Annotated in this window: 409 protein-coding genes, 7 tRNA genes, 1 other RNA gene and 1 riboswitch (2 of these 418 running past the window's edge); of the genes, 134 read left to right on the forward strand and 283 right to left on the reverse strand. The window is 66.3% G+C overall.

The genetic code is table 11. From position 1 onward, the window contains the following. From AC1M2K_RS02185 to AC1M2K_RS02205, 5 genes are all read right to left on the reverse strand, one after another. Positions 1–300, reverse strand: the 5' portion of a protein-coding gene (locus AC1M2K_RS02185) for a cytidine deaminase (protein ID WP_480237779.1). 126 nt of this gene lie to the left of the window's left edge; the window shows 300 of its 426 coding nt (coding positions 1–300); its start codon is at positions 298–300; its stop codon lies off the left edge, out of view. A 12-nt stretch (positions 301–312) separates the two neighbouring features. After that, positions 313–1596, reverse strand: a complete 1284-nt coding sequence (locus tag AC1M2K_RS02190; protein WP_480237780.1) for an ABC transporter permease — start codon at positions 1594–1596, stop codon at positions 313–315. Next, positions 1593–2867 carry an ABC transporter permease gene (locus AC1M2K_RS02195; protein WP_480237781.1) on the reverse strand — a complete coding sequence of 425 codons (1275 nt, stop codon included), beginning with the start codon at positions 2865–2867 and terminating at the stop codon, positions 1593–1595. The genes AC1M2K_RS02190 and AC1M2K_RS02195 overlap by 4 nt, the downstream gene beginning before the upstream one ends. Further along, positions 2864–4378, reverse strand: a complete 1515-nt coding sequence (locus AC1M2K_RS02200) for an ABC transporter ATP-binding protein (RefSeq protein ID WP_480239658.1) — start codon at positions 4376–4378, stop codon at positions 2864–2866. The genes AC1M2K_RS02195 and AC1M2K_RS02200 overlap by 4 nt, the downstream gene beginning before the upstream one ends. An 85-nt stretch (positions 4379–4463) precedes the next feature. Then, the gene (locus tag AC1M2K_RS02205) at positions 4464–5549 is read right to left on the reverse strand and encodes a BMP family lipoprotein (RefSeq protein WP_480237783.1); all 1086 of its coding nucleotides are present in this window, start codon (positions 5547–5549) and stop codon (positions 4464–4466) included. 264 nt (positions 5550–5813) lie between these two features. On the opposite strand from AC1M2K_RS02205, the gene AC1M2K_RS02210 reads away from it, so the two are divergent. Next, complete coding sequence (locus tag AC1M2K_RS02210) at positions 5814–6743, forward strand: 5'-3' exonuclease (protein ID WP_480239659.1); 930 nt, start codon at positions 5814–5816, stop codon at positions 6741–6743. Positions 6744–6758: 15 nt separating this feature from the next. Here AC1M2K_RS02210 and AC1M2K_RS02215 read toward each other — a convergent pair whose 3' ends face one another. Beyond that, positions 6759–7874 (reverse strand): mannose-1-phosphate guanylyltransferase, encoded by a 1116-nt coding sequence (locus AC1M2K_RS02215; protein WP_480237785.1) that lies wholly within the window; start codon positions 7872–7874, stop codon positions 6759–6761. Positions 7875–8063: 189 nt separating this feature from the next. Here AC1M2K_RS02215 and sdhC point away from each other — a divergent pair, with 189 nt between their 5' ends. From sdhC to AC1M2K_RS02235, 4 genes are read left to right on the forward strand one after another with little or no spacing between them, the layout of a single operon-like run. Beyond that, positions 8064–8483 (forward strand): succinate dehydrogenase, cytochrome b556 subunit, encoded by a 420-nt coding sequence (gene sdhC / locus AC1M2K_RS02220; protein WP_480239660.1) that lies wholly within the window; start codon positions 8064–8066, stop codon positions 8481–8483. Positions 8484–8496: 13 nt separating this feature from the next. Further along, positions 8497–8943, forward strand: coding sequence for a succinate dehydrogenase hydrophobic membrane anchor subunit (locus tag AC1M2K_RS02225; RefSeq protein ID WP_480239661.1), 447 nt, complete (start codon positions 8497–8499; stop codon positions 8941–8943). Between the two features lie 28 nt (positions 8944–8971). Beyond that, entirely contained in the window at positions 8972–10771 is a 1800-nt protein-coding gene (gene sdhA, locus AC1M2K_RS02230) for a succinate dehydrogenase flavoprotein subunit (protein WP_480237788.1), read from the forward strand. Position 10772: 1 nt separating this feature from the next. Continuing rightward, entirely contained in the window at positions 10773–11540 is a 768-nt protein-coding gene (locus tag AC1M2K_RS02235) for a succinate dehydrogenase iron-sulfur subunit (RefSeq protein WP_480237789.1), read from the forward strand. Positions 11541–11717: 177 nt separating this feature from the next. Here the strand turns inward: AC1M2K_RS02235 and ptsP are convergent, their stop codons facing one another. The 7 genes from ptsP to AC1M2K_RS02270 all read right to left on the reverse strand — a co-directional run bounded on the left by ptsP (position 11718) and on the right by AC1M2K_RS02270 (position 26603). Continuing rightward, positions 11718–13352, reverse strand: coding sequence for a phosphoenolpyruvate--protein phosphotransferase (ptsP, locus tag AC1M2K_RS02240; RefSeq protein ID WP_480239662.1), 1635 nt, complete (start codon positions 13350–13352; stop codon positions 11718–11720). Positions 13353–13410: 58 nt separating this feature from the next. Continuing rightward, a complete protein-coding gene (locus tag AC1M2K_RS02245; RefSeq protein ID WP_480239663.1) occupies positions 13411–15690 on the reverse strand; it encodes a transglutaminase TgpA family protein in 2280 nt (759 codons plus the stop codon). Then, positions 15687–17090, reverse strand: coding sequence for a DUF58 domain-containing protein (locus AC1M2K_RS02250; RefSeq protein ID WP_480239664.1), 1404 nt, complete (start codon positions 17088–17090; stop codon positions 15687–15689). The genes AC1M2K_RS02245 and AC1M2K_RS02250 overlap by 4 nt, the downstream gene beginning before the upstream one ends. Positions 17091–17097: 7 nt before the next feature. Next, positions 17098–18066, reverse strand: a complete 969-nt coding sequence (locus AC1M2K_RS02255; protein WP_480237793.1) for an AAA family ATPase — start codon at positions 18064–18066, stop codon at positions 17098–17100. 50 nt (positions 18067–18116) lie between these two features. Further along, positions 18117–23936, reverse strand: a complete 5820-nt coding sequence (locus AC1M2K_RS02260; RefSeq protein WP_480239665.1) for an Ig-like domain-containing protein — start codon at positions 23934–23936, stop codon at positions 18117–18119. Continuing rightward, complete coding sequence (locus AC1M2K_RS02265) at positions 23936–25363, reverse strand: serine/threonine-protein kinase (protein WP_480237795.1); 1428 nt, start codon at positions 25361–25363, stop codon at positions 23936–23938. The genes AC1M2K_RS02260 and AC1M2K_RS02265 overlap by 1 nt, the downstream gene beginning before the upstream one ends. 100 nt (positions 25364–25463) lie before the next feature. After that, positions 25464–26603, reverse strand: a complete 1140-nt coding sequence (locus AC1M2K_RS02270) for an FHA domain-containing protein (RefSeq protein WP_480239666.1) — start codon at positions 26601–26603, stop codon at positions 25464–25466. A gap of 153 nt (positions 26604–26756) precedes the next feature. Here AC1M2K_RS02270 and AC1M2K_RS02275 point away from each other — a divergent pair, with 153 nt between their 5' ends. The 4 genes from AC1M2K_RS02275 (at position 26757) to AC1M2K_RS02290 (ending at position 30050) form a co-directional block, all read left to right on the forward strand. Next, entirely contained in the window at positions 26757–27608 is an 852-nt protein-coding gene (locus AC1M2K_RS02275; RefSeq protein ID WP_480239667.1) for an exodeoxyribonuclease III, read from the forward strand. Positions 27609–27698: 90 nt separating this feature from the next. Continuing rightward, on the forward strand, positions 27699–28700 hold the full coding sequence (gene trpS / locus AC1M2K_RS02280) for a tryptophan--tRNA ligase (RefSeq protein ID WP_480239668.1): 1002 nt from the start codon (positions 27699–27701) through the stop codon (positions 28698–28700). 25 nt (positions 28701–28725) lie between these two features. After that, positions 28726–29322 carry a GNAT family N-acetyltransferase gene (locus tag AC1M2K_RS02285; protein WP_480237799.1) on the forward strand — a complete coding sequence of 199 codons (597 nt, stop codon included), beginning with the start codon at positions 28726–28728 and terminating at the stop codon, positions 29320–29322. Then, complete coding sequence (locus AC1M2K_RS02290) at positions 29319–30050, forward strand: HAD family hydrolase (RefSeq protein ID WP_480239669.1); 732 nt, start codon at positions 29319–29321, stop codon at positions 30048–30050. The genes AC1M2K_RS02285 and AC1M2K_RS02290 overlap by 4 nt, the downstream gene beginning before the upstream one ends. 162 nt (positions 30051–30212) lie before the next feature. Here AC1M2K_RS02290 and glpK read toward each other — a convergent pair whose 3' ends face one another. From glpK to AC1M2K_RS02305, 3 genes are all read right to left on the reverse strand, one after another. Then, positions 30213–31727: a glycerol kinase GlpK gene (gene glpK, locus AC1M2K_RS02295; RefSeq protein ID WP_480237801.1), complete on the reverse strand. Its 1515-nt coding sequence runs from the start codon at positions 31725–31727 to the stop codon at positions 30213–30215. A gap of 77 nt (positions 31728–31804) precedes the next feature. After that, positions 31805–32566, reverse strand: coding sequence for an MIP/aquaporin family protein (locus tag AC1M2K_RS02300; protein ID WP_480237802.1), 762 nt, complete (start codon positions 32564–32566; stop codon positions 31805–31807). Between the two features lie 138 nt (positions 32567–32704). Beyond that, positions 32705–34444, reverse strand: a complete 1740-nt coding sequence (locus AC1M2K_RS02305) for a glycerol-3-phosphate dehydrogenase/oxidase (protein WP_480239670.1) — start codon at positions 34442–34444, stop codon at positions 32705–32707. A gap of 138 nt (positions 34445–34582) precedes the next feature. Between AC1M2K_RS02305 and AC1M2K_RS02310 the strand changes: the two genes are divergently transcribed. The 6 genes from AC1M2K_RS02310 to AC1M2K_RS02335 all read left to right on the forward strand — a co-directional run bounded on the left by AC1M2K_RS02310 (position 34583) and on the right by AC1M2K_RS02335 (position 40871). Continuing rightward, positions 34583–35554 (forward strand): sugar-binding transcriptional regulator, encoded by a 972-nt coding sequence (locus AC1M2K_RS02310; protein WP_480239671.1) that lies wholly within the window; start codon positions 34583–34585, stop codon positions 35552–35554. 70 nt (positions 35555–35624) lie between these two features. Then, positions 35625–35783, forward strand: a riboswitch (FMN riboswitch). Positions 35784–35879: 96 nt separating this feature from the next. Continuing rightward, the gene (gene ribD / locus AC1M2K_RS02315; RefSeq protein ID WP_480239672.1) at positions 35880–36941 is read left to right on the forward strand and encodes a bifunctional diaminohydroxyphosphoribosylaminopyrimidine deaminase/5-amino-6-(5-phosphoribosylamino)uracil reductase RibD; all 1062 of its coding nucleotides are present in this window, start codon (positions 35880–35882) and stop codon (positions 36939–36941) included. Positions 36942–36943: 2 nt separating this feature from the next. Next, positions 36944–37603 carry a riboflavin synthase gene (locus AC1M2K_RS02320; RefSeq protein ID WP_480237806.1) on the forward strand — a complete coding sequence of 220 codons (660 nt, stop codon included), beginning with the start codon at positions 36944–36946 and terminating at the stop codon, positions 37601–37603. Continuing rightward, positions 37600–38895, forward strand: a complete 1296-nt coding sequence (gene ribA / locus AC1M2K_RS02325; protein WP_480239673.1) for a GTP cyclohydrolase II — start codon at positions 37600–37602, stop codon at positions 38893–38895. Before AC1M2K_RS02320 ends, ribA begins: the two co-directional genes overlap by 4 nt. Further along, the gene (gene ribH / locus AC1M2K_RS02330) at positions 38892–39362 is read left to right on the forward strand and encodes a 6,7-dimethyl-8-ribityllumazine synthase (protein WP_480237808.1); all 471 of its coding nucleotides are present in this window, start codon (positions 38892–38894) and stop codon (positions 39360–39362) included. Before ribA ends, ribH begins: the two co-directional genes overlap by 4 nt. A 153-nt stretch (positions 39363–39515) precedes the next feature. Further along, positions 39516–40871 (forward strand): MFS transporter, encoded by a 1356-nt coding sequence (locus tag AC1M2K_RS02335; protein ID WP_480239674.1) that lies wholly within the window; start codon positions 39516–39518, stop codon positions 40869–40871. 153 nt (positions 40872–41024) lie between these two features. Here AC1M2K_RS02335 and AC1M2K_RS02340 read toward each other — a convergent pair whose 3' ends face one another. From AC1M2K_RS02340 to AC1M2K_RS02370, 7 genes are all read right to left on the reverse strand, one after another. Then, on the reverse strand, positions 41025–44072 hold the full coding sequence (locus AC1M2K_RS02340) for an alpha-mannosidase (RefSeq protein WP_480239675.1): 3048 nt from the start codon (positions 44070–44072) through the stop codon (positions 41025–41027). A 27-nt stretch (positions 44073–44099) separates the two neighbouring features. After that, the gene (locus tag AC1M2K_RS02345) at positions 44100–44936 is read right to left on the reverse strand and encodes a carbohydrate ABC transporter permease (protein WP_480237811.1); all 837 of its coding nucleotides are present in this window, start codon (positions 44934–44936) and stop codon (positions 44100–44102) included. Between the two features lies 1 nt (position 44937). Then, on the reverse strand, positions 44938–45792 hold the full coding sequence (locus tag AC1M2K_RS02350; protein WP_480237812.1) for a carbohydrate ABC transporter permease: 855 nt from the start codon (positions 45790–45792) through the stop codon (positions 44938–44940). A 97-nt stretch (positions 45793–45889) separates the two neighbouring features. After that, positions 45890–47245, reverse strand: a complete 1356-nt coding sequence (locus AC1M2K_RS02355) for an extracellular solute-binding protein (RefSeq protein ID WP_480239676.1) — start codon at positions 47243–47245, stop codon at positions 45890–45892. 102 nt (positions 47246–47347) lie between these two features. Beyond that, entirely contained in the window at positions 47348–48532 is a 1185-nt protein-coding gene (locus AC1M2K_RS02360) for a glycoside hydrolase family 76 protein (RefSeq protein WP_480239677.1), read from the reverse strand. Positions 48533–48672: 140 nt separating this feature from the next. Continuing rightward, positions 48673–49893: an ROK family protein gene (locus AC1M2K_RS02365; protein ID WP_480239678.1), complete on the reverse strand. Its 1221-nt coding sequence runs from the start codon at positions 49891–49893 to the stop codon at positions 48673–48675. Between the two features lie 198 nt (positions 49894–50091). After that, positions 50092–50763 (reverse strand): GAP family protein, encoded by a 672-nt coding sequence (locus AC1M2K_RS02370; RefSeq protein ID WP_480239679.1) that lies wholly within the window; start codon positions 50761–50763, stop codon positions 50092–50094. 123 nt (positions 50764–50886) lie between these two features. On the opposite strand from AC1M2K_RS02370, the gene AC1M2K_RS02375 reads away from it, so the two are divergent. Beyond that, positions 50887–51102 (forward strand): hypothetical protein, encoded by a 216-nt coding sequence (locus tag AC1M2K_RS02375; RefSeq protein WP_480237817.1) that lies wholly within the window; start codon positions 50887–50889, stop codon positions 51100–51102. A gap of 29 nt (positions 51103–51131) precedes the next feature. Further along, on the forward strand, positions 51132–53060 hold the full coding sequence (locus tag AC1M2K_RS02380) for an ABC transporter ATP-binding protein (protein ID WP_480239680.1): 1929 nt from the start codon (positions 51132–51134) through the stop codon (positions 53058–53060). A gap of 4 nt (positions 53061–53064) precedes the next feature. On the opposite strand, the gene AC1M2K_RS02385 is transcribed toward AC1M2K_RS02380, so the two are convergent. Then, positions 53065–53493, reverse strand: coding sequence for a GNAT family N-acetyltransferase (locus tag AC1M2K_RS02385; protein WP_480239681.1), 429 nt, complete (start codon positions 53491–53493; stop codon positions 53065–53067). Between the two features lie 127 nt (positions 53494–53620). Continuing rightward, positions 53621–55486 carry a phosphoenolpyruvate carboxykinase (GTP) gene (locus AC1M2K_RS02390; protein WP_480239682.1) on the reverse strand — a complete coding sequence of 622 codons (1866 nt, stop codon included), beginning with the start codon at positions 55484–55486 and terminating at the stop codon, positions 53621–53623. Between the two features lie 112 nt (positions 55487–55598). Between AC1M2K_RS02390 and AC1M2K_RS02395 the strand changes: the two genes are divergently transcribed. Both AC1M2K_RS02395 and AC1M2K_RS02400 read left to right on the forward strand, forming a co-directional pair. Next, on the forward strand, positions 55599–57041 hold the full coding sequence (locus AC1M2K_RS02395; RefSeq protein ID WP_480239683.1) for a helix-turn-helix domain-containing protein: 1443 nt from the start codon (positions 55599–55601) through the stop codon (positions 57039–57041). 22 nt (positions 57042–57063) lie between these two features. Then, positions 57064–57237 carry a hypothetical protein gene (locus tag AC1M2K_RS02400; RefSeq protein WP_480237822.1) on the forward strand — a complete coding sequence of 58 codons (174 nt, stop codon included), beginning with the start codon at positions 57064–57066 and terminating at the stop codon, positions 57235–57237. A 46-nt stretch (positions 57238–57283) separates the two neighbouring features. Here the strand turns inward: AC1M2K_RS02400 and AC1M2K_RS02405 are convergent, their stop codons facing one another. Together AC1M2K_RS02405 and AC1M2K_RS02410 are read right to left on the reverse strand one after the other, a co-directional pair. Next, on the reverse strand, positions 57284–58087 hold the full coding sequence (locus AC1M2K_RS02405) for a TrmH family RNA methyltransferase (RefSeq protein WP_480239684.1): 804 nt from the start codon (positions 58085–58087) through the stop codon (positions 57284–57286). A 19-nt stretch (positions 58088–58106) separates the two neighbouring features. Continuing rightward, positions 58107–58571 carry an Lrp/AsnC family transcriptional regulator gene (locus tag AC1M2K_RS02410; RefSeq protein ID WP_480237824.1) on the reverse strand — a complete coding sequence of 155 codons (465 nt, stop codon included), beginning with the start codon at positions 58569–58571 and terminating at the stop codon, positions 58107–58109. A gap of 249 nt (positions 58572–58820) precedes the next feature. Between AC1M2K_RS02410 and AC1M2K_RS02415 the strand changes: the two genes are divergently transcribed. Genes AC1M2K_RS02415 through AC1M2K_RS02430 form a run of 4 tightly spaced genes read left to right on the forward strand, consistent with a single transcriptional unit; the run spans position 58821 to position 61960 of the window. After that, positions 58821–59849: a thiamine pyrophosphate-dependent enzyme gene (locus AC1M2K_RS02415; RefSeq protein WP_480239685.1), complete on the forward strand. Its 1029-nt coding sequence runs from the start codon at positions 58821–58823 to the stop codon at positions 59847–59849. A 19-nt stretch (positions 59850–59868) separates the two neighbouring features. Further along, entirely contained in the window at positions 59869–60867 is a 999-nt protein-coding gene (locus tag AC1M2K_RS02420) for an alpha-ketoacid dehydrogenase subunit beta (protein WP_480240795.1), read from the forward strand. Further along, positions 60860–61180 carry a biotin/lipoyl-containing protein gene (locus tag AC1M2K_RS02425; RefSeq protein ID WP_480239686.1) on the forward strand — a complete coding sequence of 107 codons (321 nt, stop codon included), beginning with the start codon at positions 60860–60862 and terminating at the stop codon, positions 61178–61180. The genes AC1M2K_RS02420 and AC1M2K_RS02425 overlap by 8 nt, the downstream gene beginning before the upstream one ends. 3 nt (positions 61181–61183) lie before the next feature. Then, positions 61184–61960, forward strand: coding sequence for an alpha/beta fold hydrolase (locus tag AC1M2K_RS02430; protein ID WP_480239687.1), 777 nt, complete (start codon positions 61184–61186; stop codon positions 61958–61960). 118 nt (positions 61961–62078) lie between these two features. On the opposite strand, the gene AC1M2K_RS02435 is transcribed toward AC1M2K_RS02430, so the two are convergent. Together AC1M2K_RS02435 and AC1M2K_RS02440 are read right to left on the reverse strand one after the other, a co-directional pair. Further along, positions 62079–62681 (reverse strand): isochorismatase family protein, encoded by a 603-nt coding sequence (locus AC1M2K_RS02435; RefSeq protein WP_480237828.1) that lies wholly within the window; start codon positions 62679–62681, stop codon positions 62079–62081. Between the two features lie 88 nt (positions 62682–62769). Beyond that, a complete protein-coding gene (locus AC1M2K_RS02440) occupies positions 62770–63066 on the reverse strand; it encodes a helix-turn-helix domain-containing protein (RefSeq protein WP_480239688.1) in 297 nt (98 codons plus the stop codon). Positions 63067–63128: 62 nt separating this feature from the next. Between AC1M2K_RS02440 and map the strand changes: the two genes are divergently transcribed. Continuing rightward, complete coding sequence (gene map / locus AC1M2K_RS02445) at positions 63129–63902, forward strand: type I methionyl aminopeptidase (RefSeq protein ID WP_480239689.1); 774 nt, start codon at positions 63129–63131, stop codon at positions 63900–63902. A 19-nt stretch (positions 63903–63921) separates the two neighbouring features. Here map and dacB read toward each other — a convergent pair whose 3' ends face one another. Together dacB and AC1M2K_RS02455 are read right to left on the reverse strand one after the other, a co-directional pair. After that, positions 63922–65448 carry a D-alanyl-D-alanine carboxypeptidase/D-alanyl-D-alanine endopeptidase gene (dacB, locus tag AC1M2K_RS02450; RefSeq protein ID WP_480239690.1) on the reverse strand — a complete coding sequence of 509 codons (1527 nt, stop codon included), beginning with the start codon at positions 65446–65448 and terminating at the stop codon, positions 63922–63924. Positions 65449–65491: 43 nt separating this feature from the next. Next, positions 65492–66478, reverse strand: coding sequence for a Gfo/Idh/MocA family protein (locus tag AC1M2K_RS02455; protein ID WP_480239691.1), 987 nt, complete (start codon positions 66476–66478; stop codon positions 65492–65494). A 39-nt stretch (positions 66479–66517) separates the two neighbouring features. Here AC1M2K_RS02455 and AC1M2K_RS02460 point away from each other — a divergent pair, with 39 nt between their 5' ends. Continuing rightward, complete coding sequence (locus AC1M2K_RS02460) at positions 66518–67036, forward strand: GNAT family N-acetyltransferase (RefSeq protein WP_480239692.1); 519 nt, start codon at positions 66518–66520, stop codon at positions 67034–67036. Between the two features lie 10 nt (positions 67037–67046). Here the strand turns inward: AC1M2K_RS02460 and AC1M2K_RS02465 are convergent, their stop codons facing one another. The 4 genes from AC1M2K_RS02465 to AC1M2K_RS02480 are packed head-to-tail and all read right to left on the reverse strand — an operon-like array spanning position 67047 to position 71130. Continuing rightward, on the reverse strand, positions 67047–67493 hold the full coding sequence (locus AC1M2K_RS02465) for a hypothetical protein (protein WP_480239693.1): 447 nt from the start codon (positions 67491–67493) through the stop codon (positions 67047–67049). 42 nt (positions 67494–67535) lie between these two features. Further along, entirely contained in the window at positions 67536–68447 is a 912-nt protein-coding gene (locus tag AC1M2K_RS02470) for a beta/alpha barrel domain-containing protein (RefSeq protein ID WP_480239694.1), read from the reverse strand. Continuing rightward, complete coding sequence (locus AC1M2K_RS02475) at positions 68444–69670, reverse strand: CaiB/BaiF CoA transferase family protein (RefSeq protein WP_480239695.1); 1227 nt, start codon at positions 69668–69670, stop codon at positions 68444–68446. Before AC1M2K_RS02475 ends, AC1M2K_RS02470 begins: the two co-directional genes overlap by 4 nt. Continuing rightward, positions 69670–71130: a GntP family permease gene (locus tag AC1M2K_RS02480; RefSeq protein ID WP_480239696.1), complete on the reverse strand. Its 1461-nt coding sequence runs from the start codon at positions 71128–71130 to the stop codon at positions 69670–69672. Before AC1M2K_RS02480 ends, AC1M2K_RS02475 begins: the two co-directional genes overlap by 1 nt. Positions 71131–71232: 102 nt before the next feature. Here AC1M2K_RS02480 and AC1M2K_RS02485 point away from each other — a divergent pair, with 102 nt between their 5' ends. Further along, positions 71233–72012, forward strand: coding sequence for an IclR family transcriptional regulator (locus AC1M2K_RS02485; RefSeq protein ID WP_480239697.1), 780 nt, complete (start codon positions 71233–71235; stop codon positions 72010–72012). 53 nt (positions 72013–72065) lie between these two features. On the opposite strand, the gene AC1M2K_RS02490 is transcribed toward AC1M2K_RS02485, so the two are convergent. From AC1M2K_RS02490 to topA, 5 genes are all read right to left on the reverse strand, one after another. Next, positions 72066–72141: transfer RNA gene (locus AC1M2K_RS02490), tRNA-Thr, on the reverse strand. A gap of 69 nt (positions 72142–72210) precedes the next feature. Beyond that, entirely contained in the window at positions 72211–73773 is a 1563-nt protein-coding gene (locus tag AC1M2K_RS02495) for an alpha/beta hydrolase (RefSeq protein ID WP_480239698.1), read from the reverse strand. Positions 73774–73836: 63 nt separating this feature from the next. Next, positions 73837–74979 carry a DNA polymerase III subunit delta' gene (locus AC1M2K_RS02500; RefSeq protein ID WP_480239699.1) on the reverse strand — a complete coding sequence of 381 codons (1143 nt, stop codon included), beginning with the start codon at positions 74977–74979 and terminating at the stop codon, positions 73837–73839. 66 nt (positions 74980–75045) lie between these two features. Beyond that, positions 75046–75681, reverse strand: a complete 636-nt coding sequence (gene tmk / locus AC1M2K_RS02505; RefSeq protein ID WP_480237841.1) for a dTMP kinase — start codon at positions 75679–75681, stop codon at positions 75046–75048. After that, positions 75681–78539, reverse strand: coding sequence for a type I DNA topoisomerase (topA, locus tag AC1M2K_RS02510; RefSeq protein ID WP_480239700.1), 2859 nt, complete (start codon positions 78537–78539; stop codon positions 75681–75683). The genes tmk and topA overlap by 1 nt, the downstream gene beginning before the upstream one ends. A gap of 120 nt (positions 78540–78659) precedes the next feature. On the opposite strand from topA, the gene AC1M2K_RS02515 reads away from it, so the two are divergent. Continuing rightward, positions 78660–78902: a hypothetical protein gene (locus AC1M2K_RS02515; protein ID WP_480237843.1), complete on the forward strand. Its 243-nt coding sequence runs from the start codon at positions 78660–78662 to the stop codon at positions 78900–78902. Between the two features lie 171 nt (positions 78903–79073). On the opposite strand, the gene AC1M2K_RS02520 is transcribed toward AC1M2K_RS02515, so the two are convergent. The 5 genes from AC1M2K_RS02520 to AC1M2K_RS02540 all read right to left on the reverse strand — a co-directional run bounded on the left by AC1M2K_RS02520 (position 79074) and on the right by AC1M2K_RS02540 (position 82282). Next, on the reverse strand, positions 79074–79442 hold the full coding sequence (locus AC1M2K_RS02520; protein WP_480239701.1) for an Rv3654c family TadE-like protein: 369 nt from the start codon (positions 79440–79442) through the stop codon (positions 79074–79076). Further along, entirely contained in the window at positions 79442–79870 is a 429-nt protein-coding gene (locus AC1M2K_RS02525; protein ID WP_480239702.1) for a TadE family type IV pilus minor pilin, read from the reverse strand. The genes AC1M2K_RS02520 and AC1M2K_RS02525 overlap by 1 nt, the downstream gene beginning before the upstream one ends. 2 nt (positions 79871–79872) lie before the next feature. After that, on the reverse strand, positions 79873–80070 hold the full coding sequence (locus AC1M2K_RS02530) for a DUF4244 domain-containing protein (RefSeq protein ID WP_480237846.1): 198 nt from the start codon (positions 80068–80070) through the stop codon (positions 79873–79875). A 107-nt stretch (positions 80071–80177) separates the two neighbouring features. Further along, a complete protein-coding gene (locus AC1M2K_RS02535) occupies positions 80178–81182 on the reverse strand; it encodes a type II secretion system F family protein (protein WP_480239703.1) in 1005 nt (334 codons plus the stop codon). Next, the gene (locus AC1M2K_RS02540) at positions 81179–82282 is read right to left on the reverse strand and encodes a TadA family conjugal transfer-associated ATPase (protein ID WP_480239704.1); all 1104 of its coding nucleotides are present in this window, start codon (positions 82280–82282) and stop codon (positions 81179–81181) included. Before AC1M2K_RS02540 ends, AC1M2K_RS02535 begins: the two co-directional genes overlap by 4 nt. 413 nt (positions 82283–82695) lie before the next feature. On the opposite strand from AC1M2K_RS02540, the gene acs reads away from it, so the two are divergent. Beyond that, positions 82696–84672, forward strand: coding sequence for an acetate--CoA ligase (acs, locus tag AC1M2K_RS02545; protein ID WP_480239705.1), 1977 nt, complete (start codon positions 82696–82698; stop codon positions 84670–84672). Between the two features lie 111 nt (positions 84673–84783). Here the strand turns inward: acs and AC1M2K_RS02550 are convergent, their stop codons facing one another. The 3 genes from AC1M2K_RS02550 to sp36 all read right to left on the reverse strand — a co-directional run bounded on the left by AC1M2K_RS02550 (position 84784) and on the right by sp36 (position 86427). After that, positions 84784–85620 (reverse strand): DUF559 domain-containing protein, encoded by an 837-nt coding sequence (locus tag AC1M2K_RS02550; RefSeq protein WP_480239706.1) that lies wholly within the window; start codon positions 85618–85620, stop codon positions 84784–84786. A 187-nt stretch (positions 85621–85807) separates the two neighbouring features. After that, complete coding sequence (locus AC1M2K_RS02555) at positions 85808–86269, reverse strand: RidA family protein (RefSeq protein WP_480237851.1); 462 nt, start codon at positions 86267–86269, stop codon at positions 85808–85810. Continuing rightward, positions 86269–86427, reverse strand: coding sequence for a Sp36 family protein (sp36, locus tag AC1M2K_RS02560; protein WP_480237852.1), 159 nt, complete (start codon positions 86425–86427; stop codon positions 86269–86271). The genes AC1M2K_RS02555 and sp36 overlap by 1 nt, the downstream gene beginning before the upstream one ends. A 62-nt stretch (positions 86428–86489) precedes the next feature. Between sp36 and AC1M2K_RS02565 the strand changes: the two genes are divergently transcribed. Further along, entirely contained in the window at positions 86490–89057 is a 2568-nt protein-coding gene (locus AC1M2K_RS02565) for a transglycosylase domain-containing protein (RefSeq protein WP_480239707.1), read from the forward strand. After that, the gene (locus AC1M2K_RS02570; RefSeq protein WP_480239708.1) at positions 89054–90034 is read left to right on the forward strand and encodes a metallophosphoesterase; all 981 of its coding nucleotides are present in this window, start codon (positions 89054–89056) and stop codon (positions 90032–90034) included. Before AC1M2K_RS02565 ends, AC1M2K_RS02570 begins: the two co-directional genes overlap by 4 nt. 240 nt (positions 90035–90274) lie before the next feature. Here AC1M2K_RS02570 and AC1M2K_RS02575 read toward each other — a convergent pair. The 5 genes from AC1M2K_RS02575 to AC1M2K_RS02595 form a co-directional block, all read right to left on the reverse strand. Beyond that, a tRNA-Pro gene (locus tag AC1M2K_RS02575) sits at positions 90275–90348 on the reverse strand. Positions 90349–90408: 60 nt separating this feature from the next. Next, positions 90409–91176, reverse strand: coding sequence for an SGNH/GDSL hydrolase family protein (locus tag AC1M2K_RS02580; protein ID WP_480239709.1), 768 nt, complete (start codon positions 91174–91176; stop codon positions 90409–90411). A 48-nt stretch (positions 91177–91224) separates the two neighbouring features. Then, positions 91225–92523 (reverse strand): UDP-glucose dehydrogenase family protein, encoded by a 1299-nt coding sequence (locus AC1M2K_RS02585; protein WP_480239710.1) that lies wholly within the window; start codon positions 92521–92523, stop codon positions 91225–91227. A gap of 66 nt (positions 92524–92589) precedes the next feature. Next, a complete protein-coding gene (locus tag AC1M2K_RS02590) occupies positions 92590–94152 on the reverse strand; it encodes a hypothetical protein (RefSeq protein ID WP_480239711.1) in 1563 nt (520 codons plus the stop codon). Then, the gene (locus tag AC1M2K_RS02595) at positions 94149–94919 is read right to left on the reverse strand and encodes a glycosyltransferase family 2 protein (protein WP_480239712.1); all 771 of its coding nucleotides are present in this window, start codon (positions 94917–94919) and stop codon (positions 94149–94151) included. Before AC1M2K_RS02595 ends, AC1M2K_RS02590 begins: the two co-directional genes overlap by 4 nt. A gap of 109 nt (positions 94920–95028) precedes the next feature. On the opposite strand from AC1M2K_RS02595, the gene AC1M2K_RS02600 reads away from it, so the two are divergent. Continuing rightward, positions 95029–95493 (forward strand): GtrA family protein, encoded by a 465-nt coding sequence (locus tag AC1M2K_RS02600; RefSeq protein WP_480239713.1) that lies wholly within the window; start codon positions 95029–95031, stop codon positions 95491–95493. Between the two features lie 55 nt (positions 95494–95548). Here the strand turns inward: AC1M2K_RS02600 and AC1M2K_RS02605 are convergent, their stop codons facing one another. Further along, positions 95549–96094 (reverse strand): LPXTG cell wall anchor domain-containing protein, encoded by a 546-nt coding sequence (locus AC1M2K_RS02605; protein ID WP_480237859.1) that lies wholly within the window; start codon positions 96092–96094, stop codon positions 95549–95551. Positions 96095–96168: 74 nt separating this feature from the next. Then, positions 96169–97905 (reverse strand): DUF4012 domain-containing protein, encoded by a 1737-nt coding sequence (locus tag AC1M2K_RS02610; RefSeq protein ID WP_480239714.1) that lies wholly within the window; start codon positions 97903–97905, stop codon positions 96169–96171. A 163-nt stretch (positions 97906–98068) separates the two neighbouring features. Here AC1M2K_RS02610 and AC1M2K_RS02615 point away from each other — a divergent pair, with 163 nt between their 5' ends. After that, the gene (locus AC1M2K_RS02615; protein ID WP_480239715.1) at positions 98069–99211 is read left to right on the forward strand and encodes an epoxide hydrolase family protein; all 1143 of its coding nucleotides are present in this window, start codon (positions 98069–98071) and stop codon (positions 99209–99211) included. On the opposite strand, the gene AC1M2K_RS02620 is transcribed toward AC1M2K_RS02615, so the two are convergent. The 3 genes from AC1M2K_RS02620 to AC1M2K_RS02630 form a co-directional block, all read right to left on the reverse strand. Then, the gene (locus AC1M2K_RS02620) at positions 99205–100068 is read right to left on the reverse strand and encodes an alpha/beta hydrolase (protein ID WP_480237862.1); all 864 of its coding nucleotides are present in this window, start codon (positions 100066–100068) and stop codon (positions 99205–99207) included. The two genes, AC1M2K_RS02615 and AC1M2K_RS02620, sit on opposite strands and share 7 nt — an antisense overlap. Positions 100069–100194: 126 nt before the next feature. After that, positions 100195–101178 carry an aldo/keto reductase gene (locus AC1M2K_RS02625; RefSeq protein ID WP_480239716.1) on the reverse strand — a complete coding sequence of 328 codons (984 nt, stop codon included), beginning with the start codon at positions 101176–101178 and terminating at the stop codon, positions 100195–100197. Further along, positions 101175–101597 (reverse strand): MerR family transcriptional regulator, encoded by a 423-nt coding sequence (locus tag AC1M2K_RS02630; RefSeq protein WP_480239717.1) that lies wholly within the window; start codon positions 101595–101597, stop codon positions 101175–101177. The genes AC1M2K_RS02625 and AC1M2K_RS02630 overlap by 4 nt, the downstream gene beginning before the upstream one ends. Before the next feature lie 175 nt (positions 101598–101772). Here AC1M2K_RS02630 and AC1M2K_RS02635 point away from each other — a divergent pair, with 175 nt between their 5' ends. Continuing rightward, the gene (locus tag AC1M2K_RS02635) at positions 101773–102045 is read left to right on the forward strand and encodes a hypothetical protein (RefSeq protein ID WP_480239718.1); all 273 of its coding nucleotides are present in this window, start codon (positions 101773–101775) and stop codon (positions 102043–102045) included. Positions 102046–102074: 29 nt separating this feature from the next. Here AC1M2K_RS02635 and AC1M2K_RS02640 read toward each other — a convergent pair whose 3' ends face one another. Further along, positions 102075–102851: a putative bifunctional diguanylate cyclase/phosphodiesterase gene (locus AC1M2K_RS02640; RefSeq protein WP_480239719.1), complete on the reverse strand. Its 777-nt coding sequence runs from the start codon at positions 102849–102851 to the stop codon at positions 102075–102077. 269 nt (positions 102852–103120) lie between these two features. Between AC1M2K_RS02640 and AC1M2K_RS02645 the strand changes: the two genes are divergently transcribed. The 3 genes from AC1M2K_RS02645 to AC1M2K_RS02655 all read left to right on the forward strand — a co-directional run bounded on the left by AC1M2K_RS02645 (position 103121) and on the right by AC1M2K_RS02655 (position 105759). Continuing rightward, positions 103121–103933, forward strand: coding sequence for an alpha/beta fold hydrolase (locus tag AC1M2K_RS02645; protein ID WP_480239720.1), 813 nt, complete (start codon positions 103121–103123; stop codon positions 103931–103933). A gap of 13 nt (positions 103934–103946) precedes the next feature. After that, entirely contained in the window at positions 103947–105347 is a 1401-nt protein-coding gene (locus AC1M2K_RS02650; RefSeq protein ID WP_480239721.1) for a sensor domain-containing protein, read from the forward strand. Between the two features lie 103 nt (positions 105348–105450). Next, positions 105451–105759: a DUF7882 family protein gene (locus tag AC1M2K_RS02655; protein ID WP_480239722.1), complete on the forward strand. Its 309-nt coding sequence runs from the start codon at positions 105451–105453 to the stop codon at positions 105757–105759. Here AC1M2K_RS02655 and AC1M2K_RS02660 read toward each other — a convergent pair. Together AC1M2K_RS02660 and AC1M2K_RS02665 are read right to left on the reverse strand one after the other, a co-directional pair. Next, complete coding sequence (locus AC1M2K_RS02660) at positions 105756–106769, reverse strand: cation efflux transmembrane domain-containing protein (RefSeq protein WP_480239723.1); 1014 nt, start codon at positions 106767–106769, stop codon at positions 105756–105758. The two genes, AC1M2K_RS02655 and AC1M2K_RS02660, sit on opposite strands and share 4 nt — an antisense overlap. Next, entirely contained in the window at positions 106766–107251 is a 486-nt protein-coding gene (locus tag AC1M2K_RS02665; protein WP_480239724.1) for a transporter substrate-binding domain-containing protein, read from the reverse strand. The genes AC1M2K_RS02660 and AC1M2K_RS02665 overlap by 4 nt, the downstream gene beginning before the upstream one ends. 248 nt (positions 107252–107499) lie before the next feature. Between AC1M2K_RS02665 and AC1M2K_RS02670 the strand changes: the two genes are divergently transcribed. The 3 genes from AC1M2K_RS02670 to AC1M2K_RS02680 all read left to right on the forward strand — a co-directional run bounded on the left by AC1M2K_RS02670 (position 107500) and on the right by AC1M2K_RS02680 (position 109884). Beyond that, entirely contained in the window at positions 107500–108609 is a 1110-nt protein-coding gene (locus AC1M2K_RS02670; RefSeq protein ID WP_480239725.1) for an iron-containing redox enzyme family protein, read from the forward strand. A gap of 14 nt (positions 108610–108623) precedes the next feature. Further along, a complete protein-coding gene (locus tag AC1M2K_RS02675; protein WP_480239726.1) occupies positions 108624–108833 on the forward strand; it encodes a CDGSH iron-sulfur domain-containing protein in 210 nt (69 codons plus the stop codon). A gap of 148 nt (positions 108834–108981) precedes the next feature. Next, positions 108982–109884: an EamA family transporter gene (locus AC1M2K_RS02680; RefSeq protein ID WP_480239727.1), complete on the forward strand. Its 903-nt coding sequence runs from the start codon at positions 108982–108984 to the stop codon at positions 109882–109884. Positions 109885–110006: 122 nt separating this feature from the next. Here the strand turns inward: AC1M2K_RS02680 and AC1M2K_RS02685 are convergent, their stop codons facing one another. Then, positions 110007–112178, reverse strand: coding sequence for a heavy metal translocating P-type ATPase (locus AC1M2K_RS02685; RefSeq protein WP_480239728.1), 2172 nt, complete (start codon positions 112176–112178; stop codon positions 110007–110009). A 93-nt stretch (positions 112179–112271) separates the two neighbouring features. Here AC1M2K_RS02685 and AC1M2K_RS02690 point away from each other — a divergent pair, with 93 nt between their 5' ends. From AC1M2K_RS02690 to AC1M2K_RS02700, 3 genes are all read left to right on the forward strand, one after another. Continuing rightward, entirely contained in the window at positions 112272–112553 is a 282-nt protein-coding gene (locus AC1M2K_RS02690) for a metal-sensitive transcriptional regulator (protein WP_480238440.1), read from the forward strand. Between the two features lie 41 nt (positions 112554–112594). Continuing rightward, a complete protein-coding gene (locus tag AC1M2K_RS02695) occupies positions 112595–112978 on the forward strand; it encodes a heavy-metal-associated domain-containing protein (protein WP_480239729.1) in 384 nt (127 codons plus the stop codon). A 120-nt stretch (positions 112979–113098) separates the two neighbouring features. After that, positions 113099–113416, forward strand: coding sequence for a putative quinol monooxygenase (locus AC1M2K_RS02700; RefSeq protein WP_480239730.1), 318 nt, complete (start codon positions 113099–113101; stop codon positions 113414–113416). Between the two features lie 152 nt (positions 113417–113568). Here AC1M2K_RS02700 and AC1M2K_RS02705 read toward each other — a convergent pair whose 3' ends face one another. The 3 genes from AC1M2K_RS02705 to AC1M2K_RS02715 are packed head-to-tail and all read right to left on the reverse strand — an operon-like array spanning position 113569 to position 118364. Beyond that, complete coding sequence (locus AC1M2K_RS02705; RefSeq protein WP_480239731.1) at positions 113569–115080, reverse strand: leucyl aminopeptidase; 1512 nt, start codon at positions 115078–115080, stop codon at positions 113569–113571. A gap of 30 nt (positions 115081–115110) precedes the next feature. Beyond that, a complete protein-coding gene (locus AC1M2K_RS02710) occupies positions 115111–116667 on the reverse strand; it encodes an SLC13 family permease (RefSeq protein WP_480237880.1) in 1557 nt (518 codons plus the stop codon). Positions 116668–116702: 35 nt separating this feature from the next. Then, positions 116703–118364: an MFS transporter gene (locus tag AC1M2K_RS02715; protein ID WP_480239732.1), complete on the reverse strand. Its 1662-nt coding sequence runs from the start codon at positions 118362–118364 to the stop codon at positions 116703–116705. 254 nt (positions 118365–118618) lie between these two features. Between AC1M2K_RS02715 and AC1M2K_RS02720 the strand changes: the two genes are divergently transcribed. Next, the gene (locus AC1M2K_RS02720; protein ID WP_480237882.1) at positions 118619–119575 is read left to right on the forward strand and encodes a helix-turn-helix transcriptional regulator; all 957 of its coding nucleotides are present in this window, start codon (positions 118619–118621) and stop codon (positions 119573–119575) included. 101 nt (positions 119576–119676) lie between these two features. Here the strand turns inward: AC1M2K_RS02720 and AC1M2K_RS02725 are convergent, their stop codons facing one another. Next, a complete protein-coding gene (locus tag AC1M2K_RS02725) occupies positions 119677–120693 on the reverse strand; it encodes an NAD-dependent epimerase/dehydratase family protein (RefSeq protein ID WP_480239733.1) in 1017 nt (338 codons plus the stop codon). Positions 120694–120701: 8 nt separating this feature from the next. Beyond that, entirely contained in the window at positions 120702–121013 is a 312-nt protein-coding gene (locus AC1M2K_RS02730; protein ID WP_480239734.1) for a hypothetical protein, read from the reverse strand. A gap of 287 nt (positions 121014–121300) precedes the next feature. On the opposite strand from AC1M2K_RS02730, the gene AC1M2K_RS02735 reads away from it, so the two are divergent. The 4 genes from AC1M2K_RS02735 (at position 121301) to AC1M2K_RS02750 (ending at position 123818) form a co-directional block, all read left to right on the forward strand. After that, positions 121301–122011, forward strand: coding sequence for a GAF and ANTAR domain-containing protein (locus AC1M2K_RS02735; protein WP_480239735.1), 711 nt, complete (start codon positions 121301–121303; stop codon positions 122009–122011). After that, positions 122008–122727: a GAF domain-containing protein gene (locus tag AC1M2K_RS02740; RefSeq protein ID WP_480239736.1), complete on the forward strand. Its 720-nt coding sequence runs from the start codon at positions 122008–122010 to the stop codon at positions 122725–122727. The genes AC1M2K_RS02735 and AC1M2K_RS02740 overlap by 4 nt, the downstream gene beginning before the upstream one ends. Before the next feature lie 130 nt (positions 122728–122857). Beyond that, the gene (locus AC1M2K_RS02745) at positions 122858–123205 is read left to right on the forward strand and encodes a hypothetical protein (RefSeq protein ID WP_480239737.1); all 348 of its coding nucleotides are present in this window, start codon (positions 122858–122860) and stop codon (positions 123203–123205) included. Between the two features lie 247 nt (positions 123206–123452). After that, entirely contained in the window at positions 123453–123818 is a 366-nt protein-coding gene (locus AC1M2K_RS02750; protein WP_480239738.1) for a hypothetical protein, read from the forward strand. Between the two features lie 18 nt (positions 123819–123836). On the opposite strand, the gene AC1M2K_RS02755 is transcribed toward AC1M2K_RS02750, so the two are convergent. Continuing rightward, positions 123837–124814, reverse strand: a complete 978-nt coding sequence (locus AC1M2K_RS02755; protein ID WP_480239739.1) for a GDP-L-fucose synthase family protein — start codon at positions 124812–124814, stop codon at positions 123837–123839. Next, positions 124804–125844 (reverse strand): GDP-mannose 4,6-dehydratase, encoded by a 1041-nt coding sequence (gene gmd / locus AC1M2K_RS02760; RefSeq protein ID WP_480239740.1) that lies wholly within the window; start codon positions 125842–125844, stop codon positions 124804–124806. The genes AC1M2K_RS02755 and gmd overlap by 11 nt, the downstream gene beginning before the upstream one ends. Positions 125845–126045: 201 nt before the next feature. Between gmd and AC1M2K_RS02765 the strand changes: the two genes are divergently transcribed. Together AC1M2K_RS02765 and AC1M2K_RS02770 are read left to right on the forward strand one after the other, a co-directional pair. After that, positions 126046–126540: a VanZ family protein gene (locus tag AC1M2K_RS02765; RefSeq protein WP_480239741.1), complete on the forward strand. Its 495-nt coding sequence runs from the start codon at positions 126046–126048 to the stop codon at positions 126538–126540. 147 nt (positions 126541–126687) lie between these two features. Further along, positions 126688–127458 (forward strand): HAD-IIB family hydrolase, encoded by a 771-nt coding sequence (locus tag AC1M2K_RS02770; protein WP_480239742.1) that lies wholly within the window; start codon positions 126688–126690, stop codon positions 127456–127458. 125 nt (positions 127459–127583) lie between these two features. Here AC1M2K_RS02770 and AC1M2K_RS02775 read toward each other — a convergent pair whose 3' ends face one another. Then, a complete protein-coding gene (locus tag AC1M2K_RS02775; RefSeq protein WP_480239743.1) occupies positions 127584–127964 on the reverse strand; it encodes a cupin domain-containing protein in 381 nt (126 codons plus the stop codon). Between the two features lie 178 nt (positions 127965–128142). On the opposite strand from AC1M2K_RS02775, the gene AC1M2K_RS02780 reads away from it, so the two are divergent. Beyond that, positions 128143–128577 carry a YciI family protein gene (locus AC1M2K_RS02780; protein WP_480239744.1) on the forward strand — a complete coding sequence of 145 codons (435 nt, stop codon included), beginning with the start codon at positions 128143–128145 and terminating at the stop codon, positions 128575–128577. Positions 128578–128584: 7 nt separating this feature from the next. Continuing rightward, positions 128585–129820 (forward strand): RNA polymerase sigma factor, encoded by a 1236-nt coding sequence (locus tag AC1M2K_RS02785; RefSeq protein WP_480239745.1) that lies wholly within the window; start codon positions 128585–128587, stop codon positions 129818–129820. A 23-nt stretch (positions 129821–129843) separates the two neighbouring features. Here the strand turns inward: AC1M2K_RS02785 and AC1M2K_RS02790 are convergent, their stop codons facing one another. From AC1M2K_RS02790 to AC1M2K_RS02825, 8 genes are all read right to left on the reverse strand, one after another. Continuing rightward, positions 129844–130551, reverse strand: a complete 708-nt coding sequence (locus tag AC1M2K_RS02790) for a spermidine synthase (protein ID WP_480239746.1) — start codon at positions 130549–130551, stop codon at positions 129844–129846. 398 nt (positions 130552–130949) lie between these two features. Then, the gene (locus tag AC1M2K_RS02795) at positions 130950–131972 is read right to left on the reverse strand and encodes an LCP family protein (RefSeq protein WP_480239747.1); all 1023 of its coding nucleotides are present in this window, start codon (positions 131970–131972) and stop codon (positions 130950–130952) included. A 264-nt stretch (positions 131973–132236) separates the two neighbouring features. After that, positions 132237–133226: an LCP family protein gene (locus tag AC1M2K_RS02800; protein WP_480239748.1), complete on the reverse strand. Its 990-nt coding sequence runs from the start codon at positions 133224–133226 to the stop codon at positions 132237–132239. Positions 133227–133371: 145 nt separating this feature from the next. After that, positions 133372–135174, reverse strand: a complete 1803-nt coding sequence (locus AC1M2K_RS02805) for a DUF4012 domain-containing protein (RefSeq protein ID WP_480239749.1) — start codon at positions 135172–135174, stop codon at positions 133372–133374. A gap of 71 nt (positions 135175–135245) precedes the next feature. After that, positions 135246–136763, reverse strand: coding sequence for a right-handed parallel beta-helix repeat-containing protein (locus tag AC1M2K_RS02810; RefSeq protein WP_480239750.1), 1518 nt, complete (start codon positions 136761–136763; stop codon positions 135246–135248). A gap of 115 nt (positions 136764–136878) precedes the next feature. Further along, positions 136879–137967, reverse strand: coding sequence for an acyltransferase family protein (locus AC1M2K_RS02815; RefSeq protein ID WP_480239751.1), 1089 nt, complete (start codon positions 137965–137967; stop codon positions 136879–136881). 56 nt (positions 137968–138023) lie between these two features. Next, positions 138024–139058, reverse strand: a complete 1035-nt coding sequence (gene galE / locus AC1M2K_RS02820; RefSeq protein ID WP_480239752.1) for a UDP-glucose 4-epimerase GalE — start codon at positions 139056–139058, stop codon at positions 138024–138026. Between the two features lie 46 nt (positions 139059–139104). Further along, the gene (locus AC1M2K_RS02825) at positions 139105–140040 is read right to left on the reverse strand and encodes a nitroreductase family protein (RefSeq protein WP_480239753.1); all 936 of its coding nucleotides are present in this window, start codon (positions 140038–140040) and stop codon (positions 139105–139107) included. Positions 140041–140325: 285 nt separating this feature from the next. Between AC1M2K_RS02825 and AC1M2K_RS02830 the strand changes: the two genes are divergently transcribed. Both AC1M2K_RS02830 and AC1M2K_RS02835 read left to right on the forward strand, forming a co-directional pair. Continuing rightward, on the forward strand, positions 140326–141489 hold the full coding sequence (locus AC1M2K_RS02830) for a hypothetical protein (protein WP_480239754.1): 1164 nt from the start codon (positions 140326–140328) through the stop codon (positions 141487–141489). Between the two features lie 48 nt (positions 141490–141537). Further along, positions 141538–142755 carry a polysaccharide pyruvyl transferase family protein gene (locus AC1M2K_RS02835; RefSeq protein WP_480239755.1) on the forward strand — a complete coding sequence of 406 codons (1218 nt, stop codon included), beginning with the start codon at positions 141538–141540 and terminating at the stop codon, positions 142753–142755. A gap of 3 nt (positions 142756–142758) precedes the next feature. Here AC1M2K_RS02835 and AC1M2K_RS02840 read toward each other — a convergent pair whose 3' ends face one another. From AC1M2K_RS02840 to AC1M2K_RS02885, 10 genes are all read right to left on the reverse strand, one after another. Next, positions 142759–143601, reverse strand: coding sequence for a glycosyltransferase family 4 protein (locus tag AC1M2K_RS02840; protein ID WP_480239756.1), 843 nt, complete (start codon positions 143599–143601; stop codon positions 142759–142761). 272 nt (positions 143602–143873) lie between these two features. Next, complete coding sequence (locus tag AC1M2K_RS02845) at positions 143874–145223, reverse strand: hypothetical protein (protein ID WP_480239757.1); 1350 nt, start codon at positions 145221–145223, stop codon at positions 143874–143876. Further along, positions 145220–146377, reverse strand: a complete 1158-nt coding sequence (locus AC1M2K_RS02850) for a glycosyltransferase family 4 protein (RefSeq protein WP_480239758.1) — start codon at positions 146375–146377, stop codon at positions 145220–145222. Before AC1M2K_RS02850 ends, AC1M2K_RS02845 begins: the two co-directional genes overlap by 4 nt. Continuing rightward, positions 146374–147012 (reverse strand): NeuD/PglB/VioB family sugar acetyltransferase, encoded by a 639-nt coding sequence (locus AC1M2K_RS02855; RefSeq protein ID WP_480239759.1) that lies wholly within the window; start codon positions 147010–147012, stop codon positions 146374–146376. The genes AC1M2K_RS02850 and AC1M2K_RS02855 overlap by 4 nt, the downstream gene beginning before the upstream one ends. Beyond that, on the reverse strand, positions 147009–147650 hold the full coding sequence (locus AC1M2K_RS02860; RefSeq protein ID WP_480239760.1) for a sugar transferase: 642 nt from the start codon (positions 147648–147650) through the stop codon (positions 147009–147011). Before AC1M2K_RS02860 ends, AC1M2K_RS02855 begins: the two co-directional genes overlap by 4 nt. Continuing rightward, positions 147647–148783 (reverse strand): DegT/DnrJ/EryC1/StrS family aminotransferase, encoded by a 1137-nt coding sequence (locus AC1M2K_RS02865; protein WP_480239761.1) that lies wholly within the window; start codon positions 148781–148783, stop codon positions 147647–147649. Before AC1M2K_RS02865 ends, AC1M2K_RS02860 begins: the two co-directional genes overlap by 4 nt. After that, the gene (locus tag AC1M2K_RS02870) at positions 148780–150630 is read right to left on the reverse strand and encodes a polysaccharide biosynthesis protein (protein WP_480239762.1); all 1851 of its coding nucleotides are present in this window, start codon (positions 150628–150630) and stop codon (positions 148780–148782) included. Before AC1M2K_RS02870 ends, AC1M2K_RS02865 begins: the two co-directional genes overlap by 4 nt. Before the next feature lie 954 nt (positions 150631–151584). Further along, positions 151585–152187, reverse strand: coding sequence for an arsenate reductase/protein-tyrosine-phosphatase family protein (locus tag AC1M2K_RS02875; RefSeq protein WP_480239763.1), 603 nt, complete (start codon positions 152185–152187; stop codon positions 151585–151587). Positions 152188–152190: 3 nt separating this feature from the next. Further along, entirely contained in the window at positions 152191–153660 is a 1470-nt protein-coding gene (locus AC1M2K_RS02880) for a tyrosine-protein kinase domain-containing protein (protein ID WP_480239764.1), read from the reverse strand. A 554-nt stretch (positions 153661–154214) separates the two neighbouring features. Continuing rightward, complete coding sequence (locus AC1M2K_RS02885; RefSeq protein ID WP_480239765.1) at positions 154215–155087, reverse strand: hypothetical protein; 873 nt, start codon at positions 155085–155087, stop codon at positions 154215–154217. Positions 155088–155297: 210 nt separating this feature from the next. Between AC1M2K_RS02885 and AC1M2K_RS02890 the strand changes: the two genes are divergently transcribed. Next, on the forward strand, positions 155298–155708 hold the full coding sequence (locus AC1M2K_RS02890) for a hypothetical protein (protein ID WP_480239766.1): 411 nt from the start codon (positions 155298–155300) through the stop codon (positions 155706–155708). Positions 155709–155784: 76 nt separating this feature from the next. Here the strand turns inward: AC1M2K_RS02890 and AC1M2K_RS02895 are convergent, their stop codons facing one another. Then, positions 155785–156726 (reverse strand): prenyltransferase/squalene oxidase repeat-containing protein, encoded by a 942-nt coding sequence (locus AC1M2K_RS02895; protein WP_480239767.1) that lies wholly within the window; start codon positions 156724–156726, stop codon positions 155785–155787. A 110-nt stretch (positions 156727–156836) separates the two neighbouring features. On the opposite strand from AC1M2K_RS02895, the gene AC1M2K_RS02900 reads away from it, so the two are divergent. Continuing rightward, a complete protein-coding gene (locus AC1M2K_RS02900) occupies positions 156837–157820 on the forward strand; it encodes a diguanylate cyclase (protein WP_480239768.1) in 984 nt (327 codons plus the stop codon). A 67-nt stretch (positions 157821–157887) separates the two neighbouring features. Here the strand turns inward: AC1M2K_RS02900 and AC1M2K_RS02905 are convergent, their stop codons facing one another. From AC1M2K_RS02905 to AC1M2K_RS02930, 6 genes are all read right to left on the reverse strand, one after another. After that, positions 157888–159411 (reverse strand): DUF4832 domain-containing protein, encoded by a 1524-nt coding sequence (locus AC1M2K_RS02905; protein ID WP_480239769.1) that lies wholly within the window; start codon positions 159409–159411, stop codon positions 157888–157890. A 103-nt stretch (positions 159412–159514) separates the two neighbouring features. Then, positions 159515–160312 (reverse strand): carbohydrate ABC transporter permease, encoded by a 798-nt coding sequence (locus AC1M2K_RS02910; protein ID WP_480237918.1) that lies wholly within the window; start codon positions 160310–160312, stop codon positions 159515–159517. Positions 160313–160400: 88 nt separating this feature from the next. Further along, entirely contained in the window at positions 160401–161372 is a 972-nt protein-coding gene (locus AC1M2K_RS02915) for a carbohydrate ABC transporter permease (RefSeq protein WP_480237919.1), read from the reverse strand. 3 nt (positions 161373–161375) lie between these two features. After that, positions 161376–162677: an ABC transporter substrate-binding protein gene (locus AC1M2K_RS02920; protein ID WP_480239770.1), complete on the reverse strand. Its 1302-nt coding sequence runs from the start codon at positions 162675–162677 to the stop codon at positions 161376–161378. Positions 162678–162721: 44 nt separating this feature from the next. Beyond that, positions 162722–163927 carry a Gfo/Idh/MocA family protein gene (locus tag AC1M2K_RS02925; RefSeq protein ID WP_480239771.1) on the reverse strand — a complete coding sequence of 402 codons (1206 nt, stop codon included), beginning with the start codon at positions 163925–163927 and terminating at the stop codon, positions 162722–162724. 300 nt (positions 163928–164227) lie between these two features. Further along, on the reverse strand, positions 164228–165031 hold the full coding sequence (locus AC1M2K_RS02930; protein WP_480239772.1) for a DeoR/GlpR family DNA-binding transcription regulator: 804 nt from the start codon (positions 165029–165031) through the stop codon (positions 164228–164230). A 135-nt stretch (positions 165032–165166) separates the two neighbouring features. Between AC1M2K_RS02930 and AC1M2K_RS02935 the strand changes: the two genes are divergently transcribed. The 4 genes from AC1M2K_RS02935 (at position 165167) to AC1M2K_RS02950 (ending at position 169198) form a co-directional block, all read left to right on the forward strand. After that, the gene (locus AC1M2K_RS02935) at positions 165167–165946 is read left to right on the forward strand and encodes an acyltransferase domain-containing protein (RefSeq protein WP_480239773.1); all 780 of its coding nucleotides are present in this window, start codon (positions 165167–165169) and stop codon (positions 165944–165946) included. Positions 165947–166141: 195 nt separating this feature from the next. Further along, entirely contained in the window at positions 166142–166804 is a 663-nt protein-coding gene (locus tag AC1M2K_RS02940) for a cyclodeaminase/cyclohydrolase family protein (protein ID WP_480239774.1), read from the forward strand. Positions 166805–166969: 165 nt separating this feature from the next. Continuing rightward, positions 166970–167725, forward strand: a complete 756-nt coding sequence (locus AC1M2K_RS02945; RefSeq protein WP_480239775.1) for an SDR family NAD(P)-dependent oxidoreductase — start codon at positions 166970–166972, stop codon at positions 167723–167725. Positions 167726–167854: 129 nt separating this feature from the next. Continuing rightward, on the forward strand, positions 167855–169198 hold the full coding sequence (locus tag AC1M2K_RS02950; protein WP_480239776.1) for an MFS transporter: 1344 nt from the start codon (positions 167855–167857) through the stop codon (positions 169196–169198). A gap of 305 nt (positions 169199–169503) precedes the next feature. On the opposite strand, the gene AC1M2K_RS02955 is transcribed toward AC1M2K_RS02950, so the two are convergent. From AC1M2K_RS02955 to AC1M2K_RS02965, 3 genes are all read right to left on the reverse strand, one after another. Next, entirely contained in the window at positions 169504–169881 is a 378-nt protein-coding gene (locus AC1M2K_RS02955; RefSeq protein WP_480239777.1) for a hypothetical protein, read from the reverse strand. 170 nt (positions 169882–170051) lie between these two features. Next, on the reverse strand, positions 170052–170606 hold the full coding sequence (locus tag AC1M2K_RS02960; RefSeq protein WP_480239778.1) for a histidine phosphatase family protein: 555 nt from the start codon (positions 170604–170606) through the stop codon (positions 170052–170054). Positions 170607–170915: 309 nt separating this feature from the next. After that, on the reverse strand, positions 170916–171947 hold the full coding sequence (locus AC1M2K_RS02965) for an aldo/keto reductase (protein ID WP_480239779.1): 1032 nt from the start codon (positions 171945–171947) through the stop codon (positions 170916–170918). Positions 171948–172113: 166 nt separating this feature from the next. Here AC1M2K_RS02965 and AC1M2K_RS02970 point away from each other — a divergent pair, with 166 nt between their 5' ends. Further along, complete coding sequence (locus tag AC1M2K_RS02970) at positions 172114–172581, forward strand: VOC family protein (RefSeq protein WP_480239780.1); 468 nt, start codon at positions 172114–172116, stop codon at positions 172579–172581. A gap of 3 nt (positions 172582–172584) precedes the next feature. Here AC1M2K_RS02970 and AC1M2K_RS02975 read toward each other — a convergent pair whose 3' ends face one another. The 7 genes from AC1M2K_RS02975 to AC1M2K_RS03005 form a co-directional block, all read right to left on the reverse strand. Then, positions 172585–173511, reverse strand: a complete 927-nt coding sequence (locus tag AC1M2K_RS02975) for an alpha/beta fold hydrolase (RefSeq protein ID WP_480239781.1) — start codon at positions 173509–173511, stop codon at positions 172585–172587. A 179-nt stretch (positions 173512–173690) separates the two neighbouring features. Beyond that, positions 173691–174707, reverse strand: coding sequence for a diacylglycerol/lipid kinase family protein (locus AC1M2K_RS02980; RefSeq protein WP_480239782.1), 1017 nt, complete (start codon positions 174705–174707; stop codon positions 173691–173693). A 110-nt stretch (positions 174708–174817) separates the two neighbouring features. Beyond that, positions 174818–175372 (reverse strand): hypothetical protein, encoded by a 555-nt coding sequence (locus tag AC1M2K_RS02985; protein WP_480239783.1) that lies wholly within the window; start codon positions 175370–175372, stop codon positions 174818–174820. A gap of 109 nt (positions 175373–175481) precedes the next feature. Next, entirely contained in the window at positions 175482–176096 is a 615-nt protein-coding gene (locus AC1M2K_RS02990) for a thymidine kinase (protein WP_480237933.1), read from the reverse strand. 19 nt (positions 176097–176115) lie between these two features. Further along, positions 176116–177372 (reverse strand): glycosyltransferase family 4 protein, encoded by a 1257-nt coding sequence (locus AC1M2K_RS02995; RefSeq protein ID WP_480239784.1) that lies wholly within the window; start codon positions 177370–177372, stop codon positions 176116–176118. A gap of 221 nt (positions 177373–177593) precedes the next feature. Beyond that, the gene (locus AC1M2K_RS03000; RefSeq protein ID WP_480239785.1) at positions 177594–179072 is read right to left on the reverse strand and encodes a malate:quinone oxidoreductase; all 1479 of its coding nucleotides are present in this window, start codon (positions 179070–179072) and stop codon (positions 177594–177596) included. 170 nt (positions 179073–179242) lie between these two features. Next, positions 179243–179629 carry a hypothetical protein gene (locus AC1M2K_RS03005; RefSeq protein WP_480239786.1) on the reverse strand — a complete coding sequence of 129 codons (387 nt, stop codon included), beginning with the start codon at positions 179627–179629 and terminating at the stop codon, positions 179243–179245. Positions 179630–179700: 71 nt separating this feature from the next. On the opposite strand from AC1M2K_RS03005, the gene AC1M2K_RS03010 reads away from it, so the two are divergent. Continuing rightward, positions 179701–180306 carry a MerR family transcriptional regulator gene (locus tag AC1M2K_RS03010; RefSeq protein WP_480239787.1) on the forward strand — a complete coding sequence of 202 codons (606 nt, stop codon included), beginning with the start codon at positions 179701–179703 and terminating at the stop codon, positions 180304–180306. Here AC1M2K_RS03010 and AC1M2K_RS03015 read toward each other — a convergent pair. From AC1M2K_RS03015 to AC1M2K_RS03040, 6 genes are all read right to left on the reverse strand, one after another. Beyond that, entirely contained in the window at positions 180295–181479 is a 1185-nt protein-coding gene (locus AC1M2K_RS03015; protein WP_480239788.1) for a diguanylate cyclase domain-containing protein, read from the reverse strand. The genes AC1M2K_RS03010 and AC1M2K_RS03015 overlap by 12 nt on opposite strands. A gap of 2 nt (positions 181480–181481) precedes the next feature. Beyond that, entirely contained in the window at positions 181482–183122 is a 1641-nt protein-coding gene (locus AC1M2K_RS03020) for a sensor histidine kinase (RefSeq protein WP_480239789.1), read from the reverse strand. Positions 183123–183177: 55 nt separating this feature from the next. Next, positions 183178–184236 (reverse strand): aspartate-semialdehyde dehydrogenase, encoded by a 1059-nt coding sequence (locus AC1M2K_RS03025; RefSeq protein WP_480237940.1) that lies wholly within the window; start codon positions 184234–184236, stop codon positions 183178–183180. 124 nt (positions 184237–184360) lie between these two features. Then, positions 184361–185629, reverse strand: coding sequence for an aspartate kinase (locus AC1M2K_RS03030; RefSeq protein WP_480237941.1), 1269 nt, complete (start codon positions 185627–185629; stop codon positions 184361–184363). Positions 185630–185788: 159 nt separating this feature from the next. After that, positions 185789–186388: a recombination mediator RecR gene (gene recR, locus AC1M2K_RS03035; RefSeq protein ID WP_480237942.1), complete on the reverse strand. Its 600-nt coding sequence runs from the start codon at positions 186386–186388 to the stop codon at positions 185789–185791. A gap of 6 nt (positions 186389–186394) precedes the next feature. Next, a complete protein-coding gene (locus AC1M2K_RS03040) occupies positions 186395–188953 on the reverse strand; it encodes a DNA polymerase III subunit gamma and tau (protein ID WP_480239790.1) in 2559 nt (852 codons plus the stop codon). Positions 188954–189495: 542 nt separating this feature from the next. On the opposite strand from AC1M2K_RS03040, the gene AC1M2K_RS03045 reads away from it, so the two are divergent. From AC1M2K_RS03045 to AC1M2K_RS03065, 5 genes are all read left to right on the forward strand, one after another. Further along, positions 189496–190059 carry an endonuclease domain-containing protein gene (locus tag AC1M2K_RS03045; RefSeq protein ID WP_480239791.1) on the forward strand — a complete coding sequence of 188 codons (564 nt, stop codon included), beginning with the start codon at positions 189496–189498 and terminating at the stop codon, positions 190057–190059. Between the two features lie 235 nt (positions 190060–190294). Further along, on the forward strand, positions 190295–191413 hold the full coding sequence (locus AC1M2K_RS03050; RefSeq protein WP_480239792.1) for an ABC transporter substrate-binding protein: 1119 nt from the start codon (positions 190295–190297) through the stop codon (positions 191411–191413). Between the two features lie 94 nt (positions 191414–191507). After that, a complete protein-coding gene (locus tag AC1M2K_RS03055) occupies positions 191508–192344 on the forward strand; it encodes an ABC transporter permease (RefSeq protein WP_480239793.1) in 837 nt (278 codons plus the stop codon). Continuing rightward, complete coding sequence (locus AC1M2K_RS03060) at positions 192341–193162, forward strand: ABC transporter permease (protein WP_480239794.1); 822 nt, start codon at positions 192341–192343, stop codon at positions 193160–193162. The genes AC1M2K_RS03055 and AC1M2K_RS03060 overlap by 4 nt, the downstream gene beginning before the upstream one ends. Continuing rightward, on the forward strand, positions 193159–194235 hold the full coding sequence (locus AC1M2K_RS03065; protein WP_480239795.1) for an ABC transporter ATP-binding protein: 1077 nt from the start codon (positions 193159–193161) through the stop codon (positions 194233–194235). The genes AC1M2K_RS03060 and AC1M2K_RS03065 overlap by 4 nt, the downstream gene beginning before the upstream one ends. A gap of 86 nt (positions 194236–194321) precedes the next feature. On the opposite strand, the gene AC1M2K_RS03070 is transcribed toward AC1M2K_RS03065, so the two are convergent. From AC1M2K_RS03070 to ffs, 8 genes are all read right to left on the reverse strand, one after another. Continuing rightward, complete coding sequence (locus tag AC1M2K_RS03070) at positions 194322–195578, reverse strand: MFS transporter (protein ID WP_480239796.1); 1257 nt, start codon at positions 195576–195578, stop codon at positions 194322–194324. Then, positions 195575–196255 carry an ArsR/SmtB family transcription factor gene (locus AC1M2K_RS03075; RefSeq protein WP_480239797.1) on the reverse strand — a complete coding sequence of 227 codons (681 nt, stop codon included), beginning with the start codon at positions 196253–196255 and terminating at the stop codon, positions 195575–195577. The genes AC1M2K_RS03070 and AC1M2K_RS03075 overlap by 4 nt, the downstream gene beginning before the upstream one ends. A 75-nt stretch (positions 196256–196330) precedes the next feature. Beyond that, positions 196331–197968, reverse strand: coding sequence for a sensor histidine kinase (locus AC1M2K_RS03080; protein ID WP_480239798.1), 1638 nt, complete (start codon positions 197966–197968; stop codon positions 196331–196333). Next, positions 197965–199185, reverse strand: a complete 1221-nt coding sequence (locus tag AC1M2K_RS03085) for an acetate/propionate family kinase (RefSeq protein WP_480239799.1) — start codon at positions 199183–199185, stop codon at positions 197965–197967. Before AC1M2K_RS03085 ends, AC1M2K_RS03080 begins: the two co-directional genes overlap by 4 nt. Further along, the gene (gene pta, locus AC1M2K_RS03090) at positions 199182–201296 is read right to left on the reverse strand and encodes a phosphate acetyltransferase (RefSeq protein ID WP_480239800.1); all 2115 of its coding nucleotides are present in this window, start codon (positions 201294–201296) and stop codon (positions 199182–199184) included. Before pta ends, AC1M2K_RS03085 begins: the two co-directional genes overlap by 4 nt. A 32-nt stretch (positions 201297–201328) precedes the next feature. Next, on the reverse strand, positions 201329–203803 hold the full coding sequence (locus AC1M2K_RS03095) for a phosphoketolase family protein (protein ID WP_480239801.1): 2475 nt from the start codon (positions 203801–203803) through the stop codon (positions 201329–201331). Between the two features lie 155 nt (positions 203804–203958). Beyond that, positions 203959–207510 (reverse strand): endo-1,4-beta-xylanase, encoded by a 3552-nt coding sequence (locus AC1M2K_RS03100; protein WP_480239802.1) that lies wholly within the window; start codon positions 207508–207510, stop codon positions 203959–203961. A gap of 413 nt (positions 207511–207923) precedes the next feature. Then, positions 207924–208020, reverse strand: an RNA gene (ffs, locus tag AC1M2K_RS03105) — signal recognition particle sRNA small type. A 119-nt stretch (positions 208021–208139) separates the two neighbouring features. Between ffs and AC1M2K_RS03110 the strand changes: the two genes are divergently transcribed. Then, positions 208140–208227: transfer RNA gene (locus AC1M2K_RS03110), tRNA-Ser, on the forward strand. A gap of 59 nt (positions 208228–208286) precedes the next feature. Here AC1M2K_RS03110 and AC1M2K_RS03115 read toward each other — a convergent pair. Together AC1M2K_RS03115 and AC1M2K_RS03120 are read right to left on the reverse strand one after the other, a co-directional pair. Then, the gene (locus tag AC1M2K_RS03115) at positions 208287–209435 is read right to left on the reverse strand and encodes an epoxide hydrolase family protein (RefSeq protein WP_480239803.1); all 1149 of its coding nucleotides are present in this window, start codon (positions 209433–209435) and stop codon (positions 208287–208289) included. Positions 209436–209466: 31 nt separating this feature from the next. Further along, the gene (locus tag AC1M2K_RS03120; protein WP_480239804.1) at positions 209467–210036 is read right to left on the reverse strand and encodes a potassium channel family protein; all 570 of its coding nucleotides are present in this window, start codon (positions 210034–210036) and stop codon (positions 209467–209469) included. Positions 210037–210299: 263 nt separating this feature from the next. Between AC1M2K_RS03120 and AC1M2K_RS03125 the strand changes: the two genes are divergently transcribed. Further along, positions 210300–210845 carry a hypothetical protein gene (locus AC1M2K_RS03125; RefSeq protein ID WP_480239805.1) on the forward strand — a complete coding sequence of 182 codons (546 nt, stop codon included), beginning with the start codon at positions 210300–210302 and terminating at the stop codon, positions 210843–210845. Here the strand turns inward: AC1M2K_RS03125 and AC1M2K_RS03130 are convergent. Next, complete coding sequence (locus AC1M2K_RS03130) at positions 210842–211429, reverse strand: N-acetyltransferase family protein (protein WP_480239806.1); 588 nt, start codon at positions 211427–211429, stop codon at positions 210842–210844. The genes AC1M2K_RS03125 and AC1M2K_RS03130 overlap by 4 nt on opposite strands. Before the next feature lie 35 nt (positions 211430–211464). After that, positions 211465–211866 carry a VOC family protein gene (locus tag AC1M2K_RS03135; protein WP_480237960.1) on the reverse strand — a complete coding sequence of 134 codons (402 nt, stop codon included), beginning with the start codon at positions 211864–211866 and terminating at the stop codon, positions 211465–211467. 77 nt (positions 211867–211943) lie between these two features. On the opposite strand from AC1M2K_RS03135, the gene AC1M2K_RS03140 reads away from it, so the two are divergent. After that, complete coding sequence (locus AC1M2K_RS03140) at positions 211944–212756, forward strand: aminoglycoside phosphotransferase family protein (protein WP_480239807.1); 813 nt, start codon at positions 211944–211946, stop codon at positions 212754–212756. Positions 212757–212812: 56 nt separating this feature from the next. On the opposite strand, the gene AC1M2K_RS03145 is transcribed toward AC1M2K_RS03140, so the two are convergent. The 24 genes from AC1M2K_RS03145 to AC1M2K_RS03260 form a co-directional block, all read right to left on the reverse strand. Further along, positions 212813–214912, reverse strand: coding sequence for a helicase HerA-like domain-containing protein (locus AC1M2K_RS03145; RefSeq protein WP_480239808.1), 2100 nt, complete (start codon positions 214910–214912; stop codon positions 212813–212815). A 180-nt stretch (positions 214913–215092) separates the two neighbouring features. Next, complete coding sequence (locus tag AC1M2K_RS03150) at positions 215093–216355, reverse strand: FAD-binding protein (RefSeq protein ID WP_480239809.1); 1263 nt, start codon at positions 216353–216355, stop codon at positions 215093–215095. 300 nt (positions 216356–216655) lie between these two features. Next, positions 216656–217765 carry an o-succinylbenzoate synthase gene (gene menC / locus AC1M2K_RS03155; RefSeq protein WP_480239810.1) on the reverse strand — a complete coding sequence of 370 codons (1110 nt, stop codon included), beginning with the start codon at positions 217763–217765 and terminating at the stop codon, positions 216656–216658. 101 nt (positions 217766–217866) lie between these two features. Beyond that, a complete protein-coding gene (locus AC1M2K_RS03160) occupies positions 217867–218640 on the reverse strand; it encodes a hypothetical protein (protein ID WP_480239811.1) in 774 nt (257 codons plus the stop codon). After that, entirely contained in the window at positions 218637–219350 is a 714-nt protein-coding gene (locus AC1M2K_RS03165; protein WP_480239812.1) for a phosphatase PAP2 family protein, read from the reverse strand. Before AC1M2K_RS03165 ends, AC1M2K_RS03160 begins: the two co-directional genes overlap by 4 nt. Positions 219351–219440: 90 nt before the next feature. Then, entirely contained in the window at positions 219441–220397 is a 957-nt protein-coding gene (locus AC1M2K_RS03170) for an arabinan endo-1,5-alpha-L-arabinosidase (RefSeq protein ID WP_480239813.1), read from the reverse strand. A gap of 68 nt (positions 220398–220465) precedes the next feature. Continuing rightward, a complete protein-coding gene (gene arfA, locus AC1M2K_RS03175) occupies positions 220466–221977 on the reverse strand; it encodes an arabinosylfuranosidase ArfA (protein WP_480239814.1) in 1512 nt (503 codons plus the stop codon). A 111-nt stretch (positions 221978–222088) separates the two neighbouring features. Continuing rightward, positions 222089–222769, reverse strand: coding sequence for a YesL family protein (locus AC1M2K_RS03180; RefSeq protein WP_480239815.1), 681 nt, complete (start codon positions 222767–222769; stop codon positions 222089–222091). Beyond that, a complete protein-coding gene (locus AC1M2K_RS03185) occupies positions 222766–224091 on the reverse strand; it encodes an arabinan endo-1,5-alpha-L-arabinosidase (protein WP_480239816.1) in 1326 nt (441 codons plus the stop codon). The genes AC1M2K_RS03180 and AC1M2K_RS03185 overlap by 4 nt, the downstream gene beginning before the upstream one ends. 3 nt (positions 224092–224094) lie before the next feature. Beyond that, positions 224095–225066 (reverse strand): carbohydrate ABC transporter permease, encoded by a 972-nt coding sequence (locus AC1M2K_RS03190; protein WP_480237971.1) that lies wholly within the window; start codon positions 225064–225066, stop codon positions 224095–224097. A gap of 11 nt (positions 225067–225077) precedes the next feature. Continuing rightward, entirely contained in the window at positions 225078–225989 is a 912-nt protein-coding gene (locus AC1M2K_RS03195; RefSeq protein WP_480239817.1) for a carbohydrate ABC transporter permease, read from the reverse strand. Positions 225990–226077: 88 nt separating this feature from the next. After that, positions 226078–227412: an ABC transporter substrate-binding protein gene (locus tag AC1M2K_RS03200; RefSeq protein ID WP_480239818.1), complete on the reverse strand. Its 1335-nt coding sequence runs from the start codon at positions 227410–227412 to the stop codon at positions 226078–226080. 243 nt (positions 227413–227655) lie between these two features. After that, positions 227656–228669, reverse strand: a complete 1014-nt coding sequence (locus tag AC1M2K_RS03205; RefSeq protein ID WP_480239819.1) for a LacI family DNA-binding transcriptional regulator — start codon at positions 228667–228669, stop codon at positions 227656–227658. Between the two features lie 142 nt (positions 228670–228811). Beyond that, a complete protein-coding gene (locus AC1M2K_RS03210; RefSeq protein ID WP_480239820.1) occupies positions 228812–229000 on the reverse strand; it encodes a YbdD/YjiX family protein in 189 nt (62 codons plus the stop codon). Next, the gene (locus AC1M2K_RS03215; protein ID WP_480239821.1) at positions 228997–231297 is read right to left on the reverse strand and encodes a carbon starvation CstA family protein; all 2301 of its coding nucleotides are present in this window, start codon (positions 231295–231297) and stop codon (positions 228997–228999) included. Before AC1M2K_RS03215 ends, AC1M2K_RS03210 begins: the two co-directional genes overlap by 4 nt. 225 nt (positions 231298–231522) lie before the next feature. Beyond that, the gene (locus AC1M2K_RS03220; protein ID WP_480237977.1) at positions 231523–232752 is read right to left on the reverse strand and encodes a multidrug effflux MFS transporter; all 1230 of its coding nucleotides are present in this window, start codon (positions 232750–232752) and stop codon (positions 231523–231525) included. Positions 232753–233038: 286 nt separating this feature from the next. Next, positions 233039–234220, reverse strand: a complete 1182-nt coding sequence (locus AC1M2K_RS03225; RefSeq protein WP_480239822.1) for an ROK family transcriptional regulator — start codon at positions 234218–234220, stop codon at positions 233039–233041. Between the two features lie 112 nt (positions 234221–234332). Further along, the gene (yicI, locus tag AC1M2K_RS03230) at positions 234333–236666 is read right to left on the reverse strand and encodes an alpha-xylosidase (RefSeq protein WP_480239823.1); all 2334 of its coding nucleotides are present in this window, start codon (positions 236664–236666) and stop codon (positions 234333–234335) included. Next, complete coding sequence (locus AC1M2K_RS03235) at positions 236663–238702, reverse strand: beta-galactosidase (protein WP_480239824.1); 2040 nt, start codon at positions 238700–238702, stop codon at positions 236663–236665. Before AC1M2K_RS03235 ends, yicI begins: the two co-directional genes overlap by 4 nt. Positions 238703–238748: 46 nt before the next feature. Beyond that, entirely contained in the window at positions 238749–239717 is a 969-nt protein-coding gene (locus AC1M2K_RS03240; RefSeq protein ID WP_480237981.1) for an aldo/keto reductase, read from the reverse strand. A 4-nt stretch (positions 239718–239721) separates the two neighbouring features. Next, a complete protein-coding gene (locus tag AC1M2K_RS03245; protein WP_480237982.1) occupies positions 239722–240618 on the reverse strand; it encodes a carbohydrate ABC transporter permease in 897 nt (298 codons plus the stop codon). Continuing rightward, positions 240615–241574 (reverse strand): carbohydrate ABC transporter permease, encoded by a 960-nt coding sequence (locus tag AC1M2K_RS03250; protein ID WP_480237983.1) that lies wholly within the window; start codon positions 241572–241574, stop codon positions 240615–240617. Before AC1M2K_RS03250 ends, AC1M2K_RS03245 begins: the two co-directional genes overlap by 4 nt. Positions 241575–241658: 84 nt before the next feature. After that, positions 241659–242957, reverse strand: a complete 1299-nt coding sequence (locus tag AC1M2K_RS03255; RefSeq protein ID WP_480237984.1) for an ABC transporter substrate-binding protein — start codon at positions 242955–242957, stop codon at positions 241659–241661. A 97-nt stretch (positions 242958–243054) separates the two neighbouring features. After that, on the reverse strand, positions 243055–244050 hold the full coding sequence (locus AC1M2K_RS03260) for a LacI family DNA-binding transcriptional regulator (protein ID WP_480239825.1): 996 nt from the start codon (positions 244048–244050) through the stop codon (positions 243055–243057). Positions 244051–244221: 171 nt separating this feature from the next. Here AC1M2K_RS03260 and AC1M2K_RS03265 point away from each other — a divergent pair, with 171 nt between their 5' ends. The 3 genes from AC1M2K_RS03265 (at position 244222) to xylB (ending at position 247966) form a co-directional block, all read left to right on the forward strand. Further along, on the forward strand, positions 244222–245193 hold the full coding sequence (locus AC1M2K_RS03265; protein WP_480239826.1) for an acetylxylan esterase: 972 nt from the start codon (positions 244222–244224) through the stop codon (positions 245191–245193). Between the two features lie 94 nt (positions 245194–245287). After that, positions 245288–246478: a xylose isomerase gene (gene xylA / locus AC1M2K_RS03270; RefSeq protein WP_480237987.1), complete on the forward strand. Its 1191-nt coding sequence runs from the start codon at positions 245288–245290 to the stop codon at positions 246476–246478. Positions 246479–246568: 90 nt separating this feature from the next. Continuing rightward, positions 246569–247966 (forward strand): xylulokinase, encoded by a 1398-nt coding sequence (gene xylB, locus AC1M2K_RS03275; RefSeq protein WP_480239827.1) that lies wholly within the window; start codon positions 246569–246571, stop codon positions 247964–247966. Between the two features lie 60 nt (positions 247967–248026). On the opposite strand, the gene AC1M2K_RS03280 is transcribed toward xylB, so the two are convergent. The 6 genes from AC1M2K_RS03280 to AC1M2K_RS03305 all read right to left on the reverse strand — a co-directional run bounded on the left by AC1M2K_RS03280 (position 248027) and on the right by AC1M2K_RS03305 (position 253551). Next, complete coding sequence (locus AC1M2K_RS03280; protein WP_480239828.1) at positions 248027–248365, reverse strand: hypothetical protein; 339 nt, start codon at positions 248363–248365, stop codon at positions 248027–248029. Positions 248366–248456: 91 nt separating this feature from the next. Continuing rightward, positions 248457–249365: a carbohydrate ABC transporter permease gene (locus AC1M2K_RS03285; protein WP_480237990.1), complete on the reverse strand. Its 909-nt coding sequence runs from the start codon at positions 249363–249365 to the stop codon at positions 248457–248459. Next, positions 249362–250351: a carbohydrate ABC transporter permease gene (locus AC1M2K_RS03290; protein WP_480238443.1), complete on the reverse strand. Its 990-nt coding sequence runs from the start codon at positions 250349–250351 to the stop codon at positions 249362–249364. Before AC1M2K_RS03290 ends, AC1M2K_RS03285 begins: the two co-directional genes overlap by 4 nt. After that, positions 250351–251757, reverse strand: coding sequence for an N-acetylglucosamine/diacetylchitobiose ABC transporter substrate-binding protein (gene ngcE / locus AC1M2K_RS03295; protein WP_480238444.1), 1407 nt, complete (start codon positions 251755–251757; stop codon positions 250351–250353). The genes AC1M2K_RS03290 and ngcE overlap by 1 nt, the downstream gene beginning before the upstream one ends. Positions 251758–251837: 80 nt before the next feature. Next, entirely contained in the window at positions 251838–252593 is a 756-nt protein-coding gene (locus AC1M2K_RS03300) for a sugar isomerase domain-containing protein (protein WP_480237991.1), read from the reverse strand. Beyond that, entirely contained in the window at positions 252586–253551 is a 966-nt protein-coding gene (locus AC1M2K_RS03305) for a MurR/RpiR family transcriptional regulator (protein WP_480239829.1), read from the reverse strand. The genes AC1M2K_RS03300 and AC1M2K_RS03305 overlap by 8 nt, the downstream gene beginning before the upstream one ends. A 126-nt stretch (positions 253552–253677) precedes the next feature. Here AC1M2K_RS03305 and AC1M2K_RS03310 point away from each other — a divergent pair, with 126 nt between their 5' ends. The 5 genes from AC1M2K_RS03310 to AC1M2K_RS03330 all read left to right on the forward strand — a co-directional run bounded on the left by AC1M2K_RS03310 (position 253678) and on the right by AC1M2K_RS03330 (position 258180). Continuing rightward, entirely contained in the window at positions 253678–254664 is a 987-nt protein-coding gene (locus AC1M2K_RS03310; protein ID WP_480239830.1) for an N-acetylglucosamine kinase, read from the forward strand. Positions 254665–254725: 61 nt separating this feature from the next. After that, positions 254726–255490, forward strand: a complete 765-nt coding sequence (locus tag AC1M2K_RS03315; RefSeq protein ID WP_480239831.1) for a sugar phosphate isomerase/epimerase family protein — start codon at positions 254726–254728, stop codon at positions 255488–255490. A 129-nt stretch (positions 255491–255619) separates the two neighbouring features. Then, positions 255620–256321, forward strand: coding sequence for a ThuA domain-containing protein (locus AC1M2K_RS03320; RefSeq protein ID WP_480239832.1), 702 nt, complete (start codon positions 255620–255622; stop codon positions 256319–256321). Beyond that, complete coding sequence (locus tag AC1M2K_RS03325) at positions 256306–257388, forward strand: Gfo/Idh/MocA family protein (RefSeq protein ID WP_480239833.1); 1083 nt, start codon at positions 256306–256308, stop codon at positions 257386–257388. Before AC1M2K_RS03320 ends, AC1M2K_RS03325 begins: the two co-directional genes overlap by 16 nt. A gap of 180 nt (positions 257389–257568) precedes the next feature. Beyond that, entirely contained in the window at positions 257569–258180 is a 612-nt protein-coding gene (locus AC1M2K_RS03330) for a hypothetical protein (protein ID WP_480239834.1), read from the forward strand. 109 nt (positions 258181–258289) lie between these two features. On the opposite strand, the gene AC1M2K_RS03335 is transcribed toward AC1M2K_RS03330, so the two are convergent. From AC1M2K_RS03335 to AC1M2K_RS03420, 18 genes are all read right to left on the reverse strand, one after another. Further along, positions 258290–259396 (reverse strand): glycerate kinase, encoded by a 1107-nt coding sequence (locus AC1M2K_RS03335; RefSeq protein WP_480239835.1) that lies wholly within the window; start codon positions 259394–259396, stop codon positions 258290–258292. A 139-nt stretch (positions 259397–259535) separates the two neighbouring features. Then, positions 259536–260558, reverse strand: coding sequence for a LacI family DNA-binding transcriptional regulator (locus tag AC1M2K_RS03340; RefSeq protein WP_480239836.1), 1023 nt, complete (start codon positions 260556–260558; stop codon positions 259536–259538). Positions 260559–260677: 119 nt separating this feature from the next. After that, positions 260678–261700 carry a galactofuranose ABC transporter, permease protein YjfF gene (yjfF, locus tag AC1M2K_RS03345; RefSeq protein WP_480238000.1) on the reverse strand — a complete coding sequence of 341 codons (1023 nt, stop codon included), beginning with the start codon at positions 261698–261700 and terminating at the stop codon, positions 260678–260680. Beyond that, entirely contained in the window at positions 261697–262728 is a 1032-nt protein-coding gene (locus AC1M2K_RS03350; RefSeq protein WP_480238001.1) for an ABC transporter permease, read from the reverse strand. Before AC1M2K_RS03350 ends, yjfF begins: the two co-directional genes overlap by 4 nt. Beyond that, positions 262725–264260 (reverse strand): sugar ABC transporter ATP-binding protein, encoded by a 1536-nt coding sequence (locus AC1M2K_RS03355; protein WP_480239837.1) that lies wholly within the window; start codon positions 264258–264260, stop codon positions 262725–262727. Before AC1M2K_RS03355 ends, AC1M2K_RS03350 begins: the two co-directional genes overlap by 4 nt. An 88-nt stretch (positions 264261–264348) precedes the next feature. Next, positions 264349–265338, reverse strand: a complete 990-nt coding sequence (locus tag AC1M2K_RS03360) for an ABC transporter substrate-binding protein (protein WP_480239838.1) — start codon at positions 265336–265338, stop codon at positions 264349–264351. A gap of 220 nt (positions 265339–265558) precedes the next feature. Then, on the reverse strand, positions 265559–267076 hold the full coding sequence (gene araA / locus AC1M2K_RS03365) for an L-arabinose isomerase (protein ID WP_480239839.1): 1518 nt from the start codon (positions 267074–267076) through the stop codon (positions 265559–265561). Then, on the reverse strand, positions 267069–267803 hold the full coding sequence (locus AC1M2K_RS03370) for an L-ribulose-5-phosphate 4-epimerase (protein ID WP_480238005.1): 735 nt from the start codon (positions 267801–267803) through the stop codon (positions 267069–267071). Before AC1M2K_RS03370 ends, araA begins: the two co-directional genes overlap by 8 nt. 26 nt (positions 267804–267829) lie before the next feature. Continuing rightward, entirely contained in the window at positions 267830–269149 is a 1320-nt protein-coding gene (locus AC1M2K_RS03375) for a hypothetical protein (protein ID WP_480239840.1), read from the reverse strand. 65 nt (positions 269150–269214) lie between these two features. Then, a complete protein-coding gene (gene mmsB / locus AC1M2K_RS03380) occupies positions 269215–270456 on the reverse strand; it encodes a multiple monosaccharide ABC transporter permease (protein ID WP_480238007.1) in 1242 nt (413 codons plus the stop codon). Positions 270457–270487: 31 nt separating this feature from the next. Then, positions 270488–272017, reverse strand: a complete 1530-nt coding sequence (gene mmsA / locus AC1M2K_RS03385; RefSeq protein ID WP_480238008.1) for a multiple monosaccharide ABC transporter ATP-binding protein — start codon at positions 272015–272017, stop codon at positions 270488–270490. Between the two features lie 98 nt (positions 272018–272115). Further along, positions 272116–273192 carry a multiple monosaccharide ABC transporter substrate-binding protein gene (chvE, locus tag AC1M2K_RS03390; protein ID WP_480238445.1) on the reverse strand — a complete coding sequence of 359 codons (1077 nt, stop codon included), beginning with the start codon at positions 273190–273192 and terminating at the stop codon, positions 272116–272118. 340 nt (positions 273193–273532) lie between these two features. Then, entirely contained in the window at positions 273533–274552 is a 1020-nt protein-coding gene (locus AC1M2K_RS03395) for a LacI family DNA-binding transcriptional regulator (protein ID WP_480239841.1), read from the reverse strand. A gap of 255 nt (positions 274553–274807) precedes the next feature. Beyond that, a complete protein-coding gene (locus AC1M2K_RS03400; protein ID WP_480239842.1) occupies positions 274808–276235 on the reverse strand; it encodes an MFS transporter in 1428 nt (475 codons plus the stop codon). A gap of 75 nt (positions 276236–276310) precedes the next feature. Further along, positions 276311–277627 (reverse strand): APC family permease, encoded by a 1317-nt coding sequence (locus tag AC1M2K_RS03405; protein ID WP_480239843.1) that lies wholly within the window; start codon positions 277625–277627, stop codon positions 276311–276313. Positions 277628–277714: 87 nt separating this feature from the next. Next, entirely contained in the window at positions 277715–278578 is an 864-nt protein-coding gene (locus tag AC1M2K_RS03410) for an SDR family oxidoreductase (RefSeq protein ID WP_480239844.1), read from the reverse strand. A gap of 111 nt (positions 278579–278689) precedes the next feature. Continuing rightward, a complete protein-coding gene (locus AC1M2K_RS03415; RefSeq protein WP_480239845.1) occupies positions 278690–279856 on the reverse strand; it encodes a cystathionine gamma-synthase in 1167 nt (388 codons plus the stop codon). Positions 279857–279885: 29 nt separating this feature from the next. Then, positions 279886–281253: a cystathionine beta-synthase gene (locus tag AC1M2K_RS03420; protein WP_480238014.1), complete on the reverse strand. Its 1368-nt coding sequence runs from the start codon at positions 281251–281253 to the stop codon at positions 279886–279888. 268 nt (positions 281254–281521) lie between these two features. On the opposite strand from AC1M2K_RS03420, the gene AC1M2K_RS03425 reads away from it, so the two are divergent. From AC1M2K_RS03425 to AC1M2K_RS03440, 4 genes are all read left to right on the forward strand, one after another. Next, positions 281522–282217 carry a DUF3105 domain-containing protein gene (locus AC1M2K_RS03425; protein ID WP_480238015.1) on the forward strand — a complete coding sequence of 232 codons (696 nt, stop codon included), beginning with the start codon at positions 281522–281524 and terminating at the stop codon, positions 282215–282217. 1 nt (position 282218) lies between these two features. Beyond that, positions 282219–282929 (forward strand): DUF305 domain-containing protein, encoded by a 711-nt coding sequence (locus tag AC1M2K_RS03430; protein WP_480239846.1) that lies wholly within the window; start codon positions 282219–282221, stop codon positions 282927–282929. A 268-nt stretch (positions 282930–283197) separates the two neighbouring features. Further along, on the forward strand, positions 283198–284163 hold the full coding sequence (locus tag AC1M2K_RS03435; protein ID WP_480239847.1) for an endonuclease domain-containing protein: 966 nt from the start codon (positions 283198–283200) through the stop codon (positions 284161–284163). 147 nt (positions 284164–284310) lie between these two features. After that, positions 284311–285054, forward strand: coding sequence for a hypothetical protein (locus AC1M2K_RS03440; protein WP_480239848.1), 744 nt, complete (start codon positions 284311–284313; stop codon positions 285052–285054). 30 nt (positions 285055–285084) lie between these two features. On the opposite strand, the gene AC1M2K_RS03445 is transcribed toward AC1M2K_RS03440, so the two are convergent. The 4 genes from AC1M2K_RS03445 to AC1M2K_RS03460 all read right to left on the reverse strand — a co-directional run bounded on the left by AC1M2K_RS03445 (position 285085) and on the right by AC1M2K_RS03460 (position 290435). Beyond that, positions 285085–286980 carry an ABC transporter ATP-binding protein gene (locus AC1M2K_RS03445; protein ID WP_480239849.1) on the reverse strand — a complete coding sequence of 632 codons (1896 nt, stop codon included), beginning with the start codon at positions 286978–286980 and terminating at the stop codon, positions 285085–285087. Positions 286981–287046: 66 nt separating this feature from the next. Next, positions 287047–288039: a carbohydrate ABC transporter permease gene (locus tag AC1M2K_RS03450; protein ID WP_480239850.1), complete on the reverse strand. Its 993-nt coding sequence runs from the start codon at positions 288037–288039 to the stop codon at positions 287047–287049. Further along, a complete protein-coding gene (locus tag AC1M2K_RS03455) occupies positions 288036–289007 on the reverse strand; it encodes a carbohydrate ABC transporter permease (protein ID WP_480239851.1) in 972 nt (323 codons plus the stop codon). Before AC1M2K_RS03455 ends, AC1M2K_RS03450 begins: the two co-directional genes overlap by 4 nt. A 78-nt stretch (positions 289008–289085) precedes the next feature. Continuing rightward, positions 289086–290435 (reverse strand): ABC transporter substrate-binding protein, encoded by a 1350-nt coding sequence (locus tag AC1M2K_RS03460; RefSeq protein ID WP_480238022.1) that lies wholly within the window; start codon positions 290433–290435, stop codon positions 289086–289088. 327 nt (positions 290436–290762) lie between these two features. Here AC1M2K_RS03460 and AC1M2K_RS03465 point away from each other — a divergent pair, with 327 nt between their 5' ends. Then, positions 290763–291788, forward strand: a complete 1026-nt coding sequence (locus tag AC1M2K_RS03465; RefSeq protein ID WP_480238023.1) for a LacI family DNA-binding transcriptional regulator — start codon at positions 290763–290765, stop codon at positions 291786–291788. A 222-nt stretch (positions 291789–292010) separates the two neighbouring features. Here the strand turns inward: AC1M2K_RS03465 and rplL are convergent, their stop codons facing one another. The 6 genes from rplL to AC1M2K_RS03495 all read right to left on the reverse strand — a co-directional run bounded on the left by rplL (position 292011) and on the right by AC1M2K_RS03495 (position 296866). Continuing rightward, a complete protein-coding gene (rplL, locus tag AC1M2K_RS03470; protein ID WP_480238024.1) occupies positions 292011–292394 on the reverse strand; it encodes a 50S ribosomal protein L7/L12 in 384 nt (127 codons plus the stop codon). Positions 292395–292447: 53 nt separating this feature from the next. After that, positions 292448–292963 carry a 50S ribosomal protein L10 gene (gene rplJ, locus AC1M2K_RS03475; protein ID WP_480239852.1) on the reverse strand — a complete coding sequence of 172 codons (516 nt, stop codon included), beginning with the start codon at positions 292961–292963 and terminating at the stop codon, positions 292448–292450. 271 nt (positions 292964–293234) lie between these two features. Further along, the gene (locus tag AC1M2K_RS03480) at positions 293235–293897 is read right to left on the reverse strand and encodes an HAD family hydrolase (RefSeq protein WP_480239853.1); all 663 of its coding nucleotides are present in this window, start codon (positions 293895–293897) and stop codon (positions 293235–293237) included. Next, positions 293894–294538 carry a GyrI-like domain-containing protein gene (locus AC1M2K_RS03485; RefSeq protein WP_480239854.1) on the reverse strand — a complete coding sequence of 215 codons (645 nt, stop codon included), beginning with the start codon at positions 294536–294538 and terminating at the stop codon, positions 293894–293896. The genes AC1M2K_RS03480 and AC1M2K_RS03485 overlap by 4 nt, the downstream gene beginning before the upstream one ends. A 91-nt stretch (positions 294539–294629) precedes the next feature. Continuing rightward, entirely contained in the window at positions 294630–296102 is a 1473-nt protein-coding gene (locus AC1M2K_RS03490; protein ID WP_480239855.1) for a sensor histidine kinase, read from the reverse strand. Then, positions 296099–296866 carry a response regulator transcription factor gene (locus AC1M2K_RS03495; RefSeq protein WP_480240796.1) on the reverse strand — a complete coding sequence of 256 codons (768 nt, stop codon included), beginning with the start codon at positions 296864–296866 and terminating at the stop codon, positions 296099–296101. Before AC1M2K_RS03495 ends, AC1M2K_RS03490 begins: the two co-directional genes overlap by 4 nt. A 187-nt stretch (positions 296867–297053) precedes the next feature. Here AC1M2K_RS03495 and AC1M2K_RS03500 point away from each other — a divergent pair, with 187 nt between their 5' ends. From AC1M2K_RS03500 to AC1M2K_RS03515, 4 genes are all read left to right on the forward strand, one after another. After that, the gene (locus AC1M2K_RS03500; RefSeq protein WP_480239856.1) at positions 297054–298514 is read left to right on the forward strand and encodes an ABC transporter permease; all 1461 of its coding nucleotides are present in this window, start codon (positions 297054–297056) and stop codon (positions 298512–298514) included. A 24-nt stretch (positions 298515–298538) separates the two neighbouring features. Next, entirely contained in the window at positions 298539–299210 is a 672-nt protein-coding gene (locus tag AC1M2K_RS03505; RefSeq protein ID WP_480238031.1) for an ABC transporter ATP-binding protein, read from the forward strand. A gap of 220 nt (positions 299211–299430) precedes the next feature. Next, positions 299431–301107: an MDR family MFS transporter gene (locus AC1M2K_RS03510; RefSeq protein ID WP_480240797.1), complete on the forward strand. Its 1677-nt coding sequence runs from the start codon at positions 299431–299433 to the stop codon at positions 301105–301107. Further along, positions 301104–301559, forward strand: a complete 456-nt coding sequence (locus AC1M2K_RS03515; protein ID WP_480239857.1) for a MarR family winged helix-turn-helix transcriptional regulator — start codon at positions 301104–301106, stop codon at positions 301557–301559. Before AC1M2K_RS03510 ends, AC1M2K_RS03515 begins: the two co-directional genes overlap by 4 nt. Before the next feature lie 3 nt (positions 301560–301562). Here AC1M2K_RS03515 and AC1M2K_RS03520 read toward each other — a convergent pair whose 3' ends face one another. Beyond that, positions 301563–302411 (reverse strand): NAD-dependent epimerase/dehydratase family protein, encoded by an 849-nt coding sequence (locus AC1M2K_RS03520; RefSeq protein WP_480239858.1) that lies wholly within the window; start codon positions 302409–302411, stop codon positions 301563–301565. Between the two features lie 66 nt (positions 302412–302477). On the opposite strand from AC1M2K_RS03520, the gene AC1M2K_RS03525 reads away from it, so the two are divergent. Next, positions 302478–302738: a thioredoxin family protein gene (locus AC1M2K_RS03525; protein WP_480238034.1), complete on the forward strand. Its 261-nt coding sequence runs from the start codon at positions 302478–302480 to the stop codon at positions 302736–302738. A 150-nt stretch (positions 302739–302888) separates the two neighbouring features. Next, positions 302889–303548 carry a YqaJ viral recombinase family protein gene (locus AC1M2K_RS03530; protein ID WP_480240798.1) on the forward strand — a complete coding sequence of 220 codons (660 nt, stop codon included), beginning with the start codon at positions 302889–302891 and terminating at the stop codon, positions 303546–303548. Between the two features lies 1 nt (position 303549). Here the strand turns inward: AC1M2K_RS03530 and AC1M2K_RS03535 are convergent, their stop codons facing one another. Beyond that, a complete protein-coding gene (locus AC1M2K_RS03535; RefSeq protein ID WP_480239859.1) occupies positions 303550–304194 on the reverse strand; it encodes a Pr6Pr family membrane protein in 645 nt (214 codons plus the stop codon). 166 nt (positions 304195–304360) lie between these two features. Here AC1M2K_RS03535 and AC1M2K_RS03540 point away from each other — a divergent pair, with 166 nt between their 5' ends. Further along, complete coding sequence (locus AC1M2K_RS03540; protein WP_480239860.1) at positions 304361–305374, forward strand: NADP-dependent oxidoreductase; 1014 nt, start codon at positions 304361–304363, stop codon at positions 305372–305374. A 21-nt stretch (positions 305375–305395) separates the two neighbouring features. On the opposite strand, the gene AC1M2K_RS03545 is transcribed toward AC1M2K_RS03540, so the two are convergent. The 6 genes from AC1M2K_RS03545 to AC1M2K_RS03570 all read right to left on the reverse strand — a co-directional run bounded on the left by AC1M2K_RS03545 (position 305396) and on the right by AC1M2K_RS03570 (position 308840). Beyond that, positions 305396–305914 (reverse strand): GNAT family N-acetyltransferase, encoded by a 519-nt coding sequence (locus AC1M2K_RS03545; RefSeq protein ID WP_480239861.1) that lies wholly within the window; start codon positions 305912–305914, stop codon positions 305396–305398. A 101-nt stretch (positions 305915–306015) separates the two neighbouring features. Then, positions 306016–306705, reverse strand: coding sequence for a 50S ribosomal protein L1 (rplA, locus tag AC1M2K_RS03550; protein ID WP_480238038.1), 690 nt, complete (start codon positions 306703–306705; stop codon positions 306016–306018). Positions 306706–306831: 126 nt separating this feature from the next. After that, entirely contained in the window at positions 306832–307263 is a 432-nt protein-coding gene (gene rplK / locus AC1M2K_RS03555; RefSeq protein ID WP_480238039.1) for a 50S ribosomal protein L11, read from the reverse strand. Between the two features lie 88 nt (positions 307264–307351). Next, positions 307352–308350: a transcription termination/antitermination protein NusG gene (gene nusG, locus AC1M2K_RS03560; protein ID WP_480238040.1), complete on the reverse strand. Its 999-nt coding sequence runs from the start codon at positions 308348–308350 to the stop codon at positions 307352–307354. A gap of 91 nt (positions 308351–308441) precedes the next feature. Continuing rightward, complete coding sequence (gene secE, locus AC1M2K_RS03565) at positions 308442–308717, reverse strand: preprotein translocase subunit SecE (RefSeq protein ID WP_480238041.1); 276 nt, start codon at positions 308715–308717, stop codon at positions 308442–308444. 50 nt (positions 308718–308767) lie between these two features. Then, positions 308768–308840 (reverse strand) — tRNA-Trp (locus AC1M2K_RS03570). A gap of 297 nt (positions 308841–309137) precedes the next feature. On the opposite strand from AC1M2K_RS03570, the gene AC1M2K_RS03575 reads away from it, so the two are divergent. The 4 genes from AC1M2K_RS03575 (at position 309138) to AC1M2K_RS03590 (ending at position 313401) form a co-directional block, all read left to right on the forward strand. Beyond that, complete coding sequence (locus AC1M2K_RS03575) at positions 309138–310076, forward strand: sugar phosphate isomerase/epimerase family protein (RefSeq protein ID WP_480238042.1); 939 nt, start codon at positions 309138–309140, stop codon at positions 310074–310076. Between the two features lie 9 nt (positions 310077–310085). Further along, on the forward strand, positions 310086–311048 hold the full coding sequence (locus AC1M2K_RS03580) for a 3-hydroxyacyl-CoA dehydrogenase family protein (RefSeq protein ID WP_480239862.1): 963 nt from the start codon (positions 310086–310088) through the stop codon (positions 311046–311048). A gap of 16 nt (positions 311049–311064) precedes the next feature. Beyond that, on the forward strand, positions 311065–311835 hold the full coding sequence (locus tag AC1M2K_RS03585) for an SDR family NAD(P)-dependent oxidoreductase (protein ID WP_480239863.1): 771 nt from the start codon (positions 311065–311067) through the stop codon (positions 311833–311835). A 195-nt stretch (positions 311836–312030) separates the two neighbouring features. Beyond that, positions 312031–313401, forward strand: a complete 1371-nt coding sequence (locus AC1M2K_RS03590) for an MFS transporter (RefSeq protein ID WP_480239864.1) — start codon at positions 312031–312033, stop codon at positions 313399–313401. A 75-nt stretch (positions 313402–313476) separates the two neighbouring features. On the opposite strand, the gene AC1M2K_RS03595 is transcribed toward AC1M2K_RS03590, so the two are convergent. The 4 genes from AC1M2K_RS03595 to AC1M2K_RS03610 are packed head-to-tail and all read right to left on the reverse strand — an operon-like array spanning position 313477 to position 317265. Then, entirely contained in the window at positions 313477–314211 is a 735-nt protein-coding gene (locus AC1M2K_RS03595; RefSeq protein ID WP_480238046.1) for a GntR family transcriptional regulator, read from the reverse strand. Between the two features lie 16 nt (positions 314212–314227). Further along, positions 314228–315037 carry a triose-phosphate isomerase family protein gene (locus AC1M2K_RS03600; protein WP_480239865.1) on the reverse strand — a complete coding sequence of 270 codons (810 nt, stop codon included), beginning with the start codon at positions 315035–315037 and terminating at the stop codon, positions 314228–314230. After that, the gene (locus AC1M2K_RS03605; protein ID WP_480239866.1) at positions 315037–315495 is read right to left on the reverse strand and encodes a ribose-5-phosphate isomerase; all 459 of its coding nucleotides are present in this window, start codon (positions 315493–315495) and stop codon (positions 315037–315039) included. Before AC1M2K_RS03605 ends, AC1M2K_RS03600 begins: the two co-directional genes overlap by 1 nt. Positions 315496–315525: 30 nt before the next feature. Next, positions 315526–317265 (reverse strand): dihydroxyacetone kinase family protein, encoded by a 1740-nt coding sequence (locus AC1M2K_RS03610; protein WP_480239867.1) that lies wholly within the window; start codon positions 317263–317265, stop codon positions 315526–315528. Positions 317266–317420: 155 nt separating this feature from the next. Between AC1M2K_RS03610 and AC1M2K_RS03615 the strand changes: the two genes are divergently transcribed. Next, positions 317421–318908 (forward strand): four-carbon acid sugar kinase family protein, encoded by a 1488-nt coding sequence (locus AC1M2K_RS03615; RefSeq protein WP_480239868.1) that lies wholly within the window; start codon positions 317421–317423, stop codon positions 318906–318908. On the opposite strand, the gene AC1M2K_RS03620 is transcribed toward AC1M2K_RS03615, so the two are convergent. Beyond that, complete coding sequence (locus tag AC1M2K_RS03620; RefSeq protein WP_480239869.1) at positions 318901–320385, reverse strand: helix-turn-helix domain-containing protein; 1485 nt, start codon at positions 320383–320385, stop codon at positions 318901–318903. The genes AC1M2K_RS03615 and AC1M2K_RS03620 overlap by 8 nt on opposite strands. A gap of 128 nt (positions 320386–320513) precedes the next feature. Here AC1M2K_RS03620 and aceA point away from each other — a divergent pair, with 128 nt between their 5' ends. Both aceA and aceB read left to right on the forward strand, forming a co-directional pair. Further along, complete coding sequence (gene aceA / locus AC1M2K_RS03625) at positions 320514–321815, forward strand: isocitrate lyase (RefSeq protein WP_480239870.1); 1302 nt, start codon at positions 320514–320516, stop codon at positions 321813–321815. Between the two features lie 25 nt (positions 321816–321840). Continuing rightward, entirely contained in the window at positions 321841–323511 is a 1671-nt protein-coding gene (gene aceB / locus AC1M2K_RS03630; protein WP_480239871.1) for a malate synthase A, read from the forward strand. A 16-nt stretch (positions 323512–323527) separates the two neighbouring features. Here the strand turns inward: aceB and AC1M2K_RS03635 are convergent, their stop codons facing one another. Both AC1M2K_RS03635 and AC1M2K_RS03640 read right to left on the reverse strand, forming a co-directional pair. Further along, a complete protein-coding gene (locus tag AC1M2K_RS03635; RefSeq protein ID WP_480239872.1) occupies positions 323528–323806 on the reverse strand; it encodes a helix-turn-helix domain-containing protein in 279 nt (92 codons plus the stop codon). Next, entirely contained in the window at positions 323806–324291 is a 486-nt protein-coding gene (locus AC1M2K_RS03640) for a DUF2975 domain-containing protein (protein WP_480239873.1), read from the reverse strand. The genes AC1M2K_RS03635 and AC1M2K_RS03640 overlap by 1 nt, the downstream gene beginning before the upstream one ends. A gap of 180 nt (positions 324292–324471) precedes the next feature. Here AC1M2K_RS03640 and AC1M2K_RS03645 point away from each other — a divergent pair, with 180 nt between their 5' ends. The 3 genes from AC1M2K_RS03645 to AC1M2K_RS03655 are packed head-to-tail and all read left to right on the forward strand — an operon-like array spanning position 324472 to position 326807. Next, positions 324472–324912, forward strand: a complete 441-nt coding sequence (locus tag AC1M2K_RS03645; protein WP_480239874.1) for a VOC family protein — start codon at positions 324472–324474, stop codon at positions 324910–324912. 10 nt (positions 324913–324922) lie between these two features. Beyond that, a complete protein-coding gene (locus AC1M2K_RS03650) occupies positions 324923–325588 on the forward strand; it encodes a winged helix-turn-helix transcriptional regulator (RefSeq protein ID WP_480239875.1) in 666 nt (221 codons plus the stop codon). A gap of 1 nt (position 325589) precedes the next feature. After that, positions 325590–326807 (forward strand): pyridoxal phosphate-dependent aminotransferase, encoded by a 1218-nt coding sequence (locus AC1M2K_RS03655; RefSeq protein WP_480239876.1) that lies wholly within the window; start codon positions 325590–325592, stop codon positions 326805–326807. Positions 326808–326889: 82 nt separating this feature from the next. Here AC1M2K_RS03655 and AC1M2K_RS03660 read toward each other — a convergent pair whose 3' ends face one another. From AC1M2K_RS03660 to AC1M2K_RS03680, 5 genes are all read right to left on the reverse strand, one after another. Then, positions 326890–328014, reverse strand: a complete 1125-nt coding sequence (locus AC1M2K_RS03660) for a UDP-N-acetylmuramate dehydrogenase (protein ID WP_480239877.1) — start codon at positions 328012–328014, stop codon at positions 326890–326892. Between the two features lie 6 nt (positions 328015–328020). Continuing rightward, positions 328021–328440 carry a MaoC family dehydratase gene (locus tag AC1M2K_RS03665; RefSeq protein WP_480239878.1) on the reverse strand — a complete coding sequence of 140 codons (420 nt, stop codon included), beginning with the start codon at positions 328438–328440 and terminating at the stop codon, positions 328021–328023. Then, positions 328437–328883: an FAS1-like dehydratase domain-containing protein gene (locus AC1M2K_RS03670; RefSeq protein ID WP_480239879.1), complete on the reverse strand. Its 447-nt coding sequence runs from the start codon at positions 328881–328883 to the stop codon at positions 328437–328439. The genes AC1M2K_RS03665 and AC1M2K_RS03670 overlap by 4 nt, the downstream gene beginning before the upstream one ends. Before the next feature lie 71 nt (positions 328884–328954). Continuing rightward, positions 328955–329605 carry a DUF937 domain-containing protein gene (locus tag AC1M2K_RS03675; protein ID WP_480238062.1) on the reverse strand — a complete coding sequence of 217 codons (651 nt, stop codon included), beginning with the start codon at positions 329603–329605 and terminating at the stop codon, positions 328955–328957. An 83-nt stretch (positions 329606–329688) separates the two neighbouring features. After that, positions 329689–330468: a sulfite exporter TauE/SafE family protein gene (locus tag AC1M2K_RS03680; protein WP_480239880.1), complete on the reverse strand. Its 780-nt coding sequence runs from the start codon at positions 330466–330468 to the stop codon at positions 329689–329691. A 75-nt stretch (positions 330469–330543) separates the two neighbouring features. Here AC1M2K_RS03680 and AC1M2K_RS03685 point away from each other — a divergent pair, with 75 nt between their 5' ends. The 3 genes from AC1M2K_RS03685 (at position 330544) to AC1M2K_RS03695 (ending at position 332561) form a co-directional block, all read left to right on the forward strand. Then, positions 330544–331047 carry an N-acetyltransferase family protein gene (locus tag AC1M2K_RS03685; RefSeq protein ID WP_480238064.1) on the forward strand — a complete coding sequence of 168 codons (504 nt, stop codon included), beginning with the start codon at positions 330544–330546 and terminating at the stop codon, positions 331045–331047. Positions 331048–331161: 114 nt separating this feature from the next. Then, positions 331162–331362: a ferredoxin gene (locus AC1M2K_RS03690; RefSeq protein WP_480239881.1), complete on the forward strand. Its 201-nt coding sequence runs from the start codon at positions 331162–331164 to the stop codon at positions 331360–331362. Beyond that, on the forward strand, positions 331359–332561 hold the full coding sequence (locus tag AC1M2K_RS03695; protein ID WP_480239882.1) for an NAD(P)/FAD-dependent oxidoreductase: 1203 nt from the start codon (positions 331359–331361) through the stop codon (positions 332559–332561). The genes AC1M2K_RS03690 and AC1M2K_RS03695 overlap by 4 nt, the downstream gene beginning before the upstream one ends. Before the next feature lie 136 nt (positions 332562–332697). Here the strand turns inward: AC1M2K_RS03695 and AC1M2K_RS03700 are convergent, their stop codons facing one another. The 6 genes from AC1M2K_RS03700 to AC1M2K_RS03725 form a co-directional block, all read right to left on the reverse strand. Then, the gene (locus tag AC1M2K_RS03700) at positions 332698–333684 is read right to left on the reverse strand and encodes an NAD-dependent epimerase/dehydratase family protein (RefSeq protein WP_480239883.1); all 987 of its coding nucleotides are present in this window, start codon (positions 333682–333684) and stop codon (positions 332698–332700) included. Continuing rightward, entirely contained in the window at positions 333681–336344 is a 2664-nt protein-coding gene (locus AC1M2K_RS03705; RefSeq protein ID WP_480239884.1) for an alpha/beta fold hydrolase, read from the reverse strand. Before AC1M2K_RS03705 ends, AC1M2K_RS03700 begins: the two co-directional genes overlap by 4 nt. Further along, positions 336341–337363, reverse strand: coding sequence for a 3-oxoacyl-ACP synthase III (locus AC1M2K_RS03710; RefSeq protein WP_480238069.1), 1023 nt, complete (start codon positions 337361–337363; stop codon positions 336341–336343). The genes AC1M2K_RS03705 and AC1M2K_RS03710 overlap by 4 nt, the downstream gene beginning before the upstream one ends. Before the next feature lie 60 nt (positions 337364–337423). Then, positions 337424–338236: a patatin-like phospholipase family protein gene (locus tag AC1M2K_RS03715; RefSeq protein ID WP_480239885.1), complete on the reverse strand. Its 813-nt coding sequence runs from the start codon at positions 338234–338236 to the stop codon at positions 337424–337426. Positions 338237–338330: 94 nt separating this feature from the next. Next, positions 338331–338404 (reverse strand) — tRNA-Met (locus AC1M2K_RS03720). 34 nt (positions 338405–338438) lie between these two features. Then, positions 338439–338510 (reverse strand) — tRNA-Thr (locus AC1M2K_RS03725). Between the two features lie 106 nt (positions 338511–338616). On the opposite strand from AC1M2K_RS03725, the gene AC1M2K_RS03730 reads away from it, so the two are divergent. The 3 genes from AC1M2K_RS03730 to AC1M2K_RS03740 are packed head-to-tail and all read left to right on the forward strand — an operon-like array spanning position 338617 to position 340890. Beyond that, positions 338617–339855 (forward strand): serine/threonine-protein kinase, encoded by a 1239-nt coding sequence (locus AC1M2K_RS03730; RefSeq protein WP_480239886.1) that lies wholly within the window; start codon positions 338617–338619, stop codon positions 339853–339855. Further along, the gene (locus AC1M2K_RS03735; RefSeq protein WP_480239887.1) at positions 339852–340415 is read left to right on the forward strand and encodes a hypothetical protein; all 564 of its coding nucleotides are present in this window, start codon (positions 339852–339854) and stop codon (positions 340413–340415) included. The genes AC1M2K_RS03730 and AC1M2K_RS03735 overlap by 4 nt, the downstream gene beginning before the upstream one ends. Continuing rightward, positions 340390–340890 carry a hypothetical protein gene (locus AC1M2K_RS03740; protein WP_480239888.1) on the forward strand — a complete coding sequence of 167 codons (501 nt, stop codon included), beginning with the start codon at positions 340390–340392 and terminating at the stop codon, positions 340888–340890. The genes AC1M2K_RS03735 and AC1M2K_RS03740 overlap by 26 nt, the downstream gene beginning before the upstream one ends. Here the strand turns inward: AC1M2K_RS03740 and AC1M2K_RS03745 are convergent. The 4 genes from AC1M2K_RS03745 to AC1M2K_RS03760 all read right to left on the reverse strand — a co-directional run bounded on the left by AC1M2K_RS03745 (position 340887) and on the right by AC1M2K_RS03760 (position 346580). Further along, the gene (locus AC1M2K_RS03745) at positions 340887–342722 is read right to left on the reverse strand and encodes a glycoside hydrolase family 13 protein (RefSeq protein ID WP_480239889.1); all 1836 of its coding nucleotides are present in this window, start codon (positions 342720–342722) and stop codon (positions 340887–340889) included. The two genes, AC1M2K_RS03740 and AC1M2K_RS03745, sit on opposite strands and share 4 nt — an antisense overlap. Position 342723: 1 nt before the next feature. Beyond that, the gene (locus AC1M2K_RS03750) at positions 342724–343647 is read right to left on the reverse strand and encodes a sugar ABC transporter permease (protein ID WP_480239890.1); all 924 of its coding nucleotides are present in this window, start codon (positions 343645–343647) and stop codon (positions 342724–342726) included. Beyond that, positions 343647–345272: an ABC transporter permease subunit gene (locus tag AC1M2K_RS03755; protein WP_480239891.1), complete on the reverse strand. Its 1626-nt coding sequence runs from the start codon at positions 345270–345272 to the stop codon at positions 343647–343649. Before AC1M2K_RS03755 ends, AC1M2K_RS03750 begins: the two co-directional genes overlap by 1 nt. 84 nt (positions 345273–345356) lie before the next feature. After that, positions 345357–346580, reverse strand: a complete 1224-nt coding sequence (locus tag AC1M2K_RS03760) for a sugar ABC transporter substrate-binding protein (protein ID WP_480239892.1) — start codon at positions 346578–346580, stop codon at positions 345357–345359. Between the two features lie 277 nt (positions 346581–346857). Here AC1M2K_RS03760 and AC1M2K_RS03765 point away from each other — a divergent pair, with 277 nt between their 5' ends. Next, positions 346858–348558, forward strand: a complete 1701-nt coding sequence (locus AC1M2K_RS03765) for a glycoside hydrolase family 13 protein (RefSeq protein ID WP_480239893.1) — start codon at positions 346858–346860, stop codon at positions 348556–348558. A gap of 95 nt (positions 348559–348653) precedes the next feature. Then, entirely contained in the window at positions 348654–349385 is a 732-nt protein-coding gene (locus AC1M2K_RS03770) for a VIT1/CCC1 transporter family protein (protein ID WP_480239894.1), read from the forward strand. A gap of 74 nt (positions 349386–349459) precedes the next feature. Here the strand turns inward: AC1M2K_RS03770 and AC1M2K_RS03775 are convergent, their stop codons facing one another. Next, a complete protein-coding gene (locus AC1M2K_RS03775) occupies positions 349460–349855 on the reverse strand; it encodes a winged helix-turn-helix transcriptional regulator (RefSeq protein WP_480238080.1) in 396 nt (131 codons plus the stop codon). Positions 349856–349963: 108 nt separating this feature from the next. Between AC1M2K_RS03775 and AC1M2K_RS03780 the strand changes: the two genes are divergently transcribed. Next, positions 349964–350818, forward strand: a complete 855-nt coding sequence (locus AC1M2K_RS03780; protein ID WP_480238081.1) for an SDR family oxidoreductase — start codon at positions 349964–349966, stop codon at positions 350816–350818. 101 nt (positions 350819–350919) lie between these two features. On the opposite strand, the gene AC1M2K_RS03785 is transcribed toward AC1M2K_RS03780, so the two are convergent. The 3 genes from AC1M2K_RS03785 to AC1M2K_RS03795 form a co-directional block, all read right to left on the reverse strand. Then, entirely contained in the window at positions 350920–352257 is a 1338-nt protein-coding gene (locus AC1M2K_RS03785) for an APC family permease (RefSeq protein ID WP_480239895.1), read from the reverse strand. Between the two features lie 96 nt (positions 352258–352353). Then, positions 352354–353169: an inositol monophosphatase family protein gene (locus AC1M2K_RS03790; protein WP_480239896.1), complete on the reverse strand. Its 816-nt coding sequence runs from the start codon at positions 353167–353169 to the stop codon at positions 352354–352356. A gap of 75 nt (positions 353170–353244) precedes the next feature. Continuing rightward, complete coding sequence (locus AC1M2K_RS03795; protein ID WP_480239897.1) at positions 353245–353766, reverse strand: MarR family winged helix-turn-helix transcriptional regulator; 522 nt, start codon at positions 353764–353766, stop codon at positions 353245–353247. A 95-nt stretch (positions 353767–353861) separates the two neighbouring features. Between AC1M2K_RS03795 and AC1M2K_RS03800 the strand changes: the two genes are divergently transcribed. After that, positions 353862–354437 (forward strand): NADPH-dependent FMN reductase, encoded by a 576-nt coding sequence (locus AC1M2K_RS03800; protein WP_480238085.1) that lies wholly within the window; start codon positions 353862–353864, stop codon positions 354435–354437. A gap of 114 nt (positions 354438–354551) precedes the next feature. On the opposite strand, the gene AC1M2K_RS03805 is transcribed toward AC1M2K_RS03800, so the two are convergent. The 3 genes from AC1M2K_RS03805 to AC1M2K_RS03815 form a co-directional block, all read right to left on the reverse strand. Next, a complete protein-coding gene (locus AC1M2K_RS03805) occupies positions 354552–354788 on the reverse strand; it encodes a hypothetical protein (RefSeq protein ID WP_480239898.1) in 237 nt (78 codons plus the stop codon). After that, a complete protein-coding gene (locus AC1M2K_RS03810; RefSeq protein WP_480239899.1) occupies positions 354785–355216 on the reverse strand; it encodes a trimeric intracellular cation channel family protein in 432 nt (143 codons plus the stop codon). The genes AC1M2K_RS03805 and AC1M2K_RS03810 overlap by 4 nt, the downstream gene beginning before the upstream one ends. Positions 355217–355288: 72 nt before the next feature. Beyond that, positions 355289–356044: an alpha/beta fold hydrolase gene (locus AC1M2K_RS03815; protein ID WP_480239900.1), complete on the reverse strand. Its 756-nt coding sequence runs from the start codon at positions 356042–356044 to the stop codon at positions 355289–355291. 151 nt (positions 356045–356195) lie between these two features. Here AC1M2K_RS03815 and AC1M2K_RS03820 point away from each other — a divergent pair, with 151 nt between their 5' ends. Then, complete coding sequence (locus AC1M2K_RS03820) at positions 356196–356849, forward strand: GntR family transcriptional regulator (protein ID WP_480239901.1); 654 nt, start codon at positions 356196–356198, stop codon at positions 356847–356849. Positions 356850–357047: 198 nt separating this feature from the next. Here the strand turns inward: AC1M2K_RS03820 and AC1M2K_RS03825 are convergent, their stop codons facing one another. Genes AC1M2K_RS03825 through AC1M2K_RS03870 form a run of 10 tightly spaced genes read right to left on the reverse strand, consistent with a single transcriptional unit; the run spans position 357048 to position 379119 of the window. Beyond that, positions 357048–368921 carry a PA14 domain-containing protein gene (locus AC1M2K_RS03825; protein ID WP_480239902.1) on the reverse strand — a complete coding sequence of 3958 codons (11874 nt, stop codon included), beginning with the start codon at positions 368919–368921 and terminating at the stop codon, positions 357048–357050. Positions 368922–368948: 27 nt separating this feature from the next. After that, positions 368949–370145, reverse strand: a complete 1197-nt coding sequence (locus AC1M2K_RS03830) for an acyltransferase family protein (RefSeq protein ID WP_480239903.1) — start codon at positions 370143–370145, stop codon at positions 368949–368951. Next, on the reverse strand, positions 370142–371110 hold the full coding sequence (locus AC1M2K_RS03835; RefSeq protein ID WP_480239904.1) for a CgeB family protein: 969 nt from the start codon (positions 371108–371110) through the stop codon (positions 370142–370144). The genes AC1M2K_RS03830 and AC1M2K_RS03835 overlap by 4 nt, the downstream gene beginning before the upstream one ends. Then, positions 371107–372468, reverse strand: coding sequence for a lipopolysaccharide biosynthesis protein (locus AC1M2K_RS03840; protein WP_480239905.1), 1362 nt, complete (start codon positions 372466–372468; stop codon positions 371107–371109). The genes AC1M2K_RS03835 and AC1M2K_RS03840 overlap by 4 nt, the downstream gene beginning before the upstream one ends. Positions 372469–372471: 3 nt before the next feature. Then, entirely contained in the window at positions 372472–373272 is an 801-nt protein-coding gene (locus AC1M2K_RS03845) for a glycosyltransferase family 2 protein (RefSeq protein ID WP_480239906.1), read from the reverse strand. Further along, positions 373269–374582, reverse strand: a complete 1314-nt coding sequence (locus AC1M2K_RS03850; protein ID WP_480239907.1) for a hypothetical protein — start codon at positions 374580–374582, stop codon at positions 373269–373271. Before AC1M2K_RS03850 ends, AC1M2K_RS03845 begins: the two co-directional genes overlap by 4 nt. Further along, on the reverse strand, positions 374579–375685 hold the full coding sequence (locus AC1M2K_RS03855) for a glycosyltransferase (RefSeq protein WP_480239908.1): 1107 nt from the start codon (positions 375683–375685) through the stop codon (positions 374579–374581). The genes AC1M2K_RS03850 and AC1M2K_RS03855 overlap by 4 nt, the downstream gene beginning before the upstream one ends. Next, a complete protein-coding gene (locus AC1M2K_RS03860) occupies positions 375682–376527 on the reverse strand; it encodes a WecB/TagA/CpsF family glycosyltransferase (protein WP_480238096.1) in 846 nt (281 codons plus the stop codon). Before AC1M2K_RS03860 ends, AC1M2K_RS03855 begins: the two co-directional genes overlap by 4 nt. After that, a complete protein-coding gene (locus tag AC1M2K_RS03865; RefSeq protein WP_480239909.1) occupies positions 376520–377722 on the reverse strand; it encodes a glycosyltransferase in 1203 nt (400 codons plus the stop codon). Before AC1M2K_RS03865 ends, AC1M2K_RS03860 begins: the two co-directional genes overlap by 8 nt. Next, positions 377719–379119, reverse strand: a complete 1401-nt coding sequence (locus tag AC1M2K_RS03870; protein WP_480238098.1) for a tyrosine-protein kinase domain-containing protein — start codon at positions 379117–379119, stop codon at positions 377719–377721. Before AC1M2K_RS03870 ends, AC1M2K_RS03865 begins: the two co-directional genes overlap by 4 nt. Before the next feature lie 175 nt (positions 379120–379294). Between AC1M2K_RS03870 and AC1M2K_RS03875 the strand changes: the two genes are divergently transcribed. Continuing rightward, positions 379295–380176, forward strand: a complete 882-nt coding sequence (locus AC1M2K_RS03875; protein ID WP_480239910.1) for an oxidoreductase — start codon at positions 379295–379297, stop codon at positions 380174–380176. 81 nt (positions 380177–380257) lie between these two features. On the opposite strand, the gene AC1M2K_RS03880 is transcribed toward AC1M2K_RS03875, so the two are convergent. The 3 genes from AC1M2K_RS03880 to AC1M2K_RS03890 all read right to left on the reverse strand — a co-directional run bounded on the left by AC1M2K_RS03880 (position 380258) and on the right by AC1M2K_RS03890 (position 381976). Further along, positions 380258–380743 (reverse strand): hypothetical protein, encoded by a 486-nt coding sequence (locus tag AC1M2K_RS03880; RefSeq protein ID WP_480239911.1) that lies wholly within the window; start codon positions 380741–380743, stop codon positions 380258–380260. Positions 380744–380906: 163 nt separating this feature from the next. Beyond that, positions 380907–380988: transfer RNA gene (locus AC1M2K_RS03885), tRNA-Tyr, on the reverse strand. A gap of 85 nt (positions 380989–381073) precedes the next feature. Further along, complete coding sequence (locus AC1M2K_RS03890) at positions 381074–381976, reverse strand: PfkB family carbohydrate kinase (RefSeq protein WP_480238101.1); 903 nt, start codon at positions 381974–381976, stop codon at positions 381074–381076. A gap of 120 nt (positions 381977–382096) precedes the next feature. Here AC1M2K_RS03890 and AC1M2K_RS03895 point away from each other — a divergent pair, with 120 nt between their 5' ends. Then, positions 382097–383113, forward strand: a complete 1017-nt coding sequence (locus AC1M2K_RS03895; protein ID WP_480238102.1) for a LacI family DNA-binding transcriptional regulator — start codon at positions 382097–382099, stop codon at positions 383111–383113. A 19-nt stretch (positions 383114–383132) separates the two neighbouring features. On the opposite strand, the gene AC1M2K_RS03900 is transcribed toward AC1M2K_RS03895, so the two are convergent. Then, entirely contained in the window at positions 383133–383519 is a 387-nt protein-coding gene (locus AC1M2K_RS03900; protein ID WP_480239912.1) for an SHOCT domain-containing protein, read from the reverse strand. A gap of 135 nt (positions 383520–383654) precedes the next feature. Then, positions 383655–385310: a SulP family inorganic anion transporter gene (locus AC1M2K_RS03905; protein ID WP_480239913.1), complete on the reverse strand. Its 1656-nt coding sequence runs from the start codon at positions 385308–385310 to the stop codon at positions 383655–383657. A 161-nt stretch (positions 385311–385471) separates the two neighbouring features. On the opposite strand from AC1M2K_RS03905, the gene AC1M2K_RS03910 reads away from it, so the two are divergent. Beyond that, positions 385472–386443 carry a formylglycine-generating enzyme family protein gene (locus AC1M2K_RS03910; protein WP_480239914.1) on the forward strand — a complete coding sequence of 324 codons (972 nt, stop codon included), beginning with the start codon at positions 385472–385474 and terminating at the stop codon, positions 386441–386443. A 40-nt stretch (positions 386444–386483) separates the two neighbouring features. Further along, positions 386484–386972, forward strand: a complete 489-nt coding sequence (locus tag AC1M2K_RS03915) for a YajQ family cyclic di-GMP-binding protein (RefSeq protein WP_480238106.1) — start codon at positions 386484–386486, stop codon at positions 386970–386972. Here AC1M2K_RS03915 and AC1M2K_RS03920 read toward each other — a convergent pair. After that, positions 386959–387672, reverse strand: coding sequence for an alpha/beta fold hydrolase (locus AC1M2K_RS03920; RefSeq protein WP_480239915.1), 714 nt, complete (start codon positions 387670–387672; stop codon positions 386959–386961). The two genes, AC1M2K_RS03915 and AC1M2K_RS03920, sit on opposite strands and share 14 nt — an antisense overlap. Positions 387673–387736: 64 nt before the next feature. Between AC1M2K_RS03920 and AC1M2K_RS03925 the strand changes: the two genes are divergently transcribed. Further along, the gene (locus tag AC1M2K_RS03925; RefSeq protein ID WP_480239916.1) at positions 387737–388663 is read left to right on the forward strand and encodes an NAD-dependent epimerase/dehydratase family protein; all 927 of its coding nucleotides are present in this window, start codon (positions 387737–387739) and stop codon (positions 388661–388663) included. On the opposite strand, the gene AC1M2K_RS03930 is transcribed toward AC1M2K_RS03925, so the two are convergent. From AC1M2K_RS03930 to gabT, 7 genes are all read right to left on the reverse strand, one after another. Further along, positions 388660–389943, reverse strand: a complete 1284-nt coding sequence (locus AC1M2K_RS03930) for an APC family permease (RefSeq protein ID WP_480239917.1) — start codon at positions 389941–389943, stop codon at positions 388660–388662. The two genes, AC1M2K_RS03925 and AC1M2K_RS03930, sit on opposite strands and share 4 nt — an antisense overlap. A 77-nt stretch (positions 389944–390020) precedes the next feature. Continuing rightward, positions 390021–391562, reverse strand: coding sequence for an APC family permease (locus AC1M2K_RS03935; protein WP_480239918.1), 1542 nt, complete (start codon positions 391560–391562; stop codon positions 390021–390023). A 4-nt stretch (positions 391563–391566) separates the two neighbouring features. After that, a complete protein-coding gene (locus tag AC1M2K_RS03940) occupies positions 391567–392445 on the reverse strand; it encodes a universal stress protein (RefSeq protein ID WP_480238110.1) in 879 nt (292 codons plus the stop codon). Positions 392446–392533: 88 nt separating this feature from the next. Continuing rightward, the gene (locus AC1M2K_RS03945) at positions 392534–393889 is read right to left on the reverse strand and encodes a flavin monoamine oxidase family protein (RefSeq protein ID WP_480240799.1); all 1356 of its coding nucleotides are present in this window, start codon (positions 393887–393889) and stop codon (positions 392534–392536) included. Between the two features lie 20 nt (positions 393890–393909). Continuing rightward, positions 393910–395346, reverse strand: coding sequence for a gamma-aminobutyraldehyde dehydrogenase (locus tag AC1M2K_RS03950; RefSeq protein WP_480239919.1), 1437 nt, complete (start codon positions 395344–395346; stop codon positions 393910–393912). 23 nt (positions 395347–395369) lie between these two features. After that, positions 395370–396824 (reverse strand): NAD-dependent succinate-semialdehyde dehydrogenase, encoded by a 1455-nt coding sequence (locus AC1M2K_RS03955; RefSeq protein ID WP_480239920.1) that lies wholly within the window; start codon positions 396822–396824, stop codon positions 395370–395372. Next, positions 396821–398167 (reverse strand): 4-aminobutyrate--2-oxoglutarate transaminase, encoded by a 1347-nt coding sequence (gene gabT, locus AC1M2K_RS03960; protein WP_480239921.1) that lies wholly within the window; start codon positions 398165–398167, stop codon positions 396821–396823. The genes AC1M2K_RS03955 and gabT overlap by 4 nt, the downstream gene beginning before the upstream one ends. Before the next feature lie 128 nt (positions 398168–398295). Here gabT and AC1M2K_RS03965 point away from each other — a divergent pair, with 128 nt between their 5' ends. Continuing rightward, positions 398296–399879, forward strand: coding sequence for a PucR family transcriptional regulator (locus AC1M2K_RS03965; RefSeq protein WP_480239922.1), 1584 nt, complete (start codon positions 398296–398298; stop codon positions 399877–399879). A 133-nt stretch (positions 399880–400012) separates the two neighbouring features. Here the strand turns inward: AC1M2K_RS03965 and AC1M2K_RS03970 are convergent, their stop codons facing one another. The 6 genes from AC1M2K_RS03970 to AC1M2K_RS03995 are packed head-to-tail and all read right to left on the reverse strand — an operon-like array spanning position 400013 to position 407074. After that, on the reverse strand, positions 400013–401026 hold the full coding sequence (locus tag AC1M2K_RS03970) for an alpha/beta hydrolase (RefSeq protein ID WP_480239923.1): 1014 nt from the start codon (positions 401024–401026) through the stop codon (positions 400013–400015). A 6-nt stretch (positions 401027–401032) separates the two neighbouring features. Continuing rightward, complete coding sequence (locus tag AC1M2K_RS03975; protein ID WP_480239924.1) at positions 401033–401746, reverse strand: hypothetical protein; 714 nt, start codon at positions 401744–401746, stop codon at positions 401033–401035. Positions 401747–401795: 49 nt separating this feature from the next. Continuing rightward, positions 401796–403166 (reverse strand): FAD-dependent oxidoreductase, encoded by a 1371-nt coding sequence (locus AC1M2K_RS03980; protein ID WP_480238117.1) that lies wholly within the window; start codon positions 403164–403166, stop codon positions 401796–401798. A 14-nt stretch (positions 403167–403180) separates the two neighbouring features. Then, positions 403181–404248, reverse strand: a complete 1068-nt coding sequence (locus AC1M2K_RS03985; RefSeq protein ID WP_480239925.1) for a polyprenyl synthetase family protein — start codon at positions 404246–404248, stop codon at positions 403181–403183. Between the two features lie 32 nt (positions 404249–404280). Then, positions 404281–405501 (reverse strand): saccharopine dehydrogenase family protein, encoded by a 1221-nt coding sequence (locus tag AC1M2K_RS03990; RefSeq protein ID WP_480239926.1) that lies wholly within the window; start codon positions 405499–405501, stop codon positions 404281–404283. Positions 405502–405514: 13 nt separating this feature from the next. After that, the gene (locus AC1M2K_RS03995) at positions 405515–407074 is read right to left on the reverse strand and encodes an APC family permease (RefSeq protein WP_480239927.1); all 1560 of its coding nucleotides are present in this window, start codon (positions 407072–407074) and stop codon (positions 405515–405517) included. Positions 407075–407225: 151 nt separating this feature from the next. Between AC1M2K_RS03995 and AC1M2K_RS04000 the strand changes: the two genes are divergently transcribed. From AC1M2K_RS04000 to AC1M2K_RS04010, 3 genes are read left to right on the forward strand one after another with little or no spacing between them, the layout of a single operon-like run. Then, positions 407226–407654: a VOC family protein gene (locus tag AC1M2K_RS04000; protein WP_480239928.1), complete on the forward strand. Its 429-nt coding sequence runs from the start codon at positions 407226–407228 to the stop codon at positions 407652–407654. Continuing rightward, positions 407654–408229, forward strand: a complete 576-nt coding sequence (locus tag AC1M2K_RS04005; protein WP_480238450.1) for a YdeI/OmpD-associated family protein — start codon at positions 407654–407656, stop codon at positions 408227–408229. The genes AC1M2K_RS04000 and AC1M2K_RS04005 overlap by 1 nt, the downstream gene beginning before the upstream one ends. After that, positions 408226–408999 carry a putative protein N(5)-glutamine methyltransferase gene (locus AC1M2K_RS04010; RefSeq protein WP_480239929.1) on the forward strand — a complete coding sequence of 258 codons (774 nt, stop codon included), beginning with the start codon at positions 408226–408228 and terminating at the stop codon, positions 408997–408999. Before AC1M2K_RS04005 ends, AC1M2K_RS04010 begins: the two co-directional genes overlap by 4 nt. A gap of 93 nt (positions 409000–409092) precedes the next feature. On the opposite strand, the gene AC1M2K_RS04015 is transcribed toward AC1M2K_RS04010, so the two are convergent. The 3 genes from AC1M2K_RS04015 to ubiE all read right to left on the reverse strand — a co-directional run bounded on the left by AC1M2K_RS04015 (position 409093) and on the right by ubiE (position 411185). Next, complete coding sequence (locus tag AC1M2K_RS04015) at positions 409093–409935, reverse strand: pentapeptide repeat-containing protein (protein WP_480239930.1); 843 nt, start codon at positions 409933–409935, stop codon at positions 409093–409095. Positions 409936–410010: 75 nt separating this feature from the next. Continuing rightward, entirely contained in the window at positions 410011–410433 is a 423-nt protein-coding gene (locus AC1M2K_RS04020; protein WP_480239931.1) for a DUF1294 domain-containing protein, read from the reverse strand. Between the two features lie 44 nt (positions 410434–410477). Further along, the gene (gene ubiE / locus AC1M2K_RS04025) at positions 410478–411185 is read right to left on the reverse strand and encodes a bifunctional demethylmenaquinone methyltransferase/2-methoxy-6-polyprenyl-1,4-benzoquinol methylase UbiE (protein WP_480239932.1); all 708 of its coding nucleotides are present in this window, start codon (positions 411183–411185) and stop codon (positions 410478–410480) included. Positions 411186–411344: 159 nt separating this feature from the next. On the opposite strand from ubiE, the gene AC1M2K_RS04030 reads away from it, so the two are divergent. Next, positions 411345–411581, forward strand: coding sequence for a DUF1272 domain-containing protein (locus AC1M2K_RS04030; RefSeq protein WP_480240800.1), 237 nt, complete (start codon positions 411345–411347; stop codon positions 411579–411581). Positions 411582–411633: 52 nt separating this feature from the next. Continuing rightward, a complete protein-coding gene (locus AC1M2K_RS04035; RefSeq protein ID WP_480239933.1) occupies positions 411634–412896 on the forward strand; it encodes an isochorismate synthase in 1263 nt (420 codons plus the stop codon). Here the strand turns inward: AC1M2K_RS04035 and AC1M2K_RS04040 are convergent. The 3 genes from AC1M2K_RS04040 to AC1M2K_RS04050 are packed head-to-tail and all read right to left on the reverse strand — an operon-like array spanning position 412893 to position 415919. Further along, positions 412893–413762 (reverse strand): PPK2 family polyphosphate kinase, encoded by an 870-nt coding sequence (locus AC1M2K_RS04040; RefSeq protein WP_480239934.1) that lies wholly within the window; start codon positions 413760–413762, stop codon positions 412893–412895. The two genes, AC1M2K_RS04035 and AC1M2K_RS04040, sit on opposite strands and share 4 nt — an antisense overlap. A 59-nt stretch (positions 413763–413821) precedes the next feature. Then, the gene (gene menD, locus AC1M2K_RS04045; protein WP_480239935.1) at positions 413822–415510 is read right to left on the reverse strand and encodes a 2-succinyl-5-enolpyruvyl-6-hydroxy-3-cyclohexene-1-carboxylic-acid synthase; all 1689 of its coding nucleotides are present in this window, start codon (positions 415508–415510) and stop codon (positions 413822–413824) included. Continuing rightward, positions 415503–415919, reverse strand: a complete 417-nt coding sequence (locus AC1M2K_RS04050) for a PLD nuclease N-terminal domain-containing protein (protein WP_480238129.1) — start codon at positions 415917–415919, stop codon at positions 415503–415505. Before AC1M2K_RS04050 ends, menD begins: the two co-directional genes overlap by 8 nt. 90 nt (positions 415920–416009) lie before the next feature. Between AC1M2K_RS04050 and AC1M2K_RS04055 the strand changes: the two genes are divergently transcribed. Then, positions 416010–416309 carry a DUF4229 domain-containing protein gene (locus tag AC1M2K_RS04055; RefSeq protein ID WP_480239936.1) on the forward strand — a complete coding sequence of 100 codons (300 nt, stop codon included), beginning with the start codon at positions 416010–416012 and terminating at the stop codon, positions 416307–416309. A gap of 2 nt (positions 416310–416311) precedes the next feature. Here the strand turns inward: AC1M2K_RS04055 and AC1M2K_RS04060 are convergent, their stop codons facing one another. Next, a complete protein-coding gene (locus AC1M2K_RS04060) occupies positions 416312–417301 on the reverse strand; it encodes a 1,4-dihydroxy-2-naphthoate polyprenyltransferase (RefSeq protein WP_480238131.1) in 990 nt (329 codons plus the stop codon). Between the two features lie 178 nt (positions 417302–417479). Here AC1M2K_RS04060 and AC1M2K_RS04065 point away from each other — a divergent pair, with 178 nt between their 5' ends. Next, positions 417480–417929, forward strand: coding sequence for an Hsp20/alpha crystallin family protein (locus tag AC1M2K_RS04065; RefSeq protein WP_480238132.1), 450 nt, complete (start codon positions 417480–417482; stop codon positions 417927–417929). Positions 417930–417984: 55 nt separating this feature from the next. Here the strand turns inward: AC1M2K_RS04065 and AC1M2K_RS04070 are convergent, their stop codons facing one another. The 3 genes from AC1M2K_RS04070 to AC1M2K_RS04080 all read right to left on the reverse strand — a co-directional run bounded on the left by AC1M2K_RS04070 (position 417985) and on the right by AC1M2K_RS04080 (position 421555). Next, on the reverse strand, positions 417985–419142 hold the full coding sequence (locus AC1M2K_RS04070) for an AMP-binding protein (protein ID WP_480239937.1): 1158 nt from the start codon (positions 419140–419142) through the stop codon (positions 417985–417987). 74 nt (positions 419143–419216) lie between these two features. Beyond that, positions 419217–420515 carry a hypothetical protein gene (locus tag AC1M2K_RS04075; protein ID WP_480239938.1) on the reverse strand — a complete coding sequence of 433 codons (1299 nt, stop codon included), beginning with the start codon at positions 420513–420515 and terminating at the stop codon, positions 419217–419219. 134 nt (positions 420516–420649) lie between these two features. After that, on the reverse strand, positions 420650–421555 hold the full coding sequence (locus AC1M2K_RS04080) for a 1,4-dihydroxy-2-naphthoyl-CoA synthase (protein ID WP_480239939.1): 906 nt from the start codon (positions 421553–421555) through the stop codon (positions 420650–420652). A gap of 153 nt (positions 421556–421708) precedes the next feature. On the opposite strand from AC1M2K_RS04080, the gene AC1M2K_RS04085 reads away from it, so the two are divergent. Beyond that, a complete protein-coding gene (locus AC1M2K_RS04085; RefSeq protein WP_480239940.1) occupies positions 421709–422710 on the forward strand; it encodes an o-succinylbenzoate synthase in 1002 nt (333 codons plus the stop codon). 73 nt (positions 422711–422783) lie between these two features. Here the strand turns inward: AC1M2K_RS04085 and ccsB are convergent, their stop codons facing one another. Genes ccsB through AC1M2K_RS04115 form a run of 6 tightly spaced genes read right to left on the reverse strand, consistent with a single transcriptional unit; the run spans position 422784 to position 427827 of the window. Further along, entirely contained in the window at positions 422784–423734 is a 951-nt protein-coding gene (gene ccsB, locus AC1M2K_RS04090) for a c-type cytochrome biogenesis protein CcsB (RefSeq protein WP_480240801.1), read from the reverse strand. 45 nt (positions 423735–423779) lie between these two features. Further along, positions 423780–424190 carry a DUF3054 domain-containing protein gene (locus AC1M2K_RS04095; protein ID WP_480239941.1) on the reverse strand — a complete coding sequence of 137 codons (411 nt, stop codon included), beginning with the start codon at positions 424188–424190 and terminating at the stop codon, positions 423780–423782. Then, positions 424187–425869: a cytochrome c biogenesis protein ResB gene (resB, locus tag AC1M2K_RS04100; RefSeq protein WP_480238138.1), complete on the reverse strand. Its 1683-nt coding sequence runs from the start codon at positions 425867–425869 to the stop codon at positions 424187–424189. The genes AC1M2K_RS04095 and resB overlap by 4 nt, the downstream gene beginning before the upstream one ends. Next, complete coding sequence (locus tag AC1M2K_RS04105) at positions 425853–426599, reverse strand: cytochrome c biogenesis CcdA family protein (protein ID WP_480238139.1); 747 nt, start codon at positions 426597–426599, stop codon at positions 425853–425855. The genes resB and AC1M2K_RS04105 overlap by 17 nt, the downstream gene beginning before the upstream one ends. Positions 426600–426607: 8 nt before the next feature. Beyond that, positions 426608–427183, reverse strand: a complete 576-nt coding sequence (locus tag AC1M2K_RS04110) for a TlpA family protein disulfide reductase (protein ID WP_480240802.1) — start codon at positions 427181–427183, stop codon at positions 426608–426610. A gap of 8 nt (positions 427184–427191) precedes the next feature. Beyond that, positions 427192–427827 (reverse strand): histidine phosphatase family protein, encoded by a 636-nt coding sequence (locus AC1M2K_RS04115; protein WP_480239942.1) that lies wholly within the window; start codon positions 427825–427827, stop codon positions 427192–427194. An 83-nt stretch (positions 427828–427910) separates the two neighbouring features. On the opposite strand from AC1M2K_RS04115, the gene aspS reads away from it, so the two are divergent. Together aspS and AC1M2K_RS04125 are read left to right on the forward strand one after the other, a co-directional pair. Further along, positions 427911–429236: an aspartate--tRNA(Asn) ligase gene (gene aspS / locus AC1M2K_RS04120; RefSeq protein ID WP_480238454.1), complete on the forward strand. Its 1326-nt coding sequence runs from the start codon at positions 427911–427913 to the stop codon at positions 429234–429236. Between the two features lie 112 nt (positions 429237–429348). Beyond that, positions 429349–429744, forward strand: coding sequence for an SHOCT domain-containing protein (locus AC1M2K_RS04125; RefSeq protein WP_480239943.1), 396 nt, complete (start codon positions 429349–429351; stop codon positions 429742–429744). A 98-nt stretch (positions 429745–429842) separates the two neighbouring features. On the opposite strand, the gene AC1M2K_RS04130 is transcribed toward AC1M2K_RS04125, so the two are convergent. From AC1M2K_RS04130 to AC1M2K_RS04140, 3 genes are read right to left on the reverse strand one after another with little or no spacing between them, the layout of a single operon-like run. Beyond that, positions 429843–430142 (reverse strand): Dabb family protein, encoded by a 300-nt coding sequence (locus AC1M2K_RS04130; protein ID WP_480238142.1) that lies wholly within the window; start codon positions 430140–430142, stop codon positions 429843–429845. Then, positions 430139–430408 (reverse strand): glutaredoxin family protein, encoded by a 270-nt coding sequence (locus tag AC1M2K_RS04135; protein WP_480239944.1) that lies wholly within the window; start codon positions 430406–430408, stop codon positions 430139–430141. The genes AC1M2K_RS04130 and AC1M2K_RS04135 overlap by 4 nt, the downstream gene beginning before the upstream one ends. Before the next feature lie 17 nt (positions 430409–430425). Further along, positions 430426–430836 carry an SRPBCC family protein gene (locus AC1M2K_RS04140; RefSeq protein ID WP_480238144.1) on the reverse strand — a complete coding sequence of 137 codons (411 nt, stop codon included), beginning with the start codon at positions 430834–430836 and terminating at the stop codon, positions 430426–430428. Positions 430837–430892: 56 nt separating this feature from the next. Here AC1M2K_RS04140 and AC1M2K_RS04145 point away from each other — a divergent pair, with 56 nt between their 5' ends. The 3 genes from AC1M2K_RS04145 to AC1M2K_RS04155 all read left to right on the forward strand — a co-directional run bounded on the left by AC1M2K_RS04145 (position 430893) and on the right by AC1M2K_RS04155 (position 432484). Continuing rightward, a complete protein-coding gene (locus AC1M2K_RS04145) occupies positions 430893–431321 on the forward strand; it encodes a RidA family protein (RefSeq protein WP_480239945.1) in 429 nt (142 codons plus the stop codon). Between the two features lie 29 nt (positions 431322–431350). Beyond that, positions 431351–431644 (forward strand): DUF6412 domain-containing protein, encoded by a 294-nt coding sequence (locus AC1M2K_RS04150; RefSeq protein WP_480238146.1) that lies wholly within the window; start codon positions 431351–431353, stop codon positions 431642–431644. A 66-nt stretch (positions 431645–431710) separates the two neighbouring features. After that, entirely contained in the window at positions 431711–432484 is a 774-nt protein-coding gene (locus tag AC1M2K_RS04155) for a YidC/Oxa1 family membrane protein insertase (protein ID WP_480239946.1), read from the forward strand. A 183-nt stretch (positions 432485–432667) separates the two neighbouring features. Here the strand turns inward: AC1M2K_RS04155 and AC1M2K_RS04160 are convergent, their stop codons facing one another. The 4 genes from AC1M2K_RS04160 to AC1M2K_RS04175 are packed head-to-tail and all read right to left on the reverse strand — an operon-like array spanning position 432668 to position 438025. Then, positions 432668–434683 (reverse strand): glycogen debranching N-terminal domain-containing protein, encoded by a 2016-nt coding sequence (locus AC1M2K_RS04160; RefSeq protein ID WP_480239947.1) that lies wholly within the window; start codon positions 434681–434683, stop codon positions 432668–432670. Positions 434684–434729: 46 nt separating this feature from the next. Then, on the reverse strand, positions 434730–435629 hold the full coding sequence (locus AC1M2K_RS04165) for a carbohydrate ABC transporter permease (RefSeq protein WP_480239948.1): 900 nt from the start codon (positions 435627–435629) through the stop codon (positions 434730–434732). Next, positions 435626–436762, reverse strand: a complete 1137-nt coding sequence (locus AC1M2K_RS04170; protein ID WP_480239949.1) for a carbohydrate ABC transporter permease — start codon at positions 436760–436762, stop codon at positions 435626–435628. The genes AC1M2K_RS04165 and AC1M2K_RS04170 overlap by 4 nt, the downstream gene beginning before the upstream one ends. Before the next feature lie 6 nt (positions 436763–436768). Then, positions 436769–438025 carry a sugar ABC transporter substrate-binding protein gene (locus AC1M2K_RS04175; protein ID WP_480238151.1) on the reverse strand — a complete coding sequence of 419 codons (1257 nt, stop codon included), beginning with the start codon at positions 438023–438025 and terminating at the stop codon, positions 436769–436771. Positions 438026–438205: 180 nt separating this feature from the next. Here AC1M2K_RS04175 and AC1M2K_RS04180 point away from each other — a divergent pair, with 180 nt between their 5' ends. Next, positions 438206–439258: a LacI family DNA-binding transcriptional regulator gene (locus tag AC1M2K_RS04180; RefSeq protein WP_480239950.1), complete on the forward strand. Its 1053-nt coding sequence runs from the start codon at positions 438206–438208 to the stop codon at positions 439256–439258. 93 nt (positions 439259–439351) lie between these two features. Here AC1M2K_RS04180 and AC1M2K_RS04185 read toward each other — a convergent pair whose 3' ends face one another. From AC1M2K_RS04185 to AC1M2K_RS04195, 3 genes are all read right to left on the reverse strand, one after another. Then, positions 439352–439450: a 30S ribosomal protein bS22 gene (locus tag AC1M2K_RS04185; protein WP_003792170.1), complete on the reverse strand. Its 99-nt coding sequence runs from the start codon at positions 439448–439450 to the stop codon at positions 439352–439354. A gap of 107 nt (positions 439451–439557) precedes the next feature. After that, positions 439558–439752 carry a helix-turn-helix domain-containing protein gene (locus AC1M2K_RS04190; RefSeq protein WP_480238153.1) on the reverse strand — a complete coding sequence of 65 codons (195 nt, stop codon included), beginning with the start codon at positions 439750–439752 and terminating at the stop codon, positions 439558–439560. An 84-nt stretch (positions 439753–439836) separates the two neighbouring features. Further along, positions 439837–440274, reverse strand: a complete 438-nt coding sequence (locus AC1M2K_RS04195) for an ArsR/SmtB family transcription factor (RefSeq protein ID WP_480238154.1) — start codon at positions 440272–440274, stop codon at positions 439837–439839. Positions 440275–440379: 105 nt separating this feature from the next. Here AC1M2K_RS04195 and AC1M2K_RS04200 point away from each other — a divergent pair, with 105 nt between their 5' ends. Both AC1M2K_RS04200 and AC1M2K_RS04205 read left to right on the forward strand, forming a co-directional pair. Further along, the gene (locus AC1M2K_RS04200) at positions 440380–441789 is read left to right on the forward strand and encodes a TrkH family potassium uptake protein (RefSeq protein ID WP_480240803.1); all 1410 of its coding nucleotides are present in this window, start codon (positions 440380–440382) and stop codon (positions 441787–441789) included. Continuing rightward, positions 441782–442453 carry a potassium channel family protein gene (locus AC1M2K_RS04205; RefSeq protein ID WP_480238155.1) on the forward strand — a complete coding sequence of 224 codons (672 nt, stop codon included), beginning with the start codon at positions 441782–441784 and terminating at the stop codon, positions 442451–442453. The genes AC1M2K_RS04200 and AC1M2K_RS04205 overlap by 8 nt, the downstream gene beginning before the upstream one ends. An 84-nt stretch (positions 442454–442537) precedes the next feature. Here AC1M2K_RS04205 and proC read toward each other — a convergent pair whose 3' ends face one another. The 10 genes from proC to AC1M2K_RS04255 all read right to left on the reverse strand — a co-directional run bounded on the left by proC (position 442538) and on the right by AC1M2K_RS04255 (position 456040). Continuing rightward, positions 442538–443383 carry a pyrroline-5-carboxylate reductase gene (gene proC, locus AC1M2K_RS04210; protein ID WP_480239951.1) on the reverse strand — a complete coding sequence of 282 codons (846 nt, stop codon included), beginning with the start codon at positions 443381–443383 and terminating at the stop codon, positions 442538–442540. A gap of 97 nt (positions 443384–443480) precedes the next feature. Continuing rightward, the gene (locus AC1M2K_RS04215) at positions 443481–444335 is read right to left on the reverse strand and encodes a LacI family DNA-binding transcriptional regulator (protein ID WP_480239952.1); all 855 of its coding nucleotides are present in this window, start codon (positions 444333–444335) and stop codon (positions 443481–443483) included. Between the two features lie 7 nt (positions 444336–444342). Continuing rightward, positions 444343–446808: a glycoside hydrolase family 2 protein gene (locus AC1M2K_RS04220; protein WP_480239953.1), complete on the reverse strand. Its 2466-nt coding sequence runs from the start codon at positions 446806–446808 to the stop codon at positions 444343–444345. Positions 446809–446905: 97 nt separating this feature from the next. After that, positions 446906–447799 carry an ABC transporter ATP-binding protein gene (locus AC1M2K_RS04225; protein WP_480239954.1) on the reverse strand — a complete coding sequence of 298 codons (894 nt, stop codon included), beginning with the start codon at positions 447797–447799 and terminating at the stop codon, positions 446906–446908. Then, positions 447796–448701, reverse strand: a complete 906-nt coding sequence (locus AC1M2K_RS04230) for an ABC transporter ATP-binding protein (protein WP_480239955.1) — start codon at positions 448699–448701, stop codon at positions 447796–447798. The genes AC1M2K_RS04225 and AC1M2K_RS04230 overlap by 4 nt, the downstream gene beginning before the upstream one ends. Continuing rightward, a complete protein-coding gene (locus tag AC1M2K_RS04235; protein ID WP_480239956.1) occupies positions 448698–449696 on the reverse strand; it encodes an ABC transporter permease in 999 nt (332 codons plus the stop codon). The genes AC1M2K_RS04230 and AC1M2K_RS04235 overlap by 4 nt, the downstream gene beginning before the upstream one ends. Before the next feature lie 5 nt (positions 449697–449701). After that, positions 449702–450691, reverse strand: coding sequence for an ABC transporter permease (locus tag AC1M2K_RS04240; RefSeq protein WP_480238162.1), 990 nt, complete (start codon positions 450689–450691; stop codon positions 449702–449704). Positions 450692–450734: 43 nt separating this feature from the next. Further along, a complete protein-coding gene (locus AC1M2K_RS04245) occupies positions 450735–452423 on the reverse strand; it encodes an ABC transporter substrate-binding protein (RefSeq protein ID WP_480238163.1) in 1689 nt (562 codons plus the stop codon). Between the two features lie 287 nt (positions 452424–452710). After that, positions 452711–453670: an endonuclease domain-containing protein gene (locus AC1M2K_RS04250; RefSeq protein WP_480239957.1), complete on the reverse strand. Its 960-nt coding sequence runs from the start codon at positions 453668–453670 to the stop codon at positions 452711–452713. Positions 453671–453907: 237 nt separating this feature from the next. Beyond that, positions 453908–456040 (reverse strand): alpha-galactosidase, encoded by a 2133-nt coding sequence (locus tag AC1M2K_RS04255; RefSeq protein WP_480239958.1) that lies wholly within the window; start codon positions 456038–456040, stop codon positions 453908–453910. A 90-nt stretch (positions 456041–456130) separates the two neighbouring features. Here AC1M2K_RS04255 and AC1M2K_RS04260 point away from each other — a divergent pair, with 90 nt between their 5' ends. Next, positions 456131–456886, forward strand: coding sequence for a sugar phosphate isomerase/epimerase family protein (locus AC1M2K_RS04260; RefSeq protein WP_480239959.1), 756 nt, complete (start codon positions 456131–456133; stop codon positions 456884–456886). Beyond that, positions 456883–457372 carry the start of a Gfo/Idh/MocA family protein gene (locus AC1M2K_RS04265; RefSeq protein WP_480239960.1) on the forward strand. 617 nt of this gene lie beyond the right edge of the window, so 490 of the gene's 1107 nt are visible here — the first part of the coding sequence; it begins with the start codon at positions 456883–456885; its stop codon lies off the right edge, out of view. Before AC1M2K_RS04260 ends, AC1M2K_RS04265 begins: the two co-directional genes overlap by 4 nt.

Genomic DNA, 457372 nt, shown 5'->3' on the forward strand with positions numbered 1-457372 from the left:
GTGCTCGAAGAGCAGCTGACGGCAGCGGCCGCACGGCATGAGCGTGTTGCCCTCGCCGTCGACACAGGTGAAAGCGACGAGCTGCCCGCCCCCTGACATGTGCAGGGCTGAGACGAGTGCGCACTCCGCGCACAGGGTCAGGCCGTAGCTGGCGTTCTCGACGTTGCACCCGGCGATGATCCGTCCGTCAGTGACGATCGCGGCCGCCCCGACGGGGAACTTCGAGTACGGCACGTATGCCTTCGCCATGGCATCCGTCGCCGCTTCTCGCAGCGCGCCCCAGTCGATTGAATCACCCATCACACTCGCCCCCTATGACTTGATGTACGGTTTGCCGGATGCCGCAGGGCCGCGGACGTATCCGACGAGCCCGGCGACCGCGAAGATGGTCACGACGTACGGCAGCATCAGCAGGAACTCGCTCGGAACACCGGAACCGATGGCACCGAGGACGTTCTGCAGGTTCGTCGCGAAGCCGAACAGAAGCGCGGCAAGGGTCGCCCGGATCGGATCCCACCGGCCGAAGATGACCGCGGCGAGGGCGATGAACCCGGCACCAGCCGTCATCTCCTTGGTGAAGCCTCCGACGGATCCCAGCGTGAAGTACGCACCGCCGAACCCGGCGATCGCGCCGGCGAGGGCGACGTTCCAGAACCGGGTGGGGTTGACCCTGATGCCGACCGTGTCAGCGGCCTGGGGGTGCTCGCCGACCGAGCGGAGCCGCAGGCCCCACTTGGTGTGGAACAGCGCCCACCAGACCACGAAGACCGCGACGTACATGAAGTAGATGATGACGGTCTGGTTGAACAGCACGGGCCCGATGATGGGGATCTCGCTGAGGATCGGGATGCTGATCCTCGGGAAACGCGGCGGCGAGTTGAACAGTGGGGTGTTGCTCGTCAGCACCGTCGAATAGAGGAAGCTCGTCAGCCCGGCGACGAGCACGTTGAGCACGACACCCACGATGACCTGGTCGACGACGTACTTGATCGAGAAGACGGCGAGCAGGAAGCTCACCAGCACACCGGCGACCATCGCGGCGACGAGGCCCACCCAGGGGTTGCCGGTCAGCGATGCGACGAACGCCGAGAGGAACGCCCCGGCGAGGAGCTGGCCCTCGATCGCGACGTTCACCACACCGACACGTTCGGAGATCACGCCGCCGAGCGATCCGAAGATCAGCGGTGCGCTGAGCGCGACTGTTCCGAGCAGCAGCCCGGTGATCGGAATGGTCTCGCCTGCTGCGGCCCAGGTGAGGAACCCCCACATGAACGCGATGGCGAAGAGAATCGTCAGCCACAGCGGGATGCGCTTCGCCTGGCTGGCCAGCCAGGTCGCGTACGCGGTGATGGCGATGAGGATGACGACCACGATGATGCAGGTGACCCGGGTCGGGTTGTCGATGGGCGGCAGCTGGATGACATCAGATTCGTTGGAGAGACGGAACCGGCTGATGCCGTCCCGTCCGTTGACGACGAAGAGGATGATCGCGATCAGGGAGAAGATCGCGTACGCGATCGGCGCCTTCCAGCTCTTGATCGTCGCCGATTCGAGGCTGGCAGAGATGGACTCGGATGCGGTCGTGGTGGTGGTCACTTCGCCTCCACCTCCTTCGAGACGCTCGGCAGCGCTCTGCGGGTTCGGCCCTGCTTCGGCAGGAAGAACACGGCACGGATGAGCGGCGGCGCTGCGATGAAGAGGACGATGAGCGACTGCACGACGGTGACGATGTCGATCGGGATGCCTTCGGCCGCCTGCATGGCGAACCCACCGGCCTTGAACGCACCGAACAGGACGCCCGCGGCGAAGATGCCCCACGGCTTGCTCCGGCCGAGCAGGGCGACGGTGATGGCGTCGAAGCCGATGCCGGCGTCGATGCCGGCGGAGAAGCCGGTGGTCACCGTTCCGAGCACCTGCATCACCCCGGCGAGGCCGACGAGGCCACCGGAGATGAGCATCGCGTAGACGTAGGTGTTCTTCACGTTGATACCGGCGACGCGGGCGGCGTTCGGGTTCTCACCGACGGCCCTGAACTGGAAGCCGAGGCTCGACCGGTTGAGCAGCCACCACGCGTAGATCGTCGCAGCGATGACGAGCAGGAAGCCGAGGTGGAGGTTGTACCGTGGTCCGAGGATGTCAGGCAGAATCGCCGTCTCCATCATCGGCGGCGACTTCGGGTTGACCGAATCCGGCGCCTGCAGGAGGCCAGGGGTCCGCAGCATCCAGGAGATGAGGTAGAACGCCACGTAGTTCAGCATGATCGTCAGGATGACCTCGTGGGCGCCTGTGCGGGCCTTGAGCAGCCCGACGATGCCACCCCACAGGGCACCGCCGATGATTCCGGCGATGAGGGCGACGACGAGGTGGACCCCCCACGGGAGTTCGAAGGAGAAACCGACCCACCCGGCGCACGCGGCGGCGATGAGCATCTGTCCTCGACCACCGATGTTGAACAGTCCGACGCGGAAGGCGATGCCGATACCGAGCGCAGCGGCGATCAGCGGCGTCGCGAAGGTGAGGGTCTCCGTCAGCGGTTTGATGGCGTCGAGGAAGTTGTCGCGACGGAAGTTGAAGATCGCGCCCTGGAACAACGCGCCGTACGCTCCGGACACCGCATTCCAGATGGCGGCGAGCGTGTCACCAGGGGCTGCGAAGAAGTATCCGGATGCCGTCTGGACGTCTTCGTTGGTGACCGCGATCAGGACAGCGCCGATCAGCAGGGCGAAGATCACCGCGAGGACCGAGATGATCAGGTTGCCGTTGAGGATGTCGGAGATGATCTGGTTGCTGCGAGGCACCTCCTCCTGGTCGGGTGCCCGCTTCGGCTCGTTGCCCGACGGAGCCGTCGTCGCCGTCGTGTCGCTCACGCGGCGGCTCCGCTCGGGTGCTCGCCGGCCATCATGAGTCCGAGGATGTCCCTGGGGGTGTCCCCCGGAACGATTCCGACGATAGATCCTCTGTACATCACTGCAATCCTGTCTGCGAGCGCGACGACTTCATCGAGCTCTGTGGAGACGACGACGACGGGGATTCCTGCATCCCGCGTCGCGACCATCCTCTTGTGAACGAATTCGATCGAGCCGACGTCGATTCCCCGTGTGGGTTGCGACGCCACGAACAGCTTGAGCTCACGGCTCAGTTCCCGCGCGAGCACGACCTTCTGCTGGTTGCCCCCGGAGAGCCGCCCGGCGCGGGTGCTGATCGATTCGGCCCGGATGTCGAACTCGTCCTTCTTCTCCTGCGCGAACTCGGCGAGGTAGCCGAGCTGCAGGTTGCCGTTTCGGACGAAGGGCGGCCGGTCCGAGCGGTCGAGCATGAGGTTCTCGGCGATGGTGAACTCGCCGACGAGGCCGTCCTCGGTGCGGTCCTCGGGAACGAAGCCGACCCCGGCGTTGAGGATCCTACGCACGCTGAGTCCGGTGAGCGGTTCGCCGTTGAGGCTGATCTCACCCGAGACGCGCGGCTGAAGGCCCATGATCGCTTCGGTGAGCTCCGTCTGGCCGTTGCCCTGGACGCCGGCGATGGCGAGGATCTCGCCTTCGCGAACTTCGAAACTGACGTTGTTGACGACCTTCAGCCCGAGCGGGTCGACGACGTCGAGGTTCTTGACGATGAGACTGGCTGCACCGGGGACCGCCACCTCTTTGTGGACGGTGAGCTCGACGGCGCGACCGACCATGAGCGCGGCCAGTTCCGAATTGGATGCCGTCGGGGATGCCTCCCCCACGACCTTGCCGAGGCGGATGACCGTGATCCGGTCGGCGACTTCCCTCACCTCCCGCAGTTTGTGGGTGATGAAGACGATGGAGGTTCCGTCTTCCTTGAGCTGGCGCATGATGGCCATGAGCTCGTCGGTCTCTTGCGGGGTGAGCACGGCGGTCGGCTCGTCGAAGACGAGGACGCGGGCGTCGCGGGAGAGCGCCTTGATGATCTCGACGCGCTGCTGCACGCCGACCGGAAGGTCGCCGACGAGGGCATCGGGGTCGACGTGGAATCCGAACCTCGCGGAAATCTCGCGCACCTTTGCGCGAGCAGCATCGAGGTCGAGCTTGCCGGCGAAGCCCGTCTGCTCGTGTCCGAGCATGACGTTCTCGGCGACCGTGAAGACGGGAATGAGCATGAAGTGCTGGTGCACCATGCCGATGCCTGCACGCATGGCGTCGCCCGGCCCCGCGAAGTGCTGGACGACGTCGTCGAGCAGGACGTCACCTTCCTCGGCCTGGTAGAGGCCGTAGAGGACGTTCATCAGGGTGGACTTGCCTGCACCGTTCTCGCCGAGCAGGCAGTGGATCTCGCCGGGCTGGATGGTCAGGTCGATGTGGTCGTTGGCAACCAGCGCACCGAATCGTTTGGTGATGCCGCGAAGTTCGAGCTTCATGGGTGAATCCTACGTTCCAACAGTTCGGGGAGACCAGCCGTAGCCGGTCTCCCCGAATCTGTTTACGGGTTGACGTCGAGAGGTGTTACTCGGCCGCAGGCGACGACGGCGAGGTGACCTCGATGGATCCGTCGATGATGCCGGCCTTGATCTCGTCGAGTTCAGCCTGCAGGGTGTCGTTGACCTTGTCCTCGAAGTCGTGGAACGGAGCGATTCCGACACCGTCGTTCTCGAGCGTGCCCACGTACGGGGTGGCGTCGAAGTCACCCTCGCCAGCAGCGATGACGACGTCGTAGACGCCGGACTTCATCTGCTTGAGGATGGAGGTCAGGAACAGCTCCTGGCCCGAATCTGCCGTCTCGTACAGGTCGGCGTCGACACCGATCATGGCGATTTCCTTGCCGGAGTCCGCGATGGCCTCGATGGCGCTGAGGAAGATCGGTCCACCGACCGGGAGGAGCACGTCTGCGTCCTGTCCGATGAGCGTCGTTGCGAGCTGCTTGGCGGTGTCGTTGGCTTCGAAGCCACCGGTGAATGAACCGGTCTGGCCTGCGACATCCCATCCGACGACCTTGACAGCGGCATCCTTCTGCTCGTTGTAGTACGCGACGCCGTCAGCGAACCCGTCCATGAAGATGGTGACGGTCGGGAACTGCATGCCACCGAAGGTTCCGACGACACCGGTCGTCGAGAAGTCAGCAGCGGCGTAGCCGGCCAGGAACGCGGCCTGGGCCGTGTCGTAGATGATCGGCTTGACGTTGTCTGCCTCGATCGAGCTGTCGTCGAGCATGATGAAGTTGACGTCGGGGTTCTCTTCAGCTGCCGCTGCTGTTGCGTCAGCAAGCGCGAAGCCGATGGTCGCGATCAGGTCGCAGCCCTGGTCGACGAGGCTGGTGATGTTCGGTGCGTAGTCGTCCTCGGTGTCTGACTCCACTTCCTTCATCTCCACGCCGAGCTCTTCAGCGGCCTGGACCATGCCCTCGTAGCTGGACTGGTTGAAGGACTTGTCATCGAACCCACCAGCGTCTGAGACGATGCATGGGAGGAAGTCGGGAGCTGCCTCTGTGGGATCTCCGTTGCTGGCTGGAGCCTGTCCACAGCCGGCAAGCAGGGCGATGACGCCTGCAGTGGCAAGGCCGGCGAAAGCGACCTTACGGGTATTGATTGTCAATGTGACCTCCAGGATGCAGCCCTGCGGGACTCGCGAGGGCGGGTATGGGCATACGTTACCGAATGTTACGAAGGCCACGACGCTGTGGATGACTCTCGAAACAGAAGCGTTACATAGCTGTTCGACGCGAGCCTAGAGGGAAGCATCGCGTTACATCAGGCGTCCGCTCTCATGAGCATCGCTCAGAAGCGCCGCTGCTCGGATGAGCACGAAGGTCCGCATGAGAGCACGCCGGGCCGTCGCCCGGCGTGCCATGATCGACTCATGAATGAGCGACTGATGCTCCTCGACACCGCTTCGCTGTACTTCCGCGCATTTCACGGCCTGCCTGACACGCTGAAGTCGCCAGACGGCACCCCGATCAACGCCGTTCGCGGACTCTGCGATTTCATCGCCAGGCTGGTCACCGACTATGAGCCGACGCACCTCATCGCCTGCTGGGACGACGACTGGCGCCCCCAGTGGCGGGTCGACCTCATCCCCAGCTACAAGCAGCACCGGGTGGAACGGGTCGTGGCGGACAGACCGGACATCGAGGAGACCCCTGACCTCCTCGTGGCGCAGATCCCCCTCATCCGCCGGATGCTCACCGCGTTCGGCGTCACCGTGGTCGGCGCCGCGCACCACGAGGCGGACGACGTGATCGGCAGTTTCGCCTCCCAATCGAGCATCCCTGTGGACGTCGTCACAGGCGACCGTGATCTCTTCCAGCTCATCGACGACGACAGCGGCGTCCGCGTCATCTATACCGCCAGGGGAATGAGCAAGCTCGAGGTCCTGACCGAGAGCGTCGTCCTCGAGAAGTACGGAGTGACGGCCGGCCAGTACGCCGATTTCGCCGCGCTTCGGGGTGACACCTCTGACGGGCTCCCCGGCGTCGCCGGCATCGGCGACAAGACGGCCGCGAGTCTGCTCGGGACGTTCGGGACCCTCGACGCCATCATCTCCGCGGCATCGGATCCGGATGCCGAGATGTCCCAGGCATTCCGTGCGAAGATCCGCGGCGCCGCCGACTACCTCGCCGTCGCCCCGACGGTGGTCGAGGTCGTCCGCACCCTCGACCTTCCGCAGACCGACACGCAGATCCGCCCGTTGTCCCCCGACGCGCTCGGCGAGGCCCGCCGGCTGTCCGCGGACCTCGGGCTCGGCGGAGCCGCCGATCGCGCCCTCCGCGCGCTCGGCAACGACGTGTGATCCCGCCGTCGAGACCTAGAGGACGTCGTCCCTGCCGGAGAGCTTGAGCGCGTCGACGACGCTCTTCACCCGCTGCGCGTTGGCGCTCGTCGTCACGAGCAGCGCATCGGGGGTGTCGACCACGACGATGTCCTTCACGCCGATCAGGCTGATCACGCGGTTGCTCTGGCTGACCACGATGCCGCTCGATGCGTCGGATAGCACGCGGGCGTTCTCGCCGAGAATGGCGAGGTCGGTTTTGCGACCACCGGAGTTCAGTTTGGCGAGGGACGCGAAGTCCCCGACGTCGTCCCAGTCGAAGTGGCCGGGAACGACGGCCAGCCTGCCAGCAGCAGCAGCGGGTTCGGCGACGGAGTAGTCGATGGCGATCTTGGTGAGAGTCGGCCAGATCCTGTCGACCGCGGGGCCGCGCTTCGCCGGGTCGTCCCACACGGATGCCAGTTCGACGAGCCCGTCGTGGAGGTCCGGCTGATTGCGCCGCAGCTCCTGGAGGAGGACGTCCGCCCTGCTGATGAACATGCCTGCGTTCCAGAGGTGCGTTCCCCCTGACACGTACTTCTTGGCGGTCACGAGGTTCGGCTTCTCGACGAACGAGTCGACGAGCAAAGCCGAGTCCGCTCCCGTCACCGCGAGCGGCGAACCGCAGTGGATGTAACCGAAGCCGATGGCCGGCTCGGTGGGCTGGATCCCGATCGCCGTGATGTACCCGGCGTCCGCCACCGCGACCGCCTGGGTCACCGCGGCCCTGAACAGCCGGTCCCCACGGATCACGTGGTCGGCAGCGAACGAGCCGATGATGACATCCGGTTCGCGATTCACGAGAATGGCGGCGGCCAGTCCGATCGCCGCCGACGAGTCACGCGGGTCGCTCTCGAGCACGACGTTGTGGTCGGCGAGGTCCGGCAACTGCGACTCGACGGCCGCCCGGTGGGCCCTGCCGGTCACGACCATGATCCGCTGTTCGCCCGAGAGAGGGGCGAGTCGGTCCCAGGTGGCCCTGAGCAGTGTGCTGCCAGACCCGGTGAGGTCGTGCAGGAATTTCGGCGCGTCCGCCCTGGACAGCGGCCAGAGGCGGGATCCGATGCCGCCGGCGGGGATCACACTGTAGAAGCGTTCGAGAGGACTGGTCATGCCCCTCAGAGTACCGGCAGGGCCGGTCGGGAACGGGAAACGGAGCAGGTCTCTCGACGTCAAGATACTTAGGCTGTCCTTACCGGCGGGCAGGCGGTTCGGGCCCGTAGACTGAACAAACGCGCCGTTTGTGACGCACGATCGCTGCGACCGGCGGTCGAGAACGCTTCAAGCAGGGAGGGCCGTTCGTTGTCAGTGAAGACTGCAAGGACACCACCGTTGGACTCCACGACCTCCCCTCGCCCAGCCGGGACGCTGTACCGGGGGCGCGAGGGAATGTGGTCCTGGGTATTGCACCGCATCACCGGTGTCGCCATTTTCTTCTTTCTCCTGGTGCACATCCTCGACACGGCCCTCGTCCGGGTCTCGCCGGAGGCGTACAACGCCGTGATCAGCACCTACCAGACGGAGATCATGGGCCTCGGCGAGGTCGCCCTCGTCGGCGCCATCGTCTTCCACGCCTTCAACGGCCTGCGGATCATCCTCATCGACTTCTGGTCGAAGGGCACCCGCTACCAGAAGGCCATGTTCTACATCGTGATCGCCCTCTGGGTCATCACGATGATCGCTTTCGTGCCACGGCACCTCATCAACGTCTTCAGCCACTAGGAGGGGAAGCACCATGTCTGCAACTCTCGACGCTCCCCGCAGCCCCGTTCGCCCCGCCCACAAGAAGGGCGTGAACTGGGAGAAGTGGGGCTGGATCTACATGCGCGTCTCCGGCGTCGTCCTCGTCGTGCTGATCTTCGGCCACCTGTTCGTGAACCTCGTCGTCGGTGAAGGAGTGAAGGCCATCGATTTCGCCTTCGTGGGCGGAAAGTGGTCTGACCCGTTCTGGAAGGTGTGGGACGTCACGATGCTGTGGCTCGCCCTCATCCACGGCGGCAACGGCATGCGCACCCTGGTCAACGACTACGCCAGGGGACCGAAGCTCAGGCTGGCGCTCAAGGCGGCGATCTTCGCGTCCGTCGCGATCCTCATCATCCTCGGCACCCTCGTCGTCTTCACCTTCGACCCGTGCCCGGCCGGACAGCCCGCCGACCTCCTCCCCTCGTTCTGCGCTGCGTAACGACCAACTGAATATTTTGGAAGCATCTGTGACTGTAGAAAACGACTCCACGATCATCGACGGAGTTCACTACCACCAGTTCGACATCGTGATCGTTGGGGCAGGAGGCGCAGGGATGCGCGCGGCCATCGAGGCCGGACCGGGGGCGAAGACCGCGGTGATCTCGAAGCTGTACCCGACCCGCTCCCACACCGGCGCGGCCCAGGGCGGCATGGCCGCAGCCCTCGCCAACGTCGAAGAGGACAGCTGGGAGTGGCACACCTTCGACACGGTCAAGGGCGGCGACTACCTCGTCGACCAGGATGCGGCCGAGATCCTCGCGAAGGAAGCCATCGACGCGGTCATCGACCTCGAGAACATGGGCCTTCCGTTCAACCGGACACCTGAGGGCAAGATCGACCAGCGACGGTTCGGCGGTCACACCTCCGACCACGGCAAGGCCCCCGTCCGCCGCGCCTGCTACGCGGCCGACCGCACCGGCCACATGATCCTCCAGACGCTGTTCCAGAACTGCGTCCGCCTCGGCATCAACTTCTTCAACGAGTTCTACGTGCTCGACGTGGTCATGAGCGTGGTCGACGGTGTCGAACAGCCGGCGGGCGTCGTCGCATACGAGCTGTCGACCGGTGAGCTCCACGTCTTCCACTCGAAGGCGATCATCTTCGCCACCGGCGGCTTCGGCAAGATCTACAAGACGACCTCGAACGCGCACACCCTCACCGGTGACGGCGTCGGCATCATCTGGCGCAAGAAGCTCCCCCTCGAGGACATGGAGTTCTTCCAGTTCCACCCGACCGGCCTGGCCGGTCTCGGCATCCTGCTCACCGAAGGCGCCCGCGGCGAGGGAGCGATCCTCCGCAACGCCAGCGGCGAGCGGTTCATGGAGCGCTACGCCCCCACGATCAAGGACCTCGCGCCTCGTGACATCGTCGCCCGCTGCATGGTCAAGGAGGTCGCCGAGGGACGCGGTGCCGGTCCGAACAAGGACTACGTCTACCTCGACTGCACCCACCTCGGCGCCGAGGTCCTCGAGACCAAGCTGCCTGACATCACCGAGTTCGCCCGAACCTACCTCGGTGTCGACCCGGTGACGGAGCCGGTCCCCGTGATGCCGACGGCACACTACGCGATGGGTGGCATCCCCACCAACGTCAACGCCGAGGTCCTCCGCGACAACACGACGGTGGTGCCTGGGCTCTACGCCGCAGGCGAGTGCGCATGCGTCTCCGTCCACGGTTCCAACCGTCTCGGCACCAACTCCCTGCTCGACATCAACGTGTTCGGCAAGCGCGCAGGCAACAACGCCGTCAAATACGTGCAGACCGCCGAGTTCCTCCCGCTGCCCGAGGACCCGGCCAGGGAGGTCCGCGAAGCGATCGAAGGCATCCGGTCGAACACCGGGACCGAGCGCATCGCCGTTCTCCGTCGTGAGCTCCAGGAACAGATGGACATGAAGGCCCAGGTCTTCCGTACGGACGAGTCCCTCGCAGAGGTCACCGAGACCATCCACCTGCTGCGGGACCGCTACCGGAACATCTCGGTGCAGGACAAGGGCCGCCGGTACAACACCGACCTGCTCGAGGCCGTCGAGCTCGGGTTCCTGCTCGACCTCGCCGAGGTCGTCGTCTACTCCGCCCGTAACCGCAAGGAAAGCCGCGGTGGTCACATGCGTGACGACTTCCCCGACCGCGACGACGAGAACTACATGAAGCACACGATGGCGTACCTGACCGGAGACGCGCAGTCCTCTGACGCCGCCGATCACATCCGCCTGGACTGGAAGCCCGTCGTGATGACCCGCTACCAGCCGATGGAGAGGAAGTACTGAGATGTCGACAGCCACACTGGACGCGGCAGCCCCCGCTCCCGCCCCCGAAGTCATCGAGTCGTTCACGGTCACCCTCATCATCCGCCGATTCAACCCGGAGGTCGACGAGCAGCCCAAGTGGGTCGACTACGACGTCGAGATGTACGCCACCGACCGCATCCTCGACGCCCTGCACAAGATCAAGTGGGAGCAGGACGGGTCGCTGACCTTCCGCCGCTCCTGTGCGCACGGCATCTGCGGTTCGGACGCGATGCGCATCAACGGCCGCAACCGCCTCGCCTGCAAGACGCTGATCAAGGACCTCGACATCTCGAAGCCGATCTACGTCGAAGCGATCAAGGGCTTGCCGCTGGAGAAGGACCTCATCGTCGACATGGACCCGTTCTTCGAGTCCTTCCGCGAGGTCCAGCCGTTCCTCATCCCGTCTTCGAAGCCCGGTGCGGGCAAGGAACGGATCCAGTCCGTCGCCGACCGCGCCCGGTTCGACGACACCACCAAGTGCATCCTCTGCGCGGCCTGCACCTCTTCGTGCCCGGTGTTCTGGACAGACGGCCAGTACTTCGGCCCTGCCGCCATCGTCAACGCTCACCGCTTCATATTCGACTCGCGTGACGACGCTGCCAAGGTGCGCCTCGACATCCTCAACGACAAGGAAGGCGTCTGGCGCTGCCGCACGACCTTCAACTGCACGGATGCCTGCCCGCGCGGCATCCAGGTCACTCAGGCGATCGCCGAGGTGAAGCAGGCGATCATGCGCGGCAAGCCGTAAGGCCCGGCCGCGTACTCCGAACCCCTCGCTCCTCCGGGAGCGAGGGGTTCGTGCGTGACGGGGCGGGTCGATCGGTCCCGAAGGGTCGTTCGCCCGATCGAGTGGTCCTGGAGGGGCGTTCGAGGTGCCTCACAACAGCCGTCCGGGACGACTCGACAGCATCCGGAGCCCGAGGCGTCAGTCGCGGGCGGCGGCCCGCGCTTCGGCCGGGCTCGAGGCGTCCAGCGCACGGACAGCGAGTGCACGCGCGTGCTCGAGCGTGTGCTGGCGCAGTTCCGTCCGCACCTCGGCGAGGGCAGAGGGGGCCATCGACAGGCTCGTCGCACCGAGGCCGACGAGCACGACGGCCAGCAGCGGATCCGCGGCCGCCTCGCCGCACACCCCGACCGGCCGTCCCGACTGGATGCCGGCGTCGCCGAGGAGCTTGACGAGCCGGAGAACGGCCGGGTGCCACGGGTCCTGGTACGACGCGACCGAACCCAGCAGGCGGTCGGCGGCGAGCGTGTACTGGGTGAGGTCGTTGGTCCCGATCGACACGAAGTCGGCGATGCCGAGCACCTGACCGGCCATGAGCGCACACGATGGGATCTCGGCCATCACGCCGGCGGTCTTCACGCCGAGCGATCTGGCGAGGGTGACGAAGTACTCGGTCTCGCCCGCGTCGGCCACCATCGGCGCCATGACGGACACCTCGGCGCCTGTCTCCGCCTCGGCAGCGACGATGGCGGTGAGCTGATCCCGGAGGATCGCCTCATTGGCGCGCGTGGCACGGAGCCCTCGCAGCCCGAGCGCTGGATTGTCCTCGTGGCCGGTGGCCAGGAACGAGAGGGGTTTGTCCGAGCCGGCGTCGAGGGTGCGGACGACCACCTTCTTGCCCGCGAACGCCGTGAACACGTTCCGGTACTGTTCCTGCTGCTCGGCGACGGTCGGCGCGGCGTCCGAACCGAGGAACATGAACTCGGTGCGGAACAGCCCGACTCCCTCAGCCCCATGGAGCAGCGCAGCGGCTGTGTCCGCCGGGCTGCCGATGTTCGCCAGCAGGGGGATCTCGGTGCCGTCAGACAGTTTCCCCGGCCCGATCGGCACCTCGACGCGCCGTGCGGCGAGGCGCTGCTGTGCTGCCGCCACCTCCTCGTCGGTCGGCTCGACGATCACGCTTCCGTCCGACGCGTCGACGAGGATGACCGTCCCCTCGGAGATCGACGCGGCATCCGTCACACCGACGACGGCGACGATGGCCTGCGAGCGGGCGAGGATCGCGGTGTGCGACGTCGGTCCTCCCCCGATGGTGACGAGGCCGAGCACCTTGCTGAGGTCGAGCGATGCGGTGTCAGCGGGGGCGAGGTCGTGGCAGACCAGGACGAACGGATGATCGACATCGGGAACGCCGGGCGCAGCGACCCCCTGCAGCCTCGCGATGGTGCGCTGCGAGACGTCGCCGAGGTCGGCGGCGCGCTCCGCCATGTAGCCGCCCATCGAGATGAGCATCTGCTGGAAACCGTGAAACGCCTCGAAGACCGACCGTTCCGCGGTGCGCCCCGTCGAGATCCGCGAGCGAACGTCGTCGAGGAGAGCGGGGTCCTGCGCCATCATCGACTGCGCGTCGAGGACACCCTTCGCTTCTCCTCCTGCGAGGTCTGCACGCTCGGCCAGGTCGGCGGCGACCTCCTGAAGCGCCCCGGCTGCGCGATCGAATTCCGCGTCTGCTTCCGCGGTCCGGTGACCCGTGCCCGGTTCGGGGATCGGATCAGGCATCCGGATCACCGGGCCGTGTGCGACGCCGCGACCGACGCCGACTCCCTGTAACCGCATGGGGTCTCCTTCCGGATTGACCTCGACCCTATCGCGACCGGTACCGGCCGCGTCCGATCTAGTGCCTGTTGATCCGGAGCGACCGGAGCGAACTCGCCGCGCGGAACCTCTGCCGCCTCGTCCGCCCGGCGCCGAGCGATCGCCTGAGGTCGTCGACGGCCGCCCAGACCCGGTCGGCGTCTTCGTGGCTCGGCCGCTCGGTCGAGAACGTCGCCCGGTCGGCGACGGATGCCAGCGCAATGGCGCGCTTGCCTCCGACGGTCGCCGCCACCTCCCTGCGCGTCGCCGACGGAGGTGGTTCGATGCCGTAGTCGACGGCCGAGTCCGCGAACTCCTGCCAGCCGCCTCGGATCCGGTCAGCCGGGTGGGGTCTCTTCCTGCGCAGCGCCCTGCGACGCAGCTTGGCCGCCATCACGGCGAGGAAAGGGGCAGCGATCACGGCCAGGACGAGGAGCGTGACACCCGCGATCTGGGCGACGAGAAGCAGGGTCGCCAGCAGCGGGTTCTCGGCCGTGTCGTCGTTCTGGTCGCTGTCTGCGGGCGGAGCCTGCTCGATCTCGTCGTCGTCTTCCTCCACGGGAGGCTGGACGATCGCGGGCGGGCGGGAGACCTTCAGCGGGTCCTCCGGCTCCTCTTCGGGGATCTCCCGCAGCGCGGGCACCGGGTCTGCCGTCAGCCACCGACCGGTCGAGTCCTGCACTTCGATCCAGGCGCTGATGTCCCCACCGGTGAATGTGACGGTCGCCGTGGGCTCAGGAGCGAGGAACCCGACGACGACGCGCGCGGGGAAGCCGAGCTGCCTGGCCATCAGGGCGGCGGTCACCGCGTACTGCTCGGCGTCGCCGATCATCGGCTTGTCCGTGAGCAGTTCCTCGATCCGGTCGATGCCGTGGCCCGAGCGGCTGGGTGGTTCGTCTACGCCGATTCCGTGGCTGATGTAGCCGTCGTTGCGAAGTCCGTCGAGCATCGCCACGAGCTGCTCCCCCGGAGCCGTGATGCCCTCGGTGTAGGTGTCGAGCTTGTCGCGGATGACGGCGGGGAGGTCGTCGATCGGAGGAAGCTCCGCTGTTCCCGGCGCGATCTCGGCGAGCTGGAACGTCGACGGCGTCGGGGTGACGACCGACGTCATCCGGTAACCGTCACCGACGACAAGGCCCTCGACGACGGCGCTGGTCCCGGTGAGGTCGTTGTAGAAGAACCTGGCGGACAGCGCGTCCCTGTTCTCACCGGTGAACTGCATCTCGGCGAGATGCCCGGCCCCGGGTACCCACACACCCGTGTAGCCGTCGATCGCAACGGAGAGCGACACGCGCTCCCCCCGCGCGGCCTGCTCGAGGCGGTACGGCACCCGGACGAACGTGCCTGAAGCGCTTGCGGTTTCCGCACTGCCGACGCTGTAGACGACGCCGTCGTACGTGTCCAGCGTGGCGATGCGGATCCGACCGTCCTGGGGCATCCCTGTGACCGTGAACTGCGGTTCGTTGACCACGTCAGGCAGCAGGTACCGCCGGAACGCGGAGAGCGGACTCGGGTAGTCACGGGGGTTGAACGGTTGTTCGATGTGGCTGCGGATCACGTTCCTGTCGTTCTCCGCCGGAAGCGCTGTGGCGAGGACGGCACCGCCGGTGGTCGCCACTGCGAGGATGAGCCCCGCGCTCACAGCACCGACCAGCGCGGCACGGCGGCGCTCCCGCCGCGACGGCGCGACGCTTGCTACGGCGCTGGCGTGCTGCCGCAAGTGTTCTCTGTGGCGCGCGCCGCGGAGCCAGATCAGCCACCCGAGCGTGATCACGAGAAGGCTCAGGCCGATCGCGAGCGGGTACCACGAGTCGTCGCGGCCGAAGGTGATTCCGACCACCAGGAGGATGATCGGCCACAGGACAGCCCATTCGGGATACCGGGCACGCAGCGCGACGGACAACGTGATCACCGTCGTGCCGAGGATGGAGATGAGGGCGGGGATCAGCAGGGTCTGGTACGACCCGACGGGGACGAGGATCGTGACGAGCTGCTTCCATGAGACAGCCGCGCCTGCCACGAGGCCCAGGAAGGCGTCAGGAGGCGGCAGGATGCCGGTCGTCATCCGGTCGGGCATTGCCAGTGGCACCCCGGCGAGCAGGTAGACCAGGACGGTGAGAGCGATGACGAAAACGCCGTGAAGCCGGAACAACCAGCCGATGAGCGCCACCGCGACGCCGAGGAGGATCGCGGAAACGGCGAGGGTGATGAAGGGTGGCGACTGGTAGACCGGCCACCACACGCTCGATGCCACGGCGACGGAGGCGATCGTGAAGATCACGGTCACGATGACGGAACCTGCCCTGGTCTTCGTCGTCATGCCGTCACCCTGGCCATCGACTGCTGAAGGTCTTCCAGGTAACCGATCGTGAGCACGGTGAGGCCGCCGGCCTGTTTGAAACTCGGAACGGCATCCGGATCGCAGAGGATCGCGACCACTTCGACGCCGGCGGGGAAGTGCTGGGCCGCGTGGCGCAGCGTCGTGACGCTCACGGTCGACCCGCAGACCAGGAAGGCGAGCGAGATGCCGGCGATTGAGTCCGCGGCCACCCTGGCCAGGTCGCCGAGTCCGAGGGCGGTGCCGGACCGGTCGACGCGGCTGAGGTCGTCGAGGAGCCGTGACCCGGACACCGACGTGAGCTCTTTCACGGCGAGGAGTCGCCTCGTGGCGAACTCGGGCGTGGATTCGCTGGCGACGACCGAGATCGTCCTGGCGTCACGGATGGCCCGCACCCCGATAGACCCGATGACGCTCACCGCCATCTCGAAGTCCTCGTCTCCGCCGTAATCCTCGTCGGCGAGGCTGAGGGCGAGCATGAGGTGGCTGCGCCTGGTCTCCTCGAACTGGCGAACCATGTACTGCCCGGTCTTCGCCGTGCTTTTCCAGTGGATGCTGCGCAGTTCGTCGCCAGGCATGTACTCGCGGAGAGCATGGAACGACACGTCGCTCGCCGTGAGGTCCCGTGTCGGGTTGCCCTCGAGGTCTCGCACGAACCCTGTGCTCATGCTCGGAACCGAGATCGTGCGCGGGTGGACGAACAGGTCGATCCGCTCGTCCCATTCACGTTCCCGGCGGACCAGGCCGATCGGGTCGGCCCGGACGGCACGAACCGGGCCGACGGGGATCACCCCGCGATGCAGCGCGGGCACGGTGAACACGTCCTCGTAGGTCTCGCCGGCGACCAGGCCGGGGATCTGGAAGTCTGCGAGGCCCTCACCGACGGGGACCTCGATCCGCGTGCCGGTGAGGAGTCTGCGGGTCGGGTTCGTCACTGTGAGCTGCCCGACGGCGCTCTCACCGGCAACGACACGGTTCACCGGGACGCTGAGCGACGCGTCGTGGGAGGTCCTGCCGATGAGGAACAAAGCGGCGGCGAGGATCACGAGCAGGCCGGCCCAGCCGACCGCGACGAGTTCGAGCCAGCCGAGACCGTAGCCGGCGGCAAAGGTGATGGCGACGGTCGCGACGATTCCCCAGCCCAGTGGCGTCACGACGGAGGTGACCGCAGCCCACCAGGCGCCAGCGCCACGGCGGACCCGCCGCCAGAATCGGACGACAGCCACGACGACGTCGGCGAGCGCCCCTTCCCGCGACCCGACAAGCCTGGTTCTCGCGTTGTTGAGCTGGGTTTCGCCGAGCACCGTCTGCGACTCGGCACGGGTCAGGCGGGAGCCGTTCCTTCGTGTCGTCGTCCCGCCAGAGATGCTCTTCTTGACCATCTCGGGCCTATGCCACCCGGCTGTCGGTGGGAGGCGGGGTGTCGATGAGGACCTGGGCGATGACGTTCGACGGGTTGACACCGTCGAACTCTGCTTCGGGGTCAAGGATGAGGCGGTGGGAGAGCACCGTGTCGGCGAGCGCCTTCACGTCGTCGGGGATCACGAAGGGGCGACCGGATGCTGCCGCGAGCGTCTTCGACGTGCGGATGAGCGCGAGCGCGCCGCGCACGCTGGCGCCGAGGCGGATCTCCGTCGCCGTCCTCGTGCCGTCGATGATGCGGGCGACGTAGTCGTTGATGGAGGCGTCGACGTGGACGGTCGTGGCCAGTCGTGTCATCTCCGTGATGGTGCTTGCGGAGGCCACAGGCGAGATCGTGCCGTCCCCGGTCGAGTCTGAACCCTCGAGGATGCGAATCGTCGACTGGTGGTCGGGGTAGCCGATGGATGTCTTCATGATGAATCGGTCGAGCTGTGCTTCGGGCAGGCGGTAGGTACCTGCCTGCTCGATCGGGTTCTGGGTGGCGATGACCATGAACGGCGAGCCAACGGGGTGCGTGATGCCGTCGACGGTGACGTGCTGCTCCTCCATCACTTCGAGCAGGGCGGACTGGGTCTTCGGGCTGGCCCGGTTGATCTCGTCGGCGAGCACGATGTTCGCGAAGATCGGCCCGCGGTGGAAGGCGAACTCTCCACTGCGCTGGTCGTAGATGCTGACGCCGGTGATGTCGCCGGGCAGCAGGTCGGGCGTGAACTGCACGCGGCTCGCGGTCCCGGCGATGCTCTCGGCCATGGCTCGGGCGAGAGAGGTCTTGCCTGTGCCAGGGACGTCCTCGAGCAACAGGTGGCCGCGGCTGAGCAGGGCGGTGAACGACAGCCTGATGACATGGTTCTTGCCGAGGAGCACCTGCTCGACGTTCTCAACGAGCTGGTCGCAGACCCCGGCGAACCAGGTTGCCTGTTCGGGCGTCATCGTCATCTATCGGGCCTTCCCCGGTCGGATCGCGGTCGTTGGAGTGTGTGAGACCATCATGGCGCGAAATACGAGTGGGACTGCCCATTGACGGCGACGGTGATGGACGCCTGCCCGTCAGCGGGAACTGCGCTGAGACTGCATGAGTTCGGCGTGGCGACGCCGACGATCGTCGGATCGTTCACGGCGGCACAACTGAAGCTCGCCGGATAGCCGGCACCGTTGGGCGGATCCGCCGTCCAGGTCCAGGTCGCCGTGGCGGCATCCCAGCTCAGACTCTGCGGCACGAGGCTGATCGAAACGCCGTCCGCTGTTTCCGGATGTGACGCGCCACAGAGCGTGAATCCTCCCCACTGGTTGCACGCACGGACGTCGAACGACACCGTCTGGCCGAACGACAGGCCGAGGATCGAGCGGGGTACCCCTGTGCCGGAGAAGGTGGTCCATGCCCCGGCGCCTGCCACGCTGATCTGGTAGAAGTCGGCGCTCCCCGAGGCGACTCCGGACACGACGTAGTCGTATTCTGTCGCTCCGTTGATCCTCTCCATCGACCCGATGACATCCGTCACCGGCGCGGGGGTCGGGCGCAGGGTCACACCGGTGATCTCTGTCGCCACGCACCCTGCGCGGTTGTAGCCCCAGACGATGAAGTAGTACGAGGTGTCCGCGGCGTCCAGGCCGGTGAAGGTCGTGCTCGTCGTTCCGCCCCCGACGAGTCGGGTCTCCAGCGCGTTGGCACCGCCAGGCGGGCTCGGCGACCCTGGCGCCGGAGACGACACCGTGCACGGCGACGGCGCAGTGTTCGAACTGAGCATCTGGACGTAGTAGCCGCCGATGGCGTCTCCGTTGGCCGTGAAGGCGCCCCAGCTGACGGCTACCGCTCCGTTGGCCGAGTCCCCGCTCACCGAGATGGAGCCAGCGCGGGGCGGGCCGTACGGCACACCCTCTCCTGACGCCGAGTTCCAGGTCGAGAGAGCAGGGTAGGCATCGTTCCTGGCCGAGATCGAGAACGGAACCGTCGTGCCGTTCGTCAGCCCGGCGACGTCGAGGGAGCAGCGGGAAGCCGAGCAGACGTTGGTGCCGACCTCGCCCCTGGACACACCGCCGACGGAGATCGCGTACCGCTTCACGGAGCTGCCCTCACCGGCTGAGACGGCGTTCCAGCTCAACCGCAGTCCGCCGTCGAGCGGTGCGGCGGACAGCCCGGTCGGTGCAGGGGGGATGACGTCGCTCCACACGGCGTCGGGGAGCCGCTGCGCGTCTGACGTACCGATCGCGTTGGATGCCGTGACCTGGAGGCGGACGGCGTTGTCGCTTCCGTTGCCCGGTGTGCGGATCTCACACGTCGTCGTCGAACACGCGGTCGAGCCGAGAGACCCGCCGCCCGCTCCGGTCATCTCGACGGTGAAGCCGGTGAGCGGCGAATTGTTCGCGGCCCCAGGCTCCCACGCGAGCGTCACCGACCGGTTGTCGAATCCGGTCACCCTCACGTTCGTGACCGGGTCCGGGCGGTCCTGGACCGAGATCTGCACGGTGCCCCACGCGTTCCTCGACGGATCCTCCGTCGCATCCGCCACCTCGTACTGGAGTGTCGTGTCTGCGGCGGCCGCATCCTGGGACACCGTGACGCTCAACCGCCTGTTGTCAGCGCTCGGCGTCACGGAGACGCCCGCAGGAAGCGCGCCGCCGAGTCCCCTGACGGAGACGACACGCAGCGGGGTCGACGGGAACGGGTTGGTGGCCTGGTCGTTGGCCAGGACGTCGATCACCGTCGTCGTACCCCGGCGAACCACCTCGCTGTCCGTCGCGGGCACGGCAAGCGGGCGGGTCGACGGCACGACGTTGAGGACGATCCGCCCGGCATCACCCTCATTGACCGCGTCGCGGACACCGATGAGGATCCCGGGCTTCGCACCGATCGGCACCGTCTCGTCCGCCGTGAGCGTCAGTTTCTGGCCCGAGATGCTGGCGCTGAATCCGGCGGGGCGCGGCTCGAGGATCGTGTAGACCAGTTCGTCGATGTCGTCGTCGTACGGATACGTCGTGAGCCTGGGCAGTTCGATGACCTTGTTCTGACCGGGTTCGAAGTCGATGACGCCTCCGGCGAAGACCGGTGGCTGGTTGTCCCGAGGGGTCACGTCGATCGGCAGGACGATCGTCGCGATCCGGCCGTTCGGGTCTGAGGCGCTCGAGCCGTCCGTCACCTCGAATGAGACGGATGCCGGCCCGAAGTAGCGTTCGGCACTCGTGTAGACGATGCTGTCGCTGTCGCTGACCAGCTCACTGCCGTTGGAGTGGGATGCACGCACCTTGGCGGCATCCGTCAGCCGGACATCCCTGTTCCCGACCGCCACCACGTAGTCGTTGATGTCGATCGTCACCGGCTCGCCACTGACGACGCTGATCGGTCGGATCCCAGCGCGCAGCTGTGGGAGCGCGTCGTCGAGCCCGGGCACCCAGATGAAGGCGATGGCGCTCACGCTGTCGTCGTCCGGTCGCGTGACCCGGAACGGGACGATCTGCGAATCGTTCGTCACGGACACCCGGACCCGTTTGTTCGAGGTGACCTCGGCGTCACCGTCGGAGATCGGCAGCGAGACGCGCAGCTTCGACACGTCGCCGTCTGCCCAGAACACCCGCGACAGCACGTTGACGTCGATGGTCGACCGCTCGAGGATGTCGTCGAGCGTGAGCACGACGTCCCCGGCGACCGGGCGGGCCAGCGGGGCATCGTCCCTGGTGATGACCGTGATGAAGTTGGTCGAGGTGTTTCCCCACTGGTTCTCGATCTCGTAGACGAACCCGAACCGGCCCTCGGCGCTCGGCACGGTGACCCGCACGAGTTCGCCGTCGATCACCGCTGTGGCGCCCTCGGTGGTCGGTTCGACGAATGTGACGGTGAGCGGGCCGCCGTCGGGGTCCGAGTCGTTGGCCAGCACCTGCACCGCGACTGTCCTGTCCGGCCTGGTGATCAGTTCGTCGGCGACGGCGATCGGGACGCGCGAGCCGTCGAGCTTGCCGCTGATGCCGATGCGGACCGTTCCGACGGCCTGGCTGCCGAGCGCGTCGATGACGGCGTACGTGAAGGTGTCCGTGCCCGTCGAGTATGCACCGGCCTCGTAGTCGAACCAGTCCTCGCCTGCGCCGACGACCGCACCCTTGTCCGGGTTGGAGGCCTGTCCGATGAGCTGGACGGAGTCGCCGTCAGGGTCGATGCCTGAGAGAGGAATGGTGACGCGGACCCGCTCCCCGCTGAGGACACGGGCGGTGACCGTCTTCGGCACGGGGGCGGCGTTCGACGCGGCATCCACCTCGCGGACGTTCAGTGTCACCTGCGCATCCGCCCACTGGCCGTCAGGGGCGACCGTCCGGTAGGTGGCCGTGAAGTTGCCCGGCATCTCCGGCGCCAGGTAGCGGAGGACGCGACCGGAGGTGAAGAGCAGCCCCGCGTCGTCAGGCAGGTTCTTGCTGAGCTTCGGGTCGAGGCTCAGGGTGTCGCCGTCCGGGTGGGTGTCGTTCGCGAGGACGGGGATGTCGATCGCGTCGCCGACCCGCACGGACACGGAGTCCGGGTAGGCGACAGGGGGCTGCCGGACGATCGGCGTCGGGATCTCGATCACCGTCACCGTTCCCTGCGATTCGGCCGTGCCGTTGGAGACGCTGTAGTTGAACGACACGGGCACGTCGAGCGGAGTGGTCAGGCTGACGCGGAGGATCCGCTGCTCGAGGATCTCGACCCGCAGGCCGGAGTCACTGGGGACGTTGGTGAAACCGGTGACGACGAGGACACCGCCTGCGGGGTCGAAGTCGCCGGCGAGCACGTCGACCCGCTCGGTGCTCTGCTCACGGATGTAGACGGTGTGCAGCACGGTGACGGGAGGTTCTCCTGCGTCAGGCGGCGCGATCACGTCGATCCGGACCGTACCGGTCTGGGTGCGGTTGCCGTCTGTGACCGAGTACTCCAGGTAGTGCGTGCGCACTTCTGTGCTGACGAACCGGAACGTGCCGCCGTCGTAGTCCGCGGTGATCGTCGCGCCTTCCTTGGCCGGGACGTTCGCGAGACGGAGCGGTCCCGATCCGCCGCGCACGTGCGGCAGCGGCGAGACGACGACCTCCTGGCCGGCATACGCGAGCACGGGGAACGGCTCGGCGATGATCGGGACTTCTCCGGTCGGGTACACCGTGACGGCGAACCCGCCTGCCCCTTCTGCGACGCCGTCCGAGACGGTCAGCCCGATCTGCTTGAGCGTGCCGCCCAGACCCGCGTCGGTGTAGATGATCGTCCCGTCCGGCGTGTACTGGACCGTGTCAGGCGCAGGCACGCCCGCCCGGGTGAGGTAGAACGGGTCTCCGTCCGGGTCGACCCAGTCCCCGAGCGTCTGCGCCGTGAGGCGGCCTCCGGCGTTCACTGAGGCCTTCGACTTGCGGATCTGCGCCGGCGGCCCGTTCTCCCCTGGTTGTCTGACGGCAAGGGTCACTGTCGCCGTCGATGTGCCGCCGCGGCCATCGGTGATCGTGTAATCGAACGTGAGCTCGCCTGCGGCATCCGGTGTCAGGGTGACCTGAAGCTGTTGGGCGTTGTTGACGAGCTCGAGCCGCCCCTCGGTCTCCTCGAGCTCGGTGAACCTGCTGATCATCAGCACGTCGCCGTTGGGATCGATGTCATTCAGGAGAACGGGCAGCGGGGAGGTCTTGCCCGGGCGCGCCCCGAAGGCATCGGGGACGGCCGTCGGCGGCAACTGCGTCTGCTCGTATTCCGGCGGCGTGTCCTCCTGATTGTCGTCGACCTCCTGCTCGTCCTCCTCGACGTCGAGGAGTTCATCCCAGTTGTCGATGAGCTGGTTGTCGGCCTGGACCGCCCAGGAGGCTCCTCCGACGGAGTCGTTGAGGAGGAGATGGGTGCCGTTCCTCCGGAACTCGAGGTCGGCGCCGCCCGCGGCGTCGACCGTCGACCGCCTGGTCTGTCCTTCGCACCGTTCGAAGACCGTGCCGTCCTCCCACGCGGCGTAGTCGCAGTCGGCGACGGTGACCGGGCGGGAAGGAAGGCCGGAGACATCGGTCACGGTCTCAGTCGGTTCGCCGCCTGAGAGCGGAACGGAGAGCAGTCCGCCGTCGATGCCGACGAGCACGGCTGAACCATCCGCGGAGGGCTGGGGCAGGACGGGATCGACGGCACCAGGGAGGTCGACGGCCTTTCCGCGGACGATCACCCGGCCAGCCGATTCGTCGAGTACCACGGGATCCGAGCCGACCGAGCTGAGCTGGAACTGCTCCGAATCCTCGCCGACATCCACCGGTGTGGTGTCGCCGACGGTGTCCTCATCCGCTCCGATGCGGTAGATCTCTGATTCGTCCGGCGAGAAGACGAAGAGGTCTCCTGACGGGTTCACCGACCCGATCGCACCTGAGCCGAGTGACAGCGTCGGGTCCGATTCCGCGTCGAAGGTCTCCAGGTCTTCGACGGGCACCAGCCAGAAATCGCCGTCCCCTGCGATCGTCACCCGGCCGTCCGCGAGGCTCACGTCGGTCGTGCCAGGGGGAAGGGGCACGCTCTCGACGATGGCTGCCGTCGCCGGGTCGATGATGTCGATCGAGCTCTGCCCCGCGTCGAAGACGAGCACTGCTTCGCCCTCCTGCAGGATGTCCAGCCGCGCGGAATCGGCTGTGATGCCCGCGTTGAGTTCGAAGACCTGGGTGTTCGCGCGCCCGACCGCCTGCCGGGATTCGTTCACCACCCACACGGCGCCGTCACCGAGGTCGAGTTGCTGGGCCCGGTACCCGGTGGAGACGACGGCGACCGTGGCGATGAGCGCACAGATCGCCGTGCCGCTCGTCAGGGTGGCGAGGAGCTGGCGCCGGGAGCGGAACCAGGACATCAGCCGGAGCCCTCGGGGATGTCGACGCATTTCTCGGCACTCGGCGGTCCGAGCTTGCCCTCACGGTTCACCAGGACGGTCAGGCAGACCTGCTCGCCCGCCTCACCGTCGACGGTGAACTCAGCGGCACGCTGGATACTCGTGGTCCCGCCCTCCGGACGGATCTCGTACGAGTCCGTCTCCTCGAGGCCGGGGTCCGCCCAGGTGAACTGCACGCTCGAGTCCTGGACCTCGGCCGCGATGTCGACGACGGTCGGGATGCTGTTCTCCGGAGCCAGCCGCAGGACGACGAAGACGGTGGTCACGGCGAGCAGCACGATGAGCGCCGAACAGGCGACGATGGCCAGTACGAACGGCCGGCCGAGCGGCTGGCCCTTTCTCACGCCGCTGCGGTCACTGAGCGGCGTGGCCTGCTCGGCCACGGCCACACGCGTGGCGCCGGGCTGCCTGGCAGCGTCGTCAGGGGTCTTCCTGCGCCTGCGCCCAGGCTCGACGGTGCGGATCGGGTTGACCCTGGTCCTGTCGCCTGCGTCGTGCACGGCCGTGAACGCCCAGTCATCGACGGCGACGTCCGGCTGTGTCGGCGGCAGTCCGAGATCAGCCTCAACCGACTGCAGCTCGCGGATGAGTTCCATCGCGGACTGCTGCCTGGCCTCCGGTCGCCTGGACATCGCCCGGGCGAGCAGGTTCTCGAGTCGTTCGGGAACGTCTTCCCTCCCGATCGGCTGTGGCTTCCCCTTGCTCGACCGCGCGATGAGGTCTGCGGACGAGTTGTTCTGCCAGGGGATCTCGAACGGTGCACGACCGGCGAGCAGAGAGTAGATCGTGGCGCCGAGCGACCAGACCTCGCTGGGCACGGTGCCGTTCGTCTGGCTGTGCAGAACCTCGGGCGCCGACCAGGGGATCGACATCCCGACCGTCTCGTCTGGCGTCGACTCTCCCACTGTCCCCGCGATGCCGAAGTCGCTGAGAACGGGATTGCCGTATGCGGTCATGAGGATGTTCGACGGCTTGATATCACGGTGCAGGACACCGGCGCGGTGCGCGGTCTCCGTGGCGCTGGCGATCTTGATCCCGATGCGGAGCGCCTCTGACACCGACAGGGGTTCTTCACGGTATCGCTGACCGATCGCCGACGAACACAACTCCATGACGAGGTACGGCCGCCCGTCTGCCGCAACACCCGATTGATAGACGGTGAGGATCGCCGGATGCGCGCTCAGCTGGGCCATCAGGTCCGCCTCGGCCTGGAACATCCGCCTGACGTCCGCGTTCACGTATTCGCTCAGCATCACCTTGACGGCCACCTGGCGACGTGGGTTGTCCTGCTCGTACAGGAACACGTCGGCGAAGCCCCCTGAGCCGAGGATGCGCACGAAGGAGAAACCGGGCAGTTGAGGCGGCTGCGATGGCAGACGTCGGGTCACTGGGCTCTCCCTTCACTGATCGACGAGAGGGAAAGGTTTCGAGTGCAGAGAATCGCCCGATCCCCCAACCTTCCCCATTGTAGACAAAAGCGCGAGGGCGCTATGCCCCCGGCCAGGGGGGCAAAATCTCGATGACGTTACCGTCTCCGATGTCGATGAATGTGCCGGGGATGACCACGACCGACTCCCCCTGACGCAGGCGGCGCCAGTGGCCCTGCGGCGGGATCACCGAGGTTCCGTTCGTGGATTTGAGGTCGGTGGCGACGATGGAATCACCGATCTGCTTGATCTCCAGGTGGGTGGCGGAGACAGACTTCGACCCGGAGACCACGGGTACGAGACGGGAGGGGTCAGGCAACGGGATGCGCGGCTGCCGCGGGTTCCTGCCGAAGTAGTGGACGGCGTCGAGCGGATAGGCCTGACCGCCGTTGATCCGGAACCCGTAGAGCAGGGTCTTCGGGTCGTTGGCGACGAGCGGGGCTTCCCTGAGGACGGTCTCGTCCTGGATCGGTGGCGCGATGTCCCTGCGGAGCACCGTCTCGCCGTCGTGACGCATGGCCGGGTCGTCTTCAGGGCGGACGCGCTGCACCGGCGGCCTGATGATCGTGTTGGTCTCGGCCGGGGACGGATGGAAATGGCTTGCAGGGGCGTGGGTCATCGCCGGCGCAGCGGCAGGTGCGGCGGCTGGAGGGGCGAACGGGGAGACGGGAGTGGCCACATCCGTAACGGGAGCTGCTGCGACCTGCTGCGCGTCCGCCACCCAGTCGATCCGGTTGGCGACGATCACCCCCGACCCGAGCGGGAACGAGACACCGGAGACCGGGGCACCGGGTTCGCCGGTGAGCCCCCCTGCTGCCACGGCTTCGACGCCGCTCAGTTCGTCTCGGCGCCACGGCTGGTCGCCACTCGTGATCCTCGTCCAGGCGCCGTCAGCGTGGGCGTCGACGACCGCGTCCCCGTGCACCAGAAGCTTCAGAGTCGCCTGGCTCTCGCCGTCGCGCTCGAGGGCGACGAAGGATGCCGGCTGGCCCCCTGACGAGTTCGGGATGGCACGCAGCGTGTCGTCGAACGTCGTCTGGGCCGACTGGACCATCGACCAGAGCCGTTCGACGATCGCCGGCTCAGACGGCGTCCGCAGTGCGATCAGGAACTTCTGGCTGACGATGTAGATCCAGGGAGTGCCTGAATTCGTCATCGCGTAGCGATAGGTGGACGGCTGGTCGCGCTCTGCAGTGTTCACGGTGCCCCTCGAAAATGCGGTGCAGGCGGGTTCCCCTGAAGAAGGGGCGTCGCGCCTGTCGTCCTATTCTGCCCTCTGCCCCCGTTTTGGGCGACCCGTTTGCGATTCCAGCTCGCCGAACGGGCGTCGGTGCCCTGATCTAAGCTTGGATTCATGTCTTCTGCCGCACCTCTCCGAATCGCCTCCGTCAACACCAACGGGGTTCGCGCGGCCTTCCGGAAGGGCATGGGCGACTGGCTCGATGCTTCGGACATCGACATCCTGGCCCTGCAGGAGGTCCGTGCAGCCACGAGCGACCTCGAGGGGCTGTTCGGTCCGGACTGGGACATCCTGCACGACCCCGCAACGGCGAAGGGCCGGGCGGGCGTCGCCATTCTCAGCCGCGCGAAGGCCTCCATCCACCGGGTCGAACTGGGCCCCGTCGACTTCGACAGCGCCGGGCGCTGGCTCGAGGCGGACTATGAGGTCAACGGTTCGATCGTCACCGTCGTCTCGACCTACGTGCACTCCGGTTCGGTCGACACCCCCAAGCAGGTCGAGAAGTACAAGTTCCTCGACGCCATGACCGAACGGCTGCCGGAGCTTGCCGCACACTCCGGGTACGCGGTCGTCCTCGGCGACCTCAACGTCGGACACCGCGAACTCGATATCAAGAACTGGAAGGGCAATGTCAAGAACGCCGGCTTCCTCCCCCGGGAACGCGCGTACTTCGACCGTTTCTTCGGAGCCGAGGGCGAGCCGGTCACGGGCGTCGACGGCTCCGTCGGCACCGGACTCGGCTGGGTCGACGTCGGCCGCAGGTGGGCCGGAGAGGTCGACGGGCCGTACACCTGGTGGTCGCAGCGTGGGCGCGCGTTCGACACGGACACGGGCTGGCGACTCGACTACCAGGTCGCCACACCAGCCCTGGCCGCCACCGTCGTCGACTACCGTGTCGACCGGGCAGCCAGCCATGACGAACGCTGGTCGGACCACGCCCCCGTCGTCGTCGACTACGCGATCTGAGACGCCACGAGGCGGTCGCCCGCACTCGCCGAAACATCCACTCGAATTCACCGCTTCGCCGCCGTCACGCTGCGAGAGAAGGATCACCCCATGACCAAGCCCGTCCTGTTCTCGGGAATGCAGCCCTCGAACGATTCGCTCCACCTCGGCAACTTCGTCGGTGCGCTCCAGCAGTGGGTCGCCCTGCAGGAGGAGTACGACGCGTACTACTGCGTCGTCGACCTGCACGCCCTGACCAGTTCACCGAACCCGGACGAGCTCCGTGCGCGGACGCGGTCAACGGCAGCACAGTACATCGCCGCAGGCATCGACCCGTCAAAGAGTGCGCTCTTCGTGCAGTCGCACGTTCCGGCTCACGCCCAGCTGTCCTGGGTGCTGAACAACATCACCGGCTTCGGCGAGGCCGGCCGGATGACCCAGTTCAAGGACAAGTCGGCGCGATTCGGGGCCGACTCCACGACCGTGGGCCTGTTCACCTACCCCGTGCTCATGGCCGCTGACATCCTGCTGTACCAGACCAACGCCGTTCCGGTCGGGGAAGACCAGCGCCAGCACCTCGAGCTGACCCGTGACCTCACCGGCCGGTTCAACAGCCGGTTCGGGGAGACCTTCACCATGCCGGAGCCGGTCATCCTCAAGGAGACGGCGAAGATCTACGACCTGCAGCACCCCACCGCGAAGATGTCGAAGTCTGCCGAGAGTGAAGCCGGCCTCATCAAGCTCCTCGACGACCCGAAGGTCAACCAGAAGAAGATCATGCGGGCGGTCACCGACGACGACGCAAGCATCCGATTCGACCGTGAGACCAAGCCGGGCGTCTCGAACCTGCTCACCGTCTTCTCGGCCATGTCGGGGTGGACCATCGACGCGATCGTGGACGAGTACGCCGGCCGTGGATACGGCGACCTGAAGAAGGGCGTCGTCGAGTCCGTCAACGCCGTCTTCGAGCCGATTCGTGCGCGCACTCTCGAGTTGCTCGACGACCCGGCAGAGCTCGACCGGATTCTCGCCGTGAACGCGGCGAAGGCGAACGAGGTCGCCGAGAAGACGCTGGCCGTCGCGTATGAGCGAATCGGCCTGCTCCGTCCGTAGGCCCGCCCGCCGGTAAGCTGAGCGCATGGATGTCGTGCGTCTCGAAACCGACCGTTTGATTCTCGACGCGCCGAACGAACGGGACATCCCGTACATCTACGCCTACTGCCAGGACCCGCTGATCCAGCAGTTCACGACCGTGCCGCAGCCGTATTCGCTCGCCGATGCCGAAGGGTTCATCTCGAAGCTGGTCAAGCCCGGCTGGGCGAGCGGCCGCGAACTCACCTGGGCGCTCCGCCGTAAGGAAGAGCCCACGATCCTCGGCGTCGTGGCCATGCGTGACTGGAACGACACCCAGGCGATGGTCGGCTACTGGCTCGGCGCTCCCTGGCGTGGCAAGGGTTACACGCCAGAGGCCGTCGGCGCGATCGCCGACTGGGTGTTCACCAACCAGTGGACCTTCCGCGATCACGCACCGAACAAGACCATCCTCTGGGAAGCCATGGTCGGCAACGTCGGGTCAGCGGTCGTCGCCCAGCGGGTCGGCTTCCGCTTCACCGGGACCGGACGCAGCGAAATCGAGCACTTCGGCCAGTTCCCGTCGAGCCACCGCGCCGAACTCCGACCGGCCGATCGCCCCGGCCCCGCACAGGGCTGGCCACCCGAGGCGCTCGCGCGGTGACGCGGCTCGCCCTCTTCGACCTCGACGACACGCTGCTCGATCATCGCGGGGCGGTCTCGCGCGGCATCGTCGAATACGTCGGCGGTCTCGACGACTTCGTCGTCGAGGATCAGGAACGCTCCGTTGCGCTGTGGCACGAGCTCGAGGACCGGCACTACCACCGCTACCTCGCCGGCGAGCTGAGTTTCGCCGGTCAGCGGCGCGCACGGGCACTCGATTTCGCGGCCGCCCACGGCGTCACCCTCGCCGACGTCGAAGCCGACCTCTGGTTCGACAGCTACTTCGAGAACTACCGGGGAGCGTGGGAGCTTTTCGACGACGCGCTCCCCTGCCTCGATCGGCTGGCGGATGCCGGATGGCGGCTCGGCGTGATCACCAACGGCGAACTGGACTACCAGCGGGTGAAGCTCGAGCGCACAGGGCTCACCGACCGTTTCGAGCACGTGGTCGCCTCAGGTTCGCTCGGCGTCGCCAAGCCGGATCCGCGGATCTTCGAACACGCCTGCGCGCTCTTCGGGGTCGGGCCCATCGACGCCGTGTACGTCGGCGACCGGCTGCTGACGGATGCCGTCGGCGCGGCATCCGCCGGACTGACCGGTGTGTGGCTCAACCGTTTCGGCGACGAGGTCGTGCCAGGTGCTGTCGGCCACGGCGCGAGCACGACGGACCCACTCGAGCTCGCCGGGGAGTCCGGCGTGCGGACCATCGCCACGCTCGCCGAACTCTAGCGATCGGTCCCGACGGGTCACCCGATGGATCGGTCGGTCCTGAAGGGTCACGGCGCACCGGTGTGGACGGCCCTTCCGGACCGATCGACGCCCGGCCGCGCCGCACACGCCGACGGGCCCGCCCTCGGAAGAGGACGGACCCGTCAGTGCACTGCCTGTGTGTTACGAAACGTCCTCGTCGACCCAGTCGAACGACTTCGACACGGCCTTCTTCCACAGCCGCATCTGGCGGTCGCGATCTTCGTCTGACATGGACGGCGTCCAGCGCTTGTCTTCCTGCCAGTTGCCGCGCAGGTCGTCGAGGTTGGCCCAGAAGCCGACCGCGAGGCCTGCCGCGTATGCCGCTCCGAGTGCCGTGGTCTCCGCGACGACCGGTCGGACGACCGGGACGTTGAGGATGTCGGCCTGGAACTGCATGAGGGCGTCGTTCGCGACCATGCCGCCGTCGACCTTGAGCTCGGTCAGGTCGACACCGGAGTCGGCGTTGACGGCGTCGAGCACCTCGCGGGTCTGGAACGCCGTGGCTTCCAGTGCGGCCCTGGCGATGTGTCCCTTGTTGACGAACCGGGTCAGACCCACGATGACGCCGCGGGCCTCGGGGCGCCAGTACGGAGCAAACAATCCGGAGAACGCCGGGACGATGTAAACCCCGCCGTTGTCGTCCACGGTCGTGGCGAGCGTCTCGACCTCTGGAGCCGAATTGATGATGCCGAGATTGTCACGCAGCCACTGGATGAGCGAACCGGTCACGGCGATCGAGCCCTCGAGGGCGTAGTGCGGCTTCGCGTCGCCCAGCTTGTAGCCCAGCGTCGTGAGCAGGCCGTTCTTCGAGTGGACGATCTCCTCCCCCGTGTTGAAGATGAGGAAGTTACCCGTGCCGTACGTGTTCTTCGACTCACCGGTGTCGAACGCGGCCTGGCCGAACGTCGCGGCCTGCTGGTCTCCGAGGATGCCGGCGATCGGCGTCTCGCGGAGCAGGCTCGAGCTGTGCGCGTGGCCGTAGACCTCACTCGAGGACTTGATCTCGGGGAGCATCGACTTCGGCACGTTGAACACCGAGAGGATCTCGTCGTCCCACTGGAGCGTTTCGAGGTCCATGAACAGCGTCCGGCTGGCGTTGGTGACGTCGGTGACGTGGACGCCGCCGTCGGTGCCGCCGGTGAGGTTCCAGAGCACCCAGCTGTCCGTCGTTCCGAACAGCAGGTCGCCGGCTTCGGCCTTCTCCCTGGCGCCGTCGACGTTCTCGAGGATCCAGACGATCTTCGTGCCGGAGAAGTAGGTCGCCAGCGGGAGCCCGACCTTGGGCTTGAACCGCTCGACACCTCCGTCTGCGGCGAGACGGTCGACGATCGACTGGGTGCGCGTGTCCTGCCAGACGATCGCGTTGTACACCGGCTTGCCGGTGGTCTTGTCCCACACCACAGCGGTCTCACGCTGGTTGGTGATGCCGATGGCAGCGATGTCGTGCCGGGTCAGGCTGGCCTTCGAGAGTGCCTGGCCGATGACCTCACGGGTGTTGTTCCAGATTTCGGCGGGGTCATGCTCGACCCAGCCGGCCTTCGGGAAGATCTGCTCGTGCTCGAGCTGCCCGGTCGAGATGATCGATCCGGCCTTGTCGAACACGATGGCCCGGGAACTGGTCGTTCCCTGGTCGATTGCGATGACGTAATCCGCCATGAGTAACTCCTTTGTTGGCAGTGCGGTGGTTCACAGAGGTGAGGTGCCGGCAGCACGAGGCCGCCGGCATCGATGGGTCAGCCGAGGACGGGAAGAAGGGCGATGGAGGCCCAGCCGGCGACGGCACCTCCGAGCAGCGGTCCGATGACCGGGACCCAGGAGTAGCTCCAGTCGCTTGTTCCCTTGCCCTTGATCGGGAGGAGGGCGTGCGCGATACGGGGGGCGAGGTCACGTGCAGGGTTGATCGCGTAACCGGTCGGCCCACCGAGTGAGATACCGATCGCGATAACGAGCAGTGCCACCGGCAGTGCGCCGAGGGCAGCGAGACCGCCTGCGTCACCCTGTCGTCCGAAGGCCAGGACGATGAAGACGAGGACGAACGTGCCCACGAACTCCGTCAGAAGGTTCCAGCCGTATGTGCGGATGGCCGGACCTGTGGAGAACACGGCGAGCTTCGCACCGGCATCCTCTGACTCGTCGAAGTGCTTCTTGTACGTCAGGAAGACGAGGACAGCACCGATGAAGGCACCCAGCATCTCACCGCCGAAGTAGGTGAACGTCGAGGCGAAGTCGACCGGGATGCCCGGCTTGAACTCCTCGGTCCCCGCTGTGACCAGCCCGAGAGTGACGGCCGGGTTCAGGTGCGCCCCCGACACGTACGCGGCGATCACACCGACGTAGACAGCAAGACCCCACCCGAAGGTGATCAGGAGCCAGCCGCCGTTGAAGCCTTTCGATTTCGCCAGCACGACGTTGGCGACGACGCCACCACCGAGCAGGATGAGGAGAGCCGTTCCGACGACCTCCGAGAGAAAGATAGAGCCTAAAGTTACGTCCACGTTGACCTTCCTTGGTGTGCAGGCCCGGGTTCTGACGCCCCGGCCGGTGATGGATTTTCAATCCCCTGTGAAACGTATCGAGCTTTCTCACAGCGAAACAAGAGGGTCAGGTGAGAATGCGTGCAGGTATTGCCCTGTTCACTGGCCGTTTTGCGCCGCGACACCCACTGAGCGCGGTTCGAGCTGCACGCCGTGCACAGTTCGGAGAATCGTCGCCGCCGCATCGACTTCTGCAAGCGTCTCCTCTTCCGCCCAGCCGAGGGCGTCGGCGAGGATCCCGGCGAGCTCCTCGAGCACCGCCGTCGATGCTCCCCCGGTGAACGCGATGCTCGTCCGGCGCTGGAGCAGGTCGAGCAGGTGCACGACGTGCTCGGTCCTGATGAGCCTGGCGATCTCCTGCCTGCTGTAGTCGGGCGCGGCGTCCAGCCGGGTGTCCCCCGCCTCGGTGAGCTCCTCGATGAGGCCGGTGGCGCGCGTGCCGTACCGCTCGAGCAGCTGCAGCGCGCGAGCGCTGCCCACCTCACGGGAGTTGTCGGCGAGCCAGACCTGGAGTGCGGCGTCAGATGACGGGTAGCCTGCTCCTCCACCGATCGGCATCCCGACGGTGGAGACCGTCCTCTTGCGGCCGAGCAGGTCGAGGGTCTCGGTGGAGAGGTGTTCGGCGAGCGCCCTGAACGTCGTCCACTTGCCGCCGACGAGGCTGAGCATCGTCCCGTCACCGAGCGGGGTGGGCACGATCCGGTAGTCACGGGAGACGAAGCCGGGTTCGAGGTCACCGTGGCCCGGCAGCGGGCGGATGCCGCTGAACCGGTAGACGATGTCGCCGCGGTCGACCGAGATCGCGGGGAAGACGTGCTTCACGAGGTCGAAGAAGTAGTCCACTTCCTCTTCGGTGCAGATGGCCGGCTCTCTCGGATCGGCGTCGATGTCCGTCGTGCCGACCATGACCTTGCCCTTGAGCGGGTAGATCAGCACGATGCGGCCGTCCTCGTGCTCGAAGAAGATCTCGCGGCCGCCGGTCGCAGCGAGCAGCTCGGCGTTGTCGAGCACGATGTGCGAGCCCTTCGTACCGCCCATGAGCGCACTCGACTGGCCCAGTGCGTCGTTCGTGAGGTCCGTCCACGGCCCTGACGCGTTGATGACGACGTCTGCGGTGAAGGAGAACTCGTCTCCGGTCACGCCATCGCGCAGCCGGACGGCACCGCCGTCGAAATCGACGGCTTCGACGTAGTTCGCCGCTCGAGCGTGCGGACCGGCGTCGAGCCCGTCTCGGAGCACGTCGAGAGCGAGGCGCTCGGGGTCGTGCACGGAGGCGTCGAAGTATGTGGCGGTGTACTTGAGGTCGCTGTTCAGCTGAGGCAGTGCCGTCAGCGCTTTCTTCTTCCCCACGAAGCGGTGACGCGGAACCGAGCCGCCGTCACGCGAGAAGGAGTCGTACAGCACGAGCCCCGCCTTGATGAGCAGGGCGCCGCGCTCCTGCGGCTTGCCCTGCTTGTGGGTGAGGAACCGGAGCGGAGCAGAGATGATGCCGGAGAACGTGGAGAAGATCGGCACCGTCGTCTGTAGCGGCTTCACGTAGTGCGGTGCGATCTTCAGCAGGCCGTTGCGTTCGGTCACCGATTCCTTGACGAGCCGGAACTCGCCGTTTTCGAGGTAACGGATGCCTCCGTGGATCATGTGGCTCGATGCGGCCGAAGCTCCTGAACAGTAGTCACCGCGCTCGACGAGGGCGACATCGACGCCCTGGAGCGCGAGGTCGCGGAAGGCGGCGAGGCCGTTGATGCCTCCGCCGATGACGAGAACGCTGGCGCCGGGGCGGCTGGTGAGGGACTCGACGGATGCGCGGCGGTTTCCCGGCTGCTGTGCTGGCTGCTTCATTGCCCTGATGCTCCTGTCTGCTGACCGGTGTCGTGGCTGGGCCACCGGCATCCGGATCGCGTACTTTCTCGTGTTCTGCGATTCTTGGGGTATATTCACCAACGTGCAAACCCACTGCACAAACGTGCAAGGAGTCACATGAATCCCACAGCCGCCGCTCACCTCAATCCCAAGACCAGGGACGCCCTCACCGCCGCCCAGTTGTACTACCTGCAGGACCTGACGATGGATGCCATCGCGCACGAGCTCCACACCTCCCGGTCGTCGGTCTCCCGCCTGCTCGGCCATGCCAGGGAGACCGGGCTCGTCGAGATCCAGGTGCGCTCACCCCTCGACATGCCCCGGCAGCTCGAGGGTGACCTGCGGACACGGTTCGGCGTCACCGCCCATGTCGTCCCGGTCCCCGACCTGACGAGCGACGTCGACCGGCTCGACCGCGTCGCGCTCTCGGCTGCACGGATTCTCGGCGGCTTCTTCGACTCGAACATGTCGATGGGCGTCGCATGGGGCTCGACGATGAGCGCCCTCTCACGCCACCTGCTGGCGAAGGCGACGCACAACTCCACGATCGTCCAGCTCAACGGGGCCGCGAACCCCCGCACGACTGGCATCCTCTACGCCAGCGAGATCCTGCAGCGATTCGGCTCGGCATACGGCGCGACCGTCCAGCAATTCCCGGTGCCCGCCGTGTTCGACGACCCCGACACGAAGGCAGCGCTCTGGCGTGAGCGCAGCATCAGCCGGGTCGTCGAGATGCAGAAGACGCTCGACGTGATCGTCTTCGGTCTCGGGTCGCCGTTCGCAGGCGTCCCCAGCCACGTCTACATCGGCGGCTACCTCGACGACGACGACTTCGCCCAACTGCGCTCGACCGGCGCCGTCGGCGACATCGCGACGGTGTTCTACCGGGAGGACGGCTCGACGGACGGCATCCCCCTGAACGAACGCTCGAGCGGGCCGAGCCTCGACGTGCTGCGCGGCATCGCCCGCCGGGTGTGCGTCGTGTCGGGCGAGAGCAAACTGCAGAGCCTCAGGGGGGCGCTGGCCGCCGGCCTGGTCACCGACCTGATCGTCGATTCCGGCACCGCGCGAAAGATCCTCGCGGCCTGATCCTGACGCCTGTCACAATACGCAGGAATACTGCGCGCCCTGACGCGTTGGCCATACGATAGAACAACGAAACGTGCTCCGGGGTCGGTGAGAGTCCGAACCGGCGGTGATAGTCCGCGAGTCGCACGCAGCAATGCACGCGATTGAACCGGTGGAATTCCGGTACCGACGGTTATGGGTTGTGTGGCGAAAGCTGTGCGGCCCGAGTCCGGATGGGAGGCAGCACGCGCGTCGCAGAATCTTCGGATGCCTGCAGCGCGATCGTCGACGGCGCTCGCGCCGATCGCGACACCCCGGAGCTCGTTCCCCGACGAGAAGAGATCCAATGGGTGTGAGCGACACGAGCGAGGCACAGACAGGCGCGCCTGACGCCGACGTGCTCAGTGACGCCATGCGTCGCGCTTTCCAGCTCGCCCACAACGGACCGGCCAGGGGCGTGAACCCGCAGGTCGGCTGTGTGATCCTCGACAGCGTCGGCACGGTGCTCGCCGAAGGCTGGCACCGCGGGGCAGGGACACCGCACGCCGAGGTCGACGCCCTGACCTCCCTCTCCCCCGGCCAGGCGGCTGGGGCGACAGCGGTCGTCACGCTCGAACCCTGCAACCACACCGGCAGGACGGGGCCATGCGCCCAGGCCCTCATCGACGCAGGTGTCGCGCGCGTCGTCTACGCGGTCGACGACCCTGGCGAGCGATCGCGGGGAGGGGCGGATCGCCTCCGTGCGGCTGGCGTCCAGGTCCTCCCCGGTGTCCTGCGCGCTGCCGGCGAAGCGTTGCTCGGCGACTGGCTCGTCACGGCCAGACTCGGGCGACCGCTCGTCACCGCCAAGTGGGCCCAGAGCCTCGACGGCCGCGCCGCCGCGGCCGACGGCAGCAGCCAGTGGGTCACCGGGCCGGACGCCCGCGCAGACGTGCACTCGCGCCGCGCCGCCGCGGACGCCATCGGAGTGGGCACAGGAACTGTCTACAGCGACGACCCCTCCCTGACGGCCAGAACCGCGACGGGCTCGCTCTACCCGGCCCAGCCCGCCCCCGTCGTGTTCGGTCACCGCGAGCTGCCCGACACCGCGACGCTGCACGGGCACCCGCGCCCGGTGCTCCGATTCACCGGTGACGACCTCGCTGCCGACCTCGCCGACCTGCACGCCCGCGGCATCCGTTCGCTGTTCCTCGAGGGTGGCCCGACGCTGATCAGCTCCTTCATCGCCGCCGGCCTCGTCGACGAATACCTCATCTACCTCGCGCCCGCCCTGCTCGGCGGCCCGCGCACCGCACTCACCGACATCGGCGTCGGCTCCATCGCCGACGCCAGGCGGCTCGCCGTCGACGGCGTGCACACTCTCGGCGACGACATGCTCATCGTCGCCAGGCCGAAAGGACACCACTGATCATGTTCACCGGAATCATCGAGGAGATCGGCGAGGTCACCCAGGTCGACCGCACCGCGGACGCCGCACGCATCACCGTTCGCGGTCCGCTGGCCGTGACGGGGGCCAGGCACGGAGACTCGATCTCCGTCTCGGGCGTCTGCCTCACCGTCGTCGACCAGACGCCGGACTCGTTCACCGTAGACGTGATGGCCCAGACCCTCGACATGTCGACACTCGACGGCGTCGCGCCAGGACGACGGGTCAACCTGGAGCGGGCCGCCGAAGTCGGTGACCGGCTCGGTGGCCATATCGTCCAGGGGCACATCGACGGAACGGCGACGATCCTCGCCATCACCGAGGGGAGCGCGTGGCGCGTCGTGCGGTTCAGCATCGCCGACGACCTTGCCAGGCTCGTCACCGACAAGGGATCGATCGCCGTCGACGGCATCTCCCTCACGGTGAGTGCCGTCTCGCCTGCGACCGCGCCCGAGCAGTGGTTCGAGGTCTCCCTCATTCCCGAGACCCTTGTCGCGACGACGCTGGGGCAGCGGAGCGTCGGCGACCGGGTCAACATCGAAACGGACATCCTGGCCAGGCACGTCGAGCGTATGCTCGCGATGCAGGCGGCGCAGAAATGGATTCCGGCGGAACAGTCCGCCGGCGGAAGGAGCGACGCATGAGCATCGCAACGATCCCCGAGGCGCTCGAGGCGCTCCGTCAGGGCAAACCGGTGCTCGTCGCCGACGATGAAGGCCGCGAGAACGAGGGTGACGTCATCCTCTCCGCCGAACTGGCCACCCGCGACTGGGTCGCCTGGACGGTGAGGAACACGAGCGGATACATCTGCGCCCCGATGACGAACGAGATCGCCGACCGGCTGGAACTGCCGATCATGGTCAGCGACAGCCAGGACCTGCGTCACACGGCGTACACGATCACCGTCGACGCCGCCGACCGGATCACGACGGGAATCAGCGCCGCCGACCGCGCGCACACCCTGCGTGCCCTCGGCAACCCGCAGGCAGTCCCCTCACAGCTCATCCGCCCTGGCCACATCGTCCCGCTCCGGGCCGTCGACGGCGGCGTCCGGCAGCGCCCAGGTCACACCGAAGCGGCCGTCGACCTGATGAAGCTCGCCGGACTGACCCCTGTCGGCGCCATCTGCGAGGTCATCGACGACAACGGCGACATGATGCGCCTGCCTGGGCTCATCGCCCTCGGCGAGCGCGACGGCCTGCCGGTGATCACCATCGCCGCGCTCATCGAGTACATCAACACCCACCCTGAAGCGTCTGACACCTGCTCGGGCAAGCGGAAGAGCATCGACGACATCGCCCAGTCCTCCCCCGTGCTGTTCGAAGTGGAGACCAAGGTTCCCACCACGCACGGTACGTTCACGGTCCGGGCCTACCGCGACAGGAACACCGGGGCGGACCACGTCGCGATCATCGCCGGGGACATCCACGGCCCGGGCGCCGTCGTCCGCGTGCACTCGGAGTGCCTGACCGGTGAGGCGTTCGGCTCACTCAAGTGCGAGTGCGGTCCGCAGCTCGACACGGCGCTCGACGCCGTGCAGCGACACGGAGGTGTGGTCATCTACCTCCGAGGGCACGAAGGGCGCGGCATCGGCCTGATCAACAAGCTCAGGGCGTACCGGCTGCAGGAGGACGGGCTCGACACCCTCGACGCCAACCTGGCTCTCGGGCTCCCCGCAGACGCCAGGAACTACCTCGCAGCGACGGCCATCCTCCAGGACCTCGGTCTCGAAGAGATCCGGCTGCTCACCAACAACCCGGAGAAGGTCCGCCAGCTCGAGGAGTACGGGGTGCGCGTCAGCGAACGTGTTCCGCTCGTCGTCGGCGTCGGCGCCTTCAACGAGTCGTACCTCGAAACAAAACGCGACCGGATGGGGCACGAATTCACCCCGACGGCGATTACGGCCGCAGGCCAGGAAAGCAGGACAACATCATGAGCGGTCAGGGATCACCCGAACTCCACGTCGACGGAACGGGTCTCGACATCGTCGTCATCGCGGGAACGTGGCACGAGGAGATCAGCAACGGCCTGATCGCCGGGGCGACCGCCGCGCTCAACGATTCAGGGGCATCCCACCGGCTGGTACGCGTGCCGGGCAGTTTCGAGCTGCCGGTCGCTGCGAAGGCCGCACTCGATGCTGGCGCGGACGCCGTCGTCGCTCTCGGCGTCATCATCCGCGGTGGCACACCGCACTTCGAGTACGTGTCGGATGCCGCGACGAGCGGCCTCACGCAGGTCACCATCCAGACCGGCAAGCCCGTCGGTTTCGGCGTACTCACCCTCGATGATGAGCAGCAGGGGCTCGACCGTGCCGGGCTCCCCGGCTCGAAAGAGGACAAGGGACGCGAAGCCGCTGAGGCCGCCGTCGCCACGGCGGTCCTCCTGCGGGAACTGCGCGTCTGACCTGATCCTTTTTTTGCCGCCGGGTGAACCCGGCGTAAGGTGTGTTGGTCTGCCACAAGCGGACACGCACGATTTTTCCTGTCTTCGGGGTGGCAGACGTGACCGGCCAGCCGGCATCCGAGGGCTTCCTGTTTGTCCGTTTCAGAAAGCGCCATGTCACTCACTGCCACAACACCCCCAACGGCCCCGGCCAACCCGAAGTCACGGGTCATCCTCGCGTCCCTCATCGGGACGACCATCGAGTTCTATGACTTCTACGTCTACGCCACTGCCGCAGTGCTCGTCTTCCCTCACCTCTTCTTCCCGCCGGGGAACGAGACGACGGCATTGCTGTCGTCGTTCGCCATCTTCGGCGCCGCGATGGTCGCACGCCCCCTCGGCGCTGTGTTCTTCGGGCACCTCGGCGACAAGGTCGGGCGCAAGACCACCCTTGTCGCCGCGTTGCTCACGATGGGGATCGCGACCTTCCTCATCGGTCTGCTCCCCACGTACCTCGTCATCGGCTGGTTCGCCCCGCTGCTGCTCGTGATCCTCCGTCTCGCCCAGGGCTTCGCGCTCGGCGGCGAGTGGAGTGGTGCGGCCCTGGTGGCCACGGAGAACGCCCCTGCCGGCAAGCGTGCCTGGTACGGCACCTTCCCCCAGCTCGGCGCCCCGATCGGTTTCATCATCGCCAACGGCCTGTTCCTGATCATCGCGTTCGCCCTGCCCTCAGACGACCCGTCGCGTCCGTCAGACGAGTTCCTCGACTGGGGCTGGCGCATCCCGTTCCTGTTCTCGGCCGTCATGGTCATCGTCGGCCTGTGGGTTCGCCTCAGGCTCGTCGAGAGCGACGCATTCACCAACACGGTGAAGGCAGGCAAGGTCGTCAAGCTTCCCCTGAAGCTCGTCTTCAAGAGCAACTGGCGCGAGCTCATCCTCGGCACCTTCTTCATGCTCGCCACGTACGTGCTTTTCTACCTGATGACCACGTTCTCGCTGAGCTACGGCCGTGCGCCCATCGAGCCGGCAGAGGGCCAGCAGCCCGGCCTCGGCTACGGCTACAACACCTTCGTGCTCATGCTGATCGCCGGTGTCGTGTTCTTCGGAATCTTCACGCTCCTGTCCGGTCCGTGGGCTGACAAGTTCGGCCGTCGCAAGACGCTCATCATCGTCACCTCCGGCATCATCGTGTTCGGTCTGCTCTGGGTGCCGCTGCTCGGTGCCGGCTTCATCGGTGTGATGGCGTGGCTCATCATCGGCTTCAGCCTGATGGGCATGACCTTCGGACCGATGGGTGCACTGCTGCCCGAACTGTTCCCGACGAACGTCCGTTACACCGGCTCGGGAATCTCGTACAACGTGTCGTCGATCCTCGGTGCCGCGGTTGCGCCGTTCATCGCCGTGTGGCTGTGGGCCGTCGCTGACGGCAGCCCCGTCCTCGTCGGCGTCTACCTCGCTGTGATGGGCCTCATCACGCTCACCGCGCTGATCATCAGCAAGGAAACGAAGGACATCGACATCAACCGCTAGGTCGTCGAACCGAAAACGGATGCTGTCCAGCGAGGTGATTGCTGGACGGCATCCGTTTTTCTGCGCCCGGCCTGAGCGATGGGCGCCTCGCGCGGGTCTTTCGGCCCCGCGCGGGTGAATAAACACCCGCGCGAAGCCGATTCACCCGCGCCACTAGTCGAGCGACACCCGGAGAGTGACGATCTGGAACGGACGCACCCGCAGGGTCGCGGTAGCGCCGTCGACCCCGGCGAGTGCTGTCGGTTCGGCGATCTCGCGCTCCAGCAGGTCCGTCTCGACGATCCTGCCGACCGACCCGTCGACGGTGATTGCTCCTGAGCCCCTCGCGCCCCTCGCCTCGTAGACCCGCACGATGAGGTCGCCTGAGCGGTCCTCGGCGAGCTTCACGGACTCGACCACGATCGCCGGGGAGCCGCTCACGACGAGGGGCGATGATGCCGACCCCTCGACGATGCGCAGCGGGAGGTTCAGCCGGTACCCTTCGTCTGCCGCGTCGAGGATGTCCTCGCCGATCTTCAGCGAGGTGCGGAGCACATGCCTGCCCTGGTCGGCGGTCGGGTCGGGGAACACCGGCGCCCGCAGCAGGGACTGCCGCACCAGGGTGAACGTGCCGCCTCCCTGGCTCGCTTTCCGGGTGATGTCGTGACCGTAGGTCGAGTCGTTGGCCACCGTCACACCGAACCCGGGCTCGCCGACGTGCACCCAGCGGTGCGCGCAGGTCTCGAACCTGGCGGCATCCCACGACGTGTTCATGTGGGTGGGGCGGTAGATGTGGCCGTACTGGATCTCGGACGCGGCCCGGTCGGCGTGCACGTCGAGCGGGAAAGCCAGCTTGAGGAGCTTCTGCCGTTCGTGCCAGTCGACCGTCGTGACGATGTCGACCGCAGAGGAGTCGCCGTCGAGCGACAGCAGCTGCTCGACCGTCGACCCCCCGAACCGGCGCACGACACGGACGACGGCGCGCGCGTCATCGATGTGGCTCAGCTCGACGGACTCGGCCGCGCGCAGGTCGGTGCCCGACCGCTGGTAGTGGTCGTCGAGGTCCCAGGCATCCCATTGGGTCGGGGTGTCCCTGAACAGCTGCAGGAGGTTTCCTGACTGCCCGTCGGGGATGGCGTTCCGGCCGGTTCCCTCGTGCAGGAGTGAGGTGAGGAGACCATCGCGGTCGATGGTGACGGTGACCACGCCGTTGGCGAGGACGAATCCGCCGTCGCGCTCCTCCGCTGTGACGGTTCCGCTGTTCACGATCGGCCCGGCAGACAGCGCTGGCACGCCTGACACGGCGAACGGGGAGGCGTTGTAGCCGACGGCATCCGCCCCGGTGGCCGGCCCGCGTCCGCCGAGTGCCGCGATGGCATCGGCGATGATCGCCTCGAGCTGTTCCGCCACTGCCGCGTAGCTGGACTCCGCCTGCTGGTGCACCCACGCGATCGAACTGCCGGGGAGGATGTCGTGGAACTGCAGGAGCAGCACGGCGTGCCACGCATCGGCGAGTTTCTCGTACGGGTACTCGGCGCCGGTGCGCACGGCGGCTGTCGCAGCCCAGAGTTCCGCTTCCCGAAGGAGGTGCTCGCTTCTCCGATTGCCCTGCTTGGTCTTCGCCTGGGAGGTGTACGTGCCGCGGTGGAACTCGAGGTAGAGCTCACCAGACCACACCGGCGGGTTCGGATAATCACGTTCGGCCTCTTCGAAGAAGGCGAGCGGTGTCGCCAGTTCGACGGTCGGCGACCCCTCGAGGGAGCCGAGCCTGCTGGCAGCGGCGAGCATCTCCCGGGTCGGGCCGCCCCCTCCGTTGCCGTACCCGAACGGGACGAGGGACACGTTCGACGCGCCCTTCTCCGAGTACTGGCGCTCGGCCTTGGCCAGTTCCTGCCCGGACAGAATGGAGTTGTAGGTGTCGACGGGCGGGAAGTGGGTGAACACCCGTGAACCGTCGATGCCCTCCCACGAGAAGGTGTGGTGCGGCATGAGGTTCGTCTCGTTCCAGCTGGTCTTCTGGGTGAGGAAGTACCTGGACCCGGCGGCCGCCACGATCTGCGGAAGCGCGCCGGTGTAGCCGAACGAGTCCGGCAGCCACACCTCGAGAGGTTCGACGCCGAACTCCCGCATGAAGAACGACTTGCCTGCGAGGAGCTGCCTGGCCAGCGCTTCACCTCCCGGCATGTTCGTGTCCGATTCGACCCACATGCCGCCGACAGGGACGAACCGGCCCTCGACCGCCCGAACCCGGATCCGTTCGAACAGGTCGGGGTAGTGCTGCTTCATCCACGAGTACTGCTGGGCGGACGAGCAGGCGAATACGAAGTCCGGGTCCTGGTCCATCAGGTCGAGCACATTCGAGAACGTGCGCGCACACTTGCGGATCGTCTCGCGCAGAGGCCACAACCAGGCGGAATCGATGTGGGCGTGGCCGACAGCGATGACCCGGTGGGCGCTCGCGTATGCGGGCTGGGAGAGGACGGGAGCGAGGATGGCCCTGCCCTCAAGCGCCGTCCCGCTGATGTCGTCCGGGTCCATCCCGTCGACGACGTTCTCCAGCGCGCGCAGGATCTCGGCGTGCCGAGGCAGATCGGCGCTGAGCTCGTCGACGAGTCCTGTCAGGGTCCAGAGATCCCTGTCCAGTTCCCAGACCGCCGTGTCCAGGAGGGCGACATCCACACGGCGGAGCCGGTAGATCGGGTCGGTCCCCGCCGTCGCCTTATCCCCGACCGCCGTGGGCCTGAAGCTCCAGTCGCTGCCGACATCCGGGTTGGATGCCGCCTCGATGTAGATGTCGATCTTCTCGCCCGGCCCGACGGTGAGCGGCACGTAGTTGTTGAACGGTTCGATCGCCTTCAGGATGTGACCGTCGGGGCTGAAGACCAGTCCCTCGGCCTGGAATCCGGCCTGGCCGGAGAGGAAGCCGAGGTCGATGACGAGTTCCACCCTGCCGTCGAAGCCGTCGGTCATGATCTCCGCCCAGCCGGCCGGGACGGTGCCGGTGACGTGGAACCACGTCGTTCCCCACGGCTTGCCCCAGGTCCGCCCTGTCTCGAACGGTTCGAAATCGTTCTCGATGGCATCCGCGAACGGAACCGGCTCGTCGGGAACCTCCCACGCCCGAAGGTCCAGCCCGACCGAGTCGCGGTAGAGGGCCGGGCGCACGCGCTCGTCGATGAACCGTTCGATGCGGGCTCGGACCAGGGTGGAATTCTTGTGCATATGGTGCTCCTTGGTTGTTCGTGACGATCAGCCCTTGACGGCGCCGGCGAGAGCCGACGAACCGCCGAGAAGGCGCGAAACGATGACGTACAGGCCGATCACCGGTACGGAGTAGAGAAGGGAAAACGCGGCGAGCTGGCCGTAGGCGACCGTGCCGTACTGCCCGAAGAACGAGAAGATGCTCACAGCCGCCGGTTGTTTGTCCGGGGAGAGCAGCAGAACGAAGGGGACGAAGAAGTTCCCCCACGCCCCGATGAACACGAAGATGAAGACCACGGCGATCCCGGGTCGCATCAGGGGGACGACGATCCTGGTGAGCGTCGACATCATCGAGGCGCCGTCCATCCAGGCCGCCTCCTCGAGGCTCACGGGGACGCCGTCCATGAAGTTCTTCGTCATGTAGATGGCCATCGGCAGGCTCGTCGCGGCCAGGAACAGGATCGTCCCCGCCGTCGAGTCGATGAGGTTGAAGGCCACGAACAGGCTGTACACCGGCACCATCATGGCCGTGATGGGCAGGCAGGTGCCGAAGAGAACCCCGTACAGGAACGGCTTGTTGATTCGCATCCGGTAGCGCGACAGCGGGTACGCGGCCAGCACGGCGACGACCACGGTGATGATCGCACATCCGGCGGACAGGACGAGGGAGTTGAGCAGCGGGATGAACGCCTTCTCCGGTGTCATCACGTCGATGAAATTCTGCAGCGAGAATCGTTCGGGGAGCGCGATCGACAGCGTCGCCGTCGTGTCGACCGATGCCAGCACCAGCCAGACGAGCGGGAGGGCGAAGGCGATCGTGATGAGGACGAGCACGCTGTTCGATACGGCGCGCAGGCTTTTCCTGCTCGGTGAAGTCAGTCCCATTTCAGTCCACCTCCGGTTTGAGGGCTCGGATGTATGCGAGCGAGAATGCGGCGCCGACGAGCAGCAGGATCGTCGCGATCGCGGTGCCGAAGCCGAGCTCGCCGAACTTGAACGCCTCCTGATAGGCGAGGATCGGGAGGGTGGAGCTGTCCGTGCCAGGCCCTCCGCCCGTCATCACGAAGATCAGCGTGAACACGGACAGTGTCTGCAGTGTCGTCAGCATGAGGTTCGTCGAGATGCTCCGACGGATCATCGGCAGGGTGATGAATGCGAGCCTCTGCCAGCCGCGCGCTCCGTCGACCTCGGCCGATTCGGTGATCTCGGTCGGCACGTCCTGCAGCGCCGCCGAGTAGACGAGCATCGAGAACGCGGTCCCGCGCCAGATGTTGGCGAGAATCACGGAGATCATCGGGAAGGTGTACAGCCAGTTCGGCCCATCGATCCCGAGCCCTGCGAGCATGCTGTTGAGCGTTCCTGTGTCGTTGAAGAACGCATACGCCGCGAAGGATGCCACGATCTCCGGCAGGACCCACGCGGTCACAACGAACGTTCCGACGAGACCGCGCACGAGGCGGTTCCCCGAGCGCATCAGGATGGCGAGCCCCAGGCCGAGAACGTTCTGCCCGATGATCGCCGATGCGACCAGGAAGACCAGGGTCAACATCACCGACTTGGGGAAGTCCGGATCGGCGAACAACTCGATGTAGTTGTCGAAGCCGACGAAGGACGAGTTCTGCGCGGCGGCCCCCGACAGTGAGGCATCCGTGAGCGATCCGTAGAAGGAACTGATCACGGGGCCGAGCAGGAAGATCGTCAGGAGGACGATCGCCGGCAGCAGCGGGATGCTGCGGATCATCGAGCGACGGGCGGTTCTCCTCGGCCGAACCGGACGGGGCTGGTCGCCCCGTCCGGGTCGTTCCGTGGGCCGCGCCGGGTTGAGCGTGGCCACCGGGTTACTTCGAACTCGTCGTGTTCTCGTCGCCCACGATGCCGACGACCGCCTTGTCGTACGCTGCGGCAGCATCCGCCGGACTCTGCTGGCCGGTCATGACCGCTTCCATCGCGATCGTGATCTCGTTGGAGATCTTGCCGTAGTCACTCGTGGCCGGTCGGAAGTGCGTCACCTCGACGATCTCCGAGAAGAAGCCGAAGGTGGGGTTCGCGCCCTGGTATTCCGGGTCCTCGGAGACATCGCTCCGCACGGCGATCTGGCTGGCGGCCACATCGTACGCCTGCGAGTTGTCCTTGTTGAGGGCCATGGCGATGAAGTCCCACGCGGCATCCTTGTTTGCCGACTTGGATCCCATGGCGAGGGTCCAGCCGCCTGACATGCTCGTCGCGCCGGGCTCCTGGCCGTCCTGGGTGGGCATCGGAGCCTGGCCGAGCACGTCGCTCCACTCGGGCCACGGTGAGGTTCCGCTTTCCAGCCAGGTGCCGCTCTGCCACGATCCGTCGAGGCTGATGGCGAGCTTGCCCTGCGGGAACCATTCGTTCGACACGACGGTGCCGACGTTCTTGTCGAGTGCCTGCTCCGGGGTCGGGCCGAGGCCGCCCTGGTAGAGGTCCCCGATGAAGGTCAGGGAGTCCTCGAAGCCCTGCGAGCCGGTGACCCACTTCTTCTCATCGGTGTCGTACAGGGTGTCGTCCGTGCCGTAGAGCAGCATCTCGAAGCCCTGCATCGCAGCGGCTTCACCCTGGGCCTTGCCCGAGTAGACATTGAGCGGGATCACGTCCGGCAGCTCGGACTTGATGGTCTTCGCCGCGTCGAGCACGTCCGCCCACGTCTTCGGCTCCCACGGCACGTCCAGCCCCGCCTGTGCGAACAGGTCCTTGTTGTACCAGAGAGCGCGTGTGTCTGTTCCCATCGGGATGCCGTACGTCTTGCCGTCGCTGCCCAGGCCGGCTGCCTTGGCGTTGTCGTAGAACATGTCCCAGTCGGACCAGTCCTCGGTGTACTTGTCGAGCGGCGCGAGGTAGCCGGCGTCCGCATCCGACTGCACCATGAACGTGTCTTCGTACATCACATCCGGTGCCGTCGCTGCCGACTGGTTCATCAGCGCAAGCTTCGTGAAGTAGTCGTTCTGCTGTGCTTCGATCGGGACGAGCTCGACCGTGAGCCCCTCGTTCTCCGCTTCGAAGGTCTTTTTGACCTCTTTCATGTGGGCATCGAGCTGGGTGAAGTTGCCGAACTTCTGGTAGGCGACCTTGACGGTCTTGCCGTCGCCTTCTGAGCCGCCTGCCGAACATCCGGTCAGGGCGAGCGCCGCGACAGCGCTGACTGCGACGATCGTGAACAGTGATTTCTTCATCGATTCTCCTGTGATCCTGGCCGCTCGGACCGGCGTCGGTGCCGGCTCGAGCGGGTGGTGCCTGAATGGAACGTGGTCGAAATGGAAAGGTCTCTGACGTGGTCAGTACAGGTTGCGCCACTGGCTGGGAGCCCAGCCGAGCACGGCGTAGATCTGCACCATGGCCGCCTGGTCGAGCAATTGGGTGGTCTCCCCGTCGAACGAGAACAGGCCTGTCGCCGCGTCGCGGTTGGTCTCCCAGACGTGGTCGGCGTAGTCCTTCATCGCGCCGCGGTAGTGGGATCCGCCTGTCACAGACTCGAGCAGCAGCAGGTTCTTGAAGTAGATCGAGTTGAAGAATGCCGGCTGGGCTTCCAGACGTCCGTCGGCGTAGAACGCTTCGGCCGCGCTGGCGATCCTCTTGGCTTCGGTCAGGTAGCCACGATCCCCCGTCGCTTCGTAGAGCAGCACGTTGACGCCGATCGGCACGCCCTGGTTGTAGGACCAGACCGTCGATTCGATGGTGCCGTCGAGGCTCATGTGATCGTTGTAGAGCCCGTCCGGCCGCTGCAGGTAGGTGTTCGTCCATTCGTACATCCGCAGCGCCCAGTCGAGGTAGTGCTTCTCGCCGGTGATCTCGTGGAGCCGCAGTCCGAGCTGGGCGGCAGGCATGGTCGAGACCGTGTTCCTGTCGGTGCTCCACGGGGCCTGCGTCCAGAAGACGCCGCCGGGGTTCGCGTGGCTGGTGTCGGTGTCCCAGCCAGAAACGGTGAGCTCGAAGATCTGCTCGGCACGCTCAAGCGCGAACTCGTCTCCGTCGGTCAGGTACCGCTGAGCGTCGAGGAGCCCGACCCAGAGATTGTCGTCGTAGAAGTAGTCGCCACCGTTGCCGTACTCGCCGACGGGGTATGACGCGTATCCGGGCAGACCGGTCGTTCCTCCGTCAGCGTCCCAGTAATGTTCCTGGGCGGCTGCGGCGACCGCGAGCGGCTTGTCGTACGCCCGGCCGCGGGCACCGGGCAGGTTGGCGAGGTCGGCGATGGCGATGTGCGCCTGGGAGAACGGCCACTCGTACGAGTACGGGTTGTCGCCCGACTCGAGCGGGTACTGCTCGTGGTACAGGCCGGAGCCGTCATCGGCTGCCAGGTAGGTCTCCATCGCGTCGAGGGATGCAGCGGCGCGTTTCACCGTGTTGTTGTCGTCGGAACCGGGGTGCCCTCCCGGCGTGGCGCCTGCTGGGGCGAGAGGACTGATGAGGACGAGGACGGCGGCAGCGACCGCGGTCGTGACGGGGCGCGAGATTTTCACGGATTCTCCTTTGATTCCGAACGCGTCCCATGCCGGCGTCGATGCCGGTGGCCGCGTGTCTCGTATAAATAAATCGTATGGATTTATTAATGTCAAGCCTTTTCCCCCGTCCCCCGGACGGGGTGGGTCGCCTCAGGAGGTCAACCGGAGATGAGAAGCGCGGAAGGCCGCGGCGAGAGGACGTTGTCGAGCACGAGACATGCGGCCCCGATCGCCGCGACGTCGTCGCCCGTCGACTCACCCACGGCGACGGGATGCGTCGTGACGAGGGCCTTCGAGGTGTTGATCAGTTCGGGAAGCCGGGGCAGCAGCACACCGGCCACCTGGGTCCAGTACGGCCCCCCGAAGACGACCCGGTCGAGGTCGAGAAGGTTGGCGATGGTCACGACGGCGACGGCCACCCGGTCGGCTACCTCGTCGAGGATGCGTGTGGCGCCCGCGTCGCCTCCTGCGGCGAGGGTCGCGAGCTGCGCGAGCCCGTCGTCAACACTGAGCGGACCGTCTGCCGCGGCGAGCACACCACGGGCCACGGCGAGGTCGACGAGCCGCCTGGGCATGATCGAGTCGCCGAGGCATCCGCGGCGCCCGCATGAGGAGCACACGGGCCCGTCGGCGTCGACGATGATGTGCCCGGCGTCTCCCGAGTTCTTCGTCGCTCCCCGAACGACCTCGTGCCCGAGGGCGAGGCCGACGCCGACCCCCGTGCCGTAGTAGAAGAACATGAAGTCGTCGCGTTCGTGCGCCTTGCTCGTCCACAATTCGGCGACCGCCGCGGCCGTCACATCCTTCTCGAGCAGGACGAGAAAACCGGTGGCCTCGGCGAGAGCGTCCCGGAGGGCCACGACGTGCCAGCCCTCGAGCAGCGGAGGGTCGAGCACCACTCCCCTGTCCAGGTCGACGGGTCCCGGCGCCGCGATCCCCACTCCGAGGATGCGGGCGCGCTCCACGCCTGAGTCCACGATGAGGGACTCGATGGATTCGCTCATCCCGTCGATCACGCGCTCGGGACTCACATCGGACGGCGTTCGAGTCGACGCGCTGGCGACGACACGGCCGTCGAGGTCGAGGATGACGTAGGTGATCACGGCGGGGTCGATGTGCACACCGATGGCGAAGCATCCGGACGGGTCCAGCCGGAGAATCGTGCGCGGCTTGCCGACGCCGTTGATCTTCTGCCCGCCCTCGACGACGATCCCGGCGTCGAGGAGACGGCGGGAGACGTTGGAGACGGTCTGTGCGCTCAACCCCGTCTGCTGTGCGATCTCGACGCGGCTGACGCCGTCGCGGGTCCGGCGAATCGTGTCAAGGATGACGGTCTGGTTGAACCCGCCGAGCGCGTGGACGTTCGTGCCCCGTCTCATCCGACCTCCTCATCGCCCACGGCCAGCGCGTGCGGCCGGTACGTGACCAGTATGCCGTCGGGAGCGGCGGCATCCGGTGTTCTGCGGAGCAACAGGGCCGTTCGCGCGGGTCTTCCGGCCTCGCGCGGGTGAAAAAACACCCGCGCGAGGCCGATTCACCCGCGCGGGGCGGTCGCGGTCGCGCGGTGCGGACACCGGTCAGTAGGCGCTGATGCCCCCACCGATCAGGCTGACACCGAGGACGAGGTACAGCACCGTCAGAATGGTCGCGCTGTTCCGCCCGAGCCAGTCTCTGAGTTCGAGGAGCGGCCGGCGCCACGGCTCGACCGCGGCCATTCCACCGACGACGACGACGAGCATGCTCGACGCGGCGATCACCACGAAGACGAGGAGCACGACGATCACCTCACGCGGCCGGAAGTCCGCGCCGCCGATGGTGAGTCCTGCTGCGACACCCAGGGTGAGGTTCTTCGGAGAGGCGGCTGCGAGGCCGAAACCCAGCGCGAGCCCCTGCGGCACGGTCATCGAGTCGAGGGCCGCAACCCACGGCGGAAGCGCCGGCGCCCGCCCCGGTAGCGGCCGGATCCGCCATTCGCCGAGCGCGAGGGAGAGCAGAAGCGCCCCGAGCAGAAGGAGGATCGTCCCTGCGACCGGCCGCGAGGCATCCGGCGAGCTCTCAGGAAGGAGACCGGCGAGGACCGAGATGACGAGCACGGGGACGATGACGCCGATCAGCCAGCCGCCGAGGAAGCCGAGGCCCGCCGCGTTGCCGCGGGGCGAGAGCACAAGGGTGATGGCCGCGAACAGCGGAATGGGGCTGAGGGCGATACCGAGCGCGCTGGTGAGGATGTCACCGATGATCGAACCCATGCTGCGCTCCTTCGAAACGGATAGGCCCCCAAGCATAATCGTGCGGGCACTGCCGGGCGTTGCCTGACCATCCCACGTCAACGCGAGTTGACATCGCGAATGCCGTCAACTACGGTTGACGCCATGAGTACAGGAACCATCGGCACCCTCGCCGCGGAGGCCGGGTCGGACGACCCGTACACGGCCCTGCGGGCGATCGCTAAACTTCATACAGAGCTCGATCGCGTCGAAGCGGTCGCCGTGCGCCGTGCGCGCAACCAGAACGCCTCCTGGCAACTGATCGCCCTCGCCCTCGGCGTCAGCCGCCAGGCCGTGCACAAGAAGTACGGCCGCAAGTGACCCCCACCCGTTCCACCGTCAGGACCCGGATGTCTGCCTCCACCTCCACCCGCCCTCCGCGTCGTTCCCCGTTCGCGAGACCACGACCGGACGACGGCCCACGGGCACGGTTCAGCCAGCTCGTCCCCTACCTGTTCGAGCACAAGCGCGTGCTCTGGTTCGTCATCCTGCTCAGCATCCTCGGCTCCGCCGCTTCGCTGGCCCAGCCGCTCCTCGTCGGCCAGGTCATCGGTGTCGTCGAGAAGGGCGAGCCCCTGGACGGACTGGTGTGGGGACTCATCGCCCTCGTCGTCATCTCAGGCGTCATCGCCGGTTACCAGCACTACCTGCTCCAGCGAACCGGCGAAGGCGTCGTCCTGTCGTCGAGGCGCCGCCTGGTCGGACGGATGCTGAATCTCCCGATCTCGGAGTTCGACACCCGCCGCACCGGCGACCTCGTCTCGCGTGTCGGCAGTGACACGACGCTCCTCCGGGCCGTCCTCACCCAGGGCCTGATCGAGGCCGTCGGCGGAACGATCACCTTCGTCGGCGCGCTCATCGCCATGCTGATCATCGACCCGGTGCTTCTCGGCCTGACCTCACTCGTCATCGCCGTGTCGATCGTCGTCGTCACCCTCCTCTCCGGCCGCATCCGTGTGGCCAGCCAGCGCGCACAGACCAAGGTCGGCGACCTCGCCGCCAGCGTCGAACGGGCCATCAGCGCCGTCAGAACGGTTCGTGCATCCAACGCGACCGAGCGTGAGGTCGCGAGCATCGACAAGGATGCCACCGGCGCGTGGGAGATGGGACTCCAGGTCGCCCGCATCTCGGCCCTCGTCGTTCCTGTCGCCGGGATCGCGCTTCAGGTGTCGTTCCTCGTCGTCCTCGGCGTCGGCGGATTCCGTGTGGCCAGCGGCGCCATCACCGTCGCGAGCCTCGTCACCTTCATCCTTTTCCTGTTCATGATGGTCATGCCCCTCGGCCAGGCCTTCGGCGCCATCTCGGCGACGAACCAGGCCCTCGGCGCCCTCGGGCGGATCCAGGAGATCATCGACCTTCCTGTCGAGGATTCAGCGGATGCGACGATCGCCGCGTCAGTGACCGCCCCGGGCATCGCGTCGGCCGATGCTGCTGCCATCGAGTTCGATGACGTCGTATTCGCCTACCCGACAGGCGCGGTGCCGCCGGAGGCACCTGCGGATGGCGCCACGCCGGCCGGGCCCCTCGACGTCCCCGGCGATGCCGATCCCGGCGAGCTCGATCAGAGCGCTCAGGTCGGGACCACCGGCGGCCAGGACGAGCCTGTGCTCCGCGGAGTCAGCTTCACGGCCGCGCGGGGCCAGCGCACTGCGCTCGTCGGGCCGTCAGGCGCAGGCAAGTCCACGATCCTCGGGCTGATCGAGCGCTTCTACGACCCTGAGGCCGGTTCGATCCGGTTCGGCGGCGTAGACATCCGCACGATGCCCCGCACGACCCTGCGATCGCAGATCGGCTACGTCGAGCAGGACGCCCCTGTGCTCGCCGGTTCGCTGCGTGACAACCTCCTGTTGTCGACGCCTGACGCCACAGACGAGGACTGCATCCGTGTCCTCCACGCCGTCAACCTCACGGAGGTCCTCGACAGGAACCCGCAGGGACTCGACGCCCCCGTCGGCGAGGACGGGATCATGCTCTCAGGCGGGGAGCGCCAGCGTCTGGCCATCGCCCGCGCGATCCTTGCGGCGCCGCCGATCCTGCTGCTCGATGAGTCGACGTCCTCGCTCGACGGCGTCAACGAACAGAAGATGCGTCTGGCCATAGACGCCGTCGCCGAGAACAGGACGCTCATCGTCATCGCACACCGGCTCTCGACCGTCGTCGACAGCGACACGATCGTCGTGCTCGACCACGGCCGGGTGATCGGGACGGGAACACACTCCGAGCTCGTGAACTCCGTGCCGCTCTACCGCGACCTCGCCAAGCATCAGCTGCTGGTCTGACGCGTCAGGCGAGCGTTCCTGGGCGCCACATCCAGCGCGCGGCATCGTCCAGAGCCCTGAAGCCCGATTTCTCATAGAGACCGTGGGCGTCAGCAGTGGCGAGGACGATGCGGCGAAGCCCGAGCGGCTCGAGGGTCGCGAGCAACCGCTCGATCAACGCGACGCCGACCCCGTCGCCGCGCGCGGAGGCATCCACGAACACGTCGCACAGCCAGGCGAACGTCGCGCCGTCTGTGATCACCCGGGCGTACGCGACCTGGCGTCCGGTCTCCGTGTCGTAGACCCCGAAGTTCCTCGACCCGTCGATCGCGGCATCCTGGACCGCGCGCGACCGCCCCTCGGCCCAGTACGACTCCTCGCTCAGCCAGCGGTGTACGCGGTCGCGATCGATGCGGGCGGGATCGTCGGAGAACAGATAGCGGCGCGTGTCCATCCCCCGATCGAATCGTGGATCGGCCACGCCTCGCGGCGAAACGCCGCGAGCGACCAGGAAGTGATCTGAAACTATCCCGCCAAGGTCGTTTCAGAACACTTTCTGGCCGCTCGCGACGGCCATCTGCTCAGTCGGCGCGGAGGCGGTACCTCAGCGACGCCAGCTCGGCGCGCAACGCCGGCGGAACCTTCGAACCGAATTGCCCGAAGAACTCCTCGGTCAGGTCGGCCTCCGCCTGCCACGAGACCGGGTCGATGGCGAATAGTTTCGCGAGCGCGTCCTCGGTCACGTCCGTTCCGTCGAGGTTGAGGTCGGACGTGACGGGGATCCGCCCGATGGCCGTCTCGGTGGCCGGGACCTCACCCTCGAGCCGACGGACGATCCACTCGAGCACGCGGGCGTTGTCGCCGAAGCCTGGCCAGAGGAAGCTGCCGTCGTCGTCCTTGCGGAACCAGTTGACCTGGTAGACCCGCGGCGCCCGGTCGAAGCGGAGCTTCTCGCCGATCCTCAGCCAGTGGGCCCAGTAGTCGGCCATGTTGTAGCCGCAGAACGGCAGCATGGCGAAGGGGTCGCGGCGGAGTTCGCCGACCGTGCCCTCAGCAGCAGCGGTCTTCTCGCTGGAGATCGTCGCACCCATGAACACGCCGTGGGTCCAGTCGGTGGCCTCGACGACGAGGGGCACGTTGGTGGCGCGACGCCCGCCGAACAGGATGGCGTCGAGCGGGACCGCGTCTTCCCAGTCCGAGGCGATCGCCGGGCACTGGGCGGCGGCGACGGTGAACCGTGAGTTCGGGTGGGCGGCAGGGCGGCCTGAATCCGGTGTCCAGTCATTGCCCTCCCAATCGATGAGGTGCTCGGGCGCCTTATCGGTGAGTCCCTCCCACCACACGTCGCCGTCGTCGCGCAACGCGACATTGGTGAAGATCGTGTTGCCCCAGAGGGTCTCCACCGCCGTGACGTTCGTCGATGCGCCGGTGCCGGGGGCGACTCCGAAGAAGCCGGCCTCAGGGTTGATGGCCCACATGCGGCCGTCATCGCCCGGGCGCAGCCAGACGATGTCATCGCCGAGGGTCTCGACTCTCCAGCCGGGGATGGTGGGGCGGAGCATCGCCAGATTGGTCTTGCCGCAGGCGGAGGGGAACGCTGCGGCCACGTGGTACTTCTTGCCCTCTGGCGAGATGATGCGCACGAGAAGCATGTGCTCGGCCAGCCAGCCCTCGTCACGACCGATCACACTCGCGATGCGAAGGGCGAAGCACTTCTTCGCCAGAATCGCGTTGCCGCCGTAGCCGGAGCCGTACGACCAGACCTCGCGGGCCTCGGGGAACTGGACGATGTACTTGGTCTCGTTGCACGGCCACGCCACGTCTTCCTCGTCCATGGCGAGCGGGGCGCCGACCGAGTGCACGGCCTTGACCCACGGAGTGCCGTCGGCGATGAGGTCGATGACGGCATCCGAGGTGCGGGTCATGACGCCCATCGAGAGCACGGCATACGCGGAGTCGGTGACCTGGACACCGAGCTGGGACAACGGACCGCCGATGGGACCCATCGAGAACGGCACGACGTACATCGTGCGGCCGCGCATGCTGCCGGCGAAGACACCCTCGAGCTCGTCGCGCATCGATTGAGGCGACTGCCAGTTGTTCGTTGGCCCGGCATCCTCCTGGCGTTCGGAGCAGATGAACGTGCGGGATTCGACGCGCGCCACGTCGCTGGGGGCGCTGCGGGCCAGGTAGCTGTTGGGGCGCCACTCCGGGTTGAGCTTGATCAACTTGCCCTCTGCCACCATCTGCTTCGTGAGCAGGTCGCTCTCGCGCTTCGAGCCGTTGCACCAGAGAACCCGGTCAGGCTGGGCGAGTACAGCGATCTGGTCGACCCAGTCCCGCAGCGCTGAGAGCGGTGCGGATGCCTCGCCGGTCGGCGCTCCGACGACGTCCGTGTCGTGGTCCGCGTCTGAGTGCGTGTGCTGGCTGATCTCGGCGATGCTCATGTCCTCTGGGCTCCTCTGCTGTGGTGGCTTGAGTCAACGATGACGCATAAATCGCCAGAGATAACACGACTGTGGGTGTTAAGAATCGCCGTTCTTACGATATTGTTCAGGAATGAATCGAACGACGTCCGATCTGTCGACGCTGGGACATCGCATCCGTCATTTCCGGTCGGAGCGGTCCCTGACCCTGGACGAGCTCGGGGAGCGGGCAGGTCTCGCCGGCAGCCAGCTCTCGCTCATCGAGAACGGGAAGCGTGAACCCAAACTGTCCGCGCTGCAGGCGATCGCGTCGGCGCTCGATGTCGACCTCACCGACCTTCTCGCCGCCGAACCGCCGAATCCGCGCGCGGCCCTGGAGATCGAACTGCGATCTGCCCAGCGGAGTTCGCTCTACACGGAACTCGGCCTGCCGGCCGTGAAACCGAGCAAGGGCATGACCGACGACGCGCTCACCGCCCTCGTCGGGCTGCACCGGGAACTCCAGCGCAAGGCGACGGAGGCCATCGCCACACCCGAAGAGGCGAGGCGTGCGAACACCGAGCTGCGGGAATGGATGCGCGAACGCGACAACTACCTGCCGGAGATCGAGGACCTCGCCGAGGAGAAGATCAAGGCGGCAGGCCACGTCCGTGGCGCTGTCACCCACCGCACCGTGAGCATCATGGCCGAGCAGCTCGGGCTCAGCCTGATCTACGTCAACGACCTCCCCCACTCCGCACGCAGCGTCACTGACCTGGCCAACGGGCGGATCTACCTTCCGCCCGCGTCGATCCCCGGTGGGCACGGCCTCCGCTCGATGGCGCTGCAGGCCATGGCGCACCGGCTGCTCGAGCACACCCGTCCGACGAGCTACGCCGCCTTCCTCCGCCAGCGGCTCGAGATCAACTACTTTGCGGCGTGCTGCCTCATGCCGCAGGAGGCGGCGGTCGCGTTCCTCAGCCAGGCCAAACGTGACAAAAACCTCGCCGTCGAGGACTTCCGCGACGCCTTCGGCGTCACCCATGAGGCAGCCGCTTTGCGGTTCACGAACCTCGCCACGCACCACCTCGACATGCCGCTGCACTTCCTCCGGGTCTCAGAGGACGGCTCGCTCGCCAAGGGCTATGAGAACGACGGGCTCCCGCTGCCGATGGACGTCACCGGTGCGATCGAAGGGCAGATCGTCTGCCGCAAGTGGAGTGCGAGGAGCGCATTCGAGCGCACCAACCGCACGACGGAGCTGTACCAGTACACCGACACGCCCTCTGGCACGTACTGGTGCGCGACACAGACCGGAGCGACGAGCGCCGGCGAGTTCTCCATCTCGGTGGGCGTCCCGTTCAACCAGGCGAAGTGGTTCCGCGGGCGGGAGACGACGGCGAGGGCTGCGTCGAGCTGCCCGGACCCGTCGTGCTGCCGCCGCCCGCCCAACGGCCTCGCCGAGCGCTGGCGCGACCAGGCCTGGCCGAGCGCCAGGCTGCACGCCCACATCCTCTCGCCGCTGCCCAGCGGAACGTTCCCCGGGGTCGACGACTCCGAAGTATACGAGTTCCTCGACAGGCACAGCGACGGCTGATCGCCGGTGCTAGTGTCGCGTCATGGCTGAACCGACACACGAAGAGAAGCGGCACGACCAGCTCACGAGCGCACCGGATGCCACTGAGGCAGACGCCGCCCCGCGGATCGAGGTCAGCGAGGGCGAGAACGGCGCGACTCGGATCGACATCGCCGACGACGCCCCCGTGCGGCCGAGCGACCCCACAGAGGACTGAAGCGACCCGGTCAGAACCTGAGACGGCCAGGCGGACGCATCCGCCCTCAGGAGGTGCCGAGCGCCCACATCGCGACGGCGCTCGCCGCTGCGACATTGAGTGAGTCGATGCCGTGCTTCATCGGAATCATCACGACGCTGTCGGATGCTGCGATCGCGGCATCCGTGAGCCCGTCGCCCTCCGCCCCGAGCACGAGTGCGAGGCGGTCGTGGTCGGCACTGTGAACGTCTCGCAGGCTGACCGCATCCGGGGACAGCGCGAGGGCGGCAACGTGGAAACCGTGGCGGGTGAGCAGCGCCCTCGTGTCGTCCCAGTCGCCGACCCGCGTCCACGGCACCTGGAGCACCGTGCCCATCGACACCCGGATGGCTCGGCGGTAGAACGGGTCGGAGCAGCGCGGGGTCACGAGGATGGCATCCGCCCCGATTGCGCCTGCCGAGCGGAAGATGGCACCGACGTTCGTGGGATCGGCGACGTTCTCGAGGATGACGATGCGCCGGGCACCCTCGAGCAGCTGGTCGGGATCGGGGAGGGCCGGCCGGTGCATCGACGCGATGAGTCCGCGGTGGAGGACGTAGCCGGTCAGTTCGGCGAGAAGCTCGCCCGGTCCGACGAAGACGGGAACGTCGCTGTCACCGAGCAGGTCGAGCGCCTCGTCGACGGTCGCGCCGAGGGCGAGGACGGAGCGCGGCTGGTGACCGGCCCTGAGCGCCCGCTCGAAGACGAGGAGGGACTCAGCCAGGTAGAGCCCGTGCTCGGTTCCCCTGGCCTTCTTCAGGGCGACATCGGTGGAGTGGGCGTAGTCGGCGAGCCGCGGGTCGGAGAGGTCGGAGATCTCGAGAACGGGCACCTGGCGAGTTTACCGAGCGCTACCCGGCGGCCTCGACGAACGCGGGGAGCGTGCGGTGATCGAGGAACGTGGTCAGGGCGATCGACGATGACGCCCTGACGACAGACTCGACGCTGAGGACGGTGTCGAGGACGCGCTGGAGGTCGTCGTTGGAACGGGCCACGACACGGAGCAGGAGGTCGGCGGCGCCTGAGACGCTGTGGATCTCGAGCACCTCGGGGATCTGCTCGAGTTCACTCGCGGCAGGAGCGCCGAGACTCTGGGTGAGTTCGAGCGAGACGAACGCCGTCACGGGGAACCCGAATCGTGCGGGGTCGAGCTGGGGCGCAAGCGACGAGATCGCGCCTGAACCGATCAGCTTGTCGAGCCGGGACTGGACGGTCGCCCTGGCAACGCCGAGTCGCCTGCTCGCCTCGAGCACGCCGACCTTCGGCTCCTCGGTCATCAACGTGACCAGCCGCACATCGAGAGAATCGGGGGTCATGGGCCATCCCTTCGGGTCCGCTGAACAGTGTAGCGCGATCGGTCGGAGCCAGCCTGTTGCCGGACTAGGCAGAATGCGTGGTCAATCCGGCATTCATACACACAAACAGTACAACCTGACTGCGATCAAGGGTCTGGATTGCTCGGTTCCGGACGCGAGGCTAGTGTCGGCTCCACGGCACCGCACCGTCGCGTGCCGTCGGCCTGCCCTCCCGGGTGGGCGCGATCCGAACACGAGCAGGGACCTGGCATGACCACAGCACCCCTCCCGGACCCCGCAGACGTCCGCGTCGACGACGACCTGCTGCGCCGCGCATACGAGCTGATGGTGCACACCCGCGCACTCGATGCGAACGCGGTCGCCTGGCAGCGACAGGGGCTCCTCCCCGCCTACCCGCCACTCAAGGGGCAGGAAGCCGCACAGGTCGGAAGCGTCCTCGGCGTCGACCTCACCGCAGACCTTCTCTTTCCGACCTACCGGGAGCTCGGCGTCGCCGTCGCTGCGGGAGTCGACCTTCCCGGCTACTTCGGCAACCACCTCGGACTGTGGAACGGCGGGCTCTACGACCCGGTCGGCTCCGGATTCGCGCCGATCCAGGCCGTCGTCGGAGGCAGCGTCCTCCACGCCGTCGGCTGGGCGCTCGGTCGCGCACTCGACGGGAAGGATGCCGTCGCGGTCGCCTACCTCGGCGACGGCGCGAGCTCGCAGGGCGACGTGCACGAGGCCATGAACTTCGCCGCGGTGCTCGACGCCCCCGTCGTCTTCTTCGTGCAGAACAACCGCTGGGCGCTCTCCGTCCCGCTGCACCGCCAGGTGGCCGGCGAATCGGTCGCCGCCCGGGCAGCCGGATACGGCATCCCTGGCCTGACCGTCGACGGCGACGACGTCGCGGCGGTCTACCAGGCCATGACCACTGCGGTCGAGCACGCTCGCTCCGCACGGCAGCCGGTCGTCCTCGAGGCGATGACCTACCGGCGCGGCCCACACGCCACGAGCGACGACCCCGGGCGCTACCGCAGCCTCGACGACGAGCGCGCCGCTGGACCGGACCCGATCGAGCGGCTCCGCGACAGGCTCACCACGACCGGCGCTGCGGATGCCGGCTGGTTCGCTGCGGTCGACACCGACGTCGCCGCGAAGGTCGAGGACCTGCACCGGGCTCTCGTCGCCGAGCCCCATCGCCCCGGCTCCGATCTGTTCGAGCACGTCTTCGTGTCATCGACCCCACAACTGGCCGCGCAGGAACGCCGCTGGCGAGAGGAGAGCGACCGTGTCTGACACCCTTCTGGAGGCTCCCATGCCGACGACACCGACGGGCATCCGTTCGCTGTCGATGCAGCAGGCACTCAATGCCGCGCTGGCCGACGAGATGGCAGCGGACCCGCGCGTCCTCGTCTTCGGTGAGGATGTCGGAACACTCGGCGGCGTGTTCCGGGTCACGGACACGCTGCAGAAGCGCTTCGGCGACACTCGCGTCTTCGACACCCCGTTGGCCGAATCGGGCATCATCGGCATGGCCGTAGGTCTCGCGATGGCGGGCTGGCGTCCGGTGCCCGAGATCCAGTTCGACGGCTTCGCCTTCCCCGCGTTCGACCAGATCGTCTGCCAGCTGGCGAGGATGAACTACCGCAGCAGAGGCACCATGCCGATGCCGGTGACCGTGCGGGTGCCGAGCTTCGGCGGGATCCGTGCGCCAGAACATCACGGCGAAAGCCTCGAGGCGTACTTCGCGCACGTGCCGGGACTCAAGGTCGTCTCTCCGTCGAACCCGCACCAGGCGTACCACCTGCTCAGGCACTCGATCGCGGAACAGGACCCGGTGATCTTCATGGAGCCGAAGGCGCGCTACTGGAACCCGGGAGAGCTCGACGCAGAGCCCGGGAAGCTCGACGGCGCCCGGATCGTGCGGACCGGCCGCCACGCCACCCTCGTCGCATGGGGCGCCATGGTCGCGCGGTGCCTGCAGGTCGCCGAGCTCGCCGCCGAGGACGGTGTCGACCTCGAGGTCCTCGACCTGCGCTGGCTGAAGCCCATCGACGAAGCCGCACTCGCGGAGAGCGTCGGACGCACCGGACGCGCCGTGATCGTGCACGAAGCACCGCTCTCCGGCGGGCTCGGCGGGGAACTCGCCGCGCTCATCTCCCAGCACTGCTTCGGAAAGCTGAAGGCCCCTGTGGAACGCGTCACCGGCTTCGACGTCCCATACCCGTCCGGCGACCTCGAGGACGAACACATCCCCGACATCGACCGCATCCTGTTCGGTGTGCAGCGGGTTCTGGAGTACGGCCGTGGCTGAGCGCTCCTTCCCGCTGCCCGACCTCGGTGAGGGCCTGATCGACGCCACCGTGCTGGAGTGGCTCGTCGCCGAAGGCGACTTCGTCGAGCGGAACGCTCCTCTCATCGAAGTCGAGACGACGAAGTCGGCCGTCGAGCTGCCGTCACCGCTGAGCGGCACGGTGCTGCGGTTGCACGCCACGGACGGCGACACGGTGAAAGTCGGCGAACCGCTGATCACCTTCGCCGTTCCTGACGCGGAGGCCGGGATCATCGGCACGGTGCCCGCAGAGAAGCCCGCCACCCGCCGCGTGCGGCTGGCTCCCCCGGAGTGACCAGTGACAGACGCGGCTGAACCGTTCGAAGCAGGCAGGGTCGAGCGGCCGGACGGGGTCGGCGTCGCGTATCGGCGGTTCGGCGCGCCTGGTGACCCGCTCGTCCTCGCCGTGCACGGATTCGCGTCGACATCGACGCTGACCTGGGAGACCTCCGGCTGGATCAGGGGGCTGACCGCAGACGGACGGCAGGTTCTCACTGTCGACCTCCGCGGCCACGGCGAGAGCGACAAGCCGACGGATGCCTCCGCGTACGGGATCGGGATCCTGGTCGACGACCTCGTGGCCGTTCTCGACGGCGTTGCCGTCGACCCGGTGGACTACCTCGGCTACTCCCTCGGCTCGCGATTGGGCTGGGAACTCGCCGTTCGGCATCCGGAGCTGGTCCGGTCGCTCAGCCTCGGCGGCCTCCCCGCGACCGAGCCGCTGCTCGCGTTCGACGTGGCTGCGGCATCCGCCGACCTGGCCGGCGGGGAATCGGTCGCCGATGACGCCACCAGGTCTTTCCTGGCGATGATTGCCGCGCCGGGGAACGACGCGCCCGCACTGGTCGCCCTCGCCGCTGGGGTGCGCGTCAGCCCCCGATCGGATGAGGCTCCGGCCGTGCCGACCCTGCTCGTCACCGGCGACGACGACGACGTCGCCAGGGACGGGATCGGCCTCGTGGATCGCGTGGCGGACGGGCGGTTCGTCGCCATCCCGGGGCGCACCCACGTCAACACGGTGTCGGCGCGGGCGTTCAAGACGGCGACGCTCGAGTTCCTCGGCTCGCTCGACTGACGTCCTGCGCGCCGTCGGGTTCCGGCGGCACGGTGTCGAACTGCGGAGATTTCCGGGTCGACGATCGGGAATGGCCGTCAGACGGCCGTGTCAGCGAGTTTCTCCGCAGTTGGGGACGTCAGTCGGCGTCGCTCGCGACGAGGACCGCGCCCGCGTGACCCATCTCGGCGATGGCGGTGTCGCTCGTCTCCCTGGCGACACCGGCGATGAGATCGGTGAAGACCCGAACGTGCCTGCCGTGTTCGACGGCGTCCAGGACGGATGCCCGCACGCAGTAGTCGGTGGCGATCCCGGCAACGTCCACCTCTGTGACGCCGTGCTCGTCGAGCACCTCGGTGATCGTGGCGCCGTCAGACGCGCCGCCGTCGACGTGCCCGTCGAAGATCGAGTAGGCCGGCTCACCCTGCCCCTTCTTCACGTGCAGGGTGATTCTGGAGGTGTCGAGGGCCGGGTGATATTCCGCTCCGGCGGTGCCTGCGACGCAGTGCACCGGCCAGGTGTCGAGGAAGTCCGGTTCCTCACCGGTCGGGGCGAAGTGCCCGCCGTTGTCGCCCTCCGCGTTGTGCCAGTCGCGCGACGCGATGACCACGGCGTAGTCGCCGGCTGACCGCTCGAGGTAGCCGGTCAGGTGTGCAGCGACCGCCGCTCCCCCGTCGACTCCCAGCGCACCGCCCTCGGTGAAGTCGTTCTGGACGTCGATGATGAACAGTGCCCTGGTCATGAGTGGCCTCCCCGTTTCCGCAGTCGTTTCAGGGTACCGCCGCGCTCCGTGCGTCGTCTGCCCCGCTGAAGCGACGCAGCCGCAGGACCTAAGAGACCAGCCGTTCGTGTGCGTTGGCGTCGGCCGATTCGGCGCCTCGCTCCGGCCCGGCGATCTCGGTCCACACCGCGTCGAGGGAGAGCCCGAGGACGTCGGCGATCGCGGCGATGGTCGAAAAGGCGGGAGTCGCGACACGGCCGGACTCGATCTTCCGAAGGGTCTCGGGCGACACACCGGCATCGAGCGCGGTCTTGAGCATCGAACGCTCTCCCCTGGCGCTCCGCAGCAGGGCGCCGAGGCGCTTTCCACGATCGACCTCTGCTGGGGTGTGCGGCAACCTGACCATGGCTCCGATTCTAGTACGGGATAGTTTGACCGGTATAGTTATTGGCGAACGAAAGGCGCCGCATGATCGAGATCCTCAACCCCGCAGAACTGGCCAGAGCGAGAGAGACAGGCGCCCTGGTCGCCGACATCCTGCAGACGCTGAAGAGCCGGAGCGCCGTCGGAACGAACCTCCTGGACATCGACAGATGGGCACAGGCCATGATCGTGGAGGCCGGCGCGCAGTCCTGCTACGTCGACTACGAGCCGTCCTTCGGGCGCGGGCCGTTCGGTCACTACATCTGCACCGCCGTCAACGACGCCGTGCTCCACGGGCTGCCGCACGACTACAGTCTGGCCGACGGCGACCTGCTGACCCTCGACCTCGCCGTCTCGCTGGGCGGGGTCGCCGCAGACTCGGCCATCAGCTTCGTCGTGGGCGACTCGAGGCCCCCGGAGAGCGTCGCGCTGATCGCGGCGACCGAACGCGCGCTGACCGCGGGGATCGCCGCAGCAGGGCCAGGGGCACGCATCGGCGACATCTCCGCCGCCATCGGCGCTGTCCTCAGCGAAGCGGGATACCCGATCAACACCGAGTTCGGCGGTCACGGCATCGGATCGACCATGCACCAGGACCCGCACGTTCCGAACACGGGGCGCGCCGGGCGCGGATACACGCTGCGCCCAGGACTGTTGCTCGCGCTGGAGCCATGGGTCATGGCGGACACCGCAGAACTCGTCACCGATGCCGACGGCTGGACGCTCAGGAGTGCGACGGGTTCGCGGACGGCGCACAGTGAGCACACCATCGCGATCACCAACGACGGAGCCGAGATCCTCACCCTTCGGAGGTCGTGAGAAGGGCGCTTGGGCCCAGCTAGGTGTTGGAGAGATTGCTCCCACACCGGTAGAACGCGGTCGTGAGGGTGTCGATCGCGGTCCTGGCGTTGGCGCCGACGCGGCCGGTTGCGAAGATCGCGAAGATCAGGGTGGAACCGTCGGCAGCGTCGATGATCCCGGTGAGCGTGTATGCCGAGGAGATCGACCCCGACTTGGCGCGCACATGGCCCCTCGCCACCGCGTTGTCGCCGAAGAACCGGTTGGCGTAATTGAGGGTGCCTGACTGGCCCGCGACCGGCAGCCCGTCGCGGATGATGCCGAGCGTTCCCTCGCGGGCGTTGATCTTGAGGAAGAGCGAGGTGAAATACGACGGGGGGACGGCGTTGTTCCGGCTCATCCCCGAACCGTCGGCGATCCGCAACCCGCTCGTGGGAATTCCGTAGACCTGCAGGGCCTGCGGGATCGCCGTCGCGAGCGCGTCGATCGTGTTGCCGACGCCGAGTTCGATGGCGACATGCCTCGCGACCATCTCGGCCAGCGAGTTGTCCGAGGGGATGAGGAACTGGGGAATGAGGACGGACAGCGGCTGTGACGAGACGGATGCCAGTTCGGCAGCGCCGGCAGGAGCGGTCCCCTGTTCGATGGAGACGCCGCTGAAGTACTGGGCGAAGGCGGAACCTGCCCGTCCGATCGGGTCGTCGCCACGGCGGGAGAGGAACACCCGGGGGTCGGCGCGGTCCGCGTCGACCTGCAGTGCCGTGATGTGCGACAGCCAGCCGGTTCCGCGCTCGGTCGGTGGCCAGGTGTCCCCCCAGGTCTTGCCGCCGAAGTAGGTCGAGTCGAGCACGATCCGGGTGATCGGGGTGCCGGGGAACCGGGCCTCCCACGCCGTCTTCGCCTTCGCGGCGAGGTCGTCGAGGTGCGCCGCGCCGGCGTACACGGGCTCCTGGCCTGATGGCAGCCGCGAGAGGGTGAGGTCTCCGCCGCCGACGAGCACGATCGTGCCTGCCTCTGCACCCGCGACCACGCGGGTGGATGCCCGGAAGTCGGGGCCGAGGACGTTGAGCGCCGCTGCCGCCGTGAGAACCTTCATCGAGCTCGCGGTCTGCGAGGCGGTTCCCGCGTTCCTGTCGAACATGAGCTGGCCGCCGGCCGCGTTGAGCACCTGAGCCTGCAGTGTGCCGAACCTCGAGTCGCCGAGCAGCCCGGCCACCGAGCAGGTCCGCAGAGGAGTCGCAGCCTGTTCGATCGTCGAGACCGGGCGGGGCGGTGGTGTGGTGGGGGTCGGTGTGGGGGTGGCCGTCGGTGTCGGGGCGGCGGTCACCGCCGCCGGCGCTACGGTCGTCGCTCCGAGCGCGACGGCTCCTCCGCCGAGTACGGCGAAGGCCGCAGCGGATGCGACGACGAGCCACGCCGTGCGGTGCCTGCCGAAGACCGCTCCGATGCCTGCCCTGCGGTGCGCTGTCGCGCGAGCGGGGGTATCGGCGCGCGCCGGAGCATCCGCCTCGATCGACGGACCGGTCAGCCCATCGTCGGCGGGATCGTCCTGGGGGGAGTCGCGCACCCGATGATTTTACCGGGTGCGCCCGTCGAGGTGACCTTCCGGGCTATTCGCCCGGGTACACCAGGCCGATCTGTCGGCGGATGTCGTCGAGGGTGCCCATGATCGACACCGTCTCGGCGAGCGGGAGAAGATCGGTTTCGAGCAGGCCCTCGGCGACGAGACGCTCGAGTTCGATCGCCTGGAACTGCATTCCTCGCCCGACAACCGTCGAGGTGTAGGTCTCGAGGACCTCGTCCGCGTTGTTGTACACGGTGAACGAGGTCGGGGTGTACCAGACGGCGTCGATGTCGATGCGACCCTCGGAACCGATGATGCTCGCGACGTTGGGGCCGTGGGCGTTGCTCGCCGAGAACGTGGTGGCGATGCGGTCGTCGCCGTAGGTGAAGATCGTGGCGACGGCGGCGTCAGCCCCTGTCTCGCGGAACGTGGCGGACGCCGCGATCTGCGCTGGCGTCCCGAAGACCGCGTTCGTGAAGGAGATCGGGTAGATCCCGAGGTCCAGGAGCGCTCCACCACCGAGCTCGAGCGCATTGAGCCGGTGGTTCGGGTCGGACGGGAGGTGCTGCGTGTGGTCGGCGACGACCGAGCGGAGCTCACCGATGGTGCCTTCAGCGAGGATCTCGCGGATCCGGGCCATGTGCGGCAGGAACCGGGTCCACATCGCTTCGAGCACGACGAGGCCGAGTTCCTGGGCGCGGGCGACGACGGCTTCGGCCTCCGGCTTGTTCAGCGTGAACGGCTTCTCGATGAGGACGTGTTTGCCTGCCTCGAGTGCCAGGAGCGCCTGCGCCGCGTGGAACGGGTGCGGCGTGGCGATGTAGATGACATCGACCTCGGGGTCGGCGACGAGCGCCTCGTAGCTCGAGTGGACATTCGGGACGTTGAATTTCTCCGCGAACGCAGTCGCGGTCTCGATCCGGCGGGAACCGACCGCCTGCACGGTTAAGCCCGCGAGGACGAGGTCGTTGGCGAATGCCTGGGCGATGCCGCCCGGCCCGAGAATGCCCCAGCGGAGCCCAGTTGTAGTCACCGGTTTAGACTACTGGCGACCACGGCTCGGAGGCCACATATGACAGCACACCCCGACGATCTCGTCGTCACCCCGATCGGTGTCGCCGGTTTGGGCGCGCTCGTGGCCGGCGACCTGGCAGAGGCGTCCAGGATCACCGGTTACGACCTGCCCGATGAGTACCTCGACGCGAACGCGTGGCTGTGGGAGCTGCGCCTCGAGCAATTGCAGGAGACGCCGGATGACGAACCGTGGGTGGCCTGGATCGTCGCACGGGAGGACGACCGGCGGGTGATCGGGCGGTCAGGCTTTCATGGGGCTCCCGATGCCGACGGCATGGTGGAGCTCAGCTACTCGGTGCTGCCCGAGTTCCAGCGCCGCGGCTACGCGACGGCGATCGTCCGGCTCCTCGTGGATTACGCGAGGAAGCAGCGGGATGTCCGTGTGCTGCGGGCGTCGATCAGTCCGGACAACGCCGCGTCACTCGCCACGCTGGCGAAGTTCCCGTTCGTCCATGTCGGCGACCAGATGGATGAGATCGACGGCCTCGAGCTGGTCTTCGAGCTCCCTGTCGGCTGAGCCGTTCGGCTCACCGGCCGGCCGGTGACAGCTCGCGCGACGGTGAGCGCCGCGCGTCGGCGCCGGACGTTCGTCCCGTGCCCGCACGTGCAGCGCCGCCGCGCTGCGGCGATATCGGTCGGTGGGACGGGGCATCCTGTTTCGGCACAACGGCAGGCGGTGCTTTCGGCTTCGTCAGCGGGTGTGGTTCGCGCGCCGTGCCACCGCCGGTCATGAGGAACTGGGGAGGAAGCGACCGCTCGTAGAGCCCGTACACATTTTGCACGGCCTCCTCGACCGACCCCCAGTAGCCGACGAGCTCGCGGCGCGCCGGGTCTGCGTGCCAGGTCACGGCCCGGAAATACAGCTCGCGATCCGGGCCGAGCCGGAGCCGCCGCACGACCGCGATCGGTCCTGTTGCTGCCGAGTGCGTGACGACCCATTCAACGGGAGTGGTGACGTTGGAGAGGTCGGGCATGCCCCGACAGTACGTGCAGCGGCCGACATCAGGCGGGAGCCGTCAGCGGATCACCCACTCGAATGCCTCTGCCTTGCTTCGCGCTCCGGCTCGGGACCGTGACCGGTTGGGTTCGTCCAGGGTCGACGTGATCTCTTCGCCGAGGCGGACGAGCTCGCCGAACCGGCCGGGGTTCAGCCACTCCGGGCGAAAGGCGAAGACGAGGTCCTCGGTTGCCGTGTTCCCCGAGGCGCCTGGGGCGAACGGGCAGCCGCCGAGTCCGCCGAGGGCCCCGTCGACGACGGTCGCTCCGCCGTCGGCGGCGGCAGCGGCGTTCGTCACTCCGAGCCCCCAGGTGTCGTGACCGTGGTAGACGACCCCCAGGCCTGGACGCCGTTGGGAGGCCAGCCTGACGCGACGCTCGACCTCGGATGGGTGTGCCTGCCCCAGGGTGTCGCACACGACGACGTCGACGGCGCCGTCCGTGCGCGGGTCGTCGAGGATGCTCGTGAACCGCTCGATCGGGATCACGCCTTCGAACGGGCAGGTGAAGGACGTGGCGATGCACAGCTGCACGTTCCCGTCGACGGCTGACGCCGCGGCGATGGCGTCGGGCATCGCGTCGAGGGACGTCGCGGTGTCGCGGCCGATGTTGGCGCGATTGTGGCTGTCTGATGCGGAGAAGCAGTACTGGAAGTTGCGTGCCCCTGCCGCTGCGGCCCGTTCGACGTGCCTGGGTGTCGCCACCCAGACCCACACCCTGGCGCGTTCCTCTTCGGTCAGCGCTGCAACGACGTCGAGCGTGTCAGCCATCGTCGGCACCAGGTCGGGCCTGGCCATCGACCCCACCTCGATCTGCTCGATCCCGAGCGCGAACAGCTCGCGGACCAGCTCGACCTTCCGCTCGGTTGGCAGGTTCTTCCCTGCCAGTTGCAGGCCGTCACGCAGGGTGACGTCGCGGTACGCGATGCTCATCTCATTGCCTCCTCATAGGTGTCGATACGGTCGTCACTCCATCCCAGCTCGGAGAGGACCTCGCGGGTGTGCTCTCCGAGGTCCGGCCCGATGCTGCGGATCGGCTGCGATTGCCCGCCGAAGACGGGCACGATGCCGGGGAACCCGACGTTGGTGCGGAGCTGTTCGCCGTCGTTGACGTCGAACCGCTGGATCATGTTGCGCGCCGCGTACTGCGAATCGCTCCCGACGTCTTCGGCCGTGTAGATCGGGCCTGATGGTACGCCCGCTGCATCCAGTTCCTCGAGCGCGTGCTCGCTGGAGCGGGTGACGGCCCACTCCGAGATCGCGGCATCCAGCCGGTCACGGGCGGCCCAGCGACCCTCGTTCGATTGCAGCGTCGGATCGTCGGCGAGATCCGGACGGCCGATCAGGGTCATGTAACGCTGGTAGATGGCGTCGCCGTTCCCGGCGACGACGATGCTCTTGCCGTCGGCACACAGGTAGGCGTTCGACGGGGCGATCCCCTGCATCCGTCCTCCCGTGCGCTCGCGCCGCACGCCGTACGCCTCCCAGTCCGGAACCAGCGACTCGGTGACAGACAGCATCGCTTCGTTCAGGGCGACGTCGATGGTCCTCTGCGTGAACGAGAGACGCTGGGGGTCTTCGGAATGGCGTTGCCGGTCGAGCAGCGACATCACCACGCCGAATGCGGCATAGATCCCCGCGATCGTGTCGCCGATGGACACCCCGGTGCGGCTGGGCGGTCGCCCTGGCTCTCCGACGAGTTCCCTGAATCCGCCGTAGGCCTCTGCGACCGCGGCGAATCCCGGCCGGTGCGAGAGCGGGCCGGTCTGCCCGAACGCGGAGATGCGCGCGACGATCAGATCGGGGTTCGCGGCCTCGAGGGTCTGGTCGTCCAGTCCCCATTTCTCCAGCGTTCCCGGTCGGAAGTTCTCGAGCAGGACGTCAGAGGACCGGATGAGGTCGAGCACGATGTCGCGTCCCTCTTCGGTGCGCAGGTCGACGACCAGTGAGCGCTTCCCCCGATTGATCGTGCGGTAGAGCATGGATGTGTCGCCGGCGTACAGGCGCCACCGCCGGAGTTCGTCGCCGGTGCGGGGTCGTTCGATCTTGATGACGTCGGCGCCGAAGTCGGCGAGCATCCGTCCTGCGGTGGGCGCGGCGATGTAGTTGCCGAGTTCGACGACGCGGATGCCGCGGAGGGGGGAATTGTCGATCATCAGAGGAACACCGCCAGGATCAGGGTCATGCTCAGCGCGATGACCGATGCGAGGGAGACGCCGACAGTGACGGTTTTCAGGGCGCCACGGACGGACTGGTCGAGGAAGGTCTGGAGCAGCCAGAACGTGTTGGATGTCACGTGGATGCAGAAGAGCGCACCTGCCCCTGCCGCGAGCGCGATCAGGACCGGGTTGAGCCCCATGGTCGCGGCGACGGGGGCGATGATTCCTGCGGCGGTGATCGCCGAGAGGGTCACGGACCCGACGGCGATGTGCAGCACAGCGGCCATCGCCCAGACGACGAGCAGCGGCGCGAACGTGGTGGCCTGGAAGTAGCCCTGCAGGACGTCGCCGAGGTCGCCCTCGGAGATCACGGCGGCAAGCGAGCCGCCGATCCCGGTGAGGACGAAGATCTGTCCGCCGTCCTGGAAGCCCTTCACGAGCGACTTCTCGATGCGCTTGGTGCCGATCGCTGACCGCCCTATGAGTCCGGTGGCGATGACGGCGAGCAGGAGTGCGATCACCGGGCTTCCGAGGAACTGCATCGTCGGAACTTCTGCTCCGACGATCGTCAAGACGGCCTGTGCGGCGATCAGGAGGAGCGCGACGAGCATCGGGGCGAACAGCAGCATCAGAGGCCGCTCGTGCTCGGTCGTCGTTGTCGTGGACGAGCCGACGCCCCGTGGAGCGCCTCCGAGCGAGGTCCGAACCGTCCCGGTGAGAGTGCGGTCCAGCGGCGTCGGCTGGTTCGGCGCGGATTCGCCGGCCATCGCGGCGACGACCACCGGCTCCTCCACCTCCTCATCCCTGACGATGACCTCCTCGTCCTTCTCCGGGTTCCAGAACCCGAGCCGGAAGGCGATGCCCATGATGAGGATGGTCAGCACGACGGTGGGGACGACGACCGCGAATCCGCTGAGCATCATCACGCCAAGCGGCACGCCGAGCAGTCCGGCGAGCGCGACAGCGGCGAAGCCGGGGACCATGAGTACGATGCCGACCTCGAGCCCGACGGCGAAGGTCACGCCCATGATGCCTGTGCCCACTTTGCCCAGTCGTGGCGCGATCCGACGCGCCAGCGGGGCAGCGATCACGATCATGACGTCGATGAAGATCGTCTGGAGATACGTCGCGAACGACAGCCCGAGTGCATAGGGGATGCCGCGCTTACCGAAGACGCGCATGAGGCTCTCGACGAGCCTCGTGATCGCGCCCATCTCGTTGAGCATGGCCCCGATCAGGACTCCCCACGCGATGAGCAGTCCGGCCTCCATCATCACGTCGCCGAACCCCTGCGTCATGGTCGTGACGGTGTCGACGGGGCCGAGCCCGGTCAGCAGGCCGATGGCGGCAGCGCCGAGACCGAGGGCGATGACGGGATTGATGCGGAATCGAACGATGACGATGACCACGGCGATGATCACGAGCGCGACGACGCCGAGTGTGTACCAGTCGGGCACGAGGACCTCCTTGTGAATGCGCTTCGTTGCGCTTCTCACATCGTAAGCTAGTTCTCACATTTTGGGAAGACTTCGAGGAACGATGAGCCATAGGATCAAGCCATGAAGGAACAACCCCTCCTCGTGCTGGGGAAGATCGCCGCGATTCTCGACGCGTTCACGCTCGTCGAGCCCGTTCGGTCGGTAGCGGAGATCCGCGCGATCACCGGGCTGCCGACATCCACCACACACAGGCTTGTCGCGAACCTCGTCGACAACGGATTTTTGGATCGCACCGGTGACCAGTACCGGATCGGCGCGCGGATGGCCTACTGGGCCGGGCCGGCGGCGCGCAGCCGCGATCTCACCGAGATCCTCACCCCCCAGCTGAACGCCCTGCGTGATGAGACCGGCGAGACGGCGTGCTTCTTCCGGGCGGAACAGGGCACTCGCGTCTGCATCGGTCTCGCCGAGACCCGTCACGGCCTCAAGCAGGAGATGTACGTGGGCCGCCTGCAGCCGCTTCACGTAGGAAGCTCAGGCCGGGTCATCCTGGCCTGGAACGACGACCTTCTCGAAGAGGTCGCATCGGGGCCGCTCCCCCAGATGACCGGTGTGACCATTACCGATCCGGCCGTCCTGCGCCAGGTCGTCGCCGAAACACGGACGGCGGGGTACGCGATCACCGTCGGCGAGCGACTCGAGTCGGCGTCAGGCCTGGCCGCCCCGGTCTTCGACCCGCACGAAACCCTGGTGGGTGCTCTCACCGTGATGGGGCCGACGCTGCGGATGCCGCGCGAAGTCTGCGAGGGAATGGTCGACGCCGTCGTCACTGCAGCGGACGGCCTCACGGCTGCCCTCGGGGGCCGCAAGCCGTCAACGCCCGGCCTCGCCACCGTCTAGCGACGTCAGCACGCCGCAGGAACCACAAAACCCCCTCCGGGGAGGGGGTTTGATGGAGCCGCCTGTGGGAATCGAACCCACGACCTTTTCATTACGAGTGAAACGCTCTGCCGACTGAGCTAAGGCGGCGCGTGATTCGCTGCTGCCCTGGGGCTGCTGCGACGCACAGCTATCGATCTTACCCGAGGTTCGGAGTGGTTACGAACACTCCGGATCCGCGTCCGGCACGGTGCCGTTGATGAGGTAATCGTCGACCACGTCGTTCACGCAATCGCTGCCCTTGTTGTAGCCGGTGTGACCTTCGCCCTCGTAGGTGACGAGCACGCCGCTCTCCAGCTGGTCGGCGAGCGCTTCGGCCCAGATGTACGGTGTCGCCGGGTCGTTGGTCGTCCCGATCACAAGGATCGGCGCGGCGCCTTCGGCGTGGATCTCGTCGCGTTCGGCGCCGTCCGTGTACGGCCAGTTGGAGCATCCGATATCGCCGTAGCTGAAGTACGGCCCGATCACCGGTGCGGCCTCTGCCAGTTGTTCGGCCTCGGCGGCCATCCGCGCCGGGTCGTCGTCGTAGGTGTAGTCGAGGCAGTTGTATGCGTTGAACGCCTCGGTCGAATTGTCGGCGTACGTGCCGTCTTCGTTGCGGCCGTTGTAGGCGTCTGCGAACGACAGCGCGTACTCGGCGTTGCCGTTCATCACGTCGGCGAGCATCTCGCTGAGCAGCGGCCAGCCCTGATCCGGCGAGTACAGCGGGTAGATGATGGCGGTGAGCAGGGTGTTTGCGCCCAGCTGGCGGCCGTCTCCGCTCGTGATCGGTGTCGCCCCCACGGATGCCAGCAGGTCACCGATCGTCGTCAGCGCCTTCTCCGTGCTGCCGGTGAAGGGGCAGTCGCTCGCGCCCATGCAGTCGTCGAGGTAGGCGCTCAGGGCGCTCTCGAATCCCTTCGCCTGTGTCTCGTTGACCTCGTAGTTGCTCGACGACGGATCGATGGCGCCGTCAAGGACGAGCCGGCCCGTCTTCTCCGGGTAGAGCTCGGCGTATGTCGCACCGAGGAAGGTTCCGTACGAGTAGCCCAAATAGTTGAGTTTCTTGTCGCCGAGGACCGCACGGAGCAGGTCGAGGTCACGGGCTGCGCTCACCGTGTCGACGAATTCGAGGGCGTCGCCGGTGTTCTCGGCGCACGCCGCGCCGAAGTTCTTTGCGCTCGCGGTCACCTCGGCGATCCATTCGTCGCTGCCCCGCTCACCGTCGGCGATGCCGTAGAGGTACTCGTCCATCTCCTCGGGCTCGAGGCATTCGGCGGGGGTCGACCGGCTGACACCTCGAGGGTCGAAGCCGACGACGTCGAAGTTGTCCTGCAGCCGCGCGTCGGTCGCGTAGTCGACCGATTGCGACACGAACTCGAACCCGGAGGCGCCCGGGCCGCCGGGGTTGACCAGGAGGGACCCGATCGGATTTCCGCCTGCAGGCTTTCGCACCAGTTCCAGCTCGATCTCGCCGGCTTCCGGGTTCTCCCAGTCCATCGGTGCTGTGGCAGTCGCGCACTGCATCCCGTTCTCGCAGCCCGACCAGTCGAGCTGCTGCTCGTAGAACGGGCGGAGGTTCTCGGCCACGTCCTCGCCGGTCGGCGTGGACGTCGCAGCGGTCCCGTTCGCGGGCGGGAAGAACGCGGTGACGCATCCGGTGAGGGTGAGTGCCAGCCCGGCGGACAGCGCGAGAAGGGCCATCCGGGTGCGTCGACGGATGGTCGTGGTCTGGCTGGTCACGGAATAGTCTCCACTGCGTGGTCGGGGCTCGGTGGTGTGCGGCGTCGGCCTACGGCCATTAGATCATCTGATGGCTGTGACAAGCATGGATTCGAGGGCCAGCGCCGGAGCGACGTTCCCTTCGATGCGCTGGCGGGCCTCCTGGATGGCATCCATCGTCGCCATCGTCTCGGCCGGGGTGCTTGCCTCGCCCGCTGCCGTGAGCTGGGCCTGCAGTTCCCGGTTGATGATGGTCTCCGTGCGGCCGAGCTGCAGCATGATGATGTCGCGGTAGAGCGAGAGCAGGTCGACGAGGATGCGGTCGAGTCCGTCGCGGAGGCTGCGGGTGGCTCGCCGCTTCTGGTCCTCTTCGAGGGTGCGGATCTGTGAGCGCAGCGCAGGCGGGAGGTTCTGACCCGGCTCGACCCCGAGCGAACGCAGCGCGTGTTCGCGCTCCTCGGCATCGCGTTGTTCGGTGAAGGCCTTGCCGTCGTCTGTGGCGATGGCAAGCATCCGGGCCGCTGCGAGCACAGCGTCTGAGACGGAGTGGATGCCGAGGGCGGCGGTGAGCGTTTCGTCGCGCCTGGCGCGCGCGCCGGCATCCGTCGCCAGGCGGTGGGCCATGCCGACGTGGGACTGGGCCTGTCGCGCCGCCCGTTCGGCGAGTTCGAGGTCGACACCGTCGCGGCGGACGATGAGGTCGGCGACCTCGGCGATGTCGGGGACGCGCAGGCGGATGGCGCGCACGCGCGACCTGATCGTCGGGATGAGGTCGGCCTCGCTGGGGGCGCAGAGCACCCACACGGTGCGCTCCGGCGGCTCCTCGAGGGCCTTCAGCAGCACGTTGGACGTGCGCTCGACCATCCGGTCCGCGTCTTCGATGACGATGACCCGGTAGCGGCCGACGGACGGGGCGAAGTACGAGCTGCGGACGAGTTCACGCACCTCGTCGATCTTGATGATGACGTTGGACGTGGCGAGAACCGTGAGATCCGGGTGGGTACGGGCGGCGACCTGCGCGGCCGTCGCCGGATCGCCGTCGGGTTCGCGGCTGAGAAGGGCCGCGGCGAAGGCGTAGGCGAGGTTCGAACGCCCCGAGCCGGGCGGGCCGGTGATGAGCCAGGCGTGGGTCATCGCGCCGTGCGCGTCTGAACCACGATCGGCGGCGGCGTCGCGCAGCAGCGAGACAGCGTCTGCCTGCCCGATGACGTCATCCCAGGTGGCCATGTCCTCCAGCCTACCCGTGGCCTCCGACGTCGATCGCGCCATCGGATCCGACCGGTGCCGAACCGGTCAGAGCAGGGTCGAGACCCGCGACCGGATGCTGTCGGCCAGCGTCGCGACGGCATCCGTGGCATCCAGAACGAGGAAGCGTGCGGGGTCGGCGGCCGCGAGCTCGAGGTAGACCTCCCGAACCCGTCGATGGAACGAGGCGGCCTCGTTCTCGAGCCGGTCGAACCGCGTGCGCGCCGAGTCCAGCCGCAACCGGGCGGCGTCCTCGTCGAGGTCGAGCAGGATCGTCAGGTCGGGCATCAACCCGCCGGTGGCCCACATCGAGAGGTCGCGTACTTCGTCGATGCCGAGGTCGCGTCCTGCGCCCTGATAGGCGATGGAGGAGTCGATGAACCTGTCCTGGATGACGACATCCCCACGTTCGAGCGCCGGGCGCACCTTGGTGCTGATGTGGTGCGCACGGTCGGCCGCGTAGAGGAGCGCCTCGGCCCGCGGGGCGATCTCGCCGCGGTGGTGCAGCACGATCTCGCGGATCTCGATTCCGACGTCAGTGCCACCCGGTTCTCGGGTGCGCACGACCTCGCGGCCCTGCTCCCTCAGCCAGGTCTCCAGTTCGGCGGCCTGGGTCGACTTGCCCGAGCCGTCACCACCCTCGAGGGTGATGAACAGCCCGGGGTACGAATCCGTCGTGCCCATTACTCGGCCGGTGCGGGTTTCGCTGCCGGCTTCCGAGCGGCGGGTTTCTTGGCCGTTGCGGTGGACGCCCCGGTCCTCGAGGTCGCCGCGGCCTTCTTGGCGGCGGCAGCGGTCGGCTTCTTGGCAGCTGCCGGCTTCTTCGCCGCGGGCTTCTTGGCCGGCGCCTTCTTCCGCGGAGCGGCAGGGCCCTTGGCGCGCTTGTCGGCGAGCAGTTGCACTGCCCGGTCGAAGTCGACCTCTTCGACCGACTCGGCCTTCGGGATCGTCGCGTTCGTGACGCCGTCTGTGACGTACGGGCCGAAGCGCCCGTCCTTCACCTTGATCGGCTTTCCGCTGACCGGGTCGGCCTCGAATTCCTTCAGCGCGCTTGAGGCACGGCGGTTGCCGTACTTCGGCTGCGCGAAGATCTCGAGAGCTCCGGGCAGTTCGATGTCGAAGATCTGGTCTTCGTTCTCGAGCGACCGGGAATCGGTGCCCTTCTTCAGGTACGGTCCGAACCGGCCGTTCTGCGCGGTGATCTCCTCACCGGTCTCCGGGTCGGCGCCGACGACGCGTGGGAGCGAGAGCAGCTTGAGCGCAGTGTCGAGGTCGATCTGGTCGAGTGACATCGACTTGAAGAGGGATGCCGTGCGCGGCTTGACCACTGCGGCCTTCTTCTTCGCCGGCGCTTTCTTCTTCGGGGCATCCGTCACTTCGCCCGTGGCGAGGTCGACGGCGGACTCTTCGACGACCTCGGGTTCGAGCTCGGTCACATAGGGGCCGAACCGGCCGTCCTTCGCGACGATCTCCTTGCCGTTCTCGGGGTTCAACCCGATGACACGGTCGGTGAGCACTGGGGCATCGATGAGCTCCTGCGCCTTGGCGAGGGTGAGTTCGTCAGGTGCCAGGTCTTCGGGGATGTTGATCCGGCGCGGGGTGGCCGGTTCGCCGTCCGCCTGGGCCGGTGCGTCGGCATCCGTCACCTCGAGGTATGGACCGTACTTGCCGATGCGGATGGTGATCGCGTCGGAGAGGCGCAGCGAGTTGATCTCGCGGGCGTCGATGTCGCCGAGGTTGTCGACGACGGTGCGGAGGCCCCTGTGCTGGTCGCTGCCGTAATAGAAGGAGCGAAGCCATTCGGTGCGGTCCTGCTCGCCACCGGCGATCCGGTCGAGGTCTTCCTCCATCTCAGCGGTGAAGTCGTACTGGACGAGGTCGTTGAAGTGCTCCTCGAGCAGCCGGACGACGCTGAACGCGATCCACGACGGGATCAGCGCCTGGCCGCGCGCGGTGACGTACCCGCGGTCGGTGATCGTGGCGATGGTCTGCGCGTACGTCGACGGGCGACCGATACCCAGCTCTTCGAGCGTCTTGACGAGGCTCGCCTCCGTGTACCGAGGGGGCGGGGACGTCTCGTGGCCCTTGGCTTCGACGTCGGTGAGCTGCAGCTTCTGACCCTGGGTCAACGGCGGCAGCTTCGCTTCACGGGCGGCGTTGTCGCTCGCGTTGCGTTCCTCGTCGTGGCCCTCTTCGTAGGCGTGCAGGAATCCGCGGAAGGTGATGACCGTTCCGGATGCCGTCAGTTCGGCGAGCTTGCCGTCGGCCTGCGCCTCGATGGTCACCGTAGCGGTCTGGCCCTTGGCGTCTGCCATCTGGCTGGCGACGGTGCGCTTCCAGATCAGGTCGTACAGCTTGAAGTCGTTGCCGCGGAGGCTGCCGGAGAGCGACGAAGGGGTGCGGAAGGTGTCGCCGGACGGGCGGATGGCCTCGTGGGCCTCCTGCGCGCTCTTGTTCTTGCCGGCGTAGAGACGGGGCTTGTCCGGGATGGTCTCGGCGCCGTAGAGCGCAGTGGCCTGCGCCCGGGCGGCGTTGATCGCCTGGCTCGAGAGCGAGGGCGAGTCGGTACGCATATAGGTGATGTACCCGTTCTCGTAGAGAGACTGGGCGACGCTCATCGTCTGCCTGGCCGAGAAGCGCAGCTTGCGGGCCGCTTCCTGCTGCAGGGTCGACGTGGTGAACGGGGCTGCTGGACGACGCGAGTACGGCTTCGACTCCACCTTCGACACGACGGCGGATGCCGCGGGGTCGGCGAGCGCTGCGGCGATCGACCGTGCGCCCTGCTCATCGAGCGTGACGGCTTTGCCTGTCAGCTTTCCGGTGTCGTCGAAGTCGCGGCCGGTCGCGACGCGTTGGCCGTCGAGGCGCACGAGGCGGGCCTCGAAGTGGGTGGCGTCTGCGTCCGGCGCCGCCTGGGCGGTGAGATCCCAGTAGACGGCGGCGGTGAAGGCGAGGCGTTCCCGTTCGCGGTCGACGATGAGCCGGGTGGCTGCCGACTGGACGCGACCGGCCGAGAGGCTCGGTCCGACCTTGCGCCAGAGCACAGGGGAGATCTCGTACCCGTAGATACGGTCGAGGATGCGCCGGGTCTCCTGCGCGTCGACGAGGGCGACGTCGAGGTCGCGGGTGTTGTCCTTGGCGGCGAGGATGGCGTCTTTGGTGATCTCGTGGAACACCATGCGCTTGACGGGAACCTTCGGCTGGAGCACCTGGAGCAGGTGCCACGCGATGGCTTCACCTTCGCGGTCCTCATCAGTCGCGAGCAGGAGTTCGTCGGCGTTCTTGAGCGCTCGCTTGAGCTCCGCCACCGTCTTCTTCTTGTTGTCGGAGACCACGTAATAGGGCTCGAAGTCATTGTCGACGTCGACAGCGAACTTGCCGAGGGCGCCCTTCTTGAGTTCGGCCGGGAGGTTCTTGGGTTCGGCGAGGTCACGAATGTGTCCCACGGAACTCAGCACCTCGTAGCCGTCGCCGAGGTATCCGGCGATCGACTTCATTTTGGTCGGCGACTCAACAATGACCAGCTTGCGTGTTCCTGGCACCCGACTCCCTTCGTCGTGCACACCATACACACGTATTCCCGGTGTCCACCTAATCCGCCTGTGGCGTCACATCCGTCGTGGGCCCTTGATTAGACCGCAGGAAAGAGCAGAATGGGGGCTATGAGCGCATCAACGACGACGACCTACACAGCCAAGCTCACCGACGGGCCGCTGGAAGGCAAGACGATGTCGGCCGAGTTCCTCGAGTCGGGTGATCCGCGCCCCACCGTGGACGTCGCCGCGCAGGGCGGCAAGACCTATATCTATGCACGCGCTGCGGGGCAGGAGTTCGAGTCGGAGGATTCCGACCGTCCGAGCGCAGTGAATTACCGTTTCCTGACGACGAACTTCGACGAAGAGTAGCGCCGGGGCGGCACTCCCGTTGTGGGGGTCGTTGTCGCGCGCCGTTGTGGGGGTCGTTGTCGCGCGCAAGGAGGAGTGCTGCACCTGTGCATTCTGGTCCGGGCAGACGTTCGGCACACTCTGGTGCACGCTGCACGCTCTGGTGCGCGCGACGATGCCGCAACCGGAGCTTCACCGCGCCTCAGGCGGCGGCCCGGCGCGTGCCTCGACCGTGACGGTGGCCCCGAGCACGACCTTCGACGCCGTCACCCGCACCTCGAGTCCGTCCACCGCGCAGTCACCAAGTGAAGCTCCGTTGAGCCTGGCCGCCTCGGCCGCGTTCTCGCAGGGGTAGCCGGGCACAAGGCCGGATGCCGTGTCGGCTGCGGCCAGTGCCGCAGCGTCCGCTGCGTTCGCAGCGAGCTGCCGAGTGGTGAGGGCGGCGTTGAGCGGTAGCGCGATCCCGGTCAGCAACAGGACGGATGCCACGAGGGCGACGGCGAGGACGGAACCCGACCCGGATTCCGGGCCGCCAGAGCCAGAGCGGTCACGGTCTGCCATCAGAGCCCTCCGGCGAGCGCGCAGCCCGAGGCGCGCACTCGCAGTCCGGCGAGCGACGCCGGTCCGAAGCTCGCCGGCGCACTGAGCACGACGCACACGAAGTCGCCCTGGGTCGACGTGCTCATCTGCGCCGCCCCTGATACACGGTGTACACGGGCCGCGGCCACAGCGGCGGAGTCACCTCTGGCGAGCGTTCTGGCCGCGTCTGCCGCGGCATCCGTCAGCCGTACCTGCTGTGACGCGACCTGCACCGCGCCGAGACAGCACCCGAGCACGAGGATCACGACAGGGATCGCCACGGCGAATTCGGCAGCAGCGCTCCCCGACTCACCGGAGGGCCCTGCCCTCTCCCCTGCGCCACGCGGGAGTGCCCGGCGGCGGCCCGCCCGAACGGGACCGCCGCCGAACCCGATATGACTGACCGGCATGATCAGCCGTTGACCGTGAGTGCCCGGCGGATGAGATCGGTGAGGATCCCGCGGACTTCGTCTGAGCGCATGATGACGACGAGCAGCCCGGCGAAACCGACGGCGGCCATCGTCGCGATCGCATACTCCGCCGTCGCCGCTCCGGTCTCGTCTCCCAGCCGCCCGGCAACCCGTGCAGCCCTGTCCCGAATTCGCGCCATGTCTTCCTTCTTTCTGCATCGTGCGATGCGATTCCACTGGCGCGAGGACCTCCATCGTCGCGCGTCCGGCGCCCGGCGGAAGCGTGGCAGCGGATCGGTGGGAAACCTCACCCGATTCCCCGGACTGTGGAGGAGAGAACGCTCATCATCAGCGGTGCCACCCCGACGAGCATGAACGCCGGAAGGATGCACAGCCCGAGCGGAAGCATCAGCCCCGTGGCCAGCGCCGCCGCTGCCTGCTGGGCGGTGGATCGGGCATCCCGTCGAACCTGGTCCGCCTCCCCGCGCAGCAGGTCGGCTGCCGGCACCCCGGCCGCCCGCGATAGCGCGAGGACCCCGTCGATCGCCGCCCGGTCCGCGTGATCCGCTGAGAAGTCGGGCCGGAACGCGGCGAGCGCCGACTCGACCACCGCGATCGCCCGGTCGACGGATGCCCCGGACGACATCGCGATCGCCGTGAGGTCGATGGCCAGCCCCGGCGCGCTCGACCGGGGTGTCGAACGGCGCACCATCGCCGCCGACCAGCGCCACGCGAGGAGCATGAGCACCGCTGCGGCCACCAGGCAGACCGCACCGGGGACCGTGCCGACCAGGGTGCCGACGGTGTCGAAGCCGAGCAACAGGCCGAACAGCAGACCGACGAGCGGCAGGATCATCACCAGGCGCGACGTCGACCGAGGCCCGGCGAGGGCTGCCTCGATGTCCCGTTGCGACTGCCCGAGAGCGCGCTGGGACCTCGCGAGTTCGTGCAGGCATCCGGCGAGCGGCGCACCGGTCTCCATCGCGACGGACCACGCGGCGGCCACCGTGAGCCAGGCATCCGCCACCGGGGATGCCCTCGCGCGTTTTCCGGACCGCCGCCCCGCACCCTGCGCAGCCGCGGCGATCGCGGCCGCGACATCCGTGCCATCCGCGGCCGCCGCTGCGGCCTCCGCGACGACGCTGTCGACGACGATCGGCGGCTGCCGGCGCGACCTGGTGCGGGCTCCGGGGGCCGCAGCCAGGTATCCCCATGCCGCCGACGGCGAAACCCCTGCGGCGAGGAGCACGGCCAGTCGTTCGGTGACGGCTGCCACCCGTTCGATCGGCGGCGTGCGATCCCTCCCCGTCACGGGACGGGTCCTTCGGGGCTGATGCCGAGCCGTCCGTGCCCGTCGAGCTCGAACCGGCCCAGCTGCGCCAGCCGACGCACGCCGTCCTCCCGCTCCAGGTGCAGAACGAGGCCGATGGCGCTCACCGTCTGGCGTGCGACGGCGTCCGGGGTCATGCCCGCGAGCGCACCGAGCGCCTCGATCCGTGCCGGCACGTCGCGCAACGAGTTGGCGTGCAGCGTGCCGGCGCCGCCGTCGTGGCCGGTGTTGAGGGCAGCGAGCAGCTCCCTGACCTCCGCGCCGCGGCATTCCCCGACAACGAGCCGGTCCGGCCGCATCCGCAGCGCCTCCCGCAGCAGCCGCTCCAGGCCGATCGCCCCTGCACCCTCAAGGTTCGCCTGCCGGGACTCCAGCGAGACGAAATGGGGATGCTCCACGCCGAGTTCGGCGACATCCTCGATGGCCACGATCCGCTCCCTGTGTGGCGCTTCGGCGAGCAGCGCGCCGAGCAGAGTGGTCTTTCCTGATCCCCCCGCGCCGGTGACGAGGAGATTGGTGCGGTCCGCGACGGCGCGCAGAACCCGGGCGACCGCGACCGTGGGATCAGCGCCGAACATCCCCGATTCGGCGAGGTCGCCGAGTCGGAACCGCCGCACCTGCGGCACCCGGATGCTGAGCAGCGTTCCGCTCACCGACACCGGCGGAAGGACCGCGTGGACGCGAACCCCACCATGCAACCGGACGTCGACACACGGCGTCGCCTCATCGATGTGGCGACCGCCGAGGGCGATCAGCCGCACAGCGAGCTCGCGCAACGGTCGCTCCGCCATCGCCCACGCGGAGTCCCGCTCGAGTCCGTCGCCCCGGTCGACCCAGAGCCCTGTGTCGCCGTTGACGAAGAGGTCCGTCACGTCTGTGCCCACCAGGTATGGAGCGAGGGGGCCGAACTCGGCGGCGATTCGCATCCGGGCCAGCCTGGCGTCGGCAAGGTCGACAGCGGGTCCCGCACGGATGCCGTCGGACGCGGGCGAACCTGTTCCGGCGCCGGACCCGCGCTCCGGCCGCGCCGTCGCCGCTGAGGGGGCACCAAGCACAGGAGCCGCTACGAATCGATCGCTCATGCTGTGAAGGTACGCAGCCCGGGGTGATGCAGAACCGGCCGGACGGCATCCGTGGAGAACGCGTTTCGCGCGTCTCGCGGTGGAGGGATCGGCCGCGGGAAACCGGCCGGAAAATTAGAGGGCGACATCCATTGGGGGGAATGGATGCCGCCACACGCGACGCTCGATTGGGGGGAATCTGTACGTCGCACGCACGAATTAAGAATTCGGCCGAGCCCAAGTGTACGCGCAAACGACGTCGGCGCAACACCTGTGCAGCCCGGGCGAGTCCCCCAAACAGTGGACCGCCCGCAAACGCGCACTTTTAGCCGCGCACACCGCACAAAAGAGGGTGCGTCGATCGGAGTACAGTCTGTATGAGTCACACAGGGGTGACCCCGCGAACCGACCGCGAAGGAGCGAGAAGCCACAAGATGAACACTCAGATCGATAATCTCCTGCATGAACACCGCAAGTTTCCTCCGACACAGGAATTCGCCGCCGATGCGGTGGCGACCGCAGCGCTCTACGACGAGGCGAAGGCCGATCGACTGGGATTCTGGGCGCGCCAGGCGCGCGAGCTCCTGCACTGGGAGACTCCGTTCACCAACACCCTCGACTGGTCCAACCCTCCGTTCGCGAAGTGGTTCGACGACGGTCGCCTGAACGTCGCATACAACTGCCTCGACCGTCACGTCGAAGCAGGCAACGGCGACCGGGTGGCGTTGCACTGGGAGGGTGAGCAGGGCGACAGCAGGACCGTCACGTACGCAGAGCTGACCGAAGAGGTCAAGCGCGCCGCGAACGTGCTCTCCGGCCTCGGCATCGGGCAGGGCGACCGAGTCGCTATCTACCTGCCGATGATTCCCGAGGCGGTCGTGTCGATGCTCGCCGTCGCGCGCCTCGGTGCTGTGCACTCGGTCATCTTCGGAGGATTCAGCGCCGACAGCATCCGTTCGCGTGTCGACGACGCCAGCGCGAAACTCGTCATCACCGCAGACGGCGGGTGGCGCAAGGGCAAGGTCTCTGCGTTGAAGCCCGCAGTGGATGCCGCGCTCGGCGCCCGCGGAGACCTCGGTCCGCAGGACACCGTCACCAACGTGCTCGTCGTCAAGCGCGGCGAGAACGAGGTGGACTGGACCGACAAGGACCTGTGGTGGCACGAGGAGATGGCGAAGGCCAGCCCCGAGCACACCCCGGAGTCGTTCCCCGCAGAGAACCCGCTCTTCATCCTGTACACATCAGGCACCACCGGAAAGCCGAAGGGCATCCTGCACACGTCCGGCGGGTACCTGACGCAGAGCGCGTTCACCCACAAGTCGGTCTTCGACCTCAAGCCCGAGACGGATGTGTACTGGTGCACGGCGGATGTCGGCTGGGTCACCGGTCACAGCTACGTCGTCTACGGACCCCTCGCCAACGGTGCGACCCAGGTGCTCTACGAAGGCACCCCCGACACCCCGCACCCCGGCCGGTGGTGGGAGATCATCGAGAAGTACAAGGTGTCGATCTTCTACACGGCGCCCACCGCCATCCGTTCGTTCATGAAGCTGGGACGCAAGATCCCGAAGCAGTTCGACCTGTCGTCGATCCGCCTGCTCGGGTCGGTCGGCGAACCCATCAACCCCGAGGCGTGGATGTGGTACCGCAAGGTGATCGGCGCCAAGGTCGCCCCGATCGTCGACACCTGGTGGCAGACCGAGACCGGCGCCATCATGATCTCCGCACTCCCGGGCGTGACCCAGACGAAGCCGGGCAGCGCGCAGGTTCCGATCCCCGGTATCAGCATCGATGTGGTCGATGACGACGGCGAGCACGTCGGGTCAGGGAACGGCGGACTCCTCGTCGTGACCGAACCGTGGCCGTCGATGTTGCGCGGCATCTGGGGCGACCCGGAGCGATTCAAGGAGACGTACTGGGAGAAGTTCGGCGCCAAGAACCTCTACTTCGCCGGCGACGGTGCGCGTCTCGACCACGACGGCGACATCTGGCTGCTCGGCCGCGTCGACGACGTGATGAACATCTCGGGTCACCGCCTGTCGACCGCGGAGATCGAGTCCGCCCTCGTCGCGCATCCGTTCACGGCTGAGGCCGCTGTGGTCGGTGCGCACGACGACACCACCGGCCAGGCCGTCGTGGCTTTCGTGATCATCAAGGAGAGCATGCTCGAGGAGTCCTCTGCCGTGGAGGACATCGCAGCGGTGCTGAGGACGCACGTCGGCGAGCAGATCGGCCCCATCGCGCGTCCGCGTGACGTGTTCGTGGTCAACGAGCTGCCGAAGACCCGGTCGGGCAAGATCATGCGGCGTCTGCTGCGGGACGTCGCCGAGGGTCGCGAGGTCGGCGACACGACCACGCTCGCAGACACGACGGTGATGCAGATCATCACCGGGCAGGTGACGGCGAAGTAGCGCGGGCGAACGCGTCACAGGAGATCGCACGGTTAGCAGGACGAAAAGCTCGATTTCATCCTGAAAATCGTGCGATCTCCTGTTAACCGTGCGATTGCCCTCACGGCGCTGTCAGGTCGCACGGTGAAGCCCCTGAGCCATTGCAGAGAGGATCGTGGCCTGAACGTAGGCCCAGTCCCCTACGACCTGCGCGTAATCGAACCGCAGAACCGTATAGCCCATGAGCTTGAGGCGAGCATCCTGTCGGAGGTCGCGGCGGCGGCGATCCGCGCTCGAGTGAGGGCCGTACCCGTCGATCTGCAGAATGAGACGATCACCGATCAGGCCGTCGACGGGGTGGTCGTCGATGATGACCTGCTGACGCATCTCGACTCCGATCCGGGCCAGACGGATACGTGGGATGGACTCGATACCCGAGTCTGAGAACTCGCTCGCGGCTTCCACGGCGGCCGCGAACCGCGTCGACCGGGTCACCACCCGTCGCAGATGCATGGGCGAGACCTTCCTGAGCCGGAGCGCGGAGTCGAGAACCACTACCGCGGCCTCAGAGGGCTGGCACTCGGCGACCCGGACGAGCACGTTCTCGAGCGGGTCGAGAAGCTGCAAGGACGACGACGACACCGGGCCCATGGACCAGTGAGCTTTGACGTTCGGCGGCAGATGCAGCCGGCCGGCGTTCCTCGGCACTGCCAGGTGCATCTCGGTATGAGCGGCCGTCCACAGCCCGTAGCGCTGCGCGGCGGTGAGACACGTCAGCCGCCCGCCATGTATGGCAGCCGTCCTGAGAGCCGGATCGCAATCGGGAATCGCGAGCCAGTCACGCCGGACGCGACTCAGCGTCCCTGACGCCAGCGACGCACGGATCCCGTATTTCGTGCCACCGGCCCGGATGATGTCGCTCGTGTGCGCGATTCGCCCGTTGCGCCGCACCCATTCCTCAACGTCCATCCATCGACGATGGCGGAACTGAACTGGTCATGCGATGTGATCACCGGTCTGTGGACAGCTCGGCGAGCGACCCCCGCTGTGCAGGAGACGGCCGGGCAGACGCAAAACAGGAGATCGCACGGTTATCAGGATCAAATGCCCGAAGGCATCCTGATAACCGTGCGATCTCCTGCTAAACGTGCGGGCACTACGCGAACGCGAGCACGAGCTCCACTTCGACGGGCGCGTCGAGCGGCAGCACAGCAACACCGACGGCCGAGCGGGCGTGGATGCCCGCGTCTCCGAAGATCTCGCCGAGCAGGTTGGACGCACCGTTGATGACACCGGGCTGACCGGTGAACGACGGGTCGGATGCCACGAAGCCGGTGACCTTCACGACCTGGGTGACCCGGTCGAGAGAGCCGATCACGCTGTCTGCGGCCGCAAGCGCGTTGAGCACGCAGGTCGCCGCGTACGACTTCGCGTCTTCGGCCGACACGGATCCGCCGACCTTGCCGGTGGCGAGCAGGGTGCCGTCCACGAACGGCAGCTGCCCTGAGGTGTAGACCAGGTTGCCCTGCACGACTGCGGGAACGTACGCCGCGACGGGCGTCGCGACGGCGGGAAGGGTGAGTCCGAGTTCAGCGAGACGATCCGCGATCCGCGACATCAGGCATCCGCCACTTGACGCTTCAGGTAGGCGACGAGGCCGCCCTCAGGACCGTTGACGACCTGCACGAGTTCCCAGCCGTCACTGCCCCAGTTGTTCAGTATGGCGGCGGTGTTATGAATCATCAGCGGGGTGGTGATGTACTCCCAGCGGGGCATGTTTTCCTCTTGTATGTCCGGGTAAAGGCGGTTTTTCAGATTTGTCGCTTAAACTCGATCCTATGCCTGAACAAAAACGCACGGCTAGAGGTGTGCTCGGGGGGTTCCTCGGCTTCATCGGCCTGAGTGCTGCCGCCGGATTGCTCATCACCGCTGCCGTCACCCCTGCCCTCGCTGTCACCGGGATGACCGCCAACAACGCCATCGGCGTATTCGACGGACTCCCCGACTACCTCAAGGTCGGACAGTCGATGGAGAAGACCAACATCTTCGCGCAGACCTCCGATGGCAAGCCGGTGCTCCTGGCATCGTTCTTCGACCAGAACCGTGAGGAAGTGGCATGGGAGCAGGTCTCCCAGTTCGCCAAGGACGCTGCAGTCGCAGCGGAGGACCCGCGCTTCTACGAGCACGGCGGCATCGACGTCATGGGCACGACGCGAGCCATCCTCAAGACCTACGTCATCGGCGGAACCACCCAGGGTGGATCGTCGATCACGCAGCAGTACGTGAAGAACGTCCTCGTGCAGCAGTGCGAGATCGACTCGAAGGACGACGAAGAACTTCAGGCCTGCGCCGACGACGCGACGACCGCGAGCGGTGCCGAGGGTGCGAGCCGCAAGCTCAAGGAGATGCGCTACGCCATCGGTGTCGAGAAGGACTACGCGAAGGACGACATCCTCCTCGGGTACCTCAACATCGCCAACTTCGGCGCCCGCACATACGGCATCCAGGCGGCAGCGAAATACTACTTCGGCGTCACAGCCGCGAACCTGACCATCGAGCAGGCCGCAACCCTGATCGCCATCGTCAACTACCCGTCCCGGCTCCGGATCGACATGCCGGACAGCGAGACGAACGGCGCGGCCAATGGCTACGCCGCCACCCTCGAACGTCGCGATTACGTGATCAACAAGATGCTCGAAGAGGGAAAGATCACTGCCGAGCAGCACGCAACAGCCAAGGCAGTACCGATCACCCCGAACATCCAGCAGCCGAGCACGGGATGCCAGACGGCAAGCAGCATGGCCTACTTCTGCGACTACGTGACCCGTGTCATCCAGAAGGACGAAGCATTCGGCGCCACCCCTGAGGCGCGCGCGGCGACGCTCAAGCGCGGTGGACTCCAGGTCTACACGACGCTCGACTACGACCTGCAGGTCGCGACGGCGAACTCGATCAACAAGTACATCCCGATGTCGATGGAGAACACCGACATCGGAACGGCGGCTGTCACGGTGCAGCCGAAGACGGGCCGGATCCTCGCTATGGCTCAGAACAAGATGTACAGCAACAACAAAGCCCTGTCTGAGGCAGACGATTCCTACACCTCGATCAACTACAACACCGACCGGGACTACGGCGGATCGGGTGGTTTCCAGGTTGGATCTACGTTCAAGGCATTCATTCTGGTGGACTGGTTGAAGAACGGCCACTCCCTGCGGGAGTCGGTCAGCGGGTCAAAGCGCACGTTCTCGAAGTGGAACTACAACAGTTGCGACGGCGGCACCCAAACGATTCCGTACACCCCGAAGAACTACGACGGCACGAGCCCCGGCGCCATCACCCCGATCGAGGCGACTCGGCGGTCCGTGAATACGGCCTTCATCGCGATGGCGCAAAAGCTCGACATCTGCGAGATCTTCAAGACGGCCGGCGACCTCGGCGTTCACCGCGCTGATGCCGATCCGATGGAGACTTTCCCCGCGACCCTTCTCGGTGCCAACGAGATCGCGCCCCTGTCGCTTGCGACGGCGATCGCCGGCATCGCCGCAGAAGGCCTTTCCTGCACGCCGATCGCCATCGACAAGGTGATCGGGCCAGACGGGGAAGAGATCAAACCACCGACAACCACATGTACCCAGGCCGTCACTCCCGAGGTCGCCAACACCGCGGCGTACGCCATGGAGACCGTGTTCGACGGCGGAGGGACCGCGTCCCGCGCGGCCGTCGGTGGCGCTCCACTGATGGGCAAGACGGGTACCGCTGACGACGCGGTCCACTCCTGGATCACCGGTGGAACGACCAAAGCCATCACCTCGCTCTGGGTCGGCAACGTCAAGGGCAAAGACAGCATGTACGACGTCATGGTGAACGAAGGCGTCACCGGTTTCAGCGCGAAGTTCGGCATCTTCTCCGGCATCCTCCGCGAGTCGATCGCCAAGTACGGTGGAGACAAGTTCGCCGCGCCTGACGACGCCCTGATCCGCGCGAAGCAGGTCAAGGTCCCGGATGTCGCAGGCCAGTCCGTCGAGCAAGCGACCGCGACCCTCGCCAACGCCGGTTTCGGTACCCAGGTCGGTTCGCCGGTAGCCTCCAGCGTCGCGGCCGGTCTCGTGGCCTCCACGAACCCGGGCGCAGGCGCGTCGGTCTCCACCGGCTCGACCATCACCGTGCAGCCGTCGACGGGAACACCGTCACCGACTGTCCCGAACGTCGTCGGCGCCGCGCCCGATGCCGCACGCGGCGCCCTGGCAGGTGCCGGGTACGCCAACGTGAAGGAAGTGTGTGAACCGGACAACGGGGCCGGTGCAGGCCCCGGAACGGTGACGGCGCAGAATCCTGCGCCGGGCACTGCCGCGAAAGCCGAGGACGAGATCACTCTGACCGTCAGAAAACAGAAGTGCGATTGACCGGGTCCACGACAGGCCGGGGGGTCTGGGGTGCTTTCGGCACCCTGGCCCTTCTCGGCACGGCAGCGTTCGCGTGGGGTTCCCTCGTTGAACGCCGCCTGTTCACGGTGCGCCACGCGACCGTTCCCGTGCTGCCGAAGGGCGCGGCATCCGTCGCGATCCTGCACCTGAGCGACCTGCACATGGCGCCGTGGCAGCACGACAAGCAGGACTGGATCCGGTCGCTCGCTCGACTCAAGCCCGACCTCATCGTCGACACCGGAGACAACCTGGGGCACGAGGACGGCATCCCGGGCGTCGAACGCGCCTTCGCGGACTTCGGCGGCATCCCCGGCATCTACGTACACGGTTCCAACGACTACTACGGCCCGATGCACAAGAATTGGCTGAAGTACTTCACCGGCCCGTCGAGCGCCGGCCGTCCGGGCAATCACCCGCGCAAGCGCAACCTCGACACCCGGCGCCTCGACGCCTTCTTCACGGATGCCCTCGGCTGGCAGAACCTGAACAACGCGGTCGGCAGCGTCACGATCAAGAACACACGATTCGACGTATTCGGTGTCGACGACCCGCACATCGGCGCCGACCGCCTCGACCTGCTCACCGGTCTCCTCGACAGCCAGCAGGACGACGAATCGCTCGAGACCGACGATGCCGGCCTGCAGCACGTCGTGCACATCGGAGTCGTGCACGCGCCGTACCAGCGTGTCCTGAACTCGTTCGTGAATCACGGGGCCGACCTCATCCTCGCAGGCCACACCCACGGCGGCCAGGTCTGCGTTCCCGGCTACGGCGCGCTCGTCACGAACTGCGACATCCCGCGCACCCAGGTGAAGGGGCTCAGCCTGTGGCGTCACGCCCTGCGCTCGGCGTTCCTGCACGTCAGCGCCGGCCTCGGCACCTCGATCTACGCGCCCGTGCGGTTCGCCTGCCGGCCGGAGGCGACGCTGCTCACCCTCGTCCCGCGCGAGAAGTAGCACCGGGCAGAGGTTCACATCCGGACCGGGCCGTTCCCCAGCCCGCGATGACCTCAGCACGGCACAAGGACGAAGCCCCCGCACAAGGATGCCTCGGGCAGAGTGTCCTTGCCTCGGGGCTTTTTCCTTGTCTGGTGTCGACGGGCGCACGCGGCGCCGCCGCATCGCCCGCTGACCGGCATCCGCACGGCGGCAACAAAAAGACCGCCCGGCTCCTTGCGGAACCGAACGGTCTGGCTGTCGGGGTGGCGGGATTCGAACCCACGACCTCTTCGTCCCGAACGAAGCGCGCTACCAAGCTGCGCCACACCCCGATGGCCCGGAGGCCTCAATAAGAATAGCCGATAATTTCAGCCCGCGAGACCGCGGCCGGCTCAACCGAGAAGCTCCCGGATGCTGTCGGCCAGCTCCCGGCCCAGGTAGGCGTGCCCGGCCGTGCCCGGGTGCGACGTCGACTGGTCGAGCACCGTCGGCGCCGTGGCCTCGGTGATCCAGCGTTCGGCGAGGGGTGAGATGTAGTCGATGCCGAGGTCGGCCGCCGTGCCGGACAGCACGGCGTCGACGGCGGAGAGCCGCTGTTCCGCCGGCCAGGTGCGCGGCCCGGGACCGACGACGACGAGCGTCGCCTCCCGCCAGCGCTTCTCGACGACGTCCACGGCTGCGGTCAGTGCCGCCGCGATGTTCTCCGGCGTGGACTCGGTGTCGTTCGTGCCGCCCTGGAGCACGACGAGCTCGGGCACCGCGTCGAGGTCGAGGGCGGAGAGCCGCCGCGCGAAGGAGCCCTCGTTGCCTGGGCCTGGGCTGACGAAGCCGGTCCCCGGTACGCCGTCGACCGTTGCGTCGAGTTCCAGTTCGGCGGCGGCCGTGTACGCCATGCCCTCCGTCGGCGGCTCTGCGCTGTAGCCCCAGGTCCACGAGTCTCCGAAGAACAGGGCGTCTGAGCCCGGGTCCAGGGGGCCGTCGGCATCCGATGCCGTCGTTCGTGTCTGCACGCCGGCGGTCCCGGCCGCCGGTTGCTCCGTTCCCGCTGCGCCGAGCAGCAGCGCGCTGCCGGCGACGAGACCGGCCAGCACGAGGCCGGTTCCGGCGATCACCGGCCACCTGGCGGCGGCCAGGGAGCGGGTGAAGGGGCTGGAAGGCATCCGTCGAGCCTAGACGGGGCGCGCGCCGAAAGGCCAATCAGGCGCGTGTCAGCGGCGCCCCATGCCGCGGTATGTCCAGCCCGCAGACCGCCAGGCGGCTGCGTCGAGCGCATTGCGGCCGTCTACGACGAGCGGATGCCGGACCTTCCCGGCCACCACCGCCGGGTCGAGTGCGCGATACTGCTTCCACTCGGTGAGAAGCACGACGGCGTCAGCGCCGTCGAGTGCCTCGTCCAGGGTGCCGAACGCGAGTTGGGGATGCAACCGGCGGGAGTTCTGTATCGCCTCGGGGTCGGTTGCGATCACGTCGGCACCGAGGCCGTTCAACTGCACCGCCACGTCGAGGGCCGGAGAATCTCGAACGTCATCGCTGTCGGGTTTGAAAGCGAGGCCAAGCACCGCGACCTTCTTGCGGAACACAGTACCTCCGAATTCCTCGACGACGACGTCCACGGCCCTCTGACGCCGACGCAGGTTGATCGCGTCGACCTCCTTGAGGAACGCCACCGACTCGCCCCGGCCGAGTTCTTCGGCGCGGGCGGTGAACGCGCGGATGTCCTTCGGCAGACATCCTCCGCCGAAGCCAACCCCGGCGTTGAGGAACCTGCGGCCGATCCGGACGTCGTACCCGATGGCATCCGCCAGCTGGGTGACGTCCGCCCCGGTGACCTCGGCGATCTCGGCCATGGCGTTGATGAACGAGATCTTTGTCGCCAGGAACGCGTTCGCCGCGACCTTCACGAGCTCAGCGGTCGCGTAGTCCGTGATGACCACAGGTGTCTGTTCGGAAACCGCCCGCGCGTAGACCTGGTTGAGAAGGTCCACAGCGAGGGCCTGGCCGTCCGCAACGCCGTAGACGAGCCGGTCGGGGGTGACCGTATCACGCACTGCGTAGCCCTCTCGAAGGAACTCCGGGTTCCAGGCCAGCATCGCGCCCGTCCGTTCGACGAGGGCCGAAAGCCGTTCCGCGGTTCCGACCGGCACTGTCGATTTGCCCACGATGAGGTCGCCGGCGACCACGTGCGGCAGGAGGGCCATGACGGCCGCATCGACGAAGCTCAGATCCGCCCCACCGCCCGTGCGGAGCTGGGGTGTCCCGACCGCGACAAAATGTACCCTGCTTCCCGCGGCATCCGCAATGTCGGTACTGAACCTCAGCCGCCCGGAGGACAGGGCGGTGGTGAGGAGCTGCGGGAGGTCCGGCTCGAAGAACGGCGCCCGGCCCGCTGAGAGGGCTTCGATCTTCGAGGCGTCGACATCGATGCCGATGACGTCGTGGCCGAGCGATGCCATGGAGGCAGCGTGCACGGCACCGAGGTAGCCGCACCCGATCACAGAGATCTTCATAGTGGTGACAGCCTATCGAGTACAGAAGACCGCCTGGCTGTGCTCATCGAGCGACCCCGCCGGCACTCAGCCGGGGACGCACACGGCGTAGTGTCCGACGCGCACGGGGACGTCAGCACAGACCGCGTCGAGTGACCCATCGAACCGCTCGGTCCCTGCCGCTGAGAGGTCGTAGTTCGCGTAGACACGAGTGGTTTCGGCGAACCCGGGCGCGTCGACAAGGGCGGCGCGCGCCCCGGACAACACGATCACCGACACCTCAGGACCCCAGCTGCTCGCCAGTTGCTCCTCACCGAGCTCACCGATCGTGGCTGCTGCCGCGCGCTGTTCCCCGAGCGTCTCGCCGTAACGAACGTGGTCGGCGATCGCCACATGACCGCGAAGCTGCACGGCCAGAGTTCCCGCAAGGAGGATGGATGCCGCGACGGCAACGACGCGGAGCCCCGTCCGTCGTGCCGGCGCTCCGCTGGATCGCGCCCGCCAGAGCAACCGCACGCCGAGTACGAGGAATGCGGCAAGCAACGGCACGAATGCGAGCAGTCCAGGGGACGGATGCCTGATCCACACCGGGAGGTGACTCGAGGCCAACCACCAGCCGATCCACGTGGCCGGCCCGAGCAACGCCACCGCGAGCAGAACACCGAGTTCGCGGGGCGAGGCGTCCGTCACCAGCGGAGGGAGCGCCCGTTTTCTGGCGAGTCCGGCAACGAGAGCGGCGACGACGACGAACCCGACGATCAGGAGCACGGGAAGGATGGCCGGCGAGAACCAGGAACTCACGAGCCCGTCGAGTTTCGCGGTCACCGGGACGCGATGGTCGCCTTGCCCCCCGGAGAGGAGGAAATAGCCGAACGATTTGGTCACCTGCACATAGCCGGCCGGGCCGAGAGCGATCAGCTTCCACAGTTCGACGACCGCGACGGGAATGAGCGCGAAGAGACCGCAGAACACCACCCGGCGCACACGTGACCAGAACACCTGCCCTGGCACGGTGAAGAACACGCCGACCGCGATCGCCGGCACCGCGAGGAGCGCGATGGTCTTCGTTTCGAGGGCGAGCCCGACCAGGAGTCCGGCCAGCCACGGGCGGGTGCGGAAGACAAACACCGCCCACACCACGAGTGCGGCGGCAGGTACCTCCCCGAGCACATCGATCGGCGTCTGGATGGGTGAAGCCGAATCCCAGGTGTTGAGGCCGAGGGGCACGGCGAGAGCTGCGAGGGCAGACCACCGTCCACCGATCCGGCGGCCGTTCAACCAGAGCCCGATGAGCAGGGCAATGTAGAAGACGAGGATGACGGCGCGTCCGCCGATCACGGCATCCACTCCGAGCGACAGGACAGCGGCCACCGGCAACAGAACCACCGGACCAGTCGAGATTCGGGGGTCGAACGGCGTGAGCTGACTGCCGGACAGTGTGCCGTCGCTGGTGTAGCCGAGGCCGGCGAGAAGATTGATTGGAACGGTCAGGTTGAACGCTTCGTCCTCCCACAGTCGCATGACCGTGAACCCGGGAACGATGACGAGGACCTGCGCGACCATGACGAGACCGAACGCGGCCCAGAACAGCGCGGAGGCCCAGATCCGGGCCCCCCGGACACCTTCCTGCGCCCTTCCCCCGGCGCTCACGACCGGCTGCGACCCGGGTTGAGGCTCACCCGCCATACTTCGACGATGGCACGCGCGCTGAACTCGCGGAGTCGCCTGGGCGGGAGTTTCGGCATGGCGAGCGCTTCTCCCCACATCGTGCCGGCGGCGGTCGAGCCACGGCGCGGGAGACTTTGAACGGCGACGTACCGCACAGTGAACCCCAGTCGTCGTTCGGCAAGAGAGAAATGCACGTGCGGCACGAGGGCGTCGTCAGGAACGACACCGATCAGTTGCGCGATGGCGGCGGGGCGGTAGGCCCTGAGCGGCGTGTTAACGTCCGGGATGCGACGGCCGACGGCGACGGCGACGAGCACCCCGACACAGCCAGTCAGAATCGTGCGGAACCAGGGGTCTGTGCGGTTCTTGCGCACGCCGTGCACGACATCGACACCCGCCTGCTCGAGCGCATGGACAAGTCGGGGGAAGTCGGTTCCGAGGAATTGGCCGTCCCCGTCGACATGGACGACAGCATCCGGGCTCAGGGCAAGTCCTGCCCGATACGCGGCGAGCGCCGTGGGCCCGTGCCCCCGATTCGCTTCGGCATTCACGACGATGAGTTCCGGCAACTCCGCTTCGAGGCTGGTGAGCACGGACGCCGTCTGATCGGTCGAACGGTCGTTGACGACGACGACGCTGATCCTGTCGGCAAGTGGCCTGACGTGCTCGAGTATCTCCTCGAGAAAGTCGGGAAGCCCCTCTGCCTCGTTGTAGGCGGGCATCACCACGGCGAGATGTTGCAATGGCACGGCGCTCCCAGGCCTCGGGCAATAGGTCAAAGGCCAGCGTAGTCGAGCGGAGCACCCCTGCTGCGCGGTTCGCTGCGCTGGCCCCACATCACGTACTCTTGAGCGCAGAATGCCCACCCAGACCCGCTTCCGCCGACTCGCCGTACTCGGCACGCGCTTCCTCACCGTCGGAGCGATTTCCACCCTGATCGAGATCGCTGTGTTCAACCTGCTGCACTATGCGCTCGGGGTGGATGTGGTGGCGTCCAAGATCATCGCGTCCCTCATCGCGCTGGTGAACGCGTACTTCGGAAACCGCGAGTGGACGTTCAAGCACAGGGGACATCACGGTCGTGCGCTCGAGATCGTCCTCTTCATCGTGGTGAATGCCGCGTGCACCGTCCTCGGCGCCGGCATCCTCGCGCTCGGAGTCAGCCTGTTCCACTCCCCAGGCCCGGTGATCGTCAACATCGTGAACCTCGTGAGCATCGTCATCGTCGTGCTCGTGCGGTTCCTCTTCTACCACTACATCGTGTTCCGCGGGGTGCGCCCGCGGGCGACGGCCGAGGAACCCTCTGAGCGCTCCCCGAGCTGACCACCTCCCGCGGTCGTCGCCGAACTGTCTGGGGTCGGCGACGACCACGGTCGGCTCACACGGAGCGACGACGGACCAGGTGGACCGCTCCGAGGGCAATGAGGCCGGTGAAGATGAGGCCGCCTGACAGCCACAGCCAGGACAGGTCGGCTCCGGTGTTCGGCAGCCCGGGCTGGGCCGCCTCCTCCGCCGTCGGCGAGGCGTCGAGGCATTCCTGCGCAGCCGAGTACAGGATCGGGCCACGTTCAGGGCTGGTCGATCCCCACGTCGTCAGTTCGTACTGCGAAGCGTCGGCAGTACCCTTTGGCAGGGTGTAGACGAGACTGCCGTCGGCGGCCGCCGTGTGCTTCGACATGGACGAGCCCGCGACGTCCGCGTCGCTCTGTGCGGCGGCGTCAGCGCTGTCGGCGAGGATCTCGATCGTGACGGTCTCACCGGGGCTGAAATAGCCGGGTTCGGCGTTGAACGTCGATTCACACGCGACGCTCACGACGGCCGCGCCGCCTCCGGGTGGGTAGGTGTCCGCGAACGCCGGGGCAGGCGCTGCGAGGACGGCGAGCAGCGCTAGGGACGCTGCCGCGAGGGTTCGGGTCGGTGTCACGGGATCTCTCCTTGTCTGGGACCGGATCGCACTGGCGTGCTCTCCTAACGTGAGAATAACTCACTTTCTTGCGATCAGGAGCATTCCGCTTGTCCCCTTTCGGGGCTGTTGACAGCGAGCCCAGGCGTGGTGTCGATCCGCGCGGTCGAGGCATCCGCGTAGTCGACGACCACGCTCACCGATCCACCGGGCTCAACCTCGACGAGCTGGGCCACCACGACCCGTCCGGCGTCGTCCCTGACGACCGTCCGCTCGGAATCGGCCTGGGTGACGGCGCGAGCACCAGGCGGAAGGACGATGAGCACCTGGGTGCGGATCAAGCCTGCGGGCACCCCGTACACGCCGTTCCCGGTGACGAACCCGGGCAGGCTGGTCGCCGCGTCTGCGGGCGCCTCACTCGTGAGCTCGACAGTGACGCGGCGCTCGGTGCCCGTGCACGTCGACGTGACGAGTCCGTCGAGGTAGTAGCCCATCTTTCCGCCGGTGGCGTCGTTGAGGTAGACGCCGAGCACCGGATCGGAATCGGTCGACGGCACCCCGGCCAGCGTGGTCTCGGCGAGCGCCTCCTGCTCGGCGGCATCCGCGCTCCAAAGCCGGATGCGGCCTTCGTCGCTTCCCTGCACGATCGCGGCCAGGAGCCGTGCGGGATCGACGTCGTCTGAGGTCACTGCGGCGAAGACCTCCCGGGTGACCGAGGCGAAGAACGCATCCTGGTCCGCGGGCTTCTCGATGCTGCCGTACACCTCGCTGAGCAGCACGCGGACGGCGTTGTCACTCGACAGCACGCTCCCGTCCGCCAGCTCGACAGGTCCCGTCGCCTCCAGGACGTAGGAGAGCACGTATGGGTCGATGGCGATGACACCGTCGATCGGCATGCCGACGACGGGTTCCGCCATCGCCTGTGCGAGTGCTCCCGTCCTGCTGAAGTCCGGCGTCAGGTTCACGTTTTGCACGTACCTGCCGAGGATTGTTCCGTACAACCCCGTCTCCGCGGCAGTCAGCGGCAGAGCCGGCTCGGCCAGCCGCGGGTAGTCCATGCTCGAGCGCTGCGCGGCCAGGGTGATCTCGCCGTCGGAGGCGGCGAGCACAGCCGTCGCCCCAGGCAGCCCGCCCGAGGCACGCAGCTCGGCGTTGTTCTGGAACAGGACGAGGTAGTTCCTCTGCGCATCCGCCCCCAGCATCGCGGGGAGAAGGGCGGTCGCCCGGTCGATGGCCTGCACGGCGTGCGTCACCTCGGCGACCAGGTCGGTGAGTTCCGCAACGGCATCGCGCACGAACGGCAGGGCCTGTCCGGTCTGGATCGCATCGACCCGTTCCGAGATCCCCTCGGCGGCCTTCCTGGCCTCTGCGGCGGTCGGCGCCGCATCGACCAGGGGCTGGATCGGGACGGATGCTCCGGCGAACGATCCGGCGTCAAGTTCTCCTGCGAGCGGCAACAGGGGTGAAGCGACCTCGGTGACCAGGTCGTCGACGGCCTGGGCCGACTGGCGGACGGCGGCGAGATTCGCCCCGACCAGCGGCACCCACTCGGCTGCCCTCCACACCGGGTCGCTCGTGAGCGAGACGGCGGACGCGGTGTGCCCGGATGCCTCCTCGATCGCGTCAGCGGCATCCTCGACGTCGCCAGCCCCCATCGCCGCGCTGAGCCCTGAGGCGAGGGATCGCGCCAGCGAGAGTTCGTCTGCGGCCGATGCGCCGCGGACCCCGATCCACAGGCCGGCAGCGATGACGCCGACCAGCAGCACCAGCAGGGTCCACAGAAGGAAGACCCTGACCGGCGCGCGTCGCGGAAGCTCAGTTGTCGTTGTCATTCAGGCGCCCGCTTCGGGTTCAGGTTCGTGAACGTGATGATTACTCACATTGAGCCTAGATGGTCGGCGCCACGCTGTCCTGCGCCTAAACGGGGGTCACCGCTGTCGGCCGGGTGGGAGGACGTTTTCGCGGTCGGGGAGCCCCTCGCCCTAGAGTGTCGGCATGGTGACCACCGAGCCGTTCACGATCGACATCTCCGACGCGACCCTCGCCGACCTCCGCGAACGTCTCGAGCGCACCCGGTTCCCCACGGCATCCGCTGCGACACCGTGGCAGGCGGGGGTCGACCCGGAGTATCTCCGGGGCCTCGTGGCGTACTGGGCCGACGGGTTCGACTGGCGCTCACAGGAGGCCGCCCTCAACGACGTGCCGCAGTTCCAGGCCGACCTCGGCGGACGGACGCTCCACTACGCCCACATCCCGGCTGCTGGGGACGCCACCACCCGGGTGCCGATCGTCCTCTGCCACGGCTGGCCCAGTGCCTTCACCGAGATGCTCGCCCTCGCCGACCGTCTCGCTCACCCGGCACGCTTCGGGGCGCCGGCCGGCCTCGCCTTCGATGTCGTGATTCCCTCCCTGCCCGGATTCCTGTTCTCCGATCTGCCTGACGGTCCGTTCACGAGAGAGAAGGTCGCGGACGACCTGCACGCGCTGATGACCGACGGGCTCGGCTTCGACCACTATGCCGCGTTCGGTGGCGACATCGGCGGCACGGTCGCAGCCTGGCTGGGCGCGAAGTATCCGGAGAATGTGATCGGCATCCATATGATCCACCCGCCGTTCCCTGCGACGTTCGACGAGCCGGTCGCGGCCGAGGAGCAGGCATTCCTCGACGCGGAGGAGGCCTACGACACGACGGATGCCGGCTACAGCTGGATCATGCAGACCAGGCCGGACACCGTGGCATCCGCCCTGATCGACTCGCCGTCAGGGCTGGCAGCGTGGATCGTCGACAAGCTCAGGGACTGGAGCGATTGCGACGGCGACCTGGAGTCCCGGTTCGATCGGGACACATTGCTTACGCTCGTCACGCTGTACTGGGTCACGGAGTCGATCGGCACCTCGTTCCGGCAGTACCTCGACTTCGAGCACAACGCACCCCGGCCGCTCATCGAGGTGCCTGCCGCCTTCACCCTGAGTTCAGAACCCGGCATGGTGGGCTACCCGATGAGCATCGCCGAACGCGCGTGTTCAGACATCCGGTTCTGGCACGAGCCGAAGCGCGGCGGCCATTTCCTCGCGAACGAGGAGCCGGATCTCATGGCCTCCGAGATTCGGGAGTTCGTCGCTTCGCTCAGTCAGTGAGCCGTGTGGGAGTTGCGCTGCACGAACTCGAGTGCGGTCTCGGCCACCTCACGCCAGCCGTGGTCGATGGTCAGCGAGTGCCCGCGGTTCGCCATCTCGATGATCTCGGTCAGTGACGGATTCTTTTGCTGTCGCTTGAACGACGCGTTGGCGATCTCCCACGGCACGGTGTGATCCTTCTCCCCCGAGATGATGAGGAGCGGACCGCGATCCGGGTTGAGGGTGTCGACCTTCACATCCGTGAACGGGTTGAGATTCGCCGTTGCGGCCTCGAACAGCGGAACGCCGGACGCCGGCACATGGAAGCCCTCGTACAGCTCGTGGGCTTCTTCATCGGTGAGCGCGTTCGCCCAGCCATAGCGGAACTGCTCGAAGGTCAGCAGCACCGACCTCCTGGTGTTCGCCGGGTTGTGGAGCACAGGCGATGCGGACTTCAGCGACGACAACGGCAGGGGCAGCACCCCACGGAACGGCGCGGGGTCGATCGCCACAGTGACCGCGGATGCTCCGGTGCCTGCGAGGCGCTGGGCGATCAGCCCACCGAAGGAGTGACCGATGACCACGGGCTGGGCTTCGAGGTTGCCGATCGCGTCGAGGTAGTGGTCGGTGACCTGCGCGACCATTTTGTGGGCGAAGACATCCGGGTCCTGCCGGGCCAGCGCGACCGTTTCCGGGTCATCCGGCCAGACAGGGGCGATGGTCGTGTACCCCGCATCCTCGAACAGCGCCCGCCAACGGTCCCAGCTGCTGGAGAGCAGCCAGAGTCCGTGGACGAAGACGACGGGGATGAGTCCGGAGGCGTTGGCCCTGTCGATCTCCTGCTGCTCGGCGTCCGTCAGCAAACTGTCGTCCGTCATGCCGTCCTCCGCTCGCAGCCAGGCCGAGATCCCCTCACCTCGACGGTAGGGCCACGACCCTCCCGCTGTCTACGGGCGGGCACCGGGTGCGTGCACTCCCGGTTCGGCCGACGACGGAGCGACCGCCTACAGGTAGGTCTGCTTCATTCCCGCCTCGTCGTAGCGGGTGCCGACGGCAGCACCGACCGGGGCCGCGTCGCTGAGGGCCGCGATGTCGTCAGCCGACAGGTCGATGTCGGCCGCCGCAGCGTTCTGCTCCAGGTAGCTGCGCCGCTTCGTGCCGGGGATCGCAACGACATCCTGAGCGAACAGCCACGCGAGCGCGAGCTGCGACGGTGTGACGCCCTTCGCGGAGGCGAGCGACCGGATCTTCTCGACTAGGACGAGGTTCTGATCGAAGTTCTCTTCGCTGAACCGGGGCAGGTGGCGGCGGAAGTCGTCTTCGGCGAAATCTGACGGCTTCGTGATCTCACCGGACAGGAAGCCACGACCGAGCGGTGAATACGCGACGAAACCGATGCCGAGTTCACGCACCGTCTCCAGAACCCCGTTGACCTCCGGAGACCGTTCGAACAGCGAGTACTCAGTCTGCACGGCGGTGATCGGGTGCACGGTGTGCGCGCGGCGGATGGTCTCAGGGGCGGCTTCCGACAGACCGAGGTAGCGGACCTTCCCCTCTGCGACGAACTCCGCCATCGCTCCGACGGTCTCCTCGATCGGAATCTCGGGGTCCATCCTGTGCATGTAGTAGAGGTCGATCACATCGGTGTCGAGATTACGCAGCGAGCGATCGAGCGCCTTCCTGGCATACGCAGGGCTGCCGTTGACGGGGCCGATGGTGCCGTCATCGAACACCTCGCGGGCGAACTTCGAGGCGATCGTGATCTCGGACCTGCGGCTTCCCAGCGCCCGGGCGATGAGCTTCTCGTTGGTGAACGGCCCGTAGATCTCCGCGGTGTCGATGAGCGTGACCCCGAGGTCGACGGCGCGGTTGAGGGTCGCGATCGACTCGTCATCGTCACGTCCGCTGTAGAAGGCGCTCATTCCCATGGCGCCGAGGCCCTCGATGGGAACGATGAGTCCCTGGTTTCCGAGTGCGACTGTCTTCATTGCTGATTCACTTTCTTCTCATAGAACTCGATTTTGCGATCGATCGCTGCAAGGTGCTCCTGCACCTCACGCAGGTCAGCGAGGACCCGTTCCCGATGCGCGGTGAGGATGGCCATCCGCTCCGGTTCGCTGCCGTCCACGCTGTACAGCAAGACGAACGAGCGGATGTCGCGGATCGGCATCCCGGTCTTGCGGAGCATCACGAGCATGTCGAGCCAGCGCAGGTCGCGTTCGTAATACCTGCGCTGACCGGAGGCCGACCGGTCGGGCGGGGACAGGGTCAGTCCGGCCTTCTCGTAGTACCGGACCGTGTCGGCGCTCAGCCCGCTCGCCGCTGCGGCCGCGCCGATCGTGAGGCCGTCACGCGGAACCACGGTGTCGGGAATCCTGCTCCCCGGAACGCTCTCTGTGATGCTCATACGCCAAGCATGAACCTTGGAGTGCACTCCACGTCAAGTCCGGTTCCCCGGATGTTCGGCACGTGCGGGCGATTCGCAAGCCCTCTCCCGATGTCCGGTCGATCCAGTTGCAGCCGGTAACGTTGTGCTGGTTGCGCGGCTGAGGCCGCGCCAGGCAGAGACAGGAATTCATCAGGTGATCGTTCACAGGCTGACCGTCGACGGTCGGGACTATTTTCTCCCGGACCCCGTCACCGAACTGCGCGACAAGATTCTCGCGGCCATCCAGGCCGGGGGTGGGTACGTCAACATCCCGCCGCTGCGAACGGGCCCCGGGATCGACATCCTCTTCTCCCCCGGGATGCCTGTGACGTGGAGCCAGATCGACGTCGGGGGCGACAACACCGCGAACGATCACAGCGGCAACGACCAGGTGGAGCTCGACGACGACGCGTTCGGCGGCCTGTAGGCCCGCAGGTTTCCGCCCTGGCCGATGCGTCAGGGCTGGGTCTGCGCGAGCATCTCGTCGAGTTCACCCACCGGCACCGGGCGCCCGAACAGGAAGCCCTGTGCGCGGTCGCAGTGCAACTCGCGAACCCTCTCGAGCTGCGCTTCGGTCTCGACGCCCTCAGCGACGACCCGCACGCCGCGCTCCTGGAGCAGTGCGACAGCGACGGCGATGAGTGCTCCAGCGCTCGTGTCGTCCTGAACGAGCGACCGATCGATTTTGAGTTCGGTGATCGGAAGATCCTGGAGCTGACTCAGAGACGACCGCCCCGTGCCGAAATCGTCGAGCGAGATCCCGAGGCCAAGAGCTTTGAGCACGCGCAGGCGAGAAGCTACGCCGCCCATGTCCGCGATGAGCTGGGACTCGGTGATCTCGATGGTGAGCGCACCGTCGGGGATCGTGTTCTCCTGGAGCAGTTCGTGCAGCCGATTGAAGATGTCGGGTTTCGCCAGCTGAAGCGCCGAGACGTTCACCGACACGTCGATCTCGTGCCCGACGCTCCGCCACAGGGCCGCCTGACGGCATCCTTCCTCCAGCATGAATGCACCGATCTCGTGGATCAGGCCGCTCTTCTCTGCCGCCGGGATGAACTCGGCAGGCGGGACCAGTCCGCGATGCGGGTTGCGCCATCGGCACAGAGCTTCGACGCCAGCGACTCGTCCGGTGACCAGATCGACCTGCGGCTGGAAATACGCGACGATCTCTGCACGACCGACGGCGCCCTCCAGTTCCGCCTCGATCGTCACCACGAGCCTCCGTCTTGGCACGACGGCGCCTCGAGCCTGAATCGTCCGGGTCTGGGGACGGTGCAATTGGACATAGTCCATCGTCAGCGTGGGGAGAGAATTTTTCTACGCACCCGGATCCGGCCTCCGTGTGCGTATAATCGCGATCCCTTACACGACCGGAGACTCCCGGTGAAGCCCCGCCCCGAAATTGCCGTGCAATTAGGGGTCGGTTACGCTTTGTGAGCCGTCGCGGAGGTGCGAACGGCGGGCCGTGAGGCTCGCGATTCACGACCAGGAACGACATCACCATGGAGAGCTCCACGAGCACGGTCCTCCAGCGCAACAACGTCACCGTCTCGGGCAACCCGGACGGACGGCCCATCGTCTTCGGCCACGGGTTCGGGTGCAGTCAGGAGATGTGGCGTGAGGTCGCTCCGTACTTCGCCGAGAACTTCAGGGTCGTGCTGTTCGACCATGTCGGGTCCGGCGGATCGGAGCTCAGCGCGTACGACCGGGGGAAGTACGATTCCCTCCACGGGTATGCCGACGACCTCCTCGAGATCGTTGACGCCCTCGACCTGCGAGACGTCGTGTTCGTGGGGCACTCGGTCAGTGCGATGATCGGCGTTCTCGCGGCCACGCGCGACCCCGCATCGTTCGGCGCGCTCATCCTCGTCGGGCCGTCTCCCCGCTACATCAACGCCACCGGGTACGAGGGCGGGTTCGAACAGGAGGACATCGACTCGCTCCTCGACGCCCTCGACGCGAACTACCTGGGCTGGTCCGCCTCCATCGCCCCGATGATCATGGGAAACGGCGACCGCCCCGCCCTCGGCGACACCCTGGTCGAGAGCTTCTGCAGCACCGACCCGACGATCGCACGTCATTTCGCGCGCGTCACCTTCCTGTCAGACAACCGCCGCGACCTGAAGGAAGTGACGACGCCGACGCTCGTGCTGCAGTGCCAGGACGACATCATCGCCCCCGTGTCGGTGGGAACGTTCGTTCACGCCGAGATTCCCGGCAGCGAACTGGTCGAGCTGTCAGCGACCGGGCACTGCCCGAACCTCTCGGCACCCGAGGAGCTCCGCGACGCGATTCTGGCGTACCTCCGTGTCTGAGAGGGCCAGAGGGGTGGATCGCGACGTCTCTGGCGACCTGTTCGAGAACGCGCCGTTCGGATACCTGGTCACGACTGCCGACGGTGTCGTCACCCTGGTGAACGACACGTACCTGAGCATGACCGGCCACCGCAGGGAAGCCGTGATCGGCGAGACGTTCAAGAGCCTCCTCTCGGTGGGGAGCAGGCTGTTCCACGAGACGCGACACTTGCCGGTACTGAGGCTGGAGGGCCGGGCCGACGAAGTCGCTCTCTCCCTGACCTGCGCCGACGGCGCATCCGTTCCGACTCTCGTGAACTCCGTGATCGCGACAGACCCTGACGGGCGGCAGGAGATCCGGATCGCCGTGTTCGATTCGACCAGGCGACGTGACTACGAACGCGAGCTTCTTGCTTCGCGGCGGGCCGCTGAATCGTCAGAGGCGCGGGTTCGCGTCCTCCAGCAGGCCTCGAGCGATTTCGCAGCGGCGGCGACGGAGCAGGGCCTCGCGGACGCCCTGGCCGGTACGGTGCGCAGCGCGGTCGACGCGACGGCTGCCGCCGTGTTCCGGATCGACTCCCGAGGCGAACTCGTCCTCGCCGCCGGCACGAACCCTCTGCAGGATCTCCTCCCGGCAGACGCGCTCCGCCCTGAGTCCGAGGCCGTGCGACGTGGACAGATCGTCACCGTCTCAGACACGACCGAACCGGCGGATCACGATTTTCCCGACCTCGCCCCGTCACTCCGCTCTGCCCGCCTGGAGACCGTCACTGCCGTGCCGGTATTCGACAACGGCTCGCTGCTCGGCGTCATCCTCTACTCCTTCGCCAGGCACCGCGCATTCGACGACAACGCCGTCGAGCTCACCAACGCCCTGACCCGGCAGGCGGCCCAGGTCCTCGCACGGATCCGACTGCAGGATCAGCTCACGCATCTGGCCCTCCATGACCAGCTCACCGGGCTGTCCAACCGCAAACTCCTGCAGGAGCGCCTGAGCCAGTCGCTCGCCACATCACGGCGAACGGGACGCCCGGTCTCGGTGCTCTTCCTCGACCTCGACGGGTTCAAGACCATCAACGACACCAACGGCCATTCCGCGGGCGACGCCGTCCTTCAGCGGATCGCCGAACGCCTTCGGACGTCGGTGCGGCAGGAGGACACCATCGGCCGGTACGGAGGCGACGAGTTCGTCGTCCTCTGCGATGACGCCGATGAAGCCGCGGCCACCGTGGTGGCCGAGAGGATTCAGAAGGCTGTGCGCGTGCCTGTTCCGGATGCCGACGGGCATCCGCTGACTGCCAGCATCGGGATCGCCGTGATCGGTCCGAACGCCAGGACGGGCGCATCTGCCAACCTGATCCTGCGAACGGCCGATGCGGCCATGTACACGTCGAAGAACGCGGGCAAGAACCGGATCACGGTCGTCCATGTGTAGCTCACCGGCGGGTGCCTGCGTCGTTCGTCGATAGAATCATTCAACACCTCAGCCGCTCCGCGGTGGAGTTCGAGACCTGGAGGCCCGCCCCGTGGGAACGCTGATGTACGACTCGAAGGTGACCGCGAACATCGATGACCGAATCCTCGCCCACCTGCAGATCGTGATGCTCGCGAAGCTTCGCCGGGGTGAGCCGTTCGCCTTCACCTGGAACGAGAACGCCAACGGACTGGGCCGCACGACGGTCTGGGTCCACAGCGCCATCTCGCTGTCGTTCCAGTACTACGGCGGCCGCGCCGCGCAGATCAACTCCCGCTGGATCCAGGCGCTCGTGCGTTCGTCGAACTCGGTCGGCGGACTCGAGATCGTGCCTGAACCCCCGGCCGCGACGAACGTTCCGCCCGCTTCCTAACCGGCGGGGCGCCGCTGGGCTGACCGCGCGTGCGCCGGGTGCGTGTCCCGCACGACCCGGGGCAGCTCGGTGACGGGGATGATCACGATGTCCTCGACCTTCCAGTCGAGCTCGATGCATCCGTCGCGCGCGGCGGCAAGGTCGGCGAGTGAGACCTTGCGACGCGACCGTGGAACGACGAACGATTCGATGTGGAAGACGTGGCCCTCATCGCGGGCGCGGGAGCCGGCATCCTCGACCCAGCCCAGCGAGCGCAGATACTCGTCGACGCGGTGGACGACCGGGTGCGGTCTCGCCTCGTCGAACGTCGTCGCGCGGCTGTCCATGAGGTCGTCGACGGCTGCACGGGTGTTCTTCACACCGTCCCAGAGGATGCTGCAGGCGATGAAGAGCGCCGCAGCGGCATCCGTCCACCAGATGCCGAGCCCGATGCCCCCGACACCGACGATCGAACCGACCGCCGTCATCCAGTCGGCCTTGTTCATGTCTGCGTCGGCATACAGGACTTTGTCGTGCAGTTCGCGCGCCAGTTTCATCTTCGCGTGGCCGATGAACACCGGCGGGAGGGCGATGACCGCCATGACGCCCATCATCAGCCAGCCGAGCCAGAACACCTGGCCGAAGAGCTCGACAGAACCGATGCTCGGATGCTCTGTGGCGAGCAGGCCAGACACCGAATCGATGATGAGGAAGGTGCCCATCGTGAGCAGGGCGACGGCGGCGACGAGGTGCCCGACCCCGACGGAGCGGTGATAGCCGTAGGGATGCTTCGCGCTCGGTCTGCGGCGCGCCACCCTGATTGCGATGAGGAAAGCGATCGGGGGGATGAACGACAGGATGTCTTCGAGCCACGCGGCCTTCATGGCCTGGGAGTTGCCGAGCACGAGGAACACGAGGCTGACGGTGACGGCGAGGAACACGATGGTGATCCACTCGAGCCTGATCGCCTTCTTCAGCGTCTCGGTCTGCTTCTTCGGGAGTTCGGTCTCGCCGAACGCGACGACCGTCACGGCGCATCCTCCCGGTCGAGCAGGAACTGCTCGAGTTCGAGCAGGAACGCGTTCTCCCCCATGGCCGTGGCCATGACGTGCTTCTCGGTCGTGCCGTCCTTCGCATCGACCTCGGCGAACGGCTTCGTGATCGCGGCCTTCTCCGACCAGGGTGTCTGGTCGGTGAACCCGCCGATGACGAGGTCGAGCTCACCGTCCTCGAGGTCGGTCAGGAGGCGTTCCTCGCCGCCTTCCGTCCATTCGATCTCGGCGTCGACGGTGTCGGCGAACTGTTCGATCAGCGTCACCTCGATGCCGGAGGGGTCGTCGCCGTCACCGGTGACGGTCCAGTCCCCGTTCGGCGAGACCCCGACACGAAGGGTGCCGCCGGTCACCCGGTCGAGCGTGCCGTCGGGGTCGGCCGGGTAACTCGTCGCGCAGCCGGCGAGCGCGAACGCCACGGCGAGCGTCACGGCGAGGAGCCGACGTCGGATGGGGGTCATAGGCACACCATATCGCCGCTCGAGGCTGCCGGCGCCGAGCTTGACAGGGCGGCGCGGGTCGTGATGGACGGCGGGTGCCCTGGCTGCTTCGCGCGGGTGAATCGGCTCCCCTCGGGTGTTCTTCGCCCGCGCGGAGCCGGAAGACCCGCGCGCGCTGGTTCGCACGACCGGGCACGGCTCGTCATGCAGGAATGAGGATCGATGGCAAGCCCTTGACCGGTGCCGGGAGCCCGGACGATGGTGGAACAATGGCACTTTCTCCGACCCTGCTCGAGCAGGGCACGTACCCGAACCCCTCCTTCAGCTCCCGCGGGCCGCTCAGCGCCCGGCTCCTCGACATCCTCGGGAACGCGCCGGACGGCATCCGCGATCTCGACCTTCTTCCCCTCGCCGATGAAGCACTCGCCCGGGCGACAGAGCTCGTGCACGACGACGACATCCAGCTGACCCTGTTCGTGCTGTACGGCCTGCACTACGGAGGTGTGGTCGACACGGACGACGGGTGGGAGTGGAATCCGTCGCTCATCGCGTTGCGCCGTCTCCTCGAGGATGCCTTCGAGAACGAACTGCGCGCCGTCGTGCCCGTGCCGCCTCTGCCCGAGACGACGAGCGCGTCGGTCGCATCAGCACTGTTCGCGCTGACCGGCGAGGATTCCGGGCCGAGCCTGTCGCGGTACGTGGCGGCGAAGGCCACCCGCGAGCAGCTGACCGAGTTCCTCGTGCACCGGTCGATCTACACCCTCAAGGAGGCCGACCCGCACTCCTGGGCGATCCCACGGCTGAGCGGACGTGCGAAGGCGGCGCTGGTCGAGATCCAGGCGGACGAATACGGCGGCGGCCGCCCCGAACGGATGCACGCGGCGATTTTCGCGGGCACCATGCGTGGGCTCGGACTGGATGACCGTTACGGCATATACGTCGACCACGTGCCGGCCGTGACCCTCGCGTCGCTCAACATGATGTCGATGTTCGGGCTCAACCGGCGCCTCCGCGGCGCGATCGCCGGGCACCTGGCCGCGTTCGAGATGACGTCGTCGATCCCGAACGGACTGTACGCCAGGGGATTCAGGCGGAACGGCTTCGGTGCGGATGTCACGTGGTACTTCGATGAGCACGTCGAGGCGGATGCGGTGCACGAGCAGATCGCCGGACGCGACCTCGCCGGGTCGCTCGCCGAGGACGAGCCCGCGCTGTGCGCCGACATCATGTTCGGTGCGGCCGCATGCCTCATCGTCGACGGCTGGGCCGGGCAGCACATGCTCGACGCGTGGACCGCAGGTGAGTCGTCGCTGCGCGTGCCGCTCGTGACCGGGCGTCCGTCGGCTGACGCGCCGGCGGCATCCGGTGCGGAAGCCTGATCGTGGAGGCGGACATGAGCGACCTCAACCGGGCGGCCCCGCAGATCGTGGCGTGCCCGAACGGTCCCCTGCTCGTGCGCGGCGAACTCGACCTCGTGACGCCGGAGGGCGACCCGATCGAGCGCAAGCGCAGGACGATCGCCCTGTGCCGCTGCGGAGTATCGGCGATCAAGCCGTTCTGCGACGGAACCCACAAGGCGATCGGGTTCACGACCGAGGCGTGACGCCCGCTGTTCTGACGCTCAAACAGGAAGGCGGTCCCCGGCGAGCCGTTCGCTCCTGTTGAGCGTCCGAATCGCGTGATTCCTCCTGTTGAGCGTGGCGGGGGTGCGGGTACGGTAGCCGCCCGGCACTGGCCGTACGCTTGAACCCGTGACTTCGACCCCGACCCGACCGGCAGCACGGGCGCCGATCGGCGCTGCGGGGCTCGTCATCGGCGGCCTGTTCTGCCAGGAGATCGGGGCATCGTTCGCGGTGCTGCTGTTTCCGGCAGTCGGTCCGCTCGGGATGGTCGCGCTGCGGCTGACGTTCTCGGCGATCGTGCTCCTGCTCATCTGCCGACCGAGGCTGCGCGGGTACTCCCGCGCCGACTGGCTCACCGTCACCGGTTTCGCGGTCGCCCTCGCGGGCATGAACGTGCTGTTCTACGAGGCACTCGCGCGGTTGCCGCTCGGCCCGACCGTCACCATCGAAGTGCTCGGACCCCTGATCCTTTCCGTGATTGCGAGCCGCCGGGCGGCGAGCTGGCTGTGGGCCGTGCTTGCGTTCGCCGGCGTCGTGCTGCTGAGCCAGGGTGGGCACGAGGCACTGGATCCGGTCGGCATCGCCTTCGCCGCAGGAGCCGGGGCGCTCTGGGCCGTTTACATCCTGATGTCGGCGCGCACTGGGGCACGGTTCCCCAAATTCGACGGACTCGCCATCGCGATGGCGATCGGAGCGCTCCTCACTCTGCCCCTCGGCATCGGAAGCGCGGGGGTCACCTTGTTCACACCGACCGCACTCCTGCTCGGCCTGGCTGTCGCCGTGCTGTCGTCGGCGATCCCGTATGCGCTCGAGCTGCTTGCACTCCGTCGCCTGCCCGCCTCGTCGTTCTCGATCCTCATGAGCCTCGCTCCGGCGATGGCTGCGATCGTCGGGGCCATCGTGCTCGGCCAGAGCCTCACACTGGTCAGCTGGCTGGCCATCGCGCTCGTCGTCGTGGCGAGCGCCGGGGCCGTCCGGTCGGCATCGCTGCACGCCCGACGGACGCAGGGACTCGCCGAGCCGATCGCCTGACCCGCCCGCGCGCACGGTTCGCAGGAGATCGTGCGGTTAGCAGGACGAATCGACCCGAAGCATCCTGTAAATCGTGAAATCTCCTACCAACCGTGCGGCTCACAAGCACCGCCCGAGCACCCTTACCTCTGCGCCATTTCCCTCGCGGAGTCAGCACCAGCACCAACCACGACACCGGGCCGCAGGTCGAGGCGCCGCAGCAGCTGCGCGTTCAGCGCCACGATGACGGTCGACAGCGACATGAGGAGAGCGCCGACGGCCATGGGCATCACGAACCCGATCGGCGCCAGCACGCCGGCCGCGAGCGGCACAGACACGAGGTTGTAACCGGCCGCCCACCAGAGGTTCTGCTTCATCTTGCGGTAGCTCGCCCGCGACAGCTCGATCACCGAGAGCACCGACCGCGGGTCGTCGCTGGCCAGGATGACGCCCGCCGAGGCGATCGCCACATCGGTCCCCGCGCCGATCGCGAGCCCGACGTCGGCCTGCGCCAGCGCGGGTGCGTCGTTGACGCCGTCGCCGACCATCGCGACCCGGTGGCCTTCGCTTTGCAACTGCGCCACCCGCGCAGACTTCTCGGAGGGCCGGACGCCCGCGAACACGCGGTCGATGCCGAGGGCATCCGCCACGGCCGTTGCCACCGGCTTCGCATCCCCGGTGATCATCACGACCTGGATGCCTCGAGCGTGCAGCGCGTCCACCGCCTCACGCGATTCGGGGCGCACCTCGTCGGCCAGGCTCAGCGCACCGACGACGACCCCGTCGACCACGACGTGCAGCACGGTGGCGCCGTCCCACTCAGAGGTCCCGGGCAGCCGGGCCAGCCCGTGCCGCTCCAGCAGGTACGGACCACCCACCGAGACGGATGCCCCACCCACCGTCGCCGAGACACCCTCCGCGGGCGACGAGCGGAAGTCGGTCGCCGGCGACAGCTCGAGGTGCGAGGCCGCACGCACGATGGCCCGGGCGAGCGGATGCTCGCTGTCGGACTCCGCCGACGCGGCCGCCGCGAGCACCCGATCCGTGGTCCACGATCCGGCTGGCAGAACCTCCGAGACGACGGGCTCGCCACGGGTGAGCGTTCCGGTCTTGTCGAACAGCACGGTGTCGACAGTGCGCATGCTCTCGAGCGCGAGCCGGTCCTTCACCAGGACGCCCGCACGAGCGGCGCGTTCGGTGGCGATCGAGACGACGAGCGGGATAGCGAGGCCGAGCGCGTGCGGGCAGGCGATCACGAGAACGGTGATCGTCCTGATGACGGCTTCGTCCGGCATCCCGAGCATCGTCCAGACGACCGCAGTGATCGCCCCAGCACCGAGCGCGAACCAGAACAGCCACCCGGCGGCCGTGTCTGCGAGCCGTTGCGCCCGCGACGTCGAATTCTGCGCCTCGGCGACGAGGCGACGGATGCCGGCGAGCGCCGTTCCCTCCCCCACAGCGGTGACGCGAAGACGGATACCGCTGTCGGTCGCGACGGTGCCCGCGACGACGGGGTCGCCCGGGCTCCGGCGCACAGGCATCGACTCGCCCGTGATCATCGACTCGTCGACATCGGCGCTGCCCTCGGTGATCCGCCCGTCGGCCGGCACCCGCCCGCCAGGCCGCACCACGACGACGTCGTCGACGACGAGGTCGGCCGGCGAGACCGTCTCGAGCCGGTCGCCCTGGACGCGCTCCGCTTCGTCCGGGATGAGCGCCGCGAGCGAATCGAGCGCCGATGACGTCTGGGCGAGTGACCGCATCTCGATCCAGTGGCCGAGCAGCATGATCACGATGAGGAGGGCGAGCTCCCACCAGAAGTCGAGTTCATGATCGAGGATGCCGCTGGTCGCTCCCCACGACGCCACGAACGCCACCGTGATGGCCAGACCGATGAGCAGCATCATTCCGGGTTTGCGTGCCCGGAGTTCGTCGACAGCACCGACGAGGAACGGGCGACCGCCCCACACGTACAGGACGGTGCCGAGAACCGGTGAGATCCACTCGGCCCAGGCGGCATCCGGGAGCGGGTAACCGAAGATCATCGCGAACATCGGGCTGAACGCGACGACCGGCACGGCGAGGACCAGCATGATCCAGAACAGGCGGCGGAACTGGCCGACATGATCGCCGTGACCCGCATGACCCGCATGACCCGCGTGGCCCGCATGGCCGCCATGACCCGCATGGCCGCCATGGCCCGCATGGCCCGCGTGTCCCGCCTCTGCTCCGATGTGTTCCTCGTGTGCGCTGTGCTCGAGAGGTGTGTGCTCGTGGGCAGCCTCAGGGCTGTGCCCCGTGTGTTCGGTCTTCATGGTTGTCACCATATACCCCCCGGGGGTATACTGCAAGTGGTGAACGATACCCCCGCAGGGTATATTGGACGCATTAGCACCGAGGAGGATCCCATGCACGGCTACGTCGACAACAAGGCTGACCTGACCAAGAGGCTGCGTCGCGCCGAAGGCCAGGTGCGCGGCATCCAGCGCATGGTCGACGACGATGTCTACTGCATCGACATCCTCACCCAGGTCTCTGCTGTCACGAAGGCGCTCGAGACCGTGGCGCTTCAACTGCTCGAGGACCACCTCAGCCACTGCGTCGCCGAGGCCACCCGCGAGGGTGGACCGGTGGCAGACGAGAAGCTGCGCGAGGCATCCGCTGCCATCGCCAGGCTCGTCCGTTCCTGAATTCCGAACCCGATCGCATCCCGACACCCCAGGAGAACTTCATGACCGCAGCACCCCTCAACGACCTCGGCCTGACGGCACGCACCGACCTGGGCCTCACTGATGTGAACGCCGGCGGGTGTGGCTGCGGCCACGGAGGCGGTGGCTGCGCATGCGGTGGACACGGTGGCGGTCACGGCGCTCATGCCGTGTCGGCGCCGGGCTCAGTCGTGACCGAGCTGTCAGTCGCCGGCATGACCTGCGGACACTGCGTCTCTGCCGTCACCGAAGAACTCGCCGAGATCTACGGCGTGAACGGTGTCGATGTGAAGCTCGACCCCAATGGTGTCTCGTCCGTCGTCGTGACGAGCGATGCTCCGCTCGACCGCGCTCACGTCGCCGCGGCGATCCAGGAGGCCGGCTACACGCTGACCACCTCGCCGTAGGGTCGCTCCAGCTCGCGACATGGCAGTTGCGCACCCAAGACCGCGCTCGCGGCCGATCGTAGGTGCACAACTGCCATCTCGACGGACACCATGGCCGCGGCCTGTAGCGTGGGGATCATCATGACGAATCCACTCGTAGTCACCGCCCATTTCGTTCCAGCCGACGGCCAGTTCGACGCCGTGCATGAGGCGCTCCTGCCCGCCATCGCCGCCGTCCACGAGGAGCCGGGGTGCATCATCTATGCAATCCACCGCACCCCGGAGAACACCATCATGATGATCGAGAAGTGGGAATCCGCTGAGTTGCTCGACGCACACGGTCGTGGCCCGGCGGTCGCCGCGCTGAACGAGGCTCTCGCGGGAAAGCTCGCCTCCCCTGTCGAGGTCACCCGCCTCGAGCCGCTCCCCGCGGGCACCGAGATGCAGGGCGCTCTCTAGCGAGACGGATGCCGTCGGCGCGCGGCCGTCGGGAGCGAGGCCTGCCGAGACTCAGCCGCGCGTCGGGGGGATCTCGACAAGCACGATCACCGAGGTGCGGTCGATCACCGACGTGCGGTCGATCACCGACGTGCGCTCAACCACCGACGTGCCTACGGCGCCGTGAAGTTCAGCGCCAGCTCGATCAACAGCCGCGTGCCGAAACCCGTCGCCCCCTTCGAACGCCAGAAGTCGTCCTTCTCGGACTGCATCGTCCCGGCGATGTCGAGGTGCGCCCAGGGCACGTCGGCCACGAAGTCCGCGAGGAACAGTGCCGCGATCGTCGCACCCGCCCACTTGCCGCCCATGTTCGACATGTCGGCGACGTCTGAATCGAGCTGTTCCCGGTAGCGCCGCTCGAGCGGAAGCTCCCAGACCGACTCGTCCGTGACGTCGGCCGCCGCCTGCACCTGCCCGATCAGGCCGTCATCGGTGCCGAACGTCGCCGCCGTGAGGTGACCGAGCGACGCGAGCGCCGCACCCGTGAGCGTCGCGATGTCGACGATGGCGTCAGGAGACTCCTCCGTCGCCAGCACCAGGGCGTCAGCCATCACCAGCCGGCCCTCGGCATCCGTGTTCTTCACCTCGACTGTCGTGCCGCCCCGGATCGTCAGCACGTCACCGAGTTTCGTCGCCGAGCCGGACGGCATGTTGTCTGTACACATCAGATAGGCGGTCACCGCCGTGGTGCAGCCGAGGTCGGAGAGCGCCGTCATCGCCCCGAACACCGCCGCTGCCCCTGCCATGTCCATCTTCATGGCGAGGTGCATCGGGTCGGACGGCTTCAGCGAGATTCCGCCCGAGTCGTAGGTGATGCCCTTGCCGACGAAGGCGAGGTGACCGGATGCGTCCTCCGGCCGGTAACGCAGGACGATCATCCGCGGCTCCTCGGTGCTGCCCGCGTTCACGCCGAGCAGACCGCCGCAGCCGAGTTCGATCAGCTTCTGCTTGTCGGCCACCTCGACCACGAGGCCCCGCTGCGGCCCGAGTTCGAGAGCGAAATCGGCGAAGTCGGTGGCGGTGAGGTACCCGGCGGGAGTGTTGGCGAGGTCGCGGGCCAGGTTCGCGGCGCGAGCCAGCCGTTCGCCGTGCCGCACCCCGGCGGACACGTCGGTGACGTCGTCGTTCACGATGATGTCGAACGATTCGAGCCTGGCATCCTTCGCTGTGGCCTTCAGCTCCGTGTACCGGTAGCGGGCGAGCAAAACGCCCTCGGCGAGCGCCCGGCCGACAGCCATCGGCTCCAGTGTGAACTCGCTGCCCAGCGTGAGGGCCAGTCGCGAGTGCCGCGTGGTGGCGCGGGCGAACGCCGCTGCCACGTTTCGCAGCACTGCGGCGTTTTGCTCGACGGTCGGCCCCGCGCCGACCGCGACGACGACGGGGCCGTCCGGTTGCGGCAACAGCAGCACCTGGCCGACCTTGCCCTCGAAGCCGGAGCGTTCGAGGACCCCGCGGTCGACGCCGAGCGCGTCGGGGACCGCCCCCTCCGTCCCGACCGCGTAGCCGCAGGCATCCACTCCGACCGGGGGGTCGGTGTGCACGACGATGCCGACGGCAACGTCAGGCGAGAGCGACGGCCCCGGGGTGAACGTGGCGGGAATGAGTTTGTTCGGGCTGCGAGTCATCAGCGTGTCCTTTGTGTGTGTGGGTGGATGTCAGAACTGCCAGATCAGGGGAACGAGGAAGGTGGCGACGAGCACGAAGAGGGCGACGAGCGGAAGCCCGAGCTTCCAGTAGTCGCCGAAACGGTAGGCGCCTGGCCCCATCACCATGGTGTTCGCCGGAGTCGCCACCGGGGTGAGGAAGGATGCCGCGGCCGCGACGGCGACGCCCATCAGCAGCGGGAGCGGCGAGATCCCGGTCTCAGCGGCGATGGCTACGGCGATCGGCGCCACGATGAGCGCTGTCGCCATGTTGCTGATCAGCTGCCCGAGCACAACGGTGACGATGGCGATCCCGAACAGCAGGAGGTACGGGCTCGATGCCCCGACGGCTTCGACGAGGCTGTCGGCGATGAGGTCGGCAGCGCCACTGACCTCGATCGCGGTCGAGAGCGGGATCATCCCGCCGACGAGGATGAGCGTCGTCCACGAGATCGACCGGTGCGCCTGGTAGACGGTCACCACGCGGAGCAGCACCATGGCGGATGCCGCCACGAGGGCCGCGATCGCGGGCGGGACGAACCCGGTGGCAAGGAGGACCACCATCCCGGCAAGCACCACGAGCGCGATCTTCGCCCGCGGACCCATCGGGACGGCCTGACGTCGGATCTGCTGCGGCGCATCGACGACGGCGACAGCAGGGTCTGCGGTGTGTTCGTCGAGGGCGTCCCAGGTTCCGCGCACGAGCAGGATGTCGCCGGGGGCCAGGTGGGTGCGGCCGACGTCCTCCCCCGAGCGATGGACGGCGACGACGACGAGTTCGCCGCTGTCGGTGACCATCCCAGGAAAGACCAGTTCGCCGACGAGGGCCGAGCGGGGCAACACGATGACCTCGGTCAGTCCGGCGTCCCGGGTGAGGCGCGCGTCGGCATCCGTCAGCGAATACTGCGCGGCGATGGTCTCGGCGTGGGCACTGAGGTCGCGGGGTCCGGCGACGGCCTCACGTCGTGGCAGCAGGAACGGGCCGAGGAACACGGTGATCAGGATGGTTCCGACGACCAGCGGGAGCCCCGCGAAGCCGAATTCGAAGAACCCGAACGGGCGTTCCCCTGCGTCGACGGCCACTTCGGAGACGAGCAGGTTGACGGGGGTGCCGGTGAGCACGAGGAGCGAGCCGGCGTGGGCGCCGAATGCGAGCGGCATGAGCATCTGCGACGGGGGCTGCTTGATCCGGATGGCGAGCACCACGACCATCGGGATGAGCGCTGCGACGGCGCCGTTGACGCTGATGAGCGCCGTGACGACGGCGACAAGTGTCATGACGAGCGTGACGATCGTGCGGCGCTCGGTTCCGGCGCGGTCGATCAGCTGCTGCCCCGCCCACGTCGTCACACCGGTGGCGTCGAGTCCTTCGCTGACGACGAAGAGGGCGGCGATGAAGACGATCACCGGGTCGCCGAAACCGGCGAGCGTCTGCTGCAGGGTGAGAACACCTGTCGCATACAGCGACAGGGCAACGGCGATGGCGACGATGCCGACGGGGATGCGATTCCAGACGAACAGGACGACGGCAAGCGCAAGCACGACCAGCGTGATCGCTATGGGGTCCACGGTGCCTCCCTGCGCCCGGTCTCACTGCCCGCCGCTCAGTGCTCCGGCGGGACGGGAACGGGCTTGCCGCTGGACAGGACCTCGGGGATGTCGCCCGGGCGGAAGTTGGGCATCCGCCCGGCCGGCACGATCGCGAGGAGGGCGATGCCTGCGAGGCTGAGCAGCGAAATCTTCAGCGCCTGCAGGCGCGCCTCCTCGTTGATGCGGACCGCCTCGGCGATCTGCTCATCGGTCGCGGTCGTCTCGGCCAGGACGTCGTCGAGCTGTTCGTTCGTGATGAAGTTCACGTTGTCGAGGTTCACCTGCGACGTCAACGCATCGTCGATCGTCTCGTTGCCGACCAGGCTCGTGGCGACGAGGGCGCTGAGCACCCCGACCGCGAAGACACTGGCCACGGCGATGCCGACGCTGCCGGAGATGTTGTGCACGAGCCCGCGCCATGCGCCGACGTCGCCGGCGAGCTCCTTGGGAGAGGCGGCGAGCAGGGTATTGAAGACGAGGGCGACGATGGCGCCCTGGCCGAGACCGAGGGTGATCAGGCCGATCACCACGAATGCCTGCTGCCACTCGTTGCGGATCGTGAAGGCGAGGAGGATGAGGCCGAGGGCGACGACGACGAACCCGACACGGGCGATCTGCCTCGGAGGGAACCTCTTGTACAGGGTGGCGACCACCGTCGAGGCCACGAAGATCGACAGCGTGTACGGGATGACCGAGAACGAGGTCTCTAGGCTCGACCGGCCCTGCACGATCTGGATGTACAGCGGGATGAGGAAGTTGGCTGCGGTGCCGACGAACAGCATCGCGGCCATGCACGCGGTGGTCGCTCGCTCCGAACCGCTGCGCAGCACGTCGAGGTCGAAGATCTGCGGCCGGCTCGTCGCTTTGCGTTTGCGGGTCCAGCTGAAGAAGATCTGACCCACGATGAGTCCGAGCAGGACGAGCACCGGCGCGGGCGACAGGCCGAGGATGTCGAACGGGGCACCGGGCTGGGCCAGCACCACGCCCCACGAGTTGAGGCCGCTGAAACCGAAGCTGAGCAGGATGACACTGACCGCGGCGAGCATCGCACCTGTCCAGTCGATCTGCACTCCCGGCTGGGCGGGGACCTTCTTGAGCCGGAAGCTGAGGAGCAGGTTGAGCACACCCAGGGCAGCTACGAGGGCGAAGGAGTACCGCCATCCGATCGTCGACGCGAAGGTTCCGGCGATGAGCAGGGCGAGAACTCCGGCGGCGGGGATGGCCGCGGCGAGGAACCCGATTGCGCGCGCCTGCGCCTGGCCGTGGAAGTTCGTGGCGATGAAGACGACGAGGGCGGGCGCGATGAGGGCGATGACAGCTCCGGATGCCGCCTGGGCGACGAACAGCATCGCCGGGCTGACGCTCAGCGCGACGGCGGCCATGGCGAGGCCGTGGATCGCGACGGCGATCTGGAACACGCCGCGCGACCCGAACTTCGCGCCGAGCTTCGCGCCGAGAAGGATGAAGGCGGCCATCGCGAAGGTTCCTGCGGTGATCGCGGTTCCGACGCTCGTGGCCGGAGTGTCGAGGTCGGTGGTGATGCCCTGCATCGACACCGTCAGGGCGTTCACGGCGAATGACGCCTGGATCTGGGTCAGGACGACCACGATGAGCGGCAGCCAGGATGTCGCAGGCGCGGCCGGTGCTTGTTTCTGTGTTGTGGATGCTGTGGTCATGTGCCTGTGCTCCCTCACATCTGCCCGGCGGTTGCGGGCCGTGCCGGCTGATCGGCGGTGATCATCCGTCAGTTCTGCTCAGATTAAGAGTGCCAGGCGGGCCGGGCCGGAGTCCGGCGCGGGATTGCCCTTCGTCAGGCGCGCGTTCGACCGTTACGGAAGAAGTCGTTGCCGTGGGCCGCGAAGATCACTAGTGTGCGGAGCATCCCTTCGCCATCCCCTGCCCCGGGGATAGGGATGTTGAAAGGCCAGGCATGTGGGAACCCCTGTCGACTGAAGCATTGCGCCACATCCTCACGCAGGTTGGCGAATCGTCCCTGCCCGACGAGCTGATCGAGCACATCGCCAGCGGCTTCTCGATTCCCCGTGGCGTCGTCTTCCACTTCTCCGCGCGCAGGCGAGACCTCGGCGCGACGAGTGTGATGCTCAGCACACAGTCGGCATTCCGGGTCCGCGGTCGCGAGGTCATCGACACCGACGGCTCGCTCTACGTCGGTTTTCTTCTCAACAACAGTGCCAGGATCGGGCTCGCCGGCGGCCCGGGCACGGTGATGCGCCCCGGCGGCGTCTTCGCGGTGAGCAACTGGCATGCATTCGATCTCGAGAGCACCGAGTCGACGAGGGGCCTGACGATCCGGTTCGCGGAGAGCCGGATCCACGAGCGCGGCGTGCGGACCCGCCACGACCGATTCAAGCTGGCGTCGCAGACGACGCTCGGTGCCCCGCTGCGATCGTTCGCTGCGGCGCTCGTCGATCCGGCGTGGCATCCGGGTGCCGTGAGCGAGACGATTGCCGAGCGAACCCTCGAGGACCTCGTCGTCGGCATGTTCCTCGAGACGGAGGGTTACGCGATGGACGGGGAGGAGTTCCGGTCTGGACTCCGCGGTCGTGCCGTCAACCTCGTCGCCGCAATGCACCGTCAGCGGGAACTCAATCCGTCGTCGGTGGCGCAGGGCCTCGGGGTGTCGCTGCGCAACCTGCAGCGCGCGTTCGAGGAGGCAGGGACGACGCTGGCTGAGGAGATCGGCAGGCAGCGGGCGCAGACCGCGGCCATGCTGCTGGCCGGCCCGGGGACGCGTGGGCTCCCGATCTCAGAGATCGCCGCGCTGTCGGGGTTCAGCTCGCCGTTCGCGCTCCGCGCCGGTTTCAAGGCCCAGTACGGGATGCTGCCGTCTGCGTATCGTGCGACGCCGGAGACGCTGTACGCGTAGACCGCACCCCAGCTCGCACGAGGTTGCAGTTCCGCACCCAAAGACATGGATTCGGGCGATCTTGAGTGCACAACTGCCATCTCGCGTGGAGACAGGAGCAACTACCCCCGGAGCTGCGGCGACGCTCTCACGTTCGAGTGCTCAGCGACCCCACGCACGATCTCATCGAGCGCGACCGAGGACGGCACACGTGGCTTCCAGCCCAGCTCGTCCCGAGCCCGAGACGTCGACATCACCGGCACCGTCGCCGCGATATCGATCCAGCCCGGGTCGGACTTCTGCAACCGCAGCTTCCAGGTGGCCCACATCAGGGCGCGCATCACGCGGAGACGAGCAGGGACCCAGCGCGAGCCGAGAACGGATGCCACGAGCAGCGGATCGACGACCGGCTCGGCAGCGATGTTGAACGCCCCGGCCGCACTCCGGTCGACGGCGCGCCAGAAGGCATCCGCCACGTCGTCGGCGTGCACGACCTGCGAGATGGCCTGGCGTGGCATCGGCAGCACGGGCGGCCGGACCCATTTCAGCCAGCCCATCGGCACGATCTTGCCGACGAACAGGCCGGCGATCTCGCTCGCCGCCCGGCGCTGGAACACCAGTCCAGGCCGCAGCCGGCTGACGATGATGGTCGGGAACTGTTCCTCGAACCGGTCGAGCGCCCGCTCGTTGACGGCCTTGTGCCGACTGTAATGCGATGAAGGGATGCCGCCGGTCGGCCAGTGCTCGTCGACCCGGGTCGTCTTAGGCCCGGGGCTGTATGCCGCGACTGATGACGCGTAGGAGAGCTGCGGTACCCGCGCAGCAGCGACGGCGGCGAGGACGTTCTTCGTCCCGATGACGTTCGTCCGCCAGAGGGCCGCCTCATTGTGATTCGGCTGGAGCTGCCAGGCCAGGTGCACGACGGCGTCCGCACCGGCGAAAATCCTCGCCAGCCGTCGTGGCGCAGACGGCGACCCGATGTCGAGGGCGTGCCAGGAGACACCGCTGTACGGCGCGACCGTCAGATCCGGTTCCCGACGGCTGATACCGACGATGTCGGTGGCGGTCGGTTCCTCGTGCAGCCGACGCAGCAACGCTGTACCCAGGTTGCCGGTGGCTCCGACGATCACGATGCGCATAGTTCTCCTCAGTCGACGTGCCCTGCGAAATCGTCCCAGTGGCTCTGGAAGATCGATCGGTCTTCGCCGCTCAGCCCGGTTGCCTCAGTGGAGCGCGGGCCGGTTCCTCCCTGGGCGTCATCCTTCTCTTCGCCGGCGGCAGAGTCTGCATCCGCAGAGGCGCCGGGGGCCGGAACGTCTTCCTCCGGCTCGAACGTCGACGGCTCGCCGGTGTACCCGGCGGCGACACCGGTGTCGCTGTCTGGAATGCTTGAATCAGCGGGCGGAGTGACCTCAGCGCCAGGCCGCCCTGAGGCAGGTTTTTCGGTTTTGTCGGACATGTGAGTTCCCTAGATCGTGTTCAATGGCGCCCCACCGCGCCGTGCAGCGACGACGATTCGGGCGCACATCACAACACTTTGTTCGCCCACACTACAGACCTGCCCGGTGCAAAATCAGGGGCTTGTGAAATTCTGAACGAGGTCGTCAAATGTGACCGTGGAAGCGCGACCACCGACCGGTCGAATCACAGGATCCAATACCGAAAGGGATGCCCCGCTCCCCCCGCCCAGCGTTAGCATAGGAAGAAGGAACACCCGTTCCCGAAGGGGCCAACAGGGAGGTTGCTGTGTCTGATGCATTCGCCGCAGCAATGGACCGCCTGACGCGGCCCGAACGAGATTCGGCTGAACTGGCTGGGCCGATCGTCGACGCGCTCCCCGTGACCGGAGCAGCGATCTCGACGATGGGGGATTTCCTCGGCAACGAGACCGTTTCTGCCACTGACCTGCAGGCGGCGAGAATTGACGAGCTGCAATTCGACCTCGGCGAAGGCCCGTGCTGGGATGCCATGGCGACAGCTCGGCCCGTGTTCGAGCCAAATGTCAGGACCCACCCGGCCGGTGTCTGGCCGGCGTTCTCTGAGGCGATCCGAAAGGACGAGGTGGGCGCGATCTTCGCCTTCCCACTGTTCGTCGGCCCGCTGCGACTCGGGGCACTCGATCTGTACTCGACGCGGCCGCTGAACCTCAGCGATCTCCATGCGCAACAGAGTGCGGCCTTCGCGGCGGTGGTCAGCCGTCTCGTGCTTCACCGCGCCCTCTCCCGGGTGGGGCGCGACGAGACCCCCGAAGCCGACCTCCAGTTCTCGCGTCGAACCATCCATCAGGCGACAGGCATGGTGCTTGCCCAGCTGAACCTTCCCCCGGACGAGGCCCGCCTCGTCATCCAGGCCCACGCCTTTGCTGTGGGCCGCTCAATGCAAGAAATCGCAGAAGACATAGTAGAACGACGCTTGAACTTCTCGGTGAGCGACGAAGGAATCGAGGAGTCCAAATGACTGAGATGACACGGGAGGGACAGCTTGTGGATGCCTTCGCGACGCTGGCCGACACCCTGGTTGCCGACTACGACGCCGTGGACCTTCTGCAGACCCTGGTTGAAAATTGCCGCGACCTGCTCGACGTCACTGCGGCGGGAATCCTGCTGGCCGATCCGGACGGCAACCTCGAGGTCGTCGCCTCGACCAGCGAAGCCTCCCGGCTGGTGGAGGTCATGCAGCTCAGCGCGCAGGCCGGGCCGTGCGTCGATTGCTTCACATCCGGGACCACGGTCTCGGTGCCCGATATCCGGGAGAGCCCGAGCAAGTGGAGTCGATTCCGCGACAGTGCTGCCGAGCAGGGCTTCGAGTCTGTTTTTGCCCTTCCGCTGCGGTTGCGGGACAACACAATCGGCGCCCTGAACCTGCTCCGCGCCGAAACCGGGGAGCTCAACGAACGCGACGTGCGCGCCGCGCAGGCGCTGGCGGATGTCGCGACGATCGGCATCCTGCACGCGCGCAGTCTGAGCGAAAGTGATGCCGTGCGCGACCAGCTTCAGCGTGCGCTGAATTCGCGGATCGTCATCGAGCAAGCCAAGGGCGTGATGTCCCAGACCAACGACATCACAACAGACGAGGCATTCAACCTGATGCGCCAGTACGCACGCAACAATGGAATATTGCTGTCCAACGTCGCGGAAAACCTGGTTTCGCGAACACTGACAATCGAACGCTGACCCCCCTACTCAACCGGACCATCGGGGTGTAGCGTCAAAACATGATCCGACACCGGACCAGTTAGAACTGTCCCCCAGACCCCGGGATGATCCTCGCAACGACGAGGCTTGAACCTAAGGGGAGACCGCCATGGAACGCATCCACTACGCGGGCAGTTCATTTCTCACGGGCGACCTGATCGCTCGCGCACTGATCGACTACGCGCATTTCCTCACCGCTCACCACACCTCTGCAGCGGTCGACATACCGGTTCGCCGGTCGGACGGATCAACCGCGCGAGCGAATTTCCTGCTGGTTCCGACGAGCCAGATCGTGTCTGAGTCCGAGTCGAGTAGTTACAGCGAGATTTTCGACGACGAGTTGGTGCGCCTCCTCCGCGAACGCGCGGTCGGCAGGCACCACACGCTCACACGGCCGGTGATGTCGGATGCCTCCTTCGAGGCATTCACCTACAGCGATCTCGTCGAGATGGCCTGATCGCCCCACTGACCATCGCTGGCCCGAGAGTTTCCACTTCGGCGGCCGCCCCGCCTGCCGATGTGGCCGGGCCAGCGATGTTGAACCCTTCGCTCCCCCAACCCGCTCGCCTCGGCCGGTTGGGGTTGAGCGGAGCCCTCTCCGCTGATCGATCGAGGGCCCGCTGGCTCGAGCGAAGCGAGGACCCCGCGCACTCGATCGTCGGCCACTGCCCCGCACACTCAGCCCGGCGTGAAACAATGACGGAGTGACCGACCGCCACCCCGAACTCGACGGCTACGAGCCGAGTGACGGAAGACCCTTGCCCTCACGACGGATGCTCCGCCCCGCCCGTTTCCTTGTGGTCCTCGGGCTCATCGGACTGGTCCTGCCAGGCATCCTCGTGACCATGTCGACTGCTACGCGCACCGCAGACCGGAGTTGCAGCATCGTCGTGGCCCGCGATGCGCCGTTCGCCATGGGCTTCGATGCCCGGTTCGAACTCGTCGGCCCCGAGGGCCCGGCCTGGTACTGCTATGCCCAGGTCCGTGACGACGACGACCTCCTCATCGCCTCACTCGGCCTGATCCCCGGTCCCCCTCCCGCCCCGGAGCCGGGACTCGTCAACACCTAGCTCGTCAAGACAGAGCGGCTAGCGACGAGCAACGAGGGCGTTGCTCCGATACCACTCGATCGTTCCCCGTAGCCCCGCTTCCAGTCCGATGGATGCCGTCCAGCCAGCGTCAGTGAGCGTGGACACGTCGAGCAGTTTCTGCGGTGTTCCATCCGGCTTGCTGGTATCCCACTCGGTCGTGCCGGTGAAGCCAACGAGCCGGGCGATCGTTTGGGCGATCTCCCGGATCGTCACGTCGCGACCTGTGCCGACGTTGACCTGCTCCGGGCCGTCATAGTGTTCGAGAAGGTGCAGGCAGGCAGCGGCCATGTCGTCCACATGAAGGAACTCTCGGCGCGGCGAGCCGGTTCCCCAGTTGGTGACCTGTTCGGCGCCGGAGGATACCGCTTCGTCATATCTCCTGATCAGGGCGGGCAAGACGTGTGAACCCTTATCTGAGAAGTTGTCTCCGGGGCCGTACAGGTTCGTGGGCATCGCCGAGATCCAGGGCAGCCCGTGCTGCCGTCGAACGGCCTGAATCTGGAGGATTCCCGCGATCTTCGCGATGGCATATGCGTCGTTGGTCGGCTCGAGATGGCCGGTCAGCATGTACGACTCCTTGATCGGCTGAGGGGCCAACTTGGGGTAGATGCAACTCGAGCCCAGGAAGAGCAGCCGTTCCACGCCGACCTTCGCGGCAGCATCGAGAACGTTGACCTGGATCCTGAGATTCTCACTGAGAAAGTCCAAGGGATATGTGTCGTTCGCGAGGATGCCGCCCACTTTCGCGGCGGCCAGGACGACGTACCGCGGCCGCGTGTGCTCGAAGAAGTCGAACACTGCGTCGCGCTCCTTCAGATCGAGTTCGGCCGAAGTGCGAGCGACAAGTCGGGTGAAGTTCCTCTGCTGGAGCGAGCGCCAGATCGCAGAGCCCACCAGCCCACGGTGGCCAGCCACATAAAAGGTCGCATTCCTGTCGAGCGCGGCTGGCTCGAAATGAAGATCTTCAGTAGGCATGACTCGGTTCCCAGCTCGTCAGCCTGGGAACGTCAATCCACCGGGTTCCCTCATGTTTGAGCGCCTCGATGTCTGCGTCGACCATGATGCGCGCCAGCTCTCCGGTACCGACTTCCGGGACCCACCCGAGTTGGTCCCTGGCCTTCGATGCGTCACCGATCAGCGCGTCAACCTCGGTTGGGCGCAGATAGCGTTCGTCGAATCGGACGTGCCGCTCCCAGTCCAGACCCGCGCGGCTGAATGACGCTTCGACGAATTCACGGACCGTGAAGCCCACGCCGGTCGCAAGCACATAGTCATCGGGCTCATCCGCCTGCAGCATCCGCCACATTCCCTCAACGTACTCCGCTGCGTACCCCCAGTCACGGATCGCATCGAGGTTACCGAGGTACAGGTGCTCCTGCTTACCCGCAGCGATGGCCGCGACCGCGCGCGTGATCTTCCTGGTCACGAAGGTTTCACCCCGCCGAGGCGATTCGTGGTTGAAGAGGATGCCGTTAACGGCGAACATCCCGTAAGCCTCGCGATAGTTGCGAGTAATCCAGTAGCTGTAGACCTTCGCCACGCCATACGGCGACCTCGGGTAGAAGGGCGTGTCCTCGTTCTGCGGCGGGGGGCTCGCTCCGAACATCTCGGAACTGGACGCCTGGTAGAAACGGCACTGCACACCCGACATCCGCACGGCTTCGAGAAGGCGCACCGTTCCTGTGCCCGTCGTGTCGGCGGTATGTTCCGGCTCGTCGAAGGAAACCCGCACGTGGGACTGCGCGGCGAGGCTATAGACCTCGTCCGGGTGGATTTCGCTCAGGAGCGTGACCATCCTGGCGCCGTCACTGAGATCGCCGTAGTGCAGAAAAAGTCTCGCTTCAGGGTCGTGTGGATCGACATAAAGGTGATCAATTCGCGCGGTGTTGAATGTCGATGCCCGGCGGATCAAGCCGTGCACTTCGTAGCCCTTCGACAACAGGAGCTCGGCGAGATACGAGCCGTCTTGCCCGGTGATCCCTGTGATGAGAGCCTTCTTGGTCATTGATCGATCCCCACGTTTCGGCAAGCGCGGCCGCACCGACCGCAGTGTCGCTAGGCTAACGTGAGAAAACCTCGCTTGGGAATGCTCCCGGTCGCGATCGACTCCCCCCAGTTCGGGCGGCGCGAGGCGCCGACCCTCCGCTTTACACTGTCTTCACACGGTCACTGCGGACCATCCGTTTTCAGATGCATCGGAGACCGTATGACGATCAACCCCCGACTCCGCCGGTTCACGACCGCGGTCGCCATCGTCTATGCCGTTGCGCTGGTGTTGATCGCATTCTGGCCGACGCCGGTCGACAAACCCGCATCCGGGTTCCTCGACCGTCTCATCACCTGGTTCGCCGGGAACGGCTTCGGCTGGATCACCTACAACGTGATCGAAGCCGTCGCTAACGTGCTGCTCTTCATCCCAGCCGGCCTCCTGCTGGTCGTACTTCTCGGGGTGCAGTGGTGGTGGCTGAGCATCCTGGGCGGCATCGCGGTGTCCGTCGCGATCGAGATGGGCCAGGACCTCTTTCTCGATGATCGATTCGCCACCATCGATGATGTCTACGCCAACACGATAGGCACGGTGATCGGCACCCTGATCGGCGTGACCGTTTTGCTCGTCGCCGAACGTCCCGTCGGCAGGAGGCGCAGACGAGCCCAGGGGGCACAGGATTCACGTCGCCGCGAGCCCAGCCAGCGGCTCTAAGACCCCCAGCACCCCTGGGTCGGGAGTGAGCGTGCCCGGGGTTGCCACACCCCGAGAGGCGGTTTTCGCCTCCGTTCGGTAGTCTGGGGTCGTCCTCGTCGGATTCGCCGGGGCATTTTTTCTGGCTACTTAGGGGACGTTCCGTCGATGGTCAAGACAGCTCTGGTCGCTTTCGACCTCGACGACACACTCGCGCCGTCGAAATCACCGATGGACCCGCGGATGTCGCAGATCCTCGCGGAGCTCCTCGATGTCGTGCCCGTCTGCATCATCTCCGGTGGTCAGTTCGCTCAGTTCAAGATGCAGGCGATCGACAACCTGCCAGAGGCCGGATCGACGCACCTCGAGCGACTGCATCTGATGCCCACCTGCGGCACGCAGTACTTCCGTTTCGAGAACGACGAGTGGGAGCAGATCTACGCCGAGAACCTCACCGACGACCAAAAGGCCCGCGCGCTGGCGGCCGTCGAGGCCCGTGCAAAGGAGCTCGGATTCTGGGAGACGGACACCTGGGGCCCGATTCTCGAAGACCGCGGCTCGCAGATCACCTTCTCCGCCCTCGGCCAGGCTGCGCCTGTGTCGGCGAAGCAGGAGTGGGACCCGACCGGTGAGAAGAAGAACACACTGCGTGAAGCTGTTGCCGGAGACCTCCCAGACCTCGAGGTGCGTTCGGGCGGATCGACGTCTGTCGACATCACCCGCAGGGGCATCGACAAGGCATACGGCATGAAGAAGCTCGCCGAGCTCACCGGCATCCCCCTCGACGACATGCTCTTCGTCGGCGACCGCCTCGACGAGAACGGCAACGACTACCCGGTGAAGGCACTCGGTGTGCGCTGCCAGGCCGTCGAGGACTGGGAAGACACCGCCCGCTTCGTCGAAGAACTCATCCCGCAGCTCCGCGCCGCGGCATCCTGAGCCGGCTCCTTTTCGCAACGAGGGTTGTTCTCAACTTCGGAGATTCTCGGGTACACCTCTGTTTTGAGGGCGCACGGCCCCCTTCGCGCGAAAATCTCCGTCGTTGGTGACAGTCGCCGTGCCGTTCAACCCCGGTGCGCGACCTGCTCCGCGATCGGGACGGTTCCTGGCACCACGACGTCACCGGTGTGGGCGGTGCTGACGGTCTCGATCAGAACGATCTCGACCTCCTCGTCGGCAACCGGATTGTGCCGAACCCCACGGGGCACGGTGAAGAACTCACCCGCATCGAGATGAACGTCGGGTGCACCCTCAAGCTGGATCCGTAGGTGGCCGGACACGACGAGGAACATCTCGTCCTCGTTCTCGTGTGCGTGCCACACCAGTTCGCCGAGCAATTTGGCGACCTTGACGTACTGGTCGTTGACGCTCCCGATGACTCGGGGGGTCCAGTGCTTCGTGACCTGGGCGAGTTCGGAGGCGATCACCGTCTTCTCTGCATTCATGTTCCTAGCCTCTCGTACATCCCGCCGCGGATACGAATGGATGCCACGGCCCAGATCGCCGACATGGCCCTGCAAACTTTTTTGGGGTATTTTCCGAGAGTGTGTCGATCCGTGGGTCGCTCGTTCGACGCATAGGTAGAAGGACGCAATCGCGACCTCTGACACAGGGAGAAACACCATGAAGTTCATGCTGATCATGCGCTCGACGGATGAAGCGAAGAAGGAATACGAGAAGGCCGACTTCGAGCAGATCATCAACGCGATGGGTGCATACAACGAGTCCCTCATGAAGGCGGGCGTGCTGCTCGGCGGCGACGGCCTGGCCGACGACCTCAGCGAAGCGTTCGTCGTCGACTTCGCGTCGGAGACGCCGATCGTCACCGACGGCCCCTACGGCGAGACCCACGAGCTGTTCAGCGGTTTCTGGATCCTCGAGGTGGCCAGCAAGGAAGAGGCCGTCGAGTGGGCGACCAGGTGCCCACTCGGGCCAGGTTCCAAGCTCGAGGTGCGTCGCGTCACGGACATGAGCGACTTCGAGGACTTCGCCGACAACGACTACCTCAAGAAGGAAGAGGGCTGGCGCGAAGAGCAGCCGGCCAGGCAGGCGCAGTAGGCAGACCATGTCCCAGCCGCCCGACATCCGTCGAACGGTCGACGCCGTCTGGCGCATCGAGAGCGCGCGTATCGTCGCGACGCTCGCCAAGATGACCGGAGACGTCGGTCTCGCCGAGGATCTCGCCCAGGAGGCCGTCATCGACGCCCTCACGCAGTGGCCAGAGTCAGGCGTCCCGCAGAACGCGGGCGCCTGGCTCACGGCTGTTGCGAAGCGGAAGGCGATCGACGGGTGGCGCCGCCGCGAGCGCCTCGACGAGCGGTATCGCACGATGGCACACGACCTCGAGCTGGCCGGCGACGATGAGTGGCAGCCGATCGACGACGACGTGCTCCGTCTCATCTTCACCGCCTGTCACCCCGTGCTGTCGCGCGAAGCGCAGGTGGCACTCACCCTCCGCACGGTCGGCGGTCTCACCACGGAAGAGATCGCGAGGTTGCTGCTGGTTCCCGTCGCGACGGTGCAGCAGCGGATCGTCCGGGCGAAGAAGACACTCTCCGCGGCGCACGTGCCGTTCGAGGCACCGGAGCCGAACGAATGGGGCGCGCGACTTGGTGCCGTGCTCGGCACGGTGTACCTCATGTTCACCGAGGGGTATGCCGCGACGAGTGGTGACCGCTGGATCCGCACCGAGCTGGCCAATGAAGCCCTCCGGCTGGGCCGCATCCTCGCCGGGCTGTTGCCCCGCGAGCCCGAGGTGCACGGACTCGTGGCGCTGATGGAGTTCCAGGCATCACGCTTCGCCGCACGCACCACTCGCGACGGCAACCCGATCCTGCTGGCCGACCAGGACAGGTCGCGCTGGGACCAGGCGCAGATTCGGCGCGGGCTTGCCGCACTGGACCGGGCGGATGCCATCGGTCGCGGGCGAGGAAGCTACGGTCTCCAGGCGGCGATCGCCGAGTGCCACGCAACAGCCCGGAGCGTCGAGGACACCGACTGGGACCGCATCGTGCTGTTGTACGAGGCGCTCGGCCGGCTCGCACCGAACCCGGTGATCGATCTCAACCGTGCAGTGGCCGTATCGATGGCGACGGGCCCGGCGAACGCTCTGCGGATCGTGGACCGACTGGCATCCGACGGCGCACTGCGCGGGTCGCACCTGCTGCCGAGCGTGCGGGGCGAGCTCCTCGCGCAGCTCGGTCGCACCGAGGAGGCCCGTTCGGAATTGTTGACCGCGGCAGGACTCGCCGGCAACGAGCGCGAACGTGCCGTGCTGCGCGCGAAGGCGGCAGCGCTCTGAGTTCGCTCTGCCTGGACGCGCGGCTAGCCCTTCACTCCGGATGCCACGTACACGGTGTTCGCGGACTGCCCGCCGGTGAGTGGGTTCGGGAACGCGACAACGTGTGCCGCGACGGTGTCGAACACCTCCCCGAGGACGGCCGAGTAGGCGTCGTCGGGCGGGTCATCGGACCAGAGAGCGAAAGCACCACCGGGCGTGAGGTGCGCGGCCGCCTCACGGATCCCTTGCACCGTGTAGAAACCGGCGGAGTTCTCGTTCAGCAGGTGCCGTGGCGAGTGGTCGATGTCGACGAGGATGGCGTCGAAGAGCGAGTCGGATGTCGGGGCGCGGCGCATCAGGGCGAAGAAGTCGTCGTGAACGAGACGGGTGCGGGCATCCGTCACGATCGGTGTGGAGACCGGCAGCAATTCGCGCTGGTGCCAGTCGATGACGGCATCCAGGGCATCCACCACGGTCATCGTGGCGACGCGTTCGTGGGTGAGCACAGCTTCGGCCGTGTAGCCGAGCCCGAGCCCACCGACGACAACGTTGAGGTCGTCACGGTGCACGGCGGCAAGACCGAGGTGGGCAAGTTCGATCTCGGCGACAGGGAACAGGCTCGACATGAGGAACTCGTCGCCGAGCTTGACCTCGTAGATGTCGACGTCGAGCGCCGGGTCGTGCCGCCGGCGCAGGCTCACTTCGCCCAGCGGTGTCTCCTGCCAGGCCAGCTCCTCAAAGCGCGCGCTCATCGGATGCCGTCGGATTCAGGAGAAGTGAGCATCCCCTATCGTCGCACCTTCGAGCGCCACGGCTCTCACCAGGGCCATTGTTGACTTGAACAGGACGTACCGACCGTCCCCAACAGTGCGCTCGATCGGCGTCCGAAGCGGGGCGGAGTCCGTTTCGCCGGATTCGCATGAGCTCGTGGTTTCACAGCCCGTTTTCAGTGACCGCGCCGTTCGTGAGGAGTACTCTTTTTCTATCGAGCGATGGTCTTCGTTGACTTGTCCGAAACACCGCCGAACTCGACGTAGACACATTCCCCCCAGAACTGCCTGCGACGAGCAAAAGGGGGCCCCGGCTGAGCCGAGACCCTCTTTTTGATGGCCAGGTCACGGACGCACTGACTCGACGCGAGGACCTGCGATCAGCCTGAAACCGGCGCCTGGTATCCGCCCAGGGTGTCATCGCGGAAATGCTGCTTCAGCACGGCGAGCTCGTCCCAGTCGACGTTCACGACCGACTGACCGCCTTCCATGCCTGTGCCCAGGGTCGGCATCGTGAAGAACGTGACGTCGTCCATGCGAATGTCGCGCAGCTCGAATCCGAGTCCGGCGGCGTAGCCGGAGGTGAAGCCTGAGTCGACGGTGAGGAATGGCGCGATGGCCGCGACCAGGTCGTTGATCTTCACCGGGTTGGTCAGGGTTTCGGCGCTGAGAATGGTGGAGAGCACGCCTTTGATGAAGAGCTGTTGGTTGCGCACGCGCTGGAAGTCCCCGTCTCTGAACGCATAGCGCTCCCGAACGAAGGCCAGGGCTTCGGCGCCGTTCAGCGTGATGGGGCCTTGCGCGAATGTCGTGCCTTTCATATGGAATGGCGTGAACCCGATCGGGTTGTCCACCTGCACGCCCTCAAGAGCATCAGTGATCCCCTTGAAGCCTTCGAAGTCGACGATTGCGACGCGGTCGATGCGGGCGCCGATGAGTCCCTCGATCGTTTGCACCGCGAGCGGCACTCCCCCGTATGCGAGGGCTGCGTTCATCTTCGCCTTGCCGTGGCCGGGGATGTCAACCCAGCTGTCTCGCATGATCGACATGACGGTGACGCTGTCACGATTGGCAGAGACGTGCACCACCATCATTGTGTCGGAGCGGGTGCCTCTGACGTCGTCGATGTTCTCCGAAACAGCGCCTCGGATGTCCGAGCCCATCAGCAGGATATTCTGCGACACGTTGACAACGGCCGGCGGTCGCGACGCCTCGGCGGGAAACACCTTCTCGACCTCGATCTTTTTCGTCCTGTCGAACGTCTTCGACAGGTTTGCGGCGTAGAGCCCGCCGCCTGTGCCGATGGCGACGGTGACGGCCAGCAGGAGCACTCCCAGCACGATCAAAGTCGTGCGCACTGGCTGCCGCTTGCGCGACCCAGACGCCGTTGATTCCGCAGTCATCCGGCTCTCCGATCCGATTCTCGTGTTGCCTCTGCCAAACATGAGCAATCGTCAGCTACCGGCGTAAGGCGAGCCTAGCGTTCAGCCCGCCGAGCCGGCGGCCCCCTGATCGGGGCACGCGACCGCCGCCCGCAGACGCTGGGGATACGCAGCGAGCCACCTCACTCCGCTGATTGAGTCCGCGGCGAACTCAGGAGCCACCCCGCCCCGCTGATCGAGTAGGCAGCGAGTTCAACGAGCCGGGTGTCGAGATTCGTCCAGACCTTAGCCGGCGACCTTGGCCTGATACGCGGTCAGGGTGTCGTCGCGGAAGTGCGGTTTCAGCACCGCCAGCTCGTCCCAGTCGACGTTCACGACCGACTGACCGCCTTCCATGCCTGTGCCCAGGGTCGGCATGGTGAAGAAGGTCATGTTGTCCATTCGGATGTCACGCAGCTCGAAACCCAGACCGGCCGCGTAGCCGGACGTGAAGCCGGAGTCGACCGTCAGGAACGGTGCCACCGCCGTGACCAGGTCATTGATCTTCAGCGGGTTGGTTAGGGTTTCCGCGCTGAGAATGGTGGAGAGCACGCCTTTGATGAAGAGCTGCTGGTTGCGCACGCGCTGAAAGTCGCCGTCGCTGAACGCCTTGCGCTCGCGGACGAAGGCCAGAGCGTCGTCGCCGTTGAGAGTGACCGGACCTTGCTCGAACGATCTGAAGGCAATGGGGTTGTTGACGGTGACTCCCCCGAGAGCGTCCGTGATGCCCTCGAACCCTTCGAAGTCCACGATGGCGACACGGTCGATGCGCGCGTCGACGAGACCCTCGATCGTCTGAACGGCCAAAGGCACGCCACCGTAGGCCAGGGCGGCGTTCATCTTCGCCTTGCCGTGGCCCGGGATGTCAACCCAGCTGTCGCGCATGATCGACATGACGTGGATGCTCTTCCGATCCGACGAGAGGTGGACGATCATCATCGTGTCGGAACGCGTGCCTTTGACATTATCGACGTCATCTGAGACCTCGCCTTGTGTGTCTGATCCCATCAGCAGGATGTTCTGGGAACCGTCGGCGCTTGCTGCTGGCCTAGTGGCCTCGTCGGGAAAGGCCTGATCGATCTTCTTGGTGCTGTCGAAGGTGCTCGTCAGACCGATGGCGTAGACACCAACGACGGCAACCGCGACGACGAGAAGCGCGGCGATGATGATGGAGAAGTTGCGCAGGCCATGGCTCTTGCGAGAGGGCTGCTCTTTGAACTCGAAAGGGATCGTCACCGGGACATCCAATCAGACCAAGCTGGGCGAATGGCGCGGCCTCAGCGGACGCGCCGCATACCCCCCCTGAATGGGTGTGGAGCGAGTCCCCTCCGCTGATCGAGTACGCAGCGAGCGAAGCGAGCCGCGGTATCGAGAGCTCGCGCTACTCTTTTGTGCACCCAGGAGCGTCGATCGTCACCGGTGTCGCCCTGACCATCGGTGTGGTCTGCACTTCGAGCGGGCCATATTCAGGGCCGGCCGCGCCGGTCATCGTGTAGCTGATGGTCACCGACTCGCCCGGGGGCAGGACATGGTTGATTCGCACAACTGGCCGACCGAGATGGGTACCCTGCGTGACGGCGCCTTGCTCTTTGCCGTTGACCAACCACGAGTCGATTGTCGCACCGACGGGACCGTAAACGATGAAGTCGGTTGCGATGTGCCCAGGCTCAAAGTATGGTCCGGTGATGTATGCCGGGAGACCGGCGGCCGTTTCCCTGCTGATGCTGTTTGTCAGGGTGACATCCGCTGAGAAGGTCGGCGTTCCGGTGGTTACGTCACATTGAGTCGTGGACGCTGCCACGGCCGCATCCACGTAGTAGTCCATCTTTGAACCTGTGGTGTCGTTGAAGTAGACGCCCAGCGCAGTCGCCGACGCGTTGTCTGCCGGGAGCGCACCCTCAATGCGGCTGCCAGCGACGAGCGTCTGCTCATCTTCATCAGCGCTCCACAGTTTGAGCCGGCCTTCCTCGACCGATCTCGACAAAGCCGAAACCAGCGCGGTCGGGTCGCTCGTGCCTGACTTCACTGCATCGAAGATCGAAACTGCCGCGGCGGCGAAGAACGCATCCTGATGAACAGGCTCCTCGTAGCGGAAGTACACCTCGTTCAGAAGCAAAGGGGCTGCGTTCTCGGATGTCAGTTGCTCGCCTGTTAAGAGGGAGACGGGGCCGGTCGCTCCCAGAAGGTAGCTCAGCCCGACGGGGTCAAACGAAATGACTCCGTCGATGGGGACATCCGTACCGAATTCCTCAGCCCAAAATGCCTTGACCAATTCGACCGTCGTCGGGAAGTGAGGGGTTGCCGTGATGTTTGGAATCCACTCACCAACGATGTCGGAGTAGATTGCCTCTGTCTCGGGGTCGAGCGGGATAATCGGTTCCGGGCGATCATTCGCGAACTGGCTACTGGTCGCCTGCGCGGTAATGTCGATCTTTCCGTCCACCACCGTGAGCATCGTCATGGCAGCTGGATTACCACCGGAGGCGCGTGCCTCGGAATTGCCTTGAAAGATCATCAAATAATTTCGAGGCTCCGAGGCTCCCAGCGCGTCCGGCAGGATGGATAGAGGCTGCTCGAGCCCTTCAAGGACCGGGCGCACATCGTCCAACGTTGCTGTGAGCGACTCGACGCCCGCTGAAATCTGAGGGACGAGGGCGTTCGAATCCAGCGAAACCAGCCGCTTGTCAGCCTCACTAACCGCATCGACCGTCGACCGCAGCAGCGTACCCAGCTCCCCCAAAGCGACCACATCGAACCTGCCGTCGACCGGTTTAAGGGAATCCAGGCTGATACTTGACGCCGGAATCAATGCGTCGGTCGCGAGATCGTCAACTGTCTCCGAAACCACGCGTAGCGCTTCAAGGTTTGGTCCGGCGATAGGGACAGCCTCAAGCGCGGCCCACATACGCCCGGTCGTCTGAGCTCGCGCCTCACTGGTGTGGGCCTTGAGCTCAGCTGTCGTCGCCGCTGCGGCTTCGGTGTTGCCAGCCAGAATCTCGGCCTTCACTTTGGAGGCCAGGGGGATCGCCGCTTCAAGCTCTCGCTTGACCTCTAGCCCCTTTGGCACCATGTTCAGTGCGAGCAGACCTCCACCAGCCAGAAGGATGACTACCAGCCCTGTCGGCACCCAAAACCGGGCGCTCTTGAAGAACGGCTTTCTCGAAGTCTTCGCGCGTTTACCCACGTGTCTATCTAACCGCACGCTTCTGTGAGTCCTGACCTGGACGACAAGCCTCTAACCAATCGGCCGAATCGCTAGACAATGTCTCCATTTGCATCAACCCACGCTTGCCCATCAGACCAGATTGGCTTCTTGAGTGCGCTGTCGAAGAGCTGAGCACCTGCGCCGGCTTCGGACGCGGACGGGCGGGCACCTGGTCGCACCACTCCCACTTTGACAAAGGACGCGAAATGGGCGCTTCGAAAACGATTCTCCTCGGAACCCAGATCGTTCTCGCCACCTCTCCGCGGCGAGAGCGAACCAGACGTGAGCCATTCATCGCGGTCGTCATTCCACTCCAGCTTCGTGTCGCCATCGACTCGAAGCCGTACTGTTCCAGCCGCTTCTGCATCCGCATCGAGGGAGAACTGGGTGCCTTCCTGCCCGAGAACACCAAAGCGCCGAGCGAATCCGGTTTCAATGTCGACAATCTGAGCCGTCTTATTGGGTGTCTTGTCGACAACCTTCGGTCGGGCGTATTGCGAAGAAGTGATTCGCGCGAAGAGGCTCCCTGCCTCGAGCAGGATGGTGGTTCCGCTGCCACCACCGGATTCGGTGTAAACGTCGTCGTACGAGTTGCTGTTCCCGGTGTCACGAATTGCGCCGGGGGATCCGAAATACTGCTGATCAATGTGTGGTGAGTAGATCCGGTTTGCAGACGAGCCCATCACATTGATTCCCCAACCCCGATTCGCGACGATATCAGGCCCCCAGAACCTGATCTGCTGCGCGTCTGATCCCTCGCATCTGATTCCATCGCCGTAATTGCCGTAGCACCGCACGCGTCGCAGATCGGTGTTGTTCACGTTCCCGCTGTCGACAGGCTTCCCCGCGCGAAGGTAGATACCGTGCGAACCGAACGACTCGACAGAAACGCCGTCTATGTGCCCGAACCCATTTGTACAGAAGATGCCATACGCGTTTGACGAACTCGCGGACTTCGACAATGAGGTTAGCTGGAACGGCCCGATTCGGTATCCCGACGGGCGTTGGCCTCCCGCATCCTCGCGAATGTGAAGTCCGGTCTTCCCTGCAGCCCAGACGAGTTGCGTTCCCCCCATACTCGATTCGAAGCCACCTCGACCACAGTCAAAGTCCACGGTCTTGTCGATGACGAGCGTGTTCGAGAGAAAGTACCGCCCGGGGGGAACAAAGACCCGCCCGCCGGGCTTCACAGCAGCCAGCGCCCGTTGGAATGGAACCAGGTTGTCGGTGAACTTCGCACCCGGTTCTCCGTCGTAATCACCGATGGCGCCAAAGTCCTCAACGTTGGTCTGGAATCTTCGGTCGTACCGCTGATCCAGCACCGCCGTGGATGCCGCGTCTGGGCTTGAAAACAACGCCGCCAGGTCACGATCAGTGTACGAGCCGCCCCTTATCTTCGATTCGCTCGCCAGAGACACGGCTGTTTGAGCTCCGATGCCGGCGGCGACGATTCCCACGCCGATAGCGGGTATAGATGCCCTGAGCCAGTCCCTCCGTGACGAGCCGATTCCTTGGTCTGAGTTCACGGCGACCTCCTCGACGATGTGGCCTTCTGATGATTTATTCATTCCCAACGCAACTTACTCGGGGCCGAGACAGTTCTGTCCCGGCGTTCATATGGGACGGGATCCCAGGCGACCGTGATGTGAGCTCTTCCGACTGAGGACGCTGAAGCATCCGGTGTCAGGCATTCACGCGCGCTCTCTGTCCGCGCAGCTTCATCTCCATCGGCGCCTCCACGAGGAGATGCAAGGCCGCTGCCGCGGCGACAGCCATGAGAAACGACAAACTCACGGCAAGGGCCAGGCCCCAGCCGTCGAGCGACCGTGCATGAATTCCCACACGCTCCATGATCTCGAATGTTGCGGTCATGGATTGGGTGTGAATGAGGTAGAAAGCGTAAGACCAGACGCCCAAAGTCACGAGCAGCCGGGCACGAAGGATGGACCGTCTCCCCTCCAGGTCAGCAGTAGCCGCCGACCACACGAGGACGCAGAATGGTATGAGTGTCACTAAGACCCGCGCCGGTGCCTCCGGAGCGATGTTGGCGAGACCGTACGCTGCCAGGGCAAATACCCCCGCCAACCAGAGCGGGACCCGCCACCGATGCCCATTCTTCATGAGGATCGCCAGAATGATCCCAAGGACAAACTCTCCGAACCGCATCGGCGGGAAGATGGTAATCGCCCAGAGCCCTAGGTCCGAGGAACCCAGTATGGACACGACCGTCGTGACGACGACAACGAGGCCAACGACGCCGACAAAAGCGGTCGCCAGCACACGACTGCTCTGCTTTGCCAGCTGCGGAAAAATGAACGGGAAGACGAGGTAGAAGAACGCCTCGCACGACAGGCTCCAAAACACTGCATTGGCCGCGAAGTACACGGACTCGGCTGGAACCCACGATTGCAACAGGGTGAGCGGGATGAAGTCGAGCAACGTGATGCCACGACCGGACGCCAATAGAATGCACAAGGAGACGAGCCAAGCAACGACATACGCCGGATAAATTCGAGCGAACCTGCGACGGTAAAATTCGCGTTTGCTCGTTCGCTCCTTCGCCGCCCACGCCAAAACGAAGCCGCTCACGATGTAGAAAAAGGAGACTCCAGTAGCACCAGCAGCAAAGAAGCCCTCGGCCAGCGGCTCCCGCCCATAGTAGAGCGAGTGAAATCCGAACACTGCAAATGCAGCGAAAAATCGGAGTCCAGTCAGGGAGTCCAGGCGTTGACTCACGCGGACGCGCGTGCCGTCTGAAGCAATCGTGCTCAAACTATCCCCCGCCATACCGCCGCCAAGCTATCGCCGACGGTCTTTTAGTTTCGAACTCAGCTCAGCCTACCCAAAGGCGCTCCAGCGTAACCGCGAGGGTTCATCGACTGCCAACGCCAAGCGTCTTCGCAGGCCTGCCTGACGGAGAAGCGAGCTTCCCATCCCAAGTCGAGGTTTGCTTTCGTCGCGTCGGCGTAGCAAGCGTCTACGTCTCCCGGGCGCGGCGCAACAATCTCGTATGGGACGTCCCGCCCAGTGATCGATGCAAAGATTCCCACTATCTCCAGGACCGATGTGCCGCGTCCGGTTCCCAAGTTGTATACCTCGAGACCCCGAGCCGACTTTTCGAGCGCGGCGATGTGGCCCCTGGCGAGATCGACGACGTGGACGTAGTCCCGTACGCCCGTGCCGTCCGCAGTGCTGAAATCGTCCCCGAAGATGGACAGTTTCGCTCGCCTGCCGGCGGCAACTTGACAGACATAGGGGACGAGGTTGTTCGGTTCGTGCCGGGGATCCTCGCCCATCATCCCGCTGGGGTGCGCACCGATTGGATTGAAATAGCGAAGAACGGTCACCGACAGATCCGATTGAGCCGCAGCCACGTCTCGCAGGATTTGCTCGATCACATGCTTCGTCCACCCATACGGATTCGTGATCCCGACTCCCGTTGCTATCTGCTCCGAGATGGGCAGGACCGACGGGGTACCGTACACAGTCGCCGACGAACTGAAGACGATTGTCCGAATGCCACACTCCCGGATCACAGACAGAAGGGACAGGGTGGATCCCACGTTATTCCTGTAATACTCGATCGGATCGCTCACGGACTCAGCGACCGACTTATGCCCCGCGAAGTGAATGCACGAGTCGATGCCCTGTCCTTCGACAGCCCGGGCGACAGCCGCCGCATCGTTGAGGTCGGTTTCGTGAAGGGTCACCGACCCGCCGCCAAGGTGTTCGATTCGCTCTATGACGCCGCGATCGCTGTTCGAGAAGTCATCAAGGATGACCACTTCATGACCCGCCGAGAGCAGTTCTACCGCGGTGTGGCTGCCGATGAAACCTGCGCCACCGGTAAGGAGAACTTTCATTCGGCGCCCCCGGCGTCTATCCCGGGGGTTTCCTGGCACACATCGATCACTGGAGCGGGGCCATCACTTCTTCTAAGGATCGACGCGGCGACCGAGCAACACGATGATCGTCGTTGGCGTGTCCGATCGCAATGAGCGTCACGATGTCTTCGTGCGGCGGAATCCCGATTGCCGCTCGAAGTGCCCGAGATTGCGCATTCATCATCGACCAGTTGAGCATGCACGACGAGAGACCCAGCGAATGCGCCGCCCAGACAAGAGACATGGCAAATAGGCCGCCGTCTATCCACCGCTGATTACGTTCCGCCGCTCCGGCGAAGAGACGCATGTCCATGGTGACCACGAGAACAGCCGGGACCTGATGACGGAAGCCCGCGTTACCGTTCTGATACGTGAGTACCTTTTCAACCGCCTCTGGGCTGGTGAAGGGGTACACGCGCCAGGCCTGACGATTGCAAACAGACGGAGTGCCCATCGCTCGCCTGACTGTCTCCTCCAGAGCGGACGCTTCGACCCGGCGGGAGGGATCAAAATCGCGCACGCTGTGTCGCGAGTCAAAGAACTCACGCGAGACACCAGTGGGGGCTGGTCTGCTGGCTCGACCTTGCACCGGTGCGAGGTCATGACTTCGCACCCCGGATTCATTCCATGCGTTGAGCGCCAGAAGTGCAGAGGACGAATTCTCAACGACCTCGGCTGAAATGTTCCCGCGGCGCTTTGCGGACTCAAGGCCTACCTTGAGGCGCGCTGCGACGTCCTTCCCGAACGGAGCCTTCGGCCGCTGAAGCGCAAGCCCCTTCTCGACGCGGTGGTAGTCCTTTGTCAACTGGCACTCGAGTTTGCGACCGTCCACACTTGATGAGAATGACGACTCGACGGGGGCAGACCATTTGACGTTGCGTGCCGTGTCGGTGACACCTTCGATAAGGAATCGGGATGCTTCCCGTCCGCCCGAAAGCAATCTCTTCAGCCAACCAGGCATGGAATCGTTTACCTTTCAGCCTTGCTCGAGTTGACGTGCACGGGCTAATTATTTGCATCTTCCCTGAGAGAAGTACATCGTGGACAGGTTATGGGTTTCGCGCGGTTACCGTACTAGGCTACTGGATTCGTTCGCCGGGGCCCGATCTACCGTCGTCCGCCGCTAGGCTCGAGAGGTCGACTTCATCATGCCTCACTGCATCAGCACGTTGGCACTGCCCGAAGACAATCCGAATCGAAGACTCAGCACGGTCGCGATCACCTTGGAAATGAAGAGAAGAGCGTCGTGCGAGTCGTCCCGATAGCAGCCAGACACGCAATTTATGGTGCCATCAACACCATCGCCGTGCAGGGTCTCGCGATCGTCGCAATGCCACCAGCGGAGTACGGCGCCTTCGCGCTCTTCTATTTGGCGTTTGCATTGGCCTCATCCGTGGTCTACTCGGTCGTATCTGAATCGTGGGCCAGACACGCGCGAAGCGGTGGCACGGCGGATCCTTGGGAGCGGTACTGCGTAGCACTGGCGTCGGTGGCCGGCCTCAGCGCCATTCCAGTTTTGGTGATCGGCATACTCGCGAACGCACTTGCCGTCGCTCCTATCTTTGCAATCGCTGTTCTCCTTGCTACCTACCGAGTCGGCGCCCGTTTCTATTCCGCAGCATTGGCGCGCCATAGGTTCGTCGGGGGAGCAGATCTTGCGGGCGCCTTCACGATGTTCGGCGCTTTCGCGTTGCTGCAGACCGTGCTCCTGCCGCTGGAATCCGTGGCTATCGCGTGGCTTGCCTCCACTGCGGCGAGCGCACTGTTGTCTGAACGCCCAAGGTTCGCCGGTGGGGGTTCGCCAGCAGCGTGGATGATCTCGCACAAGAACTCGATACGAAGCCTCCTCGCAGACTCCGTTCTACTCGACGTTGGATCCATAGGGGTCCCTCTCGTGATGGCTCCGGTCCTTGGCGTGGCAAAGTTTGGCGTTTACCGGGCCGTATCCAGCGCCGCCCTTCCTGTTCGACTTCTGCTCAATCCCGTAAGGCCGCTTCTGGGACGTAGACCAATTCAAGCCTTCGTCACCTCCCGCTTCGTGGCCGCCATCATCACATCGGGTGTGGCTATGGGGGCGCTTATGTGGGCGGTGCTGACGGCCATTGATGCCGGAGGGTATTTCGAAGAGGGCGTAATATTCGACCTTGCCGATTACGCGATTCCCATAGCAATCTTCGTCGGGACGAATCTCGTCAGCATGTTCTACTACCTTGTAGCTCGAACCCACCTTCCTGGTCGCCAGCTACTTTCTTACCGGATTGTCCAGCTGGTCGGGGCAATCGCATTGCCGATCGGCGGTTATCTGCTGGCTGGTCTGGACGGCGCAATCTGGGGCTTCGCCGCCAACAGTGTGGTGTTGGGCGCCGTCGTCTTCATCCTCGTCATTCGCCGTGCGCATCGCTCGGCTTGACCTACGATGGATGGACTGCCCCACCTTCTGCCCGAGAGGCAACCACCCATGAATAGCCTGATCGTCAACAGCGCGCGCAAGCTCCGAAATGAGGCCGACCGCATACTGGTGGGAGCCAGCAATCAGATCAGGGCCACTACGGTCCAGAAGCCCGCGCCATCCGACGACGCGAACGTGACCAACGTCCTGCTGACTGCAGCCTTCGGTTCCATGGGGGACGACGCCCTTCGAGCGGGAACCATGGCCGGCGCCGCCTCGCTTGGACGACCTGTGAAAATCTGGGTTCCTGGGGCTACGGACGACTGGCCCACTGACCCGGTCGGTGGCCCGGTGCATTCGCTTGAATCAATGAGGCTCGGCCAAACCGGGATATTGCCTCCGAGCGCCCGGCGAGTTTTCGGCACGGGTTCGACGGTAGTAATCGGTGCCGACACAATCGGCGGAGACTACCTTCACGGATTCCTGGGATATAGGGTTGCCGCTCTTCGACAGGCGGTTCACAACGGCCACAGCGCAAAGCTCGTCAATTTCAGCATGGGCTCGAGCCCAACCCCGACCGCTGTCCGGTTGCTACGGTCCCTGCCCGCTTCGGTGGAGCTCTGGGCACGCGACACTCTCTCGCAAGAACGCACCAGCAAGCTTCTCAATCGACGCGTGGAGATTGCGCCAGACATCGGGGCGCTCGCAAAGCCCGTCGAAAGCAACGCCGTCAAGGAGCTCATCGGTCAACACGGAGAACGCGGCTACGTCGTGCTGGTTCCCAACGCGCATTTCGAAACATTGGGATGGTTCACAAGGGCGGAGCTCATCGACTTCTGGGTGTCACTCGCCGAGGAGTTGTCTGCGGATCATGAGGTCGTTATTCTCCCTCACGACGTACGAGGGCGGCCAGGGGACATCCCATTTGCCCGACAGATCGCGGAGGGGCTCGAACTTCGGATCGGCACTAACCCCAGCGTCTTTGTTCCCGTATCCGCCGGGGAAGCCAAAAGCGTTCTTGGCAGCGCGGTCGGGGTCGTCGCCGCACGGATGCACGCCTGCGTAGGAGCGCTATCCAGCGGAGTCCCATGTGTCGGACTGGAGTATCTCGGGAAATTCGTCGGACAGTTCAAATGGTTCGGCAGCCTCGGCAAGGTAGTGCCTCTTGAATCCTCCATTGACGCATCGATGATTGCCGCACATTTGCGCACCATCATCAACGACCCCGATCGCGAAACCTCGGGCAATCCGGTATCCGCCGACCATATCGGCTGGCTTCGTCCCTGACGGTCAGCGGGAGAAGAACGTTCTCCCAGCGAGGACGATGTCTTCCGCTACTCGCGCCCAGGAGTAGGTCGTCTTGGCGCTCAGGATTCCCGCTGCCGAAAGACGTCGATAGCGGTCAGGGTCCTGGAGTACAAGGCGCAAGGCTGAAGCGAACGACCTGGCGCTCATTGACGAAGCGACCTCTCCGACCCCCGAATCGATGAGCTGTTCTCGGAGCCCCCCGATTGGGGTCCCCACGCACGGAACGCCAGCGCTCAGCGCGTATCCGATCACTCCGGATTGACTTGCCTCGTCATACGGAAGCGACAGGACGTCATACGATGCGATCGTCGGCTGAATGCTTGATTCGGCGATCCAACCAACGTGCACCTCCGCCTCAATCGCCTGAGCCAGGCGTCGTTCATCCTTTGTCAGTTCGCCACGACCATGAACGACGAGTTTCACTGGAAAGCCGCTGCTTCGCAGATCGGCAATCGACTCGAGAAGCCTCGACATGCCCTTGTACTTTTCTATACGACCGAAGAATCCGACGACGAATTCTGGATTCGGCGCACCGAGGGTTCGAGGCTGCAACTGAGGAATCCCGAAAGCCCCGTGGACCGTGCGAAATAGCCGCCCGCTGGGTACGACATGCCGACCCGCGAGCTGTTCGGCCACAGCATCCGAGTAGGTCAGCACTCCGTCACTGGTGCGGATCGAGATCGTACTCAGGGCGTCCAGAACACGGCTCTCCTCCCCGCTGTGGCGAAAGGCATCATGAACGCTTGCCAGCACCTTCACCCCTGCCAGCTTCGCAACCATCCGAGGCAATAGTTGCAGCGGGTGATCCATGACCTCAAAGATCATGTCGACTTCATTCGACTTGCAGAATCGATGAAGTCGCCACGCGTCGGACGGCTGCGAGATGATCCTCCTCGCGAAGCGCCGTACCCCACCCAGTGAAGTCCTACCGACAACCAACGTGGAGACGCCAAGCTGAGACAAAGCGTCGGCAGACTCCGACGCCGAGTCGTAACTCACGGTAAGAGTGACATCATCTCGATCGAGTATGGCCCTGCCAATGTATTCCTGCAGCTGTGGGCCGCCTCCGCGAGTCCCCCAGTGCAGGACAAGCAGCCTCATTCGCGCGTCCATGGAAGTGGCTCCGAGCCGGGCCGCACCACGGCGCGCGACAGACGCTTCCGCTGAATCTTCAAACGTTGGGCACGGACTGCCGGCCACAAAGCCACCGCGATCGCAGCGAGAGGCACGAGCACAATAAACGCCATAGGGCGAAGTCGTGCCAAGAGGCCGTAGTTGGCGACGCTCACAGCCATTGTCGCCAAGACAGCTCCTGCAGCGAACACGAGAATCGCGAGGAGCGCACCGTCACCGCGGCGATCGCCCGCGAAGTACCGACGTCTCCACAGTGCGCTGACGGCGAGCAGTGCACACAAGACCCAGACGGCCCCCTCCATGAAAGCCAGGAGCATCACGGGACTAGCCACGTCGAACTCCCACACGAATGGCCCCGCCAATATCCGCGGAACGTTGACCATCAGAATCGTTCCGTAGCTCAGGTCGCCAGAAACGCCTTCGGCCCCTGAGAATCCGCTCGAGGCAACACTCGATAACTCGCGGTTCCGCAAGGCGACCTCTTCAGGGCTCAGGCCGAATTGGGCATTTGCGATTTCCCACGCCACTCCAATGAGAAACAGAAGGGGGATGAGGAGGAAGAATCGAATCGCCAGCCGGTACTGAGATCGACGCGACCATACAAGCACTGCTCCAATTGCTAGAGCCAAACCTAGCGCCATTCCGACAGGCCCCCTGATCCAAGCCAGACAGACCACGGCTGCCAAAGAGACCACCGCATACCGAGTCTGCCTCGTCTGAGCCAGTCGCAGCGTGCCGAGTACAGCGAGCGAGATCAGGAAAACGCTAGGTGCTTCACGCAAGACGCGCGGTACCCAGATGAATAGGGAGGGCACCAACGCTGTGACGAAGGCGGCTATCAGGACCGCGCGACGACGGGCTCCGTCGTCGAGGAGCGGAAAAAGCGTCACAACGATCTCGGTGGTACGAGCGACCGTCACAACAGTCAGCGCATTCAGGAAGATATTCAGCAGGATGGCCATCATGGGTACCGGACCGGAGAACGCATACAGGGCACCAATGATCCACAGATAACCCTCCTTCCCGTCCACGTAGGCAACCCGCGTGTTCGATTGCCCGGTAAGGAAGCGACTCGCCTCCTCCGCCAGGGTGTGCCACGCGATCTCATCGGCGACCAGCAGGTTGCCTGCAAGGATCAAAACAAAGAGAGTTGACCCCGAGCTGACGATCGCAAGGATGCACGCTGCTCGGATATTGGCGGACTTCACCAGACTGGCGAACGCCATGACGACTGCGATGCCGACTAGCGACAGCACAACCACCGACGCCAGACCCTGAAACGTCGAGAGCCCTTGAGTGATCGGGATGTTCATGATTCGACAACCCCACGAACCTGGAGGGCGAGGTTTGCTTCCTGTAACGCCCAGATTTTCTCGCGGCTGAAGTTGGTTTCTACGTGCCTTCGAGCCTGTGTACCCAGGTGAGCACGCAGGTCTCCGTCCAGAGCGAGGCGCGTGATTGCTTGGGCGAGCGACTCTGGATCATCGGTTGCAAAGAGCAAGCCGGTTTGCTCATCGATCACCGAATCAACGGCACCGGTTGCGTCCGACGCAATTGTCGTTAGACCCATTGCTCCCGCTTCGAGCACGACATTGGGAAATCCTTCTCGCCGGGTGGGCAGGCAGTGGATGTCCATGACCTTCAAGTATGGCCGCGTGTCAGAGACTGCGCCGGTGAGGTGTGCGCCGACGGTGGAACGCCGGATCTGCGCAACGACGTCATCACTTTCGAAAGCACCTACGACCAGCAACCGGGTATTGACCCCTCGTCGCGCGCAGATTTCGAGAGCGCGAAGTAGGGTGTGTATCCCTTTGTCTGGGTGCACCCGCCCCACGAAACCTATGAGCAGTGTCTCGCTCGTCCGCTCAAGGAATCTTGCAGTCTCAGCGTCGATCGCCGAGATCTCAGCGTCCGCAGAAAAGCGGTCAAGGTCGACTCCGTGAGAACTGCCGGGTCCGAGCACCACCATCGGTTTACGGCCGAGGAGTCCCAGGTCGACGGCACGCCGCGCGAGGCTATTGCTGTTTGCCACGACTTGTGTGGAAAACCGAATACTCCACGACTCCAGAAGCCGGAGAACTGACCGTTTGAGACCGGATTCGGTTTCGAACCTGATACCCCAGAGTTGATAGACGCGAACGGGGACTCCGGCGAGGTAGGCTCCGAAGGTACCGAGCAGCCCAGCTTTGGGCGTTGCGGTCACGACGACTATCGGGCTGATGCGCCTGATCTCGCGGTAGAGCCGGATGAGGCTTTTCACGTCGTTGATCGGTGATGGATCGCGGCGCATCGGGACGTCGCGAGTGGCGACTCCCTCAGACCTGCCGAAATCGTCGAGATTTCCGTCTGAAGAAGTGATCAAGGACACGTCCCAGCCGGCACGAGTCAGGAATTCCAGGTATCCCCGGTAGAAGGTCGTTGCCGTGACCTCGGCAGTGACGATGAGGCAGACTGATTTGGCGTTCATCGCGCAGGTACTCCCTTGACGATGCTGGAAGCACTGACATCCCGGACCACGCATGCCGCCGCTCCGACCACGCTGTTTGATCCGACCCTCAACCCTTGAAGTATCACTGCCCCGGCGCCCACGAGCGCGCCTTCCTCGACCACGACCTCGCCGGAAACGACCGCTCCTGGGTTTATGGACACACAGCGTTTCAGCGTCGAATCGTGCCCCACGATGGCGCCGGGGTTGAGGTGTACGTACTCCCCCAACTCGACGTTTGTCGAGATTTGGACACCGCCGCAAACAACGCTCCCTCTACCGATCGTGGAAACCGCACCGACGATCGCCGACGGGTGGACGAGGGTCATCGGGGAACGACCAGCCCTGGTCCAGCGTTCCACAATCACGGATCTCGCGGTCGGGTCCCCAACTCCGACGACAAACGATGCGTCATTCTCGCGTCCAAGCCATTCCGCCTCGGTTCCGAGATATGGAACATCTCTGTCGGCCAACCTTGCGAGATTGACAGCGCTCGGTGCAGAATCGACCACTCCGACGACCTGAAGCGCGTCACGAACCCTGTTCATCGCGGTGATGACGTCGAGCGATTCCCGGCCGAACCCTCCAGCGCCGATGACTACCACCGACGTCGTCACTGGGCCCCACCGTGTGACCCTGTGCCATGGAACTCGGGCATCGTGGCCTGACCGTCTGCGGAGACGCCGCTTCGGCGGAGGACGCTCGATACTGTCGCGCCAAGAATCCTCAAATCAAGTTGGAACGTGCGGCAGTCGACGTATTCGACGTCCAGTTCAAACTTCTCTTCCCAAGTGAGGGCGTTCCGTCCATTGACCTGCGCGAGACCGGTGACGCCTGGACGGACCTCGTGGCGCCTGGCCTGGAGGGGCGAATAGCGGTCCAGGTACGACGGGAGCAATGGCCGCGGACCGACGAGACTCATGTCTCCCTTTATGACGTTGAGCAGGGTTGGCAGTTCATCGAGACTGGTGGCTCGGAGAAGGCGTCCGAGAGGTGTGAGGCGCTGAGCGTCGGAGCTTACTCCCTCGTTCGCGGTAGCCGGACGCATCGTACGGAACTTGATCATTGTGAAAAGGTCCGCATGCAGGCCAGGTCGAGCTTGCCGGAACAGGACCGGCCTGCCAAGCCTCGTCGCGACAGCTGCAGCAACCAACACCTGGATGGGCAGTGAAACGACGAACAACACGACGGCCACGATGATGTCGAAGCCACGCTTTGCTGTGTCGTAGTCACGACGGATTACGGGCTGAGTCAACGCGGCGTCCTCACGAAGTCGCTGATCGTCGCCAATACGTGGTCGACCTGAGCGTCGGAGAGTGCCGAGCCACTCGGCAGCGTCATACCCGTCTCGAAGAGCCGCTCAGCCGCGCCGTTGATCGTAGCGGCGGTACCTTTGAAGACGGGCTGAAGGTGCATTGGTTTCCAGAGCGGACGACTTTCGATGTTTTCAGAGGCAAGCGCCCCGGTCAACTCGCTAGGACTCCAGCCCGTCACCGCCACGTCAACGAGGATCGAGGTCAGCCAGAAGTTATCGCCGGAGTCGTCGCCTCCCCCGAAAAGTTCAACGCCCTCGACCGATTCGAACAGATCCCGGTACCGCTCCCTGATCGAACGTCTCCGCGCAATCATGTCATCGAGCCTGGACAGTTGGGCACGGCCAAGCGCAGCAAGGAGGTTGCTCAGTCGGTAGTTGTACCCAATGTCTGTGTGCTCGTAATGCACGACTGGCTGTCGAGCCTGAGTCGCGAGGTAACGTGTTTGCTTGGCCAGCGATTCGTCGTCGGTCAAGAGCATACCGCCACCAGAAGTGGTCATGATCTTGTTGCCGTTGAAGGAAACGATCGAAGCACACCCGAAGGAACCTGCGGGCCGGCCTCGGTGCGTTGCCCCCAGCGACTCGGCTGCGTCGCAGAGAACGGGAACGCCGTGTTCCTCGGCGATCGCCAGAATCTCCGTGTAGTCGACCGCCTTGCCGAGAAGGTCCACCGGGACGACAGCCGCCGGCTTGACCCCGCTCTGCCGGAGTTCTTCGAACGCCCGTCGCAGAAGCGTCGGGTCCATATTGCCCGTCGCCGGGTCGCAGTCGATGAAATGCGGCGAGGCGCCAGCATAGACGATCGCATTTGCGGTTGCGGCGAACGTCATGGTCGACGTGAGGACGACATCGCCCTGCTTGACTCCGAGCCCGAGCAGACCAAGATGAAGTGCTGCGGTTCCAGAACTCAGGGCAACCGCAAAATCGACTCCGACGCGTTGTGCCATCTCGCGCTCGAAGGCGTCGACGTCCGGGCCGAGCGGTGCGATCCAGCCTGAGCGCATGGCCGACACGACGAACTGCTCTTCCAGCTCGCCGACATCGGGGGACGACATGTAGATGCGATCGCTCATCGGACATCACCCGCCGGAAGGCGCTCGATGACGCTCGTGTCGTTGTTTCGAGGCGAAGCAAACATCCGCTCTTCCCATCCCCTCTTGTCCAGTCGCGCCGGCGATATACCGCCCACGCGGGCGTGAGAGATTTTCGGGTGCAAGGGTCGCTCGTCCGTTTCGTTCTGGCCGATGAGTTCTTCATGGAGTTTCTCCCCATGGCGAAGTCCCGTGAATTTGATTTCGATGTCCTTGCCTGACATGGAGATCATTCGCTGAGCCACGTCGAGGATCCTGACCGGTTCACCCATGTCAAGGATCAATACTTCGCCCGCGCTCCCGATGCCGCCAGCCTGCACGACAAGCTGACAGGCTTCCGGAATCGTCATGAAGAATCGCGTGACGTCAGGATGGGTGACGGTGAGCGGCCCCCCGGACTCGATCAACGATGTGAAAGTCGGAAGCATGGAGCCGCGGCTGCCGATGACGTTGCCGAACCGGACCGACAAGTAGGTGCGACCGGTTTCTTCGGCCATCCACGCCGTGAGTTTCTCGGCGACTCGCTTCGAGTGTCCCAATACGCTCGTCGGATTCGCCGCCTTGTCCGTCGAGATATTGACGAACGTTGTCACACCGACGGACCGGGCTGCTTCGAGCACGTTGAGTGTTCCCAGGACGTTGGTCTTCCAAGCCTCGTCGGGATACTGCTCGAGCATAGGAAGGTGTTTGAGAGCCGCGGCGTGGAAGACAACGTCAGGCCTGCGGTCGGTGAAGATTCGCTCCAATGCATCCTGATCACGGATGTCCGCCAGAACGACATCTTTCGTGTCAAGTAGTCCGTGCCCCGAGATTCCGATCTGCGCGCCCTGAAGTCCAGTTTCATCGCGGTCAAGCATGATCAGTTCACCTGGGCTGTACTTCGCGATCTGTCGGCACAACTCCGCTCCAATGGACCCTCCGGCCCCGGTGACGAGGACCCGCTTGCCCCTGAGGTACCCTGCGATCGTCTCCACTTCGGTGTCGACCGGGTGTCGACCGATGAGGTCCTCGATCGAAATATCGCGCATATCGGCCAGACTCGTCCGCCGCTCGAGAAGGTTCTCGAGCGGTGGAAGCACCTTGACCCGAAGCCCTGCAGCCGTGGCAGCATCGGAAATGCGACGAATGAGAACCGAATCTGCTCGACCAATGCAGATCACCAGATCAGTCGCTCGCGTCTTCTCTACGACACGGTGCAGATCGTGGAACGTACCCATAACCGAGACACCGCGATGCTGAGCATTCGATTTCAGCGGGTCATCGTCGATGAGTGCAACCGGGAGGAACTGCGATGTCGGATCGGTGAGCATACGACGGACCAGAGTTGACCCTAGGTAGCCGGCGCCGTAGATGATTGTTCGATGCGCTTCGCTGCCCGGCTTGTACTTGTGTTCGACATAGAGGCGCTTCGCATACCGCACCGCGAACATGATGATGAGGGCGATGGGGAAGGCAATGACTGTGGCGCTTCGCGCGACGTCCAAAATGGGGCCGAAAGCGAGCACGGGGATGCTCAGGATCGCGAAGACGCTCAGAGCAGCAAAGACCAGTGCCCGCACCTCTTCGAAGCTGCCGTACGTGTACCGTCCCTTGTATAGTGCGTAGCCCCACCCGACCACGAACTGCAGAAAGACTGCGAGGAGCGCCAGGCCCAAGAGAGCCACCCATCCCACGTTCCAGAGCGCGAACTCGTAGCGGAAAATGACAGCCAGGATCAGCGCAACCGTCCACGCTGCAGCATCCAGCACGAACTGCGCGCCGAACCGCACCAACGGCACCTCACCGTTTCTGCCCCGGTCCTCGCCTCGTGAGTCAGGCTCTAGCGCCATGTTGTTCCCCCATCATCTGATCGTGCTAGGTTCGCGCCGGCCCAGAGCCAAAGCGCACCATCATCCGCGGCCGCAATCGCGGTTTGTCCGGGAGGCGAGGCCTCGCCGAAGCAGCCCACTGGAGCACTCGGTGCGCCGTCTGCCAAGGTGACCACGGAGGTTCCGACGCATTCTCCCTGCGCCGCGACGGCAACGGCATACCCGGTTTCCGTGCGATCGATTGCTACGGCGCCTGGAACCGCGATGCCCGTAGACCACTCGGCAGCGCCCGCGGTCCTGAGGTGAAGAGTTTGGTCAGCGCAGAGGACGGCTGCCTCGGCCGTCGAACGTGTTGCTATCGCGACAACAGACGCGCACGGTGCCGGAGCGGGACCGTCTGGGGCATGCACAGTCGCACGGTCAGCCGGATCGACGAACCAATACGAGCCGAGGTTCGCAGAGTAGTCCTCCCAGGCTTCACCAGCGACAAAGGTTCCCACGAGCTGCGGAGCGCACTCTCCATCGAGCGTCACAACGTTGGCCTCTGAGGAGGACTCCGGCACAACACGGACGAGAGTATTCGCGCCCGTCGCCGGAGCAGGATCGACGGTGCTCCACGTCGCTCCACCGTCGGAGGTGAACTCGAGCGCCGAAGGACCACCTGGGCACGTACCGACTGCCCCGCGCCAGGCGACCTCGGAGGAGACTGCGGCGAGGAGACGTTGCGGCACCGCGGCGGTCGGGGCAGCCACTGGAGTCGGAGTGGCCGATGGAGTTGGCGTGGGGGTCGATGAAGCTGTCGGTGTCGGTGTCTGCACCCCACCGCCCGGCGGGCGATTCGCGTTGACAGCCAGCCCGATGAGCACAACGTCGAACACGAGGAATAGGGCGAGCGCGAGAATCCACCATCGCCGTGGAAGCCCCTCCCCCTTCGGCCGGCGGACCGGCGCTCTGTTCGACGCCATCATGACCCGCTCAGACAACCTTCGAGGCGCGATTCAGCAGGTCGAGCGCACTGGTGACTGCAGGAACGAGCTGCTGGCCCGACAGAGTGTAGACGTCATCCGCCCGGCGATACGGGTCAACGACGTCATCGTCATCTACGTCCCGCAGCGGCGTGACGATCCCACGCAAGGATGCCGCGGCCTGAACCGCAACCGCGAACCGTCCGGCTACATCGTCGCTCGCCAATAGTGCCGCGTCGATCAGATCGGAGTCTTCGACCTCGGTTGCGATGCGCGCGAATTCTCTGATCGTGAACGTGTAACGTGAGGCTCTCGGGTGCAGCTGCACGATCGCGCGACGGTGTTCCCGCGACATCGCGAACACGAGGTCAGCCTCCGCTATTTGATCCACACTGAGTTCACGGGCGATGTGCTCGGCGGCGTCCGTCACCCCGAAGCTTCGAGCGAGTTGTTGAGCTCGCTCATCCATCGGCTTGCCGACCAAACCGACAGTGCCGGCACTCGACACGGTTACGTTCGGATATGAGCGGAGCCCGGCGCGAAGGAGTTGTTCGGCCAGCGGAGAGCGGCAAATGTTGCCGGAGCAGACCGTGAGTATCGCGAAGTCAGCCACGCCCTACTCGACCCTCGCGTCGCGGAGCGTCCTTCGCCCTTTCAAGGCAGACTTCTTAGCAGACTTGCCGGTGGCGACATGCTCGGGCGCAGGCTCCACGACAGTGTCATCGAACTTGCCGTAACTGTACTGGCCGTAGGCGTATGAATCCGGGCCCTTGGTCGGCAACATGGTGACGACGATGCCAGCGAGGTTGCTGCCGATGCTCTCGAGCGTCCGAACCGCCGCCGCCAGTTCGTTTTTCTTCGTCCGACCTGACGCCGCGACCATGATCGCACCGCCGGTCAGCTTGGAGATGACCGCGGCGTCGGTGACCAGCAGCAGCGGCGGCGCATCGATGAGGACCACATCAAACTGTTCCGTGAGAGCGTTCAGAACCCGTTTCATCGACGCCGATCCAAGCAGTTCGCTCGGATTCGGTGGAACGCGTCCGCTTGGCAAGACGTATAGCTTGCCGCGGCCCCACTTCTGAAGAACGTCGGCCAGTTCTGCGCGGCCAATGAGCACATCGGTGAGCCCAACCGCCCCTTCGAGGCCCATGTAGTCAGCGACCCTGGGCAAACGCAAGTCACCGTCAATCAAAGCAACGGACGCGCCAGTCTCGGCGAGCGCGATGGCGAGGTTTGCGGTCGTCGTGCTCTTGCCTTCGCCCGGGATGGAACTGGTGACGACGAAGCTGCGCGGACCCTTTTCGAGGTTCACGAACTGCAGGTTCGTGCGGAGGCTGCGGAAGGATTCTGCCCTCGGGCTGCGGGGGTCGGCGTGAACAACCAAGGGGCGCTTTTTTGCGTCGGGATCGAGCGCGATTCCGCCGAGGATCGCGGCTTCGGTCACCTGCTCGATATCGTGCGAGCTGTGGATGCGGGTGTCGAGAACGCTGCGAAGTATCGCAACTCCGAGCCCCGCGATGAGACCAACGAGGAACCCGAGCAGAATGTTCAGCGGGACGTTGGGACTCGAGGGCTCGGTCGGCGTGACGGCGGGCTGAATCGTCTCGATCTTGACCGGACTGGCCGTCTCGCCTTCCGGCTTCTCGAGCTGGTTCGTGACGACATCGGCGAAGGTGGCGCCTACCGAATTCGCTATGGCAGCTGCTTGGGCCGGATCTGTGCTGGTCACCGTCACGTTGATGAGGACGGTGTTCAGCGGGGACGATGCCACCACAGCTGGAGCGAGCTGCTGCGCGGTGAGGTCCAGCTTGAGCTCGTCGATGACCTTGTCGAGGACCAGCGCGCTGTTGACGACGTCGACGTAAGTGGTCACGGCCTGCCGAGCGAAGCTTGTTCCGTTCACGAGGTCGCCGGTCGCAGCGCCTTCGGCTGAGCGGACCGACACGTACAACTGTGTGGTCGACTGATACCGCGGGGCCAGGGTCAGCGAGTACGCAGCCGCGACGCCAACACCGAGCAAGGTGCAGGCCACGATGAGAATCCAGCTCTTGTGCAGGATTCGTACGTAGTCTTTGAGCTCCAAAGAGTCCCCCTATAAACAGCTGTCAATACGTAGACAGGTCGTTCCAGTTTCGCATATACGGGAGCACCCATCGGACCGGAGCGCCGGTGAGGGCTTGACATTCCTTGTGCTGGGCCGATCTATTGGTCGGTCCCCAGCGTTTCGGTACCTGGCGGATGCCAGAACCCTCCCGCAGCACAGAGCTCGTCAGAGCGGGTCGATGGGAATTTCCGGCAGAGGTTCCGGGTCCGGCTCTGGCTCTGGCTCTGGCCCGGGGTCCGGCACCGGGTTCGGCTGCGGCGCCGGCTTCGGCGTGACGGGTGCCACCGGGTTCGCGTCGTTGTCCGGCGTCGACCGTGGCCGTCGCGGACTTCGACGAGGAGAGCCACCCTCCGCTTCAGCGGCTTCGTCCTCCGCAATGACTCGCGCGTTCTCGTCCTGAAGCGCGAAAGCCGATGCGCCGTAAGCCTGCAATTCCTTCGCGCCAAGGTCCGTTTTGAGAGCGGCGGCCAACGCTGACACTGCCGCTGCAACAGCGTCACGCCATTCCTGGCCGGCATCCGGGTTCGCCACGATCAGTGCCGACGCCGTCGCGGGGACGGTCTCGGCAAAATCAGCGAACGCGCCTTGGAACGCGCTACGGGCGTCGCGGACGGCGGAGAAGGCGGCGTCGAGCTCGAGCTGAGCCGCCTCAATCCGTGTCGCCTCGGATGAAACGTGATCCAGTCCGGCCGCGATCGTGGCGAGGCTCGAGGTGGACGTGACGCCAGGGGCGACGTGGGGGTGTCGGCGGGGTCGACCGCGGTGATCTCGGCGACCGTCGCCGCGAACGTGATCCGAACGGCGTCCGCGGAAGCGCGCGCCTTTTCGTCCGACACTCCGGCAACGCTGGCCAGCGCCGTCGCCGCCGCGATGCTGACGGCTTCGGAGTCGAGCTTCGCCGCTTCGAAGCGCTCGAACGTCGTGGCGAGGGAGCGGTCTGCCTTCGCCACAGCGAGCTGACGACCAGCGTAGGCGTCGAAGGCCTGCTGCTCCGGTCCGGCCACCTGGCTCTTCACCGCGAACAGGATCCCGACAGCGACCAGCGCGAGCACGGTGACGATCGAGACGATTATGGTCAGGATGCTGCGGCTGTTCCGCTGCTTGTTTCCCGGGAGAAAGACGGTCGGCACAGGGTTGGCGATGCGCTCTTTCTCGGCGACATCCGCGCTGACATCGACACGATCGTCGTCGCCGCCGAGGAGCTGCGCCAGCCGGACGGATTCAGAAGCAGGAACGGTGTCGGAATCGGTGGCGTTTGCAACCGGCTGCTTCACGAACGGCATCGACAACGTGAACGTGGACTCGTTGGCGAGGGCATCGTCGATGTGCTCGGACGAAACTACCACGGCATCCCACGTGTCACGCTTGTCGTCAGCGAGGTCGGACAGGGCGTCGTCGACCTTCATGTTTGCTCCCCCGGGGCGCGGGCCATCCGCGCTAATGCCAGAGTCACCCTAGCGCGGGCTATCAACCCGATCGGCACGTTGGACCCCGTTCTGGGGGGCCGGCGGGGACGATCTCGATACGGCCGCAGATCGCCTTCTCGATCAGCGGGCAGGCTGCACTCGACCACTGAATTGAGCGGCGGAGGAGAACCGCTTCGCTAGGGTGAGCGAGTGGATCCCAACGCAGCAAACTCATGGGGATGGCTCGCCCTCGCCCTGGTCAACGCCGGCCTCGCCGAACAGAAGAACAGGTCACGTCTGACCTGGTTCCTGCTCTCCCTTTTGCTGGGACCGATCGCGACCCTGCTGATCGTCGTCTGGGCACCGCCCGAGACGGCCCCTTCGCCCGCGCCGCCCATCCAGCTGTCGACCGCGATGCTTGCTCTCGGTGTGCTGCTGACCGCCGGCGCCGGGGTTCTCGGCGTGCTTGCCGGTACTTCGGAGCTCTGGTGGTTGTGGGTGGCCGCCGCTGTGCTCGCAGCCGGCGCCATGGCCTGTTTTGTCGCGTTCATCGTTCGGCGGCCTGCGGATGCTTCGGCGACGCGATTGGGTGCGGATAAGACCGGGGTGCCCGGGGGCTGATCTCGACAAGCTCGATCACCGGGTGGCGGGCAGGGATCTCGACAAGCTCGATCAACGGGCGGGGGGCGAAAGGCGGCTAGCGGGTGCCGCTCGCGAACCAGTCCAGCACGCGCAGTGCACGCAGGGTGATCCAACGACTCGGCTCGCCCACCCTCTCCATCTCGAAGTGCGCCTTGCCCGGGTGCGAATTCTCCAGGAGCCACCGGCCGTCGTCGCCCCGCTTGTTCTCCACGAGATCAATCGCCTCGTCGCAGCGTGGGTCAGGCGCGACTCCCGCCCGTCGCAGATAGTCGAGGCCTCTGAGCCCGTCATAGAACCAGCGGGTGGGAAAGGAGAACAGTGCCCACTCTGGATCCCCCAGCTCGCCCGTCGACAGGCGGCGGAGCATCCGTCGTTCGAGGAGGTACTCCTCTGCTCGGTTGCGCGCTGCCGTCACCTCGGGTGATGCGCCGCGCACCTGCTCATGCTCGAGCAGGCCTTCGAGCACACAGATCGTCGTGTGGAATGAGGAGCGCGTGGAGCCGAACTCTGCGTCGCAGTTCCAGCCGCCGTCATCGAGTTGCTCCTCGAGGAGCCGGTCGACCACACTCTGGACGTCTTCGCCGAAGTAGTCACCGAGCGCCGCCACCAGTCCGTTAATACAGGGCTCGACCTCGCCGGCGAAGTAGTCCTGGTTGTCGTGATCCCACTTGACGTTGTCGCGCACCCGGGCGATGGCCGTGCGCGCTTCATTGCTCGCCGGGTCGAGGCCCAGCTCACGGAGCAGGACGAGGGTGTGGTGCGTGCCGGTCCAGGGCTGGCCGGGAGCATCGGGATCGCGCGGTTCGGCGGGGTCGTAGACGCCACCGTCCCATAAGCCGTCCGGGCCCTGAAGCCCGAGAAGACGCGCACCCCAGCCCTCGGTCGCGACCCGCGACCGTTCGGCCGCGACGACCTCGGCCGGCTCGTCGAGGAGATCTCGCATCACCTGCCAGCGGATCGCGGGGTCGGAATCGAGCAGCCAGTCAGTGACAGTCATGCGGGGAAGTTTAGGGGGCGGCAGTCTGCGGGGTGAAGGGGTCGCTACGGGCGTGAGACCATGAAGTGATCGGTAGGGGGCTACACATTCTTAATGCAGACGCATCATCCGTGTTTGGCGACGAGCCGGCAACCGACTCACCCACGCCCGCACCACCGGAAACCTCGCCGAGCACCACCCTCTCAAACGGGCTCCTCGCCCTCGCTCTCGAAGCCGTGTCGGAGGGGTCGCTGATCACCGACGCCGACCAGCGCATCATCTACGCGAACGGCGCAATCACCACCATCACCGGATACTCCGCAGACGAACTGCTCGGCAAGAACTGCGCGCTGCTGCAGGGCGAAGACACCGATGAGGCCACCATCCAGAGCATGCGCGACTGCTTCGCCTCCGGTGAGACATTCCGCGGCGAGGTCCTCAACTATCGCAAGGACGGAACCCCGTTCTGGAACTCCCTGACGATCACCCCGCTGAAAGATGCGTCCGGCACGACGACCCACTACGTCAGCGTGCAGCGCGACATCAGCTCGCTGATCGAACTGCAGGACCAGCTCAAGCACCAGGCCACCCACGACTCGGTCACCGGACTCCCCAATCGCGCCGCACTGACTGAACATCTCGTCGCGGCACTGGCCCGTTCCGCGCGCGGCGGAACCGCCCTCGCCGTCGGAATGATCGACCTCGACGATTTCAAGGGCATCAACGACACCTACGGACACCCGGCAGGAGACATCGTCCTCCGCGAGTTCGCCCGTCGCGTCGGCGGATGCATCCGTGACGGCGACATGCTCGCCCGCGTCGGGGGCGACGAGTTCATCGTCGTGCTCGAAGGGCTCGACCGCGCGAAACCGCTCGACAACCTGCGCGCGGTGCTGGCCCGCATCGACGACGCCACGTCGCCCGCGATCGACCTGGGCGACGGCGACACTGTCGGAAGCACTGCGAGCATGGGAGTGGCGCTCTTCCCCGGCCACGGCACCCGGCCGGCTGAGCTGTTGCGCGTCGCCGATGAGGCGCTGTACTCGATCAAATCCCGCAAGGGCGACCGCTCCGACTGGTGGGAAGTGGCTGAGCTCGAGGGTGATCGGGACTAAGCCTGCCGAGGGGGGATTTCGACAGGCTCAATCACCGGGGGCGGCTCAATCACCGGGGGCGGCTCAATCACCGGATGCGGGCGGCGCGGCGGCGGCGCACGAGGAGCGCTCCGCTGCCGACGAGGATCGCACCTGCAGCGATGGCGAGGGTGAGTGCGTTGCCATCGCTACCTGACTCCGCGAGCAACCCATCGGCATCCGTCGTGTCCCCTGTCTCGACCGGCGCAGCGGCGATCGTCACCGATTGCTGCAGGTTGTTGAGACCGGATGCTGCATCCCACGTACCGACGTTCGCTGTCTGAATCGCGAAGCGGGGGTCGTCACTGGTCCCCTCGTCTGCCGAGGGCAGCGCGAGGTAGGTGTCGTATTGCCCGGCCGGGACCCCTGCGAGCGACGCCGTCAGAGTCGTGGTCGTCCCGGGCAGCCAGGCCCGGGCATCGGCACCGCTGGTGAAGGGGAGCTCGAACCGACCGGCAGCACCCTCGAGAACAAGCACAGCCGTTCGCGGGTTGTACGGCGCGGCCCAGCCGTCGTTGCGCACACCGACCGAGATCTCGGTCGACCCGGCCGACACAGTGCTCTCGGTCAGGGTGAAGCGGTAGCCGAGACTGCGGGCAGTCTCGGCGATGCCCTCGTCGCCCCAGCTGTTGAGAACGTCCTGGTTGTAGTCACGGTTGAGGTAGCTGTAGTTGTAGCGGGCCATCTCGGCGGATGCGCTGGGCCACTCGGATCGCGGCGGGTTCACATTGCACGTCTCACCGCCGATCGGCACGTACAGGCTGTCTGCTTCGAGATACTCCTGGTCGAGCTCGATCGGGTCGGAGAGGAACGTGCCCCAGTCGTCAGGTGCGGCGAGGAAGCAGTCGTTGTGGTGACCGACACGCGCGATCGTCGTGTCTCCGCGAGCCTCGTCTGCGGTAACGGCGCTGCCGGCCCCGCTCGGCACGCCTAGCAACTCCTGCTTTGACAGCATCGTGCGCACCTGCACCGAGCGATTCTCGGGCAGTGCGTCGAGCAGCGCCTCGGTCACCGCGGAACGGTTCGCCCAGTCCTCCTCGGTGACGACACCCGGGTTTGCCGGGTCAGCGACGAAGTGGTCGGTGTAGTAGCCCTCACCCCAGAGTCCGATGAGACCGTTCTGAACGACGGGGATCACATCGGCATTCGCCTGGAGGATCGGTGCGAGCTGCTCGATGTGCGCGAGCACCACGTCGACAGGCGCGTCGCCATACGGCGGCTCATAGGGCCAGGCTCCACCCTGCACGTAGGCAAAGCGCGTGATCACCGAGATTCCGGCATCCCGCGCGGTGTCGTAGTCGGCCTGCACGAGGTCGAGGAACTCATCGTCGAGCACCGGGGTGTTGGCGAACTTCTCCAGGTAGAACACCCGGAGGATCTGCGTGATCCCTTCGGTGCGGAACTGCTCGATGGTGGCTCCATCGAGCGGGGTGTAGCCGGAACCGTCTGCCCGGTAGTGGGTTTCGGTGTGGTGATAGAAGCCACGCTCAGGGTTCGCGATCACCTCGGTGCTCGCCTCGTAGGTGACGGTGACGTCACCCGGCGCGGCCATCGCCATGGACGGAGCGCCCATCGCAGCCAACCCCACCAGTGCGATCCCTACCGGAATGAACTTCGTGCGACTCTTTCTGGCGTGCATTTCCGATCCCCTTTGTTCAGATGATGCTGGTTTGCGCTTACTTCAGGCCACTCGACGCCAGGCCATCGATGACCCGACGCTGCAGCACGATGAACATGATCAACACGGGCGCCATCGCGAGCAGGCTCGCGGCCATCACCACCGGATAGTCGGTGGTGCGGTCACCGATCAGCGTCGCGAGGCCGGCGGACAGCGGCATCCGATCGCTGAATGTCGTGACCACGAGTGGCCAGAGCAGCTCGTTCCACGACCACAACACGGTCGTGATCGCGAGCACACTGATGGTCGGGCCGGCGAGCGGCAGCATCACCTTCCAGAAGACCTGGAACGGGTTCGCACCGTCGAGGCGCGCGGCCTCTTCGAGTTCGACCGGCATCGCGAGGAACGCGGTGCGCATGAGGAAGGTGCCGAACGCGCTGAACAGACCGGGAAGTACGAGGCCGGAGAGCGAGTTGAGCAGCCCGAGGTTCTGCACGATCTGGTACTGCGACAGCAGGTACACCTGCGACGGCACCATGAGGATCGAGAGCACCAGCGCGAGCAGGAGTCCTCTCCCCCGAAACCGCATCCGGGCGAACGCGTACCCAGCGAGCGTGCAGAACAGGATCTGGGCGACCGTGCGGATCACCGTGATGAGCACGGATGTCGTCAGCTGGTCGAGGAACGGCAACCGCGTGAACACCGCTGCGTAGTTGTCCCACTGCAGTTCGGCGGGCCAGAACACCGGCGTGACGCTCTGTACCTCCTGGTTCGTCGACAGCGACATGATGATCTGCCAGACGAACGGGAACGCCATGATGACGGCGCCGGTTCCGAGAACGATGTGCGCGACCACGTGGGAGCCCCCGCGACGGCGCGGACGCCGACGAGCGGTCGGAGCTGATTCCCGCGCGACAGGAGGCACGCGGACGGATGTCACTGCGTCAGTCAACCTGGACCCACCGTTTCTGGAGACGGAACTGGATGGCGGTCACGATTCCGATGATCACGAAGATGACCATGGCGATCGCCGCGGCGTAGCCCTTGTCGTTGTTCACGAAGCCCTCGCGGTAGAAGAAGTAGACCAGCGACATGCTCTTCGGAAGCACCGGGTTGGAGCTGCCGAGGATCGCATAGAGAAGGTCGAAGACCTGGAAGCTGGAGATGATCGTCACGATGGTGATGAAGAAGATGCTCGGTGTGAGCAGCGGCACGGTGATCGACCGGAACTGTCGCCAGCGGCTCGCACCGTCGAGTTCGGATGCCTCGTACATCTCCGGCGGGATGTTCTTCAGTCCGGCGGCGAGCACGATCATGGCGAAACCGAGCGACGACCAGAGTCCGACGATGGCGACGGCGACCGTCGCTGCGCCGGGGGTGCTGATCCAGTACGGCCCGTCGATGCCGAGAAAGCCCAGGCCGTAGTTGAGCAGCCCGAAGTCGCCGTTGAAGATGATGCGCCAGACCATGGCGATTGCCGTCGGCATCGCGACGTATGGGAGGAAGAAGAGGACCCGGTAGAGCGAGGCGAAGCGGAGGCCCGGGAGGTTGAGCAGGCTGGCGAGGAAGACGGCGATCGGGATGCCGAGCATCACGATCCCCGTGTACAGCAGGGTGTTGCCGAAAGAGAGGTAGAGCGCCGGGTCTGCGAAGAGGTTGACGTAGTTCTCGAAGCCGGCGAAGTCCCAGCCGCCGAACGCCCCCCAGTCGGTCAGCGAGTAGAACGCCGTCTGCAGGATCGGCCAGAAGTAGAACACCGCGATCCCGCCGACGAGCGGGGCGAGGAACAGCCAGGGCCAGATGCCGTCGCCGGCGGTGCGGCGGCGACGTGCAGCGGGGGCGCCCCTCCCGGCCCGCGCCGCCCGACCAGTGCTGGTCGGGGCGGGCGAGCCGGGAGTGTGCGTGGTGGTTGTCACTGGTCACTCCTCGGCGAGAGCCGCGTCCATCTTCTCGGCGAGTTCGGTGGCGACCTCCTCCACGGGGCGCTCTCCGGAGAACGCCTGCGGCAGCAGTTCGGTCTCAAGGGCGTTCCATGCGGCGGAGTTGTTGCTCACCGGGAGCGGCTGGGAGTAGGCGACAGCGTCCAGGAAGACCTGGAGGTTGGCATCCGGCATCGACGCGGTGAAGGCATCCTGCGTGTCGGTGTACGCGGGGATCATCGCTCCGGCGTCGCCCTGCTGCTGCTGTGCTTCTTCGCTGGCGAGGAAGACCTGGAACGCCTGCGCGGCCTGCTTGTTCTCGGACGTCGCTGAGACGACGTTTGAGACACCGTGGATGACGGTGGCCTGCTCTTCACCTGCGGGGAGGGGAAGAACGGTGATGTCGGCTGCGAGGTCGGTGTCGGTCAGTGCCGAACGGAACCAGCTGCCGCCCCAGTACATGGCGAGCTTGCCCGAGGTGAACCACTGGTCGGCGGTCGTGTCTGTGAGCTGCTGGATGCTCGGTGATCCTCCGCTGGCGATGAGGTCGGTCCAGAACTGGATTCCAGCCTGCGACTCTTCGGAAGCGTAACCGGACGTACCATCGTCGATCACGGATCCGCCGGCCTGCAGGATGGTGTTGTAGTACGTCGTCTGACCGTCCATACCGCCTGCACCGCCGTAGATGCCCTGGCCCTCGAGCGCGGTCGAGATCTCGGCTGCGGTCTGCTGGAAGTCTTCCCAGGTCCAGTCCTCCGTCGGGAGTTCGACGCCGGCCTGCTCGAACAGCGCCTTGTTCGTCCAGACGCCGATCGTGTCGAAGTCCTTCGGGACGCCGTACTGCACGTCGTCGACGTTGTAGAGGTCGACGAGCGACTCCGGGTAGTTCGCGGGGTCGATGTCGTCGGCCTCGACGGCTCCTGAGATGGGCTCGAGCTGCCCGTTGGAGGCATAGAGGCCGATGTTCGGCCCGTTCATCCAGAACACGTCAGGCAGGGTGTCGCTCGAGGCCTGCGTCTGCAGCTTGGTCCAGTACTCGGCGTAGGGGGTGACGTTGACGTTCACCTCGATGTTCGGGTACTCCTCGTTGAACGCCTTGACGTTCTCCTCGATGGCTGCGACCTGGTTCTGGTCCCAGAGGCCATAGGTGATGGATGCCTTCAGGTCCTTGTCAGGAGCCGAATATTCGGATGAGTCGCTCGGGCCAGCACTGGAGCTGCAGCCGCTCACGACGAGGACGAGGCCGACTGCTGCGGCCACGCCGGCGCTGACACGCCTGGTGGGGAAGATGGACGAGGTCATGCTGAGGTCCTTTCGAGGGTGACGCAACGAATGTGATGACGGGGTCAGGCGAGGGTGGAGGTTCTGGTGGTGAAGTGTTCGGTGACGGCGGAGGGAAGTTCTGGGACGGTCAGCGGCACGGAGCCCGAGCGCAGGGACGCGGCGGCCAGTGAGCCGGCCGCGACGGCTTCACGTGCGGCGATCGGCGAGACGATCGTCGGGGTGCCGTCGAGCACGTGGTTGAGGAATTCGGTCATCGTGAGCCGATCGGCATCCTCATGCCCACTGGCGACACCGTCGATGGGGTACTCGGCGTCGCCGGCTTCCTGCCATTCGTGGCGGCGGTTCCAGACCTTCACGACTCCGCCGGCGGTGTCTCCGAAGTTCTCGAGGCGACCTTCGGTGCCGATCACCGTGTAGTTTCGCCAGTAGTCCGGGGTGAAGTGGCACTGCTGGTAGCTGGCCTGCACGCCGTTGTCGAGGGTCATCAGCATCATCGACACGTCTTCGACGTCGACGACCGGGTTGAGTCCGGTCTGCTCGGCCGGCGGCCAGTTGTCGTAGGAGAACCAGTCCATCATGGTCTGGCCTGGACGCTCGTGGCGGTCGGTGATGCCGCCGTAGACCATGAGGTCGCCCATGCCGACGACGCGGCGGGTGTAGCCGGAGGCGAGGTAGTGCACGATGTCGATGTCGTGGCTGGCCTTCTGCAGGAGGAGCGTGCCGGTCTTCGAGCGGTCGGCGTGCCAGTCCTTGAAGTAGAAGTCGCCGCCGTTGCCGACGAAGTGGCGCACCCAGACCGCCTTGACCTCGCCGATCTCGCCGCGCTCGATGATGTCACGCATCACGCGGACGACGGCGGCGTGCCGGAAGTTGTGGCCGACGTAGAGCGGAGTGCCGGTTTCGGCTGCCGTGATCAGGACCCGGTCGGCGCCCTCGAGCGAGATGGCCAGGGGCTTCTCGAGGTACACGGCGATGCCGGCTTCGAGGAGCGCGACGGCGATGTCCTCGTGGGTGTGGTCGGGGGTGGTGACGATTGCGGCGTCGATCCCGCCTGCTTCGATCAGGTCGGACAGCGACGAGTAGACGGTCGCTCCGGGGAAGAGGGAGCGTGCGCGGTCGCGGCCGTGCTCGCTGTTGTCGACGACGGCTGTGACGCTGGCGCCGGGGCGTGCCGCGGCGACATGGTGTGCGATCTCGCTGCGCTGGCCTGCGCCGATCACTGCGACCGTCAGCCGGGTCTCATCCGCTTGCGTGAATACCGAGTTCATCCGTACGCTCCCACTTCGTTGTGTCTTCTGACATCTTGCACCATCCTGCGCGACTTTGTCACGTTCGAGGTCAAACTGATCACAAAACGACACTACAACGCAGTCCGGATGCCGCAAGGGGTCACCCGTGTTTGTTTACGGAGCCGTAACACGAGCGGAATCCGTCGGTCGCGCGTGGCTTCGGGTGGAGCGCGGTGGCCCGGCGCACTGACTCGGGGCGTCGGCCGTCTACTCACGCGTTCCGGACGTACTCACCAGGTGCGCCGGGTGAGTGCGTCCGGAACGGGTGAGCAGGTGACGCTATCGGGCCTCGACGGGCTGCGCCACGACGAGTTCGACCCCTGCCGCCGCGAGCTCGGCCGCGAAGTCCGTGGGCACGTCGACGTCGGTGACGAGGATGTCGATCTGGTTCAGCGGGCAGATGCGCGCGAAGGTGCTCCGCCCGATCTTGGTGGAGTCAGCTGCGACGATCACGCGACCGGCGACAGCGGCGATCTCGCGGCTGGCATCCGCTTCACCCTCGTGGATGGTGGTCGCACCGAATGGCCCGCTCAAACCGTCGACGCCGAGGACGGCGGTGTCCAGACTGAAGCCGCGCATGGCCGCTCCGACGAGCGGGCCGACGAGTTCGTACGATTTCCGCCGCGGAACCCCGCCGGTCACGACGATTTTGACGTGTTCGCGGACCGACATCTCGTAGGCGATGTTCAGGGCGTTGGTCACGATCGTCACGCCGAAGACGTCTCCGCCGACCCGGAGTCGCTCGCTGCGTCCGAGCATCCGTGCGACTTCGCTCGTGGTCGTTCCACCGTTCATGCCCACAGACTCGCCGGGCATGATGAGCTCGGCGACGGCCCGTGCGATGGCGACCTTCGCGTCGGCCTGCCTGGCGATCTTGTACTGCAGCGGCAACTCGTATGCGGAGCCGAGGGCGGATGCACCGCCGTGCGTGCGCGTGACGAGCCCCTGCTCGGCGAGCAGGTTGAGGTCGCGGCGCACCGTGGCGGTCGAGACTCCCAACGCATCGCTGACGTCTGCGATGGAGACGTTGCCCTGCTCCCCCACGATCTCGAGCACGAGATTGAGACGACCCTGCTGCATCATCGACGGCCGCCTTCCCCTGGTACCGAAAATCTGCTGTCACAACCTGACCGGTCGTGATTGATTATGCTCAACAACGACGATATCGATCATTTTCATTGAGAGTTGAGCAAGTTTGTCATACATCCGGGAACGACGGTGAGTACGCCACGGATGCTCGGACTCGCCGCGATGCCTCGCGTGCCCGCCGACCGGCGTCTCACCGATGCGATCACCGCGGCTCTGCGAACCGACCACGAAGCCGGGAGCAGGGAACTCGAATCGCTTGTCGCCGCGGTCTCGGACGCCCTCCCGGATGCCGGAGCGCAACGCGTCGAGTTCCTCGAGGCGGCGCTGATCAGCTGTGGCGAGGAGTCCGCGCGGCGACAGCTCAGGCTCGGGATCTCTCCGGAGGTCACGGCCGCGACACTGGCCGACGTCGGCCGCAAGATCGACTCATACGGATCCGATGTCGACATCCCCTGGCTGATCGGTCTCCTGCGCGGTGATGTCGTCGCCCTCGGACGGCTGCAGTTCGAACGCCATGAAACCGCCGACGGACGGGCGATGCACATCCCCGAGGACGGGCCCCTCGACCCCGAGCGCGTTGACCGGTCGATCGCCGCGTGCCGTGCTCTGTTCGGGAGCGGGACGATCACGTGCACGTCCTGGCTGCTCGACGCCAACCTGCGCGCGCTTCCGAGTGGGAGCAACATCGGCTCGTTCGCCGCCCGCTTCGACGTGGCCCCTGCGGCATCCGGCACCGGGCATTCCGGCTCGGGGGATGCCGCGGTGGCGAAATTCGTCTTCCGTCGCCCGCTGGCCGAGGTGCTGGACCCGGCGGTCGTGGTCCCCGTGACCTCGCTCGAGCGACTGGTTGCCGGGCACCTTCGCTCGGGGCAGCATTGGACCGAGCCGCGGGGGGTGCTCCGGGCGTAGCCGGCCGGTGATGCGGCATCCGATGGTTGCCGTGATCCCACGTCGAAGGGGACCGAAGGGTGTTTGCGGGCAGAGTGCCCGCCGAATGGGCCCGAAGCGTCGTTCAGGGCGGGCGCGAACGACCCATTGGGACCGATCGATGCATCCGAAGACCCTTTCGGACCGATCGGCGCCGCCGGCTGGGACACTGGAGCCATGGCTCATTCTGAAGAGGTGTCGGCTCGTCGCTCCACGGTCGAGGAATGGACAGGAGCGCTGGCGGAATCCACCGGGTCGCCGGGTGGGGGCGCCGCCGCCGGGGTGATGCTCGCGATCGCGTACAGCCTGACCTCGATGGTTGCGGGGTACACCACGGTCGACGGCGACCTCGGCGACGAGCTCGACGGCCTCCGGAGACGCGCCGCGGATGGACGCGAAACCGCTCTCCGCCTCGCCGACGAGGATGCTGCGGCATCCGAATCGTTCGGAAGCGCGTTTCGACTGCAGCGCGGGCCGAGTCGCGACGAGGCCATCCGTGACGCGTCGGTCGAGGCCGCACGCGCATCGGCCGCCGTCGGAAAGCAAGGCACGGATGCCGTCGCCGACCTGGAATGGCTGGCACGGCACGGCAACCCCGCGCTCGTCGCCGATGTCGCCGTCGCGTGCGGTGCGCTCCGTGCCGCTGTCGCCGGCGCCCGCACCAACGTGAGCTTCGATCTTTCCTCGCTCACCGCGGGCGGTGAGGCGCTGGCCGACGTTCGCGAGGAGCATCCGGTGCTGTGGCAGACGGTCCGGGATCTGGATGCCGTTCTCGCCCGTATCGACCATCTGGCCGCGGAGATCGAGGGACGGGCAGGTCCCACCCCTGCCGGTGATTGACCGTCGAAGTCCCGGTCATCGGTCGACAAGCATCCGCCCCGGAACCAGTTCCATGCGTCGCTATGGAATACGGTTGCCACTGTTACGTTGGATCTAGTGACGGTTCACAATTCGGCCGTCCGAACATACAACTGCAGGACACGATCCCGCGCAGGAGGAAACACCATGGGTAACTTCGAAGGCAAGACGGCACTGGTCACGGGCGGCGGCTCGGGACTCGGTGAGGCAATCAGCAAAAACCTCGCCGGCAACGGTGTGAAGGTGGTGGTTGTCGACATCAATCTGGATGCCGCGACGCGCGTCGTCGACGAGATCACCGCTGCCGGTGGCACCGCTTCCGCGTTCCAGGCGAACACCATGGTGGCCGACGACAGCAAGAAGGCCGTCGAGTTCACCGTCGAGACCTACGGCGCTCTCAACTACGCCGTGAACAACGCCGGCATCGGTGGCGCCAACGCCCCGACCGGGGAGATCGACCTCGAGGACTGGGACCGCGTCATCGGCATCAACCTCAACGGTGTGCTCTACGGGATGCGGTACCAGATTCCGGAGATCCTGAAGGCAGGCGCAGCGGACGGAGCCATCGTCAACATGGCATCCATCCACGGAACCGTCGCCGCGCTCGGAAACTCCGCGTACACCGCCACCAAGCACGCGGTCGTCGGCCTCACGAAGAACGCGGCCGCCGAGTACGGCGCACAGGGGCTGCGCATCAACGCTGTCGGCCCCGGCTACATCGACACCCCGCTGCTGAAGGCCGCACCGGCGGAGGTCCTCGACAGCCTGCAGTCCAAGCATCCGCTCGGCCGACTCGGCCGGCCGGAAGAGGTCGCCAACGTCACGACCTTCCTGCTGTCAGACAAGGCGAGCTTCATGACCGGCTCGTACGTGCTGGTCGACGGCGGCTACACCGCCATCTAAACCCGCGAGTTGCTGGGTTTGCGGGGGTGCGGGCCGGCCCACACCCCCACAAACCCGGCAACTGGCGCTGTGAGCATCTCCGTCGGCAGAGGGAAGACGGATGTCACACGCCCTGTGTAGGTTGTACACGTGAATTCTGAACCTTCCTCATCCTCCTCCGACGACGTCCTCGAACCGGGCGCCGCAGCATCCGAGGTGCCCGCCCACTGGAAGCGGAACGTCGGGCTGTTCCTGAGCGGGCAGACGATCTCACTGTTCGGCTCGATGATCGTGCAGTACGCGGTCATGTGGTACGTCACGTTCGAGACCCAGTCGGGCTTCGCGATCGCGCTCTACGCGCTGGCCGCCTTCCTGCCGCAGGGCCTCGTGTCGATCTTCGGCGGTGTCGTCGCCGACCGGATGAACCGCCGCGTCCTTGTCATCATCGCCGACGGTTCGATCGCCGTGGTGACGTTCATCCTCGCCCTGGCCATGGCCAACGGCATCACCGACCTCTGGGTAATCCTGCTCGCTGTCGGTGCGAGGTCGATCGGCGCCGGCTTCCAGACGCCAGCTGTCCAGGCGATGATTCCGCAGATCGCCCCCGAGGACCAGCTGATGCGGGTCAACGGCATCTTCGGCACCATCCAGTCCGCGATGGCGCTGCTCGCTCCAGCCGTCGCCGGCGCCGTGTTCGGCCTGTTCGGCATCGTTCCGGTGTTCTTCATCGACGTGGTGACCGCGGTCATCGGCATCCTGTTCCTCGTCTTCGTCTCGGTGCCGACGCTGGCATCGATCGCCTCGAAGACGACGAGCTACGGTGAGGACCTCGTCGCCGGGATGCGGTACATCTGGGAGCACCAGGTCGTCCGCTGGCTGCTCGGTGTCTTCGCGATCATCTTCCTGCTGACCGTCGCGCCGTCGTTCATCACACCGCTGCTCATCGCCCGCACCTTCGGCACCGAGGTGTGGATGGTCACCGTGCTCGAGATCGCGTTCAGCGTCGGCATGATCCTCGGCGGCATCCTCGTGTCGACCCTGCTCGCCAAGCGCAGCAGGATCGGGCTCATCCTCGTCGCCACCTTCGGCTTCGCGGTCTTCACGATCGCGCTCGGCCTCGCGCCGAACCTCTGGGTGTTCTACGGCTTCATGTTCGCGTTCGGGCTTCTCGTTCCGTTGTTCTCGGCGCCGTTCATGACGCTCGTCCAGGAGACGGTCGAACCCGAGATGCACGGCCGTGTGTTCAGCTACGTCGGTATCGTCATGGCCCTCGCGACGCCGATCGGCATGACGGTCTTCGGTCCGCTCGCCGACGTGATCAGCGTGCAGGTGCTGCTCATCATCGCCGGTATCGCGACGATCCTCGTGATGGTGGTCGCGATCCTGCTGCCATCCGGTCGGGCCGCGATGGCTGCGGCTCACGCGCAGAAGCCGCGTGGGCACGTGGATTCCGCAGACGACACCGGCGAGCCCGCCGACGTCGACGCGCGCTAGCGGGAGCTCGATACACCCGGGTCGCGTGGCTCGGTCTGCACCCGATCAGCAGTGGGACCATCGGCACGAGACAAGGAGAAAGGCGCGGCACAAGGATGCTGTGGCCGCGGCATCCTTGTCTCGTGCCTTTTTCCTTGCGCGGGGTCGGCTGTGCAGGGTGATGACAGCGCGGGCCTGGCCGTGCACGTCGGAGCGGGGTGACACATCCGGCCTCCCGCAGCGGGGTTTCGGGAGGAGAGTCGTGGGTCCGCCGACGTATGGACGATGGACCCCCGGATTTTCCGCCCGAAGCGCCGGTGACGGGATCAGCCGAGCGCGACGATAAGGCAGAGCACCGTGAGGACGATGCACACCGGCGTCATCAGGTTGCGCTCCGGCTTGCTCCTCGAGACGCCGTTCATGACGATTCCGATCGCGAAGTAGGTGGTCACCGCCCAGATGCCGATCTCAGCGACGGGCTCCGGGAGCATGTTCGCGATGCCGGCGTTCTCGAGGATGATGATCGCGATCGCCGCGTACAGCAGGATCGAGATCGCGCTTCCGATGCGGAACTTGCGCGGCAGAACATCGTGCTGCCCACCCCACGCGTACCGGCCGAGCGGGCGGCCCGCGATGAGTAGGGCCTGGAATACGGCGAGCGCCAACAGGATGAGGCAAGCGACGATGGCCGCAGCAGTGATCATGCTTGAACTGTAGCGGGATGTCGAGTCGCGAGGAGGGAAGCGGGCGCCCAGCGACGGGAGGGACGAACGCAAAACAGGAGAACGCACGATGTGCAGGATGCTTCGGCGCGATTGGTCCTGATAATCGTGCAATCTCCTGTTCAGCGTGCGCTTCGGCACGGGATCGCGGGTCAGCGGGCGGCAGCCACCGGATCAGGCACGAGCGACCAGCCGGCATCCGTCGCTTCGAGCAGGACGATCGCCCCGTTCGCGATGCCGCCGATGTCGTCACCCGTGAGGGCAAAGACCGTCGCCCGGATGAAAGCCCCATGCGAGACGAGGATCAGGTTGCCCTCGTGGCGCCCCACGAGCTCGTCGACGATTGCAGCACCTCGGGCACGAACCGCCTCGACGGGTTCGGCGTCTGGGAAGACTCGATCCGCCCATTTCGCAGCGATGTCGACCGCGTTCGCGCCTTCGGCCTGGCCAAAGCTGCGCTCGATCAGATCCTCGACCGGCTCCCCCATCGGGATCCCGGATCCGTCACTGATCGCGCGAGCCGTCGCCGCGGCGCGGACGAGCGGAGAACTGAGCACAAGCGACCACTCGTCAGGCGAGAAACTGGAGGCGATCGCCCGAGCCTGCTCGAACCCGGTCTCGTTCAGTGGGATGTCGGCACGGCCCTGGAGGCGGCGCTGCAGGTTCCAGTCGGTTTCACCGTGGCGCACGAGGGCGATGGTCGTCATCGCTCCACCGTATCCGAGGGGTGCCTGAGCGGATGCTGTACTCGCCGCAGCGGGGCCGGCAACGCTCGACAGGAGAAATCGCGAGGCACACACATTCGACAGGAGAAATCGCCCGTTTCTCTGCGTCTACACCTGTTGACCGTCGGGACACACCGCGGCCGAACACTGCTCGCGCTGCCACTTGCTCGGGATGCACCGTCCCCAACTTCGGAGATTCTCGCCTGGAGGGCCGTTTCATTCGCGAATGAGGCCGATGGGGGCACGATCTCCGAAGTTGGAAACCGCGCCCCGTCGCTCCGGACTACCGGACTACCGGCCGCCCGCGAGGGGCCGGTTCCGCTGGGCGATGCCAGCCTCACCGTAGGGGTAATCGTCCAGCTGCGGCGCGCTGGCATCCGTCAGCCGTTGCACTTCGTCGGCGCTGAGGTCGAGGTCGACGGCGGCCATGTTGTCGGTGAGCTGGTTGACCGTCCGCGCGCCGAGGATCACCGACGTGACGGCGGGCTGCGCGCCCAGCCAGGCCAGCGCCACCTGCGAGGCGGATGCCGAGTGCGCGTCAGCGATTTCGGTCACGACATCGAGAACCCGCCAGGTGCGTTCGGAGTCGTTGCGGGCCCGCCACGCCTCCATGCCGCGCTCCGGGTTCTCACCGAGACGGGTGGACCCGGTCGGAGGAACATCGCGCTCGTACTTGCCGCTCAGCCAGCCGCCGGCGAGCGGCGACCACGGCAGCAGGCCGATCCCGGCGTCGAGCGCAGCCGGGACGACCTCGTGCTCGATATCGCGGACGAGAAGGTTGTACTGCGGCTGCAACGTCACCGGCGCCGTGAACCCGTGGGCGGATGCCACGTGGACCGCTTTGGTCAGCTGCCAGCCGAGATAGTTGGAGAATCCGTAATACGAGATCTTGCCGGCGGTCACGGCGTCGTCGAGAAAGCGGAGGGTCTCGTCGACCGGAGTCAGCGCATCCCATGCGTGCATCTGGTAGAGGTCGATGTGGTCGACCTGGAGCCGGGCGAGCGAGTCGTCGAGTGCCGTACGGAGGTGACGGCGGGACAACCCGACGTCGTTGGGCCCCGTGCCCATCGGGAACCGGCCCTTCGTGGCGAGCACGATCTGTTGCGCCTCTGTCGGGTTCTTCGCGAGCCAGCGGCCGATGATCTCCTCAGACACCCCGGCGCTGTAGACGTCCGCGGTGTCGATGAAGGTCCCTCCACCGTCGATGTAGGCGGCGAGGATATTGCCGGAGTCGGCCTCGTCGGCCTCCGCTCCGAATGTCATCGTGCCGAGTGCCTGCGCCGAGACGACTGCGCCGGACCTGCCGAGAGTGCGGTATTCCATGGAGCTCCCTTGATCGAGTGTCCGACACTACCGGTGTCGCCGATTCGCTCACAGGGGTTGCGCTGGAGCCGGAGCCGACTCCCCTCCTCACGCTTCAGGGGTGTCGCAGCGACGCGCATCCGCGTAGCGTGATCGACGATGTTCCCGATGAACAAGGAGGTTCCCCATGGCCGAACTCTCACCGATCCAGCCGTGCCTGTGGTTCGACAACCAGGCACGCGAGGCGATGACGTACTACGTGGATGTGTTCCCGAACTCGCGGATCGTCGCGATCGACGAGTACCCGGATGAATCGCTGGACGAACACTTCTCCGGAATGTCCGGCAAGGTGATCAACGGTCAGTTCACATTGAACGGCGTCGATTTCGTCTGCCTCGACGGCGGGCCGCTGTTCACCTTCAACGAGTCGATCTCGTTCATCGTGTCGTGCGCCGACCAGGCCGAGATCGACCGGTACTGGGCGAAACTCTCCCACGTGCCTGCGTCTGAGCAGTGCGGCTGGTGCAAGGACCGGTTCGGGGTCAGCTGGCAGATCATCCCCGCCAACATGGGTGAGCTCACCCGCCGGCCCGAGCAGATCCAGGTCATGATGCAGCAGAAGAAGATCGTGATCGCAGAGCTCGAGAACGCCTGACCGTCACGTCGGCGCAGGGTCCGTGCCGTCCTCAGGGCGCGGATGCTTCGTGCCCCTGTGGATCTCGTACGACCGGGTTGTGCCGGGCGAGTCCGGATCGTCGACGATGGGTTTGTCGGCCATGAAGAGACGGATGACGTTCGCGAGTTCGCCCGGGTGACTGAAGTTGATCGCATGCGCGGCGCCTTCGATCAGGACGATGACAACCTGACTGTCGGTCTGGGATGCGATCTCCTGCACCCGCGCAGGACCAGGGAGAAGCGGATCGCGGTCACCGATCACGACGAGTGTCGGGATCTCCAGGTCGAGCAGTCGCTGGAGTGAGGGGAACTGGGTGAGGGCGCGGAACATGCGGACCGTGCTTGGCACACCGAACCGGAGATAGTCCGGTGTCGCGACCCGCACCATGCTGGGCGGCTCCCGGCCACCGTCGCGAGCGAGCTGCCCGACCGCCCGACGCAACGGCTGGTTGTGGACACCGCCTGCCGGCGACACGAGGACCGCGCGGTCGATCCGCTCCGGGTAGTTGTAGGCAACTTCAAGGATGACGGGGCATCCCATCGAATTGCCGACGAGAGTCGCCTTGTCGACCTGTCGGTCATCCATGAACCGGACGGCGGCGTGAGCCAGGTCGGGCACGTCGAGGGCATACGGCGCTTTGCCGCTGCGCCCGAAACTCGGGAGGTCGGGGACCAGGGTGTGGAACTCACTGCCGAGCTGCTCAGCGGTCGGGAGAAGGTAGCGACCCGAGAGACCGAATCCGTGCAGGTGGAGCATCACCCGGGCGTCTGGGGGTTCGGGCGACTCGCGGTAGAAGACATCCACACCGTCGATCGTCGTCCAGCGCTCGGCGAGGCTCGACGCGGGGCGTCGCGGAGTCCGCCGTGCCCTGCGTCGGGCTGCGGCTGATTCGTTCGATTTCGTCGCCACGATTCGCTCCCAGGCCTTCACGACGTTATCGCCCAGGCCAGCAGTCGACCGTTCAGCTCCCGAGGGTATCCACGGGCCCAGGGGTCGACACATCGAACGTCCCAGACGGGTGAGTCGAAGTCAAGGGCGGCGGCTCGAACCAGTGCCCCAGAGACCGGATTTCACCCGGGTCGCGTGACCTACGCGTCCTGTGGAACCCGAATGGTGAGGCCGCCAGGCTTGATCCGGATCTTCACCGCACTCGCGGTGCCCATGCCGTCGCCATCGAGTTCGATCTCCTCGGCCCGGCTGAGGCGCATGGTCAGCGTCTTCGCCTTGACGTAGTTGAGCGCGTCGACGTCCTTCGTCGGCAACTTCTTTCCGAGCTTCGTGCGGTGCAGCACGCCGTTCTCCCAGAGGATCTTGAACGAGATCTGCATCCAGTGGAAGAAGTTCTCCGGGCGGAGGATCAGGATGTCGAACAGCCCGTCATCGACAGCGGCGTCTGGGAGCAGCAGCACGTTGGCCTGGAGGGAGCCACAGTTGCCGACGATGATCGTGTGCGCGCGCGCCGACTTCGTCTTCGCGCCGTCCAGCTGGTAGCGCACCCGCAGTTCGTTCTTGTCGGTGAGCGCTTTGAAGATCGCGCCGACATAGGCGAGCCAGCCCACCTTGGCCTTGAGGTCTTCATCCGTGTTCGCGAGCATCTTCGCGTCGAGGCCGAGGCCCGCCATGACGAGGAAGACGTGCTTGGTGAGGGAGTCGTCGCCGTGGCGTACGTCGATGAGCCCGAGGTCGATGTCCCTGTTTTTTCCGGCGAACGCGGAGTGGATGGAGTGGTCGAGATCATCCAGGGTCAGGTCGAGGTTTCGCGCGAGGAGGTTGCCGGTCCCCGACGGAAGCAGGGCGAGCGTGGCATCCGTGTCGTGCACCGCTTCGGCTGCAGCGCGGACCGTTCCGTCACCACCGGCAACGATGACCATCTCTGCTCCGGCATCGATCGCCTTCTTCGTGGCGCCCTGGCCCGGGTCCTCGACGGAGGTCTCGAAGTACAGGGTCTCTCCCCAGCCGGCCGCATCCTGCTCACGAGCAACAACAGCTTTGATCGCGTCGAGGTCGACCTTGATCGGGTTGTAGACGACAGCGGCGAGCGACGACCGGGCTGCCTGAGGCTCCGCTGCTTCGGGCGCGTTGCTGGTGTCTGGGGTATTCGTCATAGGTCCAGCCTCCAGCACTTTCGTTCATGCAGCGAATCTGAGCCCATAACGCAGGTGAGCCTTGACATTCTCGCTAAGCGTCCGGCGTCGAGGATCCGACACCCGCCTCATCAGCGACGGAACATTTTCGCCGTCGTCTCCCACAGCCCCTTCACCGGGCGCTGCTGCTCCCCCTGCTGTGCTCCAAGAACGATCATGGCGAGGGTGAGAGCCGGTGTCAGCCACTGCAGCACCTTTTGTGCGCGTTGCGCTCCGGCAAGTTCCGGCGAGGCCCCCGGTGCCGGCTCCGTCGTCCCTTCGGCACCCTCGGCCGCCCGGCCATCGATGACTCGTCCCAGAACACCGGACGCAGCAGTCGAGGCGAGGGCCGCGGCTGTGAACCAGAGCTTGACCGTCGTGTTCGTCCTGCTCTCAGCCTGATTCTTCAGGCGCTCCTTGTTGCTGAGGATGAGCCCGATGCCCCCGATTCCGTGGGCAACGATGGCAATCAGTTCGACCGGCAGCCACCTCCGCCAGCCGGCGGAAGCGAGCTTGAGGCCCTCAGCCGAAGAACGGGCTTCGGCTGTTGCCCCGTTGAGCCCGACGGCCCCCATCAGGGCCCCGCCGAACCATGCGGCAAGGCCGACATCGTGCATGCTCCGAACGACGGTGTTGCGACTGGGCATGACAATCTCCTCCAGAATCCATAGCGAATAGTCCTGCAGGGACCGTACGCGGAGGACCGGAAAAGTCGGCAGGGCTTGACAATCCAGCAGACCGAAGCGACGCCAGTCCTCAGCGGACGGGGCCGAGCGCTCCTGCGGATTCCTGCAGGTAGCAAACGCCGCAAAGCGACTCGTAGGTGACCTCGACACCGTCGATCGCGACCTGGTCGCCGTCGAAGATGAACCGGTCGCCGATACGCCGGCCGTTGAACAGCGCCTTTCGCCCGCACCGGCAGATGGTCTTGAGCTCCTCGAGGCTGTGCGCGACCTCGAGCAGGCGTCGGCTGCCGGGGAACGCCACGGTCTGGAAATCGGTCCGGATGCCGTACGCCAGCACCGGGATCCCCTCGAGCAGCGCGATCCGCAGGAGATCGTTCACCTGTGCGTCGGTGAGGAACTGGGCTTCATCGATGAGGAGGCAGCTGACATCTGCCCCGTTCGCAGCGAGCGCCTCGGCACGGTGGTGCTGGAAGACCGCGTATGCGTCGGCATCCGGCTCGATGACGTAGTCGACGGGACGGGTCACTCCGAGCCGGCTCTCGATGTTCGACTCGGCCTTTGTGTCGATCGCCGGCTTCGCCAGCAGAACGTGGTGACCCCGCTCCTCGTAGTTGAACGCAGCCTGCAACAGGGCCGTGCTCTTGCCAGAGTTCATCGCGCCATAGCGGAAGTAGAGTTTTGCCACGGCTTGAGTTTAGTGGCGCTCAGGAGACGGCGGAGTCGCTGTTCCAGGTCGACGACATCTGCTCGGACGGGCGCCCGTAGTAGGCGTCGGCCGGCCGAGCCATGGCCGCCCGATAGGCGTTGACGAGCACGCGCCCCGCCACGGACCAGGTGAGCAGCTGCGCCTCGGCCAGCACGGCAGTCCGGAGCTGACGGCGTGCTTTCTCCTGGTCATAGAGCAGTTCGATGTGGGAGGTCAGTGCGGCCGTGTCACCGGCTTCGTGGACGAGCCCGTTGACGCCGTGCTCGACCATGGCACCGCTCGCAGAGGACACGAGAGGGATCACTCCTGCACCCTGGGCCTCGTAGGTGACGAGGGCACTGCCCTCCTCGACGCTCGGCAGGATCAGTACGTCGGCCTTTGCGTACGCGGCGCCCGGCTTCTCGGTCGGGCCGCAGACTGTGATGGACGGATGCGCGAGCGACGAGCGCAGCAGCTCGCGGTAGTCGGAGTCGAATGCCCCATAGATGAGCAGGCGGCCGGTCTCGCTCGCCCGAGACGCGAGCCACGCTTCGAGTGCATAGTGCAGTCCCTTGCGGGGAACACAGCGCCCGATGAACACCGCGGTGAACGGGTGGTGCGCCTCGCGAACAGGGACACGGATGCACGTGGGGTCGAACCCGTACTGGTGCCGGATCAGGCGGTCGGCGTCGAAGCCGCGCGACAGGAAGGACCGGGCGACGGCATCCGATGGGACGAGCAGGGCGGTTGCCGCCGCATACTCCCGTTCCTCGAGTTCGAGGCGGTCCCCGTCGCCGAACTTCGACCAGTTCGACGGGATCGCCAACCCGAGGCGGGCGTACTCCCGGCTCACCAGGGTGCAGGCTTCGGCGAGGTGGGTGTTGGGCGCCTCACGGATGCCGGTGACGCCCATTCGCGCGGCCAGCTCGAGCGTGCGGACGGCCGCGAGAGGCCACGTGTGCACGACATCGAACGTGCCTGACGCGAGCACGCGGCGGGCACGCCAGTCGTGCCAGGCGTACACACGGGCGCGGCCGATGGTGCGCTCCGGGATGCGACGCCCGACGAAATCGAGTGACCGGACAATGGCCCTGACACCGACCACCGGGCGTGCGACGCTCGCGACGACGAGGGTGACGTTGTGTCCGGCGCGGACGAGCTGGTCGACCTGGTGCCAGGCGATCGCGCCGAATCCAGGCCCGCCGATAGCGCCGGGGAAACTGTAAAGGACCGAGAGCGCACCGGGTTTGTCGCTCGAACCAATTGCTGCAGCCACCGCGACCATCACCCTCCGACACCGTGGTGGTGTCACCCAGCCGGCACGGTGCAAGGGACACACGGGCCATCCGGGGTGTCCAACTCGTACCCCCCGGTCTGGGTTCAATATACCGCCGGGGTTGAGGATTCCTCAACAGTGACAGCGAGGGGTTCCCCCAAATGGGGGACCGGTGCTATGGGGTCAGATTCTGTTAAGAAAACGATCCACCTGAGCCGCTCTCACCGGGTGATCGCGAGCGCCTCAGCGGTCTTCGCCAGCACTGCCGACGCCTGAGGGGGGTTGTCGTTCAGCGTAGTGCCGTAGCTTGGGATCAGGCCGCTGATCTGGGGTTCCCAGGTGGGGAACTCGGTCGGGAAGCATTTCTTCAGCACGTCGAGCATGATCGGCACAGCGGTGGATGCTCCGGGTGACGCCCCGAGGAGCCCGGCGATGGTGCCGTCCTCAGCGGCGATGACCTCGGTGCCGAACTGGAGGGCGCCGCCCTTCTTCTCGTCCTTCTTCATCACCTGGGCGCGCTGGCCGGCGGTGATGAGGTACCAGTCTTCGGGTTTGGCCGTCGGCATGAATTCCCGCAGCGCGCGGAATTTCTTCGTCTTGCTGGCGAGGAGTTCGCCGACGAGGTAGCTGATGAGGCTCGGGTTGTCCTTCGCGACGGCGAGCATCGGGATGAGGTTCGACGGCCGGACCTGCGTGACGATGTCGAGGATGGACCCGTTCTTGAGGAACTTAGGACTGAACCCGGCGTACGGACCGAAGAGCAGGCTGCTCTCGCCGTCGACGACACGGGCATCGAGGTGCGGAACAGACATCGGCGGAGCACCGACGGCCGCCTGGCTGTAGACCTTGGCCTGGTGATCGGCGACGATCTTCGGGTTGTCCGTGCGCAGGAACTGGCCGGAGATCGGGAAGACGCCGTACCCGGCGATCTCGGGGATCCCGGACTTCTGCAGCAGCTTGAGCGCCCATCCGCCTGCTCCGACGAACACGAACCGCGCCCGGGTGACCCCCGGGGTCCTGCCGACGAGCTGGCGGTGGCTGATCAGCCACGTGCCGTCCTTCTGCTTCTTCAGGCCACGGACCTCGGTGTTGAGGCGGAGGTTCGCCCCGGCATCCGTCGTCGCGTCGATCAGCTGGTGCGTCAGTGATCCGAAGTCGACGTCGGTGCCAGACGCCACCCGGGTGGCCGCGAACGGTTCGCCCTTGAGCCGCTTACGCATGAGGAGGGGTGCCCACTTGTTGATGACACGGGAGTCCTCGGAGTACTCGATGTCACCGAAGAGCGGCTGCTGCTTGAGGATGTTGTACCGCTCGCGCAGGTACGTCACGTTCTTCTCACCCTGCACGAAGGTCATGTGCGGGGTCGAGTTGATGAAGGTCGATGGGTCGCGGAGGACGCCGCGCGCGACGAGCGACGACCAGTACTGGCGGCTGAGCTGGAACTGCTCGTTGATGCTGATCGCCTTGGCCGGGTCGATCGAGCCGTCCTTGCCCTCCGGCATGTAGTTGAGCTCGCAGAGTGCGGCGTGGCCGGTCCCGGCGTTGTTCCAGGGATTGGAGCTCTCTTCGGCGACGTCGCCGAGCCGTTCGAAGATCTCGATGGTCCAGTCCGGCTGGAGCTGCTTGATCAGGGATGCGAGAGTCGCGCTCATGATGCCGCCACCGATGAGGGCGACATCCACCGGGCTGGAAGAGGTCATGAACCTAGTTTAGGCCGCGGAAACTGGGCCCTCGGCACGCGGCGGAGACGCGCCGTCAAGGCTCAACAGGAAGAACGGCGCGCGACGCACGTTCAACAGGATGATCTGGCCGCTTCTGAACGCGGGCTCCTCCGAACGGGGTCAGGCGAGTGCCGCGACCCCCGCCCCGATCAAACCGACCCCGCCGAGCACCAGCCCGATTGCGAGCACCGCGGCGCCGCATAGAGCAGAATCGCGAACCGGTTCGGCTTCTGCGGGTCGTCGCCGGTCACCGAGAGGAAGAAACCCGCGGGCATGAGGATGGCTGCCGAGAGCACGAGTGTCGGAGCGAGCACGGCAACACCGGCCACCCCGCTCCCGTCGATGAGAAGAAGCGTGACCAGCCCCAGGATCACCAGAACCCCGGCGTGTGCATGACCGGCTCGGAAGAAACTCGTCTGCAGCGCGTTGGCTCGCTGCTTTCCACCCACCACCTTGAGAAGGAAGAGCCCGCCGGATTCGATCGCGACCACGGTGAGGAGGACGATCCCCGCTGTGATGAGGTTGGGTGCGTTCATGGCGACTCCTGTGGTTGGATAGTAGCGGTATCCAGTATTGGATACTATTGCTATCCAATGCAAGGGGTCCCGTGAGAATTTCCGCTCTCGTCGAGCGCACAGGCGTACCGCTGGCGACCGTCAAGTACTACCTCCGGGAGGGCCTTCTCCCGTCGGGGACATCGACAGGCGCGACGCAGGCGAACTACACCGAGGAGCACGTACGGCGGCTGCGCGTGATCAAGGCGCTGACGTCGGCGGCAGGACTCCCCCTCCAGAAGGTGAAAATCGTCCTCGATCTCATCGACGACCCCGGTGACGACCTTTTCGCGGCGCTGGGGCAGGCCGTCGCGAGCCTGCCGCCCTACCGCGAGGACTCGGCCGTCGACTACCCCAGGGCGCGAGCCCTCCTCGAGAAGATCGGCCAGGTCTACGACCCCGGTTATGCCGCGACGGCTCAGCTCGAGCACGCGCTCGAAGCAGCTGAAGAGGCCGGCATCGGGATGAGTGAGCAGCGACTCGAGGTGTACGCCAGGCAGATCCGTGGGATCGCCGAGTTCGACCTGCGGCGCATGGGGGCGAGCGACCTCAGTCCGATCGAGTACGCCGTGCTCGGCACCGCCCTGTATGAACCGGTGATCCTGGCCATGCGCCGGCTCGCACACCAGGACATCGCCGCGAAGCGACTACAGGGCTGAGGCGGGGCGTCCCTCGATCCGGTTGCCACCGGCATCCCGCGACTTCTGGACGAGCGCGTTCACGTCCGCGGTCAGCGCGGCGATGTCGGTGTTGCCCGGTTCGATCATCGTGACTCCCCAGCTCACGCCGAGTCGAAGGCCGCTCGCTTTGTCGATCGGCGACTCGACCAGCGCGGCGCGGACGTCCTCGATGATCGAGTAGGCCTGGTCGAGATCGTCGACCAGCACGATGGCGGCGAACCTCGCGGACGAGCGATGGCCGAGCAGCGCCGTCGTCGGCATGTGGTCGTGCAGGATCGACGAGAACGATTCGATTGCTTCGTCGCCGAAGGACCGGCCGAAGGCGGTGTTCATGTCGGACAGGTTGTCGATCTCCGCCCCGATGAACGCGACCCGTTCACCGTGGAGGGTCGCACGAAGGATCCGGTCGACGGCAGGAGAGTCGAAGAGAGCGTCGGGCAGGATGCCGTTCCAGTCGATCTGCTCGATCTCGCGGGTCGCGCGCACGGGCGATCGCTCCGCCCGGAGGATCGACATCGACGTCGACGCGACGATGACGAAGAGGATCGTGACGAACGTGGTCACCTCGGTGCCGAAGAAGTCGCGGAAGACGTCGCTGTCCGGGCCCGCGGTTGCGAACACCACAGCGCGGGTGGCGTAGTAGAAGGCGACGACGAGCATGAGCGACGCGAGGATGCGTGCGTTGAGGTTGCGTCGCATCCGCCCGGTGAGAGCTTCGAATCCGGCGAGCGAGGAGAACACGGCGACACCGAGCAGCATGACCAGTCCGCCGGCCCAGTCACCGCCGTCAGGACCCTCGATGATGACGGCAAGGGCCGTCACCGCTGCCCCGGCCAGGACGATGAGGAATCGCGAGGATCGGTTGTTGAACAGCCGGGCGCCGGCCCAGACGCAACCCATCGCGAGAACCAGGGAGGCGTTCCCGACCGCGATCGCCCACCACGCCGACGGCTGGGCGCCCCAGATCGCAAAGGCGACGGTCGTGAGGATGCCGGCGGTGAACGCGGCGCTCCACAGTCGACCGGGCGGGTCGTTCCGTCCGAACACCGTGTTGACGATGAAGGACACCCCACAGATGGCCACGACCATCCCGCTCGCGAGCAGAAGGGTCTGCAAGTCGAGAGCTGATGCGCCGGATGTGGCTGACTCCATGGCTACGCGTCCTCGTCGTTTTCTCTGGGCAGGGTGACCACCATGGTCGTCCCGCTGGGGCTGCTGGCGGACACGCGGACGTCCCCGCCGTGTGCACGTGCGATCTCGCGGCTGATGCTGAGGCCGAGGCCGGTGCCGTGGATCGTCGAATTACGCACGGATTCGGCACGGTAGAACCGCTCGAAGAGGTTCTTCTGGTCCTCGGCAGACATCCCGCGACCCGTGTCGGAGACGAAGATCTCGACTTCGTCGATGTCGCCGATGACGGCGATGCTGACCCGGCCACCGGTGTTGTTGTACTTCACGGCGTTCGAGAGGAGGTTGTCGATGACCTGGCGCACGCGGAACTCGTCGGCGTAAACGACCGGGTCGCCGATCGTCGTGAGCAGCAGCGAGATCTTCCGCTCCTCCGCGACGGGTTTGAGGGCCTGGATCGACTGCTTCGCGATGACCGCCAGGTCGGTCGGGGCGAAGTTGAGCAAGAAACCGACCTGTTCGTCGTGGGATGCCACGAGCAGGTCGGAGACGAGGGACAGCAGTCGATCGGCGTTCTTCAACGCCACCTCGATGTGTCCGCGGCTTTCATCGCCGACGTCCTCGCTGTCGAGAACGAGTTCGAGGTATCCAAGGATCGAGGTGAGCGGCGTGCGCAGTTCGTGCGAGACCGAGACGACGAGGTCGTCTCGCGCCCCGATCGCCTCGAGCTCTGCGGTGATGTCGCGGGACACCCAGACGGAACCGTCCTGCCCACCCGACGAGTTGGTCAGCGGCCGCCCGGTGACGGCCAGCGCCATCCGGAATCCGCCCGGATTGCCGTACCACATGATGACGTCGTCGAAGGATTCGCCCCTGGCCAGGCGTTTGTGGGGCCGGTCCTCCTCGGCGAACGGCGTCACGCGGTCTTCGCGATAGATCACATCCGGAACGATCTCGCTCTCGCCGAAACCGAACTGTCGCAAACGATCACGGTGCGCACGGTTCACGATCGTCGGCCTGGCCATCCGGTCATACGCCACGACGCCGAAGGTGACCGCGTTGAGCACCTCATCGAGGGTGCGTTCCTGGCTTCTGGTGCGGTCGAACGCGCTCTCGAGGAGTACGGCCTGTTGGCGCAGCAGCCTTCGCTGGGCGAGATTTTTCTGGGTTCCGATGTAGCTCGCCGTTGACACGAAAGCCAGCACGATCGGGAAGACCAGCAGCTTCGGAGTGGTTTCGATGGTCTCCGGGTTGATCAGCCAGACGCCCCACACCGCGAGGCTCGACAGGACCGGGCCGAGCACCGCGCCGAAGAACCCGTAGTAGGTCGCCAGCCAGATCACCGGGAAGACGTAGAAGAGTGACGCCCCGAGGCTCGGCTCGCCATTCTGGATGAGCGCGATGCCGACGATGTCGGCGATCGGCAGCGAAATGGCCCAGCGGCGGGACAGCTTCCGCCATGGAACGGCGGATGCCGCCATGGTCGCCACGAAGATCAGCGCGATGCCGAGAAGCAGCGTCGGTTGAGTCGACAGGTCGATGTCGACGACAAGGAGGATGCAGACGAGGATGAGCACGCCCACCGACAACAGGAGTTGCCAGAGGAAGACCGAGCGTTCGATGCGCGCCCGACCGTGCGACTCGACGCGCGTCGTCGGGAAGGTCATGCTTGTGACACTAGCAATCCCGGCACCCGTACCTGTGCGATCCGGCCGAACGGGGTTAGACCGAGGCGTGCAGTCGGGCGGCCACGAGTTCGGCGATCTGCACGGCGTTGAGTGCGGCGCCCTTGCGGAGGTTGTCGTTCGAGATGAAGAGGGCGAGGCCCTTTCCGGCAGGCGCGCTCTGGTCGGCGCGGATCCGTCCAACGAGGGAGGGGTCCTGGCCTGCAGCTTCCAGCGGCGTCGGGATGTCGGCGAGCTTGACCCCTGGAGCATCCGCCAGCAATTCGATGGCACGCTCCGGGCTGATGTCGCGCGCGAACTCGACGTTGATCGACAGCGAGTGCCCGGTGAAGACAGGGACCCGAACGCAGGTGCCCGAGACCAGCAGGCCGGGCAGCTCGAGGATCTTGCGGCTCTCGTTGCGCAACTTCTTCTCTTCGTCGGTCTCGTACTCGCCGTCGTCGACGATCGAACCGGCGAGGGGGATGACGTCGAACGCGATCGGACGCTTGTAGATGACGGGCTCGGGGAGGCTGACGGCCTGTCCGTCGTGCACGAGCTGGAGGAGGTTCTCGTCCTCGACGGCGACGCGGACCTGGGTGGCGAGTTCACGGGCGCCGGCCAGTCCTGAGCCGGAGACGGCCTGGTAGGTGCTCACGATGAGTCGCTCGAGGCCTGCCTCTTCGTGCAGGACCTTGAGCACCGGCATCGCAGCCATGGTGGTGCAATTGGGGTTGGCGATGATGCCCTTGGTCGCCTCGTCGATGGCGTGCGGGTTCACTTCGGAGACGACGAGGGGAACGTCGGGGTCCATCCGCCAGGCGCTCGAGTTGTCGATGACGGTGACACCCGCCGCCGCGAACCGCGGGGCCTGGGCGCGACTGCCGGTTGCACCGGCAGAGAACAGGGCGATGTCGAGACCGCTCGGGTCCGCCGTCGCGGCATCCTCGACGACGATGTCTTCGCCGCGGAAGGAGATCGTGGAGCCTGCTGAGCGCGCCGAGGCGAAGAACCGGATGCTCGCGATCGGGAACTCCCGTTCCTCCAGCAGACGACGCATGACAGCGCCGACCTGGCCGGTGGCACCGACGACTCCGAGGTTCACTCCGTTGCTCATGGTTCTCTCTTCCGTGCGTCCGGGCGGGGCGGCCCGTGCTCAACTTCGGACAATTGTCCCAAACTCTTGCTGAAACGGCGATTTCAGGCCGTCGTGCGGAGAATCTCCGCAGCTGGGTACAGCGTCAGCGGCCGGTGCCGCCGTGGACGACGGCTTCCTCGTCGCTGTCGAGGTCGAACGCGGCGTGGACGACGCGCGCGGCCTCCTTGACGTTGTCTGCCCGCGTGATCACCGAGATCCGGATCTCACTGGTCGAGATCATCTCGATGTTGATCCCGGCGAGGTGCAGCGCTTCGAACAGGCGCGCGGACACACCCGTGTTGGCTTTCATTCCCGCACCGACGAGCACGAGCTTGCCGATCTGGTCGTCGTGCTGCAGCGATTCGAACCCGACATCTTCGCGCTGCTCGAGCAGGGCGGTGAGCACCTTATGCGCTTCGTCCTGCGGCAGGGTGAACGAGATGTCGGTGAGACCAGTTGCTGCTGCCGACACGTTCTGGACGATGATGTCGACGTTGGCGTCGGTCGAGGCGATGATCTTGAAGATCTGGGCGGCTTTACCCGGCACGTCGGGAACGCCGACGACGGTGATCTTGGCTTCGGTGAGGTCGATTGCGACACCGGTGACGATGGGGTGTTCCATCTCTTCGCCCTCTTTCGGGTTGATGACGAGGGTTCCCTCGTTGTTGTTGAACGATGATCGCACGTGGAGGGTCACACCGTGCCTGCGGGCGTATTCCACTGCGCGAATATAGAGCACCTTGGCTCCGTTGGCCGCGAGCTCGAGCATCTCTTCGCTCGTGATCGTGTCGATCTTCTGGGCGCGGGGAACGACGCGGGGGTCAGACGTGAAGATCCCGTCGACATCCGTGTAGATCTCGCAGACATCCGCTTTGAGCGCTGCAGCCAGTGCGACCGCGGTCGTGTCGGACCCACCCCGACCGAGTGTGGTGATGTCTTCGGTCTCGTCGTTGAAGCCCTGGAATCCGGCCACGATGACGATGGCACCGAGGTCGAGTGCCTTACGCACGCGGACCGGGTTGACGTCGATGATGCGGGCGGCGCCGTAGTGCTTGTCGGTTCGCATGCCGGCCTGAAGACCCGTGTACGAGCGCGACGGGACGCCGAGGTTCTTGATCGCCATGGCCAGCAGCGACATCGAGATGCGCTCACCGCTGGAGAGCAGCAGGTCGAGTTCGCGTGGTTCGGGCGGGAGCGGCGAGACGGCAGCGGCGAGGTCGAGCAGTTCGTCGGTGGTGTCGCCCATGGCTGACACGACGACGACGACCTCGTTGCCGGCCTTGTGCGACTCGACGACGCGCTTGGCGACGCGCTTGATGCTCTCGGCGTCCGCGACGGATGAACCGCCGAACTTCTGCACGATAAGGCTCACGGATACTCCTGGTGGGGTCGATCGGGCGATGCCCGACTCCCTATTCTAAAGCCGGATGCATGCCCGCCCTGCTATGTGACGGATGCCGTCGCGCGTCACGGCCGCGAGGCATCCGTCGGCGGTCTGGCGCACGTAGCCCGGCGGGATGCCTGCGCCGGATCAGCGCTTGACGACGGTGCGGCCTTCGAACGCACGACCGAGAGTGACCTCGTCGGCGTACTCGAGGTCTCCGCCGACCGGAAGTCCGGATGCGAGCCGCGTGACCTTGATCTCGAGCACGGTCAGCAGGCGGCTGAGGTACGTCGCCGTCGCCTCGCCCTCGAGGTTCGGGTCTGTGGCGATGATGACTTCCTGGACGACGCCGTCTGCCAATCGCTGCATGAGCTGGCGTATGCGGAGATCGTCAGGGCCGATGCCGTCGATCGGACTGATGGCCCCGCCGAGCACGTGGTACAGACCACGGAACTCGCGCGTGCGTTCGATTGCGACGACATCCTTCGCCTCCTCGACCACGCAGATGCTCGCCGGGTTGCGGCGCGGGTCACGGCAGATCGAGCAGGTGGGCTGTTCGGCGACGTTTCCGCAGATCTCACAGAAGTGCACCTTCTCGCGCACCTCGGTGAGCAGCTCGGCCAGCCTGGAGACGTCGAAGGTCTCGGTCTGCAGGATGTGGAACGCGATCCGCTGGGCGGACTTGGGTCCGATGCCGGGCAGACGACCGAATTCGTCGATCAGTTCCTGGACAATGCCTTCATACATGCGGGTCTAGTCTCTGTTGAATCGGGTCGGCGGCGTGTGCGGCTGTTCCTCGATGAAGCTCGCGCCGAGGAGTTCACGCACCACGGATTCGCCGTAGCGTGTCGAGGCCGCCGGGTGCGAGGTCTGTCGCCCGCGGGGAGCGGCGGGAGCGGATGCCTGTGGGGCAACCGGGCGGGACTCGGCACCCCGCTCGGGCGGGGCGGGCTGGTTCGCGCGAGGGCCCGTCGGGTGTGCTGCTGCGGCCGGGTTCGACGCCGGAGCTGCCGGTGCACCCGTCGACGGCGCGCCGGACGCGGGAGCCGCGGGCGAGAACCGGCCGGGAGGGATCACGGTCGGAACATCGCCGATCGCGACGGGTTCGCTGTAGCCCGGGTCGTGCTGCGGGTCCGGGTACGGCGGCTCGTCGTCTGGCGGCGGTGCGTCGAAGTCGTCTGGCGGGGTGAGGTCCGAGACCGCTGTCGCGGTTGCCTGGCGTGCGGGTGCCGCCGAAGCCGGGGCGGACACCTCGGCGGCGGGGGCGGTCGGGTCGGAAGTGGGGATCGCCACGACGTGCCACCCACCCGCTGCGGGCGCGGCCACTGCGGCGGATGCTCCGCCGGACGCGGGTGCTGCGGGGCTGCTCGCCGGGCGGACGGCGGCATCTGCGGGACGCGACGCGGGACGCGGTGCTGCCGCTGCTTCTGCCGTCGGCGCTGGGCTCGGCCGAGTGGACGCCGCTGGGCCGTCGGCCGGGCGGGCGCTGGTCGAGGCGGTTGGTGTGGGTGAGGCGACGGTCGACGACGGCGCGCCGGGCGCTGACGGCACCGCGGGCGAGGACGAGCCGACGGCGGACGGCGCCTTCGGCGCGCCCCCTGCGTCGGGCGCCTTCGGGGCGGAGTCGCGCGGAGCATCCGTGTCGCCTGGGGCATCGACGTGCGCGATGAACTTGACGGTCACGCCGAGCACGTCGAGGATCGCCTGTCGCACCATCGTGCTGACGCCGTCGCCGGCGTTGAGGTGTTTGAAGTCCTCGACGTCTTTGGCGCTGGGGAAGCTCAGGCGCAGGACGGCGTCATCGCTGAACGCGCGAACGGATGCCGTCTGCGCCACGAGCCAGGCCGACCGCTTGGCCGCTGCGACTCGCTCGAGGATCTCGGGCCAGGAGTCACGCAGCTGCTGGAGGCTGACCGGCCCGATCGGCTTCACCGTCACAGGAGGTGCAGGAGGAGCCGCGCTCTCGGCAGCGGGGCGCTCCGCGGGAGCCGGCGAAGTGGCCGGGGCAGCGGCGGGCGGACGGACAGGCGCGGGCGCCTGCTGCGGCGCCTGCTGAGGAGGTGCGGCCGGTGCGTCGAACGAGCGCCGGGTGGAGGGGCTTTGCTGAGCGGCGGCATCCGTCGGAGCGGCGGCCGGCGAAGCGGCATCCGACATGCCGACACGGCGTTCAAGTCGCTCGACGCGGGCCAGGGCGCCGCGGGCGGAGTCGTCCATCGAGGGGACGAGCACGCGCGCCACCATGAGTTCGAGGTGGAGGCGTGGCGAGGTCGCGCCGGTCATCTCGCTGAGGGCGGTGTTGACGATGTCGGCCGTGCGGCTGAGTTCGGCCTGGCCGAAACCGGTGGCCTGGACCGCCATGTGATCGAGTTCGTCCTGGGGGATGCCGCGGAGGACGGATGCCGCCTCTCCCCCGGTCGCGCCGACGACGATGAGGTCGCGGAGGCGTTCGAGGAGGTCGTCGACGAAGCGGCGGGGGTCCTGGCCGGTCTGGATGACGCGGTCGACCGCGGAGAATGCCGCGCCGGCATCCCGGGCGGAGAGTGCGTCGATGACCTCGTCGAGCAGCGCCGAGTGGGTGTAGCCGAGGAGGGCGACGGCGCGTTCGTAGTCGACGGTGTCGCCTTCGGAACCTGCCATGAGCTGGTCGAGGAGCGAGAGGGTGTCGCGGGCGGACCCGCCGCCGGCGCGGACCACGAGCGGCAGCACCCCCGGCTCGACCTGGACCTTTTCGGACTCGCAGAGTGTCTGCACGTACTCGAGCATCTGGGCCGGCGGGATCAGCCGGAACGGGTAGTGGTGCGTGCGGGAACGGATCGTGCCGATGACCTTGTCTGGTTCGGTCGTGGCGAAGATGAACTTGATGTGCTCCGGCGGCTCTTCGACGATCTTCAGCAGGGCGTTAAAGCCCTGCGGGGTGACCATGTGTGCCTCGTCGAGGATGAAGATCTTGTAGCGGTCACGGGCCGGGGCGAAGATGGCGCGTTCGCGGAGGTCGCGGGCGTCGTCGACTCCGTTGTGGCTGGCGGCGTCGATCTCGACGACGTCGAGGGACCCGCCGCCGTCACGGCTGAGTTCTACGCAGCTCGGGCACACACCGCAGGGGGTGTCGGTGGGGCCCTCGACGCAGTTGAGGCAGCGCGCCAGGATGCGGGCCGAGGTCGTCTTGCCGCAGCCACGCGGGCCGCTGAACAGATAGGCGTGGTTGACCCGGTTGGTGCGCAGGGCCGTCATCAGTGGATCGGTCACCTGAGACTGACCGATCAGCTCGGCAAAGGACTCTGGCCGGTAACGGCGATACAGGGCTGTAACCACCCCCTTATCGTAGTCGCCGCCGCTGACACCGCGGGTGGGCGGGGTGGGGTGCCCGGCCGCCGAAACTTCGGGAGGAAAATCGAGGGGCCCGTCTACATATTGTCGATTGACCCCTCGATTTTCCTCCTGAAACCATGGCCCGGGATTATCCACAGGCCTCGAGGTCACGCGAGTTGTCCACCACTTTGCCGTCTGGCCACTGCATGACGCGATTCCGGACCACGATCGAGGGCGTGATTGACGAATTCGGCCTCCTCGAGCGCCACGGCGGCATCGCTCATCTGTCCGTGTTGGAGTCGGATGGTGCGAAACGCACTCGCCTGCAGCGTCTCGTAGCGGACGGTCTGCTCCTTCGACCGAGACGCGGCTGGTACGCACTTCCCGGCACGGACCCGCTACTCCTCCGAGCCTGCTCCCTCGGTGGAAGGATCACGTGTGTCACTGCCCTCAGGAGAGCAGGGGTGTGGTGCGTCGACGACCACAGAACTCACATCGCCGTGCCCGTGAACTCGGGTCACGCGCCAAGGTCAGGCAGCGGGATAGTGACGCACTACTCCCGCCCCGCGGGACAGACCGATGGCCCACCGCTGTCGTCAGTCGTCGATTCGCTTGTCGATCAATTCGGATGCCAGACCGCCGAGAACGTCATCGTCGCCATCGACTCCGCACTCAACCGTCGCGTGATCAGACCCTCCGACCTCAGCGACGTGCGATCGCGGGTGCCGCGGAAATACTGGCCGCTCCTCGACTGTGTCGACGCCACCTGCGAGTCCGGCCTCGAGACGAAAGTCCGGCTGAGACTCGGACGTCGCGGCCTGCGCTACCGAACCCAGGCAAGAATTCCCGAGGTCGGCCGGGTCGACATCCTGATCGGAGACCGCCTGATCATCGAGACAGACGGCCTGGAATTCCATACCGGCGACGCAGCCGTGAAGGATCGTGAACGGGATCTCGTGCTCCACCGATTGGGCTACATCGTCATCCGCGTCACGTACGCCATGGTCATGTACCGCTGGGCCGAGGTGGAATCCGTGATCCACGGCTACGTCTCCCGCCGGGAGCACCTGTGGGCAGCGCGACACATCCGCGCCGGGCTGGTCGGCTGACCCGCCACTCTGAGTTTCGGGAGGAAAATCAGGGGCCCGTCGAGATATGGGCGATCGACCCCTCGATTTTCCTCCCGAAACGGGCACGTGTGCGGCAGCGGCAGCCGAGTTCAGCGCCGAGCAGCCCCCCATTCATCGTCAGTTCACCGCCCGGCCTCCGGCCGCTCCTAGCCTCACAGACGCGCGGCCCCCATTCGTCCACAGCAGGACGACCCGCGCTCCCCTGGAGGAAATTGTGTCCCGATCACGACTTATCTTCGCCGGCACCGCTCTCGCGGCCTCGGCTCTTCTTCTGAGCGGATGCGCGGCGTCGCCGGCATCCGGCACCGACCCGGACGTCGACGCGGCAGCTGCCACCAGCGCCGAGGACTTCGGTGGGCTCGAAGGGCTCGTCGCCGCCGCACAGGCCGAAGGCGAACTCAACGTCATCGCGCTGCCCGAGAACTGGGCCAACTACGGCAAGATCATCACCGCATTCGAGGAGAAGTACGACATCACCGTGAACTCGGCCGACCCCGACGTCTCGAGCGCCGAAGAGATCACCGCAGCCGAAAACCTCAAGGGACAGGACACCGCGCCTGATGTCTTCGACCTCGGCACGGCCGTCGCCCTCGAATCCACCGACCAGTTCGCGCCGTACCAGGTTGAGACCTGGGATGACATCCCGGCCGAGAACAAGGAAGAGACCGGCCTTTGGGTCAATGACTACACCGGTCTGATGTCCATCGGCTACAACGAAGACCTCGTCGACGCTCCCGAGTCACTCGACGACCTGCTCGGCTCCGAGTACAAGGGCAAGGTTGCCATCAACGGCGACCCCACGCAGGCGGGCGCGGCCTTCGCCGCCGTCGGCCTCGCGGCGATTCAGTCCGGAGGCACCGTCGACGACTTCCAGCCGGGAATCGACTTCTTCGCCGAGCTCAACGCCGAGGGCAACTTCCTGCCCCTCGACCCGACGCCGGCGACGATCGCATCCGGTGAGACCGCCGTCGTCTTCGACTGGAGCTACAACAACCTGGCCGAGGCCCAGAACGTTCCGAGCTGGAAGACCGTCGTCCTCGAGGGCCCCTCGTACGGTGCGTACTACAACCAGGCCGTGAACGTCGACGCGCCGAACCCGGCCGCCGCCCGCCTGTGGCAGGAGTTCATCTTCAGCGACGAGGCCCAGAACCTCTACCTCGAGGCCGGCGCGTACCCGGTCCGCCTCGCGGCGATGGAAGAGGCTGGAACGGTCGACTCCGCCGCTGCCGAGACCGCAGGCAGCGCACCGGAGGAGCTCCTCTCCCCCGACACCGCGCAGACGGATGCCGCGAACGCGCTCCTCGCCGAGCAGTGGGCGACCGTCCTGGGATAGTCCCACCCTGTCGACACGCGCCGGGGCCGTCTCACGGTCCCGGCGCGTTCATCTGCGATCCGGCGTCCTCTCACGCCGGCTGAAGGCATCCGTCATGAAATATCTCGGGCTCACGCCCTTCGCTCTCTATGTGTTGCTGATGCTCGTCCTCCCGGTCGTCCTCGCCGTGGCAACAGGCTTCGCCAACTCCGACGGCGAGTTCACCCTCGACAACCTGACCGCGCTCGCCGACCCGGTGATCCTCACCACGTTCGGCGCCTCGTTCGCGATCTCGGGAATCACGGCGCTGTCCGGCGCCGTCCTCGGAGCGCTGGTCTGTTACGCACTCAGCGGTCTCACGGCCGATGGTCGGATCCGGACAGCTGTCGACGCGATTTCCGGTGTGCTGGCCCAGTTCGGCGGAGTGATGCTCGCCTTCGCGTTCATCGCGACCATCGGCATCCAGGGTGTCGTCACCGTTCTTCTCCGCGACCGGTTCGGCATCGACATCTTCGCCGACGGTGTGTGGCTCTACCAGGTGCCCGGGCTCGTCCTCCCCTATCTTTACTTCCAGGTGCCGCTCATGGTGATCACGTTCCTGCCTGCGGTCGACGGTCTCAAAGCCCAGTGGGCCGAGGCCAACGCCACCCTCGGCGGCGGCACCATCACCTACTGGACCCGGATCGCCGGTCCGATCCTCGCCCCGTCGTTCTTCGGCGGACTCGTCCTCCTCTTCGCCAATGCGTTCTCCTCCTACGCCACAGCAGCCGCGCTGATCAGCCAGGGTGCGCAGATCGTGCCGCTGCAGATCCGCGGTGCCCTGATCAGCGAGACCGTGCTCGGCCGCGAGAACCTCGCCGGCTCCCTCGCGCTCGGAATGATCGTGGTCATGGCCGTGCTCATGGCCGTGTATTCGGCGCTCGCCCGCAAGACCGAGAGGTGGCAGCGATGAGCCGCGCAGGCACCCAGCGACTCGGCGACCGGCCCGGCCGCCTCGCCACCGTCGTGATCCTCGTCACGTTCGGGCTGGTCTTCGCGATCCCGCTCGTCTCGATGGTCGAATTCACGCTGCGCGGTGTCGCAGGCGGATACGGCTTCGAGCACTGGCTGGCGCTGGTCGACCCGGAGAACGAACGCAAATACCGGACCCTGTTCACCGGCATCCTGAATTCGCTCGTCCTTGCGGTTCTCACCGTGCTGGTGATGCTCGCCCTGCTCGTTCCGACGATGATCCTGGTGCAGTTGCAGTTCCCGAAACTGCGACGTGCGCTGGAACTGATCTGCCTGCTGCCGATCACCGTGCCCGCCATCGCCCTCGTCGTCGGTCTCGCGCCGGTGTACTCGGTGATCGCCGGCGTCTTCGGGAGCGGCGCCTGGACTCTCGCGTTCGCCTACGGGATCCTCGTGCTGCCCTTCGCCTACCGAGCGATCCAGTCCAACCTGCAGGCGATCGACCTCGCCACCCTGACGGAGGCCGCCCGCACGCTCGGCGCCCCGTGGGGAACGGTCATCGTCCGGGTGATCGTTCCCGGGCTCCGCCGTGGCCTCCTCGCCGCGTCGGTGATCAGCATCGCCGTCGTGCTCGGTGAGTACACGATCGCGTCTCTGCTGAACCGGCAGAACCTGCAGACCGCTCTCGTGCAGGCGTCGAAGAGCGACCCGTACACCGCGGTCATCCTCTCCCTTCTCTCCCTCATCTTCGCCTTCGTCCTCCTCGCCGTCATCGGCCGGGTCGGTGCCGGCCACCCGCAGAACAGGACAACAACGTGACGTCGACAGACGCAGCATCCGCACTGGCACGCCCCGGCACCGCCGTCGAGTTCCGATCCGTGGTTAAGCAGTACGGCGTCCACCGCGCGCTGGATGGGCTCGATCTGAGCATCGCACCCGGTGAATTCGTCGCCCTGCTCGGACCGAGCGGCTGCGGCAAGACGACGGCCCTTCGGTCCCTCGCGGGGCTCGAGACCGTCTCGTCCGGAACGGTGACCGTCGACGGGACCGACATCTCACGAATGCCGGTGAACCGTCGCGACATGGGCATGGTGTTCCAGTCCTATTCGCTGTTCCCGCACATGACGGCGATCGAGAACGTGGAGTTCGGGTTGCGGATGCGACGTGTCCCGCTCGCCGAGCGACGTCGGCTCGCCGCCGAAACGCTCGACCTGGTCGGACTCGGGAGCCGCGGCGCCCGGTATGCCCACCAACTGTCCGGCGGGCAACAGCAGCGGGTGGCGCTTGCGCGGGCGCTCGTGACCCGACCGCGGGTGCTGCTGCTCGATGAGCCGCTGTCGGCTCTCGACGCGAAGGTGCGGGTGCAGTTGCGAGACGAGATCCGCCGCATCCAGCAAGAGCTCGGCATCACCACACTCTTCGTCACGCATGACCAGGACGAAGCGCTCGCCGTCGCCGATCGCGTCGCGGTGATGCGGGAGGGGCGCATCGAGCAGATCGGAACGCCAGAGGAGCTCTACTCGCGCCCCGCGACGGCGTTCGTGGCGGACTTCGTCGGCCAGAGCAACCGGCTGGAGGGAACGGCGTCCGGTGGGCGGATACAGATCCTCGGTCAGGATCTGCCGTCGCGCACCCCTGGCCTGAACGGGAGCGTTCTCTGCTTCGTTCGCCCGGAGGACATCGGCATCAGGGCCATCCAGCGTGCCGGGCAGGGCGGCGGCACCGTCGTCGGCTCGAGTTTCCACGGGAGCTTCCGGCGCACGATCGTTCTCGTCGAAGCACAGCAGGTCGTGACCCAGCACGCCGCCTCGCAGTCCTTCGGTCTCGGCGACGAGGTCGAGTTGACGATCACCGCCGCCGACCTGACAGCAGTGCAGGCACCGCTGACCTGAACTCTCGGGGCGCGCGGGTTTCGGGAGGAAAAGCAGGGGGCCTGTCCACGTATGGACGATCGACCCCCGGATTTTCCTCCCGAAACCTAGGCCGCAGCCGCAGCCGGCTCCGCCCGCGCCGCATCGAGGCCCTCCCAGCGCTTGCCCCACAGCGGCAGTAGCGTCAGCACCGCATAAAGCACGGCGCAGGACAGCACGGTCGGCCCGAACCCGATCCCTGCGATGGCCAGCCCGGCGACGAAGCTCCCGAGCGGCATCGCCGCCGCCACCCCCGCTGTCGTCACGCCGAAGACCCGCGCGCGCATCCGCTCGGGCGTCAGCCCGTACATCGCGGTCGACAGCATCGGGTTGATCGCGCCGGCCGCGAGTCCTGACAGCCCGAACACGAGGAGCAGCACCGGCACAGGGACATCGAGGAACATCGCGACGTACGGCGGCACCCCCGCGCAGAAGAACGAGAAGACGAACAGCCCCCGTCCGGCCAGACGGTGCCCCCAGACCGCGAACAGGGTCGAGCCGGCCAGGGCGCCACCGGCGAAGCATCCGACCATGAATCCGAGCAGCGCGCCCGATTCGGAGTTCGCTGTGGCATAGACCGGCTTGATCACCGTCAGGCCGGCGATGTCGATCGCGTTCGTCACCATGACGAGCAACACGACGCTGCGCAACAGCGGCTGCTTCGACAGGAACCGGAAGCCGTCCGAGAGCTCCTGCCAGTAGGTCCCGTCCGACTCCTCCCGCAGGGGCCTGGCCACCTTCCGTGGGATGCAGAGCGCGACAAGCAGCGCGGAGACCGCGAAGGTCGCCGCGTTGACCAGCAGCGAGTTCGTCGCCCCTGCGAGCGCCACGAGGATGCCAGCGGTCGCAGCCCCGATCATCGATGCGCTCCTCTGCACGGCGGACTGCGCCCCGGCCGCCCGCGCCAGCGGCACACGGCCCCGCTCGGCGAGCTCGGGAAGCAGCACCGCCTTCGCCGTGTCGCCCGGGGTGTCGAGGAGGCCGCTGAGGAACACGAGCAGGAGGAGCAGCCAGAACGGCAACCCGCTCGTCAGGGCGAAGACAGGGATGGCCAGCACGGTGAGCCCACTAGCGAGATCGGCGAGGATGCTCGCCGTCCGGTAGCCGAACCTGTCGATCACCGCACCGCCGAGGGCACCCCCGACGACGACCGGGACGGTGGCGAAGACCCCGGCCACGCCGGTCGCCACGGGCGAATCAGTCGTTCCGAGCACGTACAACGGGACGGCCACCATCGTGATCGCGTTGCCCGCCTTCGAGATGAGTTCGGCAGCGAGCAGCCCGACGAGCGGCGTGCGGTGGGTCGTTCCGACTGCGGTGGTCACGCGGGGTCCTGAGGTCGGTGCCCATCGGGGCGAGCGGATGCCGCGCCGGCTTCTGCGTGCCCGGTCGCGTCGCGGGAGGAATCGGCGCTGGTCTGCGCGGGCCGCGGACGGACGAACGCGCTGTACATGAAGCGGGACGGACGTGCTCCTGCGGCATCCGGGCGACTCCGTGCCTCCCAGCGGCGCGCGAGCACTTCGAGCTCGTCGGCGAGTTCGCGCAGCTCGTCTGGCGTGAGGAAAGTCACCGTGTCGCCGGTCGTCGCTGCTGCCACCCACTCCGGCTCGAGGGTCGGCTCCAGGTCGATGTACTCGGCGAGCTCGGCGGCCTGCGACTGCAGGAACGTGTGACGCATCGCCGCGCTCGCGACCCGGGTGTCCGGGTCGGCATTGAGCCGACTGGGTTCATAGCGCGTGTGCGACTGGGCTGCCTGCCACCAGCGCTCGCGCGCATCCCGCGCATTCTCCGGGGCTTCGACGACGAAATCCGACCGGGCGAGAACCCCGACGTGGTAGCTGATCGACCCGGGTGCCTCGTCGAGAGTGTCGGCGAGCATCCCGACCGACTGCGGCCCCGAGACGCGGAGTTCACCCAGCAGTCTCACACGTAACGGATGCGCCAGTGCGCGCATCGCCCGCGGATCGGTCAGGGCGCGGACGGGTGGGAGTGGGGTGGCCATGCCTTCACGATAGTTGCACAAGAAGTCTTGTGCAATGTTTCTTGTGGACTTTTCGCAAACAACATGCGCTCGTTACTACCGAACCGCCAGCCTCACCGTCACGGTGGTCCCCCGGCCTTCAAAGCTTTCGAACGACAGTGACCCGCGGTGCTCCTCGACGATCGCCTTCGTCACCGTGAGAGCGAGCCCGACTCCCGGAAAGTGTTCACCGATGGTGCCGGCGCGGTAGAAGGGCGAGGTCATTGCCTCGAGTTCCTCGGATGGCACCCCGATGCCGTTGTCGGTCACGGTGATCGTGACGTTCTCTCCGTCAGACGACACGGTCAGGCGGACCTGTCCTCCGAACGGACTGAACTTCATGGCGTTCGAGACGAGACTGTCGATGGCCTGGCTGATCCGCTTCGGGTCGATCACCGCGATCACGGGTCCGGACGCATCGAGGGCGAACTGGACACCCGCCTTCTCAGCTGCCGTCCGGCATCGCTCGAGCACAGCAGCGCACAGGGCGACGACATCCGTCGACTGCCGCTGCAGGCGGACGGCTTCGCGCTTCCGGCTGGCTGCCTCCAGAAGATCGAGGACGAGTCGCTGGAGCCGGTCGGCGTTCCTTTCGACCACGCCGAGGTGCTGGCGGACGTCGTCCGGCAGCCGTTCAGGCTCTTCGAGAACGAGTTCGAGGTAGCCGAGAATCGACGCAAGCGGGGTCCTGAACTCGTGCGACACGGATCCGACGAATTCGTCCTTCGCCGCGATCGTCTCGAGATACGCCGTGACGTCGTCGATGGCGATCACCGTTCCGGCGAAGCGGCCATCGGTGTCGTGCAGCGGCCGCGCGGATGCCGCAACGGCGTGTTGCCGGGTACCGGGGGCGCTGATCCAGATGATCTGGTTGGAGTATTCATCGCCCCTGAGCGCCCGCGTGACGAACCCCTGCCCGTCAGGGAGCGACGTGACTCTGTCCTCCTGCAGCATGTATCCCTGCTGGTCGAGCTCGAGGGGGGTGAGTCCGGTGTTGACGATCACCGGATGGCTGAGGACCGAACGGTTCGCGAGGATCTGGTTGCCTTCGGCGTCATAGGCGAGGATTCCGATGTCGACGGCATCGAGCATGGCGTCGAGCAGTTCGGAGGTGCGTTTCTCTCGGGCGAGTGATGCGGCCGTCTCCCGTTCCTGCTCGATGAGCGAACGGATGCTCGCTGCGGCGCGACGCGACGCGACGAAAGTACTGGCTGCTGCGATGCTCACAACGGCCGGCGTGAGAAAGTTCCGCAGGGCGTGCTCGAGATCCATCGAATCCAGCTCGCCCACACCGGCGACCTCGACCAGCCCCAGGGAGAGCAGAACGGCCAGCCCGGCGAAGACCGGGCGGCCGGACAGACCCAGCCAGAGAGCGGGGAGGATCGCAAGAATGCTCAGCGCGTGGACATGGTGCTCGGGAACCTGCTGCATCACGATGAGCGCGATCATGTCGAGAACGGGGACCGCCAGGAGCCAGTCCGAGCTGGTTCGGCCGAGGATGGCGGCCAGTACCGTCGCCACGATCATCAGGCTGATCGCTATGGCGAATGCGACAGTCCGCAACGGTGCCGTATCCACGACGAGCGCGATGGCGATGGACACGACCACGATCACGACGGCGGCGAGCTGGATCGCGACTTCGGCCCGGTAGCCGAACCATCGCGTTCCCAGCACGGCGGCCGTTGACCTTCTCATAAGACGGACATCGTCTGCCGGGCGATCTCGAGTTCTTCGTTGGTGGGAATGACGAGCACGGTGACGGCGGAGTCGTCGGTGGAGATCCGGCGGGCATCCCGCGATTTCTCCTCGTTGCGTTCGTCGGAGAGACGGATGCCGAAGGCGTCGAGCCCCGACAGGGCGGCCTTGCGCACGGCGGCGGCGTTCTCCCCCACCCCTGCAGTGAAGGTGATGACGTCGATCCGGCCGAGCTGCGCGATGTAGTTGCCGACGTAGCCCTTGAGCCGGTGCACGTAGACGTCGAAGGCGACCTGGGCGTTTTCGTCGCCCGCTGCGGCACGGCTGAGGACGTCGCGCATGTCGTTGGCGCCGCTCATCCCGAGCAGGCCGCTCTTGCGGTTGAGCAGGGTGTCGATCTCATCGAACGTCATTCCGGTTCGACGGTGCAGGTGGATGAGCACCGCGGGATCGATGTCGCCCGACCTGGTTCCCATGACGAGTCCCTCCAGCGGCGTCAACCCCATGGAGGTCTCGACCGAGCGGGCGCCGGCAATGGCCGATGCCGACGCCCCGTTGCCGAGGTGGAGGACGATCTGGTTCAGCTCGGCGAGCGGTCGCCCGACGAAGGCTGCTGCCTCCTCGGAGACGAATTTGTGCGATGTGCCGTGGAAACCGTACTTGCGCAGCCGGTGCTTCTTGGCGAGAGCCGCGTCGATCGCGTAGCTGTATGCCGCTGGCGAGAGGGTCTGGTGGAACGCGGTGTCGAAGACGGCGACGTGCGGAACGTCGGGGAACGCCTTCTGCGCGGCCTCGATCCCCTGGAGGTTCGCCGGGTTGTGCAGCGGTGCGAGCTCCGCGAGCTCCTCGATGTTGATCTTCACGAGGTCGGTGATCGGGGTGGGCTCGAAGAAGCGCTTTCCGCCGTGGACGACCCGGTGCCCGACGGCGATCAGCGGATGCCGGTCAAGCGACGGACCGTCGGCGGCGAACGCGTCGAGCATCACTCTGAACCCGGCCGTGTGATCCGGGATCGGGAGGTCCCGCTCGGTGGTCTGGGGAGCATCGGACCTGTCGACGGACGGCACGTCGTCCCACGGGATGGTGTGCACTGCGTGGCCGGAATCCTCGCCGATCCGCTCGACCAGGCCGGTCGCGAGCATCTGCTCCGTGTCCATGTCGATCAGCTGGTACTTGAACGACGAGGAACCCGAGTTGACGACGAGGACGGCGCTCATGCGGGCGTCTCGCCTTGCGCCTGGATCGCCGTGATCGCGACGGTGTTGACGATGTCCTGCACCAGGGCTCCTCGCGACAGGTCGTTGATCGGTTTGTTGAGGCCCTGCAGGACCGGACCGATGGCGACGGCGCCTGCCGAACGCTGAACCGCCTTGTAGGTGTTGTTCCCGGTGTTCAGGTCGGGGAAGATGAAGACCGTCGCGCGGCCGGCCACTTCGGAACCGGGCATCTTCGACGCGCCGACCGCGGCATCCGCAGCGGCGTCGTACTGGATCGGACCCTCCACGAGCAGGTCGGGGCGACGGGACCTCACGAGCGCCGTTGCGTCTCGCACCTTCTCGACGTCGACGCCCGAACCGGACTCCCCCGTCGAGTAGGAGAGCATGGCGACCCGCGGGTCGATGCCGAACTGCACGGCGGTCTCAGTGGACGAGATGGCGATGTCGGCGAGCTGGGAGGCATCCGGATCGGGGATGACGGCGCAGTCGCCGTAGACGAGGACGCGGTCCTGCAACGCCATGAGGAACACGGAAGAGACGACGTTGACGCCCGGCTTCGTGCGGATGATCTCGAACCCCGGTCGGATGGTGTGCGCCGTCGTGTGCGCAGCACCGGAGACCATGCCGTCTGCCAGCCCGAGGTGCACCATCATCGTGCCGAAGTACGAGACGTCGGAGACCTGGTCACGGGCCTGGTCGACTGTGACGCCCTTGTGCGCGCGGATCCGCGCGTACTCCTCGGCGAACTTCAGCCCGAGGACGGGATCGTGGGAGGAGAGCACCTCGGCTCCGGAGATATCCAGGCCGAGCTCGATGGCGCGGGACCGGACCTCGAACGGTTCTCCGAGGATCGTCAGGTCGGCCACGCCGCGGGCGAGGAGGGTATGCGCTGCGCGGAGGATGCGATCGTCGTCGCCCTCGGGCAGGACGATGTGCTTGCGGTTCGCGCGGGCGCGTTCGAGGAGCCCGTACTCGAACATCAACGGCGTGACGACGGCAGTGCGGCTCACCTCGAGGCGGTTGAGGAGGGCGGTCGCATCGACGTGCTGTTCGTAGAGCGCCAGTGCCGCGTCGTACTTGCGCTGCGAATCGGCGGCCAGGCGCCCGCGGGTCCTGGTGATGGCGACGATGGTGTCGTAGGTGCCGAGTCCGGTCTTGATGATCGGCAGGGTCTGGGGAAGGCCGTCGAGCAGCTGCTCGACCGGTTCGGGCAGGTCGAACCCGCCGTTGAGCACGATCCCTGCAATGGACGGGAAGGTGCCTGAGCTCTGGGCCATCATGGCGGCGAGCAGCACTTCGGTGCGGTCGCCTGCGACCACGAGCACGGCTCCCTCGATCAGCCGCGGCAGCACATTGACCATGCCCATTCCCGCGACCACGACGCCGAGCGCTTCGCGGGAGAGCAGGGCGGGATCGCCCTTGAGCAGCACGCCGTCGGTCGCCGTCATGATCGATTCCATGCTCGGGGCGATGAGGTATGGGTCCTCAGGGATCGCCCACACCGGGACGCCGGGCTCGGCTTTCTCGATCGCCGCGGTGACCTCGGCGAGTCGGTCCGGATCGACCCGGTTGGCGATGATGGCGAGGAGGGTGGCGTGCGCATTGCGGAGTTCGAGAAGAGCGAGTTCGGCGATGTCGCCCATGTGCTCAGGGCTACGCGGGTCGGCCTGGCCGAGGCGTTCGCCCGAACCCTGGTTGGAGCGGCCACCGAGCACGAGAAGCACGGGGGCACCGAGGTTGGTGGCGATGCGAGCGTTGTAGCCGAGCTCGGTCGGGCTTCCGACGTCGGTGTAGTCGGAGCCGAGGATGACGACGGCGTCACACTTCGCTTCGACCGCCTTGTAACGCTCGACGATGTTCGACAGGGCGGCGTCCGCGTCGACGTGCACCGCGTCGTAGGTCACACCGATGCACTCGTCGTAGTCGAGATCCACGCTGTCGTGGCTGAGCAGGAGGTCGACGACGTAGTCGCGCTCAGAGGTCGACCGCGCGATCGGACGGAACACACCCACTCGCTGCACCTGGTGGGAGAGAGTGTCGAGGGTGCCGAGCGCGATCGTCGATTTGCCGGTGTGCCCTTCGGCGGACGTGATGTAAATGCTTTTCGCCACGGGTCCAGCCTACGTTGCGGTTTCGGCGAGGATCACGCGTTGTCCGAGCCGGTATCGTCCACGCGTTCCTGGGCGTCCTCCTGCGACACCCCCGCCCCGTCGCCTGCCCACTGCCAGTTCGCGACCTCGGGGATGTCTTCGCCGTGGTCGCGCGTGTACTGGCGGGCGGCGAGCCGGGCATCCTGCATCTCCTGGCGGAGCCCCGCACACGTCGATGCGAGTTGCGGCACCCGGTCGATGACGTCGATGACGAGCCGGTACCGGTCGAGGTCGTTGAGCATGACCATGTCGAACGGCGTCGTGGTCGTGCCCTCCTCCTTGTAGCCGCGGACGTGCATGTTCTCGTGACCGGTGCGGCGGTAGGCCAGCCGGTGGATGAGCCACGGGTAGCCGTGGTAGGCGAAGATCACGGGCTTGTCGGTCGTGAAGACGTTGTCGTACTCGGTGTCCGAGAGTCCGTGCGGGTGCTCGTGCTCGTCCTGCAGCCGCATGAGGTCGACCACGTTGACGACGCGCACAGACAGCTCTGGCAGTCGTTCGCGCAGAATGGATGCCGCCGCGAGCGTCTCGAGGGTCGGCACGTCTCCGGCGCAGGCGAGAACGACATCCGGGTCGGTGCCCTCGGTCTCGGTGCCCGCCCAGTCCCAGATACCCAGCCCGCGGCTGCAGTGCGCGACGGCCTCGTCCATGGCCAGCCAGTTGGCCTGCGGCTGCTTGCCTGCTACGACGACGTTCACGTAGTTCACGGAGCGCAGGCAGTGGTCGTAGGTGGAGAGCAGCGTGTTGGCATCCGGCGGCAGGTACACCCGCACGACGTCGGCCTTCTTGTTCACGACGTGGTCGATGAATCCGGGGTCCTGGTGACTGAAGCCGTTGTGGTCCTGGCGCCAGACGTGGCTTGACAGCAGGTAGTTGAGGCTCGACACCGGGCTTCGCCACGGGATCTCCCGCGTGGTCTTCAGCCATTTGGCGTGCTGGTTCACCATCGAGTCGATGATGTGGATGAACGCCTCGTAGCAGTTGAACAGGCCGTGTCTGCCGGTCAGCAGGTAGCCCTCGAGCCAGCCCTGGCACTGGTGTTCGCTCAGCACCTCCATCACGCGGCCAGCGCGGGCAAGGTTCGTGTCGACGGGGAGGATCTCGGCGTTCCACTGTTTGCCGGTGTGTTCGTAGACAGAAGGCGCTAGCCGGTTGGAAGCCGTCTCATCCGGTCCGAAGATGCGGAAGTTGACCGGGTTCTCGGCGATGACGTCCGCGAGCCAGATGCCGAGCACCTTCGTCGCCTCAGCGGTCGTCGCGCCTGGCGCAGGCACGTCGACGGCGTAGTCGCGGAAGTCGGGGAGGTCGAGGTCGCGCCTCAGCACCCCGCCGTTGGCGTGCGGGGTGGCGCTCATCCGGAGGTCGCCCGCCGGGGAGAGGGCGGCGATGTCCTCGTACAGCCGACCATCCTCACCGAAGAGTTCTTCAGGCCGATAGCTCTTCAGCCAGTCCTCGAGGATGCGGGTGTGTGCCTCGGTGTCGCGCGCGTTGGCGAGCGGAACCTGGTGTGCCCGCCAAGTGTTCTCCACCGGCTGTCCGTCGATCTCGGCCGGGCAGGTCCAGCCCTTCGGAGTGCGCAGGATGATCATCGGCCAGCGGGGGCGGGTGACATCCTCGCCCGCGGCTTGCTGCTCGGCCGCTGTGCGCTTGATCGCGGCGATCTCGTCCATGACGGTGTCGAGGGTCTCGGCCATGCGCGCGTGCACAAGGATCGGGTCCTCGCCATCGAAGCCACCGGAGACGATATGCGGCTTGTGACCGTACCCGCGCATGAGGTCGAGAAGTTCCTCTTCGGGGATGCGGGCGAGGATGGTCGGGTTGGCGATCTTGTAGCCGTTGAGGTGCAGGATCGGCAGGACAACGCCGTCCTGCAGCGGATCGACGAACTTGTTCGAGTGCCAGCTCGTGGCGAGCGGGCCGGTCTCGGCTTCGCCGTCGCCGACGACAGCCGCGACGATCAGGTCGGGGTTGTCGAACGCGGCACCGTAGGCGTGGCTCAGCGCGTAGCCGAGCTCGCCGCCCTCGTGGATCGACCCGGGTGTCTCGGGCGCGACGTGACTCGGGATGCCGCCGGGGAACGAGAACTGGCGGAACAACCGCTGCAAGCCATCCTCGTCCTGGCTGATCCGGGCGTAGACCTCGGAGTATGTGCCCTCGAGGTAGGCGTTCGCAACCATGCCAGGTCCACCGTGGCCAGGACCGGCGACGTAGAGCATCGACTGTTCACGCTCACGGATGATGCGGTTGAGGTGCGCATAGACGAAGTTGAGGCCGGGAGTGGTGCCCCAGTGGCCGAGCAGGCGCGGCTTGATGTGCTCGACGGCGAGCGGCTGGCGCAGCAGCGGGTTGTCGAGCAGGTAGATCTGGCCGATCGACAGGTAGTTCGCTGCCCTCCACCAGGCGTCGATGCCCGCCAGGTCGTCATCCGTGCTCGTGGTCGGTCTCGGGTCGTCCGTCTGGGCTGCCATGGCCTCATCCTAGGGACGCGAGTCGTGCGGCCGATAGGGCCGAACGGCCCGGCGTGGAGGGTGATAATGCGACGAGGGCATCCGCCCCGGTCGAGGGCATCCGGTACACCGGGAACCTTCGACCGAAACGGATGCCCTCGAGGGAGCAGCGGCGGTTACGCGACCTGTGCTGCTCGGCGAGCGCGAACCAGGACGCCGCCGGCGAGCATCAGCACGATCCCGAGCCACAGCCAGCCGGCCAGGTCGGATCCTGTGCTCGCGAGGTCATCGTCTCCGGCGGGGTCGGCACCCGGTCCCGCTGCGACGGTCACCGTGATGGGTGCCGCTGCGAGCGTGGCCCCGTCCTGGAGCGCGGCGATCTCGTACGCTCCTGCTGCGGTGTCGGCCGGAATGGTGAGCCGCACCGATGCGTTGCCGTCGGCATCCGTCGTCACTGTCTCGAGCACCGCCGGCAGGGCGAGCGCGAACAGTGCGAATTCCGCTGTGGGCTCTCGCAACGCCAGTTCGATCTCGGTGTCAGCGTCGAATCCGCTGAGTTCGACATCGACCGTTCCGCCGGCGACAACGCTGCCTGGCGTCACCGTGATCAGCGGTTCGGATGCCTCGACAGCAGAGACCAGCTGGGCGACACCCCACCGGGCGGTCGACTGGTAGCCGGCGCCTGACGGGTCGGCCCAGTTGCGGATGCCCGTTCGAGCTCCGTTCGATGCATCGTTGACCTGCAGGTCGAGACCCTGGAACGAGCCGGCGCCACCGGATTCGAGGAGGCTGACGGCGACCTCGACGCGGTAGCCGGCATCCGTTCGCGTCGTTGCCGACTCGACCCTGGCACGCTGGAACGCTTCGTCACCGGTTCCGAACGACACGACGTTGTCCGCACTGATGCGGATCTGCGTGTCGTCGTAACGGTACGAGCCGTTCTTGTAGTTGCCTGCGTCGACGTAGATCTCGACCGAGTCCTGGATCCATGGGTCTGAGCCAGACACGTCGACGGTCGGATCGGTGACCTCGGCGAGCAGGTAGAGCATGTTGTCGCGCCACAGCGTGCTGAAGACCGCGGATGCTCCTGCCGTTCCCTCGACCTGCTTGGTCGTCTCGACGGTGCCTGCTCTTGCCCACAACTCGTCGAGGTCTCCGTCGATCGCGGGTGAGGTGGCCGTCTCAGCGACTTCCTGGTAGGAGAGGGGCTCGAGCAGGGTCAGGGTGCCGATGGCACCCTCGGTGTTCCAGCCCGCCGTTGCGTCGTCGTTCTGTACCCGCAGGTCGAAGTCCACCGTGTCGCCCTCGGCTGCTCCGTCGAGGGGCAGGTGTGCGACGATGCGGTAGCCGTCATCCGTTTCGGTGATGACACCATCGACGTCGCCGCTGCCGTCACGGCCTACGCTCGCCGTCTCGTCGCCCCAGGCGAACTCGACGCCGTCGGAGGCATCCGTCGTCGTGTCGTTCACCTCGACGTACACGGTCAGGTGATCCGGCTGCCAGCGCAGCTGGAACGCGGCGTCCTGCTCGATGGCCTGCAGAGGCAGCTGACGCCACGCGAGGGCATCCGTTGCGTCGCCGTCGAGCGGAACGTCGCCCTGGAAGACGTTGGCCGTGCGCAGTCGTGCGGGCAGTTCCGTGTCGACGATGCCGTAGTACGCGGGCTTCGCGACGAGCGAGTCGGTGAACACGAGTGGCGCGCCTGAGCTGTTGCGCCAGCTGCGTCCGTCGGTGAGGCCCCAGACCGTGACCGAGAACAACTCGTCGGAGTAGTCGCGGAAGATCCGGTAGGCGTCGCGGTAGAAGTACCCCTGTTCGACGAGTTTCGCCTGGGTCACCGGCGTACCTGTGGTGACGTCGAGTTCGGTCACGGCCTGCGTGAGGCCGAGTCCGGTGAACGCGTCGAGCGCAGTCTCGAGCGCGGCGACCGGAGTCGACAGGCTCACGTGGAACTGGTGGCCGACCCCGTCGACCGGCGTTCCGCGCTCCAGCATCCTCTCGACGAGGGCGAGCAGGCGGGCCTGCTTGCCGCTCTGCTCGGTGTTGTAGTCGTTGATGAACAGCGTCACCGGGCGGTCAGCGCCTGCGGCAGCGAACTCGCCGTTGAACGCCTCATCGGCGTACTCGAACGCGAGGTCGATGAACTCCTCGCCAAGGATACGGAACCACTCGCTGCGACGCAGGCCATCTGCGTTCTCGTTGCCGTCTGAGACCACTTCGTTGACGACGTCGAATGCGTACAGCGGGTTGGTGTCGCTCCCGAATTCGCCGTAGGTGTCACTGAGGTGCTCGGCGACCGCGAAGATGTGCGCGCGCATGCGATCCCGAAGGATCTGCTGGTCCGCATCGCTGTCAGTGAGGGCGGCTCCTGCATCGTCCTGGAAGAACCAGGCAGGGGTCTGGGAGTGCCAGACGAGCGTGTGACCGTAGACACTGAGGTCGTTGTCCTGTGCGAACTGCATCAGGGTGTCGGCCTCAGCGTGCGGGGTGAAGACGCCGTCGGCGTCATACCAGGCCTCCGGCTTCATGTAGTTCTCGGAGGTGACCTGGTTGAAGTGCTTGTTGAGAAGCTCGGCGGCCGTCCCTGTGGTTTCACGGCTGTCGATCGCGACGCCGCTCGCGAAGTCCACGGTGTCCTTGATCGGGGTGAGGTCCTCGACCTCACCGGCGGCAGGCACGGTGACGGTGATGTCATCGACCAGGAACGCCGACGTGTTTCCGCCGTTGTACGCGGTCTCGAAGTAGAGCAATGCTTCGTCGGCTGCGCCCATCTGGAACGTCTGCGTGACCTGCACCCAGGAGCTGTTCGACATGCCGGTGAACTGGCCGAGCGTTCCGTACGACGTCGAGCCGCCCGTCGTGCGTGCGAGGCTCAGCCAGACGTCGCCGGGGGTCTCGCCTGCGGCGAACTTCACCCACGCGGATACCTCGTAGGTCTGCCCGGGGAGCAGGATGCCGGTCACGTCGTGCCCGATTCCCTGGCCCTCAGAGACACGCTCCGAGATCAGCGCGGACTGCGAGCCGCTGTGTGCCTCGTCGGTCGACACGGTGACGGAGGCCGCACCGCTCGCGTCCTCGCGCGGAACCCAGGTACCGAGTCCGTCTTCGAACCCGGTGTTGAGCGAGGAGAGGTCCGAGTCGCCGGGGTCTGTCGGGTCCGTCGGATCTGTCGGATCTTCCGCCCGGAGTACGGAGATCGAGAGATCGTCGAGCAGGTAGCTGTAGCTCGCGCCGCCGGGCAGGTCGGCCGTGCCGATGTAGGCCTGCAGCGCCGCAGCATCCGTTCCCTCCGCGATGTCGAGGGTTCCGGTGACCGTCGTCCAGGCGTCGGCTGTCATCGTGGTGTTGCCGATCCACGTGTATGCGGGCTTCATGACGAAGCGCACGCCCACAGGGGCCGCTGCGGCATCCGCAAGCCGTGCCTTCATGGTGAAGGTGAGCGTGTCACCCGGCTCGAGGTCGCTGAAGAACCCGGTCGGGGTCTGGATGCCGCTGTAGTCGTTCGCGCGATCGCCGACACGCAGCGCGGTGCCGCCTTCGCCGTCATCGACGTAGGTGAGTGCAGGCCCGCCGCTCGACTCCCAGCCTCCGAGGGTGCTGTCCTCGAAGTCGCTGGACGCGAGAACTTCGGGTTCTGCCGCCGCGGCCGGCGATGTCAGAACCGGTACGAGAAGCGCGGCCGCCAACGTTCCTATGACGAGAGTGCGGGACATGGATCTGACGCTCATAACGCTCCTTTGCGTGGGAAAAGCGAGACTGCATGGTGACGTGACCGCCGACTGCAGGGTGCTGCCGAACGAAGCTCGAAAGTTTCGACACCTGCGTCGAAACCACTCGAATGGTTCGAATCCTAGGGGGGTGCGACTTTTGTTGTCAAGATCGACAAATACCCTTGACGGGCGGCGGTTCGTGTGGCGAGAGGCCTCGCGTCCGACGGGAGAGGCGGCGCGGTGCACTGAGGCTCTCGGGATCCCCGGCTCCGTGCGGGCCCCGGGCTGCGTTAACGAAAAAGACTCCTCGCGCACCTTCGCACGAGAAAGCGCAGCCCCGGTTACCCCAGCGGCTCCGTTAACGAGAAAAGACTCCTCGCGCACCTTCGCACGAGAAAGCGCAGCCCCGGTTACCCCAGCGGCTCCGTTAACGAGAAAACTCCTCGCGCACCCGCCAGAGCCCGGTTACCCTTGCTACGTTTCCGTCCTGGGGGAGTTGGCCTGGATGGCGCCACGCGAGGAGCCAGCATCCATTCTACAGACTCCTGAAGCCTTCGCGACCGCGGGCAAACCGACGCGTTCGGATGTCCGCGCGAAGCACGGTAGGATAGCTGAGGCTGAAATCGCGAGAGCGATTCGGCTGGTCCGGAGGATTCGCCTAGTGGCCTATGGCGCACGCTTGGAAAGCGTGTTGGGTTAACGCCCTCGGGGGTTCGAATCCCCCATTCTCCGCCAACATCAGAAACGCCCACCGGTCCCGGCCGGTGGGCGTTTTCTGCACCCGGGCCGCGCAACTACCTGAACGGGCGGAAGAAGTCCCTGAGCTCCTGCGCGTACAGTTCGGGTTCCTCGAACGGCGCGAAGTGGCCCCCTCGGTCGGGCTCGGTGAGACGCACGACGTTGGCCATCCGCTCGACCCACTCGCGCGGCGGCCGGACGATGTCCCCGGCGAACAGGGAGAAACCAGACGGCACCTCGACCCGTCGTTCGAGTTGCCCGACCGGGATGCCGGCGTTGGCGTTGTACATCCGCATCGACGAACCGATGGTCCCGGTGAGCCAGTAGATCATGACGTTCGTCAGGATCTCGTCCTTGGAGAACCGGTCCTCGCCGTCACTCCACGCGCGAAGCTTCTCGACGATCCAGGCGGCCAGCCCGACGGGTGAGTCGGTGAGGCCGAACGCGAGCGTCTGCGGTTTTGTCCGGTGCATCGCCGCGTAAGCGCCCTCGCTCGCGCCCCATGACGAGACTTCGGCGAACCAGTTCCGCTCCGCCGACGACAGTTCAGCGGGGTCTCCGCTGAACACGGGCAGCCCGGCATCCATGCGGTGCACTGCGACAACACGTTCCGGGTGATCGAGCGCGAGGTATCGGCTCACATGGCTGCCGATGTCGCCGCCGGCAGCACCGAAACGCTCATAACCGAGCACGGTCATCAGTTCTGACCACAACCCGGCCACCGCGGGCGAAGCCAGTGGAGCACCCGTGGGGCGGTCGGAATACCCGAACCCGGGCATGTCAGGAACGATCACGTCGAATGCGTCGGCCGGGTCGGCACCGTGGGCTCCGGGATCCACGAGAAGAGGAACAACCTTCGAATACCGCCAGAACGAGTCGGGCCACCCGTGGTTGAGCAGGAGAGGCAGAGCCGGGCGCGTTGAATCGGATGCCCGTGCGTGCACGAAGTGGATACCAAGCCCGCCGATCGTGGCCCGGAATCGCGGCAGCCGCGCGAGCTGCGCCTCGTGCATCGACCAGTCGAACCCGTCCAGCCAGTAGGCCACCAGATCGCGGAGGGAGGTCACATCCGTTCCCAGCGTCCACCCGGCATCCTCCGGCGCGTCTGGCCACCGGGTCGCCCGCAGGCGCGCGCGGAGATCCTCGAGCGCCGCAGGGGATGTCGTGGCGACGAACGATTCCGGGCGAGAGGACGAGCTCAGCATGGGACTCATGCTATCGATCGGCAAGTCGGCTCTACGAGGGCTCCTCGGGGGCCACCTTCGGATTCGGCGCCTTCGACTGCCTGCTGCGGTTGACGGCGCCGAAGATGACCCGGATACCACCGCCGAGGACGAGCAGGTTGAGGATCATCTGAACCGTCACGATGACTCGCGCCGACTGACTGGTGGGCGTGATGTCACCGAAGCCGACGGTCGCGAACGTCGTGACCGTCATGTACAGCGAGTCGATGCGCGTCATCCCGTCGGGGCTGAAGCTCGCCGGATCGCTGCTCTCCATGAGGAAATAGGTGGCTGCGAAAACGAGTATGAAAAGCGGGGCAGTGATGGCCAGCGCTTCGACGGCCCTGAGCGCAGGATGATCCGCCCGCATGATCGCGCGGATCTGAAAGACGAACACTGTCACGATCAGCACCAGTGCGATGACGAGGGATACGGCGAGAGACACACGGCTGAAGTCATCGAGCGGCAACAGGAAATACAGGGCGACCAGAACCGAGGCCGAGATCAGGGCGCGGAGCAGGCCGAGCAGGAGAAACCGACGACGCTGCGCCGGCGACAGCGCCTGGGCTGGTGTGTCGGTCATCGCGTTCCTCCCTCCTGGCTGATGGTCACCGGCTGCGACGGCGGTGGTAGCTCCTCAGGGTAGGACTGCGGGGTTCAGCGGGGCAAGACTCGGACGGCAGGCGAAGAGGCGACTCCTCATTCGGTGAGCCCTCCCCGAGTGTGGGAGCGCATGCTGATTCGTCACGATATTCCGACACGCGATACGTCCCCCAAAGGGTGGATACCACCTTCCGGACTTTATGCACCAGAATGAAACCCGAAGCGGGGGCGCAACACATGAGCATGACTGACGATAGAACTGTGGTGTCTGTGCGGGTTCGCCAGGGGCTGCTCGCCCAGGGAATCGTCGCATTGCTGGCTCTCAGCGTGCCGATTCTCATCGTGTTGTACTGGCTCACCATCCCGACCGGAGCCTGGGTGTGGGTCCTCCTGGCGCAGGCTGTGGTCCTGGCAGCGATCGCTTTCGCGACGGTTCGCTTCCTCCGGGTGCGTATCGGGGTCACTCCGACGCACCTGATCGAACGGCGATTCTTCTTCGGCACCACGCGTATCCCGCTCGAGTCGATCGCCCGCGTCGTCATGCTGGAGATGCACCGGACGATGGCATCGCAGTCTCGCCTGCAGATGTTCGTCCTCGACAAGGGTGGACTGCCCCTGCTGCGCATGCGCGGTGAGTACTGGTCGAGGAACAGCATCAACCAGATCGCGTCCCACCTCACGATGGCGCCGATCGAGCACGTCGACCACCCGGTCACGCTCGACGAACTGCAGTCGACCCGACCCGAGATGCTCTATTGGTTCGAACGCCGCCCGAGCCGGATGCCCTAGGCGGTCTTCTTTCCCATCACGACGCCGTCCGCATCGGCAGTGAGCTCGGTGAACCCGACCCGGCGATAGAACGCCTGAGCCGCTGTGTTGCTCGTGCCGACAACGAGGTGCAGCCCCTGAACGCCCCTGGCGTTGAGGGCAGCGGCGAGCGTCTCAACGAGGCTGCGCCCGAGGCCGCGCCCCTGCGCTTCGGGCAGCAGGTCGATGTGCAGGTGTGCCGGGTACTCGTCAACCGCGTCGATGAGCATCCGCTCGGGGTCTCCTGCCGACGCGACGACGGAACGCTCGGCAGCTGAGTCGCCCGTGTGCCCACCGACGACACTGGGCCACCACTCGGTGCTGAACCACGCGGCGAACGCCCTCGTGTCCGCTGTTCCGATGATGTAGCCGACCGCCCGCTGTCCGTCGTCGACGACGAACGCCAACTCGGGCTCATGGTCGACGTACGGGAGCGCGTAGATGTCGGGAAGGAGGGCGTCCGAGGAGTACAGCCCCGTCGCATCCTGCCCGCTGTCACCGGTGCGGACGCAAATGTCGGCGACGTCGTCGCGGTCGGCGGGAGTGTACGGGCGGATGTTCATCATCCGTCCGAGTTTAGGGAACCGCGGCGGGACCTCGGTCATTTCTCCGGTTCGTACCCGACGAGCCAGTGGAGCCCATGGCGGTCGATGACCTGGCCATCCGAGGCGCCCCAGGGCTTCGGGGCGAGGGGATCGACCACCTGTCCGCCGACGGAAAGCCTGTCGAACCACTCGTGGAGGACGGCGGGTTCTGCAGCTCCCAGCAACGAGAGCCGGACGCCCTCGAGCCGGACGCTGGCCTCTCCCGGTGCGGCATCCGACCCCGAAAGAGCGACCACACCGGAGAGAACTCCGTGAGCGATGGCGTCGGGTGAGCCGTCGCTCCTGCCGAAATCTTCATTCGTGTACAGGGAGAGCTCGCCGCCGAAAACGTCCGCGTAGAAGCCGAGGGCCTCACGCGCCGTGCCGGGGAACGTGACATAGATCTGTGGCGCCGTCATGCCCCTCAGTATACGAACGCCCTCCGGCCGGACGTCGCCTGGCATCCGTCGAGTGGGCGTCCTCCTAGGCTGGGACCATGTGGCAGCCGGCGACCCTCGAGGACTACCTCACGCGCTGGCGTATCACTCCGACCGGCCGGGCCTTCTCCACGCCCTCGTCGCACCTGCAGCCCGTGCTCAGAGGCGACGTTCCTGCGATGCTGAAGGTCGCCAGAATCGAGGAGGAGGCGAAGGGATGCCGCCTGCTCGACTGGTGGGACGGCCACGGCGCCGCCCGCGTGTTCGAGGTCGATGATCACGCCGCTCTCCTCGAGTGGGGTGGCGCGTCACTCGTCGACCTGGCCGGGCAGGACGACGACCGTGCGACGCGGATCCTCTGCGACGTGGCCGCGTCGCTGCACGCGGCATCCACCCGCCGGTTCGCCGATCGCCCCGGCGACCTGATCCCTCTCAGCATCTGGTTCGAGTCGCTGTTCGCGAACGACCGCGGAAGCTTCTACGGGCGAGCCGCCGCGACCGCACGACGCCTGCTCGACGACTCAGACGCAGTCGTGCTGCACGGAGACCTGCACCACGGCAACGTGCTCGACTTCGGCGAGCGCGGACCGCTCGCCATCGACCCGAAGTTCCTCGTCGGCAATCGGGCGTTCGACTACACGAACATCCTCTGCAACCCGAGCCAGGGTCTCGCCGAGGCGCACTTCGACCGACGGGTCGCGCTCATCAGTGACCTGGCCGGCATTCCGCCCGAGTCGTTGCTCGAGTGGACGGTCGCCTGGACCGGGCTCAGCGCCAGCTGGCTCGCGGCCGACGGCAACACCGGCGACGAACGACGGGCGTTGCGGATCGGGGCACTCGCCGAAGCGAGGTTGGTTTCGGGAGGAAATTAGCGGGGTCTGTCCACGCATGGACGATGGACCCCCGGATATTCCTCCTGAAACGACCGCTAGCGCCGCCGGCGGGTTCCGAAAATCCCCTCAACGACACCGGTGAGGATGGTCTTCGTCGCCCGGGAGGTCAGCACCTCTTCGAGTACGGTCTTCTGCGACCGGGACGTCGTGCGCCGCGTCGTTCCCTGCGTCTTCCTGAGCAGCCGCTCATATTCGGCATCCGCCTTCTTCTGTGCTGCCGCCTGGGCCTTGTCCATCGCGGCCTTCTGCTTCGCGTACTCGGCCTCGGCTTTGGCCCGTGCTAGTGCCTCCTCTTCAGCGGCCGCTGCCTGGTTGGCCGCTTCCATCTTCGCGGCGAGGACCTCGCGGGCCGACTCCCGGTCCACCGGCGTGCCATAGGTGGGCAGAAGGGTGGATGCCGCGACGGCGGCGTCGATCGAGGCGTCCGGGCTCGGCGACATCAGTCCCTGAGGAGCCCGAAGCCGCGTCCAGGCGACCGGTGACGGCGCGCCCTTCTCGTTCATCACGGTGACGATGGCTTCGCCCGTGCCGAGCACGGTGAGGGTCTCCTCGAGGTCGTAGCCCGAGTTCGGGTAGGTGGAGACGGTGGCACGGAGCGCCTTGGCGTCGTCTGGAGTGAACGCCCGCAACTGGTGCTGCACGCGGGAGCCGAGCTGCCCGAGCACGTCACCTGGCACATCCTTCGGCGTCTGCGTCACGAAGAAGATGCCGACCCCCTTCGACCGGATCAGCCGCACGGTCTGCGTGATCTGGGAGAGGAAGTCCTTGGAGGCGTCCGCGAAGAGCAGGTGCGCTTCGTCGAAGAAGAAGACGAGCTTCGGTTTGTCGAGGTCACCGACCTCGGGGAGGTCGTTGAACAGGTCCGCGAGCAGCCACATCAGGAACGTCGAGTAGAGCGCGGGCTTGTCCTGGACACCCGGGACCTCGAGCAGGCTGATGACGCCCTTACCGTCTGCCGTGGAACGGAGGAACTCGGCCGTGTCGATCTCGGGTTCGCCGAAGAACACGTCCGCGCCCTGGTCGGCGAACGTGATGAGCTCTCGGAGGATGACGCCGACGGTCGCGCCGGACAGCCCGCCGAGGTCCTTGAGTTCGGCCTTGCCCTCGTCGCTCGCGAGGAAGCTGAGCACGGCACGGAGGTCCGTGAGATCGAGGAGCGGCAACCCGGCCTTGTCGGCGTAGTGGAAGACGAGGCCAAGGCTCGACTCCTGCGTGTCGTTGAGGCCCAGCACCTTGCTCAGCAGAATCGGGCCGAACCCGGCGATGGTCGCCCGGATCGGCACTCCCCTGCCGACACCACCGAGGGAGAAATACTCGAGGGGGAAGGCGTCTGGGGTCCAGTCCTGACCGATCCCTGCGGTGCGCTTCAGGAGCTTCTCGGTTCCTTCGCCCGGAACAGCCATCCCTGACAGGTCGCCCTTGATGTCTGCGGCGAATACGGAGACACCGTGGGCGCTGAGCTGCTCGGCGAGCCCCTGCAGGGTGCGGGTCTTGCCTGTGCCCGTCGCACCCGCGACGAGACCGTGCCTGTTCATCATGGCGAGCGGGATCCGTACCTGGACCGACGGGTTCGGGTCGCCGTTGACGAGAGCGCCCATCTGCAGGGCCGGCCCGTCGAAGGCGTAGCCGGCGCGGATGCGCTCGACGTCGTCTGGACCGAGCGGGCCCGGTGTCGCGACGGGAACGGATGACGCGGAGGACTCATCAGGCGCAGCGGATGCCGCTGCGGATACAGCAGCATCGGCCTGCCCGGTCGCAGCCGCGGTGGTCGCAGCGGCCGCTGCCTCTGCGCCATCCCGCGCGGCGGCGGTCGTGGCGTCTGCGGCTGCACGGGCATCGGCGGAGGCGTCTGCGGCTGCCGTCGCGGCAGACTGGGTCGACTGGTCCTTTGCGGCGGTCGCCTCGGCGGCTGCCAGGTGTGCGGCATCCGTAGCGGCCCTGCCGTCAGCTTGTGCCTGGTCGACGGTCGCCTGCGACTTCGCTTCGGCGTCGGCCTTCGCCGCAGCCGCTGCGTCTTCGAGGCGTTTGAGCGCGGCTGCCGCTGCCGCCTGGGCCTGCTCGGCCGCCTCAGCGAGGGCGGCTGCCTCGGCTCGGGCAGCGGCGAGGGGATCTGTCTGTTCGGAGGCGTCGCTCATGGCTCGAGCCTAGCCACCGCCAGGATCGGACCGCAGGGGTTGCAGCGGACCGCCTTTCGCCGGCAGCACCGTTCACAACTGCGGAGAATCGCGGCGGATCGGTCCGATACGACCGCCGGCAGGCCCCGGCGCGGCCGAAAACTCCGAAGTTGGGAACGCCACCACCAGCACTTCGACAGGTCAGGCGGGCAGCAGGGTCCGCTCGAGGAACTCGTTCACGAATACACGAGACGGATCCAGCCGCGCGGCCAGAGCCCGGAAGTCACCGATCCGCGGGTACACCCGCTCCAGCGATGCGGTATCGGCGGAGAACAGCTTGCCCCAGTGCGGCCGCGCCGAGAACGGCGCGAGCGCCTCCTCGATCTCGGAAAGCAGTGCCTCGACCTCCGGCTGCTGCTTCAGCCAGGTGAAGTGGATGCCGACAGCATCGGTCTCGTACGCACCGCTCAGCCAGAGCGTGTCAGCGGCGAACGTACGCACCTCGCACACCTGCAGCAGCGGCGCGATCCGGCCGGCGAGCGAACGCACGGCGCGCAGAGCGTCGACGGCATAGCGCCGCGGCACGAGGAACTCCGACTGCAGTTCCTCACCGTTCGACGGGGTGAAGTCGAGCCGGAAGTGCGGCAGCCGGTCCAGCCAGGCTCCCGGCACGCCCATCTGGGCGGTGCAGTTGACGGCGGAGATTCCGGGCAGCGGATGCCGGTCGGCCGGCGCCGCGACGGCACCGAACAGGTCGGATGGTGCAGCGGCATCCACCCCGGACCGTCGCTTCAGCCAGACCTGGTCGAGCACGTCGGGGTTCCGCCACGTGGTGAAGAGGGAGACGCTGTACGCGGCGCCGGTGATGGCATCGAAATTGGCCTCGACGGCCTCGAACGCCAGCCCTTCGAACACGGACTGCTCGATGTCGAAGGTCGGCTCGATGTCGAGGGTCACCCGCGTGACGATGCCCAGCGCGCCGAGGCTGACGACGGCTCCGTCGAAATCGGCATCCCCACGCTTGAGCTGGAGCACGTCGCCGGACGCGAGCACAAGCTCGAGCCCCGCGACGGAGGCCGCGAGCGACGGGACCCGGTTGCCCGAGCCGTGGGTCCCTGTGGCGATGGCCCCTCCGACCGAGATGTGCGGCAGGGAGGCCAGGTTCGGCAGCGCCCACCCGGATGCCTGCAGCTCCGACGCGAGGTCGCCGTAGCGGATGCCTGCACCCACCGTCACGGTGCGGTCCTTCGCGTTGATGAATGGCGCAGACCGCAACAGCTCTGTGGAGATCAGCAGGTCGGCGGAGTCGGCGATGGTGTTGAACGAGTGCCGGGTGCCGAGAGCACGCACGGCCGTCGCGCCGCGGAGCAGCCGCTGAACGTCGTCCACGCTCGCCGGAGCTTCGATGCGCGCCGCGCGATAGGCGTGATTCCCGGACCAGTTCGTGCCGATGACGCTTGTCACAGTTGCCTTTCCTGCGCCTGTGGCGCGGTTCGTCCCTCCGCGAGCGAGGGGTTCAGGTCGTCGGCAGCCGGATGCGCATCCGCCAGGGCCACGATCGCCCAGCGGAATTGCGGCACGAGTGCCACGTCCATTGTGCCGGTAATCGGGGCATCCCCGTCGGCCCACACCGGGTGCGGGCTCGTTTGTGACGACGGGGCGGCCGGACGAGCGCGGATGCCGCGGTCGGCCTCCTCACTCGATGCGGGCCTCCTCACGCCGCGTGCCGGGCGAGTGCGTCCGGAACAGGTGAGTGCATGTCTCCTAGGGGCGCAGCTTCGTCGGCGTCCGGCGGGCCCATGCCGTGACCAGCTCGGTGCGCACCGTGACCCCCGAGCCCGGCCCGGTGGGGACGGTGAGTCGTCCGTCGCGCAGAACGAACGGCTCGGTGAGGTCCTCGGCGTAGTACCGGTCCGAGGCGCTCGTGTCTCCTGGCAGGGTGAATCCGGGCAACGCAGCGAGCGCGACGTTCATCGCCCGCCCGACGCCCGTCTCGAGCATCCCACCGCACCAGACAGGGATGCCGAGCTCGACGCAGACGTCGTGGATCGCGACCGCAGGGAGGTATCCACCCACGCGCCCCGGCTTGATGTTGATGATCGACGTCGCCCCCCGTTCGATCGCGTCGACGGCAACACCGGCCGAGACGACGGACTCGTCGAGGCAGACCGGAGTCTCGATTGCTGCGGCGAGCGCGACGTGCGAGGCGATGTCCTCCTCGTCGAACGGCTGCTCGATCAGGAGGAGGTTCCAGGCGTCGAGTCGCCTGAGGTGGGCGATGTCGTCGCGGGTGTACGCGGTGTTGGCATCGACCTGCAGCAGGGCATCCGCGCCGATCAGTTCGCGCACCCTCCTGACCGGTTCGACGTCCCAGCCCGGTTTGATCTTGAGCTTGATCCGTCGGTATCCGGCGTCGACGTAGCCCCGCACTTCGTCGAGCAGCTCGTCCATCGACGTGCTGATGCCGACCGAGACACCGCAGTCCACCTCGGTGCGGACGGCTCCGAGCCTCTCGCCGAAGCTGGTTCCGGATGCCCTCAGCTCGGCATCGAGGACGGCCGCCTCGAGCGCCGCCTTGGCCATGCGATGACCGACGACCGGGGAGAACAGCCTCTCGAGGTCGGCCGCGCGAAGGTCGGGCGCCGAGAAGAGGAGCGGTGCGAGGTGGTGCTCGATGACGTGGGCGCAGCCGTCGACGTATTCAGAGCTGTAGCCGGGTGACGCGCCCGCCACGCACTCGCCCCAGCCGTCGCCGCCATCGGTGCGGAGGTGGACGAGCAGCACGTCGCGTTCCGTCTCGCGTCCGAAACTCGTTTCGAACGGGCGCACGAGTGGCATCCCGATCCGGTGCAGTTCAATCGACTCGACCTTCATCTGCCGACCCTATCCTTCGACGCTGTCGCTAGCGACCTTGCTCAGGAACCGCCCTTCGACATGCTCAGGAACCATCCCGCCCCGGCTGATCGTGTAGCGCGCTACACGAACACATAGCCCCCATGCACGAACTCCACCGACAGGCCCTCGTCGAATGCCGGCCCGAAGACGGCACGGGACGCGTCCCTGAACTCGGCGGCGGCATCCGGATCGTCACGGCGGAAGGACTCGAAGTCCGGGTGCAGTTCGAACCGGATGCCGTGATCATGCGCCGGCACGTCAGGGCCGGTCCAGGTGGAAATCGGTCCCGCGCGATCCAGCGAGCGGGCGATCGATTCGAGCACCTCGGGCGAATCGAGCTGCCAGCTCACCTCGAACCGGTCGCTGCGGTCGGCGCCTGAGATGGCGTCGTCGAGCCGCCCATAGAAGTCGGGATGGTAGGCGATCACCGTCGCCCCGAGCTTGTCGAGGTTGAGGTGGGCGTTGCGGCGGATCAGCGGGTCGTAGGTCCACCGGATCTCGCTCACGCCGTTGTCGAGTGCGAGTGCGCGTTGCGCCAGTTTGAGGGCGAAGCCGACTCCACCGCGCGCGGACGGCGTCACTGCTGCGACATGGGAGTGGACGTGGAGTCCACCGTCCCAGCCCAGCACGCCGACGACGGTGCCGATCAGGACGCCGTCGCGCTCGGCGAGGAGCACGGTGTTGCCGGCGTGGGCGATCGCCTGGATGAACGACGGATCCGCCCCTGCACCCCTGCCCCATGTGGCATCGAGCAGGCGGCAGATCTCGGCGTAGTCAGCGAGGCTGGCCGCTGACCGGATGACGGTCGCACTGTCGCGTGCGGCGGCATCCGCCTGGTCCCTGGCCGTCGTCACGCCACCGGCTCCCTGCTGTCATCGACGGCGGGTGATTTCTTGCGTATCGGCTCTCCTGAGATCTTGGCGGCGAACGGCGCCCAGAGGATGAGGACGACCCCAGCCCCGAGGAGCGCCCCTCCGATGGTGTCTGTGAGCCAGTGCACGCCGAGGTAGGTGCGCGAGAACATCATCAGGGCGACCCAGATAGCTCCTGCCACCCACACCCAGACCTTTGGGAAGATGATGCCGAGAGCGACGGCCATCGTCGCGGCGTTGGCGGCGTGCCCGGACGGGAACGAGCCGGCATCACTCACCACGAGCATCTCCTCCGGGCGGGCGCGGTCGACGACGCTCTTGAGAAGCTGCACAACGCCGACGCTGACGAGTGAACAGAGTGCGAAGAAGAGCGCCGACCACGGGCGTCTGATGATCAACAGCACGATGACGATGAGGAGCGGCAGAATGAACGACGCGAACAGCCCTCCTCCGAGCCAGTTCATCCCGTAGGAGATCCACTCGAGGAACGGCAGCCGGTCTTCATCGAAGACCTCTTCGCTCCATTCCGAGTCGAGTTCGAACGGGATGGAGTTTCCGCGTTGCACGATCAGGAAGGCGAGGAGTATGCCGAGGGCGACCGCAATGCCCCCTGAGATGTACGGCCAGTGGCTGGCAACGCGCTTGGCGGATGGGTCGGCCTGCTGTGCCGGATCGGTGCGTTGTTCTGACATTCATCAATCATGCCCTGAACGACGCCGGATCGCCCATCGATCCGGGGCGTTGACAGAAGCTGCGAGCGTGTGCGCCTGCCCGTCCGGCGATCAGCGCACCACCGGCCAGCCATCCTCCCAGTCCAGCCGCGCCAGCCCCAGCCGGAATGCTCCGTCGAGTTCGGCATCGTAGAAGTGATACGCGAGGATGCCGTCTGACACCGACTGTCCGCCTGGCCCGATCTTCGCCCCGTCTGTCCCGAGCACCACCGTGCCGCCGTCGTCCATGAGCGCCACTCCGTCGGCGTCGAGGTACGGGCCCGTCACCTCCGCTGACCGTCCGACGGCGATGTTGTAGGTGCTGTCGGCGCCCTGGCAGCAGAAGTCGCGGGAGAAGAAGAGGTAGTAGAACCCGTCGTGGTGCAGGATGTACGGCGCCTCGATCGCGTTCGGCGGCGACTGCCGGTCGGCGAGTCGGAGCGGATCGGCATCCGAGGCACGGAGGCCGTCCGGCCACGCCAGTTCGACCATCCGCAGTCCGCTCCAAAATGAACCGAAACTCAACCACGGTGTGCCATCGGCGTCCTCCACGATCCCCGGGTCGATGGCGTTGAAGTCGGCGCCCTCCGACGAGATCACGACGCCGCGGTCCACCCACTCGTAACCGGCGGCATCCGGATCGATCGTCGTGTTCGTGGCCAGGGCGATCACCGAGAGGTTGCTCCCGAAGGTCGACGCCGAATAGTAGAGGTACCACGTGCCGTCGTGCTCGTAGAGTTCGGGCGCCCACAGGTTGTCGACGCCGGGCACGGCCTCGCTGAGCCAGTCCGGTTTCTCCTGCCAGACCTCTCCGGCATACTCCCAGTCGACCCCGTCGTCCGAGCGCCGGATCTGGATGTTCCCGTCCGCGGTCTGCCCACTCCCTGTGGAGTAGACGAACCACGAGTCGCCGCCCTCGCCGGCGACGAGCGCCGGGTCGTGCGTGTACACGTCGCCCACCGGTTCATCGAGCGCGGTCGCGGTCGCGGAGCATCCGCTGAGAAGGGCCACCAGCACCAGCGCCGCCACGCGAGATGGCAGTTTCGCACCCAACCAGCGCCCGGACGGCGTTCGTGAGTGCGAAACTGTCATCTCGATCAGGCCTGAGCCAGCGCCAGAGCCGACCAGGAGACGGGAGGCAGCGTGACCGTGAGCGTGCCCTCCTCGAGTACGACGCCATCGAGGTCGCGCAGTCCGACCCGGTTCTGGTTCTCGAGCGTGTTCTTCGCGTACACGTCGTCGTCGTGGAGAGTGACGGCCTCGGTGACAGCGGATGCCGCCAGGTCGGAGACGTCGATGGTCACCGTGATCGACTCGGTCTGGCTGCGGTTCACGAGGAACACCGCGCTCGTGCCGCTGTCGGCATCCGTCGTCGCGACCGCGTCGACGAGAGGCGCGCGACCGTGGACCTTCGTCGGGTACGTTCCGACGTCGATGCGCGGGCGGAGCACCTCGCCGCGGGCCAGCCGCGACGTCACCGAGAACGGGAAGAACGTGGTCTGGCGCCACACCGCTCCGCCCGGTTCGGTCATGATCGGGGCGATGACGTTGACGAGCTGGGCGAGCGACGCCGACCCGACGCGGTCGTGGTTCTTCAGCAGCGTGATGAGAAGGTTGCCGAGCACGACGGCATCCGCCACCGAGTAGACGTCCTCGAGCTGGCGCGGAGCGAACTCCCAGCCCTCGTTCACCTCGTCAGAGGCCTGGTGCTCGTCGAGGTACCAGATGTTCCACTCGTCGAAGGAGAGCTGGATCTTCTTCGTGCTGCGGAGCTTGTTGCCCACGTGGTCTGCGGTGGAGACGACGGTCTCGATGAAGTACTGCATGTCGAGCGACGACGCCAGGTAGGAGTCGAGGTCGCCGCCGCGCTCCTGGTAGTAGGCGTGGCAGGAGATGTAGTCGACGTGCTCGTAGCTGTGCTCGAGGACGGTGCGTTCCCAGTCGCCGAAGGTGGGCATCGCCGATCCGCTCGAGCCGCAGACCACGAGTTCGAGCGTCTTGTCCGCGGCCTTCATCGCCTGGGCGGTGCGGGCGGCGATCTTGCCGTAGTCGTCTGCGGTCATGTAGCCGGTCTGCCACGGGCCGTCCATCTCGTTGCCGAGACACCACATTTTGATGCCGTGCGGCTCTGGCGTGCCGTTGGCGATGCGCTGGTCGCTGAGCGCCGTGCCTGAGGGGTGATTGGCATACTCGAGCAGGTCGAGGGCGGCTTCGATGCCGCGAGTGCCGAGGTTGACGGCCATCATCAATTCCGACCCGGTGAGTTTGCACCAGCGGGCGAACTCATCGGTACCGACCTGGTTCGATTCGAGGGCGTGCCAGGCGAGGTCGCGGCGGACCGGACGGTTCTCGCGCGGGCCGACGCCGTCTTCCCAGCGGTAGCCGGAGACGAAGTTGCCGCCGGGGTAGCGGATGGTGGTCGAGCCGAGTTCCTTGACGAGTTCGACGACGTCGAGACGGAAGCCGTCCTCGTTCGCAGTCGGGTGGCCTGGCTCGTAGATTCCGTCGTAGACACAACGGCCGAGGTGCTCGACGAACGATCCGAAGATCCGTCGATTGAGCGGAGCGACGACAGCGGTGCGGTCGATGGCGATGGATGCGGTGGTCACGCGGTTCGGTCCTTTTCTTTACAACGTAGTAATACGGTTGAGTCCATAGTGGTGGGATGGTGGTCGTGGGGTCAAGCGTGTTGCGCGAGTGGTCTGGATGGTTCGGACGGCTCAGATTCCGTTCATCCCGGCGACCCGCGGCTGGCGAAGCGATACTGACGCCTCGCCCCCCGCGAGCCGGGTGAGCCGGGTGTCGAGAAGCCAGCCCGCGATAAACAGCGGCGCGGATGCTCCGACGAGTGGCACGAGAACACCGAACGCCATCAGCAGGTAGGCGAGCACGCCCAGGCTGATCAGCACGGACACGCTCATCCCAGGCGAGATCAGCGGCAGGGCGACGGCGTACCGCCAGGTGGCACGGGCGGTGGCGCGGTAGCGGGCGCAGATCGAGACGGCGGCGAGCGCTGCGAGGAGCATGGTGATGCCGGATGCCACGAAGACGGCGAGCAGGACGGTCGCCAGCGCGGAACCCGACGCCGCCAGCGTCTGGAACGCGACGAGGTCGAGGGCGATCACGATCGCGGCGAGGTGGAACGGAATGGCCACGACGGCAAGGTGCCTGAACTGGCCGCGGTACGCGGCGATGAAGTCGCGAACGAGGGAATCGGGAGGCACACCTGCGCGCATCCGTGCGGCGACGACAGACGTCGCCACTGCAGCAGGGAACAGGCCGAACACGACGAGTCCGGCGAGCGTGCCCGCCACGAACAGCAGGTTGAGCACGACGAGGGCGACGCCGAACCGGAGCCACACCATCACCCGGCCGGCCCAGCCGATCTCGGCATCGTTCATGACGGCTCCCCCGCTGTGCCCTGCCACGCGACACCGTCGGCGTCGATCCCGGCGAACGACAGCGCCGCACGCCCGTGAGCCCAGTCGAACGAGCCGAACACCATGGCATCGAGGTCGACGGCGCCGACGCGCAGGCGCACGTGCTCAGCCCGCCCGCTCGCCAGACGGCCGGGCTCATCCGGGACGGTCACCGGCAGCGCGACGGCATCGACGAGGTCTGTCGACGCGGGGTCGAGACGGAGCACGCGCCAGATTCCGTCGATCCGCACCGGTTCGGTGAGCGACTCTCGCTCGACACCCGCGAACGGTTGCGGCGAGACGACCGGCCAGCCGGCATCCGTGAAGTAGACCCGTCGCAGCTGGACGACGTGTTGGGTCGGGTCATCGGCGAACCGAACGTGGTGGACCATGAAGTACTCGTCACCGTCGGCGCCGAGTTCGGTGAGGATCGAGTTGTGCCCCGGGGCGAGCCAGCCGGTGTCGGCTCCGAAGCGGTAGCTGCCGAGAACCTTTGTGCCGGTGCTCGTCGGATCGGCGTCGAGGTCGGTCATCACACGGCCGTTCGCGTCGAGATACGGACCGGCGATCTGCCCGGCTACGGCGACACGCACGTGGTAGGTGGAGAACAGCGAGTCATAGGAGACGAAGAGCACGAACCGGTCCTCTTCGGCCCGGTACACGATGTACGCCCCCTCGATGGCGCGATCGACCGACCGCGGCCGCCGGGCGATGACCGTGCCGAGGTCGCCCGGCGTCACCGGCAGGCCGGTCGCTGCATCGAGCCGGAGGATGTGGATGCCGGAGAAGAACGACCCGTAGGTGAGCCACGGCGACCCGTCCCTGTCGAAGGCGACAGCGGCGTCGATGGCGTTCTGCGTGGTCTCTCCCGCCCGAGTGGCAACGACGACGCCGTGGTCGGTCCATGGGCCGGTGGGGTCGGATGCAACGGCCAGCCCGATCACCGACGTGTTCGACCCGAAGGTGGAGGCCGAGTAGTACATGTGCCAGCGCGGCTCGTCACCAGGCCAGCGCACCACCTCAGGAGCCCAGAGACCAGGAGCGCCTGTGAACTCGAACGCCCACGGAGGCACACCATCGAGAGCGGTGCCTACGAATGTCCAGGTGACGAGGTCGCTCGACGTCCGCACGTGCACACCTGATGGGATGTCGGCGGCGTTCGCGACGGCATCCGTCGAGAACATGTACCAGGTGCCGTCGTCGCCTCGGACGACCGTCGGGTCGTGGGCGTGCCTTGCTCCCCATGCTTGTGGATCGCCGGTGGGTTCGGGCCTGGCGCTCGTCAGCGCGTCTGCGAGTGACATGACTCAGCCCTTCGCGCCGGTGAGGGCGACGGATTCGATGATCTGGCGCTGGAAGATGACGAACACGACGAGCACGGGCAGCAGTGCGATGAACGACGCGGCCATGATCAGCGGATAGTCGGTCTGGATGGCGTACGCGGCGTTGAAGTTCGCGATGACGAGCTGCAGCGTCTGCTTCTCCGGCGTGTTCAGGTAGATGATCGGTGCGAGGTAGTCGTTCCAGACCGCCATGAACCAGAGGATGAACTGGGCCGCGAGCGCCGGCTTGATGGCCGGGAAGATCAGCGTGAAGAAGATCTGCAGGTACGAGGCACCGTCGAGTTTCGCGGCCTCGATGATCGAGTCCGGGACTGTGGCCAGGTATTGCTTGAGGAAGAAGATCATGATGATGTTGCCGAACAGCCCCGGCACGATCAGGGGCAGCAGGGTGTCGACCCAGCCGATCTCGGCGAACACCATGAACTGCGGGATCATGATGGTCGGGAACGGGATCATCAGCCCGGCCAGCAGCCCGAGGAAGATGACGTTCTTGAACGGCATCCGCATTTTCGCGAAGGCGAACGCGGCGATGGCAGACACCAGGGAACCGACGATGGTGACCGAGCAGGCGACGATGAGGCTGTTCTGGATGCCGCTGAGCAGCGGGCCGGCCGTCCAGACCCGGATGTAGTTGTCCCAGATCACCGGGTCGGGGATCCACTGCGGCGGGAGTGCGAAGACACTGTCGCGGGTCTTGAGCGACGTGGAGAACGTCCACACCAGCGGCGCGACCATGACGATGGCGCCGGCGGAAAGCAGGAGCGTGACGAGAACGTTGCCGAGGGCGTAGCGGCCCTTCGTCGACAGGGGCTTTTTCTCGTTGGCCCGTGGAGCGGGTCCTGGCAGCCCGTCCGTGGGGGTGAGCGGAGGGATTCCGAGGGCGCCCGGCCCCACCGCCGGGGTGACGGGTGGCGTGGTTGACGTGATTGACGACATGGTTGCCTGCCTCAGTCGATCGAGAACTGGTTGCGGCGGTTGAGCCGGAATTGGATGATCGTGATGACCAGGATGATCAGTCCGAGCACGATGGACATGCTCGACGCGTACCCCATCTGCAGTTGGCTGAAGGCTTTCTGCCAGATGTACCAGACGATGCTGGCGGAGGAGAATTCAGGCCCACCGGTCGGGGTCATGATGTTGATCTCGATGAAGATCTGAGATCCGCCGATGATGCTCGTCACCACGAGGAAGAAGGTGACAGGGCGCACCATCGGGAGGGTGATGTTCCTGAACTGCTGCCAGGTGTTCGCTCCGTCGAGAGCCGCTGCCTCGTAGAGGTGCCTCGGCACGGACTGGAGGGCGGCCAGGTAGAGCAGCATCGAGTAGCCGAGGCCCTTCCAGACGGCCATGATGATGAGCGCCGGCTTGACCGTCGCGGTGTCCATCAGCCAGTTCGGGCCGTCGATGCCGACGAGCGCGAGGGTCTGGTTGACGAGACCGAAGTCACCGTTGAACGCCCACTGCCAGAGGATGGCCACCGCGGCGATGGAAGAGATCACCGGCACGTAGTACACGGTGCGGAAGAACGTGGTCCCGCGCATCTTGCGGTTGAGTGCCAGCGCGAGGACGAGCGATATGACGAGACCGACCGGGATGCCGATCATCATGAAGAAGGTGTTCCACATCGCCTTGGCGAAGTAGGGGTCGTTCCACATCTGGATGTAATTCGCGATCCCGTTGAACGTGGGGTCGCCGAGTCCGTTCCAGCTGGTGAACGAGGCGTACACACTGAACAGCAGCGGGTAGAGAGTGAAAAGCAGGAACCCGATCAGCGGGATGGCGACGAAGCCGAGCGCAGCCAGGTTCTCCCTGCGGTGGAGCCGGGAACGACGGTTCGTCGTTGTCGATGTCGCTGTCATCAGAGATCTTCCTTGATCGGGGCGAGAAGGGGTGGGGCGGATGCCGCGACGTGCGGTGCGAACGCACGCCGCGGCATCCGGTCGGCGACTAGCCGATCCCTGCCTGCTGGTTGGCGGCGTCGAGGAACGCCTGCATCTTCGGCTGGGCTTCCCTGAGGTATTCGGCGGCGGTCTGCTTGCCGTCGATCACCGGCTGGATGTTGGTGAAGAGCTCGTCGTACCACTCGCTGTTGTAGGTGTTGTTGGCGGGCAGACCGCGACCGTAGTCGTTGACGATCTGGAGGAACTCCTCCTTGTTCGCGGGCATGGTGGTCGAGTCTGCGACCCAGGTGTCTGCCATGTCCTTGAGATTCGGGATCTGGATCCCTGCGTCGACGAGGCTCTGCTGTGCTTCTTCGTCTGCCGTCAGGTACTCGACGAGTTTGACGGCTTCTTCGGGGTACTCGGTGCCGTTCGAGACGGCGATGCCGAGGGAGCCGACCCAGGTCGCGCTCTTTCCGCTCTCACCGACCGGGTAGGGGATCAGGTCCCACTCGAAGTCGAGCTTCTCGTAGGTGGAAACGTCCCACGGCCCGACAGGGAAGAACCCGAGCTCCCCCTTCATCCAGCGCTGGTAGGTGTCGAGGGTCTGCGCTTCCGCGACCGACGGGGTGACCTTGTGCACGTTCTGGAGGTCGGCGAACCACTGGAGCGCCTCAGCGAACTCCGGGGTGTCGACGGTGACCTTGGTGCGGTCTTTGTTGAGCCAGTCTCCACCGTTCGACCAGACGAACGGCTGCAGGTTCCACTGCACGTTCAGGCCGGTGCCCCACTGGTCGATCTTGCCGTCGCCTGTCTTGTCCTGGGTGAGCTGCTTGGAGATGTCGACGAACTCGTCGAGCGTGAGCGGGGTGTCCTTGTCGGGGAGCGGGATGCCCGCTTCCTCGAACATGGTCTTGTTGTAGCCGAACGAGAACGGCCCGACGTCCTTCGGCAGCGCGTAGATGGCGCCGTCTCCGACGAGCTTGCCGTCGTAGCGGTAGCTGTCGACGCCGTACTCCCAGATGTTGTCGAGGTCGATGGTGTCTGAGCCTTCGACGTATTCGGTGATGTCCTTGACGACACCGTTCTTGACGTAGGACTGCACGTCGCCCTGGGCGATGTAGAAGACGTCGGGCACCTTCTTGCCTGCGATCGCGGCCTTGAGCTTCGTGGCGTACTGGTCCGCGGTGGTGACGATGACGTCCACTTCGACGTCGTTCACCTTCTCGAACTCCCCGATGGCCTTTTCGTAGGCCTTCTTCTCGTCCTCGCCCCCGCGGAACATGAATGTGAGCTTCTTCTCACCGGAGTCGCTGCCGGCTGTCGCGGAGCATCCGCTGAGCAAGAGGCCTGCTGCAGCGAACATTGCTACAGAGGTGGCCATCAAACGTGACGTCTTCATCACGTGTCCTTCCCGTTTGGCTGTGCTGTGGGTGGCCGGATGCTTCGCACAGAGCGGGGTGGGCATCCATTGACCGCGTTGATTTACAACGTTGGAAAGTAGAATGACACGAACATTGAGTGAACGTCAAGAGTTTGGGGAAAAGTTTTTCCAACGTTGCAATCCCAGCGCCCGGGCGCGAGTTGCCCGGGTTTGAGGGTTGCGGGCGCCGAGCAACCGCCAGGCCGGGCAACTCGCGAGAAATCAGACCGCCGTGGACTCGCGCTCGACGATAGAGAAGTCCGTCAGGTATTGCCGCGGCGGAACCTGTTCGTCCCGATTGGCGATGCGCTCGGCCAGGACCCGGACGGCCGTGTCGGCGATCTCGTCACGGCCCGGGTCGACCGTCGACAGCGTCGGCAGGGAGTATTTCGTCTCGTCGAGGCCATCGAAGCCGATCACGGCCACATCGTGCGGGATGCGCCTCCCCGCCTCCTGCAGGACCCGGACGGCTCCGAGGGCGAGGGTGTCGTTGAGGCCGAACACGGCGTCGAACCCGACTCCGGAGTCGAGCAGCTGATGCATGGCCTGCGCACCGTCAAGACGGTGCCACTCGCCGACGTAGCGCACGAGCGACTCGTCGTACGGCAGGCCGGCATCGGCGAGCGCCTCCCGGTATCCCTGCACGCGCAGGGCGGCAGACCCGACGACTTCGCCCTCGTGCGCGCCGATCACGGCGATCCGCCGGCGTCCCCGCTCGATCAGGTGCGCCGTCGCTGCTTTCGCCGCCTCGACGTTCTTCATCGTGACGTGGTCGGTCGGACCGCCGAAGATCCGCTCACCGAGGAGCACGAGCGGATACGGCACGTTCAGCAGCCCGGCGTCGTCGGAGCTCATCCCGAGCGGGCTGAAGATGAGCCCGTCGGTGAGCTGGAGGCGAGGGCTCGAGAGCATGGCGATCTCACGGTCACGATCTCCCCCTCCGGTCTGCTCGATGAGCACGACGAGCTTGTGCCGCTCGGCGGCGCGGATGACGGCATCCGCCAGCTCGGCGAAGTAGCTCAGGCTGAGTTCGGGCAGGGCGAGGCCGATGACGCCCGTGCGACCTGAGCGGAGGCTCCTCGCCGAGATGTTGGGTTTGTAGCCGAGTTCTGTGATCGCCTCGAGCACCTTCTCGCGAGTGCTGGGGCGGATGTGCTCGTAGTCGTTGACGACGTTCGACACGGTCTTGATCGAGACGCCGGCGAGCGTCGCGACGTCGTGCAGCGTCACTGCCATCGAACTTCCCGCTTCCTGCCTCACCGAACGAGCCCGTCGCTTCTCTTCGTGTGAGTACGAACCTACAACGTTGCAGGGCCGGGGTGCGGCAGCCGCCCCGAATTCAGCCTCGGGGCGCGTCGAACGGATGCCACGGCATCCGTCAGCAGCATCTCCCCTGCGGATTGCGGTCCTGCTCATCGTCGCGCTCGCGCCAGAACAGCCGCTCGGGCATGGGCGGTGTGTCCGGGTGGGTGGCGGTGTGATGCGCGAGGTACACCTCGTAGGCGTTGTCGCCCATCACCGCTTTCACATAGCGGCCGGCCGAAGCCAGACCCGATCTGAGACTCATTCGTGCCTCGCCTTCACGCGCCGGCGCTCGACCGGCAGCGCGTCCCACTGCTTCTGGATCCGCTTCTCGGACTTCGTCGAGAAGATGCCTGAGCCGCCGAAGATCCGCGACGGGACTGCCGGGTCCTCGGTGTTGACGCCGCCGCCGTTCTGGAACGCACGGATCGTGCGCCACACGGCGATGCCGATCACGATGACCGTGAGCGTCACGAACAGGATCGACAGGGAACCCTGCACGGTCGTGTTGCGGACCACGGCCTCCATTGCCGCGCGGTTCGGGGCTGTACCGAAGCTCTCCTCCCCCTGCTCGAGCGCCTGGCGGAACGCCGCGTTCTGTGCCCAGTAACCGACGGCAGGGACGGGCGAGAAGATCTTGTACAGGGATGCCGTGACCGTGACGATCGTGGCGAACGCCAGCGGCACAGCGACGACCCAGAGGTACTTGAAGTAGCCCCTGTCGGCGACGATGGCCAGGCAGACGGCCAGCGCGATGGCCGCGAGCAGTTGGTTCGCGATTCCGAACAGCGGGAACAGGGTATTGATCCCGCCGAGCGGGTCGGTGACCCCCATGATGAGGATCGCCCCCCACGCCGCGACCATGATCGCCGTGCAGATCCACGCCCCCATCGTCCAGCTCGCATCCCGGAACTTCGGGATGATGTTGCCGAGAGTGTCCTGGAGCATGAACCGGGCGACGCGCGTTCCGGCGTCGACGGCCGTGAGGATGAACAGGGCCTCGAACATGATGGCGAAGTGGTACCAGAAGCTCATCATTCCGACGCCACCGATGAACGACTGCATGATGTGCGCGAGCCCGACGGCCAGCGTCGGAGCCCCACCGGTGCGGGAGACGATGCTCTCCTCGCCGACGTTCTTCGCCGTCTCGGCGAGCAGTTCGGGAGTGAGGTTCACCCCGGTCAGCCCCAGTGAGTTGACGAAGGCGACGGCGCCTTCGATGGTGCCGCCGGTGTTCGCCGCCGAGATGTTCATGGCGAAGTACAGCCCGCGGTCGATCGAGAGGGCCGCGACGAGAGCCATGATCGCGACGAAGCTCTCCATGAGCATCCCGCCGTACCCGATGAACCGCGTCTGGCGTTCCTTCTCGACCAGCTTCGGGGTGGTCCCTGAGGCGATCAACGCGTGGAATCCGCTCAGCGCACCACACGCGATGGTGACGAAGAGGAACGGGAAGAGCGATCCGGGAACGACGGGACCGCCAGCGGGGTCGCCGGCGAACTCGCTGAAGGCCGGCACCGTGATCTCGGGCCGAACGATGACGATCGCGACGGCAAGCATGACGATCGTGCCGATCTTCATGAAGGTGGAGAGGTAGTCACGCGGTGCGAGAAGCAGCCAGACCGGGAGGATGGCGGCGATGAATCCGTAGATGATGATGCCCCACGCGATCGTGGTGCGGTCGAGCGTGAAGAGTGCTGCGCCCCAGTCCGTTGCGGCGACGGCGCCACCGCCGACGATGGCCGCCATGAGCAGCACGAATCCGATGATCGACACCTCGGTGATCTTGCCCGGTCGGATGAACCTCAGGTAGACACCCATGAACAGCGCGATCGGAATGGTCATCGCGACGCTGAAGACACCCCACGGGCTTTCACCGAGTGCGTTGACGACGACGAGGGCGAGGATGGCCACGATGATGACCATGATCACGAGGGTGGCGATGATGGCTGCAGTGCCGCCGACGCGTCCAAGCTGGTCGCGCGCCATCTGGCCGAGGGAACGCCCGCCGCGCCTGGTGGAGAAGAACAACACGAGGTAGTCCTGGACGGCACCGGCGAGGATGACTCCGACGATGATCCACAGCGTCCCCGGCAGGTAGCCCATCTGGGCTGCGAGCACTGGCCCGACGAGCGGGCCGGCTCCCGCGATCGCCGCGAAGTGGTGACCGAAGACCACGCGGCGGTCGGTGGGGACGTAGTCCTTGCCGTTCGCCTTGTACTCGGCGGGAGTCGCCCGGCGGTCGTCCGGCCTGGTGATGGCCCGCTCGATGAACTTCGAGTAGAACCGGTAGGCGATGAGGTAGGTGCACACGGCCGCGAAGACGAACCAGATCGCGTTGACCGTCTCACCACGGACGATGGCGAGCATCACCCAGGCGACTCCACCGAGGAGGGCGATGGCCACCCAGAGGGCGATCTTCGCCGGCGTCCAGTGCCGTTCCTCGGCCTCGCGCTCGTCGTCGGGAACCGCCACGGGGGGAAGATTCGGATCCTGTTCGATCGTGGCTGCTGCGGCGTCGGCCGTCTGGCCGCCTGTTTCTCGTTCGGCGTCGTTGCCCATCGGAACCCCTCAGTTTCGCTGTCAGTGCACGCGCCGGCATCCTCATGGGATCCCGGAGTCGCTGTGCTCCGATGCTACCGCCACTGTCCCCTGAACGGGGCCCCTTGGCGCGGGGTGGGATGCCGTCGGCGGGGTCGCGCGGGTCGACCGGCGTCACGCGGGTGTTTTTTCACCCGCGCGGTGCCGATTCACCCGCGCGTGACGGTCCGCCGGCGCGACCGGCCGTCAGCCGACGAGCGCAGGCACCCGCTTGGGCTGCACGATGAGCCAGAGCGCTCCGACCGACACGAGCGAGGTGGCGAGCATCACCGATCCCATGGGGATCGCCGTGTCGATGCCGAGCCAGCCGACGATCGGTGAGATCAGTCCGGCGAGCCCGAAGTTGAGGGCGCCGAGGAGGGATGCCGCCGTTCCGGCCTCACGGCCGTGGTTGACGAGGGCGAGGACCTGCACGGCGGGGAACCCGAACCCTGCGGCAGCGATGAAGACGAACAAGGGCACGAGGATGCCGATGAGCCCTGCGCCCGCCATGCCGAGGCTCACGATCAGCAGGGCGGCGATCGCCTGGGTGATCGTGGTGGCGGCGAGGATCCACTGCGGACCGAACCGTCGCATCAGGCGGGACGAGATCTGCACACCGACCACGATGCCGAGCGAGTTGACGGCGAACAGGAAGCCGTACTGCTGCGGGTCGAGGTTGTAGACCTCCTGGAACAGGAACGACGACGCGGACAGGTAGGCGAACAACCCGGAGAAGCTCATTCCGCCGATCACGGCGACACCGACGAACACGCGGTCGCTGAACACCGAACGGTACCGGTCGCGGACGGTCGAGTGACCGGCGATCGAACGGCGCGCAGGCGGAAGGGTCTCGACGATGAACAGCGAGACGGCGACGACCACGATGATGCCGTAGATGGCCAGGAACACGAACAGTCCACGCCAGTCGAGGAACAGCAGCAGCTGCGAACCGATCACCGGGGCGAGAATCGGCGCGAGGCCGTTCACGAGGGCAAGACGGGACAGCATCCGAACCAGCGGCTTACCGCCGAAGAGGTCGCGGACCATGGCCATCGCCACGACACCGCCGGCCGCTGCGCCAGCACCCTGCAGCACGCGGAACGCGCTGAGCCAGACGATGTCGGGCGAGAGCGCGACGCCGATGCTCGCTGCCACGTGAACGCTCGTGGCGAGGATGAGCGGGAGCCTGCGCCCCACCTTGTCGCTCCACGGCCCCATGAACAGCTGCCCGATGGCGAAACCGAGGGTCGTTCCGGTGAGGGTGAGCTGGATCAGGGTTGCCGAGACGTTGAGGTCGTCCTCGAGCACCGGGAAGGCCGGCAGGTACAGGTCGATGGTGAACGGTCCGAGCGCGGTGAGCGACCCGAGAACGAGGATGTAGACGAGCCTCTGCCGGCGGGAGAGGGAATCGCCGGGGTGCACAACGGTAGTCACGAGATGAAGTCCTAGATAGGAGCGGGCTGCGCCGCGGATGCCACGGGCGGAATCTGCCGGTGCCCTGAACGTAACCGCGTGGCTGAGGCGCGATATTCCCGTCAGGCGAAACTCCATCGAATCGATTCGAGGCCGACGCTCTCAAGATTAGCATCCGGTTGCCGTTGCAGCGGAAAGGTAAGTTGCTGCGCGCTCGAAAGGAGTTATCGCTCCGAGCGCACGTTCAACAGGAGCGAACGACTGTTTTCGGGCACACTCTCCTGTTGGGCGGGCCCGTGCGGGGTGGTCAGGCCGTGACCGCTCCCGCGACGTGCGCCGGGTCGGCGATGAGCGGCTCGAAAGCCAGCTCGGCAGCACCGATCAGGAGCAGGTCGGCCCCGAGCGTGGCGCGGACGATCCGCACCTCCTCGAACGACGCGGCCAGGGTCTGTCCTTCGACGAGCCGGTCGAGCAGCTCGGGGTCGACGGCGTAGATCGAGCCGAGGAATCCGCCGAGCACGACGAGTTCCGGGTTGAGCACGTTGATGGCGTTGCGCAGTGCCACGCTCAGGATGCCGAGCTGGCGCCTGACCTCGGCAGTCACCGTCTGCAACCCCGAGTCGAGGAGCGCGCTTTCGAGCTGGGCCGAGTCCGCCGACTTCAGCCCGAGCAGGTCCAGCAGGCGGCCCCGGTTGACTTCGTCCTCGAGCGCTCCCCCAGTCGACGGCTGGTCAGGTCCGTCGGGCGCGGTGACGAGGTTGTGACCGAACTCTCCCGCGTACCCGCCGACCCCGCCGAGAGGCATCCCGTTGGCGATCACCCCGCCACCGATACCGCTGGCGCCTCCGTTGAGGTAGATGAGATCTCGGACGTCACGGCCGACGCCGAAGATGTGCTCGGCGAGCGCGCCGAGGCTCGCGTCGTTCCCCGCCAGGGTCGGGTAGCCGGTGGCGTCGGCGAGGAGCGTCGCGACCGGTTCGTCGACCCAGCCGAGGTGCGGTGCGAGCCTCACGAGTCCGTCAGAGCGGACAAGACCTGGCACGGCGACCCCGACACCGACGATGACGACGGATGCCGGCAGCCCGGCCCTGAGGCCGGCGATCAGTTTCGCGGTCACCCGCACCGTCTCGGCCACGCCGAGCGGTTCGTCGAGGTCGTGGCGCACCTGGGACACGACCTCGCCGTGCATGCGGACGACGCCGACGGTGATGGCGTCCTGCTCCGGGTTCACAGCGAAGGCGACGCAGTCCGGATGCGGCCGCACCACGGGAGACGGTCTGCCGACGCTGCGCGCGCCGGCCGGCTCGACCTCGATGACGAGCCGCAGTGCGGCGAGTTCGCCGACGAGGGCGGCGACGGTCGAGCGGTTCAGTCCGGTCTGCCTGGTGAGCGTCGAGCGCGACACGGCGCCTTCACGGTGCACGAGCCCGAGGATTCTCGAGAGGTTGTGCTGCCGGACGGTGTCGAGGTTGGTACCGCGGTTGTTCACAGGAAGTCCAGAGGTCTGTCGCAGGCCGACTGGTTGCCGGCTCCCTCGAACGATACCGAAGGTCGTGCCCCTACGGCCGCCACGCCCCGCCGGGGCGTTGCGGGCATCCGGGTCAGATCACGGCCGATCGGTCGCGCGCACCGACGGCGTGCCCGCCCGCACGCCTGGCCGAGAAGGTGGCATCCGCGTCGCTCGTCACGGTGATCGTCTCACCGTCGCGTGTGACCGTGAGGGTGACGGATGCCCCGTCGAGCGGGTTCGAGACGGCGACCGTTCGTGTTCCGCTGAAGCCGGGGTACACGGTGACGATGGCGCCGTCGGTGTAGTCGTAGTCCGGTCGATCGGTGCGCGCCCCGGTGACGATCACCGACCCCTCACGCACCCAGAGTGGGACGCTGTCGAAGGCGTGCGTCTCCGTCCGCCAGGCCGGACCGTCCACGACGTCGCCGGTGAGGTAGTTCGTCCACGTGCCCGCCGGCAGGTAGTACTGAACGTCGCCGGCCGCACTGAACACCGGTGCGACGAGGAGGTCGGAGCCGAGGAGGTACTGGCGGTCGAGGTAGTCGACAGCCGGATCGCCGTCGAACTCCAGTTGCATCGGGCGCATGAACGGCGAGCCGGTCGCGTGCGCCTCCAGCCCGACCTCGTACAGGTACGGCATGAGTTCGAGCTTGAGTTTCGTGAAGCGCCGAGTCACGTCGACGGCGCTCAGGCCCTCTGCCTCCGTGCCGTCGTCGAACAGCCACGGCACGCGGTAACTCGTTGAGCCGTGCAGGCGGGAGTGGCTCGACAGCAGTCCGAACGCGAGCCAGCGCTTGAACACCGCAGCGTCCGGCATGCCCTCGAACCCGCCGATGTCGTGGCTCCAGTAGCCGAAGCCGCTGAACGCGAGCGACAGCCCGCCGCGGAGGGTCTCGGCCATCGATTCGAAGCTCGACGAGTTGTCTCCGCCCCAGTGCACCGGCTGCTGCTGGCCGCCGACCGTCGCCGACCGGGCGAAGAGCACGGCGTCGCCCTGCCCGCGGTGCTCCTCCAGCACCTCGAAGACGGCCTTGTTGTAGAGCTGGGTGTACCAGTTGTGCATCACGTCAGGCGACGATCCGTCGTGCCAGACGACGTCTGTGGGGATGCGCTCACCGAAGTCGGTCTTGATGGCGTCTACCCCCTGCTCGAACAGGCGCCGGAGCTTGTCCTGGAACCAGGCCGTGGCATCCGGATTGGTGAAGTCGACGAGGCCCATGCCCGCCTGCCACATGTCCCACTGCCAGACGTCCCCGTTGGGCTTCTTCACGAGGTAGCCGGCGTCGCGGGCCTCGGCGAAGATGGCGGCGCGCTGGCCGATGTACGGGTTGATCCACGCGGAGACGTGCAGGTTCCTGTCGTGCAGGCGGGCGAGCATGCCCTCCGGGTCGGGAAACACCCGCGGGTCCCACTCGAAGTCGGTCCAGTTGAACTCACGCATCCAGAAGCAGTCGAAGTGGAAAACACTGAGCGGGAGGTCCCGTTCGGCCATCCCGTCGATGAAGCTTGAGACGGTCGCCTCGTCGTATTGCGTGGTGAACGACGTCGACAGCCACAGGCCGTACGACCACGCGGGCACGCGGGCGGGTCGCCCGGTCAGCCGGGTGTACCGCTCGAGCACGTCCTTCTGGGTCGGACCGTAGATGACGAGATACTCGAGTGCTTCGCCGGCGACCGAGAACTGGACCTCTTCGACACTCTCGGTTCCGACCTCGAACGAGACGTGCTCCGGGTGGTTGACGAGCACCCCGTAGCCACGGTTGGTGAGGTAGAACGGCACGTTCTTGTATGACTGCTCGCTCGACGTTCCGCCGTCGGCGTTCCAGATGTCGACGGTCTGACCGTTCTTGACGAGCGGGCCGAACCGTTCACCCAGGCCGTAGACGAGTTCGCCGACGCCGAGAGACAGTCGACCGTGCAGGTAGGCGGATGCCGGTGCGAGGCCGGTCTCGGTGACGCCCGAAAGCCCTGCCGGCTCGGTGGTGACAGGCGCGCCGTCTGACAGGGCCATGTATCCGATCGACTTGTGGCCGCTCGACGTGAGCGTGCGGCCCTCGGCCTCGAAACTCAGGTTCCACGGGGCCCCGTGCGCGATGCGCGCGGTGAGCGGTCCCGCGGTGAGCGTGCCTCCGGCATCCGTCACCTCGATCGCGACGTCCGGGTCGCCGGCGCCGACGAGGTCGAAGCCGGGGCCGGTGGCAGCTCCCGTGTCCTTCTCGACCCGCACCCGGATGACGCCGTCGAGCGGCGAGGACAGGGTCACGGTCAGCGCCGGGCGGTTGAGCACGTCACCACGGCGTTCGATCACCTTCGTGGGGGCCGTGATCCGAAGCACGTCCTCACCGGGGTCGATGTCGTATGCCTCCTGGGCGTACAGAGCGGTGACGCCTGGGCGCGCGAGCCAGTATCCGTCTGTGAACTTCATGCGCGGGTGTCCTCTCTGAGAACGATGACGGCGCCGGGCGCGACGTGGCCGGGCTCGAATCGGGTGTCGGTGACGAGGTCGAGACCCGAGGCCTCGAGGCGCAGCGGTGTGGACGAATGGTTGATGGCGAAGAGCCACGAGCGGTCCTGACCGACCCGGCGCACCAGTTCGAGGCCCCGGTCGGCGACGGCGACCGGCCGGAGGGCGGCGCGGCTGACGAGGTCGTCGACGAGCTCTCCAGTGGATGCGGCGTCGAGGTGGGTGGCCACGTATGTGGCGGTGCCCGAGCCGACCGGGTTCCGCGTGATCGCCGGGACGCCGACGAGTTCGCCCGACGTGTACGAGGCGACCGGTTCGGCTCCGTCGAGGTGGGCGAGCTCGGTCCAGATCGAGCCGGCCCAGCCGTTGTCGATGGTGACCTGTTCGCCTTCGAACAGCGGGTAGAACTCCTCCACCCGCACGCCGAGCAGTTCACGGAGGACGCCGGGGTATGTGCCGTGCACCCGGTTGTGCTCATCGACGATGCCGGAGAAGTAGGTGACGATCGCGTGCCCGCCGCCGTCGACCCAGGCGGTCAGCCGTGCGGCGTTCTCGCCGCTCATCAGGAGCAGGGTGGGCACGATGACGGCCGTGTAGCCGTCGAGATCATCCGACGGGTGGAGGATGTCGACGGCGATCCCCCGCGCGGTGAATGCGCGATGGAGTTCGAGCGCCTGGTCGATCGCTGTGACGTCCACGGTCGGTTTCCGCCCGGCGCGGAGGGCCATGGCGGCGTCGTAGTCGAACAGCATCGCGACGGATGCGGGTTCGACGCGGCTCCCGGCCACCTCTGCGATCGCCTTGAGCGTCGCACCGAGGGCTTCGGCTTCGCGGTAGACCTTCGTGTCCGCTCCGCCGTGCGGGACGACCGCGGAGTGGAACTGTTCGCTTCCTGCCGTCGACTGGCGCCACTGGAAGAACAGTGCGCCTTCGGCGCCGCGAGCGATGTGGGCAAGGCTGTTGCGGGCGAGCTCCCCTGGGGACTTCGCGCGGTTGCGCGGCTGCCAGTTGACAGCAGATGTCGAGTGTTCGATCAGCAGCCAGGGGTCGCCCCCTGCCATGCCCCGCACGCGGTCGGCGCTGAATGCCAGCTCCCCGTGCCGTTCGGGGTCGATGCCGATCGTGTAGTGGTCGTTCGCGACCAGGTCGACCTCGGCTGCCCAGGCTCGGTAGTCGGCGACGCCAGGGTGGTTCTGCACCATGAAGTTGGTGGTGATGGGGACGTTCGGTGTGATCCGGCGGAGCACCTCCCGCTCGGCGCGATAGTGGTCGAGCAGCGCGTCTGAGCTGAAGCGCTCGAAATCGAGCAGCAGGCCGGGGTTGTGCCCTGTGCCGCTGTGCCGCGGCGGCTGGACCTGGTCGAACGAGGTGTAGTGGTGGCCCCAGAACGCCGTGCCCCAGGCGTCGTTGAGCGCGTCGATGGCGCCGAACTTCTTCTCCAGCCAGGCCTGCCACGCGAGTCCGGTTTCGTCGCTGAAGCAGTGGTTGTTCTCGTTGCCCAGTTCGTTGCTCACGTGCCAGAGGCGCAGCGCCGGGTGCTCGCCGTAGCGTTCGGCGAGCTTCTCGACGATGCGGAGGGCGTACCTCCGAAAGGTCGCCGAGCTGGGTGACCAGCCGAGACGGCCACCCTGCGCCAGCCGAACGCCGCGGTCGTCGACGGGGAGGATCTCCGGGTGTGCCTGGTGCAGCCAGATCGGCGGCGCGGCGGTCGGGGTGGCCAGGTTAACGCCCACTCCGCCCTCGTGCAGGAGGTCCATGATGCGATCGAGCCAGCCGAAGTCGAACTCCCCGTCTGCCACCTCGATCAGGCCCCAGGAGAAGACGCCGAGGTTGACCGAGTTCACCCCTGCGCGGCGCATCAGCTCGATGTCTTCGATCCAGACCTCCTCCGGCCACTGCTCTGGGCTGTAGTCGCCTCCGAAGGCGAATCCGTCGGAGATCCGGCGGAACGCGGTCGGCTCCGGCAGGTCGTTGGCTCGGGACAGGATGCTGGTCATGACGGTGAGGTTCTCTTTCGGTGGAGCTGCGTGTGCAGGGGACGGGTCAGGATGCCGGAGGCCAGGTCGACGACGGTGGTTCTTTCCACGCGTTCGACGGTGGCACGAGCGTTTCGAGTTCCTCCCAGAGCGACTCGGGGATGTCGAGGAGGTCTGCGGCGATGGCGTCCCGGATGTGGGCGGCGGAGGTCGCGCCGATCACGGTAGACGTGACATCCGGGTGCCGCGAACTGAACTGGATGGCTGCGGCGGCAAGAGGAACCCCAGCGCGCGCGCAGGCCTCTCCCATCAGCCGGACGGCATCGGTGACGGCAGGGGTGGCCTGCTCGTAGGCATACCGGGTCGCCGGTCGCGGCCAGTTGGCGAGGGCGCCTCCTCCGTAGACCGCGGCGTTCACCACGGCCATGCCGCGCCCTGCCGCTTCGGCGACGAGTTCAGCCGACGAGCGGTCGACGAGGGTGAACCTGTTGTGAGTGATCACCGCGTCGAACAGCCCGGTCCCGACGTAGTGGCTGAGCATCGGCGCAGGACCGCCGGAGATGCCGATCCGCTCGGCGACCCCTGATTCCTTCATCGCCACGAGGGCGGCGACCGGGCCGTCGACGGCGAAGGCCTCGTCGTAGCTGATGAGTTCTGGATCGTGCAGGTACAGCAGGGGGACCGATTCGATTCGGAGCCGGTCGAGGCTCTCGGCGAGGCTCCGTCGCATCCGCTCGCCGCCGAAGTCGCCGGTGTCCGGGTCGCGATCGAGCTTCGTCTGCAGAACGATGTCGCCAGGTCCGCCGTCGATGGCCGCACCGATCACGATCTCACTGTTGCCCCCGCCGTACTCATTCGACGTGTCGAGGAAGGTGATGCGCCCTGGGGCGTCTGCGGGCATGCCGAGTACCTCATCGAGCGCGGGCACTGGCCCGTTCCCGACCCGGGCCTGCGACCAGGACGATGTGCCGAGGCAGAGGCGTGAGACGAGCGGGCCGCCTGTCCCGAGGGGGCGGAGGGATGCTGGTGGCGTCATGGGCTCAGCCTTTCAGTCCACCGGACAGCAGATCCAGGCGCCAGAACCGCTGCAGGAACAGCATGAGCAGCACGAGAGGGACGATGGAGATCGCCGCACCCGTGATGGCCAGGCCGTAGAGCGCCGGAGTGCCCGAGCCCTTCGACAGCAGCGTGTACAGGCCGACGGTGAGCGGATAGCTCTCCTGGTTGGACAGCATGACGTACGGCAGGAGGAAGTTGTTCCAGATGCCGACGAACTGCAGCATGAAGACGGTGACCATCCCAGGCACCATCATCGGCAGCGCCATCGAGCGGAAGATCCGCCACTCGCTCGCCCCGTCGATGCGGGAGGCCTCCATGATGTCGGACGGGATGGCCGACGCCGCGTAGACGCGGGAGAGGTAGATGCCGAACGGGCTGATGATCAGCGGCAGCAGCACGGAGAGGTATCCGCCCGCCAGTCCGAGCTGCGAGAGCAGCAGATATTGAGGGATGGCCAGGGTGATGCCGGGGATGAGCACGCCACCGAGGATGGTGAAGAAGATGAGGTTTCTGCCCCTGAATTCGTACTTCGCGAGGGCGTAGCCGGCCATCGCCGATACGAGGGTCGACAGCACGCCGCCGACACCCGCGTAGAGGAGGGAGTTGAGTGCCCACATCCCGTACTGTCCTCCGCCGTAGCTGAAGAGCGCGGAGAGGTTCTCCCACAGACCGGTACCCGGAACGAAGGAGAACGTCGTGAACAGCTCGCTGCGCGATTTCGTCATCGCGGAGAACACCCATGCGACGGGGACGAGGCAGTATGCGGCGCCGATGAGGAGGATGATCGTCGGGATCAGGCGCGCCCTGAGCGACGGCCGGGAACCGGGGGCGGATGGGGCGCGCAGAGACGACCGTGGCGCACGGGCGATGGCGGTCATGAGACGGCTCCTGTCGATTTGCGGTTGGTGAGCCAGAGAACAAGGGCGGAGACGATGACCGTTCCGACGGCGAGCACGACCGAGAGGGCGGCGGCACCAGGCAGGTCATCGGTGATGAAGGCCATCTTGTAGATGGTCATCAGCGGCACCCAGGACTGGCTGATCTCGTTGGTCATCGGCTTGAGCGTCATCGGCTCCGAATACAGCTGGAGTGCACCGATGAGGGAGAAGATCCCGGTGAGGACGAGGGCCGGGACGACGAGCGGCACCTTGATGCGCAATGCGATCTGCCACTCGTTCGCGCCGTCGATCCGCGCGGCCTCGTAGATCTCGGTCGGGATGCCGCGGAGTGCCGTGTAGATGATGATCATGTTGAAGCCGACACCACCCCAGACCGCGATGTTGGCGATGGATCCGAAGATCGCCGGGTCGTCGAGGAACGGGATCGTGCCCCAGCCGAGTGCGTTCGTGATGTACGAGAACGGGCTCGTCCCCGGCAGGTACATGAATCCCCAGAGCAGGGCGGCCACGACGCCGGGGACCGCGTACGGGATGAAGATCGCGATGCGGGAGAAGCGCTTGGCCTTCACCGTCTGCACGTCGAGAAGCAGTGCGAAGAGCAGGGCGAGGCCGAGAGTCAGCGGCACCGAGATGATGCCGTAGACCGCAAGGCGTCCGAATCCTGCACCGAGTTCAGGATCGGTGAGGACGGCGATGTAGTTCTCGAGTCCGGCGAACACCTGCACGCGGGTGCCGAGTATCCCACCGCCCTCGAGTTTGTAGGTCTGGAAGCTCAGGTAGGCCGCATAGACGATCGGCACGAGCATGAAGACCACGAACAGCGCGAGGGCGGGCGCCAGGAAGACGTATGGCGCGATCGTCCGTCGTCTCCTGCGCCTCGGCTGCTGCTGGCGCACGCCGGTGACCGGCGGCCTGGTGGCGAGTGATGTAGACACGTGCTGTCCTTTCTTCGTGCCCCCAGGCATCCGCCCGTCGAGAGGGCGAGCGGATGCCTGGCGGCGGAAGCGCGACGGGTCGCGTTACTTGTTGGAGACCGTGAATCCGGCCTTGACCATGTCCTTGACCACGACGTCCTGAACGGCGATGAACGCGTCACGCCACGGCGTGCCGTCGGCGATGGCCTTGTTCAGCAGGTCGGTGAAGGTGCTCTCGGCGACGTTGACGTTCGGTCCCCAGGTGACGGGGATGGTGTCGGACGAGATCTCGGCGGCCAGGTCGTAGTAGTCGGTCTGCTGCGGCATGAGCGCGGGTGGTTCGCTCGAGGTGGCGTCTTCCTGGCCGGAGATGGCGGCCGGGTAGCCGTTCTGGACGGTCAGCACCAGGTTGGCGCCCTCTTCGCTGGCGTTCAGCCAGGTCGCGAACTTCGCGGCCTCTTCGGGGTGCTCGGAGTTCTTGGTCACGATGACGCTCGATCCGCCCTGGTAGGCAACGGCCTTTTCGCCCGCCTCCCACTGCGGCAGGGGGGCCATCGACCACTTGCCGATCGTGTCGGGGGCGACGCCCTCGATCACACCCGGCGACCAGAGCGCAGACGGCCAGGAGAGGACCTGCCCGCTGTTCGCTTTGGCGTTCCACTCGGGAGTCAGGAGCGGGTCGGTGTTGACGAGATCCTCGGCGACGAGCTTCTCGAAGAAGTCAGCGACGGCCAGCGATTCCTCGTCGGCGATTCCGACTGTCCAGGTGTCGTCCTTGATCGACCACCATTCCGAGCCCGCCTGCGTAGCCACTCCAGCGTAGAAGCCGAACTCGCCGGCGGGGAGGGACGCGAGGTAGGCGTTCGGGTCGGCAGCACGGACGGCCTTCGCGGCGTCGGCGAATTCCTGCCAGGTGGTCGGAACAGGGATGCCCCATTCGGCGAGCTTGTCCGAACGGTAGAGGAACGACATCGGTCCGACATCCTGCGGCATGCCGAAGATGTGGCCGTCGAAGGTGACCTGTTCCCAGGTGCCCTCCGTGTACGCATCCTTGGCGTCGGTGACGAGCTCGGTGATGTCGAGCGGCACATCGGCGACGATGAGCGACGGCAACGTCGTGTACTCGACGGCGGCGAGGTCGGGCGCATTCCCTGCCCTGCTGGCCGTGAGCAGCTTCGCGGACGAGTCCTTTCCTCCACCGGCGTCGGTGTACTTGACCTGGATGTCGGGGTTTTCCTCGTTCCAGACGTCGACGAGCTCCTGGGTGTTGGGTGCCCACGACCAGAAGTCGAGCGTGACGTCGCCGCCGTCGGACGAACCGGCGGCCCCGGAGCATCCGCTGAGCAGCAGGGCGCTGACGCCGATGGCGGCGATTCCGGCGAGGGGGATCCTTCGTTTCTTCATGAGTGCTACTTCCTTGTAGAGGCAGGCGGGCCTGCTGAGTGGTGTTCGAAACGTTTCGATAGTCGGGACAGAGAACGACGGAACGGCGAGGGGGCGGTTACGTCGGGAGGGCCGTCGACCCGAGGTCGACATACGACGGCTCGATGAGCTCGACGTGCGGATCGACGTCGCCGGCCAGCTGCGCCATGGTGAGCTCGATGGCCCTGGTGCAGGAGAGGTCGGCAGGAAGCGGGATGACGTCGAGGGGCGGGTTGAAATGAGAGGTATCGAAGCTGGAGCAGGCCGAGATGATCGAGAGGTCCTGCGGTACGCGGATGCCGCGGTGCCGAAGCAGTTCGAGCAGGGCGGTCTGGACGGATTCGTTGGAGTTGAGGACGAGGGCGGTCATCCCAGGGAGGTCGTCGAAGGCGCGCGCGACGCTCACGGCGTCTTCATCAGACGGCACGAACCCGACTCGCAGTCCCCTGCGCTCCGCTTCGGCCAGGAAGCCGCTGCGGAATCGCGCGGGGAAGTTCGAGCCGCGCTCGTAGACCATGGGGGTCTGTCCGAGCAGACCGATCGCCCGGTGACCCTGCTCGGCAAGCCGTCGGACGCTCAGTGCCCCTGCCGCCTCGAAGTCGAGGTCGACACAGGTGAGCCCTGTGGTGTCTGCGGGGATTCCGACCAGAGCGGCGGGGAGCCCCAGCTCGCGGACGAGGTCGGTCCGCACGTCGACCGTTGACACGTCGAGCAGGATGATGCCGTCGACGAGTGAACTCCGCGCGACACGACGCAGGCCGCTCGTCGCCTCGTCCTGGGTGAGCAGGAGCACGTCGTAGTCGTACTTGCGAGCCGCGGTGGCCACGGAGAGCACGAAGGTCATGTGGGCAGGCGCATAGGTGCCGGAGTGGAGAGGGGCGCTCAGGGCGAGGATGTTCGTTCGCGTGCCCTTGAGCATCCGCGCACCGGCGTTCGGGCGGTAGTCGAGCTTGAGCACGGCGTCGTCGATGCGGCGGCGCGTGGACTCGGCGATCGACCGTTTGCCGCTGAGCGCGTACGAGACAGTGGAGATGGACACACCGGCGACGCGTGCGACGTCGTGGATGTTGGCCATCTGAGAACTCCATTGTCTAAACGTTTCGATTGATGCTTCTCAGGAGCATAAAACACCGATCCGGCAGGCGCAAGTTATTTGTGGATTGCGCCGACATATCTCCGATCGACCTCGCTAGGGTGGTCAGAGATTTTCCGTCTCCCGAGCGAAAGCGCCTCCATGTACGTCGACATGCCCGAATCCCAGCTCCCCGATTACCGCAGCAGCCAGACCGAACCCGAGGATTTCGATGCGTTCTGGGAGGCGAACATCGCCGCCGCCCGCGCCGCGGCATCCGCTGTCGTCATCGAACCGGTGGACTCGGGACTCACGACCATCGACGTCTTCGACGTGACGTTCTCGGGCTGGGACGGGCAGAAGGTGAAGGCGTGGCTGCGCGTGCCGAAGGGCGCGACCGGGCCGTTGCCCGCCGTCGTTCAGTACATCGGATACGGCGGCGGACGCGGGCATCACCTCGAGAACCTGCTCTGGGCGTCGTCCGGGTTCGTGAGCTTCCAGATGGACACCCGCGGCCAGGGCAGTGGCTGGTCGCGTGGCGACACCCCGGACCCCGTTGGGTCAGGACCGCAGTACCCGGGCGTGATGACCCGCGGCATCGACAGCAAAGAGAACTACTACTACCGGCGCCTGTTCACCGACGCCGTGCGGGCGATCGACACGGTGCGTGACCTGCCGATGGTCGACCCCACCCGGGTGTCGGTGTTCGGCGTGAGCCAGGGCGGGGGCATCGCGCTCGCCGTCGCCGGCCTCGTTCCCGACCTCGCCGCCGTCGCCCCCTGCGTGCCGTTCCTCTCCGACTTCCCCCGCGCAACGGTGATCACCGACGCCTACCCGTACAAGGAGATCCGCGACTTCCTCGCCGTCCACCGTGACAAGGTCGACACCGTCGCGGCCGTGCTGCCCTACTTCGACGGCGTGAACTTCGCCAGGCGCGCGCAGGCGCCCGCCCTGTTCTCCGCGAGCCAGATGGATGCCACCTGCCCGCCGTCCACGATCTTCGGTGCGTACAACGTCTACGCCGGCGAGAAGTCGATGTCGCTCTGGCAGTACAACGGGCACGAAGGAGGCGGCATCATCGACGAGCAGCGGGCGATCGCCTTCTTCCGCGAGGCCGACGCCGGCCGCGCGGACCACAGTTCCTGAAATTGTGGTGTGAGGGGTAGCCAGGCCGCGCGCCTCGTGTAATATGTTTTAACAACCAACAAATCATCAACGACGCTGAATCGGAGCACGACCCATGTCACTGACCCCCACCCGCGAAGACAAGTTCTCGTTCGGGCTCTGGACCATCGGCTACAACGGAGCCGACCCCTTCGGCGGCCCGACCCGCGCTCCCCTCGATGTGGTGCACGGCGTCGAGAAGATCTCCGAGCTCGGGGCATACGGTCTCACCTTCCACGACGACGACCTCTTCGCCTTCGGCTCCACCGACGCCGAGCGCCAGAAGCAGATCGACCGCCTCAAGCAGGCCCTCGCAGACACCGGCATCATCGTGCCGATGGTCACCACCAACCTGTTCAGCGCCCCGGTCTTCAAGGACGGCGGATTCACCTCCAACGACCGCGACGTCCGCCGCTTCGCTCTCCGCAAGGTCATGCGCAACGTCGACCTCGCCGCCGAGCTCGGCGCCAAGACCTTCGTCATGTGGGGCGGCCGCGAGGGTGCTGAGTACGACGCTGCCAAAGACATCCGCGGCGCACTCGAACGCTACCGCGAGGCCGTCAACCTGCTCGGCGACTACGTCACCGACAAGGGTTACGACATCCGCTTCGCGATCGAACCCAAGCCCAACGAGCCGCGCGGCGACATCCTGCTGCCGACCCTCGGACACGCGATCGCCTTCATCCACACCCTCGAGCGCCCCGAACTCGTCGGAGTGAACCCCGAGGTCGGCCACGAGCAGATGGCCGGGCTCAACTTCACCGCCGGCATCGCCCAGGCCCTGGACGCAGGCAAGCTCTTCCACATCGACCTCAACGGGCAGCGTGGCATCAAGTACGACCAGGACCTCGTTTTCGGTCACGGCGACCTGCAGAACGCGTTCTCACTCGTCGACCTGCTCGAAAACGGCGGACCGAACGGCGGACCGGCATACGACGGCCCCCGCCACTTCGACTACAAGCCGAGCCGCACAGAAGACGAGACCGGTGTCTGGGAGTCCGCAGCGGCTAACATGCGCACCTACCTCCTGCTCAAGGAGCGCGCAGCAGCGTTCCGCGCCGACCCCGAGGTGCAGGAAGCCCTCGCCGCCTCGCGCGTCGACGAGCTCAGCACCCCGACCCTCGGCGCTGGGGAAAGCTACGACGACTTCCTCGCCGACACCTCGGCGTACGAGAACTTCGACGCTGACGCCTACTTCAACGGCAAGGGCTTCGGGTTCGTCCGTCTTCAGCAGCTGGCTCTCGAGCACCTGCTGAACGCGCGCTAGACCCCATCACACCGGGCGTGGGCCCTGACGGATTGGCGAGCACCATCCGTCGGGGCCTGCGTTCTTCACCGTTCGACCCCGAAGGGCCCCATGACACTCGTCGCCGGCATCGATTCATCGACCCAGAGCTGCAAGATCGTCGTCACCGATGCCGACACCGGCGCGATCGTGCGCCAGGGCCGTGCGTCGCATCCGGCAGGCACCGAGGTTCCGCCGTCGGCCTGGTGGGATGCCCTCACCTCGGCGATCGCCGAGGCCGGCGGCCTCGATGACGTCGCGGCGATCTCTGTCGGCGGACAGCAGCACGGAATGGTTGTGCTCGATGCCGACGGTCGCGTGATCCGCGACGCGCTGCTCTGGAACGACACCAGGAGCGCTCAGGCCGCACGTGACCTCATCGCCGAAGTCGGCGCGGACGAATACGCCCAGGCAATCGGGGTCGTGCCCGTCGCCTCGTTCACGGCGTCCAAACTCCGCTGGCTGCGCGATGCCGAACCGGACAACGCCGCCAGGGTCGCCGCCGTCGCACTCCCCCACGACTGGCTGACCTGGCGCCTCCGTGGCTTCGGCCCCGCTGACGAATCCGAGCTCGGCCCTGTGCTCGAAGAGCTCACAACCGACCGGTCGGACGCCTCAGGAACCGCGTACTGGTCCGCCGTCACCGGCGAGTACGACCTCGCACTCTTCGAGCGTGCCCTCGGCCACTCGGCGGTCCTCCCCCGCGTTCTCGGTCCAGGAGATCAGGCGGGCGTCACTCCCGGTGGCACGCTCGTCGGGCCTGGCGCGGGCGACAACGCCGGCGCCGCCCTCGGTCTGGGCGCTGCGGCCGGTGACGTCGTCCTCTCCATCGGAACGAGCGGCACCGTCTTCGCCGTCACCGAGACTCCGGCGACGGATGCCACAGGCACCGTCGCCGGGTTCGCCGACGGCTCCGGCCTGTTCCTTCCGCTCATCGCCACCCTCAACGCGGCACGCATCCTCGACTCGATCGCTGCGCTTCTCGGCGTCAGTCACGACGAACTCGGCACACTCGCCCTCTCAGCAGAACCCGGTGCCGACGGCCTCGTCCTGCAGCCGTACTTCGAGGGCGAGCGCACCCCGAACCTTCCGGATGCCACGGCGACCCTCTTCGGCATGACCCTCGGGTCGACCACCCGCGAGAACCTCGCGAGGGCCGCGATCGAGGGGCTGCTCTGCGGCCTCGCCGACGGTCTCGAGGCCGTTCGCGCGCAGGGTGTCGAGGCGCAGCGCATCCTCATCGTGGGCGGTGCAGCCCAGAACCCCGCCGTTCAGCAGATCGCCGCCCAGGTCTTCGACGTGCCCGTCGTCATCCCCACCCCCGGTGAATACGTCGCCGCTGGTGCCGCGGCTCAGGCCGCGTGGATCCTCACCGGTGAGCGCCCGGACTGGCCGCTGTCGATCGTCGCCGAGCCCGCTGTCGACTTCCGCCCGATCATCCGCGAGCAGTACCGGGCGCACCGCGCCTGAGTGCCCGGCCCGAGCGTCGAGACTGCAGTAGTGGCGCTTCCATGAGCGCTTTTCGAGCCACTACTGCGCTCTCGATGCCGTCACGGACGGGCGGGTGAGCTGGGCGCGCTTGACCCCGGCCCGGTAGCCGAGGTTCGCGGCGAGAATGAGAAGCCCTGCCAGCGCGATGACCAGTCCGATGAAGAAGGGCTCCAGCCAGAACGGCGGACCGTCGAAGAGGATCGTCGCGGCGAGCGGCGCGTAGCCGAGGTGTCCGATCGCGATGGGCGCCAGGCCCGATCCGAGCACCGAGACGACGACTCCGATCAGGACGAGTCCCCCGGCCCAGATCAGCGCCGCATTGCGGCGAAGCCAGCCCGCGCGCTCGACGGGAGCAGCGGCATCCGGTATCTCAGTCATGGCCACACCCTACCGATGTCGAGAGTGCAGTAGTGGCGCTTCCCTACGCGTTTTTCGCGCCACTACTGCACTGTCGATTGCGTGCGAGAAACTACTTCATCGTCCCCTGGCTGACCGAACCCTGCAGCTGACGCTGGAAGATCACGTACGCGATGAGCACGGGCACGATGGTGATGACCACGGCCGCGAAGAGCGCCCCGAAGTCGACGGCGTACCCGGCAGACGACGCGAACGACGCCATGCCCTGCGAGAGCACGTAGTTGTTCTTGTCGGTGTTCAACGCCACCGGCAGGAGGAACTGGTTCCACAGGCCGAGGAAGTTGAAGATGGCGACGGATGCCATCCCCGGTTTCGCCATCGGCAGCATCACCTGGAAGAAGGTACGCCATTCGCCTGCACCGTCGATGGCTGCTGCCTCGGCGATTTCATCCGGAAGCCCCTTGAAGAAGGAGTACAGGAAGAACACCGTGAACGGCAGAGCGAACGCGACGTAGGTGAGGATCAGCCCCGGCAGGGTGTTCAGCAGTCCGATGTTGCGGAGGACGAAGAACAACGGCACGATCGCGAGGAACACCGGGAAGGTGAGCCCGGCGAGCATCAGGTAGTAGATCGCGCGGCTGCCGAAGAACTTGTAGCGGGCGAGCACGTAGGCACACATCGCCCCGAGCACCATCACGATGACGAGCGCGAACCCGACGACGATGACGGTGTTGAGGAAGTAGTTGCCGATGCCCTCCTGCGTCCACGCCGAGACGTAGTTGTTGAAGTTCCAGTCCGCCGGCAGCGAGAACGGTGACGCGAAGATCTCCTTCGTCGTCTTGAAACTCGTCATCAGCGTCCAGAGGAGCGGAAGGATGACGATGATCGACCAGATGACGAGGGCGGTGTGCGAGAGCGCACCGACGGCCTTGTCGCCTGGCGTGTTCTTCGGTTTGCGGGTGAAGACGGGCGGTTTGCGGTCGCCCGTGGCTCCGCGGGTTGTGATCGCTTCGGTGGTCATGCTCGGCTCTCCTCGTCCTTGCCGCCGGTGATGCGGTTCACGGCGAACACGATCGCAGCGAAGATCAGCGTGACGATGGCGAGGACGACACCCATGGCGCTTGCCTGGCCGAACTCACCCTTGTTGAATGCCGTCCTGAACAGTTGCTGGCTCATCACGAGGGTGGAGTTGTTCGGTCCACCGCCCGGGTTGAGCGCCTGCATGTAGACGAAGGCGTCGAGCGCCATGATCCCGAGGTAGATGTACGCGGTCTGGATGTTGTCCCTGATCAGCGGGATGGTGATCGAGAACGCGGTCCTGGCACGTCCGGCACCGTCGATGCGCGCTGCCTCGTACGTCTCCGCCGGAACGCCCTTGATCGCGGCGACGAACAGCACCATGTAGAAGCCGACGAAGCCCCAGACGATGACGAAGATGGTGGCACCCATCGCCGTCCTTTCGTCACCCAGCCAGGGGAACGACTCGAACATGTCGAGACCGATCAATCCCAGGAGGCCGTTGAGCAGCCCGGCGGGGTTGTAGATCTGGCCCCACAGGATGCCGGTGACGATCGCGGGGATGACGTACGGGAAGAACGAGACGACCCGGTAAAAGCTGGAATTGCGAAGTCCGCGGATCGGACCATGGCTCGGTCCGCCCACGGTCACCAGGGTGGCAAGGGCGAGCGCGAGAACGATCGTGATGAACGGGACGAGGACAGCAAGCAGGACGTTGTTCCACAGGGCCGTCATGAAGATGTCGTCGTTGAACAGCCGGACATAGTTCTCGAGACCGATGACCTGCATCTCGGGGCTGAAGCCCGACCAGTCCGTCAGCGAGTAGAAGACGGCCTGGGCGAACGGCCAGATCACGAAGATCAGGAAGATGGCAAGCGGCAGCCCGAGGAAGACCACCATGAACGTCACGTAGTCGAATGTGGGTTTGCGCTTCCGCGGCCGGGCAGCCTTCTGGCTGCCCGGCTTCGTGTTGGCGAGTGCGGTATCGATCACTTGATCTCGATCTTGTTGACCGAGTCGTCGTCCCTCACCTTGTCGGTGATGGCCTGGAGGCCTGCGGTGAGGGCAGCGACGTCGGATTTACCTTCGAGGAAGGTGTTCCAGAGCACGAGCTGGTCGGGGTTCATGCCGTACAGGTCGACGAAGCCCCAGGTGAAGATGTTCTCACCGGCGGCATCGAGCATGTCGGTCTGCGACACGAGAGCCGTGGACCCGAAACCGTCGGCGGGCACGAGTCCCTTGACGATGGTCGGGGCGAGCTTCGTCTTGGCGAAGTTCGTCGCGGCTTCCTTCGACAGCATCGTGCGGAGCAGCTCCTTTCCACCGGCGACGTTCTTGCCCTGGGAGGGAACGATGAACGGCTCGCCTGCTGTGGAGTGCAGCGCCTCAGGGGGCATTGCCGAACCGGACGAGACGACCGGAGCAGCGAAGCCCTTCATGGCGAAGCCCTCGGCCGTGTTGTCCTTCATCTCGTTCTCGATCCAGGAACCAGACGGGTAGAGGAGCGCGTCCATGTCGTTGCTCCACTGTGCCTGTGCGGCCGTGAACTGGGTACCGGAACCACCCGGCTTCATGTAGCCGGCCGCGATGACCTCGTGCATGGCGTCGAAGACACTCTGCACGGCGGGGAGCGACCAGCAGCCCTCCTCCAGGTTCTCCAGGGCGAGACGGACCTCGTCGCCGCCTTCCTTGATCGCCGACTCGATGGCGAGGGTCTGGTAGTAGGTCGCGGCTTCCTTACCGAAGACGAAGAGGTACTTGCCCTTCTCCTTCGCCTTTGCGCCGAGCTCGAGTGCCTCTGCCCACGTCGTCGGCGGGGTCCAGCCGTTCTCCTCGAACAGGCTCGACGAGTACCAGACGCCGTACACGGTCAGCACGTAGTTGAGCGCGGCGAGCTTGCCATCGAATGTGCCCGGCTTCAGAACTCCGCCGTACAGGGTGTCGGCGATCTTCTCACCCTCGAGGTTCTCGGCCTCGATGATGTCGGAGAGGTCCTCGAGCTGTTCGAGGATCGTGTTGAAGCCGATCGAGCCCGCACCGGAGTTGTCGATGAGGTCAGGCGGGTTACCGCCGACGAAACGCGGCTGCAGTTCCTGCGAGATCTGGGTGGACGAAGCGACCTTCGCGGTGACGCCGTCGTGGTTCTTCTCGAGGATCTTGGCCGCGTACTCGACGTAGTCGACGCCGTAGCCGCCGTCGAAGATGACCGAGTCGACCGTCGAGTCAGCTGCGAGGCCGAACGGGTTCTTCGCTGAAACCGTTCCGCCCGGTGCGGTGGTCGACGGTCCGCCGGTGGCACAGGAGGCGAGGGTGCTGCCGAGAGGAATGAGCACCGCGGCAGCGATCGCGCCGCGGAGGACGTTCCTTCGGTCCATCTCGAGGTTGGTGATGTTCATCATTGTTGTGTGTACCTTCCGTGTGGGGGTGGAACTCTGTGTGGGATACGGGTGGTGCTGGGTGGGTTAAGGGCTCGGGGTCATGCGGTGCGCCTGATGCGGTCGCGGTAGAGATTTTCCAATGCGGTGTTGTGTTCATCTCCCCCCGGGATGTTCGCCGAGATGTACAGAGGGGGAACGGCCCCCGCCTCTGAGATCCGGCGGGACACCTCGATGGTGAGAAGCTGTGCGATGAATGCGGATGTGATCGAGGAGATCGCACCCACTCCGATGTCACCGGGGAGCGACAGGGTGGTGTCTCCGAACGGGGCGCGGTTGTCGATAACCACGTCGGCGATCTCGCTGAGGCGCTTGCCGCTCGGGTGCTTCGGTTCGACCGCGTTGGTGTGTTCGATGCTCGTCACGGCGATGACCTTGTGGCCGAGCTCCTTCGCTTTCAGAGCCACCCCGACGATCGACCCGTTGACGCCGGAGTTCGACGCGATGATGAAGATGTCGGCGTCGTTGATCAGTGACACGGTGAAGAGTTCGTCGACGACGGAAGGATCGCGCTCGAGGCTCGAGCCGCCGAGCACGGACACATCGCGACTGCCGTGCAGGACGATGTCGCGCAGGGCGAGGTTGTTCGTCGGGATGAGTCCACCCGCGCGGCCGGCAATCTCCATGGCGAACGCCTGGGAGTGGCCGGTTCCGAAAGCCTGAACGACCCCGCCAGCGTCGAGCGACGCGACGATGAGATCGATCGCGTCGTCATAGCCGCCCGTGGCGGCCATCTCGGCGATCGCTTCGAGGCGACGGGTCGCCTGGTCGAGGAATTCGGGGACGAGGTCAGACATTGGCGGGACTCCCTGGGGTGATGTCGCGTTCGCGCGACCGACGAACGGTGCGCACGTGCGCTGGGCGGCGGTGCTCGGAGACAGCCATCGCCGATGCGGCGAGTTTCGTGGCGATCTCGGTGAAGTTCAGTTGGGCGACGAGGAGGTAGAGAAGATCCAGGACGAACAGTTGTGAGTGCTTGGCGGACAGGTCGTCCGGCTGGAGGTACAGCTCGGGGGCGGCGGTGATGACGGTGACATCCGCGACCTCGGCCAGTGGCGAGTCGGCGCTGTTGCTCAGTGCGATGGTGAAGGCACCTGAAGACTTCGCCTGGGAGAGCATCTGGATCGTCTCCTCGGTGCGCCCCGTGTTGGAGATGCCGATCGCGACGGCTCCTTTGCCGAGGATCGCCGCGCTCGTCAGGCCGCCATGCACTTCGCCCCAGCAGTGTGCGTTGATGCCGATCCGGTAGAGACGACTCTGCATCTCTGCGGCCATCCCGGCGCTTCCGCCGATGCCGTAGATGTCGAGGTGTTCGCTTTCGCTGATCGCGGTCGCGATGTCGGCGACGAGGTCGAGGTCGATGAGTTCGGCGGTCGACTGCAGTGACCGGATGTGCGAGTTGAGCAGTGTGCTGAGCACGCCGCGAGGCGCGTCGTCGGGGTCGAATCCGCGACCGATGTCTTCCCGCCAGGACTGGTGGGCGTCCCCGCGTCCGACATCGCTGGCCACGCCCACCCGGAACTGGACGTAACCGCTGTAGCCGATCAGCCGGCAGAACCGCGTGACGGTCGCTGCCGACGTCCCCGCCTTCTCCGCCAGCTCAGTGATCGAGAGCTCGAGAGGGGCGGCGGGATTCTCGAGAAGAAGCTCGGCGATTTTCACCATGACGCTCGACATCTGTGGCAGGTTTGCCTGAATGCGATTGGATACACGAACGCCACCCTCTGAGGTACTCATCGTTGACTGCGTCGTCATTGGCTGAAAATCCGTTTCACTGGTTTGAAGCTTTGTTGAAAACTATTCTTAGAACCTCACGTGGTCAATGACGCCTTTGTTAAGAATTGGTAACGATGACCCCTGTCCTGTTTCGAACGGATGACAATGCCCACTTTTCTCGCTGTGGACGCCGGTGGCACGAGCACCCGTGCCGTCCTCGTCGCCGCTGACGGCACCTGCCTGGGTTACGGAACGGCCGGCGGAGGCAATCCGATCTCCTCCGGAACCGAGCGGGCGGCATCCGCCGTCGTTGGTGCCATCTCGACGGCCACGGCGGTGGCGCAGCTGACCCCTCAGGACATCGGCTCGGGGATCCTCGCGATGGCCGGGTCCGGCGTCTCTCCCGAGACCGACTGGGTGACCAGCGCCCTGGCCGATGCCGGATTCTCTGGTTCGGTCGAGCTGCGCTCTGACCTGCTCGCGACGTTCTTCTCCGGCACATACGAGCCGGAGGGCTACGCGCTCGTCGGGGGGACGGGGGCTGCGGGCATCCGGGTGCGCGGCGGCATCGTCGATCGCGCGGCCGACGGTCTGGGTTGGTTGCTCGGCGACGTCGGATCCGGGTTCTGGATCGGGCACCGCGTCGTGCGGGATGCCGTGGCCGCCCTGGACGGCAGGTCGGGCCCGACGGCTCTCACCGGACTTCTGCTGGATGCCCTCGGCCTGGAATCGGATGCCGGCATCGATGCGGACGGTCGCCCTGGTGTCCTCCGGCTCGTCACCGACGCCGTCTACCGGCTCCGCCCGGTCGAACTGTCGCGGTTCGCGCCGCTCGCCTTCCAGGCGACCGGTGATGAGGCCGCGCGGTCGATCCTCGCCGAAGCGGCTGAAGCGCTCGCCCGGCTGTTCGGGGCGGTCGCGGATCCCGAACTCACCGGTCCCCTGGTTCTCGGCGGGAGCATCCTCGCGCAGAAGAGCGTCGTGGCCGAGGCCGTCGCGACTGCCGCAACGGCGTCCGGGCTCGTGTCAGAGACGAGGCAGGTGCCCGACGGAGTGATCGGCGCTGCCGTGCTCACCCTGCAGACGGCGGGAGTCGACGTCGACGCCGCCGTCTTCGACCGCATCAGGACGTCGCTGGGCGGGTTGCGCTGACCGGGGCGGGTGGGCGACGGAGACTATCCCCACCGACCCCGGTCGTCATACGCTGGATCACATGACGACGCGATCAGCGGCCATCCGCGCGGGGCTCTGCTCCGTCACGTTCCGCGAACTTGCTGTGGACGACGTGATCGCGCAGGCAGGCACGGCCGGACTCGACGCCATCGAGTGGGGCACGGATGTCCACGTCCCCATCGACGACCTCGATGGGGCGAGCCGCACAGGCGACCTGACCCGCGACGCGGGACTAGCTGTGGCTTCCCTGGGCTCGTACTTCCGGTGCACGCCGAGCGAGGACATCGACGACCTCCTCGCTGCGGCATCCGCCATCGGCGCTCCTCGCGTCCGTGTCTGGGCGGGGCGGGCGGGATCGGCGAGCGTGTCGCCTGCCGAGCGGGCGGAGACAACGGCCATCCTCCGCGAGAGTGCCCTGCGTGCCGAGGATTACGGCGTCGAACTCGCCGTCGAGTTTCACGGCGGCACCCTGACAGACACCGGCGACTCGGCCAGACGCCTCCTGGAGGAGGTCGCGTCTGACAACGTCAGCTCATACTGGCAGCCGAGCAAGGGTCTCACCGACGCGGCCGCCTTCGCCGAACTCGAGGCCGTCGCCCCCTGGGTGTCCGCCGTGCACGTGTTCTCGTGGTGGCCGGACTCCGAACGGCTGCCTCTCGACGGGCGCTCAGAACTCTGGCAGCGGGTGCTGCCGTTCCTGCAGACGCTTCCCCGCGTGACCGACGCGTTGCTCGAATTCGTTCCGGACGACGACCCCGCCCTCCTGGCGAGCGAGGCCAGGACGCTTCGGCACTGGCTCGGCTGAAACGCACCGCACGGACCGCATCCCTGAATTTTGTCGTGTCACGCAACGAATTACTGCACGCGGCCGCTGCGCACGGCTAGCATCGAGGGACGGCTGACTGGCCAGTACCCGCAAAGGAGCACCCCGCCAATGGCAAACGAACGCAACGCACTCATCGTCCGAGGCGGATGGGAGGGCCACGCTCCCGTCGCGGCGACCGACCTCTTCATCCCGTATCTCGAGGCCAACGGCTTCACCGTGCGCGTCGAGGACTCGACGGCCGTGTACGCGGATGCCGACGCAATGGCATCCATGGATCTCATCGTCCAGTGCGTGACGATGTCCACCATCGAGAAGCCGGAACTCGCCGGGCTGATCTCCGCGGTGCGTGCCGGTACCGGTCTTGCGGGCTGGCACGGCGGGATCGCCGACTCCTTCCGCTCGTCGAGCGACTACCTCCAGTTCGTCGGTGGACAGTTCGCCAACCACCCCGGCAAGCCGGAGGGTGAACCGGTCGTCGGTGACGAGACCGACAATTTCGTCCCGTACGCGGTGGAGCTGACCGACCTCGGCCGGCGGCATCCGATCACCGAAGGCATCGCCGATTTCGACCTGGTGACCGAGCAGTACTGGGTTCTCTCCGACGAGCTCAACGACGTGCTCGCGACGACGACGCAGAAGGTGCGCCCTGGCGACCCCTGGCATCGTGAGGTCACATCGCCTGCCGTGTGGACCCGGCAGTGGGGCGATGGGCGGATCTTCGTGGCGACACCGGGGCACTCCGTTGCCGTGCTGCAGGATGAGAACGTCCGCACGATCATCGAAAGGGGACTCCTGTGGGCCAGCCGCTGAACCTCGGGATCATCGGGGTCGGAGCCATTTCGGCCCAGTACCTCGCCAACCTCCCGAAACTGCCGCAACTGAAACTCGTGGCTGTGGCAGACCTCGACATCTCCCGCGCGGAAGCCGTCGCCGCCGAGCACGGCGTGCGGGCGTGTTCGGTCGACGAGCTCCTCGCCGACCCTGCCGTGGACACCGTCCTCAACCTGACCATTCCGGCAGCGCACGCGCCGATCGCGCTGAGGGCCATCGCCGCTGGGAAGAACGTCTACGGCGAGAAACCCCTCGCCGTCACCACCGCGGAAGCACGGGAGGTGCTGGATGCCGCGACGCAGGCGGGCGTCCTCGTCGGCTGTGCGCCTGACACCGTGCTCGGCACCGGCATCCAGACCGCCAGGCAGGCGATCGACGACGGGCTCATCGGCACTCCCGTCGCTGCGACGGCGACCATGGTCACTCCTGGACACGAGCGGTGGCATCCGAATCCCGACTTCTACTACTCCCCAGGCGGCGGTCCGCTGCTCGACATGGGGCCGTATTACGTCTCGGCGCTCGTGACGATGCTGGGCCCCGTCGACCGCGTCGTCGGTGTCGCCAGCCACCTGCGCGACAGCCGCGTGATCGGGGCAGGTCCCAGGGCCGGCGAGAGCGTCCCTGTGTCGATCGACACGCACGTCACCGGCATCCTCACCCATGAGTCCGGCGCGATCTCGACCTTGCTGATGAGCTTCGACGCGGTCAAGACCCTCGCGGCGCCGATCGAGGTCCACGGGGATGCCGGCAGCCTCGCGGTGCCAGACCCCAACACTTTCGACGGGGCGGTGAGGCATTTCCCCCTCGGTGCCGACGACTGGGCAGAGCTTCCCGTGAGCGGCGGGTACCGCGACAGCGGCAGGGGCTTCGGCCTCGCGGACCTCGCAGACACCCCGGCAGGGTCCGAGCCGCGCGCCGGTGGACGGCTCGCTTTCCACGTCCTCGACATCCTCGAATCGGTGCTGCGGTCAGCGGACTCCGGGCACGAAGAGCGCGTCGACAGCTCCGTCGAGCGACCAGCGGCCGTGCCGCTGAGCGCCGGGTAGCGCCGACGCGGGTCACGTCCCGGTTGCGGACGTACTCACCTGTTACGGACGTACTCACCTGGTACGCGGGGTGAGTACGTCCGAAACAGGTGAGTAGGCCGGACTCCACTCGCGACCGCACCGCGAACGACCTGCGAAGCCCCCTATCGGCCCGACCGGTCGAGGGCTACCATGCTGCGCATGAGGGCACGACTGGTGTTGGCAGGCGCCGCGGTGGCGGTAGCCCTTTCGGGCTGTGCGCCGACAGGAACCGGGCCGAGCCCGAGCCCGACGGACGAGCCGTCGGCGACACCGAGCCCATCGGCGACCCCGACCGCCGAGCCCCTGACGATCGTCGATTGCGAGGTTCTGCTGCCGATCGAGGACGCACGGGCGTTGTTCTCCGATGCCACGGAATTCCTCGGCGAACGGCCGCCGACGGAATCCGGCGGGTGGTTCCCCCTCGACGAGATCGACAGCACGCTCGCGGCGTCGACCCAGGCGAGAGCGTGCTCGTGGGGCGTGCCGAACTCCGACGGCGTCTTCACGATCCACGCGGTCGAAGTGACCGAGGAGCAGCGCAGCAGCCTGGAGGCGGCGCTCACCGCTGCGGGCTTCTCGACCGAGACCACCGGGACGGTCACGACGTTCGAGATGACCGGCGAGAACGAGGTCTCCACGATCGCGGCGACCCACCTGTTCACGGGCGACCTGTGGATCATGGTCAACTCCAACGACCTCAGCACGACGGGTCCTGCCGCGACCTCAGCGCTCGACGCGATGCGCGCTGCGAACCCGACGCTCGGGTTGTGAGCCGCGCGGCCATCGCCTTCGGCGCACTCGCCACTTCCGGACCCACTCACCTCGCGTGACGGGTGAGTACGTCCGGAACACGTGAGCAGATCGCGCGCGCGAGCGCGGGCTAGCCTGCCGGAGGCGCGTCGACCGCCCGCGCGAGCTGTGCCCCCGCCTCACGCAGCCAGTGCACCGTGTCGGTCATGGCGGCCTCGGCGCTTCCGGCGAGGTCTGTCAGCGACACCGCGTGCGCGAACCCGTCAGGCTCGGCCGTGATCGCGCCGGCCACGAGCAGCGGCGATGCCCCGGTCTGCTCGGCCAGCGACCGGACGTATGACGGCACCTTTCCAGCATCCGACTGCCCGTCGAAGCGTCCCTCCCCCGTGATCACGATCGTCGCGGATGCCACGGTCTCCGGCGCGTGCATCACCTCACCGACCGCCTCTGCCCCCGCGGCGACCGTCGCGCCCCAGGCCAGGAGCGCGAACCCGGTTCCACCGGCTGCGCCCGCTCCCGGCGTCGAGGGGTCTCCACCCAGGACGGATGCGAGCCGCTCAAGCCCGGAGTCGAGCTCGGCGACCTGCACCTCGTCTGCTCCCTTCTGCGGACCGAACACGGCGGCAGCGCCCAGCGGGCCGAGCAGCGGGTTCGTCACGTCGCTGAGAATCGTCGCGCCTCCGGCCGGGAGTGCACGGAGGTGGGCGGTATCGATCGCCGCGACGGTGGCGAGCCCGCGGCCGCCCGGCACGACCGGCTGCCCCGATGAGTCGGACAGCACAGCGCCGAGCGCGGTCAGGGCGCCTGCTCCGCCGTCCGTCGACGAGCTTCCGCCGATCGCGAGGTAGAGCCGGTCGACGCCCGAGTCCACGGCCGCGGCGATCGCCTCGCCGAACCCGATGGTGTGCGCGTCGAGCGGCTGCAGCGGATCGAGCAGGGTGATGCCACTCGTCGTGGCGAGTTCGACGACCGCGGAGTTGTCCGGCAGGAGGATCCAGCTCGCGTCGACCGGTCGGCCAGCGGGACCGGTCACAGTGACCGGCATCCGCCTCGCATCGGCCACCGCGAGCTCGAACGCGTCGAGCGTTCCCTCGCCGCCGTCGGCCAGCGGCATCCGGATCACGGTGTCACTCGGGCGGACCGACAACCAGCCCTCAGCGAGTGCCGCCGTCACCTCGCTCGCGGTCGCTGTGCCTTTGAAGGAGTCTGGCGCGATCGCCACTCTGAGGTCGGTCATGCTTCAACAGTGCCAGAACCCGGCACCGCGTGACGCCCAACAGGAGAATCCGGCGTGAACGAACGCTCAACACGAGCAGACAGCCGCTCCAGCAGCGGCTCTCCTGTCGAGCGGCAGCACCAGAAACACCACGGGCGAATCAGGCTCGCGGTGGCGCCGTCGACTCACGCACGACGAGCTCGGGAACGATGCGCGGAAGGTCGGCGGCCTGCTCATCCTGAAGTACGGCAAGAAGCTCGGTCATGATGTCGCGACCGAGGCCGTCGAAGTCCTGCCGGATCGTGGTCAGCGGCGGCGCGAAGTGCTCGGCCTCCGGGATGTCGTCGAATCCGACGACGCTGACATCCTGCGGCACCCGCAGCCCACCCTGGGTGAGCGCATGGATGAGCCCGAGCGCCATCTGGTCGTTCCCGGAGAACACGGCGGTCATCTCGCGGTCGCCGGCGAGCGCCAGTCCGTGGCGGTGTCCGCTCGCCGGGGTCCAGTCGCCGACGAGGTGTTCACGCGCGACGAGACCCGATTCAGCGAGCGCGTCGCGCCAGCCGCGCACCCGCTCGGAGGCGTCCGTCGAATCGCGTGGGCCCGAGATGTGACGGATGTCGCGGTGCCCCAGCCCGATCAGGTGCTCGACGGCGGCACGCGCCCCCGCGTACTGGTCGAGCGCGACGCTGTGCACCCCCGGGCGCCTGCCAGCGTCGACAGCCACGAGCGGAACACCCAGTTCGATGCCGAGGATCGCGTCGAGCGCTCCGGCGTGAGCAGCGATGAGCACGATGGCCTCGACGTTCTGTCGCACGAGCAGCTCGACGGCGGATCGCAGCGAGGCCGGATCTGAGTCGAGCATGCTCGCCATGCTCACGGCGTACCGCGCATCGCGAGCCGCGTCGTTGAAGTGCAGCGCTGTGGACGACGGCCCGTAGTCCGGTCCGCCCGTCGTGATCAGCCCGATGGTGCGCGACCGCCGGGTGACGAGGGCGCGGGCGGCCTGCGACGGCGTGTACCGGAGCTGCTTGATCGCCTTCTCGACGCGGTCCCTCGTGGCCGGCCGCACGTTCGGCAGGTCGTTGAGCACCCGGGAGACGGTCTGGTGGCTGACTCCGGCGAGCCGCGCGACATCGAAGATGTTGGCGACGCGCGCACGCTCGTCTTCGTTCGTCACCACCTCGGCCCACTCCTGCCCGGCGACTCGCGCCCCTGCATGCTCATTCGATTATCCCGCCTCACGGGCCTCACCCGGTGCGCCCGACAGCTCCGGCCACGTTTCCGGGCGGATGCCGCGGGTCACGTCCGTCTCGCCGTCAGCACCTTCTGCAGGATGATGAAGACGAGCAGCAGCGCGCCGATGAAGATGCGGGTCCACCATGAGGTGAGGTTGCCGTCGAAGGTGATGAGGGTCTGGATCGTGCCGAGCACGAGCACGCCGAGGACCGAGCCGAGGACGAAGCCGTACCCGCCGGTCAGCAGGGTGCCGCCGATCACGACGGCCGCGATGGCATCCAGTTCCGTTCCGATCGCCGTCAGTGCGTAGCCGGACAGCGTGTAGAAGCTGTACAGCACTCCGGCGAGGCCGGAGCAGAATCCGCTGATCACGTAGACGAGCACCTTGGTCCGCGCGATCGGGAGCCCCATCAGCACGCCGGACTGCTCGCTCCCGCCGATCGCATAGACCGTGCGACCGAGACGCGTGTAGTGGAGGACGTAGACCGCCACGGCGATGACGAGCACCGCGATGATCACGCTCGGCGTGATGCTCAGCCGGGGTGCCAGCGGGATCCGTGTCTGCGCGAGGGCGACGAACACCGGGTCGACGATCGAGATCGTCGTGTTGCTGATCACGTAGCAGAGCCCCCTTGCCAGGAACATGGCCGCGAGCGTCGCGATGAACGGCTGGATCTGGAAGTAGTGGATCATCAGCCCGACGAGCAACCCGAGGAAGGACGTGAGGATGAGCACCAGCGGGATGATCACCCCTGGAGACCATCCGGACTGCAGCAGGCTGGCCGTGATCATCGTCGACATCGCGAGCACGGCGCCGACCGAGAGGTCGATGCCTCCGGTGAGGATGACGAAGGTCATGCCGACGGCGAGCACGAGCAGGTAGGCGTTGTCGATGAAGAGGTTGGCGATCACCTGCGGGTTCGTGAACCCCCGGTAACGGAAGGCGCCGACCACGAACATCCCGACCAGCAGCACTGCTGTCACGATGACGGGCCCGTACTTCGGGTTGGTCAGAGCGTCTCGTATGCGGTCGAATGCCCGGACAGGCGTGGCGGGCCGCTGCGGGGACGGGGCGATGGCGGTCATGCGGAAACCTCCGAGATGCGGCGGGCGGCGTTGCGACGATGCCAGGAGTCGATCAGTTCGGTGGTCCGCGGGGACTGGAGCAGGCAGACGGCGGTGACGACGGCCGCTTTGAACACCATGGTCGCGATCGGGGGGATCCCGACGGTGTAGACGGTCGTCACGAGCGTCTGGATGACGAGCGCACCGATCAGGGTCCCGAACAGCGAATACCGGCCGCCAGCGAGTGACGTTCCGCCGATGACCACGGCCAGAATGGCATCCAGTTCGATGAACAACCCGGTGTTGTTGGCGTCCGCTGCCGTCTGGTTGCTGGTCAGCACCAGGCCGGCGAGTGCGGCACAGAATGCCGTGAACACGTAGACGCTGATGAGCAGGCCACGCGACCGGACACCGGCGAGGCGGGATGCCTCCGGGTTGATCCCGACAGCCTCGATCATCAGTCCGAGCGCTGTGCGCCTCGTGATGAGCAGCGCGAAGAGGAAGAGGGCAGCTGCGATGAGCACTGAGACGGGCAGACCTCCGAAGAAGCCGGAGCCGAGCACTTTGAACGGCGGGCTGTTCACCGTGAGGATCTGCCCCTCCGTGATGAGCATGGCGACGCCCCGCCCCGCGGTCATCAGGATCAGCGTCGCGATGATCGGCTGGATGCCGAGGATCGAGACGAGGAAACCGTTCCAGAGGCCGAGCACGAGGGAGATGAGGATCGCGACGATCACGGCGACGGCGACGGTGCCTGGGCTGCCCGGGTCCGATGAACCGAGGATGATCGAACAGGCCACTGCGCCGGAGATCGCGCAGATCGCGCCGACCGACAGGTCGATCCCGCGGGTGGCGATGACGAGGGTCATGCCGATGGCGATCATGAGGGTCGGTGAGCCGTTGCGCAGGATGTCGATGAGGCTGCCGAAGAGGTGCCCGTCGCGGACCTGGACGGAGAAGAACCCCGGGAACGCGATCAGGTTGATCAGCAGCAGCACGAGCAGCATCACGACCGGCCAGAACAACCGGTGTGCCATCAGTCGTCTCATGCGACCGCCTCCGTTTCAGCGCCTTCGGCGATGATCGCCAGCAGGTTGTCCGTGGTGAGATCGTCGTTCTCGATGTCGGCGACCATCCTGCGGTCGCGCATGACCGCGACCCGGTGGCTCAGCCGGAGAACCTCGTCGAGTTCGGCGGAGATGTAGACGACGCTCATCCCGTTCTCGGCGAGATTCGACACGAGCTTCTGGATCTCGGCTTTCGCCCCGACGTCGATGCCTCGTGTCGGCTCGTCGAGGATGAGGAGTCGCGGTGCGATGGCGAGCCAGCGGGCAAGGAGCACCTTCTGCTGGTTGCCTCCCGAGAGGTTTTTGAGGAGCGCGTCCGGGTTCGCTGGGCGGATGTTGAGGGCCTGGATGTAGCTCTCGGCGAGCTCGTTCTGCCGCTTCTTGGGGATCGGCCGGAACCAGCCGCGGTCTGCCTGCAGGGCAAGGGCGATGTTGTCGCGGACGGAGAGATCGTCGAGGATGCCTTCCTCCCTCCGGTTCTCGCTGGAGTACACGATGCGGTCTCGGATCGCCTGGCGCGGATTGCGGATGCGTCTGGTCGCCCCTGCGACGGTGAGCGTTCCGGCATCCGCCCGGTCGACTCCGGCGAGGATGCGCGCAAGTTCGGTGCGACCGGAGCCGAGAAGCCCGGCGAGGCCGACGACCTCACCTTCGTACACCTCGAGGTCGATCGGCTCGATCGACCCTTTCCTGCCGAGGCCGATGGCGCTGATGTACGGCACGAGTGCGTCCTCGTCGACCGACTGCGCCTTCGTCTTGCGTTCGAGTGCCTCGAGGACGGTGAGTTCCTTGCCGATCATCTTCTGCACGAGTTCGATCCGAAGGATCTCGTCGGTCAGGTACTCGCCGACGAGCTTGCCGTTGCGCAGCACGGTGAGCCGGTCGGAGATCTCATAGACCTGGTCGAGGAAGTGGGAGACGAAGAGGATCGCGACTCCGTCCTTCTTGAGGTTCCTGATGATTCGGAACAGTTCCTGGACCTCGTCGGCGTCGAGGCTCGATGTCGGCTCGTCGAGGATGAGCACGCGGGCGTTGATGTCTGTGGCCCTGGCGATCGCGACGAGCTGCTGCACGGCGAGCGAGTGGGAGCCGAGCCGCGAGTTCGGGTCGATGTCGAGGTGGAGGCGCTTCAGCAGTTCGGCAGCACGCCTGCGGGTGGCTTTCCAGTCGATACCGCCCCACCTGCGGGGTTCGCGGCCGAGCATGATGTTCTCGGCCACGGTGAGGTTGGTGAGGAGGTTGACCTCCTGGTAGACGGTCGAGACGCCGGCGGCCTGCGCTTCGGCGGTACCGCTGAACGAGACGGATTCGCCGCCCAGCAGAATCACGCCGCTGTCGATCCGGTACACGCCGGTCAACGCCTTGATCAGGGTCGATTTACCGGCCCCGTTCTCGCCCATCAGTGAATGGACTTCGCCGGGGAACATCCGGAAACTGACGTCGTCGAGGGCCTTCACCCCGGGGAAGCTGATCGAGATGTGCTCCATCGCGACGGCTGGCTGTGGTTCGGTCATGCTGGAATCTCTCTGCGCTGAGGGACGGATGCCTGTCGCAGCGTATCGGGGCCGGACCTCTCGGCCCGGCCCCGGCTCGCTGTCTTGCCTAGTACTGACGGTCGGGCAGCGCCTCGATGGCCTGCTCCTGGGTGAAGGTGGTCTCCTCCGTGATGATGCGTTTCTCGACCTCTTCGCCTGCGACGACCTTCTTCACGATGTCGACGAGCTGTTTGCCGAGCAACGGCGAGCATTCGACGATGAAGTTGATCTTGCCATCGGCGAGGGCCTGCATGCCGTCCTTGACCGCGTCGATCGTGATGATGGTGATGTCCTCACCTGGGACGAGTCCCGCTGCCTCGATCGCCTCGATCGCGCCGAGGCCCATGTCGTCGTTGTGTGCGTAGATCACGTTGACGTCCGGGTTCGATTTCAGCAGCGCCTCGGTGACCTGCTTTCCGCCTGCGCGGGTGAAGTCACCGGTCTGCGACGCGACGACCTCGAACTTCTCGTCGGCCTTGATGACCTCGGCGAAGCCCTCGGCGCGGTCGAGCGCCGGTGCAGCACCTGTGGTTCCCTCGAGCTGGATGATCTTCACCGGGTCGGTCGAGTCCTTGTACTGCTCGACCAGCCACTCACCCGCCTTCTTGCCCTCCTCGATGAAGTCCGAGCCGAGGAAGCTCACGTAGAGCGAGTCGTCCTTGCTGTCGACGGCGCGGTCGGTCAGCACCACGGGGATGCCGGCATCCTTGGCCTCGTTGAGAACGGCGTCCCATCCGGTCTCGACGACCGGCGAGAAGGCGATGACGTCGACCTGCTGCTGGATGTACGACCGGATCGCCTTGATCTGGTTCTCCTGCTTCTGCTGGGCGTCGGAGAACTTCAGCGGGATGCCTGCCTCTTCGAAAGCGGACTGGATGTCTGCGGTGTTTGCCGTGCGCCATCCGCTCTCCGCTCCGACCTGGGCGAACCCGACGGTGATGTCGGCCGGGTCCTTGGGCCCTTCCCCCGCGTCACCGCCCCCGCCCCCCTGGGCGCAACCGGTGAGTGTCAGGAGCAGCGCGCCGATCGCGACTGCTGCTCCGAGTGTCTTTTTCACAACCAAACCTCCTTGTTCGGCCGGCGACGACGGGATTCGCACTGCTGTGTCGTGGTGCCGGTCGGCCAGTCCATTCTGGCCGTGCCTCGAATGTTAGCGCTCACAAAATGACGAGCACAAGAGTCTTATGGAATATTTCGCGATCAATTGTGAGCGATCACAAACGGCACACGAAGAGGGGCGGATGCCCGATGGCACCCGCCCCTCTCGTCGATGTTCCCTAGAAGCCCTGCGCCAGGCGGTAGTACGCGTTGTTCCAGCGGACCTCGCGAGCGAAGCCGTCGAGCGTGGTGTCGTTGTCGATGACGAGCAGCTCGGTCTTCGCGATCTCGGCGAAGTCACGGAACACGTCAACGCCCACCGCGGTCGACATGACCGTGTGGTGCGCGGCACCCGCGGTCAGCCAGGCTGATGCCGACGTGGCGAACGACGGCTGAGGCTTCCACACCGCGCGGCCGACGGGCAGCTTCGGCAGTGCCTCCGCCGGCTCGATCACGTCGACGACGTTCGCGACGAGACGGAACCGGTCACGCATGTCACTCATGGCGACGACGACGGCTGGGCCGGGGTCTGCGTTGAAGACCAGGCGCACGGGGTCGTCCTTGCCTCCGATGCCGAGCGGGTGGATCTCGAGTGTCGGCTTCGCCGACGAGAGACCAGGGCTGACCTCGAGCATGTGGGCGCCGAGGATCTGTTCCTCCCCTGGGACGAGGTGGTAGGTGTAGTCCTCCATGAGCGAGGCGCCACCTGGGAGGCCTGCGCCCATGACGGACGCCGCGCGCACGAGGATCGCGGTCTTCCAGTCTCCCTCGGCACCGAAGCCGTATCCCTCGGCCATGAGGCGCTGCACGGCAAGGCCCGGGAGCTGCTTGAGAGCACCGAGGTCTTCGAACGAGGTCGTGAACGCGCCGAAGCCGCCCTCCTCGAGGAACGAGCGCAGGCCGATCTCGATCGCTGCTCCGTCGCGGAGCGAGGAGTGGCGGTCGCCACCCTTGCGGAGCTCGGGGACGACGTCGTAGAGCTCTTCGTACTCGGCGACGAGGGCGTCGATGTCGCTCTCGGATGCCGCGGCAACGGCATCCGCCAGTTCGTTGACTCCCCAGGTGTTGACCTGGACGCCGAACCGCAGCTCTGCCTCGGTCTTGTCGCCCTCGGTGACGGCCACGTATCGCATGTTGTCGCCGAAACGCGCGAGCTTGAGCTCGTGGGTGGCTGCCCACCCGGCGGCGGCGCGCATCCACGTGCCGACCTGCGCGGTGACGGCCGGGTTGGAGACGTGGCCGACGACCGTCTTGCGCGAGACGCCGAGACGGGTCTGGATGTAGCCGAACTCCCGGTCGCCGTGCGCGGCCTGGTTGAGGTTCATGAAGTCGAAGTCGATCTCCCCCCACGGCAGCGCCACGTTGGCCTGCGTGTGCAGGTGCAGCAGCGGCTTCTTCAACGCGTCGAGGCCGGCGATCCACATCTTCGCCGGTGAGAACGTGTGCATCCAGGCGATGAGGCCGATGACCTTGTCGTCGGAGTTTGCGTCGAGAGCCGCGCGGCGGATCGATTCGGAGTCCTTGAGCACGGGCTTCCAGACGACCTTCACCGGGACGTCGGATGCGGCCCCGAGCGTCCGCGCGATCTCCTGCGACTGGTCGGCGACCTGCTTGAGTGTTTCTTCACCGTAGAGGTTCTGGCTTCCGGTGAGGAACCAGACCTCGTAGGCATCGAGCGAGGTGGTGAGTTTAGGCATGTGTGTCTCCTTGGGAATCGGCGAGCGCGCCCTGCGGCGCCTGGCCGTAGACGTTCTGGTAGCGGTCGAACAGCGAATCGATGGCGGGCTGGGGAATCGGCACGGCGTCGCCGAGCTGGCGGGAGATGTGCACGGTGCGGGCGACGTCTTCCACCATCACGGCGGCCTTGACGGCATCCTTCGCATCCTTGCCGATGGTGAACGGGCCGTGGTTGGCCATGAGGACGGCGCGGCTTCGGTGGCCGGTGAGCGTCTCGACGATGCCGCGACCGATCGAGTCGTCTCCGATGATGGCGAACGGACCGACGGGGATCTCGTCGCCGAATTCGTCGGCCATGGCCGTGATCACGCACGGGATCGGCTCGTTGCGCGCCGCCCACGCCACCGCGTAGGTGGAGTGGGTGTGCACGACACCGCCGACCTCTGGCATGTGGCGATAGACGTAAGCGTGCGCTGCCGTGTCACTCGACGGCGACCGCTCGGAGCCGGGGGTTCCGGGGATGACGGCGCCGTCGAGGTCGCAGAGGATCATGTTCTCGGGTGCCAGGTCGTCGTAGCTCACGCCTGACGGCTTGATCACGAACAGGTCGGCGCCCGGCACTCGGCCGGAGACGTTCCCGCCGGTCCAGACGACGAGGCCGTAGCGCACGAGTTCGCCGTGCAGGCGGGAGACGTCTGCCCGGACCCGGGCGATGGCGACTTCGATCTCAGGGGAATAGGTGCTCACGCGAGCCTCTCTCTTTTCGGTCAATTCTAACGTTGTAAGTCGGTGCGGATGCTGAGTTCGGCCAGGCCACGGGCGGTGGCATCGGCGCCCGTGAGTTCGGCGGCGAGGCGGGTGCCCCTCTGAACGACGAAGCGATCGCACACGCCGACGAGTTGGGCGGCGTCCCCGGCCTCGAGCACAACGGCCGCCCCTGCTTCTGCGATGGCTTCGATGAGGTCGCGCCTGGCCTTGCTCTCCGCAGGCGAGAGTCCGGAGAACGGCTCGGTGAGGAGCGCGACACGTGGCGGCGTCGCGGCCCATCCGGCGAGCACGTCGTCCATGTCCTTCGTGGACGGCCGCGACCGGCCGCCGGGGATGGCGTCGATGAGCATCGACGGGGCACGCCGGGGAACGTAATCCCGCCTGGGGTCGATGATCCCCATCTTCGCCAGCCGGGCCAGAGACTCCCCTGAGACGCTTGTCGGGATGCCACCGATCAGGCCGACGTCGTATGCGGGCGGGTACTCCGAGATGAACAGTACGCGTGCGGCGATTGCGCGCTCGACGGAGGAGAGGTCGACCGGTTCGCCGTCGAGCAGGACGGTGCCGTCGACCCGACCGCCTGAGGATGATCCGAAGACGCCGAGGACAAGGTCCTGCGCGCCGGCGAGGCCGACGATCTCGCCCGCACGTACCAACAGGGAGGCGTCCTCCACGACCGGCCGGTTCCGATGGACCGGATGCGACACCGAAATGTCCCGGAGCTCGAGAACGACAGGCCCGAACACGCGGGCGGGCCTGGCCGGCCGCTCGTCGTCGCCGACGAGAAGGTCCATCAGCCTGGCGCTGTCCGTCGGGCTCGTCGTGCCAACGACCGTGCCGTTCCGGATGACGCTCACGGCGTCGAGAGGACGCGGAGACCGTCTCAGCTCTGCGATCCCCTGCACGGCGACGACGACCGGAGTCACGTCTGCCGCCCGGGCGAGCGCCGCGTACCAGCGCCGGGATTCGTCGGCGCTGAACGCCAGGGACCGGTCATCGACGATGATCAGCTCCGGAGTCCTGGCCAGGGCCCGTGCCAGTTCGACGATCCGGCGGTCGACCATGTCGAGGTCGAGGATCGGTGTCGACGGCTGCACGGCTAGTCCGACTGTGCCGAGCAGTTCGGTTGCGCGTCGGTCGAGATCCCGCTTCCTGGGGAAGAAGCCGCTGCCCCCTTCGGCGCCGAGCAGGACGTTGTAGCCGACGGACTGCAGCGGGATGATGAGCGATTCGGCTCCGAGAACCGGCACTCCGTCTGACGCGGGCACGCCGCCGAGCACGGCGATCAGCCGCGCGCCGTCCGGCACCGCGCCGAGGAGGGGCATCCGCTTCTCTTTCATGGAGGATCGCCCGGGTCGCCGGCAGAGCGCCTGCGACCCGGGCGGGTGCGTTACTTGCCGCCCGAGCGACGCTTGTTGTAGACGTCGAAGGCGACCGCGAGCAGAAGCACGAGGCCCTTGACGGCCTGCTGCCACTCGATGCCGAGGCCCAGGATCGACATACCGTTGTTCAGGACACCGATGATCAGACCACCGATGATCGCGCCGCCGATGGTACCGACGCCACCCTGCACGGCCGCTCCACCGATGAATGCGGCCGAAATGGCCTCGAGTTCGAAACCGTCTCCGGCCTTCGGACCTGCAAGGTTGAGTCGGGCGGTGAAGATGAGACCGGCGAGGGCAGCGAGCACGCCCATGTTCACGAACAGGAGGAAGTCGGTCTTGCGGGTCTTGATGCCCGACAGCTCTGCGGCGTGACGGTTGCCACCGATTGCATAGACGTGGCGGCCGAAGACGCTGCGGTTCATGATGATGCCGTAGATGAGCACGAGGACGGCCAGCACGATGAGCGTGATGGGGATGCCCTTGTAGCTGGCAAGCGCGTAGGCGAAGAAGCCGATCGCGACGGTGATGAGAACGAGCTTGGCGACGAACCAGACGATCGGCTCGACCTCCTGGCCGTACTTCTGGCGGGCGCTGCGGGTGCGGAACTGACCGATGATGAGGGCGACGACGGCGACGGCAGCGACGATGAGCGTGAGCGGGTCGAGTTCGAGGTCACCGAAGACGTTGCTGAGGAAGCCGTTTCCGAGTGCGCGGTACTCGGCCGGGAACGAACCGATGTTGGCGTTGCCGAGGACCACGAGGGCGAGCCCGCGGAAGATGAGCATGCCTGCCAGCGTCACGATGAACGCTGGAATCCCGACATACGCGACCCAGAAGCCCTGCCAGACACCGACGAGCGCACCGATTCCGAGCGACAGGATGATCGAGAGCCACCACGGAAGACCCCACGAAACGGCGAACACACCCGAGCAGGCGCCGACGAATGCGGCGACCGAACCGACCGAGAGGTCGATGTGGCCGGCGATGATGATCATCACCATGCCGATGGCCAGGACGAGGATGTACCCGTTCTGGACGATGAGGTTCGAGATGTTCTGCGGGCGCAGCAGGATGCCGTCTGTGACGATGGCGAAGAACAGCACGACCGCCAGCAGGGCGAGGAAGATACCGTTCTTGCCGAGGTCGGAGACCAGGTGGCTGAGCCAGCTGGTGAACTTGTTCTCGGTGGGGTGGATTCCGCCGCCTGCAGCGGTTTCTTCGGTCACCGGGGTCTGGGTGTTTGACATGTCGAGGTTCTCCTTGGTGGTGCCGGGCGCGCTAGCGCGGCTTTTCCATGGTCATGAGCTTGAGAAGGGATTCCGGGTTGGCTTCCTCGATCGGAAGCTGGCCGGTGATGCGTCCCTCACTGAGGGCGTAGATGCGGTCGCAGATGCCGAGGAGCTCGGGAAGTTCGCTGGAGATGACGATGATCCCCTTGCCTTCGGCGGCGAGGGCGTTGATGATCGCGTAGATCTCGTACTTGGCGCCGACGTCGATGCCGCGGGTCGGCTCGTCGAGGATGAGCACCTCAGGGTCGGAGTAGATCCACTTCGACAGCACGACCTTCTGCTGGTTGCCGCCTGACAGCTTGCCCGTCTTGGCCAGCACGTTCGGCGCCTTGATGTTCATGCTCTTGCGATAGCCGTCGGCGACCTTGTATTCCTCGTTGTCGTTCACGAGTCCGTTGTTGGAGAGCTTGTCGAGCGAGGCGAGGGCGATGTTGCGCTTGATGTCCTCGAGCAGGTTGAGTCCGTAGTGCTTGCGGTCCTCAGTGGCGTAGGCCAGGCCGTTCTTGATCGCCTCGGAGACGGTGCGCGTCTTGATCTCGATGCCGTGCTTGAACACCTTGCCCGAGATACGCGTGCCGTAGGTGTGTCCGAACAGGCTCATGGCGAACTCGGTACGTCCGGCGCCCATCAGGCCGGCGATGCCGACGATCTCACCGGCGCGCACGTTGAGGCTGACGTTGTCGACCATGACACGGGTGGGGTCCTGCGGGTGGTGGGCGGTCCAGTCCTCGACACGCAGGATCTCGGCGCCGATGTTCGGCGTGTGATCCGGGTAGCGGTGTTCGAGGTCGCGACCGACCATGTCCTTGATGATGCGCTCTTCCGTGACATCCGTCTTCTGGATGGTCTCGATCGTCTTGCCGTCGCGGATCACGGTGACCGTGTCTGCGACCTTCTTGATCTCGTTGAGCTTGTGGCTGATGATGATCGACGTGATGCCCTGCTCCTTGAGGTGCAGGATCAGGTCGAGCAGGTGGTCGGAGTCCTCGTCGTTGAGGGCAGCGGTCGGCTCATCGAGGATGAGCAGTTTGACCCGCTTCGACAGCGCCTTGGCGATCTCGACGAGCTGCTGCTTGCCGACACCGATGTCGAGGATCTTGGTGGTCGGGTTTTCCTTCAGGCCGACCCGGGCCAGCAGCTTCGCCGCCTCGTGGTTGGTCTTGTTCCAGTCGATGAGACCGAGCGCGCCGGTCTGTTCGTTGTTGAGGAAGATGTTCTCGGCGATCGAGAGGTAGGGGCTCAGCGCGAGCTCCTGGTGGATGATGACGATGCCCTTAGCTTCCGAGTCCCGGATGTCCTTGAACTCGACGGTCTCGTCTTCGAAGACGATGTCGCCCGTGTACGTGCCGTGCGGGTAGACACCCGAGAGCACCTTCATGAGCGTCGACTTGCCTGCCCCGTTCTCACCGCAGATGGCGTGGACAGTGCCCCGCTCAACGTCGAGTGTGACGTCCGACAGTGCCTTGACACCGGGGAACGTCTTGGTGATGCTGCGCATCTCGAGGATGTTTGTGGTCACTTTCGCACCTTCTCCATACCGAAAACCTGCTTCATTGCTGGCTGTACGCCGGTGGAGGAGAATCTACTCCCCCACCGGCGTGCAGCAGTGAACCGGTGTTAGCCGATTTCTTCTTCGGTCCAGTAGCCGGACTCGACCAGGACTTCGTTGATGTTGTCCTTGACGACGATCTGCGACTCGAGGAGGAAGGACGGGACGACGAACTTGCCGTTGTCGTAGTCCTCGGTGTTGTTCACCTCGGGCTCCTCATCGTTCAGAACGGCAACCGTCATCTCGACCGCGGCCGTTGCCAGCTTGCGGGTGTCCTTGAAGATGGTTGCGAACTGCTCGCCGGAGTTGATGGCCTTGACCGAGTCGAGCTCAGCGTCCTGACCCGAGATGATGGGCCATTCGTCACCGACCGTGTAACCTGCGTCGGTCAGAGCCGAGATGATGCCTCGGGAGATGCCGTCGTACGGCGAGAGAACGCCGTTGACCTTGGTGCCGTCCGAGTAGCTCGACGTGAGGATGTTCTCCATGCGCTTCTGGGCGGTTTCGCCGTCCCAGCGGAGCGTGGCAGCCTGCTCAAAGCTCGTCTGGCCGCTCTTGACGACCAGCGTGCCTGCATCGATGAACGGCTTCAGGGTGTCCTGAGCGCCGTTCCAGAAGAAGGTTGCGTTGTTGTCGTCGGGTGAGCCGGCGAACATCTCGATGTTGAACGGACCTTCGGGAGCGCCGTCAACCGGTGCGCCTTCGAGGTCGACGAGGCCGAGGCCGTTGAGCACCGAGTTGGCCTGCTGGACGCCGACCTTGTAGTTGTCGAACGACGCGTAGTAGCTGACGTTCTCGGTGTCGCGGATGAGGCGGTCGTATGCGATGACGGGGATCTCGGCGTCAGCGGCGTCCTGGAGGACCTGCGTCAGCGTCGTGCCGTCGATCGAAGCGATGATCAGGGCTTCTGCGCCCTTGGTGATCATGTTCTCGATCTGCGAGACCTGGGTGGGGATGTCGTCTTCTGCGTACTGCAGGTCGACCTTGAAGCCCTCGGCTTCGAGCTGCTCCTTGACGGCGTTGCCGTCCTGGATCCAGCGCTCGCTCGACTTGGTGGGCATGGCGACACCGACGAGGGCGCCTCCGCCCGCTCCGTCGCCTTCGCCTGAGCCGCCCTGCGAGCACGCTGCGAGCGACACGACCATTGCGCCTGCCGCGAGTGTCGCGATGAGAATCTTCTTCACTGTGTTTTACCTCTCTGTAATCGGTGCCATGGACGTCTTTGTCGCCTGAAATCTCAGACAGGGGGTGGTGTTCCGCGTGAGCAGGCTGCGTCCATGAATGCCGTGCTCGATCCGGCTGCCGAAGCAGGCGGGGTATGCGGGTAACCGCGAAAAGGTGTGGGGACTCCTTCGTCACTGTCGTTTCCGACTTTGCAATGTGACCGTTCACATTGTTGTCACATGTTACTCAGAAAACCAACTCCTCTGTCAAGTCGGAATGTCTCAGTTTGGTAACCCCGCCAGGGGAGCCGTTCCCGGGCGGTCAGAACGAGGGCGGGCCCGTCGACGAGCGCACGATGAGCTCGGGCTGGATCCGCGCGGCGTACTCGCCGGCGGCGTCCCCCATCGTCCCGAGGAGCTGGGCGACGCACCGCCTGCCGAGTTCGGGGAAGTCCTGGCGCACCGTCGTGAGCGGCGGCCAGAAATGTGCGGCCTCGGGGATGTCGTCGAAACCGACGATGGAGACATCGTGCGGAACGTCCTGGCCTGCGTCCCTGATGGCGTGGATGAGACCGAGCGCCATCTGGTCGTTCGACGAGAAGATCGCCGTGAAGTCCCTCACCCTCATCAGCTCCCTGCCGGCGTAGTAGCCGAACTCCGCAGACCAGTCCCCGAGGATCGGGGCGGTCGTCGGAACATCCTGCGCGTTCATCTCCTCGAGGAATCCGCGCATCCGGGCTTCAGCCTCGATCCAGTCCTGTGGGCCTGCGAGGTGGTAGATGCTGCGGTGACCGAGTTCGATGAGGTGCCGGGTGGCGAGGCGCGCGCCCGCGACCTGGTCGACGGCGATGACATGGTCGTCACTGCCTTCGCTCGTGTTCATCGTGACGAACGGCACACGAAGATCGAGGTTGGAGATCGCGCGGAAAACCCGGACCTGCGGCGCAATGATGACAAGGCCTTCGATCGCCTGGGCGTTGAGATGATCGAGCGCCGTGATGATCGAGTCTTCGTCCGTGGCGGTGATGTTCGCCGTCGACACCATGTAGCCGGCGTCCTGTGCGGCGCTCTCGATGCTCTGGATGATGCTCGACGGACCGTAATGGGCACGCTGGGAGGCCAGCACGCCGAGGGTGCGCGACCGGCTCGTGACGAGGGCCCTGGCGGCACGGTTGGGTCGGTACTGCAGCTCGTTCATCACGTCGAGGACGCGCTGCCTGGTCGAGTCCCGGATGCTCGGGTGGTCGTTGAGCACGCGCGAAACGGTCTGGTGACTCACTCCGGCGAGACGCGCGACGTCGCGGATGTTCGGGGCTTTGCCCTTGTCGACGCTGTCTGTCACCGAAACACCCTTGAATCCATGTGCACGGTCACATCCGCGCGATTACGTCAATTATGCACGTCCGGGCGAGGAACTCCACCTCACGGAAGTGGCGTCGGGGGCGGATGTGACGACTATGTGACAACATCGGCACGGTGTCACACGGCTGTCACATCGGGCTGACTGGCGCACAGCTCCGCCGCGGAACGGGCGCACGGGCCGCTCGGTCACGGCTTCCCGCCGACAGGGTCGAGCCCTGCGCGCGACACGGCGGAGTTATGCTCGTGTGTCGCCGGTGACGCGCCGTCCGGTGCCGACCCGCGAACCGACGGCGACAGCCGCGCAACCGATCGCCGCGGCGAGGGCGAAGCATCCGGTGAACGACCAGGCTCCGCCCATCCCGGCGAGGGCCGTGAAGACGATGCCGGTGGATGCCAGTGCGAGCGCTCCGCCGAGCGAATCCGAGATCGACAGGGCGGAACTGTTGAAGCCCTGGTCCCGTTCGGTCGAGTACGCGAGGGTCAGCACGCTGAGCCGCGGGTACATGAGCCCCATCCCGGCTCCGCCGAGCAACCAACCCGCGATGATGACCACCGGTGAAAGACCGGCAGCCGAGGTGAGAACCGCGATGAGGATCGAGGCGAGCACCAGCAGCGACCCGATCCACATCGCACGCACGTGCGTCAGCGCATCACCGAGCCTGCCCTGGAGCCAGGACGCCGACGCCCAGGTCAGTGCGGCACCGGTGAGGGCAAGACCGGCGAAGGCGGGTGAGAAGTCGTACTGCTCGGTGAGCAAATAGGGGATGTAGACCTCGGCGCCGAAGAATGCTGCAGCGATGAGACCGCGGACGAGGATCACCGTCGGCAGTCCACGTGCGGCCCTGAGCGTGCCGGTCGGGACAAGGGGTTTCACGGCGAGGAGCGCGATTCCGATGGCCAGGACCGCGGCGATGCCGACGAACGCGCCGTCGAGCTGGGCGGAGAGGTTCAAGCCGAGCACGGCCGTCGCTGCGAGCAGAGCCCAGGCGATCGGGCCGGCAGCCCACCGCGGACGACCCTCGACACCGAAGTCCGGATCCCCGCTGAGCATCTTCAGTGCAGGCACGACCATGAGCATGGCGACGAGGATGAGTCCGACCACCCCGAGGAAGACCCAGTGCCAGCTCGTCAGTTCGGCGACGACACCGGCGGCGAACGGTCCGATCAGCGACGGGATCACCCAGGCAGCCGCGAAGCCGGCGAAGATCTTCGCGTGGAGCGCCGGTGGGTAGATCCGCGCGACCACGACGTAGAGGGCCACGTTCATGGCTCCCGAGCCGAGGCCCTGCACGAGGCGGCCGACCACGAGCATCCACATGTCGACAGCGGTCCCCGCGATGATGAGCCCGGCGATGAACACGGCGACCGACGTGATCAGGGGAGCGACGGGGCCGTTTCTGTCCGACCAGTTCCCCGCGACGACCATGCCGACGACTCCCGACGCCAGAGGGCCGGCGAAGGCCAGCGCGTACAGTGACGCCCCGTCGAGATCGGCGCTCACGAGCGGCATGATCGTTGTCACAGCCAGCGACTCGAAGGCAGCGAGGAAGACGAGGGCACAGGTGCCGATCGTCACCCACAGGTAGCGTGCCGAGTAGATGCCTGGCGGCTCCTCCTGCCCCGGGCGCGCGGATGCCGCGTCAAGCCTGGCGTTGGAAGTCACGCTCTCGAGCCTAGCCATTTTCCGCGCGTGCAGTCAGCGTCGGGACGAGCGCCCGCCGGCGGCATCCAGGCGGAGTCACGCACCAGGCACCACGACTGCCGTGCGTCCCAGCCTGTGCTTCACGAGCGTCACGACGACCGCAGCGAGCCCGAGAGCGAGCGGAACGACGAGGGTCAGTCCGGCGAGCAACAGCAGTCCGGCGACCATCACGGCTGCCACGACGGCCATCCACCATCCGGCTGAGTAGCGCTCGAGCAGCCGGAGTGCGGCGATCATGCCCAGCGCGTACACCGCGACCATCGAGCTCGTGTGGATGAGCACGAAGGCCTCGAGGTTGCCGCCGGTCAGCCACGCGGCCGTCATATAGGCGAGGCCGAGCGCAGCGACGAGGAGCAGGGCGCGGCGGGGCACTCCGCCCTGCTCGGCCCCTGCGCCGAGCCAGCGCGGCAGGTCGCCGTCACGGCCGAGGGAGGCTCCGAGCTTCGCGAACGCGCCGGCGTACGCGTTCATCACCCCGAGTGCGACGATCACCGCGATCACCGTGACGCCGATCCGACCGGCGCCGGGCACTGCGGTGTCGACGAGGTCGATGAGCGGGACGGTCGACGTGGCTGCCCGCCCACCGAGGACAGAGACGGTCACGTACTGCAGGGCGAGGTAGGCGGCGCCGACGATCGCGATGGCGATCGCCGTCGCCCATGGGATGGTCCGGCGCGGATGCCTGAACTCCCCGGCGATGTGCGTGACGGCTTCCCAGCCGGCGAACGCCCAGACGAACAGGCTGATGGCGAGGCCGACCCCTCCCCAGCCGTTCGGGAGGAACGGCCGCCAGTTGGCGGCATCCGCCTGGGGAAGCGACAGGGCGACTGCGCCGACCACCAGCAGCACGAGGGCTGCGGTGAGCACGAGTTGGACGGGACCGGCGAGACGCAAGCCGACCGCGTTGAACAGGAGCGGCGGAATGAGGATGGCGAGCGCGATGAGGTAGACCGCGCTCCGGTCGAGTCCGGCGGACGCGACGATGTACTCGGCGGCGAGCAGCCCGATGACGGGCATGCCGACGCTCACCCCGAAGAAGAACCAGTACCCGGTCGCCCTCGCTGCCGTCGGTCCGAGCGCGAGCCTCACGTATGTGGCGACTCCGCCGGAATCCGGATGCCGGGCGGCGAGCGCCGCGAACGTCCCGGCGAGCGGCACCGAGAGCACGAGCACGGCAAGGACGGCGACGATCGAGGCGGGGCCGGCAGCGCGCGCGGCCAGCGCGGGCAGCAGCAGGATCCCCGTGCCGAGCACGGCGGCGGTGTACATCGCGCTGCCGAGGACCAGCCCGATCGAACCGCCGGCAGGCGCCTCATCCTGGGCGGCCGGTGTCGCGGTACGTGGAGCGGTCATCCCTCAATCGTGCCGGGAGACGGGATGCCGCGCGATGGCGGAAATGACATACTTCCACGCATTTCCGCCATCCCGGCGAGCGCCGACTCAGATCGGGGAGCCCCCGGACACGACGATCGTTGCCCCGCTCGTGTAGCTGGCGTCCGCACTCGCCAGGTAGACGTACGCCCCAGCAATCTCCGCAGGCTGGCCCGGCCGTCCGTACGGGGTGCCACTGCCGAAATCGGTCAGGCTCTCGGCGTCCGAGGAGTCGGGCTGCAGGTTCGTCCAGAACGGCCCGGGGGCAACAGAATTGACCCGGATTCCGCGTGGGGCGAGCTGCTGGGCGAGAGCCTTGGTGAACGTGACGATCGCGCCCTTGGTCGCCGCATAGTCGAGCTTGTCAGCTGAGGGCTGATTCGCCTGGACGCTGCTCGTGGTGATGATGCTTCCACCAGCGGGGAGATGTTCCAGTGCGGCCTTCGTGAGCCAGTAGAGCGAGTAGACATTCGTGCGGAAGGTGAGGTCGATCTGCTCGGTCTCCAGGTCGAGGATGTCGTCCACGTTGTTCTGGTACCCGGCGACCATCACGAGGATGTCGAGGCCACCGAGGGTGGCCGCGGCCTTCCCGACGGCATCCACGCATTCCGCCTCCTGGGAGATGTCGACCTTGAGCATCCCCCCGGTGACGCCACTCTTCTCGATGACGTCGAGCGCCTCGGTCGCGCCTTCCTCATCGCTGTGGAAGGTGAAGACGACGTCAGCACCTTCCCGGGCGAAGGCGATCGCTGTCGCGCGGCCCAGGCCCGAGTTGCCGCCGGTGATGAAGGCACGGCGACCGGCGAGCCTGCCGCTGCCGCGGTAGGTCTCCTCACCGTGGTCCGGGCTCGGCGACATCACCGGTTCGTCTCCGGAGTCGTCGACGGTGAACGGTGGGCGGGGGTACTGGTCGAGTGGATTGGGAATGCTCATTCCCCCAGTACAGCGCCACGATCGTCCGGCTGTCCACGGTCTCCCGATCGTGGACTCCCTCCGGTATCCTGCCCCCGTTGACGACGCGGGGAAGGCTCCGGGTCGTCGACGTCAGCGCTTCTTGAGCGCTTTCCCGACGGCGCGATCGACATCGGCGAGCAGGTCATCGATCGACTCGAGTCCAACCGAGAGGCGGATGATGTTCGCGGGCACGGCGAGCTCGGTGCCCGCGACCGAGGCGTGCGTCATCTCGGCCGGGTAGTTGACGAGCGACTCGATGCCGCCGAGTGACTCGGCGAGCTGGAACAACCGGGTCGACTCGGCGAAGCGGCGCGCGACCCGCTCTCCGCCGGCGAACGCGAGCGAGAGCATCCCGCCGAACCGGGACATCTGCTTCGCAGCGAGTGCGTGACCGGGGTGGGACTCGAGGCCGGGGTAGTAGACCGTGTCGATGGCGCTGTGCTCCGCGAAATACTCGGCGATGGCCTGGGCGTTTTCGCTGTGGCGCTGCATGCGCACGTCGAGCGTCTTCACTCCCCTGCTGGTGAGGTAGGCCTCCATCGGGGCAGCGACCGCGCCGGCCGCGAACTGCATGAATCTGACCTTCTCGTGCATCTCGTCGTCGTTGAGTACGAGGGCGCCTCCGATGACGTCCGAATGTCCGCCGATGTACTTGGTGGTGGAATGCACGACCACGTCGGCGCCGAAGGTCAGCGGCTGCTGCAACGCGGGCGACGCGAAGGTGTTGTCGACGACCACGACAAGGCCGGCTGAATGGCCGACCTCGGCCAGTTCGGCGATGTCGGTGATCTTCATCAGCGGATTCGACGGGGTCTCGACCCAGAGGACGCGGGTCTCAGGCACGATGGCCGCCTGCACCGAGCGCAGGTTGGACATGTCGACGACGGTGTGAGTGACTCCCCACGCGCCGAAGATGCGGTTGATCAGCCGGTAGGTCCCACCGTATGCGTCGTTGCCGATGACGATGTGGTCACCGGGCTTGAGGATGCCGCGGAGCAGGGCGTCTTCGGCGGCGAGGCCGGACGCGAAAGAGATGCCGTGCGCCCCGCCCTCGAGCGCGGCGAGCTGCGCTTCGAGTCCGTCACGGGTCGGGTTGCCCCCGCGGCCGTACTCGTAGCCGTTGCGGAGGCCGCCGATCTTCGTCTGCACGAACGTCGACGACTGGTAGATCGGTGGGATCACGGCCCCCGTGGTCGGGTCGAAGGCCTGGCCGGCGTGGATCGCGCGCGTGGCGAATCCTGTGTCCTTGGTGCGCATGGAATTCTCTCTTGCTTTTCGGGGTGGGGCTATTCGCTGAGGAAGGTCAGCAGGTCCTGCCGGGTGATGACCGCGTGCGGCTTGCCGCCGTGTGTGACCATGAGGGCATCGGATGCCTTGAGTGCCGTGCGAGCCGCCGCAAGCGAGTCGCCTGATCCGATGATCGGCAGCGGGGCCTGGTTGACCGTGGCCACGGCATCCGTCAGCTTCGCATCGCCGTTGAAGACGCTGTCCAGCAGCGAACTCTCGGAGATCGCTCCGACGACCTCGCCCATGACGACGGGAGGTTCGGCGCTGAGCACGGGGAGCTGCGAGACGCCGAACTCGGCCATCACGCTGATCGCGTCGTGCACGGTGTCGCTCGGGTGGGCGTGGAGAAGCGCGGGAAGCTCGCCGCCCTTCGCCCGGACGATGTCTCCGACGGTGCGCTGGTCGCTGGAGTCGTCGAGGAAGCCGTATGAGCGCATCCACTTGTCGTTGAAGATCTTGGCGAGGTAGCCGCGGCCGCCGTCTGGCAGGAGAACGACCACGATGTCGTCCTTGCCGAGGCCGCGAGCAGCCTGGAGAGCGGCGACGACGGCCATTCCGCTGGATCCGCCGACGAGCAGTCCCTCCTCGAGGGCAAGTCTGCGGGTCATCGCGAATGACTCGGCATCCGTCACAGCGATGATCTCGTCGACGACGCCCGGGTCATATGCCCCTGGCCACATATCTTCGCCAACGCCTTCGACGAGGTACGGGCGACCGGTGCCTCCGGAGTAGACGGATCCCTCGGGGTCCGCTCCGATGACACGGACGCCACCGTTGGACGCTTCGCGCAGGAAGCGGCCGGTGCCTGTGATCGTGCCGCCGGTGCCGACGCCGGCGACGAAGTGGGTGACCCTGCCGTCGGTGTCGTCCCAGATCTCGGGTCCGGTCGTCTCGAAGTGGCTGAGCGGGCCGTTCTGGTTGAAGTACTGGTTGGGCTTGAATGCACCGGGGATCTCGGCTGCGAGCCGGTCGGAGACGCTGTAGTAGGACTCGGGGTGGTCGGGAGCGACGGATGTCGGCGTGACGACGACCTCGGCACCGTATGCGGTGAGGACCTGGCGCTTCTCCTCGCCGACCTTGTCGGGGACGACGAAGACACAGTGGTACCCGCGCTGCTGGGCGACGATGGCCAGGCCGACTCCGGTGTTACCGCTCGTCGGTTCGACGATGGTGCCGCCCGGCTTCAACTGTCCGGCTGCCTCGGCGGCGTCGATGATCCGAGTCGCGATGCGGTCCTTGACGCTTCCGCCTGGGTTGAAGTATTCGACCTTCGCGAGAACCGTCGCGCTGATGCCATCGGTCACTCGGTTGAGCCGGATCAGCGGGGTGTTCCCCACGAGGTCGACGATGCTCTCTGCGTACTTCACGTTCGTCCGTTCGGTGGTGTGTGTTCGTCGGGCACACTGCCGTGTTTCGACGGGCCCGGTGCCGGCTCGTGGCCGTGCCTTCCGAGCCTAGCCGCTGGCATCCGTCTGTTACAGGCGACGGTCGGTACGGGCGGGCGACGTCATACAGGCCGACGTTCACCGCAGGCTCCCAGACAACCGTGACGGCGGCCCATAAACTGGAAGGACTCCGGCATATGCGTGCGCATAGAGGTTCTGCCGTGAGCATCCCCAGAGACGAGAGGCCTCCGTGACCCCCCGAAGCGATTCCCCCGGCACCAAGAGCGGCAACCCCGCCAGGCAGTTGACCATCAAGGAGCAGCGCGCTGAGCAGCGTGCCGCCAAGGTGGAGTCGTACAAGAAGGAGCAGGCGAAGAAGGCCCGCAACAAGCGGATCGGCATCATCTCGGCCGTCGTCGGCGGTCTCGCCATCGTTGCGCTCGTCGTGACGAGTGTCGTTCTGACCATGCCGAAGAACGCCACATACTCCGCAGGAGGTTCGGGTGCCGAGATCGAGGGCGTCGAGACCTTCGAGAACACCAACAACCATGTCGAGGGAACCGTCAACTACGCGCAGACCCCGCCCGCCGGTGGCGACCACGCGCAGGCCTGGCTGAACTGTGGCATCTACACCGAGCCGCAGACCAACGAGAATGCCGTCCACTCGCTCGAGCACGGTGCGATCTGGGTCACATACGACCCGTCCATCTCCGACGAGGAACTCGACACCCTCAAGTCGAAGCTGCCGTCCACGTACGTAATCCTCTCGCCGTTCGAGGACCTCCCCTCCCCCATCGTGCTCTCCGGTTGGGACGCCCAGCTGCAGATCGACGAGGCCTCCGACGAGCGCATCGGCGAGTTCTTCGAGGAGTTCTGGCAGAGCGAGGACGTTCCGGAGCCCGGCGCTCTCTGCACCGGCGCCATCGACGGACCGGGCAAGGCGTAACGTGACGGCCGGTTTCGAGACGGATGCCGGAGCATCCGACGAAGCAACGGCCGACGGTTCCCCACGCCGCTCCCCTGTCGCCCTGATCCTGCTGGCGATCGTCGCGATCGTCGTCGTGGGTGTCGTGGCGTTCTCAGTGGGACGACTGTCGACGCTGCAGAACCCGACCCCGACCACGGAGAGCGCCGAGGCCGGCTTCTCGCGTGACATGCAGACCCACCACAACCAGGGCGTCGAGCTTTCGTTCATCATCCGCGACCTCACGGACGACGACGAGGTCCGGCTGCTGGCCTACGACATCGCGACGACGCAGGGCGCACAGTCCGGCATGATGCGCGGGTGGCTCGCGGCGTGGGGATTGCCGCAGGCCTCGTCTGAACCGTCGATGACGTGGATGACCCGGCCGACGCTGGAGGGCGAGGGGCACGACCACGGCAGCGGAGACGACGCTCATCAGCCGGGTGAGCCGATGCCGGGTCTGGCGACTCCCGAGCAGATCGCCGAGCTGAAGACACTCGAGGGTGTTGCCGCCGAGCAGATGTTCCTCGAACTGATGATCGCCCACCACCAGGGCGCGATCGACATGGCCGAGGCCGTGCTCGACCGCAGCACGAACTCGACGGTGCGCACGTTCGCGACCGGCGTGGTGAAGGCGCAGCAGTCGGAGATCGACCTGATGGAGTCGATGCTCGAGGAGCGCCCCGCCGAGTAAGTCGCGAGCGGTTCGGTTCATCCGTCGCATGTGCTGGGTTTCCGTGCTGAAAGCCGGTATTGGCGACGGATGAAGCCGGCTCGGGATGCCGCCGCGAACTCATCCGTCGCATATGCCGGATTCGAAACGTCAAAGTCGACATTCGCGACGGATGAACACGTTATGCACCGGCTACCGCTCTGCAACTCGACACTTTCCACAGGCCAGATGTTGTGCACACTTTCCCGACGGGACCACTTCCCCGCATGATCCGGTGGGACCGTGGCGGATGCGCACACCTCGTCCTCTACCGTCCGAGCTTTCTGAAGCGTTCACGTTCGCCCAGGCCAGGGGCCTCGGTGTCGGGAGGTCGCGGCTCGATGCGCACGATCTCGACCGGCCGTTTCGGGGAGTGCTTTCCCGGATCCCGATCATCGCCACAGCATCGGACTCGGCGGAACGCGCCCGCGCGGACACGCTGCGGCGTGCGCAGGCGTACGCGACGGGAATGCCACCGTCTCAGTTCTTCAGTCACACCACAGCCGCGATTCTCTGGGACGTGCCGCTTCCGTGCCTCGACGGTCAACTCCTCGACGTCTCCGTCTCACGACCGAGACGGGCACCGCGAGGGGCGGGCGTTCGCGGTCGCGAGATCGACCCGCGTCTCGCGCACGTGACCATCCACGACGGACTGCGACTCACGACACCCGCTTCGACGTGGGCTGGACTCGGTGCGCTGCTTCACCCGTACGACCTCGTTGCTGCCGGCGACGCGATCGTCTGCCGGCGAACCTCTGGCGGAGGAAACGGCTCCCACCGGCCACCACTGGCGACCCTGGAGCAACTGCGCGCGGCGATAGACGCGGGGCGCAGGCCAGGCATCGGTGCCCTCCGCGACGCGTTCGGCCGCATCCGCACCGATTCGTGGTCGCGGCCGGAGACGTGGGTGCGACTCATCCTCGTCGACGCCGGGCTGCCTGAGCCCGTTCTCAATTTCGATGCGTACGACGACGGCGGACGTTTCCTCGGATGCGTCGACCTGGCATACCCGGACCTCAGGATCGCGATCGAATACGAGGGCGCCCACCACTGGATGACGGCAGAGCAGATCCATCACGACATCGATCGTCTCGACAGGCTGGTGGAGAACGGATGGCGCATCGTGCGCCTCACAAAACACCACGTGTTCACGACGCCGCTCGAGGTGGTGCGTCGCGTATCGGTGGCTCGGGAGCAGCGCCTTCCCACCCGCTGAGCCCCGGCCGCACCCCCCGATCGCGTGCTCGCCGACAGGCACGGCGCTGCGCTAGCCTCGCATCACGGCCGACCGGAGTGACCGCGGCCCTTGGGGGGCGTTGTGGCACCGAGAAGCCGTTTGCTCTGCGCAGGCGTGGCCCTCACGATGGCCCTCTTCCTGAGTGGATGCAGTTTCGGCACGACGACCGGGCCGACCATCGCGTGGACCACGGCGACGCCCACTCCTTCCCCGTCGCCCACACCGCGGCCGTCGATCGAGCCGCCGGTGCTCGACGTCGGTACCGTGGTCGCGACAGGCACGCTGGTCGGTGATCCCCTCATCTCCGGCGACGTCGACGTCCGTGTCACCGGGAAAGGGACCTTTGAACTGCGACTGCTCGACTTCCGTTCCGATCGCGAGGGTGACATCGAACTGCGTGTGTCGCCGATCGTCGTCGGACCCGATGAGAGATGCACGACGTCGAGCATGAATCGCTCGTACGGCAACATCCCGGCCGACCCGGAGCAGGCCTTCCCCTTGCCGCGTGGCGACCCGAGTTTCCTCGACACCGTGCTCATCGCCGTTCCCGATTTCGAGGCGTTCGAGGCGGGATGCTACGTCTCCGTCGCCGCGAGCGCGATCCTCGAATGGACGATCCCGGACATGCGGCCGGGACTCGTCGTCGCCGACTCGGGCAAGACCGGGGGTGCGACCGGTGAGGTGACCCTGGTCGACGGTCAGCCCAGGAGTTACACCGTCGCCGCTGACGACCTCGCCGAGGAGGTCGCTGCCCGCCTCGGAATCTCTGTGATCGACCTGTTCTACCTCAACCCTGACCGACCGGCCCCGGTTCCCTATCCGCTCCTCGACGTCGGCGAAGTCCTCAACCTCAGCAAGGAACACCGCTAGCCGCGCACGTCTGCTGCCCACGACCCGGCGTCAGTCGACGAGCGGCCGCGCGACCACCTGCTCCTCGTACATCCTCGTGTAGGTCCCGTCGAGCGCAAGCAGCTCCGCGTGCGTGCCCTTCTCCGCGATCCGCCCGCCCTCGATCACGAAGATCACGTCGGCGGACACCACGGTCGACAGCCGGTGGGCGATCGCGATGGTCGTCCGGCCGGCGGATGCCGCCTCCAGCGCCCGTTGGACGACCCGCTCCGAGATCGTGTCGAGAGCACTCGTCGCCTCGTCGAGCACGAGCACTGCCGGGTCCTTGAGCATCACCCGGGCGATCGCGATCCGCTGCTTCTCACCACCGGACAGCCGGTAGCCACGTTCGCCGACGATGGTGTCGTAGCCCTGCTCGAACGACACGATCGTGTCGTGGATATTCGCGGCCCGCGCCGCAATCTCGAGCTCCTCATCTGTGGCATCCGGCCTGGCATACCGGAGGTTCTCGGCGATCGAGGCGTGAAACAGGTACGTCTCCTGGCTGACGATACCGATGTTCGAGACCAGCGACTCGTGGGAGAGCTCGCGGACGTCCCTGCCCGCGAAGAGTACGCGTCCCCCTGTCGCGTCATAGAACCGGGGCACGAGGTACGACACGGTCGTCTTGCCAGCGCCGCTCGGCCCGACGAAGGCCGCGAACTGCCCGGGTTCGATCGTGAACGAGACGCGATCGAGCGTTGGCCGGGACTCCGGCGTCGCGTCGGGGTATCGGAACGAGACCTCGTCGAAGGTGACGCTGCCGAGACGACCCCTGGCATCCGTCACAGGCACGGCGTCCGGTCGATCGGCGATCGCCGGCTTGAGGTCCAGGTACTCGAAGATCCGGGCGAAGAGGGCACCAGATGTCTGCAGGTCCAGCCCGACTCGCATCAGGGCCATCAGCGGGAAGAGCAGCCGCGACTGCACGGTCGTGAAGGCGACGATGGCGCCCGCTGTGATGTCAGGCGCACCGCCGGCCATGAGCATGCCGGCCACGAGGTACACGATGGCGGGGATCGACGACAGGAAGATGTTCACCATCGCGAAGAACCACTGGCCGCTCATCGTCTGCTTGACCTGCAGACCGACCTGCTCGTCGTTCGAGGTCGAATAGCGCGCGATCTCGGCGGGCTGCTGGTTGAAACTCTTCGACAGCAGCACGCCGGAGACGCTCAGGGTCTCCTGTGTGATCGCTGTCATGTCGGAGAGGGATTCCTGCGTCTTGGTCGCGATCCTCGCCCGCACCTGTCCGACACGACGCTGCGCGATCACGAGGATGGGCATGAGCACCAAAGCGACGATCGTCAGTTGCCAGTTGATGAGCACCATCGCCACGAACGCGGCGAGAACCGTCACGGTGTTGCCGAGCACGCTGGCGATGGTGTTGCTCAGCGCGCCGGCGACACCGCCGACATCGTTCTGCAGCCGGGATTGGATCACTCCGGTCTTCGTCCGCGTGAAGAAGCTCAGCTCCATCGCCTGAAGGCGTCGGAACAGGGAGACCCGCAGCTGGCCCATGACCGTGTTGCCGACCGTCGCGGTGAGCCAGGTCTGCCAGACGCCGAGCCCGGTCGCCAGCACGTACACGCCGATCATCACCGCGACGATCTGCGTGAGGGCGGGGAGGTTCGGTCCGCCGCTCTCGGGGAACAAGCCCTCGTCGAACGCGCGCTCTACCAGCAGCGGCGGGATGACGCTCAACGCGGCGCCGATCAACACCAGAGCGATGGTGAGAGCGATCTTTGCGCGGTGCGGCCTGAACAGGGCGGCGATGCGGGGGAACAGGTGCGGGATCCGCGGCGCTTCGGCGTTGACGGCGCGCTGGGCTTCTTCGTCGCCGCCACCACGCATCCGGCCTCCTCCACCTCCGCCGCGACCTCCGCCGCCGCCCCCATGCATACTCATGGATTCACCCTAACCCCGGCATCAGACTCGCGGATGCCGGGGCCAGGGTGATGAGGATTCGCGCGGCTACCCCTTCGTGGATCCGGCGAGCAGTCCGCGCACGAAGTAGCGCTGCAAGCTGAAGAAGACGATCAGCGGCACGATCAGCGAGACGAACGCCGCAGCGGTCAATCGCTGCCAGTCCTGCCCTCTGGTACCGGTGAGTTCCGCGAGTCTCTGCGTGAGTGGAGCGACATCCGCTGTGCCGCCCGAGAAGATCAGGGCGACAAGCAGGTCGTTCCACACCCAGAGGAACTGGAAGATCGCAACGGACGCGATGGCGGGCAGCGAGAGCGGGAGGACGATCCGGAAGAAGATCTGCCCGGGGCTCGCCCCGTCGACACGTGCGGCCTCGATCACTTCACCCGGGATCTCCGAAATGAAGTTGTGCAGCAGGAAGATGATGAGCGGGAGCCCGAACATCGTGTGCGCGATCCAAACCGGCAGGTAATTCTGCTCGGGAATGATCGGGATGATCTCGTGCAGCGTCTCCTGAATCGGCCGGAGGAACACCGTGAACGTCTGCAGCAGCGGAAGAAGTGCCATCTGAAGCGGCACGATCTGCAGTGCGAAAATCAGGATGAACAACCAGCCAGATCCCCTGAACTTCATCCAGGCGAAGGCGTATGCGGCCATGGCCCCGAGGATCAGCGGGAAGATGGTGCCCGGGATCGCGATCGCCAGTGAGTTCACGAAGTACGAACCCAGCTGCGGCGACGATTGGGACGACGAGAGCAGGACTTCCGAGTAGTTGTCGAGAGTGAACCCGGGGTTCTGGAAGATCGTCCACCAGCCGGTGGTCTGGATCAGCTCGGCCGGACGGAACGACGAGATGAACAGTCCGAAGGTCGGGATGGTCCAGATCACGGCGATCAGCAGGGCGACGATCGAGGCCCTGCGTGAGGTCAGCCGTCGCTTGACCCGGTGCGACTTGGGGCCGACTTCCTCGTCGGCTCCTTTCGCGAGGGCCTTGCCGGTGCCGGCGTCGCCGGTGGTGGGGGCAATCGGTGTGGTGCTCATCGGATTTCCCTCTGCTTCCGCATGACTCGGACGTTGTAGATGACGATCGGCAGAACGAGGATGAAGAGGACGAGCGCGAGCGCCGAGCCCCGTCCGGGTTCAGCGGCCCTGAACGCCTGCGTGTACATCTCGTTGGCGATGACGCTGGTGTCGAAGTTTCCAGCGGTCATCGTGCGCACGATGTCGAACACCTTCAGTGTTGCAATGGAGATCGTGGTGAGAACGACGACGAGGGAACCACGGATGCCAGGGAGCGTCACGTTGGTGAACCGCTCCCATGCGTTGGTCCCATCGATCTCGGCGGCTTCGAGCTGCTCCACCGGAACGGCTTTGATGGCGGCAGAGAGCACGACCATGGCGAATCCGGTCTGGATCCAGATCATGACGACGATGAGGAGGAACGTGTTGATCGGGGAGGTCTGCAGCCACTGGACGGGCTCGCCCCCGAACCACACGACGATCTGGTTGAGCAGACCGATCTGCTCGTCGCCTGCCTGCCGGTAGTCGTAGACGAATTTCCAGATGATGCCGGCACCGACCATGGAGATGGCCATGGGCATGAACACGAGTGCCTTGTAGATCTTCTCGCCGCGGGACTTGTCGATGAACATCGCATAGGCGAGCCCGACGGCCGTTGAGATCAGCGGCACGAGCAGGACCCAGACGACGGTGTTGATCAGGGTGCTGATGATCGCGGGCTGCGTGAACATCCAGACGAAGTTGTCGAGGCCGTTGAATTCGCCACCGTTGTCGGTGAACGCCAGGAGGCTCGTGCGGATGGCCGGGTAGATGAGGCCCAGGAGGATGAGGAACAGGGCTGGCGCGAGGAAGACGGCGATCTGGACGTAGTCCTTGCCGCGCTTGGGGCCCCTGTCGAGGATGAAGAACAGGATGCCGATGAAGGCGGCGAAAATGGCAAGGCCGCCTACCACCTGGATTATTTTGCCGATGAGGTCAGCGGTCGTCATTGAACTACGCCTTTCGGAAGTGGGAGATCAAGGGCGGAGCCGCCGGATGGCGACCCCGCCCTCAACAGGTGGTGTCAACTAGCTCTTCGGCCAGCTGTTTTCGATCGCGTCGACCGTCTCCTGGGTGCTGTCGCCGCTGACCCACGCGACGATTCCCTTGAAGAACGAGTCTGCGCCGACTGCGGCCGGCATCAGGTCGGAGCCGTCGAAGCGGAACACGGCGTTCTCGTCCTGAAGGATCTCGATGCTCTGCTTCAGCACGTCGCTCGAGGCGTTCTCGGGGTCGAGACCCTTGTTCGCGCTGATCACACCGCCGAGCTTGACCCGGTTGTTCGCCCAGGTGTCGCTGGAGAGGTAGGCGCGGACGGCGTCGATCTCTTCACCCTCGGAGAATGCGACGGGGAACTCTCCGCCGCCGGTCACTGCCTTGTCTCCGCCGGCTTCGACCGAGGGAAGCAGGAAGGCGAAGACGTCACCGTCTGGGCTGACCTCGGTGCCCTCGGGCCAGAATCCCTCGTAGAAGGATGCCTGGTGGTGCAGAGAGCAGGTGCCCTCGAGGATCGGCAGGCCGGCACCGTTGAACTCGGTCGAGATGACGCTGGAGACGTCACCGAGTCCACCGTTCACCATGTCCGCGTTCTTGATGTACTCGCCTGCAGCATCGAATGCCTCGACGATCTGCGGGTCGTTGAACGGGATCTCGTGGGCGACCCACTGGTCGTAGACCTCAGGACCGGACTGACGAAGGACGAAGTCCTCGACCCAGTCGGTTCCCGGCCAGCCGGTGGCGTCACCAGAGCCGAGGCCGACGCACCATGGCTTGTGGTCGCCTTCGGCAGCGATCTCCTCGCTCAGGGCGGTGAGCTCGTCGAGGGTCTCGGGGACTTCGTAGCCCTTCTCCTCGAACTCGGCCGGTGAGTACCAGACATAACCCTTGATGCTCGCCATCAGCGGAGCAGAGTAGAACGTTCCGTCGTGGCTTCCGTAGCCCTTCCAGTCTTCGCCCCAGAATTCGTCGACGTTGGCTTCGACGGCCTCGGGTGCCGGCTGCAGCCAACCACCGGCGGCGAGACGCTGCAGAAGTCCGGGCTGGGGGACGATGCCGATGTCAGGGGCGTTTCCTGCCTCTGCCAGAACGGCGATCTGGGCCTCGAATTCCTTGGTGCCCTGGTAGGACACGTCGATGCCGGTGCAGGTCGCGAAGTCCTTCCAGGATTCGACGAGGCGATCCGCCTCAGCGTCAAGGATGGTGCCACCGATCGTGACCTCGGGGTTGTCGTCGAAAGTGCCGTACGTCTCGTAATCGGCGCAGTCCGTATCGGCCTTGTTTCCCGCTGCCTCATCGCCGGTACAACCGGTGAGTGCGAGACCGACGATCCCGGCGGCCGCGAGCGGCATCAGGATGCGGCGTTTGGTCGTGAAGCTCATCTCTGTTCTCCTCATTGAGTGTGATTTCTCTGGGCTGAGGTTGGGAGCCTCGAGCCTGCTGGTGCAATTCCGGCAGCCCATAGGGAACCGGTTCCATGCAAAAGTTACGGCACCACAGGGAGATACACAAGCACGCTGGGATAACGAAATCAGGGCATGATCGCGCTCTCTCGCGGAAACCTCCGGAGTTTCGGGTAAACGGGCACCGACGCTTCGAGGTCAAAATGTGTAACCGGTTCCATGCCGTGTCGGTTTTCGGTACCCTGTTCCAGACAACTCAGTCCCGGTTCGACGCCGGTACTCAGCCCCCAGCGTCGGGAGGCCACCATGGGCAGCGCAATCGCGGATGTCGCCGCGCGCGCCGGCGTCTCCAAGGCGACGGCATCCCGGGCCCTCTCCGGCAAGGGTTACGTGGCTGACGAAACCCGCAGGCGGGTCCAGCAGGCGGCGAAGGAGATCGGCTTCGTCGCGTCGCCCAACGCTGCCGGCCTCGTCACCGGTCAGACCAAGAACATCGGCGTCGTCATCCCCTTCATCAACCGCTGGTTCTTCGGCGAGATTCTCGAGGGGATCGAGGAGGCGCTGCTCAATCGCGGTTACGACACGACGCTCTACAACCTGCACCCCGGATCGGCCGATCGCGACCGTGTCTTCGATTTCTTCCTCGCCCGCAAGCGGTTCGACGGGGTGATCGCGATCGGGGTCGAACCCACCCCCGGCGAGACGGAGCGGCTCCTGCGCCTGGGCATCCCGATGGTCAGTGTCGGTGCGCCCGTCTCCGGTATCCGGTCACTGACGATCGACGATGTCGGCGCGGCGCGGCTGGCCACCGAACACCTGATCGGGCTGGGCCACCGGCGGATCATGTACATCGGCGGGGTCATCGGTCACCCCGACGAACAGACCATCCACAGCCACAGGCTCGCCGGCTATCTCCAGGCCATGGCTGCTGCCGGCCTCGACAGCCAGATCCGGACGGCCCAGACGGCGATGAGCGTGCCGGGCGGCTACGAGGCGGGCACCCACGCACTCAGCGACGCGACCTCTCGCCCGAGTGCGGTCTTCGCCGCCTGCGATGAGGTCGCCATCGGCGCGATCATCGCCGCGCGCCGCATCGGGGTCCGGGTCCCGGGCGACCTCTCGGTCATCGGCATCGACGGCCACGAGTACGCCGAGATGTTCTCGCTCACGACCATCGAGCAACAGCCGAGGGTGCAGGGGCAGTCAGCGGTCGCCGACCTCCTCGCGGCCGTAGCCGGCGAACCGACAGCCCCTGATGTCATCGAGATGCCTGCACGCCTCGTCATCCGCGCCAGCACGGCGCACGCTCAGCTCGGCGCTGACGCCGTCTGAGACGCGCCGATCGGTCCCCGACGGTCGTTCCTCATTTCCGTGAGCGACCCATTCGAACCGATCGACCGTTGGAGCAGCCGTTTCGGACGGTTCCATGACCCGTCTCCGCCGATACTTAACGGCGAAAGGCGCCGTCCCAGGAGGAACGACGCCTTTCGCGTAACAGACTGTCGAAAACGACAGCGCACGTCACATCAAGTGAGAGCCCCAGAGGGGCGCAAATTACTTGAGGGTGACGGTTGCGCCGGCCTCTTCGAGTGCAGCCTTTGCCTTCTCGGCAGTCTCCTTGTTTGCGCCCTCGAGGACGGCCTTCGGAGCACCATCGACGACGGCCTTGGCCTCGCCGAGACCCAGCGAGGTGAGCTCGCGGACGGTCTTGATGACCTGGATCTTCTTGTCGCCGACCGACTCGAGAACGACGTCGAACGAGTCCTTCTCTTCGACCTCTTCTGCAGCAGCGCCGGCAGCAGCCGGGCCAGCAACAGCAACAGGTGCAGCGGCGGTGACCTCGAAGGTCTCCTCGAATGCCTTCACGAACTCGCTGAGTTCGATGAGCGTAAGTCCCTTGAACTGCTCAAGCAGTTCCTCAGTTGACAGCTTTGCCATGATTTTCTCCCTTAGATTTCTTTGGTCTACTCACCGCTTGCCCAGGTCTGAACCTAGAAAGCGGACTCCTGCTTCTCACGCAGCGCGTCGACCGTGCGAACGGCCTTCGAGAGCGGTGCGTTGAACAGATATGCGGCTCCGAACAGCGAGGCCTTGAAGGCGCCGGCAAGCTTGCCGAGCAGAACTTCGCGGGACTCGAGGTCGGCGAGCTTGCCTACCTCTGCGGCGGTCAGAGGGTTACCGTCAAAGTAACCGCCCTTGATCACCAGGAGAGGGTTTGCCTTGGCAAAGTCGCGCAGGCTCTTCGCGACGGTGACAGGGTCACCGTGCACGAATGCGATGGCCGACGGTCCAACGAGCTCTTCGTCAAACGACGAAATGCCCGCATTGTTCGCGGCGATCTTGGTCAGCGTGTTCTTCACCACGGCGTAGGTTGCGTCTGCACTGATGGTGGTGCGCAGCGTCTTGAGCTGTGCAACAGTGAGGCCGCGGTACTCGGTCAGCAGAACGGCGGTCGAGCTCTGGAATTTCTCCGTGAGTTCGGCAACCGAGGCTTCCTTGTTCGCCATAGCCACTCCTTGATTAGTCTTCCTCGTACCGCGGAAGCGGCACGAGCCTCAGACCCAGTGGGCTCAGAACATGAAAAAAGCTCCGGCGCAAGCGCACGGAGCAGTCAGAGAGAAAATCTCGAGAGTGTTTCGTTCACCTGCGCTGGTTGTCTCTTCATGAGAACCTTCGATCGGATGCTCGCTTGCGCGCGCACGCCGAAAACCTGCGGTCTTTGGTTTTGTCCCAGCTTAGGGCATCCGTCGCCATCCGGCCAAATCGGGCGGCTGCAGGTCAGGCGAGCGGGCTCAGGTGGAGTTCGCGCAGCAGGGCGGCCGGATCGTCGTAGACGGCGATTGCACCGGCGGAGAGAAGTTCTGCGGACGACGTGCCTCCGCACAGCAGCCCGATCGTGCTGACGCCGGCGCGGGAGGCTGCGATGCAATCCCACACGCTGTCGCCGACGAAGAGCGCCTGCGCTGCGGGCACACCGGCCTTCTTCAGGGCGACCTCCACGACCGCCGGATCGGGCTTGGCCGACTCGACGTCATCGGCGTTGGTGACCGCGTCGATGAGGTCGTCGGCGTCGAGGGTGTCGGTCAGCAGCGCGAGCTCGTCCTCAGGGGCCGATGTCGCCAGCACGACGGTCGTGCCGCGGTCCTTGAGTGCTTGCAGGAGCTCCCGTGACCCGCTGAGCGGGGTCAGCCGATAGGCCAGAGAGCGGTAGAAACCGGAGTGGAGGGTCTTCGCCTGCTCCCCCAGTTCGTCGGCCCGTTCGCCGAGGAGGGCGTCGAGGAGTTTCGCCGAGTCGAGGCCGATGGAGCGGTGCACTCGCCAGGCCGGCACTGGCACGTTCAGTTCGTCGAAGGCGTGCATCCAGGCCTCGACGTGGAGGTAGTTCGAGTCGACGAGCGTTCCGTCGACATCGAAGAGGACTGCGGCTGGCGTTTCGGTCATGGCGTTTCTTCCCTTGGTTCTGATGCAAGCGCGCGCACGGGCTGGCGAAGGATGGTTCGGAGTTTGGCTGTATCCATTTTTCGCGGGTCGCTGAGGTAGATCTCGTGATGTTTGCCCGTCTCCGCCAGCCCGCGCGAGGGGAGGTAGCGGGAATGCAGCTCGTCGAGGACGGGACCCTCGTCGTCATATCCTCCGAGATGCAGGGTCTGGATGCTCCGGCCTTCGTCGAGGACGGCGAAGCGGAGTCGGGGCACCCCGGGGAGGTGCTTCCTGCCGGTGACGGCATCCGTCGCCTCCGAGATCATCGCGTCTGTCACCCAGTCCGGCTGGCGGAGCATCATCGTCCAGTCCCAGTCGCTCTTGCTGCCGGCGGCGAACACGGTGTGGTCGTCGGCCCACCACAGTCCTTCGAGGGGCATGACGACGTAGTCGCGATCGAGCTTCCGCTTGCTGGTGAACTTCACCGCATACGACACCGCGAAGAGAGCCTCGACGGCCTCGGTGTACGCGGACTCGGAGTTCGGGTCACCGTGTCCGTCGACCATCAGGTAGCTCATCGGCGGAACGTCGACCTCGACGAATACGCCCGCTTTCGGGGCGTAGAGCTCCTTGCGCTCCGCCTTGAGATCGACCTTGGTCATCCGGCCCTCCGCTCGCGGCCACTCTACCCTTCGTCCGTCGCCCGTTGCCGAGAGTGCAGTAGTGGCGGGAAAAACGTCAATCTTCGAGCCACTACTGCACTGTCGGCGCCGCCAGCGGCAGGGTGACCCGGAACTCGGTGCGACCGGGCTCGGACGCCACAGCGACAGAGCCGCCGTGCGCATCGACGACGCCTGCGACGATCGCGAGTCCCAGGCCGGTGCCACCTGAGGCACGCTGCCGCGACGCGTCGCCACGGACGAAGCGCTCGAAGACGTTCCCGAGCACGTCGGGGTCGATGCCGGGGCCGTCGTCGGTGATCGTGATCACGGCATCCTTCTCCGTTGTCGTCAGCCGAGTCTCGACGCGTGTCCCCGATGGGGTGTGCACCCGCGCGTTGGCAAGCAGATTCGAGACGACCTGGAACAGCCTCTGCATGTCTCCGGTCACTTCGACTGGTTCGCGAGGACCGTCGAGCGCCCAGTCGTGGTCTGGCGATGCCGCGCGCGCGTCGCTGACCGCGTGACTGAGCAACGCGATCAGATCGACGGGCTTCTTGACGAGTTCGCGACCCTCGTCGAGTCGGGCGAGGAGGAGCAGGTCCTCGACGATCGCAGTCATCCGCACCGCCTCGGATTCGATCCGGCCGAGCGCGTACGTGGCGTCCTCAGGGAGCTGCTCCCCCGATCGACGGGTCAGTTCGGCGTAGCCCCGGATGGATGCAAGTGGGGTCCGCAGTTCGTGGCTGGCGTCGGAGACGAAGGTCCTGACCTTGTTCTCCGACGCCTGTCTGGCCTGCAGGGCGTCCGACACATGGCCGAGCATCCTGTTGATCGCGGCACCGACCCTGCCGACCTCGGTGTGCGGGTCTGCGTCCTCTTCTGGCACTCGAACGGCGAGCGCGACCTCGCCGCGGTCGAGGGGCAGCTCGGAGACGTCGGATGCCGTCTGCGCCACGCGCTCGAGCGGGCGCAGCGTGAGCCGGACGATGAGGTAAGCGGCACACCCGGCGATGGCGAGGGCGCCGAGAGAGATCGCGGCGATCCCCGCGATCAGTTGTCCGACGGTGAAGTCGAGGTCGGCCAGTGGCAGCCCGACGACGAGCGCGCCTCTTGCGGTCTCGACAGCGGCGACCCGGTAGCGACCGAGGTCTCCGGGGAGGTCGACCGAAACGGGGTCGGCACCGAGCTCGAGTGTGAGGAGCGCTTCGACCTGGGCCGTGGTCAGCGGCAGGAGATTGCCCGCGTCGTCGGTGTATCCGGCGTAGCGCACGGCGCCACCATCGATGATGGCCCCGAGCGTGCCTGCGGACTGTCCTGGCGCCCCGATGAAATCGGGCACAGGGGGCTGGGCATCCTGCGGGAACTGCCCCCCGCGCTGTCCGACGTCGGCGGCACCCGACGACCGGCTGGTCGCAGCGGTGAGCTGGCTGTCGACGCGGTCGAGCAGGACGGTCTGGACGCTGAGCACGCTCGACGTCCCGATCACCACGGCGGCGAGCGCCAGAAGTGCGACGACGGCGACGATGAGCCGGCGCCGCAAGGTCCACCGTGACAGGTGTGTCACGCGGAGACCCCCGCGGGCTTCAGCATGTAGCCGGCACCGCGGACGGTGTGGATCATCGGCGCCCGGCCGGCGTCGATCTTCTTGCGCAGGTAAGAGATGTAGATCTCCACCACGCTGGATTTGCCCTCGAAGTCGTAGCTCCAGACCCGGTCGAGGATCTGGACCTTGCTCAACACTCGGCGCGGGTTCCGCATGAGGAAGCGCAGCAGTTCGTACTCGGTCGCCGTGAGGTCGATCGGCACACCGGCCCTCGAGACCTCGTGGCTGTCCTCGTCGAGACTGAGATCCCCGATGGTGAGCAACGGTCCGTCGGATGCCGCCGTGAGGGTCGACCGGCGGATGAGCCCCCTCAGTCGCGCCACGACTTCCTCGAGGCTGAACGGCTTGGTGACGTAGTCGTCGCCGCCGGCGGTGAGACCGGCGATGCGCTCGTCGAGGGCATCCTTCGCGGTGAGGAAGAGCACGGGGACATCGTCGCCCTCTGCCCGGAGGCGCTGGAGCACGGTCAGGCCGTCGAGATCGGGAAGCATGATGTCGAGGACGACCGCGTCCGGTCGAAACTCCCTGGCGATGGCGAGAGCGCTCCTGCCGGTGTCAGCCGTGCGGATCTCCCACCCCTCGTAGCGCAGGGCCATCTTGAGCAGGTCCGTCAGGCTGTGCTCGTCGTCGACGACGAGCACGCGGATCGGGCTTCCGTCTGCACGACGCAGAGGAGCAGACGGCTGGGACGAAGAGGAAACGAATGTGCTCACGGGTTCCAGTATCGACGTATTCCTATGAGCATCCTATGAACCGCCGATGTCCGGGCTGTGACCGCAGGAAACCGCGCAGGGCAAACACTCAGGAACGGCATAGTCCTGCCATAAACGTCATCCCTAGCGTGAGTCGGACCGCGGCCAGGAGGCCGCGCCATCAGGCCTGGCCGGATGCCGGCACGAAGCGAAGGAAACCATGTTCGGAACGTACCTGAGGCGCGAGCTCGTCGGCCGCCGGAAGCAGACTCTCATCATCGCCCTCGGCATGGCACTCGCCATCGCCCTGGTCATCGTCGTCAACGCCGTCTCTGCCGGGGTGAAGGACGCACAGTCCTCCGTCCTCGCCTCGGTCTACGGCGTCGGTACAGACATCACCGTCAGCACGACACCGACCCCTCCAGAGGAGGGGGAAGCCGGCGCGGGCGGGGGGCCTGGAGCGTTCGATTTCGGCGCAGACGAGGGTACGGCCACCGAGGACGGAACGACCCAGGTGAGCCAGTCGCGTCTCTCGGCAGGTTTCGGCGCAGCCACGTTTGACGCAGCTGCCTTGTCCACGGTGAAGGATGTCGAAAACGTCGCCGCCGCGACGGCCACACTGTCGCTGACCAACACGACGTTCAACGGCGAACTTCCGGACTTTTCGCAGATGGAGCGGCCGGCAGACGGCCAGGCCCCCGGCGGCGCGGACGGCGAAGGCGGAAGCTCCTTCGACGTGGACTCGTTCACGGTGCTCGGGCTCGATCCCTCGGGTGACAATGTCGGACCGCTCTCGGCCGTGACCCTCGACGAGGGCCGCGGGCTCGACGCAGCCGATGAGGGCAGCTTCGTCGCTGTGCTCGACGCCGCGTACGCGACCTCCGCCGAGCTCGCCGTGGGCGACACCCTCGAGATCGGCGGGACCGACTTCGAGGTTGTCGGTACCGTCGCATCAGGTTCATCGGATGCCACGACGGCCTCGAACGTCTACATCCCGCTCGACGTCGCACAGTCGGTCGCCGGTCTCGACGGCCAGGTGTCGACGATCTCCGTCCAGGCCGCATCGTCCACCGCCATCGACCAGGTGAAGAGTGACATCGAAGCCGAACTGACGGATGCAACGGTCAGCACGCAGGACGACCTTGCCTCGAGCGTCTCGGGATCCCTGGCATCGGCATCCGGTCTCGTCTCCGGCCTCGGTTTCTGGCTCTCCCTCCTCGTCTTGCTCGCCGCCTTCCTTATCGCCGTGCTCTTCACGATCTCCGGTGTCGCCCGCCGGACCCGGGAGTTCGGCACGCTCAAGGCCATCGGCTGGTCGGATCGCAGGATCGTCGGCCAGGTCGCAGGCGAGTCGACCGTGCAGGCGTTGATCGGAGGAGCGGTCGGTGTGGTCGTCGGCCTCACCGCCGTACTCGTGATCAACCTGACAGGCATCACGCTCGGTGCATCGACCGCGACGTCGGCGACCGGAGCCGGGGGGCCGGGCGGGCGGGGAGGGTTTGGCGGTCCCGCTGAGGCGGTCGCAGCAACGACCGACATCGTGCTCACTGCCCCTGTCACGCCGGTCGTGATTCTTGTCGCCGCAGCCATCGCGGTCGCCGGCGGCCTTCTTGCCGGCGCCATCGGCGGGTGGCGCGCTTCGCGCCTCCGCCCGGCCGAAGCGCTTCGCTCCGTTTCCTGACCCCCAGACACCGATAGGACAATCATGTACACGCTCTCAGCACTCTCGAAAACCTACATTCAAGGCAAGACCACCATCACTGCCCTCAACCGGGTCGACCTCACCATCCCCGACGGGCAGATGGTCGCCGTGCAGGGGCCGACAGGGGGTGGCAAGTCGACGCTCCTGCAGATGCTCGGTGCCCTCGACCGGCCGAGCTCCGGGAAGATCGTCTTCGGAGACAGCGACCTCAGCTCGCTGCCGGAATCCGGACTCACGGCGCTCAGGGCCCACAAGGTCGGAATCGTCTTCCAGAGCTTCAACCTCATTCCGACACTCAGCGCCCAGGAGAACGTCGAGATGGCCCTCGTTCCACTCAGGCTCCCCGCCGCGGAGCGTGCCCAGCGGGCGGTCGAAGCCCTCGCGTCGGTCGGGCTCGCCGACCGCGGCAGCCACCGGCCTGCCGAGTTGTCAGGAGGGCAGCAGCAGCGGGTCGCCATCGCCAGGGCCATCGTGAAGAAGCCCTCCGTACTCCTGGCGGACGAACCGACCGGCGCACTCGACGAGGACACCCGCGACGACATCATGGGCCTGCTCGAGAGGCTGTGGGCGGAACTCGGGCTCACCCTCATCATCGTCACGCATGACTCCGCGGTCGCGAAACGCGCCCAGCGTCGGCTGCACATCAAGAACGGTCAGGTGAAGGACATCACCTAGGCACACCAGGGAACATTAGGGAACGCGACGGATGCCGTCGGCCAGCCGGCCGGCGGCATCCGTCATTCGAATCCGATGGAAGAGATAGTTGACTTACATCCACCATTGAATTTATAGTTGATGTCAGTCAACTTTTCGGGGCGCAACGGCGGGCCTCCCTTCTCTATGTTCTGGAGTTCCCGTGTCCACTTCCCTTTCCACCGGCGCAGACGCGCCCGTCATGAACCACCGGCAGGTGCTCGAGGCGTTGTCCGGCCTGCTGCTCGGCATGTTCGTCTCGATCCTCGCCGGCACCGTGGTCTCGACCTCGCTGCCGCGGATCATCTCCGACCTCAACGGTGACCAGGCGGCTTTCACCTGGGTCGTCACGTCCACCCTGCTGGCGACGACCGTGTCGACGCCGATCTGGGGAAAATTCGCCGACCTGTTCAACCGAAAGCTGCTCATCCAGCTGTCGCTCGTGCTCTTCGTGGTCGGTTCGGCCCTCGCCGGGTTCTCGCAGGACACCGCCACTCTCATCACCTTCCGCGTGTTCCAGGGACTCGGAGCGGGCGGCCTCACTGCGCTCAGCCAGATCATCATGGCCGACATCATCAGCCCGCGTGAGCGCGGCAGGTACATGGGACTCTTCGGCGCCGTCATGGCCGTCGGAACCATCGGCGGCCCTCTCGTCGGCGGCATCATCACCGACAGCTTCGGCTGGCGCTGGAACTTCTTCGTCGCTCTCCCGTTCGCCATCGCGGCCATCATCCTTCTGCAGAAGACACTGCACCTGCCCAAGCGCGCGAAGCAGGCCAAGGTGCGCATCGACTACCTCGGTGCTGCGCTCATCGCCGGTGGCGTCTCCCTCCTGCTGATCTGGGTCACCATGGCCGGCAACCAGTTCGAGTGGGCCAGCTGGAACACGGCCTGGATGGTCGGTCTCTCCGTCATCCTGCTCGTCGCAGCCGTGATCGTCGAGCTCAACGTCGCCGACCCGATCATCCCGATGTCGCTGTTCAAGAACCGCACCTTCACCCTCTCGGTCATCGCGTCCATCGCGGTCGGTGTCGCCATGTTCGGCACCTCGGTGTTCCTCGGCCAGTACATGCAGCTCGCCCGAGGCGCCACACCGACCGAATCCGGCCTGCTGACCCTTCCGATGATCGGCGGACTGCTCATCACCTCGACGGTCGTCGGCAACCTGATCAGCCGGTTCGGCGTCTGGAAGCCGTACATGATCGCGGGCTCGATCGCCCTCGCTGCCGGGATGTTCCTCATGGGAACCATCCAGTACGACACGAACTACGTCCTCGTCTCCGTGTACATGTTCGTCCTCGGCTCCGGCGTCGGAATGGTCATGCAGAACCTCGTACTCATCGTGCAGAACGCGGTCGACATCAAGCAGCTCGGCGTCGCGAGCTCAGGGATCGCCTTCTTCCGCAGCCTCGGCGGCACCATCGGCGTCTCGGTGATGGGCGCCGTCCTCGCCAGCCAGGTCACAGGGCTCCTCTCCGACAAGGCGGATGCCTTGCAGGCCGCGATCGTCAAACTCGGCGCACCAGGGGCCGCGATCGCCGAATCCCTTCAGAGCGGCACGATCCCGAAGGTCAACGAACTGCCTGTCGGCGTCCGCACGATCATCGAGTCGGTCTACGGACAGGCCGTCGCCGACATCTTCCTGGTGGCCGCACCGCTCGCCATCGTCACCCTCGTCGCGATCATCTTCCTGCCGAACCTCAGCCTCGGCACGAAGACCGCGATCGAGCGGATGGCCGACGGGAAGACCGCCGCTGTCGACGCGGAAGAGATCCTCGTCGACGTGTCGACGGCATCCGTCGCCGTGGTGCGCGAGACTGGCCATGACGCCCGGATCGACACGGATGCCGTGGCAGGCACAGAGCGGAACCCACGATGACAGAGACCAGCGATGGCACGATAGACATCGACACAGCCATCGGCGACGTGGAACACGAGTTCAGCCTGATCTTCAACCGGGTACGCGGTCTCATGCGGGAGCGGGCAGAGCAGGTCCACCCCGACCTCCAGCCCCTGGGCTATAAGGTGCTGTCGTCGCTGGTCAGGGGTGGACGGATGCACGCCGGAACGATCGGCGAGTTGCTGATGACCGACAAGAGCACGATCAGCCGCACGGTGAAACAGCTCGAAGAGCTGGGACTCGTCGTGCGGGAGGCCGACCCGGAGGACGGCAGGGCAACCTACCTGGCGGCATCCGAGGTCGGAGCCGAGCGGGTCACCAGCATCAGGACACATGGCCAGGAGCTGTGGCGTTCACGGCTGGCCGAATGGGACACCGCAGACCTCACCCGCCTGACCGAGCTTCTCGCCAAGGTCAACGAGTCGATCTGACCCTCAGTCCCTGGGGTCGCGCCAGGAGTGCTTCGGCGAGTAGTCGAGGATCCGGCGAGCCTTGTCTATCGAGAGCAGCGTCTCGTGTTCGCCCACCTCGCGCGTCACGGGGACGTCGGGGAAGACCTCGGCGATGAGCTCGGCGTTCGGGCGATCGGACACGGTGTCCGCGGCCGCGATGATGAACCGATCGAACCCGACGGTCTCCAGTTCGAGTGCGCGGAGCACCGCTTGCGCGCCGTCCCGTCCGTCGATGTAGCCCCAGAGGTTCCACTTGCGGTTCTTCGCATCGCCGTCGTAGGAGGGGAAGGCCGCGTAGTCGGCCGGATCCATGACGTTGGAGAAGCGCAAGGCGACGATTTTGAGATCGGGATGCCAGCGGACCAGTTCGATGGCCATCTGCTCCTCGAGGTGCTTGACCAGCGAGTAGGTGCTCTCCGGCCGCGCCGCGTAGTCCTCGTCCACCGGGATGTACGGCGGCGGAACGTCGAACGGAAGACCGAGCACGGTCTCGCTCGACGCGTAGACGACGTTGCGGATCCCTGCACGAATCGCAGCGTGGAACACGTTGTAGCTGGCCAGGATGTTGTTGTGGAACGTGGCGACGTCGCTGGTGATGCCTGGCGCCGGGATGGCGGCCAGGTGCACGATGGCGTCGAACCCGCCGTGCTGGTCGTCGACCCCCATGATCGCGTCCACGGTCTGCCCGTAGTCGGTGAGGTCGACCCTGACGAAGCCCGGCCCACGTTCTCCGTGAGCGTCGAGGTTGATGACCTGAAGGCCGGCGTCGCGGAGTTCCCGCACGACGGTCTTGCCGAGTTTTCCTGATCCGCCTGTGACTGCAATTCTCATTCCCCCAGTCTGGTCCATCCGGCCGTGCAGGGAATGGGATTGCCGGAGACGTGGTTGGCTTGCTACATGCAACTCGTTCTCTACACCTCCGCATTCTGCGCACCGTGTGCCCAGGCGCGGTCGGTGCTCGCGGATGCCGCCCGTCTCGTTCCGCAGGCGACGGTCATCGAGCGCGACGTGGCCAGGGAGAACGTGCTGGCTGCTGACGACGGCATCCGGATCACCCCGACGGTCATCGTCCTCGACGACGGCGGCACCGAGGTCTTCCGTGCGACGGGCGTCCCGACACTGAATCAGATGCTCACGGCGGCCGCGCAGGCCCTGTGACCACACCGGGGTGCCATCGTTCGGAGATTTTCGACGCAACGGCATCTCCGAGCCGAGATCTGGCCCTTTCGCGCCGTTTCTCCGAAGTTGCGGACGGGAACCCCCACCCCACCACGCGTGGGGCGCGCCGAGGGAGTCGCGCTGGCGGGCGTGTCGCCCGAGCGGAGGCAGAATAGAGGGGTGCCAACCACCTACCTCGACCGATTCGTCGCTGACTCGACGGACCGGGTCGCGTGGCTCCGGGCACGGTCTCGGGGAATCACGGCCACGGATGTCGCCAGGCTCTCCGGCCCGGCGGCCATCGACGCTGTCGCGACCGAGAAGCTCGGCGGAGGCAACGGGTTCTCCGGCAACGCGTTCACCGATCACGGGCGGGCACGCGAGCCCGAGATCGCCCGCTGGGTCGCTGCCACCCACGGCATCGCGCCGTCGTCGGCGCTCTTCCACGCCGAGGTGGAGAGACGGCATCTGGCAACACCTGACGGTCTCGCGGTGACGGCATCCGGCGCTCTCGTCCTCGCCGAGATCAAGACCACCACGAAGCCCTGGCGCTCGGTCCCGCGCAACTACCTGCGTCAGATCTGGTGGCAGCAGTATGTCCTCGGAGCCGAGCGCACGCTTGTGGTCTGGGAGGAGCACACCAATTTCGTTCCGGTGGGCGAGGAGCCACGCTGCCGCTGGATCGACCGCGACGAGAAGGAGATCGGCAAGCTGGTCGGTCTCGCCAACAACCTCATCGACGAGCTGCACCGCCGGACGACGCGCGTGTCGCGCTATCTGGTGAACGACGACCCGTACGACATCCCGTAGCTCAGGCCGCTCCAGCCCTGGAGCGCAGGGTTCGCCTGCTCAGCCAGACGACGCCGGCCCCGGTGAGCAGGATGACCGAAGCGATGGCGATGATGTAGATCACCACGGCGCCGTAGCCTCCCGGCTGGCCCGGGTTCAGGAACGGGTACGGATACCAGTCGGTGATCGCGCCCCTGAGCATCGTGTACAGCGACCAGAGGACCGGATAGACGGCGAGAACCCAGAGCCGGTTCCAGGCCACAGGTGTCCGGCCGGGCGAGAAGAGCCAGACGAGCACCATGTAGATCGGCGCGATGAGGTGGAGAACCTCGTTCGACCAGCCCAGGGTCGACGCCTGATCGAGCGATACCTGGCGCAGCAGCAGGTTGTAGACGACGCCTGTGGTCGCCATGTAGGTGACCGTCGCGGCGAGGGCGAGGTTGAACCAGGCCGGATCGATCGGGCGGGTGAAGCAGAACCATGCTCCGACGAGAAGACTCGCTGCGGCGAGGACGTTCGACTGGATGGTGAAGAAACTGAAGAAGTTCACGAGGAAGAACGGCACGTCCGGCAGGTCGAAGCTGAGGCTGTAGACCAGCTGGGCGATGATCGCGGCCAGGATCACGCCCGCCGCGACGATGCGGATGACGCCGAAGACTTTGCGCATGCGCACACCCTATCGCCGCTCCCAGCGGTTGCTGCGGAACTGTTAGCGATGCGGGAACGGAGCCGTAACACCGTCGACTCATTGCGGGAGTTAGCTGGGGGCATGGCAACGACGACTGGGGGCTCACATGCGTGAGGGTGTGGGGATGACGTGGCAGACTCGGGGCATGACGGCCACAAAGGATGAGATGCCAGCGGGCTCCGCAGGCGAAACGGTCCCGGAGACCATGCTCGCCGCGGTGATCGATCGGACCGGTGAACCTGACGTGCTTCACCTCGCGACGGTGCCGACGCCGGCGTCGTACGTCTCCGAGTTCGTCGTTCGCGTCGTCGCAGCGGGTATCAACCCGACCGACGCGAAGACCAGGTCAGGCGGAGGCGTGTCATCGGGCATCAGCTACCCCGCCATCCTCGGTAACGATTTCAGTGGCGTGGTGGTGAAGTCTCCGTACGAGGCGCATCCGCTCTCCCCAGGAACCGAGGTCTACGGAATGGCGATGGTCCCGCGGATGCCGGGCACGTACGCCCAGTACCTCGCGGTGTCAAGCCTCTCAGTGGCCAGGAAACCGCCGAGCCTCTCCCATGTCGAAGCCGCAGGCGTCCCGCTCGCCGCTCTGACCGCATGGGGGATGGTTGTCGAGGTCGCCAAAGCGCACCAGGGCCAGAGGATGCTCATCCACGCCGGCAGCGGGGGCGTCGGTCACTTCGCCGTACAGTTCGCGCGATACTTCGGCGCACACGTCATCGCGACGGGGTCCGGCCGCAACCAGGACTGGCTCCGCGAACTCGGGGCCGCCGAGGTCATCGACTACACGACGACGCGGTTCGACGACGTCCTCAGCCACATCGACGTCGTCATCGACCTGATCGGCAACGTCCACGACGACACCGGCAGCCGATCGCTGTCCGTCCTCAACCCCGGCGGACTGATCGTCAATGCGCCCACCGGGAGCTGGCCCACCTTCCTCGACGAGGCGGCGGCAGCAGGCGTTCGCGCGACGACGTACAAGGTGGCGCCTGACGGAGACGCCCTCTCGACGATCACACGGCTGCTCGAGTCAGGTGACGTGCGGGTCTTCGTCGACCAGGTCTTCGACCTGGCGGATGCCGCTGACGCGCACCGCGCGCTCGAATCCGGTCACACGCGCGGAAAGATCGTCCTCACCGTCCCTGCGCACTGATCGGCTGGGCGCCGAGCAAGGTCAGAGTGAGCGTTCCATGACGAAGTCATTCTCCAGCTGGGTGCCGAGCCTGAAGGACTTCTTCCCGACGATCCGGAAGCCGCTCTTCTCGTAGAAGCGAACGGCACGGCCGTTCTGCTCGTTGACACCGAGCCAGACACCGGCCGCGCCGGTCTCCGCTGCGGCGTCGAGGGTCGCGGCGATCAGTGGTGCCGAGACGCCACGGCCATGTGAACCCGCCAGGACGTAGACCTTGCTCAGCTCGATGGTCGGCACAAGAGTGAGGGATGCTGCGACGTCGGCGTCCGCCGGATCGCCGAGGATGAGCATCGTGTACCCGCACATCCCGTCAGAGTCCTCCGCCACCATGATGGTTCGACCGTCGTCGGCGAGGTAGTCGGTGAAGCGTTCGGCGGTGAGGTGCGTGGCGATGAAGTCCGCGATGTCCTCCGGCGCACTCCCGGGCGGGCAGGCGAGCGGAAAAGTCGCCTCCGCCAGCTCAGCCAGCCCTGCGGCATCCGTCACCACTGCGCGTCTCACGTTCACATCCACCCGTCCACTTTATGTGCACGAGCGCGCGTCCACGGCACGCAAAAAGGGCCCCGCGAAATCGCGGGGCCCTTTCGGTCAGTCCGAACGGACTAGATGCTGTTGATATCCATCGGGATGCCAGGACCGAAGGTGGTCGAGACGGTGCCCTTCAGGATGTAGCGGCCCTTCGAGGAGGACGGCTTCAGACGGTTGACCTCTTCGAGGGCCGACTGGATGTTCTCGTTGAGCTGCTCGGGAGCGAACGAGGCCTTGCCGACGACGAAGTGCACGTTGGAGTGCTTGTCGACGCGGAACTCGATCTTTCCACCCTTGATCTCGGAGACAGCCTTCGCGACGTCGGGGGTCACGGTGCCGGTCTTCGGGTTCGGCATGAGGCCGCGGGGTCCGAGGACCTTACCGAGACGACCGACCTTGCCCATGAGTTCAGGGGTCGAGACGGCGGAGTCGAACGAGGTGTAGCCAGCGGCCACCTTCTCGATGAGCTCGTCGCCACCGACCTCGTCAGCGCCTGCCGCGAGAGCGGCCTCTGCTGCTGGACCCGTTGCGAACACGATGACGCGGGCGGTCTTACCGGTGCCGTGAGGAAGGATCACGGTACCGCGGACCATCTGGTCTGCCTTGCGGGGGTCGACACCGAGCTTGAGAGCAACCTCGACGGTCGAGTCGAACTTGGCTGAGCCGGTCTCCTTGGCGAGTGCGACTGCCTCTTCTGCGGTGTAAACCTTGTCAGTGCCGATTTTCTCGGCTGCGGCCCGGTAGGCCTTTGACTTCTGTGCCATGTGAATTTCTCCAATTCGAGAATGTGGTCATTTGCGCCTGGCCGGCGCTGCCACGGTATAAATCTGGAGGCCGCGAGCGGAGCCCGGGACCTGAGGCCGCGAGCGAAGCTCGTGACCGTGAGAGCTCTACGCCTCTGTGGTGATTCCCATGGAACGTGCGGTTCCGGCGATGATCTTCGAGGCAGCCTCGATGTCGTTCGCGTTGAGGTCGGCCATCTTGACTTCGGCGATCTCGCGGACCTGCTCCTTGGTGAGCTTTGCGACCTTGACGGTGTGCGGGGTTCCTGAACCCTTGGCAACGCCTGCAGCCTTCTTGATGAGCTCAGCGGCCGGAGGGGTCTTGAGGATGAACGTGAACGAACGGTCCTCGTAGACGGTGATCTCCACCGGGATGACGTTGCCGCGCTGGGCTTCCGTCTGAGCGTTGTACGCCTTGCAGAACTCCATGATGTTCACGCCGTGCTGACCCAGGGCCGGGCCGATGGGCGGGGCGGGGTTGGCGGCGCCGGCCTTGATCTGAAGCTTGATCAGACCAGTAACCTTCTTCTTCGGTGCCATGTTTCTTCCTTCTTATTGGGTTTCGAGCTCCCGTCAGTTGACGGATGCTCTCCCGCCGGCCCGGTTGGGCCGCGGTGGATAGGGAAATCTAGAGTTTCGTGACCTGGTCGAAGCTGAGCTCGACCGGGGTCTCGCGCTCGAACAGGGAGACGAGGACGGTGAGCTTTCCGCTCTCCGGCTTGATCTCGCTGATCGAACCGGGAAGGCCTGCGAACGAGCCTTCCTTGATCGTGATGGTCTCGCCGATCTCGAAGTCGACCTCGGCAGGGATGGCGCGGGGGGTCTGGCCGCCCTTACCTCCACCGGTCTTCGCCGGAGCGGTGTCCTTGACCTCGACGAGGCTCTTCAGCATGTTGAAGGACTCTTCGAAGCGCAGAGGCGTCGGGTTGTGGGCGTTGCCCACGAAGCCGGTGACACCGGGCGTGTGACGGACGACCGACCAGGAGTCCTCATTGAGGTCCATGCGGACGAGCACGTACCCGGGGATGCGCACGCGGGTGACCATCTTGCGCTGGCCGTTCTTGATCTCGACGACATCTTCCATCGGAACTTCGACCTGGTAGATGTAGTCGGCGACGTCGAGCGAGCCCTTGCGCTGCTCGATGTTCGCCTTGACCTTGCGCTCGAAGCCGGCGTAGGAGTGGATGACGAACCACTTGCCAGGGAGGCTGCGCAGTTCGGCGCGGAAGGCGTCATAGGGGTCGACGTCTGCCGGCTCTCCGGCGTCGGGCTCTTCACCGGTGTACGGCTCGACCTCGGGCTCTTCGGAGGCTTCCTCTTCTGCTTCGATCTCGACCTCGTCTTCGATCGCCTCAGCGGCGGCTTCGACCTCGTCGGCCTCATCGATCTCGAGTGCGTCGTCGACGACGGCGTCAGCTTCGGGGTCGTTGGCTTCGGCCAGGGCGTCGAGGACGGCATCCAGGTCGATCGTCTCGTTGGAGTCCTCGACGTGCAGGGCCTTGTGCTCTGCGGCGTCTACTGAGTTTTCCTCGGCGGCCAGCACGTTGCCCTCCTGTGCTTCGTCTTCCTCGCTGGACTGCTCAGCAGCAGTTGCCCAGTCGACGTCGTCCAGATTTCTCTCAGACACCTAAATCTCATTCCTCTTTGCTTGTGGGGTGGCCATGTTCACTGCCACCGTCCGCGTTGTCGATCACTGTCGATCGGATGCCACCTGGTTGTTACGAGGCGGGAGTCCCGAAGACGAAGATCACGAGCCAGCTGAACAGCTGGTCCAGGCCATACACGAGGGCCATCATGATCACGACGAACACGAGTACGACGCCGGTGTAGCTGAACAGCTCTTTTCTGGTCGGAGTGACGACCTTCTTGAGCTCAGCGATGACCTGCTTCAGGAACAGGATGATCCCGGCAAAGGGTCCGCGCTTTTCCGCACGTTCCTTCTTCGCGGCTGCGACGATTTCCTCGCTCGGTTCGTCGATAACTTTTCGGGCCACCTGGTTACACCTTTCGTGTGTCGGCATTCAGGACGTTCAATACCGACGCGCAGGGCGGACAGGACTCGAACCTGCAACCTGCGGTTTTGGAGACCGCTGCTCTACCAATTGAGCCACCGCCCTAGACCCGGATATTTCCCGGTCAGGGAGCGAAACCTGACGCACTTCTTCTTGCTGTTCTTTCGGGTCCGCTGCGGGATTGCCTGAAAAATAGGCGCAAAAAAGCTTGGCAGATTTCAACTACCTCGACAAGTGTACGCGACGATCGGGGCTCAGCAAAAACCACTCCTGCGCCCGCGGGACGCCGGCGAAATCGCCCCGACCTTTACAGCACAGACCCCACGGACTACTATTTCCTATAGGATCTTTTCTCGCTGCTCTAAGTGCAGCGCACACCCCTCGAACTGCAACGGAGCAATCATGCCGACTGACACGCCCAGCTATACGGCAGAGACCTGGCCCATCGCCACCTGTCTCCACGCGTTTCCGCCCGTCGACAAGCAGGGTCTTGCGATGCACGACGCCCCGGCGGAGGTCTGGGACGACATGTTCGCGCAGGTCGCCGACGTGGGCTTCACCCTGGCCGAGCTCGCAGACAGCCATGTCCGCCCCGCAGACCTCGAGCCGTCGCGCCGTGATGAGTTCCTCTCCATCGCGAAGTCGCACGGCGTCGGCATTCCGTCAGTCCACCTTCAGCGCCAGAGTGTGATCATGCCGGGCTCGGAAGAGAAGAACCTCGCATACGCGCACCGCACGATCGATGCCGCCGCCGAGTGGGGCATGGAGGTCTTCTCCACAGGACTCCATCAGCCCTTCAGCGCCGCACAGAAGAAGGCACTGTGGTTCTGGACGGCCGAAGGCCCGAAGGACCCGGATGACCGCGACGTGTGGGACACGGCGGTCAAGCGCATCCGCGAACTCGGCGAACACGCAGCATCCGTCGGCCTGCCGCTGTCGCTCGAGATGTACGAGGACACCTACATCGGCACCGCTGACAGCGCAGTCCGCTTCGTCGAAGCCGTCGGTCTCGACAACGTCGGCATCAACCCGGACGTTGCGAACCTCATCCGTCTGCACCGCCCGGTGGAGGACTGGCGCGAACTCTTCGCGAAGACCCTGCCATACGCGAACTACTGGCACGTGAAGAACTACACCCGAGACGAAGCGGTGGACGGCAGCTGGTTCACTTCGGTTCCTTCGACGATGGAAGCGGGGCTCATCAACTACCGCCAGGTGTTCCGCGACGCGCTCGCTCTCGGTTACAACGGCATCATCCTCGCCGAACACTACGGCGGAGACAGCCTCGGCATGTGCGCCACCAACCAGAAGTACATCCGCTCACTTCTTCCCAAGGCATAGGAGAAAATCATGACCAACCGCATCATCGCCGTCGTCGGCTCGGGATACATGGGCGGAGGCATCGCCCAGGTGCTCGCGCTGTCCGGAGCGACCGTCCGCATCGCTGACATCTCCGAAGAGATCGCCACGAACAACTATGAGCGCCTCATCGATGAGGCCCGCCAGTTCGTCGCCGACGGCCTGTTCCCCGCGGATGCCGTCGAGCGCATCCAGGCCAACCTCTCACCGTCCGCATCCATCGAAGAAGCTGTCGCAGACGCCGACTTCATCGAGGAAGCCGTTCCCGAGAAGATCGAGATCAAGCACGCCACCCTTCGCCGAATCAGCGAGGCGGCGCGGGCAGACGCGATCATCGGTTCCAACACCTCGACGATCCTCATCAGCTCTCTCGCCGAAGCCGTGATCAACCCCGAGCGGTTCCTCGGGGTCCACTTCTCGAATCCCGCCCCGTTCATCCCGGGCGTCGAACTCATCCCCCACGAGACAACCGACCCTGCGGTGATCTCCGTGGTCGAGGAGATCGTCGCGGCAACGGGTAAGGAAACCGCGCGGGTCAAGGATTCAACCGGCTTCGTCCTCAACCGGCTCCAGTACGCGCTGTTCAGCGAGGCGACCCAGCTCGTCGAAGAAGGCGTCGCCACCGCCGAAGACGTCGACACGATCGTCCGCACGACGTTCGGCTTCCGTCTGCCGGTCTTCGGACCGTTCGCAATCGCCGACATGGCGGGTCTCGACGTGTACGCCTTCTGCTACGAGTCCATGCAGACCCGCTGGCCGGAACGTTTCGCAACGCCGAAGTCGCTCGCCGAGCTCGTCGACGCCGGCAAGTTCGGCACCAAGACGGGCGCCGGCTACCTCGACGTCCCCGCCGAGCGCACCGCAGAACTCGTCGCATACCGCAACAAGGCATACGTGGCCATCAAAAAGCTCATGGACGAGCTCGGCCCAGCACCCATTCACCCTTCGAACTGACGATCGGATCAGAATCATGGCAACACCATTTCCTGAGTCCCGCACGGTCATTCTCACTGGCGCGGCGTCACCCCGCGGGATCGGTCGGGCCTCAGCCCACTACCTCGCAGAACGGGGGTGGAACATCGGCATCATCGACCTCGACGCGGATGCCGCCTCCTCCGTCGCGACAGAGATCGCCGAGCAGCACGGCGTCGACGCCGCCGGCGCCGGCGCCAATGTCGCTGACGAATCCCAGGTGCGCGCCGCCTTCGACACGCTCGAGGCGGCACTGCCTCAGGTGGTCGCACTCGTGAACCTCGCCGGGGTCTCGTCGCCGGTTCCCTACCTCGAGGTGACCGCAGAAGAGTGGAACCGGGTCATGGGTATCAACATGAACGGAGTCCATTTCGCGACCCGTCGCGCTGTGGAATCCATGGTCACGAGCGGGGTCGGCCGTGTGGTCAACCTCTCTTCCGTCTCGGCCCAGCGTGGCGGCGGAACGTTCAGCAAGACCGCGTACTCCGCAGCGAAGGCCGGCGTCATCGGCTTCTCCAGGAGTGTCGCCCGCGAGCTCGGTAAGGACGGCATCACCGTCAACGTGATCTCGCCCGGCCCGATCGACACGGACATCATGGGCGGAACACTGACCGAGGAACGCAAGGAAGCCATGGCTGCCGACGGCGTTCTCCCCCGCATCGGTACACCGCGTGACATCGCGGCTGCCATCGCGTACCTCATCAGCGAGGACTCCGGATTCGTGACGGGCCAGACCCTGAACGTTGACGGCGGCCTCTACATGCATTGAAGGAGACCATCATGACTGGCGCAACAGGCCCCTGGTCCAAAGGACGCATCCTCTTCCTCGCCATCGGGATCATTCTCGTCGGCGTCGGAATCTGGCTGATCGCCCCGAGCTTCCTCGGCTGATCGACTCCGGGCATTCCGGCGCCGACCGCCGATGCCTTCACCCAACCTCGCAACACCTCAAAGGAGAGAACACGTGTCAGCATCCACTCCGCTTGTCGGCATTGACACCAATGCCCACAGCCCGGCTCTCAAGTCGGCCATCTCGAAGGCGGCACGGCATCTCATGCCGATGCTCGTCATCCTGTACTTCGTCGCGTTCCTCGACCGGACGAACATCGGCTTCGCCCAGGAAGCCCTCGCGGTCGACCGCGGCATCTCCGAGGGCGCATTCGCGCTCGGAGCGGGAATCTTCTTCATCGGCTACGCGATCTTCGAGATTCCCAGCAACCTGCTGCTGAAGAAATTCGGCGCTCGCTTCTGGCTCGCGCGCATCGCGATCACCTGGGGAATCGTCGCAGCGGCGTTCGCCTTCACCACGGGTGACACGATGTTCATCATCCTGCGGTTCCTCCTCGGCGTCACCGAGGCAGGGCTGTTCCCCGGCGTGATCATGTTCCTCGCGGAGTGGTTCCCCAACAAGGTTCGCGTGCAGATGTTCGCGATCTTCTACCTGGCGCAGCCGTTCTCGCAGATGATCGGTGCCCCGCTCAGCGGCGGCCTGATCAGCTTCGGTGACACGTTCACCCCGTGGCACGGCTGGCAGGTCATGTTCTTCGTCGAGGGCATGCTGGCAGTCATCGCCGGCATCGCCGCTCTGGTCTTCCTGGTGAACAGTCCGCAGCAGGCCAAGTTCCTCAGTCAGGACGAGAAGGACGCCCTGACAGACGTGATGGCGAAGGAAGACGCCGTCCGCACCGAAGACGGCCCGTCCGGGGTCTGGCGCGCAATGTCCAGCTGGAAGGTGTGGTACTTCACCATCATCTACTTCTGCCTCCAGATCGCCGTATACGGCACCACCTTCTACCTCCCCCAGCAGGTTGCCGGGCTGATCGGGCAGGAAGTCGGCTGGCAGGTCGGGCTGGTCTCAGCAATTCCGTGGCTCGTCGGACTCTTCGCCTGCTACTACTTCGGCAAGCACGCATCGACCATCATCCGTCGCCGCAACTGGGGAACGTCGTTCTACATCCTCACCGGCCTCGCCATCCTCGGCTCTGCCTGGGCCGGCGCAAACAACCTGCCCATCATCGGCATCCTGTTCATCACCATCGCCGTTGCCAGCTTCCTCTCGGTCGGACCGATCACCTGGTCATATCCGACGGCGTTCCTCACCGGAACCGCTGCCGCGGCTGGTATCGGCCTGATCAACTCGCTCGGAAACCTCGGAGGCTTCGTCGCACCGATCATGCGAACAGGCATCAACGAAGCGGTACCGACCGACAGCGGAGTGTGGGGAGTCGTGTCACTCGGCGTCTTCGCCTTCCTCGCCGCCGTCATGCTGTACTGCACCCGGTTCTTCAAGGCCAGGTCGGATGCGCTCCTCGAGGACGCGCCCCCCGTCCACTGACAACGAACTGAAGAAACCGGGCTGGGTCCTCATGGACCCAGCCCGGTTTTCTGTGTATACGGTCCACACGCCGTGTCAGAGAACGGGAGTCTCCGGGGTGCTCGCGTCCGTGCGCGATCGGGAGCGAACCTTCTCGATGTGGGCACACATGGCAGACGAAGCGGCGGCCGGGTCTCCTGAGCGGAACGCCTCGAGGATACGGGTGTGCTCGATGACGGCATCGTCGGCGTCGGTCACGCCGCTCAGCACCGTCTGGCGCATACGGTGGACCCGTGTCGAGATGGCCTCCGACATGTCGATCAGGAACGGATTGTCCGTCCCCTCGAAAATGAGGTGGTGGAAGTTCCAGTCGACCGTGAAATATTCACGGAGCAGCGCGACCGTCAGAGTGTCGGTCGCCGCCGCAGCACGAACTGTTGCCGTGACTGCCCGGTGTTCGTCCAGTGCGGCTTCCAGACGCGGAACGAGGGCGTCGGCGTTCCTGGCGGCAAGTGCGGCAGCGCCACCCTCCAGCACGATCCGGGTGTCGAAGAGGGACTCGAGCTGGCCGTCCGTGATCTGAGGTGCGACCCGGTAGCCCTTGAGAGGCTCGCGTGTGACGAGGCCCGTCCGTTCCAGCTGGACCAGCGCTTCCCTCACCGGCGTCGGAGAGACCTTGAGGTCGCGCGCGATCGCGTCGATCGACAAGCGGGTGCCCGGAGCTATCGCCTGGCCGGCGAGCATGTCGAGGACGAGGTCGTACACGCGGTCCCGCAGCCCTTTGCGTTCGATCACCACCGCAGTACCCAGGTGGTAGATGGGTTCTCGCATGGGTTCTCCTCGGGCTTCAGATACCGACACTATCAATGAGGCGAGGGTCGGATGCCGCATCGGCCGCTTCATCGAGGATCACGCCGAGCGATTCGGCATCGTGGGCGAATCGGCCGAGGAAGAGGCCGTCGACGCCGTCGGCGATCAGCCGCAGAAGACCCGGCCCTGCGCTCCCGCCATAGATGACCACGGACCCGGGAAAATCCGGGAGTGTCCCGAGGTGGTCGCGAAGTGCCGAGCACACACGCCGGATGTGGTCAGCGGACGCCGGTTCAGGGGCGCCGATCGCCCAATGGGGCTCGTACGCCACGATGATGCGGCCGTTGCGGCCCGCCCGCCGGCTCGGGGCAAGCGCCGAGTCGATCTGACCGACGCAGACACGGATCGCCTCCGCCGGAGAAGTCTGATCAGGTTCTCCGACGCACAGTACGGGGTCGAGACCGTTGCGCAGCGCCGCATCCGTCTTCTGCGCAACGATGTCGTCGTTCTCGCCGAAGAGCCTGCGTCGTTCGGCGTGCCCGACTTCGACGACAGCGCAGCCCAGTTCGGCAATCTCCGCGCCGCTCACCTCACCGGTGAACGCGCCCGAGTCCTCGGTGCTGAGGTCCTGTGCTCCCACGAGAGCGAGAGACCCGAGCAGGTCGAGCGCTGCCGGAACGGCCAGGTAGGTCGGAATGACGAAAAGTTGAACGTCACCGCCGACGATCGCGCGGTGCTCCCGCGCGATGCCGGCCACCTCGCGGCACCACTGAACGGCGCGCCCGTGCGAAAAGTACATTTTGTGGCTCACCCCGATGAGGAACCGGGGCGAGCCTGGGGCGGACATCAGACGCCTTCGTAGCTGCTGATCTCCCGCACCTTGTCGTTCGATGCGCTCGATTCGTCGAAGGTGTAAGTCAGCCATTCGCGCGCGAGGCGGCGGGCGAGCTCGATGCCGACGACGCGCTGCCCCATGCAGAGCACCTGCGCATTGTTGGACAGCACGGCACGCTCGACCGAGAAGCCGTCGTGAGCCGTCACGGCACGCACCCCTGCGACCTTGTTGGCCGCGATGGCGACGCCGAGTCCGGTGCCACAGATGAGAAGTGCCCGGTCGGCTTCTCCTCGTGCGACCATCTCGGCGGCGGCGATGGCGATCGTCGGGTAGTTGGTGTGTCCGTCGGCGTTCACACCGACATCGGTGACGGATGCGACGAGGTCGTTTGCCTCGAGGTCCGCCTTCAGCCGTTCCTTGTACTCGAATCCTGCGTCGTCACAGCCGACGACAATGCGCAGTGCGCTCATGGTGGTGCTCCTTCTCGTGAGGTGTCGAAATCAGTGGTCGGATGCTCCGCGGAGCACCTCGAGGACGGCCGCGGTGATCATCGCCAGGGAGACGGCGCCGGGGTCGGCGACGCCGAGTGCCTTTTCGCCGTGGGAGCGGGCGCGGCCCATGCCCGGCATCATGTCTGTGGTCGCGTCTGCTGCGTTCTTCGCCGCGGCGCTCGCGGTCGCCCAGGCGCCGAACAGCGAATCGCCTGATGCCACTCCGTCGCTGAGACGTGCGGCGAACGGCACGAGCGCGTCGACCATGGTCTTGTCTCCGACCGTGGCCTTTCCGAAGTCCATGACGGCCTGCCTGGCAGCGTCCACGCCTGTCGCCACTGCGGCCGCCTCGACGGGCGTCGTATTGCCGAGGTGCTCTCCGACCGTGCGCAGAATGACACCCCAGATGGCACCGGAGGTTCCGCCACCGCGGTTCGACCAGGCGTCGGCGGCCGAGGCGAGAACACTCTGCGCCCCTGCATCCTTCGCCAGGGATTCTCGCGCTGCCGCGGCTGCGGCGTGTGATCCGCGCTTCATCCCGATGCCGTGGTCACCGTCGCCGGCGATCGAATCGATCCGTCCGAGTTCGTCGGCGTTCTCGTCGATGACGGCGACGATCGCATCCAGCGCGTCAACGATCACCGTCGCTGCGCGGCGCGATTCATCGCTTGACTCTGGGATGACCTCGGCGGCTACCGAGTCGTCGATCTCGCCGCGCTGGACAAGGGACCCGGTGTCGACGGACCCGGTGCGAAACGCGGGAGTGTCTGCCGGGGCGCTCCAGAGAGTTTCCAGCTCGTCGTCGAGCCAGAGCAGGGTGAGTGAGACCCCGGCCATGTCGAAGCTCGTGCAGAACTCCCCGACCTGCGGATCCACGATCTCCGCGCCCGCCTCGTCGAGCAGGGCGGCGACGCGGGCGAAGACGATGTAGAGCTCTTCGTTCTTGACCGAGCCGAGTCCGTTGAGAATCGGGACAACCCGCGCTCCCCGGAGTGACACTCCTTCCGGGATCTCCGCGGCGTCGAGCAGTCGCTCGACGAACAGGTCGCCGAGTCCGTCCGCCGTGGGGATGTCGACCTCGTCGATTCCCGGTTCGCCGTGGATGCCGAGGCCGATGGCCATCCGACCCTCAGGAACCGAGAACAGCGGCTCGTCGGCGCCGGGGAGGGTGCATCCGGTGAACGCGACACCCATGGAGCGTGTCCGGTCGTTGGCGAGGATCGCGGCGCGCTGGACTCCGGCGATGTCGTACCCGGCGGCAGCGGCGGCCCCGGCGACCTTGAAGACGGTGAGGTCGCCGGCGATGCCTCGACGCCTCTCCTTTTCCTGTGCCGGCGCGCTGAAGATGTCGTCGGTCACTGTGACGGTGCGGCAGTCGATGCCCTCCGAGCGAAGTTTGTCCTGCGCCTCGGTGAAGTGCAGCACATCGCCCGCATAGTTGCCGTAACTGAGCAGGATGCCCCGGCCCTGATCGCTGGTCCTGGCGACCGATTCCACCTGCTGGGCAGACGGCGACGCGAAAAGATTACCCATGGCCGCGCCGTGGGCGAGCCCGTGTCCGACCAGACCGCCGAACGCCGGGTAGTGTCCTGACCCCCCGCCGATGACGAGCGACACCGTGGGCTCTTCAGATCGGGTCGAGCGGGTGACCCCACCGGACACCCTCCGGACCCAGCGGCCGTTGGCGCGGACGAAACCATCGATCATTTCGTCTGCGAAGTTCTCGGGTTCGTTCCAAAGCCTGGTCATCGTGTTCTTCCTCACCGTTGAGCTGTGTCGGTCACGTCGGCACCTGTCCGATCCGCTTCTAATCCTATAGGATATTTTCGGTAAGCGCACGAGTTGTGCGGGCATAGTCACAGTCGAATGATGCCGAGCAAGTCGGCGAACGCGGACGGAGCGGCATGAGCGACGGCACGGAACCATTGGTCCCACAGAGCGCGGAACAGCTGAGGTCATCGGCGCCTGAGCCAGTGGAGACCGGGGACGCCCGCGCCCGTGTCCGCGACGCGAACGCAGCCGCACAGAGATGGGTGATCGTCCTCGACGACGATCCCACCGGAAGCCAGTCGGTGCACGACACCCCCGTTCTGACACGCTGGACCCGTGACGACCTGCTCTGGGCGTTCGACCAGCCGGGCAACGGATTCTTCGTCCTCACCAATACGCGGGGCCTCAACGACGACGAAGCGCGCGCGACGATGGCGGATGTTTCGGAGCAGATCAGACAAGCGGCGCGCGACCGGGGCGCGGACTACACGCTCATCGTGCGCGGCGACTCGACCCTGCGTGGTCACTACCCGCTCGAAACCGACCTGCTGATCGACGAGGCAGGGGTGGCGGGTGCGCCATACGACGCACTCATCCTCGTCCCGGCCTACCTCGCAGCCGGGCGGGTCACCGTTGGAGACGTTCACTATGCCGAAAGCGACGGCACGTTCACCCCTGTCGGGCAGTCGGGTTACGCCCGCGATGCGACATTCGGATTCACGTCGTCGAATCTCAGGGACTACGTCGAGGAGAAGACCCACGGAGCAATACGGGCGGGCGATGTGACGAGTATCGGTCTCGACGACATCCGCCTGGGAGGGAGCGACCGCGTCCGCGACATCATTCTCAGCTGCGCGGATGCCGCCCCTGTCGTGGTGAATGCACTCGATGACAGCGACCTGGACGTCGTGGCCCATGGCATCCTCGCCGCTGAGCAGGCGGGAGCCAGGATCCTCACCAGGAGCGGCCCGTCGTTCGTCGCCGCCCGCCTCGGGGTACCGGGTCGCCAACCGCTGACGCACGACGAGATCTTCCCTGCAGGAAGCCGGCCTGGCAATGGACTCGTCGTCGTCGGCTCGCACGTCGAGCTGACCACGAGGCAGGTGGCGCGTCTGCGTGACGACTTCCCTGACATCGCCGTCGTCGAACTGGATGTGCCCCGGCTTCTCGATCCAGCCAGTGCCGAGGACGAGCTCTCCCGATGCGGCGATGCCCTCGCCGCCGCGCTCAGCCGAACCGACGCGCTTCTGTCCTCGAGCAGGACACAGATCGTCGGCGACACCGGCCACTCCAGTCTCGTCATCGCCCAGACGGTTTCCGCGGCGCTGATCAGCCTCACCTCGGTTGCGGTGCATGAAGCACCACCGGCGTGGGTACTCGCCAAGGGCGGCATCACGTCGAGTGACGTTGCGACAGACGGCCTCAAGATCCGGCGCGCGACCGTCGCCGGCCAGCTGTTTCCCGGCATCGTCTCGCTCTGGCTGAACGAGGGCGGAGAGAATCCTGACCTGGACGGCCTCCCCTACGTCGTCTTCGCCGGCAACGTCGGGGATGACGGGACGCTGGCCGCTGCCGTGTCGATCCTCCGCGGCGACCGCCTCCCCCAGGTCCCGCTCATCTAGGCTCGTGCGCTTCGAGGAATGAGTAGACCTCGACCTCGTCGACCCCGGGGAAGGTTCCGGTCGGGAGAGCTGCGAGCAGGCTTGTCGGTGTCCGTGCCGCCGGCCATGACTGGTGGGCCCACTTCTCGGCGAGCTCGCTCGGAGCGCTCTTGCAGCACCTCTCGTCCGGGCAGCTGGATTGCGACCTGTTCGTGGTCTCACGGCCACGGAACCACTTCACATGCTCGAACGGCACGCCGACGGTCACCGAGTAGTCCCCCTCTTTGGCCTTCTCGATCCGCGACGTGCACCAGTAGGTGCCGTTGGGGTTGTCGGTGTACTGGTACCACGGGCTGAAACGATCCTCCGCGGCGAACACGGTGAACGCGGTCCACTTACGGCAGACGGTCGTCCCCTCCACTGCCCCAAGGGCATCAGTGGGGTGCTTCACTCCGTCGTTGGAGTAGGCCTTCACGATCGTGCCCGATTCGTGCACCTTCGTGAAGTGGACAGGGATGCCGAGACGCGCGGTCGCGAGGTTGGTGAACCGGTGAGCAGCGGTCTCGTACGAGACGGCGAAGGCATCCCTCAGATCCTCCAGGGAGATGCGCCTGAAATTCTTCGCCTCGGTGAGGAACCGGACGGCATCCGCTTCAGGAAGAAGGATGGCGGCGGTGAGGTAGTTCGTCTCAACCCGCTGACGGAGGAAGTCCGCATAGTTCGACGGTTCCTGGTGCCCGAGGACGTGGCTGGCGAATGCCTGCACCACCGGCGAGCGTGAGTCCCTCGATGCGGACTGCTGGGTGGGCAGGTAGATCCGCCCGTTGCGGCTGTCCGTCACCGAACGGGTCGAGTGCGGCAGGTCACCGACATAGTGCAGCGTGAACCCGAGGTGGTTGGCCATGTCGCCGACGAGCTGCTGCGACACCGGCCCGCCGGAGTGACCGACCGCGGCGAGCAGCTCAGTCGCCCGCGCTTCGAGCTCTGGGAAGTAGTTGTCCTTCGCGCGCATGGTCGCGCGCAACTGGGCGTTGGCTCGCCTGGCTTCTTCGGGTGTTGCCGCCCGTTCGCGGTGCAGCCGTTCGACCTCCTGGTGCAACGTGAGGATCGCCCGCAGGGTCTCGTCGTTGTGACCCTTCGACACCCGCACCGGCTGGATTCCGAGGGCCGAGAAGACGGGGCCCCGCTGTGCTCGCTCGACCGCGATCTCGAGTGCGGCGCGCTCCGACGGCGCCTCGTCTCGCAGAAGTTCGTCGGTTGTTGTGCCGAGCGCAATGGCGATCTGCCGAAGCATCGACAGCCGCGGCTCCCGCTTGCCGTTCTCGATCGTCGACACTTGAGACGGGGCCCTGTCGATGGCGGCGCCGAGCTGCTCGAGCGTCATTCGGCGGGAGAGACGGATGTCCCGGATGCGCCGACCGAGCGTGAGGGCGTCGACGGCGCCCTCGCCCTCGTCGTCGGCGGCGACGAAGACAGGCTCAGCTGCGGTGCTGTTCATGCTGTCATCGTGCCATCCGGTGGTCCTTTCGCCAAACAGAAGAACAGCCATATTTCTACTTAAGAATCCCGACCGCGGCGGTTGCGCGGACCACAGACTCGATTCACACGAACCGAAGGAGCACGACGATGAGCACCGAGAACACCCGCCCAGGTGACCAGACCCAGAACGCAACCGAACTGCAGCTCGAGTGGGACGCCGACCCCCGCTGGGAAGGTGTCCGCCGCGATTACACGGCCGACGAGGTCATCGCTCTGCGCGGCAGCGTCCGTGAGGACTCGACGCTCGCCCGCCGCGGTGCGGAGAACCTGTGGAACCTCATCCACACCGAGGAGTGGGTGCCTGCGCTCGGCGCCCTCACCGGCAACCAGGCCGTGCAACAGGTCCGCGCCGGGCTCAAGGCCATCTACCTCTCCGGCTGGCAGGTCGCAGCCGACGCCAACCTCTCGGGCCAGACCTACCCGGACCAGTCTCTGTACCCGGCGAACTCGGTCCCGTCCGTCGTCCGCCGCATCAACAACGCGTTGCTCCGCGCCGACCAGATCGAGTTCGCTGAAACCGGCTCGACCACCGTCGACTGGATGGCGCCGATCGTGGCGGACGCCGAGGCCGGCTTCGGTGGCCCTCTGAACGCATACGAGCTCATGGCATCCATGATCCAGGCCGGAGCAGCAGGCGTGCACTGGGAGGACCAGCTCGCCAGCGAGAAGAAGTGCGGCCACATGGGCGGCAAGGTGCTCGTGCCGACCAGCCAGCACATCCGCACCCTCAACGCCGCCCGGCTCGCAGCCGATGTCGCCGGTGTCCCGAGCGTCATCATCGCCCGAACGGATGCCCTCGCCGCGACACTGCTGACCAGCGACGTGGACGAGCGTGACCGCGAGTTCCTCACCGGTACCCGCACGGCCGAGGGCTTCTACGAGGTGCGCAACGGCATCGACACCGTCATCTCCCGAGGCCTGGCCTACGCCGAATACGCCGACCTGCTCTGGGTCGAATCGGCCGAACCCGACCTCGAGCTCGCCCGGCGGTTCGCCGAGCGCATTCACCAGGACTTCCCCGGCAAGAAACTCGCCTACAACTGCTCGCCGTCGTTCAACTGGAAATCCCACCTCGACGACGCGCAGATCGCGACCTTCCAGAAGGAACTCGCCGCCATGGGCTACGCCTTCCAGTTCATCACGCTGGCCGGCTTCCATGCGCTGAACCACTCCATGTTCACGCTCGCCCAGGACTACAGGAACCGCGCCATGAGCGCGTACGTCGAACTACAGGAAGCCGAGTTCGCATCGGAAGCGTCCGGTTACACCGCTACGAAACACCAGCGCGAAGTGGGAACAGGCTACTTCGACCGGATCGCGACGGCACTGAACCCGACGAGCGCCACCCTCGCGCTCGTCGGTTCAACCGAAGAAGACCAGTTCCACTGACCCGCACGACCTAAGGACCTTCATCATGAACACACTGCTCGCCGAGCACACCCCGGCACCGACCGCCTCCCCCATCCGCACCCACCAGCCCGCGGGCCCACGCATTGAGCTCGTCGGACGCGTGCACGAGCGCTTTGACGAGATCCTCACCCCCGATGCGCTCGCCTTCCTCGCCGACCTGCACCAGCGATTCGCCGGCTCACGCCACGACCGCCTCGCGGACCGGATGCGCCGCCGCTTCGAGATCGGCAACGGCCGTGACCCGAAGTTCCGGGACGACACCGCCGCCATCCGGGCGGATGCCTCCTGGCGCGTCGCCGGAGCAGGCCCCGGCCTCGACGACCGCCGGGTCGAGATCACCGGGCCGACCGACCGCAAGATGACGATCAACGCGCTGAACTCCGGCGCGAAGGTCTGGCTCGCCGATCAGGAGGACGCGACGAGTCCCACCTGGACCAACGTCATCGGCGGCCAACTGTCGTTGTTCGACGCCATCCGCAGGCAGATCGACTTCACCAGCGCCGACGGGAAGGAGTACCGGCTCACGACCGGTGAGACCCCCACGATCGTGATGCGCCCCCGGGGCTGGCACCTCGTCGAGAAGCACCTGCAGTTCGTCGATTCGTCCGGACAGGCGATGGCCGCATCGGGCAGCCTGGTCGACTTCGGCCTGTATTTCTTCCACAACGCTCAGGCCCTCATCGACGGCGGCCGGGGACCGTACTTCTACCTCGCCAAACTCGAGTCGAGCGAGGAGGCCCGGCTGTGGGACGACGTGTTCTCCTTCTCGGAGCGGCGCTCAGGCATCCCCCACGGAACGATCCGTGCCACGGTCCTGATCGAGACGCTGCCCGCCGCGTTCGAGATGGACGAGATCCTCTACGAACTCCGCGACCACTGCGCAGGCCTCAACGCCGGTCGCTGGGACTACATCTTCTCGATCATCAAGAACTACCGAGGCAGGGGTGCCAGGTTCGTGCTTCCCGACCGCAGCGAAGTCACGATGACCGTGCCGTTCATGCGGGCGTACACCGAACTTCTCGTGAAGACTTGCCACAGCAGGGGCGCCCACGCCATCGGTGGAATGAGCGCGTTCATCCCGAACCGCAGGGACCCTGACGTGACGGCCCGCGCGATCGAGAAGGTGTCTGCAGACAAGAAACGCGAGGCCGGTGACGGTTTCGACGGCACCTGGGTCGCGCACCCCGACCTCATAGACACCGCCCGCGCCGAGTTCGACGCCGTGCTTGGGGAGCGACCGAACCAGGTCGGCCGGCAGCGGGACGACGTCGAGGTGACCGCCGCGCAGTTGCTCGACGTTCACATCGGTCGCGCGGTGACGGATGCCGGCCTCCGCGACAACGTCTCGATCGGCGTTCGCTACCTCGAGTCCTGGCTCCGCGGGATCGGCGCGGCGGCCATCGACAACCTGATGGAGGACGCCGCGACGGCCGAGATCAGCCGGTCACAGATCTGGCAGTGGATCCATCAGGACGTGCGGACGGACGACGGCACCCCGATCACCCGTGAGCGGGTCGAAGGCATCCTCTCCGACCTGCTCGCCGACGTCACCCGATTCGACGGCGACCGGTTCGACGACGCCGCCGAGGTGTTCCGCGACGTGGCGCTGAGGGACGAGTTCCCGACCTTCCTCACGGTCGGCGCGTACTCGCGGTTCCTCGTCGACCTGGCGTAGGCATCCCGCTGACGGATCAGGCCGGGCCTGGCGACGCGGACACGGTGTCCGTGTCGCCCGGCCTTTCCCGTGATCCGTCGCCGTCGGACTCTCCGGGCTCCCAGCGCAGGATATCTCCCGGCTGGCACTCGAGGACCTCGCACAGAGCCTCGAGCGTGGTGAACCTCACCGCCTTTGCCCGGCCGTTCTTGAGCACGGCGATGTTGGCGGGGGTGACCCCGACGCGTTCGGCGAGGGTACCGACGGCCATCTTGCGCCTCGCAAGCATGACGTCGATGTCGACCACGATGGGCATCAGATCACCTCGTTCAGTTCGGAACGCAGCCGTTCCGCCTCGACCTCTCGAGCGACGGCCTGGGCGAGCAGCGCCCTCAGCACGAGGACGATCAGCGCGACGCCCGCGATGACCAGGGCGGCCCCGCAGATGAGTCCGACGATCCCGGGCGCCACGTCACCAGGGGCCAGGAGCACGGCGAGCAGGAAGGTGAGAACGGATGCCGCCGCGATCGCGCCGATCACGACATCCACATATTTGAAGGCGGCGATCGAGAACACCGACCCTCGCCGCACCATGGTCAGGAGCTGCCAGATGCAGACGGCACTGACCTGCATGGTCACGATTCCGAGGACGAGGATCGCGATGAACGCGATCCGTTCCCCGTTCGCTGCTCCGTCGAGGTCGGCCCACACGAGCGGCATCATGACCACCTGCACGAAGAGTGAGCCGGCGAGCGCCAGCGCGATCACGATGCGCAGCGCGAGGATGGTGACTTTGCCCATGAGATGCTCCTAATGTCGGTCGATAGAATCATATCGATAAACAATAGATAGTGCAATCCATTCGATAGCCGCGGCCGCCCTCGGAATTTCTCTGGATTGCCCCTTGACCGATCTACTTGTTTTTTGCAAGCATGGCTCTGGGCGGTGACCGCCATCGCCGGATCGTCAAAGGAGTCTCTCGTGACCGACATCTTCGTCAACCTCCCCACAACGGACCTGGAGCGCTCGAAGGCGTTCTATACGGGCCTCGGCTGGGACATCAACCCGGTGTTCACCGATGAGAACGCCGCGTGCGTCGTCATCGACAAGAACATCTTCTTCATGGTCCTCACCCGCGAGTATCTCGGAACCTTCACCGACAAGACGATCATCGACACGACGACGCACGCGCAGGCGTCGATCGCCTTCAGCAGGGACAACCGCGAAGAAGTCGACCTCATCATGGAGAAGGGCATCGCCGCGGGAGGGAAAGAACCCCGCCCGGCCCAGGACTATGGGTTCATGTACTCGCGCGATATCGAAGACCCCGACGGCAACATCCTGGGATTCCTCTACATGGATCCCGTCGCCTCCGAGAAGGGACCTGAAGCGTACATGGCAGGGCAGGGAGCCCAGGCCTGAGGGCCCACCCATGGCAGCTCGTAACTACGGTCAGTACTGCGGTGTCGCCAGCGCCCTCGAGCTGGTCGGCGAACGGTGGGCACTGCTCATCGTTCGCGACCTGCTCGTTGGCCCGCGACGCTACACCGACCTGAAGGCCGGGCTGCCTCGCATCCCCACCAACATCCTCAGCACCCGGTTGAAGGAGCTGCAGGAGGGCGGCGTCATCCGACGCGCCCCGCTTCTCCGCTCCATCGTCTACGAACTCACCGACGTCGGCCGCGAACTCGAGGATGTCGTCCTGGCGCTCGGCCGGTGGGGATTCCGTGCCATGGGCGAGCCTGATGTGGACGACGTCATCACCTCGGACTCGATGACGATGGATTTTCGATCAGCATTCCGGGCGGATGCCGCCTCCACGTTTCCGCCCACCACCTATCGAGCGCGCATCACGGGCGTCGACCTCTCGCTCCGTGTGGACGATGCGACCCTGCGGGTTTCGCCCCCGACGCCGAACGACACTCCCCCCGACCTGCATTTCGCGGCGGGTTCCGACATCCACGCGGTGATCGCAGGGGACGTCACGGCCGAGGCAGCCATCGAGCAGGGGATCGTGCGCATTCTCGACGGGAACCCGGCGCTTCTCGGACGTTTCGTCGCCACCTTCAGCCTCGCCCCGCAGGCGGTACCCTTCTAACGTGAGCACACCACCGACACTCTCGAAGAAGATCACCGCCATCGCCGAATCAGCAACGCTGAAGGTCGACGCCAAGGCGAAATCGCTGCAGGCCCAGGGCCGCCCCGTCATCAGCTACGCGGCAGGAGAACCGGACTTCTCCACGCCGGAGCACATCGTCGAGGCCGCTGTCGCCGCAGCACGTGACCCGAAGAACCACAGGTACACGCCTGCAGCAGGTCTTCCCGACCTGCGCGAGGCCATCGTCGAAAAGACCCGCAGGGACTCCGGCCTCGACGCATCCATCAACCAGGTTCTCGTGACCAACGGCGGCAAGCAGTCGGTGTACGAGGCATTCCAGGTGCTGCTCGACCCGGGCGACGAGGTCATCGTGCCCACGCCGTTCTGGACCACGTACCCCGAAGTCATCGCCCTGGCCGACGGCGTCGCCGTCGAGGTGTTCGCGGACGCCTCCCAGAACTACCAGGTCACCGTCGAGCAGCTCGAAGCCGCACGGACCGACCGCACCAAGGTGCTGCTCTTCGTCTCACCGTCGAACCCGACCGGCTCCGTCTACTCTCCCGAGCAGACCGCCGCGATCGGACAGTGGGCACTCGAGAACAACCTCTGGGTCATCACAGATGAGATCTACCAGAACCTCACCTACCCTTCGGCAGGCTCAAGGACCGCCGCGAAGGCGCTCTCGATCGTCGAGGCCGTGCCAGAGCTGGCCGGGCAGACCCTGCTCGTCAACGGCGTCGCGAAGACCTACGCGATGACCGGCTGGAGGGTCGGCTGGACCGTCGGACCGGCATCAGCCATCAAGGCACTGTCCAACCTGCAGTCGCACCTTTCCGGCAACGTCAACAACGTCGCCCAGCGGGCAGCGATCGCCGCGCTGACCGGCCCGCAGGACGAGGTCGTGGCCATGCGCCAGGCCTTCGACCGCCGCCGCGGTGTCATCGTCGCCGAACTCAACAAGATCGAGGGCTTCCACACCCCCACGCCGCAGGGCGCGTTCTACGTCTACCCCGACGTCTCCGCACTGCTCGGTCGCGAGTGGGGCGGGGTCACCCCGACGACGTCGCTCGAGCTCGCCGACCTCATGCTCGACCAGGCCGAGGTCGCCGCCGTCCCGGGTGAGGCCTTCGGACCGTCGGGCTATCTGCGCTTCAGCTACGCACTCGGCGACGACGCGTTGCTCGAGGGCGTGCAGCGGCTGCAGAAGCTCTTCGGCTAGCCCGCTCCGCGCTCGCGCGAGTGGTTCGGCCTTACGCGGGTGTTTTCTCACCCGCGCGACGCCGAAACACCCGCGCGTGGCGTCAGAGCGAGAGGCCGACGAACACGGGTTCGGGCTGAAGCACGACTCCGAACTCGGCGGCGACGCGCGCCTGCACGAAACGCGCGAGCGCGGCGATCTCGTCGGCGGTCGCTCCACCCGTGTTGGTGAGGGCGAGGGTGTGCTTCTTCGAGATGCCCGCTCGTGACCCCGGAAGCCGGAACCCGCGACGGATGCCCGAGCGCTCGATCAGCCACGCGGCGCTGAGCTTGACCTGGGCGTCGTGTTCGAACGACGGAGTGGGCACGGTGCCGTCCCACTCGCCGAGCGGGATGACGACCGCGTCGTCGTGTCCCTCTGCGATCGGCCAGCGCGGAGCATCCGCGGGAAGCGACCGTGCGAACGCCTCCGAGACGATCGGGTTCGTGAAGAAGGAGCCGGCACTGAAGGTGTCAGGATCCGCTGCGTCGAGGACCATGCCCTTCGATGCGCGCAACGTCAGAACAGTGCGCCTCACGTCTGCGATCGGAAGTCGATCTCCCAGGTCGACACCGAGTGCCGAAGCGAGCTGGGCATAGCCGATCGGAGCGCTGAGCCCGCTGTCGTCGCCGAGCTCGAGTTCGATGGCGAGCACGACGCCATCGCGTTCGGGCACCGAGCCACCATGGCGTTTGAGCACGGACGTCCGGTAGCCGAGTGCGAGTTCGTCGGCAGGCACGCGGACGACCTCGGAACGCTCACGGTCGAGGAAATCGATCGACACGAGTGCGGATTCGAGTTCCTGCCCGTATGCGCCGATGTTCTGAATCGGAGCAGCGCCGGTCGAGCCGGGGATGCCGCTGAGGGCCTCGATCCCGCTCCATCCGTTCTCGACAGCGGTCGCCACGAGCGCGTCCCACGGTTCACCGGCTTCGACTCGGAGCCGCACCCGCCCTGCGGGTGCATCGAGCCGTTCTATCCCGCTGGTCGCGACGAGAACCACCGTGCCGTCGTAGCCGTCGTCGGAGGCGAGGGTGTTCGACCCGCCACCGAGGACGAGTGGCTCCTCGCCGCTCTCCCACTCGTCGGCGACGGCGGAGACGAGCTCTTCGCGGGTGGTCGCCCGGACGAGGCGAACGGCGGGGCCGCCGACCTTCAGCGTTGTCAGGTCGGCGAGCGTCTCGGTCATCGCCGCCTATCCCAGCGCAACGACGACCTGGGCTTTGCCGAGCACCGTGGAGCCGTCGAACGTCACGGTGAGGTCGACGCGGGCCGTGGTCTCGGTGAGCGCACCGATCTTCGCGGTGACGGAGACGGTCGCGCCCGACTCGGGGTCGACAGGAACGGGCCGGGTGAACTTGACCTGGTAGTCGACGACGAGGGCGGGGTCGCCGACCCAGTCGACCACCGGCTGGACGGCGAAGCCCATGGTGAGCATCCCGTGGGCGAGAACGCCTGGGAGCCCGACGGATGCGGCCACGTCATCTCGGTAGTGGATGGGGTTGAAGTCACCGGATGCCCCGGCGTAGCGGACGAGGGAATCCCGGCTGAGCGCGAACTCCCGCTCGGCGACGACATCGCCGACGGTCAGGCTGTCGAGAAGCGGGGCGCTCATTCGCCACCTCGCACGACGAGGGTGGAGATCGCGGTGACGACGTGGGCACCTGACCCGTCGAGCATTTCCGACGACGCGGTGACCATGGCGTGGGGGCCGAGGGTCTTCACGCTCGTGACAGTGAGCGTCGCGGTGAGCTCGTCGCCTGCGACGATCGGTCGCGAGTAGGTGAAGCGCTGGTCACCGTGCACGACGCGGGTGAAGTCGATCCCGGCGTCGGGCTCACCGAGCAACTGCGCGAGGGTGTGCTCCTGGATGACGACGGGGAAGGTGGGTGGAGCGACGACGTCCGCGTGACCGGCCGCAACAGCGGCATCCGGATCCAGGTTGATCGGGCTGGTGGCGAAGACGGCGCGCGAGAACTCACGCACCTTCTCCCGTCCGACCAGGTAGGGCGGGGCCGGCGGGAAGACGCGACCCTGGAGTTCGGGGTTTACTGACACGGCTCCAGCCTACCCGGCGCCCTTCGCGGGTTCCCTGCGCCCACTCTCGCCGCGGGCGGCACTCCCGACGGTTATTTGCGTCCGGCGCCGAGCAGACCGCCGAGCAGGTCTCCGATTCCCCCTCCGGATCCGCCGCCGAGAAGCCCTCCGAGGATGTCGCCGATCCCGCCGCCGGACGACTCGGACGATTCGGACGACGAACCGCCGCCGAGAATTCCGCCGAGCAGGCCGCCGAGGCCGCCCTCTGGTTCGGTCTTCGGCTGCTTCGGTTGCATCGGTTCGGTCGGCTGTGCCGTCTCGGTCGACTGCTTCCGTTCGAGGAACTGCTTCGCCAGGTAGCTGAGAACGATCGGCGCGAGAATCGGGAGAAGCTTGCCGACAAGGCCACCTGTTCCCTGGCTGGCTGCGGCGGGCTGTGTTCCCAGGGTCGCGACGACCTGTTCCCGATTCGGGCCGAAGATGTGGCTGACGATTTTGTCTCCGTCGTCGGTGTCGACCTCGGCGAGGTCCACGCCGCCCTCCACGAGGGACGGGGAATGCTTCGACACCGCCTTCTCGATGGATGCCGCGCCGCCGGGATCGTGCGCGTTCGCCTCCAGTCCGCTGACAAGAGCGGGGAGCGCCTGCTCGACGGCGGCCCGTGCCGTCTGCTCGTCGACGCCGAGTTTCGCGGCGACATCGCCGATCGGGATCTGGCTCATCAGTTCATCCATGGATGCCATCGGGTCCTCCGCTCTCGGCCTCCCCTGTGGGCGGCGCTGTCCCTCAGGCTAGCCACGGCCGGGGGCAGGGCATAGGGGCTTGCTCAGCGAGGTGTACGCAGTGCCTTCACTGTCAGCTGCACGGCGATGACGGCGACGAACGCGGCGAACAGGAGGTTCGCAACGCCCGGATCCACTGCAGCAGCAGCGAGCGCCCCGAGCGCCGTCGTCGTGCAGGCTGCGACCCCGATCACCGCGGCCGCGCGAAGATCCACGTTGTGGCGGCGGAGGTTGCCGAGGGTCCCTGAGATCGCGGTCGGGATGATCATCACGAGCGATGTCCCTTTGGCGACGAGGTCGCTCGCGCCGAACAGCACGATGAGCATGGGAACGATGATCACTCCGCCGCCGATGCCGAGGAGACCGGACAGGACCCCCGTGACGAGCCCGAGTGCGAGCAGACCGAGCACGGATCCGACGGTCAGGTCGATGACGGAGTCGCGTGACGGAATCACGAGGAAGAGACTCACGATGATGACGACCAGGAAGCCGATGAAGGCCCAGCGCAGAGCCTGCAGGGGCAGCCGGTTGAGCAGGTGGCTGCCGATCTGGGCGCCGCCGATCGCTGCCAGGGCGAGCAGGGCCGCCGCGATCCAGTCGACAGAGCCTGCGACCGCGTAACTGATCACGCCGACGAGGGCCATCGGCACGATTGCGGCGAGAGACGTTCCTGCCGCAACTCTCTGGTCGAATCCGAACAGGAGGACAAGGGCGGGAACGATGAGGATGCCGCCGCCGACCCCGAACAGCCCGGACAGGAATCCGGCGACGAGGCCGAGGAGAACGAGACCGATCCACCATCGCGTTGGGTGCTGCTGCGGCATCCGTCTCCCTGCTCTGGACCGTGCACATCGACGCTATCACCGGCGGCGGCGGGCGATGCCCGGTAGCGTTGAGCCATGCTGATCCGGGATGCCCACGCCGACGACTGGGAGAGGATCTGGCCGATCCTCTGGGAGATCGTCGCCGCAGGTGAAACCTACTGCTGGCCGAGGGACACCTCGGAGGACGCCGCGCGAGCGTGGTGGATGGAGAAGCCTGGAGGGCGGGTCTTCGTCGCCGTCGACGAGAACGGAACGGTTCTCGGCACGGCGGAAATGCACCCGAACCAGCCGGCCGCCGGCTCCCACGTCGCGAACGCGGGGTTCATGGTCGCCTCGAATGCTTCCGGACGCGGAGTGGGGCGGGCCCTCGCCACCCACGTCCTCGATCGGGCGGCGCGCGACAGGTACCACGCCATGCAGTTCAACGCCGTTGTCGAGACGAACACTGCGGCGATCGCGCTGTGGCAGTCGCTCGGCTTCACGATCCTGGCCACCGTGCCCGAGGCATTCGACCACCCATCGGACGGACTCGTCGGACTGCACGTCATGCACCGGGCGCTCGATACCCCTGCTGCCTGACAGTCGCCGCCGAATAGAGCGGCGAATTTGGCCCGCGCGATGACGGACGGCCGGGGACTGGCAGAATTGTCCCAGGCGTTGAAGAGCTCGTCGCCGGAGAGAAGAGGTTTCCCGATGAAGGTTATTGCCGATACCGAGGTGTGTGTCGCTGCCGGCGTCTGTGTGACTCTCGCCCCGGCCGTGTTCGATCAGGACGACGAGGTCGGCAAGGTCATCCTCCTCGCGCCGAACCCGGACGCCGAGAATTACGAGGCCGTTCGCGACGCCGTGCTCAGTTGCCCGTCGGCCGCCCTCCGCCTGCAGGACGATGAATGACCGGTGACCCCACCAGCATCGCGATCGTCGGTGCGTCGGCCGCAGGGCTGACGACCGCCGCCGCACTGCGACGGAACGGGTACGACGGCGACGTCACACTGATCGGCGCGGAAGCGCATCGGCCGTACGACCGTCCACCGCTCTCCAAACACCTGCTGTCCGGCGAATGGGATGCCGGCCGGGTCCAGTTGAAGACCGAGGACGAGTTCCGCGACCTGGCCGTCGGCTTCCGTTCCGGAGTGGCCGCGACCGGGCTGGACCTGGACCGCAGCACCCTGTCGCTCTCAGACGGCAGCGACCTGACTTTCGACCGGCTCGTTCTCGCCACCGGGGTCCAGCCGCGCATCCTTCCGGGGAGCAGAGGCGTCACCGGTGTGTACACGATGCGCACCATCGACGACGCCGTCGCCCTCCAGGGTGAACTGTTGCCCGGCCGTCGTCTCATCGTCGTCGGGGGCGGATTCCTCGGGACAGAGGTGGCCGCGACCGCCGTCGGGCTCGGCGTCGACGTCACGGTCGTCTCCGGTGCAGCAACGCTGCTCGAGCGCAGCCTCGGTACCGCGGTCGGCGAGCAGGTGGCCCGGCTGCACCGTGCGCACGGCGTGACACTCCACACCGGACCGGCATCGATCGTCACCACGGTCGACGCAGAGGGCGGGCGGGTCAGCGGCGTCACTCTGGTCGACGGTTCGGTACTCCACGCGGACGTGGTCTTCGTGGCAATCGGAGCGGCCCCCCACCTCGACTGGCTTCGCGGCAGCGGCATCCGGATCGGCGACGGGATCGAGTGCGCCCCCGACCTGTCGGCGGCACCGGGTGTGTATGCGGCCGGCGATGTCGCCCGCTGGGACAACCCTGTCTTCGACCAGTCGATGCGGGTCGAGCACCGCACCAACGCCACCGAACAGGGAATGCACGTCGCCCGCAGGCTGATCGACGGCGAGAGCACCCCGTTCGCCGCGGTTCCCTACTTCTGGACCGACCAGTACGACCACAAACTCCAGGTCCACGGCTGGTTGCGCGGCTACGACGAGGTGCGCGTCGTCGAGGGATCGTTCGACGAGCGCCGGATGATCGCCCTGTTCAGACGCGGCGGACGACTCGTCGGTGTGATGGGCATCGGAGCGGCCAAGGCTGTGCGACAGTGGCGTCAGCACATCGTCGACGGTGAGAGCTGGGCGTCGGTCGTCGATTCCTGAGTTTGGGGCTGCGGCGGCTCGCGAAGTCAGGGCGGGCCCGAATCGCCACTCTGTGCACTCCATCACCCCGAAGTGCAACGGATCGTGGCGACTCGACAGCAGCTACAGCGCTTTGTGGCGGATCGACTGATCCCGATCAGGGGCGATCGGCGGCGTGCTGCCCGTAGTGGGCCGCGAGGCGGCGGAAGCCCTCGTCGAGCGACACCGCCGGCGTCCACTGCAGGTCCGCCCGGGTCCGACGCTGGTCGAACCAGTGCGCCGTCGACAGCTGCTCGGCGAGGAACCTGGTCATCGGAGGCTCATCGGTGCCCGGTTTGAGCCGCCAGGCGGCTTCGATGATCGACCCGGCGGTCTTCGCGACGGATGCCGGCACCCGCCACCGCGGGGCGCTGACCCCGCCCGCCGCGCACATCGCCGCGATCAGCTCGGCAACGGGCCTGGGTTCTCCATTGGTCACCACGTATGACTGTCCATGGATGTCGTCGACACGCGACAGTGCCGCAGCGATGGCCGAAGCGGCGTTGTCGACATACGTCGAGTCGATGAGTGCCGCCCCCGAATCCAGCAGGGGAAGCCTGCCGTGCCTGGCGCGCTCGATCACGCGCTCGACGAGCTGGGTGTCGCCGGGACCCCAGACCAGGTGGGGTCGAACCGCGACGACACGGAAAACGTCCGAATCGGCCCTCAGCACCTGCAGTTCAGCCTCAGCCTTGGTGCGGGCGTAATCTCCCCTGGCGCTGAACGGATCGGCGGCGAGCGCGTCGTCGCCGACGATCGAGGATCCGGCGTGCGCCACTGACGGCGAGGAAACGTAGACAAACCTCTCGATGCGTGCTGAACGGGCAGCGTCCATGAGGTAGCGCGTCCCCGCGACATTGACGACATCGAACTCGACGGGGTCCCCGGCGAGGGAGACCTTCGCCGCCAGGTGCACGACCGCGTCCTGCCCGCTCACGGCCGAAGCGACCTCGTCCGGTTCGGTGACCGACCCGAGAAGATCCTCGGCGCCTGCGACGCCAGACGCCCGTCGCTGGAAGCAGCGGACCTCGTGCCCGGCGGAGATCAGTTCGGCGGCGACGGCGCGGCCGAGCAGGCCGCTGGCCCCGGTGACGAGGACTCTCACGGCGAGACCATCCGCCCGCCGGAGAGGATGCCGCCGGCCCATTCCGAGAGCGCCGACCGGTTGATCTTCGAGTTGTGCCTGATGTCGGTGGGCAGGTGCGGCACGACGAGCACGGCAGCGACCGGCACGTCGACGGCAGCACGAACCGCGGCGGCGAGCTGCGGTGACGCGAGCCCGACCCGGCGTGCGACGGGAGAGGTCTCCACCACGGCGACGACCTGTTGCACGCCGCGTGGGCCGATTCCGACGACGGCGGTCCTGGCCACCCCGGCGACGGACTCGATGCGCTGCTCGGGCCCGACCGGCGTGACGACGCCGTCAGGGGTGGTGATGACGTGCGGCATCCGCCCCTCGACCCAGAGCCGGCCTGCGGCGTCGAGGTGACCGACATCACCTGTGCGATGCCAGCGCTCTCCGGGGATCCCGCCGCGCCTGCTCGCGCGGTGGGTGAGCCAGAGACGGTCGTAGTGGTCTTCGACGTGTGGGGCGGAGACGAGGATCTCGCCCGTGACGAGTGGGGCATCCGTCGGCTCGCTGGTCGCTGCACCGGCATCATCGAGAGGCGAGATCCGCACGCGCGTGGGGCCGGAGGGGGTCCCGACACAGACTCCGCCGGCACCGGTTGCGTCAGCCGATGCGTCGCGGATGCCGTCGAGGGTGATGTCGGTCATCAACAGCCCTTCGGTCATGCCGTACGGGGTATGTGCCGTCGCGCCGGGCATCAGCGCCGAGATGGCGGCGAGGAGCGGTTCGGACACCGGGGCGCCTGCGGAGAGGAACTGTTCGACGCCGCCGAGGGCACGGTGGTCGTCTGCAGTGAGGTCCCCGGCCGTCGCGACGACATTGGCCACAGCCGCCGGGGAGAGGAAGACCACTGTCGCGTCGACCGCCTTCACCGCTGCGGCAACGGCCGTCGCGGTGAGCGTCTTCGGCGAGGTGACGTCCATGTCGGGCGTGACCGAGCGCGCACCGAGGGCAGGGCCGAGCAGGGCGAACGGTGCGAATCCGGCGACGAGTCCCGTCCCGACCCCGACGCCGTACTGGGCGGCCAGGGCGTCGCGCACGGCCGAGAGCTGTGCGTGCGTGTAGACGACCCCCTTGGCGGGGCCGGTTGAGCCTGAGGTGAAGAGGATGGCGGCGGTGTCGTCGGCGGCCGGCGGCGACGGCATCCGTTCGTCCGATCCGAGGTGGATGAGTTCGGCGAGGGTGTGCGACACCCCGAGCGCGCGACGCACCGGCGCGGGGAAGGTCGCCGTCGAGATCTTCTGGCCGGGCCAGCCCAGCGCGCGGGCGGCGGCGAGGCCGGGGGCCGCACCGATGACGTGGTCGGGGCAGGCGCCGCGGACCGCGCGGGTCAGCCCGCCGAGGCCGAGTCCTGCGTCGGCGACAACCACGACGGCTCCGATCCGAAGGCAGGCGTAGAGAACGGCGACGAGGTCGGCACTCGGCGGAATGAGGAGCGACACCCGGTCGCCCTTCTTCACACCGGCGTGGCCGAGGCCTGATGCGAGCTGCCGCACCCGCCGAGACAGGAGCCGCCAGCTGACCACGCGCGGGGCGTCGCCTCCCGAAGGGACCATGTCGATGACGGCGGTCTCGGCGCTGTCGCTGAGCTCGTCGAGATAGTGCCAGAGCGGCGGGCGGTCGTGGATGGCGCCGACGGTCGGCATCGTCTCGGGGGTACGGATGCTGTCGCCCAGCCAGGTGAGCAGAGCAGACGCGTAGTCGACGTCTTCGGCAACGAGGTGGCCGGCGCCCTCGAACCGATGGACGTCAGCGTGCGGCATCCTGTCGATGAGGTCGTCGAGGTACCTGTCGCTGAAGATCGGATCGCGCGGGCCCCAGAGCATGAGCGCGGGGACACGGAACCGGGTGACGCCGTCGGCGATCCGATCGAGCTCGGCTCGGCTTTCGTGGTCTGGGGCGACGGGGATGTCTGCGACGAAACCGCCGATACCTCCGCGCCGATCCGCCGACCGGTATGGGGCGCGGTAGCCGTCCTTGACCTGCGCCGACAGCGCCGGGTGGGCGAGAGCGAGAGTGGTCTCGAGGAACGCAGGCGTCGACACGGTGGACGCGCTGAGAACGCCCGGACGAAGTGCGAGCCGGAGCGGCGCCGGGATCGGCCGCGCCTCCGGCTGGTGCACAGCGGTATTGAGAAGCATCACCCCGGCGAGCAGGTCTGGGTGGTCGACCGCCCAGCCCAGTGACACGACTCCGCCCCAGTCGTGCCCGAGAGTGATCACCCTGCCGGCCAGGCCGAGGGCGTCGGTCAGGTCTCCGAGATCCCTGACCCGCCGCGCGAGCGGGCGCACGGTTCCCGTGCGCTCCGAGAATCCCATGTCGAGCTGGTCGACGGCGACCACCCGCCAGGCGTCACCGCCGGCAGCCGCCGTGGTCGTCGCCTGGTCGACCAGTCGCCGCCAGAGGTACGACCAGGTCGGGTTTCCGTGGACGGCGAGGATGGTGCCGACCGGTTCGACACCGAGTTCGGCCAGTCGGTCGGCATTGTCGAGGAGATGCCACCCGCGATCGACGGATGCTCCGCGCTCGCGGGCCCGCACCACCCGGGAGAACGCCGGGTCGAGCCCGTCGAGGCCGGGTGGGGGCGACGCTGCCGGCGAAAGGGTTCCGGCTGCGGCGGGCAGTCGGAAGCTCACCAGGCGATTTCCATCATCGCGGTGTTGAGCCCTGAGCCGACCCCCATGAGCAGGACACGGTCGCCGGCGCGAAGGCTCGCCGACTCGCGCTCGAGAGTGATCGGGATCGATGCAGGACCCACGTTCCCGAGCTTCGGGTAGGTCAGCGGGACCCTGGTCCGGTCGATGCCGACGGCCTTGATGATGGCATTGGTGTGCACGTCGGAGACCTGGTGCATGATGTAGCGGTCCATGGCTGACCAGCTCCAGTCCCTTCGGGCTTCCTTCCAGGCGGACACGACCAGTTGCATCCCGCCCTTGAGCAGCGCCTTGGCGTCGGTGAACATGCCATCGACGCTGCCGACGCAGAGTTCGTTGAACTGGGTGGCCGCCCTGGTTACGCCACCGAGGATACGGTGACCCCCGGGGTTGGCATCCGCCCTGCCGAGCACAGCGGCTGCCGCACCTGAGCCGAGGGTCAGGCTGGCGAACTCGCTCATGAAGTCCTTGCGGCTGATGCCGTCACGGCCGAGCCGTTCGATGGTGTTGTTCTGGATGTCGTCGGCGTCTTCGCCGTCGATGATCATTGCGTATTCGATCTGACCCGAGTCGATGAGCTGGGCGGCAAGGCTCATGCCGTTCACGAAACCGAGGCAGGCGTTCGCGATGTCGAAGTTGATGGCAGACGAGGGCAAGCCGAGTCCGTGGTGCAGCTTGACCGCGACCGACGGCTCGAGGTGTTTCCGGGTCACCGATGTGTTGATGAGGAGGCCGATCCGGTCCGCGGAAACACCTGCGGACGCCAACGCGCGCTGTCCGGCATCCACGGCGGCCCGGTCGAAGGACTGGGTGTCGTCCCAGTTGCGCCGCTCGTGCACACCGGCGACGCGCTGCAGCAGCCCGGTCGGCAGTTTGAGGCGGGTGAGGACGGAACTCAGCCTGGAGTCGATCTCCTCCGACGTGGTGACGCGCCTGGCGAGGGTGCTCGTGACAGACAGCAACGCAACGTTACGGTGCGTGGTGGTCGCGTTTCCGTCCACGGGGACTCCCTGTCGAATTGCAAGATCGGGCTACATGCTGCCCACCGATTTTACGTCGCCTCAGGCTGAACGTTGACCGGCTTGCATTCTGGCGGCCGAGACGGAAGTTTCCGGTGGGGTTGCACCTGCACGCTCTGGAGGCCGTGCGGCCGCGTCCAGCGCCACCGTCGCCGCCCGTCGTCCCTCGGCGATGAGGCGGGGCACATCGCGCATGGTCCACTGCGCCATCCCCTCCATCTCGGGTTCGATCAGCACGATCGACGGGTCGCGCCTGAGGTCGGCGGTGAGGTTCTGGGTTCGCATCATCCGCACGTTTTCCCACTTGGCGTGCAACCTCACCACGATCGTGCGGGATGCGCCGAGAGCGCGCGCGGCGTCGACCGGGACGTTGTCGAGGATGCCGCCATCCGCCAGCAGCGCGTCACCGCGGCGTACGGGCGGGAGGAGGCCGGGGACGGCGATCGTCGACCTCAGTGCAACGCTCAGCGGTCCTTCGTCGATCGTCACGGTGCGCCGGGTTCGAAGGTCGGTGGCGACTGCAGCGAATCGGCGGGGAAGCTGCTCGATCAGCGGATCGACGCCGAGAGCGCCGCGCACCGCATCCGCGAGCGCTTCCGTGTCGAGCAGGCCCCAACGGGGAACGGACGACCACCTGGCGATCGCGCGCCAGCGGAACCCGAGCGCCGCATTCTCGATCGCCGACGGTTCGATGCCTGCGGCGTAAGCCGCTGCGACGAGCGCGCCCGAACTGGTCCCTGTGGCGATCCCCGGACGGATGCCGCGTTCGGCAAGCACCTGGAGAACGCCGACGTGGGCGGCTCCGAAGGCGCCCCCACCGCCGAGGGTGAGCCCCAGGGTGCGATCGTCGCTCACGTGGTTCCTCCTGCGCGCGGTCAGGAAAGGAGAAAGCCCCGAGGTGGCGAGACCTCGGGGCCACATGGGAAGAGGCTTTGAGAGCCTTTCCCCGTAGCAGGAGCGGGATTCGAACCCGCGACCTCACGATTATGAGTCGTGCGCTCTCACCAACTGAGCTACCCTGCCGCGAAACTTCGCCCGGCTGTCCGAGAAAGTAACGAGCCCCGAGTCGGGTTTGAACCGACGACCCCTTCCTTACCATGGAAGTGCTCTACCACTGAGCTATCGGGGCGCAACCATTTCAAAATGGCACCAGTAGAGAATAGCACCACTCTGGGTGCCTCTTGAACAGCGTGCCGCTGGAAGGCGCTTCGACGTAGCATGGGGCGAGGACGCCCATGAATACGAACCCGAACGCCCCGGCAATCGACATCACCCTCGGCGACCGATACCGGCTCATCAGCCTGATCGGTACCGGCGGTATGGCGTCGGTCTACCGTGCCCGCGACGAAACCCTCAACCGCGACGTGGCGATCAAACTGTTCAGGGTCGCTTCGACAAATCCGTCGGACTTCCGGCGTCAGCAGGGCGAGGTCGCGATGCTGGCCAGCCTCAGCCACCCGGGCCTCGTCACCCTCTTCGACGCCGGCAACGACGAGACGGACCCTCTGAACCCGCGCTCGTACCTCGTGATGGAACTGATCTCGGGCTCGGACCTCCGCAACGCACTCGACACCGGACCGCTCCCCGTTGACGAGGTCCGTCACATCGGCGCCGACCTCGCTGACGCGCTCCACTACATCCACGAGAAGGGTGTCGTCCACCGGGATGTGAAGCCCGCGAACATCCTCCTGGCCCACACGGCTGGGACGGACACCAGGGCGCATCCGAAACTCAGTGATTTCGGCATCGCCAGGCTCGTCGACGGTGCCCGCCTCACCGCGACGCACTTCACCGTCGGCTCAGCCGGCTACCTGAGTCCGGAGCAGGCCCGAGGCGACAATGTCGGACCTGCCACGGACGTCTACTCACTGGGGCTCGTCCTGCTGGAGTGCATCACCGGCGAACGGGCGTTCGCCGGACACGGTCAGGAAGCCGCCCTCGCCCCGATCACTCGCGATCCCGCCATCCCCGACGACCTCGACCCGCTCGTCGCCGAAACGATCGCGGCGATGACGTCGCGCACGGCGGAATCCAGGCCCAACGCGCACGAGGTGGCCCTTGCATTGAGAGGTATCGCTCCCGTACACGGATTCCGGAAGAGCGCGGACGCCGAATCGGATGCCACGGCGGCGATGACCGCGCTGGCCGACGTCGCCCCGGAACCCACCAAACTCCTCCCGGTGCAGACCGAGACCGAGGTCACTGCCGTCCTGGAGAAGGGGCCGCCCCCGCTTCCCACGCGCTCCCCTACGACTGCCGCTCCGGCCCGACGCACTCGCGCGTCAAGGACTCCGAAGAAGCGGACCCGCACGCTCGTCATCGCCGGCGCCATCGCCGCCGTCGTGCTCGCCGTCGCTATCGGCATCGGTGTGATGAACGGACAGCGTGAGGCGACCCCCGCCGTCGACTATCCCGCCGTGCCTGGGACCATCGGCGAGCACCTCAAGGATCTTCAGGACAGCGTGACGCCATGAGACTACGACTTTTTTCAGCGATCGCCTCGGCCATTCTCGTTGTCGGGCTCACCGCCGGCTGCCAGACCAGCGCACCTGATCTCGGTGCCGAGCAGGCCAAGGCATTCCAGGCCCGCGTGCTGACTGCCAGCTCGTCCGTCGCGGACGGTGGGTATGCCGCCGCACTCGAGGAGCTGACAGCACTCGAAACCGAACTCGACGCCGCCGCAGCGGATGGCACCGTCTCGTTCTCACGCCATCAGCGCATCGATGCCGCACTCTCGGCGGTGAAGGCAGACCTCCAGGCCGCGATCGACGCCCAGGCCCCCGCCGAGCCCGCCGAGCCCGCCGAGACGGTCGCACCGGTCGTACCGACGGACGAGACCGACACTCCTCCCGATGAGGAGACCGAAGCCGAGAAGAAGGCCAGGGAGGCGACGGAGAAGGCAGCTGAAGAAGCCAGGAAAAAGGCGGAAGAAGCCGCGAAGAAGCTCGCTGAGGAACAGAAGAAGGCCGACGAGAAGGCAAAAAAGGACGCCGAAAAGGACGCCGAGGATGATGGCGAAGACGGCGAGGAGTGAGTGGATGGCGCTCCACGGCACCCAGACCGTTCTCCTTCGCACGGCGCTCGTCTCGGCGCTCGTGTTCGGGCTCTCAGGGTGTCAGAGCGCTCCGTCTGACCTGAGTCCCGGCGGGGCGGAACAGCTTCAGACCCGCGTGCTATCGATCACCACCGCGATCGCGGACGGCAGCTACCCGGGGGCGCTCGACGAAGTGGCCGCACTGGAAGCGGATCTGGATGCCGCAGCCGCTGACGGGACGATCTCGTTCTCCCGCTACCAGCGCATCGAGGCGGCACTGACCGTGGTCAAGGCCGATGTCCAGGCTGCCGTCGACGCGCAGGTCACTCCGGCGCCGACCGAGACGGCGACGCCCGTCGCGCCGGTCGACGACGATGACGATGACGAGGGTCCAGGAGCTCCGGGCAAAGACAAGGACAGAGGGAAAGGGAAAGGCAAGGACAAGCGGGAGAAGCCCGCGAAGCCGAAGGGCTAGCCGACGGGAATCCCCCGCAACGACCAGGCCAGGAACACCGGCCCCTGTGCCTGTACCCGGATCCCGTCCTCGCTGGCCAGCAACTCTCCTTCGCCGAACAGCGGGACGGCATCCGTGACGCCGGCGACGGCATCCGGTTCGAGCAGGATGTCGACGTCTGAGCGCGCGGCGACGATCAGGATGCTCTCGTCAGCACTCTCCCGGACGAAGGCGAGCACGTCATCGCCGACGTGAAGCCAGCGCATCCCGCCACCGTTGAGTGCGGGATGGCTGCGCCTCAGCCCGATCAGTGCCGCATAGAGGTCGATCGTGTCGGCAGCCGCGTCGAGCTCTCCCCACGGGATCGGCGTCCTGGAGTGTTCTCCGTCGACGCCGGTCAGTCCGAACTCGTCGCCGGCGAAGACGACAGGGATCCCCGGGAGCGTCATCGACAGTCCTACGGCGACGGGGATGACGCCGGGGAGTGCCCTCGTCGCGAATCGCGGGGTGTCGTGGGTGTCGAGGGCGTTCATGTTCGCGAGGCGGGTGCGCCAGGGGAACCCGGCCGAGAACTGGCGATGCGCCTCGTAGAACTGGACCGCGCTGTAGGTCGGGATCGCGTCCATGGTCATCCCGAGGCCGCCTCCTGCCGGGCTCCCCGGCCGGGACAGCCAGCCCCACAGCGGTCTGGTGAAGTTCGCGTAGGTCATGGCACCGTGCCAGGCGTCGCCCTGGAAGTCCGTCGAGGCGTCGTTCGTGGACTCGGCCAGGAGGATGGTGTCCGGGTTCACGTCGATCATCGTGCGTCGGATCGTCTGGCGCACGTCGGCGTTCAGATCCTCGTCGCCGTATCTGCCTGTCATGTTCGCGACGTCGATGCGCCAGCCGTCGAGGGAGTACGGAGGTTTGAGCCAGGCCGCGACGACCGAGTCGTCCCCGCCGATGAATCGACGGCGCAGTTCGGGCGAGTTCCAGTTGAACTTGGGCAGGCTGGGCACGCCGAGCCAGGACGCGTAGGTCTCCTGCTCGTCGTCCAGCCAGTGGTAGAAGTCGCTTTCGACGGCTTCGGGATGCCGGTGGGCGGCAACGAACCACTCGTGGGCGTCTCCAGAGTGGTTGCTGGTGAGGTCGCCGATGACAGTGAGCCCGCGAGCGTGGGCGGCGTCGGTCAGCCGCGCCAGGGCTTCGTCCCCACCGAGGAGCGGGTCGACGGTGTCGAAGTTGGAGGCGTCGTAGCGGTGATTCGACCGGCCGGGGAACACAGGCGTGAGGTACAGCATCGTCACACCGAGTCGCTCGAGGTGGTCGAGACGTTCGACGATTCCGTCGAGGTCGCCGCCGTAGAGCTGCGACGACCGCGCAGGCGGGACCAGGTCGACGGCATCCGTCCATTCGGCGGGGATCGCCCAGTCCGGGATCTCGCGGTCGTCTGCGGCAGCCGAGCGGGCGAAACGGTCGGGGAAGACCTGGTACATCACCGTCGACGCCGCCCAGGTGGGCGCAGGCGGGTGCGTCGTCAGCTTGAAGTCTTCGCTGTCCAGCGTCTCGATCCGGAAAACCCCTCGCGCGTTGACCCAGAGGTCTGTACCGTCGTCGAGCCTGACGAGGAACCGGTACCCGTGCACCGGATTCTCGATGAGGATCTCCGCTTCCCACCAGACCCAGCCGTCTGCGGCGTGCAGCCGGTCGGCTGTCGAGAGCCGGGGCTCCCTGTCCGGGTTCGACCTGACCCGCACGGCCCTGACCGGACCGAGCGCCTCCGGGACACGGATGCGCACGCGAACCACGTCGCCCAGGTCAGGCGAGAGGTTGGAGACGTACAGCGGTGAACCGTCGTGGTGCGGTTCGAGCACGCTACTTGACTGCCCCAGCGGTCAGACCGCTGACGATGTACTTCTGCAGGTAGAGGAACAGTGCCATCACGGGCAGTGCGGCAAGCACGGCACCGGCGGCGAATACGCCCCAATTGCTCGTGAACTCGTCCGAGACGAACTGGTACAGCCCGACGGCAAGGGTCTGCTTCTCCGGGGTCACGAGCACGACGCTCGAGATGACGAAGTCGTTGGTGGTGGCGATGAAGCTCAGCAGGCCGACGACCGCGAGGATCGGCGCGACGAGGCGCAGGATGATCGTGAAGAAGATCCGGGCATGGCCGGCACCGTCGAGCTTGGCGGCCTCATCGAGCGACGACGGCACCGTGTTGAAAAAGCCGTACATCAGGTAGGTGTTCACGCCGAGCGCGCCTCCGAGGTACACCATGATGAGTGCGATCTGGTTGTCGAGCCCCAGGATCGGGAAGATCTCGCCGAGCGTCGTCAGGAGCAGGAAGATGGCCACGACGGCGAGCAGCTGCGGAAAGATCTGCACGATCAGGAGTGAGAGCAGCCCCATGCGTCGGCCGGTGAAACGCATCCGGCTGAAGCAGTATGCGGCGAGGGCGCCGAGGAAAACGGTACCGACTGCCGTCGTGATCCCGATGACGAGGGTGTTCGCGAACCAGGCGGCGTATGGCCGCTGCGGGTTGTTGAACAATTCGACGTAGTTGTCGACGCCGATCGATGAGAACAGCCCGTTGGACTGGAGCAGGGTCCCGATCGGGTTGAGGGATGCCGACAGCACGTAGAGCAGGGGGAACACCGAGAAGACGATCATGACGATACCGATGAGGTGCCGCCATCCGGTTGCCGCGAACCAGCGGGAGAACTTGAACGGTCGCTTCTCGGGGATCGGCAGCGGCGAGGACGTCGTTCCGGAAAGAACGGGTGCTGAGGTACTCATTAGTTCAGATCCTCCAGGGCCTTGGTCTGCCGGAAACTCACGATGGAGATGATCGCGACGATGAGGAAGATGATGATCGAGAAGGCGCTGGCGAGACCGTAGTCGCGGTTCGCGCCGACGAACGCCACCTTGTAGACCATCGAGATCAGGATGTCGGACGCGCCGACGTTGATGCTGGCTGCGGCATCCCGTGGCCCACCGTTCGTGAGCATGTAGATGAGGTTGAAGTTGTTGAAGTTGAACGCGAACGACGCGATCAGCAGCGGTGCGATCGAGACGAGGAGAAGGGGGAACTTGATCCGCCTGAACACCTGCCACGGGTTAGCGCCGTCCATCTTCGCCGCCTCCTGCAGCTCATCCGGGATGGATTGCAGCGCTCCGGTGCAGACAAGGAACATGTAGGGGAAACCGAGCCACAGGTTCACGAAGAGGATGCTGAACTTCGCCAGCCACTCATTGGTGAGCCACGGGATCTCCGCCCCGCCGAGGAGCGCGAGGTTGACGAAACCGAAGTCCTTGTTGAGCATGCCCGCCCAGACCAGTGCGCCGAGGAAACCGGGGAAGGCATACGGCAGGATCATCAGCACGCGGTAGAACTTGCGCCCGCGCATCCGCATGTCGTTGAAGACGATGGCGAGGAAGAGGCCGAGGACGAACGTCGTCGCGACGCTGAGCAAGGCGAACGCGAAGGTCCAGGCTGTGACGCTGAGGAGCGGCCCGCGGATGCTCTGGTCGGTGAACGCCTTCACGTAGTTCTCGGCGCCGACGACGACGCTCCAGCCCGGGAGGAGTTCCTCACCGCTCTCGGAGGTGAATGCGCCGTTGCCTGTGTCGGAGTAGACGACCCCTGTGTCGGTGTTCGTCATGGTGTCAGCGGCTTCGTCGAAGCTCAGCGTCGAAAGATAGAGGTATGCGCTCGAACCGTCCGGCGTCCGGAGCGCTCCATCGTTTGGATCGTCCGAGATCTGCACGGTCATGGCCGCGATGGCGTCCTGGTTGGCGATGATCTCGGTGAAGTCGAGGGTGTTGTACCCGGGGACGCTGACTGCCTTGTCGCCGGACATCTCGGCGTCGGAAACCTCGGTCAGCGGCGTCTCGGTGTTACCGATCGACACCTCGCCGTCCGGGTCCGTGACGAGGAAGTTGAAGGCGCCGAGTTGCTCGACGATCGTGAGCCCGTATGTGGGCGAGTCGGGAACACGGTACTGGGCCGACTGGATCAACGCGGTGACGGCGTCGTCCTTGGTGCTGTTGTGGCCAGTGCCGTAGTTGGTGAAGGAGATGTAGGCCGTGTAGCCGATCACGAAGACCTGGAAGATGAGCAGGAAGATCAGGCCGGGCGCCAGGTACTTCAACGGGAGCAGTCCGCGCTTGAAATAGATGACATTGATGGCCGCGGTCACGACCAGCACGATCGCGAAGATCACCCAGTCCTGCTTGAGGAACAGGATGAACAGCGCGTAGACCGCGATGGCGTCGACGACCGCGAGCAAGCCGATCTTGACCAGCAGGGCGACGATGCCCCCAGATGCGTGCTCGGCGATCCGCCCGGCGCGCTTCGATCGTTTGGACTCGGCGATCTGCGGGGTGTTCTCGGTGGTCGTGGGCTTCGTGCCTGTGCTCATTGTCGCCTCAGTGTGTTTCGTGGCATCGACGGGACGAGAACGCCGGCCGGGAAGCGGATGCTGCCCGGCCGGCGATGCGTCTCGTTATTCTGCGATCGCAGCCTGGATGTCTGCGGTCATCTTCGTCCAGAGCGACACGGGGTCGCCACCGTCGATGATGGCGGCTTCGGTGACGCCCCAGAACTGCCAGACCTTGCCCATCTGCGGGATGGACGGCTGCGGGACACCGTTGGCGCCGACTTCACCGAACGCGGCGACGATCGGGTCGGATGCGGCCTTCTCGAACGAGGCGGTCAGGGCCGGCGGGCGCTGGCCCTTCTCGAACAGGGCCGTCTGGACTTCTTCGGTGCCGATGAAGTTCGTGAGGAACTCGTTGGCCGCGAGGGTGTTCTTGCTCTTCGCCGAGACGAAGAAGCCCTGGACGCCCACGAACGGCTGTGCGACCTCGCCACCCGCGGACGGGATCGGGTCGACGGCCACGTCGATGCCGGCTTCCTGAGCCGCTCCGACGTTCCACGGGCCGGTGATGAAGTACGGGCTCGCGCCGGCGTTGAACTTCTCCTTGGCGATGTCACCCGTGATCGACGTGCTCAGCAGTCCTGCAGCACCCTGCTCGCCGAGCCAGGTGGCGAACTCGGTGCCCTCACCGATCTGAAGGTCTTCGGGGTTGTAGCTGCCGTCTTCGTTGGTGCCGAAGACGGGGGCGCCGAAGGAGGTCTGGAACGGGTACAGGTGGTACGGGTCGCTCTCGGGACCGACCTGGACGAGGAACGGGAACTCGGTGCCTGCGGCCGTGCCGTCGGCGACCATGTCGTTGTAGTCCGTCGGTGCCTCTGCGGCGAGCGCCGTGTTGCGGAGCAGCGCGATGTTCTCGATCGCGTACGGCAGACCGTAGGTCTTGCCCTCGTAGCTCATCGCCTGGACGGCGACGTCTTCGAACTCAGCGGCCTTGTCGCCGAGCTCGATCGGCTGGACGACACCGTTGGTGACGAGGTTGCCGAGCCAGTCGTGCGCCCCGATGGTGATGTCCGGGCCCTTGCCCGACGGAACCTGGGCGATGAACTCGTCCTGGATCTTGGCGAAGTCCTTCTGGACCAGCTTGACCTTGACGCCGGACTCCTTGGTGAAGTCGGCAGCCGCGTCCTTGAGGACGGGTGCGCGGTCGGCGTCGACCCAGACGGTCAGGGTCGCGTCGGATTTGTTGTCGTCGTCGGAGGTGTTCCCACCGCCGGCGCATCCGGCAAGCGCGATCGTCGCGATGGTCGCAATCGCGCCGGCCTTCAGAAGTGAAGAGTTTTTCACCCTCATTGGTGTGTGCCTTTCATCAGGATCCTGTCGAGTGAGTGGCCTCGTTGCCGCCCTCGGATGCCGGGTGCTGTGTCCCGTCTCCCTCGTGGGGAGCTCCTCGGAAGTGAAAGGCCGTTCTCTCGGTGCCCGCAATACTGCAAGCGTTTCCAGATATACCTCCTCGATGAACAAAGTACAAGCTGACAGGAGCGAATGTATGCGCAATCGTGACTTCGACGCTGCCCCCTTGTAGGCAAGCGCTTCCACATGCCACGGGCGATGCCATAGAGTAAGCGGCATGAATTCGCGCAACAGCACAGAGTGGTGGCGTTCTGCCGTCATCTACCAGATCTACCCCCGGTCATTCGCGGACGCGAACGGGGACGGTCTCGGTGACCTGCCCGGCATCACGTCCCGGCTGTCTTCACTGAAATCGCTGGGGATCGATGCCATCTGGCTCTCACCCTTCATGACGAGCCCCCAGAAGGACGCCGGCTACGACGTGGCCGACTACTGCGACGTCGACCCGATCTTCGGAACCCTCGCCGACTTCGACGCGATGACCGAGAAGGCACACGAATTCGGCATCCGCGTCATCGTCGACCTCGTCCCCAACCACTCGTCTGACGCTCACCCGTGGTTCCAGGCCGCCCTCGCGGCCGCCCCCGGCTCCCCTGAACGCGCACGCTACATGTTCCGCGACGGCCAGGGCGAGAACGGCGAACTCGAGCCGAACAACTGGCAGAGCGTGTTCGGCGGCCCGGCATGGAGCCGGACCACCGATGCGGACGGCACCCCAGGCCAGTGGTACCTGCACATCTTCGACGCGAGCCAGCCCGACTTCGACTGGACCAACGAGGAGGTCCGCGAGATGTTCCGCGGCGTGCTCCGGTTCTGGCTCGACCGCGGGGTCGACGGCTTCCGGGTCGACGTCGCCCACGGCATGATCAAGGCCGACGGCCTGCCCGACTACACACCGCCAGCCGAGGGCGGCAGCATGGGCGGCAGCGGCACTCCGGTCGGACTCGAGCCCGCCATCGACGACATCGGTGACGACGGTGCTCCGTACTGGGGCCAGGAAGGCGTGCACGACATCTACCGCGACTGGCACACCGTCCTCGAGGAGTACGAGGGTGACCGCGTGCTCTGCGCAGAGGCGTGGGTCGAGCCACTGTCGAAGATGGCGAAGTGGGTGCGTCCGGACGAGATGCAGCAGGCCTTCAACTTCCCGTACCTCGAGACGCCGTGGGAGGCATCCGCTCTCCGGGCCGTCATCGACGAGTCCCTCGAGGCGTTCAGCGCCGTCGGCGCTCCGAGCACCTGGGTGCTCTCGAACCACGACGTCGTGCGCCACGCGAGCCGCCTGGCCGTCACGGCCGAGAACCCCCAGGGTCACGGCATCGGGCCGAAGAGTCCCGGGCAGCCCATCCGCGAGACCGGCCTCCGCCGTGCCCGCGCGGCGACCGCGCTCATGCTCGCCCTTCCCGGCGGCGCATACCTCTACCAGGGCGAGGAGCTCGGCCTGCCCGAGGTCATCCACCTGCCGGACGACGCCCGCCAGGACCCGACCTGGTTCCGCACGAACCGCGAACGCTACGGTCGTGACGGATGCCGTGTGCCCATCCCCTGGGAAGCAGGCGCACCGGCATACGGCTTCAACGCGACAGGCGCCGCCTGGCTCCCGCAGCCGGACGACTGGGACGGTTACGCGAGGGACAGTCAGGTCGGCGTCGAGGGTTCGACCCTCGAGCTGTACCGCGAGGCCCTCCGTCTCCGCCGGGCCCACGAGCTCGGCCTCGGCACCCTGACCTGGCATGACGGCTTCGCCGAGCAGGTCGTGGCGTTCAGCAACGGGCCCATCACGGTCATCGCGAACACCGGCCGCACGATCGCCGCGATCCCGGAGGCGTTCGCATCGTCCGAGGTCCTGCTGGCGAGTGGTGCCGTCGACGGCACCACGATCGGTGCGGACTCGACGATCTGGGTGCGCACTCTGTAGGTCTTCGCACAGCACACGGGCGGGTGGCTTCGGCTGCCCGCTCTTCTGCGTTGCGCCGGGTGACCGACACGGCGACCTCGTGCTTAGCTGAGCACATGAACGCGATCGAACCGGCTCCACCCGGTGCCCACCAGGACGAACCCCACGGCAACGCGACCGCGTCCCGGTTGAACTGGCTCCGTGCCGGGGTGCTCGGGGCGAACGACGGCATCGTCTCCGTTGCAGCGATCGTCGTCGGCGTTGCCAGCGCGACGAGCGCGTTCTTCCCGATCCTCACTGCAGGAATGGCGGGGCTGGTCGGTGGGGCGATCTCGATGGCGCTCGGCGAATACGTCTCGGTCTCGAGCCAACGCGACAGCGAACGTGCGCTCATCGCCAGGGAACGCGACGAACTCCGCGACATGCCAGAAGAAGAGCTCCTGGAGCTCACCGGGATGCTCCGTGAACGTGGGCTCTCGGAAGACACGGCACGGCAGGTCGCCGGCGAACTGACCGAGAAGGACGCGCTCGCGGCTCACCTCTCGCTGGAACTGAACATCGATGAGGACAGCGTCGCCAACCCCTGGCACGCGGCCATCGCCTCAGCGATCGCCTTCACCATCGGCGCGACCCTTCCGATGCTCGCCGTCCTCCTGCCGCCGGCAGAATGGCGCATCCCGATCACGTTCGCAGCCGTGCTCGTTGCCCTCGCCCTCACTGGGGCCCTCGGCGCGAGGCTGGGTGGCAGCCCGATGCTGCGCCCGACCGTCCGTGTGGTCGTCGGCGGTGCGCTCGCGCTGGCGGCGACCTTCGCGATCGGGTCACTGCTGGGCACTACCGTCGCCTGATCCCCGACAGGAGATTCTGGCGCCCATGCACGGTCAACAGGAGCCGGCGGGCGGTTCTGGGTTGACGTTCCTGTTCAGCGTGCGCCGCCGACGATTCCGTCGGCGTGCGCGCCCACCCATCGCACGAGCGGGAGCAGCTGCGCGGACAGGTCCTGCCCGAGCTCGGTGAGGCTGTACTCGACGTGCGGCGGGATCGTCGGGTGAGCGTCGCGGTGCACGAAACCGTCTGCTTCGAGGGTGCGCAGCGTCTGTGCGAGCATTTTCTCGCTGATCCCCTCGATCGTGCGCCGGAGTTCACCCCAGCGGAGGGTCTCACCGGACAATGCCACGAGGATGAGGACTCCCCATTTGCTCGTGACGTGATCGAGCACGACGCGGCTGGAGCAGTTCGCTGCGAAGACGTTCGGGCCGCCGGGCACGCCCGTTCCGACCAGGTCGGCCAACCGTTCTTTCGCTCCCGTATCCGTCATGGTAAGTAGCTTACCTGAAAGTGGGTACCTCCCATCGGGAAGTACCGCGGCCCTCCTTCGGTTCCACCCATGGACAGGCCCGTGAGCGCGGGCCAGTGAAAGGAAAACATGTCAATCGTCGTCACCGGAGCCACCGGTTCCCTCGGCCGCCTCATCGTCGACCACCTGATCGCCCGCGGTGTCGATCCTGCACAGATCGTCGCCGCCGGACGCACCGGATCGAAGCTCGCCGACCTCACCTCGGCCGGCGTCCGCACGGCGGTCATCGACTACTCGGTGCCCTCCACCCTCGACGCTGCCTTGGACGGCGCCGACACCCTCATGCTCGTCTCCGGCAGCGAAGTGGGACAGCGCGTGGCACAACACGGCAACGCGATCGCCGCGGCGCAGGCAGCCGGGATCTCCCGGATCGTCTACACGAGCGCCCCACGGGCGGACACGTCCGAGCTGATCCTGGCACCCGAGCACAAGGCGACCGAGGAACTGATCAGGGCATCCGGCATCCCCTTCACGATCCTCCGCAACGGCTGGTACACCGAGAACTACGCCGGGGCGCTGGCCCAGGCGAGGGAGACCGGGGTGTTCCTCTCGAGCACCGGCGAAGGACGGATCGCCAGCGCCTCACGGACCGACTACGCCGAAGCGGCCGCCGTCGTGCTCACAACGGACGGACACGATGGCGCCACCTACGAGTTGTCGGGCGATGTCGCCTGGACGGGAGACGACCTGGCTGTTGCACTGGCTGCCGTTGCAGGCAGGGACGTCGTCCACACCTCCGTCGATCCCGAGGCCCACGCCGAGATCCTCCGCGGCGCGGGACTGGACGACGGGACGGTCGGCTTCGTCGTCGCCCTCGATGGGAACACGCGCGACGGGCTCCTCGCCGAGACGACCGGCGACCTGTCGCGGCTGATCGGTCGTCCGACGACACCGCTCATCGACGGACTCACGGCCGCAGCCTAGGCACGCGGCCTGCCACTCGACGGGACGATTCGCGGCTCCAGCACACTCACCAGGAGAAGCGCCCGAATTCTCGAGCGCTTCTCCTGTCGGGCGGGTGGCGATCAGGAGGCGCGGCCGCGCACCCAGCGGGCGATGAAGTACAGGACGACACCGAGGGCGAGCAGTCCCCCGCCGAAGAGCCAGACGATCCCGCTCTGCTGCGTGAGCAGGAGGATGCACGAGAGCACCCCGAGCACAGGGACGATCGTCCACACCCGGAAATGCTTGTGGTCGACCCTATCCTTGCGGAGCACGAGCACGGCGACGTTCGTCGAGATGAAGACGAACAGCAGCAGGAGCACGACCGTTTCGGCGAGCGTCGACAGGTCACCGACGAGGGTGAGCAGCATTGCGACGACGGTGGTGGCGACGATCGCGGCCCACGGTGTCTTGCGGTTCGGCAGCACTTTTCCGAGTGCGCTTGGCAGCAGGCCGTGCTCGGCCATCCCGAAGGTGAGCCTCGACGACATGATCATCGTGAGCAGGGCGCCGTTGGCAACGGCGACGAGGGCGATGAGGCTGAACAGCCACTCGGGGACACCGACTCCGGATGCCGCGACGACCGAGAGCAGCGGACCCGACGACTCCGACAGCTCGTTCGCGGGCAGTGCGATGGCGCTGGCGAGACCGACGAGGACGTACACGACTCCGGCCGTTGCGAGCGAGCCGAAGAGGGCCAGCGGGTAGACCTTGCTGGGGTTGCGGATCTCTTCGGCGACGTTCGCGGAGGTCTCGAAGCCGACGAAGGAGTAGTACGCGATGATGGCGGCGCTGAGGGTCGCCATCGCCGGGACGGAGCCCTCCGGGAACTGGCCGATCCGCGACACGTCTCCGCCGCCGTTACCGAGCATGACGGCCACGACGACGATCACGATGACGAGACCGCTGAGTTCGATGATCGTCATGACCACGTTGCTCTTGAGCGATTCACTGATCCCACGGGCGTTGAGGCACGCGACGAGAACGAGGAAGACCATGGCCGCGGGAACCACGGGCACATCGATGAAGGTGGAGAGGTACTGGCCCGAGAAGGCGAGCGACAGCCCGGCTGCGCTCGTCACTCCGGCGGCAAGCATGCTGAAGCCGACGAGGAACGAGATGATCGGCTGCTTGAACGCGCGTTCAGCGAAGACGGCCGCGCCTCCGGCCCTCGGGTACTTCGTCACCAGCTCGGCGTACGACCCGGCGGTGAGCAGCGCGAGAAGAAGGGCGACGACGAGCGGAGCCCACAGCGCACCGCCGACGTTCTCCGAGAGAACGCCCATGAGGGCGTAGATGCCTGCTCCAAGAACGTCGCCGAGGATGAAGAGAAAGAGCAGCGGACCGGTGATCTTCTGCGTGAGTTTCGACGCGGGTGCGGCATCCGTCGTCGGGGTCTGTGATGTTGTTGCGGCTGTCATGGTGTTGCCTCCCGGGATGCAACCCTAGAAGCACTCCGAATCGCTCCCTATTTCAGGTCGAAGGCTTGCATTTGGCCCGCCGACGATGCATAGAGGTCAGCCGAGAATGGATGCCTCCGCGCCGGCGTCGAGAAGCAGCTCGTGGAGCTCGTCGAAGAGCCGAGGCGATGCTGCGAGGGTGAAGTCACTGCTCGCCTCCCTCCCGTGCAGGCCACCCACTCGGGCCCCAGCCTCCTGGGCGATGAGCACACCGGCGGCGTGATCCCAGGCGTTGAGCCCGCGTTCGTAGTAGGCGTCGAGCCGGCCATTTGCCACCCAGCAGAGGTCGAGCGCTGCAGACCCGACGCGACGGATGTCGCGCACCTGCCCGATGAGCTGCTGGACGATCCCGGCCTGCCAGATCCGCCGCTCGGCCGTGTAGGAGAACCCGGTCCCGATCATGGCAAGCGCAGCATCGACGGCGGGGTTGGCGTGGATCGGCGAGCCGTTGAGGGTCGCACCCGCGCCCCGAGCGGCACTGAACGTCTCTCCCGCCGCGGGGTTCACCACCGTCGCAGCGAGCGCCGTCCAGGTGTGCGGGCCCGGGTCGCCCTCGACGACGGCGATGCTGACCGCGTAGTTCGGGATGTCGTAGAGGTAGTTGACGGTGCCGTCGATCGGATCGACGACCCAGGTGAGACCTGTCGTGCTCGACGTGGCATCCGATTCCTCGCCGAGGAATCCGTCACCGGGCCTGGCGTCGGCGATCAGCGAACGGATGAGGTCCTCGGACTCCCGGTCCGCGAGCGTGACCACGTCGACGGCCGAGGACTTCGTGGCGGCGACGGTGACGCCTTCGTGACGGCGGCGAAGGATGAGTTCCCCGGCCTGGGTGGCGATGTCGGTGGCCAGTTTCTGCAGGTCTGAACTCACAGTGGAATCCTCTCGCTTCGTCCTGTCAACGCTAGACCACCGGCGTGCACAGTACCGAAGCTGCGTCCACGGGCGTCAGTCGGTTCCGGGCGGGCAGACCTGGTTCTGCTTCTGACCGCTCCACAGGCCGTCCTCCGAGATCCGGCCGCGGATCCGGTCGAGGGCCCTCGCGAGTACGTCCTGCTCCTCGGGGCTCAATGGATCGAACACCGCCTCACGAACGAAGGTCACGTGGCCTGGCGCCGCCTCCCTGATCAGTTCCCAGCCGGCATCCGTCAGTACGATCTCCTGGCCGCGGCCGTCCTCATCCGAGTGGGCTCTCTCGACGACGCCCTTCGTCTCCATGCGCTTGACCAGGTGCGACAGCCTGCTGCGCTCCCAGCCGAGGTCTGACGCGAGGTCGCCTGATCGCTTGCGGCTGCCCGGGCATTCGGACAGCGCGGCGAGGACGGAATACTCGACGATCGACAGGTCGGAGTCCCGCTGCAGCTGCCTGTCGACAGCGGCCGGGAAGCCCCAGATGAATTCGCGAAGGGCGAGCCAGACTTCTTTCTCGCGCTCGTCCAGCCACCGAGGCTGGGAAGTCTCTTCATTCATGATCCCTCCTCCGTCCGTTTAGTTGACATGACAATCAAAATCCTGCAGGATGGCTCTCAGTGTAATTGACACGTCAACCAAATGAAAGGTCTTGAATGACTAAGATCGCGATCATCACCGGCAGCACCCGTCCCGGCCGCAACAACATCGGCGTCGCCGAGTGGGTTCTCGCCCAGGCCCAGCAGCGCACGGATGCCGAATTCGAGCTGGTCGACATCGCTGACTACGCACTCCCGCTCCTCGACGAGGGCTACCCGGCCGCGTACCAGAACTACATGAACGACCACACCAAGGTCTGGGCCGAGAAGATCGCTGAGTTCGATGGCTTCGTCTTCATCACCGCTGAGTACAACCACTCGGTCACCCCTGCACTCGCCAACGCGCTCTCGTACCTCAACGCAGAGTTCGCGAACAAGGCTGCCGGCCTCGTCGGATACGGATCGGCCTCCGGCGTCCGCGCCATGGAGCACCTCCGTGGCATCCTCTCGGAGCTGCAGGTCGCGCACGTGCAGAAGACCGGCATGTTCAGCCTCTTCACCGACTTCGAGAACTTCAGCACGTTCGCTCCGACCGAGCTCTCGGCCGCGACCGTCGTGCCGATGCTCGACCAGCTCGTCGTCTGGGCTCGCGCCATGGAGTCCGTGCGCGACGAGGCCCTCGTCGCCGCGTAGGTCTTCTCCCTTTCGTTCAGGGTGTCTCGCCGTCGGCGAGGCACCCTGTTCTCGTTCATCAGGCTGTCGCTCCGTCATCCTTCGCCCATCAAGGTTGTGCAGTCCGGGTCGACCTCAGGCCGCTCGCGCCCTCCGTCGCCTGACGATGAGCGCGTGCTGTTCGGGGAAGGTCCAGCCGAACAGGACGGCGAGAAGGCGCGTGATGGTCGTGAGCACGACACCGGCGATCGCTGCGCAAAGCACGGGGATGCCCAGTGCGACCAGCACGACGAGGAGCACGGATCCCGCCGCCGCGGCAACCGCGTAGAGCGAGCCGACGTGGAACAGGGTGACCGGCAGGTTGAGTGTCACGTCACGAAGGACGGATCCTCCGACGGCGGCCGCAGCGCCGACGAAGACCGCCGGACGGCCGGGAGCCCGATGGACAGCGCTTTGGATGTGCCGATCGCGCCGAAAAGACCGATCGTCACGGCATCCAGCACCAGGATGATCGGATCGAGGCGGGCGAGCAGCCGTTGGAGAGTCATCCCGACGAATGCGGATGCCGCGGCGACGAGAAGGTACCAGTCCCCACGGAACGCGGCAGGGGGTTCGCCGATGAGGATGTCGCGCAACAGGCTTCCGCCGAGGGCGACCCCGATGCCGATGAGCATCACACCGAGCACATCGATGCGGCGGTCGGTGACCCCGCCGGCGAAGAGCGCGCCCTGGAGTCCGCCGAGGCCGGCAGCAGCGAGCTCGGCCCAGAGCGGGATCTCGAACGGCTCGATCATCTCCATGTCCTGTCTGTTCGGTCAGCCCGTCGGCCCCGCGCTGCCTCGTGACAGCGACGGGGCCGACGATGATCGGATCTACCGGGCGGCCGCCTGAGCGACCTCACGGACCGTTGACCTGGCCGCCTCGAGGATGACGCTCGTGACAGCATCCGGCTGCGACACCGTGACCGCGTGTGAGGCATCCACCTCGATGAGGTGAGCGTTCGCACGCTTCGCCATGAAGCGCGACAACTCGGTCGGGATCGCGAGGTCCTCGGTCGCGGCGAGCGCCCACGACTCGATCGTCGTCCAGGCCGCACGGGTGGCAGGGGCCTGGAACGCCGCGAGCGCGAGGGGACGCTGCGTCATTGCCATTCTCTCGGCAACGGCAAGGTCGACGTCGCCGGCGAACAGGGCCTGGAACCTCGTCTGATCGATGTAGAGGTCGGTCCCCACATCGCCCTCCGGAGCCGTGCGGTACGGAACTGGCTGGGCCGCACTGCCGAGCTGGGCGCCAGGGAACTTCTCGACGAGATCGACGAGGCTTTCGCCCGGCTCCGCGAGGAAGCTCGCGACGAAGACGAGGGCGGTGACGTTCGGGTTGCCGTCGGCCGCGTGGCTTATGACGTGTCCGCCGTACGAGTGACCGGCGAGAACGATCGGGCCAGTGATGCTCTCGAGGACGCTGCGCAGGTATTCCGCGTCGCTGTCCAGCCCGCGCAGGGGGTTGGCGACCGCGATCACCGGATGACCGGCCTGACGGAGCGCTGTGACCGATCCGTTCCAGCTCGACGAGTCCGCATATGCACCGTGGACGAGGACGATGGTCTGCTTCTCAGAGGGGGTGTTCATTTCAACTTTCCTTCCGTTCGAGTGATGTCCGCTTCCGGGATGGGAATCGGTAGTGAGGGTAACGCAATCGATATGCAATATATTGCGTATCGCAGAAGTTTGTCGAGGGGGCATCGTCAAATTGGGCGAGAGCGCGAAAAGGATGCACTATATGGGGGTGCCCATCCCCACGAACCAACCCCCCGTCGGCCGCTCGCTCCTGCGCGACGACGTCTACCGGCGCCTCCGCGACGCCGTCATCGATGGCACCTTCGCTCCGGGGGAACAGTTGAAGGACGGCGACCTGGCCGCGTGGCTCGGCGTGAGCCGCACCCCCGTGCGCGAAGCCCTCCTCCGCCTCGCGCAGAGCGGACTCGTGGTGACCCACCCCGGTCAGTCCACGGTCGTCAGCTCGCTCGACGCGCGCGCGACGCAGGAAGCGCGCGATGTCGTCGCGGCCATGCACGCTCTGGCGGTCTCCGAGGCGGTCACCCGCCTCACCGCTACGGACCTCCAGGCGATGCGCGACGCCGCCGGCCGTTTCGACACCGCGCTTGCGGCCGAGGACATCGACGCCGCGATCCTCGCGGACGACGAGTTCCACGACATTCCGGTGGCGGTCGCAGGCAACCGGGCGATCTCGTCGATTCTCGAGCAGTTCATGCCGGTGCTCCGCCGCATCGAGCGCGTTCGCTTCGCTTCGCCCGACGGTCGGCGCTCCCCGGACCGGCATGAGGAGCTGATTCAGTTGTGCGTGGCAGGCGATGTCGCTGGGGCGGCGGCCGTCGCCTTCGACACCTGGCACAGCCTGCCTGCCGCGGACTGACACCGGCAGGCTTCGATAGTGCAGTAGTGGCTCGAAATTCGCTGATTTTCGCGCCACTGCTGCACTCTCGGCGATGGCACCGAATCGGGACGACATTCATTCGCGATTCACAAAGAGCCCCGACCTTCACAGAGAAGGCCGGGGCTCTTTGCCGTTATCGGGCCGGGATCCGATGACGCCTGATGATCCTGCTGAACCTCAGCGGATGACCTCGATTGCAGACACCTTCGGCTGGTTCACCGTCGCCGAGAAGTCGATGTCGAGAACCCCGCCGGTCACCGTGACGGTGTTGGTGGTGACATAGGCGGCCATCGAGCCGACCCTGGCGTTCAGGTCGAGACCGGTGATCTCTGCGGTACCTCCTTCGAAGTTCGCGTTGAACACCCGCTTGCCGTTACCCCCTGCTCCACCGCCCGTTGCACCCCAGTAGAGCTCGGCGAAGTGCAGCTTGACCGTGTAGGTGCCGTCGGGTACGGGGATGTCGTATCCGAAGGTTCCCAGGTCGGTCGTTGCGCTGCGCTCGCTGAGGTAGATGGCGTCATCGGTCGTGCCGGAGATCTGAGTCACCGACGCGTTCGAGTACGTCTTGCCACCGACGAAGAACTGGTCGGCGAGCCAGCTGGTGCCGTTCGTCGTCACCGCCCCGCCACCCGCATTGATCCGGATCGCCTGGCTGCCCGTCGACGAGATGTCGATCCCGGTGCTGGAGTTCGGCGCCGAGACGTTGCCTGAGGCATCGATCGCGAGCACCCGGTAGTACACCGTGTTGGCGAACGGCAGGGCCGCGTCGCGGAAGCTCGTGGTGGTGATCGATGCTGCACCGCTCACGTTCGTCCATGGTCCAGCAGCAGCGGTGGCACGCTCGATCCGGTATCCGGCCAGATCCGACGCCGTACTGGCGTTCCAGGTCAGGTTGACCCCGGTGCCCTGGACGACTCCGGTCAGACCGGCCGCTGGGGTTGGCACCACCGTGTCTGACGATGCAACGGGCAGGACGTTCGAGATGAGATAGACGTTGTCCTGGAAGTCACAGTTCGTCGGGGAGATCCCACACTGGCTCGGCGAGCTGATGTAGTCGTGACCCACGATCCACGAACCGGGCACGATCTTGCCGTCCGCATCGCGTACCGGCCAGGTCTTGACGGCGCGGTAGTTGTTGTTGTTCGTGCTCTGGCCGGCAACGACGATCCCGAATGTGGTTGTGGCACCCGGGTTCGTGCTGAGTTGGGTCGGACCGTTCAACGCGTTGTTGAGCGGAAGGACACCCTGGCCATACGTGGCGTTGTGAGTGGCCGATGTGCCGTTGACATTCACGGTTTCGGTCGCTGTGCAGCACCCGTGGAATGCCGCGAGCTGGCGCACCTGAACCGGCTTGCCTGCGTCCAGCCTCTTCCACAGGTTGGACCTGACCTCTTCCCCGTTGAGCGGAGCACCGGGGTTCTCGGATCCGTTACCCAGGCCTCCGTCGGTGAGGGGGCCCACATTCGTCGTCCAGCCGAACAGATCGATGATCTGAGGGAGGGTGAGCTCACTGTTGCCTTCCGGTTGCGTCATGTACCCGCCACGGAGCTGCACGACGGTGTTGCCCTTGGCCGGGTCGCTCGATGCGATGTTCACCGTTGCGGTGCGCACTCCCCTGCTTCCGGTTGTCGAGATGAACTTCGCCGTGATCGGCACACTGGCACCTGGAGCGATGAGCAGCGGCAGAACAGGCGGGTTCACGAGTTCGAACTGCGTCGGGCTGGCACCGCCGAGCGTGATGCTGGAGATGCGCAGGTCCTTCGTGCCCGTGTTGGTGAGGTTCACCGTTCCCGATTCGGTCGTGGCGTGGGTTGTCTTTCCGGCATTGATCCTGTGCAGGACGAGTGTGTCCTCACGGAAACCGGGGATGACGTCGGTTGTCGCGCCGCCCACCCTGGTCGCCTGCTGGTTGCGCAGGGTCAGAGTGCCGCCGATGTTGAGGATTTCGAACTGCACCTCGCGCACCGTCTTGCGACCCTCGCTGTCCGTGGCGGTCACGGTCAGTACGTAGTTGCCGACGGCATCCAGGACGATCGGAGCAGTGTATGCCGTCACGGCGCCACCGTTCACGGTGTAGACGAGCGACTCAAGCGCTTCGCCGTTGCCTGCAGCCGCCTGAACGGTCACGTTGGCGGTTCCGCCTGTCCAGGTGGCACCGACATCCGCGCCGTTCACCTTGATCCCCACCGTCGGTGCGGCCAGTGCCGCTCCCTGGATGGTGACCCAGTTGAACTTCGTGTTGGTGCCGGTCGGGTTGAGCGTGAGCTTTCCGTCTGCGACGATGACCGTCGCGGTTCCTGTGGCGAACGGTGTGCCGTTCGTCGGGGTGAACCCGCTGATCAGGGCGGACCCTTCAGCTGATACGCCGTGCACAGAGTCGATGAACCCTGAGTCACCGACGGAAACGGAAACCGTGTACGTACCGTTGGCGACGGCGTACTCCCACACACCGTCGGACGTACCAGCGGTCGACGTGGCCTGCGTGAGGATCAGCGTCTGGCGCGTGACGTCTCCCGCCGGGTACGTGATTCCCGAGGTCGCCGTGGTGCGGTGGCGCGTGTTGGCCGACCGGTCGGCCGGCTGACCGTTCACGAGCCAGCCGTAGCCGGGCGTAGCCGCGAAGGCCGCGCCGGTGTCGGCGAGCCAGCCACTTGGAACCGTCGTGCTTGCCGGCTGGAAGTTGATCTTGGTCTGCGGCTGGGCAGGTTCGTCCAGCCCGTCTCCCTTGATCGACACCCAGTTGATCTTCGTGTTGGTTCCGGAGTTCGCGATCGAGATCTTGCCGTCCGTGACTGTCACATCACGCACACCGGTCTGGAATGGAGTGGTCTCGGTCGGCAGGAAGTTCGCGATGATCGGCTGGCCCTCGACGGTGACGCCGTGGGTCGAGTCGATGTAGTTGGCATCGCCGACGGAAACAGCTACTTCATATGAACCGTTCGGCACCTTGTACTCCCAGATGCCGTCCGTATAGGTGGGCTGCGACTCGTTGTCGAGGAATGCGAAGCTCCTCAACAGTGGGTCAGTGGGGAACGAGATGCCCGACATGGGCGCCGTCCGGGTGCGAGTCGCGACCGTGCGGTCGACGGGCTGCCCGTTGGCGGCGTTCAGCCACCCGAAGCCACGAGCCTCGGAGTATGCCGAGCCGGTCTCCGCGGTCCATCCAGCGGGGGTGGAGGCTGCGGTGGGCTGGAAGGCCACCTTCACCTGTGCACCATCCGTCGGATCGTCCCCGCCGGTGTCCTCGACAGGAACGACATCGATGTAGCTGATCTTCGTGTTCCGCCCGCCGATGGCGTCAACGGTCAGCGCGCCGTCCGTTACGGAGACGGTCTTCGTCGCGGTGGTGTGACGGGTCGCGGCGCCGGCGGCGCCGGTCGGCGTGAACAGGTTGATGAGTGACGTGTTCTCCAGGTTGATCTGGTGGATCTCCTGGTCGGACGTCTGCGGTGCAGGGTCGCCGACTCCAACTGTCACCGTGTACTCGCCGTTCGGGAGCGCGAGCTCCCAGAACGCGCGGGCCACAGTTCCGTTGAATGTGCCTGCGACGTCTGCGGACTGCATGTGCATGAAGCTGTCGAGCCGCGTGTCCGGCTGACTGGTTGCACGGTCCCGACCGTTGCCGGGAGTGGTTCCACCGACTGAGAGGTCGAGATCGGTTTCCGTGACCTGGTCCTTCCAGCCGTAGGTGAGTCCGCTGCCCTGGGCGACTCCGGTGCGGGGCGCGTACGCCTGCCCGTAGTCACGCAGGTATCCTGCCGCGAGGTCGCCGGCTGCCGTCGTGAAGTCCACTCGTACGGCTCCGTCGATCGACCCAGTGTCCGTGACCGGCTTGATGCCCTTCACGAGGAACATGTAGTCCTGGTAGTCGCCGTTGCTGGCGTCCTCGAACGCCACGATGTAGGAGTTGGGCATGAGCACACCCGACCGGTTCGTCGCCGGGTAGATGCGTGCGCGGTGCGCGATGCCGGTATTCAGCCGGTCCTCGGTGTAACCGAATCGCTGGAACACTCCGGAGTAGTAGTACAACCCGAAGGTTGCACTGCCGGGGTCGAAGCTCGTCGCGCTTCCCGACGTGACCGGGGGAAGAAGCGACTGGTAGCCCGCCGAGGAGATCGCACCGACTTCGCGCCGGTCGGCCTGAGCGCCGTCGCCCGTGTACCAGCCGAACGGGATGTTCTCCCGCGGAGCGTAGTGAGCGAGTGGCGTGATCGAGACCGTTCCGGTTCCGCTCTTCACGAAGAGCGGTTCGAGCACCTCGTCGCCCTTGGCGGTCGGCTGCACGCCTCCCTCGAGGTTCGTCCATCCGACGTCCAGGTTGTGTCCGAGCGTCCCGAGCACGTTGTTCAGGGTGGGCTCGTTGCTGCCTTCGATTCCGTTCATGGTGAGTCCGTAGACCCCGACCGTGACCGATGACGAACCGGCCGACAGCGTCAGCTGAGTGGACCGCTGGCCCACTGTCGTGCCTGGCTTGAACTGCAGCCCGACGGTGGTGCTGGCACCGGGTGCGAGGGATGCCCCGTTGCCGGCGACCACCGCGAACTCGGTTGCATTTGCCCCGCTGACCGTCGCAGACAATGTGACGGCTTCGGTGCTTCCGTTGGTGACGGTGATGTTCTTCGTTGCCGAGGTCGTGCTCTTGACGGCGGAGAAGATCATCTCGTCAGCGGATGTGCTGATCTTGGACGCCTGCTGGGTCGCCGGCACCCGCAGCAGGTACAGCTTCTGGCTGCTCCCGCTCCGGTCGTACTGGTTGACGTACAGGTTTCCGTTCCTGAGGTCCTCGACGACCTCGAGCGGGTCATTGAACCCTCCGACACCCTGCATGGTGGTGTTCGCCACGCCGGTGATCCCGACCTCGGTCTGCGCGCCCAGGATCTCGCCGGTGGCCTGATCGGGCTGCAGGAAGATCAGGTCGTTGTTGTTCGAGAAGCGGGTGATGACGAGTCGGCCCTTGAGCTGTCCGCCGAATGTCGCACTCTTGTATTCGATCGATCCGTTGGGCGACTTGTTGAACTCGAAGTCGTATGCGATCCCGCGGTAGTTGGGGTCCGCCTTCGTGCCCAGCGGGTACTTGGACCCGCCCTGTCCGGCTGACTTCGGCGGGTTCGCCGGGTCGTTGCCCTCGTTGAGCACGAACTCGCACCTGGTCGGGTTCGGGTGTCCGTAGTAGCCACCCTCGACCACGTCGAAGAGGAGGTCACGTTGCGTGGGCTGGTTGGCGATCGGCTGGACCGAACCACCGGTGTAGCCGCGGCGAACACACTGGGACGTCACGTCTGTGCCGTCGACCGTCGAGAATCCGGGGATGCCTGCCGCAGCCTCTCGGGTGAAGGTGCCGTTGGCGTTCGCCGTGACACCGGGAGTGTTCGCTCCGCCGGCTGTGCCGTTGGTCGCCACATACAGGTGTCCGTTCGAGTGCCACACGAGGTCGTATGCGTTGCGGATGCCTGAGGCGTAGATCTTCAGCGGTGCAGTCGGTGCGTACGGGTTGTATGTCCCCCCCTGCGCGGTCTTGACGCTCATCGCCCCACCGCCGGCCGCGGCTGCGGCAACCTGGCTGTTCGCGGGATCGAAGACGAGGGTCGCGGCCGTGAGCAGTTGCTCACCGCGCTGGCCCCACGAGTTGTCGAGATCGCCCGCTGCCTGGTTGGAGCCCTGCTGGAAGTAGATGCGTCCGTCCGGTCCGTATGCCATCGAGTTGGTGAGGTGGTCAGACAGTGACCGGGGCAGCTCGCTGAACACCTGGTTGCGGGTTGCGAGGTTCGGCCCTGTCAGCATGCTGATGCCGCTGACCCACTGGCCCTGCTCGTTGAAGTTCGCCGTCGTCGTGGTGACCCACAGCTTGAGGTTGCCTGCGGTCGCACTCTTGTCGAAGACCAGACCGATCATGGCCATTCCCTGGTAACCCAGGTCTTCCTTGTTCGACAGCGTTCCGTCGGCGTTCACCGTGAATCGATAGAGACCCTCACCGATCGACGCCGCATAGAGCTTGTTGTCCGGGCCGAAGGTGAATGAGGACCAGTACGTCCCTGCGCCGATCGGCAGTTCCACTTTCTCGAACGCGATGTTGGTGGCCGGGGTGAAGTCGGCATCCTCGACGATCTCGCCCGTACCCGTCGTGAACACGGAGGTGAATGGAACGAAGGGGGCGCCGAAGTTGTCGAGCACTCCGCTCGTCACAACGAACCGGTAGCGCGTGCTGGGCTTGAGCGGGGCGTTCGGTGCGAGAGAGATGACGTCGTTTCCGCCCGATGTTCCCACCGTCGTCGGCACCTGCGTTCCGCTCGGCAGCTCGAAGAGCTTGACGTTGTTCGGCAGGGAGAGGGGGTCCACTCCGACGCCGGCGTAAGGAATGCGGATCGTCGCGGAGACGCCTGCGTTCACATCGTGGCCGGTGGAGCGGTTCTCGGGGAGCACCGTGTCGACGTGGGGTTCACGTTCGATGCCCTTCACGTCGACGTACCCGAGCTTCGTGTTGGTGCCGCCCATGGCGTCCACGGTCAGTTTGCCGTCCCACACGCCCACGGTGGTGGTCACGGTCCTGAACTCGGCCGCTGCGGTGGCCGCGAATGTCTCGATTCCGACCGAACCCTCGATGTTGATGACGTGGTTCGAGTCGTAGACACCATCAGCGCCAGGTTCGTCGCCGACTGCCACGGTCACCTCATAGAGGCCCTGCGGCACGGCCAGCTCCCACTGGCCCTCATTCTTCACACCGTTGGTTCCGGTGCCACCGCTCACATCGCCGTACTGCATGTGAATGATCGAGTCGACGCGTTCTTCGACTCCGGCGCGGCCGCGATCGCGGCCGTTGCTGACCAGGCTCAGATCGTTGCCGTCCGCATCGATCCAGCCGTAGCTGAGTCCTGTGCCCTGGTTGGTGCTGGTGCGAGCGCTGTACGCCTGGCCCCAGTCGGCGACGTAACCTGCCGCGGGGACGCCGTTCGTGGCGGTGAAGTCCACCTTGACGTTGGTCGTGTTCGGCACGACCGGTACAGCGAAGACCTCATTTGATGCTTCGGATTCGTTGCCGGCCAGGTCGACCGCGACAACCGCGTAGAAGTACGTGGTTCCATTCGACACGGTCGTGTCTGTGTATGTCGCTCCCGTGATGGGAGCAGCACCGGAGACGATCTCACCCTCGTTGAGCACTGAGGGCTCGAGTCCCCGGTAGACCAGATAGCCGATCGCGTCGGTCGAGGTGGACGGAGTCCAGGTGAGCGTGACGATGTCGTCGCCGCCGGTTGCCGCGAGTGCAGTAGGCGCGACCGGCGCTTCGGTGTCCGGCTCTTCGGTGAAGAGTCCCATCGCCTCGTTGGAGACGACCGACGCGTTCCCTGCGGCGTCCACCGCGGTGACGACGTAGTAATACGTTGTGCCGGCGACGATCGCCGAGTCGACGTAGTTCGCCGCGGTCACGAGCGAGGTTCCGCTGAGCGGGGTACCGGTCGCGGTGACTCCGGGGGCAGTTCCGCGATAGACGCGGTAGCCGACGGTGTCACTGGAAGAGCTCGTCGCCCAGTCGAGGCGGATCGACTCATCGCCAGCAGTGGTGACCAGCTCGCTCGGGGCGTTCGGTGCCTCTGTGTCGACACCGGTCTTCTCGTAGCCGACGACGAGCTTCGCTCCGCCGTAGGCCTGGTAGTACTCGACGGCGACGACGTGCTCGCCCTCCGTCAGAGTCACGGAGCCGACGTGCTCCTCCGTGCCGGCCTGGCCGTACCACTCGTCGATGACGACAGCGCCGTCGACGAAGACGCGGACGCCGTCATCGCTGAAGACGGAGAACTCGTATGTTCCCGCCCCCTCGTTGAGGATCTTGGTGAACCGGGCGGAGTACTGGTCGGGTCCGACGCCGGCGGGAGCGGAGGTCTGNTCCGTGCCGGCCTGGCCGTACCACTCGTCGATGACGACAGCGCCGTCGACGAAGACGCGGACGCCGTCATCGCTGAAGACGGAGAACTCGTATGTTCCCGCCCCCTCGTTGAGGATCTTGGTGAACCGGGCGGAGTACTGGTCGGGTCCGACGCCGGCGGGAGCGGAGGTCTGGTTGATGTCAGACACGCAGTCCGTCTCGATCGCCGCACCAGCAAGGGCAGTGCCCGAGAAGTAGTTCACCGACCATTCAGAGGCCGTGCACCCGGTCGTGACCTTCTCGTAGTCCACGATGAGCTTCGCTCCGCCGTAACCCTGGAAGTACTCGACGACCACGACGTGCTCGCCCTCGGTCAGAGTGATCGAACCGACGTGCTCGTCCGTGCCTGCCTGGCCGTACCACTCGTCGATCACGAGAGCGCCATCGACAGTGACCCGGATGCCATCATCGCTCAGAGCGGAGAACCGGTAGGTACCCGCACCCTCGTCGATCACCTTCGTGAACCGGGCCGAGTACTGATCGGCACCGACACCCACAGGACCGTCGCCCGAGTTGAATGTCTGGTTGATCTCGGTCACACACTCGGTCGAGATCGCGGAACCTTCGAGATCGGTGCCGGCGAAGTAGTCCACCGACCACTCGGCCGTGATGCATTCCGTGACAGCTGGCGCATAGTCCACCTGCAGCTTTGCCCCGCCGTAGGCCTGGTAGTACTCGACGACCACGACGTGCTCGCCCTCGGTCAGAGTCACGGAGCCGACGTGGAGTTCTGTGCCGGCCTGGCCGTACCACTCGTCGATGACGACAGCGCCGTCGACGAAGACGCGGACGCCGTCATCGCTGAGCGCGGTGAAATCGTACGCTCCGGCACCCTCGATGGTCCGGGTGAACCGGGCGGAGTACTGGTCGGGTCCGACGCCGGCGGGAGCGGAGGTCTGGTCGATGTCGGACACGCAGTCCGTCTCGATCGCCGCGCCGTCAAGGGCAGTACCCGAGAAGTAGTTCACCGACCACTCAGAGTCGACGCATCCCGTGACGAGCTTCTCGTAGTCGACGATGAGCTTCGCTCCGCCGTAACCCTGGAAGTACTCGACGACCACGACGTGCTCGCCCTCGGTCAGAGTGATCGAACCGACGTGCTCGTCCGTGCCTGCCTGGCCGTACCACTCGTCGATCACGAGAGCGCCATCGACAGTGACCCGGATGCCGTCATCGCTCAGAGCGGAGAACCGGTAGGTACCCGCACCCTCGTCGATCACCTTCGTGAACCGGGCCGAGTACTGATCGGGACCCACACCAGCAGGCGCAGCGGTCTGGTCGATCTCGGTGACGCATTCTGTTGCGATCGCGGAACCTCCGAGCTCGGTGCCCGAGAAGTAGTCCACCGACCATTCCGTGCTCACGCACTCCCCGGGCACAATCGGCTCATCGGGGATCACAACCTGAACGGAGGGCGACGACGGCGCAGAGGTCAGCCCGTCTGCGCCGACGGCTACAACCACGTAGTAGTAGGTCTCACCGGCCAATGCCGTGAAGTCGGTGAACGTCGTCGTGGTGAGCAGGCTCGTGTTCACGGGAGACCCGTTGACCGCAACGGTCGCCGAGTCGCCGCGGAAGACGTTGTATCCTCCCGCAGCGGCCACGGCATCCCAGGAGATGACCGCGTGATCGCTGCTGTCGAGGGACCCGGCGACGTTCGTCGGGGTTGCTGGAGCAGTCGGTGCGTCAGGAACCGACACGCTCGCAGCCTGCGAGGCTGCCGAGTTCGTTTCGCCGAGTGCGATGACGACGTAGTGGTACGTGGTTCCCGCTTCGACAGTGTCGTCGGTGAAAGTGGTCTCAGTCAGCGGTTCAGCGTTCACCGGAGAGCCTGAGGTGTCGACGGCGGCCGACGGCCCGCGGAAGACGTTGTAGCCGGTGGCGCCGTCGACACCCTGCCAGCTGAGGTCGACGCCGTCGTCGTCGTTCAGCACTGCGGAAACGTCGGTCGGGGCGGGGAGGGCTGCTGCAGCGACGCGGAAGATCTCGACGTACGTGATCTTGCTGTTCGTGCCACCCTCTGCGTCGATGGAGAGCTTTCCGTCAGTCACCTCGACGGTCGCTACAGCCTCGTCGTACTCGCGAGCTGCCGTACCGGGGAACGGTGCGAGGAACTGGACCCCTTCGGCGCGCAGTGCGTGCGTGCTGTCGTAGTTGCCCGAGGCGGAGTCGCCGACCGCAGCAACGACGTTGTATGTGCCGTTGGGCAGTTCGTACTCCCAGACACCCTCTTCAGTCGTGATGCCTGTGGCGGGATTGGCGTTCGTCGTGTCGCCGTACTGCATGTGCACCAGTGACGCGAGACGAGGGTCGGTTGTGACACCGGTGTTGGTGCGCACCCGCGAGTTGAGCGAGAAGTCGAACGGGGCTCCGTTGTCGGCCGTGATCCAGCCGTACCCGCGGGTCGCGTCATAGGCGAGGCCGGAGTCCTTGATATAGCCGTTGACCGCCGGACCGGCGGCTGTCGAGAAGTTCACCTTCTCGACGAGCGTCCCCTGGGGCGAAGGCGAGGTCAGAGCGGCGGACTGCGCGGCCGCGGAGACGTTCCCGCTGGTGTCGACCGCGGTGACGGCGTAGTGGTACCCGACGCCGATGAAGGTGGAGGAGTCCGCGAACGTGGTGCTGGTGATGGGGCTGGATCCGGAGATCGGCGTTCCCGTGGTGCTCACAGGGGTGCTCGTCGACCGGTACACCCGGTAGCCGGCAACATCAGAGTCTGCTGATGCCGCCCAGCCCAGGTTGATTCCATTCGGTGTCGCCTGACCGATGAGGTTGGTAGGGGCGCCGGGAGCCGTGGTGTCCAGCTCGGACACGGCGAATGAGTCGAAGGAGTACACCAGAGGTGTCGCCACCGGCATGTTGCGCTTGGTGGTGAACACGCCACCGAACGAGTCGACTCCCGGCAGTGCCGTTCCGGTCAGGAGAGATCCGTTGAAGAAGTTGGCGGGAACGTCCAGCCCGGCCGCCAACGGGACCAGTGCACCTGTGCCGAGCCGGTAGCTGGCATTGGCCTTGCCCGTGACCGTGTTGATGTCGAGCTGGAGCGTGACTGCCGTGCCGTTCGGGATGGTCGCCGTGGTCGTGTCGACGTTCACCTGGTATGCGGCGGTGCTGGCCGATACCGCACCGACCTCGCGGGCGAGCTGGATCTGGCGAGTGTTCGCACCGACGGTGGTCCCGGGCGCCGCAAGGACGAACTTGACGAAGTTGTCGTCATTGGCGCCGAACCACAGGCCGGCCTGTGCCGAGTTGTACGCTCCCGTCGGGCTGGCGACGACGGTGCTGAGTCGCAGGATCTTGCCCTGGGCGCTCAGACCGACACCCATGGTGTTGTCCTGCTGGTTGCGCGTGCCACCGTTGCCCGCGGCGGGGTCGTTGTTGAGGTAGGCGATGCCCTTGGTAGCTGTGACGTTGAGCTTGCCGCCGCTCACCGAGAGATTCTCGGGTTGATACCACTGCGGATCAGCGGTGGACGGCTGGACCATCGTGAACCCGGTAGCGACGTCGCCACTGGCATTCAGGCCGCCCTCCGTACCGTCGAAGGTCAGCGCCTTCGTGTTGCCCGTCGCGGCGATCTCGCCCGGCTGCAACGGCGAGTATGGCGTCGACGCCCACTCAGCTGTGTTGGCGGGAACGTCGGCTATCGGAACAGCGAAGGCCGGTGTCGCACTCAGAAGCGTGAGCGTCAGCGCGGAAATCGCAATCGTGGCTCCGGAGCGGAGCCAACCGGAGGAGCGGGACTCGAGGGACGAACTGCGCAACGACATGGTTATCCTTCTCTGCCAAAGCACAGCGTCGCGAGGTAGCGCCCAGCGTGAGAGAAGGCTGGTGAAAACTCGGGTAGCGATGGTCGGGCATCTATTGCTGCCGCAGCCAGAGGGGCTGCAAGCGGTCTTCGGTGATGGATCAGATGGTGCCGGTGAATCGGGTGAGCCTCTCGCTTCGGGAAGCGACGGGCACGAGTCAGAAATTACCGAAGATTCCTCACGTTCCGCTATCGTGATCTTGTTTTCACCCCCGCACTGGGGGGTATATGTCTCGTCGGGAGCGAGAACGGCTTCGGAAAACGATTGCAGGGCGCCGACGGCCCTGCCCACGACGCACGTCGACGGTGAACATGCCGTCCATCGCATCGGCTCGGTCGCGGCGGAACGCTCCGCTCAGCGTTGGATCGCGTTGGGGTCGAGCGCGTTGCCCAGCGCCTTGATACGGGCTTCCCTGCGCACGAACGGCTGTTCCGCGAGGAGGGAGAAGCCGTAACTCGCCCCGACGATCAGGGGGACCCCGACAGCCCAGCCGAGGAGGAGCTGCATCGGCCGGTCGAGGTTGAACGGGTCCACCACCGTCTGCCAGAACACTTGAAGCAACTGAGCGTGGACAAGATACATGCTGTAGGAAAAGGCACCGATTCGGGCGAGTGGCGCCCACGAGAGGGTGCTGGCGACGCGGTCGGCCTTTCCTAGACCGATCGCGATCAACAGCGACACCACGCCCAGGCCCACCACGAGGTCGAGCCAGGGGAAATGTGAGATCGCCCATGCGAAATCGTGCGTGAGGCACAGAGCAACGACACTCGAGAGGGCAACTGCTGAGGTCACTCTCCACGGCACACGGCGTGCCCAGGCTGGCGCATGGGCGACGATGAGGCATCCGCCGGCGGCCAGGGCGAAGACCGCGTAGTACTCCGGGTGAATGCGACCGAACTTCTCACTCACCACTGCGAGCACCATGCCGACCAGCCCGATGCTGACGCCGACTCCGATCGCTACGGCCCAGGTGGACCGTGTCCGAATCACGAGGATTACCGGAACGAGGAAGTAAATATGCCACTCGACGGATATCGACCAGAACGTGTATGCGGCATCCTGAACGGGGACGATGTCCTGCAGGAGCAGGGCGTCGACCACCCACCCCTTCGGACTCGTCGGTACTGACTGGTCCCAATGGGTTCCCGTGGGAGAACCGATGAAAACAAGCACAAGCACGATCGTGACCAGCAGTGCGGCCCAGAACGGTGGGAGGATCCGCCACGCCCGGCGTTTGAGATATCCGACGAATCCACCGGGGAGGCGACCGGATCGATGGGCGAGCGCGATGAACAGGGAGTATCCAGCGAGGACGATGAACACCGTGACCCCGAAGTGACCGTAGACCATCCAACCAACCGCATATCCCAGGACGCCCGCGGGTTCGATGCCGTCTCGGATCGGGTACGCCATGCAGTACGTGTGGTGCACCAGCACGAACAGCGCCGCTGTCGCGCGTGCACCGTCCAGGTAGCTCACCCGACGTGCACCGGCGGGTGCAGGGGACGGCAACTGCGCATCGGCCGGATTCCGCTCAACCGCCTGACTCACAGACTCCTCCGTTCCCAGCGCCGGCTGACGCCTGACGATTCCAGGGAGCCCACAACGCCGGTGATGTACCGTGCACGCTGCTCCCAGTCGCCCACTCGCCTCACGGTTTCCAGATTCCTGTCCACAAGACCCTGATAGGCGTCGAGGTCATCGATGATCGATCTCAACTGCGTCGCGGCATCCCGCACGTCCGCTTCGATGACCGGGTTGTAGCCGAAGAGGTCGACGAGGTCTGCTGGGGCGTGACCCAGAATGAGACAGCCGGATGCCATGGACTCCAGGTAGCGGTGCGTGAACGTTTCCACATTCCCGGCAGCCGCAGGGTGGGTCAGGCTTCGTGGAAAACAGACGGAGATCGCCGACGAGGCTAACCCGTCGATGAGGTCGGCTCGGCTGTCGAAGACGACCTGTCCGCTCACGACTTCATACCGCGACTCGATCTGGTCGAGCAGGCCTGACCTGTGCACCGGGTCGTGCCAGGCATCCCACCTTCGGCCGAGCTCGAGCACCTGGATGGGACGCTCGGACAGTGGCGAACCGGGTCGATACAGAGAAACCGAGGTCGCCTCGGGCAGGTAGAGAAGCCTGCCTTCGAACCCTCGCTCCCGTAACAGGTCCCGTGCCGCCGTTGACGTGCAGAAAACGACGGGCACGCGAAAGTCGTGCAGAAGCTCGATCCACTCCGCAACGGAGTCCTCCCACACATCCCACGCCAGTACGACGGGGCGGCCACGAATCGCCGCGTCCGCGAGTTGGTGCCTGCGGGGGCCCATGAGCGGCACCACGATGGGGAGGAGCCCGCGGCCGGAGAGGTTCAGTCCCAGCCTGCTCACCACTTTTCCGTAGAGACCTCCCACCCCGACGCGATCACCGCCCTGAGCACTCAGCGCGTCGACAACAGCTTCAACGGGGTAGAACGACGGATGCGGCCACGCCCGGGGACCGGCCACCAGAAACTCGGTCATGCCGGGTCAGCGTGTTCGTGGCGGCCGATGGAAGCAAGCACTCTGATCGTGCCAGGCACGAGTTGGAACACGACGATGCCGCAGAGCAGGCTCAGCGCAACGCCCATCACGCCGAGCGGACCGGCCGTCAGCACTGACGCTGACAACACGAACACGCCCATGAGCACGGCGAGCAACGCCTGGAAGCGTAAGCCTGGCGCGTTGGTCAGGTACATTCCGGACGGAATGTACAGCGCCTGGACGAGCACGGTGGCCCCGAGTATCCAGAAGAGCCCTGGCGGGAACTGCACCGCATCGTTGACCGCGAGCCCTGAAAGCCACGGGCCGAACACGACCAGTCCCACGGCACCGACCAGGCCCACGAATGCGACCACTTTGAGTCCGGTCAGGTACTCGGCGGCGCCGCTCTCCGATCGAGCCCGCACACCGGCGAACTCGCCCCACAGCGACTGGCCGGCGACCTGGGCGATGGAGAATACCGGAAGGAATGCAACCATGGCGGCGGAATAGATGGCCACATCCTCGAGCGTGGCCTGCCAGCTGAGGACAAGCCTGCCCGTCTGAAAGCTCACCGGAAGCGAGAGGGACACGATCAGCATGGGCCAGGCGGTGGCCCACAGGACAACTCGCGTCGCGCGTCGTGGCGATGCCCGCGCGGCACGGCGAGCGGCACGTGCGACTCCGACTCGCGAAGCGACTGCTGTCGCCACCCAGGAGGAGACGAGGATGCCGGCGGTGGTCGCGACGAGAGCAGCGAAGATCGTCGACGCCCAGAGCGTTGCCGCGACGACGAGAAGCAGGGTGATCGGCGGCCCCAGCCCCTGGATCCATACCGACCAGCTGTTCTTGCGCATTCCGAACAACATCGAATGCCCGAGGGACCCCGGAATGGCAACGGCGAACAGCACCATGGCGCCCGCGATTCCCCAGTTCACGGTCACCGAGTCCGGGAGCCCTGTCAGCGCGGGCCACGCGCCGAGGGCCGCGATCCCGAGCACGGCGAGGAGCACGCTCGCGCTGACGAGAAGGAGCACGCGACGTGCCCTGGCGAGGGTCTCCCGGTACTCGTGTGGGTGAGCGGGCAATGCGCCCGCCGCATTGGCGACCGCGGCGCCCACCCCGAGATCGATGAACGGGAAGAGGAAGGGCAGGGCGGCAATCAGCGAGAAGACGGCGTAGCCGTCGACCCCGTAGGTATCCGTGACCAGACGGGCTGTGAGAATCGAGCACACACCGGTGAGCGGCAAGACCGCCACCCGCGCTCCTGCGGACGAGAGGATCGCCTGCGCGGCATTGCGTCCATTCGCCTTCCCCTCGACAGGCAGAGCCGCTGCCCCCGTCGACCCGTCGATCGTCACCGGTCAGCGCCTCCCTCTGCCGGCGAACGCCGCACCCCGCCTGCGAAGCTCACGGAAGCAGGCGATCGAGTACGCCGCCCCGAGATCGACGACCCTCGAGCCGAGAACCGGAACGCCGTTGTGCACACGCATGCGGTGCCACAGCCGTTCCCGAGTGAGGAAGCTGCTTTGCGAGTGGACGCCCCCGAGCAGAAAATCGGCCATGAACCGGACCCAGGTGACCGGTTCCGCGACGGCGGCAGCACGGATCGCAAGCTCCTGGTCGGCGGCGAAGCCGAATCGATCGTCGAAGCCGCCTACGCGCCGGACCAGGTCACGGCTGATGTAGGTGGCAGGCCACGGCGCGAACCGAAATCCGAGCTGCAGACGCCGACGGCGGAACGGTGACTGGAGGGATCCGGAAACCACCTCGCCATCCTCGGCCACGTACCGGACTGCGCCGTATCCCCACTCCCAGTTCCCGCGCGCCCATTCCCGCGATACGAACCCCAGGACCCCGGGGTCGGTGAAGCAATCGCCGGAGTTGAGGAACACCAAGAGCTCCCCCGTCGCCAGGGCGATGCCTTTGTTCATGGCGTCGAATATCCCCGCGTCCGCCTCAGAGACGAAGTGGGCGTCGGCGGCAGACGCGACATAGTCAGCCAGCAATTCGCGGGAACCATCGATGGATCCGCCATCGATGACCCAATGCTCACAATTGCTGCCCACCTGCGCCCGCACGCTCGACAGGGTCTTCTTCAGCCCCTCGAGGTCGTTGAGTGTCACCGTGATCACGGTGATCTTCGGCTGGGGCCTCGCGCTCATGTGTACTCCTCCAGCCGTTCGTGCCACGGATCGCGCCGTCGTTGGGCCTCACGAGGCAACCAGGCAATCACCGCGAGGGTGGCGGCGAGCGGCGCCAGGGCGAGCGGGCTAAACAGAAGATCCCACGCGGCGCCGATCATCAACACCGCGACAGCGGCCATAACCGGCGTGCTCAACCGGAGGGAGTCGAGAGACAGCATTGTCTTCACGATGAGAACGACGACTACCGCCACCAGTGTGAAACCGAGAATGCCGTAGGTCCCCCAGAAGGACCACAACACCGAGTGGAACGACACCTCTCCCGATCGGAAGTATCCGGAGACCGTTCCCGAGTCCTGCAAGGCGCTGTTCGAGAACGGCATCGCCCGAACTGCCGTCGACCAGTCCGTCGACGATGGGGACACCCCCAACCCGAGTCCGAACGGATGCCGCTCGGCGAGCGACCATGCAGCGGCCCACTCCGGTCGCGCGCCGAGCAGAAGGTTGCCTGTCACATTCGCCTGCTCCACGGTGCGTCGTTGCACCGCCTCGCCGAGGACCCCTTCGGTGGCCAGAAGGGACAGCAGCCAGGCGAAAGCAAGAACCCCGGCACCCAGTGCGATCCCCACGAGCACCCGTGAACGCCTGGGTCTTCCCGGCTTCTCTCGTGAGGTGCGCAGGACATAGATGACGACCGCTGCTGCGACCAGCACCTGGACCCAGGAGCGATACGAGAAGTACGTCGAGAGCAGCACCAGGATCGCGAGCGCGGTCACGTTGAACACGGGTCCGCCACGGCTGACCAGACTTAGCACGAGCACGCTCACGGGAAGGGCAAGGCCATACTTCCACGGGTTCTCCGCGAATCCCCCGCTCATGAAAGGTGTCGACACGATGAGTCCAGCGGCCCACAGAATGAGGAACCGGTTCAGTCCGAGGACGGTGAGCGCCCATTGCGCTGTCGCCGCTGCCAGCACGAGTCCCACCAGAACGGATGCCTGGTAGATCGCGGTTCCCTGGCTGAAGTATCTGCCGGGGTCCGCCTTCAGTCCCGGTTCGATCAGAAGGGCGCCACCGGCAAGCGCAAGGCCTGCCAGGATCGTCACCACGATTCCCCACCGCGACGACAGCCAGGGGCGAAGCGTGACGGGAAAGGCGATCAGAGCCAGAGCAACGCCGAACGAGATGTTCGCGGAGAACGGCGTGCGTAAGGCGAGGAGAAGCGTGACGGCGATGGCATAGACGAATGTCACGGTCGATGGCCTGCCGGCAACGCCGGAGACCGTGAGTCCGGGGGCTGGGGCGTTCCACGATCCGATGACGGCGCTCATCGGATCGCCGCCCTGGATACCGCTTCAGCCACCAGATCGCCGCCGGTCTCGCTCGAGAAGCGTCTCAACCACTCATCGATGACGGGGAAGGGAAGCGAACGGGCCTCCAACACTGCGAGCGCGTACGCGGGAACGGAATCCGTTGACGCGAGGACGGCGGTGATCCCCGGGATGCAGGCGTCTGCCACCCCGAGCGCCCGCGAGGAGACGACGGCGGGGATCGAGGCAGCGGCCGCCTCGACGAGCACATTGCCGAAACCCTCCACCTTGGACGGCATCAACAACACGGAGCGTGGCGCGACGCGGTCGTACCACCGATCTGCCCATCCATGGAAGGTGATCGGCACGCCCAACGACCGGGCCAGTGTTCGCATGTCGTCCTCGAGCGGGCCGGCCCCGAAGACATCGAGCGCGACAGGGACTGAATGGTCGCGAGCGAGAGTGGCCGCGACCTGCACGGCGGTCAGCGGTCTCTTCTCAGGCGAGAGCCGCCCGGCGAATACCAGCCGCAACGTCGCATCCGACTCAGCGACCGGAACCGGCAGTCGGCGCGTCCCGCTCGAATCCGACACGGGGTTGACGACCACCCACAGGCGGGAAGAGTCGAGCCCGTACAGCGCAGCCATCTCCGCGGCAACAGGGTGGGACACGGCGATCCACGACCCCGCTCGCCGGTAAAGCAGTTTGGCGAGAGCCAGCTGGAATCTGGTCGAGCGGCTTGCTGTCGCCCGCTGAGGTACATGCAGTGTGTGGTCGCTGATGGTCACGCTGGGCCGGATGGGCGCAGGAAGGGTGGCGGCGACGATCAGCGCGACGAGGTTCCAGTACGGCATCACTGACAGGACCGCATCGACAGGGGTGTCGCGGAGTGCTCGCCGCACTTGGGGTACTGAACCCACGAAACTGCGCAGTCGACTGCTCACATCCGCGACCTCGAGGTTGGCCGTGGCCAGGTCGTCTTCCGACGGGTTGGTGAGCAGAACGCGCACGCGGTATCCCCTCGCCTGCAGGGCGGACGCCCACCTCGAGGCCACGTGCTCCGCGCCGCCGCCAGAGAGACTGGGTGCCAGAATCGCCACAGTTTCCGGCCCTGGAGCCTTCACGGCAGGTCCTCGCGCGCCAGACGAATGCTCCGCCGTTCGTGCAAGAGGATCGACCGGCAGACGACAGCCAGAAATGCGGGCCCTTTCACGAGATATCGCGTCCCCAGCCGCTTCGGCTCCTGTGCAAGCCGCCACAACCATTCCGCTCCGAGGCGTCGAAGGACGGAGGGTGCTCTACGCGCCGTTCCTGCGGCGAAATCAACTGCGGCGCCTGCACCGATGTACACGCCCGGCGGAAGCATCGAGCGCCAGTGCGTGAACCACATCTCCTGTTTCGGTGCCCCGAGGCACAGGAAGACGATGTCCGCGGAAATATTGCACAGTTCGTCCACGACCTCTTTGGATCTCGGGTCGTCCACGACAGAGAGGTAGGGGAAGGGTACGCTCACCACCTTCGCGCCCGGGTGCGCCTCCTGCAGTCGCGCGACGGCCAGGCCGCTTACACCCGCGCTACCTCCGGCGATCGCCACCGTCCACCCCTCACGTTCCGACTCGCTCACGAGGAAGGGCAATAGGTCGGCGCCGGTGTGCCGATGCACCCCGGTTGCGCCGAGGAGCCGCGCAAGCATCGTCAGCGGAGCCCCGTCGATGAGCCGTAGCCCTGCGTCCCGATACGCCCCGCGGAATTTCGGATCCCTGTCGAGATCGATTGTCTGATCGACGTTCGGTGTGACGACAAGCACCGGCTGAGCCATGTTCCGCATCACCCGGATGCGCTCCAGCAGCACCGCAGGCGATCGCCAGAACAGCGGCTCTCCTGCCAGGGTCAGGCTGCCGTCCGCATGCACACGCAACCTGGTGAGCGTGGTGGCGGAGTCCGTCCTCAGCTTGAAGTCAGTCATCACTCGGCCAATCGGCGTAGATCTGACCGACGACAGCCGGGGCACTCAGCGATGTGACGGTGTCCCGAACGGCAGACCTGCTGATCGCCCCGGAGGATGCGACACGATCTGCGATCTCTCTCGGATCGCGGCCGGTCACGTAGCCGGTGCTCTCGTTCACCACGAGCCCTCCGGTGTCAGAGCCCTGTGTCACGACCGGCACGAGTCCGGCAACCATCGCCTCGACCAGGACACAGGGGAAGCCCTCGTATCCGGGATGCGACGTCATGAGGAACACACCGCTTCGCGCCAGCGTCTCTGCGACTTCAGCCGGTTCGACCCGGCCACGGACCTGCACCCGGTTCCGGAGCTCGGCCGGCATCTGCTCGACACGCTCACGCAGGGCGGCCAGGCGCGTTCCGGATCCCAGCATCTCGAGCGACCAATCCCGTTCGGGATGCGCAGCGCTGAGCTTTTCGAACACATCGATCGCCAGGGCAGGGTCCTTCGGAGCTTCCAGCCGGCCGACCCAGACGATCCTGTCCGCGTCCCGGTCGCGACGACCCGCGACGACCAGGTCGGGGTCGAACCAGGTCGGCGAGAATCGAGTCCGCGGATTCCAGCTGCGAATCGTCTCCGCGTAAGCCTCGTTGAAGACGGTGACGGTTTTCGCCTTGTGCACGACGCTCTTCTCGAGTCGTCCGTGTGCGTCATGGAACAGCCGCCACAGGGAGTCGGACGTGTCGCCGGTGAGGCCGTTCCTCTGGGTGTGGACGAAATAGCCCTGAGGTACTCGCACAAGGAAACGCAGCGCAAGGGCGACATCCATTCGGTGCGCCTCGACCATCCGTCGTTCAGGAAGCCGGGTTCGGTACCGGAGAAGTCCAGCCATCAGCCGGATCGAATGCGGGACCTTCCTCGAGAGATCTGCGGGATCCAGACGTACGACCGGAAGGAACCACACGGAACGGTCGCCGAACTGGTGTCGCTCCCACCGGCCCAGGCGGCGAGTCGATGGGCCCGCCCCGGTGTCCACGCCCACGATCGCCAGCCTCAGGCCCTCAGGGGAATACCGGCAGATGCCGCGCAGGATGGTGTCGATCCCCCCTGGGGATGGGCGTGCAGGGTCGAACTGATGGACGATGATCCGCTCCACCGCGTCGGGTCCGGACGGGCGTCCAGGTGCCCGTGCCGTGGGATCGGCTGAGACCGTCATTTTCGGAGCTTCACGCGCTTGACGGTTGTGGTGTCCGGCTCGTACCCGTACGTGCCGTAGCCCAGTTCGTATCCGGCATTCGACCCCTTGGTCGGCAGCATCGTCAGAACGATCCCCGACACCGGCGCACCGACGTTCGCCAGGGCGGCCAGGGCGCCCCTGAGCTGGTTCTTGTGGGTTCGACCAGCCGCGACGACCATGATCGTGCCGCCGACCTTCTTGGCGAGAATGGCCGCGTCGGTGACCGGCAACAGCGGCGGCGAATCGAAGAGAACCACGTCGAAGCTCTCGTTGAGCTCGGCGATGAGCTGCGACATCCGTGTCGAACCCAACAGTTCGCTGGGGTTCGGCGGTACGTGGCCGGCGGGAAGAACGAAGAGCCCTGCCATTCCCCACGGCTGCATGACGTCCCGCAGCTCCGCTCGCCCGATCAGCACATCGGTGAGCCCGATGGCACCTTCCAGGCCCATGTAGTCGGCGACCGTCGGCCTGCGGAGGTCGGCATCGACCAGGAGCACTCGAAATCCGGCATCGGCGAGGGCAATGGCGAGGTTGGCGCCGGTCGTACTTTTTCCTTCGCTCTGGATGGAGGAGGTGATGACGAAGCTGCGTTCTGCCCGCGCCACTTCCAGAAACGACAGATTCGTCCGCAACGTGCGGAACGACTCGGCACGGCGACTCTGCGGGTCAGCGTGCACGGTAAGAGGGTTGTCCCTGGCGTTCGGGTCGAATCCGATGCCGCCGAGCACGGCGACATCGGTGACCTGCTTGAGATCGTTTTCGTTTCGGATGCGCGTTTCGAGCGTCTCACGCAGAATGGCGATCAGGATCCCGATGATCAACCCGGCGGCAGCACCCAGGGCGAGGTAGAGCGGGATGTTCGGACTCGCTGGCCTCAGCGGCACCGTTGCTTCCTGGGCACGCGTCAGCTTCACCGGCGAAATGGCCTCATCCAGCGCCGGAGTTTCGACGTCCTGGACCACCGCCGCAAGGTTCTGTGATGCGGAGTTCGCGATGGCCGCAGCACGTTCAGCGTCCGTGTCGTTCACGGTGATGGCAATGATCGACGTGTCCAGAGGCGCAGAAGCCACGATCCGCGTCGCCAGGAGTTCCGGCGACATGTCCAGGTCGAGCTGACGTATCACCGGCAGCAGGACGAGGGGTGTGGACACGAGGTCGGAATAGGTTCTCACCCTCTGCACGCTGAACGCGTTGCCCTGTACGAGGTCGGAAACCGTGCCGGCGGATTGCGTCGAAACGAAGACCTTCGCGGTCGCGCTGTACGACGGGGTCTGGACCAACGTGACGGCGGTCGCCGCGCCCACGCCAAGGAGGAGCGAGGCGACGACGATCCACCAGCCTTTGCGCAATACGCGGAAATAATCGCGAAGATCCAAGACTCGGCCAATCTCCCGCGCACTTATCGGGGTGGTGCGCGAGGTATCAGTCATGGTGCCATAGTTGGTTCCGCCACGCTGCTGTTGCGAGAAAAAGCCCCTCCCCCAACCCGGGGGGTATTGCCAGAACGCGCCTCCCCGACGACGGAGCTGATCCGCGACTACATTGGGCGATATGAGCACATGGACCGCCGCCGACATCACCCCGCAAAACGGCCGCACCGTGATCGTGACGGGAGCGAACAGCGGGCTCGGGCGGGCAACGAGCGCGGCACTCGCCGCGGCGGGAGCCCGCGTGGTGATGGCCGTTCGCGACGTGACCCGTGGCGAGGAGGCGGCCGCCGGCATCCCGGGCCCCATCGAGGTCCGCCAGCTCGACCTCGCCGATCTGGCGTCGGTCCGCGCCTTTGCCGATGGGTGGGACGGGACGATCGACATCCTCATCAACAACGCCGGTGTGATGGCGATCCCGGAGGGCAGGACGAAGGACGGCTTCGAAATGCAGTTCGGCACCAACCACCTCGGCCACTTCGCCCTCACAAACCTCCTGCTCACGCGGATCACCGATCGCGTGGTGACCGTCTCGTCCACCGTGCACAGGACAGGGTCCATCGACCTCTCCGACCTCAACTGGGAGAGGAGAACGTATAAGCCCTGGGCGGCATACGCCCAGTCCAAGCTGGCGAACCTGTTGCTCGCCCTCGAGCTCCAGCGCCGACTGCAGGGAACCGGATCTCCGCTACGCGCCGTTGCCGCGCACCCCGGCTGGGCGTCGACGAACCTGCAGAGCGGGCCGGCGACAAACGCCGTGTTGAAGCGGCTCAGCAGCCTCGGCAATCGACTCTTCGCCCAGTCGCCGGAGATGGGCGCGTTGCCGACTCTCTTCGCCGCGACGCAGGACCTGCCAGGCGCCAGCTACGTCGGCCCCGACGGACGGATGGAGCAGCACGGCCACCCCACACTGGTCGGACGCACCGCGCTCGCGAGTGACGCGACGCTCGCCACAGAGTTGTGGACGGCATCCGAGACCCTCACCGGCGTGCGCTACCCGCTGTGAGCCGTCGAGAGTGCAGCGGTGGCTCGAACCTGGCTCGTTTTCAGACCACTACTGCTGTCTCGGCGAGACACGCGCGGCTCGCTACGGTCCGACCCAGTGTGTGACGTCGATCCAGATGTTCGCTGAGGCCGCCGTGATCGTGTTCGGGTTCACCGGTATTTTCGAAGTGCCCTGGTACATGTACAGGTACGCGTGGGCAAGGCCGACGCTGGTCCCCATCCTCACATTCGCCTTCGCCAGGGTTTCGTCCGGTGTTGCCGTGAAACTGCCGACGTAGGCCGCCGGTGTCTCGAAGGTGATCTTCAGGGCCTTGTTCTTGTAGTTCTCGACTGATGCGATCCCGTGGGACACGTGCATCGCATCATTGATGGCGAGCCATTTCCCGGTGGCGCTGTCGCGTCGGATGGCGCCGAACACCTTCGCTTGAACGAGGTCCGTCGGCGGAGCGGCGACGACGGCCGTGGAAGGGTCTGGGGCTGCCTGAGACGCTTGGACGGCCGGGGAGATGAGCAGGGTCGCCGCAACCGCGAGGGATGCGACGAAAGCTGATTGGCGAAGATTCTTCATTGTGTTTGCAGCATACTGGCCCGCGGGGTGGCGCCAGTCCCGTCGTGGGCGATGGCATCCACAGTGCGGTAATGGCTCCAACGGGGCTCCCTGTTGAGCCTCTGCTGCAGTCTCGGCAGGGGAACGAAAAAGGGAGCCCGCGTGGACTCCCTTTTTAACAGCGTGGCGAGTGAGGGATTCGAACCCCCGAATGCTGAGCAGTCTGATTTACAGTCAGATCCCTTTGGCCGCTTGGGTAACTCGCCAGACGCACTCGACCGACTTGTACAGACAACCGAAGGCGCGTGAAAATAGTACCCTTGCCGGTCGTCTTCCGGAAATCGGCCGCCGTCAGGCCCCTGCGACCGGCGGCAACTGCAACAGCGCGCCCTCGTGGCGGCAGGTCAGCGCCGCGATGAGCATGGCGTCGTCGAGGAGCTTTCCCCATCCGGCGTCGTCGGCGGGCACACCGTCGAGGAGGATCGTGCGCACTGCGGCCGCGAGTGTCGCGTCACCGGCGCCCATCGTGTCGATGACCGGCTCCTGCAGAGGAACGATCGGTCTCGACACCGTTCCCGCGGACGTCGAGACGGATGCCCCGTCGCGGCCGGCCGTGGCGAGCACGGTCGCGGTACCCGCCTGGTGCAGCAGGTCGACGAGGTGCGGCAGGTCGGTGCCGTAGAGCAGTTCGGCATCCTCGTCCCCGACCTTGCACAGCAGAGCGGTGGCACCGATGCGCTCGAAGTTCGCCACGAAGCGATCGAGGTCGTTCATCATCCCGCTCCGCGGATTCGGGTCGATCACGAGCCGGCGGCCGGGATTGGCCACGGATTCCTCCAGCCCGGCCGACTGCTCGTCGTCGTCGAACGGGAAGCAGCTCACGACGACGAGTCTGGCGTCGGCGATGGCGAGCCTCTCGTCGTCGCCGAACACGATCCGGCGCCGCTGTGCGGCCTGGTTGAAGCTGTACCTGGGTTCGCCTGCGCTCCGGTCGCTGACCGCCCGCGATGAGCCGAGGAGACCGGGGGTTGCGATCAGTTCGACACCGTACTGGTCGAGGAAGGCGCGGATGCTCCTGCCGTCCGCATCGTCTCCGACCATCGCGATGAGGGTGGTCGGCACGCCGAGCCTGGCGAGACCGACCGCGACGTTGAGCGCGGCGCCGCCGACGAATTCGCGGCTCCCGGCGGCATCCGTGAGCTCGTCGATCAGTGCGTCTCCGATCACGATCACGCGGTCATCGTCCCTGTGCATGCAGTGCCCTTTCGTCCGTTCCGAGCGTCCCACACCGGCTCGGCTTGCGCCACTGCCGGGGAGCATCCGCGCGCGTCGCTATGCTGGCCACTGGCATCCACGCTCACAAAAAGGGGTCCCATGGCGGGCATCGAAGAGGTCGCGCGTCGCGCAGGCGTCTCAACGGCGACGGTATCGCGCGCGCTCAGCGGGCGCGGCTACGTCTCCGACGCGACCAGGCTCAAAGTCGCCCAGGCTGCGAGTGAGCTGGACTACGTCGTCTCGTCGAACGCCTCCAGCCTCGCGTCCGGCAGGACCCGCAATGTCGGTGTCGTCGTTCCGTTCCTCAACCACTGGTTCTTCGCTTCGGTCATCGAAGGAGCTGAGAGCGCTCTACTCCGGCTGGGCTACGACCTCACGTTGTACAACCTCACCGGGGGCGGAGAGGAACGCAAGAGCGTGTTCGACCACTTCCTGCTGCGGCAGCGGGTTGACGCCGTCATCGCCATCGGCCTCGAACTGACCGAGGACGAAGTGTCGAGTCTCCACGCCATGGGCAAACCGCTGATCGGCGTCGGTGGGCCCATCGCCGGTGTGTTCAGCCTCACCATGGACGACGTCTCGGTGGCCAGGCTGGCCACCGAACACCTCATCGGCCTCGGGCACACGCGGATCGCGCACATCGGCGGCGGGCAGGAATTCGACCTGGACTTCCATCTGCCGTCCAACCGTCGGATCGGCTACGAGGGTGCACTGCAGGATGCCGGGGTGCAGGTCGACGAGACGCTCTTCCGTCCCGCGGACTTCACCCTCCCCGGCGGGTACGAGGCAGCCAAACAGCTGCTCGGCAGTCCCCATAACCGGCCGACGGCGATCTTCGCCTCGTCCGATGAAATGGCGATCGGCAGCATCCTCGCCGCACGCGACCTTGGCCTGCACGTTCCGCACGACGTCTCGGTTGTCGGCATCGACGACCACCAGCTCTCGACGTTCTTCGGGCTGACGACGGTCGCGCAATTCCCCCGACGCCAGGGCGAGCAGGCCGTCGAGGCCTTGATGCAACTCCTGGAACCCGCGACGACCGTTCCTTCGAGCGCAGATGTCCCTCTGCCGTACGAACTCATCGTGCGGTCGTCGACAGCACGGCCCCCGCAGTAGCGGAGGCCGCGGTCGCGTGTCAGGCCAGGGCTCTGGCCTTGAGTGCGGCGAACTCTTCGGGAGAGATGGCACCCGATTCGAGGAGGCTCTGAGCCTTCGCTATCTCGTCTGCTGAACTGGTCGACGCGACGGAGCGGATGTATGCGTCGGTCTCCTTGCGCGCGTCTGCGGCGCTGCGCATCGACCGCTCGCTCATGCCCTTGCCGCGCGCGATCACGTAGACGAGCAGTGTCAGGATCGGCAGGAAAATGAGGAAGATGAGCCAGAGAGCCTTCCCCCATCCGTTGAGCGTGTGGTCACGGAAGATGTCGCCGATGACGCTGAACAGGGCGAAGAAGTACGCCATGAGCACATAGATCCAGAAGAACCAGACGAACACGCTCCAGAAGGTATCCCACAGTTCCATTTCTCCCCACTCCTCCGACGGGATCGAGGTCCGTCGGGAAGAAACCTATTCCCATACCGCGCGCAGAATGCCTGACCGGTCCGAACTTCACCCCATCCGGGTGGCATCCGTCGTGGATCACATCCGCGTGCGCTCTCACGCCTTTTCGGCCGGTCCGCCTGGGCCGCTGAGCTCGTGTACGGCGAGACGATTCGTGCTGTACATCACGGCGTCCCCGACGAGGTCGAAGTGTCTCAGCTGCGCCTCGAGATCGGGTCGGACGCGGCTGTATGCGACGCTGATGCCCTGGTCTCTGAGCCAGGCGAGCGTCGAGATGGCGGACTCCGCTCCGGTCACGTCGAGGTCGGTGACGGCCTCCATGTCGAGGACGAAATTCCGCACCTGGCCGGCCCCCGCCGCCGCTACGGCCTTGCGCACCGAATCCTCGAAGACGCCGGCGTTGGCGAAGAACAGTGGGGCGGCGAAGCGCATAATCACAAGCCCAGGTGCGCTCACCGAGACGTCGGGTGCCACGGGCAGGAGCGAATGACGCGGCGAGTCGTCGCCGCCGAGCACGTCGATAGCCGGGTTCGCTGCCCGCCGCGCCAGGTCGATGAGGGACAGGACGAACGCCACGACGATACCGGCGATCGGGCCGAGGAGAAGGGCGCCGGCGAAGCACGCGGCGCCGACGACGAACTCCGACCGGCGGAGTCTCCACAGCGAGGCGAATTCGCGGATCCCCAGCAGGGGAAGGATGGCGACGAACACGATCGCCCCGATCGCCGCAGACGGAATGTCTTCGAGCAGCGCCGTTCCGAACAGGACGAGGAGGAGTGTGCCGACAGCGGCGACGAGAGAGGGCAGTTGGGTCCGCGAGCCCGCCTGGTCCATCGCCGCCGTCCGCGAGGTGGATGACCCGACCGCGAACCCTCCGGACATTCCTGCGGCCACGTTGCTCGCACCGAATGCCATCAGGTCGCGGTTCGGGGTGGTCGGGTAGCCGCGCTTCTCGCCGTAGCTGCGTGAGACAAGGAGGCCCTCGGCCATCGTCACCATGGCCAGGGCGATGGCTGAGGGGATCAGCTGGAGCCAGGTCGTCCACTGGAGAATCGGCCAGGTGAGTGTCGGGGGTCCTGCGTCGACCGGCCCGAGGACCGCGACGTCCATCGCCTCAAGTCCTGCGACGACGACGAGGATCGTGGACAGGATGAGGACGACGAGAGCCCATGGCACCGCGCGGGCGATCCGCCTGCCGGCGATGAGCACGACGAGCGAGCCAGCCGCGATCGCGATGGACCAGCCGTTCGCGGCAGGAAGTCCGCCGACGAGTGCGACGACCTTGCCGATGAACTCCTCGCCGCTGTCGATCTTCACCCCGAGCATCTTCGCGACCTGCGACACCATGATGTCGAGGGCAAGCCCCCCGACGAACCCGATGAGGATCGGCTTGCTGAGGAAGTTGGCGAGGAACCCGAGTTTGAAGACGGATGCGAGAACGAGCAGCACACCGCAGATGATCGCCTGGGCCAGCGCCAGTGTGAGGTAGTTCGCGCTGCCGGCGACCGCGAGACCGCCCAGGGACGACGCCACGAGTGCTGCAGCGGCGGCGTCGGGTGAGGCGACGAGCTGGCGGGACGAGACGATGAGCGCGTACACGACGGCCGGGAGAATGAGGGCGTACAGTCCGGCGGTCGGCGGCAGCCCGGCGATCTGGGCGTACCCGATGTTGAGCGGGACCGCGATCGCCAGCAGAGTGACGCCCGCGAGCACCTCTGTCGTGACGTTCCGTAGGGTCAGTCCCTGGAGCACTACCGCCTGCTTCCTCACCGGATCGCGGACCGGTCGGGACCACAATAAATAGCCACGGCGCCAGTGCGCCCCATCTGTTCGGGGTGAGAGTCGCCCGTCCAGGACCACGCGGACGGGCGGGGTCCTAGCGGCGACGAGGATCGTTGGCTTAGGCTCGCGACATGCTGGCCACGTCGTCGATGATCCGCCTGTCCGGTGGCAGGTTCCGCATGGGGTCGAACGCGTTCTACCCCGAGGAATCGCCTGAGCACATCACCGACGTCGCCGTATTCGATCTCGACAGGCATCCGGTGACCAACGCCCAGTTCGCGGCGTTCGTCGCGGACACCGGCCACGTGACGGTGGCGGAGCGGGCGCTCGACCCCGTCGACTTCCCCGGCGTACCTGTGGAGGATCTCATCCCCGGCGCTCTCGTCTTCACGCAGACCCCCGGCCCGGTCGACCTCGGGAACTGGCGCCAGTGGTGGTCGTGGGAGCCGGGCGCCCAGTGGCGGCATCCGTTCGGGCCGGAGTCCGACCTCACAGGCAAGGATGATCACCCCGTCGTCCATATCGCGTTCGAGGATGCCTCCGCGTACGCCGCATGGGCAGGGAAACGACTGCCCACGGAGACAGAGTGGGAGTTCGCCGCGCGGGGCGGCAGTGACGATGCCACGCCGTACGCCTGGGGGCGGGAGCCCCGCGTCGACGGCGCGTTGATGGCGAACACGTGGCAGGGTCGGTTCCCCTATCTAAACACGGGTGCAGACGGGTGGGTGGGAACCTCCCCTGTGGGGTCGTTCCCGGCGAACCCCTTCGGATTCTCCGACCTGATCGGCAACGTGTGGGAGTGGACGAGCTCGTACTTCCTGCCACGGCACGAGGTCCCGTCGATCGACACTCGCACCGATCTGCTCGCGACGGCCGGCACAGCGGGCGAAGGGTGCGCCTGCGGATGCAGCCCCGGTGATGACGCCCGTCGCGCCGGGAGCATGGAGCCGGGATCACGCATCCCGCGCCGCGCACTGAAAGGCGGGTCGCACCTCTGCGCTCCCGAGTACTGCCTGCGTTACCGTCCGGCCGCCCGCTCCCCCCAGGCGGACGACACGGCAACGACGCACATCGGGTTCCGGTGCGCCCGGGATGCCGGCTGACCCTCGCACACAGCCGAATCCGGGCCGATAGACTCGGCGCATGGCAGATTCATCGTTTGACGTGGTCAGCAAGGTCGACAAGATGGAGGCGGACAACGCACTCCACCAGGCGCACAAGGAGATCGAGCAGCGCTACGACTTCAAGGGGACTGGGGCATCCATCGCACAGTCCGGCGACAAGATCCTCATGAAGGCGAACAGCGAGGAGCGCGTGAAAGCGATCCTCGACGTCTTCCAGACGAAGCTCATCAAGCGTGGCATCTCGCTGAAGAGCCTCGACTCGGGCGAGCCGTTCGCCAGCGGCAAGGAGTACCGCATCGAAGCGGAGCTCAAGGACGGCATCACGCAGGAGAACGCGAAGAAGATCAACAAGATCATCCGCGACGAGGCGCCGAAGGGCGTCAAGAGCCAGATCCAGGGCGACGAATTGCGTGTCCAGTCGAAGAGCCGCGACGACCTCCAGGAGACGATCGCCCTGCTCAAGGGCAAGGACCTCGACATCGACCTGCAGTTCATCAACTTCCGCTAGGTCGCTTCTCCGGAGCGGTCTCGTCCAACCAGCCGAGAACGGCATCCGCGAAGTCGTCCGGTCGGGTTTCGTGGACGTCGTGCCCCGCGTCGATCTCGACCAGGCGACAGTCCGGGATGAGTGTGGACACCTCCACGAGCAGGTCTTGAGGGATGGAGCTCGACGGCCCTCCCCCGATGAGCAGCGTGGGCGCGGCGATCCCGGGCAGCACATCCCACCACCGGCGCGTCGGATCGTTGACCTCGTCGAGGATCGCCGAGACGACCGCCCAATCGAAGTCGAGCGGCTCATCGGGGCGCTCGGCGACCCGCTTCGCGCGCGGATACGGCGGAGGAGCATCCTCGACGACGAGCCGTGCGACGAGGTCCGGGCGGGCGGATGCGACGAGGTAAGCGACCGTTCCTTCCATCGAGTGCCCGACGAGGACGACATCGACGAGCCCGAGAGCATCGAGCACGCCGATGACATCGTCGCGCATGAGGGGGAACGAATACTCCGCGGGCCTGTCGCTGGCCCCGTGGCCGCGCAGGTCGACGGCCACGACACGGAACCGGTCCGAGAACCGTGGTTCGACCGCATCCCAACTCGAGGCTCCTTCTCCGAGCCCGTGCAGGAGGACCGCAGCAGGCGCTCCCCGGTCTCCTGAGACACGGCACGCAATCGTCACGCCGCCGGCGGTCTCCACCATCTGCAGGTCCACCCGCCCACCATAGCGCCGCGGCCGGGGCTAGGCTCTGGCCAGGAACCCTGCGGATGGAGTTGACATGAGCGTGCTCGTTCTCGGTGCCGGCCCGGTTGGGTCGACCGCGACGCGAACCTTCCTCGATGGCGGGCACGAGGTGACAGTGGCGACGCGGTCGACGACCGTGCTCCCCGGAGCCCGCGCCGTCGGGCTCGACGCAACGGACGCGGCGGCCCTGACACGCGCGGCCACGGGATGCTCCACGATCGTCGTCTGCACGAATCCGCCGTACCACCGCTGGCGTTCCGAGTGGCCTCCGATCGTGGATGCCGTGATCCAGGCGGCTCGGTCCACAGGCGCGGACATCGTGATGGTCGGCAACCTGTATTCATACGGGCACGCGACGATGCCGATGACCGAGCGTTCTCCCGAGATCCCGGCCGAGTCGAAGGGGGAGGTGCGTCGCGACCTCTGGGGGACTCTTCGCGCCGCAACCGAACGCGGCGACGTCCGCGCGGTCGAGGTTCGGGCAAGCGACTACTTCGGGCCTGGCGCGACCGGTGACGCCCACCTGGGCACACGGTTCTTCGGCCCGATCCTCGCCGGTAAACGGTCGTCCGCGGTGGGAGACCCTGACGCGGCCCACAGCTGGGCCTATCTGCCGGACCTGGCGAAGACTCTCGTCGCGGCATCCTCGTACGACGGCGACTGGGGGCGGATCTGGCACGTCCCGGCGGCCACAGACCTCAGCCGCACGGAGATCTGCCGGCAGATCGACGCACGCTACGGGGTCACCGGCTCGGTGACCGGTCTGCCGTCGTGGCTCCTCCGCACCGTCGGCGTCTTCAACCCGGTGCTCAGGGAGGTGGCCGCGTCGAGCTACCAGATGACCGCTCCCTTCCTGTCGGACGCCTCGGAGACGGAACGCGTATTGGGCGTGACGGCCACGCCGTGGGAAAGCGCGCTCGACGACACCGTCGCGTTCTACCGCGGGCAGAAGTCCGTCTAGGCCGCCATCCGGCGGACAGCCAGCCGCCCCGCGAGACCGACAGCCAGCACGAGGACGCCGACCACGATGCCGACAGGTGGAAGCGTGACGACGAGCACCAGGCATCCGACCATGCCGAGCACCTGCAGCCAGCGAGGGAATCGCCGCTGGGGAGCATCCTGCCTGAATGCGGCCAGGTTCGCGACGAAGTAGTACAGCAGCACCCCGAACGACGAGAAGGCGATCGCCCCGCGGAGGTCGGCGACGATGATCACCGCGATAACGATCACGCCGAGGGCGAGCTCGGCCCGGTGCGGGACCCGGTATCGCGGATGCACCGCCGCCAGCGAGCGGGGAAGATCGCCCTCGCGCGCCATGGCCAGGCTCGTCCGGCCGATGCCGGCAATGAGGGCGAGCAGGGCTCCGAGAGAGGCAGCCGCCGCCCCGATCCGGACCACGGGCGCCGTCCAGTCCCAGCCTCCTGCCGTGGCCACGTCGACGAGCGGCGCAGCGGAGAACGCGAGGGTGGCGGGGCCCAGCGTTCGCAACGACACGAGCGCAACCACGGCGTAGATCACGACCACGATCGCGAGTGCGCCGAGGATCGCCCGGGGAATGGTGCGCGCTGGATCTCGCACCTCCTCACCCATGGTCGCGATGCGGGCGTACCCGGCGAACGCGAAGAACAGCAGGCCGGCCGACTGCAGGATGCCGTAGACGCCCGCGTCAAACAGGCCGGGTGTGAGAACCCACTTGAGTTGCTCGGTCCCCGCCGATACGACGCCCACCGGAGCGGACGGGGCGTCGAGGCCCGCGGTGACGACGACGGCGAGCACGAGCAGCGTCACCACGACGAGCACACGGGTGAGCAGCGCTGTCCTGGTGACCCCGACGTAGTTCACGGCCACGAGACCGGCGACAGCGACGACGGCCACCGGCTTCTCCCACCCGGCGGGCGCTGCATAGGCAGCGAAGGTGAGGGCCATGGCCGCGCAGCTCGCGGTCTTGCCGATGATGAAGCTCCAGCCGGCGGCGAAACCCCACCAGGGGCCGAGCCGCTCCCGGCCGTACAGATACGTCCCACCTGAGGACGGATACTGGGCCGCGAGCTGCGCAGACGCCGACGCGTTGCAGTACGCGATGACCGCGGCCACGACGAGTCCGACGAGCAGACCCCAGCCCGCTGCGGCCGCCGCCGGGGCGAATGCGGCGAAGACGCCGGCACCGATCATCGAGCCGAGGCCGATGAAGACGGCATCCCCGAGTCCCAGGCGCCGCGCGAGCCGATCAGTCACACCCACACGCTACGCGAGTTGCCAGGTTGCCGGGGTTCGACTTCGGGGGAACACCCTCAAACCCGGCAACTCGCGTGTGCGGGCTACACCGGCAGGTCGTCGAGCGCGTCGTCCTCCTTGCCGTCAGAGACGCCGAGCGAGAGGGTCTCTCCGCGGAAGAACGCCGGGCGACGGATCGCCTGGATGATCATGATCACGATGCCCGAGATGATGACAGTCATGCCGAGGATGAACACGAGACCAACGCCCCCGATGTTCGAACCGCTGCCGTAGTCCGGGTCCATGCTGTCCTTGATAGTCACGAAGAACAGCACGGCGAGGATGATTCCTCCGACCAGCGGGAACAGCAGCTGGAAGAAGAAGTTCCTGGCCGAAGCGAAGAACTGCTTCCTGAAGTACCACACGGCCGCGAACGCAGTGATGCCGTAGTAGAAGCAGATCATCATGCCGAGGGCGGTGATGGTATCCCAGAGCACGTCTTCGGAGATGAACCGCATGATGGCGTAGAACGCGGATGCCACGACGGCCGAGACGATCGTCGCGTATCCGGGGGTGAGGAACCGCGGGCTGACCTTCGCGAACTTCGAGGGCAGGGCGCCGTAGTGCCCCATGGCCAGCAGGGTGCGGGCCGGTGACACAAACGTCGACTGCAGCGAAGCGGCCGAACTGGACAGCACCGCGATCGAGACGAGGATGGCGAGCGGTCCGAGAACCGGCCCGGCCAGCGCGAAGAACACGTTGCCCTGGATGTCCTCGTTGCCGAGACCGAACTCGCCGGTCCCGGTTCCTGCGAAGCTGATCGACGCCGTGGCGATGAGCAGGTACAGGATGACGATGATGACGACGGTGAGGGTGGCGGCGCGGCCGGGGGTCGACCGTGATCCCTTCGTCTCTTCGTTCATCGTCAGCGTGACATCCCAGCCCCAGAAGATGAAGATCGACAGGGACAGGCCGGCGGCGAATGCACTGAACGACTCGACGGCGAACGGGTTGAACCACTCGAGGCTGACCGGTGTGGCGTCGAACGCCGTTCCGTTGGCGACGTGGATGAACGCGACGACTCCGAACAGCACGAGCACGAGCAGCTGGAAGCCGACGAGCACGTACTGTACCTTCTGGGTGGTCTGCATGTCGCGATACGAGATCGCGGTCGCACCGAGCATGAATGCGAGGCAGGTGACGACGTTGATGATCGGGTTCAGGGCGAGATCGGCGATGTCGGGGTTGTTGAAGATCTGCGCGAGCATCAGGTAGAAGAAGTCCACCGCGATCCCGGCGAGGTTCGACAACACGAGGATCGTCGCTGCGATGAGCCCCCACCCGGCCATCCAGCCGATCCATGGACCGAACGCCCTGGTCGCCCAGGTGAACGATGTGCCACTGTCAGGCATCGAACGGTTGAGTTCGCGGTAGCCGAAAGCGACGAGAAGCATCGGGATGAACCCGACGAGGATGATGGCCGGGACCTGGAGTCCGACCTCTGAGACGGTGGGGCCGAGTGCTGCCGTCATCGTGTACGCCGGTGCGATGCACGAGATTCCGATGACGATGGCACCGATCAGGCCGACCGAACCCGCGCTCAGGCCTTTCTTGGACAGGCCGTGTTCGGCCTTGGTTTCAGTCATGATGTCAGTCCTCGATGCTCAGAACGGAGTCGCGGGGAACCACGACCATGGGGACGGGCAGTTCGCGCAGCATCTTCGCTGCCGTGGAGCCCAGGAAGATGTGGCGTGGTTTCGCCAGGCGGCTGGACCCGACGAAGACGAGTTCTTCCGGTTCCCAGTCGACCTGGTTGACGGCATCCTCCACCCGGTTGCCGGATGCCGTGAGCACCGACACGTCGAGATCCCCCGGGAGGTGCTCGGCGGCGTATGCGAGCACCTGCTCGGCGTGGGTGGCCGCCCGCTCGGCGACCGCAGGCGGCGTGGACATGTCGTCCATGTCGAGCGTCACGAGGGAGATCAGGCGGAGCGGCACGTGGGCCGCTCGCGCCGTCAGGACAGAGGCATCCAGCAGTTCGTCCGCTCCCGGCCGCGTGCCGATCGCGCAGGTGATCCGCGAGATGTTGTTGAGGCCGATCGTCGAGCTGGAGCCCTCGGGCGCCAGGGCGACGGGAACGACTGCCGAGTGCAGGAGGGCGCTCGCCACGCTGCCCACCGTGGCACGGCCGAGGAGACCGCCGCGTGCGGCGCCGACGACGATCATCGACCCCTCGAGGTCACGGCTCGTGTCGAGCAACCCCCTGGCGAACGACTCGGCGTAGACGATGTGACCCTCGGTCGGCACGTCCCGAGGGACGACGGCGGCCGCTTCCTTCAACCAGCCCTCAGCTGTTTCGTGGAGGAAACGCTCGTAGCCGGCATCGGACGGGACGAGTGTCGGCCGTGCCTCGCTGTGCAGGACGGTCACGATGTCGAGGCTCGCGCCCATCGACCGTGCCAGCCGCACCCCGAGCGCAAGCGCATCCGCGCCGGCCGGTGTATCGGTATAACCAACGATGTAACGCATGTGCAGGGGTGCTCCTTTGCGGTTCGGGTACTGCAGGGAAAAGCCGGTGATGCGGTCGAAACGGTCGGGGTCGGGTTCTGGCGTGGGGTCAGGGACGGTCGGCGAGGATGGCGTCCGCTGTCTCGCGACCCATCCGGATGGCGCCGTCCACGTGCTGGTAGCCCTCGGCGGCGAGGTCGCTGCACGACCAGTGGATCGGCCCGACGGCGGTGCGGAGGTCGGCGCCGTACCGGTGCAGGCCCCCCATGTCGAAGCTCGCGGCATAGGCGCCGCGCGTCCACTCCTCTGAGCCCCAGTCACTCTCGTAGTAGACGACGGGATTCAGCGCCTGCTCGCCGTAGTAGTGCGACAGCGAGGTGAGGATGATCCGCTTCCGTTCCTCGGCCGGCAGGGTGAAGAGGTGGTCGGCCTTCTTGTCTGAGACGAACCCGACGAGCGTGCCCCGCGGGTCTTCGAAGTTGGTGTTGTCGTACGCCTCGTGCACGATCTCGTACGGGCTGAACGCGGTGCCAGACAGACCGGCGTCACGCCAGAACGGCGACTCGTAGACGGCGTGGACCTTGATGACGAGACCCAGCGACAGGTGCTGGTGCATCTGCTGCTGGCGCCGGGGAAGTGAAGGCTGGAAGTCGATGCGCGAGTACAGGTTCGGCGGGACGGCGACGATGGCGTGACGCGCCCTCACGCTCATGCCGTCGGCCGTCGCGGTGACCCCCGTCTCCGACCAGTCCAGGCGCCGGACGGGCTGACCGAGGAACACGTCGTCCCCGAGCTTCTCGGCGAGGAGCAGTGGAACCTGCTGCAGGCCGCCGACGACCCGCTTGTCGAGGATGAAGTCGGCGTCGACGAGGTGGGAGAAGCTCCCGGCGGATGCCGCCATGAGGATGGCCTGCAGGGCCGAGAACGCATGCGCAGGCTTGGTGATCATCGCCTCGGCGATGAACAGGGCGATGTTGTCCCTGGCCTCGATGTCGTCGGTCTGGCTCTCCAGCCAGTCGATCCAGGTGACCGAGTCGAGTTCCTCCGCCATCGGGTGCGCCCACGGTTCCCGCGGCCCGATCTCGGCCACGAGCACGTCGAGCACACGGATGAGGCGTTCCATCTCGCGCTGGGTCGAGGCTTCGACGGGGAAGATCTCTCCCGTGAACCTCGTGTGGGAGCCGAGGGCGTTGATGTAGACGCTGTCGCCTTCGCGGTAGCGCGAGTAGGTGTCGAGGCCCAGCTCCGCAAGCGTCTCGATCAGCGCGTCCTGGTCGGGGGACACCCACTGGCCGCCGATCTCGAGCGTTGCACCGTCGATGTCGTTGGTCCACAGGCGACCGCCGACGCGGTCGCGCGCTTCGAGCACGGCGACGCTCAGCCCTGCGGCACGCAGTCGTGTCGCCGCGGTGAGACCGGATGCTCCCGCTCCGATGATGACGACGTCACGTTCCAGGTCGGTCATGGTGTTCTCTCTTCCGGTGGTCACAGGGCGCTCATCACGTGCTTGATCCGCGTGTAGTCCTCGAGGCCGTACGACGACAGGTCCTTGCCGTAGCCGGACATCTTGAACCCTCCGTGCGGCATCTCCGCGGCGAGCAGGATGTGGGTGTTGATCCAGACCGCGCCGAAGTCGAGGTCGCGCGAAACCCGCATCGCGGTGCCGTGGTCCTTCGTCCAGACGCTTGACGCGAGGGCGTACTGAACGTCGTTGGCCATCTCGACGGCTTCCTCCTCCGTCGAGAAGCTCTGCACCGTGAGCACGGGGCCGAAGGTCTCCTCCTGCACGCAGGCGTCCACCTGGCTGACCCCGGTGATCACCGTCGGCGCGTAGTAGAAGCCCGACTCCCCGACGCGGTGGCCGCCGGTCACAACCCTCGCGTGGGCCGGCAGCGACTCGATCACCGTGGACACCTTGGCGAAGTGTGACGCGTTGTTGAGCGGACCGTAGTAGGCGTCCGGGTCCTCGGCGTCTCCGGTCTTCGTGGCCTCGGCGGCCTTGACGAGCTCGGCGACGAACTCGTCATGGATGGATTCGTGCACAAGCACCCGCGTGACCGCAGTGCAGTCCTGGCCGGCGTTGAAGTACCCCGCCCCGGCGACGCCCTCCGCTGTCGCGGCGATGTCGGCGTCGGCGAACACGATCGCCGGGGCCTTGCCTCCCAGCTCGAGGTGCGCCCTGTGGAGGTTCTTCGCAGCGGATGCCGCCACCGCCATTCCGGCACGGACCGACCCGGTGATCGACACGAGCCCGGGCACCGGGTGCTCGGTCATGGCCTGCCCGGTCGCGCCGTTGCCGAGGATGACGTTGAGCACGCCGTCGGGGAGGATGCCCTGGGTGAGTTTCGCGAGGACGAGGGTGGACTCCGGGGTGGTGTCGCTCGGCTTGAGCACGACCGTGTTCCCCGCGGCGAGCGCTGGGGCGATCTTCCAGATCGCCATCATGATCGGGTAGTTCCACGGAGTCACCTGGGCGACGACGCCGATCGGCTCACGCCGCACGAACGACGTGTGTCCCTCGAGGTACTCCCCGGCGCTCTTGCCTTCGAGCACCCGGGCCGCACCGGCGAAGAAGCGCAGGTGATCGGCCCCAGCAAGAACCTCCTCGACGCGGATCGCCTCCCGCGGCTGGCCGGTGTTGCGGTGCTGCGCTTCGACGAGCTCGTCCGCGTTCGCCTCCATGGCATCCGCGATCTGCAGCAGCATCGCCTGGCGCTGCCCCGGCGTCGTGCGCTTCCACGTCGTGAATGCCGTCTTCGCGGCGTCGAACGCCGCGTTCACGTCGTCGATGGTCGAGATCGGCGACCGGGCGACGACGTCGCCTGTGCCCGGATTGATCACGTCGATGGTGTCAACGGCCGACGCGTCGACGAAGCTGCCGCCGATGTAGTTCTGCAATGTGGTGAGAGTGGTCAACGTCATTGTCTGTCCTTTCAGGCGTCGGCTCAGGGAGCCGGGGTCATCGTGTACTTGGTCGAGAGGTATTCGTGGATTCCCTCGAGCCCACCCTCCCGGCCGATTCCGGACTGCTTGACGCCGCCGAACGGGGCGGCCGCGTTGGAGATCACTCCGACGTTCAGCCCCATCATGCCGGTCTGCAGCTTGTCGATCATGCGCTGCCCTCTGGCGAGGTCCTTCGTGAAGACGTAGCTCACGAGACCGTACTCGGTGTCGTTGGCGAGCCGGATGGCATCCGCCTCATCGGTGAACGGGACGATGGCGAGCACCGGCCCGAAGATCTCCTCGCGGAGGATGTCCGACCCGGCCTGGACGTCCGAGAGCACGGTCGGCTCGTAGAACGTGCCGTCACGGTCCACGGCTGATCCGCCGGTGAGCAGGGTCGCGCCCTTGGCGACGGCGTCGTCGACGAGCTGGGCCGCCTTGGCGACGGCGCGGTCGTCGATGAGCGGGCCGATGGTGACGCCATCCTCTGTGCCGCGGCCGATGGCGAAACCCTTCACCCGGTCGGTGACCCGGCGCGCGAACTCGTCGGCGACAGCGGCGTGCACGATGAAGCGGTTCGCTGCGGTGCAGGCCTGGCCGATGTTGCGGAACTTGGCGGCGATCGCACCGTCGACGGCGGCATCCAGGTCGGCATCGTCGAACACGACGAACGGGGCGTTCCCGCCCAGTTCCATCGAGGTGCGCAGCACGTTCTTCGCCGACTGCTCGATGAGCTTCTGCCCGACAGGGGTGGAGCCGGTGAAGCTGAGCTTCCTGAGGCGCGGGTCGTTGAGCAGAGGCTCGGTGACAGCGCCGGACGATGACGTCGAGATCACGTTGAGAACGCCCGCCGGAAGCCCGGCGTCTTCGAACAACCGTGCCACGTACAGCGTGGTGAGCGGGGTGAGCGATGCGGGCTTCACGACCACGGTGCAGCCAGCGGCGAGCGCCGGAGCGATCTTGCGGGTGGCCATCGCGAGCGGGAAGTTCCACGGGGTGATCAGGTAGCACGGTCCGACCGGGTGCTGGGAGACGATCATCCGCCCGGTGCCCTCGGGGTTCGTGCCGTAGCGGCCGGTGATCCGGACGGCCTCCTCGCTGAACCAGCGGAGGAACTCGCCACCGTAGGTGACCTCACCGTTGGATTCGGCCAGCGGCTTGCCCATCTCCAGCGTCATCAGCAGCGCGAACTCGTCGCGGCGCTCCTGCATGAGATCGAACGCCTTCCTGAGGATGTTCGACCTCGTGCGTGGCGGGGTGGCCGCCCACTCGTCCTGGACCGCGACGGCCGCGTCGAGTGCTGCGGTGGCATCCGCGGCCGAGGCATCAGCGATGGATGCGAGGACGGCGCCCGTCGACGGGTCGAAGACGTCGATCGTCTTCTCGGTCGACCGCCACTCGCCGCCGATGAACAGCCCCGTCGGCACCTTCGCGAGCAGATCCTTCTCGGAAATCATGCGTTCTCCAATGCGTTGAGGACGACGTCGATGCCTTCGGTGAGCAACGCGTCCGAGATCGACAGGGGCGGGAGGAAACGGATGACGTTTCCATAGGTTCCGCAGGTGAGCACGATCACGCCCGCCTGATGCGCCGCCTTCGCGATTCGGCCGGTCAGCGCACCATCCGGTTCGTTCGTCTCCGGGTCGACGACCTCGATGGCGATCATCGCCCCGCGGCCACGGACGTCGCCGATACGTGGGTCTGTCGCCTGCGCAGACGAGAACCGGTCGACGATGGTGGCGCCGATGCGGCGGGCCGCCCCGGCGAGGTCGTCTTCGACGTACGTCTCGATGGCGGCGAGTGCGGCCGCGCAGGCGATCGGGTTGCCGCCGTATGTGCCCCCGAGGCCGCCGGAGTGGGTGGCGTCGAGGATCTCGGCCCGTCCGGTGATCGCCGAGAGCGGCAGGCCCCCTGCGATTCCCTTGGCCGTCACGACGATGTCCGGCACGATTCCCTCGTGCTCGCTGGCGAACAGGTCGCCGGTGCGCGCGAACCCTGTCTGCACCTCGTCGGCGATGAAGACGACGCCGTTGGCCCTGGCCCAGTCCACGATCGCGGGGATGAATCCGTCGGCGGGAACGATGAAGCCGCCTTCGCCCTGGATCGGTTCGATGATGATCGCGGCGAGGTTGGCCGCGCCGATCTGCTTCTCGATCATCGAGATGGCGCGCTTCGCTGCTTCGGGGCCGGTCAGTCCGTCACGGAACGGATAGGACATCGGCGCCCGGTAGATCTCGGAGGCGAACGGCCCGAATCCGCTCTTGTACGGCATCGACTTCGCGGTCAGCGCCATCGTGAGGTTGGTCCGCCCGTGGTACGCGTGGTCGAACGCCACGACGGCCTGCTTGCCGGTGTAGCTCCGAGCGACCTTGACGGCATTCTCGACGGCTTCCGCTCCTGAGTTGAAGAGGGCGCTGCGCTTGTCGTGGTCGCCGGGCGTGAGGCGGTTGAGTGCCTCGGCAACCTCGACGTACGAGTCGTACGGCGTGATCATGAAACAGGTGTGGGTGAACGCGGCCACCTGGGCCTGCACCGCCTCGACGACGCGGGGGGCACTGTTGCCGACGCCGGTCACGGCGATCCCCGAGCCGAGGTCGATGAACGAATTACCGTCGACGTCGACGACCACTCCGCCGCCCGCCGCTTCCGCGAAGACGGGCATCGTGGTTCCCACGGCCGAGGCGACGGCACTGTTCTTGCGCGCCATCAGCGCTTCGGAGCGCGGACCGGGGATCGCGGTCACGATCCTCCGCTCCTGGGCAAGGGCCGGCCCGCCTGTCGCGGTCGTGGTGAGGGTCATCGTCGTCGTTCTCCTTCGCTCGTAGCGTGCTTGCCAGACTAGGAGCGGCTGACTCCCGCTGGAACTGCCGGAATGGCCATCCGAGGCAGGTCCTTTTGCCAGTCTGTCAATTCGCGTACGGTGAGCAGATGCACCCCACCGTTCGCCGATTGCTCGAGACCCGCGCTCTCGACCTCCGCCTGCTGGCAGGGGGCTCGTCCGACCGGCTCAGCGCACCGATCTCGTGGATCCACAGCTCCGACCTCGCCGACCCCACGCCGTTCCTCGACGCCGGCCAGCTCGTCCTGACTACTGGCACCCAGTTCGACCCGGCCACGGTCTCTTCCGCCGACTTCGACGCCTACGTCGAACGGCTCATCGCCCACGGCCTCGTCGGCATCGGGTTCGGTACCGAAGTGATCCGCGCGGGCACCCCGCCCGAACTCGTGGCCGCGTGCGACCGATTCGACATGCCGCTCTTCGAGGTCCCGTACCGGGTGCCGTTCATCGCGGTCATCCGCACAGCTGCCGATCTCATCGCCGAAGCATCCCACGCCAGGGACACCTGGGCGCTCAACGCCCAGCGTGCCATCTCCTTCGCCGCGCTTCGGCCGGATGCCACGTCGGCGATTCTCAAGGAGCTCTCCCGTCAGCTGAACCGCTGGGTCGGCCTCGTGGACTCGCGCGGACACCTCGCCAGGGTCTTCGACGAGTCATCCGCCGTCCCTGCGCTTGCCGGGGACGGCGCCCTCGCCCGGGTGGTGCTCGAGGCGGAACGCCTGATCGGTCGCGGGCAGCGGTCGAGTTCGACGATCAGTGACGAGGCGGGCCAGATCACGCTGCAGACGCTCGGCAGGAGGGGTGCACTTCGAGGTGTTCTCATCATCGCCGGGGATTCGCCGCTGGACGCCGCCGACCAGACCGTCGTGACGAGCGTCATCGCCCTGACCGGGCTGGCGCTGGAGCAGAACCGGGAGCTCGGGCGAGCTCGAGGTCGCCTGCGCAGCGGGCTGTTCCAGACCCTGCTCGAAGGCAATGTCGCGCTCGTTCGCCGGATCGTGCAGCAGATGGGCGGGGAGCTCCCGCCCGAACCGGTGGGGTTCGTTGTCTTCGAACCGACTGCTGCAGGCAGGGAGGGCCTGTTCGGAGACCTCGAGGCGCGTGACGCCGAGTTCGCCGGCGACCTCTTCTTCGCGGCGAGCGACAGCCGGGTGGTTGTCGGGGTGGCAGCGGATGCCGCCGCTGACCTCGCGTCCGAACTGAGCCGGGTGCACAGGCTGTCGGCCGGGGTCTCCGATCCACTGCCCTGGAGCGAGACCGCCACCGGGGTGAGCCAGGCGTCGCAGGCGCTCGGCCGGGTACTGCGGGAGTCTGCGGCTGCCGCAGAACCGGATGCCTCGCCGCGCGACGGCGTGGCATCCGTCGCCGTCTTCTCGGAGGTGGCGGAACGCGGGCTGGCCGCGCTGCTTCCGCACGCCGATGCGGTCGAGGTCGCGCGTGCCCTTCTCAGGCCGGTGCGGGATCACGACGCCGAGCACGACACAGAACTACTCACCGACGTGCGGACCTGGCTCGAGCACAACGGGCAGTGGGACCCGGCCGCGCGGTCCCTCGACATCCACAGGCACACGCTCAAGAACCGGGTCGCGCTTGTCGAACGCCTCACCGGGCGGTCGCTCGCAACCGTGGACGCGCGCACGAACCTCTGGCTGGCGCTTCAGTTCGGGGAGTGAGCCGTCGTGATCGAATCGGTCGGTCCCGAACGGCTATCGGCGAGATCGATCGGTCCGGAACGGTCGCTCACGGTCCTGCCGAATCGCCTTTTCGGACCGATCAGCCTCGTGGTCGGTCGCCGGGCGGATGCCGTCAGTCGAGGTAGGCGGACGCCCAGCGCGTGATCTCGTCGTACGCGGCCGCACGCACCGGCCGCCGCGACAGCAGCACGTCGTGCAGCGCGCCGTCGATGCGCGCGACCGTCACGGTCGGGGCGAGTCTCAGCGACTGCTCGGCGATCTCATCGACGACGAGCACGATGTCGCTCGAGAGCATCTCGGGTGTCCAGGTCGCAGAGAGCGTCGAGCGGGCAGAAAGCAGGGTCAGCACAGGGACGGAGATCGACAGCCCGGCGGCGACCCGGTTGTGCCCGGCGAGCACGGCGGCGAGCCAGGCCGGGTGGGCTGCGAAACCGCGCGCAGGCCGCCAGTCGGTGTTGTAGTCCCACTCCCCATCCATCGTCTTCGACACAGCCCGGGTGTAGAAGCCGAGGTCGACGTTGGGCAGCTGCCCCCTCGGATCGAGCCTCGCCCCGATGTTCGCGAGCGGGGCGATGGCCCGCCGCCCGATCGCGCCTGCCTGGAACTCGAGCCACGGGCTGTTGAGGACGAGGGCGTCAGCGCGACCGGGATTCCTGTCCGCCCACAGGCTGAGTGTGAGCCCCCCGGTCGAATGCCCCATCAGCAGCAGGCGCCTGGACGCCCTGTCATCACCTGGGCCATGGCCGATGACGGAGAGGGCAGCGTCGATGTCCTCGTCGTACACGCTGAGGCTCGTCGCGTAACCCGGGCTGTGGCGCGGTCGCAGGCTGCGGCCGTATTTCCGCAGGTCGAGTGCGTAGAACCGGGCACCCTGCCCGTGCCAGAACTCCGCAAGCTCCTTCTGGAAGAAGTAGTCGGACCAGCCGTGCACGTAGAGCACGTCCCAGCCGCGGGCAGGACCGAACACGGAGCGGATGCCACCGAGAGGAGGCTCCCGTCGCCGCACGAGGGTCGCGACGGTCTCCCCCTCGACATCGTCCTCGAGGACGAGGGTTCGTTGCTCGAACGGCTCACCGAGAACGTCGGGGACCCAGTGGTCCCCTGGCGATCGCTCGGCGCCGGCCACCGGGTGCTACCCCTGAGGCGGGAGTGGCTGCTGGGGCTGCGCGGCCGGCTGGACGTAGCCGGGAGCCTGCGGCTGGACGTAGCCAGGAGCCTGGACAGGCGCCTGAGGCTGGACATGTCCGGGTGCCGGGTATCCCGGCTGCTGGGCGGGCTGCTGAGGGGCGTAGCCCTGCGGCTGGCCGGCGTATCCCTGCCGGCGCGGCGCGGCAGGCAGCGCGCGGGCGACGAACACGCCGAGCGCGAAGAATGCACCGTACGTCAGGCCGGTCGTGATCGAGCCGAAGATTCCCGCGCTGATGATCGCCTGGACGAGGTACTGTCCGCCGTTGATGACCGACCAGATGAAGTTGAGGACGAGCAGGGCTGCTGCGCCGACGGACGCGGCGATCGCGAGCCGCTTGATCAGGTCCGCCGCCGAGACGGCTTTGGCGAACGGCGCGATGTACAGAGCGCTCAGACCGGCACCGGCGATGAAGACCAGAGCGATGAAGATGCTCCAGACCAGGCCGAAGATCTGCTCTCCCCGAAATCCGTAGACCGCGGTGCCGATCGTGGAGAGGATGCTCGTGGCGACGGCGATTCCGATAACGACAGCACCGCCGAAGAGGATCTGCCTCACGACCGCTTTGTCAGCCGTCGGCCGCTGCGCCTGCGGGTATCCGGTCGGGGCGCCTTGCGCCTGCTGGTCGTACGGGGCCTGGGGACTTCCTGCGGTCGACATGCCACCACCCTATCGGGGCACGGCAAGCCGCCACATGATCGGACGGGTCTCAGCCGCGGGCAGCCTCGGCCCGGGAGATCGCCACCATCTCGTCGCGAGGAACGACCTTGACCCTTGCCCGGCCGTGCGGCTCGCCGAGGGCGATCTCGTGCTGGTCGAGGTTGTGCCAGCCGTCGAGGTCCGTGTATGTGACTCCGCGGGAGTCGAGCAGGTCGAGAATGGCCTGCTCCTCCGGCGCCTCAGGACTCCACCAGCTGCCTTCGCCGTTGATGACGTGCTTGATCGTCTCCATGGCATCCGACTTGGTGTGTCCGATGAGCCCGACAGGGCCGCGCTTGATCCAGCCGGTCGCGTAGACCCCTGGAACGATGTCGTTGCTGCCCTTCCTGAGCGCGACGCCCTCACGGTTGGGAATCACACCGTGCTTCTTGTCGAACGGGATGCCGTCGAGCGGCGACCCGAAATAGCCGACGGCGCGGTAGATGGCCTGGATGGGCACCTCGCGGATCTCGCCCGTCCCGACGACGCCGCCCTCGGCATCCGGGCGGGTGCGCTCATACCGGAAGGCGGCGACGCGGCCGTTCTCGTCGCCGACGACCTCGAGAGGCTTGGCGTAGAAGTGCAGGTGCAGCCGCCGCGAAGCGGTGCCAGTGGGGCGCTCGCGCCATTTCTGCAGGATCTTGTCGATGACCATGACCTGCTTGTTGCTGGCGATCGCGGTCTTCGACGCGTCGTCGTAGTCGAAGTCCTCGTCATAGAGCACCATGTCGACGTCATTAAGTTCGCCGAGTTCGCGGAGTTCGAGCGGGGTGAACTTCACCTGCGCAGGGCCACGGCGTCCGAAGACGTGGACGTCGGTGACAGGGGAGGCCTTGAGCCCCTCGTAGACGTTCTCCGGGATCTCGGTGGAGAGCAGGTCATCCGCATGCTTCGCGAGCATGCGTGAGACGTCGAGCGCCACGTTGCCGTTGCCGATCACGGCGACCGACCTGGCGGTGAGCGGCCACTCGCGGGGAACATCCGGGTGGCCGTCGAACCAGCTGACGAAGTCCGCGGCGCCGTAGGATCCCTCGAGGTCGATGCCCGGGATGTTCAGGTCGGCGTCGCGAACGGCACCCGTCGCGAAGATGACGGCGTTGTAGTGGCGCTTGAGGTCGTCGAGGGTGATGTCCGTGCCGAAGTCGACGTTGCCGAAGACCCGGATGTCGCCACGGTCCAGCACCTCGCGCAGGGCGTTGATGATGCCCTTGATCCGCGGGTGGTCAGGTGCGACTCCGTAACGGACGAGTCCGTACGGGGCCGGCAGTCGGTCGAAGAGGTCGATCGACACATCGAACTTGCGTTCGGCCTTGAGGAGGATGTCCGCTGCGTAGATCCCAGCGGGTCCGGCGCCGACAATCGCGAGTCTCAACTTGGTCATCTGCGTCTGGTTCCTTACTTGCTGCGGTCGACGATCGTCTCCGCAAATCGAGTGAGTGCCTGCTTCACGGGGCCGTCAGGCAGCGGGTCGAGTGCTGCGACGGCCTCGTGCGCCCAGCGATGGGCTTCGGCGAGGGTACGGATGGTCACGGGGTGCTGGCGCAGTTCGGTGATGGCTGCGGTGAAATCGGCGGATGCCTCACCGTCCGTCCCCTCTGCGGCCTCGGCCTCGATCCGGGCGAGGAGAGCTGCCGCGTCTGCGTCGGTCTCGGCCAGAACACGGAGGTGGATGAGCGGGAGGGTGGCGACACCGGCACGCAGGTCGGTGCCAGGTACCTTTCCGGTCTCTTCGGGCTGCGGCGACAGGTCGATGACGTCGTCGATGAGCTGGAAGGCGATGCCGATCTTCTCGCCGTACTCGACGACGGGCGCCTCGAATGAGTCGTCGGCGCCGGAGAAGATCACGCCGGCCTGCGCGGCGGCCGCGATGAGCGATCCGGTCTTGTCTGCGAGCACCTGGAGGTAGTGCGTTTCAGCGTCCTCGCCGTCCTGAGGCCCCACGGTTTCGTGAAGCTGACCGAGGACGAGTCGCTCGAACGTGTCGGACTGCAGGCGGATGGCACGTTCGCCGAGACCGGCCATGAGCTGGCTGGCGCGGGCGAAGAGCAGGTCACCGGTGAGGATGGCCACCGAGTTGCCGAAGACGGCGTGTGCGCTGGGCACACCGCGCCTGCGGTCGGCATCGTCCATGACGTCGTCGTGGTAGAGCGAGGCGAGGTGGGTGATCTCGATCGCCTCGGCCGCGGTGATCACATCGACGGTGTTCCCCCCGCCGAGCTGGGCGGTGAGGAGGATGAGCATCGGCCGGACGCGCTTGCCGCCCGCTTCGAGCAGGTAGCGCGTCGAGGCATCCGCGACGGTGTCGGCGAAGATCAGTTCCGAATCGAGCCCACGTTCGATCTGCTCGAGGCCGTCGTCGACGGCGGCGAGCAGTTGCCTGGTTTTGGGCGAGGCGAAAATGCGGTCGGTCTGGCCCAGGTGGCTGGACAGGCTGGTGGCACGCCGCGTGGCACTCGGATTCACATGGTCTAGCCTACCTGTGCCTGCACCGGCGATTATTTCTCTTCGATCCCCCACGGCGACCCGTAGCCGCGAGGGGCGTCGGCGGCGAGCAGGTCGAGGAACGGCCGGGCGTCGAACGCTTCAGGGCCGCGGACCCCTGTGCCCTCCCAGACTCCCGTTGCGAGGAGTTCGAGGGCGATGACGGGGTTGATGGCCGTCTGCCAGACGACGGCCTGCGAGCCGTACTCGGCCATCGATTCCTGGTTGTCGACGACGTGGTAGATATACGTCGACCTCGGCTTGCCGTCCTTGCCCGTCCCGCGCACCCACACGCCTGCACAGGTCTTGCCGTGCATCCGGTCGCCGAGCGTCGCAGGGTCTGGGAGCGCTGCCGCGACGAGGTCACGCGGCGCGACCTGGACCCCCTTTACCGTGATCGGGTCCGTCTTGTCGAGGCCGAGCGTGTGCAGCACTTTGAGCACGTTGATGAACTCGTCACCGAGGCCATACTTGAAGGTGACCCGCTTCGCCTTCGTCCAGCGCGGCATGAGAAGCACCTCTTCGTGCTCCACGTTGACGCATTCCACCGGCCCGATGCCCTCGGGGAAGTCGAACACCTCAGGTTCGCTGAACGGTGGCGTCGTGAACCAGCCGCGATCCTTCTCGAAGATCACCGGCGGGTTCAGACACTCCTCGATCGTCGTCCAGATGGAGAACGACGGGGCGAAGTCATAGCCGTCGACGGTGAGGTTGGCGCCATCACGGACCCCGAGCTCGTCGATCTCGGAGAACAGCTCGTCTTCGGCGTACCGGGCGAACACGTCGGACAGCCCGGGCTCCACGCCGATCCCGACCAGCGCGAGCCGACCGGCATCCGCCCACATCGTGTCCTGCTCGAACTGCTCGTCACCGAGCTTCACCCCGGGGAGTTCATGCGGTTTCTCGGGGTGGGGGTGCGACAGGCTCATCGCCATGTCGAGGTAGACGGCGCCGCCTGCGAAACACCCGTTGAAGATCGGCATGACGAAGCGTGGGTCGACGGCGTTGAGCACGTGGGTGATGTCGTGCTCGCGGATCAGCGCAGCCACGGCATCGGCGTTCGACGCGTCGATCTGGGCGGCGACGAGTCTGTCATCTCCGACGTCGGCGACGAGCGCGTCCGGCCTGGCCGGGTCGTAATCGGCGATGACGAGCTTCTCGAAGAAGTCGCGGCGGACGGCGATGCGGACGGCGGCCGAACCGACCCCGCCGGTGCCGACGATGAGGATGCGCATGTGCTGGATCTCCTTAGGTCAGTCCGCCGTCGATGGAACGCCCATAGGTCTCAGGGGTTTCCGGGACGAGGACGGCGGTGTCCCGGTTGAGGCTTTCGCCACGGAAGAACGGCTTCGACCCGGGGAACGCCCACCAGATGAGCATGAGGACGACGCCGAAGGCGAGCGACCCCACCCCGATGACGAACGTACCGCCGATTCCGAGGAGCACGGAGTAGCCGTACTCGACGTCGTACATGTCGATGCAGGACTGGATGAACGCGTAGGCCAGCATCAGGCCGCCGAGCAGCGGGAACAGTCCCTTGAAGAAGAAGTCGCGTGCCGACCTGAAGAGGTCCTTCCGGAAGTACCAGAAGCAGGCGAAGCCGGTGATGCCGTAGTAGAACGCGATGGCCAGGCCGAGGGAGAGGATCGAGTCGGCCAGGATGTTCTCCGAGATGAGCGTCATCCCGACGTAGTAGACGATCGCGACGATGCCCATCACCAGGGTCGAGAACGACGGCGTGTGATACCGAGGGTGCACCACGGAGAAGCGGCGCGGCAGGGCCTTGTATGCGGCCATCGCCAGCGTTCCGCGCGCGGTGGGGAGGATGGTCGTCTGCGTGGACGAGACGGCGGAGACGAGCACGGCCACGACGAGGATCCACGCCCACGGCCCGAGGACGAGGTCCTTGAGAGCGAGGAAGACGTCGTTGGCGTTGTCCTCGTTGTTGAGGCCGGCACCATCGGTCCCGAGCCCGGCGTACGACATGGCGGCCACGGCGACGGTCACATAGGTGACGAGGAGGATGACGGTGGTCACGAGGGCGGCGAGGCCTGGGATGCGTTTCGGGTCCTTCGTCTCCTCGTTGAGCGACAGGCAGGTGTCCCAGCCCCAGTAGATGAAGAGCGCCAGAAGCACGGCCTCGATGAAGCCGGAGTAGTCGGTGAAGCCGAACGGGTTGAACCACTCGAGCGAGATCGGTGTGGCGTTCGGTGCTGTTCCGTTCGCCACGTGGATGAAGGCGACGACCACGAAGAGCAGCAGGGCCGCGTACTGGACGGCGAGGAGGATGTTCTGGAGTCGTTCGCCGAACTCGACGCCGCGGTAGCTCACCCACGTCATCAGGGCGATGAACGCCACGCCGGTGGCGGTGACGAGCGGCACGTTCGACGCGAGGGATCCGTCACCGACGAGCAGCCAGAGGTACTGGCCGCCGATCTGGGCGAGGTTGGCGAGCACGACCATGCCTGCGACGGCGACGCCCCACCCGCCCATCCAGCCGACGACAGGTCCGAAGGCCTTCGTGCCCCAGGTGAACGCGGTGCCGCAGTCGGGCACGGCGCGGTTGAGCTCGCGGTACGCGAAGGCGATGAAGAGCATCGGGATGAAGGCCACGATGAAAGCGATGGGTGCCTGCGCACCGACCGCGAGCACAACGAAGCCGAGGGTAGCGACCAGCGAGTAGACCGGGGCGGTGGACGCGAGTCCGATCACCACGGATCCCCACAGGCCGAGGGTGCCTGCTGCCAGGCCCTTTCCTTCGCCGCCGGGGGCGGCCGGACGCGAAGCATCCGTTGATCGGGTAGTCATGCCCGAAAGCTACTGCCGCGCGGATTCACGTGTCAATGGTTGCCTGCGGGCATTCTCACAACAGTTTCCCCCGGCCATAGACGCAATCGGATGCTCGGGGGAAGATGGGAGGCGACCTGCGGCGAGCGCCGCACAGGCGGGAGGAGCCGGAATGCTTCGAGGACTCAGCACAGTCGTCCTGTTCGCGGATGACATGGACAAGGCCCGGGACTGGTACACCGAGGTACTGGGGATCGGACCGTACTTCGCCCGACCGGAGGGGGGCCCGCCGGCGTACCTCGAGTTCCGGATCGGCGACTACCAGCATGAACTTGGGCTCCTCGACCGGCGCTATTCGCCCCACGGCGCAGCCAGTGATCCAGGTGGGGTGATCACGTACTGGCACGTCGACGACGTGGAAGGCGCCATGGAACGCCTGCTCTCGCTCGGTGCGACACTGCACGAGGAGATCACGACGCGCGGGCCGGGGTTCGTCACGGGGTCCGTCATCGACCCGTTCGGCAACATCCTCGGAGTGATGTACAACGCGCACTACCTCGAGATCCTCGAGTTCCGCAGCGGATCGATGCTGGGCGAGTGATGGTCGCAGACCAGGAGACCCTGCGGTTCGATGGGCCGGATGACTTCCGCCGGTGGGTCGAGGAGAACCAGGACTCGTCGCCTGGCGTCTGGCTGGTGCTGGCGAAGAAGGGTTCGGGGCAGACGACGGTCACCTATGCCGAGGCCCTCGATGTGGCGCTCGCCTACGGCTGGATCGACGGTCAGGCACGGCGGATCGACGACGCCACCTACGTGCAGAAGTTCACACCGAGGCGGGCGAGGAGCCCCTGGTCGGCGCGCAACGTGCGGACGGCGGAGGCGATGATCGCGGACGGCCGGATGAAGCCGCGCGGGCTGGCCGAGGTGGAGCGGGCGCGTGCCGACGGGCGCTGGGAACGGGCATACGACGGGCCGAAGACGGCCGAGCCCCACCCCGATTTCGTTTCGGCGCTGGAGAAGAACCCTGACGCTGCCGCATTCTTCGAGACACTCAACAGCCAGAACCGGTACGCCGTGTACTACCGGATCCAGGATGCCAAGCGCCCCGAGACCCGCGCCAGGCGGATCGAGCAGTTCGTCGACCGGCTCGCCCGCAAGGAGAAGTTCTACGAGTGACGGTCGGCGTCTCGGGGGATCTGACTGCCCGGTTGCGGGCGGCAGGGTGTGTGTTCGCCGAGGAGGAGGCCGAGCTGCTTCTCGAGGCGGCGCCGGATGCCGTCGGGCTGGACGCTCTCGTCGCGCGCCGCACGGCCGGGGAACCACTCGAGTACATCCTCGGCTGGGCGGAATTCTGCGGCCTGCGCATCCGTGTGGAACCGCGCGTCTTCGTTCCCCGGCGGCGCACGGAATTCCTCGTGGGACTCGCGACCGCGCTCGCCGCGGAGGCGGAGCATCCGAGGGTCGTCGACCTCTGCTGCGGTTCTGGGGCGATCGGCGCCGCGCTCACCGACCGGGTCCGCTCGATCGATCTCTACGCGACCGACATCGACCCGGACGCCGTCCGTTGCGCCCGCTCCAACATCTCAGGGCAGGCGTTCCAGGGCGACCTCTACGACGCCCTCCCGCGCGGGCTGCGGGGAACCGTCGACCTGATCGTGGCGAACGCCCCGTACGTCCCCACCGAACACATCGACACCATGCCGAGGGAGGCGCGGCTGCACGAAGCGCGGGCGACCCTCGACGGAGGACGCGACGGGCTCGACTTGCATCGACGGATCGCACAGGAGGCATCCGCGTGGCTGCGCCCCGGCGGCCGCCTGCTCATCGAGACCAGCGAGGGGCAGGCCGATCGCACGGCCGAGATCGTCGCGCGGGCCGGTGTGCACGCAACTCTCGAGCACTCGGACGCGTTCGACGCCACGGTGGTGACGGGGATGCTTCACTGACCTTCGAGCTCGCGAGAGTGCAGTTGCGCACCCAAGATTCACCCGGAGTGCTTTTTTGAGGTCGAAACTGCCATCTCGCGGGTTGAGCGGCCCTCAGCGCCGCCAGTGCGACGGACGTGAGACGGATGGCGGCAGGAGGGTCCTGGCATCACCCTGCGCTGCGTTGACCTGGAACTGGGTGAGGAACAGGGTCGACGCAAGATCCGCTCCCCCGAGCTCGGCGTCGCGGAAGTCCGCCCCGATGACGTCGGCGAACGACAGGTCACAGGATCGGAGGTCGGCGCCGATGAGCCAGGCGCCGCGCAGGTTGGCGCCGCGCAGGTCCTGACCCGCGAGGTGCGCTCCCATGAGGTCGGCTCCCGGCTGGATGCCGCCGGCCGCTTTCGAGACCGCCACACCCGCCCGCACAAGCTCACTCGCCCGGTGGAGGATCGGCGCGATCTCGCCGCGGTATTCGTCGAGGTCCAGGGAGAGGATTCTGTCGGCGGAAGCACTGGTGAGCGCTTCCGTCTGCTCATACGCGCGCTCCAGATCGTCACGGATCGGAGCCGTCTGCGGCATCCCGATGGCTCCGTCGAGGTACCAGAGCAGTTCCTGAAGCTGGCGGACGAGCGGGAACACACCGAACATCTCCCGGCGAACGTCGGCGTCGTCGCGCCAGCCCGTACCTCCGAACGTGTGCTGGGTCACCTTCTGACCGGCGCCGAAACAGTCGAAGACCGTGCAGCCTTTGAAACCGCGCTGCCTCAGCTCGGGGTGGATCACACAGAGGTAGTCCTCAGCGAGATTCACGCACGGTTCGCCTGCATCCTTGGTGTAGGCGAAGTCGGCGGATCGCGCGAACGCCAGAGCCACGCAGCACAGGCCGACACAGCGGGAGCAGTCGGCGCGGAGGTCGTCGCGGCGGGAGACAGGGGTCAACGGGATCAGGTCCATAACACGCCTCCTTCGCTCCCCTCCAGTCTGCCATCAGGACGGTGGGTAACCGGGAGCACCGGGGCGGGGGATCGCTCAGAGGAGGGCGTCGAGAATCCGTGAGCCGAGCGGTGTGAGCAGCAGCACAAGGACGCCCACGTTCGCGCCCACCGTCGCAACGAACGGCACCATGAACGGCCGCTTCTTGAGCTTGTGCCGGAGGAACTGCTGGGCCAGGATCGCGCCGGGCCATCCGCCGACGAGGCCGAGGCCGAGCAGTGTGTTCTCGGAGATCCTCCTCCGACCTGCGACGGCGGCGGACTTGTCCACGGCATAGACGATGAAGCAGAGGATGCTCATGCCGAGGTAGAGAAGCGCGACCCAGTCGGGGACCGCCCAGCGAGCATCCGCCACGAGGAGGGCGGCGATGAACGCGACGACGATCGCGATCCCGACGATCACGCCCGCCTGTCGGGATGCCCGCGACTGGCGTGTGGAGGTGGCCGGCCGTGAGGTCATCCAGCGATGCTATCGGCCCGCCTCGGTCGCGAGCGCTGGGGTGATCAGGCGCGGGGCTTTGTGCCGCGGTGCAGCGCGACGATGCCACCGGTGAGATCGCGGTGCTTGACCTCGGTCCAGCCCGCTCCACGCAACCAGGAGGAAAGCTCAGCCTGGGCCGGCCACGCCTTGATCGAGTCGTTGAGGTAGTCGTATGCGTCGGGGTTGGAGCTCGAGAACTTGACCAGCAGCGGCGTGACGCGCTTCAGGTAGAAGTCGTAGAGCCCCTTCATGACCGGGTTCGGCGGCGTCGAGAACTCGCAGATGACGATCCTGCCGCCCGGCCTCGTGACGCGGAACATCTCGGCGATCGCCTTCTTCGGCTCGACGACGTTGCGGAGCCCGAACGAGATGGTCGTTGCATCGAACTCGTCGTCGGCGAACGGGAGATCCGTGGCATCCGCCTCGACGAACTGCATGTTGCGCACGCGACCGAACTTCTTGCGCCCGACCTCGATCATGCCGGGGGAGAAATCCGCGGCGATGACGGTAGCACCAGACTTGGCGATGGATGCGCTCGAGGTCCCGGTGCCGGCGGCGAGGTCGAGGATGCGGTCGCCGGGGTGCGGATCGACGGCCCGCGTCGTCGCGACCCGCCACAGCTGGTCGTTGCCGACGCTCATCACCGTGTTCGTGCGGTCGTAATGCGTCGAGACCTGGTCGAACATGGCGGAAACCTGCTGGGGCTGCTTGGAGAGATCTGCCTTGTTCATCCTCTCAGTCTACGTCCGGGGGTGCACCGGCCGATGGCCCCGGGCAGGGCCTTGCGCTCGGCCCACGCCGAGTGCTGTCTGCGCCGGCCAACGCCCGCTACGCTGGCGACACGACCAGACGGCAGACCGGCGAGACGAAGAGGAAACCGCATGCTTCAGATGCGTCCTAACTGTGAATGCTGCGATCGCGATCTGTCCCCCTGCGTTGCGAACGTGCTCATCTGCTCGTTCGAATGCACCTGGTGCGAGGACTGCGCCGCCACGTTCCCCGGCGGCCGCTGCCCCAATTGCGGAGGAGACCTGACCGTGCGACCGACGCGCGCGCCGGAGAAGCTGACGACCAACCCGGCATCCACGACCCGCGTGCTCAGCCCGGACTGCCTCGGAGCCCGCTGAACATCAGCCGACCGCCGGCTGGGTGCCTCGCGCCGAGGCGTACGCTTGGGGGGTGACTCAACCCGGCACACTCGCATCCTCCGTGCAGCATTTGATCGTCGAGACCCACAAGGTCGACGATGTCCGCTCGCTCATCGCCCTCGTCGACCCCCAGCGCCCCCTCCTCTGGCTGCGCAAGGGCGCCGGTCTCGCCGGCATCGGTGAAGCGCTGCGGCTCGAATTCTCCGGCCCGACCCGGATGAAGGATGCCGCGACCGCCTGGCGGGACGTGGCCGCAGCGGCCACCGTCACCGACCCGCTCCGGATGCCGGGCACGGGGCTGGTCGCATTCGGCACGTTCGCGTTCGCCGACCGATCGGCACAGTCGAGTGTGCTGATCGTGCCGCAGATCGTTCTCGGACGTCGCGACGGAGTGACCTGGCTCACCCGGATCCGGGTGGGCGGCGAGCAGCAGGACGCCGTTTCGCCTGAACTCCAGGCGACGGCGTTCGGACCCGAGTACCGCGTCACCCTGACTCCGGGTGCCGAGACCGCCGCCGGTTTCCAGACGCACGTGGCGCAGGCTGTCGCCAGGATCCTCGACGGTGACCTCAGCAAGGTCGTTCTGTCGAGAGACCTCACCGGTCGCATCCCCGCTGACGCCGACCTCCGACGCGTCGTCTCCGATCTCGCGCTCGGCTACCCGGACTGCTGGACGTTCGCCATCGACGGCCTGATCGGGTCGAGTCCCGAGACACTCGTCGGGGTGCAGGACGGTTCGGTCACCGCCAGGGTCCTCGCCGGGACGGCCTCTCGCGGCGCGGACGCCGAAGCGGACCAGCAGGCGGCCGTCAACCTCGTCACCAGCACCAAGGATCAGGACGAACATCAGTTCGCCGTGCAGAGCGTGCTGGCGTCGCTCCGGCCGCACACCTCACACGTGCTGACCAGCGAGATGCCGTTCACCCTCAAGCTGCCGAATCTCTGGCACCTTGCGACCGACATCGAAGGCACACTCACCGACGACGCCACGTCGCTCGACCTCATCGACGCGCTGCACCCGACGGCCGCGGTCGCCGGATCGCCGACGCCTGCCGCCGTTGCCCTCATCGCCGAGCTCGAGCCGTTCGACAGGGGCCGGTACGCCGGACCGGTCGGATGGGTCGGCGCGGACGGCGACGGCGAATGGGCCATCGCCCTCCGCTGCGCCCAGGTCGAGCCGGGCGGTGACGTCACGGCGTATGCCGGCGGCGGAATCGTCGGCGAGTCCGTTCCGGACAAGGAGCTGACCGAAACCCGGATGAAGTTCCGGCCGATCGTCGACGCGTTCGGTTAGGTCGCGGCCAGCCGGGCCTTCTGCTCGGCCACATCGAAATCTGCCGGTGGCCACTGCGGGTCGATCTCCGTCAGCGTGTCGATGAGCAGGCGCTGGACAGCTACCCGTGCGTACCACTTCTTGTTCGCCGGCACGACGAGCCAGGGCGCCTCGTCCGTCGAGGTCCGCTCGAACATCGTCTGGAATGCAGCCTGATACTCCGGCCAGTGCTGCCTCTCGTCGATGTCTCCCGGGTTGAACTTCCAGTGTTTGTCCGGCCGGTCGATGCGCTCAGCGAGGCGCGCCTTCTGTTCGTCGGCGCTGATGTGCAGCATGACCTTGATGATCCGGATGCCGCGGTCGGCGATTTCCTTCTCGAAGTCGAGGATGGCTCCGTACCGCCGTTCGATCTCCACGGGCTCGACGAGTCCGTGCACGCGCGCGATGAGGACGTCTTCGTAGTGGGATCGGTCGAACACCCCGATGAAGCCAGGCTCGGGCAGGCGTTTGCGGATCCGCCAGAGGAAGTCGTGCTGGAGCTCTGCCTTCGTCGGCGCTTTGAACGCCGCGACGGTGACACCCTGCGGGTCGACGGAGCCGACGACGTGCCGCACGATGCCGCCCTTTCCCGCGGTGTCCATCGCCTGCAGGACGAGCAGAACGGCATCCGTCGCCTCGCCCTTCGATGCGGCGAACAGCCGCTCCTGTTTCTCGTCCAGGTCGAGGGCGGCGGCGGCGAGTTCCGCCTTGCCTTTCTTCTTCCCGCCGAGAAATCCGGGCGTCGAGTTCGCGTCGACGTCGGCCAGTGTGAAATCGCTGTCCACGCGGAGGAGTTCCGCACAGGACTTCTCCCACGCCGTTTCTGTTTGCCGCTTCGTTGAGGTCATTGGCTCATTGTGGCGGCCGCACAGCCGATGCTCAATGCCTTGCGGAATCCCGCGCGGTGTCAGCGGTCGAGCGGGACCTCGATGAGAACGCCGGATGTCACGGGGGCCGTGAGCGCCTGGTCGAGGTCTCCCCTCGTGGTCGCCTTCACGTACGACCAGCCGTACGCGGCGGCCAGCGCGGCCAGGTCGACCCGCTGCGGCGTGTAGAGCACCCGGTCGAAATCGGCGTTCTCGGTGGACTCGGCCACCTCGAGGCCGTCGAAGATCGTGCCTCCGCCGTCGTTGCCGACGATCACCTGGATCCTGGGCGTCATCTCGCCCATACCGCCGAGCAGCGCTCCGGCGTCATGGAGAAGTGTCAGGTCGCCGAGCAGGACCCGGGTGACTCCAGCACCATCGACCTGGCTGGCGATGGCGATCCCCAGGGCTGTGGCCACGGTGCCGTCGATGCCGGCGAGTCCCCGGTTCGAGTGGACCTGGATCTTTTTGCCGGGCACGGCGGCGTCGACGTCTCGAATCAGTCGCGATGCGCCGAGCACCAGGCGGTCGTGCGGCCAGGTGGCTCCCCAGACGGCGAGGGCGAGCATCCGGCGGTCGATCCGAGCCCTGACGGCCGCGAATTCACCCTTCACGTAACCGAGGCGGACGGCGGGGTCAGACGAATGGGCGGCCTCGAGGTCGGGGGCGACGTCGTGGGATTTCTCGTCGGAGATGGTCCGTGATGCCTGGACCCAGGATCCGATCCAGGCGCGATCGATGCTTCCGTCGACGATGGCCGCTGCGCCGACGATATGTGCTGCGCGGTGACCGGGGTTGTAGACCTCGTCTCCGGTCGGGGCGACGACGACGACCTCGACGCCGTCGCGGGTGAGAAGGGCGGGCACTTCGCGGCTGAGCGTGGGGTGCCCGAACACGACGGCCCGCTCGACCTGGCCTCCGAAGTCCGGATCGGCGAGCAGCTCACGGTAGGCCACGATGAGGTTCCTGCCGAAGCGCGCTCCGCTCGACACCTCGGCGAGCAGCGGCCAGCCGCCGGCGTGGGCGAGGGCTTCGGCCACGGGGCCTGCGCCATGGCCGGCGATGACGACGGTGCGCTTGCCACGTTCGAGGAGGATCCCTGGCCGGGTGATCCTGGACGTACGGGCAACGGGAGTGCCCGTCTGCTCAACCCGGTCGAGCGCGGCGATCGGCGTCGACAACGGTTCGCGCAGTGCGAGGTTGAGGTGAACGGGCCCAGGGCCGGCCGGGCCGACACCGACGGCTGCATCGACGGCAAGCCGGGCGAGGGTCCTGGCGGATGCCGCATCATCGACCTCACCCATCGGGGCGGGCACATCGCGGGTGAAGCGCACGGCGACACCGAAGATGCCGGCCTGGTGGGTGGTCTGATTCGAGCGGATGCCGCGGAGTTCGTCAGGGCGATCGGCGGTGAGCAGGAGCAGCGGGACGCCCGAGTGGTTCGCCTCGAGAACGGCGGGGTGCAGGTTGGCGACCGCCGTGCCGCTTGTGACGATCACGGCAGCGGGCGAACCGCTCTCCACGGCGAGACCGAGGGCGAGGAATCCGGCCACCCGCTCGTCGATGCGCACGTGGAGCCGGATCGAGCCGGCCCGTTCCAGGGCCGCTGCAGCGAGCGAGAGCGCCTGCGACCTCGAGCCAGGGCAGACGACGAGGTCCTGCACGCCGAGGCGCACCAGTTCCTCCAGGAGAGCGACGGAGTACGTGGTTGCCGGACCGGCGTCAGGCATCCGTTCGGCCCGAGTCGTCGGGCGTGTGGCCAGCCGTACCGTCCGGGGTGTCGTCTGGTGTCGGTGTCGGCTTGCCGGTGGCACCGGGGTCTGGAGCGTCTGAATCGAGTGCGGCGAGTTCTTCCTCGAGGCGGCGGATTCGTTCATCCTGCTCGTGGTCACGGCCGAGGGTGCCGATGAACGCCGGGTCGTCATCGGGAGCGAGGCGCGGCTTGGCCTCGTGCCCGGCGCGAGCCCGACCGATGACGAACCAGAGGATGACGCCGAGGACGGGGAGCAGCAGGATGATGACGATCCACGCGGGCTTCTTCAGCCCACGGACGCGGTTGGCGGGGATCACGGCGCAGTCGATCACCGAATAGATCGTCACGACAACGAGAACGACCGCCAAAATGATGAACCAGCGCATAGCTTCATCGTAGCCCGCCGTTCTGGGAACTTGCCCCCTGTCGCCGGGCAGGCCCGGGCTCCCTCAGCCGCGCCCGTTTACACTGGGAGGGTGAAACGCATTCCCCCCGTCGTGTACTACACGGTGCTGCGCCTGGCCGCATTCGCCATCCCGCTCGTCATCCTGCTGTTCCTCGGGATCGAGCCGTGGATCGCGACCGTGCTCGCCGCACTGATCGGGCTGAGCGTGTCGTACATCTTCCTCCGCACGCCCCGGGAGGCCGTCTCGCGTGACCTCTACGACCTCCGGCACGGGTCGAAGGGCAAAGCCAGCGGTGACGAGGACGCTGAGGATTCGGTGACGGATGCGGCGGCATCCGCGAGGGACACCACCTCACCCACCGACCGCTGAGGCTACTTCCAGAACGCCCAGAGCAGCGCGAGCCCGTACAGCAGCTGCACGAGACCGGTGAGCTTGAGCGCGAGAACGAACTCCTTCGCACTGCGCGCTGTGGCCACGATGATGACCGCGGGCAGCGCCGCGAGGAGCCCGAACAACGCGAACCACGCGATCGGGTAGAAGAACGCCAGCCACACGGCGATTCCGAACGGTGCGAGCACGCAGACGATGTAGAGCGCACGGCTGGCCCGTCCGCCGAGCAGCACGGTGAGGGTTCGTTTGCCGGCCTCCTCGTCCTGGGCGATGTCACGGATGTTGTTGACGATGAGGGTGGCCACGGCGATGAGTCCGACGCCGACCGCGCCGAGCCAGGCCTCCTGGTTGAGCGTGAAGGACTGCACGTACGCCGTGCCGAGGGTTGCCACCAGTCCGAAGAACACGAAGACGAAGAGCTCGCCGAGTGCGTTGTATCCATACGGGCGGCGGCCACCGGTGTAGAACCATCCGGCCAGGATGGCGACGGCGCCGACGGCGATGAGCCACCAGAGTCCGGTGATGACGGTGAGGACGAGGCCGGCTACTGCAGCCACTCCGAAGAAGGCGAGGGCGACGATGAGAACCGTCTTCGGCTTCGCCCGTCCGCTGCCGACGAGGCGGAACGGTCCTACGCGGTGGCGGTCGGTGCCGCGGATGCCGTCTGAATAGTCGTTGGCGTAGTTCACGCCGATCTGGAGGCTGACAGCGATCACGAGGCAGAGCAGGGCGCGCACCCAGTGGAACTCGCCCGGGTCGTTGGCAACGGTGGCAGCGCCGGTTCCGACGAGCACAGGGGAGATCGACATCGACAGTGTGAAGACACGTGCACCGGCGACCCAGTCGCCGAACGTCGCCGGGCGGATCTTCTCGTACGGCCGTGCGGCCGGATTGCCGCTCCTGCCCTTGCCCTTCGGCCTGGCACCGCTGGGTGACTGTGGGGCCGTCGGCCTCTGCTTCTGAGCTGCCACGGGGCAACCTCCCTCTGTTCCGCGAGAAGCTTACCCGGCATCCGCCTGCCCGTTCTCTCAGAGCAAACACGAACCGACTGGACATTTTCGCGGCGATTATTAATATGGCTTCCAAGTTGAGTCCCATCGACTCAACTCTGACAACCCACAGAGACAACGAACAAGGAGGATCTCTCAGATGGCACTGAATTTCGACCCGTTCCGCGACCTCGACCGCGTCACCGAAGCCATGCTCGGCGCACGCCAGGGCCCGCGCCTGATGCCCATGGATCTCTATCGTGAAGGCGACCACTACGTCCTCTCGGCCGACCTCCCCGGTATCGATCCCGGATCGGTCGACATCGACGTGGACGGACAGCTGCTGACGATCCGCGCCGAACGCACTCTCGCCGCCGCTGAGGGCGCCAAGTGGATCGCCCGCGAGCGGATGTCTGGCTCCTTCCTCCGCCAGCTCAACCTCGGCCAGGGAATCGACATCGAGCGCATCGCCGCGAACTACACGAACGGCGTGCTCAGCGTCACGATCCCGGTCAGCGAGCGTGCGAAACCGCGCAAGATCGAGGTCGCGGCAGGCAACGAGCAGGAGAGCCTGACGGTGAAGGAATCGCAGAAGTCCGTCGACGCCTGATCGCGCGGTCGTCACGGCCGGGGCATTCGGCCCCGGCCGTCGCCGTGTGTGAGGGCTAGACCGGGATCGACGGGCCGGACTCGTCGTCCCGCAGAGCCACGGCGACGATCGCGATGATCGCGAGCCGGTCGGGCTTGCCTGAGGGAAGCACGGGAAGCGAATCGAGCCGCAGGATGTGGGCGGGACGCGACGGCTTGCCGAGGGAATCGGCCACGGCATCCGCGATCTCACGGAGCGACGGGTGCGACCCGGTCGTGACGACGACGGGAACCTCGCCCCACTCACGGTGGGGCGCTGCGACGACGACCGATTCGGTCAGGTCGGGCAGCCCGCGGACGATGCGCTCGACGCGGTCGAGCGAAACGTTGACGCCTCCGGAGATGATGACGTTGTCAGCGCGCCCGGTGACGCGGATGCGGCCCTCCTCGACTTCGCCGAGGTCGCCGGTGCGATACCAGCGGAGCCCGTCCGCCACGACGAAGGTGCGATCGGTGAGAGCATCGTCGCCGAGGTATCCCTCGGCGAGCATCGGTCCCGCCAGCTCGATCTGGTCGTCGACGACGCGCACATGCACGCCGGGGAGCGGGACGCCGTTGTAGACGCAGCCGCCCGCGGTCTCGCTCGAACCGTAGGTACGGAAGATCGGGAGCCCGAGCTGTTCGGTGCGTTGCAGCAACTGCGGAGGCGTGGCCTGCCCGCCGACGAGGATGCCGTCGAAACGGCGGAGCGCCATCAGCCCAGCCCTGCTTTCCAGCAGACGGGCCAGTTGCAGGGGAACGAGCGAGGTGTAGTGACGCTCTCCGGTGAGCGAGCGTGCCGCTTCGGCGAAGGCGGCGGGGTCGAACCGGCCGGGCGGAAGGACGACGGGAACCGTCCCAGCGGCGATCGACCGGGTGAGCACCTGGAGGCCTGCGATGTAGTGGGCGGGAAGCGCGAGCAGCCACTGCCCCTGGCCTTCGAGCACCGTCGCGCTGGCCGCAGCGCTGGCGAGCAGGGCGTCGCAGCTGAGCGCCACCCGCTTGGGCACGCCGGTCGAACCGGAGGTTTCGATGACGACGCCGACCGCTTGCGGCACCTGCTCGTCGCTGGAGGTCTCCGGCTCGCTCGTTTCGACGGGCGTGAGCGCCGGGCCCGAGCGGTCCAGGGCGCGGCGTAACTCGACCATGAGGTCGAGTGGTTCCGTGGCCGGCACCCGTACGAGCATCCGCGTCATGGTCTCAGTGTATGACTGCCGTCCACCCACTGATCGAGTGGCGACGGAGGAGCGAATCGAGATCCCTGCGGCGGTCAGGACTGCGGCGCTGCGGCGGAGTCCGAAATCTCGGACTCGGCGGCGGCCCGCCGCGGCCACGCGACGTCGAGGATGCAATACCCGAGCACGGCGAACCTCCACCACACGGACTCGATGTCCGCCCCGTCGGCCAGCTTCACCGCGAGAAGAACCGCAACGCCGACGAATGCGGTGCCCATGAGTGCGAGATAGCCCACTGACCGTCGGCGCCGCCGTTCCTGCCATCGCTTCAGCGGAGCGGCCCACGCAGGAAACTCGACGGGACGTTCCCATTCCTCACGCGCCATTCCCTTCATGGCCTGCCACATCGTGCTCGGATGGATCGTCTCAGCTCCCTCGACGTCCAGCAGACGAGTGCGTCCCGATGCCACGTCGGAAAGGAGTGGCGGCAGGCCGACTGCTCTGACCACCCGATCGAATGTGTTCTCGTCGCTCACGTCGTGTCGGAACAGAATCCGGAGTTCCTCGGCGCGCTGGGGATCGAGAGCGAAGTTCTCGATCCACGGCTCAGGCTCGGGCACCGGAAGGAGCATCTCGAGGTAGTCACGAACGGCCAGACCCTCCGCGTCCGTCTCCCATGGCTTCGCCGGATCGACGACAGTCCAGACCTCGTCCCACCAGTGAACGACGACGGGCTCGCGCTTCGAGTAGAAACCGACCCCTCGTCGTCCGGCGGATCGTGCCAGGAAGAGACCACCCTTCGCTGCCCACGTTCCTCCGTCGAAGACCGACTCCGGCGACCCGGTGGGTTCTGCTACGTAGCCGGAACCGGCAGGGCACACCACGAAAGCCTCTCCCGCTTGTCGCGCGAGGACGCTCACGATATCGGTGTCGCCCGGCGTGTACCAGGTGAATGCACTCACCGAGAAGGCCTCAGCACAGGCCGCGTTTTCGAGCTCCGCGCCACCGTCGTCCTGCGGATCCCCGGCATCCCCTGCGACTGCGGATGGATCGGTACCGCGCGTTCCGTCGAACCCTTCGAATGGCGACTCCACCAGGCACCCCAGTTCGATGCTCAACTCTTCGACGAGGCCTGCACGGTCGAGGGGTTCCAGACCATGCCGCCCTGGGGCGTGGGTCACCCAACGCAGGGGGGATCCGTCTTCGTCCCCCAGAATTCTCACGATGAATGAGCGGAACCCGTACCGTTCCTGATCCTCCATGAAAATCGCCGGCACCTTGCGGCGCGATAGCGACGCGTGCAGGCGCCCGCTGAACTCGGCATCCGTTCCCAGAATCATGAGAACGACGTCATCGACCGGCTGCACCGCCGTGTCCTGGTTGTCTGTGGGCACCGGCCAATACTGGCATCAGCGGAGTGACCACGAGCCGCTTTCCGCCGGATCGCCGACCCCCCAGTTACGGCGTCAGAGCCCGTCCCGCAGACCGCCAGATCCGACCCGCCGGAGCGGAGTCAACGGAGGTCGCCCTAGAACTGCCACGGGTACGGCGACCAGTCAGGCTCGCGCTTCTCGAGGAACGAGTCACGCCCTTCGACCGCTTCGTCCGTGCCGTAGGCCAGGCGCGTGGCCTCCCCGGCGAAGACCTGCTGGCCCATTAACCCGTCATCGACGGCGTTGAACGCATACTTGAGCATCCGGATCGCCGTCGGCGATTTCGTGAGGATGGTCCGCGCCCAGTCGATCGCGGTGGACTCGAGCTCCTCGTGCGGGACGACGGCGTTGACCGCACCCATCTCATAGGCGCGCTGAGCGGAGTACTCCTCGGCGAGGAAGAAGACCTCCCTGGCGAACTTCTGCCCGATCTGCCTGGCGAAGTACGCACTGCCGTAACCGGCGTCGAAGGACCCGACGTCGGCATCCGTCTGCTTGAACCTGCCGTGCTCACGACTGGCGATGGTGAGATCGCAGACGACGTGCAGTGAGTGCCCGCCTCCTGCGGCCCAGCCAGGGACGACGGCGATGACGACCTTCGGCATGAACCGGATGAGGCGCTGCACCTCGAGGATGTGCAGCCGGCCGCTGCGGGCCGTGTCGACGCCGGATGCCTCGGCGCTCTCGGAGTATTTGTAGCCGTCGCGGCCCCGGATGCGCTGGTCGCCACCCGAGCAGAACGCCCAGCCACCGTCCTTGGCGCTCGGCCCGTTGCCTGTAAGAAGCACGACTCCGATGCGGGGGTTGGTGCGGGCGTCCTCGAGGGCACGATACAACTCGTCGACCGTGTGCGGCCTGAAGGCGTTGCGCACCTCAGGGCGGTTGAACGCGACCCGGGCGATCCGGCCCGATACGTCGTGGTGGTAGGTGATGTCGGTCAGGGCGCCGAATCCGGCAACCTCGACCCACGCGCTCTCGTCGAAAATCTCAGACACGGTCATGATTTCAGCCTAGTGAGCCGCACTCGGTTCACCCGCGCGCAGCTCAACAGGAGATTCTGTGCTCGACGCACACTCAACAGGACACATCCGCAGTTTTTGCCCGACGGCTCCTGTCGGGCGTGTGTTCACCGTCCGGCACGGCAGAATGAGAGCATGCCTGACACATCGTCGTTCGGCCGGCCGCTGCCGGATCTTGGTGACCTCCTCGCTTCGGCGCGGGTGGTGGCGCTTCCCCTGGCGGCCAGGTTCCGGGGCATCGAGGTCCGTGAGGCGCTGCTCCTCGAAGGCGAGAACGGCTGGGCTGAGTTCTCACCGTTCGTCGAGTATGACGACGCCGAGAGTGCGACCTGGCTGCGAGCCGCTGTCGAGTTCGCGTGGGGCGACCTTCCCACCCCGGTGCGGCGGAGCATCCCGGTCAACGCGACGGTCCCGGCTGTCCATGTCGACAGGGTCGCAGGCATCCTTAAGCGCTTCGACGGATGCCGCACCGCGAAGGTCAAGGTTGCTGAGCGCGGGCAGACCCTCGTCGAAGACGTCGCACGGGTGCGCACCGTCCGCGACCTGATGGGCCCTGAGGGCCGCATCCGTGTCGACGCCAACGGCGGATGGAACGTCGACGAAGCCGAGCACGCCATCCATGCCCTGGCCGAGTTCGACCTCGAATACGTCGAGCAGCCGTGCGACACCGTGCCAGAGCTCGTCGAAATCCGCCGCCGCACGAAGTACATGGGTGTGCCGATCGCCGCTGACGAGAGCGTGCGTAAGGCTGCTGACCCGATCGCTGTCGCCCAGGCCGGCGCCGCCGACATTCTCGTGCTGAAGGCACAGCCGCTTGGCGGCATCCGCCGGTCGCTCGAGATCATCGACCAGGCCGGGCTGCCTGTCGTCGTATCGAGCGCGCTGGACACCTCCGTCGGCTTGTCGATGGGCGCGTGGCTCGCCGCCGCCGTGCCCGAGCTCGAATACGACTGCGGACTCGGGACCGCTTCACTGCTGTCCGCTGACGTGACGGATGATCCGCTGCAGGCCGTTCACGGATCGATCGACGTGCGCCGGGTCATCCCGTCGCCACGACTGCTCGACGGCTATGCAGCCTCAGAGGAACGACGCGAATGGTGGCTTGCCCGGCTGCGTCGCTGCCACGCGCTGCTCTGAGCTCGCGAGTTGCCCGGAATGACCGGGTGTGGGGCGCGCGACACCCCTGAAAGCGGGCAACTCGCGGTCGGGCCTACAGGCCCGAGTACGCGTGCAGACCCTTGAAGAACAGGTTGACGACTGAGAAGTTGAACATCACGGCGGCGAAGCCGATGATCGACAGCCAGGCCGACCGTGATCCGCGCCAGCCACGGGTGGCACGGGCGTGGATGTACCCGGCGTAGATCACCCAGATGATGAATGTCCAGACCTCTTTGGTGTCCCAGCCCCAGTACCGGCCCCAGGCGCGTTCCGCCCAGATCGCGCCGGCCATGAGGGTGAACGTCCACAGGATGAACGCAACGATGTTGGTGCGGTAGGCGAGGTTCTCGAGCCGCTCGGCCGACGGCAGTGTCGCCAGGAACTTGAGCTTCAGGTTCTTCAGGTCGGTTCCGGCCACCTGACGACGGTGCTGGACGAGCTGAAGCACCGAAAGCGCGAAGCCGAGCGCGAAGAACGCCGTCGCGGTCGACGCGACGAAGACGTGGATGATGAGCCACGCCGACTGCAGTGCCGGCGGCAGCGGGACGACCTCTACGTAGAAGTTCACGGCGGCGATGCCCAGGAGCACAAGGACGAGCCCGGTGATGAAGGTGCCGAGGAACCGCAGGTCCACCCGCACGAGAACGGCGAGGTAGACGGCGATGATGAGCAGTGTTCCTGTCATCGCGAACTCGTACATGTTGGCCCACGGCACACGTTCGGCCGCAACGCCCCTGGTGACCGTCGCGGTCAGCTGCAGCAGGAAACCGATAACGGTGAGCGCAACGGCGACCCGGAGGACGGGCGAGCGTTTCGCGGTCACATCGGGTGCATCGACATCAGCCCTGGCGAGCGTCGCGACACGCGAGCCGGACCCGGAGGTCGCAGTTGCGGTCGATGCGGATTCGACGGATTCCGTCGCCTGCGTCACCGCAGTGACGTCTGCCGACCGTTTGGCCAGGTCGAGCGCAAACGCGATGAAGGCGAGTGCGTACATCGCCATGGCCGACCAGAGGGACAGCACTGAGAGTTCGTTCAAGTCCACGGTCTAAGAGTACCTTCCGGTTTCGCGGGGAGATTCAGTCGAGGATGCACGGCGCCGCCGGATGAGGGCGGCGATCCCCCGCCAGCCGACGAGCAGCACGGCGAGGGCGATCGTCGCGACGACGATGAAGGGCACGGCGGTGCCCTGGCCCGATATCGCACGCAGGGCCATCCCACCGATGACCGTGACCAGCCAGATTCCGATCCCCGGGTGCACGACTCCGAACGGTCGTTTCCAGGCGACGGTGACCAGCCAGCCGAGAAGCAGAGCCACGACGAACGGCCACCAGGTGGTCAGCAGACCGGCGATGCTCGCGTCCGCGTTGTGACTTCCCCTGCCGGTGAGCACGAAGACCAGTGTCGCGACGAGGTCGATGCCGAGCGCCAGCGCAACCCGGCGGACCCTCGTCGTCATCGCTCGAGGCCGAGCGCGGTGCCGTGCCGGTAAGCGATGACCTCGACGGCATCCGCGAGACCGGGGTCCTCGCCGCGTGCGAGGCCGGCGTATTCGACACGGACGGTGCCGTCGGCGTGATCTGTGGCCTTGATCCAGACCCGTCTGCGGGGAACGAAGAGGGAGGTCAGAAGGCCGCCGAGGATCAGGATCGCGAAGAGCAGCACCCAGCCCTGAGTCGGGTCGTGGTGGACGTCGAACGAGGCGAACCGCGGAACCGACCCGGTGAAGTCAGCGGTGGTGACGTCGTCGTCGGTCGGCTCAGCGGCATCCGGATTCGCGTTCTCGAAGGTGATCGTGCCCTGCCCGTCCGGCAGCTCCTGGCTCTGTCCAGGCATGAGCTCGATCGAGTCGACACCGGTCTCGCCGCCGGTGAGCTGGGTCATGTCGTCGAGGTCGAGCGAATACACGGACTTCGGAACACCGGCGTCGATGCCGAGGTCACCCGAATACACGTTGAGGGTGAGCACAGGAAAGACGAGGTCGGGGTAGGTCGACGTATACGCGCCGGTCTCCATCTCGAAGGCCGTCGGGTAGAGGAACCCGATCATGCCGAGCTGCTTCTCCAGCCCGTCAGGGACCTTGATCACGCCGAGGGACGTGAGGTTCCCGTCCTGGGGAAGGAACGGGACCGAATCCGTGAAGACGACAGCACCTTCGGGGTCTCGCACGGTGATCGTCGGCGCGTAGCCGTTGCCGAGCAGGTAGACGTCCGTGCCCTCGAAACGGAGCGGGTCGTTGACCTTGATCGACCGTTCCTCCTCCTCGCCGCCGGGGAGGCGGGTGGTGACGTTCGCGGTGAAGTCGGTCGGCTGGCCGTATGCGTCGAGGTTCTCCTGCTCGTAGGTCACGTCGAAGGAGTCGAGCGAAAGCGAGTACGGCGCGAGCGAGTCGGGGTTGTAGAAGCGACCAGGGTTGAAGGAGTTGTAATCGAGCAGGGTGTTCACGAAGGTCTGCCCCTCGACGACGACGCGCTGACCGGCGTAACCGAGACCGCCGCCGACGGCCACGGTGACGAGGATGCCGACGAGCGCGGAGTGGAAGACGAGGTTGCCGGTCTCCCGGAGGTATCCACGCTCAGCGGAGACGGACACGTCGCCGTTGCGACCCTGGTAGAGCTCGGTGCGGTAGCCCGACTTCTTGAGCAGCGCGTGCGCCGACTCGATGGCCGTGCCGGCGTCGCCGCCTTCGAGGGTGACGTCCCTGTGCACGGCGAGTCGTTCGAGGCGCGCAGGCGTGCGCGGCGGGCGGGCACGCATGGCCTGGAAGTGATGCTTCGTCCGGGGGATCACACAGCCGATGAGCGACACGAACAGCAGCAGGTAGATGCTCGAGAACCAGACCGAGCCGTACACGTCGAACATCTGGATGCTGTCGAGCACCGGCGCGAGCGTGGGGTTGTCGGTGAAGTACTGGATCACGCCGTTGGGGTCGGAGCTGCGCTGAGGCACGAGCGAACCGGGAACGGCGGCGATCGCGAGCAACAACAGGAGGAGCAGGGCGGTGCGCATGCTCGTGAGCTGTCGCCAGATGAACCGGAGGGTGCCGACGAAGCCCAGTTTCGGCTGGACGATGTCGTCCTGAGGGGTGTCCTGCCGCTGCGGCGCGCCCGCATCGACGTAATCAGATGGTCGTGACATAACCCTGAATCAACACTCCGACTCTAGACATGAAAACTCCCCAGACCCCGGACACCATGGCCAGACCGACGAGGACGAGCAGGACGCCGCCTCCGACGTTGATCGCACGGATATGCCGTTTCAGGAATGCAACGGATCCGGTGACCCAGTTGAGGCCGGCCGCGACGAGGAGGAAGGGGATGCCGAGACCCAGGCAGTAGAACAGGCCGAGGAGCGCGCCACGACCGGTCGATCCGGCGTTGAGGCTGAGCGCCTGGATGGCGATGAGGGTCGGGCCGAGGCATGGAGCCCAGCCGACCGCGAAGACGATGCCGAGAAGCGGGGCGCCTGCGAGTCCCGTCGCCGGCCGGAAGGACGACTTCACGGTGCGTTGCAGGAACGAGAACTGGCCGATGAAGACCAGCCCCATGACGATGACAACGACCCCGAGTACCCGGGTGATGACATCCTGCCACTGGATGACGAACGCGCCGATGGTGCCCGCGAAGGCGCCGATGAGCACGAACACGAGGCTGAAACCGAGCACGAACAGCAGGGCGCCGAGCATCACACGCGAACGTGCAGGCGCCTCTTTCGACCGGGAGCCGTTCGACATTCCGCTGACGTAGCCGAGGTAACCCGGTACGAGCGGGAGGACGCACGGCGACGCGAACGACACCAGCCCTGCCAGCAGCGCGATGGGGATGGCAGCGAACAGCTGGCCGTTGAAGACGATCTCACCCGGGTTCATGGCGGGTCCTACTCCGCGATCGCGTCGCGGACGAGGGTGCCGAGGATAGAGGCATCCTTGAGCTGGCCGAGGATGCGCGCGGCGACCCGGCCTTCCTTGTCGAGCACGAGGGTGGTCGGGACGGCCTTCGGCGGAACGGTTCCGGTGAACGCCAGTTTCACGGCACCGTCCTCGACGTCCATGATCGATGGATAGGTGATGCCGTAGGTGTCATTGAACGCGAGTGCCGTGTCGGCCTGGTCGTAGACGTTGACGCCGATGAACCGTGCGCCTTCCCCGTCGTACTCGGCGCTGAGCTCCTGCAGCTGAGGCGCCTCTGCGCGGCATGGCGCGCACGCGGCGTACCAGAAGTTGACGACGAGGACGTCTCCGTCGAAGTCCGCTGAGGAGATCTCCTCGCCAGACTCCGTCGTACCGGCGAAGCTGATCGGCTCGCCCCGGTCTGCCTCCGCAATCTCGGTCACCGTTCCGTCGCCGGCGATGTAGCCCTTGTTGCTTCCCTCTTTGTACTGGTCGGCGAGCGGGTCGCTCGAGCAGCCAGCGAGGAGAAGCGAGGCGGCGATCACTGTCGCGGCCACGCGCATCCGTCGACTCATACCGCCCCCACGTCGGTGGCGTCTGCAGCGAGGGCCGCGGCCGGGTCGGTGTAGCCGACCTCGACGAAGACGCCGTCGCGGTGCTCGAAGGTCGTGATGCTGGACAGCGCGCAGCGGCGCTGGCGCGGGTCATGCGGCAGACGGCCGTCGCCGAGCGCCGAGTGCACCATCCAGATCGGCAGCTGGTGGCTGATCAGGACGACGTCGCCTGACGGGGTCGATTCCCACGCGTCGCGGACGGCGTCGAGCATCCTGCCGACGATCGAGACGTACGGCTCGCCCCAGCTCGGCTTGTTCGGGTTGCGCAACGCGACCCAGTTGGCCGGGTTGCGCAGCGCGAGGCGCATGATGGTGCCTTCGAAGTGGTTCGTGGGCTCGATGATCCGATCATCGGTGATGACGTCGAGGCCGAAGCGTTCCGCAACAGGAGCGGCCGACTCCTGGGCCCGCTGCAGCGGGGATGCCACCAGGCGCGTGATCTCGCGGTCGCGGCCGGCGAGGTCATCGGCGGCGGCAGCGGCCATCCTCTCGCCGAGCTCTGAAAGTCGGTAGCCGGGGAGGCGTCCGTACAGGACACGCAATGGGTTATGCACCTCTCCATGACGGACGAGATGGATCTGGCTGGCTACCACCTGTCCAGTCTACGGAGGTGGATGCTGGGAATCCGCCAGAGAGAAAGCCTCGCGTAAGCTTGGCTACCGTGAACTCACGAGTATTGATCAAGAACCTGGCCGCGCTTCCCGAGGGTCCCGTGACCGTCTCCGGCTGGGTGGAGACCGTCCGCGACCAGAAGAAGGTCCAGTTCATCGTGCTGCGCGATGAGTCAGGCGCGGTTCAGCTGGTGAACCCGGCGGTTCGTGAGCTGAACCCCGAGGACGAGGCATCCGCGACGAAGCTCGCGATCACGGAGGCCATCTCAGCGCTCGCGCACGGCTCCTTCGTCACCGTGACCGGCACCCTCAAGATCGATGAGCGTGTGAAACTCGGCGGCCTCGAGATCAAGCTCGAATCACTCGACGTCGTCGGCGAAGCGCTCCCCGAGACCCCGATCGCCGCGGATTCCAGCCTCGACAAGCGCCTCGACTGGCGCTTCCTCGACCTGCGCAACCCGAAGCAGAACCTCATCTTCCGCATCCAGACGACGTTCGAGCACGCGCTCAGGACCTACTGGATCGACAACGACTTCATCGAGCTCCACACCCCGAAGCTCATGGCATCCGCGAGCGAATCGCGCGCGGAGCTCTTCGAGATCGAATACTTCGACACGAAGGCGTACCTGGCCCAGAGCCCGCAGTTCTTCAAGCAGATGGCCCAGCCTGCCGGCTTCGGCAAGGTGTTCGAGGTCGGCCCCGCGTTCCGCGCAGACCCGTCGTTCACCTCACGTCACGCCACCGAGTTCACCTCGATCGACTCCGAGATCAGCTGGATCGACTCGCACGACGACGTCATGCAGCTGCACGAAGACCTCATCGTCGCCGGCTTCAGCGCCGTGAAGGAGAAGCACGGCGACGAGATCAAGGCTCTGTTCGACCTCGACGTGACCGTGCCGACGACCCCGTTCCCGCGCATCCCCCTCGCCGAGGCGAAGCGCATCGTCGCCGAGCGCGGCTACGAGGTCCCGCGCGCAGACGACGACATGGACCCCGAGGGCGAACGCCAGATCTCGGCCTACGTCGCCGAGACGTTCGGACACGAGTTCGTGTTCCTCACCGACTACGCGTCGAGCATCCGGCCGTTCTATCACATGCGCAACGACGACGACCCGACCGTCACCAACAGCTACGACCTCATCTTCAACGGTGTCGAGATCTCCACGGGCGCACAGCGCGAGCACCGCGTCGACGTTCTCATCGAGCAGGCGAAGGAGAAGGGGCTCGACCCTGAGGAGCTCGACTTCTACCTCGACTTCTTCCGGTACGGCGTCCCGCCGCACGGCGGATTCGGCATGGGCCTGGCCCGTGTTCTCATGCTCATGCTGCACGAGACGTCGATCCGCGAGGTCACCTACCTCTTCCGCGGCCCGACCCGCCTGCTCCCGTAAACGCAATTTCGCGCCAAGCTCTCATCCCCTCCCGCGCGCGTGCATTAGCTTGACCCCGAAGCCGTAAGAGGGCGTCAGCGTGGCGCCGCATCGGCGGAGGGTGGCTTCGGTCATGGATTTCTTGAGAAACATCTGGGACCTGCTGTGGGTCTTCTTCTGGGCGTTCGCATTCATCGCGTACCTGTTCGCGCTGTTCTCGATCATCGGGGACATCTTCCGCGACAGGAACCTCAACGGCTGGCTCAAGGCCGTGTGGCTCATCTTTCTGGTGTTCCTGCCGTTCCTCACGGCGCTCGTCTACCTGATCGCACGCGGCAACGGCATGGCAGAGCGCTCGGTGTCGAGGCTCCAGGAGTCGCAGGCGGCAACGGAGTCCTACATCCGTGAGACCGCAGGCGGATCGTCGCCGAGCGAGGAGATCGCGACCGCCAAGGCGCTGCTCGACTCCGGCGCGATCACGGCCGACGAGTACACCGCGCTCAAGACGAAGGCACTCGCGCGCTCCTAGCGGGACGTTCGAGCACCGAAGGCATCAGTTGCGGTCGAGGGCTCCCGGTCCGCCGGGTGTTCTCGACCGGAAGTGATGCCCTCGCGGGAACGGAGGCGTCAGACCTCGACGTCGACAGCGACGCGGTCCGAACGGACCTCGCCGATGTACTTGCCGACCCGCTGGTGCTCCGGGTGCACAGAGTAGCGCTCGAGAGCATCAGCGTCGTCGAAGTCGGCGATGAGCACGACGTCCCAGTTGACCTCGGGGAACAACGCGTTCTCACCGACCTGCAACGCGCGGATCTCGGGGATCAGCGCGGGCAGCTCGTTCATCAGGCGCGCGATCTCGGCCGCATGTTCGGATTTCGTCTCGGCATCCGTCGCGGTGAGCTTCCAGCAGACGATGTGACGGATCATGTGAGCTCCAGGAGTGCGGTGGCCAGGCGGACCGGGTCGATCCGCCAGTAGTTGTGGACGCGCCCGTTGATCAGCAGGACGGGAATCTCTTCCGCGTACCTGTCGTTCAGGGCGGCGTCGTCGAGGATCGACACTTCGTCGAGGGTCAGCTGCGGGGCGTCGGCGCGCGAGGCCAGGTCTCCGATCACCCGGGTGACGACGACGCGGGCGTCATCGCAGAGGTGACAGCCTGGTTTGCCGATGAGGGTGAGGGATGCCGTTGCCACGTTCCCAGCCTAATCGCCTAGGCGAAGTGCTCGACGAGGGAGTCGGCGACGCGATGCCAGTGGCCGACCATCATGCGGCGCTCTTCACGATCCGCGAGCTCTGAATGGTGGATGCCGACCGTCGTGCCTGCGCCGGCTTTGGTGAGGGTGATCTCAAGCATGGTTTCGTGGGGCCAGTCTTCGGGCTTCCAGGTCAGCTTGATGAACTTCTGTTCGACATAGCCACGGATGGTGCCGCGCACACCGTCACTCGTGCTGTACCGAACTCCCTTTTTCGTCGGCAGCTCGGTGATCTCGCCGAGCCACATCGGCAGGCCCTTACCGGTGATGTACGCCCAGACGTCTGGGACGGGCGCAGCGACGGTCTTGCGAACTCCGACGTCCCATCCGGCATCCGTGTGACCGGTGGTTTTCTTCGATTCGCTCATGTAACCGAGCTTAATGGTTACAATTCCCGGACAAGACCGATGGCACTGGAGGCGTCATGACCCTGTCACACATCAACCCCGAGACTATGCACCACAACCCGTACTTCTCGCAGGCCACAATCGTCGATGGCGGACGCATCATGTTCATCGGGGAGCAGAACGGGGTGGATGCCGATGGCGCGATCGTCCCAGGTGGCGCCGGTGCGCAAGCGGCCCAGGCTGTCGAGCAGCTGAAGCTCGTGCTCGCAGACGTCGGCGTCGACACCTCGGCGGTCGCCAAACTGACCGTCTACTTCGCCAGGGACGTGACGCTGGACGAGGTGTTCGGTCCCGCGATCCAGAGCTGGGGAACCCAGCCGACGGCGATCACCGTGCTGCAGGTGTACGCGCTCGGTCGCGAGGGCGCGCTGGTGGGCGTCGAAGCCGTCGTGAACCTTCCCGGCCTCGGACAGGACCACGAGTTGCCGAGTTCCGTGGTGCGGTAGCCTCGAACTCACCGACCCCAGAGGACACCGTGCGATCGATCCACACCAGGCTGGTCATGCTCCTGACCGTGTCCTTCGTCGTGCTCGCGGTCGCCCAGGCGGAGCCATCCGCGATGCTCGTTGCCGGCGTCGCCGTCCTGGCGGCATCCGCTCTTCTCGGAGCCCGGTACCTCGCGGTGATCATCACCGCGCTGAGGCTCATGGTCGGGTCGCGGTCGCGCCAGCACCGCGAGGTCCTCACGCGCATCCCCGCTCCGACTCACCCCAACACGGCGGGGCGCCCCCGGCCACGCGCCCCTTCGCTGTCAGAGGCGGTCGCGTAGCCCATCGGTAAGAGCAGGCTCGCGACCAGACGCGACCCTTCCCCTCTGACCGTTAGGACCACATCCGTGGACATCTATTCGTTCGCGCCCGTCGCGATCGTGCTCGACTTCGCCTATTCCCTCGTCACCGCCATCGCCACCCTGTTCACGCCGTTCGCCGGAACCCTGAGCACGGCGCTCGCCATCATCGCCATCACAGTGCTCGTGCGCACCGCACTGATTCCCGTCGGGCGCTCGCAGGTGCGCGCCGAGTTCACCCGCCGGCGTCTGGCACCGAAACTGCAGGAACTGCAGCGCCGATACAAGAAGAAGCCCGAGCTTCTCCAGCAGAAGACGATGGAGCTCTATTCGGCCGAGAAGGCGTCGCCGCTCGCCGGGTGCTTCCCCACCCTGCTGCAGGCCCCCGTGATCTCCACCGTCTATGGCCTGTTCATCCTGCAGGGCATCAACGGGCATCCGAACGGGCTGCTCACCGAAGAGGTCTTCGGCGTCCCTCTCGGCCTCCCCCTGGTGGGATTTCTCGGCGGTGGTGCGTGGCCAGGGATGCTCGTCTACCTGACCCTCCTCGCGGTCATCGCCGCCGTGGCCTGGCTGTCCAGGCTGGCCGCGGTGAGGAACGCACCGGTCTCGCCTGACTCGGTGCCGCCAGGCATGCAGAATCTCACCGGGATCCTCAGTTGGATGCCGTTCCTCACGGTGATCTTCGCGGCGATCGTTCCGCTGGCGGCGACGATCTACCTCGCGGTGACCACCTCGTGGACGCTGGTGGAGCGGGCGATACTGCGGCGGCGCTTCGAGGCGAAGGAGGCGGCACCGCCATCGGCCCCGCAGATCGAATAGCGAGCGCCCGCGAGTGCGACGGGACCGGGGGCACCGTTCTCACCGTCGGAGATTTCGGCTGAATCGCGCGAAAACGGCCCGTATGCAAGGCATCCGCCACGGATCTCCGACGTTGCGAACACCGGTCCCGGTACGCGCAGTCGCCGGTCACTGAGCTCGTCGAAGCGCGACCGACGGGTGGCTCTAGCCGACCAACGCGGCCGCGGCCGTCACCACTCCGAACTCGTCGATCGAGACCGGGACGCCGCCGAAGACCAGGCCGTCCACGGCGACGGAGCTGCTGAGCGCACCGGGCGACGCTGCGAGAGCGCCGTCCGTCGGCTCGACCCCGAGGCTCGCACCGAGAACGGCGACCGCTGCAGCAGCCGACCACGCTTGCGGACGGCAGGCCGCCGGGTACGGAACCGGGCGGGAGAACGTGCCGGCGGCGTCCCCCGAGTGGAGCTCGGGCATCCGGTAATCGAATGCGGATGCCGCCGCCAGGAGACCCCGGATCAGCTCACCCGCCTCGCGGGAGTGCCCCTCACGGACGAGCCCGGCGATGGCGATGGCGGTGTCGTGGGTCCAGACGCTGCCACCGTGATAGCTCAACGGCCAGTAGCCCGCAGAGTCGGTCGACATGGTGCGGAGGCCGAAACCCGAGTTCAGGTCCGGCGCGACCAGCCGCGCGGCCACGTCCGCCGCCTGAGACGCATCCAGCAGGCCGGTACCGAGCAGGTGCCCGATATTGCTCGTCACGGTGTCGACCGCGCGCTTGTGTACGTCGAGCGCGATCGCCGGGTAGCGACCGGTCTCGTCCTCGATCCAGAACTTCTCGTGGAACGTCGACCGGAGCGCCTCCGCCCATTCGCGTCGCGCGGCCGGGTCACCGACGCCGAAGTGCTCGAGCAGGTCGGCGCCGTGCCGAGCGGCTTCATAGGCGTACGCCTGGACTTCGCACAGCGCGATCGGCCCGTCGGCGAGCGAACCATCGCGCCACTGCACCGAGTCGCCTGAATCCTTCCAGCCCTGGTTCGCGAGCCCGTGCCCGGTCTCGTCGACGTACTCGAGGAGCCCGTCGCCGTCGGCGTCACCGAAGTCGCGCATCCAGTCGAGCGCACGCTCGAGGTTCGGCAGCAGGGCGCGCACCTCGTCATCCGGCATCCCCCAGCGCCACGCGTCGTGCAGCAGGCACACCCACAGCGGCGTCGCGTCCACCGTGCCGTAGTACAGCGGAGGGAGTGTCACTCCGTCGCCGAGATTCAGAGCCTCACGCCGCAGTTCGTGCATGATCTTGCCCGGTTGTTCCGCAGTGGCGGGCACCGACTGCCTCCCCTGCAGTCCGGCCAGCACGCGAAGAGTGTCAGCGGCGATCCCGGTACCGAGCGGCAGAAGGAAGCGGGCCGCCCAGATCGAGTCCCGGCCGAACAGAGTGAAGAACCACGGTGCTCCTGCGGCGAGGAACTGCGCGCCTGGCTCTGCGGTTGTCGTCAGGCGAAGCGCGTCGAGGTCGTCGAGCGCCTGCGCCACCCACCGTGTGAGACGGTCGTCCCCCGCGCGTACCTCTGGCACGCTCCACGGTGCATCCTCCGACACACCGGCGACGACGGATGCCGTGTCAGCGGCCTCGAGGGACCAGCCGACGGTCGCGCTGCCCTTCGCCGGGACGGTCACGTCCCAGGTCAGATCGAGGGTGTCGCCGTTGCGGGCGAGCGATGCGCCCGGTGCGAACAGCGACACCGAGACGGAGCCCGAGCCCCAGAACGCCCACGACCCGTCGAAGTCGATCAGGACAGGCTCCGAACTCTCTCCCATCTTGACGGCTTCCATCGTGGCCAGGTCTGCGCGGAGCGACACCGTCACGGTCGTCGTGACATCCGTCGCCAGGGTCGACTCGAGGACGAAGATGTCCCCGGCCCCTGTGACAGACAGCGTCCGGTCCTGCGTGACCCGCACGCGCGGATCCGCTTCGGCATCGTCGAGATGCCGAAGCAGCGACACGAACCCGGCACAGGATGCCCCGCGCGGGACGGTGGCGATGTGCTCGGCTTCCTGGCCGCCGAACCTCACCGACAACCCGGAGACGAGGCGGACATCGGCGAGGTAGATCCCGTGGATCGAGCGCCCTCCGATGCTGCCGTCAGGAGACGACCACGCCTGGAACGGCGCCCGGAGAATGACGGTTTCGTTGTGCAGCAGCGGTTGCAGCGATGGGTGCATGGGGACTCCTCTGAGTGAAGCGGAACGGTCGGCCGAGAGCGCCTGACTATTCCTTCACGGCGCCTTCACTCGTGTTCATGATCCGCTTCTGGAAGACGAAGAAGACGATGGCGACGGGGATGGTCATGATGGCCGCGGCGGCCAGCTTGATCGGGTACTGGGTGCCCTGGCTGAGTTGCCCGGACGCCAGCGAGGCCACGCCCTTGGTGAGCGTGACGAGCTCGGCGGACTGGCTCGCCACGATGAAGTGGTTGAGCTCGTTCCAGGATCCCTGGAACGACAGGATGATGATCGTGATGAGCGCCGGCCTGGCCATGGGGAGGACGACGGACCAGAACACCCGGAACGTGCCAGCACCGTCGATGCGCGCCTGCTCCTCGACGCTCGCCGGGATCGATTCGAAGAAGTTCTTCATGATGAAGACGCCTGCGGCATCGACGAGCAGCGGGATGATCATTCCCGCGTAGCTGTCGTATATGCCGATCTGGTTGATGACGAGGAACCTCGGGATGAGCAGCACGACGCCGGGGACGCTCATCACCGCGACGAGGCCGGCGAACACGAGGGCGCGCCCCCTGAACTGCAGGCGGGCGAGCGCGTAGCCGGCCAGCGAGCAGAAGAAGACCCGGCCGAACGTGACACAGAGCGTCACGATGATCGAGTTCATCGACCAGAGCGGGAAGTCCGAGTTGAGGAACAACCGCTCGTATGCGGCCGTCGTCCAGGTCGCGGGGAGGAGGGACAGGGGGTCGGATGCCGCCTCGGCATCCGTCTTGAACGACGTCGCCACCTGCACGATGAACGGGAAGATGTAGACGATCGCGATCACGACGAGCAGCGCGTAGGCGAAGGACGTGCCGGCGAGGATCTTCGTCGACGGCCTCGCGCGCCGCTTCATCGGTGGCAGCGCGACGGGGGCTGTCGGCTTCGGTGCCGCGACGGTCATCGGTTTCTCCCGGTCTTCGTGAGGACGGATGCCTGTGACGGCGTGCCGTCGGATGCCGCAGGCGGCAGCGCGTACAGACGAGCGCGACGCCTGGACACTCCCCGGTCGGCGAGGACCCAGCGCTGGATCAGGGTGAAGAAGACGATGATGGCGAAGAGGATGAACGCGATCGCCGCACCCTGGCCCCACTGCTGGTTGTTGAACGCCGTCTGGTACGACAGGAAGGCGGGGGTCAGCGTGGTCTTGGATGGTGCACCCTTGGTGCCGGTGTAGATCTGGTCGAAGACCTGCCAGCATCCGATCAGCCCGAGAGTCAGGACGGTGAACAGGGTCGGGCGCAGTTGAGGCAGAGTGACCTGCCAGAAACGCTGCCAGCCGCTGGCCCCGTCCATCATCGCTGCTTCGGTGACGTCGCCGCCGAGGTTCTGCAGGGCGGCGATGAAGAGGAGCATGAACGTTCCACTCGTCGTGAAGATGGCCATGAGGATGAACGCAGACATCGCCACACTCGGACCACCCAGCCAGTCCCACCAGGTCACACCGAGAGTCGAGTTCTCGGTGAGGAACGCCGGTCCGGTCGTCACGCCGAAGTGGAGGATGCCCGATGGGTCGTTGAACCAGGTCGGGCCGTTGATGCCGACGAAGGACAGAAGCTTGTTGACAGCGCCTGTGGCGCTGAAGAGGAAGAGCCAGAGAACCGTGATCGCGACCGAGCTCGTCACGGAGGGAAAGTAGAAGGCCGTCCGGAAGAAGCCACGGCCCTTGAGGATCTGGCGGTTGAGCAGCACGGCGAGAAACAGGGCCAGGCCGGTCTGCAGCGGCACGACGAACACGACGTACCAGGCATTGTTCTTCAGTGCGGTGCCGAAGTCCCGCTGGGCGAGGCCTCCGCCGGTCAGCAGCGCCTCGTAGTTCTCGGCACCGACGAAACTCACGTTGCCCGAGAACGGGCTGCCTCGACCGGTCCAGTCCGAGACGCTGACCCACAGCGCCATCAGGACAGGGACGACGAGGAAGAGGCCGAGGAGGAAGAGCATCGGGGCCGTGAACAGCCACCCCGATGCGGCCTCCCCACGCCGGATGCCGGAACGCCGGCTTCCGGTGCGGGGAGACCGACTCGCGGTCGTCGACATGACTCTCTACTTCAGCAGTGCTTCGATGTTGGCCTGGGCCGAGTCGAGGATCGCCTGCGGGTCACCGTCCTTCAGCCCTTCGAGTTCTGCGTTGAGGTCGGTCATGACGTCGATCGCCCCCTGGATGGTCGGCACGCCCTGCGCGTAGTCGGCCCCGTTGAGGTACGGAACGAGCATCTCGTTGGCGGCCTTCCAGTCCTCGGCAGCCGACTGGATCGACGGCATCGGGCCGAACGCCTCGGAGAACGCCAGCTGGCTCTCGGCGGTCGTCAGTTCCTGGATCAGCTCGAGCGCTGCCTGCTGGTTTGGGCTGTCGGCCGCGATTCCCCAGCAGTTGGAGAACTGCATGGTGCCTTTGCCTGCCGGACCCTCGGGGAGTTCCGCAACGGTGTACTTCACGTCGGGGAAGTCATTCGTCATGGCGCCGGTGATCCAGTTGCCTTCGATGGTCATCGCCGACAGACCCTTGCCGAAGGCTTCTCCGCCCCAACCCGCTCCGAGATCCTTGACGTACTTGAGCGTTCCGTCGTTGAGCATCTTCTGGACGAAGGTGAGCGCTTCGACGTTCTCGGCGCTGTTCGCTGTCGCTTCGGTGCTCTCTTCGTTCATGAGGTTACCGCCGGCCTGCGCCATGAAGGCTCCGAGGCGCTGGTACTCGGCACCGAGGGCAAGCCCGACGTGCTCCGGTGTGGTCAGGGCCTTGCTCACCGTCTCGAGTTCTTCCCATGTCGTGGGGATGTCGTCATCGGTGAGTCCGGCTTCGGCCCACATGTCCGTGTTGATCTGCAGCGCCAGGCTGGAGAAGTCCTTCGGAGCACAGTAGAAGTCGCCTTCGTAGGTGAAGGAGGAGACGAGGCTCGGGTAGAAGTCGTCCTTGTTCTCGAGCATGTCGCCGTAGGCGAGGACGGAGCCGTTCGAGGCGTAGCCGGGGAGCGCTTCGGTTGACAGGTAGAACACGTCTGCCGGCTTGCCTGACGAGAAGCCCTGGGTGAGCTCCTGGGTCAGGTCACTGGCGACCTTGACCTCGGCGTCGGTGCCCGACGACTCGGACCACGCGGAGACCGCGTCTGTGACGGCCGCGGTCTCCGCGTCGCCGCTGGATCCGATCAGCACCGTGAGGGCGTCGTCCGACGAGGTGAGTTCGCCGCCGCCGGAGCCGGGTTCTGGTGTTTCGCTGAATCCCGAACCACAACCGGTGAGGACGAGAGTGCCCGCCGCGGCGAGGGCGCCGACAGTGAGCCAGCGGGAGGTGCGTCTTTGCATGGAATTCTCCTTGATAGCTATTTGATCGTTCAAACTCTGCAACGCTGCTGTGCAATTTGATCGATCAAACTGATGTGTGAAACATAAGCCAGAGGTGCGGACGCTGTCAATGCTCTTGACCCGACGGATCGTCTCCGTCTGCGATACCCTGACGATGTTGATCGATCAAACGGAGGCGCCATGGCTCGACTGCCGACGGTGACCGACGTGGGCCATGCTGCCGGAGTGTCCAGGCAGACCGTGTCGAATGTCCTCAACTCCCCCGAGCTCGTCAAGCCGGCCACGCGGGAGAAGGTGGAGGCGGCCATCGCGTCGCTCAACTACCGCCCGCATGCGTCGGCCAGGAGGCTCCGCACCCGCAAGAGTTCGACGCTGGGCATCCGGCTCGATCCGATGACGAACGGCATCTCGGGATCTGTGCTCGACCGGTTCCTCCACGCGCTGACCGAACAGGCAGACGCCAGGGGGCTGCGCGTGACGCTCTTCACTGCGACGGATCCCGATGACGAGATCCGTCAGATCTCGAGACTGCACGACGGCGCCGACGTCGATGCGTTCGTCCTGACATCCACGTTCTATGAGGACCCGCGCACGGAGTGGCTGATCGCACACGACGTGCCGTTCGTCACCTTCGGGCGCCCGTGGGGCATCGACGACCTCAACGACCCCCTGCACCTCTGGGTCGATGTGGACGGCTGGAGCGGCGTGCACGACGCGACCGACCATCTCCTCGACACCGGTGTGAGCCATGTCGCGTATCTCGGCTGGCCGACCCACTCCGGCACCGGTGACGACCGTCGCCGCGGCTGGCGTGACGCCATGGCGGAGCGCGGCGGGCTGGCGGCGGATGCCATCGACCGGCTGAATCTCGAAGCTCAGGACGGCGTCGCCGAGGGAAGCGCAGCGATCCGCACCCTGCTCGACTCAGGCGTGCGCGTCGACGCCATCGTCTGCGCGAGCGACACCCTCGGTCTCGGCGCGATGCTCGCCACGCGGGCAGGCGTTCCCGTCGTGGGATACGACAACACGCCCGTTGCCGACGCGATCGGACTCTCCAGCGTCGAGCAGCCCCTCACCGACGTGGCCGCTGGCGCACTCGATCTCCTGCTCGGACCGAACGGCCGGGAGATCATCAGCTGGAGCGAGACATCCGGCGACCCGCGCCACCGGCTCTACCGGCCACGCCTGATCGTGCGCGAACCCACGGCGATCGCCGGCGAGACGTCCCGCTGAGATCTCGACCCGATCAACCGGGCGGGCAGCGTCGAGGAACGCCAAAAAGCGCCAGTCCCTCGCGGGTCTGACGCTTAACTGGTGCGTTGCGACTTACTTCTTGTTACGACGCTGGTGACGAGTCTTGCGAAGCAACTTGCGGTGCTTCTTCTTCGCCATACGCTTGCGGCGCTTCTTGATTACAGAACCCACTACTTACCTCACAAAGTTTGGCTGTGGCCGCGGATGCCACGGCCGGCAGAAAAAAATGCCTCGGAACAGTCTAGCTGATCCGCGAGGCGCAAGCTCCCACGCCGGTTTCAGGCGCTGTCGGCTACATGCGTCGAGATCACCTGGGCGACCGCGGACTCCGGAACACGAAACGATCGACCGAACCTGATGGCCGGCAGGTCGCCTGCGTGCACCATGCGGTACACCGTCATTTTCGACACGCGCATCATGTCGGCGACTTCAGCCACGGTCAGGAAACGAACGTCTTCCATTCCGGTGGCCATGGTGTCTCCTGTGCGGTGATGAGGCTGATGTTGCGGTGATCTCCCGCCCACTGTAGCCTCCGCGGCTCGGCCGTGTCGAGGGGACTACTTGCCCAGCTTCTTGCTGACAGCCTGCACAGCGCTCGAGACGCGGTGGGTGGTGTCTGCGACCGCGTGCCCGATGGCATCCGCCATCTGCTTGGCCTGACCGGTGAGCGCATGCTCGCCGAGGCCGACCGCTTCGGCGATGTCGAAGTCGACGCTGAGGAACGGGATGAGCCAGTCCTCGACGGTCTCGAGGGGGCTGTACTCGAGACGGTAGTAGCGGTGCTGCCCCTCCTCACGCACGACGACCAGGCCGGCCTCGCGCAGGACCTTGAGGTGCTTCGACACCGTCGGCTGGCTGAGACCGAGTGCGGTGACGATTTCGGAGACACTTGTGCCACCGTGCGTGACGGCCGAATCGCTCTCGTAACGGTCGAGGAGGATCTGCAGGATGTCACGCCGGGTGGCGTCTGCAATCACGTCAAAAATGTCAGCCATGGGTCAAGGCTAGTGACTCTCAGCACGGAGTACCATGACAACGGTCCCAACCAAGCCAAGAACGGGGGAACCGTGGCAGGCAGCAGCACCGAGGCACGGCCCCACATTCTGGTCCAGACCGGATTCGCGCGTGTGCGCGAGACGATCAACGACTTCACCGGCCGGTCACCTTCCCGCTTCGCGATCCTCATCTTCTCGGCACTGATCCTCCTCTTCACGCTGCTGTTCTCCCTGCCGATCGCGTCGTCATCCGGCACGTCGACTCCTTTGGCCGATTCCTTCTTCACCGCGGTCTCGGTGATCTGCGTCACCGGACTCTCGACCGTCGACATGGCGACCCACTGGTCGATCGTCGGACATGTCCTGGTCTACATCGGCGTTCAGATCGGGGCGGTCGGCGTACTGACCCTCGCGTCGATCCTCGGCATGGTGATCTCGCGAAAGCTCGGCCTGCGGGCCAAGCTCATGGCGGCGAGTGACTCGAACCCGATGCGGGGTCACCGTGGGCCGGTGGCCGAGGGCCAGGCCGTCCGCCTCGGCGAGATCGGGAGCATGCTGGCCACCGTGGCCCTCAGCCTCGTCGTCATCGAAGCCGCCATCGCGATCCTGCTGTTCCCACGGATGCTCATCGACGGCATCCCCCTCTGGGACGCCGTCTGGAACAGCCTCTATTACTCGGCCATGGCGTTCACCAACACCGGCTTCACGCCGAACGCCGATGGCCTCGGCACCTTCGCCAACGACTACTGGTTCCTGTCGATCCTGATGGTCGGCGTCTTCCTCGGTGCTCTGGGATTCCCCGTGATCTACGCCCTCAAGCGTCACCTCTTCCACACGCGGTTCTGGTCGCTGCACGTCAAGCTCACCGTTCTGACCACGCTCATCCTGCTGTTCCTCGGTGCGGGAGTCTTCGCCCTTCTCGAGTTCAACAACCCCAGGACCTTCGGCGAGCTGAACTTCAGCGACACGGTGTTCCAGTCGCTGTTCCTCTCGATGATGACGCGGTCGGGAGGGTTCGCTTCGATCGAGATCGCGGATCTCAACGGCTCCAGCCTGCTCGTCGCCGACATGCTCATGTTCATCGGTGGCGGCTCGGCATCCACCGGCGGTGGCATCAAGGTCACGACACTCGCGGTCATCTTCCTGGCCGCGGCTGCCGAGGCGAAGGGCAGCCCCGACATGGAGGCCTTCGGCCGCCGGGTCCCGCCCGACGTTCTCCGCGTCGCACTGAGCGTCGTGCTCTGGGGCGCGACCATCGTCGCCCTGTCGTGCATCGTGCTGCTGCAGATGACGAAGGCGCCGCTCGACCATGTGCTGTTCGATGTGATCTCTGCGTTCGGCACCGTCGGCCTGTCGACAGGGTTGACGGAGGATCTCGACAACCCGGCGAAGTATGTGCTGGCCATGACGATGTTCCTCGGTCGTGTTGGTACAGTGACACTCGCTGCGGCTGTCGCGGCCGCCACGACCTCCAAGCTGTATCGGAGACCGGAAGAAAGGCCCATCGTTGGTTGATCGGATCAAGCACGACGCACCCGTCCTCGTCATCGGACTTGGGCGGTTCGGTGCAGCGTGTGCCGGGGAACTGGATCGCCTCGACCGCGAGGTGCTCGCCATCGACGAGGGTGCCGAGCTCGTGCAGAAGTGGTCGGAGCGGATCACCCACACCGTTCAGGCGGACGCGCGCAACATCGAAGCGCTGAAACAGGTCGGTGCGCAGGACTTCTCCATCGCCGTCGTTGCCGTCGGCTCGTCGATCGAGGCGAGCGTGCTCATCACGGCGAACCTCGTCGACCTCAAGATCCCACAGATCTGGGCGAAGGCCGTCTCGCAGTCCCACGGCAAGATCCTCGCCCGCGTCGGCGCCAACCACGTGATCTATCCTGAGGCAGAGGCCGGCGAGCGTGTCGCTCACCTGGTCAGCGGCCGGATGCTCGACTTCATCCAGTTCGACGACGACTTCGCGCTCGTGAAGATGTACCCGCCGAAGCCGATCCGCGGGCTCAACCTCACCGAGAGCGGCGTGCGCTCCAAACACAAGATCACCGTGGTCGGCGTGAAGTCGCCGGGTAAGCCGTTCACCTACGCCACAGCAGACACTGTCGTCTCAGACCACGACCTCATCATCGTGTCAGGCACGACAGCCGACATCGAGAAGTTCGCCGCGCTCAGCAGCTAGCCCACCAGCGCGAGTTGCTGGGTTTGCAGGGGTCCGGGAGCCCGGCAACCACCGCAAACCCAGCAACTCGCGGGGTCGTGCCGATCACGCGCCCGCGGCGAGTTCCATCGACCGCGCGAGCGCGGCATCCGTCGCTTCATCGAACGTCTTCGAGAGCTCGGCCCGCTGCAGCACGGCGATGGCTCTCTCGGTCGTTCCATTCGGGCTCGTGACCTGGATGCGCAACTCTTCGGGGGTCTTGTCCGACTGGGCGAGCAGCTCTGCTGCGCCCCTGAACGTGCCGTTCACGAGGACGGCGGCCTGCTCGGGGGTGAAGCCCTTGGCGACGGCCGTCTTTGTGAACTCTTCGATCAGGAGGAAGACGTATGCGGGGCCGGAGCCGGAGATGGTGCCGAGGGCGTCGAGCTGACTCTCGGGCACCTCCACGACCGTTCCGACGGTTTCGAAGACGGCGCGCCCCATGGCGAGATCGTGGTCGGTCGAGCGGGTGCCCGACGAGAGCCCGGTGACGCCGCGGCCGACGACCGACGGCGTGTTGGGCATCGAACGCAGCACGGGGATGCCCGAGGGCAGTAGCGACTCGAACGTGGCAACGGTGACTCCGGCTGCGACGCTGACGACGAGGGTGCCGGGGTCGAGGGCGTCCGCGATCTCGCGCAGCAGGTCGGGGACCATGGCCGGTTTCACGGCGACGAGCACCACTTCGGCTCCGGCGACGGCGTTGCGGTTGGCCTCAGCGTCGTCTTCGACGGCCAGCGAGGTCACACCTGGGAGTTTCGCAAGCGCGTCCGCCTTGGCGCGGGTCCGGTTGGTGACGCGGATGCCTCCTGCCACCGTCACACCCGGCTGGAGCAGCCCTGACAGGATCGCCGACCCCATCGAGCCGCTGCCGAGAATTGCAATGCTGGGGATCGTCACGTCGTCGCTCATGCGGCCCAGTCTACGTTTTCACTCTTCGGAGAGACCGGGCACTGCGAGTCGCAGGATCGGAGGGAGACTCCCGTCGACAACCCGCCGGGAATAGCTGCTAGCGCGTCGGGGCTCCCGCAGACTCTCGCTCGAACATCGTCGAAGAGCGTTCGACGATGTGGGGCGGAGTGGCCTTGGCGCTGGGATGCGCCACGCCGTCGAGCACGTCGAGAAGGACAAGCGCGATCGAGCGACCGTACGCGACGACGTCGTGGGCGATCGCCGACAGGGGCGGCTTCGCGAGCTGGCAGTGCACCGAGTCGTCCCAGGCGAGTATCGCGACATCTTCAGGTACCCGAAGCCCACGCCCGATGATGGTTTCGAGTCCGCTGAGCGCCATCACGTCGTTGTCGTAGATGATGGCGGTCGGATGCTCGGTGCGCTCGAGCAGATCCGCCGTTGCCGCAGCACCGCGCTCCGCCGTGTAGTCGCCCTCGACGATGTTCGTCTCGACGCCGTTCGCGGCACCGGCAGCGGTGAAGGCCTCGCTGCGGAGTCGCGAGTGCAGAAAGCCCAGCGGACCGGAGATACGCCCGATGCTGCGGTGCCCCTTGGAGACGAGGTACTCGACGGCCCCGGTCATCGTCGCTTTGTTGTCGGTCGAAATCGTGGCGAACCCCGGCGCGAACTCGGGCTGAGCCATCACGACGCTCGGCAACCCGCCGTTCCCGAGAGCGTCGAGCCGCGGATCGTCAGGCACGAGGTCAGCGACGATCACTCCGACGACATGCCTGTCGACCTGCCATCTATGGTGCGTGGCGATCTCTTCGGCCGGTGTCGCGACGACCTGCACGAGCAGGGTCATCCCCCGCGTGGCGAGTTCGTCCTCGACGCCCTTGATGACCTGCATCCAGAACGGCTCCATCGGCACACGCCGACGGGGTTGATGCAGGCACAAACCCACCGATGGCATCGATCAGCTACCCGGTGACAAGATCATTGACTGAACATAACACCGGGAACACGCCGACGACAGCGGAGTCGACACCCCCCGATGTGCCGCCGACCACGAAGACGTGCGACTCCCCCGGCAGGAGGGTCACGAGGCCCGAGCTCACGGTGGCACCGCGGTCGAGTCGATCCGCCTGAAGAAAGAGATCCTTGACGAGGCCGGATGCCGTCACCGTGATCCGCAGACCTCCTGCGTCGACCGCGACCGAGGTGGTCAGGGCGTCTCGAGGGGCAGGCAGGTCGAGGGCAGTGTCTTCGACGAAGTACCAGAACGCATTGTCGGTCACGCCGGATTCGGCGACGACGAATTCCCTCGCCGGATCCGTCGGCGTTGCGACCGCGTTGTCGAGTGCGATCTCGACGATGCCCCGAGCCGGCACGGTCAGCGTCACCGTCTGGTCGGCGAGGAGGCTGCCGTCCGTCGCCATGCGGCGGATGCTGATCGACTCGGTCCAGTCGTCACCCGAGTCGTTGTGGGCGAACAGCGCCGGCACCCCGTCTCTCGGCTGGATCGTGAGAAGTCGATCGGTGTATGCGTGCCGCAGCGCGTACCAGAGTGGTTTGCGGGCCCCGCTGTAGTCGACGGCGGCCCATGAGATCACCGGCCAGCTGTCGTTGAGCTGCCACACGAGCGAGCCGGTCGTGCGGGGGTAGAGCGAGCGGAAGTGCTCGATGCCGAAGCGGATGGCGCGGGCCTGGTTCAGCTGGGTCGCCCAGTGCCACTCCTCGATGGACCTCCACGTCGGCAGGTGCTCGCCGAGGCCGCGCTCGAGTTTGAGGTTGCCGTCTGCGGCCTTCTGGTGCACGAGCATCTGGGTACCGTACGGGTCGAGTGGCGCGTCGTGCACGGCGTCGGTCAGGGTCGTCCACGCTGGTGGGCCCTGGAACCCGAACTCGGACGCGAACCGCGGATGCTTGTTCGCATATTCGGTGTAGTCGAGGGTGTTCCAGACATCCCAGATGTGCATGGTGCCGTTGCGCTCATCGTTGGGGTGCGCGTATCGCGTGAAGGAGAAGGGGCTCCCGGGCGAGTAAGGACGTGTCGGATCGAGTTCGGCGACGATCGCGGGAAGCAGGTCGAAGTAGTAGCCCTCTCCCCACGTACGGTCACCGATCTTCCGGCGCCAGTCCCACTCGAGGTAGCCCCAGATGTTCTCGTTGCAGCCGTTCCAGAGCACGAGGCTGGCGTGCGGTGACAGACGGGTGACGTTGTCGCGCGCCTCAGCCTCGACCTCGCTGCGCAGGGGATCTTCTTCTGCATAGGCCGCGCACGCGAACAGGAAGTCCTGCCACACCATGATTCCAGCCTCATCGCAGGCGTCGTAAAAGGCGTCCTGCTCATAGATCCCTCCGCCCCAGATCCGGAGCATGTTCATGTTCGCGTCGACTGCACCGCCGACCGCCGTGCGGTAACGTTCGGGCGTCACACGGGTGATGAACGTGTCGTCAGGGATCCAGTTCGCGCCACGGATGTTGACGAGCTGCCCGTTGACCGAGATGTTGAACGGTGCCCCGTGCTCGTCGGGTGCGGTGTCGAGTGAGACGGACCGGAATCCGACCCGCGACGTCCACTCCGCCGCTCCGACAGAAACGGTCACAGGGTACAGGGGCTGCGCGCCGTAGCCGCGAGGCCACCATAGGCCGATGACTCCCGCGTCGACGGAAACGGTGATGTCGGTCTGCGACGCATCGACGTCGACCGAGCCCTGCCTGCCGTTGACCGCCACGTCCACGTTCGCCGTCGCGGCGGCATCCGCCCATTCGAGTGCGACGTGCGCGTTCAGGATGCCCTGTCCGTATGCGCCGTCGATGGCCGCCACCTCGACGAGCGGGCGGACGGACGCGATGCGCACGCCCGACCACGACTCGATGCCGATCGACTTCCAAATCCCTGACGACGAGATGTCGATGCCCCAGTCCCAGCCGAAGTTGCAGGCCATCTTGCGCACGGCGTTGAACGGGTGGTGCATCACCGTGGGGAGTTCTCCGAGGAGTTTCTCCTGCTCGCGGGCGAATTCGATGGGCGAACGGAAATCCACGACGAGCTCGTTGGCTCCGTCGACGAGGAGCGCCCCGATGTCGAATCGGTAGCCGCGGTGCTGGTTCTGTGTCCGGCCGATGACCGTGCCGTTCAGCGTGAGCGTCGCGGCCGTGTCCAGCCCGTCGGCGACGAGGTCGTGCCTCTGGGCGTCTGTCGGTGCCCAGGAGAACGTGGTGCGGTACTGCCAGTCCGCGTATCCGATCCACTCCTGGACCTTCTCGTTCGCCCCGTCGTACGGGTCGTCGATAAGGCCCGCCGCGAGAAGGTCGAGCTGGACTTCGCCGGGGACGGTGGCGAGGACGTCACGGCCGGCGACAGCCTCGTCGATCGGGCCGGCGGTGGCGCGCAACGTCCAGGTGGAGCCGTCTGCGGTGCTGAGGGAACGGAACGTCACGCGGTGTTTCTCTTCTCTGGATTCTGTGCGGTTGTCGGTCGTGCGTCGTGCCGGGGCGACGTGTTCGGTGCCCTGGGCGGTGCGGCGAACGAGTGGGTCACGCTGTGGCCCGTACTTCTGCCTCTTCCCACGCACCGGTGAAGTGATTGAAGCAGATCGTGTTGTCGAGTGTCGAGCGGTCCGGCGCGTCCTCCGTGCTCACGACCTTGCCGATCCGTTCCGGGTCGGGAGCGGCGAGCGCAAGAAGCCGCGTGTAGTCGTGGTGCGGATCGAGGATGACGTCGTCGGCAGGTCCCCGCTCGACGATGCGGCCCTTGTACAGCACGAGGATCTCGTCGGAGAAGTGCCTGGCGGTTGCCAGGTCGTGGGTGATGTACAGCACGGAGAGGTGATCTTCGCGTTGGAGGCGGCCGAGCAGGTTGAGCACGCCCAGCCGGATCGACACGTCGAGCATCGACACCGGCTCGTCTGCGATCACGACGCTCGCTCCAGGGGCGAGAGCGCGCGCGATGGCAACGCGCTGACGTTGTCCGCCCGACAGCTCGTGCGGCCGGCGCTGGGCGAAGTCCGACGCCGGCTCGAGATTCACGCGTTCGAGCATCTGGACGACGCGTTCGCGAGTCTGCGCTGCTCCCTTCACCCGGTGGTGGATCTGCAGCGGCCGGGCGATGTGGTGCTCGATCGAGTGGAACGGGTTGAGTGACGCGAACGGGTCCTGGAACACCATCTGCACCTGACGCCGGTAGAGCGAGCCCGCGACGGGCGTTCCGTCGTCGAGCGACACGTCGATCGTGCCGCTCGTGGGCTTGTCGAGGCGAGCGAGGATGCGGGCGATGGTCGACTTGCCCGAACCGGACTCACCGACGAGGGCGACCGTCCGGCCGGGAACGAGGTCGAACGACACCCGGTCGACCGCTCGGAACTTCGACCGGGACAACCCTTTCCGCACGGTGAACTCCTTGACGAGATCGACGACTTCAACGCTGGTCATGCCATGTCCTCTTCGTAGAGCTCATCGATCCCCGTGCGGATGAAGGATCCGCGGGAACCGCTGAGGCTCGGGAACGACCCGAGCAGTTTGCGTGTGTACGGATGCTGCGCATTGCGGTAGAGCTCATCCGCCTCGGCGAGCTCGACGATCTCGCCGCGCAGCATGACGGCGATCCGGTCGCTGATCTCCAGGAGCAGCGGCAGGTCGTGGGTGATGAAGATCACCGCGAACCCGAGCTCGTCACGGAGCCGAACGATCTCCCTGAGAATGTCCCGCTGCACGACGACGTCGAGGGCCGTTGTCGGCTCGTCCATGATCATGATCTGCGGTTCGAGGATCATCGCCATGGCGATCATGACGCGCTGTCGCATCCCGCCGGAGAATTCGTGCGGGAACGAGTTGAGGCGAGCGGGATCGACGCCGACCCTGCGCAGGACGTCTGCCGCGATCTCCCGCCGGTCAGTGCGGCTGAGCCCCGGCCGGTGAGTCGTCAGGACGTCCTCGAGTTGCGCCCGGATCGTGATCACCGGGTTGAGAGCGTTCATCGCGCCCTGGAACACCATCGACAGCTTCGACCAGCGAACGGTGCGCATCTCCTCATCGTTCAACCCGAGGATGTCGATGTCGCCGTCCTCGCGGTCGTTGAACACGATGCTGCCGCTCGAAATGCGGGCCGGCGGCTTGTGGAGCCTGTTGATGGCGTACGCCAGCGTCGTCTTGCCACAGCCCGATTCGCCGGCGAGCCCGAGGATCTCCCCCGCCGCGAGTTCGAATGACGCGTGCTTGACCGCGTGGACGGGCTGGTCGGTTTCGTAGACGACCGAGAGGTCGTCCACCGTGAGCACCGTTCGTCTGATCGCCGTCTCGGCGACCAGTGGCTCGGCAGTGGTTCCTGCACTCATCGTGACCTCTCCTCGCGGCGCGCCACGCGGGCCGCCAGCTTTGCGCGCTTCTTGTGCTGCCGCACGTTTTTGAGCTTGGGGTTGATAATCTCGTCGATCGAGAAGTTCACCAGCGAGAGGCCCATTCCGAAGAGGGCGATGACCAGGCCTGGGGGCCCGAACCACCACCAGGCCCCGAGCGGAAGGGCGAACCCGTTCTGCGCGTAGAACAGCATCGTTCCGAGTGTCGATGAGTTCGACGCCCCGAGGCCGAGGAACGAGAGACCGGCTTCGCCGAGGATCGCGGCGATGATCGCGAAGACGAACTGCGACGCGAGCACAGGGAGGAGGTTGGGGAGGATCTCGACGGCGATCACCCGCCAGGCCTTCTCACCGGCGACGCGGGAGGCCGAGACGTAGTCCCGGCTTCTGATCGACAGCGTCTGCGCCCTCAGCACGCGAGCCGATCCTGCCCAGCTGGTGATGGCGAGCACGACGGCGATGGTCCAGAGCCCCCGGGACTCCGGTGGGACGAACCCCGAGATGACGATCACGAGCGGGAGGCCGGGGATGACGAGGAAGACGTTCGAGAAGAGCGAGAACACCTCGTCGGCGAAGCCGCCGATGTAGGTGCCGAGAATCCCGAACACAGCAGAGAGCGCCGTGGCGAGCACTCCGACGATGAGCCCGATCTCGAGCGATCCGCGCGTCGCGTATGCGAGCTGCGCGAAGACATCCTGCCCGGTCTGGGTGGTTCCGAGAATGTGCTCGGGCGATGGAGGAGTGAGGCCGATGTTCCGGATCTCGGTCGGGTCCATGACGAACAACGGGCCGAGGATGCCGAAGAGTGAGATCCCGCCGATCAGCACGAGGCCGGTGATGAGCCAGGGCGTCGGGGTCGGGAGCATGAGACGCAGAGCGGAGCGCGGTTTACCCGAACCGCCTCCCCTTGCTGCGGCGAGTTGTGCCGTCGTGTCGACGGTGTCGGTTTCAGCGAGCCCGAGTGTATTCGTCATCGTGATCAGCTCCGTGCTCTCGTGCGGGGATCGATGACCCCGTAGAACAAATCGACGACGAAGTTCGCGCCGAGGACTGCGAGGGTGATGTAGAGGAAGAGACCCTGCATCAACGCGTAGTCGTTATTGGTGACCGCCGTGAGCAGCTTCGATCCGATTCCCGGATAGGAGAACACCTGCTCGGTCACGATCGACCCTGAGACGACGAACCCGAGGGAGATGGCGAACCCGGCCACGCTCGGCAGCACGGCGTTGCGTGCGGCGTACGTCCGGAGGATCCGCTTGCTGCGCAGCCCCTTCGCGTGGGCGGTGACCATGTAGTCCTCAGAGAGCGTCGAGACCATCATGTTGCGCATGCCGAGGAGCCAGCCGCCGAGCGACGCGATCACGATGGTGAGCGCGGGAAGGAACCCGTAGGTGATGGCCGATGCGATGAACTCGGGAGTCCAACCGGGGTCGAGCACGACGTCGTAGCCGCCCTGGGACGGGAACCATTTCAGGGTGGTCGCGAACACGTAGACGAGGATCAGGGCCAGCCAGAAGTACGGGACGGCCGCGAGGAGCGTCGTCGCCGGAACCAGCGAGTCGAGCCAGGTCCCCGGCTTCCAGCCGACGATCGCGCCGAGCGAGACGCCGATGACCGTCGCGATCACCGTCGAGATTCCGACGAGAACGATCGTCCACGGAAGCGACGAACTGATGACATCCGTCACCGGTGCGGGGAAGTAGCTGACGGAGACCCCGAGGTCACCTTGCGCCACGCTCAGCAGGTACTGGACGTATTGCACGATCACCGGCTGGGAGTCGTCGCCACCAAGGAGAAGCTCATAGGCCTGCCGGGTGGACGCATCCACCGTTCCGCCTCGCTGCTGGAGCTTGGCGAGCAGGATGTCGACCGGATTGCCTGGCATCAACCTCGGAATGATGAAGTTGAGTGTCAGGGCCGCCCACAACGCGACGAGATAGAACCCCAGTTTGCGCAGGTAATAGCTCATGCGGACGTGCTCCCTGTGAGTCCGAGCTTCTCCTTGGCCACGGTCACTTCCCCGTCGGCTTCAGTGCTTTGAAGATCTCCGCGTTGTCGGGCGCCTGCCAGATCGCGGGGAACGCATAGAGGTCGTCCGCGGTCGGCCACCCGGTGAACTTGTCTGCGTGGTATTCGCTCGTCGTGCCTCCGGTCATGATCGGGATGTATGGCATCACCTCGACGATCTTCTGCTGGATGATGTCGAACTGAGCCTGGCGGGTTTCAGCGTCAGCGGGATCGGTGGCCTTGAGGATCTCCAGCGCTGCATCCACGTCTGGGTCGCTGAACCGGCTCATGTTCACCGGTGCAGTCTCGCCGACCTTCGCCGTGTTGCCGGTCGAGAAGTTGTTGTTGTAGAGGTAGTACGGGTCGTTCGCCGGACCCTGGCCGAGTGAGTCGATGGCGAGCTGGTAGGTGCCCTTCGTCTTCTTCTCGGTCCACTCATTCCAGGAGGACTGCGAGGCGGAGACGCCGATTCCCGCCGCCTTGAGCTGCTGGGCCATGGTGTCGATCGCGGTGATGTAGTCGGTCCAGCCGGTCACGACCTCGACCGTGAGGTTGAGCGCGACGCCGTCCTTGGCGTAGATGCCGTCGGATCCCTTGGCGTAGCCGGCCTCTTCGAGAAGGGCGTCGGATGCTGCGGTGTCAGGGGTGCTCGGTGCTATCGGCTCCTCGATGCTCGGTGAGATCAGTTCACCCTGGGTCTCGGTGAGTGCGAACGTGGGAGACATCTCGCTTGCCGTGTTCTGGAACGCGAGCGAGTTCAGCTGGTCGCGGTCGATCGCGTAGTAGATCGCCTTCCGGACGGCCGGGTCGGTCTGCGGCCCCGTGCAGCCGAGGTCAGCGTTGGAGCAGGTGAGCAGCGCCATCTGGTTCATCGGGATGGTGATGGCCTCGTATCCGGGGTAATTCTTGGAAACGTTCTCCAGGTCGGGCACCGGCCCGGTTTGCCAGTCGATCGTTCCCGCCGCGAGAGCATCCGCGCCGGCGGTGTTGCCGGACAACGAGAGGAATCGCACGTTTTTGACTTCGGGCGCGCCGTCCCAGTAGTCCTCGTTCGCCGAGATCGTGAAGGCCTGCGGCTTGAAGTTTGTGAGCGTGTACGGACCCGTTCCGACGGGCTCCTTGACGACGTCTGTGGTCGGGTCGATGTCGCTCCACAGGTGCTCGGGCACTATCGGCGCCTTGCCCAGGATGTTCGGACCGTCGACGAATGCGGGGTGATCGAATGCGAATGTGACGTGCGTGTCGTCGACCTTCGTGACAGCGCCGTCGTAGCCGATGCCGTTGATAGCCGGGGTGTCGAGAAGCATCTGGTAGGTGAAGACCACGTCGTCTGCGGTGAAGGCTTCGCCGTCTGACCAGGTGACGTCGTCGCGGAGCGTGACGTCGAGCTGAGTGCCCTCCTCGTTCCAGGTGTATTCGGTTGCCAGGAGGGGCTTGTATGCGTCCGAGTTGACCTGCGTGATGAAGAACAGCGACTCGAAGATCGTTCCGAGTCCACCGATCTTGGTCGGAGAGTACGGGTTGAAGTTGAGCTGGTAGTCGCCGGACTGGCCGGTGTACGCGACGAGCGTCGAGCCGTCGGAGTCGGACGTCGAGCTGGACTGCGGGACACAGCCGGCCAGTGCGAGAGCGGTGACGGCTGCGGCGGCGGCCGCTGTGCCGATACGCCTCAGGAACGGTGATTTCAGGGACATCGTTGGACCTTTCATCTGTGATCCGCCACGGAACTGTGGCGTGGGATGCGGACGCTTCACCGTGTGCGAGGAGCGGGAAAGAGACCGTAGGTACTTTCTTAGGCCACTTTATTATGTAAGTCAAGAAATAGATTCGGGTCGGTGCCCGGCCCTGGCTGCGGCGTCAGGGCGCACATTGAGCGCAAACCGTTGGATAGAGCCAGTTCCCGGTTCTTTTGCGCGCAACGAACTGCGCGGACGCGCCCTGAACGAGATCCGATGGAGGCGGGCGGCGATCCCTGACAGCGTCAGCCGCGCCAGCCTCGGCTCAGGAGGGCTGCCCGCACACGCCTCACGAGCTCGCCGGGGTTGTCGAGGAGTTCGCTCGTCACCTGGATGACAATCCAGCCATGAGCGCGCAGTCTCTCGACGCGCTCGATGTCTTTCACATAGCGCGCGCTATGGAGCTCGCTCTGGTATTCGACGGCGATCTTGCACGAGGGGTAGCTCAGGTCGATGCAGGCCAGATGGACGCCAAGATCATCGAAAAAGTCCCGGTTCAGGGCGGGCTCGGGAAGACCCGCCGCGACGAGGTGGCATCGCGTCAGAGATTCTGGTCGGGACCAGGAGTCCTCCCGGATCAGCGGCATCGCACGCGCGAGGTTGGCCCCGCCGGCGCGACGGCCAGCTGCGATAGCGGCTTCGAGCTGGGCGATGGTTGCAAGCGGCGGCCGCCCCCTGTTCACACGGAAGTACCCTTCGTCGCGCCAAACGCGTACGAAGTAGTCGCCGAGTGCCACGAGGTCATTGACGGCCAGGTGCCCCAGCAGCGCCCACGTCGATGCCGGGGACGACAGACGGAGTCCGTTCCGCGCGGTGACGGTGACCAGAGATGGGCTGAGCCGGTGGCCGATCACTCCGGCAGCGCGAGGCTGTGCATTCGACACGTGGACCGCCACATGGATGCCGGCGCCACTCACCATCGGCAGCGGCGCACCCCACAAGAACGCCGCGGTTTCATGGCTGAAGAACTCGACCTCGCGCATCCGCGTGGCATAGGCGCTGGCCAACCGGAGCTCTTCCTCTCGCCCTCGCTCGAACGGGTCAGAGACTGCCTGTTCCACGGCTCGCTTCTGCCGCACACCATGGAACGGACGCTCGAGGTCGCGACCTCGAATTCGGCCCACCCCAACGCCCGCCCGCAGGGCGTCAGCAACGGAGAATTCGCGCCCCAGCTCGGCGGGAAGCGCCTGGTGACCACGTGGCATCCGCACACTGTGGCAGAGTCCGGCTCTCCCCGCACGAGTTACCCACAGGCAGTCGTGCGCGCCGGCATCCGTAGCTCTCAGTGTGCGCACATAGCTCCCACGAGCACCGCATCGATCCGTTTGCGCACACCGAAATCGCTCGCCGGACGTCAACGTGCGGAAACGGCTCCCTGGAGCGCCTGAAGACACACTTTGCGCTCACCGATCAGCGGAGCGCGCTCGATCAGCGGAACGCGCTCACACCGCCACCAGGTGCACGAGCGCCGCGTGCTCCGGCTGCAGCGGCGGGGCCTGGATGCCGACAGCGGCCAGTGCGCGGCCGGACAGCACGACTCCCCCGTCGTCCTGCCAGCTCGGCGCAGTGTTGTTCGTCGAGAACGGCGCGCGCGGACCGACCGAACTCACCCGGTATCGCGTGTCCGGATCGAGGCCGGGAATCCGGACCAGGCCGGGAGGCCACGTCGAAGGGCGGGCGAGGAGTGCGAATTCGAACAGGGCCTCCGAGGCATCCTGAGCGACGATTCCGTGTGCGACGAGCTCCTCGATGGGGTGGTCGACCCTCACCGTCCTGCCACTGTGAATCAGCGAGCGGAAGCGCTTGTGCAACGCGACCCATTCCGCGACCTCGGCACGGTCGCCCTCGCTCGCATCCGACAGATTCCATTCGATGCCGTAGTGCCCGAACAATGCCGTCGACGCCCGGAAGGAGAGGTCGTGGGTGCGTCCGGTGGTGTGCGAGCGCGGGCTGCCGATGTGACTGCCCGTCAGTTCCGGCGGCAGGAGCTGGGCGGTCCAGCGCAGAATCTGCTGCCGCTCCAGCGGATCGATGCAGTCACTGGCCCACACCCGGTCGGTGTGCTCGAGCACACCGAAGTCGACGCGGGCACCCCCTGACGAACACGACTCGATCTCGAGACCTGGATGCCGCGCCTTCAGCTCGGCGAACATCCGGTAGATCGCGAGTGTCTGCTCGTGCACGCCTGCCGCGCCTGTCACCGTGGACCCTGCGTCGACGAGGTCGCGGTTGTGGTCCCACTTGAGGTAGTCGATCCGGTACTCGGTCACGAGGCTCGACACCGCGTCGAGGATGTGCTCATATGCCTCGGGGATCGCGAGGTTGAGCACCTGCTGGCGCCGCTGCTCGAGCGGGAGCCTGCCGCCGGTCTGCAGGATCCAGTCCGGGTGCGCGCGGGCGAGGTCCGAGTCAGGGTTCACCATCTCGGGCTCGAACCACAACCCGAACTGCATGCCGAGCCCACGCACCTTCTCCACGAGCGGGGTGAGACCGTCCGGCCAGACATCCGGGTCGACCCACCAGTCGCCGAGGCCGGCGTCGTCTCTCCGCCGGGCATGGAACCAGCCGTCGTCGAGGACGTACCGCTCCACGCCAGCTGCCGCCGCGTGTTCAGCCAGTCGCAGGAGCGGCTCGAGCCGGTGGTCGAAGTACACGGCCTCCCACACGTTGAGCGTGACCGGCCGCACCGACGACGGATGCGACGACCGCGACCGCAGCCACTCGTGGAACCGGGCGGCCTGGTCGTCGAGTCCCCTGCCCCACGAGCCGTAGATCCACGGTGTCGCATAGCTCTCGTCCGCTCCGAGGACCACCTCTCCAGGGAGCAGCAATTCGCCGCCACCGAGCACGGTCCTGCCGCTCGTCATCCGCTCGAGGTAGGAGACGTGGTTGCCGCTCCAGCCGACGTGCATCCCCCAGGTCTCGCCCGAGCCGAAACCGAATCCTGGCTCTCCTGCGGTCAGTACCGTGGCGGCGTCCGCCCCTGTGCGGCCGCGTCTGGACTCCCGCAGATGGGTTCCGACCGTGATGGCGCGGCGCTGCGGCACGCGCTCCTTGGCCCAGCGCCCCGCCTGGTCGAGGGTCTCCGTTGCCACCGGCGGCACCGGGAGGGCCACCACGAGCCGGTGCACCTCGTACTCGGGTCCCGCCAGGTTCGTCACGGTTGCGCGGGCACGAAGCAAGCCGGACGCCGCGAGTTCGATGTCGATGTCCAGTCGGAGGCCGGCCGAATCGTCGTGGGCGATCGCGCGGATGCCGGTGCTGTCGGCGTCGTAGGACACGCGGGAGAATCGCGGAGACCAGTCCCCGCCGCCGGCACGCCGACCTATGAGGCCCGGCGCACCCAGCCAGCCGGCGCTGTGCTCAGGGACGAGCGACACCCTGACGGGCACATCGACGGAATTCTCCAGCAGCGGCGCGACCGTCGCGGCGAGATCGTCGAGGTCGGCCTCCGAGCACTCGCCGAGGTCTGCGCCCCAGTGGAGGATGGCGGGGAGGGCATCGGATGGGCAGTCGACAATCACGCTCACACCGTGGGAGCGTAGATGGATGCGGTCACTGTTCGTCGGGGTCATGCTTTCCCTTTCCTCGGCTGCTCTGGCGTGGTACTACTATCTTAGGCAAGTTAACTAAGTCGCGAAAAACAACCAAGGATGATGGAGTCCATGCCTGTATTTCCCACCCCTTCCCTGCAGCTCTACACCGTGAGGGATGCCCTCGAAGCAGACTTCGCCGGAACGATGCGACGCATCGCCGACATCGGCTACCGCCAGGTCGAGCCGTTCAATTTCATCGAGAAGGCCGACCAGCTCGAGTCCGCGCTTACTGAAACAGGCCTCACGGCACCGTCGACCCACGTCGGCCTGCTCCGGCTTGATGACCAGCGGCCCGCGTTCGAGGCAGCCGTCCGTCTCGGGATCGGACTCGTCATCGACCCTCATGTCGACCGCACATTGTGGACGACCGCCGAGGACGTGGCAGCCACCGCCGACAAGCTCAATGCGGCCGCGCGCCTCGCTGCCGAGTTCGGGCTCACCGTCGGCTACCACAACCACCACTTCGAACTCGAAAACCGCATCGACGGCCGCCCTGCCCTCGAACTCCTGGTCGACGGGCTCGACCCGGCGGTCGTCCTCGAGGTCGACACCTACTGGGCGCAGGCGGGCGGCGTCGACCCTGTCGACCTGCTCGAACGCCTCGGCAGCAGGGTCGTCGCGATCCACATCAAGGACGGCGACGGCAGCCTCGACCCGAAGAAGCAGGTCGCGGTCGGGTCAGGCACACTCCCGATCTGGTCGATCATCGACGCCATCCCCGATCTCAGGATCGGCGTCGTCGAGCTCGACGACTTCGATGGCGATGTCTTCGACGCCGTCGCCGACAGCTACACCTACCTCACCTCCGGGAAGGCCACCTCATGAGCGGCGCAGGCCCCGTCGGCATCGGCATCATCGGTGCCGGCGTCATCAGCGAGACGTACCTCGAGAACCTGACCTCGTTCCCGGATGTCACGGTGCACGCGGTCGGGGACCTCTTCGAGGACTCGGCGGCGAAACGCGCGGCGCAGTTCGGGATCGAGACGAGCGGCGGCGTCGACGCCGTGCTCTCCCACCCGGACGTCGAAATCGTCGTGAACCTCACGATCCCGACCGCCCACGTCCCCATCGCGCTCGACGCGATCGCGGCAGGCAAACACGTCCTCACCGAGAAGCCGTTCTCCCTCGACCGGGAAAGCGGTCACCGCCTTCTCTCCGCGGCGGCCGCTGCCGGCCTCCGCGTCGGCTGCGCACCTGACACCTTCCTCGGGGCCGGCCTGCAGGCCGCGTTCCGGGCCATCAACGAGGGCCAGATCGGCACACCGTTGTCTGCCCTCACGCTGATGCAGTCCCCCGGGCCTGAGGCCTGGC

Source organism: Mycetocola sp. Y171 (genome assembly GCF_056713165.1).

Bases quoted from the DNA above. Each gene is read 5' to 3' on its own strand.
- AC1M2K_RS03480 (WP_480239853.1), bottom strand. From the start codon at position 293,897: ATGACCGAAACGCCAGCCGCAGTCCTCTTCGATGTCGACGGAACGCTC.
- gmd (WP_480239740.1), bottom strand. From the start codon at position 125,844: ATGACCAAGAAGGCTCTCATCACAGGGATCACCGGGCAAGACGGCTCG.
- AC1M2K_RS04240 (WP_480238162.1), bottom strand. From the start codon at position 450,691: ATGAGCTATTACCTGCGCAAACTGGGGTTCTATCTCGTCGCGTTGTGG.
- ubiE (WP_480239932.1), bottom strand. From the start codon at position 411,185: ATGAACAAGGCAGATCTCTCCAAGCAGCCCCAGCAGGTTTCCGCCATG.
- AC1M2K_RS02785 (WP_480239745.1), top strand. From the start codon at position 128,585: ATGTCCCAGCCGCCCGACATCCGTCGAACGGTCGACGCCGTCTGGCGC.
- AC1M2K_RS02355 (WP_480239676.1), bottom strand. From the start codon at position 47,245: ATGAAGAAATCACTGTTCACGATCGTCGCAGTCAGCGCTGTCGCGGCG.
- AC1M2K_RS03145 (WP_480239808.1), bottom strand. From the start codon at position 214,912: ATGAGCGACGCCTCCGAACAGACAGATCCCCTCGCCGCTGCCCGAGCC.
- ngcE (WP_480238444.1), bottom strand. From the start codon at position 251,757: ATGAACATCACCAACCTCGAGATGGACCGAAGGAACGTCCTCCGCGGC.
- AC1M2K_RS03600 (WP_480239865.1), bottom strand. From the start codon at position 315,037: ATGTCCGCCCCAGGCTCGCCCCGGTTCCTCATCGGGGTGAGCCACAAA.
- AC1M2K_RS03925 (WP_480239916.1), top strand. From the start codon at position 387,737: ATGAGCGTGCTCGTTCTCGGTGCCGGCCCGGTTGGGTCGACCGCGACG.
- AC1M2K_RS03615 (WP_480239868.1), top strand. From the start codon at position 317,421: ATGAGCGACGGCACGGAACCATTGGTCCCACAGAGCGCGGAACAGCTG.
- AC1M2K_RS03440 (WP_480239848.1), top strand. From the start codon at position 284,311: ATGGCCCTCTTCCTGAGTGGATGCAGTTTCGGCACGACGACCGGGCCG.
- AC1M2K_RS03765 (WP_480239893.1), top strand. From the start codon at position 346,858: ATGAATTCGCGCAACAGCACAGAGTGGTGGCGTTCTGCCGTCATCTAC.
- AC1M2K_RS02745 (WP_480239737.1), top strand. From the start codon at position 122,858: ATGGAACGCATCCACTACGCGGGCAGTTCATTTCTCACGGGCGACCTG.
- AC1M2K_RS02440 (WP_480239688.1), bottom strand. From the start codon at position 63,066: ATGGTCAGGTTGCCGCACACCCCAGCAGAGGTCGATCGTGGAAAGCGC.
- AC1M2K_RS03075 (WP_480239797.1), bottom strand. From the start codon at position 196,255: ATGGCCACCCCACTCCCACCCGTCCGCGCCCTGACCGATCCGCGGGCG.
- AC1M2K_RS03890 (WP_480238101.1), bottom strand. From the start codon at position 381,976: ATGCACAGGGACGATGACCGCGTGATCGTGATCGGAGACGCACTGATC.
- AC1M2K_RS03990 (WP_480239926.1), bottom strand. From the start codon at position 405,501: ATGCGCATCCTCATCGTCGGCACCGGCGGGGTCGGTTCGGCCGCCGTC.
- AC1M2K_RS03200 (WP_480239818.1), bottom strand. From the start codon at position 227,412: ATGAAGACGTCACGTTTGATGGCCACCTCTGTAGCAATGTTCGCTGCA.
- AC1M2K_RS02700 (WP_480239730.1), top strand. From the start codon at position 113,099: ATGACGAATCCACTCGTAGTCACCGCCCATTTCGTTCCAGCCGACGGC.
- AC1M2K_RS03535 (WP_480239859.1), bottom strand. From the start codon at position 304,194: ATGCGCAAAGTCTTCGGCGTCATCCGCATCGTCGCGGCGGGCGTGATC.
- map (WP_480239689.1), top strand. From the start codon at position 63,129: ATGATCGAGATCCTCAACCCCGCAGAACTGGCCAGAGCGAGAGAGACA.
- AC1M2K_RS02610 (WP_480239714.1), bottom strand. From the start codon at position 97,905: ATGACAACGACAACTGAGCTTCCGCGACGCGCGCCGGTCAGGGTCTTC.
- menC (WP_480239810.1), bottom strand. From the start codon at position 217,765: ATGAAGGTCGAGTCGATTGAACTGCACCGGATCGGGATGCCACTCGTG.
- AC1M2K_RS02720 (WP_480237882.1), top strand. From the start codon at position 118,619: ATGTGGGAACCCCTGTCGACTGAAGCATTGCGCCACATCCTCACGCAG.
- AC1M2K_RS03850 (WP_480239907.1), bottom strand. From the start codon at position 374,582: ATGAGCGCCGTCATCGGATCGTGGAACGCCCCAGCCCCCGGACTCACG.
- AC1M2K_RS02970 (WP_480239780.1), top strand. From the start codon at position 172,114: ATGGCCGAACTCTCACCGATCCAGCCGTGCCTGTGGTTCGACAACCAG.
- AC1M2K_RS03130 (WP_480239806.1), bottom strand. From the start codon at position 211,429: ATGATGAACATCCGCCCGTACACTCCCGCCGACCGCGACGACGTCGCC.
- AC1M2K_RS02305 (WP_480239670.1), bottom strand. From the start codon at position 34,444: ATGAAGCAGCCAGCACAGCAGCCGGGAAACCGCCGCGCATCCGTCGAG.
- AC1M2K_RS03950 (WP_480239919.1), bottom strand. From the start codon at position 395,346: ATGACGTTGACCACTCTCACCACATTGCAGAACTACATCGGCGGCAGC.
- AC1M2K_RS02340 (WP_480239675.1), bottom strand. From the start codon at position 44,072: ATGCACAAGAATTCCACCCTGGTCCGAGCCCGCATCGAACGGTTCATC.
- AC1M2K_RS03845 (WP_480239906.1), bottom strand. From the start codon at position 373,272: ATGAGCGCGAGGCCCCAGCCGAAGATCACCGTGATCACGGTGACACTC.
- AC1M2K_RS03025 (WP_480237940.1), bottom strand. From the start codon at position 184,236: ATGAGCAACGGAGTGAACCTCGGAGTCGTCGGTGCCACCGGCCAGGTC.
- yicI (WP_480239823.1), bottom strand. From the start codon at position 236,666: ATGAAGTTCACAGACGGATACTGGCTCGCGCGCCCAGGCGTCACCGCT.
- AC1M2K_RS02530 (WP_480237846.1), bottom strand. From the start codon at position 80,070: ATGGCGCGAATTCGGGACAGGGCTGCACGGGTTGCCGGGCGGCTGGGA.
- AC1M2K_RS02810 (WP_480239750.1), bottom strand. From the start codon at position 136,763: ATGAATAAATCATCAGAAGGCCACATCGTCGAGGAGGTCGCCGTGAAC.
- AC1M2K_RS02630 (WP_480239717.1), bottom strand. From the start codon at position 101,597: ATGAGCATCACAGAGAGCGTTCCGGGGAGCAGGATTCCCGACACCGTG.
- AC1M2K_RS03000 (WP_480239785.1), bottom strand. From the start codon at position 179,072: ATGACCTCTTCCAGCCCGGTGGATGTCGCCCTCATCGGTGGCGGCATC.
- AC1M2K_RS03405 (WP_480239843.1), bottom strand. From the start codon at position 277,627: ATGACCGCTCCACGTACCGCGACACCGGCCGCCCAGGATGAGGCGCCT.
- AC1M2K_RS04230 (WP_480239955.1), bottom strand. From the start codon at position 448,701: ATGAGTGCAGGAACCACTGCCGAGCCACTGGTCGCCGAGACGGCGATC.
- AC1M2K_RS03180 (WP_480239815.1), bottom strand. From the start codon at position 222,769: ATGAACGATGCCGAGATCGGCTGGGCCGGCCGGGTGATGGTGTGGCTC.
- AC1M2K_RS02215 (WP_480237785.1), bottom strand. From the start codon at position 7,874: ATGACCAGTCCTCTCGAACGCTTCTACAGTGTGATCCCCGCCGGCGGC.
- sp36 (WP_480237852.1), bottom strand. From the start codon at position 86,427: ATGCCCCGCTGGGAGTACATCACCACCCCGCTGATGATTCATAACACC.
- AC1M2K_RS02210 (WP_480239659.1), top strand. From the start codon at position 5,814: ATGAATGAGCGACTGATGCTCCTCGACACCGCTTCGCTGTACTTCCGC.
- AC1M2K_RS03575 (WP_480238042.1), top strand. From the start codon at position 309,138: ATGCCGACTGACACGCCCAGCTATACGGCAGAGACCTGGCCCATCGCC.
- AC1M2K_RS04065 (WP_480238132.1), top strand. From the start codon at position 417,480: ATGGCACTGAATTTCGACCCGTTCCGCGACCTCGACCGCGTCACCGAA.
- rplK (WP_480238039.1), bottom strand. From the start codon at position 307,263: ATGGCACCGAAGAAGAAGGTTACTGGTCTGATCAAGCTTCAGATCAAG.
- AC1M2K_RS02945 (WP_480239775.1), top strand. From the start codon at position 166,970: ATGGGTAACTTCGAAGGCAAGACGGCACTGGTCACGGGCGGCGGCTCG.
- AC1M2K_RS04105 (WP_480238139.1), bottom strand. From the start codon at position 426,599: ATGAACCCGGGTGAGATCGTCTTCAACGGCCAGCTGTTCGCTGCCATC.
- AC1M2K_RS02985 (WP_480239783.1), bottom strand. From the start codon at position 175,372: ATGCCCAGTCGCAACACCGTCGTTCGGAGCATGCACGATGTCGGCCTT.
- AC1M2K_RS02765 (WP_480239741.1), top strand. From the start codon at position 126,046: ATGACGATCAACCCCCGACTCCGCCGGTTCACGACCGCGGTCGCCATC.
- glpK (WP_480237801.1), bottom strand. From the start codon at position 31,727: ATGGCGGATTACGTCATCGCAATCGACCAGGGAACGACCAGTTCCCGG.
- AC1M2K_RS03730 (WP_480239886.1), top strand. From the start codon at position 338,617: ATGAATACGAACCCGAACGCCCCGGCAATCGACATCACCCTCGGCGAC.
- AC1M2K_RS02520 (WP_480239701.1), bottom strand. From the start codon at position 79,442: ATGGCAGACCGTGACCGCTCTGGCTCTGGCGGCCCGGAATCCGGGTCG.
- AC1M2K_RS03695 (WP_480239882.1), top strand. From the start codon at position 331,359: ATGACCGGTGACCCCACCAGCATCGCGATCGTCGGTGCGTCGGCCGCA.
- AC1M2K_RS02335 (WP_480239674.1), top strand. From the start codon at position 39,516: ATGTCACTCACTGCCACAACACCCCCAACGGCCCCGGCCAACCCGAAG.
- AC1M2K_RS02755 (WP_480239739.1), bottom strand. From the start codon at position 124,814: ATGCCTACTGAAGATCTTCATTTCGAGCCAGCCGCGCTCGACAGGAAT.
- tmk (WP_480237841.1), bottom strand. From the start codon at position 75,681: ATGGGCACGACGGATTCGTACCCCGGGCTGTTCATCACCCTCGAGGGT.
- AC1M2K_RS02250 (WP_480239664.1), bottom strand. From the start codon at position 17,090: ATGGTCAAGAAGAGCATCTCTGGCGGGACGACGACACGAAGGAACGGC.
- AC1M2K_RS04145 (WP_480239945.1), top strand. From the start codon at position 430,893: ATGACCCTGTCACACATCAACCCCGAGACTATGCACCACAACCCGTAC.
- AC1M2K_RS02550 (WP_480239706.1), bottom strand. From the start codon at position 85,620: ATGGACGTTGAGGAATGGGTGCGGCGCAACGGGCGAATCGCGCACACG.
- AC1M2K_RS02415 (WP_480239685.1), top strand. From the start codon at position 58,821: ATGACCACAGCACCCCTCCCGGACCCCGCAGACGTCCGCGTCGACGAC.
- AC1M2K_RS02940 (WP_480239774.1), top strand. From the start codon at position 166,142: ATGGCTCATTCTGAAGAGGTGTCGGCTCGTCGCTCCACGGTCGAGGAA.
- AC1M2K_RS02780 (WP_480239744.1), top strand. From the start codon at position 128,143: ATGAAGTTCATGCTGATCATGCGCTCGACGGATGAAGCGAAGAAGGAA.
- AC1M2K_RS03760 (WP_480239892.1), bottom strand. From the start codon at position 346,580: ATGAGGGTGAAAAACTCTTCACTTCTGAAGGCCGGCGCGATTGCGACC.
- AC1M2K_RS03085 (WP_480239799.1), bottom strand. From the start codon at position 199,185: ATGAGCGCCGTCCTCGTCGTCAACTCGGGTTCCTCGTCGTTCAAGTAC.
- AC1M2K_RS02235 (WP_480237789.1), top strand. From the start codon at position 10,773: ATGTCGACAGCCACACTGGACGCGGCAGCCCCCGCTCCCGCCCCCGAA.
- AC1M2K_RS02525 (WP_480239702.1), bottom strand. From the start codon at position 79,870: ATGCCGGTCAGTCATATCGGGTTCGGCGGCGGTCCCGTTCGGGCGGGC.
- AC1M2K_RS03505 (WP_480238031.1), top strand. From the start codon at position 298,539: ATGTACACGCTCTCAGCACTCTCGAAAACCTACATTCAAGGCAAGACC.
- AC1M2K_RS02320 (WP_480237806.1), top strand. From the start codon at position 36,944: ATGTTCACCGGAATCATCGAGGAGATCGGCGAGGTCACCCAGGTCGAC.
- AC1M2K_RS02930 (WP_480239772.1), bottom strand. From the start codon at position 165,031: ATGATGCAGCAGGGTCGTCTCAATCTCGTGCTCGAGATCGTGGGGGAG.
- AC1M2K_RS02350 (WP_480237812.1), bottom strand. From the start codon at position 45,792: ATGATCCGCAGCATCCCGCTGCTGCCGGCGATCGTCCTCCTGACGATC.
- AC1M2K_RS02905 (WP_480239769.1), bottom strand. From the start codon at position 159,411: ATGGGCGCTCCGTCCATGGCGATGGCCGCGCCGGGTGACGTCACCGTC.
- AC1M2K_RS03940 (WP_480238110.1), bottom strand. From the start codon at position 392,445: ATGCGTTACATCGTTGGTTATACCGATACACCGGCCGGCGCGGATGCG.
- AC1M2K_RS03375 (WP_480239840.1), bottom strand. From the start codon at position 269,149: ATGCCCCTCCTCGGCGCGGTGCCGGACGGCGCGCGGCTGATCGCCGTG.
- AC1M2K_RS03935 (WP_480239918.1), bottom strand. From the start codon at position 391,562: ATGACTGAAACCAAGGCCGAACACGGCCTGTCCAAGAAAGGCCTGAGC.
- AC1M2K_RS02390 (WP_480239682.1), bottom strand. From the start codon at position 55,486: ATGAGCATCGCCGAGATCAGCCAGCACACGCACTCAGACGCGGACCAC.
- AC1M2K_RS03410 (WP_480239844.1), bottom strand. From the start codon at position 278,578: ATGAGCATTCCCAATCCACTCGACCAGTACCCCCGCCCACCGTTCACC.
- AC1M2K_RS03500 (WP_480239856.1), top strand. From the start codon at position 297,054: ATGTTCGGAACGTACCTGAGGCGCGAGCTCGTCGGCCGCCGGAAGCAG.
- AC1M2K_RS02790 (WP_480239746.1), bottom strand. From the start codon at position 130,551: ATGAGCGCGCGCTTTGAGGAGCTGGCCTGGCAGGAGACACCGCTGGGC.
- AC1M2K_RS04195 (WP_480238154.1), bottom strand. From the start codon at position 440,274: ATGGCTGACATTTTTGACGTGATTGCAGACGCCACCCGGCGTGACATC.
- AC1M2K_RS04170 (WP_480239949.1), bottom strand. From the start codon at position 436,762: ATGTCGACGACCGCGAGTCGGTCTCCCCGCACCGGAAGCCGGCGTTCC.
- AC1M2K_RS04110 (WP_480240802.1), bottom strand. From the start codon at position 427,183: ATGCGCGTGGCCGCGACAGTGATCGCCGCCTCGCTTCTCCTCGCTGGC.
- AC1M2K_RS03955 (WP_480239920.1), bottom strand. From the start codon at position 396,824: ATGATTTCCGAGAAGGATCTGCTCGCGAAGGTGCCGACGGGGCTGTTC.
- AC1M2K_RS03785 (WP_480239895.1), bottom strand. From the start codon at position 352,257: ATGACAGCCGCAACAACATCACAGACCCCGACGACGGATGCCGCACCC.
- AC1M2K_RS02715 (WP_480239732.1), bottom strand. From the start codon at position 118,364: ATGACCACAGCATCCACAACACAGAAACAAGCACCGGCCGCGCCTGCG.
- AC1M2K_RS02870 (WP_480239762.1), bottom strand. From the start codon at position 150,630: ATGGCGCTAGAGCCTGACTCACGAGGCGAGGACCGGGGCAGAAACGGT.
- AC1M2K_RS02645 (WP_480239720.1), top strand. From the start codon at position 103,121: ATGGAGAGCTCCACGAGCACGGTCCTCCAGCGCAACAACGTCACCGTC.
- AC1M2K_RS02980 (WP_480239782.1), bottom strand. From the start codon at position 174,707: ATGACGAATACCCCAGACACCAGCAACGCGCCCGAAGCAGCGGAGCCT.
- AC1M2K_RS03120 (WP_480239804.1), bottom strand. From the start codon at position 210,036: ATGACCGACACACCAGCCCAGGCGCTGTCGCCGGCGCAGCGTCGTCGG.
- AC1M2K_RS02435 (WP_480237828.1), bottom strand. From the start codon at position 62,681: ATGACCAGGGCACTGTTCATCATCGACGTCCAGAACGACTTCACCGAG.
- AC1M2K_RS03205 (WP_480239819.1), bottom strand. From the start codon at position 228,669: ATGGCAGTGACGCTGCACGACGTCGCGACGCTCGCCGGCGTCTCGATC.
- AC1M2K_RS03995 (WP_480239927.1), bottom strand. From the start codon at position 407,074: ATGACTACCCGATCAACGGATGCTTCGCGTCCGGCCGCCCCCGGCGGC.
- AC1M2K_RS02795 (WP_480239747.1), bottom strand. From the start codon at position 131,972: ATGACTGCGGAATCAACGGCGTCTGGGTCGCGCAAGCGGCAGCCAGTG.
- AC1M2K_RS02885 (WP_480239765.1), bottom strand. From the start codon at position 155,087: ATGAAGGTCGACGACGCCCTGTCCGACCTCGCTGACGACAAGCGTGAC.
- AC1M2K_RS03435 (WP_480239847.1), top strand. From the start codon at position 283,198: ATGCGCACACCTCGTCCTCTACCGTCCGAGCTTTCTGAAGCGTTCACG.
- AC1M2K_RS03305 (WP_480239829.1), bottom strand. From the start codon at position 253,551: ATGACGACGCAGTCAACGATGAGTACCTCAGAGGGTGGCGTTCGTGTA.
- AC1M2K_RS03755 (WP_480239891.1), bottom strand. From the start codon at position 345,272: ATGAGCACAGGCACGAAGCCCACGACCACCGAGAACACCCCGCAGATC.
- AC1M2K_RS03735 (WP_480239887.1), top strand. From the start codon at position 339,852: ATGAGACTACGACTTTTTTCAGCGATCGCCTCGGCCATTCTCGTTGTC.
- AC1M2K_RS03140 (WP_480239807.1), top strand. From the start codon at position 211,944: ATGTGGCAGCCGGCGACCCTCGAGGACTACCTCACGCGCTGGCGTATC.
- rplJ (WP_480239852.1), bottom strand. From the start codon at position 292,963: ATGGCGAACAAGGAAGCCTCGGTTGCCGAACTCACGGAGAAATTCCAG.
- proC (WP_480239951.1), bottom strand. From the start codon at position 443,383: ATGAGCGACGACGTGACGATCCCCAGCATTGCAATTCTCGGCAGCGGC.
- AC1M2K_RS02380 (WP_480239680.1), top strand. From the start codon at position 51,132: ATGTCTGCCTCCACCTCCACCCGCCCTCCGCGTCGTTCCCCGTTCGCG.
- AC1M2K_RS03020 (WP_480239789.1), bottom strand. From the start codon at position 183,122: ATGACCTTCCCGACGACGCGCGTCGAGTCGCACGGTCGGGCGCGCATC.
- AC1M2K_RS02200 (WP_480239658.1), bottom strand. From the start codon at position 4,378: ATGAAGCTCGAACTTCGCGGCATCACCAAACGATTCGGTGCGCTGGTT.
- AC1M2K_RS03865 (WP_480239909.1), bottom strand. From the start codon at position 377,722: ATGACGGTCTCAGCCGATCCCACGGCACGGGCACCTGGACGCCCGTCC.
- AC1M2K_RS04235 (WP_480239956.1), bottom strand. From the start codon at position 449,696: ATGACGAATACACTCGGGCTCGCTGAAACCGACACCGTCGACACGACG.
- AC1M2K_RS03515 (WP_480239857.1), top strand. From the start codon at position 301,104: ATGACAGAGACCAGCGATGGCACGATAGACATCGACACAGCCATCGGC.
- araA (WP_480239839.1), bottom strand. From the start codon at position 267,076: ATGCCTAAACTCACCACCTCGCTCGATGCCTACGAGGTCTGGTTCCTC.
- AC1M2K_RS03485 (WP_480239854.1), bottom strand. From the start codon at position 294,538: ATGACCAAGGTCGATCTCAAGGCGGAGCGCAAGGAGCTCTACGCCCCG.
- AC1M2K_RS02705 (WP_480239731.1), bottom strand. From the start codon at position 115,080: ATGACTCGCAGCCCGAACAAACTCATTCCCGCCACGTTCACCCCGGGG.
- AC1M2K_RS03185 (WP_480239816.1), bottom strand. From the start codon at position 224,091: ATGTCACTCGCAGACGCGCTGACGAGCGCCAGGCCCGAACCCACCGGC.
- xylA (WP_480237987.1), top strand. From the start codon at position 245,288: ATGTCACTGACCCCCACCCGCGAAGACAAGTTCTCGTTCGGGCTCTGG.
- AC1M2K_RS02825 (WP_480239753.1), bottom strand. From the start codon at position 140,040: ATGCCTGGTTGGCTGAAGAGATTGCTTTCGGGCGGACGGGAAGCATCC.
- AC1M2K_RS02925 (WP_480239771.1), bottom strand. From the start codon at position 163,927: ATGAACTCGGTATTCACGCAAGCGGATGAGACCCGGCTGACGGTCGCA.
- AC1M2K_RS02555 (WP_480237851.1), bottom strand. From the start codon at position 86,269: ATGTCGCGGATCGCGGATCGTCTCGCTGAACTCGGACTCACCCTTCCC.
- AC1M2K_RS02245 (WP_480239663.1), bottom strand. From the start codon at position 15,690: ATGACGACGAAGACCAGGGCAGGTTCCGTCATCGTGACCGTGATCTTC.
- AC1M2K_RS03055 (WP_480239793.1), top strand. From the start codon at position 191,508: ATGAAATATCTCGGGCTCACGCCCTTCGCTCTCTATGTGTTGCTGATG.
- AC1M2K_RS03210 (WP_480239820.1), bottom strand. From the start codon at position 229,000: ATGAGTCTCAGATCGGGTCTGGCTTCGGCCGGCCGCTATGTGAAAGCG.
- resB (WP_480238138.1), bottom strand. From the start codon at position 425,869: ATGTCACGACCATCTGATTACGTCGATGCGGGCGCGCCGCAGCGGCAG.
- AC1M2K_RS03255 (WP_480237984.1), bottom strand. From the start codon at position 242,957: ATGAAGAAACGAAGGATCCCCCTCGCCGGAATCGCCGCCATCGGCGTC.
- AC1M2K_RS03005 (WP_480239786.1), bottom strand. From the start codon at position 179,629: ATGAACGCACCCAACCTCATCACAGCGGGGATCGTCCTCCTCACCGTG.
- AC1M2K_RS03595 (WP_480238046.1), bottom strand. From the start codon at position 314,211: ATGCGAGAACCCATCTACCACCTGGGTACTGCGGTGGTGATCGAACGC.
- AC1M2K_RS03015 (WP_480239788.1), bottom strand. From the start codon at position 181,479: ATGGAGTCAGCCACATCCGGCGCATCAGCTCTCGACTTGCAGACCCTT.
- AC1M2K_RS02475 (WP_480239695.1), bottom strand. From the start codon at position 69,670: ATGATCGACAATTCCCCCCTCCGCGGCATCCGCGTCGTCGAACTCGGC.
- AC1M2K_RS02865 (WP_480239761.1), bottom strand. From the start codon at position 148,783: ATGAGCGATCGCATCTACATGTCGTCCCCCGATGTCGGCGAGCTGGAA.
- AC1M2K_RS03445 (WP_480239849.1), bottom strand. From the start codon at position 286,980: ATGAGTATGCATGGGGGCGGCGGCGGAGGTCGCGGCGGAGGTGGAGGA.
- AC1M2K_RS04215 (WP_480239952.1), bottom strand. From the start codon at position 444,335: ATGCCATCGGTGGGTTTGTGCCTGCATCAACCCCGTCGGCGTGTGCCG.
- AC1M2K_RS04085 (WP_480239940.1), top strand. From the start codon at position 421,709: ATGCCTGACACATCGTCGTTCGGCCGGCCGCTGCCGGATCTTGGTGAC.
- AC1M2K_RS03095 (WP_480239801.1), bottom strand. From the start codon at position 203,803: ATGGCAGCCCAGACGGACGACCCGAGACCGACCACGAGCACGGATGAC.
- AC1M2K_RS03285 (WP_480237990.1), bottom strand. From the start codon at position 249,365: ATGACCACCGAAGCGATCACAACCCGCGGAGCCACGGGCGACCGCAAA.
- AC1M2K_RS03540 (WP_480239860.1), top strand. From the start codon at position 304,361: ATGACGGCCACAAAGGATGAGATGCCAGCGGGCTCCGCAGGCGAAACG.
- AC1M2K_RS03260 (WP_480239825.1), bottom strand. From the start codon at position 244,050: ATGGCCAACATCCACGACGTCGCACGCGTCGCCGGTGTGTCCATCTCC.
- gabT (WP_480239921.1), bottom strand. From the start codon at position 398,167: ATGACCCTCACCACGACCGCGACAGGCGGGCCGGCCCTTGCCCAGGAG.
- AC1M2K_RS03945 (WP_480240799.1), bottom strand. From the start codon at position 393,889: ATGACCGACCTGGAACGTGACGTCGTCATCATCGGAGCGGGAGCATCC.
- AC1M2K_RS02850 (WP_480239758.1), bottom strand. From the start codon at position 146,377: ATGAACGCCAAATCAGTCTGCCTCATCGTCACTGCCGAGGTCACGGCA.
- AC1M2K_RS03620 (WP_480239869.1), bottom strand. From the start codon at position 320,385: ATGAACAGCACCGCAGCTGAGCCTGTCTTCGTCGCCGCCGACGACGAG.
- mmsB (WP_480238007.1), bottom strand. From the start codon at position 270,456: ATGTCAAACACCCAGACCCCGGTGACCGAAGAAACCGCTGCAGGCGGC.
- rplA (WP_480238038.1), bottom strand. From the start codon at position 306,705: ATGGCACAGAAGTCAAAGGCCTACCGGGCCGCAGCCGAGAAAATCGGC.
- AC1M2K_RS03835 (WP_480239904.1), bottom strand. From the start codon at position 371,110: ATGACCGAGTTTCTGGTGGCCGGTCCCCGGGCGTGGCCGCATCCGTCG.
- AC1M2K_RS03770 (WP_480239894.1), top strand. From the start codon at position 348,654: ATGAACGCGATCGAACCGGCTCCACCCGGTGCCCACCAGGACGAACCC.
- AC1M2K_RS03820 (WP_480239901.1), top strand. From the start codon at position 356,196: ATGGGGGTGCCCATCCCCACGAACCAACCCCCCGTCGGCCGCTCGCTC.
- AC1M2K_RS04250 (WP_480239957.1), bottom strand. From the start codon at position 453,670: ATGCCACGTGGTCACCAGGCGCTTCCCGCCGAGCTGGGGCGCGAATTC.
- AC1M2K_RS03860 (WP_480238096.1), bottom strand. From the start codon at position 376,527: ATGACTGACTTCAAGCTGAGGACGGACTCCGCCACCACGCTCACCAGG.
- AC1M2K_RS03740 (WP_480239888.1), top strand. From the start codon at position 340,390: ATGATGGCGAAGACGGCGAGGAGTGAGTGGATGGCGCTCCACGGCACC.
- AC1M2K_RS03685 (WP_480238064.1), top strand. From the start codon at position 330,544: ATGCTGATCCGGGATGCCCACGCCGACGACTGGGAGAGGATCTGGCCG.
- AC1M2K_RS02500 (WP_480239699.1), bottom strand. From the start codon at position 74,979: ATGGCCACCTGGGATGACGTCATCGGGCAGGCAGACGCTGTCTCGCTG.
- AC1M2K_RS03665 (WP_480239878.1), bottom strand. From the start codon at position 328,440: ATGAGCGCCCCGCTTCTCGACAGCCTGACCGTCGGCGATGTCGTCGCC.
- AC1M2K_RS02695 (WP_480239729.1), top strand. From the start codon at position 112,595: ATGACCGCAGCACCCCTCAACGACCTCGGCCTGACGGCACGCACCGAC.
- AC1M2K_RS02580 (WP_480239709.1), bottom strand. From the start codon at position 91,176: ATGCCTTCCAGCCCCTTCACCCGCTCCCTGGCCGCCGCCAGGTGGCCG.
- AC1M2K_RS02690 (WP_480238440.1), top strand. From the start codon at position 112,272: ATGCACGGCTACGTCGACAACAAGGCTGACCTGACCAAGAGGCTGCGT.
- AC1M2K_RS03455 (WP_480239851.1), bottom strand. From the start codon at position 289,007: ATGACGACCGCTGACCTCATCGGCAAAATAATCCAGGTGGTAGGCGGC.
- AC1M2K_RS03415 (WP_480239845.1), bottom strand. From the start codon at position 279,856: ATGCGCACCAAGGACACAGGATTCGCCACGCGCGCGATCCACGCCGGC.
- AC1M2K_RS03330 (WP_480239834.1), top strand. From the start codon at position 257,569: ATGAGGGCACGACTGGTGTTGGCAGGCGCCGCGGTGGCGGTAGCCCTT.
- AC1M2K_RS03910 (WP_480239914.1), top strand. From the start codon at position 385,472: ATGCTGGCCACGTCGTCGATGATCCGCCTGTCCGGTGGCAGGTTCCGC.
- AC1M2K_RS02625 (WP_480239716.1), bottom strand. From the start codon at position 101,178: ATGAAGACAGTCGCACTCGGAAACCAGGGACTCATCGTTCCCATCGAG.
- ptsP (WP_480239662.1), bottom strand. From the start codon at position 13,352: ATGCGGTTACAGGGAGTCGGCGTCGGTCGCGGCGTCGCACACGGCCCG.
- AC1M2K_RS04260 (WP_480239959.1), top strand. From the start codon at position 456,131: ATGCCTGTATTTCCCACCCCTTCCCTGCAGCTCTACACCGTGAGGGAT.
- AC1M2K_RS03355 (WP_480239837.1), bottom strand. From the start codon at position 264,260: ATGACCGAACCACAGCCAGCCGTCGCGATGGAGCACATCTCGATCAGC.
- AC1M2K_RS03980 (WP_480238117.1), bottom strand. From the start codon at position 403,166: ATGACCAAGTTGAGACTCGCGATTGTCGGCGCCGGACCCGCTGGGATC.
- menD (WP_480239935.1), bottom strand. From the start codon at position 415,510: ATGCCTGACGCCGGTCCGGCAACCACGTACTCCGTCGCTCTCCTGGAG.
- AC1M2K_RS03635 (WP_480239872.1), bottom strand. From the start codon at position 323,806: ATGCCCATCGTGGTCGACATCGACGTCATGCTTGCGAGGCGCAAGATG.
- AC1M2K_RS02375 (WP_480237817.1), top strand. From the start codon at position 50,887: ATGAGTACAGGAACCATCGGCACCCTCGCCGCGGAGGCCGGGTCGGAC.
- AC1M2K_RS02685 (WP_480239728.1), bottom strand. From the start codon at position 112,178: ATGAAGACCGAACACACGGGGCACAGCCCTGAGGCTGCCCACGAGCAC.
- AC1M2K_RS02600 (WP_480239713.1), top strand. From the start codon at position 95,029: ATGCCCACCCAGACCCGCTTCCGCCGACTCGCCGTACTCGGCACGCGC.
- AC1M2K_RS04070 (WP_480239937.1), bottom strand. From the start codon at position 419,142: ATGACGCGGATGCTCGTACGGGTGCCGGCCACGGAACCACTCGACCTC.
- AC1M2K_RS03165 (WP_480239812.1), bottom strand. From the start codon at position 219,350: ATGTCAGAACAACGCACCGATCCGGCACAGCAGGCCGACCCATCCGCC.
- AC1M2K_RS02835 (WP_480239755.1), top strand. From the start codon at position 141,538: ATGAATAGCCTGATCGTCAACAGCGCGCGCAAGCTCCGAAATGAGGCC.
- AC1M2K_RS03080 (WP_480239798.1), bottom strand. From the start codon at position 197,968: ATGAGAAGGTCAACGGCCGCCGTGCTGGGAACGCGATGGTTCGGCTAC.
- AC1M2K_RS03350 (WP_480238001.1), bottom strand. From the start codon at position 262,728: ATGAGACGACTGATGGCACACCGGTTGTTCTGGCCGGTCGTGATGCTG.
- AC1M2K_RS02515 (WP_480237843.1), top strand. From the start codon at position 78,660: ATGAGCGCATCAACGACGACGACCTACACAGCCAAGCTCACCGACGGG.
- AC1M2K_RS04165 (WP_480239948.1), bottom strand. From the start codon at position 435,629: ATGACCGTCGCGGCACCGAAGCCGACAGCCCCCGTCGCGCTGCCACCG.
- AC1M2K_RS04040 (WP_480239934.1), bottom strand. From the start codon at position 413,762: ATGACCTCAACGAAGCGGCAAACAGAAACGGCGTGGGAGAAGTCCTGT.
- AC1M2K_RS02540 (WP_480239704.1), bottom strand. From the start codon at position 82,282: ATGAGCGATCGATTCGTAGCGGCTCCTGTGCTTGGTGCCCCCTCAGCG.
- AC1M2K_RS03115 (WP_480239803.1), bottom strand. From the start codon at position 209,435: ATGCTGAGCTCGTCCTCTCGCCCGGAATCGTTCGTCGCCACGACATCC.
- ccsB (WP_480240801.1), bottom strand. From the start codon at position 423,734: ATGGCGATGTACGCACTCGCCTTCATCGCGTTTGCGCTCGACCTGGCC.
- AC1M2K_RS02585 (WP_480239710.1), bottom strand. From the start codon at position 92,523: ATGAAGATCTCTGTGATCGGGTGCGGCTACCTCGGTGCCGTGCACGCT.
- AC1M2K_RS03915 (WP_480238106.1), top strand. From the start codon at position 386,484: ATGGCAGATTCATCGTTTGACGTGGTCAGCAAGGTCGACAAGATGGAG.
- AC1M2K_RS03240 (WP_480237981.1), bottom strand. From the start codon at position 239,717: ATGACGCCACCAGCATCCCTCCGCCCCCTCGGGACAGGCGGCCCGCTC.
- ribD (WP_480239672.1), top strand. From the start codon at position 35,880: ATGGGTGTGAGCGACACGAGCGAGGCACAGACAGGCGCGCCTGACGCC.
- AC1M2K_RS03900 (WP_480239912.1), bottom strand. From the start codon at position 383,519: ATGGAACTGTGGGATACCTTCTGGAGCGTGTTCGTCTGGTTCTTCTGG.
- AC1M2K_RS04190 (WP_480238153.1), bottom strand. From the start codon at position 439,752: ATGGCCACCGGAATGGAAGACGTTCGTTTCCTGACCGTGGCTGAAGTC.
- AC1M2K_RS02260 (WP_480239665.1), bottom strand. From the start codon at position 23,936: ATGTCCTGGTTCCGCTCCCGGCGCCAGCTCCTCGCCACCCTGACGAGC.
- AC1M2K_RS02620 (WP_480237862.1), bottom strand. From the start codon at position 100,068: ATGACGGACGACAGTTTGCTGACGGACGCCGAGCAGCAGGAGATCGAC.
- AC1M2K_RS03460 (WP_480238022.1), bottom strand. From the start codon at position 290,435: ATGAGCTTCACGACCAAACGCCGCATCCTGATGCCGCTCGCGGCCGCC.
- AC1M2K_RS03245 (WP_480237982.1), bottom strand. From the start codon at position 240,618: ATGACCGCCATCGCCCGTGCGCCACGGTCGTCTCTGCGCGCCCCATCC.
- AC1M2K_RS04095 (WP_480239941.1), bottom strand. From the start codon at position 424,190: ATGACGACGAGGGTCCGCCGGGTTGCGCTGGCGCTCGGCATCGACCTC.
- AC1M2K_RS03975 (WP_480239924.1), bottom strand. From the start codon at position 401,746: ATGTCGACCGCAGGAAGTCCCCAGGCCCCGTACGACCAGCAGGCGCAA.
- AC1M2K_RS04255 (WP_480239958.1), bottom strand. From the start codon at position 456,040: ATGACCCCGACGAACAGTGACCGCATCCATCTACGCTCCCACGGTGTG.
- AC1M2K_RS04130 (WP_480238142.1), bottom strand. From the start codon at position 430,142: ATGATCCGTCACATCGTCTGCTGGAAGCTCACCGCGACGGATGCCGAG.
- AC1M2K_RS04000 (WP_480239928.1), top strand. From the start codon at position 407,226: ATGCTTCGAGGACTCAGCACAGTCGTCCTGTTCGCGGATGACATGGAC.
- AC1M2K_RS02845 (WP_480239757.1), bottom strand. From the start codon at position 145,223: ATGAACATCCCGATCACTCAAGGGCTCTCGACGTTTCAGGGTCTGGCG.
- AC1M2K_RS03775 (WP_480238080.1), bottom strand. From the start codon at position 349,855: ATGACGGATACGGGAGCGAAAGAACGGTTGGCCGACCTGGTCGGAACG.
- AC1M2K_RS02840 (WP_480239756.1), bottom strand. From the start codon at position 143,601: ATGATCTTTGAGGTCATGGATCACCCGCTGCAACTATTGCCTCGGATG.
- AC1M2K_RS04080 (WP_480239939.1), bottom strand. From the start codon at position 421,555: ATGACCGTGTCTGAGATTTTCGACGAGAGCGCGTGGGTCGAGGTTGCC.
- AC1M2K_RS03320 (WP_480239832.1), top strand. From the start codon at position 255,620: ATGGCAAACGAACGCAACGCACTCATCGTCCGAGGCGGATGGGAGGGC.
- AC1M2K_RS02895 (WP_480239767.1), bottom strand. From the start codon at position 156,726: ATGACTGTCACTGACTGGCTGCTCGATTCCGACCCCGCGATCCGCTGG.
- AC1M2K_RS03195 (WP_480239817.1), bottom strand. From the start codon at position 225,989: ATGACAGCGACATCGACAACGACGAACCGTCGTTCCCGGCTCCACCGC.
- AC1M2K_RS02955 (WP_480239777.1), bottom strand. From the start codon at position 169,881: ATGATCACTGCTGCGGCCATCGTCGCTTGCCTCATCCTGTTGGCGCTC.
- AC1M2K_RS02395 (WP_480239683.1), top strand. From the start codon at position 55,599: ATGAATCGAACGACGTCCGATCTGTCGACGCTGGGACATCGCATCCGT.
- AC1M2K_RS02365 (WP_480239678.1), bottom strand. From the start codon at position 49,893: ATGAGACGGGGCACGAACGTCCACGCGCTCGGCGGGTTCAACCAGACC.
- AC1M2K_RS02775 (WP_480239743.1), bottom strand. From the start codon at position 127,964: ATGAATGCAGAGAAGACGGTGATCGCCTCCGAACTCGCCCAGGTCACG.
- AC1M2K_RS02345 (WP_480237811.1), bottom strand. From the start codon at position 44,936: ATGGGACTGACTTCACCGAGCAGGAAAAGCCTGCGCGCCGTATCGAAC.
- AC1M2K_RS02965 (WP_480239779.1), bottom strand. From the start codon at position 171,947: ATGGAATACCGCACTCTCGGCAGGTCCGGCGCAGTCGTCTCGGCGCAG.
- AC1M2K_RS02675 (WP_480239726.1), top strand. From the start codon at position 108,624: ATGAGCGACCTCAACCGGGCGGCCCCGCAGATCGTGGCGTGCCCGAAC.
- AC1M2K_RS03780 (WP_480238081.1), top strand. From the start codon at position 349,964: ATGTCAATCGTCGTCACCGGAGCCACCGGTTCCCTCGGCCGCCTCATC.
- AC1M2K_RS02485 (WP_480239697.1), top strand. From the start codon at position 71,233: ATGAAGGAACAACCCCTCCTCGTGCTGGGGAAGATCGCCGCGATTCTC.
- AC1M2K_RS02410 (WP_480237824.1), bottom strand. From the start codon at position 58,571: ATGACCCCCGATTCTCTCGATGTGCGGCTGGTCACGTTGATGACCGAG.
- AC1M2K_RS04225 (WP_480239954.1), bottom strand. From the start codon at position 447,799: ATGACCAGCGTTGAAGTCGTCGATCTCGTCAAGGAGTTCACCGTGCGG.
- AC1M2K_RS02310 (WP_480239671.1), top strand. From the start codon at position 34,583: ATGAATCCCACAGCCGCCGCTCACCTCAATCCCAAGACCAGGGACGCC.
- AC1M2K_RS02670 (WP_480239725.1), top strand. From the start codon at position 107,500: ATGGCACTTTCTCCGACCCTGCTCGAGCAGGGCACGTACCCGAACCCC.
- AC1M2K_RS03135 (WP_480237960.1), bottom strand. From the start codon at position 211,866: ATGACGGCGCCACAGATCTATGTCACGTTCCCCGGCACGGCGCGTGAG.
- aceA (WP_480239870.1), top strand. From the start codon at position 320,514: ATGAGCACCGAGAACACCCGCCCAGGTGACCAGACCCAGAACGCAACC.
- AC1M2K_RS02460 (WP_480239692.1), top strand. From the start codon at position 66,518: ATGACAGCACACCCCGACGATCTCGTCGTCACCCCGATCGGTGTCGCC.
- AC1M2K_RS03215 (WP_480239821.1), bottom strand. From the start codon at position 231,297: ATGGGCAACGACGCCGAACGAGAAACAGGCGGCCAGACGGCCGACGCC.
- AC1M2K_RS03465 (WP_480238023.1), top strand. From the start codon at position 290,763: ATGGGCAGCGCAATCGCGGATGTCGCCGCGCGCGCCGGCGTCTCCAAG.
- AC1M2K_RS03660 (WP_480239877.1), bottom strand. From the start codon at position 328,014: ATGACCGAGACGCTCGCCGACCTGACAACGCTGAAGGTCGGCGGCCCC.
- AC1M2K_RS02400 (WP_480237822.1), top strand. From the start codon at position 57,064: ATGGCTGAACCGACACACGAAGAGAAGCGGCACGACCAGCTCACGAGC.
- galE (WP_480239752.1), bottom strand. From the start codon at position 139,058: ATGAAAGTTCTCCTTACCGGTGGCGCAGGTTTCATCGGCAGCCACACC.
- AC1M2K_RS03100 (WP_480239802.1), bottom strand. From the start codon at position 207,510: ATGAGCGTCAGATCCATGTCCCGCACTCTCGTCATAGGAACGTTGGCG.
- AC1M2K_RS04020 (WP_480239931.1), bottom strand. From the start codon at position 410,433: ATGACCTCACGGCCGGCCACCTCCACACGCCAGTCGCGGGCATCCCGA.
- AC1M2K_RS02470 (WP_480239694.1), bottom strand. From the start codon at position 68,447: ATGAGCATCGCGTACCGCGACGTCACCCTGCGTGACGGCCTGCAACTG.
- AC1M2K_RS02655 (WP_480239722.1), top strand. From the start codon at position 105,451: ATGTACGACTCGAAGGTGACCGCGAACATCGATGACCGAATCCTCGCC.
- AC1M2K_RS04245 (WP_480238163.1), bottom strand. From the start codon at position 452,423: ATGTCCCTGAAATCACCGTTCCTGAGGCGTATCGGCACAGCGGCCGCC.
- AC1M2K_RS03795 (WP_480239897.1), bottom strand. From the start codon at position 353,766: ATGAATGAAGAGACTTCCCAGCCTCGGTGGCTGGACGAGCGCGAGAAA.
- AC1M2K_RS03675 (WP_480238062.1), bottom strand. From the start codon at position 329,605: ATGGCATCCATGGATGAACTGATGAGCCAGATCCCGATCGGCGATGTC.
- AC1M2K_RS02255 (WP_480237793.1), bottom strand. From the start codon at position 18,066: ATGACGATGACGCCCGAACAGGCAACCTGGTTCGCCGGGGTCTGCGAC.
- AC1M2K_RS03300 (WP_480237991.1), bottom strand. From the start codon at position 252,593: ATGTCTGACCTCGTCCCCGAATTCCTCGACCAGGCGACCCGTCGCCTC.
- AC1M2K_RS03520 (WP_480239858.1), bottom strand. From the start codon at position 302,411: ATGAGAATTGCAGTCACAGGCGGATCAGGAAAACTCGGCAAGACCGTC.
- AC1M2K_RS03875 (WP_480239910.1), top strand. From the start codon at position 379,295: ATGAGCACATGGACCGCCGCCGACATCACCCCGCAAAACGGCCGCACC.
- ribH (WP_480237808.1), top strand. From the start codon at position 38,892: ATGAGCGGTCAGGGATCACCCGAACTCCACGTCGACGGAACGGGTCTC.
- AC1M2K_RS03335 (WP_480239835.1), bottom strand. From the start codon at position 259,396: ATGACCGACCTCAGAGTGGCGATCGCGCCAGACTCCTTCAAAGGCACA.
- chvE (WP_480238445.1), bottom strand. From the start codon at position 273,192: ATGGTCGTGTCGCTCGCAGCGTGCTCGCAGGGCGGCTCAGGCGAAGGC.
- AC1M2K_RS04160 (WP_480239947.1), bottom strand. From the start codon at position 434,683: ATGCACCCATCGCTGCAACCGCTGCTGCACAACGAAACCGTCATTCTC.
- AC1M2K_RS03815 (WP_480239900.1), bottom strand. From the start codon at position 356,044: ATGAACACCCCCTCTGAGAAGCAGACCATCGTCCTCGTCCACGGTGCA.
- AC1M2K_RS04175 (WP_480238151.1), bottom strand. From the start codon at position 438,025: ATGCAAAGACGCACCTCCCGCTGGCTCACTGTCGGCGCCCTCGCCGCG.
- AC1M2K_RS03125 (WP_480239805.1), top strand. From the start codon at position 210,300: ATGACTGACGATAGAACTGTGGTGTCTGTGCGGGTTCGCCAGGGGCTG.
- AC1M2K_RS02740 (WP_480239736.1), top strand. From the start codon at position 122,008: ATGACTGAGATGACACGGGAGGGACAGCTTGTGGATGCCTTCGCGACG.
- AC1M2K_RS03450 (WP_480239850.1), bottom strand. From the start codon at position 288,039: ATGAGCACCACACCGATTGCCCCCACCACCGGCGACGCCGGCACCGGC.
- AC1M2K_RS04050 (WP_480238129.1), bottom strand. From the start codon at position 415,919: ATGCGCTGGTTCATCATTTTGGCGGTCGTTCTCGTTGTCGTGACGATC.
- AC1M2K_RS03315 (WP_480239831.1), top strand. From the start codon at position 254,726: ATGACGACGCGATCAGCGGCCATCCGCGCGGGGCTCTGCTCCGTCACG.
- AC1M2K_RS03580 (WP_480239862.1), top strand. From the start codon at position 310,086: ATGACCAACCGCATCATCGCCGTCGTCGGCTCGGGATACATGGGCGGA.
- AC1M2K_RS03690 (WP_480239881.1), top strand. From the start codon at position 331,162: ATGAAGGTTATTGCCGATACCGAGGTGTGTGTCGCTGCCGGCGTCTGT.
- AC1M2K_RS03585 (WP_480239863.1), top strand. From the start codon at position 311,065: ATGGCAACACCATTTCCTGAGTCCCGCACGGTCATTCTCACTGGCGCG.
- AC1M2K_RS04030 (WP_480240800.1), top strand. From the start codon at position 411,345: ATGCGTCCTAACTGTGAATGCTGCGATCGCGATCTGTCCCCCTGCGTT.
- AC1M2K_RS02225 (WP_480239661.1), top strand. From the start codon at position 8,497: ATGTCTGCAACTCTCGACGCTCCCCGCAGCCCCGTTCGCCCCGCCCAC.
- AC1M2K_RS03060 (WP_480239794.1), top strand. From the start codon at position 192,341: ATGAGCCGCGCAGGCACCCAGCGACTCGGCGACCGGCCCGGCCGCCTC.
- AC1M2K_RS02920 (WP_480239770.1), bottom strand. From the start codon at position 162,677: ATGACCTCGTCCATCTTCCCCACCAGGCGTGTCAGCGCCGGCGTGGCC.
- AC1M2K_RS03510 (WP_480240797.1), top strand. From the start codon at position 299,431: ATGAACCACCGGCAGGTGCTCGAGGCGTTGTCCGGCCTGCTGCTCGGC.
- AC1M2K_RS03310 (WP_480239830.1), top strand. From the start codon at position 253,678: ATGCCCACTTTTCTCGCTGTGGACGCCGGTGGCACGAGCACCCGTGCC.
- AC1M2K_RS02285 (WP_480237799.1), top strand. From the start codon at position 28,726: ATGGATGTCGTGCGTCTCGAAACCGACCGTTTGATTCTCGACGCGCCG.
- recR (WP_480237942.1), bottom strand. From the start codon at position 186,388: ATGTATGAAGGCATTGTCCAGGAACTGATCGACGAATTCGGTCGTCTG.
- AC1M2K_RS02565 (WP_480239707.1), top strand. From the start codon at position 86,490: ATGCCTGAACAAAAACGCACGGCTAGAGGTGTGCTCGGGGGGTTCCTC.
- AC1M2K_RS03605 (WP_480239866.1), bottom strand. From the start codon at position 315,495: ATGAGCGCACTGCGCATTGTCGTCGGCTGTGACGACGCAGGATTCGAG.
- AC1M2K_RS03800 (WP_480238085.1), top strand. From the start codon at position 353,862: ATGACTAAGATCGCGATCATCACCGGCAGCACCCGTCCCGGCCGCAAC.
- AC1M2K_RS02370 (WP_480239679.1), bottom strand. From the start codon at position 50,763: ATGGGTTCGATCATCGGTGACATCCTCACCAGCGCGCTCGGTATCGCC.
- AC1M2K_RS03880 (WP_480239911.1), bottom strand. From the start codon at position 380,743: ATGAAGAATCTTCGCCAATCAGCTTTCGTCGCATCCCTCGCGGTTGCG.
- AC1M2K_RS02960 (WP_480239778.1), bottom strand. From the start codon at position 170,606: ATGACGACCATCGCCCTCGTGCGCCACGGTGAAACCGACTGGAACCTG.
- xylB (WP_480239827.1), top strand. From the start codon at position 246,569: ATGACACTCGTCGCCGGCATCGATTCATCGACCCAGAGCTGCAAGATC.
- AC1M2K_RS02725 (WP_480239733.1), bottom strand. From the start codon at position 120,693: ATGCGCATCGTGATCGTCGGAGCCACCGGCAACCTGGGTACAGCGTTG.
- AC1M2K_RS03265 (WP_480239826.1), top strand. From the start codon at position 244,222: ATGCCCGAATCCCAGCTCCCCGATTACCGCAGCAGCCAGACCGAACCC.
- yjfF (WP_480238000.1), bottom strand. From the start codon at position 261,700: ATGACCGCCATCGCCCCGTCCCCGCAGCGGCCCGCCACGCCTGTCCGG.
- AC1M2K_RS03895 (WP_480238102.1), top strand. From the start codon at position 382,097: ATGGCGGGCATCGAAGAGGTCGCGCGTCGCGCAGGCGTCTCAACGGCG.
- AC1M2K_RS02730 (WP_480239734.1), bottom strand. From the start codon at position 121,013: ATGTCCGACAAAACCGAAAAACCTGCCTCAGGGCGGCCTGGCGCTGAG.
- AC1M2K_RS04125 (WP_480239943.1), top strand. From the start codon at position 429,349: ATGGATTTCTTGAGAAACATCTGGGACCTGCTGTGGGTCTTCTTCTGG.
- AC1M2K_RS04180 (WP_480239950.1), top strand. From the start codon at position 438,206: ATGGCTCGACTGCCGACGGTGACCGACGTGGGCCATGCTGCCGGAGTG.
- AC1M2K_RS04015 (WP_480239930.1), bottom strand. From the start codon at position 409,935: ATGGACCTGATCCCGTTGACCCCTGTCTCCCGCCGCGACGACCTCCGC.
- AC1M2K_RS03235 (WP_480239824.1), bottom strand. From the start codon at position 238,702: ATGACCAGCATCCTGTCCCGAGCCAACGACCTGCCGGAGCCGACCGCG.
- trpS (WP_480239668.1), top strand. From the start codon at position 27,699: ATGACCAAGCCCGTCCTGTTCTCGGGAATGCAGCCCTCGAACGATTCG.
- AC1M2K_RS02275 (WP_480239667.1), top strand. From the start codon at position 26,757: ATGTCTTCTGCCGCACCTCTCCGAATCGCCTCCGTCAACACCAACGGG.
- AC1M2K_RS04140 (WP_480238144.1), bottom strand. From the start codon at position 430,836: ATGAGCGAATCGAAGAAAACCACCGGTCACACGGATGCCGGATGGGAC.
- AC1M2K_RS02385 (WP_480239681.1), bottom strand. From the start codon at position 53,493: ATGGACACGCGCCGCTATCTGTTCTCCGACGATCCCGCCCGCATCGAT.
- AC1M2K_RS02420 (WP_480240795.1), top strand. From the start codon at position 59,869: ATGCCGACGACACCGACGGGCATCCGTTCGCTGTCGATGCAGCAGGCA.
- acs (WP_480239705.1), top strand. From the start codon at position 82,696: ATGAACACTCAGATCGATAATCTCCTGCATGAACACCGCAAGTTTCCT.
- AC1M2K_RS04005 (WP_480238450.1), top strand. From the start codon at position 407,654: ATGGTCGCAGACCAGGAGACCCTGCGGTTCGATGGGCCGGATGACTTC.
- AC1M2K_RS02465 (WP_480239693.1), bottom strand. From the start codon at position 67,493: ATGCCCGACCTCTCCAACGTCACCACTCCCGTTGAATGGGTCGTCACG.
- AC1M2K_RS03965 (WP_480239922.1), top strand. From the start codon at position 398,296: ATGCACCCCACCGTTCGCCGATTGCTCGAGACCCGCGCTCTCGACCTC.
- aceB (WP_480239871.1), top strand. From the start codon at position 321,841: ATGAACACACTGCTCGCCGAGCACACCCCGGCACCGACCGCCTCCCCC.
- AC1M2K_RS02665 (WP_480239724.1), bottom strand. From the start codon at position 107,251: ATGACCCCCATCCGACGTCGGCTCCTCGCCGTGACGCTCGCCGTGGCG.
- AC1M2K_RS03610 (WP_480239867.1), bottom strand. From the start codon at position 317,265: ATGACCAGGCTTTGGAACGAACCCGAGAACTTCGCAGACGAAATGATC.
- AC1M2K_RS03680 (WP_480239880.1), bottom strand. From the start codon at position 330,468: ATGCCGCAGCAGCACCCAACGCGATGGTGGATCGGTCTCGTTCTCCTC.
- AC1M2K_RS03280 (WP_480239828.1), bottom strand. From the start codon at position 248,365: ATGACTGAGATACCGGATGCCGCTGCTCCCGTCGAGCGCGCGGGCTGG.
- AC1M2K_RS02615 (WP_480239715.1), top strand. From the start codon at position 98,069: ATGGTGACCACCGAGCCGTTCACGATCGACATCTCCGACGCGACCCTC.
- AC1M2K_RS03190 (WP_480237971.1), bottom strand. From the start codon at position 225,066: ATGTCGTCAATCACGTCAACCACGCCACCCGTCACCCCGGCGGTGGGG.
- AC1M2K_RS03810 (WP_480239899.1), bottom strand. From the start codon at position 355,216: ATGGAGATGATCGAGCCGTTCGAGATCCCGCTCTGGGCCGAGCTCGCT.
- AC1M2K_RS02770 (WP_480239742.1), top strand. From the start codon at position 126,688: ATGGTCAAGACAGCTCTGGTCGCTTTCGACCTCGACGACACACTCGCG.
- ribA (WP_480239673.1), top strand. From the start codon at position 37,600: ATGAGCATCGCAACGATCCCCGAGGCGCTCGAGGCGCTCCGTCAGGGC.
- AC1M2K_RS03640 (WP_480239873.1), bottom strand. From the start codon at position 324,291: ATGGGCAAAGTCACCATCCTCGCGCTGCGCATCGTGATCGCGCTGGCG.
- rplL (WP_480238024.1), bottom strand. From the start codon at position 292,394: ATGGCAAAGCTGTCAACTGAGGAACTGCTTGAGCAGTTCAAGGGACTT.
- AC1M2K_RS03650 (WP_480239875.1), top strand. From the start codon at position 324,923: ATGGCAGCTCGTAACTACGGTCAGTACTGCGGTGTCGCCAGCGCCCTC.
- AC1M2K_RS03525 (WP_480238034.1), top strand. From the start codon at position 302,478: ATGCAACTCGTTCTCTACACCTCCGCATTCTGCGCACCGTGTGCCCAG.
- AC1M2K_RS03750 (WP_480239890.1), bottom strand. From the start codon at position 343,647: ATGAGTACCTCAGCACCCGTTCTTTCCGGAACGACGTCCTCGCCGCTG.